This is a genomic window from Flavobacterium weaverense, assembly GCF_003688495.1.
Classification (GTDB): Bacteria; Bacteroidota; Bacteroidia; order Flavobacteriales; family Flavobacteriaceae; genus Flavobacterium; species Flavobacterium weaverense.
On the sequence record NZ_REFH01000007.1, the window covers coordinates 403,700 to 824,113 of the forward strand.

Here is a 420,414-nt window from a genome sequence, read left to right on the forward strand (position 1 = left end):
TCGCCTATGCTGTAATATCTTTTATCTTTTGAAAGTTCTATGTGCATGCTTAATACTTTATAAATTTAGATTTATTACAACAATAATATTCTAAAATTGTTAATCGAGCGACTGATTTTCCTGATTTGCTAAATGCGCAATGGCAACATATTCCACCGCCGATATATTTCCGTAATAAAAATTTAGTGGATTCACCACTTTTTGATCCTTATGAACTTCATAATGTAAATGAGGAGCTTCTGATCTTCCTGTGCTTCCCACATATCCTATTACGTCTCCACGACTCACTTTTTGACCGGCTTTAGCATTGTACTTACTTAAATGCGCATACAAAGTTTCGTAACCAAATCCATGCCGAATTACAATGTGATTTCCGTAACCTGAAGCAGAATTATCCGCTCTTGCAATTACTCCATCTCCTGTTGCATAGACTGGACTACCAGTCTTTGCTGTAAAATCCATGCCTTCATGCATTTTTTTTACTTTTGTAAAAGGATCTGTTCTATATCCAAAACCAGAAGCTAACTGTTTTAAATTTTCATTTCGTACCGGTTGAATGGCAGGAATGGCAGATAAAAAATCACTTTTTGCTGCCGCTAATTTCAAAATGTCATCAAGAGATTTTGATTGTATCACTAATTCTTTACTCAGCACATCGATTCGTTTTGTGGTGTTCATCACCAACTGCGAATTGTCATAGCCTTCTAGTTTTTTATATCTATTCAATCCAGGCAATCCCACTTTTCGTATCGAATCTGGAATCGCAGCTTTGTTGAAATAAGCGCGATATAAATTATTATCTCGTTCTTCAATCGCGTCGATAACGCCATTTGCCTGATCCATTTTTTTATTTAAAATAGCGTAATTCAATTTCAAATTTTCAATTTCTCTTGCTTGTAATCTATCTTTTGGCGTTTCAAAGTACGGTGTATTCAATAAAACGACAAAACTAAGTAACCCAAACAGCGCCGCAGCTAACAAAAACAGCATAATAACACCAAATTTTTTACTTTTTCGTGTTTTTATTTTTCGGTAGGCTAGATTTTCAGAATCGTAATAATATTTTACTTTCGACATATTTTAAAATACCCTATTTTTGCACACTGTAAAAAGGTTAGACGAACAAATTTAATAAATGTTTCATTCGAATATGCCTTTTTTCTAGAATAATAATATTAATGTGCCTTATCCAGCTATCCGTTGCAAGTTCTTGTATTGAAATCTTTTTTCTAATCAACTAGCAGCAGCTTCCTCCGGTCGCTCTGCTATCTCAAGAAAAATTAAATTTCAAAACTGCAAAGCTTTCCACTACTATCTGGGGCAAAACAAATTTGATAATTGAAGAACTTTTACATTTTCTAAATTATCATATTGACTAATTTTCTAATTAATAAACATGAAATCACAAGAAGTACGTAAACAATTTCTAGACTTTTTTGCATCAAAAGGACACTTAATTGTTGCGTCAGCACCTATAGTTCTTAAAGATGATCCAACGCTGATGTTCAACAATTCAGGAATGGCGCAATTTAAAGAATACTTCTTAGGTAACGCCACGCCAAAAAGTAATAGAATTGCCGATACACAAAAATGTCTTCGTGTTTCAGGAAAACATAATGATTTAGAGGATGTTGGTTTTGATACGTATCACCATACAATGTTTGAAATGCTAGGTAATTGGTCATTTGGTGATTATTTCAAAAAAGAGGCTATCACTTGGGCTTGGGAACTTTTAACGGAAGTTTATAAAATTCCAAAAGAAAATCTTTACGTTTCTGTTTTTGAAGGAAGTGCTGAGGAAAATGTTCCTTTTGATCAAGAAGCATGGGACATCTGGAAGGAATTAATTTCTGAAGACCGAATCATTCTTGGAAATAAAAAAGATAATTTCTGGGAAATGGGTGATCAAGGACCATGCGGACCATGTTCTGAGATTCACGTCGATTTACGTACGGCTGAAGAAAAAGCAGCAGTTTCAGGGAAAAGTTTAGTGAACAATGATCACCCACAAGTGGTTGAGATTTGGAACAATGTATTTATGGAATTCAACCGCAAGGCAGATGGTTCTTTAGAGAAACTACCAGCTAAACACGTTGACACTGGAATGGGATTTGAACGTTTATGCATGGCATTACAAGGCGTAACTTCTAATTATGATACAGATGTTTTTACACCGCTTATTGAAAAAGTAAGCCAAATTACCGGAGCAAAATATACTTCAAATGAAGTTGCAAACGTTTCAGAACCTCAAGATAAAACAAATATTGCTATTCGTGTAATTGTAGATCACGTTCGTGCAGTAGCATTTGCAATTGCTGACGGGCAATTACCATCTAATACTGGCGCTGGCTATGTAATACGTAGAATATTGCGTCGTGCAATTCGGTACGGCTTTACTTTCTTAGATATAAAAGAACCTTTTATCAATCAATTAGTTGCTGTTCTAGCGAACCAAATGGGAGAGTTTTTCCCAGAAATTAAACTACAAGAAACTTTTGTAACTAATGTAATTCGTGAAGAAGAAGCATCTTTCTTAAGAACATTAGATCAAGGATTACAGTTATTAGACAAAGTTATTGCCGATACTAAAGAAGCCCTTCCTTCGGAGGGGTTGGGGAGGATTTCAGGAGCTAAAGCATTTGAATTGTATGATACTTTTGGATTTCCAAAAGATTTGACAGCCTTGATTCTAAAAGAAAAAGGAATGTCTTTTAGTGATGCTGAGTTTGATAATTCTATGCAGGCTCAAAAAGCGCGTTCGCGTGCTGCCTCAGAGGTTTCTACTGAAGATTGGTCTGTTTTAATTCCTGGAAATGTAGAAACATTTGTTGGTTACGACCAAACAGAGAATGAGGTTAAAATCACTAGAATACGGAAAGTAGATAGTAAAAAAGATGGCGTTTTATACCAAATCGTACTAAACAATACTCCGTTTTATCCAGAAGGTGGAGGGCAAGTAGGAGATAAAGGAACATTAGTTTCAGCTAATGAATCTATTGAAATCATCGATACAAAAAAGGAAAACAACTTAATATTACATTTTACAAAACAACTTCCAGAGAATTTAGAAGCTAATTTCGTAGCAAAAGCGAATACAAATTTAAGAACCTTGACTTCAAGAAATCACTCGGCTACGCATTTGATGCATCAAGCTTTGAGAAGTATTTTAGGAACGCATGTTGAGCAAAAGGGTTCATTAGTAAATCCTAATTATTTACGTTTTGACTTTTCGCATTTTGCTAAAATGACGGAAACAGAATTAAAAGAGGTAGAAGATTTTGTAAATGCTAGAATCCAAGAGCAATTACCACTTATTGAAAGAAGAAATATTCCTTTTGCACAAGCAGTGGAGGAAGGTGCTATGGCTCTCTTTGGGGAGAAATATGGTGATCATGTTCGCGCAATTAAATTTGGTGAAAGCATGGAATTATGTGGAGGCATTCACGTTAAAAACACTGCTGAAATTTGGCACTTTAAAATTGTTTCTGAAGGAGCAGTTGCTGCTGGAATTCGTCGTATTGAAGCGATCACTAGCGATGCTGTAAAAGATTCCTATTCAGCACAAGAAAAAACTTTGAGCGAGGTCAAAATTGCTTTAAAGAATCCTCAAGATATCTTGAAGGCAGTTCATTCGATGCAAGAAGAAAACATTAAGCTATCTAAGCAAATTGAAGCCTTGATGAAAGATAAAGTCAAAGCGTTAAAAGAAACTTTGAAAAATGAAATTCAAGAAATTAATGGAGTTCAATTTCTAGCAAAGCAAGTAGAATTAAATCCAGAAGGTGCTAAAGATTTAGCTTATGAACTAGGCGCGTTGGGTACTAACTTGTTCCTTGTTTTGGCTACAGCCGATGAAGATAAACCGATGTTAACGTGTTATGTTTCTAAAGAATTAGTTGGAGATAAAAGTCTAAACGCAGGGCAAGTAGTTCGCGAATTAGGTAAATTTATTCAAGGTGGTGGCGGTGGACAACCTTTCTTTGCAACAGCAGGAGGGAAGAATGTTAGTGGGATTCCAGCAGCATTAGAAAAAGCAGTAGAATTTATTAAATAAACAATATGTAATTTTCAAATTGTAAACCTTTTAGATGCTATTTCTAAAGGGGTTTTTTGATTTTAGTAGGATTGTAGACTAATATTTTTTTGAATAGCTTTAAAATACTGCTTTATAAACAGTCGTTTAACCGAAATATGGGGAGTATAGCGATATATATTGCACTAATAATTTTAAATATTTAGTTTTGCACTCGCGTTGAGAAATAATGTAACAGTTATAGCGCATCTATTTATAATTTATGAAAAAAATAAAATCAATATATATAGTTTTATCAATCTGCATCTTTGCTTTTTATTCGTGCTCTACTGATGCGGATGACAATTTGCGATTATTAAAAAAGACGATTTCTACTTCTAAAAATGGTGAAGTTATTACAAAACAGTTTTCTTATAATGGTACTGAGATAGAAAGCACTGATGATAACGCTTCTCATGTTGATTTTACATATACCGATGGCTTAATTTCAAAAAAGGTAACTTTGAATAAAGTGACAAATGTTTCTGAAACTCTTGAATATACTTACGATGCGGGGAAATTAGTATCTGCTACATCTTTAAAAAAATATCTTATAAATTATACTCATAATGCTGACAGAACAGTTTCTTACGAGAAATTAACAGTTAGCTCAGATGATAAATTGGTAAAAGAATATCACGGAATTTTATATTTTCAAAATGAAAATTTAGTAAAAGATGAAAGAGTTTTAGACGATACTGCAGAGGGAACTGTTTCAAAGTATACTTTAGAATTTGAATTTGACTCTAAGAATAATCCGTTCTTCCAAATAAAAGGATTTAATAAATTGCTAGATAACAGTCAATTAATTTCAGAAAGTAATTGTTTAGTAATCACGGAAGCTTCAAGTTTAGCAAAGGGCGATAAGATTATATCTTCGGCTAAGTTTCATCAAAGCAACTTTATTTACGACTCCAGTAATTATCCAAAAGAACAAATTTCACAAACTTCTATTTTTAATACGTCGTTTGTCAAAATCGACTATTTCTATTAATTGATATTTTTAATAACATCACAATGCGACCCTTTCAATATGTAAATAGTGAAAGGGTTTTTTAATATGCTATTTTAAGATTGTATGAATATAAACTTTAAAGAGGTTTATTCCGGTAAAATTATTCAAATTTGTAGTAAAGAATAAAGCAATGGAATTTAGAACGCAAATATCTATTCAAAAGAGCAATCAACCAATAGACTATGACTCAAAAATTGTTTCAATAGGTTCCTGTTTCGCTGTGAATATGGCGGCGAAATTAAACTATTTTAAATTTCAAAATAGTTGTAATCCTTTCGGAATTCTATTTCATCCATTAGCGATTGAGAAGTTTATCGCTTTTGCGATTTCGGGAAAGATATTTTCTGAAATAGATATTTTTTTTCACAATGAACTTTGGCATTGTTTTGATGCGCATTCTGATCTAAGCCAGCCCAACAAACAAGAATTGTTACACTCTTTGAATACAATTTGCAAAGAAGTTAAAATGCAGTTAGAAGAAGCTTCCCATATTATTATCACATACGGTACGTCCTGGGTTTATAGCAATTTAGAAAGTAATACAGTAGTAGCAAATTGTCATAAAGTTCCGCAAAAACAGTTTGAGAAATTAATTTTATCAGCTGAAATTATTGAAAAATCTATCATTAATACGATTAGCTTGATTCAAAAAGTGAATCCAAAATGCAATCTTATTTTTACGGTGTCACCTGTGCGTCATATAAAAGACGGATTTATTGAAAATCAGTGGAGTAAATCAAATTTGTTTAGTGCAATTCACCAGGTTTTACACAACGAAAATTTTAATGAGAACAGTCGATATTTTCCTTCCTACGAAATCATGATGGATGAACTCCGCGATTATCGATTTTATGCGCAAGATATGCTGCATCCTAATGAGGTAGCGATTGATTATATTTGGTCACAGTTTAAAAAAAGTGCAATTTCAGAGACCATTTATGACACTATGGATGATGTAGAAAATATTCAGAAAGGCTTGTTACACAGATCTTTTAATCCAGACTCAGAAAGTCATTTGAAATTCTTAACTAAACTAAGAGAAAAAATCACTAAATTAGAGACACAATACTCATTCATGAAATTTTAATTATGTTAAAAAGAATACTGATACTAGTAGGAATAATTGCGGCGATATTTTTACTATTCAAATATTGCGACTTTAAAAAAGAGGATGATGCTACCACAATTGATAGTGCAGGATTAATACAACAACAGATTTTAAATGTAGGTAAGCTGATTGTTACTGAAGGGCATTTCTCTGAAGTGATTACGTATAAAAATCAGCAAAAGTATTTATTGAATATGCTTTCTTTTGAAAAGAAAGCTTTAGTTGTTGTCAATGCAGATGTCACTGTTGCTTACGACTTACGAAAAGTGAAATATGATATTGATGAACAGAACAAAATAATTACGATTGTTTTTATACCAAAAGAAGAGATAAAAATAAATCCTGATATTAAATTTTTTGATGTAGAGCAAAGCAAGTTAAATCCTTTTACGGGTGAAGATTACAATAAAATAAATAAATCAGTAAAAGCGAATTTAGCTAAAAAGATGGAAACTTCTACACTAAAAACTAACGCTGAGAATAGATTAATAAGTGAATTATCTAAACTACTTATTACAACGAGTCAGTTAGGTTGGACGCTGAAATATGATGGTAAAGTGATTGAGAATGAAAAGGAATTTGGAAAGCAATTAAAGCTGTAATCTATTAATTTTATTTAAATATTATTGAAGCGATTTACAGAACGTTTATTGAGCTACTGTAATTCAAAAATAAAAGTGTTTTATTTATTCTATAAAATAAAACCGCAGATTGAAGGATTGTTTAAAATCTGTGAATCTGCGGTTTGTTTTATTTAAGCTAATATTCTATAGATTAATGTGTAACAGCTTTAAAAATTAAATCCATCCCACCGTTGATTAAATGTGCTATTTCTGGTCTTCTTTGCATTAAGTTTTCTAGATAATTTACGACTTCTTCTAATAGTTGCGGTTCATTTCTATCATTTAATAATTCTGCAATTTCAACTGACAATAGCCAATCTTTAGGATGATTATCTTTTAATTTTTTGAAAACAGGAACTAATGAAGATGTCGTGTCTTTCGATTCACGAATCATTCTCACTGTTTGATATAAAACTTCTAAATCATCACGTTCTGCACTTTGTTGTGCCTTGATAGTTTTGCTTGAGGGAACGTGCGAAATCAAATCAAAACTATTTGCATCACCTGGGCCAGAAAAAGCCGAAATTACTTTTTTACCTACAGCCATATCATAAATTCCCCATTCTGGTTGAAATAAAATTGTTTCACCATGTGTAATGGTACAATTTTTAAAACTGATTAAAATAATTTCTCCATGTAGATTTCTAGAACCTGTGATGATCTCACCTTTAACCGTTATATCTCCGTCAAACTCTAAGGTTACAGTTTTGTTTTCTGTTATTGAGTAAGCGCTCAAATCTCTTGGACTCATATCTTCAATCGCAAGATTAATTCCTTTTAGCTTCCCTATAGGACTTCCAAAACCGTCTACATGTTTAATCGTTCCATGACCAACTAATTCTTTCTCTCTGTAAGACAAGGCTGTTTTGCCTGTGGTTTGAATGTAAACCGGCTTTCCCTGAGATTCGATAACATTGGTAAAAACTCCTGAGATTTGAATTCCGGTACTTAATTCAATTGTTCCTAAAGCACTTGACTGTATCAATTTATTGATTCCTGATAAACCTCCAGTGCGCAAAGCCATTTTATTAGCAAATTCCTCTAGAATTAAACTTAAAAAAGCAAAATCTGGGGTTACATATAGTTGAGGTTGCAATTGCGTAATGTCAAAACTCTGATTTGCTGCCGAGATATCGTATGGAATTTTCCTTACTTTTTCTGTCATGCAGTGTGCGCTTTCTCCAATAGAAGATAGTAAACCAGCTCCATAAATTTTTGGATTATCAACGGTACCAATTAAACCGTATTCAACAGTCCACCAATGCAAGTTTCTAATTTGTGCCATTTCAGACAACTCGCCCATATTATTTTGTAAATCTTCAACCGCTTTTTCAGCAGCGTCAATATCACTTTGAGACGTACCTTCAGCTTCTTTCAAAATAGAAAGCAAACGGATTGCTTCATACATTTCGTAATCCTTATGTGAAGAAATGGCTTTACATCCTATTTCGCCAAAACGACGCAAGTATTCTGCATATTCTGGATTAGCAATTATTGGCGCGTGACCTGCACCTTCATGAATAATATCTGGAGCAGGAGTGTATTCTATATGTTCGAGCTGACGAATATCTGATGCAATAACCAGTACGTTATATGCTTGAAATTCCATAAAAGCATTAGGCGGAATAAATCCATCGACAGCAACTGCAGCCCAACCTATTTCTGTAAGAATACGGTTCATTCCATACATACTAGGAATATTGTCGACTTCAATTCCTGTTTTCTTAAGGCCTTCGAGGTATGAATTGTGCGCTACTTTTGATAAATAATTCACATTTTTACGCATCACATATCTCCACACTGCTTGGTTTATTGGTGTGTAATCATTGTAATCTTGTGGCTTGATAAATTGCTGTAAATGCTTTGGCAATCGGTCTAATAATGGATTACTTTCTATAATTGAGTTCATATCGAAAACGTTGTAGTATTTAGCAAAAGTACAACTTTAAGGAGCTATTTCCAGCTATGCGCTACAAGATTTTACAAAAAAAGATATTTTTGTAAGCCCTAAAAAGAGCTTCCTAAGGTCGCTTTTTTACGTCAACAAAAAATTTCTTTTTTTGTAAAATGCTTTCCACTTCTATCTGGGCTAGGGAAATACTAAATTAGTTTATAGCAGATAAATTGATTTCTTTAACAATTTTACTAAGTCATTGCAGGGAACTACGCAATCACAATTAGTTGTATATTATTTTATTAATACTTTTCTCGATGGTAAATTTGTAGATAAATTTTTTAGAACGAAGTAAGATAAAGCCAGTTTAATGTGTTGGATAAAAACTACTCGATTACTTCAAATAGCAAAACTTGAGTTTTTTGCGTTGGTGAAAAATTGTTGTCCGAAATAAAAATCAAGGAGCGATTGCCATTTGCTAATTTTGGACCAAAAGTCAGACCTTCGATATTATCTGTAAATATTCCTAAATCATCCATAATTAGAATCAATTTTTTGGTTGCTAAATCAATTTTATCTTGCTGTAGAGATTCGTAATTCTGTACATTAGTAGCTTTGCTGAAATCAGATAAAAAAACTTTAATTGTACACGCCTGGGTTCCGGTCGAGTAGGAGCGCTCTAGAACAAATAACTGTTTGTTTTTATAATATTGAATAGCGGCTACGCCGTTTACTGCAAAAGATCCTTTAGGGTTAGGTTCGTGTGCAATAGGCTCTAGCTTATATCCGTATTGTGAAGTGTTTTTCTTTGTTTTTAAATCAAATTGATAAAAACGAATTAATCCACCTGCAGCTGTACTTGCTTGATTTCCATCTTCAAATAGTGGTTCCTCTAAACTAGTGTATATCGTTTTGTAATTTTTATCAAAAGTAATTCCTTCAAGAGTTCCGTTATTCCGAGGTCCTTTCTGTTCTTGCTTCATTTCTAAGTTAGACGGCAAATTAAACTGATCTATAAAATTTCCTTTTAAATCTATATTTGTAATAGACGGATTTTGCAATACAGTTTTCGCGCCATTAATTACTCTTGCGCCTTCACTACTCCAAACTAAAGATTTTGTTTTAGGATTATAACGGATATCTTCTGGATCTGCAGAAGTTTGAGGGTTAGTGATCCAACTCCCAAATATGTTTCCACTTTGATTTTTTAAAGTGTTAGCCTCTTGAAAAGTTATTGATTTTAATTGGTCGTCAGTAATATCAATCTTTGCGGTGTAAAATCTGGAAAGATTTTCCTGCGATCTTTCATCACAGATAATATAATAAATGTCTTGTTTTTTATCGTAATCAATACCAGAAAGTCCACCTATTTTGGTATTCTTAAATTCTTGATTATAAGGAATTTCTATCGCATTAATAAACTTTAATTGAGGTAAGAAATCTTTTTGTCCAACCTGCTGCATATTAGAACAAGAAACAAATAAAACAATTGAAAGAAGTCCAAGTATAAATTTATGCATGACACCTGCTTTTTAAATAATTAATCATTGATGTGGATTCTGTTTAGCCGCATTACGGAAATATTCAATTTTATAGTTGAACATTTCAGCCATGTTTTTTGCTCTAAATTTAGCTTCATCAGCTACTGGTCCTAAAAATAAGTTATCTGTAGTTTCTGTAAAAATTTCCATCCAACGTTCGAAATGTTCTTTCGCGACAGGTAATTGTTTGTGCGGTGGAAACGGGCTTCCAGAATAAGAATGTACCTCTAGCAATATTGTTTGCCAAAAATGATACATTTTCTCTAAATGTTCAGGCCAGCCATTACCTATTTTTTCATTAAAAATTGGTCCGATAAAGGTGTCTTTTTGAACCGTCGAATAAAAAGTATCAACAAGTAATTTTATGTCGTCAAGATTTGTGATATCTGTAAGTGTAGTCATAGTTGTTTGAAATAAACTGAGGCAAAGGTACTCGTTATATAAAGAAAGCGAAGTTCTTTCATCCAATTAATTGTGTGAACAAATCTTGTTTCTCATTGAGATATTTAAATTCAAATCCTTTATCATTCATTTTATTTTTGATAGCTACCAGATCATTTTTATTTTTTAATTCTAGACCGACAACAGCGGGACCAACTTCTCTGCTGTTCTTTTTCGTGAATTGGAAATAGGTGATATCATCATCTGGCCCCAATATGTCATTTACAAATTCCTTCAAAGATCCTGGACGTTGAGGAAATTGAATCATAAAATAATGCATTAGTTCTTCGTATAATAAAGATCGTTCTTTTATTTCGGCGGTGCGTTCAATGTCATTATTACTTCCACTAACGATACAAACAACATTTTTACCTTTTATCTCATCTTTATAAAAATCGAGCGCTGCAATTGTTAATGCTCCAGCAGGCTCAACAACCATGGCTTCTTCATTATACAAACGTAAAATCGTGGTGCACACTTTACCTTCCGGAACTAAGATAATAGCATCTAAATTTCTTTGACAAATTTCAAAAGTTAAATTGCCAACTTGTTTTACTGCAGCTCCATCTACAAACTTATCAATGCTTTCAAGTGGCGTGTTTTTACCTGTCGCGATAGCAGTTTGCATCGCGGGCGCTCCTTGTGGTTCAACGCCTATAATTTTTGTATTGGGACTTAATTCTTTAAACACTTCTGAAAGTCCTGCTGAAAGTCCGCCGCCGCCAATGGGTACAAATACATAGTCGATGTGCTCCTTACAGTTTTCTAAAATCTCTAATCCCACGGTTCCTTGTCCCGCAATTACCTTTAAATCGTCAAATGGATGAACAAAAATAATATTGCTTGCAGTAGCATCATCTGCTGCTTTTGCATAAGCATCATCAAAAGTGTCTCCGATTAAAACTATTTCTACAAACGACTTTCCAAATAATTGAACTTGTTTTACTTTTTGCTTTGGTGTTGTTTTTGGCATATAGATTTTGCCTTGTATCTGCAGTAGATTACATGAATAAGCAACACCTTGGGCATGATTTCCAGCGCTAGCACAAATAACACCTTGCGCTTTTTCTTGAGGAGTTAGAGTGCTCATTTTGTTATAAGCACCTCTTATTTTATAAGACCTTACAACTTGGAGATCTTCTCTTTTTAATAATATTGTAGCATCAAATTCTTCTGAAAGATTAAAATTCTTAGTTAAAGGTGTTGAAGTAACCACTCCTTCTAATTGTTTTTTTGCGAGCACTACTTGTTCGTACATTTTCATATTCTAATTTTTTAAGCATAAAAAAACCTCCCGAAGAAGGGAGGTTTTGATAAAATTATTTTTTTACTAATTTATATAACGCTCCTATATTATTGTCGAATAATAATAATAATGATAGCGAAAATAATAGTTAGTGGATTTCTCATCTTAGATGTTTCAACTACAAATGTATCGAAAAATTACATTAGAGAATAAAATTTCTTATTTTTTCATTTCAGAAGGTGGAAATTGCTCTAGAATTTTAGTTACAAATTCATTGATTACTTTCTCTTTTTCATTTCTATTATTAGTTAGATAACCAATTCCTTCACCTTGCCAAACTAATTCTTTTTTCTTAGCATCAATTAAATCAATATATAGGGTTCCTTCAGTTGATGAGCTTATAGTACTGCTTCTTCCACCCCATAAGTAGGGATTCCATCCGTATCCCCAACCATAACCAAATCCAGAACTATATTGATTAACATCAATTTTTTCACGTTCTTTAGTAAATACATTGATCAGTAAGTCTGGATTTTCACTTTTTGTCATTCCTTTTTTACTGAGCTCAGCATCAATTGCGTACAGAATTCTTTTTTTGTCCAATTCGGAAATTTCGATTTTATCAATTCCCTTTTTATGAAAAGCATAAGTTTTGTATTGATTAAAATCGACTTTATTATCATAATCTGAATATACTTTCACAGAACTGCACGATGCAAATGCTAAAAGTAGAAATACGGGTAGAAGTTTTATTGCTTTCATAATATATTTATTTGGTTACTAGTTATGTATTAAAGATATGTTTATAATTTTTAAGAATTAAACAAAGTATCGTCCACTATATTAGGGAGTGTAACTTTTAATAAAGGTTGCGTCTCCATCGCTCTTTTTATAGCAAAGATAGCTCCGTCATTTCGCGCCCAACTTCTTCTTGAAATACCATTATTTACATCCCAGAAAAGCATTGATGCTAAGCGCTTTGAAGCTTCTTTAGAGCCATCAAGAACCATACCAAATCCACCGTTAATTACCTCGCCCCATCCAACACCACCTCCATTGTGAATGGAAACCCAAGTTGCACCTCTAAAACTATCACCAATTACGTTTTGAATCGCCATGTCTGCAGTAAATCGGGAGCCATCATAAATATTTGAAGTTTCTCTATAAGGAGAATCAGTACCAGAAACATCATGATGATCTCTACCTAGAATAACTGTTTCAATCTCTCCATTGGCAATAGCCTGATTAAAAGCTTCAGCTATTTTTACACGACCTTCTGCGTCAGCGTAAAGAATTCGAGCTTGAGAGCCTACCACCAATTTATTTTCTTGTGCACCTTTTATCCAAGTGATATTATCTTGCATCTGCTGCTGAATTTGTATAGGAGCTGATTTTGCCATTTCTTCAAGAACTGTAAGTGCGATTGCATCTGTTTTTGCTAAATCTTCCGGTTTTCCTGAAGCACAAACCCATCGGAAAGGCCCAAAACCGTAATCAAAACACATTGGACCCATAATGTCCTGCACGTAACTTGGATATCTAAAATCAATACCGTTTTCTGCCATTATATCCGCGCCTGCACGCGAAGCTTCTAGTAAAAAAGCATTACCATAATCAAAAAAATAAGTTCCTTTAGCAGTATGTTTATTTATCGCTGTCGTATGGCGACGAAGAGTTTCTTGTACTTTCTCTTTAAATAATTCGGGATTATTTGCCATCATTTCATTGGCATCTTCGAAAGAAATACCAACAGGATAATATCCTCCGGCCCAAGGGTTATGAAGCGAAGTTTGGTCACTACCTAAATCAATATGAATTTTTTCGAAATCAAATTTCTCCCAAACATCTACTATGTTTCCTAAGTATGCGATAGAGACTGTTTCTTCATTGCCTTTTGCCAAAATAACTCTTTTTGCTAAGTCATCTATGTTCTCAATGACTTCGTTGATCCATCCTTGACTATGTCGAATATGTGTGATTTTTGCGTTTACTTCAGCACAAACAGTGATACAACCTGCAATATTTCCTGCTTTTGGTTGCGCACCGCTCATACCGCCTAATCCTGATGTAACAAATAATCCGCCTTTTGGACTGCGTTTTATTTTTCTAAAACCATTTAAAACGGTGATTGTGGTTCCATGTACGATTCCTTGAGGACCGATGTACATATAACTTCCTGCGGTCATTTGTCCGTACTGAGAAACCCCTAAAGCGTTCATTTTTTCCCAGTCGTCAGGTTTGGAATAATTTGGAATTACCATTCCGTTTGTTACGACCACTCTAGGAGCGTCCTTGTGTGAAGGAAATAAACCCATAGGGTGCCCAGAGTACATAGTTAATGTTTGCTCATCTGTCATTTCAGATAAGTACTGCATTGTTAATAGATATTGTGCCCAGTTCTGGAAAACTGCTCCATTACCGCCATATGTGATCAATTCATGTGGATGCTGCGCAACAGCATAATCCAAATTGTTTTGAATCATTAACATAATCGCTTTTGCTTGCTCTGATTTTCCAGGATACTCACTAATAGCTCTCGCTCGCATTTCGTAATCTGGACGAAAGCGGTACATGTAAATACGTCCATATTTATCAAGCTCTTCTGAAAACTCCTTTATTAATTCAGTATGGTGTTGCGATTCAAAATATCGTAATGCATTGCGAAGTGCTAATTTTTTCTCTTCTTGAGAAAGAATTTCTTTTCGTTTAGGTGCATGATTTATATCAATTTCGTACGGTTTTGGTGTTGGTAAGACCGAAGGAATTCCTTGTTGTATTTGCTCTTTAAAAGTCATTTTATGAATTGTATGTTATAAAATCGGGAACTAAAACTTTATAAATTTTGGTCATAAAGAAATATTGGATTTTATTATTTTTATTTGGTAATGGTTCCTGTTTTTTTATTAAATCCATACGGACAATGGCGGCATCCATTTTTACAGCAATAACCCCTTTTTAAGTGGTGTTTTTCTGTAAAACATTTATAACCTTCCGGAGTTAGATAAAAATCTTCTCCTTCGATTGCTTTATTTTCATTACTTTGTTTATTCATTTTTTATTTATACTTCAATGAATTAAATTGATGTGGAATAATAACTAAAAATCAAAATTTTTAAATTAGTTTATTCTAAAAATACAGTTCATATCCCTTACAAATCTATAAATTATAAAGCTAATGTTTCTTATTGTTGCTAAATATTTAATTCCCAAGGGATATAGTGGAATGACCGTTTTTCCGTTTGTCTTTTTAAAACATTCCGCTGATAAAGTAAATGTAGTTTTTGTGAATCATGAAAAAATACATTTGCGTCAGCAATTGGAACTATTAATTATTCCTTTCTTTATCTGGTATTTTTTAGAGTTTTTCTTTCGTTTGGCACAATATCGAAATGCAAATTTAGCTTATCGAAACATCAGTTTTGAACGAGAAGCATATGATAATGAGTCGAATTTAGTGTACCTGAAAGAGCGGTCTTTTCTTAGATTTTTAAATTACATAAGGCTTAAGACCTCATAAAAGATCCAAAATAAAAGTTTGTTCCGTTATTCTGAAAATCAAGTGTCTAAAATTTAGAGAAAAGTGGAAACGCAATTTATTAAGATTGCGCTTTTAGTTACTTTTAAATTTTACCTTTGTATAAATAATCATCATATTGAATCAAGAAATTACATTAGAATTACCAAATGCTATATCACTGCAGATAAAGAGAGAAGATTTGATTCATCCTTTTGTATCCGGTAATAAGTTTAGGAAATTGAAATATAATTTAGCTCAAGCTGGGAAAGAAAATCACGATACGTTACTTACTTTTGGAGGTGCTTTTTCAAATCATATTTCAGCCGCAGCTTACGCTGGTTATGAAAGTGGATTTAAAACCATTGGAATCATTCGCGGAGACGAACTTGCAGATAAAATTTCAGATAATCCTACATTAAATTTTGCACAAAGTTGTGGAATGCAGCTTGAATTTGTGAGTAGGGAAGAATATCGAACTAAAATAGAAGATCAATTTATAGAGCGTTTGAAATCTAAATTTGGTGATTTCTTTCTTATCCCTGAAGGAGGTACTAATGAATTAGCGATACGAGGCTGCGAGGAAATTCTAACTGAGGATGACGCTAAATTTGATTATATTTGTTGCGCAGTAGGCACAGGCGGAACTATTTCTGGAATTATTAATAGTGCTTTGCCTCATCAAAAGGTTTTGGGATTTCCCGCTTTAAAAGGAGATTTTTTAAAAGAGGAAATTCGTAATTTTGTAAAAAATAGTAATTGGCAGCTTATTACGGACTATCATTTCGGAGGTTACGGGAAGATAACTGAAGAGTTAGTTCAATTTATAAATAACTTTTACATACAAACTCAAGTTCCATTAGATCCTATTTATACTGCAAAGATGGTTTTTGGCGTTATGGATATGATAGAAAAAAATTATTTCCCGTCAGGTTCTAAGATTCTTTTAATTCACACGGGAGGAATTCAAGGAATTAAGGGAATGAATATGAAATTAATAAAGAAACAATTACCAATAATAGCTATAAATGTTTAAAAAAATCCTACTTGTTTTTACTGCTATAATCCTTGTAAGCTGTAATGCTTCAAAGCCTGTTATAGTAACTAGTAAAAGCGCACCCTTAAAGCCAAAGGCGGAAATTGTTCGAACGACTAAAAAACCCTACACTAAAAGCACAGTAACTCCGAAATCCAGTAATTCAAATCAAGCCAAAGCAGACGATAAAAGTAATGAGAGTGAAGTCATAGTTTCTACTTCGAGAACAAGAGTTACTAATGATGTTATCAAAGATTATATTTATCAGTTTAAGGATATTGCAATGGGAAATATGCGAACTTACGGTATTCCTGCAAGTATAATTTTAGCGCAAGGTATTTTAGAATCAGGTGCTGGAAGAGGAGATTTAGCAACTAGGTCAAACAACCACTTCGGAATAAAATGTCACGTTGGTTGGGCCGGAGAAAGTGTGAGACACGATGATGATTCAGCTCAAGAATGTTTTAGAAAATATGACAATCCATCCGAATCATTTAAAGATCACGCCTTGTTTTTGACTGGTAGAAGTAGATATTCAAAACTTTTTACGTTATCAAAAGGAGATTATAAAGCTTGGGCTAGAGGTCTTAGAGCCGCGGGATATGCAACAGATCCTAAGTATCCAGACAAATTAATATCATATATCGACCGTTATGGTTTAAGTGAATACGACAGCATGGTTCTCGATGTAAATTATGTTTCGAATGAAAGGCAGATTGTAGAAGAACTAACAATTACAACTAGAAATTCACGACCTAATAATTTGGGTTCTTATGTAGTTCAAAAAGGAGATACACTTTATTCAATTTCGAAAAAATTCGAATTAAAAGTAGAAGATCTAAAGAAAAAAAACAATCTATCTGACAATACGCTTTCTATTGGACAGCGATTAGTAGTAAATTAATTTTGAGTAACGAAAATTAACAATTTTAAAATGTTATATAAGAGAAGTAGTCAGCTTTTTGCTGAAGCAGAAAAAGTAATTCCTGGAGGTGTAAATTCTCCTGTGAGAGCGTTTAAAGCCGTAGGTGGTACCCCAATTTTTGTTAAAAGTGCCAAAGGCGCTTATTTGTATGATGAAGACGGAAACCGTTTAATAGATTATATCAATTCCTGGGGACCGATGATTTTAGGTCACGCTTATCAACCAGTTGTTGAGGCTGTAATTGAAAAAGCCAAATTGGGAACTTCGTTTGGAATGCCAACAGAGTTAGAAACTCAAATTGCAGCTTTAGCAGTTTCAATGGTTCCAAATATTGATAAAATAAGATTCGTAAATTCGGGTACAGAAGCTTGTATGAGTGCGGTTAGATTAGCGCGAGGATTTACAAAAAAAGATAAAATAATTAAATTTGCTGGATGCTATCATGGTCACTCTGATTCATTTTTAATTCAGGCCGGAAGTGGCGCCATAACTTTTGGTTCGCCAAATAGTCCTGGAGTTACTGCAGGAACTGCAAAAGACACTTTGCTTGCAAATTATAATGATTTAGAAAATGTATCTACGTTAATTGAGGCAAACAAAAACGAAATTGCTTGCATAATTGTGGAGCCAGTTGCTGGAAACATGGGATGTATTCCACCAAATATAGGTTTCTTAGAAGGTTTACGCCAAATGTGTACAGAGAACAATATACTTCTAATTTTTGATGAGGTAATGACTGGTTTTCGACTAGCTGCAGGCGGAGTTCAGGAACTAAGTAATGTAAACGCTGATATCGTTTGCTTTGGTAAAGTAATAGGTGGTGGTTTACCTGTAGGTGCTTTTGCTGCCCGTGCAGAAATTATGAATTATTTAGCACCACTTGGACCCGTTTATCAAGCTGGAACACTTTCAGGAAATCCGTTAGCGATGGCTGCTGGGCTTGCTATGTTAAAAGCTTTAGATTCGGATCGTGCTATTTTCAAAAGATTAGAAGAAAAAACCCAATACCTTCATGAAGGTATTGAAAAGGTGTTAAAAGAAAACAACATTATATTCACTATTAACAGAATTGGATCGATGATTTCGGTTCATTTTGATGCTGATCCCGTAGTTGATTTTAAATCGGCAGCAAAAGGTGATAACGAAATCTTTAAGAAATTCTTTCACGGAATGTTAAACGAAGGAATCTATATTGCTCCTTCTGCATATGAAACGTGGTTCATTACAGATGCACTATCATATGAAGATTTAGATTTTACGATACGAGCTGTTGAAAAAGTAGCCAAAACATTATAAGTTTTATAAAATGAAAAAAGCTTCGGAATTTTACTCCGAAGCTTTTTTTTAGTTTTTCATCTCGCCTTTCATTCTTTTTTGCATTCTTTCTTTCATTCGGCGTTCTGTTTTTTCTCTCTTTTTTTCTTGATTGGTTTTCCAAGCGTCAAACTGTTCCGGCGATAGAATTGCTTTCATTTTACCTTCCATAAGTAAGCGCTCTTCTTGCATTCTTTTTTTAGATTCGGCGCGCTTAATTTTCATTTCTTGTTTTGTAGCCTTTACATTGTTCATCATTTTTTTCCGCTTAGCATTTTGCTCCGTCAAGATTTCATTGACTTGCTGCTGCTGTTTTGTGCCTAAGCTTAATTCTGAAGTCATTTTTTCCAATTGTCGTTCTTGGCGTTGCTCTGGAGTAATTCGTTCCATTTTCGGCTTAGTTGATAATTCTTTTTTTTCTTGTGCGTAAGTTGTTATTCCAGCAACTAATAGTGCAGCGATAATTAATTTTTTCATTTCTATAGTTTAAGTGTTATTGCTATAAGACCCAGTTCTCTTTAAAAAGTTTAATCATTAACACAATAATAACAGCGAACTAATAAATAGATAGTTAAAGAGATTTACTATTCGAAATTCGAACTGAAGTATATTTTTCCTTGATTACTAACGAATAGTGCTAACTTTTTATTTTAACCATTGAATATCGTGCAATGATTCCGATTCCGGATAGCAGTATTAATGCTGCAATAAAAAGCAGTTCGTTTGTATGAGGAACGTAAGGGAATCCAAATGGGATTAATCCTTGAAGACCGAGAAATATCTCGTTTAAGAAGATGCCTATTATAAATACAATCAAACCTATTTTTATATTTCTACTAAAGGTTATGAAATGATTAGCAAAGATGTAAAATAACAAAAATAAAGAATTTACCGCTAATAAAATTAAGTGTAAATAAGCAATTACTATTGGTCTGTAAAAAAATGCTATTTGGCCTAAAGCCGGAATAGTAGAACTCAACTGAAGAATGAATTTTAAGCTTAAAGATACGCTTGCGATTACTAATACAGTTCGTAATAAAGGCGCATACTCATTTAAAATATTCATTTTTACTTTTATTAAAACAAATAGTAATTTGAACCAAGCATAAACTTGAATTAGTGCTGCTAGAACGGCAATTACATAAACCCATGTAGGTACTTCTAACCACAATAAAGATAAAAAATATGCTGGAATGCATGCCGCTGCAAATAGCTTGAATGATGATTGGTATAATGGATTATCTGATTTTTTAAGATTGAGGAATGAAAAAAGTAAACCTATACAAGCAAAGAAAAACCAACCGTTATATTGAAAATGGAGATAATAATATATCGATGATAATTTTAAATTCTCAACTGCAGTTTTGGTAGCCATCATATAAGCGAGATAAAATGTCCCTAATGATGAAATAACATTAAAAACTACCGCTGCTCTAAACCAGTTTACAGCTGCTAAATCGGAATTTATCTTCTTTAAATCTTTTAAATATAAGTATCCAAAAACATAAGAAACTAGTATTGAAGCCGTTGAAAAAAAGATAGAAATCATCGCATATCCTTGGATAATAAAGAAGAATAGCATTCCATAAGCACAAATCAAATTAGCGATAATAATTTTTAAATATTTATTCAATTGAAAATTTGGAAGTTTTTCTTGAAGGAAATAAATCATCAAAGTCATGATTGTGTGCGTGAGCCAACCAGAAAAAGCAAAATGAGAGTGAGAATGTATGAGATAAGATTGATCGAAAAAAGGAAAGTCAAAACCTATTTTATAACGCATTGTAACGCCAAGAATTGCAACAATAAAAAGATTTATTAATGAAAATTGGAGCCAAAATTTTAGATTTAATTTCATTGTAAGGAATTTTCAGCTATTATAAATTTAGATTTTACCATTCTAAATTGCAGGACTATTTTTTAAACAATTGCTATTGTTGAGATTATAAATTTACATTTTTAGATTTGAATATTAAAAACTAGCAAATCTAAAAAAGAGCTAAGGTATTTTAATAACGGACAAAAAGGTATGATATTTATCAGTTTTTTTTCTAATTTCTTTATCGAATTTTGTCGTTTATTTTAAAACAAATAGTAGATGACAACACTTAAACCACTGCATACCTTTCATATACCAGTGATGGGACTTGCCTATACAATTGACAGTCCGATACGAGTGGCAAAGTATGGTATATCATCTGTAATATCAATTATGGATGATGAGTTGATTGAAAAAATGAATGCTTTTTACAGCGAGAAATTTGATATTCCATATCAAGAGATTACGCAAAAAATCCATGATTATCGCGCAGAAAGAATTACTTCCTACTTAAATTTAGTAGATAAAATAGTAAAGGAAAAATTTGAAAGTTTTAAAATAGAACTTACTGAAAGTAAATTGGCAATGGAGCATTATATTGCTACTTTGTCTGATAGATCAGGTATAAAAACTGGTTTGCAAAATTTAATGGACGACGGTTTAGCTTTCAAAGAAACCGTTAAAAATTATTTAGATGAGCATCTATATGCTGGTGATATCGACGTGAATATTATGACTAAGCTCGATAAAGATAACTTTATTAAAGAAGAGCAATTACCTATTGAATTCAACGATGCGCACGCTGCGCTAAGAGGATTTGCTAATAGTACACTAGAATCTTCAGTGGTGCTATCTGCGGGTATGAATCCAAGGTTGTATAGCTATTTTGAAAACTTTAGTGCTTTTTTTCCTGATTTAAACAATCAACTAAAAAAGAGAATTACTCTTAAGGTAAGCGATTTCCGTTCGGCAATGATTCAAGGTAATTTTTTAGCTAAAAAAGGTCTTTGGGTTTCTGAGTATCGAATAGAATCAGGACTTAATTGTGGTGGGCATGCTTTTGCTACTGAAGGCTTTTTACTTGGACCTATTTTAGAAGAATTCAAACAGAAAAAAGAGCAATTGATCCAATCAGCTCATGAGCTAATGGTTAAGGCTTTAGGTCAAAAAGGTTTGCACGTTCCAGAACAGCCGTTAGATTTAAAAATCACAGTTCAGGGTGGAGTAGGAACTGCTGAAGAACATGAATTTTTACTAGAACAATACAAAGTTGATTCAGTAGGTTGGGGTTCTCCTTTTCTATTAGTACCGGAAGCGACTTCAGTTGATAATCACACGAGAGCGTTGTTGGCTGGAGCCAAAGAAGAAGATTTATATTTAAGTCACATTTCTCCCTTAGGAATTCCATTCAACACGTTACGTGGAACTACTAACGAAGTTTTAAAGCAAAAACGAATCAACGATAATAAAGCGGGTAGCTCTTGTCCAAAACGATTTTTGGCGCTAAGTAAAGAGTATGATTCGAAAGGAATTTGTACGTCTTCAAAAAAATATCAAGATTTGAAATTAGAGGAATTAGATCTCTTAAAAGATAATTTATCTCCAGAAATTTTTAAAAAAAAGAGAAGTAGTATTACTGAGAAAGCTTGTCTTTGTGTTGGTTTAGCTAACGCTTCCTATCTTGAGAATGATATTAAAATCAAAGGTCAAGCGCAAGGAGTTATTATTTGTCCTGGACCTAACATGGCTTACTTTGATCACGAAGTTTCTTTAGCTACAATGATGAAACATATTTATGGCAAAACTTCTATTTTGAGTGTTTTAGATCGTCCTAATCTTTTTGTAAAAGAATTAGAAATGTACCTTGACTATTTAAGGAACGAAATAGACTCTGTTTCTGACGAAATTACTGCGGGCCAAATAAAAAAGTGGAACGTATTTAAAAATAATTTAAGTATCGGAATTGGATATTACGAGGAATTGTTCTCTACTAATTCTTTTTTCGAAACAACTAAAAAGCAAATTTTAAACCAGTTTGATTTTTATAAATTAGAATTGAATAAAATTGAGATTCCACAATTAGTTTTGGCATGTTAATCATTAAATTAAATTTTTATTGTTGAATTTGTAGTAATAAAAAAGGAACTCGTATGAGTTCCTTTTTTATTTTAAGAATATTGTGATTATGATTTCAATCGGCATGATTTTACATCACCATCAACCACAACTTCAGTCATTCCAAGTCCTGATAAGTTTTTCATTGCTTTATCCCATTTTTTGCCGCTCAGTTCTGATTTGGTTTTTAGTGCTCCAAATTCCATGACGTTGCCGTTGGCATTCAAAATAGAAACAATTAATTTCTCGTCTTCTTCAAGTTGCACTTGTTTTTTTTCTGGTCTCATTTGTGGAAACAATAGTACCTCTTGAATTGAAGCATTATTGGTTAGATACATAATTAAACGGTCCATTCCTATTCCCATTCCTGATGTAGGAGGCATTCCGTATTCTAGAGCTCTCAAGAAGTCTTCGTCAATAATTCCAGTTGCTTCATCATCTCCTTTTTCAGCTAAACGCATTTGATCTTCAAAACGCGCTCTTTGATCAATTGGATCATTTAATTCAGAGTATGCATTAGCTACTTCTTTACCGCAAACCATCAATTCAAAACGCTCTGTCAATTCAGGATTATCACGGTGCTCTTTACACAATGGAGACATTTCCTTTGGATAATCAGTAATAAAAGTAGGTTGGATATAATTTCCTTCGCATTTGGCACCAAAAATCTCATCGATCAATTTTCCTTTACCCATTGTAGTATTCACGTCAATTCCCATTCCTTTTGCAGCATCAAAAAGTTCCGCTTCACTTTTTCCTGAAATATCAAAACCAGTAAAATGTTTGATAGAATCCGTCATTGTGACACGAGCGTACGGCGCCTTGAAATTAATTTGGTGTTCACCAAAAGTAACTTCGCTAGTTCCATTTACAGCTACAGCGCAATATTCCAGTAGCTCTTCAGCAAATTCCATCATCCAGTTGTAGTCCTTATAGGCTACATATATTTCCATTGCAGTAAATTCTGGGTTATGGGTTCTGTCCATTCCCTCGTTACGGAAATTTTTAGAAAACTCATAAACTCCTTCAAAACCACCTACGATTAGTCTCTTTAAATACAACTCATTTGCAATACGCATATACAACGGAATGTCAAGTGAATTGTGGTGTGTAGTAAACGGACGAGCCGCAGCACCACCAGGAATAGGTTGCAAAACGGGAGTTTCTACTTCTAGATAACCAGCGTCGTTAAAAAAAGTACGCATCGCATTAAACAATTTTGTACGCTTGATAAAAGTCGCTTTTACATGTTCGTTCACCGTCAAATCCACATAACGCATTCTATAACGCAATTCAGCATCATTAAAAGCATCATGCACTTTTCCATCTTCATCAACCTTTGGTAAAGGTAACGGACGTAATGTTTTACTCAAAAAAGTAAGTATATCGACACGAATACATTGAGCACCAACTTTAGTGGTAAACAATTCTCCTTCTATACCAATGAAATCACCTAAATCAGTTAGTTTTTTAAAAACCTGATTGTACATCGTTTTGTCCTCTTCAGGACATAAAACATCACGATTTACGTACAATTGTATACGTCCTTCGCTATCTTGCAGTTCAGCAAAACATGCTTTTCCTTGGTCACGTACACTCATCAAACGGCCAGCAACAATAACCTTCTTACCATCTTCAAACTTTTCCTTGATCTGTTTCGAAGTATGATTAACTGGAAAAAGATTGGCAGGATAAGGATTGATTCCTAAGTTGCGTAAAGATTGAAGTTTTTCTCTTCGGATAATTTCTTGTTCTGATAAGGCCATTTTGTGCTATTTTTTAAGAGCGCAAAGATACTGTATATGTAGCAAAGTAGCAAAGTGATGCTATTTTTTTGGAGCTATTTCTGCTCCCGATGCTTCGGGACGCTACAATCTTTTCATTCGCTCCCGCGAATAAAAAGGATTTCTCCCGAAGTATCGGGACAATCTGGGCTATAAATCCCACAAAAATAGGTATATTCGTTTTTTAATCATGATCTCAAAAAATAAATAATTGAAAACAAATTTTTTTATACTCTTATTAATTCTTTTGCTCACAGTAAGTTGCCAGGTAACGGAAACTCTGCACATCAATCCTGACGGTAGCGGAAAAATAGAAATGGTATCCCTTCGCGATGAGCAAAGTTATATGCAGTTAGTGGGAGATAATTATTCTACTGAGGAGAAATATGTTGATACCACTTATGCTTTCAAAGATTATATGAGTCAATATGTGGAGAATTTCGAAAAACTTCCGATAGCGGAAAAAGAAGTTTACAATAAATACAAGGATGTCAATGTTCACATTAAAAAAAGCCCTTTCGAAAAAGAATTTAAAACTACAATTTGGCAAAATTTCAAAAAAGTAGATGCTATCGCCGATCTACAAAAGACTGAGAACTACGCAGATAATTTAAAACATAATTATGCATTATCTGCCGAAGAGCATTATTATCTTATTCAGTACAAATTTGATGGAACTATTTTTAAACGAATAGTAACAATTACTGATCCCATAGAACTGAAGAAACAACAGGATCTTATTTCAGAAAGGAAAAGCCAACTCGCTAAATTTAATATCGTTCAGTCTTTTACTTTAGATTATCATTTTTCAAAGAAAATAAAATCAGTTTCTATTCCAAATGCGAAAATTAGCGAGGATAAAAAATCAGTAAAAATTGTTTTCAAACTAGCCGATGTTTTACAAGATCCAATAAATACAGCAGTAGAAGTAGTTTTAGAGTAGATGATGAGTAAATCCATGTCTAACTTTTTTCTAAACAAAAACAAATAATAGTGAAATTTAAGGAAGTAGCATTTGCGTTAATTTGGGAAATTTGTGTCTAACTTTTTTATAACAAAAACAAAAATTAGTGAAATTTAAAGAATCAATAATTAGTGCAAATTCGTGAAATTAGTGTCTAACTTTTTTAAGTAAATACAAAAATTAGTGAAATTTGAAGAAATTACTATTAGTGCAAATTCTTGCAAGTGGTGTCTAACTTCTTTTAAATAAAAACTTAGTGCCTTTGCGCCTTAGTGGCAAAACAAAATAATTAATTGTATTTTTGCACTTCACAAATAAATGAACAGAAAAATTAGTCTGTTTCGAGCAATGACCAATGAATAAAACTATCCAACTTCAAGATTTAGGTAACAAGGACTACAAAGAAACTTGGGAATATCAAGAAGAATTATTTAAAGGAATCGTTGATTTAAAAATTAGGAATAGGAGAGAGGAATTAGAGTTACCAACACCAAATTATTTTCTATTTGTTGAGCATCCGCACGTGTACACGCTGGGGAAAAGCGGTGATCTATCTAACTTATTACTATCTGAAAAGCAGCTCGAAGCTAAAGGAGCAACTTTTTACAAAATAAATCGTGGAGGTGATATTACCTATCACGGACCAGGACAAATCGTTGGTTATCCTATTCTTGACCTAGAAAATTTCTTCACTGACATTCATAAATATTTACGTTTTCTTGAGCAAGCTATTATCTTAACTTTGAAGGAATATGGTTTAGAATCAGGACGCAGCGAGGGAGAAACTGGCGTTTGGCTTGGTGTAGGAACACCATTTGCAAGAAAGATTTGTGCTATGGGAGTTCGCGCTTCTCGTTGGGTAACCATGCATGGCTTTGCTTTAAACGTAAATGCCGACTTAGGTTATTTTGACAATATTATCCCGTGTGGAATTAGAGGGAAGGCAGTTACTTCTCTGCAAGTAGAACTCGGCGTTGAAAAAGTTAATGAAGAGGAAGTGAAAGAAAAAATCCTAAAACATTTTAAGGATTTGTTTAACGCTAAATTTCAATTTTAACCGCAAAGTTCGCAAATAAATTTTCACATTTCTTTATTGGTTTGACCGTAGAATCAATAATTAAAATTCAAAATTAATATCTTTTTTTAGGTTTGTTCTCCCTTTCCTTCGGAGAGGGTCGGGGAGAGGATTAAATATCCAAACTCAACTGTTCCGGCAATAACCTAAAACTCATTCGATGGTATTTTGTCACTCCGTATTTCCGGATTGCTTCTCGATGTTCTTTTGTTGGATATCCCTTATTTTTTTTCCAATTGTACATTGGAAATTCTTCATGAATTTTATTCATGTAATCATCTCGATACGTTTTGGCTAAAACAGAAGCAGCTGCGATACTCATAAATTTAGAATCGCCTTTAACAATACTGGTACTTGGAATTGATTCAAGAATTTCAATTTCACCATGCGTAAATATTTTTCCGCTACTATTTAATATTCCTTTTTTTTTGATAAATGGGCTGTTTCCATCAACGATAATATATTCAGGACGAGGATCTAATTTTAAAACGCACTCTTGCATAGCTTTTATCGAAGCGTTTAAAATGTTAATCAAATCTATTTCTGAAGGTTGCAGATGAGTTATCGCAAACGTCGTCGCGGATAATTCAATTACAGGTCGTAAAATCTCTCTACTTTTCTCTGAAAGTTGCTTACTATCATTTAAAATTTGATTTTTAAAATCTGGCGGGAATATTACTGCCGCTGCTGTTACCGGCCCTGCAAGACAACCTCGACCGGCTTCATCAGTGCCCGCTTCTAAATGCGTTGTATGATAATAGAAACTCAACATCTGTGTTTTTTAGTACAAATTAAATGATTATGAGCACTTCTACGACGTTTTATTGCTGTAAAAATGCGATAAATAAAAATGTTGTAAATATTTAAGTTAATTATTGTTTAATTAACAATTTATTAAGATGTTTGCGCCATAACAAATTCAAAAAAAATAATATGAGATTAAAATTGAAATGGATGTTCACGCTATTGTTAGCGATGTCTATCCAGTTTTCTTTTGCACAAGAGAAAATGGTTTCAGGTGTTGTTTCAGATGAGACTGGACCAATTCCTGGTGTAAATGTAATTGTGAAGGGTACAAGCAACGGAATCCAAAGTGATTTTGACGGAAAATACTCTATTAAAGCAAAAACAGGAGATGTATTAATTTTCTCTTTTATAGGGATGAACAACTCTTCAGTAACAGTTGGTGCTTCTAATACATTAAATGTAAAAATGGCATCGTCATCACAGGCACTTGAGGAAGTAGTAGTGGTAGCTTATGGAAAGGTTAAAAAGTCTTCATATACTGGTTCTGTTTCTTCTGTGAAAGCTGAAGATCTTGAAAACAGACCGTTAACTAATGTTTTGGGTGGATTAGACGGTGCAACTTCTGGTATCCAGATTCAAAGTTCAGCGGGTCAACCAGGTTCAGCTCCTGCAATTAGAATTAGAGGATTTAGTTCTATAAATGGTTCTAACACTCCTCTTTATATTGTAGATGGTGTTCCTTACACAGGTAGTATCAGTACATTAAATAGTTCAGATGTTGAAAGTATGAACGTTTTAAAAGATGCAGCATCAACTTCATTGTATGGTTCAAAAGCTGCAAACGGTGTAATTATTATTACAACAAAAACAGGTAAGTCTGCAAAAAATAAATTTTCTTTAAATGTAAGTACAGGTTTATCTTCTAGATCTATACCAGAATACGATAGAGTAGATGCATATCAATATTACCCATTAGAATGGGAAGCTCTAAGAAACAGTAGACCTATGGGAACTCCTACTCAAATTACTGCTGCAAATACTTTTGCAAGTAATAACATTGCTGGTTTATTAGTTACAAACCCATTTAATGTTGCTAACAATCAAATCGTAGGTGTTGATGGTAACTTGAATCCAAATGCTTCATTATTATATGCGGATGATTTAGATTGGGAAAAGCAATTGACTAGAGCTGGTGTTAGAAGAAATATTGATTTCTCTTATCAAGGTAAAACAGAAACTTCTAATTATTTTGTTTCGATAAGTAATTTAAATGAGCAAGGTAGTATTTTGAAATCTGATTACGAAAGAACAACTGCACGTCTTAATATTAATTCGAAATTTAAAGAATGGTTTAGAACGGGATTGAATTTATCTGGAGCTCTTACAAATTCTAATCAAGCTGTTGATGGAGCTGATAATAGTTCTTCTTTCAACAATCCTTTTAGAACTATTCGTTATATGGGTCCAATATATCCTGTATTTGATCACAATGTTGATGGTAGTTACTTATTAGACGGAGCTGGTCAAAGAGTGTATTCAACACTAAGAGGTCCTCAAGCATCTAATGGACGTAACATTATTTACGAAACACTAAATGATAATAAGACTGACGAGTCTATTTCATTATCTGCTAGAACTTTTGCTGAATTCAAAATTTTAAAGGATATTACCTTTACTACAAACTATGCAATTGACAAAAGATCACTTAATTCATCAGATTATAAAAATATTCTTATTGGTGATGCCCAAGGTTTAGGTGGTGCTTCAAAGGATAATTTTGTTACAACTGGAGTAACTTTTAACCAATTGTTAGAGTATTCTAAAGCTATTAACTCACATAATTTTTCTGCTTTATTAGGTCATGAGAGTTTTGATTATGAAACTTCTATACTTACAGGTACTAAAAGAGGACAAGTTGTAAACGATAACACAGAATTAATTAACTTTGTTACAGTAACAAATTTAGAATCTTATACTAGAAATTATTCGACTGAGGCTTATTTCTCAAGACTTGGATACGATTATGACGGTAAATATATACTTTCAGCTTCTGTTCGTAGAGACGGTTCATCAAAATTTGCTAAAGACAATCGTTGGGGAAATTTCTGGTCTTTTGGTGCAGCTTGGAATGTTAGTAAAGAAAACTTTTTATCTGATAGTTCTTGGATCAACGAATTGAAACTTAGAGGTTCATTTGGTGAAGTAGGAAATGATTCACACATAAGCAACGCAGGTTTGAGCTTTTATGTAAATCAACCAACTTATGCTTTAGGATTTGATAATGATTCTGAAGGTGGAATACTTGCTAATGGTATTGGTGCTCCAAATTTACAATGGGAGAAGAATACTCAAGCAGATGTAGCTCTTGAGTTTTCAACTTTTAAAAATAGATTTAGTGGTACTATCGAATATTACAACCGTAAAACGGATGGTTTAATTTTTGATGTTCCTAATCCTTTATCACTTGGTTTAGATACAAGAGTTGAGAATATTGGTTCTATGTATAATAATGGAATTGAGGTTTCTTTGAATGCGATGTTTATCCAAACAAAAGATTTTTCTTGGAACTTTAATGTAAACGCATCGACACTTAAAAATAGAATTACTGAATTACCTCAGGAAGAAATTATCAATGGAACAAAGAAATTTAAAGTAGGAAGTTCTATTTATGACTATTGGTTAAGAGATTGGTACGGTGTAGATGCTACTGATGGATATGCTTTATATAAATCAGATCCTGCTAAAATTGTTGCTGGAGATGCAGAACAGCGTGTTGTTAACGGTGAGAATGTGACAACAAATCATACAAAAGCATTATATCACTATGCAGGATCTGCAATTCCTGATTTGTTTGGAAGTTTTTCAAATACATTTAAATACAAAGGGTTAGAATTGAGTCTTATGTTTACTTATCAATTAGGTGGAAAAACATATGATAGTAATTATGCTTCTTTAATGCATACTGGAAGTGAATATGGATCTGCTTTAAGTATTGACATTTTGAATAGATGGCAAAAAGCTGGAGACATAACAAATGTTCCTAGATTAGATGTAGGTAGAAATTCTCAATCATCAGCAGCATCTGACAGATGGTTAGTAGATTCTGATTATTTATCATTCAGACAAGCTAGTTTATCTTACAACATTCCTGCAGATTTAATATCTAAATTAGGTGTTGATAATGTTAAGTTCTTTGTAAGTGGCGAAAATTTAGCTCTTTTTGCAAAAAAACAAGGTATGGATCCAACTCAAAACTTTAACGGTACTACTCAGAACAGATTTTCTCCTTCAAGAATTGTTTCGTTAGGCCTAAACATAAACTTTTAATTATAACTATTATGAAAATTAATATTTCAAAATACGTAGTTGTAGGGTGCACGATGCTTTTATTAGCATCGTGTTCAAGTGACTTTCTTGAACAAACTCCTACTGAATTCATAAGTGAAAGCGCAGCTACGGCTGATACTAAAGCTTTGTACTTATCTTTAAATGGAATACATCGCTCGATGTACATAAGATACGAGGATCAAGGTCAAACGGGTGTAGGTGGTATCATGCAGCAAATGGATATTGCTGGAGAAGATTTAGTGTATACTGCTGCAAATGGATGGTATAGAAGTGTCTATGACTGGACTGCGGCTTCAAATGAAAATTCTGGAGAGGTAAGATTTCCTTACAGAACGTTTTACCAAATTATCAGAAATGCAAATGCAATAATAAATAACGCAGATGCTGCTAAAGGTCCTCAACAAGATAAGGATATTACAAAAGGACAGGCTCTTTTGTACAGAGCATTTAGTCATTTTCAATTAGTTCAGATTTATGCTAAAAGATATGTGAATGGAACAGTAAACGCTCAGGACGGTGTGCCGCTTGTTTTAACAACTCAAGACATAGTGGGAAGATCTTCAGTTGAAGATGTTTATAAGCAAATCAACGATGATCTTGACGTTGCTATTGGTTTGTTAAAAGGATATAAAAAACCTAATAACTCTCATTTAGATTCAGGAGTGGCTCATGGATTAAAAGCTCGTGTTAATTTAGTGCAGGGAAATTGGTTAGTAGCTGCTGATAATGCAAGTAAAGCTAGAGTAGGAAAAAATTTGATGACTACTACTGAATATACTAGCGGATTTAATAATTATGCTAATCAAGAATGGATGTGGGGAAGTCATATTGTAGAATTACAAACTGCTTACTTTGCAAACTTTGGTGGTTATATGTCTCGCAACTTTAGTTCGACTGTTATTAGGGCTTGTCCTAAAGCTATCAACAGTAAATTATATAATTTAATTCCTGTAACTGATGTTCGTGCTGCTATTTTTAGTAAAACTGGTCAGCATCCAAATATTGTTTTAGTATCTAATGCACAGAAATTTCCTTATACAAGCCAAAAGTTTTTGTCTGTAAGTACTGGTGATAGTCGTTGCGACGTTCCTTACATGCGTGCAGCTGAAATGTATTTAATAGAAGCTGAAGCTAAAGCTAGATTAGGAGCCGCTGATGCAGCTCAAGTTCTTTTTGATTTAGTTAAAAAAAGAGATCCGTTTTACGTTTTATCTACAAAAACTGGACAAGCTTTAGCAGATGAAGTTATGTTCCAAAGAAGAATCGAATTATGGGGTGAAGGATTTAGATTTATGGATTTAAAAAGAACAAATTCTGCATTAGATAGAAGTGGTGCAAACCATAACACTATTTACACTGGAAATGTAACAACAGTTCCAGCATCTGATAAAAGATGGCAGTGGCTGATTCCAAAAAGTGAAATCAATGCAAATCCATTAGTTAAACAAAACGATTTGTAGTACAATTAAATAAAACGTAGTTAAATCTAGTTTGATTACGTTCTACATTAATTGATTTCTATAGTAAAGGCATCCTGAAATAATCGGGATGCCTTTTTTATTTGTATTTATTTATGAGATTATTCAAATTCTTTTTTTAATCGATTTTTTTTAAAATTCATATTGATTTTATGTTTATCGCTGTTAATTATAGTAACGTTGAATGATAATTGAATCAAGAAGGTTTTATTTCTGCTAGTTTTTAGAAAGGCATGCAATTATTCAATTATTACAACTTATAAATATATTAAGTCATTAACTATATCAATTATAGCATGTTAATCAAAAATTTAAAGTAACTATTTACTAATTTTTTTGAAGCATTAATATTTTTATTTACTTCATCACCACTTAAACGATTTGGAATAATACGATTGTAATTGCAAATTATATATTCTAGAAAGTAACGTAATTTAAATTTCTAGGCTCATTAATTATATAATTTTAAAAAGGAATTTATAGAGTTAGATTAGTTGCAAATTAACTCCTGTTTATGCTTTTAAATGACCTTTACATATTTTTAAATGGTCTTAAATAAAAATTGTATAAATATTTAAGGTAAATATTGTTTAATTAACAATTTATTAAGATGTTTGCGCTATAACTAATTCAAACAAAATAATATGAGATTAAAATTCAAATGGATCTTCACGCTACTGTTAGCGCTGTCTATCCAGTTTTCTTTTGCACAAGAGAAAATCGTTTCAGGTGTTGTTTCAGATGAGACTGGACCTATTCCTGGCGTAAACGTAATTGTGAAGGGTACAAGCAACGGAATCCAAAGTGATTTTGACGGAAAATACTCTATTAAAGCAAAGGCGGGAGATGTTTTAGTTTTCTCTTTTATAGGGATGAACAATTCTTCTGTAACTGTTGGTGCTTCAAGCACTATGAATGTAAAAATGACATCTTCATCACAAGCACTTGAAGAAGTTGTAGTGGTAGGTTACGGAACTCAAAAAAAGAGAGAAGTTACAGGATCGATTTCGCAAATTAAAGGAGATGCAATTGCAAATCTTGCGACTTCAAGTTTTGAATCTCAATTAGCTGGTAGAGCTGCAGGTGTTCAAGTAACAACTAACTCAGGAGTTATAGGACAAGCGCCTAGAATTAGAATTAGAGGTGTTGGATCGATCACATCAGGTAGTTATCCATTAATCGTTGTAGATGGTGTTCCAATTTTCACAGGTGATGTGGGAGGATACGCTAGTACAAACTCTTTAGGAGATATTAACCCAGCAGATATCGAATCTACTGAAGTCCTAAAAGATGGTTCTGCAACTGCAATTTACGGTTCTAGAGCAGCAAATGGTGTAATTTTAATTACAACTAAAAAAGGTAAAGGTGGTAAATTCAGAGTGAACTATAATACGTACACTGGAATTGCTCAACCAATCGATTATTTAGATTTATTGAAAACTAATGATTTCATTACAATTCAAAATGAAAAAAGAACAAACAGAGGAGCTTCTATCTTAGCTGTAGGAAATAAGTTTGACACAAACTGGCAAAAAGCGGTTATGCGTCAAGCTGCTGTTCAAACAGATCATAACTTATCTCTTTCTGGTTCAACAGAAAAAACAAACTATTACTTTTCTACAGGATACAATACTCAAGATGGTATTGCAAAATCGAACAGTCAAACGCGTTACAACGTAAGAGCTAATGTAGATCAAAAAGTAAAAAGCTGGTTAAATGTTGGTGTTAACATGGCATTGTCTAGAAATGAAACTACAGGATTAAACAATAATGCTGGGGGTTTATCTGGACTTATTTTTAATGCAATGCGTCAATTGCCTAACACTCCTGTGTATGATTCTACTAATCCAACAGGATTTAACATCACTGGTTCAACAGTTGGACAAGGAGAGAATTTATCTGTAATTGCTAATAACTTACCAAACATTGTTTATGTATTGGAAAATAATATCTACAAATCTAAAGTTGATAGATCATTAGTAAGTTTATTTGCTGATTTCAAAATTTCTCCAAGTTTAAGTTTCAAAACTCAAGGAAGTGTTGATGCTATTGGTACAGAAGGTTTTCAGTATTTAAACCCTATTAACGGAGATGGTGCAAGTGTTGCTGGAGCGGTTAGAAATAACTTTACAAACTTCACACGTTGGAATACTCAAAATGTATTGTCTTACAATAAAACATTTGGAGAATCACACAACCTTAGTGCAGTAGCAATTTATGAAGTTCAAAAGCAAAAAGTTAATTCTTTCTTCGGAGGAGGTAACGGTTTGTCTGATACTTTTTTTAACAAAGGTCTAATTTCAGGTTCATATGCAACTCAACTTTCTGGTGGTAGTATTACTGAAAACGGAATTATGTCTTACGCAGGTAGATTAAACTACAACTTTGCAGGAAAATATTTCCTTCAAGGATCTATTCGTACAGATGGTCTTTCATCTTTACCATCAGCTAACAAATGGGGAACTTTCCCAGGAGCTTCTGTTGGTTGGACGGTAAGTAAAGAATCTTTCATGAGTTCTTTAGAAGACGTAGTATCTGATTTCAAATTAAGAGCTTCTTATGCTGAGGTTGGTAATACAAGTATTGGTAACTATCCTTATTTAGGATTGTATAATAATGCAAAATATGCTGAATATAACGGTATTGGTTACTCTCAAGCAGGAAATGATCAATTGAAATGGGAAACTTCTGTGAAGTATGACTATGGTGTTGATTTATCTTTATTTAGAAATCGTTTGAAATTGACTTATGATTACTTTATTAACAATCAAAACGGATTGATTTTACAAGTTCCTCAGCCGTTATCTCTTGGAATCCCAGAAAACTATATTTCTAAAAACGTAGGTTCTTTAAGAAACTCTGGTCATGAATTCTCTCTTGAGGCTTCAGCTTTCAAAAATGAAAATTTTGAGTGGACAGTAAGTGCAAACGTATCATTTGTTAAAAGTAAAGTGGAGAAATTGGTTAACGGACAAGATATTAACTTCGTTGATTCAGATACTTACAATACAGGTAACAACTTGTTAAGAGAAGGTGAATCTCCATATGTATTATATGGTTTCAACTACTATGGCGTGAACCCATCTAATGGTAATCCAGTTTTCTACAAAGGAGATGGAACATTAGTTCAAGGAGATATCAATTCTCAAGCATATAGAAAATTTGATCCAAGTAATCCAACTGATATTTCTGCAGCTTCTTCTTTAGGTGCAGCTGACAAATCAGTTTTAGGTAATATTTTGCCAACTTATTTCGGAGCATTCAATTCGAACATGGCTTACAAGAATTTTGATTTAGGTTTCATGTTCCGTTTTAGTGGAGGAAATAAAATCAATAACTTAACTAGACGTGAGCTATTGGCACAAGGATTTAATAACAATGGTACTGAAATATTAGGAAGATGGCAGAGTGTTGCAAATCCTGGTGATGGATGGACTCCAAGATTAAGAGATGATAGAGAAACTACTATCAACATTAACCAAGCTTCTAGCCGTTTTGTTGAAAAAGGTGATTATATCAAATTAGACAACGTGACTTTAGGTTACAACTTGCCAAAATCAGTTTTAGATAAAGTTGGTTTAGAAAAGTTCAGACTTTTTGTACAAGGACAAAACTTATTGATTATTACTGACTATAAAGGATTAGATCCTGAAATGGAAGTTTTAGGTAATGATTATAATGGAACTCCAAGATCTAGAATATTCAGTGTTGGTCTTAACTTAGGTTTCTAATTTTAAAGAATTAAAAAATGAAAAATATAAATAAATTTAAATCATTCTCGATTACTAAATTAGTAGTTCCGTTTGCAATGGTGTCACTTTTGTTTGCTTCTTGTAGCGAAGAAAGTATCATAGAATTAACCCCTTTTAACAGTGTGTCAGAAAATGTTGCGTTTCAAACTCCAGCGTTAATTGATTTATCTGTTACGGGAATGTATAACGCTGCTGAACTAGGAAACTATAATGGTGGTGGTTCAAGAGGTTATATCTTTGGATCAGCTTACATTCAGCAAGGTGATAACAGAGGTGAAGATGTAGTTAATTTAGCATCGTTTTACCAACTTACCTATACAGGAACATATGATGCTACTTCAGCAAATAATGTGTACTATTGGGCAGATGGTTACCGTTTGATTAACAGAACGAATATCGTTATTGATGGTGTAACTAAAGCTGCTGCTGCAGGAGTTATTTCTCAAGAATTAGCAAATGACTATATCGGTCAAGCTAAATTTTTTAGAGCGATTACTCATAATGAATTATTGATTCACTATGCAAGACCATTTCAAGATAACAATGGCGCAAACTTAGGGGTTCCTTACAGAGAAATTCCTTATTCTACTCCAGCAAATATTGAATTAGGTTTAGCTCAAGGTAGAAATACTGTAGCGGAGTGTTACACAAAAATCTTAAAAGATTTAGATGATGCAGAAGATTTGCTTTACTCTAAAACTAAAAGAGCAGGTGCTGCACAAATTGAAAGAATTACAAAAGAAGCTGCTATCGCATACAAAACTAGAATCTATTTACACATGCGTAAATGGGACAAAGTTATATCTGAAGGGGTTAAGTTGAATGGTAAATATAACATGACAGCTAATCCAGATACTCCTTTTGCTAGTAATAGTTCTAATACTGAATCGATCTTTTCAATTGCAAACGGAGCTACGAATAACCCGGGCGTAAATGGATCATTACCAAGTATGTATCACCCACCAATCCCAGCTGCGGCTAATGGACGTGGATTGATTGCTATTAGTCCAATTATCTGGAGAGATCCAAGTTGGTTAGCTGATGATAAAAGAAGAGTTGAAGGAACTATGGTTATCACAGGTAATGCTGGTTATTATCCAAATACAAAATTCACAAACAAATACAAAGACGCTGTGAATAAAACGGATTATGCTCCAATCATTAGATATGCTGAAGTTGCTTTAAATATGGCTGAAGCTTATGCTAGAAGTACAGATGTTACTAACGGTTTAAGTAAATTGAACGAAGTTAGAAACCGTTCACTAGCTAATCCTGGAACTCAGGCGTACACTTTAGCAAGTTTTGCTTCAAATGTAAATATGGTGAATGCTATATTAAAAGAGAGAAGAATTGAATTCATTTGTGAAGGACGTCGTTGGGCAGATATCACAAGATTACAAGGAGATCTTTTATTCCCAATTGCTGGTATTCCTGCAAAAGTTGCTAACGCTGGTTTCTCTACTGCAGCACCTGCTTTGGCAGCTTACGCTATAGGAACTCCTTACACTGGAGCTCTAGGTGTAAATGCATTTACATATGATAACTTCAAATTTATCTGGCCTTTACCACAATTAGAACTTGATGCTAACGCAACTTTAAGAGTTCAACAAAACCCTGGTTACTAGGTAAAATTAAATTTTCATTGCAAAGCAATGAAAACGTAATTTAATATTTATGAGCAGCTGTAAGAAATATTCTTGCGGCTGCTTTTTTTTATTCAAGAATCGATTAAAGAATTATAAAATTAGGTCTTACGGGTCGGCAAAAGTAAACTATTCTTATGGAGAAACGGTTGACGATAGTCTGACAAAATTGCAATATGACTTGTATTATATTAAGCACCGAAGTATTTACTTAGATTTAAATATTGCGTTTAAAACGATCACAACTGTGTTGTTTTATAGAGGTCAATAATCAATAGATGCTCTTTGCATATTTATTAAATTATAATCGGAATGCGTTTTTTATTCTGGATTGCTATTCTCACTAAAAGTATTCCGCTAGTAATCACCAATGGTAACACTATAATAAAATGTGCTTTTCCTATTAAGAAAAATATATAAACCAGAAGGCAGAAGATATTAAAACCTGCGAGCCTGTAGATTGCTTTTTTATTTTTTATCCAATAGAAATAAAGAAAAAGTAAAAGAGAAGGATTGAATAGTAAAATGTTGTAGTTATATCCTAATTCTAAATGATCTGAATAAAATCCAACGAAAGTAAAGAACAAACTAATAACGCCAATTATGCTTAGATAAAATAAGCTGATACTTTTCTTTCTCACAAAAATAAAAAACAGAAGGACAATACTATAAGTAGACGGATTATTCCACCAAGAGAATGCCTTAGTATTGCTGAATTCAAGTATCGTTTTATTTTGAGGAGCTAATGGTACGTTCTGAAAGGTGACCTTTTCTAAACTCTTTTGCAATTCAAACGGCAAGAAGATTTGTGTCCCCAACTGATCTACTTTCTTACCAAAAATTATGCTAGTTCCGAGTTTTTCGTAAAAATGTCCATCGAAATAGGGATAAAGAATCGTTCGATAAGTGATTTCAGTATTTTCTCTTTTTGTAATAGCACTAGTTTTTAATGTTTTGTTGATAATGTCAACCACCATCGATGTGCAATTTTTATCAATAAATTTATAGGTGTAGTAGCTTTCTCCTGATGATAGAGAAGTTTGCAAATTTTCAAAAAGTTGCTGCTTAAGTTCTAATGGAATATTAAGATCCTGCTCGTAAACAGATCTTTTCTCATATTGATATTGGTTGATAAAATCTCTATAGGAGTTTGTAACTGCAAAGTATTGTAAGTCACCTTTTATAAATTTCATTACGAAATTTGGTGTGTTGAAATCAAAAGCGCCATAATTGTAAACGACATCAATCCCATTTATGCTATCTTCAACTCGTAAGGCAGTATGTCCAAAAAGGGAGTAGGATTCGTTACCTAATCCGCATGTGATTACGCTAACATGAGAATCTTTTGAAAGTTCAATATTTTGCCCAAAACTTGAGCACGAAAATAGTATAAGCGCTATTAATGAAATGTTTTTTTTGAGTGAAGAAAAATTTCGAGACATATATTTATAAATAATCGCAAAGGGCTTAATTAATGAAAAAGAAATATTTGGGTTTTTAGAATCTGCAGTTCAAAATTATAATTGGCTATTTTTAATTTCGAAAAAGACCCAAATCAACTTTTATCGAAAAAATATTCGAATACAGTGCTGCACTTTGATTTCCTAAATCAGTCAATGCATAATCGATTTGTATGCCTTTGTATTTGAATCCCAAACCTATATTGGGTTGGAAACCTACTTTTTCAGTACTATCTAATTGTTGGATGTTTTGAAAATTTCCAACTCCAACACGAACAAAAACTAAGTCTGTATATCCAAATTCGAATCCTAAAGCTGGATCTATACTTACAAAGTCTGCTGCAATCAAATCATTTGTTTTTGAAAATCGCATATTCATATTGGCTGCAGCCAAAATACTATAATCATATCTAATTATGAATTTCTTAGCAATTCCTAATTGTGCTTTTGGTGCAGTAATCTCTGTGCTTTCTGGTAATTCTTGATTTTCTCCGGGAATAGCATATGCAATCTTTTGGTATTCTTTTTCGTTAATATTCCACACATTATAAGTGGTTGTTATATCTCGAAGCATCAATCCAAATTGCCAATCGTTCTTTTTAAATTGGATTCCAGCATCAAAACCAAAACCCCAAGAATTTGCGAATTTCCCAATGACTCTGCGAATTATTTTAGCGTTTACTCCATATTGAAAACCTGGCACAGGTAGCTTTCGAGCGTACGACAAGGTAAATCCATAATCAGCAGTTGAAAAAAGACTAATACGATTGTAATCAATATTACCCTGACTGTCTATCAGCTCTGTTGTGTTTAGAATATCATCAACACCAAAACGAATTAATGAAATGCCCCAAGCGCTGCGTTCGTCTATTGGGCTAGCGTACGCTAAATAATCATATTGTGCTATGTTAGCAAAATAACTTGCATGCATAAAAGAAGCCTGATGATCTTCTAAACGGATTAGCCCTGCAGGATTCCAGTAGCCTGCATTAACATCGTTAGATGAGGCTACTACTGCGTTTGACATACCTAGTGCTGCAGCATCAACTCCAATGTTCATAAACTCGTTTGAATATTTTCTAACTACTTGGCTGTAAGTAAGAAAACTTCCAAAAAAAGCAGCTATTAAAAAGTACTTCTGAAGTGACGTCATTTTATGTAAATGGATGTTCTATTTAATTTTATCAAAAATATAATATTTATTGAGCATATTTCGCCATTTCGCGAAATATTAGTTTTACAACACCACATTGTATGAAGGTTTATTTTGAATTTATAAATTAACCTCTATAATCGCTGCTTTTCACTACAAAGGAGATTTAATCTTATTATATTAATCGAAAATAATTTAGCTCTAATCTTTAAGTCAAAATGTATAGTACAAAACGTACTTCCCATTCAGTTATTATATTAAATTTGTCATCTTTGCTTTTCTATTTAAGAATTTCAAACACCAATTTGAAAACGTAAACAACAAACTATGAATATTAAAAAACATATCCCTAATCTAATTACTTTACTCAATCTTTTTTCGGGTTGTATTGCATTAGTATTTGCTTTTAATGCAAAATTTGAAATGGCATTTTATTTTGTCTGCCTAGGAATATTTTTAGACTTTTTTGATGGCTTTTTTGCGAGATTGTTTAAAGTTTCAAGTCCGTTAGGACTACAATTAGATTCCTTAGCTGATATGGTCACTAGTGGAGTTGTGCCTGGCTTAGTAATGTTTCAAATGATGGTCAGTAATTCATCAAGTTCAGTGGAGAGCTATTTACAATTTTTCCCCTATCTAGCTTTTATAATTACGCTGGGTTCTTGTTATCGCCTAGCAAATTTTAATGTTGACACGCGTCAAACAGATTCTTTTATTGGCTTGCCCACGCCAGCAAACGCGCTTTTTATTCTAAGTTTACCTCTTGTTTTACAAAATACAGATTCTTTATTTGTAATTGAATTATTGACTAATCAATGGTTTTTATTACTTATCACTTTTTTAAGCGCTTATATGCTTAACGCAGAAATCCCATTATTTTCATTAAAAATCAAGAAGTTTAGTTTTAAGGAAAATGCATTGCAAATCATATTTTTAGTTTTGTCTTTCCTGCTATTGATTTTCTTTCAGTATTTAGGAATTCCTCTATTGATTCTTTTATACGTTTTGCTTTCTGTAGTAAACAATAAAGTACTTCAAAAGTAAAAGTATAATGGCTAAAGGAGTTGTAAGAAAAAGAACTGCGGTAGTGCGCAAGCGCCAAAAAAAAGCAACATTTTTTTCAGGTAAATTTTTGCGTTACTCCATAATTACTTTTTTAATTCTCTTAATAACTGGTGTTGGTTTTCACTATCGCAACGGTTTAGCTTATTATCTTGGTTTTAAGTCAGATAAGGCTTTGAAAGCAAAAAGCGAAGCTAAAAGAATTTCTGATGTTCGTAACTATCAAGTTTTAGAGAAACATGAAGGAAAAAGCATAGGAATTGACGTATCAGAGTATCAAGGCGAAATAAGTTGGACATACGTGGATACAATAGAAAAAAAATATCCTATTGACTTTGTTTTTATTCGAGCTACAGTTGGAAAAGATCGCCACGATTATAAATTTGAAAAGAACTGGCTTGGCGCCAAAGCAAATAAAATGATTCGTGGAGCGTATCATTATTATCGTCCGAATGAAAATTCTCTCGAACAAGCAGAGCTATTTATTACGACTGTCGAACTTAGCAAAGGTGATCTACCGCCCGTTCTAGATATCGAACAATTGCCAAATAATCAATCAATTGCTAATCTCAAAATAGGATTGAAAAGATGGCTAAAAGTTGTTGAAGCGCATTACGGAGTAAAACCAATTATATACACAGGAGAACGCTTTTATAATGATTTTTTAAAAGATGAATTTAGTGACTATCTTTTTTGGATAGCAAACTATAATTTCTACCGTGAAGAAATAGTCTCTGATTGGCTTTTTTGGCAATTTACAGAGAAAGGTTCAATTCCAGGAATCAAAGGAAATGTTGATGTGAATATTTACAATGGTGATTTGCAGCAAATACAATTTATCACTGTAGAATAAAATTCTTTTTAATTATTTAATCCAACAAAGGTAAACGCTATTAATAAAATAATGAGCAATAAGCTTACTGAAAGCGGATTGGCAAAGTTTACTGTCCATCCCATCCAAGCTATCCTTTTCGGGGGAAGAATACGTTTATCTTCGACATTGTAGTAGAATATTCCCAAGAACCAATTATTAGGATCTTGATGCCACTGCCTTTTTGTTTCTTCTGAAGGTTCGTTTTCATTTTTCATTTTCCAAATTTATATGATTTTATTTAATTTTCGAAAAAACCGAAAAAACAGTAATATGGAATTCTTTATGAATTAAAACTCGAGTTTTTTCTTTCTCAATTCAAAATTCTGACCAAGATAAACACGGCGAACCATCTCATCCTCAACTAATTCTTCTGGGATTCCCGCTTTCAAAATTCCTCCTTCAAACATTAAGTAAGTTTTGTCAGTAATCGCTAATGTTTCTTGAACATTGTGATCTGTAATCAAAATTCCAATATTCTTATTTTTTAATTGAGCAACAATACGTTGAATATCTTCTACAGCTACTGGGTCAACACCAGCGAAAGGCTCATCAAGTAAAATAAATTTAGGATCCGTAGCAAGACAGCGTGCTATCTCAGTTCGACGACGTTCTCCCCCAGAAAGTAAATCGCCACGGTTGGTTCTAATGTGTTCTAAGCTAAACTCTGCAATTAGACTTTCCATCTTTGCTTCTTGTTCGGCTTTCGAAAGTTTTGTTAGTTGTAATACACTTAAAATGTTGTCCTCAATACTTAATTTCCTAAAAACAGAAGCTTCTTGAGCTAAATAACCTATTCCTTGTTGGGCTCTTTTATACATTGGATAATCTGTGATATCCAAATCATCTAAGAATATGTTACCAGAATTTGGTTTTACTAAACCAACAATCATATAAAAAGAAGTTGTTTTTCCAGCACCATTTGGACCTAAAAGTCCAACGATCTCTCCTTGATTCACTTCCACCGAAATGCCTTTTACAACACTGCGTCCTTTATAGGTCTTTACTAGATTTTCGGCTCTTAATTTCATGTTTTTAGGTTTAATCGTTCACTAAGTGTAAAGAAACGAATTTGGTTTCTTTACATTTAGTTTTTAACTTCAATTTTAGAATTATCTACTAGACTAATTCTCTATTTATTTTCTTCAAGAGCTTCCCAAAATTCATAAGCTCTTCGTAGATGAGGTACAACTATAGTTCCGCCCACAAGTGTAGCAATTCCCATAGCTTCCATCATTTCCTCTTTAGTAACTCCTTCTTTATGACTTGTTTCTAAGTGATACTTTACGCAATCATCGCAACGTAAAACTGCAGACGCAACTAATCCTAATAATTCTTTGGTCTTAACATCTAATGCACCAGCGGCATAAGCATTGGTATCCAAATTGAAAATTCGCTTTACAATTTTATTGTTGTCAGCTAATAATTTTTCGTTCATTCTTGAACGGTATTCATTGAATTCTTCTATAATATTATCCATTTACTTTCTTTTGATTTTTTACTACTAATTTTGAAATTAAGATGCTTGCTTCGTAAATGATAAGCATCGGTATTGTTACAATTACTTGACTCACAACATCTGGAGGAGTTACTATAGCAGCAACAACAAGTATAACGATTACTGCATATTTCCAATATTTTCTTAAAAATTCAGGAGTTACTAATCCTAATTTGGTCAAGAAATATATGATTATTGGTAACTCAAAAAACAATCCACAGGCAATAACACTAGTTTTTACCATACCAATATAGGAGTCAACGCTAAACTGATTTATTACCACATTACTAATAGTAAATGTAGCAAAAAAGTTAACGGACATAGGCACAATTAAGTAGTAACCAAATAACACTCCTATGAAGAATAATAAGGAAGACGAAAAAATAAAAATTTGTGCATGTTTTTTCTCTGTCGAATAAAGCGCTGGGCTAATAAATTTCCAAACTTCCCAAAGTATAAAAGGAAATCCCAGAATAAAACCAGTTGTTACACACGTCCAAATCAAAACATTGATCTGGCCTTCCATATTTGTATTCTGGATTATAAAAGGCATTTCGGTAACACAAATAATATCTGAAAAACCTAACTGATTTGACAAATCACAAAAAAAGCGATACGTTATGAAATTAGGATCTGTAGGACCAAATATGATTACATCAAAAATATAATCACTTATGAAAAATGCAACCGTAGCTAAAATTAATATTGCTATTGTGCTTCTAACGAGCAACCATCTTAATTCTTCAAGATGATCTAAGAACGACATTTCGTTCAAGTTTTTTTTTGCCATTATACGATTCCTTCTTTTAAAATGTCATGTAAATGCAGCACGCCTTTGTAATCGCCATTATCAACAACAACTAACTGAGTAATTGAGAAGTCTTCCATGATATTCAATGCTTCAACCACCATTGCCTCTGACGAAGTCATTTTTGGATTTTTTGTCATAATATCTTTTGCTGTCAAATCAGTGAACGTATCTGTGTCATTAAGCATTCTTCTGATATCACCGTCGGTAATAATTCCTATCACTTTATCATTTTCAACTACGGCTGTGACACCAAGTCGTTTTTCTGAAATTTCAAAAATTACCTGTTTGATAGATGCTTCTGGCGATACTATAGGTTTAAGACTATTTTCTAGCATGTCTTTTACTCTTAACAATAATCTTTTCCCTAATGCGCCACCGGGATGATAAACTGCAAAATCTTCTGGTTTAAAATCGCGCATTTCCATTAAGCACACAACCAAAGCATCACCCATAACTAATTGTGCTGTTGTGCTATTTGTAGGAGCTAGATTGTTGGGACACGATTCTGATTCCACAGTTGTATTTAGAACAATGTCAGATCCTTTAGCTAAAAACGAAGTCATGTTTCCCGTTATTGCAATCAAGCTGTTTCCAAATCTTTTCAGTAAAGGAACTAAAACTTTGATTTCAGGACTGTTTCCGCTTTTTGAAATGCAGATAATTACATCATCCGTTTGAATCATCCCTAAGTCGCCATGAATAGCTTCAGAGGCATGTAAAAAGAGTGATGGTGTTCCAGTCGAGTTGAATGATGCTACCATTTTTTGAGCAATTATGGCGCTTTTTCCTATTCCCGTAACTACTAGTCTTCCCTTTGAATTATAGATCTTTTGAACTGCTTCGGTAAAGTTTGCATCCAGGAAATCAGCGAGTTTAGCAATGGATTCACTTTCTGAAAGGATTGTTTTTTTGGCGCTTGCCAATATGTTTTCTTTAATAATCAAAACTGAATAATTAAAATTTGTATGTGTAAAAGAAATTTGTACCTTTAGGTGTCGCAAATTTATACAAAATACTACATAATCAAGAATGAATCCAAACGAAATTGACATACATAAAGAATTAAAGAAGTATTTTGGCTTCGGCCAATTCAAAGGATTACAGGAACAAGTCATAAAAAGCATCCTGAATCAACAAAATACATTTGTTATTATGCCTACAGGGGGAGGAAAGTCTCTTTGTTATCAATTACCCGCTTTGGTTCAAGAAGGAACTGCCATCGTAGTTTCTCCTTTAATTGCCTTGATGAAAAATCAAGTGGACGCAATTAGAAGCTTGTCTTCAGAAAATGGTATTGCGCACGTTTTAAACTCCTCACTTACTAAAACTGAAATCGCACAAGTCAAGAAAGACATTACTTCTGGATTGACAAAATTGCTTTATGTTGCGCCTGAGTCTTTGACAAAAGAGGAATATGTTAACTTTCTTAAAAATGTTACGATTTCTTTTGTGGCCATAGATGAAGCGCACTGTATTTCAGAATGGGGACATGACTTTAGACCAGAATATAGAAATCTAAAACATATTATAAAGCAGTTAGGAGATGTTCCTATCATTGGTTTAACCGCTACTGCTACACCAAAAGTTCAAGAAGATATCTTGAAAAATCTAGACATGACTGATGCTGCCACTTTCAAAGCATCGTTCAATAGACCTAATTTATATTACGAAGTACGTACAAAAACTAAAAATATTGAATCGGATATTATTCGATTTATAAAGCAGCACAAAGGCAAATCAGGGATTATTTATTGCTTGAGCCGTAAAAAAGTTGAGGCTATTGCTGAAGTTTTGCAAGTTAATGGAATAAGTGCTGTGCCGTATCATGCTGGACTAGATGCGAAAACACGGGCAAGGCATCAAGATATGTTCCTGATGGAAGATGTTGATGTAGTAGTTGCGACAATCGCTTTTGGAATGGGGATTGACAAACCAGATGTGCGATTTGTTATTCACCACGATATTCCTAAATCATTAGAAAGTTATTATCAAGAAACTGGACGTGCGGGAAGAGATGGTGGCGAAGGACATTGTTTAGCGTATTACTCGTACAAAGATGTTGAAAAGTTAGAAAAGTTCATGTCTGGCAAACCAGTAGCTGAACAAGAAATTGGTTTCGCTTTACTGCAAGAAGTCGTGGCTTACGCCGAAACTTCCATGTCTCGTAGAAAATTTTTACTCCATTATTTCGGAGAAGAATTTGATGATGTGACTGGTGAAGGCGCAGATATGGATGATAATATTCGAAATCCAAAAACAAAAATTGAAGCGAAGGATCAAGTGGTAAAATTGCTTGAAGTGGTTCGTGATACAAAGCATTTATACAAATCTAAAGAAGTTGTTTTTACACTAATAGGTCGCGTAAATGCTGTCATAAAAGCGCACAGAACGGATGTTCAGTCTTTTTTTGGATGCGGAATTAAATTCGATGAAAAATATTGGATGGCACTATTGCGACAAGTTTTAGTCGCTGGGTATTTATCTAAAGATATTGAAACGTACGGAATCGTAAAAATCACTGATAAAGGTCTCGATTTTATTAAAAATCCAAAATCTTTTATGATGTCAGAAGATCATGAGTATAATGAAACTGTTGATGAAGCGATTGTAACGGCTTCAAAATCAACAGCTGTTGCTGATGAGGTTTTGATGGGTATGTTGCGTGATTTACGTAAAAAAGTAGCAAAAAAAGTAGGAGTTCCTCCTTTTGTAGTTTTCCAAGATCCTTCATTGGAGGATATGGCCCTAAAATATCCAGTTTCTCAAGAAGAAATGATAAATATTCACGGTGTTGGGGAAGGTAAAGCAAAAAAATATGGTAAAGAATTCTTAGAGTTAATTAGTAGATACGTTGATGAAAATGATATCGAACGTCCAGAAGATTTAGTCGTGAAATCTACGGGAGTAAATTCAGTAAATAAACTATATATTATTCAAAATATAGATCGAAAATTACCACTTAATGATATTGCTTCGGCAAAAGGAATAAACATGGATGCTTTGATCAAAGAAATGGAGCAAATTGTTTATTCTGGGACAAAGCTAAATATTAAGTACTGGATTGATGATATGTTAGATGATGATCAGCAGGAAGAAATTCACGATTACTACATGGAATCAGAATCCGATAATATTGAATCAGCATTAAAGGAATTTGATGGTGATTACGACTTAGATGAATTGCGCTTAATGCGAATCAAGTTCATTAGTGAAGTAGCCAATTAAAAATAAATAAGTAACTAAAAATTCCAAATTTCAGCTAATCGTATAGTCGAAATTTGGAATTTTTATTTGGAATCTATCCTTCGTATACTTCTCCACGATGCGGTTTCAGAGCGTCGCGAACAGCAATCATGTTTTCATCTGTCACTACCATAAAAGCAATTGCTTGCATTTCACCTTGACTTTCAAAACCCGTAATGTTAATAGGTAATTTCTCTATTGCAATATATTCTTTTAGATGAATTTCGTGGTGCTCAGCCGTTTTACCAGATGCAGGACCGCGGAAATCCCATATTAATTTTATTTTTCTAGACATTTTTATTAGAGGTTAATCGATTCAATTTTTAGTTTTTAGAAGATGCAAAGTTACAAAGTCTAAATTGATTACTTACTAATATAAAGATTTGAAAATCGATTTTAGTTGGAATAAGAAGAAGTCAGTACAAAATGTTACTTTTGCACAAGGATTGTTTTATGTTTTTAAAAGAATTAACAATCTACAATTGAATAATTAAGCAAATGCCTCAAGAACTACTTTTACAAGTTACTCCCGAAATAGCCGCAAACGAATTGTTGCTAAAAGATTATTTAGCGAAACAAATGAAAGTTTCAGTTAATGAAATTCAGCATGTTTCGATATTGAAGCGCTCTATAGATGCGCGTCAAAAAACGGTCAGAATCAATTTAAAAGTTTTGATATTTCTAAAAGGTGAAAAATTTGAGCAAACTAAATTCCAACTTCCAGATTATAAAAATGTTTCTCATGCTCAAGAAGTAATAGTAGTAGGAGCTGGGCCAGCTGGTCTTTTTGCAGCATTGCAATTAGTAGAGTTAGGTTTGAAACCTATCGTTATTGAACGCGGAAAGGACGTTCGCGGTCGCCGTCGTGATTTAAAAGCAATTAATGTGGATCATATTGTTGATGAGGATTCTAATTATTGTTTTGGTGAAGGTGGAGCAGGAACATACTCTGACGGAAAATTATACACGCGATCGAAAAAAAGAGGTGATGTAACTCGAATTTTAGAACTTTTTGTAGCTTTCGGAGCCACTCCAGATATATTAGTGGATGCTCATCCGCATATTGGAACAAATAAATTACCTCAAATTATTCAAGACATTCGTGAAAAAATAATTGAATTTGGTGGACAAGTTTTATTCGAAACAAGGTTAACAGATATATTAATAAAAAATAACGAAGTACAAGGAATTGTAACTCAAAAAGGTGATACGATACTTGCTAATAAAATAATTCTCGCAACAGGTCATTCAGCGCGAGATATTTACGAAATGCTTGATCGAAAGAAAGTGTTTATTGAAGCCAAGCCCTTTGCTTTAGGAGTACGAGCCGAACATCCACAATCTTTAATTGATAGTATACAATACAGTTGCGACTATCGCGGTGAACATTTACCGCCAGCTCCATATTCTATTGTAAAACAAGTTAATGGACGCGGAATGTATTCTTTCTGTATGTGTCCAGGAGGCGTTATAGCGCCATGTGCGACTAGTCCTGGCGAAGTAGTGACAAATGGATGGTCACCCTCTAAAAGAGATCAAGCGACAGCTAATTCTGGAATTGTAATAGAATTAAAACTAGAAGATTTTAAACATTTTGCAAAATTTGGAGCCTTAGCAGGAATGGAATTTCAGAAAAGTATTGAGCAGAAAGCTTGGCATTTAGCTGGTGAAACTCAAAAAGTACCAGCTCAAAAAATGATAGACTTCACTCAAAATAGAGTTTCATCAGAAATTCCAAAAACTTCTTATGTTCCTGGAACTACTTCGGTGGAAATGGGACAAGTTTTCCCTGGTTTTCTGTCTCAAATATTAAGAGAAGGTTTTACCGAATTTGGAAAATCCATGCGTGGTTATTTAACCAATGAAGCAGTGATTCACGCACCAGAATCGAGAACATCATCTCCTGTTAGAATTCCTAGAGAAATACTAACTTATGAGCATCTACAAATAAAAGGACTTTATCCTTGTGGTGAAGGAGCGGGTTATGCCGGCGGAATAATTTCTGCAGCAATTGATGGTGAGAAATGTGCTATCATGATTGCTGAAGCCTTAAAGAACTAGATTTCTAAAATTAGACATTCTGCAATTTTCAAAATACGCTTTTAAACAAAAAACGCCTTGTTACTAAAAAGGCGTTTTTCATATCTTAATTATTTTTTGTTCTTCAATCGGTCTTTAAAAAGTTTTTCAAATTTTTCAATTTTAGGCTGAATAACTAACTTACAGTATTGCTGATTTTTATTATTGGCGTAATAGTTTTGTTGATAATCCTCAGCTTTATAAAATTGTTTTAAAGGTTCTAAAGTTGTTACAATTGCACTATTGTAAATTTTAGCTTTTTTCAACTCATTAATAATAGATTGAGCAGCTGCTTTTTGTGCCTCATTTTTATAAAAAATTGCCGAACGGTATTGAGTACCTACATCACCACCTTGACGATTTAATGTCGTAGGATCGTGAACTGTAAAAAACACATTGAATATTTCGTCGAGATTGGTAACATTTTTATCATAAGTAATTTTAACTACTTCAGCGTGACCTGTCGTCCCGGTGCTAACTTGTTCATAATTAGGATTAGCGATTTTACCACCTGCGTATCCAGAAACTACTGATTTTACTCCATCTAAATTTTCGTAAATTGCTTCAACGCACCAGTAGCAACCACCTGCTAAAGTAATAGATTCAATATTTGATTGCTTCGTTTTTTTTACTGCTTTATTGCTTTGTGCAAACGTACTTATTGTAGCAAGTAAGCAGACTAAAAGTATTTTTTTCATGATTATTTAGTATCAGGCACGAAATCAAGTGCGATTGAATTCATACAATATCTTTTTCCAGTTGGTTCTGGTCCATCGTCAAATAAATGGCCTAAATGTCCATCACATCTTCCGCATAAGGCTTCGATTCTCTCCATCCCTAACGACTTATCAGTTTTGTAAACGACACTAGTTTTACTGTCTTGTTCAAAGAAGCTTGGCCAGCCGCAAGTGCTAGAAAACTTTGCGCCAGAGCGAAATAATTTGTTTCCACATGCTGCACAGTAATAAGTTCCTTTGTCATCAGAGTCCCAGTATTTACCTGTAAAAGGTCTTTCTGTATCTGCTTCTCTTGTTACCGCATAAACATCTTCAGGTAATACTTTTTTCCACTCTGCGTCGCTAACCTTTAATTTGGTAGTATCAGTATTAGAGTAATAAGGATTTCCTGGTTTTTCAATTGTATTTTCCATTGTGATTTTGTTTTTAGGATTGTTTTGCTTCTTTGCCGTTTGGCCGCAAGCGGTGAACATAAATAAGGGTAGCAAAAATAAGATGCTTAAAAAATGTGTTGCTTTGTTCATGATTATATTTTTTTTAAAGCGTAAGCAATTTTATAAATAGCCTACTTCTGTTATGTTATTTTTGTTAAACCTTTCTTTTTTTCGTCAAAATTATTAATTGTTACACAAATGTAAGGGTTACAATTAATTTGCATCTGAATCGTCAATTATTTTAATAATGATTTATGCTAGGTTTAACTACTAACATTTACGAGAAATGACTAGTTATGGTTTCGTAAGTCTTATAGTTTTAAGTTGCTATGACGGCCTTGAAGTTTAATTATGGATTCAAAAAGTAAATTTCCAAAATTGAATTCACTTAATACAGATAGTGAGAGTCTTAGTTAACAGATGTATTTATAAACGGTAATAGTGTTATTTGCGACTTTTTATTTTATGCTTCATTTTAAGAAGTAGAGATAAATAATAGTCGACAATCTTATATTTTAAAGCTATTTTATCAATTAGAATTGCTCTTTTACGTCTTTAACTGAGTTAATAATCAAAAAAACATATCAAAATACATCAACAAACTGAAACAGAATGTTAAACGCTCTGACCATAGTTTTCTTTTTTGTATTTTTGACCTGAAAAACATTAATATGACAGAAGAAAACGTAATCTTAGTGAATGAGAAAGACGAGCAAATAGGATTAATGCCTAAGCTTGAGGCACATGAAAAAGCAGTTTTACATCGTGCCTTTTCTGTGTTTATATTAAATAGTAAAAACGAGATCATGTTGCAGCAACGTGCGCATCAAAAGTATCATTCCCCTTTATTGTGGACTAATACATGTTGCAGCCATCAGCGCGACGGAGAGACAAATATTCAGGCTGGAAGTCGCAGATTATATGAAGAAATGGGTTTTAAAGCAGATTTAAAAGAACTGTTTCATTTCATTTATAAAGCTCCTTTCGATAACGGTTTGACAGAGCACGAGCTAGATCACGTAATGATTGGGTACTACAATGACGAACCTGAGATTAATCCTGAGGAAGTTGAAAGTTGGAAATGGATGAAAATTGAAGATGTAAAAAAAGATATGGAAGTTCATCCTACTCTTTATACGGTTTGGTTCAAAATTATTTTTGACGAATTTTATCATTTTTTAGAAGAACATAAAAGTCCTTTATCAGCTGAGGGAGAGATTTAATTATATTAATTTATTCTATTTATGAAAGTTACTATTTCAAGAAAAGCGCATTTTAATGCAGCACATAGATTACATAGAAAAGACTGGACTTTTGAGCAGAACGATGCGATTTTTGGAAAATGTAATAACCCAAACTTCCATGGTCATAATTACGAATTAATTGTAAGTGTAACAGGACCAATTGATCCTGATACAGGATACGTTATGGATGTAAAGTTCTTAACTGATATCATTAAAGAAGATGTTGAAAATCAATTTGATCATAAAAATTTAAATTTAGATGTCCCAGAATTTAAAGATTTGAACCCAACTGCCGAAAATATTGTAGTTGTAATTTGGGATAAAATTAGAAAAAGAATCAAGCCAGAATTTGAATTAGAAGTTGTTCTTTATGAAACACCTCGAAATTTTGTAACCTATAAAGGAGAACAATGGAACTAAAAGTAGGCGATAAAATTCCAAATTTTACAGCAAAAGACGCAAACGGTGTTGAGTTTAAAAGTCAAAGTTTTGTAGGGCAAAAGCCTTTAGTTATTTATTTTTATCCAAAAGATAACACACCAGGATGTACTACACAAGCTTGCAGTTTTAGAGATCAATATGAAGATTTTAAAGATCTAGGTGCTGAAGTTATCGGCATTAGTAGTGACAGTGTTGCTTCACACGACAAGTTTAGCAGTCAATATAAATTACCCTTTATGCTTTTATCTGATTCTGATAAAAAAATCAGAAAGTTATTTGGAGTGCCTACAGGAATGTTCGGATTGCTTCCAGGTCGAGTTACTTATGTAATTGATAAAAATGGCGTAGTTCAAATGGTTTTTGACAGCATGTTAGCTGGAAAGCACATTCCAAAAGCGCTTGACGCTATTAAGAAATTAGTGAAGTAAATTAACATTGTTGCAGCTGCACTATTTTTTGAATATTTCGCTGCTTCAATTGTAATATTAGATTTCGGCAAAACGATTTATATTAAAAATTGTTTTTCGAAATCACATTAGAAATAAATTAAATGAAATTTTATCCTTTACAATTTACGCCTATCCTTAAAGGCAGAATCTGGGGTGGAAATAAACTAAATACGGTTTTAAACAAATCTATTACTGCTGATGCAAATGGCGAGAGCTGGGAACTATCGACTGTGAAAGGAGATGTTAGTATTGTTGCTAATGGTAAGTGGAAAGGGAAATCGTTAATGGATTTAATTAATGAGTATCCCACAGACATTCTAGGTACAGAAGTTTATCAGCGGTTTGGAAAAGAATTTCCATTGTTATTTAAATACTTGGACGCTAAGGAAGATTTATCAATTCAAGTTCATCCAAATGATTCTTTAGCTAAGGCACGTCACGGTTCTTTTGGGAAGACTGAAATGTGGTACATAATACAAGCGGATTTAAATTCCCATATAATAGCTGGTTTCAAAGAGCATTCAAATTCTGACTTATATTTAGAACACGTAAAAAACAATACCTTACTTTCGACTTTAAATGAAGTAGAAGTTAAATCAGGTGATGCTTTTTTTATTGAAAGTGGCACAGTTCATTCAATAGGAGCTGGACTAGTAGTCGCTGAAATCCAACAAACATCAGATGTTACCTATCGATTGTATGATTTTGATCGAATAGATAGCGCTGGAATAAAGAGAGAATTGCATGTTGATTTAGCGCTAGAAGCTATAAACTACAATAGTTTAGATACTAAAATAGAATACTCGAAAGAAACAAATTTTCCTAACGAGTTGGTTTCATGTCCGTATTTTACAACAAATTTTATTCCGCTAGATGGACAGGTTGCAATTGTTAAATCAAAGCAGTCATTTACAGTCTACATGTGTGTTGAAGGTTCGTTCGAATTAACTTATGATGACGTTAAAGTAGATTATAATAAAGGAGATACAGTTTTGATTCCAGCGAGTATGAATTCATTCAGTATCAATGGAAAAGCTTCAATTTTAGAAATTTACATTTCATAGTCAGTAATAGAAAGATTATGTGTACTTTTGCAGACGCAAATTAAAATTCAAATTTTAAAAAAATAAAAATGGCAAACGTTAAAAATTTAAAGAAAGACATCAACTACGTTTTAGGAGATATTATTGAAGCAGTTTACTTGTTCGAAATTTCTACTACAGGAAAACCAACAACAGAAACTAATGCTTTAATTGACGAAGCTATTGCAGCTTTTGATGTTTTAATCACTAAAGTGAACGCAAAAAAGGTAGAAGATAAAAAAGCACACTTCAAACAAATCAATGTTGAATTGGAACAAACTGCTAATCAATTGGTTGCTAAAATCAACGAATTGTAGTCAAAAAAAAAGCAAAAAAAGATTGAATTTGTTTTGGAAAATAGAAATTCAATCTTATATTTGCACCCGTAATGAGTCGCCAGCGTAGCTCAGTTGGCTAGAGCAGCTGATTTGTAATCAGCAGGTCGTGGGTTCGAGTCCCTCCGCCGGCTCTTAATAAAACCACTTAACTTTTGTTAAGTGGTTTTTTGTTTTGATCAAAACCGTGAATAATTATTTTTTTATATTTTAATTTTTTTAAGCTAAATTTGAATTTGAAATTTAAAAATATGGACGAGCAATTGATTATTGATAATGTCGAAATGAAACTTAGCGAATCATCAAAGAATTTTTTAAAAGAAACTGCAAAGTGGACTTACCTATTGTCAATTGTGGGATTTATAATAATTCTGTTGATTTTAGCATCTGGATTGTTTGCTTTTAAGGTGTCTTACACAATGATTCAAATGAACTCTGAAATGTACAAAGTGGGTGCTTCCTTTGGTCTCTTGATGGCTTTGTTAAAGATAGCGACATCAATACTTTATATTTATCCCGTATATTGTTTAAATAAATTCTCATCTCAAATTAAAGAGGCATTACTAGCTAATGATTCAGAAATACTAGCTACTGCTCTTGAATTTTTAAAATCTCATTATAAATACTTAGGTATTATGACAATAGCGATTACTATTTTTTACATCTTTCTATTTGTATTTAAATTCTTTTTATAATTCGTCTTGACAATTGTCTTACTGGTTCCGATATCCAAAAAAAAACCATCTTGTCGATTTCAAGATGGTTTTTTGCTTTGTAATTTTATAAAAAGATTTAAGTCGTTTTATTTCTGACTTTTTACTTTCGAAACATATTCTGTTAATTTCTTTCCATAAAGAGATTGCGCTACTTTTGGTGACATAGCTTTTTGAATTGTATCTAAATATTTTACATTAATATCGTAAATTTCAGATAATGCAATATAAGGGGCAACTTCATAATCTCTATTGTTCAAAGCAAAATTAGTAGCAAATAAATATTTCCTTTTAATGTTAGCATCTTGAAGCGCACTGATACTATCTGCTGCTTTTAGATTTTGTATTTTAATTGCTTTAAATCTTTGTTCTAACATGGTCAAATTTTTATCAGTGAATCCCATGTTGATTTTTTTGTACTCTTCAAAAATCTCGTTATTTTTTGATCCTGTAACTTTCGCATCAGCTAGGTAATGATCTAAAGTGGTTTCGATAGTGATGTTTCCAGGCTCTGCAAAGAAAGATATATTGTTGTCTAAAGAATTTGTAGTACCACGATCTAAAGATAAATAAAGCATCTCTGGTGACTTTAAATCTAGGTCACTCTTAAATGTTGAAGTTCCGTCCAAAGTAATTGAATCAAGAACTACTAAAGTAGTATCAACAATTCTTTGAATGTATAAAGTTCCTTTTTTTAATCCTTTAATATTTCCAGTAATATGTAAGTTGCCTGTGGTTTCGGTTTTGTTACAAGAAACTAGTAATGCTAATGTAACGAATGCAATAATTGATTTTTTCATGTTAAGTTAAAATTTATTTTTTGGTGCCACTGTAATTTTTTATTTTCTAAAATCGAAATTATAATTGATAAGTGATGACAGTTTTTAGCGTTCTTTGATTTGGGCGCAAAATAAAGAAAATTGTTTGAAAGATTCATTTAATGTGATCTATTTTGGTAAAAAAAAATCCCAATCTATTTCTAAATTGGGATTTCTTAATTATTTCAGTAATTTAAGCTTTAAGCCATGCTTCTTTAAGTATGTTTTTAGTCGCATCTGTTGAATGTAAACCTTCTTTTTCCTCATATGGTAGCTTTACTTTTCCTTTGACTGTTTGCTCTTTTCCGTTACGTTTTATTTTAACGGTAATAGCATCATTTTCTTTCCATGACTGGCTAGTCGTAATCATGTCGTATATGTTATCTACGGAATATGGTTTTCCATCAATAGCGACAATAATGTCGCCTCCTTGTAAATTTAAATTTTTATAGAAATCATTTAATTCCATGTTTGGAATTACAATAATCTCTTTCGTTTTCTGATCAACAGTAATATAGGGAACTTGTCCTTTTAAGAAAACATTTGTAGCAGCCTTAGTCATCGTTTTTGTGATTCCCACTTTTGCTAAATAAGTATCATAAGGAATTGGTGTTGGTTCTGCGACATACATTTCTAAAAATGTACCAACTTCAGGATAAGTCAAAGAAGTTATTTTTGCGAAAAGCTCATTATCATTAAATGGTTTAGAAGCTCCATATTCATTTGAAAGTTTTTGCATCAAATCTAAAATTCCTCTCTCGCCTTTACTGTTCTCTCTGATAATTACATCTAGACACATTCCAATCAATGCTCCTTTTTCATATACATTAAGATACTGCGCTTTGTAAGGCTCTTCTAAAACATTTGTGCTCATTTTAGTGAATGGCATCCTGTCATCCATCTTATTTGCAGCAGCAATTTTATCAGCTATTCTAGAAAGAAACTCATCTTCGTCAATTAAACCTTGATTGATCTGAAATAGATTAGCAAAATATTCAGTAACTCCTTCATACATCCATAAGTGCTCAGACATTTTTGGATTGTTATAATCAAAATCGTGAATTTCTTTGGAATGAATTGACAATGGAGTTACGATATGAAAAAACTCGTGAGAGACAACGTCTATCATTGATTTCACTAATTCTTCTTTTGGCATCATTTCTGGCAAGACTACAGTTGTCGCGGTAGGATGCTCTAGAGCTCCAAATCCCTTAGCATCAGTCTCAGACATAGTTGATAAGTATAACAATACACTATACTTTTTTGTAGCATTGATTTTACCTAAAAAGTTTTTCTGGGCAGTCATCATTGTTTTCATTTCTGGAGTGATGCTTTCTGCAGTTACTTTTCCAGTTGGAGAATACACTCCAATAAGAATTTCCATTCCATCAATAGTAAAAGTAGTGTAGTCTGGTTTAGCATACATGATAGGATTTTCTACTAATTCAGCATAACGAGCAGTTTTAAATAAATCATTTGTAGTGCTTTCATCATAATCTGTCATCGATGTAGCACCCCATAATGTTGCAGGATGTGAGATAGTAACGTTGTATGGAAGGTCTTTTTTGTCCTGAAAATATCCAACAAAACCATGCATGTTTAAAACGAAATTTTTATCAGCATCGATATTTGTTCCAGCAGGAGAGAAAATATCTGTATTACCAAAACCACCGCCTTTTTCAGTATCAAAAGTGTCGTTTACTAAATATGTTACCTTCGAAACAGATTTTGCGTTTTTTATAGACCACGTATTATCATCTGTTTTTCTCACTGCCAACATACTTCCTTTGCTATCAAAAGCTTTAAAGTCTTCGATATATTTTCCGTAATTATCGACAGAGTACGTTCCTGGAACAATTTTAGGAATGCTGTAGGTTACTTCGTCAACAGTAATTTTTGGAGACATTACAGTTACTAGAACTTTATCATCCTTAACTTCGTTTAAATTAATAGTGACTGCTACAGTTTCATTTTGCGATTTTGAACTCGTGTTTGCTGTTCCTGCAGTTTTACAGCTCCAAAATACCGAAGCAAATGCTAAAGCGAAAAATATTCTTTTCATCTGAGATTGTTTTATTTTAGAAATTAGTCTGTGAGAGATTGAAATTGTTACAACGTAATGTGATTTTTTATAAGGTTTTAAATTTAATTCAAGTTAAGCGAAAGCTTATAAATATCAGTTTCTAATGTTTCTGTATCCTTATCTTCACAAAGTAGGAATTCAATTTTTTCTTTAGACTTTGAATATAATGTCAAACCTTCAAACTTATGAATGTCACTAATTTTTTTTGTAAAATTAATTTTCATTGTTTTTGTATTGATACTACCTATTATACTGCCTAAAACTTCGCCATCTTCATAAGTTGACTTTGTGTCTTCAGCTGAGGCCAAAAAATAAATAGATTCATCTACTAAAATCGCATCTGTGAAACTGCTGCGTACTCCTTTAATTTTGGGTAGTTTGTAATCATTGGAAAGAATGGTGAACTGGTCGTTCAAGTTTTCACCTTCGATGGTAAAGATTACATTTTTATTTGAAATTCCATTTCCGCGATTGAATAAGTACCAACTCTTTCCATCATATATTGCACCTTCTAGATTAAAATCTTCAGGTTTTATTTTTCCAAAATTTTGCATTACTGCGTACAATCCAGTTAAGTCGTGTGTGGTAGTTATTTTCTTCTCTAATGAATTTAATTGAACCATATTATTTCTTTTATCTGTAGAACCAGATCCAAATATGTAAAGGTCTTCGCCAAAACTTGCAATAGCCTCAAAGTCCGGCTTATCTTTTTTCAGAATATTTTGAGAAGGATTTTCGATTAATGCGTGCCGATTTAACTCTCGAGAATCGATATGATATTCGTAAAGATAACCGCTATTATCTCCAATAATTAAAAGTATATTGTCTTTGTAAATAAGTCCTGAAGCAGATCCAATTCCTATAATTTGAAATAATAATTCAAGCTTAAATTTTTCCATTGTAAATATTTTGAAAATGAGATTTTATTTATTTCCCACGAATTTTGAGCAAATTTAATGTCTTGATGTGTCAGAACTAATATTAAGCTCCTCAAAATTTATTATATTTGAGTTTATAAAGATAAATTATTTCCTATGAAGTCGATAGATTCAGCTGATTTTAAAGTAGTAGACAAAATTAAATTGTCCAAGTTGCCAACTAATTTAGAGGTTGGCGCTAGCGATGAAAAAAAAGAAAATAAATTAGAGAAAATAAGTGCTAAGTTGAGCGAATTGCAGGACGTTATGTATGCGCACAATAAATATGGTGTGTTAATTTGTCTTCAAGGAATGGACACTTCTGGAAAAGATAGTTTAATACGTGAGGTATTTAAAGGATTTAATTCACGTGGAGTGGTGGTGAGTAGTTTCAAAACTCCTAATTCTGCAGAATTAGAGCACGATTATTTATGGCGCCATTATTTGGCTCTGCCTGAAAAGGGGAAATTTGCTATTTTTAATAGAACGCATTACGAAAATGTGTTGGTAACGCGCGTGCATCCTGAATATATATTAAATGAGAACTTACCGGGAATAGAAAATGTGGAAGATATCAGGCCGGAATTTTGGGGAAATAGAATGGAACAAATCAGGAATTTTGAGAAACACATTAGCCAAAATGGAATTATTGTTTTAAAATTCTACATGCATTTAAGTAAAGAGGAGCAAAGGCAACGTTTACTGAGAAGGTTAGAAGAGGGAAAACACAATTGGAAATTCTCTACTGGCGATTTAAAAGAAAGAGGCCACTGGGACGAATATATGGAGTATTACGAAGATGCGATTAATAGTACCTCTACAGAAGAAGCACCATGGTACGTAGTTCCAGCTGACGATAAGGAAATGGCTAGATATATTGTTGGTAAAATAATATGGGAAGAAATGCAAAAACATACCGATATAAAAGAACCTGAAATGGACGGCAAGGTTAAAGAAAACATCGAAATGTATAAAGACATATTAAAAAAAGAGTAAAAAAAAATGCACTGATTTTCAGTGCATTTTTTTTATATCTAAAATAAATTATAGTTTGAATCCGTAAGCGATACGCAAAGCAATTTGATTTGTATCGTATTCTGTATATGCTTCATAACGTAAACTAACGTCAATGTCTTTTCCTGCATATCCAACTCCTGGAGACCATAAGTAAGTATCTTGTTTGTAGCCATTAGTAATTGCAATACCACCACCAACTTCACCTAAAACGTAGAATTGATCTTCCCATACAAAAGCTTTAAAACCTACTTTTACAGGAATAAATCCTAAATCTTTTACATTATTACTAATGAAAAGGTTTGTAAAACCTGTAGTTAAAACTGCCGAATATCTTTTAGTTAAATCGTATTGAAGTCTTACATCAGCTCCTAAAGAATAATTGTAAAAATCCTCGTTAGTAGGAATGCCGCCATTGATACCAACACCTAAACGAAATCCTTGATCGTAATTTGTTGCTTTGTTTGTTTCTTGAGCTTGCGTTTGATTTGCAAAGAAGAATGCCATTGTAAATGCTAATGCGATTTTAATTTTTCCTGAAATTTTCATAATTGATTTTTAAAAGTTTTTCTGTTTTGATATTCTCAAAACGACGATGCAAATGTAAAATTCAAGATATAGATGTAGTTATAGAATTATAAAATTTTGTTTCAGAATTGCTTGTTTTTTGAAAGGAATTTTCAAAATTATTGTGTTATATATTCATTTGTATCAGTACAATTCAATGCTTCTCCTTACCTTTGTCGACTTTAAAAAAAATCACGTGAATTTATCCCAGTATACTAAAGAGTTCTCCTATAATTTACGATTAGCATATCCTATAATTTTAGGAATGCTAGGTCACACAATTGTTGGTATTGTAGACAATATAATGGTTGGAAAATTGGGTCCAACAGAATTAGCAGCTGTTTCTCTTGGAAATAGTTTTGTTTTCATAGCGATGTCGTTAGGTATAGGCTTTTCGACTGCTATTACTCCGCTTGCCGCTGAAGCTGATGGTAAGAATGATATCGACGAGGGAAGAAGTGTGTTTCATCATGGATTATTTTTGTGTTCTATTTTAGGAATAACTTTATTCTTGATAATTTTCTTTTTTAAGCCATTAATTGCTTTCATGGGACAACCAGATATTGTTGTTGAAATGGCTAAGCCTTATCTCGATATTGTTGCATTTTCACTAATTCCGTTAATTATATTTCAAGGATACAAGCAGTTTGCTGATGGAAAATCAGAAACTAAATATTCAATGTGGGCAACAATTATTGGTAATGTAGTCAACGTTATTATCAATTATTTTTTGATTTATGGGATTTGGTTTTTTCCAAAAATGGGTATAGTAGGAGCAGCTATCGGAACAATTTTATCACGCATCGTAATGTTGATTTTTATGCATTATGCTTTGGCTACCAAGCCAAAATTCTATCCCTACTTTGAGAATTTTAGTTTCAAAGAAATCAAAAAGAAAATGTTGAATAAAATAATTAATCTAGGCTTCCCTTCTTCAATGCAGATGTTTTTTGAAGTAGCTTTATTTACTGGAGCAATATGGCTATCTGGATTGTTAGGGACAACAAGTCAAGCGGCTAACCAAATTGCGTTAAGCTTAGCTTCTTTAACGTTTATGTTCGCGATGGGTTTGAGTGTTGCTGTAATGATTAGAGTAGGGAACCAGAAAGGCTTAATGGATTATGTTAAACTACAGTTAGTCGCACGTTCGATTTTTTTACTAGCAATATTATTAGAAGTTGTTTTCGCCATTATATTTATTGTTTTTCATAAATATTTACCGCAAATATTTGTAGATGTTAACGATGCGAAGCACATTATAGAAACAAAAGAAGTTATCTTTATTGCGTCCCAATTATTATTTGTTGCCGCATTTTTTCAAATATCAGATGGAATTCAAGTCGTAGTTTTAGGAGCATTAAGAGGTTTACAAGACGTAAAAATACCGATGTATATTACTTTTGTTGCGTATTGGGTAATTGGTTTTCCAATTTCAATATATTTAGGTTTATATACAGATTTAAAAGCAATAGGAATTTGGATCGGGCTTTCGGCAGGATTAACATCAGCCGCTATATTTTTGTATATTCGCTTTGCGAAATTGACAAAAAAATTAATTTTAGAAGGACAAAATAGTAGCATAAATAAATAATTAAAACATGGAATTACCAAAATTTTTATTGGGTGATAATACGGATTGCCCAGAAGACATTTTCATTATACATTTAGATTACCCTAGATTCATCATCAATTTAAAAGATGATGAAGTGGAGTTTATGGAAGAAGCAGAAGATCTTGATGAAGGCGAATTAAATGCCGAAATGGAAGGATTAATTGTAGAGGCTACTGCATTCTACGATCGTGAAATGGAGCGCTACGAAAAAGAATAAGCTTCTCTATCTTTTACATTTAAGTTACATGAATTAAAACCGATGTACTATAAAACACTCTCCCACAATAAAGCGCGAGACTGTTTATATGCAATCGGTTTTTTTGTAGATTTCAAACGCTAAATTCCTCTTCTCTTTTATCATTTTCTAAATAGCATTCAATGAAAAAGTTATTCTTTTTAAAACCTATTTTTAATTTTATAGCGATAGGTCTGCTTATTACAACAGCGAGTCGATTGTTTTTGTTTTTTTTATTTAAAGACCGAGTGACTGACACCGCCGATTATTGGTTCATCTTTCCCATAGGTTTGCGTATGGATTTGATACTTTTGTGCTACCTGTCTTTTCTTCCGGCTTTATTGCTCAGTTTTGTTCCAAATAATTATATCAAATACATTAATAAGTTTATTGCTTACTACAGCATCCTATTCTTATTCTTAATTTTATTTGTCGAATTAGCTACTCCTGATTTTGTTTCGCAATATGATACGCGTCCCAACAGAATTTTTTTAGATTATCTCATCTATCCTAAAGAAGTTATAGGAATGCTTCTTAAAAGTTATTTATCGTCAATTATTATTACTTTTTTAATTTTGGGTATTGCGCTTTACTTCGCGTTAAAAAAAGTGAAGAGTCTTTTCTATACTCAAGCGACTGATTATAAATTTAGATTGCTGATTTTTCCATTGCTCGTTTTTCTTTTATTTTTTGGAGCGCGTTCCAGTCTAACTTCAAAAAGACCAATAAATGCTAGTAATGCAGTTTTTTCTACAGACCAATTAACGAATTGCTTGGGATTAAATTCATTTTACACTGTCGCTTATGCGGCTTATTCGATAAAAAATGAAGGCAATACAAAAATGTATGGTAAAATGGATGAAGAAGAAGCAATCTCTCGCGTTAAGAAATATATGGATGTAACTGAATTTACTGATAATTCTATTCCTTTTCTGCACGTTCAAAAATCAGATGCAATATTAGAAAGACCTTATAATTTAGTTATTTTTTTACAAGAGAGTTTAGGTGCCGAGTATGTTGGTGTTTTGGGCGGAAAGCCATTAACTCCAGAGTTTGATAAACTTTCAAAAGAAGGATTGTTATTCACTAACTTGTATTGCACAGGAACGCGAAGTGTAAGAGGTATTGAAGCTGTGGTGACTGGTTTTCTTCCATCTCCATCAGAAAGTGTCGTTAAGTTGAGTAATTCACAACAAGGATTTTTTACGATAGCAGATGCGCTAAAAAGGAAAGGCTACGAAACTAGTTTTATTTATGGAGGAATGGCTAATTTTGATAACATGGCTTCCTTTTTTAATGGCAATGGTTTTGAAGACATTATTGATCAAGATGACTTTGATACTGATGGAAAGAAATATGCTTTTAAAGGAACTTGGGGTTATTCTGATGAAGATTTAGCCGTTAAAGCAAATGAATATTTCAAATCTAAAGGTACTAGACCTTTCTTCTCTTTAATGTTTTCTACCTCAAATCACGAGCCTTTTGAATATCCAGAAGGAAGAATAAAGGGTTATGATAAAAAAGCCGCAACAGTTAATAATTCTATGAAATATGCTGATTTTTCGATAGGGAAATTTATGGAAATGGCTAAAAAGGAATCTTACTATAAAAACACTGTTTTTATCATAATTGCTGATCATAATACGAGAACTTTTGGAAAAAATCTAGTCCCTATTAACAAATTCCATATTCCTGCTTTAATTATTGGACCTAATGTACCTGTAGGAAAAGTGCATAGTCAATTAGCGAGTCAAATTGATATTCCACCAACTTTACTAAGTTATCTTGGCGCCAAATTTGAAACTCCCATGGTGGGAAGAAATTTAAGCAAAATAAAGGCAATGACAAAAGGACGATCTATAATGCAGTTCAATGATATTAACGCCTTCAGAGTTGAAGATCAAGTAGTAATCATGCAACCTAATCTATATCCACTGCAATTTAAAATCGTTAATGATACTACTTTGATTTCAGTAAAATTAGATAGTGAATTGGCTAAAGATGCTTTGGCACATGTTGTAATTGCTGGAAATTTATACAAACAAGGTAAACACAAGCTTAGGGAAATTAAGAAATAATATTACTGACTATCTTCAGAATTGATCTTGCAGCTCTGATATACATTTAATAGTTTTTGAGCTGCTGCAAACGGTGATATTTCATCGCTTTGAACCGCTTTTTTTGTTGGTTCTAATAAATCCTGGATTTCGATTTGATTATAAAAATTTAATTTTAACTGTTCGTTTATAGTTTCAAACATCCAGTATTGATTTTGTTCTTTGCGCTTTTCAAAAAAGGAATTATTAGTTTTGGTTAAACCAAGAAAGCTTTCTATTGTTTCCCATACTAGAGGAATTCCTTCGTGAGTAATCGAACTACAGGTTGAAGTTTTTGGAATCCAGCCAGATTTTTTAGCTGGAAAAAGGTGTAAAGCTCGATTGAATTCCATTTTGGCAAAATGTGCCTTTCTTATATTATCGCCATCTGCTTTGTTGATAACAATAGCGTCAGCCATTTCCATAATACCGCGTTTTATACCTTGTAGTTCATCGCCAGCACCTGAAATTTTTAGCAATAAAAAGAAATCGACCATACTATGAACCGCAGTTTCGCTTTGTCCTACACCCACAGTTTCAATAATAATAGTGTCAAAGCCACAAGCTTCACATAAAGTAATCGTTTCGCGAGTTTTTCGTGCAACGCCACCTAAAGTTTCTCCAGAAGCGGACGGACGTATATATGCATTTTTATCTTTTACTAATTCTTCCATTCTAGTTTTGTCACCTAGAATACTTCCGTGGCTAATTGTGCTGCTTGGATCAACAGCTAACACAGCGACTTTTTTACCTAAACTTGTTAAAAATTTTCCAAACGCTTCTATAAAAGTACTTTTTCCAACTCCCGGAACGCCTGTAATTCCTATTCGGATGGATTTACTCGCATGTGGTAAACAAGCATTTATGACTTCGTTGGCTTTCGCCAAATGATTGTTATTAGTACTCTCTACTAAAGTGATCGCCCGACTTAATGCAGTTATATTTCCTGCTAAAATACCATCGACTAATTCTGATGCAGAAGGCTGCATTTTTCTAAACTTTTGAATGTTTACAATGGAAGTCGAGCTAGTGATTTCTGGGGGAGAAATCCCTGCTTTTTCGTTTAATGCGCTAGGATGAGTTTTTTTGTTTGACAAAGCTGAAGATTTGAAAAGTAAAAGTAGTGAAAACAAAAATAGTTTCAAAAGCATTTTAGTGCTGGTCTGTTATATTTGAACGTAATGTTTTTAAGATATTCACTTTTTATATGATGATAAATCAGGAATTTTATCCGTGAATTTTTAATAATATGATAATTAAGTATTCTAAAAATCACAATGTTGTATTTGTCACATTAAGATTAATTTCTTCATTTCAGTAAAAGATTTTAGTGGTATTTTTACATTCAATTATTTGCTATGTACAACTTCATAATCATCTTTGGTTTTTTATTCTTAGGCTTGATTCTTCAGCGTATAAATGGATTTCCAGTAAGGATTTATAAGCAAATAAATACGATTGTAATTTATATATGTCTACCTGCTCTTGCTTTATATTACATTCCAAAAATTGAATGGAGTAACAATCTTTTATTCCCCATCGGGGTAGCATGGATTACTTTTTCAGGATCTTACTTTTTATTTAATTATATCGGTAAAAAAAGAGCTTGGTCTAAAAAGTTGATAGGTTGTTTAATAATCACCGCTGGTTTAGGGAATACTTCATTTGTTGGATTTCCTATTATTGAAGCTTTGTATGGCGAGGAAGGAATGAAAACTGCTATTTTAGTTGATCAGCCTGGTTCTTTTGTTATTCTATCCACTTTTGCGATTCTTGTCGCAAGTATATACTCTACTGGAAAACCTGATGGACTTAAAATTGTTAAAAAAATTGCATTTTTCCCTCCCTTTTTAACCTTTCTGATCGCTTGCTTAATGAATTATTTAAATTTTGATTTTCATGATTACGTGCAAGCTTTGCTTCAAAAGGCAGGGACGATTATGACACCACTAGCGATGTTATCTGTGGGATTGCAGTTAAAGTTTGATCGAAGAAGCCAACATTGGAGATTTTTAGGAATGGGACTTTTATATAAATTAATCCTAACTCCTGCAGTGATATACTTACTGTATGTTGTAATTTTGCAGCAGCATTCAAAGATGATCGAAGTTGCAGTGATGGAATCAGCTATGGCGCCAATGATTACTGCCAGCATACTTGCCTCGTCAAATGGTTTAAAGCCCAGGTTGAGTAGTATGATGGTTGGTTTTGGAATACCTATTTCATTTATCACGTTAGTCTTTTGGTACTTCATACTGCAACTATAAATTCTTTTGGATCTCTATTTAATAATATAGTTTTTATCTTAAAAAATGAATTCATCTTCCGCTACCGCTTCCCAAAGTGAAGTTTTAAATAATGGTCAACAAACCGTTTACCCAATACTGTTTTCAATAGCATTTGCGCATTTAATAAACGATTTGTTACAAGCTGTTATCCCCGCTGCGTATCCAGTTTTAAAAGAAAATTATAATTTAACATTTACCCAGATTGGTTTGATTACACTAGCATACCAATTAGCAGGTTCGCTTTTACAGCCACTAGTTGGTCTTTACACTGATAAAAAGCCAAAACCCTATTCTCAAATTTTCGGAATGATTTTTACGTCCCTCGGAATAGTGTCATTATCGTATGCAGATAGTTTTTCAATGATTATTGTTTCGGTTATTTTAGTTGGTATCGGTTCTTCTATTTTTCATCCTGAAGCTTCCCGAATTTCTTTTTTAGCATCAGGTGGAAAGCGCGGTTTAGCACAATCTATTTTTCAACTTGGAGGTAACGCAGGAACTGCTTTAGGACCTTTACTAGTAGCATTAATTGTCGTTCCTAATGCGCAACATTATATCATTTGGTTTTTGATTGCTGCAGGAGTTGGGTTGATTGTGTTGAGTAGAATAGCTACTTGGTATCAAAATCATCTTAGTTTAAGAAGTGCAAAAAAAGCAGTGATCGATTTACCGAACATTTCGCAAAATAAGATTGTGATCTCAGTTGTGATTTTGATGGTTTTGATATTTTCAAAGTTTGTTTACATGGCGAGTATGTCTAGCTATTTCACTTTTTATTTGATGGAAAAGTTTAAACTATCAGTACAAGATTCTCAATTTTATTTAGTTTTGTTTTTAGCTTCTTGTGCCGTTGGAACATTAATTGGAGGACCGCTAGGTGATCGATTTGGTAGAAAATATGTTATTTGGTTTTCTGTTTTAGGCGCTGCTCCATTTACGTTGATGTTACCTTTTGTCGATTTGTTTTGGACTGGGGTTTTATCATTTGTAATCGGAACTGTTATTTCTTCGGCATTTCCTGCAATTTTAGTTTATGCTCAAGAATTACTACCTAAAAAACTTGGAATGGTTTCTGGTCTTTTCTACGGTTTTGCTTTTGGAATGGGAGGACTTGGTTCCGCATTACTTGGTAATCTCGCAGATCACACGAGTATAACGTATGTGTATTATCTCTGTGCTTATTTGCCATTAATAGGTATCATCGCTTTCTTTTTGCCAAATTTAAAGAAGAAATAAAAATCACTTAAATAGTAATTGAAGCTTCTTCTTTTTACTAAAATTTGTTACTGCTTTTTGAGTAATGAATGTTTTCTTAATTGCAGTTAAATGCCTAAAAGATGTATGATTATTGTCATTTATAACTCCTACTAAATAATTATTTATTCTTATTATTTATTTTCGAAAATAAAAATTAGCAGAATTTTAAGATTATTTTTCTTCTATATTAGTTAAAATTCAATAACTTAGAGTGTTATTAATTAGAAAATAAAATAATATGGCAACAGTACGATTAGGTGATATTGCTCCCGACTTCGAAGCAGAAACATCACAAGGAAAAATAAAATTTCACGAATGGATGGGCGACTCTTGGTGTGTCTTATTTTCGCATCCAGCAGATTTCACTCCCGTTTGTACCACAGAATTAGGAGCAGTGGCAAATTACTATCCTGAATTCCAAAAAAGAAATGTAAAAGTAATTGCTTTGAGCGTTGACGGCGTTGATTCTCATATGGAGTGGATTAAAGATATTAATGAAACACAACACACCACTGTTAACTTTCCTATAATAGCTGATGAAGATAAGCGTGTGGCTGAATTATATGATATGATGCATCCTAATGCAAGTGAAAGCTTTACCGTGCGTTCTGTATTTATTATTGGACCTGATAAAAAGGTAAAATTGACGTTGACTTATCCAGCATCCACGGGAAGGAATTTTGATGAAATATTGCGTGTTATTGATAGTTTACAATTAACAGCTAATTATAGTGTTGCGACACCAGCTAACTGGAAAGATGGTGAAAAAGTAGTGATTTCGCCATCGATTAAAGATGAAGATATCGCGGCAAAATTTCCAAAAGGATATGAGAAAATTAAACCATATTTAAGAATGACACCGCAACCTAATAAATAGGTAGCAGTAAATTACAATTTGTTAAGAAAGCAGCATAAATTCTATGCTGCTTTTTTATTTGTTAACAGCAAACCAAACACAATGATTGTCATGCTTATAATTTGGATAAGACCAATAGCTTGATCGAGAAAAAAATAAGCTATGATGCCACTAAATATTGGAATCAAATAATAAATTACAGCAGTTTTTGAAGTTCCAATTAAAGAAATAGCCTCGTTCCATAAATAAAAACAGACTAGAGACGCAAAAATCCCTACATAAGAAGTTATTAATATAGTTTTTGAGTCAAAAGTAACTTGGTTATAATTTACATGTTCAAAAATGTAAAATGGTAGGAGTAAAAACGTTCCGATAATAAAAACACTGAAGAGAAATACTTTAGAATCTAATGCTGCTGGTTTCTTTCGAACTAAGATAGTATAACAAGCAAAGAATAAACAAGCCAGAAGCATCAATAAATCTCCACTTGTAAAATTGATATTGATTAGTGCTTGTAAGGATCCTTTTGTGATAAGTATTAAAACACCCATTATTATAATTGCTATTCCTGCCATTTTTGTAGTCGAGACTTTTTCTTTAAAAACAATTCTCGAAATGGCGATAATAAATAAAGGAATTGAAATAGCCATCAGAGATAAGTTAATTGCACTCGTTGTCTGTCCCGCAAAGTAAATCAAAGTATTAAATATACTTATCCCGTAAATAGCAGTTATTATTAAATATCCAAAATGTCTTCTTACAATTGCAAAGTCGCTGATAGTATTTTTTAAAGCAAAAGGTGCAAACACGATGCACGCAATTGTCCATCGCCAAAAAGCTAATCCAATGGGCGGAATATGATCTTTAACGCCACTAGCGATTACCATATTTACGGACCAAAGAAGCGTAGCTATCAGCGCAAATAAAACACCTTTCGTCTGATTATTCATTAAATAAGATTCTTTATCTTGGCGTGTTGTAGTAGTAAAATTGTTTTTGCATCTTTAATTTCACCAGTCGAAATCATATTGTAAGCAACGTCGTATGACATTTCTAATACGTCAATATTTTCTTGTTCGCTTTCTAATCCACCACCTTCACTCACTTTCATACTTGCGTTATATTCACCCACAAATAAATGTAAAATTTCAGTTACAGCGCCAGGAGACATATAGGATTCCATTATTTTCTCTACTTTAGAAATGCGATAGCCAGTTTCTTCTTCAGTTTCGCGAATGATACATTCTTCAGGATTGTCTTTATCTAAAAGGCCTGCGCAAACTTCGATCATCATTCCTGATTCATTCCCATTTAGGTAAGAAGGTAATCTAAACTGTCGTGTTAATAAAACTGTTTTGGTATTACTGTTATACAACAAGATGGCGGCACCATCTCCACGATCATAAACTTCTCGTTTTTGAGTAATCCATGACTCATCTTTTTTTTGATAGTCAAAAGTTACTTTGTTTAGTACGTACCAATTGTCCGAAAGTAATTCCGTTTTCTGTATTTTTATAGAAGGATTTTTCATGAGTGTAATGTTGTGAAACTAAAAAAAAACGCTCTGAAATTTTCAGAGCGTTAGTAATATTATTTTAGAATTGTTTGCTTTCTATCTGGCCCTACAGATACAATCTTAATAGGAACTTCGACTTCTTTCTCTATAAATTCGATGTATTCTTTTAACTCTTGAGGTAATTCATCATAAGTAGTCATACCAGTTAAATCTTGTTTCCATCCTTTGAAGTCTTGGTAAACAGGAGTTACATTTTCTGGATCGATGTTATAAGGAAAATGAGAAATATTTTCTCCCTTATACGTATATTCAGTACAAACTTTCAATGTTTCAAATCCTGAAAGTACATCGCCTTTCATCATCATTAATTGCGTTACTCCATTTACTTGAATAGCGTATTTAAGCGCAACTAAGTCTAACCAACCACAACGTCTTTGTCTTCCAGTCACAGATCCAAATTCATTTCCTACGCGTGCCATCGTTGCACCATCTTCGTCGAAAAGTTCTGTTGGAAATGGTCCACTTCCTACACGAGTGATATACGCTTTAAAAATTCCGTAAACTTCCTTGATTTTGTTTGGAGCAATTCCTAAACCAGTACAAGCACCTGCTGCAGTAGTATTAGAAGAAGTAACAAATGGATAAGTTCCAAAATCAACATCTAATAATGAACCTTGAGCGCCTTCACATAATATAGATTTACCCGCTTTTTGAGCTTGGTGTAAATATTCTTCACTATCAATAAAATCTAATTTTTTTAGATCTTCGATAGCTTCAAAAAATTCTTTTTCTAATTCTGGTAAATTGTATTGAATATCGACATCATAAAACGCTATCATTGCTTCGTGCTTGTCAGCTAGAGCTCTGTAACGATCTGCAAAATCTTCTAATTCAATATCACCAACACGGATTCCGTTTCTACCTGTTTTGTCCATGTAAGTTGGTCCAATTCCTTTCAAAGTAGATCCAATTTTAGCTTTTCCTTTCGAAGCTTCAGATGCTGCGTCTAATAAACGGTGTGTAGGCAAAATTAAATGTGCTTTTCTAGAGATGATCAATTTAGATTGTAGATCCAAGTTGAACTTAGCTAAACCGTCAATTTCGCTTTTAAAAACTACAGGGTCAATTACAACACCATTACCAATAATGTTGATATTATTTCCGTGAAAAATTCCAGAAGGAATGGTTCTAAGCACGTGTTTTATTCCGTCAAATTCTAAAGTATGTCCTGCATTAGGTCCTCCTTGAAAACGAGCTATAATGTCGTATTTTGAAGTAAGAACATCAACAATTTTTCCTTTTCCTTCATCTCCCCATTGTAATCCTAGTAATAAATCTACGGTCATTCTGCGTGTTATTTGTAGTTAATTTTTATATTTCGGAACCGTCTAGTTCCACGTTCTTTTTTTGTTTTTTTACACCATAGAGATACAACGAATGATTTGTGATTTCGATATCAAAAATCTCTTCAATAGTTTTCTTTATTGTTTGGATTCGAGGATCACAAAATTCAATTACTTCTCCAGTGTCAGTCATAATAATATGATCGTGCTGTTTGTCAAAGTATGATTTTTCGTAATGCGCTTGATTTTGCCCAAATTGGTGTTTTCTTACTAAAGCGCAATCGAGTAGCAATTCGATTGTATTATAAAGCGTCGCTCTACTCACACGATAGTTTTTATTTTTCATTTTGATATAAAGGTTTTCTACATCAAAATGTTCTTCGCTATCGTAAATTTCCTGAAGGATAGCATAACGTTCAGGTGTCTTGCGATGTCCTTTATTTTCAAGATACATTGTAAAGACATTTTTTACAATTTCTTGGTTTTTCGAGTTATCTGTGGAAATGAGTGTCATATACTGGCAAAGATAATTTATTTAGTTAAAGAATAAAACTTCCCGTTTGATAAGTTTGAAGTTTGTCCTGTTTCCAGTCTAATATGTTTCATTTAGAAGATAAACTAAATTTTAAGTTTTATATTCTCTCGTAACTTTTTCTACACCATCGATTTTTTTGATATTACTTATCATCTTTTTCAAAATGGTGTTGTTTTGAACTACCACGGTAACTTGACCATGAAAAATACCTGCATCAGTGCTCAAAGCGATACTTTGAATATTTACATGCATATTATTCGAAATCACCTTCGTCAACTGGTTCGTCAGTCCTAGAACGTCCATTCCAGTAACATTAATTATTGCCTTAAATTCTTCTTGTGATGAGTCAATCCACTTTGCTGTCATGATTCGGTATGCGTAATTTGATTGCATTCCTATAGCATTAGGACAATCTTTTTTATGCACTTTTATTCCTTCGTTAATAGTAACAAAACCAAAAACGTCATCTCCAGGAATTGGATTGCAACAAGGTGATAATTTGTAATCTAATTTGTCTTGTTCTTTACCAAAAACAAGCATGTCATAATTACTACTTATAATTGGTTTTTGAATGTCTTCAATAGCTTGTGAGCTAGGAGAGCGCTTCATTTTATTTTTGAAAAAATTAATGAAGGTGTTACTTTTTTGTGCTGCGTAATCTTTTAATTGCTGGTTTTCGATTGCACCAACACCTACGCGATAAAACAAATCTAAACTGGTTTTTAACTTAAAAAAGTTCACTAGTTCATTTATAACCTGCTCGCTTAACGTTATTTTAAGGTGTTTTAACTTACGGGTTAGTAACTCTTTACCTTCTTCACCAATTTTTTTGGTGTTTTCGTTTAAAACATTTTTTATCTTGGTTTTTGCTCGCGAAGTAGTAACATAATCCAACCAGTTTATCGTTGGTTTTTGATGTTGCGAAGTAATAACTTCTATTTGGTCACCACTTTTTAATTCGAAATTTAAAGGAACTAATTTTCCATTTACTCGCGTTCCTCTTGTTCTAATACCTATTTCAGAGTGAATACTAAATGCAAAATCTAAAGATGTTGCACCTTTTGGCAATGATTTGATTTCTCCCTTTGGTGTAAATACAAAGATCTCTTTTGAATATAAATTCATTTTGAAATCTTCGACAAAATCTACAGCATTGGTTTCTGCATTTTCTAAGGCTTCTTTAAGTAAATTAAGCCAAACATCTAATCCGCTTTCTTCAGTAGCACCATTTTTATACTTGTAATGCGCTGCATATCCTTTCTCAGCAATTTCATCCATGCGTTCACTGCGCACTTGTACTTCAACCCAGCGCCCTTTTGGCCCCATAACGGTGATGTGCAAGGCCTCGTATCCAGTCGATTTTGGTGATGATATCCAGTCGCGTAAACGGCTTGGACTCGGACGATAATGATCCGTAACGATAGAATATATTTTCCACGCAATAAACTTCTCTTCGTGCGGATTTGATTTATAAACAATACGCAAAGCAAACTTATCATAGACTTCTTCAAAGCTTACGTTCTGTGCATTCATTTTTCGACGAATCGAATAAATCGATTTTGGACGACCTTTTATAATATATTCAACTCCTTCTTCGTCGAGAGATTTCTTAATTACATCAGAAATAGATTTTATATAATCATCCTGTTCTTCTTTGGTCTCTTTTAGTTTACTTACAATTTCATTGTAGATAGCAGGTTCAGTATATTTTAAACCTAAATCTTCTAGTTTAGATTTAATATTATATAATCCCAATCGATGTGCTAGGGGTGCGTAAATGTATAGTGTCTCTGATGCGATTTTGGTTTGTTTGTCCTCTCGCATGGAATCCATTGTTTGCATATTGTGCAAACGGTCAGCGAGCTTAATTAAAATAACACGGACGTCATCATTAAGAGTTAATATCATTTTACGGAAATTCTCCGCTTGCATTGATATATTTAAATCTTTTTGAACTAATGCTATTTTAGTAAGTCCCTCTACAATTTGAGCAAGTTTAGGATTAAACATTCGCTCGATATCTTCGACCGTAGTTGGCGTGTCTTCGACTACATCGTGTAATAATGCTGCAGCGATCGACGTTGCTCCAAGACCAATTTCTGACGCTACTATCTTTGCAACAGCAATTGGATGAAAAATATAAGCTTCACCTGATTTTCTACGCTGATCTTTATGTGCTTCGACTGCAACATCAAATGCCTTCCTGATCAGTTTTTTATCATCATCAGTTAGCGTTTGATAGCTTATGCGCAACAATTCTTTATATTCTTGAGCAATTGCTTTATTTTCTTTCTCTAGGTCAATTTCTATCATAATTGGTAGGATTCAATTCCTAAAAATAGAAATTTGTTAGGATATATACAAGGAAAAACAGTATTCTGTTTGTTATTAATCAAATTTAATTTATTGAAGATTATTATATTTTAGCGAAATCTAAATCTTGGAAATCATAGCTAAAATCAGTCAATTCTGATATAGGTTTCATCGTTAATCGAATTGCTTTTCCAGTTGCATCGCATTCAAAAAACAAGTGTGCATCAGCATGAAAATAAGCATTATTCCATTTTACCACATAATTATTTCCTTTGTAATAAAAAACCTCACCAGCAAGTTGAGGAGAACGTTTTGAAGCAAAATATAATTTTCCATTTTTCTCAGAAAGAACTACTTCTCCAAACCAATTGTCTTTGTATGAACCTAAAACAGTTTTAAAATCAACTTTAAAATTGTCTTTTTTATTTTTAGCAACGCTCGCCCATACTGCTTCTGTTTTTTTATCAGCTGATGCCTCATTTTCTTTTAAACTCTTGCTGTAATTAGCAACATAATCCTCTGCTTGTATTCCTAAATAACTATCTTTTATTGTATTTGTAATTGCTCTAAAAGCCGCTCCAGATTGCTGATTTGTTAAAACAATAATTCCTAGATTCATTTCAGGTAGTAAAGTAACTTGAGTAACAATCCCTTCTAAACCCCCAGTGTGAGTAACTTGTTTGTATCCTTTTACATCACTTAAAAACCATCCTAATCCGTAACCGCTAAAGTGAGTGTTGTACGGTGGTCTTGGATTTGCAGAAATAATAGTTTGCAATTGCCACATTTCATTATGCTCCTTTTTTGAAAATAATTGCTTTTTATCTACTGCGTATTGTCCATTATTCATTTGCATAATTGTCCATTTACTCAAATCATTTACACTAGAATAAATCCCTGCTGCTGCATCAAAAAGTTGATTTTGATAACGCTTAATGACTTTTAACTTTCCATCAATAGGAACGTGCGGAGCAATAATGTTTGTAGAATCTTTCAAACGTACATAAGAAGCCGCACTATTATTCATTTCTAGCGGTTTCATGATGCGCTGTTCTATAAAGTCGCACCAACTCATTCCACTTGCTTTGTGAATAACTTCTCCAGCAACAATATAAAGTAAATTGTCGTAATCATATTGTGTTCTAAAAGCTGATACCGGTTTTAAATACTGTAAATTCTCGATGATATCTTGTGCTTTAAAATCGCTTCCATCTGGCCATATCATTAAATCACCTGCTCCTAAACCTAATCCGCTGCGGTGTGTTAATAAATCTCTAATCGTAAATTCAGTTGTAACGTAATCATTATACATTTTGAAATTAGGAAGGTATTGAATCACTTTATCGTCCCATTTAACTTTTCCTTCATCTACAAGCATTGCGAGTGCAGCGCTAGTAAATGCTTTACTATTGGAAGCTATTCCAAAAAGTGTGTTTGCATCTACTTTTTCTTTAGTTAAAATTGATTTCACGCCGTATCCTTCGGCGTGAACTATTTTTCCATCTTTTACAATAGCAACCGCTATTCCAGGAACATTGAAAGTTTTTAGCGTTTTTTCTACTAGTTCATCGACTTGTTTCGAACTAATTTGTGCAAATAGATGTGCAGTCGAAACCATTAAAATTAAAAGCGTAATCGTTACCTTTTTCATGTTTCAATATTTTTTATTAATTCTTTAAAAGTCTAAAATCTAAAATCTAAAATCTAAAATCTGCAATCAAAAATCTAAAACCCTCTTTGTCTTTTTGCTTCGAAAATTAAAATTGCAGCCGCAACCGAAACATTCATTGAATCTATTTCGCCTTGCATTGGAATAATGATATTTTGAGTGGCTGCTTCACGCCATTCATTAGTCAATCCCGTAGCCTCAGTACCTACAACTAGAGCAGTAGGTGTCGTATAATCTTGCGTGTGATAGGATGTGGAATTTTGTAAAGTCGCGCAGTAGAAGTTGATCTTTTTTTCTTTTAAAAAAGTAATTATTTCAGTTGTTGTTCCTGTCGCAATTTGGTTTGTAAAAAGGCAACCCACGCTCGACCGAACAATATTAGGACTGTATAAATCACTTTTAGCATTAGCAACAATGACGGCGTCAAGATTAGCTGCATCTGCTGTCCTAAGTAAAGCACCAATATTTCCCGGCTTTTCTGGAGCTTCAGCAATTAGAATTAATGGATTATCCGATAAATTTAAATCAGACAATTGCATTGATTTTGTTTTGGCTACAGCCAAAATGCCTTCAGTCGTATCTCGATATGCTAATTTTTGATAAACTTCTTTATTAATTTCGACTAGCTCTGCATTATCTGAAAGCTGTCGTGCATCATTTTCCGAACAAATTTCTGGATAAAATAAAAGTGTTTCTATTTCGTAACCTCCTTTAATGGCGATTGCAATTTCACGTTTTCCCTCCATCAAAAAAGTACCCGATTGTTTTCTCGCCTTTGCTTTTTCCTGCAATTGCACTAAAGTTTTTATATGTGGATTTTGTATCGAAGTGATTTGTTTCAAGACTTTCAACTATTTAATTAGTAGCTACAAATATACATAGAGAATTCGCAGTTTTTTAAATCGCTTTCGAATATTTGCTACCTATTTCAATAAACCTTAATTAAGATGGTTTCAATCTGATTTGACAAGTATTTTCTTTATTTTTGTCGAATTCTTAAAATTAAAATCCCAAAATAAATGTTTCAACTATTAGATATCATTGGTACGATGGCTTTTGCAATGTCCGGTGCATTAACCGCAATGAATAAAAAGATGGATCCTTTTGGTGTTTTTATTATTGCGTTTGTAACTGCTGTAGGCGGAGGAACCTTGCGTGATATCATGATTGGAAGAACTCCTGTAGGCTGGATGCTGGACTTAAAGTACGTTTATGTAATCACTATTGGTTTTGCTTTAGCAATTATATTTAGGAAAAAATTTGATCGTCTTCGCACTTCATTATTTTTATTTGATACGATAGGATTGGGAGTATTTACATTAATTGGTCTCGAAAAAGGTATTAATATTGGACTTCATCCTATAATTTGCATTGCACTAGGTACAATGACAGCTTGTTTTGGTGGAGTTATAAGGGATATTCTATGTACAGAAATACCTGTTATCTTTAGAAACGAAATTTATGCTACCATTTGTATCTTAGGTGGGGCGGTTTTTTTTCTTCTTAAAAAATTCAATTTAGAAAGCGATGCTTTATATTTAATAACTTCATTAGTTATAATTTCTGTTCGTTTAATGGCTGTAAAATTTAAATGGTATTTGCCAACATTAGAAAATAAATAAAAAAATGCTTAATTTCCCAAAGTTTAAAATTAAAGCGTGAAAAATTATTTCGTCAAGCAATACAAGGAAGATGATTATTCAAATTGGAATTCCTTTATCGCTGAAGCCAAAAATGCTACATTTCTATTCCATCGAGATTTTATGGAATACCATAAAGATCGCTTTGAGGACTTCTCGTTATTGATTTATGACAACCGAAAACTTGTCGCAGTTTTGCCAGCAAATATAGTAGGAGAAGTTGTCCATTCTCATCAAGGCCTTACCTATGGTGGGTTAGTTTATAATGAAAGATTAAAATTAGCAACAATTCTACAAATTTTTAAATCGGTTTTAATTTATTTAAACGAAAATAAAATGGAACGACTAGCTTTAAAAATCATACCTAGTTTTTACAATAACTACTATTCCGAGGAAGTTGAGTATGCATTATTTTTAGTTAAAGCTAAGTTAATTAGAAGAGATACTTGTGCTGTAATTGAATTACAAAAAAAAATCTTATCAAACCATTGTGAACAAGCGAAGTAAACTAGAATCCTTGCCATTAAGAATTTTTTTATTGTATAGTTTCACAAGGTTTATAACTGCAGTTTTTGATTTTTCAATAAATACGATTGACTGTTCTTGGTTTTGATGAAAACACGGATTGTCAATTTGCGTAATGGAGACGTTATTCTTCTTTAATTTTTTTAAAAATACTAAATCTTCAAAACCATAAGAACGTATCGAAGAATCAAATGGATTATCTAAAAATAATTTTTTCTGTAATAAGAGATTCCAACTAAAAACGATATCATTTGGATTTTTAATACGATATTTTAAATCCTTTGATTCTCTTGCATGACCGTAAGTCCATCGCAGAAAACTATTGTCATCTGGCTTTCTATTATCATAAAGTACACCGCCAAAGACTGCTTGTGGAGTTTTTGTAATAATGTCAGTATATAAACTGATGTAATTTTTTTTACAAGGAAACGAATCAGCTTCTAAAATTAGTAGATATTCAAAATTGGAGTATTCGACTAACTTGTTAATTGTCGCGCCTCGACCAAGATTTATATTATTGATTAAAAAACGGCAGTTGTTTAATTCATTAATCTGCTGATTTTCAATAAAATTTATTTTTGAGCTATCATCTAAAACAATTATCTCAAATTCTACTCCGCATTCATTACATTGCCTGTGTAATTCCGTCACTAAATTGTAAACATTATAGTTATATGTAGGAATTAGAATCGACAGCATTATGCAGTCCTCTGCTGAATCACTTCAAATATTTTAGAATCTTCGCACTTTAATGTCTTGGATGGAAACTTCATTAACAAAGCATAATCATGCGTTGCCATTATAATAGTTTTTCCATTAGCATTGATTTTTTTTAAAACTTCTAGAACTTCTACACTCGTTTGTGGATCTAAATTTCCTGTAGGTTCATCAGCAAGAATTAATTCGGGATCATTCAATAGCGCTCTAGCGATTGCTACACGTTGTTGCTCACCACCTGATAATTGATGCGGCATTTTTTTACCAAAGTCTCTCATTCCAACTTTGTTCAAAACTTCGTCAATTTTTGTGTGCATTTCTAAAGTATCTGTCCAACCAGTTGCTTTAAGTACAAACAGCATATTATCATCAACAGTACGATCTGGCAATAATTTAAAATCCTGAAATACAATACCAATTTTTCTCCTTAGAAAAGGAATGTCGTTCTCCTTTAAACTAGCTAAGTCAAAGCCTACAATGCTTCCTTCTCCTTCTGTTAAAGGTAGATCTGCATATAACGTTTTCATTAAACTACTTTTTCCAGAACCTGTTTTACCAATGATGTAAAGGAATTCTCCGTGATTTACCTCCAAGTTTACTTCTGTTAATACAGATTTAGTTTCTTGATAAATAGTTACATTTTTTAAAGACAATACGGATTGCGACATAATTTGGTTTTGTTTAAGGGGTAAAAGTAATAAGATAACGGTTCTATTCAAAATAAATTCTATGCTATTCGAAAGAATTAGAAAAATAAAAAGTAATAATAGGTGGGCATGGTGTTTGATTCTAAGAACTATATATCATTATACTTATGAATCTAAATAGAATTACAAATTTTCATAATAAAAGTCAATTTTGATTCGTTATAGAGTACGGAATATAATATATTTGAATTATTAAAAAAACACACGACAATGCGTAAATTTTCCTGGGGATACTTCTTATCTTTTTTTCTTCTAACTGCTTTAGTTTCGGCACAAAAATCAACGATTTATACTAATGATTTAAAAGATTTCTACAGAGCAGTCTCGCTTTTTAAAGGGCAGCAATACGCATCGGCACAACTAATTTTTAATAAAATTAAAGAAAACGCTACCACTGAAGAGCTCAAATCTGATTGTGCGTATTATGCTGCAAATTGTGCCATAAGAACAAATCAAGCTAACGCGGATGAATTAATGGAAAAATTTGTTTCGGATTATCCAACTAGTGTAAAGCAAAATCAAGCCTATATCGAAGTAGCGCATTATCATTTTAATCAGGGGAACTACCCGCAAGCATTGCAATGGTTTGATAAAGTGGATGAAAGCAGTTTGAGTCGTGCTGATCAAGATCAATTTAACTTCCAAAAAGGATACAGCTTTTTTAATGCGCAAAAGAAAAAAGAAGCAACGACGTATTTCAACAGAGTTGTAAATTCAGCTGAATATGGATCACAAGCAAAATACTACTTAGGTTTCATGGCTTATGAAGGAGATGATTACAAGCAAGCTACAAAGTATTTTGATGAGGTTTCAGGTGAGGAAAAATATAAAGAGAAACTTTCGTATTATCAAGCTGACATGAATTTTAAGTTGGGTAATTTCCAAAAAGCAATTGATTTAGGCCAAAAAGCAATGGCAAAATCTAATGTCATGGAAAAGTCAGAACTGAGTAAGATAATTGGCGAAAGCTATTTCAATTTAAAAAAATACGATACAGCGATTCCATTCTTGGTGGCTTACAAAGGTAAAAAAGGAAGATGGAACAATACTGATTATTATCAATTGGGTTATGCTTACTATAAGCAAAAAGACTATGAAAACGCAATTTCTCAATTTAATAAAATAATTGGTGGTAAAGATTCTGTTGCGCAAAATGCATATTATCATTTAGGAGAAAGTTATTTGAATACAGATAAAAAGCAACAAGCTTTGAATGCTTTCAAAAATGCTTCTGAGATGGATTATGACTTAGCGATTCAAGAAGACGCAAGTTTAAACTATGCGAAATTAAGTTATGAATTAGGGAATTCTTACCAAAGCGTTCCTTCTATTTTACAGGGATTTTTAAATAAATATCCGAATAACGCAAGTCGTTCTGAAGTAGAAAAGTTAGTGATTGACTCTTATATTTCATCAAAAAATTACAAGGAAGCTTTAGTTTTATTGGAAAAAAACAAATCTCCTGAGAATAAGTTGGCCTATCAAAAAGTGTTATTTTATAGAGGATTAGAATTATACACAGATGGGAAATATGATGATGCCTTAAAAATGTTCACGAAAGCTACTACCGAACAAAAAGACGTAGTTTTTACAACCAGAGCAACGTTCTGGAAAGGAGAAGCAGAATATGTATTAGGTGATTTTAAGGAAGCGTTGTTGAGTTATAAGCAATTTACTGCTTCAAGTTCAGCTCCAAAAACACCAGAGTATAAAAATCATAACTACAATATTGCTTATTCTTATTTCAAATTAAAAGAGTACGATCAAGCGGGTAATTACTTTCAAAGTCAGATTGAAAAAGCAGCTTCTGATAAAGTTCGTTTAAATGATTCCTATTTACGATTAGCAGATTGTCGTTTTGTTACATCAAAATACAGTCAAGCGATTGATGCTTACAATAAAGTTATCGAGTCAAAAAGTGTTGACGCAGATTATGCTTATTTTCAAAAAGCAATTTCTTATGGATTTATGTCTAAAAACGATAAAAAGATAGATGAACTAAATTCTTTTATCCAGATGTATCCAAAATCAGAATATAGAGATGATGCGCTTTTTGAATTAGCAAATACCTACGTTGCTGATAACAAAAATGATTTAGCTATTAAAACGTATGAGCGTTTAAATGTTGAATATAAAAAGGGTTCATTTACTTCTCGCGCTACTTTGCGTCAAGGTTTAGTATATTATAACACTGATAAAACAGAGCAGGCTTTAGTTAAATTCAAGAAAGTGGCATCAGATTTCCCTAGAACTCCAGAAGCACTTGAAGCTGTAGCAACCGCAAGATTGATATATGTAGATGGCGGAAGAGTAGATGAATATGCAAGTTGGGTGCGCACTTTAGATTTTGTTGCTGTGACTGATGTCGAACTTGATAATGACACTTTTGAAGCGGCTGAAAAGCAATTTCAACAGAACAATTTAAAGCAAGCAATCTCTGGATTTAATAGTTACATCAACCAATTTCCTCGTGGTATTCATGCTTTAAAAGCAAATTATTATCTTGGTCAATCGTACTTTGCTGAAGGTTCTGAAAGCAAATCAATACCTAATTATGAATATGTGATTGCACAACCAAGTAGTGAATTCACAGAACAATCTTTATCACGATTAGCGCAGATATTTTTGAAGAATAAACAAACTGATAAAGCAATAACTGTTTTAGTTCGTTTAGAAAATGAAGCAGATGTCCCTCAGAATAAAACCTATGCGCAATCAAATTTGATGAAATCATACTACGACGTAAAAGATTATCAAAATGCAGTTGGTTACGCTGAAAAAGTTTTAACAAATGCAAAAGCGGATGACAAGGTTAAAAGTGATGCTCAAATTATAATAGCACGTGCTGCTCTTGAAAGTGGAGATGAAGCTAAAGCCAAAGTAGCTTATGCTAAAGTAATGGCAATTGCTAAAGGAGAATTAGCGGCTGAAGCTTTATTTTATGATGCATATTTTAAAAATAAAGAAGGCAATTTTGATGCGTCAAATACGGCAGTTCAAAAATTAGCTAAGAGCTATTCTAGTTATAAATATTTTGGAGCTAAAGGTTTAGTGGTAATGGCTAAAAATTATTATGGATTGAAAGATAGTTTTCAAGCTACTTACATTCTTGAAAATGTAATTAAAAACTTTACTGATTATCCAGAAGTCGTTTCAGAAGCTAAAACTGCATTAGAAAAAATAAAAATGGAAGAGTCAAAAACGAATTCATCGATAGGGAAATAATTCATTTGTAGCGATAGATTTTAAAAGAATAGTTCAATTTAATTTAGACGTAACTCTAGTCAAAATATTCCTAGAATGACAATACCTTTTTACATAGTTGATGTTTTTGCTGAAGAAAAATATAAGGGAAATCAATTAGCAGTTTTCCTCAATGCTGAGAATTTAAGCGATGCTCAAATGCTTGAAATTGCTCGAGAAACTAATTTTGCGGAGAGCACTTTTATTACGGCTATAGGAGCTCAAAGCGGAATTGTAACAATTAGGATTTTCACGCCACAGCATGAGATGCAATTTGCAGGTCATCCTATAATAGGGACTTCATGGTTGCTGATGAACAAAATATTAGATGATAGGCCGCAAGAAATCACTATTTTAGTTCCTGTTGGTGCTATTCCAGTGAGACAAGAAGATGATTTAGTGTGGTTACAGGCAGCGCAACCCAAATTTCTTGCCAGATATCCAGCAGCTGATTTTTTAAACTTTACTAATTTGAGTTTAGAGGATTTAGATACTGAATTTCCGATCCAAGAAGTTACAACGGGAAGTGCGTTTGTACTAGTTCCTGTTAAAAGTGTAAATGCTTTAAAAAATTTGGTGGTTAACCAAGATAAAATGGATCAATGGTTGCGTGAAAACTGTAATTCTGCGCATCGTGCATTTTACTTTTTTTGTTTAGAGGATGAAAATTGTACCAGCAGAATGCTGTGCATCGAGAATGGTAAACTTATAGAAGATCCAGCAACAGGAAGTGCTAGTTCTTGCTTACAGGCTTGTCTTTTGAAATATCACAAACCTGAAATTAAAATGATAAATTTTCAAGGAGATTTTATTAAAAGACCATCACAAATTCATTTTGAAGGCAGTCTAATTGATAATCATTATGATATTAAAATTGGTGGAAAGACAAAGTTCGTTGCAAGTGGACAATGGGAAGTTTAAACTAGAGTTCAAAAATACACTAAGAAATAAAATAAATAAAAGATGACATTTAAAGATTTGAATATTAAAATGGTACAAAGCAATACATCAAAATTCTCAAAGCCTTGTCTTTCAAGTAGCGTAGGAATCGGGATTTTATTTTTATTGATTTCGCAAGTTTCAATTGCGCAAAAGAAAGAGCAAATTGGAAATGAAACAGTAAATGTTATAAAACCTTATACACCAAAGATTTCGGATGCATCCAAAGTAAAAGAGGTCGCTGATTTAGATGATGAGGTTACTTCTAAAAAAGAGATTGTGAAATACACTATTTTCTCATTTCCAGTAGCATCGACATTTACACCTTCAAAAGGAAAAGCTGAAGGAGTTGAGAAAGAAAATCAAGCACAGTTATTTAAAAACTATGCAACTTTAGGAGTTGGTAATTACGGAACATTTATAGGTGAGCTTTTTGTTAATCACGATTTGAACGATACAGATTACGTTGGTGGAATGTTTCGCCATCATTCTTCACAAGGCGGAATAAAGGAAGTAATCTTAGACAATAAATTCTACGATACCTCTCTGAATTTAATGTACGGTTCAAATCAGAAAAATATATCTTGGAACGTAGATTTAGGGTTGCAAAATCAAATCTATAATTGGTACGGTTTACCTACTGATTTTGCAAGTACACTTTCTCCTCAAGATGGCGTAAGTTTAATTAAAGGTATTGACCCAAAACAGTCGTATAACACAATATCATTTGGTGGAAATGTCGCTTTTAGCGAAAGTATCGTAAATAAGATAAATTTAAAATTTAGTCATTTTACGGATATTTATAATTCTTCGGAAAATCGATTTTATATAAAACCAACTGTAGAATTTGACGTAATGGACAGTGCTGTAAAAACAGATTTACTTATTGACTATGTTGGTGGTACATTCGAAAAAAATTACTTAAATAACATGCAGCCTTTAAAATATGGTTTTACAAATTTTGGGGTTTCACCTAGTTTTGTGATGTTAAAAGATGATTGGACTTTAAACATTGGTGCATCAGTTATCTACAGTTTAGATAATGAAAACAATAATAACAAATTTTTTATCTATCCAAAATTTAATGCATCTTATAAGGTTGTTGGAGATTTAATGATTTTTTATGCTGGTGTAGAAGGAGATTTAAAACAGAATTCTTACCAAAATTTTGTTGATGACAATTCTTTTTTATCACCGTCTTTATTTATAACTCCTACAGATCAGCAGTATGATATATTTGCAGGATTGAAAGGGAAATTAAGTAGTAATTTGAGTTATAACATTAGAGGTTCTTATTTAAACGAAAGAAATAAAGCTTTGTTTAGAAGTAACGATTACAATGAGAGAAGTGGCAATGAAAACTATGAATACGGAAACTCTTTTCAAGTTGTTTATGATGATATGAGAACGCTTCGCTTTTATGGGGAACTAAAAGCTGATTTCTCAGATAATGTGACTTTTGGTATTGATGGGAGTTTTAGTAGTTTCAAAAATGATTTTCAAAGTGAAGCGTGGAACTTGCCAGCTATCAAAGTAAATACAAGTCTTGATTTTAATATTACAGAGAAGTGGTTTGCTGGTGCAAATTTATTTTATATAGGCGAAAGAAAAGATTATAAAACAAATACTGATTTAGTTTACGTTGTTGCTCCTAGTCAAAATCCTATCACATTAAAGTCTTACTTTGATATCAACGCAAATGTTGGTTACAATTACAGCGATAGATTGACTGCATTTGTTAGAGCTAACAATATTGCTAATAATGGATATCAAAAATGGTTGAACTATCCAGTACAAAGTTTCCAACTGCTTTTAGGTGCAAATTATAAATTTGATTTTTAGATATTAAACTAACTTTCAAACATAAAAAAAGCAGGCTACTTAAATAAGTAGCCTGCTTTTTTTATGATCAGAATAATTTTTTATTTAGTAAAAGGAACTGCGATTCTAACTTTATCCCATCCCATGTTAAGCACAACGCCGTTATCAGCTTTAGTGAAAACCATTGAGAGTGCATCTAGAGAAGTATCGCCTGTAGTTACAGGAACTGTTATTCTTGTAACATCATTTTTATCATTGTAAGTATATGCTCCCCAAACATTTCTATCTTTATTTATGATAATGGTCCATTCTTTTTCACCAGGAATTGTATATAAGGTGTAAACTCCCTTTTCAATCTTAGTTTTACCTAAGTAAGAATCAGTGAAAAAAGTTATTTCAGCTGCTTCATTAGCTCCAGTTCTCCATACTTTTCCATTTGGTGCAAGTTCGCTAATAGCACGTCCTTTTAATTGAGGTCTGCTATAGATAATTCGTGCTGTTTTATTAGAATCTTTATAATCATTAGGGTACCAAGCAGCATCCAATGGACTTTTATCTAAATCTGGGAATTTTTGTGCGTGTATATCATTAGATAATAGCATAACAAGTGCACAGATTCCTGTGGCTAGAAATGTAGATTTTCTCATAGTTTTTAGTAATAATTAAATGTTTAAAATTCAATTGTAATTCGTAAAGTTAGAAATTCCTTCCGAAGTTTCATAGTGATTGCAATATGGTTTAGGAATAAATCGCAGATTCCCATTTTAAATTTTAACTTTGGTCGTTCTTACAATTATAAAGATTCGCTTTTTCACTTATGTCAAACTGTATTTTTTACAATTGTCTAACATATATCAAAATCTATAAAAATGACTTTTAAGCAAAAAATATATACCTATTATCTTCAGTTGGTCCAAGATAAAATCGATGTTTTTAGAGATATGATTTCGGCTTTGACGGAAGATTCGAAGAACGATGCTAAAGGCTCTGCAGGTGATAAACACGAAACGGCTTTGTCAATGATGCACATTGAGCAAGAGAAACTCAATCGCAAACTAAGAGAAGTATTAGACCAAAAGATAATTTTGGATAAAATTGAGGCAACTGCAATTACAGAAACTATAATTTTAGGTAGTTTGATCAAGGCTAACGGCATATTTTTATATCTAAGTGTTGCATTACCAAAAGTCGCAATTGAAGGAATCAATGTCATTGCTCTTTCCCCTCAATCACCTTTAGGAAATAAATTAATGGGAATGAAAGTGGGTCACAGTTTCGAAATTAATACCACCAAATATATCATTGAAGAGGTTTATTGATAGAATACGTACTAAATCAGTTTTAGCATTACTCTTTCTTTTCTACTTTAAAGAGAAAAATTAATAAAACTGAAGTTCAACATATCATTTTAACTACTACTAAATCAAACAATTCTAACTACTAAATACAAACTACATGAAACAAATCTCTTTACTTCTTTCTTTTTTATTATTACTGTCTTGTAACCAAAGCAATAAGACTGCAGTGGATACAATTGTTACTGACGCAACGATTTATCAGGTTGATGATTCTTTTGGGACTGCTTCTGCGATGGCAATTAGCAATGGTAAAATTCTAGCCATTGGAACAAATGAAGAAATAACAAAAAAGTATGAATCAAAAAACACAATAGACGGTAAAGGAAAGTTTATTTATCCAGGTCTAATTGATGCCCATTGTCATTTTTACGGTTATGGCTTGAATTTGCAAGAAGTCGATCTGCGTGGAACTAATAGCATGAAAGAAGTAATTGAGCGTGTTAAAGCGTTTCAGATAGAAAAAAATCCTGAATTTATTGTTGGTAATGGTTGGGACCAAAATGATTGGGAGGTAAAAAAATATCCTACTAAAGAAGATTTAGATGCTGAATTTCCAAATATTCCTGTTGTTTTAAATCGAATAGATGGTCACGCAATGATTGTAAATAGCAAAGCTTTGTCGTTAGCAGGGATAACTAGCAAATCTGACGCTACAGGAGGTCAAATCGAATTAGCAAATGGGCAACCAACTGGAATTTTGATTGATAACCCAATGCGATTAATTAGTAAAATTATTCCAGCACCAAACCGTAAAACACAAATCGCTGCATTAGTTGATGCACAAAAAACGATGTTTGAATACGGATTAACAACAGTGAATGACGCTGGTTTATCGCCTGATGTAATTCAATTGATTGATAGTTTGCAAAAAGCGAAAATCTTAAGTATAAATGTTTACGCAATGATATCGGCGAGTCAGAAAAACGTGGATTTGTATTTAAAAAAGGGGATTTATAAAACTAATGCCTTAAATGTGCGTTCCTTCAAACTTTTTGGTGATGGAGCTTTAGGTTCTCGTGGAGCATGTATGCATGACGAGTATTCTGATATGGCAAAACAACATGGCGCTTTAAGATCTTCGCCACAAGAATTAAAGTCTATTGCAAAGCAAATTGCAGCTTCTAACTTTCAGCTCAATTCACACGCTATTGGTGATTCAGCTAATACCGTTTTACTGAAAATTTATAAAGAAGTTTTAACCGGTAAAAAAGATCGCAGGTGGAAAATCGAACATGCTCAAGTAATTAGAGAGCAGGATTTTGATTATTTTAAATTGGGTATCATTCCGTCGGTACAGCCTACTCACGCTACATCTGATATGTATTGGGCAGGAGAACGATTAGGGAAAGAGAGATTGAAAAATTCATATGCTTATAAAAAGCTACTTCAAAAAGCAGGAATGGTAGCTCTAGGAACTGATTTTCCTATTGAGGAAGTAAATCCTATGTTGACTTTTCATTCTGCTGTTGCGAGAAAAGACAGTAAAAATTTTCCAAAAGGCGGATTTCAAATGGAAAATGCGCTAAGCAGAGAAGAAACATTGAAAGGAATGACGATTTGGGCTGCCTATTCTAATTTTGAAGAAAAAGAAAAGGGAAGTTTAGAAGTTGGAAAATGGGCTGATTTCGTAATATTCGATCAGGATTTGATGAAAATAAAAGAAGAAGAAATTGTCAAAATGACTGCTGCTGCCACTTTTTTAAAAGGCGCTAAGGTGAAATGAGACGCAGTAAAAAAATAAGAGAATGTAATTTTTAAATATATTTTTTATCTTAAAATTTACATTTGGTTACTATAATGGCTATTTTGGTTTATATTTATAACCAAAATAGCCATTTGTGTTTTGTATTTATAACTACTAACGCATCTTTGCCTTGTCAATATAAAGAAAATATTTAAAATATATAGTTATGTGCGGAATAGTATGTGCCTTCGAATTAAAACAAAGTTCTGAAACTTTAAGACCACAAGTCTTGGAAATGTCTAAAATTATTCGTCATCGCGGTCCAGACTGGAGTGGAATTTTCAGTAACGAAAAAGCAATTTTATCTCACGAAAGATTAGCGATTGTGGATCCAGCTTCTGGAAAGCAGCCGTTATTAAGCGAAGACGGAAAGTTAGTTTTAGCAGCTAATGGCGAGATTTATAATCATAGAGAACTTCGTAAGCAATTTGAAGGGAGATACAACTTTCAAACAGAGAGTGACTGTGAAGTTATTTTAGCGCTTTATAAAGAAAAAGGTCCTCATTTCATTGATGAAATGAACGGAATTTTTGGATTTGCTATTTATGATGTTGATAAAGACGAGTATTTTGTAGCGCGAGATCATATGGGAATTATTCCATTATACATAGGTTGGGACCAACATGGAACTTTTTATGTAGCTTCAGAATTGAAAGCGCTAGAAGGCTACTGTACTAAAATAGAATTATTTCCTCCGGGGCATTATATGTCAAGTAAAGATGGAGAATTTGTGCAATGGTACAAGAGAGAATGGACAGATTACGATGCGGTGAAAGACAACGAAACTAACATTGCAGAAATTAAAGTAGCGCTGGAAGCTGCTGTTCATAGACAATTGATGAGTGATGTTCCTTATGGAGTTTTACTTTCAGGAGGTTTAGATTCATCAATTACTTCGGCTGTAGCCAAAAAATATGCTCAAAAACGTATTGAGTCAGGTGATGTAGCCGATGCTTGGTATCCACAATTACACTCTTTTTCAGTTGGACTAGATGGTTCTCCTGATTTAGCTGCAGCGCAAATCGTAGCTGATCATATTGGGACTATTCACCACGAAATTAAATTTACTATTCAAGAAGGTTTAGATGCCATTCGCGATGTGATTTACAACTTAGAAACCTATGATGTTACAACAGTTAGAGCATCAACACCTATGTGGTTAATGGCGCGAGTTATTAAGTCAATGGGTATTAAAATGGTGCTTTCAGGTGAAGGAGCAGATGAGTTGTTTGGAGGTTATCTTTATTTCCATAAAGCGCCAAATGCAAGAGAGTTTCATGAAGAAAATGTTAGAAAATTAGGAAAATTGCACATGTACGACTGCTTGCGAGCAAACAAAAGTTTAGCGGCGTGGGGAATTGAAGGTCGTGTTCCATTTTTAGATAAAGAATTTATGGATGTTGCGATGCGCATTAATCCTCAAGATAAAATGATCAACGCAGAGCATCCGATGGAAAAATGGGTGGTTCGTAAGGCTTTTGAAGATATGTTGCCGCCAAGTGTCGCTTGGAGACAAAAAGAGCAATTTAGCGATGGAGTAGGTTACAGCTGGATTGACACTTTAAAAGAAGTGGTCGCTAAAGAAGTTTCTGATGAGCAGTTAGCTAATGCGAAATATAAATTCCCATTGCAAACGCCAACATCTAAAGAAGAATATTATTACCGCTCTATTTTTACAGAACATTTTCCAAGTGATGCAGCTGCTCTGTGTGTTCCTCAAGAAGCTAGTGTTGCTTGTAGTACAAAAATCGCATTAGAATGGGATGAAGCATTCAAAAACATGAATGATCCTTCCGGTAGAGCTGTGGCTAGTGTTCACGATGATGCTTACGCAAAAGTTTAAAAAATTTTCAACAAATTATAAACGCCTCCATTATTCGTAGGCGTTTTTATATTTATATCTATTTCGAAATGACAAAGAAATTTTAAACTTAATTTAGGTGGTGTACTTTTTAGCCACCTTATAACTCACTACCAAATTATAAATGTATTAGTGAAAATTTAAATCTATAACTAAAACTAGATATTTAGTAACAATTTATAAGTAAATAATGATTTTGTATTTTGTTTTAAAAGTCAATCGCTCATATTTGTATTATGTAAATTACAGTAAGGATTTAAAAAAGAATATTTATGTGTGGAATATTAGCGATCATTGGAAAAGGGAAAGATGGAGAACTTGTTAGAGAGCTTTCAAAGAGAATGTCTCATCGTGGACCAGATGAAAGTGATATTCATGTTACAGAGAACGGACATATTTTAAGTCATGAAAGATTATCAATTATCGATTTACATTCTGGGAAGAAACCTATTCAAGGTTCTAAAACTGCATATATGGTTCACAACGGTGAGATTTATAATCATCAGGAATTAAGAGATGGTATTTTAAAAGAACACACATTTAGAACCAAGTCCGACTCTGAAGTTATTGTTCATTTATATGAGGAATTTGGTTACGATTTCTGCAATATGCTTGACGGAGATTGGGCTTTTGTTGTTGTAGATGGAAATGATTTTATTGCCGGTAGAGATCCAATGGGCGTAAAACCTTTATATTATGGATTAGATGAAAGAGGAAGAATTTACTTTTCTTCAGAAATGAAACCTATCGCAGATCAGTGCAAAACTTTTTCTACTTTTCCACCAGGACATTATTACACCCAAAAAACAGGTTTTGTCAAATACTACAAACCAGAATACGAAAATCACTTAAAAGCAGATCAGGAATTAGATTTGGATTTAATTAGAAAAACTTTAACTGAAGCCACTAGAAAACGATTAATGAGTGACGTGCCTATTGGAGTTTTACTTTCAGGAGGATTAGATTCGTCGTTGACCTCTGCAATTGCTTCTCGTTTATTGGCGGAAAGCGGTAAAAAATTACATTCATTTTCTATAGGATTAAATGCTGATGCGCCTGATGCTAAAGCAGCAAGGCAAGTAGCTGATTTTTTAGGTACAGAACATCATGAAATTTATTTTACTGTTGACCAAGGAATTACAATATTAGATAAATTAATTTGGCATCTCGAAACGTATGATGTAACATCGATTAGAGCAAGTACACCTATGTATTTTTTGTCAAAAGCAATAACGGATTTGGGAGTTAAAGTAGTTCTTTCAGGTGAGGGAGCTGACGAAATCTTTGGAGGTTACTTATATTTTAGAAATGCACCATCTGCCGAAGAATTCCAAAAAGAAACAATCGAGAGAGTACAAAAACTTTTTACCGCTGATTTACTTAGAGCTGACAAATCAACAATGGCTCACGGATTAGAAGCTAGAGTGCCATTTTTAGACAAAGAATTCTTAGATTTAGCAATTCGTATCAAAGCAGATGAAAAAATGCCTAAAACTTATGATGGGAAAGAAAAATATATATTGAGAAAAGCCTTTGACACTCCTAATGATCCTTATTTACCTGATGAGATTTTATGGAGACAAAAAGAACAATTTTCTGATGGAGTAGGGTACAGTTGGATCGATGAGTTAATCGAGTATTGCTCTTCGCAAGTTACTGATGAGCAGTTAGAAGGTGCCACCAAGGAATTTTTATATAACGCACCTACAACTAAAGAAGCCTACTTATATCGATCTATTTTTAATAAGCATTTCCCGCAAGTGAGCGCTGCTCAAACAGTGAGGAAATGGATTCCTAAATGGCAAGAAAATCAAGATCCAAGCGGAAGAGCAAATGCTGCACATGTAAAAGCAGATGCTGCAATTGCTAAAAAAGCAAATGCTGTATAAAGTACTATTTTGTTTAATCATTATTTTTTGAATAATACGATTTTTAAACAAAATCTCTAGTTAATATCTATTGCTCTATTCACCTGTGTAAGTTTTTGTAAAATCGATTTTATGCGACTAATTTTTGTAGACGAACTTTAATAAAAATTTTAGAATTATAATTAGTGTGAAACCATTGAATAATATGACTTTTTACTTTTAAAAAGTCGCGCTTGGAACCTAGGTATTTAGTAATGAAATTTGTTTTAGAACAGACAAATTCACTTTGTTTAGGAGATAAATGCAGTATAAATTGATCTCAGTATTACAAAAAAAAAGCTATTTTATTACGACCTCGGTTTATTTAATCCTCTATCATATAGCACGATAGTTCCAGCAACCGAAACATTTAAGCTTTTTTCTGATTTGAATTTTACTAAAAAATGGCATTTTTCAATTGCCTGTTTAGTAAGTCCGTTATCTTCAGCGCCTAATAAATAAACACATCTTCGTGGATGTTCGAAAGCTTCTAAGTCTTCTGCATTTTCATCCAATTCAACGCCAACTAATCGCGCGCCTTTTGGTAAATTTTTATAGAAATCTTCAAAATTTTCATAGTGGAAATACGGCATAGATTTTACAGCATTATGCGTATCACAAGCTTGTTTTGCGTATCGATTTCCGATTGTGAAAATATAACTAGCACCTAAGTTTTGCGCAGAGCGCCATAAAACGCCCAGATTTTCAGGTGTTTTACCATTTTGTATTCCGATACCGAAATATTCAGTCGTGAAGTTATCGTTCATACTACAAAAATACAAACAGTTATTTATAATAGCAAAATTTTAATTTTACTAAAAAGTTTAAATTATTAGCGTTTTTAATAGTTTGAAATGGGAAAATGTTAATAACTTAAAGGCTTTAAAAGGTAATTTAACGCTTATCTAATTTGCGTTTTTATATATTTGCGTGTTAGACAAAAATTACATTTTTTTAGAATAAAAATATGAGCGAAGAAATCAAGAAGGACAGTTATTCAGCAGATAGTATTCAAGCATTAGAGGGAATGGAGCACGTAAGAATGCGTCCTTCGATGTATATTGGAGATGTGGGTGTTCGAGGTCTGCATCATTTAGTTTATGAAGTAGTAGATAACTCTATCGATGAGGCAATGGGCGGCCATTGTGATACAATTATTGTAGATATAAATGAGGACGGATCAATTTCTGTGGAAGATAATGGACGTGGTATACCAGTTGGGATTCATAAAAAAGAAGGTGTTTCGGCACTGGAAGTTGTAATGACTAAAATTGGTGCTGGTGGAAAATTTGATAAAGACTCTTATAAAGTTTCTGGAGGACTTCACGGTGTTGGGGTTTCTGTAGTGAATGCTTTGTCAAAACATTTACGTGCAACTGTTTATAGTGCTGATGGTAATGTTTATGAGCAAGAATATGAAAAAGGAAAGGCGCTTTATCCAGTAAAACAAATTGGAGTAGCTGGTAAAAGAGGAACTGTAGTGACTTTTTATCCAGATCCAACAATTTTCACACAAACAGTTGAGTATTCTTATGATACTTTATCTGCTAGAATGCGTGAATTGTCTTATTTGAATAAAGGTATTACAATTACGTTTACAGATAGAAGAGAAAAAGATAAAGACGGAAATTTCGTTTCAGAGGTTTTTCATTCTGATGAAGGTCTGAAAGAATATATCAGATATTTAGATGGAAATCGTGAGCCTATTATTGCACACGTCATTTCGATGGATAATGATAAAGGTGAAATTCCAGTTGAGGTTGCCTTGATTTATAATACTAGTTATACCGAGAATATTTTCTCTTATGTGAATAATATTAACACGCATGAAGGAGGAACGCACTTGCAAGGTTTTAGAACTGGTCTTACGAGATCATTGAAGAAATATGCAGATGCATCTGGAATGTTGGACAAACTTAAATTTGATATTGCAGGTGACGATTTCCGTGAGGGATTAACTGCTATCATATCTGTAAAAGTTCAAGAACCACAATTTGAAGGACAGACCAAAACTAAACTTGGAAATAGAGAAGTAGTTTCTCCAGTTTCTCAAGCAGTTTCTGAAATGATTGAAAATTATTTGGAAGAAAATCCAAATGACGCTCGTATCATCGTTCAAAAAGTAATTCTTGCAGCACAAGCACGTCATGCAGCTAAGAAAGCTCGTGAAATGGTTCAGCGCAAAACCGTAATGGGTGGCGGTGGATTGCCTGGAAAACTTTCTGATTGTTCAGAACAAGATCCGGCGAAATGTGAAGTATATCTTGTCGAGGGAGATTCGGCAGGTGGAACAGCTAAGCAAGGTCGTGATCGTGCATTCCAAGCTATTTTACCATTACGTGGTAAGATTTTGAATGTTGAGAAAGCAATGCATCATAAAGTTTTTGAAAACGAAGAGATTAGAAATATATTTACTGCTTTGGGAGTTACTGTAGGTACTGAAGAGGATAGTAAAGCTTTGAATATTTCAAAATTACGTTACCATAAAGTAATTATTATGTGTGATGCCGATGTCGATGGAAGTCACATCTCTACTTTGATTTTGACATTCTTCTTTAGATTTATGAAAGAATTAATCGAACATGGTCACATTTATATTGCAGCACCACCATTGTACTTAGTTAAAAAAGGAAATAAAAAAGAATATGCTTGGAATGATGTTCAACGTGATCAAGCGAATGAAAGAATGGGTGGAAGCGCAGGAATTCAGCGTTACAAAGGTCTGGGAGAGATGAACGCAGAGCAATTGTGGGAAACTACTATGGATCCTAACTTTAGAACTTTACGCCAAGTAACTATTGACAGTTTAGCAGAAGCTGATAGAGTTTTCTCTATGTTGATGGGTGATGAGGTTCCACCAAGAAGAGAATTTATTGAGAAAAATGCAGTTTATGCAAAAATTGACGCATAAAAATTTATTAAAACGTTCGCCTTTTATTCGAAAAGCGAACGTTTTCATTTAATATTGACAAACAACCAAATAAACTATAAAAAATGAAAGTTACCATTATAGGAGCAGGAAATGTAGGAGCAACGTGTGCAGATGTAATTTCTTATAGAGGAATTGCTAGCGAAGTAGTATTATTAGATATCAAAGAAGGTTTTGCTGAAGGTAAAGCTTTAGATATTATGCAATGTGCTACTAATACAGGTTTTAATACAAAAGTGACTGGTGTTACTAATGATTATTCTAGAACAGCAGGAAGTGATGTAGTAGTTATTACATCAGGAATTCCTAGAAAGCCAGGAATGACACGTGAAGAACTAATAGGAATAAATGCAGGAATTGTAAAAACAGTAGCTGAAAATGTATTAAAGCATTCTCCGAATACTATTATTGTTGTAGTTTCTAATCCTATGGATACTATGACGTATTTAGCGTTAAAATCAACGGGATTGCCAAAGAATAAAATTATAGGAATGGGTGGAGCGTTAGATAGTTCTCGTTTTAGAACTTATTTGTCTTTAGCTTTAAACAAACCAGCTAACGATATTTCTGCTATGGTTATTGGTGGACACGGAGACACTACAATGATTCCTTTAACAAGATTAGCTTCTTACAATGGAATTCCAGTTTCTCAATTTCTATCTGAAGAGCAATTAAATAAAGTGGCTGCTGATACGATGGTTGGTGGTGCAACACTTACAGGTCTTTTAGGAACTTCAGCTTGGTATGCTCCAGGTGCTTCTGTTGCTTTCTTAGTAGATAGTATATTAAATGACCAAAAGAAAATGATTGCATGTTCTGTTTTTGTAGAAGGAGAATACGGTCAAAATGATATTTGTATTGGTGTTCCTTGTATCATTGGTAAAAATGGAGTTGAAGAAATTCTTTCTATTGAATTAAATGATGCTGAAAAAGCTTTATTTTCTAAAAGCGCGGATGCTGTTAGACAAATGAATGACGCTCTAAAATCGATTTTGGTATAAAAATTACATAAAAGAAATAGAAGACTGCAACTTTGCAGTCTTTTTTCTTGCGATTAATCGATAAATAAATTGGTTAATCTTAACCATAATTATATATTTGCTCGGTTTAAAAAAAATTAGGTTGCTCAATATGTTCTTTTTTCATCTTAAAAAAGTTCCTGAAGTGCTTCTGTATAGGGTTTAAAGCAAAAATAAATAAATAAAAAATAATTAATTTTTAGTAATAATGCAGAATAAAGGACTTATTAAATTTTTCGCAATTCTATTTGCATTGGTAAGTATTTACCAACTTTCTTTCACTTTTGTTGCAAGTAAAGTAAAAAACGATGCAAAAGCTTTTGCTAATGGGAATTCTGAGAAGGAAGTTAAATATTTAGACTCTATTGGTAAAGAGAAAGTATTTAATCTTGGTTTTACCAATTTCACTTTCAATGAAGTTAGTGATAAACAAATCAACAAAGGTCTTGACTTAGAGGGAGGAATAAATGTTATTCTTCAAATTTCGGTTAAAGATATCTTGAAAGGATTATCTAATAATTCTAAAAATCCAGTTTTCAATAAGTCTTTGGCTGATGCAACTGCGAATCAAAAAGGAAATCAAACCTATTTAGATGCATTTTATGACGCTTTTGATGCTAATTCAAATGGAACTGTAAAATTAGCTGCTCCAGACATTTTTGCAAACAGAAGCTTGCAAGGTGAAGGTGGAGTAGATTTCCAAATGACTGATGCACAAGTAAAAAAGGTTATTTCTAGAAAAGTTGATGAGTCTGTAGAGAGTGCATTTGGCGTATTAAGAAAACGTATCGATAAATTTGGTGTAACACAACCTAATATTCAAAAATTAGGAGAATCTGGAAGAATTCTTGTTGAACTTCCTGGTGCTAAAGATGTTGATAGAATTAAAAAATTATTACAAAGCACAGCTCAACTTGAGTTCTGGGAAACTTATAAAATTGAAGAAATTGGTAATTTTTTAATGGCTGCTAATGAGTCATTGAAAAAAACTGAGGTTAATATTGCTGAGGTAAAACCAGTTGTAAAAGATTCATTAAGCGCTTTGTTATCTGATGGTAAAGATTCTGCTGCGACTAAAAAAGGAAACAATCCTTTATTAGATAAAATCATGGCTCAAGGTGGTGGACCAGTTTTAGGTCTTTTCTCACCAAAGGATACTGCTGTTGTTAACGGTTATTTTAAGAGAGCAGATATTAGAATTTTACTTGCGGGAGATCAACGTTACGCAAAATTTGTTTGGGGAATTCCTTCAGCAATTAAAGATGCAAACGGAAAATCAGTAGATGCAGTTGAATTATATGCATTAAAAGGAAATAGAGACAACGTTCCTGCTATGAGCGGTGGAGTTGTTACTGATGCAAAAGATACTTTTGATCAATTAGGTAAGCCAGCTGTTTCTATGCAAATGGACGGTCAAGGTGCAAAATCTTGGGAAGAGTTAACAGGTAGAGCTTACACTCAAAAAAGTAATATTGCTATTGTACTAGATGATGTGGTTTATTCTGCACCAGGAGTTTCTAGCGGACCTATTTCAGGTGGAAGATCTGAAATTTCAGGAGCGTTTGATGTAACGCAAACTAAAGATTTAGCTAACGTTTTAAGAGCAGGTAAATTACCAGCTGCTGCTGACATTGTTCAGTCAGAAGTGGTAGGACCATCCCTAGGACAAGAGGCAATTGATAATGGTACTAGTTCAGCAGTTTGGGGATTAATTATTGTATCACTTTGGATGATGTTTTTCTATGGTAAAGCAGGATGGTATGCTAACGTTGCATTAGCAGTTAACTTACTTTTCTTATTTGGTATTCTTGCAAGTCTTGGTGCTGTATTAACTTTACCTGGTATTGCTGGTATCGTTCTTACAATGGGAACTGCAGTAGATGCGAATATTATTATCTACGAAAGAGCAAAAGAGGAGCTACGTGCTGGTAAGTCACTTGATGAAGCCGTTAAGACTTCTTATAGCTGGAGAGGAGCGATGTCATCTATTACTGATGCGAATGTGACACACATATTAACTGGAGCTGTATTATTTATATTTGGTTCAGGACCAATTAAAGGTTTTGCTACTACATTGTTAATTGGTATTATAACTTCATTGTTTACTTCTATTTTCATCGCTAGAATATTTATTGATTGGAATATTAGTAAAAAGAATGATTTAACTTTTGTTACTAAATACTCTAAAAACATATTTACAAACTTCCATTTTAATTTCTTAGGTATGAAGAAATGGACGTATTTAATCTCTACGATTATTGTAATTGTAAGTTTCACGTCATTAGCTGTAAATGGTTTGGATCAAGGTGTAGATTTTGTTGGAGGTAGAACATTCCAAGTACGTTTTGAAAAGCCAGTTTCAACTGAAACAGTAAAACAAGAGTTAGAAAAAGTTTTTGATGGTAGCGCCGAGGTAAAAGTATTTGGTAGCGACAATCAGTTAAAAATAACTACTAAGTATAAAGTTCAAGAGCCAGGAACTAAAGCTGATGAAGAAGTTAACAAGTTGTTGTTTGAGAATTTAAAACAACATTATTCTGCTGCGATGACTTACGATAAATTTGTTAACGCTTATGATGGTAAGAATTTAGGAGTTTTACAAGCTTCTAAAGTTGGACCAACTGTTGCAGAAGACATTAAAACAAATGCGTATTGGGCTGTTTTAGGTTCATTAGCATTAGTGTTCCTATACTTAATGATTAGTTATAGAAAATGGCAATATAGTTTAGGTGCGATTGCTGCAGTAGCGCATGACGTAATCTTTGTACTAGGTGTTTATTCATTATGTTATAAATTCATGCCTTTTGGAATGGAAATCGATCAGCATTTCATCGCTGCGATTCTAACCGTTATTGGATATTCAATGAATGATACTGTTATTGTATTTGATAGGGTTCGTGAATATTTAGCAGGTAAAACTAAAGGTACATTTGCTGACATCGTAAATCAATCTATTAACACAACAATGTCAAGAACTATAAATACTTCGTTAACAATGATTGTTGTATTGTTAATTATGTTTGTTTTTGGTGGAGAATCAATCAGAGGATTTATATTCGCTATGTTGATTGGTATTGTAGTAGGAACTTATTCTTCACTATTTATCGCAACACCAATCCTTGTAGATACAATCTCTAAAGAAGATAAAGATAAAGTTGAAGTTAATCACTTAGAAGCTTAATTAGCTTTAAAGTATATTTACAAAAAGAGATTCAGCGAAAGTTGAATCTCTTTTTTTTTGGCGTAAAATAATATTTGTAGGTAACAAATAAATTAGGCAAACAGTTTATACTTTAGTGAGGTAAGAATTAAACGCCTACTTAATTTATTTTAGTTAAGTTCTAAAGTTCTAAGTACGTGTAAGTATAAATCTAATTTTAAAGTATCTCAAAGATGAGATGGGTGGCTGACAATAGTCAAATAACAAGGTTAATAATGATAGCAGCTGCGATTAGAAAATTAAACACCTCAAAATATAATAATATTTCGATTAAAAGCAATTTTTGTGGAATCTGATTCGAGTCCATTAAAGATACCTCTATTTTACAATTAAATAAGTACTATCACATTGTCAAGCTGGAAGCGTCTCGACTAATGCGCTCTTAATAATTTATTTCAGACATCATTAGAATTTAAAACAGTTTCTTTTAATTAATCTATTTCAGAATTGAAATACTATTTCAACTTCAAGTTGCTCTCAATTTTATATTAAATTGCAATCATAAAAAAAGCGCTATCTAAGATAATTAGATAGCGCTTTCTTATTTTAATTTATTTTTTATTAATTTACATGTTCCTTTTGAGCTGTAAATATAAAATAAAGACCAATTATGATGAAAGGTATACTTAGCCACTGTCCAGTTGAAAACAGACCTAAGGCGCTTTCAAAACCACCTTGGCTTTCTTTAACTGATTCTACGATAAATCGAACTGTGAAAAGTAGAACTAGGAACATACCAAAAATGTAACCGGTGTATTTTCTTTTTTCTGTTTTCCAATACATGAAAAATAATACTGCAAATACAAAAATATAACAAAATGCTTCATATAATTGCGTGGGATGTTTTGCCGGCACTTGCGTTAATAATGCAGAGAATTTTGGGTCGTGAGCTATAGCTGCGTAAGCTGCTTGCGGATTTGGTATTCCAGTAGCATTTACAGCATCCATTGGACTGAAATGATCTCTTACAAATCGTATTCCAAAACTAGAAGTTGTTTCATGACCTATAATTTCAGAATTGAAAAAGTTTCCTAAACGTACAAAAATAGCGCCACTAGCAACTGGAATTACTACACGATCTAAAATCCACATTTGTGGTCTTTTTAAAACATTTTTGCTGTAAAAATACATCGCTATTATTATTGATATAGCAGCTCCATGACTCGCTAATCCAGTAAAACCTGTAAATTCCCATCCTTGTATAATATTAAATAAGGATTCATTTGGGTTTTCTCTAATAGGTAATAGAATTTCCGTCAAGTGATTGCTGTAATATTCCCAATCGTAGAAAAACACATGTCCTAAACGTGCACCAAGTAATGTCGCTAGAACAGTCCAAATGAATAAAGAATCCAGTTTTTCTATAGATTCGCCTTCTCTCTCGAAAATATTTTTCATTATGTACCAACCCAAGCCAAAGGCGATTACAAACATCAAGCTATAATACCGAATCATAAAAAAACCTAGATCTATTCCCTCTGATGGATTCCAAACGATGTTTAAAGCATGTGTCATTTATTGTTTTTTTTTAATCAGTTGTAAAAATATGTAATAAAAGGAAGGTTTCTACTAATAAAAGGTTAATGTTGGTGATTGCATTTCTCATTAGGAACCGGGTCATATCCACTGCCTCCCCAAGGATTACAACTCACAATCCTTTTTAGGCCTAAAAAGCCACCATAAAGTAATCCGTGTTTTTGCAATGCTTGTAGCATATAGGTAGAACAAGTCGGCTCAAATCTACAAGATGCAGGTGTAAAAGGAGAGATTGCAGTTTGGTAAAAACGCACTAATACCACAAAAGGAAATATGAGAATTTTTTTAATCATATTTAATCAGTTCTGATTTTTAAATAGATATACTAAACGCTAAAAGTAGTTCCTTCTTTTCCATCTTTCAACTGGATTCCTAAAGCAACTAATTGATCTCTAATTTGGTCAGATAAGGCAAAATTCTTATTATCTCTAGCTTGCTTTCTCATTTCGATCAACATATTAACTGTTCCTTCTAGTTTGTCGTTATTGCTGTCAGATACTTTCTCGTCTTCTAAACCTAAGACATCAAATACAAAAGCGTTCATAGCTTTTATAAAAGATTCTAAGTCAGCAGACGTCAAATTTTCTTTACCGTCATTTAGTAAATTGATGAATTTTACACCTTCAAATAATTGTGCTATCAATATAGGTGAATTGAAATCGTCATTCATTGCATCGTAACATGACTGTTTCCAAGCTGATATGTCAATAGTACTTTTTGAATTTGGGGTAATTTCTTTTGCTACACTCAGTGCTTCCATCAATCGTTTGTACCCTTTTTCTGCAGCAACAATTGCATCATCAGAAAAGTCAAGAATACTTCGGTAATGAGCTTGTAACATGAAAAATCGTGCTACAGAAGCTGAAAATGCCTTACTAAGAATTGTGTTTTCTCCCGTAAGTATTTCTCTTGGTAAAATATTATTACCTGTTGATTTGGCCATCTTTTTACCGTTCAACGTAAGCATGTTGGCATGAAGCCAGTAATTAACTGGAGTTTGACCAGTACAAGCTTCGTTTTGAGCAATTTCGCATTCATGATGCGGGAATTTTAAGTCCATTCCGCCTCCGTGAATGTCAAAGTGATTACCTAGATATTTTGTACTCATTGCAGTACATTCTAAATGCCATCCTGGAAAACCATCGCTCCAAGGTGAGGGCCAACGCATAATATGCTGTGGTTCTGCTTTTTTCCAAAGTGCAAAATCTTGTGGATTTCTTTTGTCAGTCTGACCATCAAGATCTCTAGTATTAGCTAACATATCCTCAATATTACGACCACTTAATCTGCCATAATGATTGGTTTTATTAAATTTCACTACATCAAAATAAACAGACCCATTTGCTTCGTAACCTATTCCATTATCAATTATAGTTTTGATAATTTCTATCTGCTCAATGATATGACCTGTAGCTGTCGGCTCAATGCTTGGTGGCAAAAAGTTGAATGCGTTTAGGATGTCGTGGAAATCTACCGTGTATCGCTGAACTACTTCCATAGGTTCCAGCTGTTCTAAACGAGCTTTTTTTGCAATTTTATCTTCACCTTCGTCTTCATCATCAACAATATGTCCAACATCAGTAATGTTTCTAACGTAACGAACTTTATAATCTAAATGTAAAAAATACCTAAAGATCACATCAAAAGACATGAAGGTACGTACGTTTCCTAAATGCACATTGCTATAGACTGTAGGTCCGCAAACATACATTCCAACATTTCCTTGATGGATTGGTTTAAATGTTTCTTTTTCTCCTGAAAGAGAATTGTATATTTTGAGTGTTTGCGTTTCGTATAAAGGCATTTAGTTTATTTTTTTTAGGAGCTAATTCCTGCTTTTCGCTTCAATCTTTCTATTTTTTCGTAAAACTAGAAAGGATTTCCACTGCAATCAGGGCTAGGATTTATTGCTGATAACTTAATTTAGACTTACTTCTATTTCCCCTTTAATTACCGCCGTAACGGGATTATAAGGATTTAGAACTTAGTTTCTAGTTTAATGTAATCTAAGAATTCTCTTCGAGTAACACTATCTTTAAATTTCCCACCAAACTCTGAAGTTACGGTACTACTTTCAATATCGCTGATTCCTCTTGAGTTTACACAAAGGTGTTTTGCATCAATTACACAAGCAACGTCTTCCGTTCCTAGTGCTAGTTGCAATTCTTGAACAATTTGCATAGTCAAACGCTCTTGTACTTGTGGCCTTTTAGCGTAATATTCAACAATTCGGTTCATTTTTGATAAACCAATAACTCTTCCGTTTGAAATATAAGCTACATGAGCTCTTCCTATTATTGGTAATAAATGGTGCTCACAAGTAGAATATACAATGATATTTTTCTCTACCAGCATTTCGCCATACTTATAGTTATTATCAAATGTTGAAGCTTTAGGTTTTTTTTCTGGATTAAGACCACCAAAGATTTCCTTCACAAACATTTTAGCAACACGATTAGGTGTTCCTTTTAAACTATCGTCTGTCAAGTCCATTCCTAATGTCAGTAAAATACTCTCAACATCTTTTTTTATTTTCTCAATTTTCTCATCATCAGAAATGGCAAAAGCATCATCTCTCACTGGGTTTTTTGCGGATAAACTAACGTGATTATCTCCTATTTCGTCTTGAAATTCTTCTTTATTTATCATTAAAAGGAACTATTATATTTTGTAATTTTATTTAAAGCGTAAAGGTAAATAATAATAATTAAAGAATTTCTATAGCGTGCACTATTTCAGTTCAAACTCGCACTTTTAAAAACGTTAAAGCTAGCATAATTAAAGGTTCGGTGCTAAATTGAGAGTAGTCGTACATTTATTAATACTACATTTTAAAAATACGATTGATTTTTCCTGATTGAAATGTATCTCGGACTGTAGACCAAAAAAAAATGCAGCAACTATAAAGTTGCCGCATTTTAAAAAAAAATATATTTCGTTTCCACGAGTACAGAAATCTATTATTATTATTATTATTATTATGCTTTAACCTGCATAGCGTTATAAACAGGAATTGCAGCTTTTAAAATTCTTACTGCGCTTATTAAATCTTCTTTCTTTAAAACATAAGCAATTCGAACCTGATTTAAACCCATTCCTGGAGTAGAGTAAAAGCCTGCCGCTGGAGCAACCATTACAGTTTCACCATTCAAATCGTAGCTTTCTAATAACCATTGAGCAAAAGCATCAGCATTGTCAATAGGCAATTGTGCGATACAGTAAAAAGCACCTTTCGGTTTGCTCACAATCACCCCATCTATTTTATTTAGCTCTTCAACTAATGTATCTCTGCGTTCTCTATATTCAGAAATTACTTCGTCAAAATAACTTTGCGGAGTATCTAATGCTGCTTCACTTGCAATCTGCTCTATTGTTGGCGGACTTAATCTAGCTTGTGCAAATTTCATTGCAGTGGTCATCAATTCCTTATTCTTAGAAACAATACAACCTATTCTAGCACCACACATACTGTATCTTTTAGAAACAGAGTCAATCATAATTGCATGCTCTTCAAGTCCAGGAACATTCATCACTGAATAATGGATATCTCCATCATAAGTGAACTCTCTATAAACCTCATCAGAGATTAAGAATAAATCGTGCTTTTTAACTAAAGCAGCTAACTGCATGATTTCCTCTTTCGAATATAAGTATCCTGTTGGATTTCCAGGATTACATATAAGAATAGCTTTTGTTTTCGCAGAAATTAGTTTTTCAAAATCAGCAATTGCTGGTAATGCAAATCCAGTATCGATAGTCGAAATAACTGGTATTACATTAACTCCTGATGCCGTTGAAAATCCATTGTAATTAGCATAAAAAGGTTCTGGAATAATAATTTCATCTCCTTGATCCATTGTACTTCCCATAGCAAACATCAAAGCTTCTGATCCACCAGTAGTAACAATAATGTCCTCAATGTTTACAGGAATTCCTTGATTTGTATAATAGGCAGCTAGTTTTTTTCTATAACTCTCGTTTCCTGCAGAGTGACTGTACTCAAGAATTGTTAAATCGATATTTTTAACAGCTTCCATCGCAACCTCAGGAGTTTTGATATCAGGTTGACCTATGTTCAAGTGATATACTTTATGTCCTTTTTTCTTAGCTATTTCCGAATACGGAACTAATTTACGTATCGGTGATTCAGGCATTAGTTTGCCCTTGTTTGATATTTTTGGCATAGTCTTAATATTATTGAATTGCAAATTTGCGATTTTTTTTCGGAATTTATTGCAAATAAAAAGTGTATAAATTGTTAAATCTGCATTATTCAATGGATTAATTCATTATTTTTATGTAAAAGAATGACGATGCTAAAAAGACTTTTTTTAATTACTATTTCGCTACTTTTTTTACCTGTGTTTTCGCAGCAAGGATTTCTATTTGAAGATGGAAATTCTAAAATTAAAATCCCTTTTAAATTAATTAATAACCTAGTATTTGTTCCCATCAAAGTAAATGGTATCGAACTAAATTTTTTATTAGATACTGGAGTTTCAGAGACTATTCTTTTCAGTCTAGAGGAAAAAAAAGAAATGCGTTTTTTAAATACTGAAAAGGTTTTGTTGAGAGGCCTGGGGAATCAAACGGCTGTTGAAGGGTTGAAATCTACAAATAATGTTTTAGAATTCAGCACTTTAAAAATGAGGCAGCATATGCTATACATTGTTTTAGATCCTGAATTTAATTTATCCTCTCAAATTGGGATTCCTGTAAACGGTATTATAGGATATCAGTTTTTTAAAAATAATTTGGTCGAAATTAATTATCGAAAGAAAGTAATTGTCGTCTATAAAGACAGCCCAAGAAATAAAAGTAGAATAGAAAAAAAGTTTAAAGTAATTCCTATCACGGTCGAAAAGTCTAAGCCCTATTTAAAAACTACTGTCACTTTAGAAAATGAAGAAATACCAGTTAAATTATTAATTGATATTGGAAATAGTGACGCTGTGTGGCTTTTTGAAGATCGCACAAAAAAAATAAACATTCCTTTTAAAAACTTTGATGATTTTTTAGGAAAAGGATTTAGTGGCGATATTGAAGGAAAACGCGGTAGAATACAAAAATTTAAAGTAGCAGATTTTGAATTTAGCAATTTAGTAGCCTCTTTCCCGGATTCCATTTCGATTCGGAATGTAAGTATGGTTCCCGGTAGAATGGGTTCAATTGGTGGCGAAATAATGAAGCGTTTTGATGTGGTTTTCGATTATCAAAACGAGCTACTATATCTCAAAAAAAATGGTAATTATGCTGCTGCTTTCAGTTACAACAACAGCGGTATCGAAATCCAACATAACGGATTACAATGGGTTCAAGAAACAGTACCTATGGAAACAGTTCCTTTAAGATCTAGAACCAGCGAAACCAACGTTTACAGCACGAAATCGGACTTTAAATATAAATTCAAATTAAAACCTATTTATGAAATCGCACATGTTCGTAAGAATTCTGCGGCGGCAAATATAGGATTGCAAAAAGGTGATATACTTTTAAAAGTAAACAGCAGCGCTACTTATAAATATTCTTTAGAAAATATTAATTCGATGTTCCGGTCTGAAGGTTTAAAATGGATTACACTAGAGGTAGAACGTGACAATCAAGTTCTTAAATTCAGATTTAAATTGGATGATATTTTATAAAAAAAAATGCTTCTGAAAAACTTTCAGAAGCATTTTGAATTTAAGAGTGAATAAGTTACTTAGTAATTACTTCTCCTTTTATTTTTAAAGCAACTCTTCCTTCATCGTAGTTCACTGCATTTGATTCTACAGTTATAGTTTTTCTGATTGGTCCAGGAGCCATATTGTATTTAACTGTAATCTTACCTGTTTTTCCTGGCATAATAGGTTCTGCAGGTTTTGTAGGCACTGTACATCCGCAAGTAGAAAGTACATTAGTGATAATCAATGGTGCATTACCAGTGTTTGTAAAAACGAAATCGCGCGTACCATTTTCTGTTTTGGTAACCTTTCCATAATCGATTGTGTTATCAGGTGCAGAGAATACAATCTTTGGTCCATTTTGTGCAAAACCAATGCTGCTTATCAGTGCAAATGCGAATAAAATTATCGTTTTTTTCATTTTTAGTTATTTAGAATCATTTAGTAAAAATAGTTTCTTTTAATTAATGCACAAATTTTTATTTATCTTTTTATAGTGTGCAGAATTATTTACTTTTGTTCACTATATCAATTACAAATATCAGACCAAAGTATAATTTTGGTTTTAACAGTTGCTTTATATGACTATTCCTGCACAATTTGACGCTAAAACTATAGAAAACAAATGGTATGACTACTGGATGAAAAATAATTATTTTCATTCTGAGCCAGATCATAGAACCCCATATACCATTGTAATTCCACCGCCTAACGTTACAGGCGTTTTGCACATGGGACACATGTTAAACAATACCATTCAAGATGTTTTAATTAGAAGAGCGCGTCTTAAAGGATTTAATGCTTGCTGGGTCCCCGGAACGGATCATGCTTCGATAGCGACAGAGGCTAAAGTGGTGGCAAAATTAAAAGCGGAGGGAATTAATAAAAATGACCTAACTCGTGAGGAATTTCTTGCTCACGCTTGGGAATGGACTGATAAATATGGAGGTGTAATTCTTGACCAACTTAAAAAACTGGGAGCTTCATGTGATTGGGAGAGAACCAAGTTCACCATGGATCCAGATATGTCGGCATCTGTAATAAAGTCTTTTGTTGATTTATATAACAAAGGTTTGATTTATAGAGGATACCGTATGGTAAACTGGGATCCTGAAGCTAAAACAACTTTGTCTGACGAAGAAGTAATTTATGAAGAACAGCAAGGAAAATTATATTTCCTAAAATATAAAATAGAAGGAACTCAAGACTTTCTTACTATTGCTACAACGCGTCCGGAAACTATTTTTGGAGATACTGCTATTTGTATAAATCCTAATGATGAGCGTTTTGCTCATTTGAAAGGGAAAAAAGCAATCGTTCCTATTTGCGGGAGAGTGATTCCTATTATAGAAGATGAATATGTAGATATCGAATTTGGAACAGGATGCTTAAAAGTTACTCCTGCTCACGATATGAATGATAAAGCTCTAGGTGAAAAGCATAATCTTGAAATTGTTGATATTTTCAATGAAGATGCTACTTTAAATAGTTTCGGTTTACATTATAAAGGGAAAGACCGTTTTGTAGTTCGTGAAGAAATTGCAAATGAACTAGAGAAAATTAGCGCTTTAACAAAAACGGAGATTCATTTGAATAAAGTTGGAACTTCAGAGAGAACAAAAGCAGTTATCGAACCTCGTTTGTCTGATCAATGGTTTTTGAAAATGGAGGATTTGGTGAAGCCAGCAATTCAATCTGTTTTAGTTGATGGTGATATTAAATTACACCCAGCACGTTTTAATAATACGTACGCACACTGGTTGAATAATATTCGCGATTGGAATATCTCTCGTCAATTGTGGTGGGGACAACAAATTCCTGCTTATTTCTACGGTGACGGAAAAGAAGATTTTGTAGTAGCTGAATCTATTGAAGAAGCTTTGGCTTTAGCCAAAGAAAAAACGTCTAACAACGAACTTCAAATTTCTGATCTTAGACAAGACGTAGATGCTTTAGACACTTGGTTTTCTTCTTGGCTATGGCCAATGTCTGTTTTTGGTGGAATTATGGATCCAGAAAGTGAGGATTTTAAATATTATTACCCAACAAATGACTTAGTGACTGGTCCAGATATTTTATTTTTCTGGGTAGCTAGAATGATCATTGCGGGTTATGAGTATACAGATAAAAAACCATTTACAAATGTATACTTGACTGGATTAGTTCGTGATAAACAAAGACGTAAAATGTCTAAATCATTAGGGAATTCACCAGATCCTTTGGATTTAATCGAGAAATTTGGTGCTGATGGTGTTCGTGTTGGGTTGCTTTTAAGCGCTTCGGCAGGAAACGATATTATGTTTGATGAGGAGTTATGCAATCAAGGAAAAGCATTTACAAACAAAATCTGGAATGCATTCAAATTGATTAAAGGTTGGGAAGTTTCAGATGCAATTCCGCAACCAGAATCTTCAAAAGTGGCAATAGAATGGTATGAAGCTAAACTGCAACAAACATTGCTAGAAATTGAAGATAATTTTGAGAAATACAGAATTTCTGATTCTCTAATGGCAATATACAAATTGGTTTGGGACGATTTCTGTTCTTGGTTTTTGGAAATGATTAAACCTGCATACCAACAGCCAATTGACAGCGTAACTTTTGCAAAAGCGATTGAAATGCTAGAAAACAACTTGAAATTATTGCATCCATTTATGCCTTTTTTGACAGAGGAAATTTGGCAAATTATTGCTGAAAGAACTACAGAAGAAGCATTAATTGTATCTACTTGGCCAGAAATAAAACCTTTCAATACAAAGCTAATCGCAGACTTTGATCACACAATAGAAGTGATTTCTGGAATTAGAACAATCCGCAAGGACAAAAATATTCCTTTTAAAGATGCAATCGAGCTTAAAGCAATTAACAACGATAAAGCCTCAACTTATTTTGATTCGGTTGTAGCCAAATTAGGCAACATTACTGCAATGGAATATGTTTCTGACAAAGTGGATGGCGCTTTATCTTTCCGTGTTAAATCTAATGAATATTTTATTCCTATAACTGGAAACATTGATGTTGAAGCTGAAATAGCTAAACTAAATGCGGAACTTGTTTACACGCAAGGTTTTCTAAAATCAGTTCAAAACAAACTTGCAAACGAGAAATTTGTGGCTGGAGCACCAGAGAAAGTTTTGGCAAACGAAAGACAAAAAGAGGCGGATTCATTAGCCAAAATTGCGACTATCGAACAAAGTTTAGCTGGATTAAAATAAGTTTACATCTAATACTATAATTGAAAAATCCCAATACTGATTAATTCAGAATTGGGATTTTTTATTTTAAGTAACAGTATTTGTTTTTGAATCCTTTACGCTAATAAAAATAAGAAGATAAGCGGGAAAATGATTCCTGCTAAAGCTAGTTTCCAACCGCGTTCTTTAAAACTAAATTTACCACCTTTCACCATTATAGTTCCAGTTAACGCTATTGCGATTAAACTCAAAGCAAAAATGTCAGAATAGTAGATCCAGAAATTAGAAGTGCTTTTGTGCAATTTCATCGTCTGGCTGATAATTGGTGTTTTTAAAAATGTTACTATTTCACCTTTTCCAGTTGCAATATCAATTTCAACATCATGCTTTTCATATGATATTTTCAAAGTACCTTTCTTAACATTGTGGCGGCGAAATTTATCATCGATACCAAGCTGTTTTCCTAAATCTTCAGCAAACTTTTCATTGATTTTATCCTCTTCGGGAAGTTGAATTGAAATCGACTTAGTTTCTGTAGTATATTTTTCAGGGTGCCAAGAGTCTCTGTGATTCATCATAAGTCCTGAAGCGGCGAATGAAATGATTAGTCCGATATAAAAATAACCTAAATCTCTATGTAAGTTACGGAAGGTTTTCTTTTTCATTACTTTTTTTAGTTTTTGCAAGTGCGAAAATAATAATTTCTAATATAAATAATAAAGACTTTTTTCTGAATTAATTTGTAGTTCAGAAAAAAGTCTTTTAGCAATGATAACAACTTAGAATTTGTACTTTAATGCTGTCATCACTTGGCGTGGAGCTATAGGATTCACACTATAGTTTTCATGCACTGTATAATTTAACTCATTTGCAACATTTGATAGTTTACATAATATTGAAAACTTACCCCACTCATATCCAGCAGATACATCAATAGTCGTGTAATCATTTAAAGGAATTTCTCTATCAAATATTCCGTTAGGTTCTGCAGCTCTATATTGATTGTTCCATCCACCTACGCGATTTCCGATATAGTTTGCAGAAGATCCAAATGATAATCCTTTTAACGCTCCAGAAGGTAAAGTGTAAAAGAAGCTTAAATTTGCAGTATTTGCAGGTGTTCTAGCTAAACGGTCACCAACTATAAAACTTCCTTCTAATCCAGATGTTTTAGTGTATTGCATGTCATTATAACTGTATCCAGCTAAAATACTTAACCCTTCAATAGGTCTCGCAGTAATATCTAGTTCCACACCTTTACTTTTTGTTGAACCGCTTAATACTTTAATACTAGAATCAGTATTGCTTGATCCGTCTGCTTTAAATTCTGCAGTTTGTGCTAAATTGCTATTTTCAATTTGGTAAAAAGTGATATTCGTACTCAATAATCCTCTCCAGAAATCTTTTTTAATTCCTAATTCATACTGATCAATCAATGATGGTTTGATCACTTTTAAATCTACCGTTGTTCCCGAATTTGGAGTGAACGAGTTCGAATAACTTGCAAATAAAGACATGTCTTTCGTTGGTTGGTAAACTAAACCTATTTTCGGTGTGAAAGCTTGATCAATTCGTTTAACATCCTCTTTAACAACTACTGGATTTTTAGTTAAATCACTTGTGTTTGCTTGTGATTCTTGCCATGACCATCTAATTCCTGCAAGTACTTTAAATTTATCAGTAAGAGAAATTAAATCTTGTGCATAGATACCAAAACGGTTCGTATCTGTTTTTACTATTTTAGTATTAGTTCCTTCAGGTATTGCTCCACCTTGATTAAAATTATCAAAATCAAAGATGTTTCCACTTCCATAAGTTTTTGGATCGAATGCAAAAGTGTATGCTTGTAAAAATGAATTTTCAAAGTCAACTCCAGTAAACAATTGGTGTTTCACATTTCCAGTTGAGAAGTTACCTTGAAGACTAACTTGTTCACCAATTACTTGTTCTAAATTTCTATTTTGACCTAATGGACGTTTCCAATCTCCGTTTGCTTCTGGTTGAATACGTTCTGTTCCTTTTGATGTTCTTTCATAATTTTGGAAAGAGCTATTAAAATTTAGCTTCCAGTTTTCATCGAATTCATGTTTTACTAATCCAGAAACGCTCGCTTGTCTGGTTTGACCGTTTGACCACTCCGCCCCTAAATAAGTGTTTCTAGGAATATCTGCAATTGTTTTTCCAATAATTCCTGTTCCAAAATCTGGTGTCCAGTTGTCGTGCAAATAATCTCCTTGTAAAACAATTTCTGTTTTTTCACTTGCTTTAAAAAGAACCGATGGATTAATATAGTAACGTTCTTTTTTTACTACATCTCTAAAACTCTCAGAGTTCTCATAAGAACCAGTAAATCGATACGCTATATTCTTATCTAAAGGACCGTAAATGTCGATAGAAGGTTTGTAAAACGCATTACTTCCTAATTGCATAGTTATCTCACCACCGCTTTTAAACGACGGTTTTTTAGTTACCATATTTAAGATTCCTCCTGGAGCAACGTTACCGAATAATAACGCAGCGCTTCCTTTTAATACCTCTACTCTTTCAAGAGAAGAAACTTCAGGCATAGATCCATTAGTGAAACGGAAACCGTTTTTAAACATATTGTTTGCTGACATATCGTAACCTCTAGACCAGAATGACTCTTGAGCACCACCACGAGCTGAACCTACGTAAACACCGTTTACGTTTTTGATAACATCACTCATTCTCACTGCTTGTTGCTGCTCGATAACATGATGTCCTATTATTTGAATACTTTGAGGAAGATCAATTGGTTTTATATTTAAACCAGATAGTACAGTTTCCTTTTTCTTGTTAGGACTCTGTTTGATCTTAATCACTAACTCTTTTAAAGTTGTAATATCTTCAACTAATTTAAATTGTACATAATTAGTTTGATTTGGTATTACTTTAATTTCTTTTGATTGTTTTTTCATACCGCTTCCTTCTAGAGTGATAGTATGATTTCCTGCTGGAAAGTTGTTAAAGAGGAACTCACCATTAACATCTGTTTCTGTAGTTTTAGCTACTTTTCCTAATTTGATTGCGATTCCCGGAAGAGGAAATCCATCTGCCGAAAGTATCTTACCTTCGATAATTCCGCTGTCTTGCGCTTGTATGTAAAATGTTGTAAATAATAAGATGAAAAGTGCTTTAATTCTATTGCTCATGATTCTTTATTTGGAATAATTAAAAATAACGATGCAAATATAAAACCTCATTTTGAATTCACAAAGCTTATTTAGATTAAATATCAATAATAATTTTAGATGTTTATTATATGCTTGAATATCAGTATTTTACTAAAAATATTTAACTTTTGTTCAAATATAATAGCTGCTATTAGTAGAAAATGTATTCAAACTGATATAACTAATAAGGTGTTTTTGTTATTCTAAAACTTACTTAAAGTCAGTTATTTAGCACTATTTTTTAGTATTTGATGAACAATTTCTTTTGTTGGTTTCTGATCTTTTAGTTTCGATCTAACTTCATCAAAAGTAACTTTAAAGTCGCAACCGAGCTTATATTGGTCGCAACCGTAAGCTATTTTTCCTTTTAAAATTGTTCCTTTTTGACATTTTGGACAAGCCAACGCATCAGAATTTATCTTGTTTTCAGTCACTGGTTTTAGATTTGCTGTTTTCTTAACTTCAAGGATAAGTTTGAAATCTTCTCCAAATCTAATAAGTCCTTCTTGTAAACCAGCATCAGTTTTAAAGTCTTTTAAATTAACTGTCGACCCTTTTTGAAGTAATCGCAAATACTGATTCTCTGATATTTTTTTATCTGCAAAAACATATGGAAGTAAGAATGTACAGCCTGCTTTATATTCGCTACAGCCATATGCTGATTTTCCTTTTATAAGAGAACCACTTTTACATTTTGGACAAGCTTCTGCCAAAATTCCAGCAGCTTTCTTTTTCTCTATTTTTACAACTTCTTTTGGAGCAGCTGCAGCGTGCGAAATATTAGCATGTCGCTTTTCACTGCGAACTTCATCTACTAAAACTTCGATCATTCGCTTCATATTATTAATAAACGATCCAGCAGTATAAGTTCCCTTTTCAATATCTTTTAATTGCTTTTCCCAAGAACCAGTCAGCTCCGCTGATTTTACTAAATCGTTCTGAATAGTATCGATTAGTTGGATTCCTGTTGGAGTAGGTAGCACTTGTTTTTTATTTCTAACGATATATTGCCTTCTAAAAAGAGTCTCAATAATATTAGCTCGTGTCGATGGTCGGCCAATACCGTTTTCTTTCATCAATTCTCGTAGATCTTCATCATCAACTTGCTTTCCCGCAGTTTCCATCGCACGTAATAAAGTAGCTTCTGTAAACTGATTGGGCGGTTTAGTTTCTTTTTCTAAAAATGAGGGTTGGTGCGGACCTTTCTCTCCTACAATGAAAGTTGGTAAAATATCAGCTTCTTTTTCTTTACTGTTGGGATCTTCAAAAACGATACGAAAACCTTTTTTCAAGATTTCTTTTCCAGTTGTTTTAAAAGAAACATCAGCTGCTTTTCCTATAACTGTCGTGTTAGCTACTAAACAGTCATCATAAAACACAGCTATAAAACGTTTTGTTATTATATCATAAACTTGCTGTTGGTTGTATTGCAACTTATTCTGAATTCCAGTGGGAATAATGGCGTGGTGATCCGTTACTTTTTTATCATTAAAAACCTTTGGTGATTTTTTAATCTTTTTTCCTAAAAGAGGTTGTGTCAACGCAGCGTAATTAGTCAAATTTTGTAAAATCCCAGGGACTTTCGGATAAATATCGCTTGGTAAGAAAGTAGTATCTACTCTAGGATACGTAACTACCTTTTGTTCATATAAGGTCTGAACGATTTTTAAAGTCTCATCAGCTGTAAAACCAAATTTTGTATTGCAATATACTTGAAGTCCTGTTAGATCAAATAATTTAGGAGCAAATTCATTACCATTCTTTTTTTCGACAGAGATTATCTCAAAATCACTTTCCTTTACTTTATTCGCTAGAAGTTCTCCATCTTCTTTTTTTAGAAAACGGCCTTCTTCATAACTGAATAGTACATCTCGATATAAGGTTTGTAATTCCCAGTAAGGTTGTGGTTTGAAGTTCTCAATTTCTTTAAAGCGGTCTACCACCATGGCTAATGTTGGCGTTTGAACTCGTCCTATAGACAGAACTTGTTTATATCCGCCATGTTTTACGGTGTATAAACGGGTAGCATTCATACCTAATAACCAGTCACCAATAGCTCTAGAGAATCCTGCGTAATATAAATTATCGTAATTAGCAGACGGTTTTAAGTTTTGAAAACCTTCTTTTATTGCTTCGGTGGTTAGAGATGAAATCCATAAACGCTGGACTTCGCCTTTATACTTTGCTTCGTTCATCACCCAGCGCTGTATTAATTCTCCTTCTTGTCCCGCATCCCCACAATTAATCACTAATGTGGCTTTATCAAATAAACTTTTAATGATTTTAAATTGCTTTTGAATCCCAGAATTCTCTACTACTTTAGTTTCAAATTTTTCAGGAAGCATGGGTAAATTATTCAAATCCCAACTTTTCCAATGTGGTTTGTAATCGTTGGGTTCTTTTAATGTGCATAAATGTCCAAAGGTGTACGTCACCGCATAACCATTACCTTCATAATAACCATCATGTTTGGTATTAGCTCCTAATACAGATGCAATTTCTCGTGCAACACTTGGTTTTTCGGCAATACAGACCTTCATTTTATGCTAATTATTTGAAGTCGCAAATTAGGAATTTAGAAATTGGTACCGAAGTGAAATCATCAGGAGTTATGAACGATGTCGTTTTTCAAAATTGTTAGGAGCAAAACTTCCAGATTTATCAAAGCGTTTTGTCCTGCTGTCCGCTGTATCTTTCCGCAATGCTACGAGGATGCCGCTTCCATCAGGGCTATTAATATCGCTTAGTTTTCATAAGAGCTGGTAATTTGAAGAACTAACTAACTTATTGTTATTTGGGACTTTTATTTGATCCTACTCATTATAAATTTCTCACTACTTGCTTTTCCCTGCTGAATTCCTGAAACTTCAGCAGCGATACTATCTTTAGAAATTTGAGTATAACTTATTTTTTTAGGATAATCGTTTTTTAAGTTTTCAAAAACTAATTTGCTCTCTGTTGATTCAAGTTGATTGAATGTAACGGGTTTGTCATCATTTTGTCCTTTTACTGCAGCTACATAAGTAAGCTGTTCACCGTTTTGTTGTAAAGTAATCGATTCATGATGCAGTGTATCTTTCATCTTGATAAAATAGGAAGTAGCTTGGTAGGTGCTATCATTTAGTTTGCTCCATTCTTCCGTAAGTTTGCCATCAACTGATTTATTTTCCCATTTGCCTAATAGCCAGTTTCCAACAATCATTTTGTCCTTTTCTATATTTTCAGACTCATTATTTTTACACGAACATAAAGCAAAAAATACTATTAAAATTGTGATTTTATTTTTCATAAAAGAGAAGTAAAGTTTTTGATATTGAACCCATGTAAAACTATGAAAAAGACAGTAAAAAGCCTATCTAAAAAACAGCGTATTAAAATTATATCTAATTCTTGAAAAGAAAGATAAATTCAGGTAACTCTAAAAAATAAAATTTTAAAAGATTATTATTATATTTGATTTAAACCAAATTTCACTTATTAATACCTTTTAAATTATGATTGTTGCATCACACATAAAAGGATGGAAGATTATTAATCAACGATCTCACGGATTGCTTGCTGCCATGTTAGCTTATGAATATGACATTGACGTTCCAACTGATATTCTCGTTCCAACGCTTATTGCAATTGCTGAACATGATGATGGAATTGCTGAGACGCAAGAAAATAAAAACTTGACGGAAGCTGGAGCACCAAGACATTTTTTAGTTAGTGATGAATCGAATAAAACAGATTTGAAACAACAATATAATGTGATGGAGAACGCGACGTCAAAATCACAATTGAATGCTTTTTTAACTTCGATGCATATTGATTTTATTTTTGGAGACAAAACTGATGGTGAGGATAAAAAATTAGATAAATATTTAAAGGAACAAGAAGTAAATCGGAAAAATATTCTAAAACACCTCAAAATTGATAAAAAATACGCGGAGCGATTGTATAGATTTGTTGAATGGTGCGATGCTTTTTCACTTCTTATTTGTATGGATAAAATACAGCCAGAAGGTAGAAAAATGGAAATTTCTCAAGGTCCAGATGGTAATATGAATCAAACTTTTTATAAAGATGAGAATGTTATTACAGTGGAACCTTGGGTATTTAAAAGAGATTCCTTCAAAGTTTTCTATGAGTATAAAATAATAGAACAATTACATTTTAAATCTGTCGAAGAATTCAATGAAGTTTGTAAAAACACAGCTGTTCAAAGACAAGAATTTAAATTTTCTAAGTAATTTTACGTTTTAAAATTAAAGAATGTATTATCATGTTTTAGAAGTAAATCGGTGACTACTTGCTCAAATTAGATTAAACATACTTTTACATGAGATTCTCTAAAACATTTCATTAACAAAAGTATTTGTGCCAATAACAATCCTTAAATACATTCTGTCCTTATAAATATTATAATGGCAGAATTGAGTAAAAAAACAAAACGCAATCATAAATTAGATTGCGTTTTTTAAATTAATGCTGTGCAGGAATGTAAATATCGAATCGGGCACCTTGATTGAGCACTCCTTCACCAGTAATTATTCCATTATGATTTTCAACAATTTTTCTCGCTATTGTAAGCCCAATTCCAGTTCCTGAGTAGTTTTTTCGATCGTTTAATCGTTGGAATATCTCAAAAATTTTGTCTTTGTATTCCGCCTCAAATCCAATACCGTTGTCTTTGATACTGATGTGATAGTAATCTGATTTTAATTTAAAATTTTTTGTACTGTTTTCATCGTACGCTACAAAGTTACTTTTGATTATTATGTGTGGCTTTTGACCAGGAATCGAAAATTTAAGTGAATTACTAATTAAGTTTTGTATTAATTGACGAAATTGAAATGGAATAATATTTATTTCACATAAGTCATCAAACTCGATCGTTGCATCTGTTTGAAGCAAGTCGTCCTTAAGCATTTCCATAGCTTCTTTAACCACTTGGTTTAAATCACTGTTTACAAATTTTCTTTGGGTAGTATTTGTTCGTGAATAAGCAAGCAAATCATTGATAAGAGTTTGCATATGTAATGCAGAGAGCTTTGTTCTCTCTACATAATATTTACCCATAGCTGATAAATTATCATACTCCTCAACAAATATCCTTCCGGAAAATGATTGGATTTTTCGCAGTGGTTCTTGTAAATCGTGACTAGAAATATAAGTAAATGATTCTATCTCTTTGTTAGCTATCAATAATTCGTTAGCACGTTTTTCTTTTTCTTTATTTTGAAACTCTAACTCTTCATTAGCAATAATTAGTTCATCCGCTCTTTTTTGCTTTTCTTCATTTTGATACGCTAATTCTTGATTGGCAATAACTAGTTCAGCCGCACGCTTTTCCTTTTCTTGATTTTGAAATTCAAGTTCAGTATTGGCGACAATTAATTCTTCAGCTCGTTTCTGCTTTTCTTGATTTTGGTATGCAAGTTCAAGATTTGCAATAATTAATTCGGCTGCACGCTTTTCTTTTTCTTCATTTTGAAACCCTAGTTCCGTGTTGGCTACAATTAATTCCTCTGCTCGTTTTTGCTTTTCTTGATTTTGGTAGGCTAGTTCTCGATTAGCAATAATTAATTCAGCGGCACGTTTTTCTTTTTCTTTATTTTGAAACTTAAGTTCGGTGTTGGCCACAATTAATTCTTCCGCTCTTTTTTGCTTTTCTTGATTTTGGTAGGCTAGTTCTTGATTAGCAACAATTAATTCAGCGGCACGATTTTCCTTTTCAATATTCTGAAACTTAAGTTCCGTGTTGGCTACAATTAGTTCTTCCGCTCGTTTTTGCTTTTCTTTATTTTGATACGCTAATTCTTGATTAGCAATAATTAATTCAGCGGCACGATCCCGCTTTTCTTTATTTTGAAACTCAAGTTGAGTGTTAGCTACAAGTAGCTCTTCCGCTAGATTTTGCTTTTCTTGATTCTGAAAAACTAATTCTTGATTAGCAATGACTAATTCGGCGGCGCGATTTTCTTTTTCTTTGTTTTGAAAAACAAGTTTAGCGTTAGCGATAACTAACTGCGCTTCGCGTGTTTTTGTCTCAATAATTTGTAAAGCTAAATTTTTATTAGCGATCAATAATTGAGCAGCAGAAGTATTTTCGTCTTCATTTATAGGAGTAATCACTGTAGGCATACAAACTATTTTTTTACTACTTTATCTTTTTAAAGCAGTCCAAAGGTACTATAAGAACGTTCTTATTTTTCAATTTTATTTTTCATTTAAAAATTAATTTTTAGAGAACTATTTATGAGTTATAGTTTGTGAGAATTAAGAAAGAATAGACCTTTGATTTTATCTCTCTTAAAAGGGATAGCATTCATTAGAAGATTCAAAAAAGTGACGTATAAAAAACAATCTAGAAATCTAGAAATAATTTTAACTAGCAGAAAATACTAGCCCTGATTGTAGCGATATCCTTTTATTTTAGTTAGTAGCGGCAGCATAAAACTAAAATAAAAGATACAAGCGGAAAGCAGGAAGTAGCTCCAAGAAATAGCATTATTTAAAAGGAGTAAAATTGAAAAGAGCAAGTATCGAACTATAAATAAAAATTTCGTAATTTTGCATTCCAATAAAAGAATAGAAAATGTTAGATAGACTTCAAATAGTAAAGCAACGTTTCGATGAGATTTCGGATTTAATCATTCAACCGGATGTAATCTCAGATCAGAAGCGTTATGTGCAATTGAATCAAGAATATAAAAGTTTAAAAGCTTTAGCAGAGAAACGCGATGAATACGTGGTTTTGATGGCTAATATCGATGAAGCTAATGAAATAATTGCTGATAATAGCGATGCAGATATGACCGAAATGGCCAAAATGCAGCTTGATGAGGCAAAAGAAAGATTGCCAGCACTTGAGGATGAAATCAAATTTATGTTGATTCCTAAAGATGCAGAAGATGCTAAAAATGTTATGGTTGAAATTCGTGCCGGAACGGGTGGGGATGAAGCGAGTATTTTTGCAGGTGATTTGTTTCGTATGTACACAAAATATTGCGAAAATAGAGGCTGGAGAACTTCTGTAGTTGATATGAATGAAGGAACTTCTGGCGGATTCAAAGAGGTTATTTTTGAAGTAAGCGGGGAAGATGTTTACGGAACATTAAAATTTGAAGCTGGTGTTCACCGCGTACAGCGTGTTCCACAAACGGAAACACAAGGTCGTGTACACACTTCTGCAGCGACAGTTATGGTACTTCCAGAAGCTGAAGAGTTTGATGTGCAAATTGATATGAATGATGTACGTGTTGATTTTTTCTGTTCGTCAGGACCAGGTGGACAATCAGTGAATACAACTAAATCGGCAGTTCGTTTGACACACATTCCTACAGGTTTAGTAGCGCAATGCCAAGATCAAAAATCACAACATAAAAATAAGGATAAGGCTTTTGGTGTTTTACGTTCTCGTTTATACGAACAAGAATTAGCTAAAAAGCAGGCTGAAGATGCTACTAAACGTACTTCACAAGTAAGTTCAGGTGACCGTTCTGCAAAAATTCGTACCTATAACTATTCACAAGGTCGTGTTACTGATCACCGAGTTGGGATGGATGTTTTTGATATGGATGGTGTAATGAATGGTAAAATTCAGAAACTAATTGATGAGTTACAATTAGTTAACAATATGGAGAAGTTAAAAGAAGCAAGCGAAGTATTCTAAATCAAATTAGAATCTTTTATAAATCAAAAGCCAGCGAAAATTTATTTTCCGCTGGCTTTTTTTTATAAACTAACCAATTCATTTATTGTAAAGAGAGATTTTTTTCCTGCTGTAATTTCTTTTCAAATACTATGTTTCTAAAATCTTCGTATTTTGCTGTAGCAGGATTAATCTTATCATCGAAACGTTTAACATTCTCCAATTTGTCAATTTCTATATTGAGTTCGTTTGACTTCTTCTCGAAACCTTTCGCGATGTGATTCCAATCAATAATGGCATTGCTAATCCCTTTCTTAGTAACCGAATCAATATATCTAACATAATTGTTTGTCACTATCTCTGCTTTTTTCTGCTGATCAGTTTTACAGGAAGTAAAAGTAACCAGAAGAACAAAAAGAGTTAATAATGTCGATAAATTTTTCATTGTGTTCTATTATATTTTAAAACCGTAAGCTAATCTAAGTGAAACTTGACCTAAACCTTCTTTAACAGCTCCGTTTCTAATGATAGCAAAATCATTAAAGTGTTCGTATCTTAAGCTAATGTCTACTTTACTAGTTGCGTACCCAATTCCAGGACTTAATAACAATGATGTTTTATCATATCCATTAGTTACAGCAAATGCAGCACCAACTTCTCCCATTAAATACAATTGATCTTTTAAAACGAAAGCTTTAAATCCAGCTTTAGCAGGAATGTATCCTAAGTCGTTATCTTTTCCTGGTGCAAACATATTTGAAAATCCAGTAGTAAAAGTTAAAGAGTATTTTTGAGACAAATCATATTGAACTCTTGCATCAGCGCCAAGGCTAAAATCATATTGATTATTAATAGGAACTCCACCATTGATTCCGAAACCTAATCTAAAACCTTGATCGTAATTTTTTGCTTCTTGTGCGCTTGCTGTTGCTAATCCTAGAACTAAAGCTAGTGTTGTAAGAACTGTTTTGATATTGAAAACGTTTTTCATAGTTTAAGTATTTTATTTAAGTTTTTGTTTGTGCAATCAAATACCATATTTGAGTTTGTATCATTGCGTTTTTAATTCTACAAAGTTGCAATTTGATTCAAGTTTTGCAGTTACATCCTTTTTGAAAATATTTATAGAATTTAATGGTTTGATTTTTTCTGTTTATTTCAGCGAAATAATGTCTTTGTTTGTAAAACTATTTATGTTCTATTTTTTAGTTTTTTGATATTAAGTACAAGTCGTTGATGTTCATATTATTAATCGCGTATCCTATTTTTGCGCGGAAGTATATTCATTGTAAAATCACTTATAGGAAATATCTATAACTTTTACTTACAGAATTCAACAGAATCTGCTTGAAATACGGTGAGGTAGTTCTACAAGTAAATTGGGATGTAAAAATTTTTAGAAAGAGAGGAGTAAATCTTTAATGTTGTTTTAGAATTTTTAAGTATAAGCACCACTAAAGAATCAATTGTTAGCTACAATTTCGACTTGGAGAAATATTAAGCCTGTTTTTGTTCTACTGGCAAGTATATAATAAAGGTAGATCCTTCGTGAAGTACTCCTTTTGCAAAGATGAAACCTTTATGATTTTCAACTATTTTCTTGCAAATAGCTAATCCTATTCCAGTTCCTTGGTATTCATTTTTATTGTGAAGTCTATTAAAGAGGACAAAAATATTTTTAGCGTATTCTTGGTCAAAACCTATTCCGTTGTCCTCCACCGTTATCTTGTGGTATTCATGATAAGTGTCAGGCAAGAATTCTTCTTCGTTAGCAACAATAATAGAGTAATTGATACTAATAGAAGGTGCCTCGTTTGCTTTACTATATTTAAGCGAATTGCCTATCAAATTGATAAATAGTTGTTGGATTTGGAATGGTATTATTGATAAAGAAGGTAAAACGCTGCTCGTTAACACAGCTTTTTTTTCTTCAATTGTTTGCGCTAATTCTTGTTTTGCATTATCCAGTAAGCAATTTAAGTTAGAGAGTTGAAATGTTTTTTCTGCTTTATTTGTTCTAGAGAACTGAAGCAAATCTTCGATGAGAACGCGCATTCTATTCGCTGATTTTTGAATACTAGCTATATACTGCTGTCCTGAAGTAGAAATATTATCGTGATCTTTACTTATTAACCTCGAAATAAACGTTTCAATTTTACGCAGCGGTTCTTGTAAATCGTGACTTGCGATGTAATTAAAGGCACTCAATTCCTTGTTATTACTTTCTAATTCTCTATTTCTTTCTTCAGTAGTTATCTTATCATCAATTTCTGAAGTGATGTCTCTAGTTGTACCTATGTATGTTTTATTTTGAGAAGCAAATGAAACCACTTGGCCCATATCTTTAAAATATCTCACTTCGCCATCTTTTCGAATTACACGGTACATAAATGGAACGCGAGAATCATTCATAACAGCATTATTGGCGCTTTCTTTTACGAATTCTAAATCGTCTGGATGAATGAACTTCAAAAAGCCTTCTTTACTGGCTTCAAATGATTGTGGTTCACAGCCAAGCAGACGGTATTCATTATCTGAAAAGGTGTAGGTATTTGTTTCAATATCTAATTTCCAACTACCAAAATTTCCAACAATTTCAGATAATTTATTGGCTTCAATTTCGACGGTGAGCGTATGAATAGTATTCTTTAATAGAATTAAATCTCTATTCATTTTGACAAAAGCAATGGTGATTAAAATTAAGGTTATAATCAACGTTAAATAGATAAGTAGCGGAGTATAATTCATAGTTGAATCATAATCCTTCTGTCTATTTTTTAAAAGTACCTTTTGTGTAATAATCATATCTTCTATTCTAAGGCGAATAGAATCCATTGATTTTTGCCCAGTGATTAAATTATATTCTAATTCATCTTCGCTATATTTCTCATGCTGTACGAGATAAAGATTTTTAGAGAGATAATTTAAACGTTTATTGATATGATATTGAAGAGTTTTAAGATTGTTTTGCTGTGTTCTACTATTTGAAGTTAGTTCTGAAATTCTTTGATGCGACTTTTTAATCAGTGATCCTGAATTTTGATATGGAATAAGAAATTTTTTATCCTTACTCAGTAGATAACCTCGTTGTCCAGTCTCAGCATCTTTTATACAAGACATCAAACGTTCTAATTCAATATTAACTTCATAACTATTACTAACATAAGCAGACGATTTTTTTAAAACCGTAATATGCTTGAAAGTAATCCCACCAATAAAAAATATGATTGCTACTGAAACAACAAATATTATCTTTAGAAACAGAGGTGATTTATGAAGTCCGATACGTTTCATCTTACATTCTCATTAGAAAATTGTCTTTATTTAAACCTGAAGTATGGTACTGCCAGTTCAAAGTCACTACTTCTGAAAGTATTTTTTTTAATTTTTCGAAATCATTCGGCTTTTTGATGTAGATATTAGCTCCATTAATGAATGTCTCTTCAATATGCTCTTCCGAGGATGAAGTTGAATAAATTGCAATTGCAATGTCACTAAATTTTTCGTTTTGCTTAATTTCAAGTAGACATTCTACACCATTTTTTTTAGGCATGTTTAAATCTAAAAACAATACGTTAGGCAAAATTGAATCTTCATTATTTAAATAATTCATCAATTCAACACCATCATTAAAAGTACTCACTTTCGTGTTTATTCTTAATTCATCAAACGCATCTGTAAAAAACAATCTGTCGTCCTCGTCATCGTCTGCAAGACAGATGTTTATAAAATCAGTATTCATGTTTGTAACGGTTTAGCTATTGTTTTTTATTTGATATTTCTCTTCTTTTAACTATGATTTTTTGAAAAGCAGATGGCGTCATTCCTGTCATATGCTTGAACTGCGTGCTTAAATGTGCCACACTCGAATAATTTAATTGAATGGAAATTTCGGTTAAATTAAGAGGTGTGTTTATCATCAATTGCTTAGCTAATTCTATCTTTTGTATTATAATAAAGTTTTCAATAGAAGTGTAAGTAACTTCTGAAAAAACGTTAGACAAGTAAGCGTAGCTAAGGTTTAATTTCTCAGCAATATACACTGAACTTTTTATGTTTAATGGAGTTTCACTATGCACCATTTCAACTATCGTATCCTTTATTTTTTGAACCAAAACACTTTTCTGACTCTCCACTATTTCGATACCGTATTCTCTAAAAACACTAGTGATTTCAGCTATTTTTGAAGAGGGAACTTTTTCTAAAAAATTGAATTCGCCAAAACCAATAAAATTGTATTTATATCCTAATTCAGATAGCTTTTCCTGAACAATTTTTTTTGTCAGTTGGGCATAATCAAATTTTAAATATACTTTCATAAAAAATTAATTAATGAGTAAAGATATAAAATTGTTGCACTTAATTGCCTATTTCGCATTAATGCACTAAAAAATTTTTGTAGGTTATTCGCGTAGTAAAAGTTCTATATAGGCTTTTTTACTACACTTTATTTTGATACGTTTTGATTTATAATCACTTACATTCTGCATTTCTGCTAATGTCCAACAATTTTTTAAAATGAACAAACGTTAAATTCAAAAAATTTTAACAGTACTTATACTTTTAATTTTTTTATTTTCTATAGAAAAAACTCACTATTTTATTACAATATTACTTCTGGATTAATTGCTTCTTAGAGTTTCAAATCGTACTTTTCACTCTAATACGAGAACTAATATTTGTAATCATTTTGAACTGATTGTATTATTATAATTTTTAATAAAAAACTAGCGTAAAGTCATTCTTAAACTGTATTTAAAAAGTAAAATTTTATTATTATATTTTATTTGATATGAGCAGTATGTTTGTAATTTTGCCAAACAACTATTCAAAAATGACAACACAGCAATTAATAGAACAAATTAAAATTAAAAAATCTTTTCTTACGGTAGGATTAGATGTCGATTTAAATAAAATTCCAACGCATTTACTAGAGTTAGAGGATCCGATATTTGAATTCAACAAAGCAATTATTGATGCAACTCACGATTTGTGCGTTTCTTATAAGCCTAATACTGCTTTTTATGAAGCGTATGGAATTAAGGGTTGGATTGCATTAGAAAAAACAATCAAGTATATAAACGCTACTTACCCAGATATTTTTACGATTGCCGATGCAAAGCGAGGAGACATAGGAAATACATCGACTATGTACGCTAAAGCTTTTTTTGAAGATATGAATTTTGACAGTGTCACTGTAGCTCCTTACATGGGTAAAGATTCGGTAGAGCCTTTTTTAGCTTTCGAAAATAAACATGCTATTATGCTCGCGCTGACTTCAAATGAAGGTGCTTTTGATTTTCAGACTTTAAATGTGAAAGGAAAGGAATTGTACAAGCAAGTGCTTGAGACTTCTAAAACTTGGAAGAATTCAGATAAACTGATGTATGTCGTAGGAGCAACTAAAGCAGAATACTTTACCGAAATTCGTAAAATTGTGCCAGATAGTTTCTTGCTAGTTCCAGGTGTTGGTGCACAAGGCGGAAGCCTTTCAGAAGTTTGTAAATATGGAATGAATAAAAATGTAGGTTTACTAATTAACTCTTCTCGTGGGATTATTTATGCTTCAAACAAAACTGATTTTACTCAAAAGGCCAGAGAAGAAGCTTTGAAGATACAGCAGGAAATGGAGCAAATATTATCTAAGTTTTAAATTTATCTATTCTAAATTCCGAGAATAATTAAAATTAGCGCTTTAATCACTTTATGATCACTAGACACTAATTTTGCGTATAAAAAACTGTAAAAATTGAAACAAAAAACACTTATTGATCAGTTGGGAATATCACATACTTTTGAGATAACGCCTTCAAGGATTATTTCTCTGGTTCCTTCACAAACAGAATTGTTGTATGAGTTAGGATTAGAAAGTAAACTAGTGGGGATTACTAAATTTTGTGTGCATCCATATCACTTAAAGTCAACTATAAAACCTGTAGGTGGAACTAAAAAAGTGCATTTTGAAAAAATCAGATTACTGAAGCCAGATATCATAATTTGTAACAAGGAGGAAAACACTAAAGAAATTGTAGAAGAACTTCGCAAAATTTGTACTGTTTGGGTTACAGATATAATTACAATTGAAGATAATTTTAGAATGATATCTGATTTTGGACAATTGTTTAATTGTAGAACAGAAGCCAAGAAATGGAATGATAAATTAGCTTTTGCCTTAGCTGATTTTAAAAATTTCATTAAAGATAAAACTGATGGAAATTCGTGGCAAAAAGTCGCTTATTTTATTTGGAAAGATCCCTATATGGTTGCTGGAGCCGACAATTTTATAAATGAATTATTGAAGTTAAATCATTTTGAAAATGTGTATCAAGATCAAGGTCGCTATCCAGAAGTTGATATTAAAACTATTTCTTTGATCGGAAATCCTGATTTAGTTTTTCTTTCCTCAGAACCGTACCCTTTTAAAGAAGAGCATGCTTTAGAAATTAAACAGTACACAACTCATGCAAAAACTTTTCTTGTTGATGGAGAAATGTTTTCTTGGTATGGAAGTCGGTTATTGAAAGCTTTTGAATATTTTAAAAAACTACATCAAGAATTATAACTCACATTTTTCAAGAACAAGTTCTTCTTCTGAGATGTCAATTTTTTCCAAATCAAAATTTATTTTAGAGAGTTGTTCGTATTCTCTTTTAAGCTTTTCTATTTCACTTTCTTCTTTCAATAATCCTTTCATGGTGTAATTTTTTGGCAAATTTACATTTTACAATTATAATACAAGCAAAATAATTTGTTAAGATTGGCATTTAAAATTAAAGTTCTATTTTTACAAAAAAAAGGCGTGATCAATTATACCATTTATGAAAATAAGAACAGCGAGCAATGGGTTACTTTTGTTCATGGTGCTGGTGGTAGCTCTTCTATTTGGTTTAAGCAGATTCGTGATTTTAAGAAACAGTACAACGTTCTTCTTTTAGATTTACGCGGTCACGGAGAGTCTAAAACAACTTTAAAAACGGCTTTCAAACAAAAATATACTTTTTCGGCTTTAGCCAATGATATTTTGGAAGTGTTGGACTTTCTTAAAATTAAAAAATCCCATTTTGTCGGTATCTCTCTAGGTACTATTCTAATTAGGCAACTTGCTGAGATTTATCCAGAAAGGGTTCAAAGTATGATATTAGGCGGTGCAATCTTAAAAATGAATTTCCGTTCGCAAGTTTTGATGCGTGTTGGAAATATTTTTAAATATGTTTTACCTTATTTATTATTGTATAAGCTTTTTGCTTTTGTGATTATGCCAAAGAAAAATCATAAACAATCAAGAATCCTTTTTATCAATGAAGCGAAAAAGCTATACCAAAAAGAATTTATTAAATGGTTTAAACTGACAGCTGAAATAAATCCAGTACTTAAGTGGTTTAGACAAGTAGAATTAAATATACCTACACTTTATGTAATGGGTGAGGAGGATTATATGTTTCTACCTTCTGTTAGAAAAGTAGTGGAAAGCCATTATAAATCATCTAAATTATTTGTGGTTGAGAATTCTGGCCACGTAGTAAATGTAGAGCAACCTATTGCTTTTAATAAAGCGGTTCTTTCCTTTATGAAAACAGCTAAATAAAAAATGCCTGCATTTTTAAAATGCAGGCAATTCTTTAACTAACCAAAACCAAAATAATAAATAACCAGTTTATTACTCTGCAAAGATCATACATAAACCAGCATTGTGTTGTTAAGGATATGTTATTACTTTGTTGTCTATACGTTAACTTTTTTGACAATAAAAAGTAATATCATTTTACTGATTTTTGCTTCTTTCGAAAAGAAAAATTACAGCCTCTTATCTTGCATTGCAAAAACCTTTTGTAATAATACTGAGGTTCTAGAACTTATGTTGGTTCGAATGTTTTTTTCCTCTACTGCTACCATTTTAAAAACACCATTCATTGCTTGATTTGTTACATAATCAGTCAAGTCAGGATTTACTTTGTTAACCAATGGAATGCTGTTATACTTAGTAATAATATTTGCCCAAACTTTATCAGCGCCTACTTTTGTAAATGAGTTTTTGATTACGGGATTAAATTTTCCATAAAGAGCAGTCGAAGTGCTATTTTGTAAATAATTAGTCGCTGAGTTTTGACTTCCCATCAAAATTGTTTTAGCATCCATAAAAGTCATATTACGAACTGCGTCGATAAATATCGGAGTTGCTTCTTTCACTGCATCTTCAGCAGCACGATTTAAAACTTTAAGTCCTTCATCAGCTAATGAGCTTAGTCCTAATTTTCTTAATCCAGCGTCAACTTTTCTAAGTTCTTCAGGCATTAAAATCTTTACTGCTTCGTTTCTATAAAACCCATCAGTAGCGGTAAGTTTTGTTACTTGCTTCGTAATTCCGTTGTTTAAGGCTTCTTTTAATCCTCCTGCAATATCAATTCCATTTACGCCTTGTGTTTGCGGGAATTGGTTCATTACTTGTTGCATTTCAGCGCAGCCCGAAAGAGAGACAGCCACCATTAAAATTAAAACTTTTTTCATTGTCTACTTATTTATTTTATTAATATTACCTCGTGGCGTTTGTAAAAATATTATTTATTCAAAAACAAAGCCATACTTTTTTTAAACACAAATTATCGATTGTTGTTTTAGTTTAGTAAATGACAATAGTGAAGCATATTTATGTAAATCTGTTTGAAGTCTGACTAAAGCTTTAGATAAAGACATATTAGTAGTAATTTAACTTTCCTTTTTATTAACAAGCGGCCGTAACTTCAGATAATCTTTAAAATAAAATTGTAAATTGCGGTCTTAAATTATCATATTCATAAAATGGAACAACAAAAACCATATATCCCCATCAATAAAGTAAGAATTGTAACCGCAGCCGCGCTTTTTGACGGCCATGATGCGGCGATTAATATCATGCGTAGAATTATTCAAACTACTGGTGTTGAGGTAATCCACTTAGGTCACGATCGAAGCGTTGAAGAGGTTGTAAATACTGCAATTCAGGAAGATGCTAATGCTATTGCAATAACTTCGTATCAAGGAGGTCACAACGAGTATTTTAAATATATGTATGATTTGCTTCAAGAAAAAGGAGCACCACAGATAAAAATATTTGGAGGAGGAGGAGGAGTTATTTTACCTTCTGAAATTGCTGATTTACAAGCATACGGAATCACACGTATCTATGCACCAGATGATGGGCGTGCGATGGGATTGCAAGGAATGATTAACGATTTAGTGCAACAGTCAGATTTTCCAACTGGTGATAAATTGACAAATGAGTTGGAGGAATTAGAATCGAAAAATCCAACAGCCATTGCAAGAATTATTTCTGCTGCAGAGAATTTTCCTGAAATAGCAAAACCTGCATTGGAAGCTATCCAAAAAATAAATGAGAATTGCAAAACTCCCGTTCTTGGAATTACAGGAACAGGTGGAGCAGGAAAATCTTCATTAGTTGATGAATTAGTACGTCGTTTTCTTATTGATTTTCCCGAAAAAACGATTGGTTTAATTTCAGTGGATCCTTCTAAACGTAAAACTGGTGGAGCATTATTAGGCGATAGAATTCGCATGAATGCTATTAATAATCCTAGAGTTTATATGCGTTCCTTAGCGACACGTCAATCAAATTTGGCTTTATCTAAATATGTAGCTGACGCAATTCAAGTAATCAAAGCGGCAAATTATGATATTATAATCCTTGAAACTTCTGGTATTGGTCAATCTGATACGGAAATTATGGATCACTCTGATGTTTCATTATATGTAATGACACCAGAATTTGGAGCTGCGACACAATTAGAAAAAATCGACATGCTTGATTTTGCTGATTTAGTAGCGTTGAATAAATTCGATAAAAGAGGTGCTTTAGATGCAATTCGGGATGTTAAAAAACAGTACCAACGTAATCATAATATGTGGGATGTTAATCCTGATGAAATGCCAGTTTTTGGTACAATAGCTTCACAGTTCAATGATCCAGGAATGAATACGCTGTACAAAGCGATTATGGATAAAGTCCATGAGAAAACAAATTCTGATTTGAAATCGACGTTCCAAATCACGCGTGAAATGAGTGAGAAAATATATGTTATTCCGCCACATAGGACGCGTTACTTATCTGAAATAGCTGAAAGCAATCGCAAATATGATGTGACAGCAGTTAATCAAGAACAAGTCGCTCAAAAATTATACGGTATATTCAAAACATTGGAAAGTGTTTCTGGAAAAGTTCCAACGATTAATAAAGTTGGAATTGATGATGATTCAGTGATGCCAACAGCAATCGAACTTGAAAAACAGGGAGCTACTGAAAACAAAATTTTCCTTAATCTTTTACTGAATCAATTCGAAAAAGTAAAAATGGATTTAGATCCGTACAACTGGGAAATTATATTGACTTGGAATGAAAAAGTAAATAAATATAAGAATCCAGTTTATACTTTTAAAGTTCGGGATCGTGAGATTAAAATGGCTACACATACGGAGTCACTTTCGCATTCTCAAATTCCGAAAATCGCTTTACCTAAATATCAAGCGTGGGGAGATATTCTACGATGGTGTCTGCAAGAAAATGTCCCTGGAGAATTTCCTTTTACTGCAGGATTATATCCTTTTAAAAGAGAAGGGGAAGATCCATCTAGAATGTTTGCAGGTGAAGGTGGACCGGAACGAACTAACAAGCGTTTTCATTATGTGAGTGCTGGTTTGCCAGCTAAAAGATTGTCAACTGCCTTTGATAGTGTGACTTTATATGGTAATGATCCACATGTACGTCCTGATATTTATGGGAAAATTGGAAACGCAGGAGTCTCTATATGTTGTTTAGATGATGCTAAAAAATTGTATTCTGGTTTTGATTTAGTTCATGCGATGACATCAGTAAGTATGACTATCAATGGTCCAGCTCCTATGTTATTAGGTTTTTTTATGAATGCAGCTATCGATCAGCAATGTGAGTACTATATCAAGGAGAATGCTTTAGAAAAAGAAGTTGAGCAAAAAATAAATAAAATTTATAAAGATAAGGGAGTAGCAAGACCACATTATCAAGGAGATTTGCCAGCTGGGAATAATGGTTTAGGTTTATTCCTTCTAGGCGTAACAGGAGATTTAGTTTTGCCTCTTGAAGTTTATAATGAGATCAAAGCAAGAACACTTTCTCAAGTTCGTGGAACGGTTCAAGCAGATATTCTAAAAGAAGATCAAGCGCAAAACACTTGTATTTTCTCAACAGAATTTGCGTTGCGATTGATGGGAGATGTTCAAGAGTATTTTATTACTAAAAATGTCAGAAACTTTTATTCAGTTTCTATTTCTGGTTACCACATTGCAGAAGCGGGAGCAAACCCGATTACACAATTAGCGTTTACACTTTCAAATGGATTCACATATGTTGAGTACTATTTGAGCAGAGGAATGAATATTAATGATTTTGGACCTAATTTATCATTCTTCTTTTCGAATGGAGTTGATCCAGAATATGCTGTTATTGGTCGTGTAGCGCGTAAAATTTGGGCGAAAGCCATGAAAATTAAATACGGAGCTAATGAAAGAGCACAAATGTTGAAATACCATATTCAAACATCAGGACGTTCTTTGCACGCACAAGAAATTGACTTTAATGATATTCGTACTACTTTGCAAGCATTGTATGCCATTTACGACAATTGTAATTCGTTACATACTAATGCTTATGATGAAGCAATTACGACGCCAACAGAAGAATCAGTTCGTCGTGCAATGGCGATTCAATTGATTATTAATAAAGAGTTAGGTTTAGCTAAAAACGAAAATCCAATTCAAGGTGCTTTTATCATCGAAGAATTGACAGATCTTGTAGAAGCTGCAGTTTTAGCTGAATTTGATAGAATTACAGAGCGTGGTGGAGTTCTTGGTGCGATGGAAACAATGTATCAACGTTCTAAGATTCAGGAAGAGTCGTTGTATTACGAAACTTTAAAGCATACAGGTGAGTTCCCAATTATTGGTGTAAATACTTTCTTGAGTTCTAAAGGTTCTCCAACGGTTATTCCTGCTGAGGTTATTCGTGCAACGGAAGAAGAAAAACAATATCAAATTACGATGTTGAATAATTTACATCAGTCGAATCAAGATAAAGTTAAACAGCAGCTGAACGATATACAGGAAGCGGCTATTAAAAATGAAAACTTATTTGACCATCTGATGGAAGCAACTAAAGTGTGTTCTTTAGGCCAAATTACAGCTGCTTTATTTGAAGTGGGCGGTCAGTATAGAAGAAATATGTAAGCATATAATCACTAATTTATAATGAATTAAGTTTTATCAAAAAATCCCGATCTACATCGGGATTTTATGGTTTTGAAATATTCTTGAAAGCTATAAATTCTCTAAAAATTTCAGTTGGACGTATCTATAATAGACCATTGTTGTTAAATAATTCTAAATTCTTGATGTTAGAAATAGCAACATATTAGTTTTTAATTATTTTTGCGCCATGAAAATTAATCCAAAAAACAGTCTAACTAGTATAATGCTCATAATGAGCATGCTATTGTTTTTTGATATTTGTTTTCAAGAAATCCCCACATCTTCTGTAATAGAATTATGCGTTGAGAACCATTCTAACGGCGATTATATTGACTCTGATTCGGAATTAAATGAAGAAGACCAATTAGTTTTTGCAAGTGAATTTTTCGCTCTACCTGAATCGATTACGCATCACAATTATTTTCATTCGACTACACGTCTGAAATTTCCTTTTTTTCCCGTTTGGCAACCGCCAAAACTTATTTAATAGTCACTGACTTTTCTTAATTGTTTTTGAATCTTATTCACTTACTCCTGCAATATTTTAATTTGTACTGGGGAGTACTGTGTTTGTTAACTCAATCACATTCTTATAACTTTTTTTCAAATTTTGAAGTAAAAGAAGAAAAATTAGTGAAAGCATGTTGAACTTCCATTCCATTAAAAGCGATTAAAAGTAGATATACTCTAGGAATAGTGAAAGCGTCATTGCTTGCTAATTAGCAATAATAATACACTTAAATTTAAATAAAATGAATTGGTTTCGAAAATTATATAATTGGGTTTTAAGTTGGGCAGAGACAAAGTATGGCATTACTGTTCTTTTCTTACTCGCATTTGCTGAATCAGTTTTTTTTCCCATTCCACCAGATGTTTTGTTGATTGCTTTAGCTTTAGGAGCATCTTCAAAAGCTTTTAAATATGCATTTACTTGTACATTAGGCTCTGTTCTGGGGGCTTTTCTCGGTTATGCAATTGGGAACTTAGCGTGGTTAACATCAGCTGGAGAATTTTCATCTTTTGCCAATTTCTTTTTTAACAACGTTCCAGGGTTTTCAATTGAGTTGTATGAAAACATCAAAATTCTATTTACAAATTGGGATTTTTGGGTAATATTCACAGCTGGTTTCACGCCAATACCTTATAAAGTATTTACTATAACTGCTGGCGCTTTCAATATCAATTTAGGGATGTTTGCACTTGCTTCAATTGTAAGTCGAGGAGCGCGATTTTTCCTAATAGCTTGGTTGATTTGGAAATTTGGACCAAGTATTAAAAGTTTTATAAATAAATATTTTAATCTTTTAGCCCTCAGCTTTACAATCTTTTTGATAGGAGGTTTTGTTTTAATAAAATACATAATTTAAAATATATATGGTAATAGATAGTTTTGTTTGGATTTGCTTTTTAGGTTTTGTCCTATTAATGTTGGCTTTAGATTTAGGTGTTTTTCATCGAAAATCTCACGAGGTTAAAATAAAAGAAGCACTTGTTTGGAGTGCAGTTTGGATTAGCCTTGCATTAATTTTCAACTACGGAATTTACGTTTTCTTAGGCAAACAGAAAGCAATAGAGTTTTTAACAGGTTACGTCATCGAAAAGTCCTTAAGTATAGATAATCTTTTTGTATTCATAATGCTCTTTACGTATTTTAAGGTAGAAGCTAAATACCAACATAAAGTTCTGTTTTGGGGAATATTAGGTGCGTTAGCAATGCGCGCAGTTTTCATTTTTGCGGGCGTAGCGTTGATAAGTAAGTTTCATTGGATTATTTATATTTTTGGAATCTTATTAGTTGTTACAGGAATCAAAATGCTCTTTCATAAAGATGAAGATATACAACCGGATAAAAATCCTTTAGTTAGACTCTTTAAGAAGTTTTATCCTGTGTCTAAAGAGTCTCATGGTAGTAAATTCTTTGTAAAGATCGATGGAAAGCGATTTGCTACACCTTTATTTGTTGTGCTTTTGATAGTTGAATTTACTGACTTGATTTTTGCTGTGGATTCCATACCGGCTATTCTCGCTATCACAGATGATACCTTTATAATTTTTACTTCAAATGTTTTTGCAATACTAGGTTTAAGAGCACTGTACTTTGCTTTAGCTGGAATTACAAAATATTTCCATTACTTAAAATATGGTTTATCAGCAATTCTAGTTTTTGTTGGAATAAAAATGACAATCGTCGACTTCTACAAAATTCCAATTTTGTATTCATTACTGGCGATAACAGGAATTTTACTAATTTCTGTTTTGCTTTCCATTGCTTTTCCAAAAAAAAATGATTTAATAAATAATTAAAAATAAATATTATGAATTGTCCCACATGTAAAATTGCCCTTGTTATGTCAGACAGACAAGGAATTGAAATCGATTATTGTCCAGAATGCAGAGGAATTTGGCTAGATAGAGGCGAACTTGACAAGATAATTGAACGATCGACTACAGAGTCAAAAACAATTGTTAGTCCGCCGAATCAATCCTACGGTAATAATTCTCAACAAGGTTATTATAAAGATCACAAGAAGAAACATTGGTTGAACGAATTGTTTGACTAACACTTAATTTAAAACCGCATTATATTTTATATGATGCGGTTTTTTTTTTTCGAAATTAAATATAGATTCTTGTAAATTTTCCTTTGGCTTAAAGCCAAAAACAACTAATAAAAATTACAAATTGTACTTGAAAAAATGAATTTTTAAAAGAAAATAAATAAATTTTTTAGTATCATTATTCTATTGTTTACTAGTAGTTTATAGTTTTATTTTGTTGATTATTTGATCATTCGTACTATTGCTTTAGTATACAATAGTAACTTTGGCACAATTAGTGGATATAGTTTTTTAGAAAAAATATAAAAACCACAAATTATGAAAAAAATTACCTTGTTGTTAGCTTTCATCGGGATGATGACACTACAAAGTTGTGAAGTAACAGAAGTTTATGATTCGCCAGTAAGTAATAATCCTAGAACAGAAGTGTTTGAAGTTACAGCGTCATTTAATTCTAATAATAATTATACTAAGTTGGTTGTATTTGATCCGCCAATTTACGCTAACGATTCTGTTTTAATGTATCATTTATATGAAGTTGTAAACGGGCAAGACGTTTGGAAATTAATGCCTCAGACATACTATTTTAATGATGGAGGAGCGCTTGATTACAATTATGACTTTACAAGATTCAATGCTAAAATATCTCTTTCAGCTAATTTTAATTTAAACACTTTAGCTTCTAGCTGGACTCAAAATCAAACTTTCAGATTAGTAATTATACCTGATGGATTTGCTAAAACAGTCAATAAAAATAATATTGATTCCGTTATGTCCGCTTTAAAAGTTAGCAAAAGCGAAGTTAAAAAGATAAGCTTGTAAGTTCTACTTTAACAAAAAAAGGGAAATCATTTGATTTCCCTTTTTTTGTTTACGATCATTTATAAATATTTAAAGTGCTTCTTTACTGCTTTTTCTCAGTGAGATTACAATTCCAAGAATAAGTGAAACTGCTATAAAAGCTAAAGAAACCCATTCTGGTAGTTTAATGAAATCGTGTAGTAGCATTTTGACTCCCACAAAGCTTAAAATAGCGATAAGACTGTATTCTAAATAACTAAATTTAGCAAGCATATTAGCGAGGAAAAAGTACATAGACCTCAATCCTAAGATTGCAAAAATATTCGAACTGAAAACAAGAAATGGATCATTTGTAATTGCAAGAATAGCTGGGACACTATCAATTGCAAAAACGACATCCATCACCTCAATAACTACAAGCGCTACAAATAATGGTGTTGCGGCGGTAATATGCCTTCTTTTTACAAAAAAATGTTCTTTGTCAATATGGTTTGATATTGGAACAATCTTTTTAAGCATTTTATAAACGAATGATTTTTTAGGTTCAAATTGGTCGTCGTCACCGCTAAATAACATTTTCATAGCTGTGTAGATTAGAAATGCTCCAAATATATAAGTCATCCAAGAGAATTTATTGATCAGCATAACGCCAAAAAATATCATAAGACCTCTAAATATTATCGCACCTAATATTCCCCAAAACAAAACACGATGCTGATATTTTTGCGGTATTTTAAAAGCAGCAAATATTATCGCAATGACAAAAATGTTATCAATACTTAGTGATAGTTCAATAAGATAACCTGTAATAAACTTTATCGCTGCAGTTGCAGGTTGTAATCCATCAGGATTTGCTATATAGTTCGTACTGTAAAGCCAGTAAATAACTCCAGAGAACATAAATGACAATGTTACCCATATAGCAGTCCACTTTCCTGCTTCTTTTGTACTAATGATATGTGGTGTTTTATTGAAAACACCTAAATCAAGTGCTAGAAATATTAAAACAGCGATTAAAAAAAGAATCCAGACAATCATAATTTAAAGTATTTAGGTAATTTTTTTTTTTTGTAAAGATACTTTTTGGTTTTATATGTTGGTTAGATATTTTACCTAAAAGCTATCGTTCACATAATTTTATCTCTTTTTAAGCTAATGCTTTATAAAATGATGCTTTTATCTATTACAGAAGCTATATTAATGCTAGATTTTTATTGGCATTATATAAAAATTTACTTCAAAACGTAAAAAAAATGGGGGTTGCTTGCTGTAAAAGTGACAAATAAATTATATTTGCATGAGATTAGTAGGGGTCTAACTAAATTAAATCAATTTTATGTCAACATTACGTTTCCAAGCTTTAAGAGAAGCTTCCACAAGAAAGCCAGTTATATTTGAAGAATCAGATAGAAAATCTAACTTATTTGGTGCAAATGTTTTTAATGATAAGTCAATGAAGCAGTATTTAACTTCAGATGCTTATAAAGGAGTTCAAGGAGCTGTTCAGCACGGAACTAAAATTGATAGAAAGTTAGCTGATTATATTGCATTAGGAATGAAAGAATGGGCACTTTCTAAAGGAGTAACGCATTATACACACTGGTTTCAACCACTTACTGGTATAACTGCAGAGAAGCATGATGCTTTCTTTGAAACATCTATGGATGGAAGCGACCCAGTTGAAAAATTAGGCGGAGCGCAGTTAGTTCAACAAGAACCAGATGCTTCTAGTTTTCCAAACGGAGGAATTAGAAATACATTTGAAGCAAGAGGATACACGGCTTGGGATCCAACATCTCCAGCGTTTATTTTTGGAACTACTTTATGTATCCCAACAGTTTTTATTTCGTACACAGGAGAAGCCTTAGATTTTAAAACACCACTTTTACGAGCGCTAACTGTTATCGACGAAGCGGCGACAGAAGTTTGTAAATATTTTGATAAAAATGTAAAAAAAGTAACTGTAACTTTAGGATGGGAGCAAGAATATTTCTTGATTGATAGTGCATTAGCAAATTCTCGTCCTGATCTTATGATGACTGGAAGAACATTGTTAGGACATACTTCTGCTAAAGGACAGCAATTAGACGATCATTATTTTGGTTCTATTCCTACTCGTGCTCTTGTGTATATGAGAGATTTGGAACAAGAATGTATGTTACTAGGTATTCCTGTAAAAACACGTCATAATGAAGTAGCGCCTAATCAATTTGAGTTAGCGCCAATTTTCGAAGAAATGAATCTTGCAGTAGATCATAACTGTTTATTAATGGATGTGATGCAAAAAGTAGCAGAGCGTCACCATTTTAAAGTTTTGTTTCATGAAAAACCCTTCAAAGGAGTTAACGGATCTGGGAAACACAATAACTGGTCTTTAGCTACAGATACTGGAATTAACTTGTTGAGTCCAAGTAAAACTCCAATGAGTAATTTACAGTTTTTGACATTTTTCATTAACACAATTAAAGCAGTGCATGATAATGAGTCATTATTGAGAGCAGCTATTGCTTCTGCAGGTAATGATCATAGATTGGGAGCTAATGAAGCACCTCCTGCAATTATCTCTGTATTTATTGGTGGCCAATTGATGAAGGTTTTAGATGAATTAGAAGGTGTAACTCCTGGTAAATTATCGCCAGAAGAAAAAACAGACTTAAAATTGAACGTAGTAGGGAAAATCCCAGACGTTCTTTTAGATAATACAGATAGAAATAGAACCTCTCCATTTGCATTTACAGGAAATAAATTTGAGTTTAGAGCGGTAGGTTCTACTGCTAACTGTTCTAATTCAATGACTACTTTGAATGCAATTGTTGCGAAACAATTAAGAGACTTTAAAGTAGAAGTTGATGCTTTGATTGAATCTAAGGACATGAAAAAAGATGATGCAATCTTTAATGTATTAAGAGAGTATATTAAAAAATCTAAAAAAATTCTTTTTGAAGGAGATGGATATAGCGAAGAGTGGGAAATAGAAGCAGGTAAAAGAGGTCTGAGTAATTTTAAAACAACTCCTGAGGCACTAAAAGCAAGAGTATCTAAACAATCTTTAGATTTATTTTCTGAATTGAATATCATGAACCATGTTGAGGTTGAAGCGAGATATGAAATTGAACTAGAAGAATACACTAAAAAGATTCAGATTGAAGGTAGAGTTTTAGGAGATATTTCTAAAAACCATGTTATACCTACAGCTATTAAGTATCAAAATACGTTAATCACGAATGTAAAAGGATTAAAAGATATTTTTGGAGCTGAATTTGAAACAATCGGGAAGGAGCAAATTGTTCTTATTAAGCAAATCTCTAAACATATTGAAGGAATTAATTCAAATGTGGTAGCGATGACTAATGAGAGAAAGAAAGCAAATACTTTAAACGATGCTCAAGAGATGGCAGAAGCATATTGTAATAATGTAAAACCTTATTTTGAAACTATTAGAAAACATTGTGATAAACTAGAATTATTGGTTGATAACGAAATATGGACTTTAACAAAGTATAGAGAATTACTATTTACAAAGTAATATTGTAAATAATTTATTATAAAAAAGAGGCTTTAGTGCCTCTTTTTTTATGTCCAAAGTCTAAATTTTAATTTAATGTTAAAATTCTTACATTAAAATTTTAACATTTGTGTACTTTGTCGACATAATTCTACATCTTGTCGAAAAGTTCTACAAAAGGCTGTAAAATAAACATTTATATTTTATCCGTTTTGAAATGTTTTCTATATTTGAAATAAGATAATCAAACAAGATCATTTTATTATAATAAAAGTCTTGTTATTATTTCTAAAGAAGTGACCTCCCCAGTACTTTTTTATAAAACCTACATAATAATTTGTATTAACAACCAATTAAATATATTTATTATGAAAAAAGTAATTTTAAGCATCTCCGCGATGCTATTTGTAGGAGCAGTATCATTTGCTCAAGGTAACATTTCAGCTGTTAATCAAGTTGGGAATTCAGATGTTTCAATTGTAAATCAACACGGTGGTCTTAACAAGTCTAATGTTGATCAATTAGGAAACAGCAATAAATCTCAAGTTTATCAAGGAATTAAACCTGCTTCATTTAATGCTTTGTCGAATTTAGCTGACGTTATGCAAAAAGGTAATAACAATGATGCTTTTATCTCTCAAAGTAATAAAGATAATGAAGCTTACCAAATCCAAACAGGTGACATGAATAAAGCGACTATTTGGCAGGATCAAATAGCAGGAGCTCCAAATGCAACTCAAGGTTCTGACTGGGCTAAACAAATTCAAACAGGTAAAAGCAACGTAGCTACTATTGACCAAGGAACAACTGGTAATGAAAAACCAGTATCTCCTTCTAAATTTAGTGCAGCGCAGTTAGCATTTGCAGCAGCAGTTGTAGTTCCTGTATCGCCACATTTCAATAATGATGCGATCCAAACACAAAATGGTGATAGCAATACTGCTTATGCAAGCCAAGGTGGTAAAGAAAATCATTCTTTTCAAACTCAAACTTCACCATCTGGAACTTTAGCAGCAGCTGGAAATGAGTCAAATCATTATCAATATGGTGATGGTAATACTGCAACGACTACTCAAAATGGTACTAAATTGTTAGATAATACGCTACAAATTGGTAATCTTAACAATGCAAGTGTTACTCAAAATGGAATGTCACATGAAAGTCTTGCATTCTCTAAAGGAAACAGCAACTCTATTACTGTAACTCAAAATAACGGAATGTAATTTCCTAGGAATACAGTTTTAAGATGAGATAGTCTTAATAAGACTATCTCATTTTTTTTTAATTCTAAAATATTATAAAATGAAAAATACCTATTTCTTAAGTAGTGCGATTTTTTTATTTTTCACGCAGCTTACTTTTTCTCAGCAATCAGAGGAAAATTTCGCATTTAAAAATTATAATTCTTCCATTTTTGAGCAGCAAGATTCTGCGCTTAATTTTTTAAACTCTTCTAGAAATAGTAACAACAATAAAGAATCTTTTATTAAAATTAAAAATTCGGGCGTTGCTATTCAACAAATTGGAAATTTTAATGTGACGTTATTAGAAATTAATTCAAAAAAAGCATCTATTTCCGTGAATCAAGAAGGGAATAACAACGAATATAATTTGGTTAAAGATGGACGCAGCATAATGGCTGAGATAAGCCAGAAAGGTAATAGGAATATAATTAATGACTATTCCTATAAAACAAATTATGAAACTAACACTTCTATGATTCAAAACGGTAACGATCAAAATATTAAAAGTATAGGAACTAATTCTATTTCAAAAGATATGAAAGTTATGCAAACTGGAACTGGAGCCTCTGTTATAATTTTAAATAAATTAAACTAAATATGAAAATGCTAAATAGATATTTCTCAATAGTACTATTATTAGCAACTACAATCATATTTGCCCAAAATAGTGTGCCTCAAGATGTAGTAAAAGCTAAAATTGAGGTAGAAAAGGTTGAAAATAATATTAAAATTACTGGTACAGCTGAAAATTTGACGAATAGTTTAAAAAGCGCGTCATACCAATTATCAGTCATAAAGAATAGTGTTGCAACAAATGCAAATAAATCTAATAATTCGCAGGAAGGACTATTTACATTACAACCATCTGAAAAAATAAAGTTATCTACAACTCAGGTAAACATTAATGATGATGACGAAGTAATTATTATGCTACTTTTTTTTAATGAAGAAAAACAAATTGTAAGCAAAGAGAGATTAGTTTTTAATGCCGAAAAAAAAAAGTAGAAGTAGTTCCTAGCTTACCAGATGAAGGTTTTAATATCAAAGGCATTGTTACTGATAACACTAAAACTAAGGTTGGGAAGGATTTTTATGATAAATATTTTTATAAATATAATGACATTAATATTAACGCAAATGATATCGTTACCATTGGAGAAGAATTTAGTTATGGACGAAACATAAAGCTTAGTATTGAAATAAATAATGAAGTTATTTATGAATTTATGGCACGACCAGATGATGAGTTTCTAGATGAAGTAGCGAGTGAAGCAGTTAAGTTCACTTATTTCTACTTCAAAGAAAAGGAAAAGCAAAGTAAATATTTCACACAATATTAAATTTATACTTCTATTATGAAATACATTTATTTTTTAATATTTATACTTTTTTGTTCAGTGTCAATGAAAGCGCAAGCTTTTGTTTATAAGCCTGTGAATCCTGCCTTTGGAGGCGATACTTTTAATTATCAGTGGTTAATGAGCAGTGCTGAAAATCAAAATAAATTTAAAGATAAGTTAATTGAAGCAGAGAAAAAAACGGACTTACAAAAATTTAAAGAAAGCTTAAATGCACAGTTACTAAGCCAAATATCAAGTTTGCTTTATAAACAACAATTTGGAACGGACGGCTTAGCAGAAGGATCTTACACTTTCGGAAGTTATTCGATCGATATCTTTCCAACTTCGGAAGGATTATCCTTAAATATCCTTGATACTAAAACTGGTGAGCAAACTCAAATAATAATTCCAAATAAATAATATGAAAATTAAAACCTACTTTTCTTTATTCATATTGATTTCTTTATCAGGTTGTGCGGGTTTTTACAATCAGCCCACCGGAATAGAAAAAGCAATAATAGGCGAGGGAACGCCTGCTACTTCTTTACTAAAAAATTTACCCACACCAAAAGAACAAGTTGTAGTAGGAGTGTACAAATTTAGAGATCAAACTGGACAATATAAGCCTCAAGAGAACGGAAGTAGTTTTAGTACTGCCGTTACACAAGGCGCAACTTCTATTTTAATTAAAGCTTTAGAAGATTCTAAGTGGTTTATCCCTATCGAAAGAGAGAACGTGGGCAACTTACTACAGGAAAGAAATTTAATTCGCTCGACTAGACAAGAATATATTAAAAGTACTAATCCAAATGACACTCAATTAACGCCGCTTCTTTACGCAGGAGTTCTTCTAGAAGGAGGAATTGTTTCATATGATTCAAATATAATAACTGGTGGTTTTGGCGCCCGATATTTTGGTGCAGGTGGGTCAGTAAAATATCGTCAAGATAGAGTAACAGTATATTTAAGAATGGTTTCTACCTCGAATGGGAAAATTCTAAAATCAGTTTATATTTCTAAAACTATTTTATCGCAAGCAGTAGACCAGAGTTTATTTCGCTACGTTAATTTTAAAAGACTTTTAGAAGTAGAAACAGGTTATACAACTAACGAACCTATTCATATGGCGGTTAGTGAAGCTATAGAAAAAGCAGTAGAGTCTATTGTTTTGGAAGGTATAAAAGATGGAATTCTAATAACAGACGATCCAAAAGAAAAAGTTGATGCTTTACTCGACAAATACAATAAGGAAAATGAAGTTGCAGATAACTCAAAAATGTATGGAAGAGTTTTGGAGTCAAGAAGAAATAAATTTGGAATTGAAATAGGTGCTGGCACCACATTAATGGATGGAGATTATTCAAATCCACTTGCAAGACCATTTGCGAGAGGCGCTTTAAAATATGCATTGTCGCAAAGCTTTAGTATTTCAGCATCAACAAATGTTTTAAAACTTGCGAATAAAAATAGTTTAGATGCTGGCTATGTAACTCTGGACTTGAATTTAGAGTGGCTTCTTTTACCTAAAGATAATCTTTCACCCTTTTTCTATGCAGGTGGAGGATATGGATTTAATAAAAATTTTGAAAACAATCACAGCAAAGTTCAATTTGGAGGTGGTTTAGAATACTTAATCGGTAGTAATGTAGGTTTAAAGTTATTTGGAGAATATAATATTAATTTCAGTGATAATATTGATTACATAGTGACGGGGAAAAGAGATGATTACTATTATAAATTTGGTTTAGGAATTACTTATTATTTAGGTAAAAAGAAAAATAAATAGTTGTTGTTGTAATTTTTATAAAAAAAGAGATCGATGAAATATATAAACTCAATCATTATTTTAGTTGCATTTTTAATTTTTTCTTCTTGTTCTGAAGAGAAGATTGATGGTACTAGTGAAGTATATGGAACAATAACTGGAAAAGTTGTTTCTGCAGATGCATTTGTACCTCTAGAAAACGTAAAAGTTTTTTCAAGTCCAACGTCGAGTACTGTTTTTACGGATGCTGAAGGAAAATTTACTATCAAAAATATTAAAATTGGAGAGTATTCTCTACAAACGCAAATGGATGGTTATCTTTCTAAATTTGAAGCAGTAACAGTTAATAAAAATTTAAATAGTGAAGTAGTATTTGAATTAACTAAGAACACAGGAGCAAACCAACCACCATCTGCACCACTAGCTATCGCGCCATTAGATAATGCATTGGGGGAAAATTTAAGTACAAAGCTAGAGTGGAATGCTACAGATTCCAACAATGACATTCTTACTTACGAAATCACTGTTAGAAATGATAAAAATACCACAATCGCAAAATTTTCAGACATTAAGGTAAAAGAATTAGTTCTGACAAATCTATTATACGGATCTAAATATTTCTGGCAAGTATCTGTTACAGATTCTAAAAGTAAACCTGTCTTGAGTCAAGTTTTTACATTTTCTACTCTCGCATTTCCAACAACACGTTTTCTCATAGTTAAAAAGATAAATTCTAACAATGTGATTTTTGCTGCAAGCCAAGATAAAACGAGCTATCAAATTACAAGTTTAGAAAATAATAGTTGGAGACCAAGAAAGAATAACCAGTCGGATAAGATTGCTTTTATTCAGTCTAACGGCGCTCAAAATCATATATTTATTATGAATTCTGATGGTTCGAATAAAACAAAGGTTACTAATTCAGTTCCCATTGCCGGTTTTAATCCAGACTACATCGGTTTCTCGTGGAATAGTTCAGGAAACAAAATCATTTATCCAAATTTTGATAAATTATACGAAATTGGTAGTGATGGAAGTGGTTTACGAAAAATATTTCAGACTCCAAACGGGAAATTTATATCGGAATGTGACTGGAGTAGTGATGGAACGAAAATAGCAATTAAAGTAAATGATAGTAATGGTTACAAGGCTGAAATTTATGTAATTAATTCATCCGGTGTTGTTATTTCGACTATTTTGCCTGAGCAAACTGGTGCTATTGGTGGGTTAAACTTATCGATAACAGGGAAAAAATTATTGTATACAAAAGATGTTGCTGAGTATGAAAGTTCAAATTATCGACAACTAGATACAAGAATTTTCGAATACAATTTTATTACAGCTGCGACTCTTCAAATTACAACAGAAAAAATAGGAGGTACTAATGACCTTGATGCGCGCTATTCTCCTAATGAAGCTGAGGTTATTTTTGTAAATACCTCAAATGATGGAGTTTCTGAAAAAAATATTTTAAAAATGGAATTGTATATATCTGGAAATGCTGCTCTAAAAAGAGAAGTTTTGTTTAGCGGTAATTTTATGCCTGACTGGGAATAATATATTAAAATGTTGTAATCGAAATACCCTTGCTATACAGTTCGGGTATTTTTTTTAGCTTTTATTTTTGCTTGAAATCAACGTAAAGTCTTCCTAAAAGACCATAGGCAAAACCCAAAAAAATAATTATCTTTGCCCAACAACTACATGCCTAAAATAAGGCTTTACAACTACAATACATGAGTTCAGATACTTCAAAAAGATATGCGCTTCGCGGTGTTTCAGCAGCGAAAGAAGATGTTCATAATGCTATAAAAAATATTGATAAAGGATTGTTTCCACAAGCGTTCTGTAAAATTGTGCCAGATTATTTAACTGGTGATGAAGATTATTGCTTAATAATGCATGCAGATGGTGCAGGAACAAAATCCTCCTTAGCATATATGTATTGGAGGGAAACAGGCGACATATCAGTTTGGAAAGGAATTGCTCAAGACGCATTAATTATGAATATTGATGATTTATTGTGTGTTGGTGCAACCGACAATATTTTACTTTCATCAACTATTGGTAGAAATAAAAATCTAATTCCTGGTGAAGTTCTTTCGGCTATTATTAATGGAACTGAAGAGCTAATTCAAGAGTTGGATACATTTGGAGTTACTATTCACTCTACTGGTGGAGAAACTGCAGATGTGGGCGATATTGTAAGAACAATTATTGTTGATTCCACAGTGACTGCTCGTATGAAACGTAGTAAAGTAATAGACAACGCTAATATTAAAGCTGGAGATGTAATTGTAGGATTGGCCTCTTTTGGTCAGGCTACATACGAAAAGAGTTATAATGGCGGAATGGGTAGTAACGGACTTACATCAGCGAGACATGATGTTTTTGAGAAGTATTTAGCAACTAAATATCCTGAAAGCTTTGATGCAGCGGTTCCAGAAGATTTAATTTATTCAGGCCAAGTAAAATTGACTGATAAAGTTGAAAATTCTCCAATCGACGCAGGACAACTTGTTCTTTCTCCAACAAGGACGTATGCTCCAATCATTAAGAAAATTTTAGATAAATATACATCTAGTGATATTCATGGAATGGTTCATTGCAGTGGTGGAGCGCAAACTAAAATTTTACATTTTGTAGAAAATTTACATATCATAAAAGATAATTTATTTCCAGTACCACCTTTATTTCAATTGATACAAGAGCAATCCAAAACGGATTGGAAAGAAATGTATCAGGTTTTTAATTGCGGACATAGAATGGAAATTTACGTTCCAGAAAATATAGCTGAGGATATTATTGCCATCTCTAAGTCATTTAATGTTGATGCGCAAATCGTTGGTAGAGTATTAGAATCAGAAAGTAAAAAATTAACGATTACCAGCGAATACGGAACTTTCGAATATTAATTAATTTATTGCTGATAGATAAATTTTAAATCTTTCTAATCACAATATTCAACTATTTTAAAATGTACGAATTACTTTTTTGGAATTACATTGACGAAGTTTATTTAAACCATCATGAAGTCTATGAGGCTATAAGTGAGGAGGAATTAGAAATTGATGGATTGGAACAACTTCCTGTTCAAGTCATTTTAAATAGAATAGCTTCTGTATTCTCAAAATGGGAAAAAGTAGATGATAGAAGTTGGAAAAACACTGATGGAGTTGGCGCTTTCCATATTCGGACTACGCCACAGAGCATAAAAATTGACTGCTATGGAACGGAAGGAAAGACTATGGATAGTCTTGTTAGTATAATGGAGGAATTTAAATGTCCGCTTTACGATCCTCAAGTGCCACAACGTTACGATGAAATGGCTGATTAACAATGCTCATAGTTAATTAAGTATTTCATTAAAAGCCTTTTATAAAAAAGAAATTCGTCTAAATACTAAAATAGCTACTATCGATATTTCGGTAGTAGCTATTTTAGTATAAACAAGATTATCATTTGTAATCTTAGATTTTTTATTTGATGTGCAAGTTTACTGAAATTCTATTAGTGTGTAAACATTACTTAAATAAAGGGAAAATTTGTGCCTTTCCATCTTATCGAAAAAAAAGCACAAACTAGATCTTCCAAAATGAATTTCTATTTCACCACTGATTCATTTAAAAGTATAGGTTTTCCAAATCCTATTTGTTCTAACTTCTTCAATTGTGTTTCGGCATCGCCAATTATTAAATAAATCATCTTCTCAGCATTTAAATACTTTTCTGAAAGTTTTTGAACGTCATTAATTTCAATGCTCTTTACAATATCTTCTTGTTGTTTAGCGTAATCGTTAGCATAATTATAATTGCTAATTTCATATAACATTCCAAGCTTAGCACCTAATGTTTCAAAGGCTCTTGCGTTACTTTTTATTAAATATCCTTTTGTTACTGCAAGATCATTTTCATTGTAGTTTTTACCGTAATTATTTACTATTTCCTTGATTAAACTAACTGCTTCAAAAGTTATGTTAGATCGTACTCCGCTACCAATTACAAATGGCCCTTTGTTAGTAGAACCTGAAAAAGAAGAATTAATTCCATAAGTATATCCTTTACCTTCACGCAGCTGCTGTGTTAATTGTGAGGCAAAACCACCACCACCTAAACGATAATTCATGATTTCTGCTTTGTAAAAGTCACTATCAGTAGCTGATAGAGCAGGATAGCCAATTCTTATAACTGACTGCTTGGCGCCAGGAACATCATAAAAGTATATTTTTGATTGTGTTATCGCATCTGGAACCGGTACTTGAGGAAGCATTACTTTTTTAGAATTCCAACTTTTATTTAAGCTAGCTAAAGATCGCTCAACTTCTTTTTGAGATACAGCACCTACAATTTGAAAAATTGAAACTGATGGAGAACTATTCAACGCGTAATAATTTTTTAGATCAGCTATAGATATATTTTCTAATGTATTTTCATCACCAATTCTATTTTGAGATAATATCGACTCTTTACCGTAAATAAGTTTTTTAAACTCATTTCTGGCAATACTATTAGGATCTGCTTTTTGCTGTTGAATTTGGCTTAAAGTACTTTGCTTAATTAAATTAAATTCGTTCAAATCCCATCGTGGTTGTAATACTATTTCCTCCACTAATGCTATTGTAGCGCTGTAGTTCTTTGCAAGTGAACTTCCAGCAATAAATATTCCTTCATCAGTCGCGTAAGCTCTAATTGTTGCGCCAAGACTTTCAATAGCGTTTTCAAGTTGCTCTGGTGTTTTATTTTTTGTTCCTTTTGTGAGTAGCTCTGCTAACATTGTTGAAACTCCTATTTTATCTTTCGTTTCTAAACGCATTCCGCCTTTTATTTGAAGTAAAAATTGCACTAGCGGAACCTCATGATTTTCAATTCCTATTGCTTTCAAACCAGAGGCTGAATTGTTTTTCCATACTGTTGGAAGTTTTACATCTGGGCTTTCGCCGTAAGCTGGTTCGATCGAGCGGTCAAATGTTGAAGGTGTTTTTTGATATGTTGCTGCAATACTTGCGTCAAAGTCATCTTCTTTACCCTCAACAATTTTTTCTTCAACTACAGTTGCTAATGTTGAACCTTTTAAAACTAAATCTGACTGACCTTTTGGAACGAAGCTTGTCGCAATAAAATGTTTTCCTTTAATATATTTCTCGTAAACTCGCATAACGTCCTTAGTAGTTACGGCAAGAATATTTTTTACATCTTGATCGATAAATCCTGGATCTCCCGCAAAAATTTCATATTGAGCTAATTGAAATCCCTTACCTAAAACACTTGACAAGTTGGTATAAAAGGCAGTTTCTTGGCCCGCTTTGATTCTACTTAAATCTTTTTCTGAAATTCCTTTTAGTTCGAAGTCTTTGAATGCTTGATCGATTCCACTCAGTACCTCATTTAAATTTACCTTTTCAAATGCTGTCACGCTCAACATATATTGTCCAGCGATTTCTGAATTATATTGGTAAAGATCTACTGCGTCAGTTATTTTTTTATCTTCAACTAAAGATTTGTAAAGCGGCGCCTTTTTACCTTTAGCTAAATAAGATGCTAGAACTTCCAATGCATAACTATCAGGATGGTATTCGTAAACAGAAGGCCAAGTCAATGTAAGTTGCGGTAAACGTGCAAAATTATCCTCGTAATAGAATTTCTTAGTTTCTTTTAAGGAAACAGCTTGTTTTTCCATTTTTGGAATTTCGCCACCTCTTTTTATTTCGCCAAAGTATTTTTCAACCCAAATTTTAGTTTGATTGACATCAAAATCACCAGCGATTGTCAATGTCACGTTGTTTGGAACATACCAGCGATTATAAAAACTTTTTACATCTTCTAGCGTTGCGTTTTGTAAATCTTCTAAAGATCCTATCACATCCCAGTTATATGGATGCGTTTGAGGATATAAATTTTTAGATATTACTGAAAAAGTATGCCCGTACGGCTTGTTGTCATAGCTCTGTCTTTTTTCATTTTTAACGACTTGTTTCTCTTTCGCTAAAACGGGTTCAGTAACTGTGTTAATGAAGTAGCCTAATTTGTCTGCCTCCGCCCATATCATTTTCTCTAGAGCATCTTTAGGAACTGTTTGGAAATAATTAGTCCTGTCTCTGCTTGTAGAACCATTTGCCCCTTCGCCACCAATACGAGCACTCATCTTATCTAATCCACCTTTACCTAAATTCTCTGATTCTAGAAATAGTAAATGTTCAAATAGATGTGCAAATCCCGTTCTTCCCACTTTTTCTCTTGCTGACCCTACGTGACTTGTTAAAGCTACTGCTACAACTGGATCTGATTTATCAACGTGCAAAATGACTTGCAAACCATTATTTAAAGTAAATTTTTCATATTCTACTTTAAATTCTTTTGATTTCTCGTTTTGAGAATAGAGAGCGAATGAAGCAAAAAACGATAGATAGAGGAGGAGTAATTGGTTAATTTTCATAGTGTTTGATTATGGTCAGTAATATTTTTTTGAAGCATCTAATGTATGAAAAAATAATAATTTTACAGTTGAGTACCTACAGAATTCTTAAATGTAATTAGCAAAATTCTTAGCAGTTTATCCAGTTGATAATTTTAAAAAAGAACAGGATTTTCGATAAGAGACAAATGTGTATTTAATATTATATTTGAATTAATTTTTTACATTAACAAAATAGAGATAATATGGATTTTGATTTTAGCCAAGATTTAATCCTTGAAGACGAAAAACTTTTACTTAGATCTTTAAAGATTTCAGATGTTGAAAATTTAATCGAGTTTTCTATCAACGAACCTGAAATTTGGGAATATTCTCCAATTGGTGCAGAGGGAAGGGAAAACTTAGAAAAATACATCCAAAATGCTTTGAAAGGAAGAGAAGATAAAATGCAATTTCCTTTTATTGTTTTCGATAAAGTGAAAGGAAAATATGCTGGTAGCACTCGTTTCTATGATATTAACATCCCTTTTAAAACGTTGCAGCTAGGATACACTTGGTACGGAAAAGAGTTTAGAGGTACGGGCATCAACAAACATTGCAAATTTTTGTTGTTGCAATATGCTTTTGAAAAAATGCAGATGGAGCGGGTTGAATTCCGTGCTGATAATGCCAACAAAAGGAGTATTGCTGCAATGATTAGTATAGGTTGTAAAGTTGAAGGTGTGCTAAGAAGTCACATGCCAACTGCAAAGAACGGAATAAGAAGAGATAGTATTATTCTAAGTATTTTAAAAGAAGAATGGTTTTTAGAAGTTAAAGAGAACCTTAGAAAAAAATTGCTTTTATAAAATTTCTCGTGAAATCGCGCAAGTAAGTGTTCCTTTTACTTCTAATCGATTCTTCGGTTGTCAATAAATTATTAAAGAAAAAATATAGCACACAATGCAAAAATCTTCCCGAACTTTGCATAAAATAAAAGAATATGAAAATAAATCCAAAGAACGGAATTGACAAGCTCATTTTCGGTATGAAAGAAAATGACGTTATTGCTATTTATGGCAAACCAGATAGAAATTATAAAGACGAAGATGATAATGTGATCTTTGCTTATAATAAATTGAAAGTTAGATTAACTTTCTATGTTGAGGAAGAATTCAAATTAGGTTATATTGTAGCCTCAAGGAAGGATTTAGAACTTTTTGGAAATAAAATTATTGATAGAAAAATCAGTGATGTCAAAAAAGATTTGACTGCTAAATCAATTACGAAGTTCACTCAAGAAGAATTTGACACTTTTGAAAATTACTTTAATGAAGAAAACTGGATCATTTTTCAAACGGAGTTCGACGAAGTTGTCAAATTTGAAATAGGAGCAATCATAAATCAAAAAGACGAATTCGACTGGAAGTTTCCTGCTAAGAAATAACAAGATTGCATAAAATAAAGAAACCCGATAGCTATCAAACTATCGGGTTTCTTCGTTAAATATTCTATTATTTATTATTTTGTAGCGGGTTGTTTTTCAAACATTTCTAGTTCGAATACTAAGTTTGTATTTGGTGGGATAACGTCTCCAGCTCCGCGTTCGCCATAAGCTAAACTAGACGGAAGAAATGCTACTACTTTATCTCCGTAAGACATAAGAGATAGTGCTTCTATAAATCCGGGAATCATTCCATCTTTTTTACCTGCTTCAAAAGGAAAAGCTTGGTATCCATTCTGCATCGCTCTGTTAGCGTCAAATTTTCCGTATTCTTTAGAGACAACTTCGTAACTACTGTCAAATAATGTTCCATCCTCAAAATATCCTGCATAGTGGAAGAAGAAAGTACTTTTATCAGCAGGCTTAGTATCAGTTCCTTTTTTAACTATCTTATAAATTAATCCTGAAGGAGTTGTAGTTGCGCTAGATTTAACTTCAGCTAAATACTTAACTTTTGCAACTGCAACGGGACCGTATTTTGCTAAATATTCTTTTTTAGCTTCTGCTTGTAAAGCAGCTTGTTTTGCTTTGCTTTCAGCAACTGCTAAATCTTGCTTCATTTGTTCTACTGATTTTGTACTAAAATAATCAGTAAATACTTTAGCGGCATCAAATTTTTGGGCTAAAACGCCTTTTTTAGAGATAATTACTTTTGTAATTACGTCGTCTTTAACAATTGTGTTTACAACATTCATCCCCTTAGTTACATGACCAAAAACAGTGTGTTTTCCGTCTAACCATGGTGTTGCTTTATGCGTTATAAAAAACTGACTTCCATTAGTAGTTGGTCCAGAATTAGCCATAGATAGAATCCCAGCACTACTATGTTTTAAATCTGTAAATTCATCTTTAAAAGAGTATCCAGGTCCCCCAGATCCATTTCCAGAAGGATCTCCTCCTTGAATCATAAAGTCATTTATTACACGGTGAAATTTTAAACCGTCGTAAAATGGTTTTCCTTTTAATTTTTCATCTTTAACAAATGTGTTGTTACCTTCTGCTAATGCTATAAAGTTAGCTACAGTAATTGGAGCTTTCTGATATTCTAATTGAATAGTAATGTCACCCTTATTTGTTGATATAGTTGCAAAAATTCCTTCAGTTACAACGGCAGTTCTAGCAATTGGCGCTACTGCTTTTTTTACAGTTGCTTTTACTGCAGTCGCAGGTTTTTTAGCAGTAACAGTTTTCTTGATCGTTTGCGAATGAACGCTTAACACTCCTAAAAACAATAAAAACAGAATTTTAAATTTCATTTTCTAATTTATTTAAGTTGTAACTTTTTAAATATTATTGTGGCATACTTTCTAACAATTCTATCTCGAAAATGATATTAGAATTAGGTGGAATAACTCCTCCAGCACCTGCAGCGCCATAACCTAATCGAGCTGGAATAAAAACTACTGCCTTATCACCAAAAGATAAATGCTCTAACCCCTCAATGAATCCAGGAATCATGCCATCTTTTTTACCAGCTTGAAAAGAAATAGGTTGGTAACCGTTTTGCATCGCTCTATTTTCGTCATATTTACCAAAAGTTTTTGAAACACTTTCAATACTTGCGTCAAATAACTCGCCATCTTCAAGGAAACCTGCGTAATGAATAAATACATTAGTTCCATTAGCTGGTTTTTTACCATCGCCTTTTTTTGTAATAATATATTGTAATCCGGTAGGAGTTCGTGTAGATTTAGATTTTAAGTCAGCGAAGTAAGCAATTTTTTCTTCTCTCACATTTTTATATTTTTCGTCATAAACCTTTTTATTTTCTGCGTCAATTGCAGCTTTTTTCTTTTGGTTCTCTGATTCTACTGAAAAATAGTCATTGAAGATTTTTACAGCATTAAATTTTTTAGCAGCTTCACCATTTCTAATGATTGTCACCTTTTTAATATAATCTTCTTGCTCAATTTTATTTACATTGTCCATTCCATTTTCGACAACATGCCCAAAAATAGTGTGCTTTCCTTGAAGCCATGGCGTTGGAACATGTGTGATGAAAAATTGACTACTATTAGTAGTTGGTCCATTATTGGCCATAGCCAAAACACCAGCGTTATCAAAATTTAAATCTGTGAACTCATCTTTAAACTTATATCCTGTGTCTCCTGATCCTGTGCCAAGCGGATCTCCTGTTTGTATCATGAAATCTTTTATAACTCTATGAAATTTTAAACCATCAAAAAACGGTCTATTTTTAAGATTATCATTTGTAATAAAGTCGTTTTTCCCTTCCGCTAAAGTGACATAGTTTGCTACTGTAATTGGCGCTTTTTCGAAATCTAATTTTACAATTATGTCTCCTTTATTCGTTTCAATTTTAGCATATAGACCATCAGGAAGATTGCTATTGTCTTCTTTACAAGAGTAAAGAGATGCTATTACAACTAGTAGAAGTAGGATCTTTTTTTTCATTTCTAAGTTTATTTTATTAATTTAAAGTGTCTTTGGGTTTTGTTAAAACTGGTTTTTCTTCCTGAACTGTTGCAGTAGCTGCTGGCGTTTTTACTTTTAAAGTATTTTCTTTTTTATACAGCACTTCCGATTTAAAATCGCGAAGTGTTACTGTGCAAATAATAGGTTGGTTCATACCAATTTTCTTTTGATCACCGCGATAACCATATCCCATATTAGAAGGGAAAATAAAATTGACTTTTTCGCCTTTTCGCATTAGTTTAATTCCGTCTCTCAATCCCATTATAATATTTTGCTTATCTACATAATATATTTGAGGTCTTAATTCCAGTTCAGAATAAATTATAGTTCCTTTCAAATCTTTAATTTCGTAATCAAAGAAAGCTACATCTCCTTTTTTTGGTGTCAAAGAGTCCAGTTTGTTTTGTATATCGTATGAATACCAATAGCCTTTTTTAGAAGCACTATATTTTACAGCAGGATTACTTTTTATCAGCGCTTGAATCTGAGTTTCTTCTGTAGCAACTAATTTTTTATTCTTAACAATTGACTTCTTCATAAAACTACCCGAAGCTTGCGAAATTGGTCTTCTCGCTTCTTGAGGTTGTTTACAGCTAGAAACTAGCACAAGCAAAAGAAATATTGATGTAAATAATTTTAAGTTTTTCATGTTTTTAGATGCTAATTTTCATAACTAAATCTTCAAATTTTTCAATAGTCTTTTCCATTGTAAGTTCTGATTTTCCGCCGGCAGCATTTTTATGTCCACCACCGTGAAAATGATCTCTAGCAAATTGATTTACATCAAAATCGCCTTGGGAACGGAAAGAAATTTTAATAATATTTTCTTCTTTATTTTCGATGAAAATAGCTGCAAAATGAATTCCTTTTATACTCAAGCCATAATTAACAACGCCCTCAGTATCTCCTTTTACATAATGAAAAGTGTTTAATTCCTCTTGCGTAAGAGTTGTATAAGAAGTTTTACGTTCTTCTATTACTTTCATGTTTTGCAATGCTCTTCCCAAAAGCTGTAAGCGATCATAGCCACTGTTGTCAAATAATAAACTGGGAATCTCCGTATTTTCAACTCCTAAATCAATTAGTTCAGCAACAATTCTATGTGTGTTTCCTGTTGTTTTAGGGAAACGGAAAGAACCAGAATCAGTTAATATTCCAGTGTAAATGCAAGTTCCTATTGTTTTATCAATTTGGTCTTTTTTTCCAAGAAAATTGATGAAGTTATATATCATTTCACAAGTGGATCCAAACGAAGTGTCAGAGTATGTAACTGCTGCATAATCATCTGGTTTTTGATGATGATCAATCATTACAAATGGAGCTTTAAGCTGTGATAAAACATGTTCCATTTCACCTGTGCGGTGTAAAGCATTAAAATCTAAAGTAAAAATAACTTCAGCATCTTGTAATATTTTAGTGCAATTTTCTTTGTCTTTTTCGAATATTTTGACGGTTTCAGAACCTGGCATCCAAGATAAAAAATCTGGAAATTCATTAGCTGAAACTACTATTGGAATGTGATTGTTCTTTAAAAGAAAGTGATATAACGCTAGAGTAGAGCCCATAGCATCTCCGTCAGGACCACGGTGTGGGATTATTGCAATCTTTTTTGTAGTTGATAATAACAACTGTATCGCTTGAATGTCTTGTATTTTCATAGGTTGCGAAAATACATTTTTTTACGCTAATCTTGAAATCATTAACATGATTTTTACCTATTATAAAAGGTCGGTTCCTTTTCTTTTAAATTTTTCATACAAATGGTATTTTGGACCCCTTACTATTTGTGTTTTGTAAATACCCATTGATCCAGATGCAAAATAAGCCACTGTACAAGCTATCGCAATGAAAACCCCACTTTCTATACCAAAAAGTTCCATTCCCATAACCGTGCAAGCGATGGGAGTGTGCGTTGCTCCAGAAAAAACAGCAACAAAACCTAAGCCGGCTAAAAACGCAATAGGTAATGGAACGATAAGCGATAGTGCACTTCCTAAAGTTGCCCCAACAAAAAACAACGGTGTTACCTCACCGCCTTTAAATCCTGCTCCTAAAGTAAACCCAGTGAATACTATTTTAAGTAAAAAATCATAAGGAGCGTTTGCCGTTGAAAAAGCGTCAACGATAATAGGAACACCTAGGCCTGTAAATTTTGTTGTTCCAATGTAATAAAAGGCAATAGCTAAAATAATTCCTCCCACGAAAGGTCTTAACGGAGGATAGGCAATTGTTTTTGAAAATAGTGTTCCCCACATATGTGTACTTCTTGAGAATAACATCGCTGCTAGACCAAATAATATACTAACGTTGATGATCCAAAACAATGTTGTTGTAGTAAATTCTGGAACAAAAGGAATACTGTAAGCAGTATGTTTCACTTGCCAAATCTCTACTGTGAAGTAAGCAATGTATGCAGTTAAAAGAGAAAGCGGAATGCTTTTGTAACTGATCTTACTAAAAATAACAAGCTCTAACGCGAATATTGCTCCAGCTAATGGCGTTCCAAAAATCGAAGCGAAACCGGCACTGATCCCTACAATTATAATTGTTTTTCTTTCTGAATCATCAAGTTTGAAAATTCTTGTAAATTGATCAGCGATAGCGCCTCCCATTTGCACAGCTGTTCCCTCTCGACCTGCAGAGCCTCCAAATAGATGCGTGAATAAAGTTCCAAACAGCACTAAAGGAGCCATTTTTAACGGAATTATTTTCTGTGGATTTTCGTATTCTTCTAATAATAAATTGTTTCCTTTTACCACTGATTTACCCCAGTAATGATAACTCAATCCTATTAATAAACCACCTATTGGCAGCAGCCAAATAATCCAATTATTATCTTCTCGATACTTAGTTGCCAACTCTAATGCTACTAAAAAAAATGCAGATGCTGATCCAGTAAAAATGCCTATCAAAGTACAAATGAGAATCCATTTTAGAACTAAAGCTGTTGTGTTTTTATTATTTTGTATTATCATTTATTGTTCGAAAGTGAATTTCAAGCAAAAGTATTAAAAATCGTTCTTAAACTATTATTTCTCAGTAATAATAGCCGTAAATTCTATTTCTACAAGATATTCAGGAGCGACAAGTTGGTTGATTCCGTAAAAACCTGTAGTTGGTTTTACATCCTTAAAATATTTTGCATGAGCAGTTGCTATATCTTCAAATAAGGAAACATCAGTTGTAAATATCCGAGTGCGAATGACATCTTTCATGCATGCGTCTAGTTCTTCTAGAACTTTTTCTACTCGTTCTAGTATGTTTAATGTTTGTGCATGCGCATCATTAGCTTTCACGATTGTTCCGTCGACTATTGCCACAGTTCCTGACACTTCAATACAATTTCCTATTCTTACAGCGCGACAATATCCCATTTTATCTTCCCATGGTGATCCTGTTAGTATATTTTTTCTGCTCATTTTATTTATCTTTTTAGTTAGATTTTCAAAATAATAGACCTTTTAATTTTTTCGGTATATTATTTGCAATTTAGAGTTTTATTGGAAATAAATAATTCTCATTAAACATATAAATCGGATTTCTACAAGATTTTTTAAGTTTCTTAAAATGTACAATTGAAATATTAATGCGTATTTGAAGTTATAAATGAAAGTTAAATTGCTAATTGATTTTATATTAATTGCAAATGGTTTTTTATTTTTAAAATTATTCTAAAACTGATACACTAATTAAAAAAGATATGAAAAGGATTTTATTCTTAATTTTTACGGTTACAATGAGTTTAAGTGGATATGCTCAAAGCGAATTTAATTCGAAATTTAAAGCAATTCCGCCTAAAAATAACGCGCCAAAGGTAAAAAAAGAAACGCTGCCAAAGGTTGATATACCTCCTATAAATACTCCCAACGTTTTTAAAAGTCCCGATCTATTTAGTCCGAAGCCTTCTCCTTTAGGTTCGATTGCTCCGGCAGATAATTTTTCAATGACACCTAAAAATGAATTTATTAATCCCGGTGATGTTTATAAGGATAAATGGAATAAGAAAGAAGATAATTCACAAGGAATTGTGTATCGAAAAAATCAAAATTTAGGTAATTTTGCTACTGGATCTACCACAGCCAAAGTAATGTATCGTGATGCTGCTTACGTTGATGGTGACCAAATTAGAGTATACTTAAACGATAAAGTTATTCAGCAACAAGTTAATTTAGACAGTGAATTCAAAGGTTTTGAAATTGTTTTGGAAAAAGGATTCAACAAAATTGATTTTGAAGCTTTAAATCAAGGAAGTTCTGGACCTAATACTGCTGAGTTTAAGGTTTATGATGATAAAGGAAGTTTAATATCAGCAAGTCAGTGGAATCTTGGCACTGGTTTTAAAGCTACAATCATTTTAGTAAAAGAATAAATTTCGTTTTATTTGAATAAAGAAAAACAGCCTTCTGAAATATTTCGGAAGGTTGTTTTTTTTAGTTTAAAGGATTAAGATTCTGCTGGTTTTTAGTCTAGTTTTTTAGAAAGGATCAGCGGTAACTCTAAATTTCATATCCGAAGTAACTACAATATCTTTAGTGACAGTTTCTTTAATGACTAATTTAGTTCGAATTTTATAACTCGGCGCTTTTATGTATTTATCTAATTTCTCTGATGTACAAGTTAGATTTATAGTGTTTGATGTCGAATTTACATCATCTAAATAGGCTAACTCAATTTCGTCATTTGAATCAGTGGAAATATATAAACGTACTGATTTTAAAAAACTGAAGTTTTTATTAGCAGGTTCAGTTATCGTTAATTTCAATTCTTTCAGCTTTACATCTTTGACTAAATTTGCTTTAGTATTGTTGTTTTCAAATTCAGAGCTGGAATTTGTTGTTACGTCAGGAGTGATTATTTCAGAAGCAAGGTTGAGCGGGAAACCGGTAGAAATTTTAAACGAAGTCTGATTGTTTATTGTAAAAGTTAGTAGGTCGTCAACTACATTACAAGAAATAAGTAGAACAGACAAAAATGTAATTAACGAGAAAGTTAGTTTCTTCATTTTAATTGGAGTGATTTTAGATTTATTTTGAGTATCAAAATGTATAATAAGATACGTATTAATAACTCCTTTAGTTTTAAAAAATTGTAGTAGTTGCTATTTAAATTGAAGAGAGAAAATAGAGAATAAAAATATTTTGAATATTTTCAAAATTCAATTTTACAATTCAAAATATTAAAAGTATTTTTGCGCATGCAACACAACGTACTTATTTTAGATTTCGGATCGCAATATACACAGCTTATTGCGCGTAGAGTTCGCGAATTAAATATATTCTGCGAAATTTTCCCATACAATAATTTCCCAACTGATTTATCTTCTTACAAAGCGGTAATTTTAGGAGGAAGTCCTTTTTCTGTTAGAGCAGAAGATGCGCCTCATCCTGATTTATCTCAAATAAGAGGAAAACTTCCTTTACTTGCCGTATGTTACGGAGCACAATACTTAGCTCACTTTAGTGGTGGTGAAGTTGCGGCTTCAAACACAAGAGAATATGGTAGAGCTAATTTGTCTTTTATTAAAGAGAATGAAGTTTTTTTCGAAGGTGTTTCAGAGAATAGCCAAGTATGGATGAGTCATAGTGACAGTGTCAAAGCATTGCCAACAAATGGAGTAAAATTAGCAAGCACGCATGATGTGGAATTTGCTGCTTACAAAATTGAAGGTGAGACAACGTATGCAATTCAATATCATCCTGAAGTTTTTCATTCGACAGATGGATCCAAAATGTTAGAAAACTTTCTAGTTAAAATAGCAGAAGTTCCTCAAAATTTCACACCAAAAGCTTTCGTTAGCGAAATGGTATCAGAATTAAAAGAGAAATTGCAAGATGATAAAGTAGTTTTAGGACTTTCAGGAGGAGTAGATTCTACTGTAGCGGCAGTTTTATTACATCAAGCTATTGGTAAAAACCTATATTGTATTTTTGTAAATAACGGTTTACTTCGTAAAAATGAATATCAAAGCGTTTTAGACCAGTACAAAGGAATGGGTTTAAACGTAAAAGGAGTAGATGCTGGTGATCGTTTCTTGTCTGAGTTGGCAGGAGTTAGTGATCCAGAGACAAAACGTAAAATTATAGGACGTGTTTTTATCGAAGTTTTTGACGATGAATCACACCTAATTGAAAATGTAAAATGGTTAGCACAAGGAACCATATATCCTGATGTAATAGAGTCGGTTTCTGTAAAAGGACCGTCGGCTACTATTAAATCACATCATAATGTGGGAGGCTTACCAGACTACATGAAATTGAAAATTGTTGAGCCTTTACGTATGCTTTTTAAAGATGAGGTGCGTAGAGTAGGAGCTTCATTAGGAATTGACCCAGAATTATTAGGAAGACATCCTTTTCCAGGTCCTGGATTATCAATTAGAATTTTAGGAGATATTACGCCAGAAAAAGTACAAATTTTGCAAGATGTAGATGCTGTATTTATTGATGGATTAAAATCTTGGGGATTGTATGATAAAGTGTGGCAAGCTGGAGCAATCCTTCTTCCTGTAAATAGTGTTGGAGTAATGGGTGACGAGCGTACTTATGAAAAAGTCGTAGCACTTCGCGCCGTAGAATCAACAGATGGTATGACGGCTGATTGGGTTCACTTACCTTATGATTTCTTAATGAAGATATCTAATGATATTATCAATAAAGTTAGAGGAGTTAATAGAGTAGTGTACGACATTAGTTCAAAACCGCCTGCAACAATTGAATGGGAATAATTTAAACTTCCATCTTCTTTTGAGCAGCATTAAAAATAACGTTCAGTATATAAACGGTATCAGATTTTTGGAATAAAATTTGATACCGTTGTTTTATTAAAGAGTTGAATAATTTATAAATAAACTAGGATGAAATATTTTTTTACGATTTGCATGACTGCTTTGTTTTTTACTTACAGTGCTTTTGCGCAAGTTAGAACCATTACACACAAAGTTGAAAAAGGAGAAACAATCATTCAGATTGCTCAAAAATATAATGTCACACCGTACGATATATATCAGTTAAATCCAGACGCGCAAACGGGTTTAAAACCAAAGAGTGTTTTGTTAATTCCTATAGTATCGATAAAACAAGCTTTAACGGTTCCAACTAAGGCAAATGGCGATGTGATAACGCATCAGGTTTTGCCAAAAGAGACTTTATACGGTATTCAAAAGAAATATGGTGTAACAGAAGAAGCATTGAAAAAAGTAAATCCATTTCTTGAAAAAGACGGCTTGCAAATAGGTCAGACACTGACTATCCCAACAAATAAAACCCAAAAGGTAGCTGCTGAATCAACAGAAAAAGCAGTTTATCACTATGTTCTTCCAAAAGAAACTAAATATTCTATTGCGAAACAATATGGAATATCATTGCAGGAATTAGAACGTAAAAATCCTGAAGTAGTTACTAGTTTGCCAGAAGGTTTTAAATTATTAATTAAGGGGAATGCTGTAAAAACGGACGTAATTCCAGTAAAAGCGGAAATTAAAAAAGAAATCATAACAGCTACTCCAGCTGTAAAAATAGCAGATGCAAAAAGTTACAAAGAATATACTGTTAAACCAAAAGAGACATTATACGGTTTGTCTAAAATGTTTATTATTACTCAAGAGGAATTATTAAAATTGAATCCCGCTTTGTCTGAAGGAGTTAGAGAAGGTATGGTTTTGAAAGTTCCTGGAACTTCTGCTGAGATTATAACTGCTCAAGAAACCAAAAAAGAATACACAGAGTTATCAAAGGTTAAAAGTAAGGAAAGAAAAAAATTAGTGCTACTCTTACCATTTAATATTGCTAAAATTGAAAGTGATTCAATTAATTCAACTTCAAAACGCTTAAAAAAGGATAAGTTTCTTAATATGACTTTAGATTTTTATGCAGGCGCTTTAATAGCAATCGACTCAGCAAAAACATTAGGTCTTAATATTGATATTTCAATATTTGACTCGCAAGAAACTAAAAATTCATCTGCAATTACTTCTCTTGTAAGTAATAATGATTTACAAAATACAAATGTAGTAATAGGTCCGTTCTATCAAAGTAATGTTGATAAAACCGCTGAGTTATTGCTTTCGAATGATGTAGCTGTAATATCTCCTTTGTCTAAAGATCAAGGCGTTTCCTTTGCAAATGTTTTTCAATCAGTTCCGTCGCCTGACGCGGTTAAAAATGCAATGTTTAAATTTATGCGTTCGAAAGGTGGAAATATGATTGCGGTCGTAGACAAAAAGAAAGGTTCGATAATAAAATATATTAAGGAAAATCAAAAGGATGTTCAGTTTTCTGTACTTAATGGTAACGGTGGAGTTTCAGGTGAAAATTTGAAAAGTTTATTTGTGAAAGATAAAATAAACTACGTAGTAATGGAAACAGCAAATACGGGAATGATTAAAGCGACAGTAGCAGCAATGTTAGGCTCAATCTCTACTTATAAAGTCCAATTAGTTATTTTAGAGCCTAATGAAACATTGGATACTGATGAGGTTAGTATTGCCAACTTAGCTAAGTTGAATTTGATGTATCCATCAGTAAATCGCGAAAATGAATCTCCTGAAGCTTTAATTTTCGAAAAAGAGTTCAAAAAGAAAAATAGAATTGATCCTACTGTTTTTGCAACAAGAGGTTTTGACCTTACTTTTGATACCATGATGCGTATGTCTCAAGGCGAGAAATACCAAGATACTGTTGAAAACTCAGCAACGGAACAAGTTGATAATAAATTTGAATTTTATAAACAAGAAAGTGGCGGATACGCAAATAAAGGAATCTATATTTTGTATTACGACACTGATTTAACTATTAAAGAAGCAAAATAATGACATCAAAAGTAACCTATTTAGGAGATTTAAGAACATCATCGATTCACATACAATCCGGAACCGAAATTCTTTCGGATGCACCAGTAGATAATAATGGAAAAGGAGAAGCGTTTTCTCCTACAGATACTGTTGCTAATGGTTTAGCGACTTGCATGATGACTATTATGGGAATCAAAGCTAGAGATTTAGGAATTGATTTAAAAGGCACTACTGCTGAAGTGGTAAAAGTTATGAATGCTGAGCCAAGACGAATTGGTACCATTGAAATAGTTTTTGAAATTCAAGGAACTAACGATCAAAAAAGTAAAACAATTCTTGAGAGAGCTGGAATGACTTGTCCCGTGTTTTTAAGTCTTCATCCAGATGTTGAAAAACGAATTACCTTTAACTGGAAATAATATTTAGCTATTAAAGAAAGAAGTAAGTGTAAAGTGAATCTTTATTCTTGCTTCTTTTTTCTTTTTATCAAATGGATCAAAACCAAAAACAACTCATTAAGCTCGCTCATACTAAAATGCCTTTCGGCAAATACGAGGGCTGGTTTCTTATCGATATCCCTGAATATTACATTGTGTGGTATTCCAATAAGGGATTTCCTAAAGGCGAGTTAGGAGAACAACTAAAGTTAATTTACGAATTGAAACTTAATGGCTTAGAGGAGTTAATTAGAAATATAAAAAAGAAGTATCCTAAGCTTAATTAAATATTTTATTAGCAAGGTGTTTAACTACGATATAACAAATAAAGCTGCTTTAAGTAGCTTTTTTTTTATGTTCTAAAGCGCAAACTTTTTAATAAAATTATCTGTTCATTTTCTCATTATCTAATTGGCTTTTTCTCTAATTTAATTCGTACTTTTGCCAAGTTTTTTACACAACTACAACACAAACAACAACAGAATGAATCAAACGAAATATATTTTTGTTACAGGCGGTGTGACTTCTTCCTTAGGGAAAGGAATCATTGCAGCATCTTTAGCAAAATTGTTACAAGCAAGAGGATACCGTACAACTATTCAAAAGTTTGACCCTTATATTAATGTAGATCCAGGAACATTAAATCCTTATGAACATGGGGAATGTTATGTTACTGATGATGGTGCTGAAACAGATTTAGATTTAGGACATTATGAGCGTTTTTTAAATGTTCCTACTTCTCAAGCGAATAATGTTACTACTGGTAGAATATATCTTTCGGTAATTGAAAAAGAAAGAAGAGGAGAATTTCTTGGAAAAACAGTACAAGTCGTACCTCATATTACCAATGAAATTAAGGATAGAATGCAGTTGCTTGGTAATTCAGGTGACTTTGATATTGTTATAACTGAAATTGGTGGAACGGTTGGAGATATTGAATCTTTGCCTTACATCGAGTCTGTTAGACAATTAGTTTGGGATTTAGGTGAGCATAATGCTATTGTAATTCATTTAACATTAGTTCCTTACTTAGCTGCTGCAGGTGAGTTAAAAACAAAACCGACGCAGCATTCTGTAAAAACGTTGATGGAAAGCGGAATTAAAGCTGATATCTTAGTTTGTAGAACCGAACATGAAATTTCAGAAGAGTTAAGAAACAAATTAGCTTTGTTTTGTAACGTAAAAAGAGAAGCAGTTATACAATCGATAGATGCTTCTACTATTTATGAAGTGCCAAATTTAATGTTGGAAGAAGGTCTTGATATCGTTGCGTTGAAGAAATTAGATTTGCCTAAAAAAGCAGCTCCAGATTTAAAAAATTGGAATATCTTTTTAAAGCGATTAAAAAATCCAAAACACACAGTAAATATTGGATTGATAGGTAAATATGTTGAAATGCAAGATTGCTACAAGTCTATCTTAGAAGCTTTCATTCATGCAGGTGCAGCTAACGAAACTAAAGTTAATGTGATTTCAATACATTCTGAGCATATTGACGCTAGTAATATCAGCGAAAAATTTGCTAATTTAGATGGAATACTTGTTGCTCCAGGTTTTGGTGAAAGAGGAATTGAAGGTAAGATAGACGCCGTTCGTTTTGCTCGTGAAAATAAAATTCCATTTTTCGGAATTTGTTTAGGTATGCAAATGGCCATTATTGAATATTCAAGAACTGTTTTAGGATTAGCCGATGCTAATTCAACTGAAATGAATGAACATACTTCTCATCCTGTTGTTAACTTGATGGAAGAGCAAAAGACAGTAACTGATAAAGGTGGAACAATGCGTCTTGGAGCTTGGAAATGTGACATTAAAGAGGATTCATTGGCTCATAAAATATACGGAAAAGATACTATTTCAGAGCGTCACCGTCACCGTTATGAATACAATAGTAATTATGTCGCGCAATTACAAAATGCTGGTTTAATTGCTTCGGGTGTAAATCCTGATACTGGATTGGTTGAGATTATAGAAATTGAAGATCATCCGTTTTTTATTGGTGTACAATACCATCCAGAATACAAAAGTACGGTAGCGAATCCGCATCCTATTTTTGTAAGTTTCGTGGCGGCAGCCGTTAAGGCAAAAAAGAAATAACTGTTAGCAATTTGTTTTCAGTAACCTTAAAATTTATAACTTTTTAAAGTAAGATGGAAGAAAAAAGATTTGATCGTAATTCGATTATTGGTTTTGTATTGATTTTTGTTATTTTGATCTTCATCATGTACCAAAATCAGCCAGACCCAAAAGTAGTTGCGGCTGATAAAGCAAAGAAGGAATTAGTGACTAAAGAAGCTAAAGCTAAAGAATTAGAAGCAAAAACAATTGCAACAGCAACTGTAGCTGTAGCAACTACTGGTGATTCAATACAATTAGCTCAATTGCAAAAGAACTTAGGTAACTTTGCGTATTCAGCGACACTTCCATCGGCTAAAGATGGTTTAACAGTTATAGAGAATGAAGTTGTTAAATTAACAATTTCAAATAAAGGAGGATTTATTGTTGAAGCTGTTTTGAAGAAATTCGAAAAATTCAAGAAAGGTTCGGGCGAATTAGTTGAATTGATCAAAAACAATAATGCTCATTTAAATGTACATTTACTTACAAGCGATAATCGTACTTTAAATTCTAAAGATTTATTCTTCGAACCTACTTTGCAGAAAGTTGGAGCAGATCAAGTACTTTCGATGAAATTGAAGGCGGGAGCTAACGAATTCTTGGAGTATAAATACATCTTGAAGCCTAACGAATATATGGTGGATTTTGATATTCGTTCTCAAGGATTAAATAAAGTTTTGAATACTTCAAAACCTTTAGATTTAGAATGGGATTTAAAAGCGTACAGAAATGAAAAAAGTATTGCTTATGAAAACCGCTATAATGAGATCTATTTTGAACATAAGGATGGAAAAATTGATTATGCTGGTTTAGGTCAATCAGAAGAAGAGAATTTAGAGAAACCAACTTTTATAGCTTTCAAACAGCATTTTTTCTCAAGTATACTTTTATCAAAAACACCATTAGAATCTGCTAAAGTAACATCAGTTAATTTAGTTCAAGATGATAAAATTGACACAATTTATACTAAACAATATAAAGCTAATATTCCACTTGCATTTACCAGCGGAGAATTAGACCATAAAATGAGTTGGTACTTTGGTCCAACAGATTATGCAACTTTAAAGCATTACGATAAGAATCTAGAAAAAATTATCTCGTTAGGTTGGGGAGTTTTTGGATGGATTAACAAGTTTATATTTATTCCTTTATTTGGATTTTTAAGTGATTATATTTCTTATGGGATAGCGATTATTGTTTTTACTATTCTTATAAAAATAGCAATGTCACCTATTACTTTTAAGTCTTTCTTATCGCAAGCTAAGATGAAAGTACTTCGTCCTGAGATTGCTGAATTGGGTGATAAATTTAAGAAAGATCCAATGAAGAAACAGCAGGAAACAATGAAGTTGTACAACAAAGCAGGTGTAAATCCAATGGCGGGTTGTATTCCAGCACTGATTCAGCTTCCTTTCATGTATGCGTCGTTCCAGTTTTTCCCTTCGGCATTTGAATTAAGACAAAAAAGTTTCCTTTGGGCAGATGATTTGTCTTCTTTTGATGAGGTTATAAAATTGCCTTTCCATATTCCAATGTACGGAAGCCATATTAGTTTGTTTCCAATATTAGCTGCGATAGCGATTTTCTTTTACATGAAAATGACTTCTGGAGATCAACAAATGGCTGCGCCACAACAAGAAGGAATGCCAGATATGGCTAAGATGATGAAAATCATGATTTATGTTTCCCCTTTAATGATGTTGATTTTCTTCAATAGTTACGGTGCTGGATTGAGTTTATATAACTTTATTTCAAATCTTATTACTATTGGAATAATGATTGTGATTAAAAGATACTTTATTGATAGCGATAAGATTCACAGTCAAATTCAAGAGAACAAATTGAAAGAGCCTAAAAAACAAGGTAAGTTCCAGAAAAAACTTCAAGAAGTGATGGAACAAGCTGAAGCTCAAAAAGCATTAGATAAAAAGAAGAAATAATCTTTCTTAAAATAAGTAAAAGGCAATTAAATAAATCTAGATTTATTTAATTGCCTTTTTTTTGTTTACGGTCTTGAATTATTAAATCACAAGGGACTGATAGGATTACAATAGAAGAGTGAGGACTTTAGTGTATTTTTAAGTTAAAAATAGTGAACGATAGTAATGTAGTAGATTTAATAACTTACAAATATTACTTTTTCAATGCTGATATAAACTCTTCGGTTGCTAATATCGTTAGTTCAATAGTAGATTTTTTATTTAATCTAAAACCATATTTTTTGATAAATAGTTGATGGGTGTGTTACTGTATATAAATTGTAGATAGATAGTAATACTTTAGATATAAAAAAAATGGACCTTAAACTTTATGTTTTAGGTCCATTTTTTTGTGTCTAACTTAATTTTATTTACAAAATTAAAATTCTTCAGTAAATTATAGCGCTGGTAATAATACTTTGTCGATAGCGTGGATTACTCCGTTTGCACATTGAACATCAGTTATGATAATGTTCGATATTCTGTTACTAGCGTCTTTAATCTTTGCACCACCTGTTAATTGGATAGTAAATTTTTGAGCTGGTGTAAGGATTGGAGTTACCATTTGTCCTTCTGTTAGTGTCGCTGCTAATACGTTAGCTGGGCTCACCACGTGGTATTGTAGTACTTTTGTTAAGTTAGCTGCAGAAACTCCAGCGGTTCCTCCTGGCGCTAATTCTGTGTTTAAAGCTGTGAAAGCTGTGTTAGTTGGAGCAAATACAGTGAACGGTCCTGTTCCAGAAAGTGTACCTACAAAGTCAGGTTGTCCTGCTCCTGTTAAAGCACCTACAAGTGAAGTAAAGTTTTTATTTGCTAATGCATGAGTAACTATCGTCGGAAGTCCGATTACTGCATCAACTACGTGAATCACTCCATTAGAAGCAATAACGTCAGCAGTAGTTACATTTGATACACCGTTTAATTTAACACCTGTTGTAATGTCAACATACATACTTAATGTATTAGAAGTTGAAGCACTTCCTTTTGCTAAAGTTTTGATATAACCAGTTTTTAAATCTCCTGATTTTGCTGTAGCTGATACAACGTGGTTTAATAATATTTGAGTCAACACATCTTTTGGTACATCATTAATGGTTGCATAAGGTGTTGTTTTTAAGAATGCTGTAAAAGCAGCATCTGTTGGTGCAAAAACTGTGAATGGACCTGAACCTTGAAGTGTTGCAGCTAACTCAGCACGAGTTAGTGCTTGTACTAAAATTTTTAAATTCGGATTTTTTACCGCTAAACCAGTGATGGTTTTGTCCACTGGCATAGGTGTGGGATCGTCACTGTTGTCGCAAGATACGAACGCTATAGCAAAAAGTGCTAATGCAATTACCTTTAATTTTGATAGTTTTTTCATGATGTTTGTTTTAATTGTTTAAGCAAATCTAATAAATAATTTTAATTATGTTTATCAAATTCTGAATAAGTTTAAACAAAATGAATATTTTATGAATTAATTTATTTTTGTTTAACATCTGAAAATAAGAGATTTGGCTTTTAAATTATTATATATATTGGTTCGTCTACATTATATAAGTTTACAATTTTAATATAAAGTTCAAACAAAACTTAAATTATATTTTTGATACAAAAATTTTAAATTACAAGGGTAAATTATTTATCGGTTTTGCTAAATGACATCCTTTGTATGAGTATGTAATAAAAAGAGATTAAATTTGTTTAAGTAATATGAATTTAAAATAGTCAAAATGAAAATAAATAAAAGATACTTTTTAATGGTAGCAATACTTTTATTTAGCTGTGGGCTTTTAGCGCAAGTGGAGGTAAATAAAGTTGATGATAAAGGAAAGAAGAATGGATTATGGAAAGGAACTTATGCTGATTCTAAACGTCTGCGTTATGAGGGAAATTTTGTTCATGGAAAGGAGAGTGGAGTTTTTAGTTTTTACGATGACACTAAAAAAGGATCATTAATTGCTACTAGGGAATTTAATCCTAAAGACAACTCAGCTTACACAATTTTCTTTGATCAAAAAAATAATAAAGTAAGCGAAGGTCTTGTCAGGAATAAATTATTTGAAGGAGAATGGAAATATTATCATTTAGCATCAAAAATATTAATGACAAATGAAAATTATATAAAGGGAAAGTTGGACGGCGTGAGAACTGTTTTCTACAGTAGCGGCAAAATTGCTAAGGAGGCAAACTATCAAAATAATTTAAAAAATGGTTTCTATAAAAAATATACTGAAAAAGGAACGCTATTAGAAGAGTCTAATTTTAAAAATGATGTATATAGTGGCTTGGCAATTTTTAGAGATGGGAGCGGTGAAATTGCATCTACGGGTAATTTTGTAAACGGGAAAAAGTCAGGAATCTGGCAATTTTTCGAAAAAGGAAAATTAGTAAAGGAAGTAAATATGTCTGTTTCTCAAAATGAAATTAAAACTAAAAACTAGATTTTTAAACTAATTTTTTTTTATTATCTATCATAGTACGAATTTAATTTATACAACTACTATCTATTTTTTAAAAAGTAAATCAAAAAAAAAGTGGTAAACAAAATTATTTGTTTACCGCTTTATCTGAATTAATACATTTTATTTTAAAGTAAAAATACGAGGGCTGAAAGAAACCATTATCCAAGCCCAATTATTTGTATCTGCTGGATTACTTACATTTTTAACTCGCTCTAAACTTGATGAGCCAAACATTTGTGAATAGCCTGCCATCGCAACAATATCTTTTCGAATAGTATAAGTTGCAGTTAGATCGATTTCTGTTCCTAAATAGGATTCCATTTTATTATTATTTACATCTAAAACAGTATTTGGTGCACTAAAAATATGTGGAATAAGTCCAAATTGCCACTTATTAGAAGTGTAGTTTAATTTCAAATAAGTATCATTTAATCCAACACTATTTTGATGATTTCCTACATAGAAATAATCCATAAATCCATTGAAAGCATGGTTAGTTCCGAAAATTGGACTAAATGATTTAATAGCAGTGCTACTATCATCTTGATCTTTTCCAGATAAGTATTCGTGACCTACTCCTATTTTGAATTGTTTCGAAACAGAATAACCGAAGAATGCACCGGCATAAAGCGCATTTACTTTTTTATCTGCAGTTTCTCCAGACTGACCGTATATTCCTAAATTTGAATCCCATTTATTTTCTTTGAAAGAAAGATATGTTCCAAAAGTTTGTTTGTAATCTATTTCTAAATCTCCAACTGTTTTTTCGAATTCGTATCCTGTATTCAGAAGCAGTAAACTAAGATTAATTTTACTGAATTGAGTATGGTACCATGCATATTGCATCGATTTGTAATTGGTAGTGTATGGAGTTTTTGGTGCTACTAAATTTTCTGCGTTAGAATTTAAAGCAAATCCTAAATCTAACTGGTGATTTTTAGGATGAAATGTTACTAATGCTGCGTCATGGCTTTGACCTTGCTGAGACCAACCAATTTCTCCAAATATCCGCTGGTTATCATATGCAATCACTTGTCTCCCAATACGAGTTGTCCATTCAGGACTTAGATCATATTGTGCCCAAGCTTCAAAAACTGAAATTCCGTTTTTATCTGTTGGCGATGTTGTTGCGACATCTCCCCATGTTCGTACATTCTGCAAAGTCAATTTTGTTTTTAACTTTTCTTGGTGGAAATTTAAATTCAAGCGAGAGCGTTGTGAAACAAACGATGTTGCATCATCGCCATTAGAAAGTAGGTTTTTGTAACCATTTCTATATTCAAAGCGCGGTCGTAATTGTAAATTAACATCTAATTCTTGAGCGTAACTAGCTGCGCTTATCATTACTAAAAGTGATAAACATATTTTGTTTGATAATTTCATTAGGATTTATTTTAGCTTTCCAGCTTCTTCAGTAATTTTACTTATCGTTTCGTCAGAGTTTAAGCCTAAGCCTTCTTGCTGATAAGCAAGTTCTCCTTCAGCATTAAAGACGCTAATAATATTAGAGTGAGAGAAATCTACTGGATCTATCTTTTTATAGTTTACTGCAAGAACAGCAGCAAATTCTCTAGTGTTTTCTTCGGTTGAACGTAAGAAAACCCATTGATCAGATTCCATTTTATTTTCGATTGCAAATGATTTTAATCTTTTAGGAGTATCAACCTCTGGGTCAATACTTACTAATACAAACTTCACATTATCTTTTATTTTTTTAGGGATGCGACTTTCAATATTTCTCATGTCTGCAACCAGTCTTGGACAAGCAGCTTTACAAGAAGTGTAGATCATTACCATCACTAGAACCTTGCCTTTCATATCTTTCATCTCAATATCTTTACCATCTTGTGTAGTCCACTTAGAAGGAAGATTATAAATTGATAGTTCAGAAATAGGCTTTTCTTCCTCTTTAGGGCTTTCAGCTTTTTTATTACACGACTGAAGCGATAGAAGTAGTGAAGTCACAACTAAAAAAATAATTGTATTAAATCTGAATATACTCTTTAAACTTTCTTTTTTTCGAAATAAAGAAGGAGTATTTGTAGTATTTAATTTCATTTTTTTGATTTTAAGTTTGTTTTACTAACCGTAATTTTATCTTTAGCACATCTAAAGCCGAGATTTTTTGTAGTATATCGAGCTTTTAAACTTCCTCTAAAAGCGTAGCGCATAAATGCGGCATAATTCATTAAATCAGTTGCATTTACAGAAGCACTTCCACAAAATAAATTCTTATCAGAATCTTTATCTTTTCTCGATTCTCCAGAAAGAAAGATACTGTTGAAATCAGAAGTCCATTCCCAAACTAATCCATGCATATCATAAACACCCCAATAATTTTTGAATGTTTCGCCTACAGGATTAGCATAGGTATTTGGTTTCTCATACCAAGACATAATATATTTGTTGAAACTTTCTTTTGTGCGTGCATCGATTCTTTTCTCATCAGCCATTGCTACATATTCCCATTCGTCCATAGTGGGTAATCTTCCTCCTTGACATTCGCAGTATTTTTTAGCAGCAAACCAGGATATGTTTGTTACTGGAGCATTACTTAAATTTCCTTTACCGTAATTAAAATCACTTTCCCAATGTGATAAGTAACTTTTATCAGCAAAAATTCCTTTCATTTTTGAACGGGTATTTTCAGGATATTTTTTTAAAAATGCTTGAAATTCAGCGTTTGTAACTGGATAAACATCGATGTAGAAAGATTTCACTTCTACTGGGGTTTTATTAGTGGCACCATAAAGGGGAACAAAAGTTCCCCTTTCTATAGTAACCATTTTAGCTCCTTGAGCCCATAGCGATGTTGCTATTAGTAATAGAAATAATGACAAAACTATTTTCCTTTTAAACATGGCTATTCTTTTTTATTGTGTTAATTATTTTCTTTGTGCTTTTGCCATTGCTGGAGTCACGACTGTTTTATTATTACCCCAACTTGCATAAACATAAGTCATAACGTCAGCTATTTGTTGGTCATTGAGTGCTTGAGCAGGCATGGCACTATTGTACTTTTTACCGTTTACCACTATTGGACCTGTAAGACCTTTAACAACACCTTTAATCGCTCTATTGACATCTTTGTTTAAGTAATCTGACTTCGCTAAAGGAGGAAATGCTCCAGGTATTCCTAATCCTGTGGCTTGATGACAAGCAACACAAACTTGATTATACACTTTTTTGCCTTTTTCTGCATTTTGACTAAACCCTTGGAAAGCGATAGCTAGCATGGCGATTGTAAAAATATACTTTTTCATAATTTAAATATTATTGTTGTTATATGCATTCTTTATTCGTGAATGTCTTTAGTTTTTGGAGCTGGTTTTGCTCTTAACTCTTTTACTTTGGCTGGAGTTACAACTGTTTTATTATTACCCCAACTATTATATACATAAGTTAAAACATCAGCTACTTGATCATCAGTAAGGTTTTGACTAGTCATTACATTATTGAATTTTTTACCATTTACACTAATTTCCCCACTCAATCCGTGTAATACGGCATTCACTGCTCGGTCTGGATTAGCATTTAAATAATCTGATTTTGCTAATGGAGGGAAAGCGTTTGGTATACCTTGTCCTTCTAATTGGTGACAAGCAGAACATGTTCTGTCGTATAATCCTTTACCAGAACTAATTTGTTCAGCAACTGTTTTTACTACAACAGCTTTTGCTGCACCATTTTCTTTTGGCATTGTTTGAATTGTTCCTCCTTCAGGTAAATAGATTCCTTCTTGGATTGTTCCAGAGTATACTTTCTTATTTTCATCTCCTTCAACTTTTAACATTCCTAAAGCTCCTTTGTTGAATGCTCTAAATATAGAGTGGTCAACTAAAATGAATGTACCAGGAACCTCAACTTTAAATTCTACAATTGCAGCACCACCAGCTGGTATTAAAGTTGTTTGAACATTTTTATTAATTAAATCACCACCTTCAACATGCACTCTGTCAAATATTTCTCCAATTGCGTGAAAAGATGAAACTAAGTTTGGTCCACCATTACCCATAAAAATACGTACTGTTTCTCCTTTTTTAGCAGTCAACGACTTGTCTCCCGTTAAAGCTCCTACTTTTCCATTAAATACAACATAGTCTGGTTGTTCTTTAATTGCTTTATTCATATCAAATGGTTGATTTCCTTGTTCGCCATAAGCTCCCTTAGTATAGAAATCTCCTTGCATGATGTAGTATTCTTTATCAACTGGAGGTAAACCTCCTTCTGGTTCAACTAATATCAAACCGTACATTCCGTTTGCAATGTGCATTCCCACAGGAGCTGTAGCACAGTGGTACACATATAAACCTGGGTTCAATGTTTTAAAACTAAAAACTTTCTCATGTCCTGGTGCAACAAGTGATGAAGTAGCTCCTCCACCTGGTCCTGTCACTGCATGTAAGTCAATATTGTGAGGCATTTTATTATCTGGATGATTTTTTAAGTGAAATTCCACTTCGTCACCAACACGTGTTCTAATAAAACTTCCAGGAACTGAACCACCAAATGTCCAATAGGTATATTTTACACCATCTACCATTTCGCCTTCTTGTTCTTTAATTTCCATATTAACCACAAGTCTCATCGCAGGACGATCACCAACTGGTTTTGGAACGAAAGGTGGCGCAGTAAGTTCTGCCGTTTTCTGATCTTCCACTTTAATGCTTTCATAATATTTCGCATCTTTATCTTCATTCTTTTTGCAAGAGAATAGTCCGATTGCGAGAAAAAGCATGATTGCAATTAGCTTACTTTTCTGGATTAAATTGAATTGCTTATTCATAATAATTAGGTTTGAGTTTATCTTAATTTATAGTGTAAAAGTAGGGGATAGTTCGGTCCTTTATTATGACATTTATCATGTTTTTAACTTTTTTTTAGGAATTGTTTATAAGTAAGAGAATGGGCGTAATAATTAGAAATAAAACAAAAATTACGCTCACTTTCCAGAACGCATTTGCCTTTTTTAATTCCATAAATTGGAAGGCTACTATAATAAATTTAAAAGCTGATGCTACTAATATCAGGTTAACAGCAACATTAGTAATACTTGTATAATTGGATAAAAACGCAGTGGTAACGGTTAATATAATTAATAATCCGTAATTTAATAAAAGTGTCTTTTTCATAACTAAAAGATTAAATAGAGAACAGGAAAGAGTAGAAGCCAAATTAAATCACACATGTGCCAGAACGCAGCACAGGCTTCGACATCTGCAACTTCGGTATCAGAGTTATTTTTCATCATTCCGTGGTTTGTCCAAACTAAAATTACTAATCCCATAACAACGTGGATTAAATGGAAGCCGGTCAATAGCCAATAAAACGCAAAAAAAGTATTGCTATCTATTGTGATTCCAGATTCAATTTTATGATAATATTCAATACTTTTTAATATTAAAAAAAGTACTCCTCCAAGCATTGTTAACTTAAAATATAGTGAGGACTTTTTTAAGTTTTTCTCTTTGAATTCGTGAACAGCATTAGCCATAAAAAAACCGCTTGTTAGCAGAAAAACTGTGTTAACAGCACCAAAAGTACTATTAAGTTGCAAGCGAGATTGATGAAACAGCGACGGTTCTTCACTACCGTAGATTGCAAATGCTATTAGAGCCATTCCAAAAGTTATGAGTTCAAGAAAGATAATAATCCACATTAATATGCCTCCGGGTGGAAAATATAAATTTTTATAATTGATCTTAACTGTGTTCATTTTATAATTGATTTTAGTGCTATTTAAAAACTAGATATTGGAATGATAAATTAACTCTAAAAGTATCTTTCTTTTAAATCTATTTTTGATGTTTTATTTTTTCATATAACTTAACCAGCGATTGCAATAATTCTACTGGAGTCGTTAAAATTTGATAATGATTTTGCCCGAACATTTGAGGTAAATAATATTTAGCTTGTGCTTCAATCGCTAAGGCATAGGAATTAATATTCCTTTTATTCAGTTCACGAAGTGCTTGTTTTACGTCATTTACTCCATATTCACCTTCATATTTATCATAGTCGTTTGGCTTTCCATCAGAGATCAGTATTACCCATTTATTTTTAGTATTTCTGGTGTCTAGTCGCGCACCCGCATGTCTTAAAGCAGCACCAATTCTGGTATAGCCACTAGGTTCAATCGCTCCAATCTTATGTTTTGCAGTATTCCAGTTTTCGTCAAAATCTTTAATTGTTAAATATGTAGAGAAATTTCGCGTTTTTGAATAAAAGCTGTCGATTGAAAAATCAATATTAAATTCATTTAAGATTTCACCAAAAAGAATTGAAACTTCTTTTTCCACATCAATTACTCGATTTCCTGCTGCGTAGCCATCACTAGAAAGACTTATGTCTAAAAGAATTAAAATGGATAAATCTTTATCTTTTTTTCTATTCGAAATATACACGTTTTCTGATGGATTGCGTTTAGAGTGTACATCGACATATAAATCAGTGATTGCATCAATATCAAATTCGTCACCTTGTAATTGTCGCTTTTGCTGCTGCATACGATTATTAACGTTCGTCAACATTTTTCGCAAGCCTAATAAAGTTGAAGCATTTTTTGCAATTGTTTTTTTGTAATAATCGCGATCTGTTTTTTGCTGTGACTTTGGATATACTTTACAGAAGTTTTCCTTGTAAATGCGTTTGCTAAAATCCCATTCGCTGTAGGTAAGATGAAAACCTTTAGAATCAATTTCTGCACTTTCAGAAATGGAAGTATTCTCTACGAAGTCTGATTGGTAAACAGAATGTGCCGTGTCATCAACTCGCACTGTATATTTCATGTTCAGTTCTTCTAACGCTTCTTGATGTTCTTCTAGTTCGTCTGATCCATCAAAGTCTCGCCAAGTTCCATTGAATTCTTCTGCGGTTTCAGCTTTTTCAAAATTGTGAAGTAATACATAATCTTCTTGTTGTTTTTTATCTAATTCAACTGTGATTACTTCCTCAACGGCATTTGAATTCAAAGTGGTTAACGGTTTGTGTTCGTTTGCTTTTTTAGTTAAATCAGAGAAGTTTTCTAAAACAGAATCTGATTTTACTTCTTTATCATTTTGCATCCATTTTCCATATATCCAGGAGTAATCAGCTGCTATTTTTTCAATTGCTTGTTGGAAATAATGGTGTTTTAATTGAGTGTGAAAATTTTTATCGATCGAAAATTCTTCAAATAAAACAGTCAAAACATCATTAGAAGTTTCAAATGCTTTTTGTTGGGATAGGAGTAAAGGTTGCTCTTTTTCTAAGTAATTCCAGTTTAAATTTAAACGCTGTTGAACGCTTAAATATAAAACTCGGAAGAGGTAAAATGTAAAGTTTTCCTCTTTAGTAGGCAAAGCACTGAAAGAAATTGGAAGGAAGAAATTATTATTTTTATAACCGCCTTCACGTTCAGCAGGGAAGATTTCAATTGGATTCCCTGTTAAAGCTCTAGCTAAAATAGTCAATCTAGGTTTGATGTTATCAAGAGTAACTGTTCTCGCAATAATTTCAGGACTGATTTTTCTGCTTTTCTTTAAGTGTTTAAAGAACTTTCCAACTATATATTCATCTATTTCGAATCCCATAATTTTAGTATTCAGTGTTCAGTGTTCAGTGTTCAGTGTTCAGTGTTCAGTAGTCAGTTTTCAGTATTCCGTATTTAGTGATCAGCTTTCAGTTTAAAATTCTATTTCACGGCGTTCAACTGAACACTACAAACTGTTAACTGAATACTATTTTTATATCATCAAATCACATAAGTCCTTTAATGCCTGTACGGTCTGTAAGTCATCTGATAGCGGTTCCACTATTGCAACGTGAACAGATAAACGCTTTGGAAGACCAGAGCAAATAATTTTAGCGGCGTCAATTAAAAGTCGTGTTGAGACAGTTTCTGTTAGACCTAACTCAGTTAAATTTCTAATTTTGTTACCAATCGCTACTAACTTTTTAGCAGTATCAAAATCTATTTGAGTTTCATTAACTAAAATTTCTATTTCTACTTTAGACTCAGGATATTCAAATGCTACAGCAATAAAGCGCTGGCGAGTAGAAGGTTTAAGTTCTTTAAAACCGCGCTGGTAACCTGGATTAAAAGAAGCGACTAACATGAAATCTTTATGCGCTTTTACGGTTTCACCTAATTTGTCTATAAATAATTCTCGTCTGTGATCTGTGAGAGAGTGAATCGCTACGATGACATCTGGACGTGCTTCTGCAACTTCATCAAGATAAATGATCGCTCCTTCTTTCACGGCATTAGTTAATGGACCATCAAGCCAAACAGTTTCTGCACCTTTAATAATAAAACGACCTATTAAATCAGTAGAAGAAGTCTCTTCGTGACAGCTAATGGTTATAATTTTCTTATTTAATTGATGCGCCATGTATTCCACAAAGCGTGATTTTCCTGTTCCAGTAGGGCCTTTTAATAAAAAAGGAATTTTGTTTTGGTAAGCATGATTAAAGACCTCTATTTCTTTACCAACAGGATGATAGTACGGTGTGTTTTCTAACATTTTATTTTACTTTTAAAAATAAACCAGAATGCGGTAACAGTTGTTTTTTCGGAAATGCAAATCTTAAAAACGGTCGTTATAGCATTCTGGAAATATTATTTTAAACTTTCAGTTCAAAGAGTCTCTTTTGAAATTTCTATTTATTAGCAGCTAATCGTTACTGTCATTTTCAGCGAGCAAAGCTTCATCTGTAGGAAGTCCGTATTTGACAAAATCATAAATAAATAATCCTATTCCAATAGTGAACATTGTGGCGCAAATAAGAAGAACAACAAAGTGAATACTGATTTCATTTTGAACATCCATAAAATCCATTTTCATTTTGCGCTCCATGTAAACTTGTGCCACACCAGCAACACCAAATGCAACAGTCATTCCCAGAATTCCGATATTGGACAACCAGAAAGCTGCCATTCCCTGTGAACTTTCATAACGTTTACGTCCAGTTAAATTAGGCAACGCATAGCTAATAATTGCTAACACAATCATTGCATAAGCACCCCAAAAAGCGTAATGTGCATGCATAGCTGTCACCAATGTTCCGTGAGTATACAAGTTTGTTTGTGGTAAAGTATGAGCAAAACCTAATAAACCAGCACCTACAAAAGATACGATAGCTGAACCTATTGTCCAGAATAAAGCAATTTTATTAGGATGACTTTTTTCTCCCTTTCTATACATGTTCACGGCAAATAATGCCATGGCTAAGAAAGCTAAAGGTTCTAATGCTGAGAAAATTCCACCTACAACTAACCATATTTTATTCACTCCAATGTAGTAGTAGTGGTGACCAGTTCCTAGAACTCCAGAAAGAAAAGTAAGTCCAACAATTACGTACAACCATTTTTCAATCACTTCTCGATCAACTCCTGTCAATTTTATAAGTAAGAACGAAAGGATACCTCCCATAATTAATTCCCAAACACCTTCAACCCACAAGTGAACTACCCACCAGCGAAAGAATGAATCCATTACTTGGCTATCAAACCAAATCATTCCAGGAATATACAGCAGTGCTGCAAATAAAAGACCCATAGTAAGTATCAGTGCAGTCGTTGTTTGGCGTTTTCCTTTAAATAAAGTTCCTAATATTATTCCTAGGAAAAGCAACACATTAATAACTACTAAATAATCTAATTCTCTAGGGATTTCAAGGAATTTTCTTCCTTCCCAGTGATTAAAGTGAAAGCCAACGATTGCTACAACTCCTACAACAGCTAAAGATATTAGCTGCACATAAGCCCATTTTACACTTATTAATTCGCGTTGCGCTTCTTCAGGAATGATATAATAGGCGGCTCCCATGAATCCAGTTAATAGCCAAACAACAAGTAAATTAGTATGTACAGCTCTTGCCGTATTAAAGGGGATAATTTCGTGTAAGCCTTGCAATCCAATGCGGTCAAAGCCCATAATAAAGCCATAAATAATTTGTAGCGAGAACAAAAGCATGCACAAGGCAAAGAACCAATAGGCTACTTTTTGTGATTTAAATTTCATATTTATATATTTTAGATTATTCTTCGTCTTTCGCTAATGGCGATACTATTCTATCAAAACCATTTAAGTCAATTTTGCCAATCCATTCGAAGTAAGCGACCATTGCATTGGCGTCAGCTTCGCTCATTTTGTATGCAACCATTTTTCTGCCTTTAGGATTCCATGGAACTGGTGACATTAGAACTGCTTTGACGTAACCTTCACCGCGACGTTCTAATACCTTTGTAAGTTCAGGTGCATAATAGCCTCCTTCACCCATAATGCTGTGGCAACCCATACAATTGTTTTGTTCCCAAATTTCTTTTCCTCTCACTACTTCTTTTGTAATCTTACCATAGTTGGTTTGATCGTTTCGGGGCATGAACGAATAAATAGTCAATCCTATAAAGATTAAAAAGGTGACTAGTGTTCCTCCCAAAAAAAATGCTCTTGCTTGTGATTTTGAAAGCATAATTATCAGTTTTTGTTAGTTAATAATTTTTTTTACTATAAAGGACAATTTTATCTTTTATGTAGTTACTGCAAATTACCAGCATAAATTATTTTAAAAACATGATATAAATCATTTTTTTTATATTTTTTAAATAAAATATTAATTTACAAAATAGTAAAAAATTTGGATTGTAATTAGCTGTAAATCATATTTCTATAAATTAATAATAATTCAATTTTTATTAAGGATAAATTTGTCCTTTATTCAAAATAGTATTAAATTTGTAAAAACATTTCAACATAAAAATAATAATTATGGAAACTTTAGAAAAAATAACAATCGGAGAATATGTAGCAAAAGATTTTAGAACAGCAGCAGTTTTTTCGAAATACGGAATTGATTTTTGTTGTAAAGGAAACAGAAGTATTGAAGAGGCCTGTGACAAAAAGAATATTAATACTAATGTATTACATGATGAGATAGAAGCTGTTTTAAACTCTAAAGATGATAGCGGAATTGATTTCAAATCATGGCCATTAGATTTATTAGCAGATTATATAGAGAAAACACATCACCGTTATGTGGAAGACAAAACACAAATTTTACTTCCATTTTTAGACAAGTTGTGCAAAGTACATGGAGCAAGCCATCCTGAATTGTTTGAAATTAATGAGCTTTTTAAAGGATGTTCTGGCGAATTAGCGCAACACATGAAAAAAGAAGAATTAATGTTGTTTCCATTTATTAAGAAACTAGCGAAGGCAAGTCTTGCAGATGAAATTATTCCCGCACCTCATTTTGGCACTGTAAAAAATCCTATAGCAATGATGATGGCTGAACATGAAGCAGAGGGAGATCGTTTTGTGAAAATTGCTGAACTAACTAATAATTATACTCCGCCAGCAGATGGTTGTAGTACTTATAAAGTGACATTTGCAATGTTATCCGACTTTGAGCAGGATTTGCACAAACATATTCACTTAGAAAATAATATTTTGTTCCCTTCCGCTGCACTTTTAGAGCAAAAATTTGCTTCGAAAGAGTAAATACTAATTTCAGAAGATAAACATGCAAAGGTAAAATCTTCTTAGTAGGTCTATTGCACATAGAAACATAGTTGCATCATTATAATAGGCATCTTTGGAAATTATTTCTCAGCTAGATTTGAGTTTTCTAATAGAAATAAAAAAAGCCTCTTATTTATTTTGATAGCATTATGATTCTATGTGTTTTTTTATTTGCGACTAGAACATTTTCTCAGTTTGTGCTTCAGTAAATTATAATACTAAATTTTTACATTTTTAAATCATTCCCTGCACTACAATTTCTTAATCGAATCTTGTTCTTTTAAAAATTGAATATGCAAAATTGCTTTATAAAAAAGGTAGAACATGAAATCTTTGCTTTGCAATCATACTTTTAATTGAGATTTTTAGATACGATCAAGAATAATTTCTTCTGTTTTATTATAAGGAATTATGCTATTTGAGTTGGAAATTAGAAAATGTAAATCTTTCGATCACAAATATTAAACTACACTTTCAAATTAAATAAGATGAAAATGTCTTTTTGAAAGCGTACCTTTGAAAATGTAATACTTTTTATGTGAACCATCTTTATATTGATAATTTTCTCCCCAAAACTAAAAAAGATCCAAACAAGTAAATTAAAATGGTTTTTCACATGCGATCAGTTGACATTAATAACTTTTAAAGTTAATAATTGTTTTTTTATTCGTTAGGGGCGATTTAAATTTTTAGAATATGATTTCAAATAGACCTTTAAAAAGAGCTATAGAATTGCAACCATTAAGTCATGATCATCATCACGGTTTGCAATTATGTTGGAAGATTAGAACAGGTTTCTCAAGAAAAATTGAATTAGAACGCATAAAAAAATATGCTGATTGGTTTTTCGTAACACACTTAGAGCCTCATTTTGAATTAGAAGAGAACTACATTTTTACTGTTTTAGACTCATCAAATGAACTCATTAAACAAGCTTTGACAGATCACCGAAGATTAAAAAGATTGTTTACTCAAACTTCTGACTTAGAGAAAGCATTAGGGCGTATTGAGGAAGAATTAGAAAAGCATATTAGATTTGAAGAGCGCGTTTTGTTTCCTGAAATTCAAAGCGAAGCTACCGAACTGCAATTGTCAAAGATTAGTGAGATTCATACGCACGAAGTTTTTGTAGAAAACGTAGAAGATGTTTTCTGGAGTTAATAAAGACTTTTAATGCCGTTTTTTTAATTAGAGACAAGAATTATAACCATTTCACTTTACTTCATATACAAATTCGATTATGTTTTCTAAAACTTGTGAATACGGCATTAGAGCTACTATTTTTATCGCATCTCAATCGTGCCAAAACAATCGTGTGGGACTTAAAGATATTGCAAAAAAGATAGACTCTCCAGAAGCTTTTACAGCAAAAATTTTGCAGATATTATCAAAAAGTTCAATTGTTAGTTCTGTAAAAGGAGTAGGAGGTGGCTTCGAAATTTCGAAAATAGCAATGAGTCAAATAACCCTTGCGCAAATTGTGACAGCGTTAGATGGCGACCGTGTTTTTACAGGCTGCGGTCTTGGATTAAATCAATGTTCAGAGGATCATCCATGTCCAGTGCACGATAAGTTTAAAGAGATTAGAAATGAACTAGCCTTTATGTTAGAGAATACAAATCTTGAAGAATTGGCGCTTGGAATTAAATCTGGAGATACTTTTTTAAGATATTAGAACAACTTCTTTTATCGATATATAGCGCTAATTTTTATTTTAGCACAAGTGGTATCTTATGTATTATTAAGTAACTACTTCTGAAAAATAGTTTAATTAACAACAAAAAGAATTGCACATAGCTCCATTACTATTTTATTGAGATATGTGCAATTTTTGTTACTGACAGCACTAACAACTAATACGCAAAAGTTACATTCAAAAAGAAGTTCCTTCCTTTTCTTGGAATATTATTCCAATCAGAAAAAGTTGAATAATACGTATCTAAAACATTTTCTATTCCAGCTCTCACATTTAATTTACTTTCATTAATTGCAAACAAATAGCTGGATGTAAGATTGAGTATGGCATAATCTGGCGTTCTATCCTCCCCGTAAAAGGGACTATATTGAGTTTGTGTTGCATTTCCTTGAATCATAATTTCTGCTGAGAAACGATCTTTTTTATAATTCAAAGCAGTTGAATAGCGCAGCGGACTAATAAAAGGTAAATTTTGATTTTCAAGATCTTTCCCATAATTATAAACTAATTGTCCTTTAGCTTTAAAATGGGAATCAAATTGATATTCTAAATTTAAATCTGTATTGAAAATAGTAGCGTAATCTAACGCTGTGTAAACTTTAATTCCGCTTGCGCCAATAGTCATCGGTAAGACAGTTGCATCCGGCTTTCCAACAATATAATTAGAAATATGAAAATAAGAAGAGGTTAATTTGGCAGAGAACGATTTGTTCTTATAACCTAGATAGGCGTTCCCTTCAACAGAATTTTCATTTTTCAATCCTGGATTTCCTATGTAATCATATCGATCAAAACTATTGAATAAGTAGAAACCATATCCTTCTGAAACTGAAGGAGCTCTTTCGCCGTAAGCTATACCTAATCCGTATTCGAATCCATTTTGATAATGTAAATAGTTAGCAGAAATACTTTTTAAAATTCGGCTTTTACTTTTACTCATGTTTGGGTAAAAAATTTGTAAACTTTCTAAACCCAATTGATCTGCAACTTCATTGAAATGATTTCCTAAACTTACAGAAAATTTTAAACTAGATGCGGCATTCAAAGCGATATTATCTTCGAGAAAGAGACTTCCGTAAAAAGTTCGAACATCCGGCCAAGTATACATAAACATCAAATTTTCATTTGGATCGCTTGGATACATTGTCATTTCTGCTATTGATCTGTTGTAAAAAGAGTTCAAATCAACATTAAAATGATGGTTTTCAATAACTCCTTTTATTTTCGAATAGAATCCGTAAGTATCACTCCAACCTGGCATATCCATGTGAATAGGTACTGCTGGACGTTTAGTGTCGTCCATTTTATGCGTAATGGTATTGTAATAAATTTTAGTTTCCCAATTGGTCAGTGCGAGATCTGAAGTGAGCTTTTTTGATTTTGGAACGTACTCAAATTTCAATGAAGTGATTAAAGCTTCTGCGAGAGAAACATCCATCGGTAAAGCTGGATAACCTACAGCGGTAGCTTTGTCATATATTATAGAGCCTTCTACTAACTTATTTTTATCAATTAGAACACCAGAAGTTGCAGATATGTTAAATTTTCGAAACTGTGAAAACAATACTTTTTGACTATTTCCACCGCTGTAATTATCAGCGTCTCGATACATAAAGTCTGTGTCGATGTAAAAGGAATCGCTAACATAATTAACGGCTGTTCCAAAAATCTTCTGATTACTATTGGTTTCAAATCCTGTATTTACAGAAGTTTTCCAACCTAAATCATTAAAGCTGCTTCGGTTTCTTTTTAAATCTATTGCTCCGCCGATTGTTGCTCCATGGCAAGCGCCTTGCTGCCCTGACTTTATGGAAGCTTCAGATAAATTAGAAACTTCGATGTATGATGAAATGGGATCCATTTTATCAGTACAAGCTCCAAAAATTCGCATTCCATCAATGGTAATTAGCGTTCTTTCGGTAGCCATACTATTTAAAACTGGTTCCCAAGCGTAACCACCTCTTTTAATCATTTCTATCTTACCAGATTGCTGCAAATATTCGTCAATACTTGCTAAAGGTTTTACTTGCTTCTGACTTATTTCTGATTTTTTACCAATAACTATAACTTCGTTTAAATTATTTGGCGCAATAGTGTCTTTAGTTTGCTCTTGTCCATAAATTGAAGCTATGGCAAGACAAAACAATGCCCAGGAAAATATTATCTTTTTCATAATGAAGCGTAATATAAAGGCCAAAATGTATGATGTTTTGGCCTTTTTGATTTGAGAAAATTGTTCTACCACCATCACAATTGTAATGTTATGGCAGTAGAATATATTTAAATAATGCTATTTAAAAGTTTAAAATATATGTAAATAGAATAGCAGATTTAGAATTCAATTTCGAAGTAGATAGTACTTGACGGAACAGCGTCAGTGATTGATTCCCCTTTTAAAACTTCATTTTTGTCATTCAGAAGTTGGAGGTTAATTTTCCAATAGCCAGTCATTGTCAATGACAGTTTTCCATGATAAAGTTTATCGATACTTGACTGAATTAAGTCAACATTGTTTGGAGAACCGTGATTTCCCATACTTGGCATTCTTGGATCGATTTTAACTTTGAAGCCATCAACCACTGGGAATTGCATCATGGATGACATTTTATAAACGCCAACAGTCATTTCATTTGTAGCAACTTTTGGGTTTGAAGGATCAATAAGTGCTAGCAGATACTTTGTGCCATCTGTGCCTATAAAAGTTGTTACTCTTTGTTTCGTTGAAGCAGGCACAGCAATCTGAGCGCTAACACTTTCAGCGACACCATTAATGCTGTAATTTACAGTCAAAAACCAATGTTCCATCGTGTTTTCTGCCATTTGAAATACAATATAGCCGTTGTATAAAGTTTGTTTTCCTGAAGTTTTTTTAATTTCAGAATAAGGACAAGCATGCGTCATTGTAGACATTTTCATTATTGGCGCCCAATTTACGGTAGCATTTGTTTCGTATTCTTTAGTTGCCTTGTTTTTAATCCGCAATGAAATTGCATTGTAGCCTTGTTGTAAAGTTCCTGAAGCCGAATAAAGCTCAATGGTATGAGTATCGTTTGTTAATTCTTGAATTTTTGTAAGTCCGTCTAATTCGCTGATTACTATTGGTTCACTATTATCAGTTGAACATGAAACAAAAGTGAATGCAATAAGTAACACAGTCACTATATTTTTTAATTGAAATTTCATTTTATTTTTATTTAGGTGTATGGGAAATGCGTTTGTAAAGAATTAATCTTTCAAACAATTGTAACCACATGCAGTTTCTATTTTTGGAAAAAAATAGAATAAGGCAAGTACTTTAATTAAAATTTTATGAAATAATGGCGGGCGGTCGAAATAAGAATCCACTCAGCCTATAAGAATAAAGGTTGGAATAGAAACTATTTGCTTTTTCAGTTTTATGAAAATAAAGAGGTAATATAGTTTGTGAAGTTAATTCTTCAAAAAATACAAATACAATCTCTTGAGAACTTAACTTTTTATTAGTAGAAATTGGACCGTCGCTTTCGGCACTCTTTGCGGCTTGTTTCATTAAATGACATTGACCATTACATTCTAATTTTGGTTTATCTTTATTAATACAGAGCACTTTTGAAATATAATCATACCTTACTAAATACTCTATAATGGGAAACATCGGTTTCAGAAGTATTAGTAGCGCTAGTATGAGGAAAACTTTTTTCACGAGACAAATATACTGTGACATTGGAGTAAATAAGTATGACTTTTATCATATTTGTTCATAATTTTCTTTTGAAGAAACACTTTTAAAAACATTATTTAATATTCATTTTATTAAATAAAATAGAGCTGCGATAATAAATTTCTATTATGAATTATAAGTGATTGAAACGAAGAACAAAAAGAGTATTCTGCTTTAAAACTGCTTCTTTTTCTATTTTAAATATTTGTAACTTTGTAATCTTAATAAATTATAATTTTTTGAAGATGAAGCGTGTTGTTGTAGGACTTTCAGGAGGAGTAGATTCAAGTGTTGCTGCTTATTTATTGCAGAAACAAGGGTATGAAGTTATTGGACTTTTTATGAAGAATTGGCATGACGATTCTGTTACAATATCAAATGAATGTCCGTGGTTAGAAGATAGTAATGATGCGTTGTTAGTAGCAGAAAAATTAGGTATTCCTTTTCAAACTGTCGATTTAAGTGAGCAGTACAAAGAGAAAATAGTGGACTACATGTTCAATGAATATGAGAAAGGAAGAACCCCTAATCCAGATGTTCTTTGTAATCGCGAGATAAAATTTGATGTATTTATGAAAATCGCTTTGAGTTTAGGAGCTGATTACGTGGCAACTGGACACTACTGCAGAAAGACTGAAATCGAAGTAAATGGTGAATTGATTTATCAGCTAAAAGCTGGTGCTGATGGCAACAAAGATCAGTCCTATTTCCTATGTCAATTGTCGCAAGAACAGTTAGCAAAGTCGCTTTTTCCTATTGGAGAATTGACAAAACCTGAAGTGCGAGAAATCGCGGCTGAAATGGATTTGATTACTGCTGAAAAGAAAGATTCGCAAGGTTTATGTTTTATTGGTAAGGTGCGTTTACCAGAATTTTTACAACAAAAATTACAACCTAAAGAAGGCGTTATTATCCAAATTGATAAAAACGATTCCATATACGATTTTGAAAAGAAGGATGACTTAAGTTTAGAAGAAGAGTTAAAATTAGCTTCTAAAAAACTTCCTTACACTCCGCAAATGGGTAAAGTAGTGGGAAAACATCAAGGTGCACATTATTTCACTATTGGTCAGCGTAAAGGTTTAAACGTAGGAGGCACAACAGATCCTTTGTTTATAATTGCAACCAATGTAGAAACCAATACAATTTATACTGGATTGACAAGTTCTCACCCTGGATTATTCAGAAAAGCGTTGCGCATCGAAAAAGATGAGGTTCACTGGATTCGCAAGGATTTGGCTTTAGCCAATGGTGAGAGTAAAGAGTTTATGGTTCGAATAAGATACAGACAGCCGTTGCAAAAAGCTACTTTATATCAGTTTGAAAAAGAAATGTACATCGCATTTGATGAACCACAATCAGCGATAACTGAAGGACAATTTGCAGCTTGGTATTCAGATGATGAATTAGTTGGTTCTGGAGTGATTTCGTAAATTTAAAATTTTAAGAAGTTGAAAATTATTAGCGTCAATACAAAGATTTAATAATGCAGTAGCAGCGAAAAGTAGAATTTATGAGAAAATTTTATCTGTTTATTTTTTTTATTTGTAGTACATATTCTTTTGCGCAACAAGATGCTTGGCTGTATTTTAATGATAAGCCTAGTTCTCAACTTTATTTAGATTCTCCGCTACAAATGCTTTCGCAAAGAGCATTAGATAGAAGAACGAATCAAAGTATTGCGCTAGACAATAAGGATATTCCGGTTGAAACTTCATACGTTAACCAAATTAAAGCTACATCTGGAGTTTCTGTTTTGGCGACATCTAAGTGGCTAAATGCAATTCATGTTCGAGGGTCACAAAATGCAATCAATAATTTATCGATGCTACCATTTGTCAATAAAATTGATTTTGCTGATCGAACTTTAAATCAAGCAGGAAAAATTGCAAAAGCAGCGAAGGTAAAACAAGAAAATAAGACCAAAAAGACTAAAATCAATTATGCTTATGGCTCTTCGTCAAACCAAATTGTAATGTTAAATGGTCAAGCTCTACATCAAGCAAATCATACCGGAGATGGTAAAATAATTGCGATTATGGATGCGGGATATCCTGGAGTAAATACTGCACCACCTTTCGCTAAACTGAGAGATAATAATAAAATTTTAGGAGGCTATAATTTTGTAGCTAGAAATTCTGATATTTATTCTGGAAATTCACATGGAACTTCTGTATTATCTACTATGGGCGGTTATAAAGAAAATTCATTAATTGGAACAGCTCCAGATGCTTCCTATTATTTATTTATCACTGAAGATAATAATGCTGAAAATCCTGTAGAAGAATCGTTGTGGGTTGAAGCGGCCGAAAAAGCAGATAGTTTAGGTGTCGATATTATCAATACCTCACTTGGTTATTTTGATTTTGATAATAAAGCATACGACCATACCTATGCAGATATGAATGGGAATACGACATTTATGAGTCGTGGAGCTGAGATTGCTTTTAGTAGAGGAATGATAGTTGTATCATCTGCGGGTAATTCTGGCGGCACTTCTAATCCATATATTAATGCACCAGCTGACGCAGTTTCTGTAATTTCTGTTGGCGCTGTGAATGCTTCTAAAAGTAGAGTTTCGTTTAGTTCAATAGGGCCTTCTTCTGATAGCAGAATAAAACCAGATGTAATGGCTCAGGGTAAAAGTGCTGTTATTTCAGATGCGAATGGAAATATAGTTACGGCAGATGGAACTTCTTTTTCTGGTCCGATAATGGCTGGAATGGTAGCGTGCTTATGGCAAGCGTTCCCTCAAAAAACGAATCAGGAGATTAGAAATTTAGTACTCCAGTCTTCAGATAATTTTTTGACACCTAACAATACTTATGGATACGGAATTCCTGATTTCGGGCTCGCTCTTGGAAATCAATTGTATGCAGAATCTTTTTCGAAAGATGATTTTATAATATATCCCAATCCTACTTCTGACATTATTATGGTTTCTTTACCTTCAAAGTTTGAATACGGTACACTGTCAATTTATTCGCTTATTGGACAGAAAATTTTAGAACAAAAAGTAACTCCAGCATCAACCTCGATTTCGATAAAAGCATTAGAAAAAGGAATGTATCTTTATAAAATGGAGTCGAAGTCATTTGCGAAATCAGGAAAAATAGTAAAAGAATAGTAGCATTTTTAGATAATGAATAAAATCACCGAACTTTTTAAAATTCAATACCCAATTATTCAAGGAGGAATGATTTGGAACAGCGGATATAAATTAGCAAGTGCAGTAAGTAATGCTGGCGGTCTTGGTTTAATTGGCGCTGGTTCCATGTATCCAGAAGTTTTAAGAGAACACATTCAAAAATGTAAAAAAGCAACTTCAAAACCTTTTGGTGTAAACGTTCCAATGTTGTACCCCAATATTGAAGAAATAATGAAAATTATAGTAGAGGAAGGTGTTAAGATTGTATTTACCTCTGCGGGTAATCCTAAAAAATGGACTTCCTTTTTAAAAGAAAATGGAATCACTGTTGTACACGTTGTTAGTAGTTCAATATTTGCCTTAAAAGCACAAGATGCGGGTGTAGACGCGATTGTGGCCGAAGGATTTGAAGCCGGCGGACACAATGGAAGAGAGGAAACCACTACATTAACGCTAATTCCTATGGTGAAAGAAAAGATCAGCATTCCGTTGATTGCTGCAGGCGGAATTGCTACAGGACGAGGAATGCTAGCAGTTATGACTCTTGGTGCTGATGGAGTGCAAGTAGGTAGTAGATTTGCTGCATCACTAGAATCATCTTCACATGCTAATTTTAAAGAGACGATTTTAAATGTTAATGAAGGAGGAACGCAATTAACATTAAAAGAATTAGCACCGGTTCGTCTGATTAAAAATAAATTCTACCACGATGTGCAAAGTTTATATGAAACATGTCCAACAAAGGAGGAATTGATAACATTACTTGGACGTGCACGAGCAAAACGAGGAATGTTTGAAGGTGATTTAATTGAAGGTGAATTAGAAATAGGCCAAATAGCTGGTCTCATCAAGGATATAAAACCTGCTGCTCAAATCATTGAAGAGATGATTTTAGATTTTGAAGAAGCAAGAATTGAAGTGAGTAATTTTCAATTTTAAAATATGAAAACAGCAAAAATATTTATTGTACTTTTTTTTGTGGTCTTTGGGATTCAACAGTCCTATGCGCAAACCTATAAGTTTAAGACCACTGGATTTAGCGTTGTGGAGAAAAACGAAAAAGGAAAGTGGGGAAAATGGTCTGAGCTAAATCCTGTGAGTATTTTAGTGACTTTAGATACTAAGAAAAGTAGAATTGTGGTTTATTCGCAGATCATACAGCTGTTTGAAATTGTAGAATATATTCCAATTGAAGAAAATAACACAGATTTAGTCTACTCGTTTACTACTAAAGACAATGAAGGTGTTGATTGCACCGTATCTATTATCACCAGAAAAAAACAAGGAAATAGGAAACAATTATACATCAATTACGGAAATCGAATTATAATGTATAATATTTTTAAAATGTAAATAAGAAGTTGGCTAACAGCGTGCTATTTTTAAATTTAAAACTGCTCAATGTCTTTAATAAAAGAGTCATATTCTAAATAAAACATTTCAATAGCATTCATCTTTTCGTTGTAAAATTCGAAAATCTCGTCCCAATATTTTCTGTTGCTAACTCCTACACCAAGTTTTTCAACCCAAATCCTACTTATATTTTTTCCGCTCTCAAGCGTGTATTGTTTTTCAAAAACTAAGTCCTTAATGAATTCTTCTTCAAGAATATTTTTTAGAGCTTCCAGTTTTTCAAAATAAGCAATTCTTTTTTCATCATTTCTATGCTCAATATCAATTAAAACTTGCGCTTTTTTATTGTCAACATAAAACTTAAAAGAGAAATCTTTAATTTTTGTGTCATACAATACCCATTTACGCGGATATTTTTGCGCAAATTCAACCCAGAATTCACGTTTTAATCTTTGAGTTTCTTCTTTACTGTACATTATAGATGAATTTTTGCTTTAGAAAATTGGTGTAATTATATTTTCTAACTACATTTAGTTTTAAATTTCAATTTGCAAAAATAGACTTTGATTATGGATTTTCAAGAATTTTTACAGTTTGTTCCAAAATTAATTGATGTGCCATTACCTGCTTTTAACGCACATGTAAAAATGGGACCATTAGAACGGTTACAGCATTTTGAAAATATTGATCACAGCGATAAGAATCCAAAAATGGCGGGTGTCATGATGCTTTGTTACCCTAAAAATAATGAAGCGTATTTAGTGCTTATTGTTCGGAATTCATATAAGGGAATCCACTCAGCGCAAATTGCATTTCCAGGCGGAAAGTATGAACAAGAAGATGAAGATTTCTGTTTTACAGCTCTTAGAGAAACACACGAGGAAATTGGTGTAGCTCCTGATAAAATCGAAATTATTATGCCATTTACTAAGCTATATATTACTCCTAGCAATTTTATGGTTCACCCTTTTTTTGGGATAAGTAGAGAAGAATTGTCTTTTATACCTGATCCTAGTGAAGTCTCTGATATCATCGAATTGCCGCTATCGGTATTACTAAATGATGAAACAATTATAAGTACGGATGTTAAGACTTCTTATCTAGGAAACATTAGTATTAATGCTTTCGAAATTGATAAAAAAATCATTTGGGGTGCGACAGCAATGATGCTTAGCGAATTGAAAGATGTTATAAATGAAGTTTTAAATCCTTCCCATCGAATTTAAATTAGTTTAAAAACTATCAAATTGTTCCACTATTATTTTCGTATTATTGTAAATTGAATATTTTAAAATAAATAAATTTATGCGATTGTTTAAGCGAAATCCTTTTGGGCATATACTATTTATAAAGAAGTGGTTAATTAGAATCTTTGGAGGTATTACGCATAAAAGATATAGAGGCTTTAATCAATTACAAATCGAGGGTTCAGAAATTATTAGAGATTTACCTGATACTAATGTGCTTTTTATATCTAATCATCAAACCTATTTTGCTGATGTAGTAGCAATGTTTCATGTATTTAACGCCAGTCTTAGCGGACGAACAGATAATATAAAGAATGTTGGTTATCTATGGCAACCTAAAATGAATATATATTATGTAGCTGCCAAAGAAACGATGCAAGCAGGATTGCTTACTAGAATTATGGCATACGCAGGAGCGATTTCTGTGGAACGCACCTGGAGAGCAAAAGGAGTAGATGTTCAAGAAAAAAAAGAAATCAATCCTGATGATACTGAAAATATTAAAATTGCATTAAATGATGGTTGGGTAATTACTTTTCCACAAGGAACTACAAAGTCTTTTAAACCAGTTCGTAAAGGAACGGCTCATATCATAAAACAGCATCGCCCTATTGTTGTGCCCATTGTAATTGACGGTTTCCGTCGTTCATTTGATAAAAAAGGTCTACGTATGAAAAAGAAAGGGATCCTTCAATCCTTTATAATTAAAGAACCTTTAGATATTGAATACGATAACGATACTATTGATCAAATTGTTGAAAAAGTTGAATACGCAATTGAACAACATTCTTCATTTTTAAAGGTTATACCAGCTGAAATTATCAAAGAGCAGGAAGAATTGAACAAGACTCGACAATGGGAATATTAATGTAGTTGGAGTGCTAAATTTTTTTTTACTGATTTAAAACTTTCGTGCTTTATAAATTATTCTTCAATCAATGCAATTATCTGTCATTATTCTTAATTACAACGTGCGCTATTTTCTCGAGCTTTGCGTATTAAGTGTGCAAAATGCGCTTTCAGAAATTGATGGCGAAATCATAGTTGTTGATAATAATTCAGAGGATGATAGTTGCGAAATGATTAGAACTCGTTTTCCAAACGTAACTCTAATTTCAAATGATGAAAATCTAGGTTTTCCAAAAGGCAATAACATCGGAGTAAGTCATGCTAAAGGCGAATATATTTGTATTCTTAATCCGGACACTGTAGTTGCTGAAGATACGTTTACCAAGATTTTAGCTTTTGCACGCTCGCTTAATTCCTTGCAATCAAAAAAAACAATTGGAATTATAGGCTGTAAGCTAATTGATGGCGCAGGAAAATTTTTGCCTGAAAGTAAACGAGGTATTCCCACACCTTGGGTTGCCTTTACAAAAATTATGGGTTTATATAAGTTAATTCCAAAATCATCACTATTTGGTAAGTATTACGCTTTACATTTAGGTGAAAACGAAACTGGAGAAGTAGATATTTTAGTCGGTGCATTTATGCTAATGAAAAGAGATTTGTATCTGGAAGTTGGAGGCTTTGATGAAAATTGCTTTATGTATTCTGACGATATAGATTTGTCGTATGTTGTTTCTAAGACAGGAAAGTCAAATTATTATTTTCACGAAACAACAGTTATACATTACAAGGGTGAAAGCACTATTAAAGATGAGACGTATATGAAGCGTTTCCGGGAAGCAATGAATTTTTTTTATAAAAAGCATTTTGGTTCTAAAGGTTTTACTTCATTGTTTTTTTCTGCCTTTATGAAAATTGGAATATTACTTTTTTCGTTTTTTAAAATGGTTAGAAGACAAAATAGTTTTGTTACTGAACCCTCATCATATCTGCTTTACTCATCTTCAGAAAAATGGATTGATAAGCTGAGGTCAATTTTGCAAAAAAAAGTATCTTTTTATAATTTAAAAACTGAAAAAGCGGTAATTTCGTCTGCAGGTAAAAGCACAAATAATGTTGAAATTATATTTGATAATGAATTTATACCTTTTAAAGATTGTATTCATTTTCTCGAATCTGCAAGAAATAAAGGCTATACGTTTAAAATTCTACCAAAAAACGCTAATTTCTTAATAGGAAGTAACAATAGTAACGGAAGAGGCGAGATTATTAAAATAGTGTAAAAAAATGCATTTAATGTAATTTATAATTGAAATATTCAGTAATTTCGCAAATTGAAAATCAAAATCACCTTTTAGGTTAATAATATGGCAAGATTTGAATTGAAACTTCCTAAAATGGGAGAAAGTGTCGCAGAAGCAACTATTACAAACTGGTTGAAGCAAGTGGGAGACAAAATTGAAGCGGATGAAGCAGTACTTGAAATTGCAACTGATAAAGTTGACAGTGAAGTGCCAAGTGAAGTTTCAGGAACTTTAGTAGAGCAATTATTCGGTAAGGATGATTTAGTTCAAGTTGGTCAGACAATTGCAATAATTGAGACTGAAGGCGGAGACCTTGTTTCAATTGTAAAAGAAGAAGTAGCACCTGCAGCTATTGCCGAAGTTGAAAAAACGGTGGAAGTTGCTAAAGAGAGCGTTGCTGCTCCTGTTGACTTTTCTGAGTCTGAGAAATTCCTATCGCCATTAGTGAAAAATATTGCTAAGGAAGAAGGAGTTTCTGTTTCAGAATTATCTGCGATTTCAGGTACTGGAAAAGAAGGAAGAGTTACTAAAAATGATATTTTAGAATACGTAAAAAATAGAACAAGTCAACCAGTAGTTGCAGCTCCGATTGCAGCAGTTCAAAAACCGGTTGCAGTTTCAGTTGCTCAAAAAGCAGCTCCAGTTTCAGTAAGCGGTGGTGATGAGATTATTGAAATGGACAGAATGCGCAAGTTAATTGCGGGTTACATGGTTGCTTCAGTGCAAACATCGGCGCACGTTCAATCGTTTATCGAAGTGGATGTGACGAATATTGTAAAATGGAGAGAAAAAAATAAAAATGCTTTCGAAAAGAGAGAAGGGGAGAAATTGACTTACACGCCAATTTTCATGGAAGCAGTTGCTAAAGCGCTGAAAGATTTCCCTGGAATGAATATTTCTGTGGATGGTGATTTTATCATTAAAAAGAAAAACATTAATCTAGGAATGGCAGCATCGTTACCAAACGGTAATTTGATTGTTCCTGTGATTAAGAATGCAGATCAATTGAATTTAGTTGGGATGGCAAAAGCGGTAAACGACTTAGGAGGTCGCGCCAAAGCAGGAAAACTAAAACCAGACGATACGCAAGGTGGAACGTATACAGTAACTAATGTTGGTACTTTTGGAAGTGTTTTTGGAACGCCAATCTTAAATCAGCCACAAGTGGGGATTTTAGCACTTGGAGCAATCCGTAAAATGCCAGCGGTAATAGAAACTCCTGAAGGAGATTTTATTGGAATCCGTCAAAAAATGTTCTTATCTCACAGTTACGACCATAGAGTTGTAGATGGTGCATTAGGAGGAAGTTTTGTTAAGAGAGTAGCTGAATATCTTGAAGCATTTGATGTGAATAGAGATTTGTAAAAATAAATTTAATTGCAATTTAAACCCGACTCACTTTTAGAATGAGTCGGGTTTTTATTTTTCTACAAACTTTCAAACTTAAAAGGTTAAACTTTTAATGAAATTAAACCCAAATTTCTATATTTGTAATTATACAAAAATTAAAAATGGAACTTAAACTGAGTAAACCAATTTGCTTTTTTGATCTTGAAACGACCGGAATTGACATTGGGAAAGATAGAATTGTAGAAATATCAATATTTAAAGTTTTTCCAAACGGAAATAAAGAAAGTAAGACGTGGTTAGTGAATCCTACGATTCCAATTCCTGCGCAGACAACAGCTGTTCACGGTATCACTGATGAAAAAGTAGCAAATGAACCTACTTTTAACGAATTAGCCGCCCAAGTGCATAATATGATTAAAGACAGTGATTTAGCTGGTTTTAATTCGGATCGATTTGATATTCCTTTGTTAGCAGAAGAATTATTGCGCGCTGGAGTTGATTTTGATATGAAAGGAAAAGTTTCAGTGGATGTTCAAACTGTTTTTCATAAAATGGAAGAGCGCACGTTGAGTGCTGCGCTTAAATTTTACTGTGGGAAATCACTTGAAAATGCGCATTCTGCAGAAGCCGATACAATGGCGACTTATGAAATTTTAAAAGCACAACTTGATCGTTATCCAGAATTAGAAAATGATATGAAATCATTGTCTGAATTTACCACTAGAAAGAAAATTGCTGATTTTGCAGGAATGATAGCTTTTGATAAAGACAACGAGGAAATTTTTACTTTTGGAAAACACAAAGGCGTAAAAGTAGACAAGATATTGGAAACGGAACCAGGCTATTTTAGCTGGATTCAAAATGCTGATTTTCCATTGTACACAAAAAAAGTTTTAACGGCGATCAAGCTTAGAAAACTAAACACTAAATAAAAACTGCGGAATATCTTAATATAAAAACAGGATGAAAATAATCTGTATTGGTAGAAATTACACAAACCATATTGAAGAATTAAAGAACGAAAGGCCTACGGAACCAGTTGTTTTTATGAAGCCAGATTCGGCTATTTTATTAAAGCAACATCCTTTTGTAATTCCAGAATTTTCGGAGGATGTGCATCACGAAATCGAAATTATCGTAAAGATTAGTAAGGTTGGTAAGTACATAGAGCCAAAATTCGCTCACAAATATTATGATGAAATTAGCGTAGGAATCGATTTTACAGCACGTGATTTACAAGATAAATTAAAAGCAAAAGGATTGCCTTGGGAAAAAGCTAAAGCATTTGATGGCTCTGCAGTTATAGGCGAGTTTTTACCTAAAAGTCAGTTTAGTTCGTTAGAAAATATTACTTTTGAGTTAAAGAAAAATAATGAAACCGCTCAAATGGGTGATTCAAGTTTAATGTTATGGAAAATTGACGAACTGATATCATACGTCTCTCAATTTTTTACATTAAAAATTGGTGACGTGATTTTTACAGGAACTCCAGAAGGAGTTGCGTCAGTAAAATCAGAGGATGTTTTAGAAGGATTTTTAGAAGGACAACAACTATTTAGAATACAAGTGAAATAATGGCTATAAATTATAACTTATCAAAAGTGTACGCACTTTCGGACAATGATCCAGAATTTGTAAATGAAATTCTAACTTTGTTTGTAACAGAAGTTCCAGAAGATTTATTACAAATCAAAGAAGGAATAAAAAAGAAAGATCACAAACACGCCTATGCGTATGCACACAAGATAAAACCAACGCTTGATTTGATGGGTTTAAACGTCGCATTTGAAGAAATTCTACAAATCGAAGCTTGGACTAAGTCAGAAGGAAAAAAGAAGGATATCAAAGAAACTTTTAAAAGTGTTAAAACACAAGTAAAAGAAGCCATCAAAGAAATTAAAAAAGATTTCGATTTATAGGGATTGGGCGTGACCATTTTTTAACTCTCGAGCGATCGAGACATTGCAATCGGTCGTTCTATTCATTGCAATCCACACCCAAAAGCTTGGGGTTTTCTCCCGAAGTTTCGGGATCATCGCTCACGCAAAAAGAGAAATGTGCTATGAAGTGCATTTCTCTTTTTGATTAAATTAGTTTCGAAAAAAAACTAAGAATTAAAAAAAATGAAAGCAACTATAGTTACCATTGGAGACGAAATTTTAATAGGCCAAATTGTTGATACCAATTCTGGTTTTATAGCAAAGTCGCTGGATAAAATAGGCGTTGAAATAAATGAAATGATATCTATTAGCGATGACAAAAACCATATTTTAGATACTTTTGCAAGGCTTCAAAATGAAGTTGATTTAGTTATTATTACAGGTGGTTTAGGGCCAACAAAAGATGATGTAACTAAAAAAACATTTTGTGATTACTTCGAAGATGAACTAATCGTAAATCAGAAAGTATTAGTACACGTCACTGAAATAATTGAAGGATTTTACAAGCGTAAAATCACTCAAATGAACAAAGATCAGGCGCTCGTTCCATCAAAATGTACAGTACTTCACAATAAAGTGGGAACTGCGCCAGGAATGTGGATGAAAAAAGAAAACACAGTATTTATTTCGCTTCCCGGTGTGCCTTTCGAAATGAAATATTTGGTTGAAAATGAAATTGTTCCAAAGGTAGTTCAGGAGTATAAAAGACCGTACATTATTCATAGAACAATTTTAACATATGGTCAAGGAGAAAGCATGGTTGCTGAGCGAATCGAGGATTGGGAAAACAATCTCCCAGATTATATAAAGTTAGCATATCTACCTGCTTTAGGGCGAGTTCGTTTGCGTCTATCAGCGCGCGGAACAGATAAAGAGCTGCTTGATGCGACTCTTGAAGAAAAAATTAAATCGCTTGACGCTATTATTCATGATATCATCGTTGGATTTGATGAGGATGATACGATTGAAGTAGTTGTTGGTAAAATTTTAGCAAAGCAAAATAAATCCTTAGCAACTGCAGAAAGTTGTACAGGAGGAAAAATAGCGGAGGTTTTAACGGCTGTTTCAGGATCTTCTCGATATTTTAAAGGTGGAGTAGTTTCGTACGCGACAGAGGCTAAAATTAATGTTTTAGGTATTTCTAAAGATTTAATTGACGAATTTTCTGTGGTAAGTAGTGAAGTTGTTTCTGCAATGGCTTTGAGTATTAAGAAGATGATGAATAGCGATTATGCGATTGCGACAACTGGAAATGCAGGACCGTTAAAAGGCGATTCTGATGCAGAACTTGGGACAGTTTTCATCGCACTGGCGACGCCAACGGATATTATTGTCGAAGAATTTAATTTTGGCCAACCACGTGAAAAAGTGATAGATAGGGCTGTAATCAAAAGTTTAGAGCTGTTGAAAAAAGAAATTTTAAAAAATGTGCAATAATATTGTTGGTTAATAGGTTTATTTTTCTTTTCTTTGCACCCTGATTTTGAATAACGATAAAAGATAAGTATAATGTCAAGAGTTTGTGACCTTACAGGTAAAAGAGCTATGGTGGGAAATAATGTTTCTCACGCAATGAACAAAACTAAAAGAAAGTTTTCTGTAAACTTACTTAAAAAACGTTTTTATCTTCCAGAAGAAGATAGATGGATTACTCTTAGAGTAGCAGCATCTACGATAAAAACAATTAATAAAAATGGAATTTCTGCAGTTTTGAAAAAAGCGCAGTCAGAAGGATTTATTAAATAATCACTTCCACAGAAAAAAAAGAGCAAGATGGCAAAGAAAGGTAATAGAATCCAGGTAATTTTAGAATGTACTGAGCACAAGACTTCGGGTGTTGCAGGTACTTCAAGATACATCACTACTAAGAACAAAAAAAACACACCAGATAGATTGGAGATTAAGAAATTTAATCCAGTATTGAAGCGTGTAACAGTTCACAAAGAAATTAAATAATAATTAGAAATTTGAACGAAGTCTAAAAGTGGTAGCATTTTTAGAGTTTATAAAAATTTTAAATACACATTTGAATCATGGCAAAGAAAACCGTAGCATCGTTACAAACAGCTTCAAAGAGATTATCAAAAGCCATTAAAATGGTGAAATCTCCTAAAACAGGTGCATATACATTCGTAGAATCTATTATGTCTCCAGAATCAGTTGATGAATTCTTGAAAAAGAAATAATATTCAATTAGCACTATATAGAAAAGCTACTTTCATTCGGAAGTAGCTTTTTTATTTTCTATATTTACACTTAGAAAACGTATTTATTCTTTGGAATCAAATACTTAATACTATTTACACAATGAGTTTTTTTAAAAGAATATTTTCTTCAGAAAAAAAGGAGCAGAGCTTTACCGATGAAGCGAAGCAAACTTTAGACAAAGGTTTAGAAAAATCTAAAACAACTTTCTTTTCAAAGTTGTCAAAGGCTATTGCTGGTAAATCTAAAGTTGATGATGATGTTTTAGATAATCTAGAGGAAATCCTTGTCGCTTCGGATGTGGGTGTAAATACAACCTTAAAAATTATTACTCGAATTGAAAGTCGGGTAGCTGAAGATAAATATTTAGGGATAGATGAACTTAATCAAATCCTTAGAGAAGAAATAGCGAGCTTATTATCTGAAACAAACTCTGGTGAAGCAACTGAATTTTTAATTCCTACACAAACTAAACCTTACGTTTTAATGGTTGTGGGTGTAAATGGAGTTGGTAAAACTACTACAATAGGAAAATTAGCTTATCAATTTAAAAAATCAGGTTATAATGTAGTTCTCGGCGCAGCAGATACTTTTAGAGCAGCAGCTATTGATCAATTGCAGATCTGGGCGGATAGAGTAGGAGTTCCAATAGTAAGACAGAATATGGGAAGTGACCCAGCTTCTGTGGCTTTTGATACGTTGCAATCTGCCGTAGCTCAAGATGCTGATATTGTTATAATTGATACTGCAGGACGTTTACATAACAAAGTTAATTTAATGAATGAATTAACGAAGGTAAAGCGTGTAATGCAAAAAGTAGTTGGTGATGCACCTCACGATGTATTATTAGTTTTAGATGGCTCAACGGGCCAAAACGCATTCGAACAAGCGAAACAATTTACAGCAGCTACTGAAGTGACTTGTTTGGCAGTTACAAAATTGGATGGAACTGCAAAAGGTGGTGTCGTTATCGGTATCTCTGATCAATTTCAAATCCCAGTAAGGTACATAGGTGTAGGTGAGGGGATTGAAGACTTGCAGGTTTTTAATAAGTATGAGTTTGTAGATTCATTCTTTAAATAGGTTTATTTATGAATTTTGATTCTTTTAAAAATATACCCACGATGTACCTTTATTTTGGGAGTGTAATTTGTTTTGTGTTAGCAAGTTCAAATAAGGATACGAATGTTAATCTGTATTATTTATTGATGGTTATTGGAGTATTACTTTTTGTTTTTGGTTTATTTAAAAGATCTCGGAAACAATAATAAGTATAAATATATAAAGAAAGAAAAACACATTTGAACAAATTTCAAATGTGTTTTTTTGTTTACAGTTATTAAGTTTAACTTTGTCGTTAGTGTGAGAATATAACTTTACTTTCTTGCCATCAGACTTTCTCTTATTTGAATCTTAATCCCATGTAGTAATGAAAGAGTATACAATTTAAGACAAATAATTAGAATTTTAAAAACAGAACTTACTATTAAAAAACATTAATTTTATGAAAAAGACATTTGCAATTTTATTTATTTCGGTGTTATTTATTTGCTGTAAGCAAAAGATAAACCCTACCGATATCGCTAAAATAAATGGTTATTGGGAAATTGAAAAAGTTACATTTGATAAAGGAGACGATAAAGATTATAAGATCAATGAAAGTTATGATTTCTTTGAAATTAAGGATAATAAAGGGATTCGTAAAAAAGTGATGCCTCAATTAGACGGTACTTTTTTAGTAAATGATACTTTTGAAAATGTTGTAGTACGTTTTGCTGATGATAAAGTTTTTTTAGATTATCAAACGGATTACGCAAAATGGACTGAGGAAGTAATTACTTTATCTGCAGAGGAATTAGTGTTGGTAAATAAAGAAAAAACAGAATATCATTATAAAAAAGCAACTTCAATAAATTTACTAGGGGATGGCAAAACGACTAAATAATCAAAGTACGATAGGAGATGTTTTAAAACAAATTATCCAAGTGAATAAGTTGCAGCCAGGAATGGATCAAATTGATGTTAAAGATGCTTGGAGAAATTTAATGGGTAACGGAGTTAATAGTTATACTAATAATGTTGTTTTAAAAGGAAGCACTTTGTATGTGGAATTAACTTCGTCAGTTTTAAGAGAGGAACTGAGTCATGGAAAATCTAAGATTGTAGCCATGATAAATGAGGAGTTAAGAAGAGATGTTGTGAAAGATGTAGTGTTGAGATAGAGATTTTTGATTTTAGAACGCAGATTTTTGATTTCAGATTTTGGTAGATATAAAAAATTCCCGTTTCTTTTGGAAACGGGAATTTTTTATATAATGATTTTCAAATCTCAATTCAAAAATTGTTAATCAACAATCTAAAATTTAGAATTGCTCTCTTCCAGCAAAATGGAATGCACCTTCAATAGCTGCATTTTCATCGCTATCAGAACCGTGAACTGCATTTTCTCCAATAGAAGTTGCATAAGCTTTACGGATAGTTCCTTCAGCAGCATCAGCAGGGTTTGTAGCACCAATCAAAGTTCTAAAGTCTTCAACTGCGTTATCTTTTTCTAAAATAGCAGCAACGATTGGTCCTCTTGACATAAATTCAACTAACTCTCCGTAGAAAGGTCTTGCAGCGTGAACTTCGTAAAAAGCTTGTGCATCAGCAATAGTTAATTGAGTTAATTTCAAAGAAACGATTTTGAAACCTGCATTAGTAATCATTGCAAGTATGTTTCCGATGTGTCCGTTTGCAACAGCATCAGGCTTAATCATTGTAAAAGTTCTATTAGTAGCCATTTTAATTTTGTTTTTTATATTTTGTGCAAAAGTAAACTTTTTTGTTTAATATTTTACAAGTTTTTATTGAAGTGAATCAATTATATTTAAAATGTAATTACTTCAAATTGATTTTCTAACGGTTTCAATTGTTTGATAATCATTGGAATTAAACTTTCTCCATTTTCTAAATAGAATTCGGAAAAATTTGCTTGACGTTCTTGTAAGCTTTGATTAGGAAATAGATCATTCTGCAAATTGGTTATTCTATCTAAAATATCGCTAAGTTTTTTCTTCTGGGCTCGTAGTAAACGCTTTTCTAGATTCTCTAATCCTTTAATCTGTTTTGCTTCCTGAGCTTTAACAGCGCCCATGAATGACTCGTCAGTTTTAGTAGCTACTGTATATAGATCTTTAAATTGATCTTTCAATTGGATTTTTAAATTGTCTAAATCGATCGAAAACTCAGTGAGTTGTTTTGTTTTTTTATTAATTAAATCCCCTTGTTTAGAAAATAAGTCATGCCAAGACAATTCAAGTTTATCTGCCTTTCTAACTTGCTTCTCTGTTGCAAGTAGTACAGAGTTTCTAACTAATAGCATTGGGAAAGTTACTTTAGCTGCATCGAAAAATGATTTTAATTCCAGCCAATAAGCAATTTCCCCACCTCCACCAATGTAACATAAATTAGGTAAAAGTACTTCTTGATAAAGTGGTCTCATGATAACATTTGGACTAAATTTTTCAGGATGGCTATCTAATAATTCTAAAATTTCATTTTCTGTAAATTCATTTTTAGTATTATTTATTTTATATTTTCCCTCTTCAAATAGAATACGTTCACGCATTTTATCTTCGATAAAAAACAAGTTGATTTCTCTTGGATTAACCTGAACAAAATATTCTTTTAGCTTTTCAGCGGTTTCCAATACTAATTTATGGGAAGATTGTTTTAGTAGTTCGTGCTTTGCATACGGAATAAAAGATCGTTTTAAATCAGCATTATCGGCATCGATAATTACTAGGCCATAGCTTCCAAATAATGAATTGGCTAAATGTCTAGTTGCGTCTGCTAAATTATTATGATTTAAATATGCATCTTTAAACATTTTTTTGATTTCTTGTGCATTTGTACTAGAACCTAATTCTAGTTGGTACACCTCAAAAAATTCATCAAGTCCTGCAGTTGATAAGCGGCCAACGGGTCCAGTACTTTCTTTATTCCATCTAAATTTTTTTCCTTTGAAGTTAAAGTAATTAATTTCTTCAAAATCGTGATCTTCAGTTGCCATCCAATAAATAGGCACGAACTTGTTAGAAGGATATTTTGATTTTAACTGATTTATTAAATTTATCGTCGAAATAATCTTGTATAAAAAATAGAGTGGACCACTAAATAAATTTAGTTGATGTCCTGTCGTAACAGTATAAGTATTTTTACTCCTTAAGTTTTCAATATTTTGTTTTGTTAACGCTGATAGTTCAATCTTTTTATATTGCTCTTCTAATACTGATACTAATGTTTTACGAGAATCGTTATTAAAGTTATCCTGCTTTTCAAGTATTTGCGCTTCGAAGTTTTCCAGGGTTGGAAATCGATTATATAAGGTGTGTAAATTATTTTTTTGATCTAAGTAATCATTCATCAAGGAAGAGAAATATCCTGAATTTTGATAGGTGATACAGTCCGTTGGCATAGTAAATATTATTTGATGCTAAAATAACAAATCTTAAGTTATTATTTTTAGTTTAAGAAACCTTTGTGAAATGTGTAATTCGTTTATTAGCTATAAACTTAGCGCTGATTTATAGTTTTTCCCTTGTAGAAATTTAAGCTTGTTCTTTTAGATTAGTAATTATTAAACATAAAAAAGGTTGCCTTTTAACGGGCAACCTTCTCCAACTAAGTAAAACAAATTTAATAGTTATAGTGCGTAAGTAGTCATTCTGAAATTACTTGATGCACTTGTGAATGTGTAGATTGTATTACTATATCTAATTGTGAATTTCTCTTTCTTTAGATAAAGTCCTGCAGGATCTAGGATTTGCTTGTCAATATCGGCAAGGAATGCTGGCGGTGTTGCCATGGACCATCCATCATCTGTTAATTTGATTGTTTTATTAACTGGATCTTCTTTAGCAATTAAATAGTGATTGATCGCTCCTTTTCCTCCAGTAAATGAATACTGAATGAAAGTACCATTAACAGGATCATTGAAAATTAATGAAATCCTATTAAAGTCTTGAGTTGGTAAAAGTGTTGCTTTTGCAGCAGCTACTAAATTATTAAAAAGTAGCGAGTTAGTTTGTGCTCCTTTTAGATCTCCATTAATATAAGCATAAGTTAATCTTGGACCATTCACTACACCTTTAAAATCATCAGTAAGAACTAGAGGCTTAGTTGAATATTTTATCGATGCAGATACTCCTGCAGTTCCTGTTGCATTAAAGTTACCTGTTGCTGCGTCATAAGTAAATGCAGAAAGTGATTGGCTTCCCACTTTTACAGCAGGGCTTACAATAATACCAGTAGGAGTATAAGCAATACCAATATTGTTTGTTACACTTGAACCAGTTTCTATTGAGTTTGATGTTGCAAAACGTGATGCGCTAGTAAAATTAAAGTCAAACTGACTAACTTTAGTTCCATCATTTATCTCTAAAAGTCTAAATAAAGGACGAGTTGTCGCTCCCGCAACATTAGGAACCATTAATCTACTTTGAGCTAAATCTGTCCAATCTGTAGCTTTTGCTTTTACAAAACGAACTTCTTGAAAGCTACGGCTAGTTCTAAAAATGATTTCGCCATTTTCTTGTCCGTAGTAAAGAAATTGGAAATCACCTAAATATCCTTTACCTCGTAAAGAAGCAATCGGAAAGCTATTAGAGTCTGATAGTAAATGGATTCTATTTTTTGTTGTAAACACTAAACTTACAGTACTTCCTAAAATAATATCATATTCACTTGATTGAATAGAAGTATCGTTGTTAAAATCAGAAGCCATATCAACTTTCCCATCTTTAAATTTAAAAAGATGCGTGAATCCTCCAAGTTGTGTGTTGTCAGTAAAATAAACTGCTTTCCAACCTAATTCTGACGACATTAATAAGTCGTTCAATTCTTTCTCCTTAGCGTTTAATCGCTCAGTAGGAGTGCCACTAAATGGCGAATCTATAGCTTCTTTGTTATCACAAGAAACCAATTGGATCGCTAAAAGTGCGACCAAAAGATAATTAATAATTTGTTTTATTTTCATGTGTTTTTAATTTATGTTATGATAAATGAGATTTTTTTAAGGAGCTTTAAAAACAAAGCTCCTGTTGGAAACTATTAATTGTTAATAACATCATTAGTATTATTTTCAGCTGCATCTCTTAGTTTGTATAAGTCGATGTTAAAAGCATCCTTGTAATATTTAACTACAATTGCCTCCTTACTTTTTATACTTGCAAGTGCAACTGGACTTACAACTGTTCCTAATATAGAAGCATATTCTGCTTTAGAGTTCACAAGTATAGTTGCTGCCGTTTCTGCAAAATCTTCATTAATGTTAGATTTAGCGTAAGCCGTTAAAAAACCTTCTTCAAGCGCAACGGCATCTGTTGTGTTATACCATGCAGATGAGTAACCCGTTGGAGTAATTGTAGCCATTGATTTTTCGTCAAACGGTTTTGTTTGATTTAAAATGTGGATGTACTCGTGCTGAATAGTCCTCAAAAAACGCTTAATATTAGAACGATTTCTTTTATCTACATTGTCAGTTTCAAAGAAAGTTATTCTTTTTCCACCTTCAGCTAAACCCAATGTGATCGTTCCTGTTGTGTTTAGATTTACACCTCCTACCAGTACAAATTCTCTAGGAGCTATGTTCTTTACAAAATTTGGTCCAGCAACGTCAGCGTAACTTTTTAACCAAATCTTCTGTACAATTTCTAAAACTGGTTGTACTTTAGATTGTATCGGTGGATACAAAAATCTATTGTTATCTACCGCATTTGGATTCCATTTATACTGTACATTTATATTGTACGGAAGTAAATAATTTGTATCTATCCAATTGTCTAATTCTGTTTTAGGTTTAACAGTTAAATCTAATTGACTTTCTTTTAATGGCTCGTCTCCTGTGCAAGAACCTAAAAGTACTACTGCTGATAGCAGTGCTAATTTTTTGTATTTATTTAATATTTTCATATTTATATTTTATTAACGTGGATTTTTTTCAACTCCTGTATTAGTTACATATAAAGGTATTTGGATTGCTCTACGCAAATCATCCTTCACTAATACATTATTTGGTTTGTTATAAATCTTGTGAGTAACTTTTAAATTAAAACGTTTGATATCAAACCATCTAAGTCCTTCATGTATAAACTCAATTCTTCTTAATTCCGCAACCGCTTTAATGTACGATGCTTGAACTGGTGTTAAGCTGTAGAATGGAGTAAACTCATCTGCAACAACAGGATATTTAGCAACTACTCTTGCTTCTGTAACCTTGTCTGCTGTTGGAGAAAAACCTGTAGTACGCGTAGATAGGAAATATTCCATTTCAGCATTAGCAGTGCTTAACTCATTTTTCATAATATGAGCTTCGATTTTGTTTAAAAACAGTTCCTCATTACTAAGTAAAACGTTTGTTACATAAGGAAGACCAATACCTGCATTCGCATTAGTATATTTAAAATATTCAACAAATTTTGGTAAAAATATTGTTATTGATCCATTACTAGAAAAACTAGAATACAACCAAGCTTTGTTAAATAAATTAGTCGCTGTTCCAAATACTGTGTTTCTTTCTGCACCTGTTAATCCAAAACGATTACTTCTAATTGTTCTGTTGTATAATGAAGAAGTTGAAACTACTAATAAATTTGAGTTTTCAGAAGCTTGAGAATAAATATTAAAACGTGTTGTTGTATCAAGTAAGTTATAACCAATAATGCTTCTTAGTTTACCGTCAGGTTGGCTGCTTAAGTTATCAGAATTCGCTAAAACCTTATCCCAATCTCCTTTAACAAGATAGAAACGGCTTGCAAATGCTTTAGCAGCTGCTTTGTTAAAGTGAAACTTTGGTTGGTCGTAATCATCACCTACAAACTGTAATCCAAGCTCGATATCTTTTTCAAGATTATCAAAAACTTCTTCAACAGTATTACGCGTATATTTTTTTAATAATACAGTTTCAGGCTGTAATATATAAGGAATTCCCAAATCTGTTTTTGCAGTTGCAGGGTTGTACCTTTGAGAAAAGATGCTTACAAGCATAAAGTGTGAGTATGCTCTAGCCATTAAAGCTTCACCTCTTTGTGCGTTTAAGTTTGCTGGATTACCTAATTTATCAATAGCCTCAATCGCTTGATTAGCGTGCGCAATTGCACTATAGCAAGCGTCCCAGTAAAATGATGGTGTGTCTCTTTGTACATCATCAAGCTCTTCCCAGTTATAATTTTGGCTATTTTTTATAGTAGTACCAGTTAAGTTCTCACTATCAAAAGCATTGTCTGACATAGTTTCAGCAAAATCCATGTAGCTAGCCTGAGGATATGCATTTACTAATATTTCAGATATCTTTTGTGGAGTATCAAGTTGGGTTCTATTATCAGGTACTTCAGATAGGAAGTCATCACAACTAGTGGTGATCCCTATAAGAACAAGTAACGATAGGGTTAATCTTAATTTTTTCATATTTTTTTTAATTAAAATGATACGTTTAATGAAAATGTGTATTGACTAGTTATTGGTTGTGATACTCCACCTGTTCTGTAAAATTCTGGATCTTGACCATTCAATTTTTTATCAGAATAAATCAATAGAGGATTTGCAGAAGATGCTTTCATTGACATCGTTGTAAGACTTAATCTTTTCTTTAAATCTTTTGGAAATTCGTAGCTTAATGATACATTTTTCAATCTTACAAATGCTCCGTCAGCAACTCTTTCATCAGAGTAGTTGTATGCATTGTAAGCTCTTGTCAAATCTTTACCTTGAGCTGCGTAATTTGCAATTAATCTTTGATCAGCAATTACTGGAATGTTTGTAACCAACTCGTCACCTGCATTTACCCATCTGTTTGTAAACTCTTTAGTGAATACTGTTAAGTCATCATAAGAATCAGAATAGATAGGGTTCAAACGAACTTTATTTCCACCTGCAGCTACAATAAATACGTTTAATGACCAGTTGTCATAAGTAAATGTATTAGACAAACCTGCTGATTTATTAGGCTCGATAGATCCTTCGTATTTCAAGTATTTAGTGATGTTTTCAATGTCTTGGAAGTTAGCTCCAGCCACATTATCTGCTTGTCCATCTGCTTGAATAAAAGTTGGTAAACCTTGTGTGTTCAAACCTGTAAATTGGTAAGAATATAAAGCATTTCTAGGATGTCCTACAGTATTTCCTCCAGTACCATCAATCAATCCTAAAACTCTTGGATTATTTTGAAGCTTAGTAATCTTTTGGTCGTAAACTGAGAAGTTGAAACTAGTAGACCATTTCAATCTAGTATCATTAAGGTTTCTTGTGTTTATAGAAAACTCAATACCTTTAGTCTCCATATCCGCATTATTTCCTTGCTTTAATTTCTGTCCACCAATTCCAGAAGTAGTTACAAAATCAACTAAATCAAAAGCTTTACGGCTATAAACGTCTGTTGTAAATTGTAATCTGTTGTTGAATAAACCTAAATCTAAACCAATGTTTGTTTCAAATTGTTTTTCCCAAGTTAAATCTCCATTTTGAAGCTCATCTATGTTTAGACCAGTTTCTCTATCACCTAGGTTAAGACGATCTGTGATGAAACTTTTGTAAATTGCTAATGAGTTTGTAGCTGGTCCAGCTGTTGCCGTAAGACCATAAGAACCTCTTAAAGCTAAAGTATTAACTGTTTTAGCATCTTTCATAAAATCTTCTTCCATGATATTCCATTTTCCACTAAAAGTGTAAGTAGGCAACCATCTTGAAGAGTTACTGTTTCCTTGTCTATTAGATCCATCATAACGTCCAGTAACTGATCCAGTATAACGACGATCGTAAGTGTAACCTACTTTACCAAAGAAACCAACTGTTCTTTCTCTTTCTTCATTGAAAGCATAGTAAGATTCTCCACCATTGATTAATTTCTCTAAAATTCTAGGATCTGTAAAGGCTGTTAAACCTCTGTCATATTGCAATCCATAAGCCGTAAAGTTAGAACTGCTTCTATCAACAGAACGTAATTCTTGACCAAATAAAGCTTCTAATTCATGAACTTCATTAAATACATTTCTGTAATTAAAACTGTTTCTGATATTGTAAGAAGTTAAGTCATTTGTAAATGATCTTAATATTCCACCATTTGGCAATACAGAAACCTTAGGCGCAGTTAAATTATTAGGATCTTGGTATAAAAATATATTTTGATCTCTTACAATTGTAGTCTCTTGAGCATTGTATGCACCTACAATGTTTGAATTTTCAAGAATATTGTGCTCTCTTGTAGTATTTGCGTAACGCGCATTAGCAGTGAAGTTGTAAGTTAACTTTGGATTAATTTTGTAAGCTAAATCCGCTTGAAAACGAATATCCTTTACTTTAATTTCCATGTAGTTGTTTTTCAATTCTTGTACAATGTTTAATGGAGCCCAGTTATTTCTGTAGTACTCAAAATCTCCATTGTCATCATATGCACGCAATGTTCTATTTGTATTTAAGACATAGTTGAATGGATTGATGTCAAAATCTCTTGTAGTACTTCCACTTACACCATCTCTTAGACTGTCATAACTTCCTGGAGCTGACTGGTCTCTTACAGATGCTTGTGTAGATAATGTTAAACTTAATTTATCATTAACGAAAAAAGTATTTTTAAGGTTTGTTGTTAATTGGTTCACACCATCAGCAACAGTCCATCCTGGATCGGTATAGTATCCAAGTGAAGCAAAAAACGCATTGTTTTTTCCACCACCAGAAAAACTTAACGAGTGATTTTGAGTTATAGAAGGTCTAAATAGAACTTTGAACCAATCAGTGTTTGCTAACTCATATTTTCTCAAAAATGTATTTCTACTTGGCTCGTCATTTTTTACACCGTAAGTTCCGCTTGTTTCATCGTATTTGTTGATAGCGTTAGCTAAGATATTGAAAACTCCACCGTAACGTCCTTGTGAAGTTGATGGTAAATCTAGAAAACCTTTAGATTCCATTTCTTTCAATATACTCATCGTCTCTTGAGAATTCAAGATGTCATACTGATTGTAACTAGGTACAGTTCTAGCGGTTTGGTCTAATGAATAACTAACAGTTAAAGGAGATTCTCTTCTACCTTGTTTTGTAGTTACAACTACAACACCATTTAAAGATCTTGATCCGTAAATAGAAGTTGCAGATGCATCTTTAAGTACTTCAATACTTAAGATATCACTTGCGTTTAAACCGGCAACAGAAGAACTTAATAAAGTCTCTGAGTTTCCAGAAGCTAAATCAGCAAAAGAAAGATTAACAATATCTTCTTGAACGATTCCGTCAATTACCCATAATGGTTTTGTATCTCCAAAGATAGAAGAAGATCCACGAACAGTAATTTTTGGAGCAGTACCAAAAGTTCCCGTAACGTTTTGAACGGTAACACCCGCTGCTTTTCCTTCAATCATTCTACTAATATCAACAACACCTTCAACAAAAAGTTCTTTTCCAGAAATTTTACTAATCGCTCCTGTAAAAGTTCTCTTAGATGTTTTTTCGTATCCTGTTGTAATAACTACTTCCTTTAAGCTTTGTTCTTTATCAATTAAAACAATAGTCATAGCCGTTGTTTTGATTGATACTTCTTGAGATTCCATTCCAATGTACGAAACAACGATCCTCGTACTATTTTCTGGCATGTCAATTGAAAAGTTTCCATCAGCGTCAGTTATTACGCTTTTATTTGTTCCTTTTGCTAAGATAGTCGCTCCTGGAAGTGGCATACCTGACTCATCAATTACTCTACCTCTAACAATAGGAGCAACAGTTAATTTTTCAATTAAAGTCGGAATAGCTTCAAAACCTTTCAATTCAGAAGTTTGCGCTGTATTATTTTGTAATATAATTTGGTTGCTTAATTCGCTGTACCCAATGTTTAACGGTTTTAAAATTTCGCTAAGAACAGTAGATAAAGATTCACTTGTAGCATTTATTGTCACCCTTTCATTAAGTTGACTAATTCTTGAATTGTATGAGAATTTTACATTGGCTGTTTTTTCAAGTTTTGACAAGGCATTCTCTAAAGTCATGTTAGCAATGCTAACCGTAACTTTAGTGTCTAGTTTTCTCTGTCCATTCACACTGTTTGCCATCGTGATGGTGGAAAACACAAATGCAAGAACAAATTGAATTAATGTTATTTTCATGATTCGATAGAGTAATCGTTGTTTGACAACAGTTTTTTTCATAATTTTGGTTTGTTTTATTAGTACTATTTAACGGGTATTTTGAACATGCAAATTGACCTTTACAGAGGAAAATTTGATTCTTTTTAGGCGTCGGGAATGTTACAGCATTTTCGACGCTTTTTGTATTTATTTCACATAGGCTTTTAGGTTAGTCGCATCCTTCAGATGTTATAATTATTTGGTTTCCATTCATTTCATAAGTCGTGTTGTTTCCAAGACTTTTACAGATGATTTTTAATTTCTCTGGCAAAGGTTGGTCATTTAAAGAAGTTGTTAAATAGCAGTTCTTTAATTTGTCTTTGGGGAAATCAATCTCTACTAGATAAGCATTTTCGATTAGTTCTAATATTTTAGAAACTGGCGTATCCGCAAAACTGAAATTTATGTCCTCAATATTATTTTTAGTTTTTGACAATGTATTATCTGCAGCTGCGTCACTAATTTTATTAAACGTTAAATCTTTACGTGTAAATCGAACTGCTTGATTTGGCAGTAACACATATTCTTTTGTATTAGAATCTTCCACAGACTCGTTTGATTTTATATTAACCTGGCCCGTATGAACAAGAACTTCAATATTCGGTTGGTTTTCGTAAGCTCTTATTCTAAAACTTGTGCCCACTACTTTTGTTACGATTTCATTAGCGTAAACATAAAAAGGCTTTTTACGGTTTTTACTAATTTCAAAAAATCCTTCACCACTTAAATAGACCTTACGTTCATTTCCTAAAAATGCTTTAGGATAGCTTAATTTACTATCTGGGAGAAGCAATACTGAACTACCATCTGACAATGTTATAATTTGTGGCTTGTTCGAATTATTGGTTTGCTCCACTAGTCCTTCTTCATTTTCTTGAATTAACTCATGGTAAACAAGTGTGCTGTCATTCGAAAATAGGGAAGTATTAAAGTAACTAAAAATTAATGCTCCAAATAAGACTGCTGCGGCAGCGCTTGTAATCCAATTGTATTGCCAGATTTTTTGTTTCTGTTTTCTAAATAGAGGTCTTGCTCGTTCTGCTTCATTTATTTTATCCCATGTTTTGTCTAAGGCGCTTTCAATCGATTTTTCGTCCAAAATCGGCCTTTCCACTTTCATCGCTAAAATCCAAAGTCTAGCTTCTTCGACTAACTTAGCACGTTTTGGATCTTCTAAAGTCCATTCTTCCCACTGCTGCTGATCAACTTGGTATTTCGCCCAAAGTCGGAATGACTCATCGGACAAAAAGTCTTCTATTTCAGTAAAATCGTTACGCTTATGCATCAATACAGTATGGATTAAAAAGACAGAGAGGACAGTTTTACAATTATATACTCACCTAATTATGAATATTTTTATAATAAGTGAAAAAATACTATAGTATGGATGTAAATAGTGACAATAATAGCACAATTATACCTTTCCATTCTTTTCTTAAATTTAAAATTGCACGATAAAGTAGGTTATTTGCAGATTGATAATTGACTTCAAGCGTTTCTGCAATTTCCTCCACTGCTAAACCTTCATGATATCTAAGATATAGTGCTTCCTTTTGTCTTGCTGGTAAATCATTTAAAAGTTTATTCAAATTAGAAACTGCAAAAGAGGTAGTTTCATCTGCAATAAGCTGATGTTCTATTGAGAAATCAAATAAAAATTCAATAGCATCTACAGTTGTACTTTTACGAAAAATTCGATCACGTTCTTGATGTCGCGCAATTCTCTTTCTAACACTTGCTAATAAGTATGCTTTCACAATGACATTATTATTCAATGTTTCTCTATAAATCCAAATATCTGTGAAAACATCTTGAACACAATCCTGTACTTTAGCTGTAAAAGGAGAAAATGAATTTCCATACTGAACTAAATCAGAATAGTATTTTTCGAAAAGTTGCGAAAATGCTTTCTCATCACCCAATTTTAGATTACTCCAAAGGGCTAAGTCATTATTATGAGTGCTTTTTTTAATTTTAATTTTCAAAATAGGGTATGGATGGTGGTATTATTAAATTCGTGTTAATTTTTTGTAATTTTACGGTTAAAAAATTGAATAACAAAAAATAAATCAAAAAATATAGTGAATACTAAGCCTAATGGTGGTAATCTGTATTAATTATTAATTAATCCTATTTAAATTTTGTGTTCTTACAGGCCTTACAAGTTTTTTGTAGAGATCATTAACATGTAATGCAACTATAATTGATTTTATAAAAAATCTCTTTTTTAATCTAACTTAGATTACAAAGCGATATTTTTAAAGAGTTAAAAATTCATTTTCTATTCTAAAAATATTCATCGATTATTTATTTCCGAAAAAGTATTTTTTATTAGTTTCATCATTTTTCAAAAGACTATCCCATTCATCGTTTTATTTTTTTTTCAAAATAAGTCGTAATATATTTATTACTAAAGAATTGTAGCATACTATCTAGTTTCCTTGCACTTATGAAAAAAAATACAAATCGAAAAAAAAATTAACTTAATGTATGTTGAAGCACTGCTGCAATTCTTTGATTATTTTAAATAATTATTGCTAATTAAATTTCTACAATGTAAAGAAGACAATTTTAAAGATTTCTAAAAGATCTTTTGATTGAAACTGTATAAATAACCCTTATTTTTGCACAAAACAATCGGACTTTTGAAAACCAAACTTTTAATTATTACGCCACCTTTTACACAGTTGAATACTCCGTATCCTGCTACTGCTTACATAAAAGGTTTTTTAAATACTATAAATGTAGATTCAGTACAAGCGGATTTTGGTATTGAAGTAATTTTAAAATTGTTTTCAAAACAAGGATTGCGTGATTTATTTTCGAATGCTAAAATGGACAGTGATGTGTCTGATAATTCACAAAGGATTTTTGCATTACAATCAGAATACATTAAAACGATCGATGCTGTCATCGCATTTTTACAAGGAAAAAATCCAACATTAGCATTGCAAATTTGTCAGGATGATTTCCTGCCGGAAGCATCAAGATTTGCACAGTTAGAAGAATTAGATTGGGCTTTTGGTACTATGGGAACTCAAGATAAAGCAAAACACTTAGCGACTTTATTCTTAGAAGATATCTCAGATTTTATAGTTGAATGTATTGATGAAAATTTTGGTTTTAGTCGTTATGCGGAGCGTTTGGGTCGAAGCGCTAATTCTTTTGATGAATTATATAAAACCTTACAGCAAGAAACAACATATATAGATGCTATTCTAATTTCGATTTTGAAAGAAAGAATAGAAAGCGTACAACCAACATTGTTTTTAATATCTGTTCCATTTCCTGGTAATCTATACGCTGCATTTCGATCAGCACAATGGATTAAGCAAAATCATCCTCATATTAAAATTTCTATGGGCGGTGGATTTCCCAATACGGAATTGCGTTCATTAGCTGATGCTCGTGTTTTTGAGTTTTTTGACTTTATAACTTTGGATGATGGCGAAGTTCCAATTGAAGAATTGATTACAGCATTAACTACCGAAGGACTAGAAAAAAAATATAAGCGCACTTTTCTCCTCGAAGGTGGAAAGGTAGTTTACAAAAATAATTCTACGAGGCAAGATTATAAGCAATCACAAGTAGGAACTCCAGATTATTCTGATTTACTTTTAGATAAATATATTTCTGTCATTGAAATTGTCAATCCGATGCATAGAATGTGGAGCGATGGACGGTGGAATAAATTGACCATGGCTCACGGCTGTTACTGGGGAAAATGCACGTTTTGCGATATTTCTTTGGATTACATAAAAATTTACGAGCCCGTCGCCGCTAATTTATTGTGCGATCGAATGGAAGAATTGATGGAGAAAACTGGGCAAAATGGTTTTCACTATGTCGATGAAGCTGCACCACCTGCACTAATGCGAGCATTAGCACTCGAAATCCTAAAAAGAAATTTAGCCGTGACTTGGTGGACTAATATTCGTTTTGAGAAAAGTTTTAGTAAAGATTTATGTTTGCTGCTAAAAGCATCAGGTTGTATTGCTGTTTCTGGCGGTCTCGAAGTAGCTTCAGATCGATTACTAAAACTCATTGATAAAGGAGTAACGGTAGAGCAAGTTGCAAAAGTTACTAGAAATTTTACTGAAGCAGGAGTAATGGTTCACGCCTATTTAATGTATGGCTATCCTACGCAAACCATCCAAGAATCAGTTGATAGTTTAGAAATGGTTAGGCAATTGTTTGAAGTTGGTGTTTTACAATCTGGTTTTTGGCATCAATTTGCTATGACAGCGCATAGTCCTGTTGGAATGTATCCCGAGAAATTTGGTGTAAAAAAAGAAACAGAAGCAATCGGAACATTTGCTAATAATGACATTAATTATGTCGATTCTACAGGAATTGATCATGAGAAATTTAGTTTTGGACTGAAAAAATCTTTATTTAATTTCATGCACGGCATTTGTTTTGACTATGAACTGCAAGATTGGTTTGATTTTAAAATTCCGAAAACAAGAATTCCTCACGATTTTATTTTCGACGCTTTGCAAGAAGAAAATGATTTTAATATAAAATCTAGTGCAAAAATAGTTTGGTTGGGCGGAAATCCGTCAACAGCTTTTTTTACAAAAACAAAAAAAGGAAGTTCATGGGAAATGGCAACGTTAACTTTGCATGATAAAAAAGAAAGTTTTAGTATCCATACTAATAAAGCGGAAGGAGAATGGCTAATCGAAATTCTGAAAAAACTAGCGGTGTCTAACGCAAAAACGTATACATTTCAGGAAGTTAAAGCTGATTTTGAAAGTGTTTTAGAGGATTTTGAATTATTCTGGTATTCTAAACCAATAAAGACTTTAAGAGACTATGGTTTATTAGTTTTATAACTTTTTTACATAAAACTATACCATTTTAGCATAAAACTAGTTATTTAAAATTACGAAAACGATTTCTTTCCTTATTTTTACGGCCAATAAAAAATGTACTTATGAGTATTGGTTATAAAGTAAATGTCAATGACGCTTTTCATTTTGATATTGAAAAGGAAAGTGTTTCACTATTAGATTCGGTTTCTGTGGAAGATAATAAATTTCACGTACTGCATGAAAATATACCCTACAAAGCAGAAATTCTATCTGCTGATTTCAATCAAAAAAAATATACTGTCAAAGTAAATAACAATACTTATACAGTAGCGATCTCAAATCCATTAGATCTTTTAATTAAGGAAATGGGATTTGAAGTAGGTCTTACAAAACAAGTAAATTTCATAAAAGCTCCTATGCCAGGACTAATTTTAGAAATTAGTGTAATTGTTGGTCAAGAGGTAAAACAAAATGATAATCTAATTATTCTTGGAGCTATGAAAATGGAAAACAGTTTTCTTTCTCCTCGCGATGGAATTATTAAATCAATTTCAGTAAAAATTGGAGATGCAGTTGACAAAGGACAGCTTTTGATTGAATTTGAGTAGAATGTTGCGACGAAGGCGCAAAGACACTAAGGTTTTTGTAAAGCATCTATGCTTTACATCTTTTCGCCAAACGGTTACAAAATAAATAAAAAATGACTTAGTGAATTGGTGCCTTTGCGGCAAAAAAATAAAAATTTAAAAATAATGAAAAAAATATTAATTGCAAATCGAGGAGAAATTGCCATTAGAGTGATGAAAACTGCTCAAAAAATGGGTATTAAAACTGTTGCAGTTTACTCCACAGTGGATAGAAATGCACCTCACGTAAAGTTTGCTGATGAAGCAGTTTGTATTGGAGAAGCGCCTTCAAGCGAATCCTATTTGCTAGGAAGTAAAATTATAGAAGTTGCAAAAAGTTTAGGAGTAGATGCTATTCACCCTGGTTATGGCTTCTTGAGTGAAAATGCTGATTTTGCTGAAGAATGTGAAAAAAACAACATCATATTCATTGGTCCAAAATCTAAAGCTATCCGAGTTATGGGAAGCAAATTAGCGGCTAAAGATGCCGTAAAAGAATATAACATTCCTATGGTTCCAGGTGTTGATGAAGCAATTACTGATATAGAAAAAGCGAAACTGGCAGCAAAAGCAATTGGTTTTCCTATTTTGATTAAAGCTTCTGCAGGTGGTGGTGGAAAAGGAATGCGAGTAGTAGAATCTGAAAGTGATTTTGAATCTCAGATGAATAGAGCAATAAGTGAAGCCATCGCAGCTTTTGGGGATGGTTCTGTTTTTATCGAAAAGTATGTTGCGTCACCAAGGCATATCGAGATCCAAGTGATGGCTGATAGTCATGGAACTATTCTATATTTATTTGAAAGAGAGTGTAGTATTCAGCGTCGTCACCAAAAAGTGATTGAAGAAGCACCCTCTTCAGTTTTAACTGCAGAACTAAGAAAAAAGATGGGAGAAGCAGCGGTTTTAGTTGCTAAAGCGTGTGATTATCTTGGCGCTGGAACTGTCGAATTTTTATTAGATGAAAGTAATAATTTCTATTTCCTCGAAATGAATACTCGTTTGCAAGTTGAACATCCGGTAACGGAATGGATTACTGGAACAGACTTAGTGGAACTCCAAATAAGAGTTGCCAGAGGAGAAGCTTTAGCATTCAAACAAGAAGATTTGAAAATTAAGGGACATGCTGTTGAATTGCGTGTATATGCTGAGGATCCTATGAATGACTTTCTACCAAGCGTAGGTCATTTAGAGGTGTATCAATTACCTTTTGGTGAAAACATTCGTGTAGATAATGGTTTTGAACAAGGAATGGACATCCCTATTTATTATGATCCGATGTTAGCAAAGCTAATTACTTACGGTGAAACGCGTGAAGAGGCGATTCAATTGATGATCAAAGCAATTTCTGATTATCATGTAGAAGGCGTGCAGACAACTTTACCTTTTGGCAAATTTGTTTTTGAACATGAGGCATTCCGTTCTGGTAATTTTGATACGCACTTTGTTAAAAAATATTACAACGCAGATGTATTAAAAACACAAATGAATAAAGAGGCCGAAATAGCAGCTTTGATAGCGATGAAACATTATTTTGAAGATCAAAAAATAGTGCGTTTACCAAACTAAAAATAATAAATTTATTTTTAGATTTTCTAAAACTTGAAGTGATTTATCAATAATTCTTAGACTTTTAAGTAACTAAATGGTGGCTTAATTGTTAATAAAAATACAGCATGGAAGATAAAATAAGCATACTTAATAATAAAATTGCTGAAGCCCATTTAGGTGGTGGTAAGAAACGTATTGAAAAACAACATTCCAATAAAAAATTAACCGCAAGAGAGCGCGTTGAGTATATAATGGATGAAGGTTCATTTGAAGAAATTGGACTTTTAGTTACACATCGTACTTCCGATTTTGGTATGGAAAAGGAGCTTTATTATGGCGACGGTGTTATTACGGGATATGGAACTATTAATGGACGATTAGTTTACATTTTTGCACAAGATTTTACTGTTTTTGGAGGTTCTTTATCTGAGACGCACGCAGAAAAAATTTGTAAAGTAATGGACATGGCAGTCAAAATGGGAGCACCTATGATAGGACTGAATGATTCTGGTGGAGCACGTATACAAGAAGGCGTTCGATCTTTAGGTGGATATGCTGATATTTTCTTTAGAAATGTGCAAGCATCAGGGGTAATTCCACAAATTTCGGCTATTATGGGACCATGTGCTGGTGGAGCGGTTTATTCGCCGGCAATGACCGACTTTACAATGATGGTAGAAGGTACGAGTTATATGTTTGTGACTGGACCAAATGTAGTAAAAACAGTAACTAACGAAACAGTAACTTCAGAAGAATTAGGTGGAGCAAGCGCGCATTCAACTAAGTCGGGAGTGGCACATTATACTTCAACAAACGATGTAGAATGCTTAGAAGATTTAAAGAGATTATTAAGCTATTTGCCGCAAAGTAATAAAGAAGTTCCGGCTAATATTCCTTATGAGTTAAAGAATGAAGTTAGGGAAGAATTACTAAATATAATACCTGATAATCCAAATAAACCGTATGATATGCATGCTATTATTAGTGGTATTATAGACGAAGATAGTTTTTTCGAAATTCATAAAAATTATGCTGATAATATTTTAGTTGGTTTTGCAAGACTGGGAGGAAGAAGCATTGGTATTATCGCAAATCAACCTATGGTTTTAGCAGGTTGCTTAGATGTGAATAGTTCGAAAAAAGCAGCTCGATTTACTCGCTTTTGCGACGCATTCAATATTCCGTTATTAGTTTTAGTTGATGTACCAGGATTTTTACCGGGGACAGATCAAGAATGGAATGGAATCATTGTCCATGGAGCAAAATTATTATATGCATTAAGTGAAGCAACTGTTCCAAGAGTTACAGTAATTACTCGTAAAGCATATGGTGGAGCTTATGACGTGATGAATTCGAAACATATTGGTGCTGATATGAACTTTGCGTGGCCTACTGCTGAAATTGCAGTAATGGGTGCTAAGGGCGCTTCTGAAATTATTTTTAAAAAGGAAATAAATGAAGCGTCAGATCAAGAAGCTAAATTATTAGAAAAAGAGGCTGAGTATGCTAACTTATTTGCAAATCCATACACAGCTGCTCAGCGCGGTTTTGTGGATGAGGTTATCTTACCGCAAGATACTCGAACAAAACTTCTAAAAGCTTTTAGTATGCTTGAAAATAAAGTGAGCGTTACTCCAAATCGCAAACATGGAAATATTCCATTATAAGGAGTATATATTATAAAGTATCAAAACCAGCTTATAGGGCTGGTTTTTTTTATGTTTTTAATTAATAAATTTAAAATAAAGTAAAAAATAAAATTGTTGTCTTAACTTTGGAATATCAACAACTGAGTTTTAAAAATAAATACAATGAAATACAATAGATGTGGGAAAAGCGGCTTATTATTACCGCAAATTTCTTTAGGATTATGGCATAATTTCGGGTCGGTTGATAATTTTGAAAATGGAGAAAGTATCGTCAAAGCTGCCTTTGATAAAGGGATTACTCACTTTGATTTAGCTAACAATTATGGTCCCATTCCTGGTTCAGCAGAGACTAACTTTGGAAAAATTTTAAAAAATAATTTTCAGGGAAATTTAAGAGATCAAATTGTTATTTCTACAAAAGCCGGTTACACCATGTGGGACGGTCCTTACGGTGACTGGGGATCGCGAAAATATTTATTGTCTAGTTTAGACCAAAGTTTAAAGCGAATGAATGTAGATTATGTTGATATATTTTATTCTCATCGTTTTGATCCTGAAACACCTTTGGAAGAGACAATGATGGCTTTAGATTATGCAGTGCGAAGTGGGAAAGCTTTATATGCTGGAATTTCTAATTATGATCCAAAGCAAACAGCTGAAGCAACCGCAATTCTAAAAAGACTAGGAACACCATGTTTAATTCATCAGGTCAAATACTCAATGTTTGTTAGAGAACCTGAAAATGGATTGCTTGATGTTCTTGAAGAAAAAGGAGTAGGATGCATTGCTTTTTCACCTTTAGCGCAAGGACTGTTAACCGATAAATATCTTAAGGGAGTGCCTGAAAATTCACGAGCTTCGAATCCTAATGGTCATTTAAAATTAGAGGAAGTTTCAGAGGGAAAAATTGAAAAAATTAGATCGTTAAATGAGATAGCAAAGAATCGAAATCAGTCATTAGCACAAATGTCGTTAGCGTGGTTGCTAAAAGATAGTCGAATTTCGTCAGTGTTGATTGGTGCAAGTTCAGTCGAGCAACTAAAAAACAATATTGATAGTACAAAAACATTGCAATTTTCGCAAGAGGAATTGCTGTCTATTGAAAGTGTTTTAAAATAAAATATGTTTGAATTCGATGATTTCTCCCTAATTCCATTACTGTACAATTGATACTTTTCTTCATAAAACTCGAATATTCATTTTTTTTATATTTTTAGATAATTAATTCAGTAAAGAATGTAAGGCATTGATTTTCAAATGATTTGAAATATTTATTTTATTTATGTAAAAAATATCCTAACTTGCGGCAGAAAAAAGCACGAGATATTTTATAAATTCCCGTACGACGTTTCTTATTTGGCTTAAGCCTGCCCGTCACTATGAATAGATTTTTTAATTTGAACACTTACTTTAAATTGTTGTTGTTGATTATTTCAGCAATGGTATTTTTTATAGTGCTTTATATCTCATTGTATCTTTATGGAGTGCGAGGCGAAGAGGATTTTTATAAAACTACTGTTAGTCGCTACGACATCGAAGTAAAATCTCTATTTAAACTAAATTCTAGAACGCTTGCTGCTACAATTATAGATGTCACTTTTTGGGATGACTTGGTAGAATTTACGAAGACAGAAGATATAAAATGGTATAATAAATATATTTCAAACGAATTTGAATCTTATGATGCTGACTTTGTAGGCGTTTATAATTTAGAAGGTAAGCAAATAAGTAAAACAATTTCTTCTAAAATAAGCGGTGCGGATTTTATTCCAAAGTCATTGCTGGCGGCACTTTATAAAAGTAAATTAAAGACATTTTACGTAAAAATTCCAGAGGGTGTTGTTGAAGTTTACGGCGCAACTATTCACCCATCAAACGATTCTAAGAAAAACAAAACTTTACCTTCAGGTTATTTTTTTATAGCTAGACTTTTAGATCAATCTTTCTTTGAGGGTTTAGGTACTATTAGTAGTTCATACGTTAATTTAGCACCCGCTAATTATAAGATTAAAGCTCAAGATGACATTATCACTGTTGGACTAGAATTAAAAGATTGGAACGAAAAAGTTGTCAATAAATTAATTTTTAAAAGACCTTTCAATTTAAATTACAGCAAAACTAAGGAAGTACTTTTTGTAGTTGTGCTGGCCTCAATAGTTTGCATCTTAATATTTATTTATTATACCAAGAAGTGGGTTTACAATCCAATAGAACAAATTAGAAAAATTTTAGAAATAGGTGATACCAACTCAATAAATGAATTAAAGAAATTTAAAGGTGAGTTTGTTACGATTAGCGATTTATTTGAAGAAAATAGAAATCAAAGAATACAATTAGAAATTGCGAAATTAAAGGCGGAAGAAAGCGATAATTTGAAGTCTTCTTTTTTGGCTAATTTGTCTCATGAGATTAGAACTCCTATGAATGCTATTATTGGCTACAGTGACTTATTAAGTGATAATGGTTTAGATGATAAAGAAAAACGTAAGTATTTAAAAATCATTAAAAGTAGTGGTACTAATTTAGTAGCAATTATTGAGGATCTTATTGAAATGTCTAAAATTGACGCAAGACAAATAGCTCCTAATTATAAATCTTTGGATTTAGATAAATGTATAAATGATTTGTACAATTCCATAAAGATTACCATTCCTAAAGAAAAAAACATTGAGTTTTATATTGTAGATAATTTAGAACATTTACATACTAATATTTTAAGTGATGAAATTAAACTGAAGCAAATTATTGTGAACTTGGTTACCAATGCTTTAAAATTTACAGATGAGGGCTTTGTCTCTTTTGGTTATACCATTTACGAAGAAAAAGGAATAATTGAATTTACCGTTGAGGATTCTGGCAAGGGAATAGATGATAATCATCTTAAGGTAATATTTGAACGTTTTAGAAGGCTAGAAGACAATACAAGTAAAGAGACAAACGGGTTAGGACTTGGTTTGTGTATTACAAAAGCTTACGTTGAAATGCTAGGAGGTGAAATATTTGTGAAATCTAAAATAGGATTTGGTTCTTCTTTTACATTTACTTTACCGCTTAAATTAGATGCAGCTATCAAAGAGAGTAAAGAAAATAAGCTTGTCAAAATCACAAGAAATGTTAACGGAAAGACCATTTTAATTGCAGAGGATAACACTATTAATTTCTTGCTCCTGAAAAAAATAGTAGAATCAAAAGGTCACTTTGTAATACGAGCTATAAATGGTCAAGAAGCAATCGCTTTGTGTGTCGAGAATCTCGATATTGATCTGGTATTTATGGATATAAAAATGCCTATTCTTAACGGCTTTCAATCCTTTGAACAAATAAAAGCTTTAAAACCTAATCTTCCAGTCATTGCTCAAACGGCTTGCTCTTCATTTGAAGATAAAGATAAAATAATTCAATGTGGTTTTTCAGATTATATCACCAAACCATTTGATAAGCAAAAGGTCTATGAAGTACTTGATATTGCTTTTAATACTGAAAGTATTGATATACTTTAATTTCTTCAGTAAGATTTCCTTCGATTGTTGATATATTTTTGACTTCTCTATTAATTTATTTGTCCAATAATTTTTTGATAGCTAAAGTTTTTATAATTGTTTTCTATTTCTATCATGAGTAAGTTAACTTTATGTTTAGAAAATCCAGCTTTGGATTTCATGAATAATTATCACGAATTTTAAACTTATCGCAAATGACATTAAAATCTATAAATCCATATTCGCAAGAACTTATTGCGGAGTATCAAGTTTTGACAAATACAGAACTAAATAAAAAGTTAGAAGTATCAGAAACTGCTTTTAAAAATTGGAGAAAAACTTCATTTCAACAAAGAGGTGAAAAAATGCAAAAGTTAGCTTCTATTTTAAGAGATAAAAAAGAGCAATTAGGACTACTCATTACAAATGAAATGGGTAAAATTTTATCTGAAAGTATTGCAGAAGTAGAAAAATCAGCATCTAACTGTGATTATTACGCAGAGCATGCTGAGCAGATGTTAAAAGATCAGTACTATGACACTCCGTTTAAAAGTATGTCTGTCTATGATCCCATGGGAGCAGTTTTTGCTGTGATGCCATGGAATTATCCGTTTTGGCAAGTTCTTCGGTATGCTGCGCCAGCTATTATGGCAGGAAATGTTACGCTTTTAAAACATGCATCAAATGTAACTGGTTGTGCTAAAGCTATTGAAAGTGCTTTTTTAGAAGCCGGTTTTCCGGAAGGAGTTTTTCAACAGTTAAGTGTAGAAGTTTCACAAGTTGAAAGCATTATTGAATCTAATATTGTAAGTGGTATTACGCTAACAGGAAGTGAAGGAGCAGGTTCATCGGTAGCGGCTTTAGCTGGGAAGCATATTAAAAAGACAGTTATGGAATTGGGTGGTTCAGATGCATTTATCGTGCTAAATGACGCTAATATTGAGAAGGCAGCTGAAGTTGCTGCGCATTCGAGAATGTTAAATGCGGGTCAAGCTTGCATTTGTGCGAAAAGATTTATTGTTACTGAAAAAATAGCTGAAGAATTTGTTTCGCACTTTTCAAAGAATATACAAGCTATAAAACAAGGGAATCCAATTCATAACGGAATCCAAATGGGACCGTTAGCAAGACTGGATCTTGTAGATACATTATCGGAGCAATTAGATAAAACATTGAAGCAAGGAGCAAAATTGATATTAGGCGGTGAACACGAAGGTTGTAATTTTCAGCCAACGTTGATTGATTTTGTAAGTGTTGATTCAGTTGCTTTTCAAGAGGAGACTTTTGGTCCGCTTGCAACAGTTATTAGAGCGAAAGATGAAAATGATGCAATAGCGATAGCAAACAATCATCGATATGGATTAGCATCCGCCCTTTGGACTGAAGATCGTGAAAAGGCGTACCATTTAGCTCGAAGAATAGAAGCGGGGAACGTTTTTGTAAACTCTCTTGTGCGATCTGATTCTAGAGTTCCTTTCGGAGGAGTTAAAAAATCAGGGTATGGTAGAGAATTAGGTGATGTGGGTATAAAGGAGTTTATGAATATGAAATCACTAGTTATAGAGTAGCATATTTAAAGAATAAAATCCAAGCATAAATAAAAAACGAGAATAGAAATTGTTGATACAATTCTATTCTCGTTTTTTTTATTGATAAGTATCTTTTACTGTTTTTTATAAATATTGTAAATGGTGTTTACAGTATTTTCATCTAGTAATGCGCTAAGATCAGTTTGTATAAAATGCAGTTTAAAAGCTGTAACAGCTGCTGATAAATTCTTTGTGTTGTAGCCAATAATGCGAAGACCTTGCTCTACATTAAAGTCTGCGGGTGCGGTCTCTAATACTTCATCGGGCCAAATTCCAAAACCTTTTTCTGCTAAAGTTTTCCAAGGAAATAGTACGCTTGGGTCTACTTTTCTTCTAGGAGCGATATCTGAATGTCCAATGATATTTTGGGCAGGTATATTGTAATCTTTTTTAAGCTTTGTTAGAAGGGCTAATAAGCTATTAATTTGTGATTCGGAGAATGGTTCTGATCCATTATTATCTAGTTCAATACCTATAGATGCAGAATTAATGTCTGTGTTTTTCCCCCAAGATCCATTTCCAGCATGCCATGATCTTAAATAATCATTTAACATCTGCACGACACGTCCGTCGTCACCTATAACGTAGTGTGCGCTTACTTGTGTGCGGGCAAGAGTAAAGGTTTTTATAGTTTGCTGTATCGAATCTTGTGCAGTATGATGAATAATAATGAAATTTGGCTTACGTAAATTAAAATTCACTGTACCAATCCATTCCGTATTTACACCGTTTTTTAATAATGTAAGACCCATTGTTGAGATGGAATCTTTTATATTAAGTAAATTCTCAGTATAAGATGGTGTTACCGTGACCTTGTAAGTATTAATTACTGGTAATGTAACCGTCTCTTTACTAGATATTGTTTCTTTTAATTCTTGAAGTTTTTGATCATATACTTTTTCCGTTTTTTTGTAAGGATTAGTAGCACAAGAAGTAACTAAGATTACAAAGAATAGATAGTAAAAAAATTTGCTCATGGTTTTTATTTTGTAATGTATGATAATCAATTATTCAGACTTTTTCTTCTTTTTAGACTTTTTCGGATTTTTTGCAGCATCATTTAGCGCAATGTATTTCGCTTTCTGATCCGCATTTAGTAATTCCATTATTTTTCTATCGGTAACTTCAGTCAGCACTTTAATGTTCTCCATTTTTGCTTCCTGACTCACTTCTGCCTTTATCAGCATTCCTTGCGTTCTAATGTTTTCATTCAATATATTAGAAATTGCAATTATTTGCAGCTCGTCAAGATTGAGCTCTGGTTGAATGCGTTCCATTATCTTTGCAACTGTTACTTCGACAGGAATTTCCTTTGGCTTTTGCTGTGACATTGACTGATCCATACCGCTATTCACGCGGCGGTTACTGCCATAATTACCTCCGTAACCATTATTATAGCCATTATTTCCATATTGAGCGGAAACTATGTTTGAAAAAAACAGTACAAATAGAAAAATTAGCGTTGATTGAATTACTTTCATAATTATAGTTTTTAAGTCAAATAGTTTAGATTTAAACTGGCTCGCCATACAAATCAAATTCAGTTGCTTCGATAATTTTTATCATTATAAACTCACCTGTTTTTACATAATGTTTTGTAGCATCGATTAGTACTTCGTTATCCACATCTGGGCTATCAAATTCTGTACGACCTACAAAGTGGCCACCTTCTTTTCTATCAATAATACATTTGAAAGTTTGACCAATTTTTTCTTGGTTCAAATCCCATGAAATTTGAGATTGCAATTCCATAATTTCGTTAGCACGTTCTTGCTTAACTTCATCTGGAACATCATCTTCAAGTAAGTATGCATGAGTGTTTTCTTCATGTGAATAAGCGAAACAGCCCATTCTATCAAATTTCATCTCTTGAACAAATTCTTTTAAAGTATTAAAATCTTCTTGAGTTTCTCCAGGATACCCAACAATTAAAGTCGTACGTATCGCCATTCCAGGAACTGCTGCACGAAATTCTTTTAATAATTTAGTGGTTTTATCTTGTGTAGTTCCACGACGCATTGATTTCAAAATTGAATCTGAAATATGCTGCAATGGAATATCTAAATAGTTACAAATTTTTGGTTCGCGTTTCATAATTTCTAGCACATCCATTGGGAATCCAGTAGGGAAGGCATAGTGTAAACGAATCCATTCAATTCCTTCTACTTTTACTAATTCTTCTAGTAAATCAGCTAAGGCTCTTTTTTTGTAAATATCTAAACCATAATATGTTAAATCTTGAGCAATAAGAATTAGCTCTTTAACTCCATTCTTTGCTAATCCTTCTGATTCTTTTACTAATTTTTCAATCGTTTGGGAAACATTTTTTCCACGCATTAAAGGGATTGCACAAAAACTACATGGTCTGTCGCAACCTTCAGAAATTTTTAAATAGGCATAATTTTTAGGAGTAGTTGTTAATCGCTCGCCTAATAATTCGTGTTTATAATCAGCTCCTAACGCTTTTAAAAGTGCAGGTAATTCTGTGGTTCCAAAAAATTGATCAACATTAGGAATTTCTTTTTCTAAATCTGGTCTGTATCTTTCAGATAAACATCCAGTAACAAATACTTTGTCTACTAATCCTCTTTCTTTTTTATCAGCATATTCAAGAATCATATTTACAGATTCTGCTTTAGCATTATCGATAAAACCGCATGTATTAATAACTATAATATTTCCTTCCTCTGCTTCAGGAGCTTCGTGTGCTACGTCTTTTCCGCTTGCACGAAGTTGACCCATAAGCACTTCACTATCATATACATTCTTTGAGCACCCAAGAGTGATCACATTTATTTTATTCTTTTTTAAAGACTTCGTTCTCATATCATTAGAATCCCGATAATTTGGGAATTTTGCAAAATTACAATTTTTTATCGAAACACTACTTGTTTCAATTTCTTTTCAATTTTTTGTTGGTACATTAATCCAATTGGCGTTTAATGATTCGTGCTAGTTTTAACTACAAGTAGCTGTTACATTGGCATAAAAAAATCCGTTTCATGAACAAGAAACGGATTTATAATATATTGTAAACTTATTTTATAATTCGAATAAAAGAGACAATGATACATTATTGTTAATTGCATCAATTTTTGCTCCATCAGTAAATCCTTGTCCAAAGAAACCTTGCTCAGAATTTCTTTTTCCGTAAGAATAAGCTAAGTCAACTTTGGTTCCGCCAAAGCTATATCCTAAACCTGCAGAATAACCAGTTAAATCTCCAACTGTAACACCATTTTTATATGGACTTTGCTCGTAGCGATATCCACCTCTTAGACTCAAAGCGTTAATTCTATATTCTGCACCAATTCTTAATTCACCAGAATTATCTAATAACGAATTAATGTCACTATTTAAACCTTCAAATCCAGATTTTAACTTGATGTTGCTGTAATCTTTCATTGCATAATCCACGCTTATTAGCGCTGATTTACCAAAAACGTATGCAAAACTACCAGTAATTTTACTTGGAGTTTGTAATTTATACGTTTCGTAAACATTTACAACTCTAGGATCAACCGTATCAGTTATATCAGCTAATGATGTAGCACTACTTACAACAATAAGCTTTTGAGATAATTCATCGTTTAAGTTGTACCAAGTTGAAGATTCATAAGCCAGTCCAACGCGCACTTGCTCTGTAACCTTTGCAATAGCTCCCGCCTGAAAAGAGAAACCAGTTCCATAAGTATTTAAAGTATTATCAAATTGTATTTGAGAAACAGTGTAATTATTTGTTAATGGTGCATTGTTGTCTTCATAAAACCTAGAATTTTTTTGCAAATCAGTAAAATGTGAGTTTAAATTTAATCCAAGAAATAGCTTGTCTTTATAAGAAGTAGCAGCATTAAAAGATAGTTTTCCATTATATCCAGTGCTTACCACTGAATTTTCCTGATAATAATTTCCATTATTAGGTACTAATGAGGAATACGTACTGTTTGGATTGTTAACGTCATTTGCATCGATTATAAAACCTTGATCGTAGAAACCTATCATTGCTTGTTGCGCTGCAAAACCGTAAGGTAAATTATTTCCCAAAAATGAGTATAAATCTGAGATTGATTCTCCAGCTTTTCTATTTACAAATTCTTGAGGTACAGGAGCTCCATTATTTCCTGTATTGGCATAACTCAAAAAGTATTTATCAATAGAATTAGTTGGATTTGTTCCAGCTGAAAATATTTTATTGTCAAAATTATTTACATTATCATAGTTTATTCCTAATGCAATTTTTGTCCAATTACTATCTGGTTTGTTGTTAAAAACGAAAACAGTTCCAGCTTGATTTAAATCGAAAGAACTATTTTTATCTGAAGTTGCACTTCCAAAATAGTTGGAGTTGTTTTTAATATTGGAGTTGCTTAAAGTAAGTCCAAGTTGATTATTGACAAAAATTGCTGAACCTGCTGGATTAACATTTAGTGACGATAAGTCACCTCCAAGTGCTCCAAAGGCACCACCCATCGCTCTAAACCTTGCAGTACCATTTAAATTATCTTGAGAATAAAGTAACGCATCTGAAAGTTCTTGCGACTGCGCCATTGTTGCGGTCAATCCTAATGCTAATAAAAATATATATTTTTTCATGAATTTTAAAATTATGATTTACTACTTTTTATATAATATGAATTCTTTTCTATCCTCTTCCACCTCGACTACCTGATGATCTTCCACTACTGCTTGAACTCGGAGTATAAGATCTTGATTCTGAATTCGACGATCTGCTTTCGCTTCTAGTTGATTCTGAATTGTTGTTTGAACTTGGGGTGTATGATCTTGATTCTGAATTCGACGATCTACTTTCGCCTCTGGTTGATCCTGAATTATTATTTGAACTTGGGATGTACGATCTTGATTCTGAATTCGTTGATCTACTTTCACTTCTATTTGATCCTGAATTATTATTTGAACTAGGAGTGTATGACCTAGAATTTTCATTACTTCTAGTAGAATTTTCAAATCTCTCTGTACGACCGTTATTTAAGCTTCCTCTTCTACCGCTGTTTTGACTATTAATAGGTTCTCTTGAAAATGTGGGACTAGTTCTATTTGTTGCATCAGAAGAATTTCTCCTTACATCATTGTTTTGACGATTGCTAGAATTCACTGCTCTTCTGCTAATTGTACTACCTTCAGTCCTTGCTGAACTTCCAGAATTTCTATTGCCATTTATTTCGTTACTATAATTTGAACCTCTTTTTCCACTATTATATGAACGAGTTCTATTATCGTAATAAGTAGAATATCCTCTGTTACCATACCAGCTATTACCATAATAACCATTTCCATAATAACCATTTCCGTAGTAGCCATTGCTATACCAGTTATTCCATCCAAAGCCTACATTTAAGCCCCAGCCGTATCCACCATTCCATCCGTAGTTATTGCCGTACCAATTGTTACCATACCAATTATTGCCGTACCAATTATTGCCATACCAACTGTTTCCGTAATAGTTGTTTGCATACCAATTGTTCATAGCCCAACCGTTATCGTAATAATTTATACTTACACTTTGCGGATTACTTCCCCAACCAGGATAATTGTTGTAGTTACTATCTTGTGATTCATTATCAAGATTATAGCTGCTGTAGTCGTCAATATTAGTAAAGACTTCATTTGATTGACTTTCTTTTTGCAAAGAATTGAAGTAATCTTTATATTGATTTCGATCATATCTGTCGTTTTGCGATGCTCTTTCAACAGTTCTTGGAGATGTATTACCATAAATTCCGTCAGAATCATAGTAAGAACTATTTTGGTAGGAGCCACATGATGTCATTAATATACTCAAAAAACCAACAATGTAGTATATTGATGTATTTTTCTTAGAAAGAGTATTAGTTTTCATATCTATGGGGTTTTTTATTGTTGGACATTACAAAAATAGTTAGTTTTGCTGAACTATTTACGTAAAATTATTAATGCAAAATTTATGCCAAACTATTCAGTATGAGTAAGAACTTAACTACGCGATCAGAAGATTATTCAAAATGGTATAACGAATTGGTTGTCAAGGCTGATTTAGCCGAAAATTCAGGTGTTAGAGGGTGTATGGTTATCAAACCGTATGGCTATGCAATATGGGAAAAGATGCAAGCTGAATTAGATCGAATGTTTAAAGAAACTGGGCATCAAAATGCTTATTTTCCGTTATTCGTACCAAAAAGCATGTTTGAAGCAGAGGAAAAAAATGCAGAAGGCTTTGCAAAAGAATGTGCCATTGTTACTCATTATAGACTTAAAAATGATCCAGACAAACCTGGAAAGTTAATGGTCGACCCAAATGCAAAATTAGAGGAGGAGTTGATTGTTCGTCCTACTAGTGAAGCAATTATTTGGTCTACATATAAAGGATGGGTTCAATCGTATAGAGATTTACCATTATTAATTAATCAATGGGCGAATGTAGTTCGTTGGGAAATGAGAACTAGGTTGTTTTTAAGAACGGCAGAGTTTTTATGGCAAGAAGGACACACCGCACATGCTACTAAAGCAGAGGCTGTAGAGGAATCAGAAAAGATGATGAATGTTTACGCTGATTTTGCTCAAAACTTCATGGCAATACCTGTAGTGAAAGGAATTAAAACAGAGACAGAACGTTTTGCTGGAGCAGAGGAGACGTATTGCATCGAAGCATTGATGCAAGATGGAAAAGCATTGCAGGCTGGTACTTCTCACTTTTTAGGTCAAAACTTTGCAAAAGCTTTTGATGTGAAATTTGCCAATGCAGAAGGTAAGCAAGAATACGTTTGGGGTACTTCTTGGGGAGTATCAACGCGCTTAATGGGTGCATTAGTAATGACGCATTCTGACGATCAAGGATTAGTTTTACCTCCTAATTTAGCGCCTATTCAAGTTGTTATAGTTCCTATATACAAGAATGATGAGCAATTAGATGCTATTAGAGCGGAAGTAAATGCATTAACGGTAGCGTTACGAAAATTAAATATTTCTGTAAAATTCGACGATAGAACTACTCAGAAACCCGGATTTAAATTTGCAGAGTGGGAGCTTAAAGGTGTTCCTGTTAGAATTGCTGTTGGCCCAAAAGATTTAGAAAATGGTACATTTGAAGTAGCGAGAAGAGATACTTTGAGTAAAGAAGTCGTTTCTAAAGAGGGAATAGAAATTTATATTAATGATTTGTTGACCAAAATTCAAGAGGATTTATTTAACAAAGCATTAGATTATAAAAATAGCCATATAACTGAAGTGAATAATTTTGAAGAGTTTAAAGAAGTTTTAGACACTAAAGGAGGTTTTATATCAGCACATTGGGATGGAACTGCAGCTACCGAAGAAAAGATCAAAGACTTGACAAAAGCAACCATAAGATGTATTCCATTGGACAGGGTTTTAGAGTCGGGAAGCTGTGTCTTTACTGGGGAAACCTCAGTAGGGAGAGTGCTCTTTGCGAAGGCATATTAAAAAATTATGTTTTTTTTCGCGTAAGCTATTGTACGTTTCAAAAATAGTTGTATTTTTGCATCCGCATTAGAGAAGCAGGGCCCGTTCGTCTATCGGTTAGGACGCATGGTTTTCATCCATGTAAGAGCGGTTCGATTCCGCTACGGGCTACTATTTTTATTGCAGATTGAAGTTCTCCTGAACTTAGAGGGAAAAAGGGCCCGTTCGTCTATCGGTTAGGACGCATGGTTTTCATCCATGTAAGAGCGGTTCGATTCCGCTACGGGCTACAAAATTCAATTTTAGATTGAGAAAACTTAGGGGATAATGGTCCGTTCGTCTAGGGGTTAGGACGCCAAGATTTCGTCTTGGTAACAGGGGTTCGATTCCCTTACGGACTACAAAAAATTAGTAAAAGAAAAAAAAGCAATATAATGGCAAATCATAAATCAGCTCTAAAGAGAATAAGAACTAGCGAAAAGAAGAGAGTATTAAACAGATACCAACACAAAACTACTCGTAATGCGATCAAAGCATTAAGAATAGCTACTGATAAAACAGATGCTACATCTAAATTATCTAATGTGATCTCTATGATTGATAAATTAGCTAAAAAGAATATTATCCATGATAACAAAGCTTCTAATTTAAAATCTAAATTAACGAAACTTGTTTCTAAATTGTAAATCTTACAGTTTATTTGATACAAAAAAAGCTCTCATTATTTGAGAGCTTTTTTTGTATGTAACCTTTTTTTTATTCTAATTTTTCTTTTAAGTAGAGTAACATTGACTGGCTTATAGGTTTTGATAAAAAATCAAAAACCATTGGATATTGTTTAGATTTCTCTAAGTCCTCTGGGTCAATAGTCGAAGATAGAATCACCACCTTGATGCTATTAAATTCTGAGAATTTTTCATCAATAAAATAATCGAGGAACTCCCAGCCTCCCATTACCGGCATGTTCAGGTCTAAGAAGATTAGTTGTGGTAATACTGTTGCAGAATCCTGATTGCTTATTTGTTTAAGATTATTAAAGTAGTTTATTGCTTCTTCTCCGTTTTGAAGTGTTATTATCTCCTTAGAAAATAAAGCTCTACTAATTACTTTTTTACATAGCATTAGTGTTATTGGATCGTCATCAATGCATAAGATCTGATCTAGCATTATTCTTTGTTTTTAAATGTTAATGTAAATGTAGTTCCCTTGTTGACTTCGCTCTCGATATCAATTGTTCCTCCCATAGTCTCTATTTGTGATTTAACTAAGTATAAACCAAGTCCTTTACTGTCAGGATAATTATGAAATCGTTGGTAAAGTCCGAATACTTTGTCTCTATTTCGTGCCAAATCAATTCCTATTCCATTGTCTTTAAAACTCAGAATAACAGTATTGTCGATTTCTTTTGACGAAATAGTTATTTTTAGTTTCCTGTTTTCAGATTTGTACTTCAATGAATTCGCCATAAGATTCATTAAAATACTTTCAATATAAGCCTTGTTAGTTTTTATGGTAGAGATTTTCTCAAAGTCAAATTTTATTATTGGTTTATGTAATTCGATTTGAGAGTTAAGTTGGCTGAATACATTTTCAAAAATCTCTTTTAAAGAAATCTCTTCTTTTTGTATCGATGAACTATCCTTAATAATAATTACTTTAACAAGATCATTAATAGTATCATTTAATACGTGTGTTGATTTGTTAAAACCTTGAAGTATTTCGTTCAGCTCTTCATTTTCAACGGGTATATCTTCAATTAAGTTGAGCAGGCCAATTAAATTAGATAGAGGAGCGCGTAAGTTGTGCGATGTGATATATGAAAATTGTTTAAGATCTTTATTGTTTTGCGTCAACTCTCTAATAAGCTGCTCTTTTTCTTTTTCAAGCTTTTTCTCTTCAGATATATCTCTTTGTATTGATATCCAATGTGAAATTTCATTTTCAGTGTTGTATATTGGAATCATTGAAAAGCGAACCCAGTACTCTTCTTTGTTCTTCTTATAACTGATGATTTCAATGATGCATTCTTTTTTATTTTTTAACGCAGCGATTGCTTTGTTATACTCTGCTTCGTCTGTGTTTACACCTTTGAAAATATCAGGGGTTTTTCCAAGTATTTCACTATTCGCATAACCAGACATAGCAGAGAAAGCTGGATTAGCATAAATAATTTTTGGAATACCAAAATCTGATGAATCTGGTTCAGTTATAATGATGGAGTCTTTCGATTGCGTAATTACTGTCTCTAGTAGTTTAAGTCTTTGCTCTTCTTCTTTTTGTTTTGTGATATCTTGTATGGCACCAATCATTCTAATTGCTTTGCCATTATCATCTTTTAATAAAAAACCTCTATCAAGAACATACTTGTATGTATTATCCGCACATCTAAAACGATATTGATCCTGCCAATTCTTTGTTTGCTGCTCAATGAAAGAATATAGTTTTACTGACATTTTTATACTATCCTCAGGATGAATTTTATCAAACCACCAATCTGAGTTGTTTTCTACTTGTTCTTCTGTATAACCAAAAACATTTTCAATTCCTTTATTCCAAGAAAGCGTATTTTCTTGCATTTTCCAATCCCAAATAGTGTCGCTAGTTGCCTTAGCTACAATATCATATTTTTCATTTGACTCTTTTATTTCGTCATTTGTATCTTTAAGTTTTTTAAAGATTTTAGTATTTCTTTGATCGTTTTTGGAGAGAATTAACTTGAAAATTATACCAGTAAATACTACAAAAATTATATCTTTTAAAATTACGTAAATTCTAGTACCATCATTAGAGATAAATTGTTGGAGAATTTTATGACTAACAATGACTAAAAACATTGCAATAAGAATGTAGACGGTGATTACTTGATTGGCTTTGCTTTTCATTACTCAAATGTAAATAATTATAGTCGAATTACTAAACATCAATACTAACTTATTTCAAAGATTTTTTTCGCAGCCGTTTTTAACCGTAATGGCTTAAGTGTATGCAAACTATTATCGAAATGTTATTTATTTAAAAAAAAATTGTACATTTGCGCCCATTAAAAAACACAGATGGAATCTATAAGAAATATTGCAATTATTGCCCACGTCGATCACGGTAAAACTACAGTGGTTGATAAAATTATGTATCACTGTCAATTATTTCGTGACAACGAAAATTCAGGTGATTTAATCCTTGATAACAACGACTTAGAGCGTGAAAGAGGTATTACCATTACTTCAAAAAACGTTTCTGTTCAGTACAAAGGGACAAAAATTAATATTATTGACACTCCTGGTCACGCCGATTTCGGTGGAGAGGTAGAGCGTGTTTTAAACATGGCTGATGGAGTTTGTCTACTTGTAGATGCTTTTGAAGGACCAATGCCACAAACGCGTTTTGTATTGCAAAAAGCGTTAGATTTAGGTCTAAAACCTTGCGTGGTTATTAATAAAGTTGATAAAGAAAACTGTACTCCTGAAGAAGTTCATGAAAAAGTTTTTGATTTAATGTTTGAATTAGGTGCTACTGAAGAGCAGTTGGATTTCCCTACTGTTTACGGTTCAGCTAAAAATAACTGGATGTCTGATGACTGGAAAGTTCAAACAGATAATATAGAGCCTTTATTAGATATGGTTCTTGCTAACGTACCTGCTCCTAAAGTTTCAGAAGGAACTCCTCAGATGTTGATTACATCTTTAGATTTTTCTGCTTTTACAGGTCGTATCGCTATTGGTCGTCTTGAAAGAGGTGTTCTTAAAGAAGGTATGCCAATTTCTCTTGTAAAAAGAGATGGTTCTATAATGAAATCTAGAATCAAAGAACTTCATACATTTGAAGGTCTTGGTCGTAAAAAAGTTCAAGAAGTTGTTGCAGGTGATATCTGTGCTATCATTGGAGTTGAAGGTTTTGAGATTGGTGATACTATCGCTGATTTTGAAAATCCAGAAGCTTTAAAAACGATTGATATTGATGAGCCTACAATGAGCATGTTGTTTACAATTAACGATTCTCCTTTCTTTGGGAAAGAGGGTAAATTTGTAACTTCTCGTCATATTAGAGATCGTTTGACTAAAGAATTAGAGAAAAACTTAGCAATGAAATTAGGTGAAACTGATTCAGCTGATAAGTTTATGGTTTTTGGTCGTGGTGTATTACACTTATCTGTTCTTATCGAAACAATGAGAAGAGAAGGATACGAATTACAAATTGGTCAACCACAAGTTATTATCAAAGAAATTGATGGTAAGAAATGTGAGCCAATTGAGGAACTAACAATCGATTTACCAGATAATCTTTCAGGTAGAGCGGTAGAGTTTGTTACTATGCGTAAAGGTGAAATGTTAAGCATGGAAACTAAAGGTGACCGTATGGTTGTGAAATTCAATATTCCATCACGTGGAATTATTGGATTGCGTAATCAATTGCTTACTGCTACTGCAGGTGAGGCTATTATGGCGCACCGTTTTATTGGATATGAGCCTTATAAAGGAGAAATTTCTGGACGTAACAAAGGTTCATTAATCTCTATGGAAAAAGGAAAAGCAATTCCTTACTCTATCGATAAATTACAAGATCGTGGTAAGTTTTTTGTTGAACCAAATGCTGAAATTTACGAAGGTCAGGTTATTGGAGAAAACTCACGTAGCGATGATATGTGTGTAAACGTAACTAAAGAGAAAAAACAGTCTAACGTACGTTCTTCTGGAAATGATGAAAAAGCGAGAATTATTCCTCCGATCATTTTCTCTCTAGAGGAAGCATTAGAATACATTCAAAAAGATGAGTATGTTGAGGTAACTCCAAAATCTATTCGTTTGAGAAAAATTTATTTGACTGAAACTGATAGAAAAAGATTTAAAAACTAAGAGTTTTAAATTTCAATATTTAAAATCCCAAATTCCTTCCGAAGTCTCGGAACTGGAATTTGGGATTTTTGTTTTTAGGCGATTTCCATAAGAATGATAAGTTAGTAATCTATTTTCGATTGCGTGAAGGATAGGAGTTGGCTACCGAAGTAGCACGCATAGCCTGACAGCATAAAAAAAAGTGCCACCTCACAATTATAATGAGTTGGCACTTTTAGTTTATGGTGGCACGCCCAAATAATTCATATTATCTTTTTAAACTGAAATGTCCTTTAGCTTGGCGTCCATCTTCAAGTTTTATAGTGTACCAATAATCATCTGAAGGTAGCGGAACACCGTTGAAAGTACCATCCCATCCTTGGGTTAAAGGGTTTAATTGTTTTAGTAGTTTACCGTATCTATCGAAGATATAAATAGTAGAATTTGGATTGAAACTGGCATTTATTCCTTGAACCTTCCAATAATCATTATAAGTGTCATTGTTAGGAGTAAAAAATTTAGGAACGCCAATTACTGAAATCGTTTTGCTCACTGTTCCGCAACCATTGATGTCATTTACATATACATCATGAATTCCGGAAGGCACATTGTTAAATACGTTAGAGGTCTGGTAGGGTCCTGAAGGATCATCGAGACTGTATTCATATAGGCCTTGTCCTGATACATTTACAGTTACTGAGTTTATATCGGTAAAATCGACAATATCAATTGTTGTAATAGTAGCTATGTCTGATGCAGTGACTTTTAAATTCCTAGTACTGCTACAACCTAAAAGTGTGCTTACTTCGACAGTATAATCTCCTTCGGAATTCACAATAAGTGTAGGAGTTGTGTCGGGTAAAACCACTCCATCTTTTGACCAAATATAATTGTAATCAGTAGCAGGGGAACCGTCTTGGATTCCTGCGGTAAGTGTGACGAAAAAAGTGGGAAGATTAGAGCAAACTAGCTCATTTTCGTTACCATCTGAATTTAGATTTATGCGCGGTAAAGGATTTACAAAAAAAGGTAAAATTACTGAAGAGTTGCAACTCGGGTTAATAGGATTTACTACAATTGCTGTAACATTTTGTGATCCCGTTACAAACGGGTTCGGCAACGGACTTGGCAATGCAACGCCATTTTCATCAAAATAATTAACGATCATAGCAGTTTGGCTTCCTAAAATTGTATTTTGAAAGGTGCTGGTATCAAAGCTATATTTTCCATCTTGTAATAGAGGATCCGCTTCGTCGTCGCAGGTGGTCGTTAGGTTCGTTGCTATGGGAAAAGCTTGGGGTAAATCATCAACTGTGAATACTATAGTAGTTTCATCGTAACATTGTAATGCTGTTGTATTAGTTACAACTGCTTTTATGATTTGTGATGTTGTTGAAAAAGTGCTTGGAAACGGACTTGCGATCAATACTCCATTTGAATCCTTTAATGGATTATTTGAACTATCAAAATATTTTACAGTTACAGGGAAAGATTGATTGGTTCCCAATAAAGTAGTCTCTAATGTAGATGTATCGAAAACATAAATGCCATCTTGATTATCATCGCATTGTCGTGGAATTGAAACCGGATTTGCAATTGGTAATTTTTCTACAGTCAAAGTGATATAAGGACCAAGGCCAAAACATGCATTATCGATATCACTATCCACACGAACCCAAATTTGCTGCGAATTTGGATAGCCGATGTTTCTATAATTATAAATGTTAGTTGGATCATTTGGATCAGATGGAAAGGTCTGGTTTAGAGGATTTATTTCAGATAGTGCATCGCTCTCATTTCTGTAATAAGATATGGAATAAGGAATTGTTCCAGTTAAAAAAGTTGTCCTAATATCGTTTGTAACCGAATGAAAATCAAAAACTGAACTTCCGTCATAATCTGAATTAGTTGCAGCTGTTAAATCATCACAAATAGAAAAAGATCTATTAAAAGTGGAAGGTATTGTTGTCGTAGAAATTTTTAATTCTATATTTCCAATAGTAGCGCAGCCATTATTATTTTCTACTCGTACATAAATGGTTTGGTTAAACGGAGTAGTGTTTGTAAAAGCTGTAGGATTTGTAATTTTAGAAGGTCCAGCACCATTAATAGCATCACTATTATTTTCAAAATAAGTAAAAGTAAATGTAGGATCTGCCGAAATAAAATTATTTTTTTGGGTAAGATTAAAGGTTGTTTGTCCATCTATATCGTCATCACATTGCTTTAATACAATTGGTGAATTTATAATTGGCAGTGGATAAACTGTTAGCGTGGTTTCATTCGAAATCAAACCACAACCATTTCCGATTCTATTGGGTTGAACACGATACTTGTAACCGTTCACACTGTTTTTTACACCTGTGATTGCTAGCATATTTGTTGTTGCCCCTGAATAGGTAAGATCATTTGAAATGTTGTTCCAATTGACTCCGTCAATTGAAAGTTGCCATTGATAGCTATCTGCATTATCGGTAATAGTGATTGTAGTATTTTGTAAGTGGCACGTTGGTGTTGCTTGTGGTTGAACAGAAATTCCAATTGGTGCTGCTAATAGATAATTTGGATTGGGGATTGTATACCCTAGAGCGCTCGTAACTTTGCCATTTACGTCTACGGTTATTGGACTGCTTCCTAATAATCCATTATTGTTTGGATTTAAAAATCCAGCTTCAATAACGTCCAAACACAAATCTGCATCGCTATCTAAGTCACGATAATTGCCGATTCCGTCTCCATCTAAGTCGCTTGCAGTTTCAACTGAGTCTAAAATTCCATCATTATCACTATCTAAATCTAAGTAATCAGGGATGCCATCTCCATCAGTATCAAGTGGTGTAAATCCAGGTTCGAATGCATTATCCAATCCGTTTTTATTAGTGTCAGAATTTGAAATAGGTACTGAATTGTTACCCTGAGCTTCGATAGTGTCTCGAATACCATCATTATCACTATCTGTGTCTAAATCGTCTGTGATGCCGTCGCCATCAGAATCTTTAGGAACGCAGGTTGTTAGCATTCTTAGCGTAGATTTACTGCTATTTAGTTCGTCTAAATTTTTATTGGTAATAGTGATTTCATTTAAAAGGTTACCTAATATTTTAAACGAACCAGTTCCTGGATTTAAAGGAATTGTGCTTTTTAATCGAAAACGTATATCGTAGGAAGAAAACTGGGTTATTCCACTTTCAAAAATACCATCATAGTTTGTATCGATTAATAATTGATCATCCGGATTTAATATGGTCAACGTTTTGGTAACTGGACAAGTAATATGGTATTCCGTATTTGTGGTTAGAAGACTTAATGATGAATTATTCGTATATTCAATAGCAACAGATAGAGGCTTTGTAAAGTTTACTTTATAAGACGTTGAGTTATTCTTTATAGCCGCTGTTTCAGTTGTGAAATTTCCATCATTGTAACCAGTTACTGGAGTAGGCGGAGCTGCTCCAATTCCAGCTGTATTTACATTTCCTGAAAAAGAATTCAAATATGTTCCGACTGTAATTGTTCCATTTATATGATTTGTTAAATCAATACTTGAGTTAGCAAAGGATTCAGTACAATTGGAAATTCCATCATTGTCATGATCTACATCTACGTTGTTATTTACATCATCATCATCATCATCTGCAGCACAAAGACTTACAGGTATACGATCTGAAACTTTTGGACCATTAGTACACAAAGAATTCGTTGCTGAAACATAATAATATCCAGGTATCGATGTGCTGAATGTAGCAGAAGTTCCTACTAAAACCCCTGCCTCATTAAACCATTCGAACGTGTCATAGCCACTATTAACACTAGTTTTTAAAGTAACGGGTACGCCGTTTTTAATACAGTTAGAAATAGTCGATGTAGGATTGTAGTACGAGATATCTGGCTCTAAAGTAAAACCAGAATAATAACCACCGAATGTTGCGTTTCCACTTGAAGCAAAGTAGGAGAGATATAGTTCACTGGTTGATTCTGCTGAAACATTTCCACGTAAGCCACTACCTATTAATGTATAGGTTACATAATTAGTATTTCCGATAATAGGTAGAGGCCCATTTACAATTATTGTAGCAGAAGATAAACTAGCAATTGTCTGATAATCAATTCCATTAATATTAAAATTCAGATTTGAACCCGTTTTGGTAACTAAATTTACTCTTGTATCAGTAGTGAAGTTTAAACCTCCAATTTCCTCAATCTCTGGTATATGTTTTATAGTGCGAGGTGTTTGACAGCTTAAAGGTGGTACAAAATACATTTCCTGGTTCGGTTCTCCACTACCACCGCCAATAGATTGGAAGGCGAATATTTTCTTATCACTTCTTACGTAAAGATTGTTGTTTAAGCTATAGGAATAGCCTGATATTTGTATAGACTCTCCAGCCAGTAGTTTAAAATCTTCCGTGCCTGTATTTCCATTTAAAAAAATTTTTGTTTCATTACCTGGAACACCTTCATGCGCTACTAATAATATTGTTTCTAGATTTGTAGCTCCATTTCCTTTTATAAAAATATAATCTAATCCAAGCATGTTTTCTACTGGGACTATTTGATCAAAACCTAAATCCATTCCGCTACCAGTGCCATTTGTTCCTCCAAATGATCCGCAATTTACAGCGATTGGTTCACTTGCTTCTATAAGACCTCCTATTAAACCATCTCTATTTGCTGCTGTATTACAAATTACTGCTATAACAAAGCTCTCGCCTCTTTGTAGAGTAATAAAAGGCGGGGTATTACCGAAAGTAGCGCCATTAATTAATGTTACTCCAGGTTTTATGTCGCTGAAATCAATTCTAGTATTGTTTTTGGTAGCTAAAATAGATGCAAAAGTTAAGTAGTTCAAGCTACCAGTACTAGTACCTTTATTTGTAAAAGCACCGATTCTAAATTTTTTTCCTAAACCTGCTAAACCTTTGGAAATTAAACCACTTGCCTGATTGCTATTTGGAGTTGAAGTAACAGCTGAGCTACTAATACCTGCAGTTAATCGTATGGCAGCAAAAACTGGTTCAGCTGCTTCTATAATTATACCTTTGCTATTTAAAACGGTGTGAATTTGGTCTCGATTCAATAAAATTTGAGTGAAATTTCCACTTGACAGATCCAAAGGATTTGGAAAATCTAAACGATACGGCTCGTTCAATTTTACAGTACCATTAATTATCCTAGACGTACCTAATCCAAGTAACTCAATAGTGAAATTAACGTAACTTGTACTTGGTGTAGAGATATATAAATATTGATTATTTGGATAGACACTCGATTGGGTTACAGTAGACCCAGTTGTATACGCTGCAGTTGCTAATGGCGGTATATAGTGGGTTTTACTTAACTGAGCAAAGGAATTCATAGATAAAAAAACGAGTAAAAGAAGTAAAGTTTTTTTCATTTGCTAAAAATATGAAAATTAATTCTATCTTTTTAACAAAAAATGTCCTTTTATTGTTTTAGAATCTGTGAATTTTATGTGAAACCAATAATCATCTGCGGGTAGCGGTTTATTATTGAAATTTCCATTCCATCCATTACTTAACGTATTAAGCTCATAAAGTAATTTGCATAACGATCAAATATACTCACTACTGCTTTAGGAAATAAATCAAGATTTTTTATTTTCCATACATCGTTTATTCCATCTGCGTTAGGAGTAAAATAGCGCGTATAGTCAAGTACATTTATTATTGCAGAGGATAAAATGCAGTTTGTTTTGTCCCTCACAAAAACAGTGTAAGTACCTGCTGTAATATTCTTGAATATAGCGTTCGATTGAAAAATAATTCCATCAAGTGAATACTCAAATGGACCAGAACCATTGGTATCTATTTCCACAGAATTATTGCTTCCAGCGAAATTATTTATTTCAATATTTTTTACTATATCTGGATTGGCGTTGCTGTATTGTACAATATTTAATTCAATTTGGATATATACCGTAACAATCATTGCCATTTTCTACTCTCGCATAAATGATCTCATTTGGATTGCTAGTGTAAGAATTTACTAATTTTAATTGCTTAGTCGCAGCGTCTGATGATGATGAGTAGTAACCTTCCACTAAATAATTAATACCAACTGCTACTTGAATTAGTGGGTCTATTTCATTTTTCAAATCAAACAAACGAATTCCATCTTGCATCCCATCATTATCACAGAAACTTAGAGTTTGCAAAGCGTTTAATGTGCTTAAAACTTTTAGCTCTACTTCAATAAAGTTGAGGCATTCACCAGTACTATTAGCAACCTTCGCGTAAACTGTTTTGGGTGTAGAAGAATAATTGGAAGGATTGGTAATTTCGGTTTCTGCTAAATCTGAAAAAAATTTTACTACGTCAGTGGATTTTAAATTTAAGCTAGATTTGATAGTAGTCAAGTCAAAAATACCGCTGCCAAATTCATCTCCACATTGAGTAATAGCTTTTGTTATTTTTGATTTATAATTTACGGTTACTTTTCCTTTGGCTATACAGTTAGGTGCTAAAGTTACTTCAACAGAGTAAATTCCTGCTGTGGTGACTTTCAATGTGGATTTGTCTTCACCACTTAATGGTGTGGTATTGCCATCTTTGAACCATTCATAGCTATAATTGCTATCTGTAAGGCCAGAATCAAGAACGGTATTCTCATTAAAACATATTGTTTGATCAATTCCCAAGTTTATTTTTGGCGCAAAACTTCCCGCTTCAAGAAAAACTGCTGAGTCAAATTCTTCATTGCGATAATCAGCTATTACTAATTTTATATGATAAGTTACTCCAGCTGTTACATTAGTTTGGGCATTTAAAACCTTTGTCTGTCCGTAATAATTTATAGGACTGGAACTAGTATTATATCCTCCAAAATAATTTTCATTGCTAGGAGCACATCCGCTTTTTGAAGCACCGCTAATAATATCATTAAAAGGAGGAACAAATGGATGTACATTTTTTGAAGAGACTGAAACTGAAGAATTAGGCAGCACTGCAATATTTATGTAGGGTCCTGTGCTGGTTTTTTCTTTAATTAAAAAAGCAAAACCATCAGTGAACTCGCAAGGGAAATAGTCTCTATATTCATTATATGCAAATAAATAGTTAAAACTGATAAAATTTGTTTTTGGAATAAAATCAAATTCTAAAACTGTAGCATTTTTAGTTAATTCGGGTGCTATAATTCCTAAGGCAACTTGTAAATTAGTGTCTCCTAACCAACGAGAATCACCAGGCAATGCTTTATTCACAGCTAATGGACCGTTCTCAGAATTTTTAGCGCTCCAAGTACTTAAAATAATGCCTTCGTTAAAAGGGAAACTGCCACCTTGCTTGCTGAAATAGCCATAACTATTTTTTCCAGCAGTATAGGAATCTCCAATTACAGTTGCGTTTGAAATAGCAAAACAGCTACTTCTTACTAAGACATCTTCTATTAATTGCTGTGCAGTTTGATTATCATCAATGAGAATAGATTGAGCTGAACTAAAACTTGGAATCAAGTGTAGAGAAGCAAAAAGCAATATTTGTAATAGAAATTTCATATTCCCGCAAATATACTATAAATCTCTTTTTTTCAATAATCTGTAGGATAGGTAAACAAATATGACAGTCCAGCATACAACGATGAGTAAAGATTTAAACTCTACATCATAGTTTTTGATATTATCTAAACCAATTTGGGTACCCAGATTTTTAACAACTGACAATCGGGTAAAGGGTTCTACTATTAAATTAGACATAGATTCTAATGGAAAAAATTGCATGATTGAAGTTGCGCTTTTTGAATCTGGGAAGATTTTAAAACTTAAAATTCCTTTTACAATACCTTCAATAATATTCCAAACTAATAAAAACCCCAAAGCAAACGCTGATCGCTTCACTAATATTCCTAAAAATAAACAGAATGAAAAGAAACCTACTAATTTTACAAAATAAGCTAGCAGATATTTTAAATCAGAGAAAACGATGCTCACTTCAGTGTAGGACGAGAAGCTATATCCTAGAATAAGCGACATTACAAAAATAAAAATAGTTGAAAATGAAGCGAATAAAACGACGGTTAGAAATTTAGATTCAATAAATTCCCTTTTACTCATACCATCGATTAAATTCTGTTTAAGAGTTCCGTAACTGTATTCATTTGCCATCATAGAAACAATTACAATGGCTAAGAACAATTTTAATATGGATGCGATATAGGTATTAAAATGCCAAATAAATGGAAAGTTAAAAATCCCCATTTCAGCTAAATGGAACTTAAATATTCCTAAGTCAAATTTGATAGATGCGATTAAAGCTATGAAAGTTAAAAGAATAAAATAAGTTAGAGTCAAAACCCGACTAGCTTTATTTTTCCATATTTTTTGAAGTTCTATTGCGAGAAGTCTTTTCATGAAATAAGTATTTGAACTTGATTTTGGATAAGTGTTAGATTAAACTTTGATTTAATCTAATTAGTTTTTTTCTGTTAGTTCTAGAAATTGTTCTTCAAGACTGTTTTTGCGCTTAATCAAGTGGTTTAACACTATGTTTTTTTCAAATAGAAATCTATTAAGTTCTTTTGCTTCTAAATTTTCTTTTAAATAAACTAAAACCTTTCCTTGGTCTATGGCAACATTCTTTACCGCAGGATGAACTGATAAAACAGACATTAGAGTATCATTGTCATCCGCTTGTAATTCAAAAAAGACATCATTAGCTGACATTCCATCTACTAAACCAGTATACAGAATTACACCTTTTCTTAAAACTAGAACATGAGTGCAAACTTTTTCCACTTCGTCTAAGAGGTGAGAGGCAAGAAGAATTGTTGTTCCTTTTGAAGCAATTTGTTTTATAATATCTCTTATTTGGTGAATTCCTTGAGGATCTAGTCCATTTGTAGGTTCATCAAGAATTAGAATTTCTGGATCATTTAGTAGTGCTGAGGCAATTGCTAATCGCTGCTTCATTCCTAATGAAAAAGTACTGAATTTACTATATTGTCTTTCGACCAAACCTACTAATTCAAGTTTTTCGGTAACTTTAGAATAATTAATTCCTTTTATTTTACAAACCAATTCGAGATTCTCTTTGGCAGTCATGTAAGGATAGAAATTAGGTCTCTCTATTATTGCACCTACTTTCTTTAAAGCTTCGTGCGTCTCCATCGTGCCATCAAACCAACTGTACTCGCCAGAAGTCTTATTAACTACGTTTAAGGCAATACCTAAAGTGGTAGATTTTCCGCTACCATTTGGACCTAATATCCCGTAGACATTGCCTTTTTGAATTTCGAAAGAAACGTTTTTTAAAGCTTGGAGAGCGCCATAACGTTTATTGAGATTTTTAACAGAAAGTATTGTTTGCAAAATTGTAGCTTTTTAGTTTTTTATAAGACGAATAAAATATTAAAATGTTACTGCTCATTTCTATTTAGTTTTTTTAAAAGGTAAAAGACATTGCTGTTAGCTTTGCAGCAGTTATAGGTTTCATAATATAATCCTTTAAAAACTCATGCTTTTTTGCCATTTCAATGTCTGCTGGGTCAATTGATGAAGACACGATATAAATCGAAATATCTTTTACGATATCTAATTTTACATATTCTTCTAGAAACTGCCAGCCATCAATTATCGGCATATTCAAATCGAGTAATATTCCATCGGGCAATTCATCGCTATTCTCACTATTTTGCTTTAGTTCATTTAAAGCATCTTGTGCGTTATAAAAAGAATGGATTTCGTCGCAAAATTTATTTTTATGAATTAACATACTAATCAATTTTACCGTCAACTTATCATCATCAATTATGTAGATTCTTCTATTTTTCATTTATATATAATTTGAAGGTTGAACCAACGTCTACTTTACTTTCGACCTCAATTTTACCTTTCATTCCCTCAATTTGATTTTTTGTTATGAATAAGCCAATTCCGCGCGCATCACTGTTTCCATGAAATGTTTTGTACATTCCAAATATTTTATGACCATTTTTTTCCAAATCTATTCCCAGACCATTATCTTTAAAATTGACGATGGTGTGCTCACCATTGGACTCACAATTAATTTCTAAAGTATTTGGTCTTTTTGGAGACTTGTATCGTATTGCATTTGTAAATAGATTTACTAATATACTCTCTAGGTAAGAGGGAACTACAAATAGCGTCAAATCTTCTGGGATAGTATCTGAAACTGTAACTTTATTTTCGCTAATAACGAGTGCTAATGACTCTTTTACTTTTCTAATTTCATCTTTTAAGTTAACTTTTGTCTTATTTAAATTTGTACTTTTTTGAATAGTAACAATTTCGTTGAGATAATCTATAGTGTCAGAGAGTTTTTCTGTCGCTTCTTTGAAGAGTGGGAGATAGGATAATTTCTCTTCTTTGGTGTCAGCATCTTCTATTACTTCAAGCACCATAGCAAGATTGCTAGTATGTGAGCGAATATTGTGCGAAATGATATGAGCAAAATTAAATAGCTTTTTATTTTGATCAGTAGTCACAGTAAGCAAATTGTTAAGTTCGATTTCTTTGCTGTGGCGAATTGTAACGTCTCTACCAATGCCTATGTAATAGATCAGGTCATTTTGCTGATTAAAAACTGGTGTTATATTTAAATCGTACCAATATTTTTGCTTGTTCTTTTTATAATTTAATATTGTGACTTTTACAATTTGCCTGTTACGAATGGCTTCACGCATTAAATTTGTAGTTTCAACGTCAGTTTCTGGACCTTTAGATAGAAAGCCAGGTGTATGACCAACGATTTCTTCGAGAGTAAAACCAGTTAACTCTAAATAAGCATTATTTGCCCAAACTGTCTTTCCTTTTGGATCTGCTATAGTTATGGTATCATTCGTTTCCGAAACTGCCAAGGAAAGCATATTCATGTACGTTGCTGCAGTTTTTCGACTTGATATATCTCTGATAAAAAACACTAAATAATTCTTATCACGCACTTTAAACTTTTTTCCAGAGGCGACTTCAACAGTTATGCTTTTTAAGGACTTAGTGTTTAAAATTGCTTCATTTATAATGTGATTATCATGTAAAATATGATCTTGAAGGAAAATGAAAGAATCTTTTTTATTTTCTGAAATAAGCAAATGAGAAAAGGGTGAACCTACTAATTCTAACTCATTAAATTCTGTCAGTTCTGCCGCTCGGGGATTATATTGTGTAATTAAGCCGTCTGAAGTATCAACAATAAAAATGGCGTCATTAGCATTCGAAAAAAGAGAAGAAAATTTTTCAACATTCAGTTCTAATTCGTTAATTAGATTCTGTTTTTTTGTAATATCTCTAAATGTGCCAACTAATCTTCGAGGTTTGCCTTTCTTAAAAATGACTTGGCAAATGCACTCGACATGTCGCTCATTGTTCTTAGCAGTGTTCACTTGGAATCTACCATGAAATGGAATTCCTTCCTCGACCGCTTGATTTAAAAGCGATACAAAACGATCTCTATTTTTACCTTTTTGATAAAAGTCAATAGCGGAACCTTTTAATGGGATAAAATCATCATCAACTTCAAGAATGCTTCTTGTAACTGAATCCCAAAATGCAGTTTCTTTTTTAAGATTGAGATCCCATATACCAATTTTTGCTGACTGTGCGGCATTGAGATACCGATTAAGCTTTTTTGGCATATTTGTAAGTTTAATATTAAATTATTGGTCCTTGTTTTCAAATATATAGATTAAAAGCCAATTTTCTCTGCCAAATAGCAAAAACACTTTTTAATTCAACCCGTGTTTTGAAAATTCATCTCAAGTTTTCAAATCTGTGTTTTGATTATCGCAACTTTTATTTATTTAAGTAGTAGAATCGAGCATCATAAAATCAATACTTTCTAAATAATAGGTAGGAATTAGAAAATCCAGAGCTGGATCTCTTTTCGAAAAAAAAGTAGATCGATACTAAAACTTTTATTAAAGAAAATCAATGAAGGTAGAACTGATTTTTTATTATAGAAATAAGTGCTATTAATCGTTCTAAAATACAATAATCGTACTTCAGATTAAAATAAATCTTCGTTCTACAAGTCCTCAATTAATTTACAGAGAGAATCTAATTTTAAAGAAGTGATGGGTTTTTCAATATAATTTTTAACGACAGTATATTCCTTAGCTTTTTCAATATCAGCTGGATCGATTGATGAGGTCATAATAAAAACAGAGATCTTCTTTTTTAAGGATAAGTGGATAAACTCATCGAGAAATTGCCACCCATCCATTATTGGCATGTTTATGTCTAATAATATTGCGTCAGGTAACAGACCTTCGTTATTTGAATTCTGTTTAAGAAGTTCTAATGCATTTTCAGCATTGTAAAAGGATTTAATTTCCTCACAAAATTTATTTTTCGAAATAAGAATGGTCATCAATTTGACAGTTAATTTGTCGTCGTCAATAATGTACGTTAATTTATTTTTCATTTAAATAAATTTTAAAATTTGATCCTTCGTCTACCGTGCTTTCCACTTCAATTTTGCCGTTCATAGCTTCTAGCTGGTTTTTAGTTATGAATAATCCAATTCCTTTAGCATCCTCATTACCGTGAAATGTCTTGTACATTCCAAAAAGTTTATGACCATTTTTCTTTAAGTCTAATCCTAAACCGTTATCTCTAAAATTGATCACTGTGTAGTCATCAATTATTTCGTATCCTATTTCGAGAGTTGCATCTCGTTCTGATGATTTATATTTAATTGCGTTTGTAAATAAGTTAAGTAAAATACTATCAATGTAAGCGGGTATAGCTGACACAATGAGTCGGTCAGGAATTGTATCAGTAATAGTAATTTGACTTTCTTTAATAACTAAACTTAACGATTTTTTAGTCTTTTCTATTTCCTTCTTTAAACAAATCTCTTTTTTCTCTATACTTGTTTTCTGTTGGATTGTTATAATTTCATTTAAATATTCAATTGTTTCAGAAAGTTTTTCTGTACCCTCTTTAAATAAATCGAAGTAGGATATTTTTTCATTAATATCATCTGTACTTTCAATAACATCAACTACCATTGATAGATTACTGGTATGGGATCTAATGTTATGGGAAACAATATGTGTAAAATTATATAACTTATTGTTTTGATTACTAGTTACCTCCAGAAGTTCTTTTAATTCCAATTCTCTTTCAATTCTAGACGTTACATTTCGACCAATACAAATGAAATTTATAAAATTATTATTATTATCAAGTGCTGTTGTGATATTCAATTCAAACCAATACTTTTCTCCATTCTTACTGTAATTAAGAATTGTGATTTTGATGCTCTCTTTGTTTTTAATCGCTTTACGTAGGAGGGAAGTTGCATTTCTATCTGTTTCTGGACCATTAGAAATATAGTCTATTTTACTGCCTAATATTTCATTCATATTTCGACCCGTAAGATCAAGATATGCTTTGTTAGCCCAAATCGCAGCACCATTTTCATCAGCTATTACAATTGTATCTGTCGTTTCTGAGGCAGCGAGTGATAATAAGTTTAATTTATTTTCAGAATTTTTTCGTTCGCTAATGTCTCTTATAAAGCACACGAGGTACGTTACATTATCAACTTGGAATTTCTTTCCCGAGGCAATTTCTACAGGAATAGATTCACCTTTTTTTGTTTGAATATAGGTTTCATCAACAGTGTATTCATTTCTATACAAATTATACTTTAAAAAAAATCTAACCTCTTTTCTATATTTTTCTGGAAAAAGCTGTGAATTATGCAAACCCGTTAATTCGGAAATATCGTAACCCGTAAGAGCAGCTGATCTAGGATTGCAGTCTGTTATAATTCCGTTAGAAGTATCGATAATGAAGATAGCATCGTTAGCGCTAGAAAATATAGATGAGAATTTCTGAACATTCAATTCTAATTCGTTAATTAGATTTTGCTCGGTCGTAATATCTTGGAATGTTCCTAGTAAATTAGTAGGTACACCTTCGCTATTTTTCTCAACTAAGCAAATACATTCAATAAATTTTATATTGTTTTTTGCAGTTGTGATTTGGAATTTTTCGTCAAATGAAATTCCTTCAGTTATGGCACCACAAACCATACTTTTAATGCGATCTCTGCTTTCTCCTTCTGTATAAAAATTTAGCGCATTACCATACACTGGTTCAAATTCCTCACCGACTTCAAGAATGCATTTAGTAACGCTATCCCAAAAGACATGATTCGTTTCCAGATTAATTTTCCAAATGCCAATCTTTGCAGATTGAGCAGCCTTGAAATACAGTTCAAGTTTGTCTGTCATTTTTAGGTTTTAAGTATTTTAGGTAAATATGGGTCTCCAAATATAAAATATATATCTATTCATCAATTTCTTTTTATGATAAACTTTCTGTCAAATTAAAAACTGGCTTAAAATAATTAGTTAAATAACTACTAATCAATGTTTTAATAAATTTTATATTTTAAAAAAGTCATTAATTTTTTAAGAAATAATTTGCTTATCTACTGAAAATTAGGTTTTTACTTGAAATATTTAGCTGTTTTATTGTAGCTGTTTATCTCATGGACTTTATAATTCGAATAAATAATATAAATTTTAAGGTAATAAACTATATTTAAGATAGTTAAGCTTATTTCGACAACGAAAATTCTATGATTTAGAGATAGAAAAATCAATTATAAAAACTTGTTTTAGTTTAGCTTCTTTCTTTTAATTCATATTTTTAAATCACTTCGTTTCCTTCGTTTAGGTTTAAATACTTTTCATTTTAATTTATCGTAATTTTGCTTTAAACCTATTTTAGTATGAGTGAGCCAATAATGCTTTTTAAAAAGCCGTCCTATCCTATAAACGATTCCCTTCTAAAGTATTTAGAGCGTTTTGATAGGATTTCAAAAGTTTCTATTTTTTATGACGATTTACTGCGTTTTTCAGGTTCTATAACTGTTTATGATAAACATGATCAGGATACATTATGGATTAGAGTGTATTACAATGAATTTGAAAGACAAGAAATTGATTTAAATTTAAAAAAAATCTATTCGCTTTTACATTCTGATGGTAATCTCGGGATTCTTAAATTCTTGAATGTCGATTGTATTGATTATTGCACATTTGGAAACTCTAAACCTTTTAGAATAAAAGTTAGAAATATATTAAATGATAATTACACTCACTTTTACATTAAGAAAGCTGATGCGTCGCGCGTTTATGGTTTAGAGTTGGAACATATTCTTTCACCGGATAAGATTAACTTTTTAGTGTACGGAGACACGCTAGTGGAAGAGCACATTATGGGGATTGCAGGAGATGTTTTTATAAAAACGTTACTTACTGAATGTACTGAAACCGAAAAAGCACAAATTGCAAAAGAATTTGTAAAGTTCAATGAACGTTGTATGATTCGATTATTAGGTGATATGCGCGCTTACAATTATGTCGTTATTCCTATTCATGATTTTGACCAAGTAGTCTATAGAATTCGGGCAATAGATTTTGACCAACAATGTTATGAAGGTAATTTTAAAGTCTATCGTCCTCAATTTTTTAAGGAGAATTATCCAATGGTTAAATTGGTAAAAGACAAATTGCAAAATAGTTCGATCGAACAATACAAAGATGAAGAGCGATCTGTTTTAGCTAAACGAATTCTTTCTGCAGAGAATCGCATTAAAATGTTATTAAAGATCATGGGACAAGATAATATTGCACCAGATTCCCATTTAGAGCAATTACAAATGGAACTCTATAATTATACCAATGATTTGAATTTTAAGAAAGCAAAATCAATGGGTAATATAATGATTGCAGCATTTGAGTTCATCATTAGAAATTACAAGAACATAAATCTGTTTAAAAACAAGGTGCAGTAATTGTAATTCATTTTGTGAAATTTTAAAAAATTATATTTCTGCTTTCCAGTCAGCATAGCAGATGAAAAATTAAGTTCCTAAATATGAAAAAAACATTTCTATTCTTGTCCGTTATCGTTTTATTGGGTTGCCAACAAGGATTTAATTCTCTAAATACAATCTTTTCGTTACCTAAAAAATTAAAAGAAGTCTCGGGATTAACATATGATAGCAATAGCAAATTATTGTGGGCATTGGAAGATCACGGTAATGCTAATGCAATTTATGGAATAAATTTAAAGGGGAAAATTGAAAAAACAATTACAATAGAAAACACTGAAAATTTGGATTGGGAGGATATTACTCGAGACAATCAAGATAATCTTTACATAGGTGACTTTGGTAACAATGAGAATAGAAGAAAAGATCTTGCCATTTATAAAATTGACAAAAAGGATTTGCAATCTGAAAGAGTAAAACCTTCCTATAAAATTTCTTTTGCATATCCAGAGCAAAAAGATTTCCCACCTAAAAAATCAGAGCTATTTTATGATGTTGAAGGTTTTTTTGAATTTAAAAGCAACTTTTATCTTTTTACAAAAAATAGAAGTAAAGGATTTGATGGGACTTCATTTCTTTATAAAATTCCAAACAAAGCAGGATTTCACAAAGCTGTTTTAATGGGTAAGTTTAAGACTTGCAACAAGTATAATAGCTGTGCTATTACTAGTGCCGCAATAAGTCCAGACAAAAAAACAGTAGTTGTTTTAACGCATGATAAAATAATAATGTTCGAAAATTTTAAAAGTGATAGTTTTTTAAATGGTAAAAGAACAACAATAGAATTAAATCATTTTTCTCAAAAAGAAGCCGTTACTTTCAGAGATAATAACACCCTATTTATCGCGGATGAAAGAACTAAAAATGTAGGCGGGAATGTCTATGAAGTTAATCTCACTTCATTAAAAACCAAATCCTAAACCAACTGCTATCCTAGCTTCTTCATCGCCAATACTTTTAAAATAAGTGAGACGTGCTGTTAAAGTATTGAGACCATTTAGCCATAATCCTCCACCATAGGATTTGTGCCATTTTTCTGAAGTTTCGCCGTCTTTCCAAACTCTTCCGTAGTCAAATCCGCCTAAAATTCCAAAAGACATGGGAACAAGATTTCTTTTGATTTTACCTAAATCCCAACGAACGTCAGTACTTTGATAAAAAGATTTATTTCCTAAAAAACGTTCATTTCTAAAACCTCTTAAATCATAATCACCGCCTAAATTTGCTCCCTGATAAAATTCGTAATTATTATTTAAAATTGTTTTAGCTTTGAAAATCGTGGCGAAAACTACTTTTCCATTTGCGTCAATTTTATGATTGAAATTTAGTTTACTTTCAAGCATTGGAAAATTTCTTTTACCATCTGATAAGTTTGTTTTCCAACCAGCTGTCATCGAAAATCCCATTCCCATTGATGGAAAAGCTGGAAAATCATAATTTTCAAAACTGTACTTCACATTCGCACCAGCAAACTGTTGACTGTCGAATACTGCTGGATTTAAGTTTGTCGCAGAAGTAACGAACCTATTGCTTGTTTGCTCAACAGTGATTCTTTCAAAGCTAGTTTGGAACCGAATCGTACTTCCATGTTTCCCTACTTTTTTTATTGACGGAAACGCTTTGATCATTTTCATTCGAACGCGATTGTAATCTTTACCAATATTTTCATCATCATTAATAGTTTCATTTCCATCTCCAAAATAATTGATTGTGAAATTTGGACTTGTATATTGACTTTCAAAATCTAAATCCCATTCTGCAAATAATTTTGGAAACGAGGCATTGTATCCGAGTTCAAATCCAGAAGTGGCAAAGTAGTAATTCGTTTTTAAGCTGTGTTTTTGGGTGTAAGGATTTTGATTGAAATCATTCACTTTGTAACCAGTGATCAGGCCTAGCTTTACTCCATCATCAGGATTATATCCAATATTAGGCAGTACTGAAAAGAAATTATATTTTGGCTTTTTGTAATCGTATAAGCTAACTTCATAATCATCTGACAATAAAGTTTTAGCTTTGGAATCTATATCGAAAGTATTTTCTTTTGTTTTAAAATCTTGAATTTTTATATTTTTTCCGTTTTTAACTGTGTAAGAATCATTATTTTGACCACCTATTAAACGAATTTTTATTCCAGAGTTTTTCATTCCCGTTACTTCAAAAATGTCATCGTCATCTAATCCATAAATCCATATTTTTTTTGTTTTTTCAGTAGTAAAAGTTCTAGTGTATTGTAATTCCTCTTTATCCTTTTTAACGCGATAAACTTGGATTTCTAGATTGTTTTTATCTGTATTATGGATTACAAACTTGTCTTTTTTATCAGTTCCCACAATCAAAACAGTATGCTGCAATACTCCATAATATTTTGAAGCAGCACTTTGTAGGTCTTTTTTACGCAGTTTTAATTTTCTTTTAATGTCTTCAATTGTTCTGTCTTGAACTTCCTTTGGTAAATTATCAAATGCTGCATCGATAGCTGCATCATATAAGTTATCTTCTATATATTTCGCCTGCGTGATCCACTCGTCTTCATTATTGATTTTCAAAACAGCAAGGTCTAAAGGATAGGGCTCGCGATTCATAATCTTTACATTTTTTATTTTATCTCTAAAAGATTGCATGTGACGCAGCGGAACACTTTTCATTAAAAGGGAAAGTAATGTACCATCATATTTTGTAAAAGCTTGATCGCGATCGCGAGGAATTGGCTTGTAGACAATTTTTTCACCTACTTTATATTCGCCCCAGCGCCATTGATCATCGTGTCTATCCCAATCGCCTATTAAAATATCAAATAATCGTGCTCGAATATATTCACTTTCATCTACTGAATACTTTTCATCTTTCAAAAGATTTTTTAATACATCCTCTGTACTTATAATTGCTGAAGGTGTTCCAAAACTTTTCACCGCTATTTGGCTTGTAGTTGGTCTTTCTTCAACCATATATAGTTCGTTTCCAAAATCTGCATTAAAAGAGCCTAAGGCATGATGTTTTGGAATGTAATATAATTTAGGATTCGTGTGAGATACTCCAATTTTTTCTGCTAGATTTCCAACAGCAAATGGAGTATAGGGATGAGCTGTTGTGTAAAAATCAGCTAATAAACTTTCAGCGTATGTGCCATTAAACTCATCTTGTATAAATTGGTTCTTGAATGCTACCGATTGAAGGAAGCGTCCCGTACTTTTCTTGAGTGCACGCATTACGTACTCTTTTTTATTTTTATCAATCAGTTGCAGTGAATTAGATTGATGTCCGCCACCAGAACGTTTTGGTTGCAAACCACCCAAATGCGTATCAATTGTGGCTGTTTGTGCTTCTATTGGTAGATTGTAATATTTGCGGTAATGCTTTCCAAAAAGGAATTTGTAGAATTTAGATTTCTTAGTTTGTTTATCACTGTAAATACTTGTAGTGGTCGTTTTTGGAAATGATTTTGGAAAGTTTGCTATTTCAAAATTATTTTTTGGTTCTAACACATTGTGTTGAAAAAGTAATTTTTCAATTCCGTCTTCCTGTCCATAAAAAGATACTTGCGCTGTTCCATTTTCGTAAAAATCTAAAGATGCGTAACCATTTTTACCATAAGAGAAATCATTAGGAAACATCGCTTTTGCAGCTTCAAATTTTGAACCCGCTCCGCTGATTATTTGTTTTATACCATCATTTTCTATGTATTGTAGATTATGATCATGACCAGAAACTATAATTACATTATCATTACTTTGTAATAACGTTTTTACTCTTTGCGTAAATTTAGTGTAGTACTTATTTTGAATGTCTTGCGGACTTATGCCTGAAGTTGCGCGAAGAAAATTAATTGCAGACCCTAAAACAGGTAGCAGAATTTTTTGCTCTAAGGGAAATAGTTGCTTTTTCAGTGAGAATTGTCCACCATGAGTTCCGTTGCTCATTAATGGATGATGCACCGCTAGTAGAACTGTTTTGTCTTTATTTTTTACCAGTAAATCTTCTAATTCGTCGAAAAAATCTTCGCGAGTTTTAATTGTACAGTCGTCATTAATAGCGGGAAATTTGTCCCAATCTTCTAAATACCATTGGCTGTCAATTGTAATTAAGAGTAAATTTTTGTTTATTTCTAGATCTTCAATTCCACAACTTTTTCTAGGAAGAAATGATTTTTTATTGTTGAGGTATTCAGTCACTACTTTAGCCTGACGTTCCAATCCTTCGATGCCACTATACCAATCGTGATTTCCAGGGATAAATATAGTTTGTCCTTTAAAATCATTTGATAATTTTAGTTGCGCATTTAATTTACTTTCTGCAATTTTTTGCTTTACTAAATCTTTGTTATTGGGCAAACCTTTAGGATAAATATTATCTCCAAGAAACAATAGAGTAGAGTTTTTATCTGCTTTTTTTAAGCGATTTTCTAACTCACCAAGATTTTTTTGTGTTGTAGCTTCTTCTAAATTTCCAGCATCACCAACTAGAAAAAAAGTGTGCGTAATTTTTGAAGTTTCAGCAGTTTGCTCTTTGATAGGATTTTGAATATTTTTCCCATATTGTGCATGATGTGTTGCACAGGATTGTAAAATAAATGTTCCAATAAGTATTATAAAAATCTTTTTATTAAAAGTAATAAAAGAGTTATCCGAAATTAATTTCATAATTTAGTACTATAAAAATTAGTCCATGAACCTAATAGAAGAGGCCAAAGCATTCATTGAAAAATTATTCAAAGATAAACTTTCTACTTTATATACCTATCATAATTTAAAGCACACCACTGATGTAGTTGCTGCTGTAGATGAGATTATGACGGTTGAAGATTTGAATATTGTTGACAAAAAGATTCTACTTCTTGCAGCTTGGTTCCACGATGTTGGTTATGTTAATGGATGCCATCAACATGAAGAATCTAGTATTGCAATGATGACTGATTTTTTAATCAATAAAGGTCAAGATTCTCAAACTATTGAAAGCGTTGCTACTTTAATTCGCTCGACCACACTAGGATATATTCCACAAACACTCCTAGAAAAAATAATAAACGATGCTGATTCACATCATATTTCCAGCACTCAATACCACGTGACGAGTAATGCTTTGAGGATGGAACTTCAAAACACGAGTCAAAAAACTTTTTCCGACTTAGAGTGGAATAATGAAAACATAAATTTCCTAGTTAATAGGCATCAATATTATACTAAGTATGCATTAGAAAACTGGCAAACCTTAAAAGAAAAAACGATACAAATTCTACAAGAAAATAAAGTTAAAATGGAATTAAGTAACACAAAAGAAGTAAAGAAAAAGTCTAAGGAAGATAAACCAGATCGTGCCGTTGACACCTTATTCCGAATTACATTAAACAATCACACGACTTTAAGTGGTATTGCTGATAGTAAAGCTAATATTTTACTTTCCGTAAATGCCATTATAATTTCAATCGCACTTTCTACACTAATTCCAAAATTAGACAGTCCCAGCAATGCACATTTAATGATTCCAACCTTTATAATGTTGTTATCTAGCGTTATTACAATTATATTTGCAATACTTTCTACGAGACCAAAAGTTACTAAAGGCGTTTTTACGAGACAAGATATTGAAAATAAAAAAGTGAATTTATTATTCTTTGGTAATTTTTATAAAATGCCGCTTGATGAATACCAATGGGCAATGAACGAAATGATGAAAGACAAAGATTATCTCTATAATTCAATGATTAAAGATTTATACTTTTTAGGATTAGTTCTCGAAAGAAAATATCGTCTTCTTAGAATTACCTATAATTTCTTTATGTTCGGAATTATAATATCTGTTATTTCCTTTGTGATTGCTTTCCGAATGGTTTGAGTTTAATGCAATTCGTTCAGCAGATCTTCGTAACTGTATTTTTTTATATTCTGATCGAAATTGTTATTCTGAACTTTTACACGGATTGCTTTTAGACCAGATACGCCTTGCAATTCTTCGACTTCAAACTCCTCGATGACTGGTTCTACTATGTTCTTGAACTGTAAAAATTTGATGTAGTTGAGATATTCAATTCGCTCGCTATTGTGAGAATATACGATTGTAATTTTTTCTTCCTCAGTGATTCGTTCCATAGTTCCTTTTATATTTGCTTTATCAATGCGTTTTTTAACAACTTCGTATCGTGCATTATAAGTTCCATCTACGTCAAAACGTTTTTCATCCATTCTAAATCGTATGGAAATAGGAGAGCTAAAAACTAAAATTAGAGAAGTTACATCAAGCTCATACGGTAAACTGCTTTTTAATTGGTGATGTTCCATTTCCATTTCACAAAGAGTTTGTAGTTGCCAAAGCCTTAAATTATGGAGATACATAATATCAAAAGCTTTCATTGGAGCAATAGATGAACCTATGTATAGATTGTGTTCTATGCCATCAGTCTTGAATCTTTCATAATAGTGAGGGAAAATGTTTTGTGCTTCTGTTTGTTTTTCATCAAGAACTCCCGCGAGTTTTTTATTAATAATTGAAAGTGCGTTATCAAATTGTTTTCTTGCATGATAATACAATCCTGACTTTTCATCGAGACTATCAAAGTAACTTTTCTCAGCCGCACCATTTTCAGCGTTTTTAAGAACAGGATGAATTTCATTTTGGATGTACAGCTGAATCTGTTGTTCCGTATCTGCTTTTAGAGGCAAATTCAATTGATCTAAGAGCGATTTTAATTCGAATTTACGTTGCTCTAATAATAAAATATTAGTATCTGACCCGTGATTTTCGAATATTTCAATCACTGTGCTTAATTGCTTTTTTAAATCCTCTTTTACGGTTTTGTTTCGGTGTTCTGATGACCCTTTGATATCAATTTGGCCATATAAAGGAAACACTTCTTTGAATACAATTTCTTTGAAAATGTAATCTTTATTTTGACGTTTTGTTTCGAAATATTGTAAAGCTTCTTGTCTAAATTTCCAATATACGCTAGGATGAATAGCCGTATATTCTCTTTGAATTATAGCTTCAATTTGGTTTTGCTTGTCTAAATTGTGACGTTCTGTAGTGTCAATTAAATAAGGTATAATCAGGTCTAGTTTTCTTGCATTAAGACTGCTGAGTTCTCTTTTATTTGGTGAAACTAATTCAATAATACCTAGAATAACGTCATTTTTCACAATGGGACAAAAAATACAACTTTGAATATTTTGTTTTAATAAATGTTGTCCTAATTTTTCATTACCGGGAACTAATGCAAAATTTTCAACGTTTGCAATCGATAAAGGCTTTTTGTCTTTTAATAATTTTTCGAAAGAACAGCCAAAAAACTCATTATTACAGTTTATTTCTCCCTCAGCTGACAATATAAAGCTGCCACTGCTTTCATCGTTATTGTAAGTAGTCTTTACAAACTTATCTTGTTCTTCATCGTAAATAATCATCCCAACTTTTAGATTTGGATTTTTAAATATGGAACGAAAAATAGATTCAAAATTATCTTGAAGCGTTATTAGTTCTATTTCCGGTTTTAATAGATTACTTTTTAGATTTGAAATCGCACTTTCAGTAGTGGCATCAAATAATATAGCAATTCCGAAACCTTTTAGTGTCCAACTATTCACTGGAAATTTCTCTTTCCACAAAGCGATATCATCACAATTATCCATCAACAAGTCAATGTCGTCTTGGGAAATAGGATTTACGTTATCAGTAGGTTGAATTTCTAAAAAATCAGCATTATATAAAATCCTATATTGATTCATGACTCCGTTTTCACTTGGAATATCATAAAATAAAGGATTGTTGTAATCAATATTTTGTCCGTAGAATTGATTTAAAATTAACGTACAGCTCATAATGTAAAACTGATGTTCGTCTAGATTTCTTATAGACATGTCAAAAGCGATACCAGCTTGTTGTACAATTTTTTTAAAACGTTCTGTGTAATTAAAAGTGAAATTTTGAAAAGGAATAGTAACTGCTTTAATCTCGTTGTTAGTTAAAGCGGTTGGAAATAGATCGGCCAGTAAGTTTTTTATTAAAATTTCATTATCGTAAATTAAATTTAAATCTTCAATGCCTGTTCTAAATTCAGGAAATGGTTCAATCTCTTTTAGTAAAGCTTTTGCATAATTAGCCCGATAATCCACATCAGAAATAGAGATTTCTTCAAGCGCTTCAATAAGCTTGTGAAAAGAGATCATTGTTTTGAAAGGACTTTCGGTAAAGAATTGATGTGTCATTTTCTATTTTTAGAAAGGTAAATTTACAAATAATAATAGTTTTATTGCGCTTTCTATTCAACTGTTCTATCATTCGAAATTTTACGTTTTGATCCTTTAAACAAAAAAATCCCCAAGCAATTAGTTGCTTGAGGATTCATGTTTTTTTAATATCGACTATTTACACAAAGTTACCATTAGGACTTTTCTTCTTTGTTAAAATATACAAGGTAGTAATACATTTGTTTTTCTTCGTCCCATCCTTTTTCAACGTACTTCTCTGCACTTTCAGGATTAATGAAATCCATTTTAATTTGGATATGAGTATCTAGATTAATTACGTTTTTAATCGATTTACGTGCGTCAGAAACTGCTGCATTCGCAATAGGAAAAGAAGTTACATCTTCAATACTATACTTTTCGCCTTTGTCTATTTTATAATTTTTAAACTCTGGAATTAAGTCCGGATTGTCTAAAACTTCATTTAGAAACTCTGTCTCTTCAAACTCATTATTTTTGGCGAAATAATTAACAGAGCGATTCATAAACATTACTTCTTCTTTCTTGTCTTCAGCGGGGAAAACAACATCTTTAGCAAAGTTTTGACAGAATTTTAAATATTTCTTAGTGATGAAATTTTCATCTTCAAATGCATCCACAGAAAGGAAATGCTCTAACCAATATCTGGCATCATAACGATTGCTGTCTACCGTCAAAATTTTATATCCTTCTTCTTTTTTATAGTTAAAGATCAAGCAACCTTTGTCAAGTTTGTTCAAACTCACACCTTGTTGTAAAATCATTTCTAGGTGAGATGCTTTTTCTTCAAACTGTAAAAAATCAGCTTGAATTTCACTTTTGAAAATCCCTATCGCATCAACAACGTTGTTGTCGATACTCAAGTTTGTCAAATAGGTAACATATACTTCACCATTTTTAATGTGAGGATGATTGGATTGCTCAAATAAATGATTTGTTATTTTTTTTGATACTTCATGAATAGTCGCAGGATTGTCAAAAACTTCAGTAGCAAACTTGAACATATCATTGTAATCCAAATCAATTTCGTGAGCAAACTGAAAATAGTTTTCCTCTTTTTCTCTAAATGGTTTAAAGAAAAATTCTTTCATTAAAGGTACAATTTCATCATTCAAGCTAAATGGCTGTTCTGATAAAAAAATAGCTTCATTTCTACTTTTATTACCAACTCTATGAATTGATAAATTTTCGATATGTGTATTATATAGGTTGATCATCTTATTAAAGTTTGAGAGGTAGGTTTTGAAATTACTTTTATTTACACAAATGAATAAAAGTTTTCATTAAAGGTGTTTTGTGCAAACAAAAAAGCTTTTCGTTATTATAGCAATATTTATTTATAGTTCGCTTAGCTCCCTTTCCTTTGGAGAGGGTCGGGGAGAGGAATTAATTCCAGTTCTCCTCAAAACCGAAGTCTTCAAAACTATCATCTCCTTCAAACATGTCTAGATCATCTTCATCTAAGCCATCTTCGTATTCGTCATTGTAATCATCGGCATTATCAGACTCAAAATTTTTCTCCATTGCTTCATCAGGAATTTCTCCATGAGAAAAAATCGTTTCTGGATACGCATTACCTGTAACAGGCTCTTCAATAGCCGCTAATTCAACAAGGAATGTCCACATATTAATGAAATCGTAGACATAGATAATCTTTGTGTTTTGTTTGTCTAAAATATCAGATAAAGCGTAATCACTCATTATTTTTTGCTCGCCAGGAACATCTCCAGTATCAAAAAGCGAAATTTCATCTTCCTGATTCCAAGTCTCGTCGCAAGTGTAGAAAGAAGCAACATCCATCCCGTCAAAACCGAAAGAATTGAAAATTGCGTTGTGTAAATCCTCTAATGTATCTTCCTCATGTATAGCAATATCTCTAAAAACATCATCTTCTGCGTCTAGTATCACTCTAAATTTGTAAACCATAATCTTTCCTGTTATTTTGAAAGGTCAAAGGTAAAATTTAATTTTAGATTTAGTCTTGAAGTTTTGTTACAGATTTGCGATTTGTTGATAAGATTTTTGCGTATGAATATGAAATTAGAAGCTTAAATAGGAATGTTTTTCAGACTCAATGAGTTAGTGTGAATTCTATTTTCATCCTTTTTTCTATTAACAAAATTTATTTATTCTGCTCTCCGATTTCTAAAGGCTCTAGAAATTCTCTTTCTGAATTTGTGGTATTTTTTATGGTTGGGATAAAGTCTATTGTGCGCCATATTATTCGTGATTAACGCTACTGCAAGTAGAATAAGTGATCCGCTTAGTACAGGGGAAAGAACGTATAAATAACCTAACTCTTTAACTTTTTCGGAACCAGCAATTGCAATCAAAGCAGTCGCGCCACCTGGTGGATGAAGTGTTTTTGTTATTTGCATCAATACAATCGAGGAAGCGACCGCAAGAGGAGCAGTTAACCATAAGATATCGGGCAAGAATTTATAAACAGTCACTCCAATAATGGCAGAAATCACATGACCGCCAATAAGATTTCTTGGCTGAGCCAAAGGACTTTGAATAACTCCATAAACTAAAACACTAGACGCACCAAAAGAACCTATTAAATAAACCATATCCGACTTTGGGAGCACTTGTGATTGTAAATAAGCTATAATCCCGATACCAACAAATCCACCAATAAAAGCCCATAAATGTTCTTTGAAATCGACAAGTGTTTCTTTATAAAGAATGTATTTTGTTTTGCGGTAATTCCTCTTGATTTTATGGATTGATGACATAAGTAGTTATTTTGCTAGGCTAGGAGAATAAGTGTATACAGTAAATGGATATAATAATTTTGCCGTATATTTTGAAATTAAGCAAACTACTAAAATGGGTAGAAATAGGGTATAATCATTGGTTAAACCGCAAACTAAAAAAATGGCTGTAAAAGGCGCGTGAATACTTGCACTTAAAACGGCAGCCATACCAATGATCATAAAGTTTAGCGGAATGACATTAGCGTTTAAATATTTATTTAAAAGTAAAGCAAGCAATATACCTAAGAAAGCACCAACAAATAAGCTGGGCGCAAAAACACCTCCGTCACCTCCTGCAGCTAGCGAAGCAGAAGTAGCAATAGGTTTTAATAGTGTTATTCCAAAAAATGTTAACGCTAATGATAAAGTTAAGACAGTATCATTTGAGTCAAGTAAAACAGTTTTAATCGCATGATATCCCTCTCCATATAATTGAGGGAATAAAAAAAAGGAAACACTTAAAATTGCTGAGCCTAATATGATTTTGTAATAAGGCTCGCTTATTTTGGAGAATCTTGATTTAAAAAACAAAACACATCGCGTTAAATAAACAGAGTATATTGCAGCTAAAACTCCTAATAGAATAAAATAGGGAGCTGCTTTTAAATGCCAAGTTGTGATATTAACCGTAAACAATGGTTCTTCATGTAATAAATAACTAAGTGCGGAGGCGATTGATACTGCAATGACAGTAGTGAGAATAAATGCTCGCGTTAATTTTTTAGAAATTACTTCCAATGAAAAGAGAATTCCTGCAATAGGACTACTAAATAGAACGGTAATCCCTGCAGCTATTCCGGCACATATTAGTTCTGTTTTGTATTGTCTAAACATATTGTGCTTTCGCTGCGCAACTGCTCCTATAGTTGCTGTCGCTACAACGGTAGAAACTTCAATTCCAGTAGATCCACCAGAAACAACTGTTAATAGACCGTTTATAAAATGAGAAGGAATCTTATAACTTGGTAGGTTTTTAGTTTTTGAATTTACGCTCTCAAATATTTCTTTAATCCCTTTATTTTCTTTCTTTTTGAATAAATATTGTCGTAGAAAAAAGATAATAGAGAAACCAAAAATAGGGAAAATTATAAAAAACAAGGAGTTAGTAGATGCTCGATGAAAGAATATAGCTTCGTAGTATTCAGTCGCATTTTTTAAAACTATCCCTAAAAATGCAGAGAGAAATCCAATCAAAACGGAAACTATTACTAATTTTTTAAACTTAATGAATTGGTAATTTTTTTTAATTTCGGCATTTGTATTCATTGGATCGAAGTGCTAAACTTTGGTTGTCCTAAAACAAGAAAATATATTGTTAATAAAAATAATTCTACATCACAAAGTTAAAAAAACAAAAGCACAAATGAATCCAATTAATGTGCATGTTACACTATTTTGTGATTACCGTATTTTTTTAGCTAAGAAAAAAACAATTATTTATTATTTTTTTATAAAAACAAGATTAATTAATAAATTTTCTCAAAAAAAAGCCTAATTGATTGATTAGGCTTCAGTTTCTATTTTTTTTGTTCAGAGCATAACCCTACAATTTCATGAAAAGTATTATGTAAATCAGTGATGGACTTCACAACATCGGCGTCAGATCCATTAGATTTGATGATTTTATTTAGCGCTTTACTCTTCATTTGTAAATGTTCTGCAGAGACAAGTATAGCATCAGTTTTAAATTCTACTGGAACTTCTGATTTTAATAATTGAGCTGCTTTATTCATCATTTCTTCCGAACGTGCTTTTATTGGAGCCAAATCTCCTTCTTCAGCTGGATGAAAAGTCTCAGACATTATCTCGTGAAATTCTTTAATCGCTGGCCATTTGTCAAAAGTAGATTGTGCCGAAACAGTATTAGCAACAAATACAAGTAAAAACGCCAACAGTAATTTTAAATGTTTCATAGTTTTATAATTTAGTGATTAATATAGGACTGAAATAAACATAGTTTTTATTTTTCTAGATTTAACTTTCTAATAACTTTTGCAGGATTTCCTACTGCTAAGGAATTGTCTGGAATGTCTTTTGTAACCACAGATCCAGCTCCAATAACACAACCATTTCCTATTGTGACACCTGGACAAATCACTGAATTTCCACCTATCCAACAATCGTCACCAATAATAATAGGTAAAGCATTTTCTAATGTCTTGCGCAATTCAGCATCAAGAGGATGCGTTGCAGTATACAATTGCACTCCGGGAGCAAAAAATACATTGGAACCTATTGTCACTTTCGTGCAATCTAAAACAACGCAATTGACATTGAAGTAAACGTTTTCTCCGCAAATAATATTGTATCCATAATCACAAAAAAATGGAGGTTCGATATAAAGATTAGCGCCAGCATTCGGGATTAACTCCTTAATGATTTCTCTCGCTTTTTTAGTAATTCTATACTCAGTTACATTTAATCGATGCAGTAAGTTTTTAGATTTTCTGCGGTCTTTGACTAGTACAGGATCACCTGCTAAGTAATATTCTCCAGCGATCATTTTCTCTTTTTCAGTAGTCATAGTAATAATTTTGATTGTTGTAAATGTAAAAGAAAATGAATCGTATTACAACTCATCCTCGTTTATTGACACTTCAGTTAATAAGTTTTTCGCAGCAGTCATTCCTTAAATATATTTGCTTCATCAAAAACCAAGTATTATGAAAATCATTTTTATCTTAAGTATCTTTCTAATAACGACAAGCTTATTCTCTCAGACTAATATTTCTGGAAAAGTTATTGATGAGAAAGGAAAAGCTGTTTCTGGTGTTAATGTTTTTATTGAAGGAACTTACGATGGTAGTTCGAGCGCTGAGGATGGTTCTTTTAGTTTTGAAACTAGTACAACTGGAAACCAAATTTTAGTGGCTAGTTTTCTTGTTTTCGAAACATTAAAAACTAAGATTGATGTTTCCAATTTTCAAAATATAATTTTAAAACTGAAAGACAACGTTAACGCATTGGATGCAGTGGTAATTACAGCTGGAACTTTTGAATCCGGTGGGAAAGCAAAAGTCTCCGTTTTAAAACCTTTAGATATCGTCACTACTGCTGGTTCTGCGGGAAATATTATTGCAGCTCTGCAAACTTTACCTGGAACACAAAACGTAGGTGAGGACGGTAGATTATTTGTGCGTGGTGGAGAAGCTAACGAAACTCAAACATTTGTAGATGGCATTCGCGTATCACAACCGTATGGCGCTTCAGCTCAAAACGTACCTACTAGAGGTCGGTTTTCGCCTTTTTTATTCGACGGAATCTCATTTTCTACCGGTGGCTACTCTGCAGAATATGGTGAAGCTTTGTCCAGTGTTTTATTACTGAATACTAAAAACGAGGTTGATTTTAATAAAACCGAAATTTCCGTGATGACTGTGGGTTTAGGTTTAGGAAATACACAAAAATGGGACAAAAGTTCGTTGAGTGTAAATGGTTCTTACATTAATTTAGCGCCTTATCAATATATAGTGAAACAAAATGTGGACTGGAATAGCCCTTTTCAATCTTTATCTGGCGAGACTGTTTACCGTTATAACTTTACCAACGGAATTTTAAAAGTGTATGCCGCATTTGATTCTTCAAAGTTTGATATCAATCAAGAAAATATAAATTCACCAAACAAAATAAGAGTAAATTTAAATAATAATAACTTCTATTTTAATACTTCTTACAAAGGAGTTTTTGGTAAAAACTGGCAATTAGTTTCAGGGATTAGTTATGGAAACAGCCAAAACAAAATTAAAGTTGACCTAGATGATATCGCTAATGCGGAAAATGCAGCACATTTCAAATTTAAAGTAAGAAAAAATCTGTCAAATAGAATTAAAATGTCTTTTGGAGCTGACTATTTCATTACCAAATTTGGTGAAGACATCAGCTCAAATTCTGGAACTTTAAACTCGATTGGATACAATTCGAATATCGCAGCTGTATTCGCAGAATCAGATATTTTCTTTTCTAAAAAGCTAGCTGCTAAAGTAGGAGTGCGATTTTTACATAATGACTTGTTAGAAGAATCTGCATTTTCTCCCCGAATTTCATTAGCGTATAAAGTGGCAAAAAACAGTCAAGTATCACTAGCGTACGGTGATTTTAGTCAAACTCCAAATTCTGATTATATCAAATATTCTAAATTTTACGAATTTGAAAGTGAGAAAGCATCGCATTATATTTTAAATTATCAGTTCAGCAAGAATGGAAAAACCTTAATTGCTGAAGCGTATTATAAAGCGTACAACAATTTAGTAAAATACAATACTCCAAGTATTCAGTATAATTCTGATTTCAATAATGATGGATTTGGCTTTGCCAAAGGCTTAGATATATTTTGGAGAGACAGCGAATCAATTAAAAATTTAGAGTATTGGATTTCCTATTCTTACATTGACTCGGAAAGAAATTATAAAAATTTCCCAACGCAAGCAACGCCAAATTTTATCGCAAATCACAGTTTGTCTTTGGTTACAAAATACTGGATTGGAAGTTGGAAATCACAAATCGGATTTACTAATTCCTTTAGCACTGCAAGACCCTACAATAATCCTAACGAATTAGAATTTATGAATGGGAAAACTAAAGCGTATAATAACTTGAGCTTTAACTGGGCGTACTTACTATCACAACAAAAGATTTTGTATTTCTCTGTTTCCAATGTCTTGGGCACTCAGAATGTTTATGGTTACGATTATGCAAAAAATCCCAATTCAAATGGTGTTTATAATCGGTCAGCGGTAACTCCGGCAGCAGATCGCTTCTTCTTCGTAGGCTTCTTTTGGACATTAAGTGCAAATAAAAAAGATAATCAATTGAAGAATCTTTAATTTGTAATTTTAAAGATTCTATTCTGTTAAGGAGTCAATTAGAATTAAATCGCCATCGAGATCCTGCCGAAATCCTTTATCTCTTTCAGTTGAAAAGAGAATATTCATGCGCTACTTCATTTATTAATTTACAATTATACAATTCATCCTCAAAATTCTACAGTTCAGTAAGTAAAAGTTTTAGAAGAGTTGATTCCGCAATACTTTTGAAATAGAAATAAAGAAAACAACAATAAAAAATAATCCTTTAACAACTAGAAATCATGACTAAAATTATTACTACCATCGCATTTTTTGTTTGCAGCTTATTATCGGCTCAAAGCCAATTTGAACAAGGTATGGGAAAAGCATTCCAGCTTTGGGGACAAGGTAAAAACAGTGAAGCATCTGATATGTTTGAAAGAATTTCGGCTGCAGAAAAAACAAGTTGGTTACCTAATTACTATGTAGCATTGATAAATACAACAGCAGCTTTCCAAACCAAAGATAAAGAGCAAATTAATTTATTATTGGCAAAAGCACAAAAAGCGCTAGATTTTGAAATGGTGAAAAACCCCAACAATGCTGAATTACTAGTAGTGCAAGCAATGATTCATACAGCATGGATTGCTTTTGATCCAATGACAAATGGACAAAAATTATCTGGAAAAGTAATGGAATTGTATGCTAAAGCTCAAGCAATTGCTCCAGAGAACCCTAGAGTTATTTTCGAAAAAGCGGAATTTGAAATTGGTGCTGCTAAATTTTGGGGAACAGATACAAAACCAATGTGCGCACAAATTGAAAAAGCTATTGGACTTTTTGCTACTTTTAAACCTGAAACAGCTTTTTCTCCAACATGGGGATTAGATAGAGCGACAGTCGCTGCAGCGAATTGCAAATAACAGAACAGATAATGGAAAATCAAAAAATCAAGATATTTACAGATTTTAGCAAAGGGTCGAAAGTTTGTTTAAAGATCAGCTTAATTTTTACTTTAGTATTTTCAATAGTTCAAATGAATTTTGAATTGGAAAATGTACTTAGAACGTTCTTGATAAGTTCGCTATATTCTTTTGGAATTGGTTTTGGTAATGGAATGATTAATGTATTTCTAGATCGAAAGTGGGACTGGCTAGAGCAAACTAATCTTCGAGTATATTTTGGGATAATTACAACTATAGTGTATACAGTTCCTGTTGTTTTGTTAATTGACTATATCACTTTTGTTATTTTCCAAAATTTAGAAACTGATCAGTTTTTCAGCGAAAGAATGATTTTTGTGCACCTATTTTATATTGTTTTATCACTAGGTGTTTCTGTTTTTATACATGCCAGAAGTTTTATGGTTAACTGGAAACACGCATCGAAAAGAGAGGTCATTGAGCATAAAATTATAGCTGGAACTGCTTCGGCCAAGTTTGAAAGTTTGAAAAACCAAATTGATCCTCATTTTCTTTTTAATAGTCTTAATGTTTTAAGTTCATTGATTGAAGAAAATCCAGAAAACGCCCAGCGATTTACAACATCATTATCTAAAGTTTATCGCTACGTTTTAGAACAAAAAGATAAAGAATTAGTAAGCGTTGCTGAAGAATTGGCTTTCGCCAAAACCTATATGAACTTATTAAAAATGCGCTTTGAAAATAGTCTTTTTTATGAATTGCCAGCAACACCTATAAATCCCGATGCTAAAGTGGTACCACTTTCATTACAGCTTTTATTAGAAAACACGGTAAAGCATAATGTAGTTAGCGAGCAACGACCGCTACATATCAGAATATTTATTGAAGATGGCTACTTAGTTGTAGAAAATGATTATCAAAAAAAGGAAGTTTTGAAAGAGCGCCAAGGTGTTGGACTTGAGAATATTATTAATCGTTATGCGATTATCACGAATAGAAATGTTCGTATTGAACAGAATGAAAAGATTTTTGCCGTAAAAATACCGGTTTTAACTAAACAAATTACAGTTATGGAAACAAGAACTAAACACAATGAAGACAACTCCTACTACCACGCTAAAAAACACGTAGAGGAAATAAAAGGATTTTATGGAAACTTAATATCCTACTGCTGCGTTATCCCATTCCTAATCTACATCAATTTAACTTATTCGCCACATTTTCATTGGTTTTGGTTTTCTGCTGCTGGATGGGGTTTTGGAGTGATAATGCACGCTTTAAAAATTTTTGGATATGGGACTCATTGGGAAGAGCGAAAGATTAGAGATATTATGCAAAAGCAAAATAGCAATGAGTCTTTTAAATAAATTTGAGTCAAAATTCATAAAAAGTCAACTAAAGTAATGTTTCATGTACGAGTTGAAAGTTATTATTTTAATGCATTATGTTGACAAGCATTGGATAGAAAAAAAGAATAGCACAAGAAAAATAGTAGTAGATACTAAAATATAAAATATAGTAGAGATGAAAAGATTAGACGATAGAATGTACAATAGTGATCAATTTGATAGAAATAATCCTGATCCACAATACGAGATTGCATATAAAAGAGTAAAAAAAATTAAAGGATTTTACACGCATGTAATGGTTTACATTTTAGTGAATGCTTTTCTAATCATATTAAGCACAAGTGGGCAGTCTTTTCAAAATGGTGATTTTTTGAATTGGGAAACATATTCTACGGCATTCTTTTGGGGAATTGGACTTTTAGCACACGGATTATCGGTTTTTGGAAGAAGTCTGTTTTTTGACCAAGATTGGGAACAGAAAAAAATTAAAGAATTTATGGAGAAAGAAAAGAGTACGAAATGGGAATAATGTGTATCCAATTTTTAAATTAATTTTGATTTTAATTAAGAGATATTTTTTATAATGACAACAATCATAATCGAAGACGAAAAGCCAGCTGCAAGATTACTACAAAGAAAACTGCAAAAACTCGCTATAGAAGTAGGAGTGATGCTTCATTCCGTAGAAGAGGCTATTGAGTGGTTTTCAAATAATGAACATCCAGATTTAATTTTTTTAGACATTCAACTATCGGACGGATTATCATTTGAAATTTTTGAACATTTTGCGTCGCTTCATGAAACTATAAACAGTGCTGTGATTTTCACCACGGCTTACGATGAATATGCTTTGAGAGCATTTAAATTGAATAGCGTTGATTATCTTTTAAAACCTATTGACGAAGACGATTTGGAAATTGCAGTTTCTAAATTTAAATCGAGACTACCCAAACAAGAATTGGTACAATTTGATTTTGAACAAATAAAAAAAATGCTGTCGAACCCATTTGAGAAAACATTTAAAAAACGTTTTACAGTTAAAATAGGCCAACTGTTAAAAGTGGTTTTAATTGAAGAAATTGAATGCTTTTATAGTGAAAATAAAGGAACGTATATTCACACTTTTGACAATAGGGATTACCTAGTGGATTGCACACTGGAGATTTTAGAGCAAGAGTTGGACGAGTCAAACTTCTTTAGAGTTAGTAGGAAATTTATAATTTCACTCAAAGCAATTAAGGAAATAGTTGTGCACAGCAACTCTCGATTAAAGATTATTTTGCCAACTTATAAAGAAGATGAGGTAATAGTAAGTAGGGAAAAAGTATCTGATTTTAAAGCTTGGATTGGTTAATTTATAACCATAAAAAAACTGCTTCAAAAACTTTGAAAAATTACTCACTTAAGAATATTTTTTCAGCAGTCTTTGAAGCAGTTTGTATTTGTAATAGAAGTTTAAAATTAATCAAATAATGATTTAATTTCTTTTTCTGTCTTACCTAATTTTTGCTGTAATTTCCCCCACATTTCATCTTCTTTACCTTCTTCGTAAAGCAAATCATCGTCAGTTAAGTCAGCGTATTTTTGTTTTAATTTTCCTTTAAACTCATTCCAGTTTCCTTCAATCTCTTTTGAATTTGGCATAATTTCTATGTTTTAAATTACTAATTGTTGTTTTACAAATTTCAGGAATTACTACACATATTCTATTATAGAATTAAAATTTACTTTTATATAATTTTTGGTTTTTGTAAAAAGCAGACTATTAATTAGTTAAATAATCGAATTAAATAAAAGAGTTCAATTATATGGTAATAAGCAAAGTAAGTATTTAATATAGATTCTATCTATTGCCGTTTTAGACCTTAAAAGTGGTTTTTCTAATAGCAATTAGTACAAAAATCAGTACGCTGTAGACTATGAAAAAAGGAACAATGAATTCTATTAAACCTAGTTGTAACATTATTGCTATTATCAATAATTGAAAACCTAATCCATAAAGACTCACCAAAGTCATAAACCAGTTAGGGAATGTTTTTACCTTGTAAGCGTCGCTGTCTAAAGTATGAATTATTTTATCAAAAGCTCCATAAACAATTGTATAAATTAAGAACAAAATATCAACTGATTTTTGATTTTCCCCAGGTAAAGCGCGAGGTGATTTATATTCAAAAATTTTACTTGTTGTATCGCCACCCACAGATTTATTTCTTAAAATAACGTAGTAATAATTGTATAAAGTTCCCTGCAATTGAATGCAAATAAATGCTAGAATAGTAAGCCAAATACTTGCGTTTGAAACATAGCAAATAGTTATTAAAAACATGAAATTTAAAATGATGTCAAATACGCTATCGAGATAGCGACCAGTGTAAGACGGCGTGTTTTTTAATCGCGCTAATTCACCATCTGCAGCATCAATAATTGATTTCAATATTATGAAAAAGCCAGCTAATAAATACTGATTTTGCAAAATAAAGTAAATTGCAATTAAGCCACAAATACCAAAAACTAGCGTAACATGAATAGCAGTGAAGCGCGTATTTTTAAGTTGGTTAGCGATGAAATTTCCAATAGGCCTTCCGTAATCTGATAAATCTAAAAATTTATCTTGAGGAGCTAGTTTAGACATTTAAGTTTGTAAGCAAAGAAATGTGACAATATAGTCTTGTTGTATTTTTGGTTTTGTATTATTTTACAACATGTAAAAGTAGTTTATTTATTGAACTACTGTTATTTCTATTTAGATAATCGATGTAAAGTGAAAGTCATTGCTGTCAATAAAAAGAATGCCATTACCTGATGCACTAATCCTAGCCATAAAGGAACTCCATATAATAAAGTGAAAACTCCTAATGCGAATTGTAAAAATACAAAAATAACTAAAGTGTTAATACCACGTTTTTGAACTGCTGAAAGTATGTATTTCTTACTTCTGAAAAATAATGCTACAATTAATGCTACTACAAAATAAGCCATCGTTCTATGTACAAATTGAACGCCACTTTTACCTTCTACTAGATTTAGAAACAACGTTTTTTGTTCGATGAACACACTGTCATGAATAAATTGTCCGTCACTCATTAATGGCCAGTGATTATGAATTAAACCAGCATTTAAACCAGCAACAAAACCTCCGTATATAATTTGCAAAATTAGCAGTACTAATGAAACTCTTGCTAAATTTCGTAACGGAACTATAACTGCATTTTTATTAGGATAGATCAAGTCTAAAGCTACCCAAAGTGTATAGGCAAAAGTGATAAACGCAAAAGTTAGGTGTAAGGCTAATCTAAAATGACTTACGTCTGGATCCTCAATTAATCCGCTTTTTACCATGAACCAACCAAGGAATCCTTGAAAAGCTCCCATAAAAAGTAACACTACACATTTCTTGATTGTAGCAGTTGAAAGTTGTTTTTTAAATAAAAAGTAAAGAAATGGAATTATAAAAACCATACCTATTATTCTTCCTATAAAACGGTGAAACCATTCCCAAAAATAGATAAACTTATAATCGCTAAGTGTAAAATCGTTATGGATATTGATTTTTTGATATTCTGGGAATTTCTTGTATTCTTCGAAAGTCTGTAGCCATTTTGCTTCCGTAAGTGGTGGAAAAGTGTCGGTTACTAAATGCCAATCGGTCATTGATAAACCTGAATTGGTTAGCCTAGTAATTCCTCCTACTACAACCATAATAAACAATAACAAACAACCTGATAACAACCAGATGATCACGAAATTATTCTCTTTTTTCATTACTCAAATTAATTTATGCAAAGATATTTGAAATACAATTATTTCTCAATTCAACAAGCGTTAATCTTTAGCCCAATTTTTGCAGCTCTTTTCAGCATAAACTGATATGCAGCTTGATATTCATTTGGTATTTCACCTTCTAATATAGCTTCTTTAATCGCTTCCTTCAACATTCCAATTTCTTTTGAAGGTTTCAAATTAAAGAGCTGCATAATTTCCTCACCAGAAATAGGCGGTTGAAAATTGCGAACTTGGTCACGCTCTTCTACTTCCACAATTTTCTTTCGAACAATTTCAAAATTATTATGGTATTTCTTGAACTTGCTTGGATTTTTAGTCGTGATATCAGCTTCGCATAAGATCATTAAATTCTCCACATCTTCACCCGCATCAAATACTAAACGGCGCACTGCTGAGTCTGTTACGGTGTCTTGTGATAAAACGATTGGTCTAGAACTCATCATAACCATTTTTTGCACAAATTTCATTTTGTGATTTAATGGCATATGGAGTCGTTCAAATATTTTCTTAGCCATTTTTCCACCTAGAAATTCGTGACCATGAAATGTCCAACCTTGTTTTTTATTAAAACGTTTGGTGGGAGCTTTTCCAATATCGTGAAGTAATGCTGACCAGCGCAGCCACACATCATCAGTATTTGGACAAATGTTATCGACGACCTCTAAGGTGTGGTAGAAATTATTTTTGTGTGTGTGGCCTTCTATTTCCTCTACTTGATTTAAAGCAGTAAGTTCAGGTAAAATAATATCTAGTAGTCCCGTTTTGAATAATAACAAAAATCCAATTGATGGCTTATCCGTCGAAAGGATTTTATTCAATTCTTCAACAATACGTTCTCCCGATATAATCTTAATTCGCTCTGCGTTTTTTGCAATAGATTTTAAAGAGTTTTCTTCAATTTCGAAACCCAATTGATTAGCAAAACGGATACCTCGCAACATTCGAAGCGGATCATCAGAGAAAGTGATGTCAGGATCTAATGGTGTTTTTATTATTTTATTTTCTAAATCAGCTAAACCATTGAAAGGATCGGAAAGATCGCCAAAATTTTCAGCGTTTAAAGATAATGCCAAAGCGTTAATGGTGAAATCTCTTCTGTTTTGGTCGTCTTCAAGGGTTCCATTTTCAACTACTGGATTTCTGCTTTCAAAATGATAGGACTCTTTTCGGGCGCCAACAAATTCGATCTCTGTATCTTCAAATCGCAACATTGCTGTGCCATAGGTTTTGAAAACTTGCACTTTAGGTTTTTTTGGAAGCAATTCAGATACTTTTAAAGCTAGTTCGATTCCGCTACCTACGGCAACAACATCGATATCCTTTTTAAAGTCTCTTTTCAAAATCAAATCCCGCACAAAACCTCCAATAACATAACTATCAATGTTAAGTTCTTGGGAAGCTTGAGAGATAACTTTGAATATTTTACTGTGTAAAGCTTGTTTGTAGTTCATGTTGTTTTTTACCACGAATTCACGAATTAATTTTTTGAATCTATAATGCGTTTACATTCTAAAGATCTTAGATTGAAATTACCGAGTATAGCCAATTTGTTTTTAGATACTTTTAAATAGTTTAAACATTGGTTTTAATGACTTTTGTTGAAACAATCGACAGTTATATCTTAAAAAATTTTGTGAATTTGTGAATACTATTTTTATTTTCTAATAATCTTCACTTGATTATCTAAAGAAAGTTTAATGATTGTCGAAGGTTTCCCAGCAATTTTATCACGATGCAAATTTACAACATAGTCCACGCCTTTTATAATCTCGGCACTAATTTCTTTGAAACTTTTTGGTGTTGGTTGTCCCGAAATATTTGCAGAAGTAGATACTAGTGGCTTCTTCATTTTTTCCAATAGTTTAAAACAAAATTGTTCTTTTACTATTCGAATTCCTAATGTTTGATCAGAAGCAATCAAATTTGCAGCTACATTTTTTGGTTTATCAAGAACTAAAGTGGTTGGATACTCCGATAATTCAAGTATTTGCCATGCAACTTCAGGAATATCTGCAAATACATTGTGCATCATTCGATCACCATTCATAAGAACGATCATACTTTGTTCTTCGGCTCTTTTCTTCAATTTATAAATTTTTGCCACAGCCTCTGGATTTGTAGCATCGCAACCAATACCCCAAACAGTGTCAGTAGGATATAATATAATCCCACCTTCTTTTATGATGTCGTAGGCATTTTGTATTTCTTCATTTATATTCATATCATCAAAATAGATTTAATGCAAAAATACTATTCTAGTTGGTATATGAGTTAAATTTAATTCTGAATAAAAGCATTTTTACTAAATATAAAGTTATTTTTGCTTTTACAGGCTGATTTAGGTAAGCAATTTACATTACACCTTATTAAATTTTAATTTTTTTCACATGTTTGCAACGACATTTAAGTATCTATACATAAGATTTTGTTTTTATTACAGTAAATTTCTTAGTATTGATTATCAGATTTTAACTTTAGAGCAATCAAAAAAAATCCCAATAATTATAATTAGCTTTAATCAGCTGGAATACTTAAAAAAATTAGTCAATTTTTTAAGCTTGAAGGGATTTACAAATATTATTATTATAGATAATAATTCAAATTATGAGCCTTTGCTATCTTATTTTTCTTCAATTGAAGGAAAGATAAGCATTCACAGATTACATAAAAATTACGGACATTTAGTTTTCTGGAAAAGAATGGATTTATTCGTTAAATATGCTGCAGGATATTACGTTATAACAGATTCAGATGTAGTGCCTCTATCTATTACGCCTCATGATTTTTTAATTAAATTTCAGGGCCTTCTTTTAAAATATCCAAAAAAAATGAAAGTTGGCTTTGGCCTAAAAATTGATGACATACCTAGTTCTAATCCGTTAAAACAAAAAGTGATAAATTGGGAATCAAAGTTTTGGGAAAAAAGAATTACGGACGAAGCTTTTGATGCGGATATAGATACAACTTTTGCATTATACAAACCATTTTATCATAGAAAAAACAAGAAATTTAAAACTGCTCTAAGAACTTGTGCGCCATATTTAGCTCAGCATGGTGGATGGTATTTTGATATTGAAAATCTTACCGAAGAGCAGAAATTTTATTTTAAAACTGCCAACGATTCAAGTTCATGGAAAGTTAATGAAAAAGGCGAACTTTTAAATAAAGACTATGACGGTAAATATTAATCATTTTCCCTCAAATAAATAAAATATATAAAAATTGAAGACTTCAGTAAAAATTATAATTCCTGTTTATAAGACGTTTTTTGGTGAGTTAGAAGAAAAGTCCTTGGTACAGTGCTTAAAAGTTCTGAAAGATTATCAAGTAGTTCTTGTGCAACCTGAAGGATTAGATACGAGCTATATTACACAAAAATATCGAACGATAGAAGTCGAAAGTTTCTCTGTAAACTATTTTAAGAATCTAGATGGTTATAATAAATTATTATTATCTGCTGAGTTTTACCATCGCTTTATAACTTCTAAATTTATTTTAGTACATCAGTTAGATGCTTTCGTTTTTAAAGATGAGTTAAAGGAATGGTGTGAAAAAGGATATGATTACATTGGTGCGCCATGGATTGCTACTAAGGAAAATTTTGTAATAATTCAGATTAATAAGTTTTTGAAAATTTTCAAGTCAAATAAAACAAATAGACGGCATGTTATTTTTTACAAAGTAGGAAATGGAGGATTTTCATTAAGAAAGACAGCTTCACATTTAAAAATCATTAAAGAAAACGAAGATCTAATAACTACTCTAATTAACAATAAAGAGAAAGAACTTTGTGCTATCGAAGATGTTTTTTGGTCTTTAAAAGCGCCTGAAATTGATCCAAACTTTAAAATTCCTGAATATAAAGAAGCGCTAGGATTTGCTATGGATCGAAAACCAAAATTAGCATTAGAACTTAATAGCAATCAGCTTCCTTTTGGATGTCATGCTATCAATAAGCCTAAAGTGATTGATTTTTGGAAACCTATTTTAGATAAATACTAAGTACTGAATTGTAAAGAAAGAAATATGACGATAAAACTTATGTTTTCTAACAGAGTTGAAAATTCGAGAGAGATACTCAGATTTATAAAAGAGTTCAACTCCTCTGAAGAAATTATTTTTGGGAATGGAGACCGAAATGTAATAAAGCTATTTAAATTAGAAAGTGAGACCATTAATATAAAGTCTTTCAAAAAACCGAATTTAATTAATAAAGTTGCCTACAAATATTTTAGAAAATCAAAAGCAAAGCGCTCATTTGAATATGCTTCTATATTGTTACAAAAAGGAATTGGAACACCACAACCAATGGCGTATTACGAGAATTTTGATACAGTTGGTTTACTTGAAAGCTACTATGTGTCTGAACATCTAAGTTGTGATTTAACTTATAGAGAATTAGTAGAAACGGATTATCCTGATGCAGAAAATATTTTAAGACAATTTACTCGTTTTTCTTATGATTTACATCAAAATGGAATTGAGTTTATGGATCATTCGCCAGGAAATACCTTAATTAAAAATGATGATGACGGCAAATATTCCTTTTATTTAGTTGACCTAAATAGAATGAAGTTTCATGAATCAATGTCTTTTGAAATGCGCATGAATAATCTAAGACGTCTTACGCCTAGCAAGGATATGATTATCATTATGAGTAATGAATATGCAAAAGTATCTGGAGAATCGGAAAAATCTGTTTTTGAAACACTTTGGAGAATGACAAGCGATTTTCAAGAAAAGTTTTCGAGAAAAAAAAGATTTAAAAAACAATTCCAGTTTTGGAAAAAATGATTTTAATATAAAACTATTTTTTCGTTATAGATTATTTTACTCACTTAATTAACGTTTTTATAAAAAAATTGGAATTTTACTTTAGTGTCAAAAAAAAGTACATAAATTATTATTTAATACTCAATTCGTGATTAGGGTAAAAGATGCTGCTGTAAAAAAGGAATCATTTTTTTTATCACAAACTCAGGTTTCAAATTCTCATATAAAGAAATAGCATTCTCTTTTAATTCTTTTTCTGTTTTGTCAGAAAAAAATTCTGGCAAAACATCTTTAAGATGAATTGAAGTATGATGAATACCGTCTTCAAAAGTTGCCCAAATTTTCTTTTCGATCCAGGGAGAAAAAATAATAAAGGAAGGTTTTCCTAACGCTTTGGCTAGATTTATTGCACCACCGTCGTTTCCTACAATAACATCACATTTACTCATTATAGCTATATATTGTCTTAAGTCAGCTCCTAAAAGATTGAAATAAATGTTTTTTTGAGTTTTTGTAGTGCAGTAATTATATATAATTCTGGCTTCCTCAATTTGGCTAGGAAAATAATTAAATACAATATTTATCTGGAACGAGTCACTTACAGAATCTAAAATAGCAGCCATATACTGCGGCGGATAAGTCTTAAGTTTTTCGCTCCCTAGCAAACTCACCATTATGGTTTTTCGAGATTCATCTATTTTATGTTGCTCAAAAAGAGCAGTAGCGAATTTTATTTCCTCCTGATCAAGAAATACTTTTGGAAAAGGATCAATAGATATAGTTAAATTCAATGGAGAAAGTAATGATAATCTCCGTTCAATGGCTAAGCCAAAATTTGATGATGGATTTTTTGCCAGCGGTATGTTGTAATCGTATAAAAATGTCCTTCCCGTTTTTTTATAAGATATTTTTTGTTTAGCACCAGACAGCAATGTAATAATCCAGCTTTGTAATTTTGAATAAGCATCAATAACAAGGTCATATTTGTTTTTTCGGATTTGAAATGCAAATTTGGTCAATTCAAAAAAACTTTTTTGCATTTTTTTATCGAAAATAATAAGGTTGCTAATGTTGGAATTTCCTTTTAAAACTGAAACGGTATTGTCATTTACTAAATAATCAATCTGAGCATTAGGATAGGCTTTTCGTAAATTATTACAGATAATGCTACTTACTAAAACGTCGCCAATCATTTTGTGTTGAATTACTAATATTCTCACCATTAGTTTATTTTTTTAATGTAAGCTCATTTTTGATTAAACGTTCGTTAAAACTCTGAACATACGCTTTGATAAATCGTTCCATCTCCGTTTCTTTTGCTAGATTAGTTTTTAATACATTATTTTTTTAATAATTCGTCATTTTTGAGATTGTAAAGTCTCAATGATTTTTTTCCGTCAAAAGCCAAGTAGAAATCTTTTGAGATATAGTGGTAGATATTGTCCAAATAATAAACCACTAAGTTTTAACGATTGAAGTTTGCTACAACTTGTTTCAGTAACCATTTTTAAATTAGGAATTGCTTTCCAAAAAAGGAAGGCCAAAACAATTGCTAATAAAGGTAAATACCAGAATTCAACTAAAAATGAAAAGAGTAATCCACCAATCTCATTTTCCATTCCAGTTTCTGTAATCATTCCAAATGTACTGCGTCTTCCTGTAAATTTATAATATTCGAAATCAACAAAATTGGTTAATATGAAAATTAAGTTTACAGTAAAAAAGGCGTTTTTTAATCCCTTTTGATAATTAAGTCTGTATTTAAAATTCCCAGGTAACAGGTGCAATACGGCGAAGATCAGATTGATGTAAGCAATTGCAGATAAGTCAAAATGAATGCCGCCTAAAAATCCTTTAAAAGAGATACTTTCAAAAGCATTGCGATTAAAGAAGTAAAATAAAAATCTACAAATTTCATAAACAAATAGTACTACTAAAAAACGTTTGACAAAAAGTTTTACAGTTTGAAGATAATTTTGCATTGGTAAATTTGTAGATTTTTATTAGAAAGTTTTAGACTGCTACGTCATATTCTCTCAACGCGTTATTTAAAGACGTTTTTAAATCAGTTGAAGCTTTACGTGTTCCTATAATTAGTGCGCAAGGAACTTGAAATTCTCCAGCAGCAAACTTTTTAGTGTAACTTCCAGGAATTACCACTGAACGTGCAGGAACAAAACCTTTCATTTCAACTGGAGTATCACCAGTTACATCTATAATTTTTGTCGAAGCTGTTAAGCAAACGTTTGCACCAAGAACTGCTTCTTTTCCTACGTGAACACCTTCAACGACAATACAACGAGAACCTATAAAGGCGCCATCTTCTATGATTACAGGAGCAGCTTGTAGAGGTTCAAGAACACCACCAATACCTACACCGCCACTTAAATGTACATTTTTACCTATTTGAGCACAGCTTCCAACTGTTACCCAAGTGTCTACCATTGTTCCTTCATCAACATAAGCACCTATGTTTACATAACTTGGCATTAATATAACGCCACTTGAAATGTATGCTCCGTAACGCGCTACTGCATTAGGTACAACACGAATTCCTTTTTCAGCAAAACCTCTTTTTAAAAGCATTTTGTCGTGATATTCGAAAATTCCTGCCTCCCAAGTTTCCATTTTTTGAATAGGGAAGTACATTACTACTGCTTTTTTTAGCCATTCGTTTACTTGCCAACCTTCAGCTAACGGTTCAGCTACTCGTAATTTGCCAGTGTCTAATAATTCAATAACTTCTCTAATGGCATCAGTAGTTGCCGTTTCTTGTAACAAGGCGCGGTTTTCCCAAGCTTGTTCTATAATAATTTGTAATGGATTCATCTTAAATTTATTTTTGCCAAATATAGGATTTTTAGCCAAAAGCAAAAAGTCAATTTGCTTTGAAAATGTTATATATTTGTCTTTTAAATAACATTGTTTATTACTGTTACTCTAACCTTAACTGAAGTTGTAAAACTGAAGTATACGATACAATTTAGTTTTATAAAATAAAAGATTCCATATAAAAATGCCAAGAATTCTCTCCATAGATTACGGACAAAAACGTACTGGAATTGCAGTTACTGATGAGATGCAGATTATTGCTTCGGGATTGACTACAATTCCAAGTGCTACAGCAATAGCTTTTTTAAAAGATTATTTTTCAAAAGAAAAAGTGGAGGCAGTTCTTATTGGTGAACCAAAGCAAATGAATGGACAACCATCAGAAAGTGCTTCAATGATAAAAGGCTTTGTAACGCATTTTACGAATCACTTTCCAGAGATGAAAGTAATTAGAGTTGATGAACGATTTACTTCAAAAATGGCTTTTCAATCTATGATTGATAGCGGAATGAAAAAGAAGCAAAGACAAAATAAAGCATTGATTGACGAGATTTCAGCAACTATAATGTTACAAGATTATCTGAAGCAAAAAAGATTTTAAAATCTACTATTCTAAATTTTTAAGGCTTCAAATTATCGCTTCGATTCTTACTTTTTAACATTATATTGTTACATTTTTTTTAGTATTTTCAAGTATCTTTGCGTTTTAAATTTTTGTTATGTCAGATACAACAATACGTACAAATAGTGATGTAGTTCTTATAGGCGCTGGGATCATGAGTGCTACTTTAGGTTTAATCCTCAAAGAATTACAGCCAGATATTAAAATAGAAATCTACGAAAGACTAGATATTGCAGCAGCAGAAAGTTCTGATGCTTGGAATAATGCAGGAACAGGTCACTCTGCTTTTTGCGAACTCAACTACACACCTGAAAGTGAAGACAAAACTGTAAGTGCTAAAAAAGCGATTTCCATAGCGGAGTCTTTTGAAGTTTCGCGACAATTCTGGTCTTATCTTGTTCAAGAAAATAAAGTTTCTTCTCCCGAAAACTTCATAAAAAGCATTCCTCATATGAGTTTTGTTTGGGGCGAAAAAAACGTAGAATATCTTAAAAAAAGATATGATGCTCTTACGGCAAATCCTCTTTTTAAAGACATGCTTTTTAGTACTAATTTTGCAAAATTGCAAGAATGGATGCCTCTTGTTATGGAAGGCAGAAATGACAATGAGAAAGTAGCCGCAACATCAATGGCTTTGGGAACAGATGTGAATTTTGGCGAACTAACAAGAAATATATTCAATCATCTTACAACATTAGATGGTGTAACGATCCATTTTCACCACGAAGTTAAAAAGTTGAAACAGCGTGACGATAAAGTATGGAGAATCAAAGTTACTGATTTGGCTACTGGTCAAAAAAGAAAAGCATACACAAAATTTGTTTTTATTGGCGCTGGAGGAGGATCTTTACCTTTACTTGAGAAAGCTGATGTCCCAGAAGGTAAAGGATACGGAGGTTTTCCAGTAAGCGGGCAGTGGTTAAAATGTATAAATCCTGAGGTAATTGCTAAACACCAAGCGAAAGTATATGGAAAAGCTAGTGTAGGTGCGCCGCCAATGTCAGTTCCGCATATTGATTCCCGAATGATAAATGGAGAGCGAGCATTGCTTTTTGGACCATTTGCTGGTTTCTCTACTCGTTTTTTAAAAAATGGTTCTTATTCTGATTTGCCATTATCTATAAAAACCGATAATATTATTCCAATGATTGCTGCAGGAATAAAAAACATTCCACTCACACGCTATTTGATTGAGCAAGTACGTCAATCACCTAAAGATAGAATTAATGCCTTGAAAGAATATGTCCCAACTGCAAAATCTAAAGATTGGGTTTTAGAAAGAGCGGGCCAACGTGTACAAGTTATTAAGAAAGATGAAAAAGAAGGTGGAATATTAGAATTTGGTACTGAAGTGATTACGACGCATGACGGTTCGTTATCAGTGCTTCTTGGAGCTTCACCAGGTGCTTCCACTGCAGTTTCTATTATGGTTGATTTAGTTAGTAGATGTTTTGCCGATCAGTTCAATTCGCCAGAATGGCAACAAAAACTAAAGCATATGATTCCTTCTTTTGGACAAAAATTAAATGACAATCCTGAATTATTATTGGAAGTTAGAAAAGCAACTGCTACTGTTTTAAAACTGAAAAATTAAACAATATTATAAATTTTTAAGTGGTGCTAAATTTAGAGTTGATCTAATTTTAGCACTTTTTTTTATCTAGATACTTTTTATAATTTTAGTAGTTTTAGTAATGTTTTCAGATAAGTTTATTAACCAAATAAGCTGCTCTATTACTAATTGTGCTTCCTGCATTTTTAATTGAAATGCCTCTTCGTCAGCGGGAAATCCTTTTTTTAACTCTTTTTCTTGAATCTTTTTTAAGGAAGTAAAATGCATTGCTAATTCTTCTTTTGGTGTGTTTTCTTCAAAACAACAATCATTTCCTTTTAGCAGGACAACTGAATTTTCTAAGTTTTTAACTACTGTATCAACAACCACATTAAAAGCTTCTGAAGCAGTGGTCGTGGCATTAGATTGCGTATAAGTTCCTAGTGATGCTAAGGAGGAAAGTAAAGAGTGATTAAGCACAGCAAGTTGATAAACTTGGGGTAACTGCTTTTGTTTCGATTTTGGTTCTTGTGACATTCGCTGGTAGGAGGACATTAGATTTCCAACTTCTATGAATGCATTTTTTCGGGCTAAGCGATAAGATATTGGCACGATACCTTTTTTGTTATAAAATGCCGCTATTTCCTTTAAGTAATTTTGGTTGGCTCGAATGGATTTTTCTAAATGATTAGGAACATTCAAGAATTCCCATGACGGCCATAAAAAGTGATTCGCTAGGAAAGCCAAGATAGCACCAACAACTGTGTCTAAAATTCGATACTGAACTAAGTCACTAATGTTTGGAGTTAAGATTCCATATATAAAAACGACATACATCGTTACAAAAGTTGCACTGACCTTGTAGTTAATTTGCGTAAATGTAAAACCCAGTAGAATACAGAGAATCGAGAAAATACTAATTGTAATATTGTCTTTAATAAAATATAGGATTCCAAATGCTATTAGTCCACCCAACACGGTACCAATGATTCTTTGAAATGAACGTTCTTTAGTCAAACCGTACGTAGGACGTAAAATCACGATTACCGTAAGCAGAATCCAATATACATTCTGGAATGGAAAGGAAATACCAATGAGAAAACCAATTATTAATGTAATCGTCAATCGTAAGGAATGTCGGAAAATATTTGATGAAAAACTCAAATTCTGAGTTAATGTACTTAAAGGATAATATTGTGGTGTAAGGAACTTTTCTAAATCTTTTCCTATTCCTTTGAAATCCTCTGAGTTTGCTGGAAGCGTAAATGCTTTTTCTATGATTTTTATTTTCTCTACTTGCTTTTCAGCATAGTTAAGCATTGTAGTTAACATAAATACACCTTCTGAGGCTGCGATTTTACCTAAATCAGTCTCATAATTATCTATTGTAGATTGTAGGGCATTCAAGTCTCTTAATAGATTATGTTTAGATACATAATTATTTCTTTTCTTGACACTTTTTGAAATTTTCTTGAGACTAGCAGCAAGATGATACGCTAAGCTTTGATAGGTGAATAAAACTTTTGGATGATTATCAAATTTACTATTCAGTTTGTCGTGGTCAAAAGCGGTAGATAAGGCAAGCTCTAAAATTTCAACTAACGAAATAAAGACCAAAAGCATTTTACGATTTTGATTTGAAGAAGCAGTATTATTCGAACCATTAATAAGAACCTCCCTAATATTTTGATGTATTGAGTTCAGCTCAACTTGGAGATGAAGTTGCTTTTCTATAATTACTTTTTTATCACTATCTAAGGTCCATAAATCACCGCGCAGTTTCAAGTATTTAGCAGTTAATTTTATGCATTCTGCAATTTGCAGCTCGACATAACGGTTCGGTCTGATATAATAAAATAATAGTGAGACAGTAAGATAAAACAAACCACCGGCCAGAATTAGGCCCGCGTGCTCTAAAATAGCCCAACCCGTATTCAAGCTGGAGAATGACAATGAAACCGTTACTAATCCTGAAAAGGAAATCATAGTACCGCGATGCCCGTAAACAGATATCATTGATAGCAGAAAAATAAGCAAAATTAAAAATGGATAAAAAACCCATGAATAAGGATGAATCAAATTCACAACGAGATTAATTCCTGCAACTAAAAATGCCGTTACAAGAATTCCGTTTATTTTGTGTTTTAAACTACTTGGAATATCACTTGGATACGTAAAAAAAGCGCCAAGAGCCATAGTAAATCCCATGGCAAAATGTCCTAAAAAAGAAAATACTACAACCGGAATAACAGCTGCTATGGTCACTTTCATAGCATTCGTAAAATAAGTGCTGTCTATAAATTTTCTAATTTTATTAATCATAAGGTAGTATTGCAGCAAAGGTAAGATTTGTAGGTATTATTCAAAGTATAAATGGCCAACTTTTGGTTAATATTGTTAATATTCAGTAATAATTAATAGATGATTATCCATTGTCTATTTTTTTACTATTTTTGCGAACTGAAATAAAAAGAATGCAATTCTAATTATAGACGATAATAATTAATATAACTCGCATGATTTTACCAATTATAGGATACGGTGATCCGATTTTAAGAAAAACTGGAGAGATTCTTACGCCAGAATATCCAAATTTGAAAGAAACGATTACTAATATGTACGACACAATGTACAACGCTTGTGGCGTTGGACTAGCTGCACCTCAAATAGGAATGGCACTTCGTTTATTTGTTATCGATACCACTCCATTTAGTGATGATGAAGATTTAGACGATGCTTCGCAAAAGCAATTAGAAGGATTTAAAAAGACTTTTATTAATGCAAAAATGATTAAAGAAGAAGGTGTTGAGTGGAGTTTCAATGAAGGTTGTCTTAGTATCCCTGATGTTAGGGAAGATGTTTATAGAAATCCTACTATCACTATCGAATATTGCGAAGAGGATTTTGTTATGAAAACGGAAGTTTTTGATGGTTTGATCGCTAGAGTTATTCAGCATGAATACGATCATATTGAAGGAATTTTGTTTACTGATAAAATTTCCACATTAAAGAAAAGATTAATACAAAAGAAATTAAAAAATATATTAGAAGGTAAAACGTTTCAAGATTACCGAATGAAATTTTTTGGTAAAAAGGGAAGGTAAGATAAGTTTACGTTTCAGTTGGTATGGTTCTTGGTCTTTAACGAAAAAATAATAAGTCAAATTCTTAATAATAATTACAAAAAACATGAATTTAGAAAAAATATTAGCGATTTCTGGGAAACCAGGTTTATATGTATTACAAGTACAAACTCGCACAGGATTTGTTGCAGAATCATTAGTTGATGGAAAGAAAATCACCGTTAACTTAAAAAGTAATGTGAGCTTATTATCTGAGATTTCTATTTACACGTATGAAGGTGAAAAACCACTGTCTGAAATCATGCAAAAAATTGCTGATAAAGAGAATAAGCAACCTGCAATTTCTCACAAAGAGGATAACGCAACATTAACGTCTTATTTTAAAGAGATTTTACCGGATTATGATGAGGAAAGAGTCTATCCTTCTGATATTAAAAAAGTTTTAAACTGGTACAATATGCTTCAAGCAAAAGGTCTTGTGGTAGATACAGTTCCAGCTGTTGCAGTTGAGGAAGAAGCAGCGGTCGTTGCAGATGCGGCTCCAGCTAAAAAAGAAAAAGTAGAGAAAGAATAATTTTACTTTTAAATACAATTTAATCCTGTTCAGCTATTTTTTCTGAACAGGATTTTTTTATTTTTACTAAAAAATAGAATCCTAATGAATTCAAGACAAAACCAGTTACAAGCTTTCGGAAGATTATTAGATATAATGGATGATTTGCGCGAAAAATGCCCTTGGGATATGAAGCAAACCATGCAAAGCTTACGTCATTTAACTATTGAGGAAACCTATGAATTAGGTGATGCTATTCTAGATAATGATATGTCTGAGATCAAGAAAGAATTAGGTGATGTTTTATTGCACATTGTTTTTTATTCGAAAATTGGAAGTGAAACTAATGATTTTGATATCGCTGATGTCTGTAATGAATTATGTGAAAAGCTAATACATCGTCATCCGCATATCTACAGTGATGTTGTTGTAAAAGATGAAGAAGAAGTAAAGCAAAACTGGGAAAAACTCAAACTAAAAGAAGGCAAAAAATCTGTTTTAGAAGGAGTGCCAAAAAGTTTGCCTGCATTAGTAAAAGCGAGCCGAATTCAAGATAAAGTAAAAGGTGTGGGATTTGATTGGGAGGAATCGCATCAAGTGTGGGATAAAGTGCAAGAAGAATTAGCCGAATTACAAGTTGAGGTCGAAGCTGGTGATCAAGATAAAATTGAAGACGAATTTGGGGATGTTTTATTTTCGATGATAAATTACGCTAGATTTCTAAAAGTAAATCCAGAAGATGCATTAGAACGTACCAATAAAAAATTCATAAAGCGTTTTCAGTATTTAGAAAGTAAAGCTGGAGAGCTAGGAAAACCACTGATGGATATGACCTTAGCTGAAATGGATGTTTTTTGGGAAGAAGCGAAGCGGCTTCCTAAAAAATAGGATTTGAAAATCTTTGATTTTCAAATATTTCAATTTTGGGAAGAAGCGAAGCGGCTTCCTAAAAAATAGGATTTGAAAATCTTTGATTTTCAAATATTCCAATTTTGGGAAGAAGCGAAAAAGCTATAAGTGTTCAGTTCTTAGTGATCACTGAAAGGTGTTCACAAGATAATATTCAATAACAAGTATTCAGTTCTATATTAATAGATTGTAGAATAGTAAATTAACCAATGGCAGAAAACAAAACCGAGTTAAAGCGTTCTTTAGGATTAATAGATGCGACGAGTTTAGTCGCAGGTTCTATGATAGGTTCAGGGATCTTCATTGTTACTTCTGCCATGGCGAGAGATATTGGCTCTGCAGCTTGGCTCTTGGTAATATGGATTGTGACAGGATTAATAACTGTTGCAGCTGCATTAAGTTATGGAGAATTAGCTGGAATGATGCCTAATGCTGGTGGGCAATTTGTATATATTCAAAGAGCATACGGACGATTAATTTCGTTTCTATATGGCTGGACTGTTTTTACAGTGATTCAAACGGGAGTTATTGCAGCCATTGCAGTAACATTTGCTAATTATGCTGCAATATTTTTTCCAGTTTTAGATATAACGATTTTTACTGTTGGTGCAACGTTTGTTTTTTCGTACCAAAAAGTTTTAGCAATTTTTAGTATTGTTTTGTTGACATTTATTAATACCAAAGGGATTCAAAGCGGTAAAACCGTTCAATTGATTCTCACTTCAGCAAAATTAATTGCACTTTTTGCATTAATTGTTCTAGGATTGTATGTGGGCTTGCAAACAAATATCCTGTCAGATAATTTTACAAATATGTGGGAGGCTAGTAAAACAGTTGCTAATCCTGATGGAACTATTACAGTTACTAAACTTGCTGGAATGGCACTTTTGGGAGCTGCAGGAGCAACCATTATCAATTCCCTTTTCTCCAGTGATGCATGGAATAATGTTACATTTATTGCTGGCGAAATTAAAGAGCCGAAAAAGAATATTCCGCGAAGTTTATTTTTGGGAACGTTGATTGTAACTGTCATCTACGTATTGGCAAATCTAGCGTATTTAGCTTTATTGCCGCTGCATGGAACTCCTGGAGTTACTGATGTAGCTAATAACGGAATCATGTTTGCGAGCAACGATAGAGTAGGTGCTGCAGCTGCAAGTATGATTATGGGAAATATGAGCGTTTTTGTAATGGCAGCATTAATTATGGTATCCACTTTTGGATGTAATAGCGGCTTAATTCTCTCTGGTGGAAGATTGTTTTTTGCAATGGCTAAAGATGGATTGTTTTTTAAACAAGCAACTGAACTTAATAAAAACCAAGTTCCTGCAAAGGCTTTATGGGTTCAATGTATTTGGGCTTGTGTATTATGTGTTTCTGGCAAATTTGGAGATTTACTTACGTATGCGACTTTTGCATCGCTACTGTTTTATATATTAACAATCATGGGTGTTTTTATCCTTCGAAAAAAAGAACCAGATGCTGATCGACCTTACAAAGCGTTTGGTTATCCACTTGTTCCTGCCATCTACATTGTAATTACAACAGGTATCTGTTTAACTTTATTAATCTATGATACTTTCAATACGGGTTTAGGACTTTGTATTGTCGCTTTAGGAGTTCCAGTTTATTATTTGGTAATGAATAAAAAAGCCTAAATTAAACTGTTCGGCTAATTTTTTTCAGCTTACTAATATCTTTAAGGACTATTTTTTTACCTGATAATTCAATCAATTCTAATTTCTTGAAATCTGAAAGTAAACGAATACAGCTTTCAGTAGCTGTTCCTATCATGCTTGCTAATTCATCACGAGAAAGCTGAACTTTCAATGAATTATCTTCGTTTTTGCCAAAAGTATCGTGCAGATAAAGAAGTACTTCTGCTAATCTTTCTTTTACAGTTTTCTGAGCTAAATTAACCATATGGTCATCGGCATCTCTTAAATCACCGCATATCGATTTCATAACATTCATAGAGAACTGATTGTTTTTATCGAAAAATCCCATTACTTCTGTCTTTGGAATAAAACAAACTTGCATGTCTTCTAAGGCAACTGCACTTAGGTTCACAGGCTCTTCACTAATCATTGAGCGTTGTCCTAATAGTTCGCCTTTTGTAACTAATTTGACAATGTGATCTTTACCATTTGCGCTGAGTTTTGTTAACTTGCAAATACCATCTTTTATGCAGTAAATTCCATTTACATTTTCTCCTTCTTCAAATATAACTTCCCCTTTTTTAATAATGTGAGAGGTTTTACAATCAGAAATTTTTAAAAGCTCGTCTTTTGTAAGTGCTTTTAGTGAGCTAAATTCTCTGACGATACATTGTTCACATTTACTCATAATAGAAGATGGGTTTTTAACTTGACAAATTTAGACATTTATATGACAAATATCATTTTTTTAAGTGAATCAATTTAGCAACCTTTGCCCTAGGTAAAATGAGCAATGTTATGGACACACAAAACTGTTTCCATTGTGGTTTAGATATTATAAAAGAGGACGAAATTATTTTTGATGCTAAAAGTTTCTGTTGTAACGGTTGTAAAACGGTTTATGAAATTTTTAGTCTGAATGATATGTCTTGCTATTATGATTTCGAAAAATCACCTGGAGCAACTCCGCAGGATATTAAAGGTAAATATGATTTTTTAGATAATGAAAGCATTGTATCCAAACTTTTGGAATTCGAAGAGAATTCAACCGCTATTATTTCACTTAACATTCCACACATACACTGTAGCTCGTGTATTTGGATTTTGGAAAATCTACAGCGTCTTCAAAAAGGAATAAGTACTTCCCAAGTTAATTTTCCTGAAAAGAAGGTGCGAATTACCTATAATCCTGAAATCGTAACCATCAAGAGCATTGTTTACTTACTCAGTTCGATAGGCTATGAGCCATATATTAGTTTAGAAAACTATGAAACTGGAGATAATAAAGTGGATCGCACGCTAACTTATAAATTAGGCGTTGCTTTTTTCTGCTTTGGGAATGTGATGTTGTTATCCTTTCCTGAATATTTTGAAGTAAAAGAGTATTGGCTAGATCAATATCGCGGTTTCTTTAGATGGTTAATTTTTGCTTTGGCAATGCCAAGTTTCTTTTACTCGGCTAGTGGATACTACGTTTCTGCATACAAAAGCATTAAAACTAAAATGCTAAATATTGATATTCCTATTGCTTTGGGAATTATGGTGATGTTTGTTAGAAGTGCATTTGATATCATAATGGATTACGGTTCAGGCTTTTTTGATAGTTTGACAGGATTGATTTTCTTTATGCTTTTAGGTAAAATGTTCCAAATCAAAACTTATAGTTTCTTAAGTTTTGAAAGAGATTTTAAATCCTATTTCCCAATTGCAATTACTAAAATTAAAGCAGACTCCTCAGAGGAAAGTGTGCCAATTTATGAGGTCGAAAAAGGAGATCGTTTGCTGATAAGGAACCAGGAATTGATTCCTGTGGATGGAATCTTAATCTCAGAACAAGCTGAAATTGACTATAGTTTTGTTACAGGTGAAGCCGTTGCAATTGCAAAGAAATCAGGAGATAAAGTCTTTGCAGGCGGAAAGCAAATAGGGAAAGTTATCGAAATGGAAGTTTTACATTCGGTTTCTCAAAGTTATTTAACGCAGTTGTGGAGTAATGATGTTTTCCAAAAAAATGTCGAGCAGAAACACAAAACCATTACAGATAGCATTTCTCGCTATTTCACACCAATACTATTACTTATTGCTTTTTCATCTTTTGGTTACTGGATTTTTATAGATGCTAATATCGCTTTTAATGTTTTTACAGCTGTTTTAATTGTCGCTTGTCCGTGCGCTCTAGCATTAACAGCTCCTTTTACTTTTGGGAATGTATTGCGAATTATGGGTAAGCAGAAATTTTATCTGAAGAACGCATTAGTGATCGAGCAATTGGCAAAAGTTGATACCATTGTTTTCGACAAAACAGGAACAATTACGACGAATAAAAAATCAAATATCTCTTATGAAGGCGATGAATTATCAGATGAAAATTTATTGTTGATAAAAAATGTCCTTCGCGCTTCTAATCATCCATTGAGTCGGATGTTATATGATTATTTGCCTTTACCAATTTTAGAAAATAAATCTACTTCAAATGCTAAAAAAATGAAAGTTGATTATTTCGAAGAGATCGTTGGAAAAGGTATTAAGTCGCAAATTTTTGGTTACCATATTTTAATTGGTTCTGCGGCTTTTGTGGAGAAAATAGAAAATTCTAATCTTCAGCAAACGTCAGTTCACATAAAAATTGATGAGGTATATTATGGAAAATTTATTTTTAACAATCAGTACAGAGATGGTTTAGAGGAGTTATTTAATGTTTTAAGTAAGCAGTATAAAATCAAAGTTTTATCTGGAGATAATGAAGGTGAGCGATCGGTGCTAGAGGAATTGCTGCCTAAAGGAACTGAGCTGGTTTTTAATCAAAAACCAGAACAAAAATTAGAGTTTATTAAAAACTTGCAAGATAGTGGTAGTAACGTTATGATGGTGGGTGATGGTTTGAACGATGCTGGTGCTTTGGCACAAAGTAACGTAGGGATTTCAATTTCAGAAAATGTAAATGTGTTCTCTCCCGCTTGCGATGCTATTTTAGATGCTACTGAATTTAAGAAATTAAATTATTTTCTCAACTTTTCTAAGAATTCTATTACTACAATTAAAATGAGTTTTGCACTGTCTTTATTATATAATGTAGTAGGTCTTTCATTTGCAGTGACTGGTAATTTACTGCCACTAGTTGCTGCTATTATAATGCCGCTGAGCACTATAACAATTGTTAGCTTTGTGACAGTGATGAGTAGCTACTACTCTAAGAAGAAATAAATTTGAAATTAAAATAATTGTGTATCTTCACATTTATTTAACGTTTGTCAATGTGTATGACAATTGTCATGTTTTGCGTAAAATAATCACAGTAATTTTGTTCACATAAACTTAGGTATGAGTGTCATTTATTTATTAATAACCATCAGTATAATCATTGCGATTGGCTTTTTTATTGCCTTTATAACAGCAGTAAAAACAGGACAATACGATGATGATTACACGCCGTCTGTCAGAATGCTTTTTGATGATGAGTTGATGAAATCTCCAAAAAAAGTAACACAATTAGAAGAAATTGAAGAAAAGGAGCAGGATAAATAGTCCTGTTCTATTGACTTCAAACATTAAAATTAAAATAAAAAACAAATTTAATTATGGAAATGCAGCAGTTTTATTATGACAACAAAATTGTAAAGAAATTCATTTTCGCTACTATCGCTTTCGGTGTAGTAGGGATGATAGTTGGGCTCACATTGGCCTTTATGTTTCTTTTCCCAAACATGACCGATGGAATATCGTGGTTAAGCTACGGTAGGTTGAGACCTTTACATACAAACGCTGTTATTTTTGCTTTTGTAGGAAATGCTTTTTTTGCTGGAATGTATTATTCCATGCAGCGATTGCTTAAAGCGAGAATGTTTAGTGATTTATTAAGTAACATTCACTTCTGGGGTTGGCAGCTAATTATTGTTGGAGCCGCTATAACACTGCCTTTAGGTTATAGTTCTTCAAAAGAATATGCTGAGCTGGAGTGGCCTATTGATATTGCAATTACCATTATTTGGGTTGTAATGGGAATCAATATGATTGGGACTATGATAAAACGTAGAGAGCGCCACTTATATGTTGCGATCTGGTTTTACTTAGCAACTTTCGTTACTGTTGCGGTATTGCATATTTTCAACAATTTAGAGATTCCGGTATCTGCTTGGAAAAGTTATTCTGTTTATGCAGGAGTTCAAGATGCATTAGTTCAATGGTGGTATGGTCATAACGCAGTTGCATTTTTCCTAACGACTCCTTTCTTAGGTTTGATGTATTACTTTGTACCTAAAGCTGCTAATCGTCCGGTTTACTCATATAGACTATCTATTGTTCACTTCTGGTCTTTAATTTTTATTTATATCTGGGCTGGACCGCACCACTTGTTATATTCGGCATTACCTAACTGGGCGCAAAACTTAGGTGTTGCATTCTCAATTATGTTGCTTGCTCCATCTTGGGGAGGTATGATTAATGGATTGTTAACATTAAGAGGTGTTTGGGATAAAGTACGTGTTGATCCTGTTTTAAAATTCTTCGTTGTAGCAATTACTGGTTATGGTATGGCTACTTTTGAAGGTCCAATGTTGTCTCTTAAAAATGTAAATGCTATCGCGCACTACACGGACTGGATTATTGCACACGTTCACGTAGGTGCATTAGCATGGAATGGTTTCTTAGCATTCGGTATGATTTATTGGTTGGTTCCTAGAATGTCTAAAACTACTTTGTACTCTTTAAAGTTAGCTAACTTCCACTTTTGGATTGGTACTTTAGGTATTATATTATATACAATTCCAATGTATGTTGCTGGTTTCTTGCAAGCATCTATGTGGAAACAATTTAATCCAGACGGAACTTTAACGTATGGTAACTTCCTTGAAACGGTAACTCAAATCATGCCAATGTATTGGATGAGAGCTATTGGTGGATGTCTTTATTTAACTGGAATGCTTGTTTTAGTGTATAACATCATTCAAACACTAAGAGCAGGATCTGTAATTGAAGATGAATTAGCTGAAGCTCCAGCATTAGTAAGAATTAGCTCTGGAAGAGTTAAAGGAGAAAAATTCCACCCTTGGTTAGAAAGAAAACCAATTCAGTTAACAATTTTAGCAACTATTGCTATTTTAATTGGAGGTGTGATTCAAATTGTTCCAACTATAATGGTTAAATCTAATATCCCAACAATTACAAGTGTTAAACCATATTCTCCGCTAGAATTAGAAGGACGTGATTTATATATTCGTGAAGGTTGTGTGGGATGTCACTCTCAGTCTGTTCGTCCTTTCCGTAGTGAAGTAGAACGTTATGGACCACAATCTAAAGCAGGTGAGTTTGTTTATGACCATCCATTCTTATGGGGATCAAAACGTACAGGACCAGATTTATTAAGAGTAGGTGGTAAATACAATGACAACTGGCACTTTAACCATTTCTGGAGCCCACAAAGTATTTCAGCCGGTTCTATTATGCCTGGATATAAATGGTTGTTTGATAATAAAGCAATGGACATTTCTCATACTCAAAAGAAAATGGAAGTGATGGTAACATTAGGTGTTCCGTACACAGAAGCTGAAGTAGCTGGTGGATTAGATAACCTAAGAAAACAAGCAATTTCGATTGAAGAAAGTTTGAAAAACGATCCAGATTTTGTGAAAAGTTACGAGGAAAGCAAGCAAAAAGCAGCAGCTAGAGGTGAGGAATTTGTTCCAATGAACGAAAGAGAAATTGTAGCAATGATTGCTTACATGCAAAGACTTGGAACTGATATAAAAGTAAAGAAATAGTACTAAAATTATAGAGTCATGTTCGAACAAGTAAAACATAATTTAGAGACCATTGATGGTGTGGAAACATTTCCAATCATATCGTTATTAATATTTTTTTCCTTTTTTGTAGGATTAGGAATTTGGGTTTTTTCCTATAAAAAAGAGAGAATAGACGAGTTGAGCCAAATGCCATTAGAAGACAATAAAATAGTATAATTTTTTAATAATATATAGAATGAAAAAATTAATTCCAGCATACGTTAGCGTAATTGTCATTTTCTTTGCTGCATTTGGGGCGATGGAATATTTCATAGACTCGGGCAATCAACCAGCTTTCATTAGGTATCCTATGGTTTCTGTCTTCTTACTAGTATTTCTTTTCGTATTAATAGCGATATCAATTACAATGAGAGCGGTAGATAATATTACGTATCATTTAATGACCGAACAAGAAAAAGCCGAATTACAAGAGAAATGTGATGAGAGTTTTACGGATAGCGAATGGTATAAAAAATTAGTATCAACATTTGTAAGACCAGAATCTACAATAGTAAGTGAAGATCAATTACTGTTAGAGCACGATTACGATGGTATTAAAGAATTAGATAACAATCTTCCGCCATGGTGGGTATATTTATTCTATGCTTCTATTTTTTTTGGAATTGTTTATATGGTTAGATTCGAAGTTTTAGGTGCTGATGACCAAGAAATGGAGTTGGCTAAAGAGATCGCTCAAGCTAAAATTGAAGTAGCAGAATATATGAAAACTGCTCCTGATATGATGGACGAAGAAACAGTAACAGTATTAACTGATGCTGCAGATTTATCTGTAGGTAAGGAAATATATATTACAAATTGTGCAGCATGTCATAGAGCAGATGCAGGTGGACAAATTGGTCCAAACCTAACAGATGATTACTGGATTTTAGGTGGCGGGATAAAAAATATATTCCACACATTAGTAAATGGTGGTCGTGATGGTAAAGGTATGATTGCATGGAAAGGAACTTTAAAACCTAAAGAAATGCAAAAGGTAGCGAGTTACATTATCTCATTAAGAGGAAGTGATCCAGCTGATGCAAAAGAAGCAGAAGGTGAAGTTTGGGTAGACAAAGATGCAGCTAAATCTACTACAATTCCGGTACCAAATGCTATTGACTCTACACAAGTAAAGTAATATCATAATAAAAGAGCTTTATAAAAATCATATTTTTTTAGAGCTCTTCATTAATTTTTTTTAAAATTAAAAAAATGTCAAAATTACCAGACGAAGCTTTTAGAGATACTATTGGAACGATAGATGTAGATGGTAGTAGAAAATTTATTTTTCCAAAAAAACCTTCAGGTAGGTTTTATGATTACAGGAAGTGGGTTAGTTATATTTTACTAATTATTCTTGTCGCTAATCCTTTTATAAAGATTAATGGCAATCAGTTCATGATGTTTAATATTCTTGAACGTCGATTTAATATTTTCGGATTTCCATTTTGGCCACAGGATTTCTACATTTTTGTTCTTTTTTTACTGGTAGGTGTCGTATTCGTAATTCTGTTTACTGTTATTTTTGGACGGATATTTTGTGGATGGATTTGTCCGCAAACTATATTTTTAGAGATGGTTTTTCGTCGAATTGAATATTTGATTGAAGGAGATAGAGGAGCTCAAATTCGTTTAGAGAAACAAGAGTGGAACGCGGAGAAAATCAGAAAAAAAGCACTTAAATGGACTGTGTTTCTTATTATTTCGTTTTTCATTGCTAATGTATTTCTTGCCTATTTAATTAGTAGTGATAAACTATTTTTAATGATTGAAGAAGGACCTGTAAATCACGTGAGTACTTTAATTTCTTTACTGATATTCACAGGTATATTTTACTTTGTTTTCGCATGGTTTAGAGAGCAAGTATGTATTATTGCTTGTCCGTATGGAAGGTTACAAGGAGTTTTACTAGATGATAAATCTATAAATGTAGCTTATGACTTTGTACGAGGTGAAAAGGAATTAGGAAGAGCTAAATACAATAAGCAAGAAGATCGCGCTGCAAGTGGAAAAGGAGATTGTATTGATTGTAAACAATGTGTGCATGTTTGTCCTACCGGAATTGATATTCGTAACGGTACTCAAATGGAATGCGTAAATTGTACGGCTTGTATTGATGAATGTGATGTTATTATGGATAACATCGGTTTGCCTAGAGGTTTAATCCGTTATGCATCAGAAGAGGAAATTGAGAAGAAAAATAAGTTTAAGATAACGCCAAGAATTAAGGGATATTCAGCTGTATTATTTATTCTTACAGGAATTTTAATTGGTCTTTTATTCTTACGTACTGATGTCGAAGCGACGATTTTACGTTTACCAGGGCAGCTATTCCAACATAAAGGAGATAATATAAGTAATATTTACACTTTCAAAATTATTAATAAAACTAACAATGATTTTAATGATGTTCATTTTAAATTAGTTGGTATAAATGGTACTTTGAATGTGGTAGGTAAACAAGAATTAAAAGTGCCAAAACAAGGAATGAGTGGTGGTACATTATTTGTCGAAATCAATAAAAATTTATTGGATAGCGATAAAACAAAATTGAAGATAGAAGTTTACGATGGTGATAAGAAAATTGAAACGAGTACGACCAACTTTTTAAGTCCACGAAGTTTCGATTAACACTTTAGCAATACTTCAAATTATTAAATAAAATATCATGAAAATTAATTGGGGAACAGCAATTGTCATTGCTTTCAGTTTGTTTATTTCGTTCATATTGTATTTTGTTATAAAAGTTCAATCAGATTCTAAATACGATAATGATTTGGTCGTAGAAGAATATTACAAGCACGATGCTAAATTTGGTGATGAGATGGAGCGCATTCAAAACGCTCAAGATTTAAAGTCAAAACCTATAATTACTATAGTGGAAGAAGGAGTTACTATTGTTTTTCCAACAACTTTAGTTCCAAAAAATATCAAAGGAAAAGTGTCCCTTTATAGACCGTCTAACAAAAAATTAGATTTCGAAATTCCTATTTCATTATCTGATGCTACTACTTTGCTCATACCTAAAAAAAGTTTGGCAGGCGGTCGATGGGACATTAACATGGAATGGAAATATGATGGAAAATTATATTTGACTAAAGAAACAATTTACATTAATTAGATAAAAGCCATAAAGTCAAATATTGACATTATGGCTTTTAATCTTTATAATATCCTATATAGTAAAATGCTATACTCAGCGTTTATATTCGGTTTAATAAGTAGTTTTCATTGCATAGGTATGTGCGGACCTATTGCGATGATGTTGCCTATTGATAGAACGAATCAAGCTAAAAAGGTAACACAAATAATTACATATCATATTGGACGACTAACTGCTTACGGAACTATCGGATTTGTTTTCGGACTTCTAGGTAAAGGTTTCTTCTTAGCAGGAATTCAGCAAAATTTATCGATATTCATAGGTGCCGCAATGATTATTGTAGTGTTGATACCAGAGAAGATTTTCGCAAAATATAATTTTTCTAAACCAGCGTATAGATTAATCTCTAAAATTAAGACATCTTTAGGAAGTCAATTTAGAAATAAAAGCTATAAGTCATTATTTACTATTGGTTTATTAAATGGATTTTTACCGTGTGGAATGGTTTATGTCGCTCTCTTTGGTGCAATTGCGATGCAAAGTGAAAGTCTTGGAGTTTTGTATATGATATTATTTGGTCTTGGTACAGTTCCTATGATGAGTAGTATTGTGTACATTAATTCGTACTTGACAATGCCTGTTAGAAATAAAATCCAAAAATTAATTCCATACGTTGCTGTTTTAATCGGATGCTTGTTTATTTTGAGAGGTTTAGGATTAGGAATTCCTTATATCTCGCCATCCAATATGAGCTTGTTCGTTCAAGAAGATCCAAATTGTCACTAATATATTAGTAAGCATATTTCAATAAAAAAACACGCTAACAGCGTGTTTTTTTATTTAACTAATAATTTATATTGTCATCGAAAACAATTCGGTTTCCGGAGCTTTTCGTTTTAATCGAAGATCAAAAGCCATGCAGATATTTCGAACATAAGGTTTTCCAGCATCTGCCACTTCGATACTGTTTTCTTTAATAATAAGTAAGCCATCGTTTTCCATTTCTTTCAATTGAATTAGAACATCTGGAATTTCTTCAAAGTAAACATCTTTATTTTCCCATGAAGTTTCAAATTGGCACATTAAATTCAAGATATGTTTTCTGATTATTAAATCTTCATTTGTCAGTGAATGTCCACGATAAACAGGTATTTTATCCCATTCTAATATTTGGTAATAATCTTCTAAGTTTTTTACATTTTGGGCAAAGCTATACCAACTATCACTAATAGATGAAACGCCCAAGCCTACCATTAGTTGCGTTTTTGAAGAGCTATAACCCATAAAGTTACGATGTAATTTTCCTTTTTCAAAGGCATCATGAAGACTATCCGTTTCTAGGGCAAAATGATCCATTCCTATTTCGTGATAACCATTTTCGAAAAGTAGTTTTTTACCTGTTTCATATAACAATCTTTTCTTGTCATCTTTTGGTATATCTTCATCTTTAAAACCACGCTGACCGTTTCCTTTAATCCACGGAACGTGAGCATAACTGTAAAATGCCAATCGATCAGGTTGTAATGATTTTGTTTTTTCTATCGTATCGATAATATCATCAAGTTCTTGAAATGGTAAACCAAAGATGATATCGTGGCCTATCGAAGTATAACCTATTTCTCTAGCCCAGAAAGTAACCTTTGCAACGTTGTGAAAGGGTTGTTCTCTGTGAATTGCTTTCTGCACTTTTGCAGAATAATCTTGTACTCCGTAGCTTACTCTTCTAAAACCTAAATCGTATAGCTTTTGCAAATGCTCGTAAGAGGTATTGTTGGGATGTCCTTCAAAACTAAATTCATAATTTTCGGCTTTAGTTGCGCTTGTGAAAATACCGTTAATTAAATCCTCTAAATTTTTTGGGGAGAAAAAAGTAGGCGTTCCGCCTCCTAAATGGATTTCTTTTACAGTTGGCTTTTCTCCTAATATTTTACAGTAGATTGACCATTCTTTTAAGACAGCTTCTATATAAGGATTTTCTACACTGTGGTTTTTTGTGATACGCTTATTACATCCACAAAAAGTGCATAGACTTTCACAAAAAGGAAGATGTATATAAAGACTTATTCCTTCTGGACCGTTACTTTGTATAAATGATTTTTTTAAGGTGTCAGTCCATGCTTCATATGAAAAATCAGCTTCATCCCAATAGGGAACCGTAGGATAACTAGTGTATCTGGGACCTGGAACGTTGTATTTTTGAATTAAGGAGTTTTTCATAATAAAAGCTTTTAGTAATATCCAAAAGTACTCCTAACACTAAATATTTAAAATGATATTTATCATGTTAGAAAAAGACAAAAAAAAAGAGACCTTTTTAAAGTCTCTTTTAAATTATTTAGTAATACAGTTATCAATTAGTGATTTCCATTTTTTTGCAAGCTGATGATCTTCGTATAAGCAAAGTTGCCCCATTTGGTCATTGACTATTTTGTAAAATGGAATAGATTCTGATTTTTTACTATTCATATATTGGAACTCTAAATCTACTTGATTTGTATCACCATTAGCACTGTCCTTAGTAACGTTCACTTTACAAGATTGTACATCATTTAAATTGATAAATGAATTAGACTCTGTCTTCGGGTTAAAATCCATTAAAATAAATCCTTTATTGTGTTCGTCGAAAGCCAAAACTTTTTTATTTAATGTGTCTATCACCTCAAATTTAAAATTTCCTGGCTGAGTGTATTGATTTATAATCGAATTAATTTTTGATTTATTAAGTGAATTTGATCGTATTGAGTAGAATATTGGAATAGCGATTAAGAAAGATAATGCAAGTCCGATAATTGTAATTGAAGTGTCCATTTTTTTTAATTTTAGGTGTTTATATAACAAGATGACTTGAACCAATTGATTTGTTCAAATAGTTTGAGTAAATAATATTAATTTGTGTTAATTGCGAGAATTAAAAAAGTCTCTTAATAATAGAAGTAAGAATATATTTTACCAAAAAGAGTGATACGGAAATAAGAGTAGCGAAACCATCTCGCATCGATTGATGTCTTGATTCGCATAACGGATGAAAAGAGTCTTAATTTTAAACTCTGGAAGTAAAGCTAAATAGCTTTCTAAATATTTTACTACAGTGTAGCTTTGTGTTTTATACTGTAATATAAAAGCAGCTGTAGTTTGAGGCTGAATAAAAACAGAACTATGTATACTGTCTGGTGAATAAGAAGGTGCTGTTTTTTCTATTTCGATGGAGTCACCCAATGATTTGCTAGCAGTAAAAGCAGCGAAAATAACTAATGAAAGTCCAATAATAAGTATTGTTCTCCTTAACCAATCCATAATGTAAATATAGCCATTGGATTTGATTATGAGTCATTCTTTCCTGTAAATGAAGGTTATTCTGCGAATTAATACAGATAAAAAAAAACCTCGAACAGTATTTGTTCGAGGTTACTACTTTATAAGCTTATTTGTAGTTTATTCTACGTTAAGATTTCGCAACTGTTTAAGTTTTTCTTTCCAAACAGTAAGCGTTTCTTTATGAATTGCTATGTTTTTTCTAACTTCTAGAACTATAGAGTTTTCTTTTTTAGCGTTACGCGTATTGGTGAAAAACTGAATGTTATTTTCTAATTGGAAAATTTCATTTTGAACTTCTTCAATTTTGCGCATGATAAAAATTTTCTCATTATCAAGCTTGCGTGTATCATTACTTTCAGATAAATGATCCATTCTATTTGAAAAACGCATCATCTCAGTATCTTTTTTACTTAGATTTAATTTTTCAAAAAGAGCATCTAGTATTTTATTGAACTTACCTTCGATATGTCTTCTTGGAAAAGGAACTTTACCAAAGTTTTTCCAAGTTTCGATGTGCAATTTTATAGCGTCTAAATCCGCTTTATGTTCACCTATCAGTTGAAACTCTCTTAGTGTTTCTAAATAGGTTTTCTTGTTATCGAATGCTTCTACTTCTTCACTATTTTCTTCGTTTTTTTGCTCTTTTAACTTCTCAAAATAATGATTACAAGCATCTTTAAATTCTTTCCAGATTTTATCTGAATATTTTCTCGGCACATGACCTATTTGCTTCCATTCTTCTTGAATTTGCTTCATGATAGGAGTAGTAGTAGCAAAATCTGTACTTTCTTGTAACTCTTTAGCTTTGGCTACAAGTGCCGTTTTTTTACTTAAATTATCGTTTTGATCCTTCTTAATATCTTTGTAAAAAGAGTTTTTGAAAGAATTAAAATTTCTAACAGCAGTTTTAAATGCAGACCACGTTTCTTCATTTACATCTGAAGGAACTTTGCCAGCTGAGAAAAAAGCAGTACGTAAAGCTTCTACTTTTTCAATCTGTGCAAGCCATTGCGAATGAGCATTAACTTTCTCAGTTGCTAAAACTTCAATTTGAGCGATTATTTCTTTTTTCTTTTCTAGATTTTCTTGCTCTGTACCTCTTTGGTTTTCAAACAAAACTTCTCTTTTATCGTGCATTTGTTTAGTTAATTCACTAAACTTATTCCAGATATCATCACGGTGTTCTCTAGAAACTGGACCGATATCTTCTTTCCAAATTCGATGTAAATCCTGTAATTCTCTAAAAGCTTTATTGATGTCCGCTTCGTTTACTAGTTCTTCAACACGAGCAACGATTTTTTGTTTTTGCTCAAGATTGTGCTTAAAGTCTAAATCTCTTGCTTCTCTATCTAAGTGTAAATAATCGTAAAAATTCTCTACATGGAAATGAAAATTATTCCATACATGATTGTACTTATCTTTAGGAATTGGTCCTGCATTTTTCCAACGGTCTCTTAAATCATTAAAATGTTTTAAGGTATCTTTAATGTTTGCTTGAGGATCTATAAGTTCTTTAAGTTCCTCAACGATTGCTAATCTATTTTCTAAATTAGATTTTAGATTAGTTTGCAAACTTTTGAAATGCGTATTTTTAGCATCTCTAAAAATGGAATAATATTTATCGAAATTTGTTTTTAGAGGAGAATGATATTGGAAATCTTCATTTGGATCTTGATTTTCAGCAAGGAATTCTTCTTTTTTCTCTTCTAAAAGATGATTGTATTTTGCTAAGAATGATTTTTTAATTTCTTCAATATGATCTTTAGCAGATAATACTTTTTCGTTCGAAACTAAATTAGATAACTCGTCTACTAATTCCTCTAATGATAAAGTATCATAATCTTGCATAGGAATAGCATGACGTTCTTTCAGTGTTTCATCTTCACTTTCTTCAGCATTTGAATCTGCGATAGCGTCAACGGCATTCTGATTTTTCGTTTCAACGGCATCAGTGGAATTACTTTCTTCTGGATTTACAACATTGTCTTCAGCAGGTTCTTCAGTTATTTCCGTAGATGCGGATTGCTCTAAATTATCCGTTGGAGATTGGTTTGTATCAACCGCATTGTTTTCCACGTTTCCATCTGTTTCGTTTTCATTACGAGACAGGTTATCATTCTTTTCTTCTAACATTTGTTCAATGTGTAAGGTTTGTAATTGTATCTATTGCGAAAGGTACTAAAGCCCTATGAAAGTACAAAATTAATATGCTAATTATGGGCACTTTTGATGGAAAACAATCGATTTAAAGTGATTATAAATTATGAAGCTGAGCATTCTTGCCTAAGTATTAATTATTTTTAGGTATTTGAAAACCTTGTAAATAAAAAAAAAGCTATAACTTTTAAGGGTTGTAGCTTGAAATATTGGTAGATGTCTTTGTGTTTTAGTTTTATTTATTCCAAATTTTCCATGCTTTCTCGGCCTGAAAAATGAGCATATCTAAACCATTTTTTGTTTTAGCGCCTCGTTCTTTTGCTTTTTTTAAAAATTGTGTTTCTTCTGGATTGTAAATTAAATCATAAGCAATATGCTTTTCTGTAAAATACTCGTAAGGAATTAGTGGAAAAGCATCAATATTAGGACTTGTTCCTACTGGAGTAGAATTAATTATGATTTGGTAATTTTCAAATGTTGAAGCATTAATAGCTTCATAACTAATTGCATTTTCTTTCGCTTCTCTGGAAACAAATGTATAGGAAATCTTTAACTCGTCCAAAGCGAAAGCTACACCTTTTGAAGCGCCACCTGTTCCTAAGATTAATGCTCGCTGATGACTTTTATTTAATAGAGGTTTTAACGATTTTTTAAAGCCAAAATAGTCTGTATTGTATCCTTTAAGCTTGCCTTTTTTGGAAACTTTAATCGTATTAACAGCACCAATTTTCTTTGCTTTTTTTGATAATTTATCCAAGAAAGGAATTACAGTTTCTTTGTAAGGAATTGTAACGCTCAAACCTTTTAATTCTAAATTGTCTCTAATAATCTCAGGTAAAGTTGTGATTTCTTGAATATCAAAATTCTCATAAGTACAACCTTCAAAGTTTTCATTACTAAATTTCTCAGTAAAATATCCTTTAGAAAAGGAGTAGCTTATATTTCTACCCAACAAACCAAAACGCTTTTTTACTATTTCAATCATTATGGTTTTATGTATTTTAAGATATGATTCTGAACTATTTTTCTTGCCCAAACTACCGGATATAATTCCTCGAGAACAACTTTGTTATCAAAGTTTAGTCGTAAAGCATTACTCAAATGAAATTTTGCTTTAGTATTGTCAGCTTGCATATAATACAATCCAGCTAATCGATATTCAACTTCGTTTTCTTCCGGAAAATATTCAGACGCCTGCAGCAATGTTTTTATTGCGCTATCAAATTCTCCTAAAAATTGAAGAATATCAACCCAAAACAACCATGTCTCTAAAGAGTGGTCTCCAAATTCGACTGCTTTTCTATATCCAAACTCTGCTTCCTCAAAAAAGTTCATTTGTTTATTTATAGAGGCATATCGCTTCCAGTACAATTGATTTTGATTATCAATTGCTAATGCTTTGTTGACAAAGAAAAGTGCTTTTTGAAAGTTTTTTTGGCGAACATAAAAGTCAGTAATTGCAATCCATCCTTTATCAAGAAGCGGATCTTCATGCACTGTTTGATTAAAATATTTTAGAGCAAGTGCTTTATTTCCTAATTTCTCGTGACATTTTCCTATTCTTAGTAATGCATATGAAGTTGCATCATCTAGCTCTATAGTTCTTTCGTAACTTTCAATAGCTTCCTTATATTTTTTAAGTCTTTCAAAAGCTTTCGCTTTTTCCATAAACGCTCCTAAGAATTCATCGTCTATTAAAGTCGCGTAATCGAAAGCGCGAATTGCATTTTCATATTCTTTTACACCGTAATGCAATCGACCTACTTGGTGCCAAGCAATCTCACTGTATGGATTTTTTTCAATATATTCATTTAAGAAAGTAATCGCTTCTTGATTTTGATCTAAAAATTCAAAGCAATAAACAACATTATATAATGCAGATTGATCTTCTAAGTCTTCCTCTAAGCATTTGATGAAACTTTCTTTCGCTAATTCGAAATTATCCATGAATAAGTATTCCATGCCTATTAAATTATAGACATCTGCATAATCATCAGTATATTTTAAAGCAATTTTTAATAACTCAACTGCTTTTTCGTGTTGGTCTCTTTTAGAGTATATATTTGCTTTTTGAATGTATATTTCTTCGTTCGTAGGTTCGATTGCATATAATTCATTTAGCAATTTTTCGGCTAATTCTAGTTTGTCATCATAGACTAACATCTCCACTTGGACTAGTTTTAGTCCTGTTGATTTGGGGTGTTGATCAAGTGCTAACTTTAATGCTTTTTTAGCTAAAGCGGCCTTACCCATATCGAGATAATGAAGAATGATTTCTTCAAATTCCTCAGAGTCAAAAAAGAGCACTTTGTTGGTTTTCAACATAGACTCAAATTTAGACAAGGATAAGTTATAGTCTTCTTCTTCGTTGCTTAATTGCATACTGTGTTTTTTTAATTTGGCCTAAATAAAGTTAGGCATCATTAATGTTAAAGCGCTGAGGAGTAGGAATTGTTTTGAACAATTTAATTAACAAAAAACAAATTTCAATTAATAAATATTTTTGTTCATAACCTGCTATTCTAGTCCTGATGAAAGAGTGTAGCGTCCCGAAGTTTAGGGAGCAAGAATACCTTCGTACTATAATTATTCTTTATTGAAAATCTCGTCCATTACATCTAGCATTATTTTGCAACCTTCTTTAATTTCTTCATTTGAAATGGTAAGCGGTGGCGTTATGCGGATTGCTGTTCCTTCAAAAAGTAACCAAAATAAAATAAGTCCTTTGTCTTGACATTTAAGAATCACTTCATTAGTAATATCAGCGCTTTTTGTCATTGCGGCCAGCATTAATCCTCGTCCTCGTACATCCTCTATCAAAGGATGTACCAAAAGCGATCTAAATAAGTTTTCTTTCTCAATGGCTTCATCCATCAAATTCGTCTCGGTAATTTCCTTCAAAGTCGCTAAACAGGCTGACGCTATGACAGGGTGACCACCAAATGTGGTGATGTGACCTAATTTAGGATTATCGCTTAATAAATCCATCCTTGAAGCCTCGGCAGTGAAGGCACCTACTGGCATTCCGCCACCCATTCCTTTGCCCATTACCAAAATATCTGGAACTACATCGTAATGTTGAAATCCGAATAATTTTCCTGTTCTTCCAAAACCAGGCTGAATTTCATCTAATATCATCATGGCACCTACTTCATCACAACGTTGACGTACTTTCTTGAGGAAATCATTATGCGGCTGAATAAATCCAGCACCTCCTTGAATGGTTTCTAAGATTATTCCAGCAGTTTTAGTTGTTATTTTTTCTAAGTCTGCTTCATTATTAAAAGTTATAAAGTCAACATCTGGTATAAGAGGACGAAAAACTTGTTTGCGCTCTTCAAATCCCATCACGCTCATAGAACCCATTGTATTTCCATGATACGCATTATGACAAGAAATTAATTGACTTCTACCAGTTGTTCTTCGCGCTAATTTTAAAGCGCCTTCAATAGCTTCTGTACCTGAATTTACTAAATAAGTTTTGTTCAATGTTGGTGGTAGGAGTGAAACTAATAATTTGCAATATTCAACTGCTGGACTTTGCGAGTATTCGCCATAAACCATTACGTGAGAATATTTATCAAGTTGATTTTTTATAGCTTGATTTACTTTTGGATGCTGATGCCCCAGCGCGCAAGCAGAAACTCCAGCAACAAAATCTAAATATTTTTTATTATTTGTGTCGTAAATGTATGAACCTACCGCATGTGAAACTTCCATGCCTAAAGGATAAGGTGAAGTTTGTGCTTGATATTTTGTAAAATCAGTATTCACTTTTTTTATATTTAATGTTTTAAACTAATAACCGCTTAGAAAACTGTTATCATTTTATTTTTTTAGGCTTTGGTTTAGATTTTTTATCGTAATTCAAAGTTTCTTCTCTAATTTTCATTGGAGCATTGTCTTTTGCCGCAGTAGATTTTGACGCTTTAGCGGACTTATAAATGTCTTCACTTTCCTCAGGAGGAAAAATATCATCTTTTGTCTTTATTCTCTCGTCGCCACGCCACAATAATCCTCTAAGCTTACGGGCATTTTCTGGCAAATCTTTTTCAGGAAAAATATCACCATCAACTTGATTAAAAAATGTAATTGTTTCTATCTCATTTTTATTTAATAAAAGATTGATTTTGCTACTAACATTTTTATTAATGCCAATTAATTCTTGATCATCATTTCGCATATAATAAATCACTTCTGCATTCTTAACAATATCAACGTCCCGTAATTTTCCTTCCTCAAATTTTCCGTAGAGATTTTGGCCTTTTACTTGGTTGTAGCCAGTGCCCAAAGTATCTTTTGACACTATAAAAGTATTGTTGAGTACTTTAAGCGAATCTAACTTTTTAGAGTTGTTATTTCCTATAAGGTGCATAATGTCACCTGTGATTTGGCTTTCGCCATTCCATAATATAGGATTTCCTATCATTTTTGTCAAGGCAGTTTTAGAACTTGAATGTATCGAATCACATTTGCCGCTCATATCTGTTTTGTAAAAGCGTACATTATTAAAAGCTCTGATAATTCGATTTTCTTCCTTGCCAGTAACCATTAATTTTTTTCCATGAATATAGACGGAGTCATTTTCGACAAAATTTATAGCGACTGCTCTCTTAGTAACAAATACCGAATCTTGCTTTTTATACATTTCAGCATAATGGCCTTTGATAATTCCCCGATTAATAGAATCTGTAATTTTCACATTTCGCGTTGCCGAAGCAAATTCTCTATTTCGATCGTAATACAAACTATCTCCTTTAATCACGCGATCATCGTACTTGATGTACGATTTGTTGAGGAAGTGAGCTAGATTTTTTTTAGTATCATAAAAACCTTTTTCAGTGTAAATGAAATTTGCTTTACTAGTAATTGTCGACGGTCCTAAAAGATAGGAATGTCCGGAGTTGCTAAAATAATCGAGATGATTTGACTTAATGACGTAAGTTGGATTTGTAATCGTAACTGCTGTCAGGAACTGAAACTTCTTCTGAGTGACGTAATACCGGCCTGAATTACTTTGTAATATATTTTCTTTGTTGGTAATTGTTCCGGGAGTTTCGTAGAATGCTTCTTGTGTATTTCTATCAAAGTTAATTATTTCAGTTACAAGAGTTGCGTCTGGCGAACTCATAACAGCATCACCGGAAGCATATGCTTTTTTTAGATTACCATTATATTCAGCATATTTACTATTTAAAAACAAAGTGTCACCTTGTACCATTTGCACATTACCAAAAGCTTTTATGTAATTCTCTTTCTGGAAATAATAAGCTTTATTGCACGTCATTACAATTCCGTCATGATTTACACGAACGTTCCCAATAAGCAATAAAGCATCAGGAGTTTCTGTTTGATTTACATCTGCAAAATCAGAATTTTCAATAATAATTTTTTTCGGTGCTTGTGCCAAAATTAAATTGCTAGCAATCAACAAGAAACAATAACAAAGGGAAAAAAGTGATTTATTCAATGGATTTAATTTTTGTCAAATTTATGAAAAAGGATACAATCCTAATCCATATTAAGGTTTATTTATAATTGATCAAAAGCAATTACAATCATTTATAATTTATCGTCTTTACTGGTTTTTTCGAAAGAGGAAAAGAATTGACAATTTCAAACTAAATTCTAAATAATTGAAGATTAGATTTGAGTTACTTTCGATACTTTTAAATAGAAAATTTTGAAAAAGTCTCTAGTACGAAAGAAGTCTAATTGCGATTTTAAATAATTTAAGTAATAGAGTAAGAATGCTGTAAAGTAATGACTCTTATTTAAATTACAATCGGATTCTCGTAGAGCGGTAACACATCAAGTTTTAAAAAATACAAGTTTTATGATTGCTTATTATACTGCTAAAATCGATAGTAGAATTTTTGAATAGTACTAAAATAAAGGTCTTCTTACTTTTCTTTAGAGCTAAAATAGAGCGGAGTAATTAAATGGTAGCAATAATTGAAAAATTATTTTTTCACAGCACTCTCGTAATTCTCTTGTACTTTTTTCCAATTAATTAAAGTAAAAAAAGCATCGATATAATTTGCTCTTCTGTACTGGTAATCTAAGTAATACGAATGTTCCCAAATATCTAATGCTAAAATTGGAGTACCTGGCATAGTAGCGTTTCGCATTAATGGATTATCTTGATTGTCAGTGCTGCTTACTTGCAACTTGCCTGAACGATCAATAATTAACCATACCCAACCAGAACCAAAATGCTTTGTAGCTTCATTTTTGAACATAGTCGTAAAGCGACCAAAAGATCCAAAGTCTCTGATAATAGCCTCTGCTAATGAACCACTTGCTTCACGTGCCGAATCTGGTCTCATGCATTTCCAGTACATAGAATGATTGTAAAATCCTCCTGCATTATTGCGAATCGCTTGGTCGTTAGGATCTAATTTAGCCAAAACCTCTTCAATTGTTAGGTTTTCTAGCGGAGTTCCTAAAACGGCTTTGTTTAAATTATTAGTATAAGTTAGATAATGTTTAGAGTAATGCATTTCTAATGTAGTAGCAGATATGCTCGGAGCTAGTGCGTCATAAGTGTAAGGTAATTTCTCCATTTGAAAAGAGCCTTCAATTGCTCTAACATCATCAGGAGATCCCATCACAGGTTTTTCCTCCACGGTTGTAGGTAATGGCACTTCAACGACTTCTATTAATTTCTTGTCATTACAAGCTTGTAAAAGTATAATCAGCAAAAGTATTGGAATTAGTAAATAGGTCTTTTTCATCATTAGATTATTTTTTATATAGCGAAAGTATCATTTCGATATATTGCTGCTTGGCTTCGTTTGAAGTGAGATGGCTAATTTGCATCCAAGCGTTTGTTTTAAAAGCATCTCTCAAATGGAATGAAGGATTTTGTTTTAGATCTACGGTACCTTTAGTCGAATGTTTGTATAAAGCGTATAGTCGCAATTGTACATCCTGTGGTAAAGAAGCTTGCGTCATATTCGACGCTATTTCTACAGCTTCTAGAAATTGAGTATCTAAATCTTTTTCGGTCATTATTTTTTTGTTGCTATAACTGTTTTTCCTCCTACTGCTGTTTCATTTAAGGTAACATTGATAGGAGTTCCTAATGGTAAAAAAATATCAACTCTTGAACCAAATTTGATAAAACCAGCATCAGTACCTTGAACAACTTGCATACCCACTTCAGCGTAGTTAACTATTCGGCGTGCTAATGCTCCAGCGATCTGGCGGTATAGAACTTCACCAAAACTGTTATTCTCAACAACAATGGTAGTTCTTTCGTTTTCTTCACTTGCTTTTGGATGCCAAGCCACTAAAAATTTACCAGGATGGTATTTACTAAATTTCACTAAACCACTCAAGCCGTAACGCGTAACGTGTACATTTATAGGTGACATGAAAATTGATATTTGTAAACGCTTGTCTTTAAAATATTCTCCCTCGTATACTTCTTCAATCACAACAACTTTACCGTCAACTGGTGCAAGAATTTGATTCTCGTTGATGATGACAGTTCTTTTTGGGTTTCTAAAAAATTGTAAAATAATAACCAAAAGCAATAATGCTACAATTTGAACGGCCATTTTTAGCCAGTTCGTGTCAATAAAATAATCAGACAATAAAAGTACAATAGCAGTAAAAATCGTTCCTAATAAAATCGATTGGGTTCCTTCTTTATGAAACATAGTTTAAAATTTGATAAAACAAAAAAATTATTGGTGCTACAAATATAACACTATCTAAACGATCTAGTATGCCTCCGTGGCCAGGCATTATACTTCCGCTATCTTTTACACCAGCTATTCGCTTGAATTTAGATTCAATTAAGTCTCCAATTGTACCTACAATTCCAACGATAACTGCAATTGATGTCCATATTAATATAGAACGATCGCTGTGTTCTGGGCTCGCCTTTATGTAATACCTAGATATCATGTAACCAGCTAAAACCGCAAAAACAATTCCGCCTAAGAAGCCTTCAACAGTTTTCTTAGGTGATATTCTTTCGAATAATTTAGTTCTACCTATTGACTTACCTACGATGTACGCAAATGTATCGTTTGTCCAAACCAATATAAAAAGTCCTATAATAATCTTTGGATTGTAGTCTTGTACTCCAAAAGAAATTTTGGTAATAAAGATAAAGGGTAATATTATGTAACCTATTAAATATAGGTATTTTGAAGAATTGCTTATTTTCTGAATACTATCGTAAAACAAGAACAATATTGCTTTGAGAGAAACAACTAATGCTATCACTAACAGTATTATATCTAATTGATGAATGTTAAAGGAAATATCAATATCAGTATTGAAAATTTCATCAATCCATTGTTTAGTTAACTTATTGTAATGGCTCAATAGAGTGATAGCGGTATATAACGTAATTCCTAAAATTATAGGAAACACTTTTCCAATTTGAACAAGGTTACAAAACTCGTAAATTGCTATTGCCATAAATATACCGAAAAGAATAAAAAAAGTTTCTGTCGAATATAAAATGGATGCCAGTAACAATAAGATATATACAGCTCCTGATATACCTCGTTTTAGGGTTTCATTCATCTTAAAGATCTTCTAAGAGCAATAAATATAGGTTTTTAGCAGTGCTTCCGTATTGTGTGAAATCTTCTTCTTTAGCTTTTTCGAAATATTTTATCGTAGTGATATTAGTAGGGTAGTCTGTTTCATACTTCTTTTTAATAACACTCAACAAATCACTTTTAGCGCCAATAATTTGACTAGTCGTAGCTAATATAATAATGTTTGCGGGAAGTTCGTGCGGTTTATTTTGCTTGATTTGCTTAGATGAAAACAGTATAGAACCTTCATCAGCTATTAAGTTTTCACAGGTAGCATATAGGAATTTTGGATCTGCACTTTTACTGTAATCCAATTTATTGTCGTCAAGGATCGAAAACAAATCAGGATTGTAGCATAGAACTTTACTCTCAAACCAGTCGTTTTCCTCTAGTATATTTTCAAACTGCTCTTTTACTTCTTCAAGATTTTCACAGTATAAAAACTTACCTCCATTTTTTTTAAAATTGAAAATAAATATCTCGTCAATTGATTTGTTGCTTTCAGTAAATGACTCGTTAGATTCATTTGCTTTATCTTCATCAGAAGCAGGATTGATTGAACCAAAAAATTTTCTAAAAAGACTCATACACTTTTAAACTACTTGATTTATTATTTGAAAACGTCCAAAGATAAAAAAATCTTAATTCAAAAGTTGTTTTTGAATTAAGATTTTCTAAATAATTAAATATTGGTATTTTATTTATGAAACTACTTCTTCGAGATTTTTATCCCATGTTCTTTTACCGAAAATAGCTTCTAAGTCATCTTTAAAAATAACTTCTTTTTCGATTAAGATATCAGCAAGTTGGTTCAACTTATCTTTATTTTCTTCTAAGATTGCAATCGCTCTTGTGTACTGACCTTCAATCAAATCAGAAATTTCAGCATCAATTACTTTAGCAGTTTCATCAGAATAAGGTTTAGAGAAATTGTACTCACTTTGTCCAGTTGAATCATAATAAGTAACGTTTCCTATTTTTTCGTTCAATCCGTAAATGGTTACCATTGCACGAGCTTGACGCGTTACTTTTTCTAAATCGCTTAATGCTCCTGTAGAAATTCTATCAAAAGTTACTTTTTCTGCAGCTCTTCCACCCATTGTTGCACACATTTCGTCTAACATTTGATCTGTTCTTACGATTTGTCTTTCTTCAGGAAGATACCAAGCCGCTCCTAAACTTTGTCCACGAGGAACAATAGTTACTTTGATAAGAGGCGCAGCATGCTCTAGCATCCAGCTTACAGTTGCATGACCCGCTTCGTGGATTGCAATTGCTCTTTTCTCGTCAGGTGTAATAATTTTATTTTTCTTTTCGAGACCACCAATAATTCTATCTACTGCATCCAAGAAATCTTGTCTGTCAACAGCAGTTTTATTATGTCTTGCCGCTATTAAAGCAGCTTCGTTACAAACATTAGCTATATCAGCACCAGAGAAACCTGGGGTTTGTTTTGCTAAGAAATCAAGATCTAAACCTTCTACTTTTTTAATAGGAGCTAAGTGTACTTGGAAAATTTCAGCTCTTTCTCTGATATCTGGCAAGTCAACAAATATTTGTCTATCAAAACGTCCCGCACGCATTAAAGCTTTGTCAAGAACATCAGCTCTGTTAGTAGCAGCTAATACTATTACGTTAGAATTTGTACCAAAACCATCCATTTCTGTTAGTAATTGGTTTAATGTATTCTCACGCTCGTCATTTCCACCTGACATGTTGCTTTTTCCTCTCGCTCTACCTACTGCATCAATTTCATCAATAAAGATAATAGCTGGAGATTTTTCTTTAGCTTGTTTGAACAAATCACGTACACGTGATGCTCCTACACCCACAAACATTTCAACAAAATCAGAACCTGATAAAGAGAAGAATGGTACTTGTGCTTCACCAGCAACGGCTTTAGCTAATAATGTTTTACCAGTTCCTGGAGGTCCTACAAGTAGAGCACCTTTTGGTATTTTACCTCCTAGATTAGTATATTTTTCGGGGTTTTTTAAGAACTCTACAATCTCTTGTATTTCTTCTTTTGCACCTTCTAAACCAGCAACATCTTTAAATGTAGTTTTGATATCTGTTTTTTCATCAAATAGTTTTGCTTTGGATTTTCCAATGTTGAAAATCTGTCCGCCACCACCTGCGCCACCACCAGACATTTTTCTCATAATAAAGATCCAAACAGCGATGATAATTATAATAGGTAAAAGACTAATTAAAATATCAGACCAATTGTTTTTAGGTAAGAAATTAAAATCTTTTAATTTTTTCTCTTCAACTGCTTTTTCCAATTTATTTTGGAAAATTTGATCGTTACCAATATCAAATTTGTAGTGCGGTCCTTTGTTAGCTCTATCAAAAACATCTTTAGAAACTTTCTTGTGTGCAGCATCTTTCAGTGCAGCAGCTGTCAAAAAGACTTCAGCTTCTGTTTTGTTATAAACAATAACCTTTTCGATTTGACCTTTTTCTAAATAGTCGTTAAATTTTGATGAAGTCAACTGTCCTGGTTCATCTATACTAGAACCTCCAGTTATAAAACTTATAAATAAGAAAATAAGTAAGATTGCAGCATAAATTAACCACGGACTTACTTTAAATTTATTTGGAGTTGGATTATTTTCTTTAGCCATTACTACGGATTATGTGTCTTTAGTATTTGTTTTCTATGGTTGTTATTTTAGCATCGCCCCATAAACTTTCGATGTTGTAATATTCTCTAATGTGCTTTTGGAAAACATGTACTACAATATTTACGTAATCTATCAGTACCCATTCTGCATTATCCGTTCCTTCAACATGCCATGGCTTGTCTTTCAATTCTTTTGAAACTATTTTTTGGATGGAGTTTACGATGGCGTTAACTTGTGTGTTGGAATTACCGTTGCAAATAACGAAATAGTCGCATACTGCTGTATCTATTTCTCTTAAATCTAGGATAGTAATGTCATTTCCTTTTACTTCTTCGATTCCGTTAATGATATTCGCTAATAGGATGTCATTGTTTATAGTCTTTTTGGCCATGAATTATTTTTATATAAGTTTGTAAAGTTACCATTTTTTGTCATTATTTTTGAACCTTAACATAATATTAAATTCTGTTTACAAAAAACGTATCATGAAACTAATCAAACTCGATGCCATAGATTCGACAAACGAGTTCTTAAAAGGCTTGTCAAGTAAGCAAAATATTGAAAATTTTACTGTTGTAAGTGCTGAGAATCAATTCAAAGGCAAAGGCCAAATGGGTGCCGTATGGTCGTCTGAGGCAAGTAAAAACTTAGTAATGAGTATTTTGATTAAGGATTTCCTATCTGATATAACTCAAATTTTCAATCTAAATATAGCAGTTTCTCTCGCTGTAATGGAGGCTTTAGAATCACTAAATATTCCGAATCTTTCTATAAAATGGCCTAACGACATAATGTCATATAATAAAAAGATAGGTGGCATTTTGATCGAAAACGTTATAAAAAGTGACGGCACAATTAATTCAGTAGTTGGTTTAGGATTAAATGTAAATCAAATTAATTTTGAAAACTTACCTAAAGCGTCTTCGATGGCAGTTATAGCAGCAAAACAATTTAACAAAGAAGAAGTTCTTTTAAAAGTGGCTGAAAATATTGAGAAAAATGCTGCAACTGGGATAAAAGATGCAGCGATTTTATGGGAGAAATATGTTTTTAATTTATATAAAAGAGGAATTCCTATGGCGTTTTCGAATGCGAAGAATATAAAATTTATGGGTATTATTCATGGGGTATCTGCTATTGGGAAATTGCAAGTTTTACTCGAAGATGATTTTATTTGCGAATATGATATCAAAGAAATTCAAATGCTATATTAAAAACTTGAGCTTAAATACAATATTCAGGATTCAAGATTATAAAGTATTGACATTATTAAATAAAAAAAAACAGAGAAAAGAATTACACTTGTATGTAAATCTTTTCTCTGTTTTTTTTAATACTATTTTGTAAACTACAGCTTGTGCATGTTGCTTGCTAAAGTTTCAATAAACTTTCCAATAGGTCCTTTGATCATCATTGCCATCATTGGGTTGAAATCACCTTCAAAATCTAATTTAACATCGCTTGAGCTATCTGAAATGCTATCAATATTAGCAATCAAAGTAAAAGGTAATTTATCGCTCGCAGCTCCCAGAACTACTTTACTTGGCGCTACTTTTTCCTTCATTTTTAATTTGATTTCTGGCATGCCTTTTAACCCAAAGATGAAAGCATCGTCACCAATAACTTCAAATTTTGCTATATTTTCCGGCATCAATTTTCCGAAATTTTTGACGTCAGTCAACAAATCAAATAATTCTTGCGCTGATTTTTGAACGGTAACTTTTGGACTTTCTAAGTTCATTATTTTATGTTTTTGTATTTAAACTTCAATGGTCCAAGTGGACGGACTCACATTCCATTCTCTTAATGTTTGTTCTTCTTCTTCAGTAATATATCTTTTGGCTACAGCCAAATTCAATAAGTTTGAGTAATTACTTAAGGTATATAAATCAACATTTGCCGCTTTAAAATTTTCCTCCGAAACACCAAATCCATAAGTGAATATTGCTGCCATTCCTTTTACATTCGCACCTGCTTCACGTAAAGCTGCAACAGCCATTAAACTGCTGTTTCCAGTACTGATTAGATCCTCTACAACAACAACGTTTTGTCCTTTTTGTAAAAATCCCTCAACTTGATTTTGTCTTCCATGCTTTTTAGCTTCTGGACGAACATACACGAAAGGCAATCCCAAGCTTTCCGCTACAAGAATACCAATTCCTATCGCTCCTGTGGCAACACCGGCAATAACATCTGGTTTTCCAAATTGTTTCTCAATATTTTTCGAAAATTCATCTCTGACATAATTTCTTACTGCTGGAAATGAGAGAATTAATCGGTTATCACAATAAATTGGCGATTTCCATCCCGAAGCCCATGTAAAAGGATTTCTTGGATTCAATTTAATTGCATTTATTTGCAAAAGGAATTCGGCTGTTTTTTCGGCTGTATCTTTATTAAAAATCATAGTACAAATGTATAAAGTTTTTGTTAACGACAAGCCACTTTTTTTGACAAATCACATCTCTAAGGAGACAGATTTTCAATTATTTCTGTTAGAGAGTATTGATATAGAACAACTTATAGTTAAAATATTTCAAAATAAAATTAATAAAGCTTATTTGTATCATCCTGATGAGAGCTTGATTATGAAGACTTTAAAAGCTAAAATCCCTGTCTGTAAAGCCGGCGGAGGTTTAGTTTACAATAAAAAAAGGGAAGTATTATTTATCTTTAGAAATGGGAAATGGGACTTACCTAAAGGTGGTATCGAGAAAGGTGAGGAAATTGAAGATACTGCTAAGCGTGAAGTAGAGGAGGAGACTGGTGTAAATGGTCTTTCTATTTCTCACAAATTACAAAAGACCTATCACGTTTTTAGAAGAAACGGAAAATATAAATTAAAGATTACGCACTGGTTCGAAATGCAATCTGATTTTGAAGGAACACCTCAAGGGCAACTAGAAGAAGGAATCGAAAAAGTGGCTTGGTTAAATCCAGAGCAAATTAAAGAAGCATTAAAAAATTCTTATGAAAATATAAAATTGCTTTTTGAGGAAGAAACTATTGTAAAATAATCTGTTTTACCATTTAAATAACAGATTCAATTGTAATCGAAAACACCACTAACTATAACTTTTTGAAAGTTAAAAATTAGTGGTGTTTGCGTTTTTTAAGAAATATCTTTTAAATTATGTCTTTCGATTATTTTAAAATTCTAAAGACAGGATATTGTAAATGAGCGGATTCATAATACACTGAATGTTTGTAAACCCAGTTTAATTGTGCCGCAGGGCTCTTTAAAAAGTCGCTGTCACTCTGTTTTTTTTGCTCGAATTCTAATTTTAATTTCGGATTCTTTTTTAATAATTGAGCAGCAGTATCTTCAAAAACATAATCTGAATAGCCTTCCTTTTGCTGTAAAATTGTATCGAAAAAGTTCCAGTTAAAGAACGAATCAATGGCCTCTGGTTCGAGACTTTCCAGCAAGTATTTAATACCTTTTTGAGTTGTTTTTATAATATAATCACCTTTGGCGAAAGCCACTTTCTTAATTTGCGATGTTGTAGTGGTATTACTATGTAAATAATGTCCTTCATAAGCTGAATTTGAAGTGTTAAAGTCGGCAATTTTATAGCTTTCAACTTCAATTATAGTATCCTGCTGTAGTTTTTCCATTATGATTCCATTGCTTTTTAGTAAGTCGATAACGGGCCAAAATCCTCTTGGAATAACGTAGGCTGCTGGTATCGTAATTTCTTTGGTGGACTTATATTCTTTGCTGAAAGGGACGTCTTTTTTGTAAGGTTTAGTTCGGTCATAAAAGAGTCTTTTTCCGGAAGTTACCTCACTTTTTTTGTAAGTACCTTCAAAACCAAGAAAAGAAAACGGAACTACTTTGGTAGTATCAATTTCCCACTTAATAGTATATGATTTTTGTGGTTTATATTGTTCCTCGTTATTTAAACGTAATTGTTTAATTTCCTTAAAATTAATGTCAGTAAAATTAATAGTAGATCTCATATACTCGTAAGTAACTTTGACGCGCTCTGCATATTTTTTCAGCATATGGGTCTCCACCACAAAACCTATGGTATTGAATAAAGAAGTATATCCTGTTGCATATCTAGGACTTTCAAAAAACTGAGCAAAACCTTTATCAGGTGTATCTGAAAATGCGTTTACATAAGGAGTCGTTTCAATCCCTTTTTTTTGTAAATCTGTGACTAAAGCAGGCATCATTTTAGTATCTAAAAAATTACCTAAAACAGTTCCTAATTTGTTATGTTGCGTCATTATGTAAGTCAATTTATACTGGTAATCAGCACCATTACTAACATGATTGTCAATAAAAACATCAGGATTTATTTTGTGGAATATCTCGACAAAACTTTTTGTATTTCTAGTATCTGATTTGATAAAATCGCGATTCAAGTCGTAATTTCTTGCATTTCCTCTAAAACCATAAATTTCTGGACCGTCTTGATTCGCTCTAGAATTTGAATTTCTATTTAAAGCGCCTCCTATATTGTAGACTGGAATACATACAATTACAGTGTTTTTTGGAGCTTTTATTTTTCCTAAAACTAAATCCCTAAATAATTGCATACTGGCATCAATTCCATCAGGTTCACCTGCATGAATTCCGTTATTCAATAAGATTACTGCTTTATTTTTTTGAATTTCTCCAAAGTTGAATTGCTTTTCAGGATTAAAGATCACAATGTGCAATGGCTCGCCGCTATCCGTTAATCCCATTTCTTGCATTTCGATTGTTGGGAAATCTTTTGCTAGAAGTTTGTAATATGCTATTGTTTCCTGATAGCTTCCCGACTGATTTCCATTTCCTTTTTCGAAAAAAGTATCGTATTTATTTGTTTTTTGCGCCAACAGACTTATGGAAAATAGTAAAAAAAAGAAAGTGCAAAATCTCACAATTTAGTTTTTATATTGAGTATCAAATGTAGCTATTTTTAGATAATATTTTAACGGTTTGTTAGTGTTCAAAGTAGGCTATTTAAAACAAATGAAAATTTAAAAATTTAAAATTACCTTTGCACAAATAAAAAAAATGAATAAGAAACACCATTCCAACAATATACTTTTGAATTTAGGCATTGAAAGTCTGAACGAAATGCAAGAAGTTGCTCAAGACGCAATACTAAATGATAATAATGTTCTTTTACTTTCGCCAACAGGTTCTGGTAAGACTTTAGCTTTTTTATTGCCAGTTTTAGAAATGTTGCAACCGGAAATACAGTCCGTGCAATGTTTAATTTTAGTTCCATCACGCGAATTAGGATTACAGATTGAGCAAGTTTGGAAAAAAATGGGTACTGATTACAAAGTAAATGTGTGCTACGGCGGACACTCTATTGAAACAGAAATTAAAAATTTAAGCAATCCACCAGCAGTTCTATTGGGAACTCCAGGAAGAATTGCTGATCATATTGACAGAGGAACTTTTCGTCTGGATAAAATCCAAACTTTAATTCTGGATGAGTTTGATAAATCATTACAATTAGGTTTCCATGAGCAAATGTCATTTATCATAGGTAAATTAACAAAACTGAACAAACGTGTTTTGGTTTCTGCGACTTCAGACATTGAGATTCCAAGATATACACGAGTTGTTAACCCAACGATTCTTGATTTTATTCCAGAAAACGAACAGGAATCAAACCTTTCCACAAAAATGGTCGTTTCTAAAGAAAAGGATAAAATAGGCAGTTTGTTCAACTTAATTTGTTCTTTAAAATCAGAATCGGCTATTGTATTTTGTAACCATCGTGATGCTGCAGAACGCATAAGCGATACTTTAAACGAAAAAGGAATTTATGCTACGTGCTACCATGGTGGCATGGATCAGGATGAAAGAGAACGTGCTTTAATTCAATTTCGCAACGGAAGTGTAAGTTATTTAATCACAACTGATTTAGCAGCTCGTGGACTTGACATTCCTGAAATGAATCATGTTATCCATTATCATTTACCGGCCAAGGAAGATGAGTTTACTCATAGAAATGGTAGAACAGCTCGTATGTTATCCTCAGGGACAGCGTATATAGTGGCGCATGAAAGTGAGAAAAAAGCAGATTATTTAGATTATGGAATGCCCGTTTTCAATGTAGAAAACAATGTTTCTTTACCAAAACCGCCTCAATTTCATACGATTTATATCAGCGGTGGAAAGAAAAACAAATTAAATAAAATTGACATCGTAGGTTTCTTTTCTCAAAAAGGTAATCTTGAAAAAGGTGATTTAGGTTTAATCGAAGTAAAAGATTTCATTTCTTTTGCAGCAGTAAAATTCAATAAAGTAAAAGACTTATTGCACGCAATTAAAGATGAAAAAATGAAAGGCAAGAAATTTAAGATTGAAGTAGCGAGAAAAGTTATTAAAAAGGAAGAGGAGTAGAAAAGTGTTCAGTGTTCAGTGTTCAGGAGGGGAATTTGAAAAGTCATAAGTGCTCAGTATTCACTTTCTATGATTATTTGTTTCATTTGTCATAATTGAAGCACCCTTGTGAAGTTGCTCAGTATTTTTGATAAGGGCTCCACGGTTACAATTGGAGTAGAATTTATTGTTAAAAAGGGAATGATAATCTTCATTTTAATTTGTCATGCTGGAAGCATCCCTACAAAGTTGCTCAATAGTGTTGAGACGCTTCCAGCGTGACAATTGGAGTTGTATATATTTATAAGTAAAAGAACGCAGAAGTTTTAGAGATTAAAATTTATACTTACATATTTTCACACTAAAAAGCCGTTAGCAAGAGATAATTATTTTGCTAGCGGTTTTTTTTAACTTTAATTTTGTCATGCTGGAAGCATCTCGGTAAAGTTGCTCAATTGTTTTAGGACTCTTTTAACGTGACAATTGGATTTGCATTTATTTTTAGAATTAAATGATAATTTTCGTTTTTACTTTGTCATGCGGTAAGCATCCCGAAAAAGTTGCTCAATAGTGTTGAGGCGCTTCCAGCGTGACAACTGCAGTTGGATTTATTGTTAAAAAGTGAATGTTAAGTTTTATTTTTATTTTGTCGTGCTGGAAGCATCTTTACAAAGTTGTTCAATAGTGTTGAGGCGCTTCCAGCATGACAATTGGAGTTTATTTATTGATAAATAAAAGAACGCAGAAGTTTTAGAGATTAAAATCTCTACTTATATATCTTCACATTAAAATGCCGTTAGCAAGAGATAATTCTTTTGCTAGCGGTTTTTTTAACTTCAATTTTGTCATGCTAGAAGCATCCCGACAAAGTTGCTCAATAGTGTTCAAACACTTCCACCGCAACAATTAAAGTCGCATTTATTGTTAAAAATAGAATGATAATTTTATTTTTAATTTGTCATGCTGGAAGCATCCCGATAAAGTTGCTCAATTGTGTTGAGACGCTTCCAGCGTGACAACTGGAGTTGTATGTATTGTTAAAAAGAGAATGATAATTTTTGTTTTACTTTGTCATGCTGGAAGCATCCCGACGAAGTTGCTCAATAGTGTTGAGAAGCTTACAGCTTCACAATTGGGTTTACTATTTTTGTTGGAAATGAAAAATAAAAAAAGCGTTAGCAGCCTAAATTTAGACTGCTAACGCTTTTTTTAATATTTACTCAGAACTGAATACTTAAAAATGATCACTCAAAAACTTATCACTGAAGACTAAATTTTAAGTTTTCTTCACGTATTGCGTAATAATCACAATCGTTTGTCCATCAACTTTTCCTTCAATATATTCTGCATTTTCATGATCTAAACGGATATTGCGAACTGCAGTTCCTTGCTTAGCAACCATACTTGATCCTTTTACTTTTAAGTCTTTGACCAAAACCACTGAGTCTCCAGTTTCTAGGATAACTCCGTTGCTATCGCGATGTATTATTTTATTTTCGTCGTCTTCTCCTTCTCCTGTTGCTTGTGCCCAAGCCAAGTTATCTTCATCTAAATACATCTGATCTAGCAATTCTTGAGGCCATCCTGCAGCACGTAAACGACTTAACATTCTCCAAGCTACAACTTGCACTGGAACTTGTTCGCTCCACATGCTGTCATTTAAACATCTCCAATGGTTTAAATCTACATTGTCAGGGTTTTCAATTTGATCAACACAAGTACTGCAAGCCAAAATGCTTTCGTCTAGTCCACCTTTTTTTGTTGGAAGTACTTCGTAAACTTTTAAGTTTTCGTTTGCGCCACAAAGTTCACATTTCGATCCACTACGTTTGCTTAATTCTCTTTCTATGCTCATTATATGTTGTATTTATTTTAAGCGAAATTACTCTTTAAAGATAGTCTTCGCAAATTATTGTAGTTTTGATTGTTTATCTGTGCGAGTCTCTGAATATTGATCGTGCAATGATTAATTAAGTTGTGTTTTAAAAAAATAATGAGACGCGTCCAGCGTGACAAATAAATTAACTTAAGATTTTTTCTACGACTTTAAAACTATTTTACTCTAACGGCATCAGGAACTAGTAATTCATATTGTCCGCCGTTACGAAGAACATCTCTCACAATACTTGAGCTAATGTAGGATGTTTTTGCAGCTGTTAATAAAAAAACTGTTTCTATTTTAGCCAAGCGTCTATTAGTGTGTGCAATTGCTTTCTCAAATTCAAAGTCGGCGGGATTGCGTAAACCGCGAAGAATAAAGTTAGCTTTTATTTTATGGCATAAATCTATTGTCAATCCTTCGTAAGTAATAACAGAAACTTTTGGTTCGTCTTTAAAAGTTTCCTCAATGAATCGCTTTCTTTCTTCAAGTGAAAACATGTATTTCTTTTCGGCATTGACACCAATAGCAATTACGATTTCATCAAAAAGCGAAATCGCTCTTTTGATAATGTCTTCATGACCTAAAGTAATTGGGTCAAAAGATCCGGGGAATATTGCTTTTCTCATCTTTTATGATACTCTTATTGTGAACAAATTTGATGTTCAATTATGTTTTTCGAATCGTCTTTATCGCTTTAACCCATTCTGTTTTACTGCAAACTTTACAAGTTGCAATTCCTGTGTTTTGAGGTTCTGTATTGCCACAGAACGTACAGGAGAATATGCCATCTTCGGGGATAATAGTACTTTTTTTATTAAACAAGAATGGTAGAATGGGTAATCCTGGTTTAACGTTTTCGTCCTCGTAATAAAAAACGCTTATATCACCGCTAGTTTCCAGAAATGCGTTTCTTACTTGTCCTAAATGCTCTATAGATTTCAAACGCAGTTCAGAAAAAAATTCATCTTGCGCCAAACTTTCTTTTTTAAAAGTAGTGATTGAAAATTCTCCTTCACTTATTAAACATTCCGTTTTTCCTTCTACGAATTCTTCAAACTTTTTGCTTTTTCCTGTAAGCCAAGTAACCAATCGATATAAAACAATAATCACAGTAAATACAGTAATTGCTGGAACTATACCTACATCTTCGTAAAACATGGGATCTCCTGCTGCTGATCCTAAAGCAATAATAATTACGGTTTCAAAAACCGACAATTGTTTCACGCCGCGTTTTCCTGCAATTTTTAACGTCACCAATAAAACGATAAACATTATTGTCGAACGAAAAATAACTTCTAAAAGAAATGATTCGGGTAAACCGTTAAACAACAATCTGTTCCATTCAAAAATTTCTTTCATAACAGCAAATTAATTGTTTAAAGCTAGTTCGATAGCATTAGTAAACAAATCTTCTAGCGAAATTCCAGCTGCTTGTGCTTGTTGTGGAATCAAACTTTCAGTTGTTAATCCCGGAATAGTATTCATTTCTAGCATAAAAGGCTCGCCATTTACTATAATAAATTCACTTCTAGAGAAGCCTTTCATTTTTAAAACTTCATAAGCTCGTTTTGCTATTTCGCCTACTTTTTCAGTCATTTCATCTGAGATTCTGGCTGGTGTAATTTCTTGAGATTTACCAAGATATTTCGCTTCATAATCGAAAAAATCATTTTCAGAAACAATTTCAGTGATTGGTAAAACAGTTACTTTTCCTTTGTAATTGATGACTCCAACAGAAACTTCTGTGCCGTCAAGGAAACTTTCTATAATGATTTCGTTGTCCTCTTTATAAGCGATTTCGATAGCAATAGGTAATTCAGCAGCGGTTTTTACTTTAGAAATTCCGAAACTCGATCCTGCTTTATTAGGTTTAACAAAACAAGGCAAACCCACTTTAGCTACAATTTCGTCTGTATTGATTTTGTCACCTTTGTTTAAGTAGTACGAAGTCGCCGTTTTGATTCCGTAGGGTTTTAAAACGGACAATAAATCGCGTTTGTTGAAGGTTAATGCCGCCTGATAATAATCACATGATGTTTGAGGGATATTTAAAAGTTCGAAGTACGCTTGCATTAATCCGTCCTCTCCTGGTGTACCATGAATAGCATTAAAAACGCAGTCAAAACTTATTTTATTTCCTTGAACAGTTGTTGAAAAATCATTTTTGTCAATAGGAAATTCTGCGTCATTAGCATCTACGTATACCCATTTCTCTTTAAAAATATGGATACGAAATGGATTGTATTTTGTTTTATCCATAAATTCGTAAACTACGTTTCCGCTGATTAGTGAGATTTTATATTCGCTGGAATATCCGCCCATGATGATGGCAATGTTCTTCATTTTTGAAATATATAAGTTATGAAAACGATTCGTTTTTTAGCCCCGATAGAAGTGAAAATCCCACGCTTTTGGGCGTGGATTGTAACGAATAGCGGGAAATAGCTCCTAAAATCCATTAGGATTAATCTTAAAAAGCATTAAACAAAATTATCATTTTTTTTGAAACGAAATAGCTTTATCTTTGCGACATATAAAAATAAATTTATGAGTTTACGTAAGTATCTTACTAGCCGTGTTTTTTTAGTGCAAGTATTAATTGCTTTTGCCATTTTAGCCACATTGATTTACCTGTTTATGCACTGGTTGACTTTTACAACAGATCATGGTCACGAAATTGCAGTACCTGATTTGCGCAAACTTACCGAGGAGCAAGTGCAAAGCAAATTAGATGATTTGGATTTAGATTATGTGCTACTAGATAGCGTAGATTATAGAAGTGAATTTCCTCAATTTAGTGTGGTGGAGCAAGATCCAACGCCTGGAACGATGGTTAAAGTGGGTCGAAAAATATATATCAAAATCAATACTTCTGGTTTTTCATCTGTTAGAATTCCTGATTTGATTGAAAAAACGTATCGTGAAGCAGTGCCAACACTAAAAGCACTGGGGCTTGATGAAGGAACTGTTACTTATGTTCCTAATTTAGGTAAGGATATGGTACTAGAAATGCGTTTTAAAGGACGAAACCTGAAAGTAGGCGATCGAGTTCTTAAATCATCTAAAATTGACTTGGTTTTAGGCGACGGAAAAATGAGTTACCAGGAAGAAGAAAATGCTGCGGATACGATAACTGCTCCAATAGAATAAACACCATTTAATGAACAATACTGTAGATACAATAGATTTAGAAGACGAGTTATATGAACATTTTAGATTTGAAGTTCCTAAGGGCCAAACGGCTTTGCGAATTGATAAATACTTGATGGGATTAATCCAAAATGCGACTCGCAATAAAATACAAACTGCCGCAACTGAAGGAAATATCTTTGTAAATGATGCGACAGTAAAATCAAATTACAAGGTGAAAGCCAATGATATAGTTCGTGTGATGCTTACTCATCCTCCTTATGAAAATCATATTATTCCAGAGAATATTCCGCTGGATATTGTTTATGAGGACGATACTTTACTGCTGATAAACAAATTACCTGGAATGGTAGTGCATCCTGGTCACGGGAATTACACAGGTACTTTGGTTCATGCGCTTGCATATCATTTTGATAACTTGCCAATGAATAGCAGTGAGCGTCCAGGATTAGTGCATAGAATTGATAAAGACACATCAGGTTTATTGGTTATTGCTAAAACAGAAGCTGCGATGACACATCTTGCTAAACAGTTTGAGGCTAAAACTTCTGAAAGGGAATATGTGGCTTTAGTTTGGGGAAATGTAGTGGAAGATCAAGGAACGATTGAAGGGAACTTAGCGCGTCACTTGAAAGATCGCATGCAAATGGCTGTTTTTGCTGATCCAGAAATAGGAAAGCCTGCTATTACTCATTATAAAGTTTTGGAACGTTTTGGTTATGTTACTTTGATTTCGTGCCAACTAGAAACGGGTAGAACACATCAGATTCGCGCGCATTTAAAGCACATAGGACATCCTCTTTTTAATGACGAGCGTTATGGTGGTCATTTAATTTTGAAAGGAACTACGTTTACTAAATACAAGCAATTTATAGACAACTGTTTCAAAGCGTTACCAAGGCAAGCCTTGCATGCTAAAACTCTTGGATTTGTACATCCTACAACGGGAGAATTAATGCGTTTTGATACAAAACTTCCAAAAGATTTAGAAGACTGCATTGAAAAATGGAGAAATTATTCGAAATCCCACGGGACTGATCAAGTAGAAGAATAAGATTTGAAAAGCTCCTTAAAGGGGCTTTTTTTATGGCTTTTTTAACGGATTTCTCTTTATCCAAATTTAGCTTTCTAGCATCTTTTAAATTTAATTACGCAATTTAAATAGATTAGAAACGTTAAAATATATAATTTTCACATCTCATTTAATTGTAGAGAGTAATATCTCTTTTGATTTTAGGTAAATAATATTCATTTAGGTTTTTTATATGACACATAAAAATTTTGCTTTTTTAAAATTGAAAACAGTTTTAACTTTCGTAGTAATACTGTTTTGTACTCAAGCTTATTCCTCTTCTATAATAGGAGTGTGTGCTAAGTCGCAATATACTACGAATGGTAAAGACACTTTAATTAATACATTTAAAAAAGATGTTCCTCTAAGAGATAAAATTATCAATTTTGGAAGAGGATTGTTAGGAACGCCTTATGTAACAGCGGGAAGCAGTACTAAAGGTTTTGATTGTTCTGGATTTGTCTATTTTATCTTTAATCAATTTAATATCAAAGTTCCACGTAGCTCTTCGCTGTTTAAAAATTTTGGGAAAGAAATTGCTATTGACGAAGTTCAAAAAGGAGATATATTACTGTTTTTAAGTCCAACAAGAAATGTTATCGGTCATGTAGGTGTTGTCACAAATCCAAAAGGCTTGGATAGTGATTTTATACACTCCTCTTCAGGTCGGGAGATGAAAGTTATTATCACTAGCTTAAAAAAACCTGGTTATGCAAAAAGATTTGTAAAAGAAGTGCGGGTTTTGTAATTTGGAGAGAATTGTATTGTTTAGTCATTCCTAGACTTATCGACTTTAATAGATAGAATTAAATTTTTTAGCAGTTAACATTAAAATGAAAAGCGAAATTATTTTAAATTTAGAACAAATAGAAGATGCTTAATTTTAATTAAACCCAACTTCAAAAACTATTTCCACTTGTACTACTTAAACCAATAAGCATTCTCTGTTTTTATTTTTTAAGTTATTTTTCTTTTAGAAGTTTGTAAAAAGTATAAACCTCCGCAAATGCCGTTCTTAAAACGAATATTTATGAAGGTTATTTTATATTAGCAAGTCTAAAATTTTGTTGATATTCTTTCAAAATAATTAGAAGTGCTTTACTAATTTCTATATAAATTAATTACACAAACAATCCTTCCACACTTAAATAATGTTCTCCAGTGTCATAACAAAACGTCAGTATTTTTGAGTTTTCAGGAATTTCAGTTAGTTTTTTGGCAACTGCAGCTAAAGATGCTCCGGAAGAAATACCTATAAACATTCCTTCTTCTTTTGCAGCTCTTTGTGCGTAAGTGAAAGCTTCATCTTTGCTCACTTGAATGCTTCCATCTAATAAATCAGTATGTAAATTTGCAGGAATAAATCCAGCGCCAATTCCTTGAATAGGATGCGGACCAGGTTTTCCACCGTTGATAACAGGAGAATCTTCTGGTTCTACCGCGAAAACTTTAAAATTTGGAAAATGTTGTTTTAATATTTCAGCACAACCAGTAATGTGACCACCAGTTCCTACGCCTGTTATTAAATAATCCAATCCATCAGGAAACGCCTTGATAATTTCTTGAGCAGTAGTCTTTTTGTGGATATCGATGTTTACTTGATTTTCAAATTGCAGTGGCGACCAAGCATTTTTTAATTCGCTTACTAATTCATTAGCTTTTGCGATTGCACCGTTCATTCCTTTTTCGCGAGGCGTTAAAACAAATTCTGCGCCATACAAACTCATTAGTCGGCGTCTTTCAATTGACATTGATTCAGGCATAACTAGAATCAGTTTATAACCTTTTACAGCAGCTACCATAGCGAGTCCTATTCCTGTATTGCCAGATGTAGCTTCAATAATAGTTCCGCCTTCTTTTAGTAATCCTTTTTCCTCGGCATCTTCGATCATTGCTAGAGCAATTCTATCTTTAATGCTGGCTCCTGGATTTGCTCGTTCTAGTTTGATCCAGACGTTTTGATTATCTCCAAATAATCTATTTATTTTTACATGTGGCGTGTTGCCTATCGTTTCGAGAATATTATTGTATTTCATAATTATTATATTGAGAAAAAATTTATTTCTTTTATTTCTTTTTGGTTCAAAATCGTGTTTTTGTTAGACTGCATCACAAATGAGTAAGGATTCAGACTTTTGGTCACAAAAGTATTTCCGCCTATGATACTGTGATTTCCTATTATTGTGCTTCCGCCAAGTATTGTTGCATTAGCATAAATAATTACATGATCTTCTACCGTAGGATGTCGCTTTTTTTCTTGCATGCTTTTTTCAACTTGCAAAGCTCCTAGAGTTACACCTTGATAAATACTAACATGTTTTCCTATTGTTGTAGTTTCACCAATCACAATACCAGTTCCATGATCGATAATGAATGGCACGCCTATAGTTGCTTTTGGGTGAATGTCGATTCCTGTTTTACTATGTGCATATTCTGTTAGTATGCGAGGCAGAAGGCAATTAGTTAAAGTAGAAATAGCGTTGGCGATGCGATAGACTTCTATGGCAAAAAAACCAGGGTACGAGTTGATAATTTCCTGAATACAATCTGCGGCAGGATCAGTATCCAATATAGCTTGCGCATCTTGTTGCATCGATGAATACAAAGTAGGAAGCTGGACGTAAAAAGAGTCTGCTACTGCGCGACTCTTAGAAGTTGTTTCGTCTTTGTTGATTTCAGTCAGAATAGCGATGAAACGTGTTTTATTTTGTTCTAGTAACAATTCAATTTGTACACTATCTAAAGCTTTCTCCGGAAATATTATTCTAAATAAATCGTCAAGCCAACTTATAATTTTCGAAGAGTCGATAGCTCTAATCCACTTTTCTTGTTGGTTTTGATGAAGTATATTTGCGAAATCAGTAATACTAGTATTCATTTATTTTCAAATTTAGAGAGTAAGATAACTCAGAATACAAAGATAGTTTACAATAGGAATCTTTTTTGGCACGATTTGTAAAATATTGTTAAGATTTTAGATGTTTTGAAAACCCAGGATTATGTTATAATCCGTTTAAGAAATAGAAGAACATCTAAGTTTGATGTTCAATTAGGAACAAAAAAAATCCGTTTAGAATTTCTAAACGGATTTTAATATATGGAATGAGGTTTCTTCGTTCCTCGCAATGATAATTATAGGTGAATTACTTCATCATAAGCAGCAGCAACCGCTTCCATTACCGCTTCACTCATAGTTGGGTGAGGGTGGATTGATTTTAGGATTTCGTGTCCTGTAGTTTCAAGTTTACGAGCTACAACTGCCTCAGCAATCATATCAGTAACTCCCGCACCTATCATGTGACAACCTAACCACTCGCCATATTTTGCATCAAAAATTACTTTAACAAAACCATCAGGAGTTCCTGCTGCTTTTGCTTTTCCTGAAGCAGAAAACGGGAATTTACCAATTTTTAATTCGTATCCTTTCTCTCTCGCTTGTTTCTCAGTTAATCCTACAGAAGCAATTTCAGGAGTAGCATACGTACAACCTGGAACATTTCCGTAATCTATAGGTTCTACGTGTAATCCTGCAATTTTCTCAACACAGTTGATTCCTTCTGCAGATGCAACGTGTGCTAATGCTTGTCCTGGTGTAATATCTCCAATAGCGTAATATCCAGGGATATTAGTTTGATTGTATGCGTTTACCAAGATTTTGTCTCTATCTGTAGCGATTCCTACTTCTTCTAAACCGATGTTTTCAATGTTGGTTTTAATTCCAACAGCCGAAAGTAAAATTTCAGCTTCAATAACTTCTTCTCCTTTTGCAGTTTTTACAAATGCTTTCACACCTGCTCCAGTAGTATCGATTCTCTCTACAGATGAGTTTGTCATGATTTTGATGCCTGCTTTTTTCAAAGAGCGCTCCATTTGTTTCGAAATATCCTCGTCTTCAACAGGAACTACGTTTGGCATAAATTCTACAATAGTAACATCTGTTCCCATTGAGTTGTAGAAGTGTGCAAACTCAACTCCAATAGCTCCAGAACCAACGATAATCATTGATTTAGGTTGTGTTGCTAGTGTCATTGCTTGTCTGTATCCAATTACTTTTATACCATCTTGCGGTAAACTTGGTAACTCACGTGAACGTGCTCCAGTTGCAATTATGATATGATCAGCGCTGTACTCTGTAACTTTATTATCTTTATCAGTAACATCGATTTTTTTACCTGGCTTTAATTTTCCAAAACCATCAATTACGTCAATTTTATTTTTTTTCATTAAGAATTGAACACCTTTGCTCATTCCATCTGCGACGCTACGGCTTCGTTGAACAACAGCAGGAAAGTCTTTGTCAAATGATGAAACAGTCAATCCGTAATCAGAAGCATGCTTTAAATAATCAAAAACTTGAGCTGATTTCAGCAAAGCTTTTGTTGGTATACATCCCCAGTTCAAACAAACTCCACCTAAGTTTTCTTTTTCAATTACGGCTACTTTAAACCCTAATTGTGATGCTCTAATGGCTGTAACGTATCCGCCTGGGCCACTTCCTAAAACTATAATATCGTATTTCATTTTTTAAAGTGTTTATTATTTTATACTACCGTCATTCATAATTGAATACAAAGACAAGTCGTTTATCTTAGTTTTTTTTAATTTTTAACGTTGCGAATTTAAGGAATTATTCTGTTGTGAGAAAGTTTCAAACTGATAAAGTGTTAAACAAATCCTCGTGTTTTATTTATTGTTTTTGAAGACGATAAATAATAAATTTAAAATCAGTAAAAAGAGGTATAAAATGATATTTAGTATTTCTTACAATGTCTGTTATGCTACTATTAAATTAATGTTTTTAACAAATTAATTCGCAACCGAAAATTGAGAGTCATATAAGTTTTTATAATATCCATTTTCGCGGTGAATTAGTTCTTGATGCGTTCCTTCCTCTACAATCAGACCTTTATCCATTACCACGATTTTATCAGCATTAACAATTGTTGCTAATCTATGCGCAATAACTATTGATGTTCTCCCTTTAGTAATAGTTTCAGTCGCGCGCTGAATTAATTCTTCAGAATAGGTATCGATAGATGAGGTAGCTTCATCTAAAATCAAAATGCTAGGATTACTCACATAAGCTCGTAGGAAAGCAATCAGTTGGCGCTGTCCCGAAGAAAGCATTACACCACGTTCCTTAACATCAAAATCGTAATTGTCAGGAAGACTCATAATGAAATCGTGAACTCCAATTTTTTTGGCTGCTGCCAAAACTTGATCACGACTAATTTCTGGGTTATTAAGAGTAATATTATTAAAAATTGTATCTGCAAATAAGAAAATATCTTGTAAAACCACTGCAATTTGTAATCGTAACGATCCTAGCGTGTAATTCTCAATATTATTATTATCGATGTAAATCGAACCGCTATTAATTTCATAAAAACGATTCAGTAAATTTATTATTGTTGATTTCCCAGCTCCTGTAGATCCTACAATTGCAACAGTTTGTCCTGCACTCACTTTTAAATCAATTCCTTTTATTACCTCTTCACCTGGGATGTATCCAAAATGTACTTTCTTGAATTCGATGTCTCCATTGAAATCCGGAGCTTCAATCATTCCCGTATCTTGAATTTGATCTTCAGTGTCCAAAATATCAAAAACACGATTTGCTGCAATCATTCCTAATTGCATTTCGTTGAATTTATCAGCAATTTGGCGCAAAGGATTAAACAACATTGCAATAAACATAGTATACGAAAATAAATCTCCAAAAGTGGTGAATGTGTCTCCATTTAAAATTTTAAATCCGCCGTAAAGTACTATGAAACCTAATGTTAACGAAGAAATTATATCAGCGATAGGGAAGAAGATGGAGTTATACAAAATCGTTTTTATCCATGCTTTTTTATGCTTATCATTAATTTCTTTGAAGTTCTCCGACTCAATTTTCTCGCGGTTGAATAATTGGACAATTTTCATTCCAGTTACGCGCTCTTGGACAAATGAGTTCATATTTGCGATTTGGTTACGCACTTCTTCAAACGCAACTTGCATTTTACGTTGAAATATTCTCGTAAAGAAAACTAGAATAGGCATTGCAACAATAACAATCCACGTTAGCTTCCAGTTCATATAGAACATGAAAAGTAAAACCACTACCATTTTCATTAAATCACTTATAATCATGAATAAACCTTGACTGAAAATACGAGCAATAGATTCAATATCAGAAACGGAACGGGTTACAAGTTGACCAACAGGAACTAGGTCAAAATACTTCATTCGGAAACTTAAAATATGTTGGAAAAGTTTTATTCTAATATCTTTTACAATATCTTGACCTAACCAGTTGGCCCAGAACACAAAGAAGAATTGAGAAAACACTTCTAGTAAAAGAACGATTCCCATCAAAACAACGTAATGCAATAAACCTTGTTGATCTTGATTAGAAATATAACCATCAACTGTTTGCTTTAATAAATAGGGACGCAATGCCGCAAAAACGGATAGTGAAATTGCAAATATAATTACGCCATTAAACCGAAATTGATATGGTTTGGTATATTTTAATATTCTTTTAAATAATCTAGTATCGAATGCTTTTGCTTTCATGTTTTTTATTTGCGAGCTACTAAGCAGTCTTAAATTGCTGCAGCACTTATTTTATTAATTATTTTACAAATAATCGTATTCTATTTTGGTCAAGTATAAACCATGTGCCGGCACTGAAAAACCAGCTTTATCTCTGTTTTTACTTTTTATGATATTTTCAAAATCAGTTAAAGCAATTTTGTGTAAACCAATATTTACTAAAGTTCCAACAATTGCACGAACCATATTTCGCAAAAACCGATTTGCCGAAATAGTAAATATTAATTTATCATTTTCTTGTTTCCAAAATGCTTCAAAAATTGTACAATCAAAGGTGTTGACATCTGTATTGACTTTAGAAAAACACTGAAAATCAGTATGATTAAATAATAATTGCGCTGCTTCATTCATAAGATTTACATCAAGTGATTGATGAAAATACCAACTTTGTTCTTGTAAAAACGGATCTTTGAATGTGTTAATGTGATATTCGTATGTTCTTTTAAGTGCGTCAAAACGGGTGTGCGCCTCATTCAAAACAGGAATAATATCATAAACCGTAATATCTTTGGGTAAAAAGGAATTAAGCTTATGGACAAGGTTTGCAACTTCAAATACCTTATCAAAATCAAAATGAGCGTACATTTCCTTAGCGTGAACTCCAGTATCTGTGCGTCCTGCACCCATTAAATTAATCTCAGTATTTAATAAAGTAGAAACAGCTTTATTCATCGTTTCTTGCACTGACGAAGCGTTTGGTTGGTATTGCCAACCATGATATTGCGTTCCGTTGTATGCTAGTTTTATAAAATATCTCAAGTCACTTTTTTTGAAGCTACAAAGATACTTATTAATTTTTTGGCTATGAAATGGCTAATAGCCAAAGTTTGTTAAGTTTTTAAAGGATTTTTTATTTGGAATCGGAATGTTTAATTTTACCGAAAATGCTAGGTCAGATTGTTCCGATGCTTCGGGAGCAGAAATAGCTCCTGATTGCTTCGTTTCTAAAAATGAAATTATTACTATGAAAAAAATTCTTCTCTTATCTGATACGCACAGTCATATTGATGACACGATTTTAAAATATGTAAATCAGGCTGATGAAGTTTGGCATGCTGGCGATATCGGCGATTTAGTGGTGACGGATACCATTAAAAAACTGAAACCATTGCGCTGTGTTTTTGGAAATATTGATGACGCTCAAGCACGACTTGAATTTCCGCTACACAATCGGTTTCTGTGTGAAGGGGTTGATGTTTGGATTACGCATATTGGGGGTTATCCAGGAAAATACAATTTAAATATAAAAGAAGAAATAAGCGCAAATCCTCCAAATTTATTTATTTGTGGACATTCACATATTCTGAAAGTAATTTTCGATAAAAAAAATAATTTTTTACACATGAATCCAGGCGCTGCAGGAAAAAGTGGTTTTCACCAAGTGAGAACGATGCTTCGTTTTGTAATTGATGGCGATAAAATCAAAGATTTGGAAATAATTGAATTCGAAAAAAAGGCGTAATTCATTATACGCGGTGGACGATAGGAACAATAATTTTGATTGAGGTTCCCACTTCTAAAGTTGAATTAATATCAATATTGCCCTGCAAATTGTTTAGCCTAGCGGTAATTTGACTCAGTCCAAAACCTTCAACAATTTGGAATTTATTAGCGTCAAAACCTTTGCCATTATCAATGATGTCAATTTGGAGAGAATCATTATTTTCTTTTAAACGTAGTTGAGCTTCTATAGCGTCACTGTGTTTGATAATATTATTTAAAAGCTCCATGACGATAAAATAGATTTTCATTTCAAAGTCTTCATCATAGCGGGTAGTTCTCTCAACGGCACTTATATACTTAAAATTCAAAATTGAGTTTGAATTTTTATCGCACAGATCTTCTAACGCATCAAATAAGCCAAAACGCGCTAAGAGCGAAGGCATTAATTCGTGTGATAAGTTTCGAACTTGATCATGTGCTTCTTCAAGAATTGCTTTTGTCTTTATAATTTCTTGTGAAGTTGTTGGGTTTTGAGATATGTGTGCAAAAAGGTGCATTCCTGCTGAAGAAAGTAAAGCGCTAATGTTATCATGTAGAAAAGATGCAATCTTTTTGCGCTCTAATTCTTGACCATTGATAGTGGCGTTAATAGTGTTTTCCTGCACTTTACTACGTAAATCTTTTAGCCTATTTTTATGTTTTAGTTTGACGTTTTGCGCGTAAAAATAGAACAGAAAAAATAACATTATTAAAACGGCTACTAAAACAATAACAATTTTTTTATTTCGAGACTGTTCGTGCAGAAATTTATGCTCTTTAGTTTTTAGTTCACTTTCTATTTTATCTATTTCTCGCTTAAATTCATCTATTTCAAGATTGATACCGGCAATATTTGACTTGTTGTGTTTAGCTTCATTGTTTAATTGGTCTGTAATGGCATTATAGATAGTTAAATTTTTATAGGCGTTTTCGTAGTCGCCATTTTTATTTAAAAATTCAGCATACTCATGATATGAATAAGATAGATCTGATTTTTCGTCTCCTTCGATACCTAACTTTATTGCGTTCTCAAAATAGAAAATTGCTTTATCACAATCATTTTTGTGACTGTAATACATTCCATTAAGCATGTTTAGCGCTACAACAGTAGTAGAGTCTCCATGTTTTTCGTGAAATTTATTAATGTAGTTTAAGTAGGGAAGGCCTTGATCGAATTGTTCAATGTCAAAATGGGCCCATGTTAGATTTAGCTTTGTGAAAACTATCTGTGATGAATCACGACTTTTAGTGCTAAATTCCAATGATTTTTTATAGTAGTAAATTCCTTTTTCATATTGTTTCTTATCAAAGCAATAGATATTACCTAAATTATTATTTAACCAGTTTTTGAGTAGATCATTATTTGTTTTATTAGCGTAGACTAATCCTTTGTGATAATATAAGTACGCTTTATCAAATTCAGATAATTGATCAAAATTTGCGGCAATTGTATTGTATGCACTAGCTATTAAATTATTATCTTTTGAAGAAAGCGCGAGACTTAAAGCAAGTCTTGACTTGACTAATGATTTCTCATAATTTCCATTTTTCATCAAATCAACTGCTTCTTTGATCAGTGCAGCTGCTTTTTTTTGTTCTTCTTTTTCTACGTGCGCAAAGGCTGTATTAGAAGAAAAAGTCAAAAGTAAAATCAATGCAAAAAGAACTTTTTTAAGAAGCATAATAAGTTTGCTAAGTAGTTAAAATTGAATTTTGATCAATTGTTTTAATGGAAATTTTTAATTTATGGTATTCGAATCTTTTTAATGTACTATTCTAATATGCTTGTAAACTAAATGCAAAATTATAAATAATACAGTGCTTATGGTTTTACCAGTTTGTGTTTTATTGCATATTTTACAAGACTAATCGAATTTTTAGCGCCAAGCTTTTTCATTATATTTTTACGATGCGTTTCGACTGTGTTTGCACTAATAAATAATTGATCACTAATTTCCTTACCGCTGAATTCAAGCGAAATTAAGATTATAATTTCAAGCTCTCTTTCTGTTAAAATTTCGTTTCCGTGTAATTGAGATTTATTTAATTTAGGGTTACCTTTAGTTACTTTCGTGAAAATTTTCTCCCTAACATCTTTACAGAAATATTCTTCGCCATTATTAACCGCTAGTATGGCGTTAATAATGTTCTCGCCTGCACATTTTTTAGTCAAATAACCACTACTACCTAACTTCATCACTTCTCGCACTATTCTTAAATCGTCGTGGCTTGATAAAACTATGATTTTGCAGGGAAAACCTTTGGCGGCAAATTCTTTTATAACCTCAATTCCGTCCTTGCCAGGCATGTTGATGTCAAGTACAAGAATATCTGAGTTGTTACTTTGCACCTCTTCAAATAAATTATCACCTGTAATGGAGTGGCCAACTACTTTAAATGCAGCGTTAGTATGCAAGATTGTTTTGATACCATCAATTAGTATTTGATGATCATCAGCTAGGTGAATTCGTATTTTGTCTAACATAGTGTGTTTGTTATTGCCAAATTTAGATAAAATAAATAGCTGTGCGCAAATTTTCTCAAATTATTGCTGACTTTGAGTTTTGAACACAAAAAAACCCGAACTGTTACATTCGGGTTTCCTTCGCACTAATAAACTAAAGTTTATAGGTTTACCTCAATCTGTCCACAGATTTTACGAGATCTTCATCCTTTTTGATGGCCTTATTAGCTAAAACTAATAACACGATAGCAACTACAGGTAGAAACATCCCAATACCTTTCTCAGAAACAGCGGGTGTTTCTCCAGATACATTTAGTGAACGATATACAAACAATCCTAATAAAATCAAATTTAATATGATATTCAATCTGCCAATAACAAATTGATTTTGTCTTTTTTTATAGGAAACGATACTCAAAACAGTTAGCGTAGTACTAAGTCCTAGCAATACCGTGTAGATTTGACTTTGCATGAAATAATAAGAGCTATTATCGCTCATAGTCCATAAAGGAATAAAAAACAATAATATACCTGTAACTACAAAAGCAAGAAATAAATAAATGGTCTGAATTCTCTGTATCATGTGTTAAATATGTTTGACAAAAATATATCTTCTTTTTTACAAATACTATTGTCTGATAAAAATTTATTCGTATTATTGCATCATAATTCCGTAAGCACTTCATACTGCGGTTGATTCAATTTAAAGTTACTACCTATCTTTTACGTTATTCCAAAAAAACTAATTAAACTCATAGAACATTCATGTTTGATATTTCTGCATTAAAAGAAATGAAGCTTTCTGAGCTTCAAGAAATAGCTAAAACGGCTAAAAACATAAAATTTAACGGTGTTAAAAAAGAGACATTGATTGGTCATATTTTAGATCATCAAGCTGCTACAGTTGAATCGAAAGTAACTACAACAGCAGAAACTGTTCTTGAAGATGATAAACCTAAAAGAGCCCGAATTGTTCCTGTTAAAAAAGTAGCTATTCAAAAAACGAAAGTTAATCCTGTTATTGAGAATCAGGAAATTGCAGTCGCTGAAATAGAAACAGAAGAAAATAACGTTTCAGAAAAAGCGGAAATTGCTATTAATGAAACAGATTCTTCAGATCAAGAGCAAAAAAACGAGGAAAAAGTAGAAGGTAAAAAACCTGGTACAGCGATAAAATTTAATAAATCAGCTTACGAGAAAAAAATAGCCTTAAAAAAGGACAAAGAAGAAGTTAAAGAAACTTCAAAAGAGCAAGAGCCTACAGTTGACTCTACATCAGAAGTAACTGCTGAAGAAAAAGCTGAAGTTGTTGCTCCTGCAAAAAAAATAAATCCGAACCAGTTGCATAAACAAAATGCAAATCAAAATGGAAACGGAAATCAAAATACAAATCAAAACCCCAATTTTAAAAACAAGAAAAGCAATTTTGCTGCATCTGACTTTGAATTTGACGGTATTATAGAAAGTGAAGGAGTTTTAGAAATGATGCCTGATGGATATGGTTTCTTAAGATCTTCTGATTATAACTATTTGGCTTCGCCAGATGATATTTATTTATCTACTTCTCAAATACGATTATTTGGTTTAAAAACTGGAGACACTGTAAAAGGTGTGGTTCGTCCACCAAAAGAAGGAGAGAAATTTTTCCCTTTAGTTCGCGTATTAAAAATAAACGGGCACGATCCTCAAGTTGTTCGCGATCGAGTTTCATTCGAGCATTTAACTCCTGTTTTTCCGTCAGAGAAATTTAAATTAGCTGAAAAGCAAAGCACAATTTCAACTCGAATTATTGATTTGTTTTCACCAATAGGTAAAGGACAACGTGGAATGATCGTGGCACAGCCTAAAACAGGTAAAACGATGTTGCTTAAGGACATTGCTAATGCAATTGCAGCTAATCATCCTGAAGTATATTTAATTGTTTTGTTAATCGATGAAAGACCAGAAGAGGTTACAGATATGCAACGTTCAGTAAGAGGAGAAGTAATTGCTTCTACTTTTGATAGAGAACCACAAGAGCACGTAAAAATTGCTAATATCGTTCTTGAAAAAGCAAAACGTTTAGTAGAATGTGGTCACGATGTAGTGATTCTACTAGATTCAATCACACGTTTAGCAAGAGCATATAATACGGTTCAACCAGCATCAGGAAAAGTTTTAAGTGGTGGTGTTGATGCTAACGCATTACAAAAACCAAAACGATTCTTTGGAGCAGCTCGTAATGTTGAAAATGGAGGTTCTTTAAGTATTATAGCAACTGCATTGACAGAAACTGGTTCTAAAATGGATGAAGTGATCTTCGAGGAATTTAAAGGAACTGGTAATATGGAATTACAATTAGATAGAAAGATCGCAAACAAACGTATCTTCCCAGCTATCGATTTAACTTCGTCAAGTACAAGACGTGATGATATGTTGTTAGATCCAAAAACATTACAGCGCATGTGGATTATGAGAAAGTATCTTTCTGATATGAATCCTGTGGAAGCAATGGATTTCATAAACGATAGATTCAAGAAAACTAAAAATAATGAAGAGTTCTTGATTTCAATGAACGACTAACAAAATAATTTAAAATAGTTATTTCCAAATTCTAATTTGGTTTATCTCTAAAAAAAAACTCCAATTTTCAAATTTGAAAATTGGAGTTTTTTTTATTTATATTTCTAGGAATTTCTATATCGAAATTTAAAAATTTATTCTTTACGTTCTAACAAAGCCATGTAAAAACCATCAAAACCAGACTCTGAGGCAAGGATTTTTTGATCTTTTATAAAGTTGAATTGTTTTCCAATGTCTGTTGTCAAGAAACGAGCAACTTGATCTTGATTTTCAGAAGGTAAAACGGAACAAGTAGCATAAACTAATTTCCCACCTGGTTTTACAATTTTAGAATAGCTTTCTAAAACTTCTGATTGTACTTTACGAATATTGTCAATAAACTCTGGTTGTAATTTCCACTTAGCATCAGGATTTCTTTTTAGAACTCCTAAACCGCTACATGGAGCATCAATTAGTACACGATCTGCTCTTTCATGTAATTTTTTGATAACTTTTGTAGAATCTATAATTTTATATTCGATGTTGAAAGCTCCATCTCTCTTAGCACGGATCTTTAATTGTTTTAATTTGCTTTCATACAAATCCATTGCAATTAATTGACCCTTATTTTCCATTAGAGCAGCAAGGTGTAGTGTTTTTCCACCAGCACCAGCACACGTATCAACAACTCTCATTCCAGGCTTAACATCAAGGAAAGCAGCTACTAATTGTGAGTTTGCATCTTGAACTTCAAAGAAACCTTGTTTAAATGCATCCGTCAAGAAAACATTAGCTCTTTCTTTAAGAACTAAAGCGTCTGGTTGATTTTTTAAAGTTTCTGTATCAATATTTAAGTCCATCAAAATAGCACGAAGTGCTTCTCTTGTCGTCTTTAATGTATTTACTCTAAGTATAACTTTGGCTGGTTGATTTTGAGCTGTTATTTCAGTTGCCCAAACTTTTTCACCTAATTCTTTAACTCCTAATTCGTCCATCCAGTCTGGGATAGATTCTTTTAATGCTCTTACTCTTGAAAGTTCATCAAAACGACCTTTTATTTTTCTTTCTGGAGTTCCTTCTAATTGACGCCAATCAGGAATAGGATATCCTCTTAATACAGCCCATACTGAAAACATTCTCCAAAGATTATCTCTGTCAAATGGTTCTTTAACTTCTGCAATTTCTGCGTATAATCTTTTCCAACGTACTATTTCGTAGATAGTTTCAGCGACAAATTTTCTATCTGAACTTCCCCAACGTTTGTCTTTTTTTAAAGATCTTGCTACCACTTTATCAGCATATTCACCTTCATTGAAAATGGCATTTAATGCATCTATTGTTGTGTAAACTAAATTTCTATGTAATCTCATTTTTAATAATTGAGGTGCAAAGGTACTATTTATTGATTGAATGTGATATTTTAAATAATGAATGTTATTTATAAATTTCTTTCCAAAAAAAAAACACTGTGTTTGTTACAGTGTTTTTTTGAATTATCAATTAATGAATGCGTTTTAAATCTACTTTTTCAGGAGCATGAAGCACCATCGGGAATTTTTCAATTTTTACAGAACTACTGTCTAATCCAAAAGCTCTCTCCTCAGATAAACTTAATTTTTTAAGAAGGAAGTACGAGTTCATTATTAGTTTTTCATGCCATCTTAAACGACTATCATTGGATAGGAATTTTTCAGATAAAACAAATTTGAAATCACCAATAATGTTATTTTTATTTAATGATTCATATCGACTTGTAATATCAACTTCACCATTTTTAACCATGTCTTTAATCACTTCTCTAAACATCAAGTTTATTTTAGTTGGCTCCCTAAATCCTAGATTAAAATCAACACGGTATAAATCGTCTTTTAAAATTTGAGTAACCTTGTACTCCGCCTTATATGGTTCAGATAATATATTGACGTGTACAAACCAATAAATATCAGCTCTTTTTGGTCTTTTTTGTAAAATTGAATACATTACTTTTTCTTCTATTTCGTCAGTTCTTCCAGCGTTAGTCATATAAACCAAGTGCGTTGCGTATTTTGGAATAGTTAAATCAGCGCTTAGTTCAATCAAAACTTTTTTGTAATCTTCAACTTTTACAAGTTTAGTGTAACTTTTATTTATTTGCTTAGCTAAATACCAAATTGTCATTATACTAATTAATATTGCTGCAATGATAAGTGTTACGTAACCTCCATCAGCAAATTTAGTGATGTTTGCTGCTAGAAAACTAAATTCAATAAGTAAGTAAATAGTTATTAGTGGAATTATAAAGTATAACTTAACCCTTTTCATTATTAGATAAAAGTTAAGTAAAATGGTCGTCATAATCATGCATAATATGATTGCTAAACCATAAGCATGTTCCATATTGTTAGATTCCTCAAAGTGCAATACAATTCCAACACAACCAATAAAGAGCAGCCAGTTTATTGAGGGTATGTATAACTGTCCTTTTAATTCAGTAGGATATTTAATTTTAACTTTTGGCCAAAAATTTAGTCTCATCGCTTCATTAATTAATGTAAATGAACCACTAATCAAAGCTTGTGACGCAATTACTGCAGCTAATGTTGCTACAACAATACCTATTGGTTGGAACCAGTCAGGCATAATAAGGTAGAAAGGATTTCCATTTTTACCGCCTAAATTTTGCAACGTTCTTCCCTCATGATGGATCAAATAAGCGGCTTGCCCAAAATAGTTCAGTACTAAAGCGGTTTTTACAAAAATCCAGCTAATTCTAATATTTTTACGACCACAATGTCCCATGTCTGAATACAAAGCTTCTGCACCAGTAGTACATAAAAACACGAATCCAAGAACAAAAAATCCGTCGGGATGAGCTGATAGTAGATTGTAAGCATAGTAAGGATTAATTGCTTTAAAGACTTCAGGATGTTGTGTGATTTGGATCACTCCTAAGACAGCTAGCATTGCAAACCAAACCAGCATCATAGGCGCGAAGAATTTACCAACCAATTTTGACCCAAATTGCTGAATTGCAAACAGCACAAACAATATTCCTATTACAATGGGAATAGTATTGATCTCTGGATAAAAAGTTCGTATACCTTCAATTGCAGAAGATACAGAAATGGGGGGAGTTATAATTCCATCGGCCAATAGTGCGCTTCCACCAACAATTGCGGGGACAATCAGCCATTTTATTTTGGTTTTTTTTACTAACGCATATAAAGCAAAAATACCTCCTTCACCATGATTATCGGCGCTCAAGGTAATGAGTACGTATTTGATTGTAGTTTGTAAAGTCAGCGTCCAAAAAACTGCTGAAACTCCACCTAATACAACATCGGCATTTATTATGTGGGTGCCTAAGATGGCTTTCATTACATACAATGGTGAGGTTCCAATATCACCGTAAATTATTCCTAAAGAAATTAATAAACCACCTAAAGTCAATTTACTATGCAGGTCTTTGTGCGATGCGCTCATTTAATGATTTTAATAACAGGTCAAAAGTACACTTTTAAAATAAAATGTAGCTTTTTATAGAATAAAAAAAACACGGCTTTAAGGGCCGTGTTTTAATGTAATAACTAAGTCTTTTTTAGATTCTTCTACTATCATTTCTAGAGGAAGAAATTGTTCTTTGACTTTCGTTTCTTTGAGGAGCTGATTGTCTAGAAGAATTGCCTCTACTTTGTGGTTCTGCTCTTTGGGGTGCAGCTTCTCTCGACGGGCTTGTTCTACTTTGTGAATTTTCTCTTTGTGGAGCTGTTTCGCGAGAAGGTGCTGATCTGTTTTGTGAATACTCTCTAGGAGAACTTCCTCTTTGTTGCGTTGCATCTGGAGATGGATTTGTTCTGTTTTGAGAATAATCTCTCGTAGTACTTCCTCTTTGTTGAGTTGCATCCGGCGATGGATTTGTTCTGTTTTGAGAATAATCTCTCGTAGTACTTCCTCTTTGTTGAGTTGCATCCGGCGATGGATTTGTTCTATTTTGCGCATAATTTCTAGAAGAACTTCCTCTTTGCTGAGTTGCATCTGGTGATGGATTTGTTCTATTTTGAGAATAATCTCTTGAAGAACTTCCTCTCTGAATTGTAGCATCCGGAGATGGATTTTTTCTATTTTGTGAATAATCTCTCGTAGTACTTCCTCTTTGTTGAGTTGCATCCGGCGATGGATTTGTTCTGTTTTGAGAATAGTCTCTTGAAGAACTGCCTCTCTGAGTTGTTGCATCTGCAGAACGATTTGTTCTATTTTGAGAATAATCTCTCGAAGAACTTCCTCTTTGTGCATTTATTTCACCTGACGTATTTCCTCTTCTTGAAGCTAAATCTCGTGATGAACTTCCTCTTCTATTTGAGTTTCCAATTTCATTACTTGATCCTCTTCTTTGATCCAATTCGTAACGATTTACAACGTTCACGTTTCTTCTTGAAAAAGAATAGTTCGGATTTTGGCGCTCATATCCATTCGAACGTCTAGAATTATAATATACTACAGTACGTTCATTTCTTCTATGATTTACGTAATTGTAATTGTTATTAATATTTATGTTGATATTGATGTTGTTTCTATATCGAAAGATTGGGAACGGATTCCATGCATAATAATAGGAAGGATAATAGTTCCAATTCCATGATGAATAATAAGGTCTGTAATTATTTGACCAAAAAGACGCGTAAATTACTGGTGTAGTGTAGTAAACCGGTTCGTAAATGTAATTCTCTCCGTACATAAATACATCACCTACAACTTGAACGTGAATTTTATTGTTCCGATCTTTTTCTACATCGATCGTCGCAACATCTTGGTAAACATCACGATCTATAACAGATTGTATAATAATTAAATGCGTTCTGTTTTCGACAGTCTCGATCACTCGCAAATAATCAACTTCATCATCATTATTTAAATCCAAATTAGATATTTGACGCTCTGGATCATTAAGACGCTTTTCAAAATCCTGAATGTTTCTAGAATCACCAAAAATGGATGCAACTGCTCTTAAGTCAAGGTTATCACTTATCTCAGAGTTCATCGCATTTACAGATGTTCTTTTTTGTGCTTGCAATTGTGTTGCGAAAACAGTAGTCAAAAGACTTAATAGTAGAAGTTTCGTTTTCATAGTAAATTGGATTAAATTTTCTCTTTTTTGGAATATCCAATTACTGTGCCAATAAATTTTAGAGACTAATCGTATTTCTATTAATAATTGTAAATTAGCATTAAAATAATTTTGTATGAGAAAAATAATATTGATTTTAGCAGTGTTTTCAACTCTTTTGTCTTGTAAAACAGCAGTTTATAATTCTGATGATTTAAACAGCTCTAATTTTAAAAACGTGCTTATAGACACTTTATTCCAAGATAAAATAAGCATTCGAGCAATTCAAATTGATAAAAATAGAGTTTGGTATGCAGCAGATAACGGAAGATATGGTTTTTATAATTTAGTGGATAATAAAAAAACTGAAAATACAATTGAGAAAAATGCACTGAAATTAGAGTTTAGAAGTATTGCTCAAACAAGCGACAATGTTTTCATTTTAAATGTTTCTAATCCGGCTTTGCTGTACCAAATTTCTAAAGCTGATTTGAGTTCCACTTTAGTGTATCAAGAAAATCACGAGAAAGTTTTTTACGATAGTATGCAGTTCTGGGATAATAATGAAGGTATTGCGATGGGTGATCCCATCACTAATTGTTTAAATCTAATTAAAACTCGTGATGGGGGTAAAACATGGAACAAAATCTCTTGTGATAAGTTACCAGTAGTCATTGATGGTGAAGCCGCTTTTGCTGCAAGTAACACGAACATCATTATTAAAGAAAATAACACTTGGATTGTATCAGGTGGAAAAAAGTCTAGAGTTTTTTATTCTGCTGATCGAGGAAATAGTTGGACTGTTTATGAAACGCAAATTATACAAGGCAAAGCAATGACAGGAATTTTCACAGCTGATTTTTACGATTCAAATAATGGATTTATTGCTGGGGGAGATTACGAAATTAAAGCTCAAAATTTCTCTAATAAAGCAAGTACTAGTAATGGCGGTAAAACATGGAAATTGGTAGCAGAAAACCAAGCTTTTGGTTATGCTTCTTGTGTTCAATATGTTCCTAATAGCAAAGGTAGATCATTAGTTACAGTTGGTTTTACTGGAATTTACTATTCTAATAACAGTGGCAATTCGTGGGTAAAATTGTCGGACGACAGCAGTCTTAATACAATCCGATTTATAGATGAAAACACAGCAATAGCTGCTGGACAAAGCAAAATGATTCGCCTCCGATTTAAATAATAAAAAAACCCTAAACTACAGATTACGACTGCGGTTTAGGGCTTTTTACAGAATTAATAAATAAAATTTTTATTTTTTTGATCCTTTATTTCGATATTGCTGCAAAAGTTTTCGATTGAAATCTTCTTCCGCTTTTCTTAGCTTCAAAACTTTTGAAGCTGGTATTATTGCTCTAACATTCTGAGTAAATTTCTTTCTAAGTAAAAACAGTTCCTCTTCAGTATCCTGTATTTGAGCTAGAAATGATGATGCTTCTTTTTCTGTCATTTTATCTAACGAGCCATCGCTCATTCTACGCATAAAAGCTCTCATCTTTTGATGTCTTAATTCAAACTGATTATCATCAAAAGTGTTGTAAAGAGGCCAAAACTTCTCTGCTTCACTATTTGTTAAGTCTAATTCGGTAGTGAAGAAGGCTACTTTAAGTACTTTTATCTGCTCTTTTTTTTCTTTCATACTTTCGCCCTGAGCATAAAAGCTGACTGAAACTAGCAATAGTAATAGTGGAAATAATTTTCTTATGGTCATTTTTATTTTTCTAATTAAATATTAAGAAATAGTTTTAAATTTATTCTAAAAGAAGATTTTCTAAATTTGAGTTCATTGCTAGAACATCTTCTATAGCTTTATCCTCAATAGCTACATTTATTTTTATCTTACTGATATCTTCAGTTTCTAACTCGTTAATCAAGTCGTATTGATTGACATTTGATTGGTACGTAATATAATTCTCTAAAGCTACTGAATCTAATTCTTGTTTGTTTTGAGACCAGTTAGCAATTATGGGAATCATTAGCGCAAGAACTAAAATCGCGGCTATCATCATAAACAACGTTTTTCTCTTTTGAAATATCGAAATTACTTTTGGTTCACTCGCAGGTAATCGCTCCATCATTTTGACAGAGAAATTTTCAAAATAGTCATTTGGAGTTCTAAATCCCGATTCAATTTTAGGCTCGTTTTCTAATTTAAATGTTTTCATATACTACTAAGACACTTTTACTTTAAAAAGGTTTAATTGGTTGTTACAAAAGCTTCTATTTTTTTTACTGCTATGTGATAAGATGCTTTTAGACCTCCTACAGAAGTCCCTAAAATTTCAGAAATTTGCTCGTACTTAAGCTCTTCAAAATATTTCATCTTGAAAACGAGTTGTTGCTTTTCAGGTAATAGCGCAATAGCTTTTTGTAATTTTAATTGGATTTCATCTCCATCAAAAAAAATATCTGCTTCAAGATTATCAAGTACTTTGTTTTGAATAATTTCTGATGTAACGCCACTCATTTTTGATTTTTGTTTCAAAAAATTTAAAGCTTCATTTGTGGCTATGCGGTACATCCAAGAAAAAAGTTTACTTTCTCCTTTGAAATTTTTTAAATTTTGAAATATTTTAATAAATGTGTTTTGCAGTATATCATCAGTGTCATCATGGTTTAAAACGATATTCCGAATGTGATTATAAAGCGGTCTTTGATACTCCAATATTAAACTCTGAAACGCTTCATTCTGCGTCCGAGGATCTAATAATTGCTGTATAAATTCCTTTTCTTCGTGCAAAATTGTTTTTTATAAGTTAGAACAAAATTTATGTAAAAGGTTTAATAGGTTTAGAGAAATTTAAAATTCAGATTGCTCTTCCTCCTTATTCGTTGGTACTACTGGTACTTTTACAGGTTCAACTTTTTTAATTTGTGCGGGTACGTAATTAGGAACTACTGCTGCTACTTTCGGCTGTATTGGATAATACATTTCAGTTACCCATTTTGAAGGACTTTTAATATCAGCCTTAGTAACTTTATACACTTGCAGGAATGTAAATGATTGATCTACAAGTATACGGTTTGCATTAATGTAATTTGTCGCTTTGTCAAGTGTTTTTTTACTGTGCGAATAGTCGCCGGTTAAAGTAGTTTTTACTGCTTCAAACTCTTCTATTTTCCCACTCAATATGTCACTTCCTGAACTTGTCAGTATTTGGCTTTTTATTGGTACACAGAAAGATAAACGAGTCAGACCATTTGCTAAATCGTAATTATGATAAATCAAAAACGGTTTTCCATTCAATTCAATATTGTTTGTATTGCAAAAGTGGGTTATTTTCTTAAAAACGATTCTTGAATTTTTATTCACATTTGAGATTTTACTGGTGAACGTTTGCTCTAAGTAAAACGTAGCAGGAAATTTAACTATCCCATCTACTTTTACGTTATAAGTATTAATTTCGTAATCAAGTGTCTTGTCAAGATTAGCTAAACTCTTCTCATACATTTTTCCAAAAATCCTATAGATTCCACCATTAAAAGCAGTGTAAACTTTCATAGAAAAATCCATCTTTCCAGTAGTTTTCCAAGTAACTTTTGTTCCACCTATGGTATCTTTAAAACTCCAAAAAACAGAAGATGAAGTGCCATCGCAATTCATTTTTTGTGAAATACTATCGTTTTCTTTTACAAAAATTGTTTTCACATCACCTGCTCCGTCTTTTCCTTTCCAAGAAAAAGAAGCGCCCGCGCCAATCGTCTTAGCTGGATAATTAATTTTTATTTCAGGATCTTCAGTCATCCAGGAACTAAAATCTTCCCAGTTTCGAAAATCATTTACAAAACTATATACGTTTGATTTGGGGGAATTTATAATTTGACTTCTTTCTACAGTGAAATCTCCTTTTTGGGTGGCTACAAAAATGGACAAAGCAACTACAGTAAGTAGTAGCAAAAGAAACAAATATTTTAAAATCCTCATAGTACGCAGGTTTATTAATTTCGGTAAAGTTAAAGATTTAAATTAGAAGTCATATAAACTGTTAATTTTTTATGCTTGTATTTTTCTGACTAAAAAAGATAAATTGAGCAGGGAAGTGATAAAGAGAAATAGCATCTTATTTAACTAAAGTAAATTGGAATTTAATTAAAATAAATTATTCTCTTTTCTCAAAATTTTCAAACTATTATTTTTGTTATGAAATACTTTCCAGACTTACAGCTCTTAAAATTCACAATAAAAAAGTCCGCTACGCAGCAGACTTTCTGTTTATTAAACTCTAATTTATCTTTTAAAGAAGATTTTTATCAAGAACAATATTCCAATAAAAGCAATAAAACCAAGCAGTATTTTATAACTCCCTTTGTAAAAAATCTTGTGCAAACCTGTATCTTTTCGATAAGCAAATGCTATTCCGATAACAAATACAATAAAAAATAGAACAGCAAATATTAATTGATCCTTACTAAACATAATTAAAATATTTTTAGCAAATTTAGGTATTACTTTAATAATAGTTTACTAATTTGTGTTTTCATTTTATAAATATAAACAGATGCAAAAACAGATTGAGGCAGTCAAAGAATTTCATACTACTTTCAAAATTGACTTTCATGAAAAACCAACCGCAGATTTAGGTGCGAGTAAGCATGAACTTCGCTATAATTTAATGAAAGAAGAAAATGAAGAATACTTAGAAGCAGTTCAAAACAATGACTTGACTGAAATTGCTGATGCATTAGGGGATATGATGTATATACTTTGCGGAACAATTCTAGAGCATGGATTACAAGATAAAATTGAGGCAGTTTTTGATGAAATCCAGCGAAGTAATATGAGTAAACTAGATGAAAATGGAAATCCTATTTATCGTGAAGATGGTAAAGTAATGAAAGGACCGAACTACTTCAAGCCCGACTTTACAAAAATTTTAAAATAAAAAGACTTTTTGTTTCCGTGACTACAAAACAAAAAGGTGTGCAAAATAAAACGCCAATTTTCTTATCGAAAATTGGCGTTTATAACTTCTAATATCTTTATGGATTATACTTTAACAGTCCATCCAAAAGTATCTTCTTCTAACTTGTTTTGAATATTTGTCAGTTTATCTTTTAATTGAATTGCAACCGGTTTTTCAATCTTTGGTAAATCGTAGTACACATCTTGATAGGAGAAACCAGATATTGAACTTACAACTGCAGCAGTTCCAGCACCAAAGATTTCTTTTAAACTTCCGTTTTTAGCAGCTTCTACAAGTTCAGATACTAAAACTGGTCTTACATCTACAACGATATTTTCGCTCTTAGCTAATTCGATAAGTGTTTTTCTAGTCACACCATCTAAAATACGTTCACTTACTGGAGCAGTTAGTAAAGTATCATTTATTCTAAAGAAAACATTCATTGTACCTGCTTCTTCTAATTTTGTATGTGTTGCATCATCAGTCCAAATAACTTGTTGGAAACCTGCTTCATTAGCTAATGTAGTAGGGTAGAACTGAGCAGCATAATTCCCAGCTGCTTTAGCTGCACCGATTCCTCCATTTGCAGCTCTACTGTAATGTTCAGCAATAAGTACTTTTACTTCACCAGAGTAATAAGAAGTTACTGGAGAAAGTATAATCATGAATTTATAATCATCAGATGGATTAGCAATTACGCCATGCCCTGTAGCAATCATAAAAGGTCTAATGTACATTGCATTTCCATTCCCTTTTTTAATCCATGATTCGTCCAGTTGTAACAATTGGTTCAATCCATTCATAAATACATCCTCGGGAACTTCTGGCATTGCCATTCTAACCGCTGATTTGTTAAAACGCTTATAATTTTCATCAGGTCTAAAAAGCCAAACAGCATCATTAGTATCTTTATAAGCTTTCATTCCTTCGAATATTGCCTGACCATAATGAAAAACCCTACTTGATGGGTCTAACAAAAAAGGAGCATAGGGCTTGATGACTGGTTTTTGCCATTCTCCATTTTTAAAATCACATTCAAACATGTGATCTGTAAAAACTGCACCAAAGCTTAAGTGTTCAAAATCTACCTCATTAATTTTTGAAGTAGCAGATTTTAAAATTTCAATTTTGTTAGTTTGAGTTGTACTCATAATAATGTATTGGTTTTTATTTTTATATGTAATCTGGCGATACTTAAAAGAATTTTTTTTTATTAAGTATCCGTTAATTTGTGCAAAATTAGTTAAAATTCAGTAAAGTCCTTGCGAAATTGATATTATTTCTGAGAGATAACTCGCAATTACTTATGCTTTAAAAAATGTGGTAAAATGCCGAGGAATTCTAGTAAATTTGTAATAATTAGTCTGTTTTTAAAAAGGAAACGCTTTTCTTTTTATTAAATTTGACACGATGTTGCTTGACTAAACATCTTAACTTTAGAATATAATTTTGAAAAGAGAAATAATCCAAACGCTTGATGGCTCAACAACCATCCAACTAACAGAATGGGACGAATGCTATCACTCTAAACACGGTGCAATTCAAGAAGCGCAGCATGTCTTTATCAAAAACGGTCTGTCTTTATTTCCAAATAAAGAAATAGCCTTAATGGAAATTGGTTTCGGTACTGGTTTGAATGCTTTTATCACATTTTTAGAATCAAAAAAAAATAATCAAACTGTTGATTACGTAGGAATAGAAGCGTATCCTATATCTGCAAATGAAGTCCTAAACATGAATTATGTAGCTGAACTGGAAGCAGTTGATCAAAGTACCATTTTTGATAAGATGCATGAAAGCAATTGGGAAGAAAAAATAATTTTAGATAATAAATTTTCGCTTACAAAAAGAAAAATGTTTTTTGAAGCAATCGAAGATGAAAATAAATATGACCTGATTTATTTTGACGCTTTTGGATATCGAGTGCAACCTGAGTTATGGAGCACTGAAATATTTAGAAAAATGTATAAGGCGCTCAAGGAAAATGGTGTGCTAGTTACATATGCTGCTAGAGGTGTAGTAAAGAGAAGTATGATTGAGGTAGGTTTTACAGTTGAAAAGCTTGCGGGGCCTCCAGGAAAAAGAGAAATGTTTCGCGCTAGAAAGCTTTAAAATTTTATTATTTTTATTTTGTAAACTCTTTATTTACAATGTTTTATAGTTAGTAAAATAAAAAACCAAAAAGTTCGTTAAATGTTTATACACTATCTTAAAAAGAATGTATTTTTACAACGATTTAGAATTTGAATATAACCAAAATCTGCCTTGAATTATGTCAAAAATAATGTATGATTATACGAAATCAGTTTTAGAAAGAGTAAGTTTTGATGCTAATCTTTTTTGCAAAGAATTAGAAAAAGCAGTTAAAATGTTATTGCCCTACGAAATGGAACAGTTGCGTGAATGGTTAATTAGCTTTACGATGGAAAAACCAGAACTGAAACAATGTTTACTTATTGTAAATTCATAAAAAAAAGGAACCTTTTAAGGTTCCTTTTTTTATTTCTTATGTTTTGAACTTATAATTTGTACGTTTTGGAAAACTATCGCTCCTTTTACAACTCCGGCGATTGTAGTTCGCAATGCTTCAATTATTTGAATTTTTAATTCATTTTTAGGGAAAATCAAACTTACTTCTCTAGCAGGCTTTGGCTCTTTAAAATGACGAAGTTTTAGTTTGTCATTTTCCTTTAAATCTAAAGTATGTAAGTAAGGCAACAGTGTTGTTCCTAAACCTTCATCGGCAAGTTTAATTAAAGTTTCAAAACTACCACTTTCTAACTGGAAGTGTCCTTTATCGCTTCGGGGATTATTTTTACATAAGTTTAAAATTCCGTCACGGAAACAATGTCCATCTTGTAATAACAATATTTCGTCTAAATTCAAATCAGAAATTTCTATCTCTTCTTTCTGGAAATTATGGTGACTTTCTGGAATATAAGCTACAAAAGGCTCATAATACAATACGATCTCCTTTATCTTTTCTTCTAACAATGGCGTTGCAGCAATTGCAGCATCAAGATGACCATTATTAAGTTTTGTAATTATTTCATCCGTATTCAGCTCTTCGATAATAAGCTTCACTTTTGGATATTTTTTAATAAAATTATTCAGAAACATTGGTAATAGAGTAGGCATAATTGTTGGAATAATTCCTAATCTAAATTCTCCACCTATAAAACCTTTCTGCTGCTCTACTATATCTTGGATGCGATCCGCTTCGATAACAATATTTTTGGCTTGATTGACAATTTTCTGTCCAATGTCAGTTAATTGAATTGGTTTCTTAGTTCTATCAAATATCTGAATACTTAATTCTTCTTCAATTTTCTGAATTTGCATACTCAAGGTTGGTTGAGTTACGAAACACTTTTCAGCAGCTAATGTAAAATTTTTATGTTCAGCAACTGCAAGAACATATTTCAATTGAGTAATTGTCATGGTATAGTAATTTCTAATACAAATTTAGTAAAACTATAACTTTATATTATAGTATTTTCGCTAAATTTATGGTAAATTTACTAAAGAATTTAATTACAAAAAAACTTAAAAAATGAAAACTAATATTTTAGGATTACCAATTAAAGAATCAGAATTAATAGTTGCTGAATTAAATGTTTTATTATCAAACTTTCAGGTGTATTATCAGAATTTGAGAGGAATTCATTGGAACATTCGAGGAAAAAGATTTTTTGATTTACATGTTAAATTTGAAGAATTATATACTGATTCGCAAATAAAAATCGATTTAATCGCAGAGCGCGTGTTAACAGTAGGCGGAACTCCACTGCATACTTTTGAGGATTACATTAAAAACAACCAATTAGTTGTAGGTAAAAATATATCTAATGATGAAAAAGCAGTTCATTTGATTGTAACTTCATTGTCTCATTTATTGAAAATTGAGAGAGAGATACTTAATAAATCTGCAGAAATAAATGATGAGGGAACAAATGCTATGATGAGTGATTTTATTTCTGAGCAAGAAAAAACTATTTGGATGATGCAAGCTTGGTTAGAAGAGAGCTTATAGGTTATAGATTATCTTAATGAAGAAAAGCAAAATAGAGTCTTACGATTTTATTTTGCTTTTTTTTGTGCTTTTTTTGAACTGAGTAACAATACAATTGTTCAATAATTTTTACTCGAACATTATACATAGCTGTCTTAAGTCAGCACAATTTATTTTTTTGCATTCGATTAATTTGCAATTTAGATTGTATAAATTCATTTTACGACCAAAAAATATATTTACTTTAGCAAAATAACGCAGCCGTCCTTTTTTTTGAAACTAATTATTAAGGAGTTTGTAAATAAAACTAAATAGTCATGAAAGAATTTTACAAACAAATTTTAGACAATAATAAAAAATGGGTCGAAAGCTCACTAAAAAGTGATCCTAATTATTTTGAAGACCTTGCACAAGGACAAACACCACCATTACTGTGGATAGGCTGTTCAGATAGTAGAGTTCCTGCCAATGAGATTATTGGCGCTAAGCCAGGAGAGGTTTTTGTTCATAGAAATATTGCAAATATGGTAGTTCATACTGATATGAATATGTTGAGCGTTCTTGATTATGCCGTTAACGTTTTAAAAGTAAAACACGTTTTAGTTTGCGGTCATTACGGTTGCGGAGGAATTAAAGCGGCGATGGGAAATGATTCTATTGGTATTATTGATAACTGGATTCGACACATTAAAAATGTATATCGCTTGCATAGCAAATATTTAGATTCGATCGAAGATAAAACAATACGTTTCAATAAGTTTGTTGAAATCAATGTACAAGAGCAAGTCATTGACCTAGCAAAAACATCTATTGTTCAAAATGCTTGGCGAAATGGACAAGGACTTACTTTGCACGGTTGGGTTTATGGTTTGAATTCTGGTTATGTTACTGATCTTGATGTAAACATGAGTAACAATGAAGATCTTGATGATGTATATCAATTAAAATTTTCGGTTTAATATGCCATTATAATTGAGAGATAAATTGGCATTCCTAACGTTATGTTGAAGGGGAATGTTACAGCAAGTGCCATTGGTAGGAATAGTCCAGGATTTGCTTTCGGGACTGCAATTTTCATTGCGGCAGGAACTGCGATATATGATGCGCTTGCGGCGAGAATTGCTAATATAAATCGGTTTCCAATATCGGCAGTAACCCATTGACTTATTAGTGCGACTATTATTCCGTTCACTACTGGTATTGCAATAGCAAACATAACAGCAAACCATCCGCTTTTAATGAAAGCACTTAGTTTTTTTCCACTTGTGATTCCCATGTCTAGAAGAAAAATCGCTAAAAAACCTTTAAATAAATCGGTTGTAAAAGGTTTTATTCCGAGGGCTTGCTCATCACTCGCCACTAATCCTATCACTAAACTTCCTAATATTAAAAGAACACTTCCATTAGTAAAGGAATGTTTAATAATGGATGGTAGTGATGCATTGTTTTCATTATTCTTATCAAAAATTCTAATTAAAATAACACCAACTATAATTGCTGGTGCTTCCATCAAAGCCATTACAGCGACCATATGCCCGCTGAAAGTCATGTTTTGTAATTCTAAAAAACTTGCCGCTGTTACAAATGTTACTGCGCTAACGGAACCGTAAGCAGCTGCTATAGCTCCCGAATCGTAGATATTGAATTTTTTTCGTAGAATGAAGAAAGCGTACATCGGAATTACCAAGGCTATAAAGACACCGAACAATACCGACCAAATAATTTCCATATTGAAATCGCTGTGCGCCAATTCTTGTCCTCCTTTAAAACCGATAGAAAACAGCAGATAAAGCGAAATGAATTTGGATGAGTTTTCTGGGATTTCTAAATCGCTTTTTAATTTTACAGCGAGCACTCCTAATATGAAGAATAGCAAAGCGGGATTAGTAAGATTTTCAAATAGTAAGTCTAGATTCATATTAAATTAGTTTTTAGTGGCACGTTGTAAACGGTCGTTAATTGAATTTCCTAAATTATTTTCAGGGAATTTTTCAGCAATAATTAGGTCTAAATTTTGCTTATCTAATCGATGCATAGCCGCATATAAATTTGACATGGCTACTTTTAGATCACCTTTTTCAGAAAGGATTTCAGTAGAAGAAATTAATGGGTTTAGTACTTGATTATTAAAGAGTAGCAAACCAATTTTCTTGTTTTTGTGATTTTTTAATTCTTTTTCAACTTCCTCGACTAAAATTATTTTGGTTTTAGGCGCGTAGTGTTTTGACAGCATTCCTGGAGCGTCGGGTTTTATTCCATTGTGATTTTGAATCTTAATTTTTCCAACTACCATTTCTATTTCTTCGATGGAGATTGAGCCCAGTCTATATAGGATGGGTTCCTCGTTTTTAAACCCAATAATTGTAGATTCAATTCCGTTTTGACAATTTCCACCATCTAAAACCATGGCTAGAGTTGTAGGAAAATAATCTCCCACATGTTGAGCAGTCGTTGGACTTATCCTTCCAAAAGGGTTTGCACTTGGCGCTGCTAAAGGAAACGGCAGTAATTTTAATAAATCTAAAGTCATTTTGTGATTTGGAACTCGGAATGCTGCGGTATCTTTTCCCGCAGTAACACTATCAGGTATTTCTTTATTCTTTTTTAAAACTAAAGTCAAAGAACCAGGCCAGAAAGCTTCAGCTAATTTTAATGCTTTTTCGGGAATCTCAATCGCAACTTCACTTAATATTTTCTTGTCGTGAATATGAATAATCAAAGGATTATAAAGCGGTCTTTTCTTGGTTTCGAAAATTTTACTTATCGCAACTTCGCTGTAAATATTACCAGCTAAACCATAGACTGTCTCAGTTGGAATTGCAACGAGTTCGTCAGTCTCAAGTAAATATTTGGCTTTGAATAAATCTGTAGAAATTTCTATCATTTGTTTATGGATTACAAAAATCGCAATAGGTAGGATCTTCAAATTGAATGCCTCTAGGAAACATTTTTTCACATTTAAATTCACATTTTTTGCACTGGTATAAATGGCTTAATGTGGAGCGCGTTGGAAAAGAACAATTTTCACACTTTAAACCAGGTTTTACAGCAACAATATCAAATCCAGGAGTTTCACAATTTGGACAACAATTTTTTATTTTAATCAACAGGTTTTCAGCTGCTTTCTGTATAAATTTCATCCTTGTAGGATTAAAAACAGCGCGCATGTCTGTTTCAGCGAATACGGTTTTAAACGCTTTACTTAGTTCTTCGAAATTCTGTATAAGTTCATCGACGGACCTATTGTTTTTAATAATTTGAATCGGATTGTCCTCTGTAGATTTTAAAATAATTCCGTGTGTTGGGAATTGAACTTTTTCAGCAAATGCTTTTAGTTCTAATTCTGAACTGATTAATTTTCCATCAAAATTGGTGTCCATACTGATTTCTCTCGCAATAATTTCGATATCATTTTGGAAATCTTTAAGCATAATTAATTCATCATTCGCTGCTGCGAAAAAAAGACTAGGGTGTGGACCAAAAGATCCTTCTGTTGCTATTATCAAATCACATCCAGTAACTTTATTTGCAAGAATACATTTATTTCTTAAAGTGGTTAGAGCACTGTCTAATCGCGCAATTTCTCCTGAAAAAGTTCCTAAAATATCAGTATCAAATGCATCTGAAGTGAAACAGTGCACTCCTAATTCCGTATTGAAAATAGGAGCGATAACTGATTCTTTATGATGTTTTGTAGCGATTAAAAGTTTTCTTCCTTTAAACATGCGGTTTTTCAAAACTAATTGTGATGGTACTTTTAATAACTAAATTTGATCCTGCTGAGCTAGTATCTTCAATAATTTTTTTAATAGCTTCTTTTGCTTCAAATAGTTCTTGTATTCTTATTTTAGAGTGAGAAAGATCTTTATTAAAGCGAATGTGGTTACTAAAATCCTCTCGGTTGTGGTAATCGATTTTGTAATTGAATAAAGCTGTCATTACGTTTGCTGCTTCTTCATGAGAAAACACACCATCAATTAATTTAAATTCATTTTCGTTTCCCATACTTTTTATTATAAAAATCTATTAAAATATTCTTTTTATTCGATGTGAATCGAAGCTCGCATTCGCACTCCATCTGTTTTAGAATTCAAAAAAGAGCGAATGCTATCTAATGATTTTTGGAGCTTTTTAATTTTATTTTCGCGACTTTTAATATCTTCTTCCTGATCAGATTTACAAATTTTGCTTTCATGAAATTTTATTTTGACTTCAATCATTTTTAAAATTAATGCTACTGCTTCGTTGCTGCTGAATTCGCCTTCAATAAGTTGTATGTCCATCTTAATTAGTTTTAAATTATTGTCCTTGACCTAAAGAATACCCTGATTTCCCATCAAATTCATAGAGATTTTCTGTTTTTATAACATCTACATTCGCTTTTGCAGCATTAAATAGTAAAGCGATTATGTCGCCTTTATCCATTTTACTTTCGCTGTTTGGTTTAAATCTGCAACGCCAGTGATCCGTGCAAAAAGTTTCTTCAAAACCTTCTGGCCATACTTTGATACCGCGATTGGTAATCATTGTAAGATTTGTATTTTCTAAAGTGACGTTTTCAAGCTGCTTAGCAATTTCGTTTGGATTCGTTCCATTCCAGTGCATAAATAAATCTACTCCTACTAGTTGCTTGTTTGCTGCTGGCTTTTTTACATATTTAGGTAGAGTAAGTGCAACGTCTTTCGCAAAAGATACTTGTTTTAGAATTGAAGGATTGCTACCTAAATTTGCAATTACTGCTTGAGCGAATTCTTTAGTTCCCACTTTTTGCTTGCTTACACCTTCTTTGAAAATGTCATAAGTGTGAATTCCATCTTCAATTGTTTTCAACCATGCATTTTGAACTTTTTCAGCTACTTCAGTTTGTCCGATATGATTTAGCATCATTACTGCGCCTTCAAGTAATCCTGATGGATTAGCTAAGTTTTGTCCTGCACGTCTTGGCGCTGAGCCATGAATTGCTTCAAACATCGCGCATTCTTCTCCTATGTTTGCTGATCCAGCTAATCCTACTGATCCAGCAATTTGCGCCGCTATATCTGATAGAACATCTCCGTAAAGGTTTAGAGTTACGATGACATCAAAGATTTCTGGAGTATCCGCCATTTTTGCTGCACCGATATCAATTATCCAGTGTTCATTTTCAATTTCTGGATATTCTAATGCTATCTCGTCAAAAACTTGGTGAAACAATCCGTCTGTTTGTTTCATGATGTTGTCTTTTGTAAAACAAGTCACTTTTTTCCTTCCGTATACTTTAGCGTATTCAAATGCATATCTAACAATTTTTTCACATCCTGGGCGACTTATTAGTTTTAAACATTGAACTACTTCGTCTGTTTGTTGATGCTCAATACCTGCATATAAATCCTCCTCATTTTCGCGGATAATTACAATATCCATTTTAGGATGCTTTGTTTCTACAAAAGGATGTAAACTCATACAAGGTCTTACGTTTGAGTAAAGTCCGAGGAATTTTCTCGTTGTAACATTTAAACTTTTATAGCCGCCTCCTTGTGGCGTAGTAATAGGTGCTTTTAGAAAAATTTTGTTTCTTCGAATGATATCCCAAGATTCAGCTGCAATTCCTGAGCTATTTCCTGATAGATAAACTTTCTCACCAACTTCAATTTCGTCAATCTCAATTTGCGCTCCCGCTGCTTTGATAATTTCTAAAGTTGCATCCATAATCTCTGGACCTATTCCGTCTCCTTTTGCTACTGTAATTCGTGTCATGTTGTTTTTGTTTTACAATTTGATGGGACAAAATTCGAATTATTTATTCATATATTTTTATTTATATTTGTAATGAAATACATAAAATATTTTTATGAACTATACTTTACACCAACTACAAGTTTTTTTAAAAGTCACTAAAACCTTGAGTATTACAAGAGCAGCTGAAGAGCTTTTTTTAACGCAGCCAGCAGTTTCGATCCAACTGAAAAATTTTCAAGATCAGTTTGAGATTCCCTTGACGGAAGTGATTAAGAAAAAGGTTTACATAACTGATTTTGGAAAAGAAATAGCAGTTGCCGCTGAAAACATATTGAATGAAGTCCATGCTATTAACTATAAAACGATAGCTTTTAAAGGGAAACTTTCTGGTAGACTTAAGCTTTCTGTAGTTTCTACTGGAAAATATGTGATTCCTTATTATTTGAGTACTTTTCTAAAAACGCACAATGAAATTGAGTTAGAGATGGATGTTACCAATAAAAGTAAAGTTATTAAAGCGCTAAAAAATAATGAGGTTGATTTTGCACTAGTATCTGTATTACCAAAAGATCTCGATATAGAATCAGAAGTATTAATTGAGAATAAACTGCATTTAGTTGGCAACTCAGTACATCAAAATGTGACAAAGAAAAATTTGCATTTATTATTTTCCTCTTCGCCATTAATCTCTAGAGAACTTGGATCAGCAACTAGAATTGCTATGGAAGATTATATTTCGAAACAAAAAATTCAACCAAAGATGAAAATAACGCTGACTTCTAACGAAGCGGTAAAACAAGCTGTGATTGCAGGAATTGGTGTTTCAGTAATGCCAATAATCGGACTGAAAAATGAACTTGATAACGGAAGTTTAGTGCTATTGAATGCTTACGGTTTACCTATGATTAGTTCGTGGCGTATCATTTGGTTAAAAGGTAAAAAAATGAGTCCCGTTGCAAAATCTTTCATGGAATATATTAAAGACAATAAAGAAGAGATAAAAGAAAACCATTTTTCGTGGATTAATAATTATTGATCCTCTAAGTTTTCATTGAATGCTGATGGCAATAGTTGCGGTATAAACTTTATCAATATAGGTAATAGCAAGCTTCCTCCAGGTAATAAAAAAATAGCCAATGAAGGAACAGTTTTGCAAATTTCCAACAACTGTTTTTTTACTTTTTTCTTTTCTTTTTCATCCAAATCTCTAATAGTGGAATAGGTGAGGAGTACCATTAGTTCCTTACTTTGAATGATTTCTTTAATCAGTCTATTTTTATTTCTGCTGATTATTGTAACAACAGTTTGCGTTGTCTGGTCGTAAAAATGTTTTACAGGATTTGAATAGTTGAAGTAAGGAATTTCTTTTTTATGTTCAGTAATAAAATCGTGAGTGCATTTGATACTTTCGTCTACAAAAGCATCTGGAAGTGATAGAATTTGTGATAATGAATGTAAAAAATAGATTTCCTCATTTTCTATTTTTTCATCATTCCACAAAGCCATTCCAGCCATATCTAAAAGATAATACTTCTCTAAATCCGTAGTAAAATAATCCAGTTGTAGTGTTTCTAAACTTTGGACAGTAATTTTGGAAAATTTACTATATCGGATTGAAGCTTCAAAAAGTTTAATCAATAAATCGTCATACTGAGATTTCTTTGACTTTACTTTTAATGCGATGGTGACAATATTGACTATCGTCTCTTCAATTTTTTTAAGATATTTTTCAGGAATTGAACCGTGCGTTAAATATTGGCGAAAAGCGAGAACATCAATGAACAATAATGCATTGGTAACTAAGTGAGAAAAATTCTTACTGATAATACTATCATTAGTTTGAACTCTTTCATCAATAATTTTTTCTAAACTTAGAGCATCTGAGTTTTTAGGCAATATCTTTTTAAAAAGATTAAACCCTTGCGGATTCATCTCATTGTAAAAACTAACTGCTTGTTTAATAAAATTTGCGGAACTAATTTCATTGTTTTCTAGACAATAAACTCCGTATAAGGTGTTTAGCAGAGCAACTTTTGAAATTTCTTCTTTAAACCAGCCTTTAGTTGGGATAGCATTTACAGTATCAAAGGAGATAATATGACCGTATATAAAACCAGTATTTCTTACTTTTTGATAAAATGTATCCATGTTTGAATACGTCGTTTTATTGGAGAACTTTTGTTCAACAAAAAATTTATCTATCCAACCTGATGCTGAAGGGTTAATCATTATTTTTATTTGGTGCTGCAAAGCTATACTTTTTTATCTTAGCTACTACTTGAGATATTTAGTTTAACACATAAATTACTTAAATTTAATATTGATAAAACTTGTATAAATTGATGCGGTAACTACTGAGATTTATAGCGTCAAAAAATAATGCAAATATGCTTTTAAATTTAAAAAGCTCCGAATTGCATTTGCGATTCGGAGCTTTTTGAATACTTATATTTTACGAGTTAAATAAACTCTCTGCTTTATCCCAATCCACTACATTCCAAAATGAAGAAACATAATCAGCTCTTCGATTTTGGTTTTTCAAATAGTAAGCGTGTTCCCAAACGTCTAAGGCTAAAACTGGTTTTCCTCTTAACCCTTTTCCTCTCAACCTCATAAGCGGATTGTCTTGATTTGCTGTGGATCCAATTACTAATTTACCATCTTGAACCACTAACCAAGCCCATCCAGATCCAAAACGTTTCATAGAAGCATCGCTGAATTGCTTTTTAAATTCGTCAAAAGAACCAAAAGTACTCATTATAGCTGCAGCTAAGTTTCCTTTTGGATTACCGCCACCTTTAGGCTTCATCAATGTCCAAAATAAACTGTGATTATAATGTCCGCCGCTATTATTACGAACTGCCTCAGGGAATTTAGACATCTTTTCAAATATATGTTCTAATGTATCAGTATGTTCCATTAACTTTTTGTCTAATGTTTCAATGGCCTTATTCAAATTTGTAACGTAGCCTTGATGGTGTTTCTTATGATGAATTTCCATTGTGGCTTTATCAATGTGTGGTTCTAATCCGTCATAGGCATATGCTAAGTTAGGAAGTGTGTATCCATCAACAGCGCTTACTTTTTCTTCCTCTACATTTAAACCATCTGCTATCGAATTTGTTTCGGCTGCAAATGCAGAATTAAATAAGCTAGAACCAATAATTGTTCCCGTAGAAAGAATTGCTGTTTGTTTTAAAAAATTTCTTCGTGTATTATTATTTTCCATAAGTGTTGACTTTATTCTAAAATATGTGTTTAGTAATTACGATAAATTTAAACATAAATTTTTTTAGCAGGGTTAAAAAACACTTAAAAAAATATCTTTTTTTATATGATCTTGGACTATGAGCGATAGTTTAGTGTAGAATTATGTAAATTTCATTTGAAAGTAGTGGTAAGTATTTTTGTATTTTTGATCTTATTAAATGGAAGGAAATAGATATGAAAAGAAAAAAAATACTTAGCACAAGTTGGAGCTTATTAAAGCAGACTTATCAAGAATTTGACGCCGACAATGGTATCAAGTTGAGTGCGTCGTTGTCTTATTATACGATATTTTCATTGCCACCATTATTGATTATTATTTTATCTATTTTCAGTTTTTTCTTTGGTAGAGACGCTGTTACTGGAAGGTTTTTCAGTCAGATAAATGGTATGGTAGGTAATAAAGCCGCAATACAAATTCAAGAGACTATTAAAAATATAGAGTTGTCTGATAGCAATACATTTGCGGCCATATTTGGTGGGATTATGTTGCTTATAGGTGCTTCTGGAGTTTTTGCAGAAATTCAAAGTTCTATTAATTTTATATGGGGTTTAAAAGCTAAACCTAATAAAGGAATTATGAAATTTGTAAAAAATAGATTGATGTCATTTTCAATGATTGCTTCTGTTGGTTTTTTATTGATGGTGAGTTTGATGGTAAATACTGTAATGGATGTGATAAACGCGAGATTGCTTATTTATTTCCCAAACACCGCAGTTTATATTTTTTACATCGTTAATATTTTAATCTTATTTGTAACGACTACTATGTTGTTCGCTATTATTTTTAAGACGCTTCCTGACGGAGAAATCGCTTGGAAAGATGCACTAATAGGTTCAAGTTTTACATCTTTCTTTTTTATGTTTGGTAAATTTGCCATCGGATTCTATTTGGGAAGTTCTACCGTTGCTACTGTTTATGGTGCGGCTGGTTCTGTAATCATTATATTAATCTGGGTGTACTATTCAGCTATTATATTATATTTTGGAGCTGAATTTACGAAGGTTTATTCCAACGAAAAAGGAAAAAAAATAATACCAAACTCCTATGCTGTGGGAATTAAGACGGAAGTTTTAGAAATTAAACCCAAAGTGACGTGCGATTAATTTTTTAAAAATTCAAATCTCTTTTTCATTTTACAATCTTTTGCTAATAGTTTATGTATTCATCATTATTGGCAGCGTTATTGCTTAGTATCTATTTCAAATAATTATAACAATTAAAACAAACAAACTCATGAAAAAATTAATTTTATTGCTTGCAATTTCTTGTCTAGCATTCGTTTCTTGTAACTCTTTAAAAACTACTAATGATATGTCGGCACTGCAAGGTGATTGGGAACTTAATTATATCACAGGTCCTCGAATTGCTTTCCAAGGTTTATATCCAGATGAAAAACCTTCCGTAAATTTCGATTTGAAAACGGACTTAGTTTCAGGAGGAACAGGATGTAATCGTTTTTCTGGAAAGTTAAAAGTTGATGGAAATAAAATTGATTTTAAAAACGATATGGCATTAACTAAAAGATATTGTCCAGGAGAAGGTGAAAGCGTTTATCTAGCAACACTTCAAAAAATTGAATCTTACGCCATTTCGAAAGATGGTAAAACTTTAAGTTTTATGATGGGAGATGTCGAAATGATGCGATTCGCTAAAAAATAATTTAATTTATGATGCCCTTTTTAGGGTATCATTTTTTTTATATAACATACTAAAGTAAACTATATTTTAAAGATGATGTGATGAAATCTAAAAGAGTATTAACAGTATTATTCATGGTATTCTCAATTGCTTTTAGCTTTAGCCAAGAAAGAACAAAGAAAGAACTGAGAACAGATCGGAAGTTAGAAACAGCAAATCTAATTCAAGTTTTAATAGATTCTAAAGAGTTTACTTTTATTGGGCGAAAAGCGATACCTCAAGGGTATTCGGCAGTGGATTTGACGACAAATGATAACTTTTTAGAATTCACACCTACTTTAATAAAAAGCGAAATGCCTTTTTTTGGGCGAGGTTATAGTGGTATTGGTTACGGCGGAGATAAAGGACTCAAATTTGAAGGGAATCCAACTGAATTTTTTGTAATGAAGGGAAAGCGTTCATTCGAAATAAAAGCGGTAGTTAGAGGAGAGAATGACGTTTTTAAAATTATCTTATCTGTTTTCTTTGAAGGTAGTGCAACACTAACGATAAACTCCAATGATAGGAGTTCAATATCTTATTATGGAGAAATTACTACAATTGAAAATTTGAAGTGATCTATAAATTAATATAATGCAGCGCAAAAAATTAGTGGTGTTAAGTTAAAAATAATGAATCATTAGTGGTTTCCATTAAAGTGACTTAATAAAAAAAATGGACCGCGACAATTTTCTCAAACGAATCTCTTATTGTAATCAATCACTCTTGCATTAAATATTTAATTTTTATGAATTAAAATTAGATTTCATGTAAATAGAAAAAACCGTCTTGTTATTTAAAACTTGACGGTTTTTCAATTATTTCAAACTAGTAATTTTTTTTACTACTAGAAGCAATATTCATTTTCAGCAACTACTTTTTCAGTTATGGTCTCTCTTAAAGCAACTATGTTAGGCATATTTGCATATTTTGTAAAACGACGTAAACCCATTAGCATCATACGTTGCTCATCTCCTTCAGCAAAAGAAATTACACTTTCCTTACCTTTTTGAGTTACAATATCTACCGCTTTGTACAAGTAAAGTTTTGCCATTGCAATTTGTTCTTGCACTTTGGCTTCACCTTCTTTTTTAGCTAATTTTTCTGTTCGTAGTATTGTGCTTTCCGCCATATAAATTTCAATTAATATGTCAGATGCAGCCATTAATAATTGTTGGTGTGAATCTAAGTCTGGACCGTATTTTTGTACGGCTCCACCAGCAACCATTAAGAAAGCTTGTTTTAATTTTCCTACCATTTCTTTCTCTTCAGCAAACAATTCAGAATAGTCAGGAGTTTCAAATGATGGAATTCCCATCAATTCTTCTTGAACTTTAGAAGCTGGTCCTAATAAGTCAATATGACCTTTCATCGCCTTTTTGATTAACATACCTACAGAAAGCATTCTGTTAATCTCATTTGTACCTTCGTAAATTCTTGCAATACGAGCATCTCTCCAAGCACTCTCCATTGGTGTATCTTCTGAGAATCCCATTCCACCAAAGATTTGGATTCCTTCATCAGCACAATTTTGAACATCTTCAGAAACAGCTACTTTCAAGATTGAACATTCTATTGCAAATTCTTCAACACCTTTTAATTCTGCTTCTTGATGTGTTGAACCTTCCTGCTCACGAATTGCTATACGATCTTCGATATCTTTTGCTGCACGATATGTAGCACTTTCGCCTGCATAACAGTTGGTTGCCATTTCTGCAATTTTTGCACGAATAGCACCAAATTGAGCAATAGGAGTCTTAAATTGAATTCTCTCGTTAGCATATTTTACTGAACTTGTAATTACTCTTCTTTGTGCATCTAAACAAGCTGCTGCTAATTTAATACGACCCACATTCAGAGCATTCATTGCAATTTTAAAACCATTTCCTCTTTCAGAAAGCATGTTTTCAACAGGAACTTTAGTTTCATTAAAGAAAACCTGACGAGTAGAAGATGCGCGAATACCTAATTTGTGCTCTTCTTCACCCATTGAAATTCCGTTACCTTCTGTATTTTCTAGTATAAAACCAGTAATATTTTTATCATCACCAATACGTGCAAAAACGATGAATACCGAACAAAATCCTGCATTCGAAATCCACATTTTTTGTCCTGTAATCGAGTAGTACGTTCCGTCATCAGATAAAACAGCTTTTGTTTTTCCTGAATTAGCATCAGATCCTGCTCCAGGTTCAGTCAAACAATAAGCACCAAACCACTCACCTGAAGCTAACTTAGGTACGTATTTTTGTTTTTGCTCTTCTGTTCCGTACAAAGTAATTGGCATTGTTCCAATTCCCGTATGTGCTCCAAAAGCAGTCGAGAATGAACCCGTTGCTCCAGAAATATAATCACACACTAAAACCGTATTTACAAATCCCATTCCCATTCCGCCATAAGCTTCAGGAACAGCAACGCTTAAGAAACCTAAATCTCCTGCTTTTCTCATACTGTCTTCAGTAAAAGCGTAATCCTTTTTCTCAAAACGGTCTTTGTTAGGCCATAATTCTTTATCAACAAACTCTTTTACAGAGTCGCGCATCATTATTTGCTCTTCATTGAAATCTTCTGGAGTGAAGATGTCTTCGCATTTTGTTTCTTTTACTAGGAATTGACCTCCTCTTGTTTTGTCGCTCATGACTTTATTTTTTTAAATTTTAAATTTTGAATTTTAAATTATTTTGACTCTTGTGATGTTTTAATTATTTTAGTAATGATGTTGATGATGTGTTCAACTTCAATTAGATAATTATTCACTTCAATTGATGTTAGATCGGATTTATCCAATAATCTTAACCAGTATTTTGTTTCTCTAGCTTCTTTTGAAGCGATAGACATTTTATGAATAAAATCTTTCCTTGATTGAGCAGCAATTGCTTCTTCAACATTTGCTCCGATGCTTGTGGCAGACCTTAAAATTTGCTTAGAAATTATGAATTCATTTTCTTTTTTAAGTTGAACATAAAGATTTACTATTGACAGAGCAAAATCAAAAGTTTTGGTAGCAATAATATTTTCTTTCATGTTCATTTAAAATTTATAATTCAAAATTTAAAATTAATTAAAGGAGTTCATAAATCCCCGCACTACCTTGTCCTGTTCCTACGCACATAGATACTATTCCGTATTTATTTCCACGACGTTTCATCTCATCAAATAATTGAACAGATAATTTTGCTCCAGTACATCCTAATGGGTGACCTAAAGCGATTGCACCACCATTGACGTTAACGATATCAGGATTTAACCCTAACTCACGTGTAACGGCTATAGCTTGAGACGCAAAAGCTTCGTTCAATTCAATTAAGTCAATATCTTTTAAATCCATTCCAGCTTGCTTTAGAACCTTTGGAATTGCTTTTACTGGTCCCATTCCCATTATTCTTGGTTCAACTCCAGCTGAAGCAAAGTTTACTAAACGAGCAATAGGTTGTAAGTTTAGCTCTTTCACCATTTCTTCACTCATCACTAAAACGAAAGCAGCTCCATCACTCATTTGTGAAGAGTTACCTGCTGTTACGCTTCCACCGTCTGCAAAAACAGGTCTTAAACCCGCTAAAGCTTCTTTAGAAGTTCCAGCTCTAGGACCTTCATCTTTGTTTACTACATAAGACTTAGTTTCCTTCTTTCCGTTTTCATTTATAAACGTTTGCTCAATAGTGATAGGTACAATTTGTTTATCAAATTTTCCATCTGCTTGCGCTTTCAAGGCTTTCATATGTGAGTGGTACGCAAACTCATCTTGATCTTCCCTAGACACTTTAAACTGATCAGCCACGGCTTCTGCTGTAAGTCCCATTCCCCAGTAATAATCTTCGTTTCCTGCTTTTGCAACAGCATAATCCGGAGTAGGTTTATAACCACCCATCGGAATAAAACTCATGCTTTCAGCGCCACCAGCAATAATGCAATGTGCCATTCCTGATTGGATTTTGGCTGTAGCCATACCAATAGTTTCTAATCCAGAAGCACAATATCTATTTACAGTTACACCAGGAACATCTTCCACTTTCAAACCCATTAAAGAGATTAATCGCGCAACATTAAGTCCTTGTTCTGCCTCTGGCATGGCGTTTCCAACCATCACATCATCGATGCGAGTTTTGTCGAAATCAGGTAGCTCATTCATCATATATTGAATGGTTTCTGAAGCTAATTCATCAGGTCTTTTAAATCTAAAAACTCCTTTTGGTGCTTTACCAACGGCAGTTCTGTATGCTTTTACTATATAGGCTGTTTTCATAATGCTGTTTTGAATTCTGAATTTTAAATTTTGAATTATCTCAAACCACATTTAAAATTCATAATTTATAATTTAAAATTAATTTCTCAACGGTTTCCCTTTAGTCAACATAAATTGTATTCTCTCTAACGTTTTTCTTTCTGTACAAAGTGATAAGAAAGCTTCGCGTTCTAGATCTAATAAATATTGCTCCGTTACTAATGTTGGTTCAGATAAATCTCCACCAGCCATAACGTATGCTAATTTGTTGGCTATTTTTTTGTCGTGTTCAGAGATGTATTTTCCAGCTTCCATTTGGTCTGTTCCCACTAAGAACATTCCTAATGCTTGCTTTCCTAAAACTTTTACATCACTTCTTCGTATTGGTTGTGTATAACCAGCTTCAGCCATAATTAAAGCATGCTTTTTAGCCTCTGCAATTTGGCGATCCTTATTCACAACAATAATGTCTTTTCCATGTTGTAAAAGTCCAGTATCAAAAGCCTCGTAACCAGAAGTCGACACTTTTGCCATAGCAATTGTCAAGAAATATTCTTGCAATACATTAAGCTCAACATCATTTTTATGGAATAAATCAGAAGCTCTTAAAGCTAATTCTTTAGATCCACCACCGCCAGGAATTACTCCAACACCAAACTCTACTAATCCCATGTATGTTTCTGCTGCCGCAACTACTTTGTCAGCGTGTAAACTCATTTCGCATCCACCTCCAAAAGTCATTCCGTGTGGCGCAACTACAACTGGGATTCCAGAATAACGAACGCGCATCATCGTGTCTTGAAACATTTTGATGGCCATGTTTAATTCGTCATATTCTTGTTCCACCGCCATCATAAATATCATTCCGATATTAGCACCTACAGAGAAATTTGCTGCTTGATTACCAATAACTAATCCTTGATATTCTTTCTCAGATAAATCAATCGCTTTATTGATAGCTGTTAAAACATCGCCACCAATAGTATTCATTTTAGATTGGAATTCTAAGTTCAAAATTCCATCTCCTAAATCTTGTATAATTGCACCGCTATTGCTCCAAACCTTTTTGCTTTCGCGAATATTGTTCAGTATAATAAATGAATCTTGTCCAGGAACTTTAGTCTGTGCTTTAGTCGGAATATTGTAGAAATAAGTAGCTCCTTCTTTAATAGTATAAAAACTTTTACTTCCAGACGCTAACATTTCTGTTACCCAAGCAGCAGGCTCTAGACCTTCCGCTTTCATAATTTCAATTCCTTTTTCAACACCAATAGCATCCCAAATTTCGAATGGACCATTTTCCCATCCAAAACCAGCTTTCATGGCATCATCAATCTTGTATAATTCATCTGAAATTTCAGGAATTCTGTTTGAAACATAAGCAAACATTCCAGAAAAACTTTTTCTATAAAATTCTCCCGCTTTATCTTTTCCCTTTACTAAAACTTTAAAACGATCGATAGGCTTATCAATTGTTTTTGTAAGTTCTAAAGTTCCAAATGAAGCTTTCTTAGCTGAACGATATTCTAAAGTATCTAAATCTAAAGTCAGAATCTCTTTTCCTTCTTTTTTGTAAAAACCTTGACCTGTTTTACTTCCTAACCATTTATTTTCCATCATTTTATTGACAAATTCCGGAAGTTTGAACAATTCATGTTGCTCATCGTTTGGACAGTTTTCATAAATACCATTAGCAACATGCACTAAGGTATCTAAACCAACAACATCAACGGTACGGAAAGTAGCTGATTTTGGACGACCAATAACTGGACCGGTCAACTTATCAACTTCTTCAATCGTTAATCCCATTTCTTTTACCAAATGAAATAAACTCTGAATTCCATAAATACCAATTCTGTTTCCTATAAAAGCAGGAGTATCCTTAGCAACAACAGAAGTTTTTCCTAAGAATTTCTCGCCATATATAGTAAGGAAGTCCAACACTTCAGTTGAAGTTTGTGGACCAGGAATGATTTCGAATAATTTTAGATAACGAGCAGGGTTAAAAAAGTGTGTTCCGCAGAAGTGTTTTTGGAAATCTTCGCTTCGACCTTCACTCATAAAATGAATTGGAATCCCCGAAGTATTTGAAGTTACTAAAGTACCTGGTTTTCTAAATTTTTCAATTTGCTCAAATACCATTTTCTTGATGTCTAAACGCTCTACGACAACTTCGATAATCCAATCTACGTTAGCGATTTTTGACATATCATCCGTGGTATTTCCAGTAGTAATTCTAGAAGCAAACTTCTGACTGTAAATAGGAGAGGGCTTTGACTTTAATGAAGTTGCTAAATGCTCGTTCACTAAACGGTTTCTTACAATTTTACTTTCTAAAGTTAGTCCTTTTTTAGCTTCTGCCTCAGTTAGTTCTCTAGGGATAATATCTAGAAGTAAGACTTCGACCCCAATGTTTGCAAAATGACAAGCAATTCCTGAACCCATTATTCCGGATCCTATTACTGCGACTTTTTTAATTGTGCGTTTCATATATAATTACTATTTATTTTATTAGAGTATAATATTTTCAGCGTCTTTCTTACTGAATTATTCTTTTTCAGTATGCTCTGAAAGCTCTGTCATATCAATGACGTTCGCGTGATTAAATATGTTTTTATCTTGAATTAATTCGTTGATTGTTTCTGCAACCTCAATAAAATGCTGCAATTTCTCTTCAGAAATAGTTTGCTTAACACTTTCATTAAATTTCAAAACGGTATTTTTTGATAATTCTCTTTTTTCTTTACCAAATTCAGTAAGGTAAATAAGCACGCCTCGGCCATCTTCTGGATTTTTCTTTCGGATAATTAATCCTTTCTCTTCCATTGATTTCAAGGTTCTGGTTAGGCTAGTCGCTTCCATTCCCATTTTTGGACCTAAAGAAGTAGAAGGAGTTCCTTTATCTTTATCAATGCTCAATAAAGCAAATCCTGTTGACATAGTAGCACCATATTTAGAGGCTTCCTCGTTATACATTCGGGAAACGGCCTGCCAAGTGGCACGTAAGATATAATCTATCGTTTTGTCTTTCATATTTTTGCTATAGCGATTTCAAATATAATAAAAAATACTATGCATGCATAATATATTCAACTATTTTTTTGTTAAAAAGTAATAAATATAAAAAAACTCCTCTGATTTAGAGGAGTTTTGGAGTGAAAAAGTATTCTATAGTTTTTCAACTAATAAGTAATTATACATAAAAAAATTGCAGCTAGCTTCTAGCTATAGATTTTATCAAATAATACTTTGTATTTTTCCATAATTGGTTTTCTTCTTAATTTTAACGTTGGAGTCATTTCTCCACCTTCAATTGACCAAACTTCAGCTGTGAGTTCAAAACGTTTGATTTGTTCCCAATGACCAAATTTTTCGTTGTATAAGTTTATTTCTTCTTGAATACGGTCAATCACTTTCACGTTTGAAATAATATCCTCGTTAGAAGTGCCAATATTTACTTTATGAATTTTTGCCCATTCTTTAATGAAATCAAAACTTGGTTGGATAAAGGCAGCAGGCATTTTTTGTCCGTCACCTATTACCATGATTTGATCAATAAAACGAGATTGTTTCATTGTATTTTCAATAATCTGGGGCGCAATATATTTACCACCAGACGTTTTAAACATTTCCTTTTTACGATCTGTTATTTTTAAGAATCCATCACTATCGATTTCTCCAATGTCGCCTGTATGGAAGTATCCATCAGTTACTGCTTCACTAGTTAGCTTTTCGTCTTTGTAGTAACCCAGCATAACATTAGGTCCTTTACAAAGAATTTCCCCATCCTCAGCAATCTTCACTGAGACGTTATCAATAACTTTACCCACAGTTCCGACTCTGAATCCTTTATTTCTCATGTCGTTGACAGAGATTACAGGAGAAGTCTCCGTTAAACCATAACCTTCCATTACAGGAATTTCGGCTGCTGCAAAAATTCTAGCTAAACGAGGTTGTAATGCGGCGCTACCGGAAACCATTAAATCTAGGTTTCCACCCAAACCTTCTTTCCATTTACTGAAAATTAATTTTCTCGCAATGTTTAATTGGAATTCATACCATGATCCATTCGCTCCATAAGGTTCGTATTTCAATCCTAGATCGATAGCCCAAAAGAAAAGACTTTTTTTAATTCCTGTCAGCTCTGTTCCTTTAGCATATATTTTATCGTATACTTTTTCCAGAAGTCTTGGAACCGCCGTCATAACGGTTGGCTTAACCTCTTTTAAGTTATCACTGATTTTATCGATTGCTTCTCCAAAATAAACTGATACACCATAATACTGGTACAAGTATAAGATCATTCTTTCGAAAATATGGCAAATGGGAAGAAAACTCAACGCACGACTTGCTCCAGCTTCAAATGGAATTCTAGGAGCACTATTAATAACATCAGATACAATATTGTCATGCGACAACATCACACCTTTTGGTCGTCCAGTAGTTCCTGAAGTGTATATAATTGTTGCCAAATCATGTGGATCAACACTATCTTTTATTGTTTCTACCTCTTGCTGGTTTGCTTGGTCTTCGCCACTAATTAGTAATTCATTCCAGTTTTTGCAACCTTCAATCGTGTTGAATGAGTACACTTCTTTTAGATGAGGTACTTTATCTTTAATTAGGTTTACTTTTCTGAGCACCTCTTCATCAGAAACGAAACAATATTTTGCTTCAGAATGATTTAGGATATATTCATAATCATCTTCTGAAATGGTAGGATAAATTGGTACTGTTTGAGCAGCAATTTGTAAAACACCAATATCCATAATGTGCCATTCCGTTCGATTATTAGTAGAAATAATAGCGACTTTATCATTTTTTTGAACTCCCATACGCAATAATGCACGAGAAATCTTATTTGCTTTCGCTATATATTCTTGGGTAGAAGTTTTCTCCCAAACACCGTTAATTTTAGTCACCAATGCATCAGAAATATTATTATATTTCTCTTGTTGATAGTACGGAAAATCGAAAAGTCTAGTTACTGAAATCATTATAAAAAGATTGAATTTTTATGCAAATTAATTAAAATTTAATAATAACGATTACTTTTTTAGAATTAAATAGTAAATTTTAAAAGTTCTACAATTTGATTGCGAAATCGTTTTCTTTTATTGCATTTTAAGAATTTGATTTTAAAACAATTACTATTATTAGTTCAGAGACATTTTGGAAAGAAGTTTAACTGCAAGTATTTAAAATGAAATAAGATTACTATTTTGCTGTTGCATTAGTTGGTGAAATATTAGAAAAATAATATTTAATAATTATTAAAAGTTTGTCATTTCTTATCAGCTAAATTATGAAAATCACTGATTATTCTCATTTTTTTTAAATTAGTAGGCACGCATAGTATATTTCGTTATATTTGTTTTTACTAAATATCTCACTGATGATTAAGCCCACTTTAACTTCTCTTTTAAAAATCAATAAACCTTTAATAATAGCTCCAATGTTTTTAGTTTCAAATACTAAAATGGTGATTGAGGGAATGAAAGCGGGTGTTGCTGGTTGTATTCCAGCTTTAAACTACAGGACATTAGACGAGCTTCGCGCTTCTATAATTGAGCTTCGATCTGCTAAAGTTCCGGGGGGAAGTTTTGGTTATAACTTAATTGTCAATAAATCTAATATAAAGTACAAAGATCAATTAGCTGTTTTATGTGAGGAAAAAGTAGATTTTATTATTACATCTTTAGGTTCGCCGGAAGAGACAATTAGAATGGCACATAAAGTTGGAATTAAAGTTTTTTGTGATGTTACTGATTTGGCTTTCGCCAAAAAAGTAGAGACTTTAGGAGCCGATGCTCTTATTGCGGTCAATAACTTGGCAGGTGGGCATAGAGGAAATCATACGCCTGAAGATTTAATTAGAGAGTTGGATTCAAAAACAACATTACCTGTAATTTCTGCAGGTGGAGTAAGTAAGAAAGTGGATTTAGATACAATGATGGCTTACGGCGCAGTGGGTGTTTCTGTGGGAAGTCCGTTTATTGCATCCTTGGAATCTGGAGTTTCTGAAGAATATAAGCAAGCCTGCGTAGACTATGGAGCGAAGGATATAGTTCTTACAGAGAAAATATCGGGAACACCTTGTACCGTAATTAATACTCCGTATGTTCAAAAAGTAGGTACGAAACAATCATGGATTGAAAGCACCTTAAGTAAAAATAAAACCTTAAAAAAATGGGTTAAGATGATCCGTTATTTACTGGGTTCAAATGCTGTTACTAAAGCCGCAACTGAAGTAACTTACAAAACAGTGTGGGTTGCAGGACCAACGATTGAAAACACTACTGCAATTCGCCCTGTTGCTGATATTGTAGATACTATTACAAAATAATTGATTAGTTCTTGTCATAGAACTAGTTTTTACAACTATAGTTTCTTTATTTAACTTTGTAATTATAATCTTCTTTTGTTGGATTGATTAGGAATACTTGTAATCCTGTAGCATCCTCTAATTTATTAATCAATTTTTCTCTTTCGTTTTTATTTTCAGGAAAAGGTTTGATTGTAATGAATGCAGCAGTTCCTTGAATCAAAATATTTTTTATTTCGGGAGCATTTTTAGACTGATTTAAGACGCTTGCTGACTTTTCAAAAATAGAACTTTGAAATTGAGCACCTGAAGTGAATTTGTCATAATTCAGCGCTAAAGGAAGAATTGTGGCTGAGCCCAAAAATATTATAAAAATGGAACCGGTATAAAACCATCTTCGATTTCTTTTAGTTTTCAGACCTAAAAGGAAAAATACTAAAATTGAAGAAAAAGCGATTCCCATTAAGTTGGTGAAAAACAATAATATACTTCCGCTTGCTAGTATATAATTGCCTTGTTCAAGCATTAGACCACAAGCACAAATAGGTGGAACTAGAGCTACAGCAATCGCAACACCTGCTAAAACAGTTGAATATTCACTACGATAATATCCATAAGATCCGCCGGCTCCAGCTAATAACGCGATTCCGAGATCTCGTAAATCAGGAGCAGTTCTAATCAATAGTTGTTCGTTAGGAGACAAGTCAGGTAGCGTAAGCCCTATCAAGTAAGAGACAATTAGCGAACCTACTATTCCTAGAAAAATTATGAGAACCATGCGAAACGATTGCTTTTTCCAACCCAAAGCAATAGCACCTCCTAAGGCGACGATTGGCTGACCAAGCGGAGCTATAATCATCGCACCAATAATGGTTGCTGAAGAGTTTTCTGAAAGTCCGAGGCAAGCTATTCCAACACTTAAAAAGAGCATCAAAGCAAACGAGCTTTGCCAGTCCTTTTTGTAGTGAAAAAAAAGTTTGTTGAAAACATATTTTCTTTCGTTAACAGCTATTTCTTGTGAGAAGAAATTTTCTTCAACGTATTTGTCACTTTCATTCGGATCAATCTTCATTTTTCGTCTTTGTTTTATAAACCTGTAATGGCATTGGAATATTGAATTGATTTTATTTTAGCAATTGCTCCTGATGGAGTAGTAATAATTATTACTTGTGTTTTTTACGAAAATATAGTAGAGAAAATAATATCTATGGTAAGAACTGAAATTTTCTATTTCTAGAAATAACAACAAATAATTTTCTAAGATCGAGAGGGAAATTAAATTATAGTCGCTCAACTACACTTAATTACTTTTACCCTTCTCTAAAAATCTTCCATATTTTATATCGGTTCCATAATTTTCGACATAATTTTCATTTTTAAAAATCACTTTTCCTCCAACTATTACTGCGGTTACAACTCCTTCGTTTCTATTTACTAACCTTTCGTAGTTATCAAATTCCGTAATGGTATCAATTTCAACGTTTTCACTAATCGTATTAAAATGAGCTGGATTCAAAATTACTAAATCAGCAGTTTTTCCCTTTTCTAAGTTACCACAATCTAAATCAAACCAATCGCCTTGTTCTTTTGTTAACCTCCAAATGCATTTTTCCATTGTCATTATTGGAGTTCCTTTATCGATTGACTCTTGAACGATTTTAATCATTTTTAAAGGAAAATTGTAAAACGCCATATTGTTGAGGTGGGCACCTGCATCAGAAAAACTAATTAGGTTGTACTTAAAATTGTAAAGATCTTTGTATTTTTCTTTTCTATCATTTGCAATTGTTGTCGTCCATCTTATTTTTTTGTCATACAATATTATCGTGTCCAAGAATGCGTCAACAGGATGAATGTTTTTTTCTTCGGCTATTTGGTAAAAGTTTTTACCTATTAAGCTTTGCTCTGGACAATCTAATATAACAGCTTTGCTTAAATCTTTATGCCAAACCTTTGGAGCAAACTTTTTCTTAATTTCTTTTTTAAAATTGTCTCTAAATTCCACATTAGTTATTAATTCATTTCTTTGGTCTAACTCTTTTGCGAGATTTCTAAGCGCTTCACCACTAGGAAATTCCTCAAACATCACTGAGTCGACGCCATCGTAATAAACCGTAAACGGACAAGGTGGTGACTGCATTCTGAAATCTGCATTTGCTAATATGTTTATCGATCTCGAAGCTAAAGCAATTAAAGGATAAATGTAACGATCGCCTATCAAGTCCATCATGGCAATCATTGTTGTCTTTAGGGGTTTTCTAAAAATACCTGCACTCGCAAGCATGTAATTTAGAGCATTGACTCTCGTAACTAGATTGGGTGCGCCTTGAAGAATAGCATCTTTTTTTCGTAGTAATTCAATTAAACTTTTTCTTTCTTTCCAAGAGGAATAGAAAGAGGGTGTTTTGTGCGACCAGTAACGATCGCCGTCCATTTTATCCCACGGATTGTCCATTGTTGACAAACCTATGAAACCTGCATCTAATGCTTCATTCAACATGTTCAGCATTGTTTGCTTTTCCTCCTCGCTAGCAGAAATTTCGTCTGATAAAGAGCGCTTAATCCCCATTGCTTTCATTCGAATATCAGAATGCCCAATAAAAGAGGCTACGTTAATTCCTAATGGCAAATTGTTTATATATGATTTCCACTCTTTTGGGTTATTCCAAGTTTTTTCTTTTTGTAATAATGGAAGCATCATTTCTCTGGGAATTGCTTCAACCCTGGTAAAGGAATCTGCTGTGTCTTCAGGACTATTAAAAACAGCAGAAACAGAACAGCTTCCTAGAATTATTGTTGTTACTCCGTGTCGCGCTGATTCTTTTATTCCTGGTGATGCTAATAGCTCAGCATCATAATGTGTATGTGAATCTACAAAACCTGGTACAATCCATTTTCCCTCGGCATTAATTATTTCCGCACCAAAACATTCAATCGAATTTGGTTCAGCTATTTCTTGAATCCGACCTAAATTATCAATTAATACATCTTTTTTTGACGCATTCTCATCTTTGTCTCCAGAGAAAAAGAGTCCGTTTTTGATTAGTATGCTCATGATTTTTTATTTTGATTAGAAATATTGAAGTCAATTAAATTTAAAGGAAATAATATCCTCATCAATAACAAATATAAATGAAAATCAGAAATTTCTATCACAAAAAATCGGAATATTAAGACAAGATTTTTTAATTTATTTAAATTTCTTTCTTAAGTTATTGTCCCAAATTGTATGTAAAATCGAATTTTAAAGTAAATTACTTTTTAGTTTTCTTGCAAAAAAAAAGAGGATAACTAGCTGCAGTTATCCTCTTTTCCTCTTTATTTTCTCTTTTATTATAGTGCTAAGACGCCAGCCTCTGCAACGGTGTGATCATTTTCAACCGAACTTCCGCTAACTCCAATTGCACCGATAATTTCACCAGCCGCATTTTTAATTGGAATACCTCCTGGGAAAGTAATTAATCCACTATTTGAATGTTCGATATTATAGAGCGAACCTCCTGGCTGTGAAAGTTCTCCTATAACTCCCGTGTTCATATCAAAAAAACGAGCTGTTTTTGCTTTTTTAATTGATATGTCAAGTGATCCTAGCCATGCGCCATCCATACGTGCAAAAGCAACTAAATTTGCGCCTGCATCAACTACAGCGATGTTCATTTTTGTACCTATTGCTGCTGATTTTTGTTGTGCCGCTGCAATTATTTTTTCTGCTTGTGCTAATGATATATTCATGATTATTAGTTTTTTAAGTTATGATTACAATACAAATTTAAATTAATATTTACTTTTTAACTTATTATAAAAGTTCATTCTGTTATGAATAAAGTTCAAAACAATTAATTTTCAAGTTTTACTATTTATATTCCTTGGGCTGTAGCCAAACTTATTTTTAAATGCTAAACTAAAGTTGGATAAATTATTATAACCAAAATCTAGATAAATGTCAGATGATTTTAATTTTCCTTTTTCGAGAATTTCTTTAGCTGCTTCAAGTTTCTTTTCTTGAAGCCATTTTCCGGGTGTGATTTTATATTCTTTAACGAAATGGCGTTTAAAAGTAGATAAACTCATGTTGCATAAAAAAGCAATTTCTCCTAGCTTTAAGTTTGCATGCATTTTGCTTTCAACGATTTTCTTAAAAGTAGAGCTTTCATCTGCAATCAATGATTTCAAATACTGCTCAAATTGAGATCCATATTTTTGAAGAAGGTAAAGCATTAATTCGTCAAATTTTAAGGCTAATAAATTTTCGAAAAAGATAGCTGGAGCTTTACTAATTGTCGTTAATGAATTTAAATAAGTAGTTATATATACGTCATTACTAATTATAAAATAGGGAATTTCATTACTTAGCACAATAGGATTTTGCGCATGCTTTTCTAAAAAATCTTTCAGTTTTTTATCAGAGAAAAAGAATAGTTTACAGTAATATGTTGGCTCGTTTTCTAACAACTCTGTCCATAGCCAATTGCCTTTTTTTAGCAATAGCGATTGGTCCTTATTGACAGCGACAGAATTTCCTGCAAAGTGGACTTGTTTTTTACCAACTTGTAAAAAGCTAAACATATTCATGCTCAGGTGGACTTTACTTTTCACCAAATCAGTATTCATCTTGAAGTCGTAAAGAAGCAAATCGGGGATTGCTTTATCGTTTTGCAGATACGTTTCAGGTATGTTAGCTATTGGCATCCTTATTTTTTTTAGCAGTGCTGCTTATTTGAACTAAAAAATTTTCTATTTCAAATATAATAAAAGGATTTAATAATTTCTCACACTGATTTATTTAGAAGGACTTCTAATTGACAATATTTAGAATCTGTGCCAATTCTTCGTAACTGTAAAAGACAGTAGCTCCTTCATTAATTAAATCTTGTGCATTGTTTTCATTCGCTAAACCATATACTTTAAATCCTCCTTTTGCAGCTGCAATAACTCCTGCCACACTATCTTCGATTACTATACATTCCTCTATTTCAAATCCCATTTGCTTACAAGCATGTAAGAAGATTTCAGGTTCTGGTTTCCAACTATTAATTTGATAGGAGCTAAAGATTTTGTTTTCAAATTTTTCTATCAATCCAGTTGTCGTTAAATTCAAAGTAATTTTTTCGACAGGGCCGCTCGAAGCTACACAGAAACTTATATTTAAGGAATTGATAAATTCTGTAACACCCTTTATAGGTTTCAAATCTGTTTTAAAGGCTTCAAAAGTTCGTTTTCTGAATTCAGTTTCAAAACTTTCCGGTAGTTTTTTATTTATTAGTATTTCTATTTGTTCGAAAATGCTATTTAAACGTCTTCCATTAAATTTTTTAACAGCTTCTTCCATTGATATTTTTAGTCCAAAAGGCTCGGCCATTGAAAGTAATACTTGATTTGCAATACTTTCACTATCTACAAGTATTCCGTCACAATCAAAAATTATACATTTAAGGTTGTTAATTTTTGTTGTTTTATTTTCAAAAATCTTCGTTGAAGACAGTTCGTTTTTATTTGCTACGCTCATTCTATAGTATATTCTTTATAAACATTTTTAAATAAAGTCTTAAGGTAAAACTATTACTTTAAACACAAATATAGATGAAATAAAAGATGCTTTACTTTACAATTATTGTCCACGCTGTTCCGTCAGGAATAAAAATTAGATTTCGATACTATTACTTATTTAAAATATAAAACCATTTCTATAACCTTCAATACATTTAGAATTATGAAATAAAAAAGAGGGTAATTAATTAAAATTATCCTCTTTTTATGCAATTATTTACTTAATCTTCTAATTGAAAATTAGTAGCGTATTGTATTTATGAATCTTCCTTACTGAACTTAAAACTTTTCAGTGAAAAACACTTCATTAAAAATAATTGAATATTATTTGAAAGTCCAACGAACTAATCCTGCATCTCCTACCTGTAAATCGATAACTAATTTTGTAAGACTGTTTTCAATTACTTTGTAAGCGGTAGCATCATTTAGTGTTAATGTTTTTCCATCTTCAGCTACTTTCCAAGTTCCTGTTTTTGTATCTCCACAGCTATCTTTTATAACGTAAGAACCATCAGATTTAAAGTTCCACGTTGAACCTTTTTCACAATCTGTTATTACACTACCGCCTAATACTGTTTTAGTTTCAAGACTCCAGTTTCTGATAATCATATTAACTTCAGTTTCCTCTTTGTCGCAAGAAACGAATAGAAATCCAGATAATACACAAATTGCTAAAATCAGTGCGCCAAAACTCTTTTTTAAATTTTTCATTTTTTTGTTGTTTAAGTTGTTGTTTATACTGGGGCAAAGTAAAGGACAAATAGATCGTTAATTATTATAGAATTAAATATTAGACTTATGTCTTTCTCACATTTTTTAAATTATTCAAAACAATTTGATTGACTTATTAGTATATAATAATTTGTCAGTTATAATAATTTCAAAAGAGCTTTGAAACATGGGAATTATGTAATTTTCTTGCCAATTAAAAGAGGAGCATTTTGCAATTTTTTTATAAATTTGAAAAATTTGTAACTTTATTACAAACGAATGTTTTACAGTATAATAACAATTTTCGAACGAATTTTAATTCCAAATTATTCAATTCAGTCGATTTACCTCCTAATTAAATGATATTAATCGTAGATGATATTCGTGCGAATATAATTGCCTTAAAAAAAACACTGGAACTTCATAGTATAGAAGTAGATACTGCTGAGTCTGGAGAGGAAGCGCTTAAGAAAATTTTGAAAACTGATTATAGCTTAATTATAATGGATGTTCAAATGCCTGGACTCGATGGTTTTGAGGTGGTTAAAATTCTTTCTGGTAATAAAAAGACAAAAGATATTCCAGTTATTTTTTTATCAGCTATAAATATTGAAAAGAAATATATTTTTAAAGGTTATGAAACTGGAGCGGTAGATTATATTACTAAACCTGTAGATTCTGACTTGTTGATATTAAAAGTTAAATCATTCATTAAGATATACGAGCAGCAAAATGAGCTGAAAGTAATGAAAGATTTGCTGTCCAAAGAAATAGCGTTTCGAAAGGAAGCTCAAGATAATTTAGAAATAAAAATTGTCGAGCGAACTAAGGAATTGGTTTTAAAAAATGAAGAGTTAGAATTTAAAAACCATGAATTGCAGCAATTTTCATGGGTTGTTTCTCATGATTTAAATGAACCGATACGCAAAATCCAAATATTTATTGGAATCATAAAAGACTTGTATTTAAAGGATAATCCAAAAGCGCTTGACTACGTAAATCGAACGATGAAATCTGCGGAGCGAATGCAAACACTAATTAGTGATTTATTAGCCTATTCGCGATTGTCATCCAAAGTCTTATTCGAAAAAACCGATTTAAATGTAGTTTTACAAGAAGTACTTTCTGATTTTGATTACCAAATTGAAAATAAAAGTGCAGTTATCAAAGTGACCGATCTGCCAGCAATTCATAGTATTCCAAGTCAACTCCGACAAGTTTTTCAGAATTTAATAGGGAATGCACTTAAGTTTTCAGGAAATGTAGCTGTGCCTACAATCGAAATTACTTCTGAATTAATAAAAAATAGAGAATTTGATAGTGAAACTGATCCCGAAGGTGAATTCTGCAGAATCATAATATCAGATAACGGTATTGGTTTTGACGAAGTATACTTGGATCGAATTTTCGTTATTTTCCAGAGTTTGAATGATCGCTCTATTTATGAAGGAACGGGAATAGGATTAGCCATTTCGAAAAAAATTATGGAAAAACACAACGGATTAATTACTGCAAAAAGTGAGTTGGGTAAAGGAGCTAGTTTCATTCTAGTTTTACCTTTACAGCAAGAGATTCAAACTAATTAGACACAATTTATGAAAAGTAATTTTAAAAGAAATTTATTAATAAGTTGTACCATTTCATTAGTGGTATTAGTGATTAGTTCGACTGCTTCATACATCAGTATAAAAAATTTATTAGAAAGTGTAACTTCAGTTAATGAAACTCAGGATGTCATTTACAATGTTAATGAAGGAGAAGCTATTCTTACAGATGCACAAACCAGTATGCGCGGTTTTCTGATTACAGGAAATGAGCAATTTGTTGATATGTATAAAAAGGCTGAGATAGAATCAAGTACCTTTTTCAATAAACTCGACGAACTTACTCTTGACAATCCTAAACAAAATAAAGCGGTTCAAGATTTAAAAATTTTAAGAAATAATTATTTCGATTATTTAAAAGGTCAAATTGCTAAAAAACGCCTTGGAAAACAAACCATATCATTTGACCTTAATGCTGGAAAAATGATGATGGACGAGTTGAGAGATTCTTTCCGTAACATTGAGAAAAACGAACAATTACAATTAAAAAATCGAAATCAAAATGCTGAAAGCTATGGTAGTTACAGCCTGATTTTGATTGTTGTCGCCTTTGTAATTGCATTTATAATTTCACTGGTTTTCTTAGTTAGAATTCTAAAAGATTTTACAGAACGCGCTAGATTGCAAGAGGAATTGCAGAAAAAAGATAAAGAAACAGCTAATAGAATTGAAGCCATTAGTACTATTGCAGTCAATATTGCACAAGGAAATTATGATATTCGCGTAAGTGACAGTAAAGCTGATGCATTAGGATCGGTCGGAGAATCATTAAATAATATGAGTTCATCCCTACAAAATTCTTTTACCTTATTATCTGATAAAGAATGGCTGCAATCAGGTATCGCGCGTCTCAATAATATTATGTTAGGTGATAAATCAATGTTGGATTTAGCCAGAGACATAACAGAATTTTTATGTGTTACCACTAACAGTAGTGCAGGAGCTTTTTATGTATTGTATGGTGACGTTCTTTTGTCTAAAGCTGGATACAGTTATATTCCTAATAAAAGTCGAGAACGAATTCAAAGTGGTGATGGATTATTAGGGCAAGCAGTTGTCTCTGGAAAACTGTTAGAGCTGAAAGCAGTTCCTTCTGAATATATTCAAGTCAATTATGCGCTTGGAGAAATAAAACCGACACATATTGTCGCACTTCCTTTAATGGATAATACGGTTGAGGGTGCAGTAGAACTTGTTAGTATAAACGGTTTTTCTGATCTTCATTTAGAGTTCCTAAATATTGTGAGTAAGAATATTGGAATCGCTATTAAATCTACTAAAAATAGAAAGCGTGTACTGGAATTACTAGAAGAGACGGAGGCGCAATCAGAGGAATTACGAATTCAACACAGCGAATTAGAATCAATGAATGCTGAGTTGGAGACGCAAACGGAAAAACTACAAGCATCTGAGGAAGAGTTACGAGTGCAACAAGAAGAGTTAGAACAAACCAATGAAGAACTTTCTGAACGCAGTATTTTATTAGAAGAAAAAAATACGGAGATTCTTAAAAAATCAGAGGCTTTAGAATTATCAACTCGTTACAAATCAGAATTTTTAGCGAATATGTCTCATGAATTGAGAACGCCGCTAAACTCGATTTTACTACTAAGCCGATTATTGTCTGAAAATAACAATAAGAGCATGAACGATGAGGAAATTGAGTTTGCTCAAGTGATTCAAAGTTCTGGAAATAGCTTACTGGGCTTAATCGATGAGATTTTGGATTTATCCAAAATTGAAGCAGGTAAAATGGAACTTGAATATATCGATGTGACTACTAAAGAAATTACGGATGGTTTATCTAGTTTATTTACTCAAGTAGCAAAAGCTAAAAATATAGGTTTTGAAATTATTGCCCATGAAGCGCCTGTAATTCTCAAAACAGATAAGATGCGATTAGAGCAAATTCTAAAAAATCTTATTTCAAATGCTATTAAATTCACCAACAGAGGATCAGTAAGTGTCGAGATAAAAATAAATACAGATGACGAAAACATAATTTGTTTTATCGTAAAAGATACAGGAATTGGAATCGCATTAGATAAACAACCACTCGTTTTTGAGGCATTTCAGCAAGCAGATGGTTCTACTAAAAGAAAATATGGAGGAACAGGTTTAGGTCTATCTATTAGTAGAGAATTGGCTAAATTGTTGGACGGTGAAATACTTTTAAATAGTGTAGAAGGGGAGGGAAGCTCGTTCACTCTTTGCTTACCGAGATTTGTCAATAAAAATAAAAAAGTTGTTGTTACAGTTAGACCTGACGTTGAAGTTTTAGATACTATAGTAAACACTGAAAAGGAAACAAAGAAAAAATACATTTCAACTGTAATTCCTGACGAAATTGAGGATGACAGAAATAATATTTTACCCGGTGAAAAAGTAATTTTGATTGTCGAAGATGATATGAATTTTGCCAAATCTTTGCTATCATTTAGTAGGCAGAATGGTTACAAAACTATTGTTGCTGTGCGAGGCGATTACGCTTTAAAATTTGCAATTTTATACAGACCGGTCGGAATATTATTAGACATTGAGTTACCAATTAAAAGTGGTTGGGAGGTATTAGAAGAAATTAAAAACCATCCACAGACTAAACATATTCCGGTTCATATTATGTCATCACATAAATTGAAACAAGAAAGTTTATTGCAAGGAGCAGTTGATTTTCTTCATAAACCAGTTGCTTTTGAACGAATCCCAGAAGTTTTTACACGAATAGAGCACATCATTAGTAAGGAATCGCAAAAGGTTTTAATTATTGAAGATAATCCTAAACATGCTAAAGCGTTAGCCTTCTTTTTAGAAAATCATAATATTAATTCGGAGATTAAAAGTGAAGTTTCAGATGGTTTAGAAGCGCTGAATAAAAAGGATATTGACTGTGTAATTCTAGATATGGGAATTCCTGACAAGCAAGCGTATGAAATTTTAGAAGGTGTAAAGAAAAGTCCAGGCCTAGAGAATCTTCCTGTAATTGTATTTACAGGAAAAAGTTTATCGTTAAAGGAAGAAGTAAAAATTAAAAAATATGCCGACTCAATTATTGTTAAAACAGCTCATTCGTACCAAAGAATGTTAGATGAGGTTTCACTTTTTCTACATTTAATGGAAGAGAATAAAGGAGTGGATGATAAAAAAGAGAACTATAAAAAACTCAATCAGCTGAATAATATTTTGCTTAACAAAAAGGTTTTAATTGTAGATGACGATGTTAGAAATATTTATTCTTTAACCAAGGCTTTAGAAGCTTTTAAAATGAATGTAATAACTGCATTTGATGGAAATGAAGCTATTAAAATGCTTGCTGAACATGCTGATACAGATATTGTTTTGCTAGATATGATGATGCCAAATATGGATGGGTACGAAACGGCTGAAAAAATCAGGGACAATCCTAAATTAAAAGCGCTACCATTAATTGCAGTTACAGCTAAAGCAATGACTGGCGATCGAGAAAAATGCATAAAAGCAGGAGCTTCTGATTATATTACGAAGCCTGTAGATATTGATCAATTGCTTTCGCTATTGCGAGTGTGGTTGTATGATAAAGTTTAATATAAATTGATTTCAATATATGAATAAGAAAAGACTCTTAATTATTGATGACGATCCTAGAAATATTTTTGCATTAGTCAACACGTTGCGTGCAAGATCTTATGATTGTCTCTCTTGTTTGAGTGCTGAAGAAGCTATAGTGCTACTGCAGACTGATGAAGTTATCGATGCTGTTTTAATTGATATGATGATGCCGGATATGGATGGCTACGATGCTATTCCAATTATTAAAAAAATACCTTCACGGGAGACCACGGCCATTATTGCAGTGACCGCTCAAGCAATGACCGGCGATAAGGAAAAATGTTTTCAGGCTGGTGCCGATGATTATATCTCTAAACCAGTCGACGTAGATAAATTGCTAGTAGCATTATCTAAAATTTAAAGTTATTATGATAGAAGACATAGAGTTAGAAACGTTTATTAACGATGTTTATGAATATTACGGATTTGATTTAGGAGGGTATTCTAGAGCCTCCTTAAAACGTCGCGTCAATAGGATAATGAACTTAGACGGTTTCCCTAGTTTTTATGATTTTTTATCGAAAGTAAAATACGATTCTGATTATTACAAAAGAGCGATTGACGAAATTACGGTTAATGTAACAGAGATGTTTCGTGATCCTTCTTTTTATAAAGTTTTACGAAATGAAATTTTACCGTTGTTGGCCACCAAACCTTTTATCCGAATTTGGCATGCAGGATGTTCTAGCGGTGAAGAAGTATATTCGATGGCTATTTTATTGCAAGAAGCAGGATTACTACACAAATCTATACTCTATGCAACGGATATTAATTCGAAAGTTTTAGAGACTGCTAAAAAAGGAATTTTTCCACTGCGAATGATGAAAGAATATTCAGAGAATTACCGAGATTCTGGCGGACAAGAAGATTTTTCCAGTTATTATATTGCAAATTATGGAAATGCTAAATTCAGTGAAGACCTAATCAAAAAGATGGTCTTTTCTCAACATAATCTGGTTTCAGATACTTCTTTTAACGAGTTTGATATGATTTTTTGTCGAAATGTGTTAATTTATTTCGATAATGATTTGCAGTCTAGAGCTATAAAATTATTTGACGAAAGTCTTTCCATACTTGGTTTTTTAGCTCTTGGAACTAAAGAAACCATAAAATACTCCATTGCTCAAGACAAATACAAACAAGTGCAGAAAGAAAAATTATGGAGAAAAATAAAGTAACTGCAAACTGTAAAGTGCTAATTGTTGGAGGTTCCGCGGGGAGCTTGCATGCGCTTATGGATATATTACCCAATTTACCAGCAGTGAATTCCTTTGCATTCGTTATTGTACTCCACAGAAAACATTCTGACGATAGTAATTTAGAAGAACTACTCAAGATAAAGTCAAATACCCCTTTAAAGTTAATAGAAGACAAAATGGACTTTGAATCAGGGTATATGTATGTTGCACCTTCTAATTACCACTTGTTATTCGAGAAAAATGGTACACTAGCTTTAGACAGCTCGGAGAAAGTAAATTATAGCAGACCTAGTATTGATGTTTCTTTTGAAGCTGCTGCAGAGATTTTTGGTAGCAATGTTATAGGTATTTTACTTTCCGGTTCTAATGCCGATGGAACTGCAGGCTTACAAGCCATCCAAGAAGCAGGAGGAACTGTTGTGGTACAAAATCCAACATCTGCTGATATGCCTTTTATGCCAAACAATGCAATAAAAAATTTGATTCCCGATTATATTTTAACCACCGAAGAAATATTGAAGTTTATTCTTTTAATAAATGGATGATTCCTTCTTGAATAAGATGAAGTAATAACTATTTTAGTAAGCGGTATTGGTGATACTTTAATCTACAAAAGTTTCTTTTAGGACCTCTTTTAGATGTTTTAATTTGTCTTATTAAGTTTTCCTAACAACTTTGTAATTCTCTTTTTATCAATAATTATAATTTGGTCAATTGCTATCATTCCTTTTTTGTCATTATGATTTACAGGAATTCTAGTAGGATATTCTTTTAAGCTAGAAGTCATAGGTGCAATAACATTAGTGCCCAAGTATTTTTTCATTTCGTTTGGTGAAACAATTACACAGGTTCTTTTTTTTTGAATTTCACTACCTAATGCAGTATCAAGATTTACTACAACTATTGCATATTGAATTGATTTCCTTCCTCAAAATTTCCTTCTTCAAAATTTTCATTCCGTAACATTTTATCGTCACCTTCTTTGCTCATTTTTTCAAAAGTAGTTTCCCAGTTTTGTCTTGGTGTTTTGATGGGTTTAATAATAATTTGTCCTTCCTCAAGGATGATTTCCACTTTGTCTTTAATGTTATATTTATCTAAAATCGTTTTGCTCAAACGCAGACCTTTTGAATTCCCTATTTTGATGATTTCAGTTTCCATATCTTTTTACTTAAATGTTATTGTAAATTAACTACTTAAAATAAAAATAATAAAGTTTAATTGATGAAATTTAAATGTGTACACTATTGAAAATAAGATTATTCTGCTGCAAAAAAAAAAGGCTTTTTAGCCTCTTGTAATTCTAATAATTATTTTACTAACTCCAAAGTTTTAACTGCATGTAATTGATTCCAGCCTACAACGCTTTTGCGGTAGTTCAACCAATTTATTGTTCGTCTTTCATTCGCAACGAAAAATTTAGCAACTACCACATACTTTTTACTACATCGTAAATAGAGTAAGTAATCAATGAAAATAACGAAAGTAAATAAAAACAAATACATATAAAGAGAGAAATTCTAAAAAAAAATGATTCTTTCACTATTTCAAAATCTAAATTGTTAAATTTTCCGTCCAATTCGTTTACCGTTAATTTCACTCGACTGCTTTTTATACGATCTAAAATATGAACTTCAGAAAAGAGAACTATCAAGCCAAAAAGAATTCCGAATCCGAGTGATGAGATAGCTATTGCGTATAATACCGACTTAACTAAAGACATAGGGAATGTTGACTTAAATGATATTAAAATACCAAAAAGGGCAACTGATAAAGTGATAATGGTTTTTATCCATGAATAAAATTTATCTTGTCTTTTGTCTTGGATTTCTTTGAGTTCGTTTAATCTTATAGCTACTTGTTCTTCTGTCATTTTTTTTTAATATGTGCTAAAGTTTACTTATATGTGCTGTGGCGTGCATTTGCAGCAATCTCTCCAAATATAAACTAACTTTGGGAAACCCATTAACTTTACAAATAATAACAGAATAATTGATTGCTTATATACTGTGTTAAGAGATCATTTTTTTTTAGATCTTTTTTAATATAAATTTCAAATGCCAAATTAACCTTTCATACGAACCTAAATCTAATGCTCTTTGACCAGTTAACATACTTGTAAAAAAAATTGGTGTATTTTCTAAAGCGCTATTGTTAATTATTTTATTAGTTCCAAGTTTTTCATCGAATTCAATTTGAAAATCTAAACATATAAGTTTTCTTGCAAAAGAATTTGAAACCACAATTATTTTTGGCTTTGTTTTTTCTATTATTTTTTTCGAGAGTTCTAATTGTTTTTTAAAGAATTTTTTTCCATTTTGATCCTGATTTATTCTCTCAATATTTTTCTGATTTGTTTCTCTTAAACACAACAAATCTAAATGCGACCAAGGAATTTCCGTTTTCTTGGAAATATCTTGAAATTTTTTAAAATATGAATAAATATTACCTTCTTGGTTATTATTATAAAAATGACTTTCATTTTTTAAGTGTTTCCCAGAAAATGATGGATTTATGCCGATAAAAAGAATAGAATTTTTTATTATCTCATCTTGCATTGCATAACCACGATTTATAAATTCAATATTTTGAAATTCCCTATCGTTCCATATTTTTTCTAACTCAACTTCATAATGCTCTTTAATACTAAATTTTTCCATTTTTAGATTATTGATATAAATCCGTACAATTGGTCTCTTGTCAAAGAACCATCAATGTAATATTTTAAACTTCCATGTTTACTTTTTTCTTTTATTTCACTACCATCAACGTAAAATCTTGTACTTCCATGCTTGCTTTTATCTCGCACTTCTTTTCCGTCAAAATAATATCGAACATTACCATATTTACTTTTTTCTTTAATTTCATCACTCTCGATATAAAATTTCACACTTCCATGTCTACTTTTCTCCCTAACTTCTGAATTATGTATGTAAAACAATGTACTTCCGTGTTTTCTATCTTTAATTTCATTCCCATCGATGTAAAATAAAACTGTTCCGTATCTTCTGTCTTTGATTTCTGCCATTTTTTATTTTTTAATGATTTATATTTATGTTTTTTCTGCCATTTTGAGTTAAAGAATAGCAAGACTAATATAAACTTGTGATTATGTGAGAATTATTAATGCATGTTTAATATGATAAGTCTGATGAAAATCGGCTTTAATTGTTTGGCTAATATATAATTAATTATTTAAAAATCTTACAAAATATAAACGATCAGATGTAATACTTTCCTCTCGCTAAGCATAGACACCCGTGAAGGTAACAGCGACAATCCCAAGTTTTTGGGCGTGGATTGTAGCGAATAGCCTGTTATGCCGCGGCTAACACGCACAATATAACTTTAAGAACAAACGCCATAAAAAAAACGCTCTCTTTCGAGAACGCTTTCCATAAATAAAAAACTAAATATTAATTGTTTTCAATCCATTTTCTGGCATTGATAAATGCTTCATGCCAAGGAGAAACTTCGTCGTTTCTATCTTTTGGGTAATGAGCCCAGTTCCATTGATAAGTAGAACGTTCGATATGCGGCATAGTAACTAAATGGCGTCCTGTAAGATCGCAAAGCATGGCCACATCATAATGCGAACCGTTTGGATTAGCAGGATAGCCTTCGTAAGCATATTTTCCAACGATGTTGTAACGCTCTTCGCCTAATGGCAATTCAAATTTTCCTTCACCATGTGAAACCCAAACTCCTAATGTCGATCCAGCTAAGCTCGATAGCATCACAGATTTGTTTTCTTGTACAGTAACTGATGTAAAAATACTTTCGTGTTTGTTACTGTCATTATATAACATTTTTGGCATTTGTTCGTGCTCTGAATGGATTAATTCCAATTCGACGAATAATTGACAACCGTTGCAAATTCCAACAGATAAAGTGTCTTCTCGTTTGAAAAAGTTATTTAATGCTGTATTTGCTTTTTCATTGTATTTAAATGCTCCCGCCCAACCTTTAGCAGAACCTAAAACATCAGAGTTAGAGAAACCTCCAACCGCTCCGATGAACTGAATGTCCTCTAGATTTTCACGTCCCGAAATTAAATCAGTCATGTGAATGTCTTTTACATCAAAACCAGCCAAATACATTGCATTTGCCATTTCACGCTCAGAATTACTTCCTTTTTCACGAATAATAGCTGCTTTTGGACGTGATTTCGAATTATCGATTACTGGACTTTTTCCTGTAAAATGAGTTGGGAAAGTATATTGTAATGGTTGGTTTTTGTAATTATCAAAACGCTGTTGAGCCGTTCCGTTTTTGGATTGTTTTTGATCTAATAAGAACGAAGTTTTAAACCAAATGTCTCTGTATTTTGCGATGTCTAGTTTGCAATGCCCAAAGTCTAAGCTTGGTTCATTAGTTGCATTTCCTAATTTGTAAAAAGCAACTCCATTAGCATTTAGTTTAGCTTCAATCGTTGCATTATCTTTAGCTTGGAAAACAATTCCGATATTCTCAGCAAATAAATACTTGATGATGTCTTTTTCTTCAAAAACAGAGAAATCAATTTTAGCACCTAAATTCACATCAGCAAAACACATTTCTAATAAAGTAGTAATCAAACCACCACTTCCAATGTCGTGTCCTGCCAGAATTTGGTTGTCTAAAATTAATTCTTGAATGGTATTAAATGCTTTTTTGAAGAAGACAGCACTTTTAATCGTTGGTGCTTCGTTTCCAATTGCATTTAAAGTTTGTGCGAATGACGAACCTCCTAATTTAAAATCATCTTGCGACAAATTGATATAATAAATAGAACCACCGTCTTTTTGTAAAACAGGTTCTACTACTTTTTTAATATCAGTACAATTACCACCTGCCGAAATAATAACCGTTCCTGGTGCGATTACTTCGTCATTTGGATATTTTTGTTTCATCGAAAGCGAATCTTTTCCTGTTGGAATATTGATTCCCAGTTCAATTGCAAATTCTGAACAAGCCTCTACCGCTGCGTATAAACGAGCGTCTTCGCCTTCGTTTTTACAAGCCCACATCCAGTTAGCAGATAGTGAAATTCCTTTCATTCCATCCTTTATAGGAGCCCAAACAATGTTTGATAATGATTCTGCAATAGCAGTTCGTGTACCTGCAATAGGATCGATCAAAGAGGCAATAGGAGAGTGCCCAATTGATGTGGCAACACCTTCAATTCCTTGATAATCTAATGCCATTACACCAACATTATTTAATGGCAATTGCAATGGTCCAGCCGTTTGCTGTTTGGCTACTTTTCCACCTACACAACGGTCTACTTTATTAGTCAACCAGTCTTTACAAGCCACTGCTTCTAATTGCAATACTTGTTGTAAGTAAGTCGAAATATTTTTAACTGAATACTCTAAAGGCGCATAGTTGTAAGAAATCGTTTTATCATTCATCACCGTTTTTGGAGAACTACCAAAGAAATCTTCTAAAGCATAATCCATTGGTTTAGCGCCAGTAGATTTTGACTGAAAAGTAAAGCGGTGATCGTTAGTAACATCGCCTACTTGGTACATTGGAGAACGCTCTCTATCGGCAACTCTTTGTAATAAATCAATATCTTTGTGACCAATAACTAATCCCATTCTTTCTTGAGATTCGTTACCGATTATCTCCTTTGCCGAAAGGGTAGGATCACCCACAGGTAATTTATCTAAATCTATCAATCCTCCTGTTTCTTCCACGAGCTCAGAAAGACAGTTTAAGTGTCCTCCAGCACCGTGATCGTGAATGGAAACAATTGGATTATTGTCGCTTTCTACAAAGGCACGAATGGCGTTAGCAGCACGTTTTTGCATTTCTGGATTTGAACGCTGTATCGCATTCAACTCGATTCCTGAACCAAAAGCTCCGGTATCTGCAGAGGAAACTGCAGCACCACCCATTCCGATTCTATAATTTTCTCCACCTAGAATAACGATTTTGTCGCCTTCTTGTGGTTTTTTCTTAATGGCTTGATCTAATTTTCCGTAACCAATTCCACCTGCTTGCATGATTACTTTATCGTAACCAATTTTGCGATTGTTTTCTTGGTGTTCGAAAGTTAAAACAGATCCAGTAATTAGCGGTTGTCCGAATTTGTTTCCAAAATCTGAAGCTCCGTTAGAGGCTTTAATCAAAATATCCATTGGAGTTTGGTACAACCAAGGTCTTGCTGGAACCGCATCTTCCCAAGGACGATTTTCCTCTAGTCGAGAATAAGAAGTCATATAAACTGCTGTTCCTGCTAACGGCAACGAACCTTGTCCACCAGCTAAACGATCCCGAATTTCTCCACCAGAACCTGTTGCAGCTCCGTTGAAAGGCTCTACGGTTGTTGGGAAATTGTGTGTTTCTGCTTTTAAGGAGATAACCGAATCAAATTCTTTGATTTCATAGAAATCAGCTTTATCACCGGTTTTGGGAGAAAATTGTTGAACTCTTGGCCCTTTTACAAAAGCCACATTATCTTTATACGCTGAAACGATATCGTTCGGGTTTTCTTGAGATGTTTTTTTGATTAATTTGAAAAGAGAGGTTTCTTTTTCTACGCCATCAATTACAAATGTTCCATTGAAAATTTTGTGACGACAGTGCTCTGAATTTGCTTGGGAGAAAGCAAAAATCTCAGAATCAGTTAATTTTCTAACTAATTTGGTTGCTAAATTATCCAAATATTCTACTTCTTCAAGGCTCAAGGCCAAACCTTCTTTCTTGTTGTAAGCATCAATATCTTCGATGTCTAAAATAGGTTCTGGTTGTACATTGATATTAAAAATATCTTGATGTAACTCTGCATATTTTTGCGAAAGCATAGGATCGAAATCAGTGAAATCTTCCGTTGCTTTGTAAAATTCCTCAATTCGAATAATCCCCGAAATCCCCATATTTTGAGTGATTTCAACAGCATTTGTACTCCACGGAGTTACCATAGTGGCACGTGGTCCAACAAAAAAATCCGTGAGTACGGATTTTTCTATTTTATTTGAGTCGGCAAAAAGCCAATTTAATTTTGAAATGTCTTGAGCCGAAATTTCGTTTTGCGTTTGCACTGCAAAAACAGTTTTGCTTTGGTTTTCAAAGAAATGGATCATTGTTGTGTAGTTAGTTGTATTTACGGTGCAAATTTAGTTTAAAAAAGTAGTAAGCGCAAGGATTAAAAATTCAATTTTTGATGTGCCAAATTTCTATATTGCATGTTACAAATGCAAATTATTCGAAGTTTAGAATTCTACAATCGACGTTGCTAATACTATATAATTTACAATCTGAAACATTGTGATAGAGATGCTTCCTTCGTCAGTATGACAAAGACATTGCAATAATTAATATAAGCAATGCTTGAAATGATTGCTACTTCGGAAATTTCATATTCTGATATGCTCCTAAATCAGGAGGTAAAGTTCTCATTTTGCCTAAAACATCTGTTGGAATTAAATAGGCCGAATTTCCTTTCGCGAAAGCAGCAGAAGCAGCATCTATATTTAATTTGTTTTGTGCTGTTTTGAAGAATTTTGGATCTTTATTTAAAATAATAGCGTTGTAATGTACGGCATCAGTTGTGAACTGATAATCTGGATTAGTTGCGAACTGACTAGATGTATTATCAAATTTTATCAAGCAGTTGTTAAATTGGTATTTAAAAGCAGCTCCCGTTTTCTTATTCAGCGTCAGTTCATTCGAATACGATCCATAAATAATACAGTTATTAAAAGTAGCTTCCGCTAAATCTTTAGCTTCTGGAATAGCACCGGTTAAATAGTTACTTAAGGATAGAGCTACTTGTTGCGAACTGTTCCAGTTATTATTAAAAGTGGAATGCGTGAATTTATAACTACCTCCATAATTACAAGCTAAACTAGCTAGTCCTGCATTATTAGTAACTATATTTTCTCCATTAATTTTTCCGGTCTGCGCCAAAATTCCGTAGTTAGTCGAGTTGTAAATTTGGGTATTTTTGATAGAAACTGTTGTTCCATCATTATTTTGAATTAACAATCCAATGGTTGCATTTTTAATAGTTAAGTGATTAAAGGAGTTGTTAGTACTGCCGTCAGCAAGCCAAATAGTTCCCCATTGTCCTGGTACGTTTTCAAAATTAGGTTCTAAACGATCGCCTTCAAAAACAACTTCATTTTCCAATTTATCAGTTGTAGAAACCAAGCCATTTACTTTTATGGATGCTTTATTGGAAACAATAAGACCTGAATTAGAATGAAAATAAACTTTGGTTCCGGCTTCAAAAGTCGCAGTTTTATTGCTAGGGACAGCTGCGTAACCATAAATGACGTAGGGTTTATTTTTTGTGAATTGTAACTCGTTTCCATTAACGGGATCATTTTCGTCCAAATAAAACCCTTCAATTTTTTGATCGCCAATAGGAAGTTTTTCGATTGTGCCATCAACAAAACGTTTTGGATATAGAAAAACTGCATCTTGAATAAGAGTAACTAATTCGATACTCTGAAGATTTTGACCTCCGTCGAACTGAATTTGGTCAGTGTATAAAAAATCGGTAGGATTCGCGTCGGCGATATTTGCTGTAGTTTCGATAAAAATATACAAACTATCTTTAGCCAATAAATCTACATTATTAAAATTTTTTCCGTTTGTCCCTAGCATTCCATCAACGGTCATTCGATATTTAGAATTAAGTCCTTTAGCTAGTTTTATAGTAGGAATGGTAATGTCGCTCTTACTTCTATTGTAAACTTTCAGTCTGTACGTACTAGAACCAATATTACTAAACACAGTATCTAGATAAATAGTGTCTCTAGAAAACTCTAATTTACCTGAGCTAGCAATGGTTTCAAAATCAGAGCGACAGGAGCAAATAGATATTATAATTGCAATAAAAGTCAATACTATTTGTGGACGCATTTTATGTTTTTTTTGTAAAAATAGGCAAAATCTATAATGAAATTAGAATTACAAATGTAATTCCTATCTTCTCCCGTATCTTTTATTTAATTTTACAGATTAAAAGCCACTAACATGTCATTTGATAAAGAAAAAATACTGAATTACTGTAATAAAATTTCTGAAAACACATTAATGCGAACCTTGAATATCACGTATACAGATGCAGGTGAGAATTTTTTGGTTGCAACAATGCCCGTTAATTCTTCAGTTCATCAGCCTGTGGGGATATTACATGGTGGTGCAACGGTAGCATTAGCTGAAAGTGTAGGAAGTGCGGCATCAATGTTATTTGTAAATCCAGAAGTGAGCGATGTGAGAGGTATAGAAATATCTGCTAATCACTTAAAATCAAAACGTAATGGAATTGTGACCGCTACAGCAAAAATTGTTCATAAAGGACGTAGTATTCACTTATGGGAAATTAGAATTGTCGACGAGAACAACAATTTAATTTCGCTGTGTAAGTTGACCAATATGATTTTGCCAAAGAGAAAAAGCGAGGATAAATAATGGCAGAAATCGAAAGTAAAATTCAAAATCATTTAATAAATCAATTACCATTTGTGTTGTATTCAAAACCAAATGTTGAGGGTGTTATTGCTATGTTTCAAAAAGATGATAGTTTATTTTCAGTAAATGATTTTAGCGAAAAAGGTTTTGTTTTTGCAAGTTTTGATGGAACTAAAACTTATTTAATCCCAGAAAAGGAGTCAGAAATAATGCATTTCTCTTTGAATAGTAAAGAATCACTACCTTCTAAAACACAATTTAGAGCAGGCGATGATGTTGCTAAAAGGGAATTTGAATCTTTAGTTTCGAAAGGGATTCTAGCTATATCAAATAACCAATTCAAAAAGGTCGTCTTATCACGAAAAGAGCATGTTAATATTGAAGATTTTAATATGTTTGAAACATTTGAAAAGTTGGTTCAACTTTACCCTTCAGCCTTTGTATACTGTTTTTATCATCCAGAAATCGGTAATTGGATTGGAGCAACTCCAGAACAATTATTAAAAGTTAACGGAGGCAAATTTGAAACCATTTCACTCGCAGGAACGCAAAAAGATACTGGTTCGTCGGATATATTGTGGGGCGAAAAGGAAAAAGAAGAGCAGCAATTTGTTACTGATTATTTAGTTTCAAGACTTGAAAGCGTAGCTTCAGATGTAAAGTTCACAGAACCGTATAGTATTAAAGCAGGAAGTATTTGGCATATAAAAACTGATGTTTCAGGAGATTTAAATTTTGATTCTAGTTTGAAAGAAGTAGTTCAATTACTTCATCCAACGCCAGCAGTTTGCGGTTTGCCTAAAGAAATAGCAAAGGAATTCATTATCGAAAACGAGCCATACGACCGAGGTTTTTACACAGGTTTTCTTGGTGAACTAAATTGTAACTTTACAAATAAGAAAGCAAGCTCAGATTTGTTTGTGAATTTAAGATGTATGGAAGTTAAAAACTCTCAAGCTCATTTGTATATGGGTTGCGGAATTACAAAAGATAGTATTCCTGACAAAGAGTGGGAGGAAAGTGTGAATAAATCAATGACAATGAAAAAGGTATTGTAATTTAGACTTTTCGAAAATTATTGTGATTATCAACTAAAACAATTAAACCGCGTAGCGGAAAATAAAAATATATAAATATGAAATTAGATATACTAGCTTTTGGAGCACATCCTGACGACGTAGAATTAGGTTGTGCCGGAACTATTTTAAAAGAAATCTCATTAGGAAAAAAGGTCGGAATTGTTGATTTGACTCGTGGTGAATTAGGAACACGTGGTTCTGCTGAAATTAGAGATCAGGAAGCGAATGCTGCTGCAAAAATTTTAGGTGTTGTGGCACGTGAAAATTTAGAAATGCGTGATGGGTTTTTTGTTAATGACGAAAAGCACCAATTAGAAATCATAAAAATGATTCGTAAGTACCAACCTGAGATTGTTTTGTGCAATGCAATAGACGATCGTCATATTGATCATGGAAAGGGAAGTAAATTAGTTTCTGACGCGTGCTTTCTATCTGGTTTAATGAAAATTGAAACTGAATTAGATGGAGAACAACAAAAAGCTTGGAGACCAAAACTTGTTTATCATTATATTCAATGGAAAAATATCGAACCTGATTTTGTGGTCGACATAACTGGATTTACAGATAAAAAAATAGAATCGATTTTAGCTTATGGTTCTCAGTTTTATGATCCAAATTCTAAAGAACCAGAATCACCAATTAGCAGTAAAAACTTCCTAGAAAGCTTAAATTATCGCTCTAGAGATTTAGGTAGACTTTCTGGAGTAGAACACGCGGAAGGTTTTACAGTTGAAAGATATTTGGCAGTCAATAGCTTAGCAGATTTGAAGTAAAATAGATGTAATTTTTTGAAAAAATTATTTGCAAAAGTAAACTTATATTGTATCTTTGCCACCGCTAAGCATTATGGTGGTTGTAGCTCAGTTGGTTAGAGCATCGGTTTGTGGTACCGAGGGTCGCGGGTTCGAGCCCCGTCTCCCACCCAAAAGGCAAAAGCCTCTCAGAAATGAGAGGCTTTTTTTGTGCAATAAAGTTTTGTGTAAAAAAAATCAGTCTTGAATTTCGTCAAGACTGATTATATATTTCTTTTTTGCACAAGGGATAGTAGTGAAAATCCTTTTTATGCGGAGGTACGCAGCATAAAAAGATTGAAACGAATAGCCCGACCACGTTGTAACGCTAGTGGAAACGTGGATGTGCCCAAATACTATTTTTTATCTACAACTGGTCTGTTTTCTCTATTTGCAAGTTCCCAAGCGGTCACAAAAGCAAATTGAGTCCTTTTAGCCAAAGCATCGTATTCAATTTTCTCTGCAGTGTCAGTGTGCTTGTGATAATCCGCGTGGACTCCGTTGAAGAAGAATACAGATGGAATTCCATTTTTTGCAAAGTTATAATGATCAGAACGCTCATAAAAATGGTTTGGATCTTTGGGGTCATTGAATTTATAATCTAAATTCATTTTAGTGTATTTTTCGTTGGCTTCTGTACAAATTGTATCCAAATCAGATGATAGACGATCTGCTCCAATAACATATACATAATTATTACTGTCAGCGTGAGCGTCATCGCGGCGGACAATCATATCAATATTGATATTTGCGATTGTATTGACTAACGGAAATAAAGGATTTTCAGAATAGTATCTCGAGCCGTGTAAGCCATGTTCTTCGCCAGTTACGTGAAGAAACAAAATAGAACGCTTCGGTCCGTGTCCTGCTTTTTTAGCCATTTGGAAAGCTTGTGCGATTTCTAATAATGCAACTGTTCCTGAACCGTCATCATCTGCACCGTTATAAATTTTTCCTTTTTTAGTTCCTACGTGATCATAGTGAGCTGAGATTACAAGAACTTCATTTGGTTTTTCTAAACCTTCAATATACGCCCAGATATTCTCTGAATCTGGCAAATTCTCATTGCGTTTTGCATTAAGGAATGCAGCAGGAATATGTTGGTAAAAATTAGTAGCTGCAGCAGGGAAGGAAATACCATCTTTCTTGTATTGATCGATAAGATATACACCAGCTTTTTTCTGGCCTTCAGAACCTGTTTCGCGACCTTCCATTTCGTCTGACGCAACGATATACAAATGTGTTTTAAGCTCGTCAGCTGTAATCGAATTCATGTATTTGGTCGGTTCTACTTGAGTAACACTGCTTTTTTGAGAGGTGCAGCTAAATGTTATAATAGCGAACAGACTTAATAAAGGGATTTTTTTCATTTTTTGGATATAAATAATAAATTGATAAATGGCAAAGGGTAAAAATAGGAATAAATATAATTAAAACGCTTTACTGCTATTTAAATTTTGTTATTCGTAACACATTATGAGATTGATTTATTTTTCATTTTACTTTTTAAACCTTTCTGATAATTTTATTTTTAATTTTTAGCACAAAAAAGAAGGCAGCATAAATTGTACTATTTTATTAATTAAGATCATTTAATTAATAAAAACAACAAATTTATACTGCCTTAAAAAAAAGGGTATTTACAATCTTATTTCAAAACATCTTTTAAGAAAGTTTTCATGCGCTCCCAAGATCTTTTGTCTGCTTTTTCATTGTAAGCCGCTCCAGAAGATTTATCGTTTCCAACTTCTACTTCTGTAAAAGCGTGAACCGCGTCAGCGTAGTAAATCATTTCCCAGTCTGCTTTTGTATCTCTCATTTCTTGTTGGAAAGCAGAAATTTCAGCTGCAGGAACGTAAGGATCATCTGCACCATGTAACACTAAAACTCTAGTTTTTATCGGCGTGGTCGTTCTTGCTGAATCGCGTCCTAAACCTCCGTGAAATGAAACAACTCCTTGCGCCTTCATTCCTGTTCTAGCAACTTCAAGTACTCCTGTACCACCAAAACAATATCCAATTACGACAATATTATCAGCATTTGCACCAGCTTTTACTAACTGATTTAAAGCTAGCTGAATTCTTCTTTGATAATCCGCGATATTATTTTTGTAAAAACCAGACATTTTCCCCGCTTCTTGTGTATTAGTGGGATAATTACCTTCTCCGTAAATATCAGCAACAAATGCGTAGTAACCCAATTTTGAAAGTTTTTCAGCAGATCTTTTTGAATGAGCGTCAATTCCTTTCCAAGCAGGTAAGATCAATATTCCAGGCTTCGTCATACTACCTTTTATAGGAGCAATAGATAAACCGTTTAGTTTTTGGTCTCCATCAGTGTATTTTACTGTTTTCAGCTGTGCGAATGACGATGCAGAAAACAACAATAAACCTAATAATGTAAATAAGGTGTTTTTCATATTTTGTGTTTTTTTTATTTTTTACTAAATTCTGAATTTATGTTATCTAGGCAAGCAGACTTTTATTTTTTTATTTTATGACTGTATTTTTAAATCTTATAGTTGAAGCTTTTATTCGCCTGGATGATACGTTCGTTCTGCTTTTTTTTGTACATCTTCTTTGTAAAATAAGACATCTTTAAATTTTCCTTCGCGATACATCTCCGCTTGATCATAAAAATGTTTTGATTTTGGATCGCCGCTATTTCCTCCGGCTAACAGTGATTTAGCTTTTATTTTGGCACCAAATTCGACCGCGCACACAAAACTATTTCCGTTAAATCCGTATCGTTTTTTGGTTTCTTTTTGATAACTGCTTTTGTAAGCTGGCAAGCTTCCCCATAACGCTGGGCCATATCCAATGGGTAAACTTTCTTTAGCATCGTCATAAACTAAATCAATAGCTCCTGAAGTTCTTTGGAATCGATTGATATCGCCCCAAGGAATTTGCCACTTTCCGAATTTCACTTTCAATTCATTTAGAACTAATTGTAACTGCGGTATCATTTGCTCTGGTTTTACATTTTTTGCAAATGCACGAGTATTTTCTACTTGATCTAATTCTCCTTCATCAGTATAGACTTTTTGGATTATTGGATCTAATTTATAAGCCCATTCTACAGCTATCGTTGTAGCAACAGAATTTTTATTAGCATAATAATCCCACTTTCTTAATATATCGATTGCTTCAGCTGTTTCAGAGTATGCTTTATCATTCTTATTTACGTTCTTTTCGAAAGAAGAAAGAAGAGCAGGAATTAGAAATTCGAAAGCAGTCAACTTAGTGTCGTAACCATCAGCAATTACTTTGTCCAAAGTGTAGTCTGTTCCTTTACTTAAAAGTCTAACAGCATTCAAACCTCTAAAACTTTCGCCATCAGGCGCCATGTAAGGTAAATAATTTTCTTTTTTCGGACTATTTTCTCCTGCAACGGAATAAGGTGTAGAATTACAATTTTGTAACCAGCCATTAGTAGGATTGTAAGAATGAACTGTTTCTGAAACCTCATGTAAACCTTTCCACTGTGTTGCCGAAGTACTTCCATCCATTACTTTTGACCAGTTAAACTTTTTATCTCTGATAGGAACAAAATTTCCATGCCAATATGCAATATTACCTTCTTTGTCTGCGTAAACAGTATTATTAGAAGTGTTAGCTTTTAGATCCATCGCTTTTTTGTAATCCTCAAATCCTTTAGATTTTGTTCGAATCCAACTTTGCTCTAAACTTTTCATTGAGCGATTATTAGATTTTAAACTAATCCACTTACCATCTCTTTTAGCCATTATCGGACCGTGGTTTGTGTAATAGGTTTTAAAAGTTTTAGGAATCAGTTTTCCGTTTTTAAGATATTTGATGGTGATCATTTTTTCAATTACAGGCACTAATTTACCATCGTACTCGTAAAACAATTTTTTGTTTTTGGTTACAATTTTCTCTGCGTACACATCTGCTACATCAACATTTGATGAGGTATGCATCCAACCGCAACTTTCATTAAAGCCTTGATAGATAAAAAACTGCCCCCAAGTTACCGCTCCGTATGCATTCAATCCTTCTTCACTGCTCATTTGTATCTCTGGGCGGAAATAAAAAGTAGTGTGTGGATTGATATATAATATAGCATTTCCAGAAGCTGTTTTTGAAGGTGCTATTGCAAATCCATTAGAGCCCGTTTGCACATCTTTTTCTCTTTCTATGTATGCTACTTTATCATTGTTTCCAGAGTAGAATGCTTTTAATTCACCAGTTGAAAGATTAGCGGTGCTTATTGCACCTATACTTCCATCAGTCCATAATAATGGAAACCATGGCTCAAAATGAGTGAGTAATGCAGGTTTTACTTCAGGATGCTTGTGCAAGTAAAAGTTTATTCCATCTGCATAACTTTTTAATAATTTTTTCAACCAAGGTGCTGCTTTTTTGTAGTCCGTTTTTGCTTCTTCAGTGTCAATTAGAAGTTTTATTTCTAAGTCGTTATACAACACGGCTTGTCCTTTTATTTCTGCAAGACGACCTAGCTTCTCAATATAATTCATTTCAACGCGCTTGAAATCATCTTCGCACTGTGCGTAAAGCATGCCAAAGACGGCATCGGCATCTGTTTTTCCATATACGTGTGCGATTCCCCAATTATCTCGAATGATAGTTACACTCTTCGCAAGATTTTCTAATCTTTTGATTTCAGCGTTATTTGCTTTTTGCGAAAAGGCAGAAAAACTAATGCTGATAATTAAAAGTAGTACGGTAAAATGGTTCTTGAGATACTTCATATTATTTGATTTTAAATTTTTGACCTTCAAAATAGATTGCCATTTCTAGGTTTTTTATGCTAACTAAATTGTTTTTTCGAGATTTTATAATTCCTTTTGGTTTTTTAACCACAATTACTTCACTTTCACCAGCAATTTCGATTTCTTTATTTCGAACAATCAAGGCAGTACTTTCATCAATACCAATTCCTATATGATCTGGAAACTCAACTAGTGCAGAAATTAATCGATTGTACCTACTTCTTTTCATAAAATGTTGATCGATAATTACATTTTTTATTAATCCTAAACCAACAGTAGTTTCAAGATTGTCGTATCTTATATTGTCGAAAGTTTCGGAGTACTTAGTCTGTAATTTTTGATTTCCCGTAATCATGTGTTGGCACATTACTGCAGCGCCCGCACTTGTACCTGCAATTGTACTTCCATTTTCGTATGCTTTGTGAATCGCAGTGTAAACGGAAGTGTTTTTTACTACATCCATAAAGCGAGTTTGATCGCCTCCACTAATAAATATAAGTTTTGCATTTTGCAAAGAATCATTTAGAACCTTATTATTTACCATCGTTTTATCATAATTCATCATGATAATTGGATTTGGAGTCAGCTTTTTAAACTGAGATTTAAAATAGTTGAAAGATTCAATAGGTTCTCCGCTTGACATAGGTAAAACGACAATGTAATCCTTTGTTGTTAGCTCAGCTACGCTAATTAACTGTGTCATCAGCGCATCAGATCGATCTCCGCCACCAATTATAAATAGCTTTCCTTTTGGATTTTGCGCTTGTGAGCTTGCGCAAAAAAACAAAATGAAAATTGTAATAATTCTTTTATAGTCGAGAATGGAACATGATGATTTTTTCATTACTTGGTTTTTGGCTTGGTTAATAGAATTATAATACTTTTTTAAAGTGACACATTTCGCTTAAATGCACAACCTAATTCCATAATTGAATCTGTTTTTGCAATTCCAGGAATGTTATCAATCTTTTCATAGAGAATTTTACGCATGTGCTCATGGTTCTTCGCTATTATTTTTATGTACAAAGTGAAGGAACCTGTTATAAAATAACATTCTGTGATTTCTGGAATCTTTTTTAATTCTTCGATTATTCGCCCAGAGTCTTGATCTTTATTTAAAGTTAAACCTGTAAATGAACCCCAATCGTAACCTACTTTTTTTTCATCGATAACAGGCTTGATTCCTTTTAAAATTCCTTGTTCTGTCAATTTATTTATACGCTGATGAACCATCGTGTTTGATATTTTCAAATTGGTTGCAATCGCGGAATAAGCCATTCTTCCGTCTTTTTCTAATTCTTTGATTATATTGATATCGAATTCGTCTAATTGATCCATATTTTTTTGAATATTTTAAGCTTTAGCGTAGCTATAAATGTACATATAATATTTATTTTTGAGCACATCTTTAATTGAAATTAAATAATTTGAAATGACTTATTTAAAGCCTAATTAAAATAAATCCTTTTAAAATATTTCTATTTTAAAGTCAAAAAGTATAATTTAATTGGCTTTTTAAAAAATAGTAGTAGTTTTGCATCTTATTACTTTAAATCACAAACAACATGACACACACAGACCAAAAACTTTCTTCAAAATCTGAAGCGTTGATAGCAAAAGAGAACCAACATGGTGCTCACAATTACCATCCTTTACCTGTAGTTTTAGAAAGAGGTGAAGGTGTATTTGTGTGGGATGTAGATGGTAAAAAATACTATGATTTTTTATCAGCCTACTCTGCGGTTAATCAAGGACACTGTCATCCAAAAATTGTAGGTGCGATGGTAAAACAAGCGCAGACTTTGACATTGACTTCTCGTGCTTTTCATAACGATCAATTAGGACCGTATGAAGAATATGTGACTGACTACTTTAACTTTGATAAAGTTTTACCAATGAATACTGGTGCTGAAGCAGTGGAAACAGCATTAAAGATTTGTAGAAAATGGGCTTACGAAGTAAAAGGAATTTCTGAAAATCAGGCGCAAATTATTGTTTGTGAAAATAATTTCCATGGTAGAACAACGACTATTATTTCATTTTCGAATGACGAAAGTGCTCGTAAAAACTTTGGACCATTTACGGCTGGTTTTATCAAAATTCCTTATGATGATGTAGATGCATTAGCAGAAGTATTGAAAAATTCAAAAAATATAGCAGGCTTTTTAGTAGAGCCTATTCAAGGTGAAGCGGGCGTTTACGTTCCTGCTGAAGGATATTTAGCTAGAGCCAAAGCATTATGTGAAGAGCATAACGTTTTATTTATTGCTGACGAAGTACAAACAGGAATCGCTCGTACAGGAAGATTATTGGCAACTTGTGGCAATTGTGACTGTAATAACGGTTGCGAAAATAAACCAGAAGTAAAACCAGATATCCTAATTTTAGGAAAAGCAATTTCTGGCGGTGTTTATCCAGTTTCTGCAGTTTTAGCAAATAATGCTATTATGAATGTAATAAAACCAGGTCAACACGGATCTACTTTTGGAGGAAACCCAGTTGCTGCAGCGGTTGCAATTGCTGCCCTTGAGGTAGTAAAAGAAGAAAATTTAGCTAAAAATGCGCAGCATTTAGGAGAAGTTTTGAGAAAAGGATTAAATGAAATCGCTTCTAGAAATTCTCTAATTACACTTGTAAGAGGGAAAGGGCTTTTAAACGCAATTGTTGTAAACTGCGATGAGGAATCTGATTTAGCTTGGAATATTTGCATGAAATTTAGTGAATACGGATTATTGGCTAAGCCAACGCATGGTAATAAAATTAGATTTGCGCCACCATTAGTAATTACTGAGGAGCAAATTCACGAATGTTTAGCTATTATCGAAAGAGCGCTTAACGATTTTAAATAATTTAAAAGCGAGGAATGAATAAAGTTATAAAATTAATTAAAAACCGGTCAGATATTGGTGCCGGAACGCGAGGTTCTGATTTGGGAATTGATGCGATCGAAGTTGCAGCAATAAATCAGAATAGTAATTATTTTAACAGTTTTGAATTTGAAGATGTAAAAACACATAACGAATCCATTTATAATAGGAATAAAAGTTCTTTTGCTAAAAGGATTGAGCATGTTTTAGAACAATGTACGAGAGTTAGTTCATCGGTGAAAGAAAATCTAGAATCCAATTATTTTCCTATTGTTTTATCTGGGGATCACTCTTCTGCTTTAGGAACCATAAGCGGAATTAAAGCTGCTTATCCTGATAAAAACATAGGTGTTTTTTGGATTGATGCCCACGCAGATTTACATTCGCCATATACATCGCCATCTGGAAATATTCATGGTATGCCAATTGCAGCAGCGCTGGCAGAGGATAATTTAAGCTCTAGAAATACCAATGACGTAACTTCGGAAACGAAGCAACATTGGGACAATATGAAAAATATTGGTCTTAAAGGCCCAAAAATTAAACCAGAAAATTTAATCTATTTTGGTGTTCGAGATACTGAAGAAGAGGAGGATAGGCAAATTGAAAAACTCCAAATTAAAAATTATAGAGTTGAGGAAGTACGTTATAGAGGATTGGAAAAATGTGTTGATGAAGCATTAGCTCAACTTTCACATTGTGAAATTATTTATATCTCTTTTGATGTTGACTCGATGGACTGCGACACGATTTCTTATGGAACAGGTACGCCGGTTCCAAAAGGGTTTGATCAACACGAGATTATAGCTATTATCAACCAAATTATTGAAAATAAGAAAGTTGTCTGTATAGAATTTGTAGAAGTTAATCCGCTTTTAGACACAAAAGGAAATAAAATGGCTGAAACTGCTTTTGAAGTATTGGAAGCAATTACCGTTACATTACAGTCAATAGAGAACTAATTATCTCTTTTTAAAAAGTTAGCTTTTCTACATAAATAACCCCTTAAATCCACTATAAAATCAAAATTTGATTAGTGTTTTTAAGGGGTATTTTATTTAATTAGCTACTATTTTAAATAATCTTTTTGCTAAAAAAAATACTATCTAATAACCTGGATTTTGAACTAATTTTTTGTTTACATCCATTTCTCTTAATGGAATAGGTAGCACTAGATTATTTGCGTCATAAGCCAACGATCCTATATTTTGCTTTAATCTTTTAGCATCAAACAAAGCAAAACCTTCAAATGATAATTCTCTTTTTCTTTCCATTAGAATTGTTGCTAAAGTAACACTACCAAATGATGAGGCGCCTGATCTTGCACGCAATATATTAACATCATCTACTGGTGAAATACCAACTTGAGTCGCTCCTCTAAAATTAGATTCTGCGCGAATTAAATACATTTCGGCTAAGCGTAAAAATGGAATGTTTCCATACTGATTCTTCCACTTGGTCGTACATATATTATCTGCTTCGTAAAAGAAATTATTTCTTTGGTCATCAGCATCGTCATAAATGTCGAAATGTTGATCTTCAATGCTAATATCAGGATTTCCAGAACGTCCTCCAAAATCAGCACCGGCCCAAAACACATTGAAGTCATTAGCACTTGCATCTTGGCTGCTAACTTGCCAAGCTAACAAATCTTCGGTTGAATTTTCTGAATTATTGAAAGTCTTTGCGTAAGTACTTGCTAACGATGCACCGCTATTATTAATGGCAATATTAGCCATTGCTAGTGCATTAACATAATCACCTTTTTGCAAATAAACTCTAGCAAGTAAAGCTGCTGCACTATATTTTGTTGCATAAACACCATTTGAAGCTGGTAACAGCGTGTAAGCATCTTTCAGGTCAATTATTACTTGCTTGTAAACTTCTTCTACGGTATTTCGCGCTGGAAAAGTGATTTTTGTAGGGTCTAAATTTGGCTCTAAAATGATAGGAACGCCAAGCTGATTATTTACTGCTCCAGCTACGAAAGGCTTAGCAAATAAACGAGCTAAATCAAAATAAACTAATCCTCTAAGAAACTGCGCTTCTCCTTTAGCTTGATTTTTATCGTTTGCATCTGTAAAAACAGCTAGATTGTCTAACACAATATTAGTTTGATTACTAATTTTATAAGCTCTCAACCATAAGCTTTCGACAAAACTATTGTCTGTTAGTATCTCTTTCTCATCGTATTGGTTAGGTTGAACGTATGTCCCATCCCAATAAAGATCTCCGTCGTTTGCAATTAATTCAGATACTAGAGCAATTCCGCCACCGTATAATGCACTTGATCGCGCATCGCCATAAGCATTGTTTAATATTTTCTGAAGGTTTGACGGTGTACTAATTGCGATCTCCGTTGGGATTGATTGTTCCGGTTTAATTGTTAAGTTGTCGTCACACGCAGTAAAAGACAACATTACAACTATTGCTATGATTATTCTATAGTTATATATTTTCATATCTGATTTTATTAAAGGTCAATGTTTAATCCAATAATTATCGTTTTTGCAGGAGGTGCTGAATAAAATGCGATTCCTTTTTGAATATTTGAATCTCCATTATTGTCGTATGATGATTCTGGATCGTATCCTTGATAATTTGTAAAGGTTAATAAATTCAATCCCGTCATATAAATGCGAAGTCTATCTACAGATATTTTTTGAGTAACTGTTTTAGGCAATGTATATCCAAATGATAGATTTCTCAAACGAACAAAATCAGTTTTTTCTAAATAACGAGTAGAAGCTTGCTCACCATTACTGCGACCCCATCTTGCCTGCGGAACGCTTGTGATATCTCCTGGTTTTTGCCATCTGTTCATTTGATCTGACGTTTGGTTGTCTTTATATCTAGCATTACTAGATTGAAATTTTCCAGCTTCATTGTATATAGACGCTCCCCATTCTCCTTGGAAGGTAAAGGAAAAATCAAAATTATTAAATGCTACAGTATTGGTCATTCCAGCCATTAATGTTGGATAAGGATTTCCGGCAATAATTCTTTGTGCATCACTATACGTTTTTGTGGTTGCTTTGTCTAAAGTTCCGTCGGCAAGTAAAGTGTTTTTGTAAAATAACGCATTCCCATTTGCTGGATCAACTCCTGCATATTCTACTACGTAAAAGGAAGAAATAGTTTCACCAACTCTTACTATATTTTGTCCTGCAACAATATCGCCACCGGGCAATTCTGTTACTTTATTATCTAATGTAGCTAGATTTAATGAGGTTTTCCAAGTCAATTTATCATTTTTGAAATTTGTAGTATTTAGTACAAATTCAAAACCTTTGTTAGTCAATGAGCCTACATTGCGAGTTAAAGAGCTCCATCCTGATGTACCAGGTAATGGTTCGTTTAATAAAAGATCATTTGTTTTTTTTACATAGTAATCAATTTCGCCGCTTACCCTATTATTTAAAAAACCAAAATCAATTCCTACGTCAACTTGGTTTGTTTTTTCCCATTTTAAATCTTGGTTAACTAATTGAGAAGGATTTATCGCTGATTGCTTATTATAAGAGGATCCACTAAATAATCCTAAACTAGCAAAATTTCCAATTCCAGCATTTCCTGTTACTCCATAACTAGCTCTTAATTTTAATAAATTAATAGCACTACTTTCTTTTAAAAAATCTTCTTGTGATATTATCCAACCTACAGAAGCTGCGGGAAATATACCGTAACGATTTGAAGCCCCAAATCGAGAAGAACCATCATAACGTAAGCTTCCTTTTAAAAGATATTTATCCATAATAGAAACTGTTGCTCTTCCAAAATAAGAAAGGAAATTGTACTTGGTTCTACTAGAAGTTCCAGCTGTTATTTCAGATGCACTTTCCACCGTTTGTAAGTCGTCTGATGGAAAACCTGTACCAGCAACATATTGTCTTTTTCTTGCACTTTCTTCAAAACTCATTCCGCCTACTACTTCTAAATTGTAGTTCTCATTGAATTTTGTAGAATACGTCAAATAATTATTTATACTGTATTTGTCAGATTGAATAGCATTTGCATCAGCATAACCATTAGTTGAAGCAGATTCCGTTAAACTACCAGCAAAATATTCCTCCGTTTGATTATTATTATCGTAACCTAATTCTGTTCTAAAACTTAGTTCCGGTATAATTTTAAATTCTGCATAAGAATTCATCAATGTTCTAAAAATATTGGCATCCCAATTTCCATTAAATTGCTGCATTAGGAAATTGTAGTACAATGTAGTATCGTTATTTGGAGTTACACCATCGTTAAGATAGGCTGGCGCCAAGGGAGTCTGAGCAACCGCCTGTAGCGGTGTTGCAAAAGAATTATCAGATCCTATTCTTGTAATATTTGTTTTGCTCAAACTAGTATTTAAACCAACTCTGAATTTATCAGAAATTTTATGGTCTAAATTTCCTCTGTAAGAATACCGATCTAAATTGTTTCCTCTTACAATTCCTTCAGTATTATTGTAACCACCAGAAAGAAAGAATAAAGTTTTACTGTCTCCACCAGAAATTGAAAACGTATGGTCTTGAACAGCTCCTTTAACTAATGCTAAATCTTGCCAGTCAGTATCAACTTCGCCCGTTCTCCAATCTTTTCCATTAGCATAACCATCAAAAACTCCGCCTGGCTCTGTCAACCACAAATCGGCAGCACCATATCGGTATGCAGATGCTTCGGTAAATAATTCAGCATATTGTGCAGCGTTTAACCAACTCACCTTGTGCGTTGCTTCGCTCCATCCTGCAGAAGTATTTAATGAAATTTTTGTCTTACCTGATTTTCCTTGTTTTGTAGTGATAAGTACAACCCCGTTAGTTCCTCTAGCACCATATATAGCAGCAGATGAAGCATCCTTAAGAATTTCAACAGATTCAATGTCATTAGGATTTAAGGAAATTAATGGATTAATAGGTGCCGATGAACCACTTTCATTATCATTTATTAATGGCATACCGTCTAGAACGTATAAAGGCTCTTGAGAAGAGGAGATGCTAGAAACACCGCGGACTCTCAATTTTACACCACCTTCTACTTTTCCATTGATTTGTGTGATTTGGACACCAGCTAATTTACCTACCATGGCATTTTGAAAATTGGAAACGGGTACGTTTTCCATGTCCTTAGCCGTTACACGAGCAATGTTATCCGTTAATTTTTTCTTGCTTTGTGTACCAAAACCTACGACAAAAACGGTCTCAAGTTCGTTCGATGAATCACCCAGCTTTATTAGCATGGAAGGTGCAGCAGAAATTTCCACAGTTTTCATACCCACAAAACTTACAATAAGAATTTGGCCCTTTTTTGCTGTTATTACAAAATTGCCATCAAAGTCAGCTTGGGCGCTCACTTTCGACTCCTTCACAACAATATTTGCACCTGGAATAGGAAGTCCACTCATATCAGTGACTTTACCTGAAAATCTACTTTCTTGGGCAAAAGTTAGTTGCACCAAAAGCACAGCTAAAATGCTCAAAAAATATTTAAATTTAATTCTCATTTTTGGTATATTTAAGATTAGTTCCCTCAAATATCCAAATAAATTGTTAAATAAAAATAGTTTTACGTTAAAATTGTTAAATAAATATGTTTTACCTTAAATTTTTATTTAATAGTCAAAATTAGTTAAGAAAACTGACATTCATCATTATGTTTTCTCTATTAGAACATTTAGTTCTCAAGACATTAAGCAATTAATAATAGTCAATAATGAAAATTTAAATGGGGACAATCAATATTGTAATGAATTTTAAATTGGTTTGGCGTGAGTGTTGCAGAAAAACAAAAATAGTAGTGGAATTGGACTTTAGAAAATTGAGTGCAGACTGAAATTATGGATTAACATTTTTATGATTGTGCTAACTTTGAATTCTGCTAAAATATATGGAAATGAATCGTTTAAATAATGGTTTGAACAACTGCTAATTAACTTCTAATTTGTAAAGCTTTTTCTTTAACCAAAAAGCAACTTTTACTAATAGTATTAATGCAGGAACTTCAACTAGCGGACCAATCACTCCCGCAAACGCTTGACCACTATTGATTCCGAAAACTCCAATAGAAACAGCAATAGCGAGTTCAAAATTATTTCCTGAGGCAGTAAATGAAAGTGCGACTGCGTCTCTATAATTCGCGCCTATTTTTTTCGAAATAAAGAACATCACGAAAAACATTATCGTAAAAAATAAAAGTAAAGGTAGAGCAACTCGTATAACGTCAAATGGTAATTCGACAATCATTTCTCCTTTTAAACTGAACATTAGTATGATTGTAAATAGCAACGCGATGAGTGTAATAGGGGACACGAATGGAATAAATTTTTGAGCAAACCATTTTTCACCCATGTACTTTTTTATAGTGAATCGACTGACCACAGCCAATAGAAATGGAATTCCTAGATAAATCGCAACTGTTGTTGCGATCTGTGTCACAGTTATATTCAAGGCAAGACCTTTAATTCCAAAAAGCGGTAACATTATTTCAAGATAAAAGTAGGCGTAGAGCCCAAAAAAGAATACTTGGAGCAAACTGTTGATGCCAATTAGTCCAGCTGCCAATTCTCTGTTTCCTTCTGCTAATTCATTCCACACGATAACCATTGCAATACAGGGCGCTATTCCTATTATAATTAATCCTGTTAAATATTCTGGATAATCTTTTAAAAAGACTGTGGCTAACGAAAACATCAGAAAAGGACCAAATATCCAAGTTACCAAAAAAGATGCGGTGAGTAATTTTGGCTTTTCAAAAATTAGAGAGATTTTAGAAAAATCAATTTTAGTCAAAGGCGGATACATCATTAGTATTAAGCCAATTGCTAATGGTATATTAGTTGTTCCATTTGAGAATGAACTTATAAATGTACTACTTGATGGAATAAAATATCCTATTGAAACTCCTAAAGACATTGCTAGAAAAATCCATAGTGCTAAATGTCTGTCTAAAAACTTTAATCTTTTATTACTTGATGCCATTCTTTAATTTTTGTGCTTGAAAGTGCCTATCATTTTTTAATTTCTTAGTTCATAGTAGCGGATAATAGAAGCGATTGAATCATGACAAATAGCTTTTCACGATATGCTGATAGTGGGAAGTAAAAAGGAATTAACATGTACTGAGTCAATTAAACTTATTATGATTAATTATAATTTAAAACTAGCAACAACCTCCGCCTGGCGTGCAACTATTAGCTTCCTTTGAAATTTCAGAAAATTGGATTTTATTTTTAGTTTTCGGTATACCACATTGATCTTCGGCTAGACAAGCGGTTTTTTTATTAATTAGTGTAAAATCTTTACCATTAAAATCCAAGTCGTATTTTCCAATAGTTTCTGTTTGATATTCGACTTCAATTTCGTAATCTTCAATTCCTAGTGTTTTTTCTGAAAGAGTAATAATAGATAAAAGTTTATTAGGTTTTAAGCGATGCTCATAATCATTAGCATCCCACAATTGAAAGTTAACAACCTTTTCCTTCCTAACTTTTCCCCCACAGTCAATAAAATTTTTAGTAACTAGTCCTACTTCAGTGACGTGAAAGTGTTCGGGGACATAAGTTCCATTTGGTAATATAAATGCAACGTTATCTAATGTGCTCAACGTTTTCTTGATTTCTGATAGTTTCATTTTTTGATAATTTAAATTAACAACATTGCTTTTTTTGACTTTCTAGATGCGAACTCACTATTTCTAAAAATCCTTTTATTTTATTAAAACCCTGCTCATTCAAGCAGTAACAAATTGAATTACCTTCAATAGTGCCTTTAATGAGACCCGCATTTTTTAATTCTTTTAAATGCTGAGAAATTGTAGGTTGTGCTAATGGTATTTCATCGACGATAGCGCTACAAATGCAGCTTTCTACTTTTAATAAATGTTGAATAATTGCTATCCGAGCTGGGTGAGCGATAGCCTTCAATAATGAAGCTAATTCATTTTGTAGTTCTGTAAAATGATAAGATTTAGTAACTCCCAATTTTTTTTAATTTTATATTGCAATATTACGATATAGTTTTAAAAAAATAAGTCCCTTTAAATAATTATTTAAAGGGACTTATTTTTAAACGTCTAGCTCTTGTTTCGGTATTGCATGAAATCCTGCTTGTTTAACTTTTTTCTGAATTTCCGAAATAGCGATAACATTAATAGTGAACACTGTAAATTCTCTTGGAAAAATCACATGGTCCACTGTAATGTCTTTGATGCCATTAATTTCTTGAATTGCAGCTTTTATTGCTAGTAAATCTTTATCTTCAACTGCATTAGTTCCAAAAGTTCTACCTTCAACTCCTGGAATTACATTGTCTTCTATAATGTTCATTTTATTTTTTTTTAAGGTTATGAATTTGTTTTAATACTTGAATAACGAATTTTCAATAGTTTAAAGTTACTTATTTAATTGCTAAAAATAGAATCGTTATTATTATTTTAACTCAATTTAGAGTAACTTAGTATGATACAAATCACTTAAAGTACTTAGATATGGAAGAGAATAAGAAAAATAGAGACGCAAATAAAGAGAAGCAAAATGACGGCGATGATGCATTAGATCCTATTATGTATCCGTCAAGTGAAGATATATACAATCAATTTAAAAAAGAATCAGATATAAACCCTGAAGATATTACAAAAAATAAAGTTCCAGTTGAAATTAATAGTGCTGGAGAATTTAATGAGAAAGATTTTGATTCCGATATGTCAGGATCTGACCTTGATGTTCCCGGTTCCGAACTAGATGATGCACAAGAAAAAATCGGAAGTGAGGACGAGGAGAATAATTATTACAGTATTGGTGGCGACAATCATAATGATTTAGAAGAAAACACTTCAGAGGACGATCTCAATTAATTTTTTATAGTGTAGTTTATTACTTTAGCCTTTAAATCATACTACTATTTAATTTTTTGCTTTGGGCGTTACCCTTTATAAAATAAGAGCCTGTTACCCTTTTTGGTAACAGGCTCTTTTTTATAAAGGGTCGGGCTATTCGCTTCAAGTCCTCGCAAAGTTTCGTTTCGCTTCACTTTGCTGTGGGCTATCCCCTGCTATCCCTAACGCGGACTAGAATTATAATGACGACCTTTAAACTCTCCTATATATAAAGGGTATTTAATTTATAATTATGGTTTGTGTATAATGAACTTCATTTTTGAACCTTTACATTAGTTTCGTCAAATTATTACTGAAACTCTTCCTTATATAATAGAAGGAACGCGGTTTTTAAAATTCACAGTGTAGTATAGAAAGGTTTTTTTATGCTTGACTGTAGTAGTAGACACTATTTAGGAACTGAAAATTTATTCAGCATATAAAGTAATATAGCGAAAACCGTAAATTTCTCGTAGATTTTGCAATACTATTACAGTTGCAGTAAAATATTTCACCATTCAAGTTTCACGTTTTAAGCTATTTAAATAGAACGGTACTAAATTGTTAAATAAAAGTTCGCAAAAAAGCTTGTATAACGATATAAACGTTGTAGTTTTGCACCCGCAACAGCGCAGACGTTCTTACTTAAATAATGGAAATCGAATCAAAATTAAGGCGAAAGTTTTAGAAAAAAGATTTGGCAGAAATAAAAGAAGTAATTACATTTGCCGTCCCTAACGGGTAGCAAGTTCTTAGACAGATTGAGCAGGTGGGTAAGTTGAGAGATCGAATTATCACTTGAAAAGCAGAGAAAATTTATTTTCTAAAAAACTTTTCAAAAAGCCTTGTGAGATTTAAAAAGAGGTTGTACTTTTGCACCCGCCTTGAGAGACACATTGTCTGTGTTAATTGAGACGATAAAAACAAGAAGAACACGTTCCTAGACATATTGAATTGACAGCCGTTCTAACAGCGATGTTAGAACAAAAGAATAAGAGTAATAGAATCGAGAGATTTGAAAAAACCGATAGAATTGGAGTCGCATAATAACTAGTTTAGATTTTATTTA

The 420,414-nt window shown here is 32.7% G+C and carries 362 protein-coding genes, 5 tRNA genes and 3 pseudogenes (1 of these 370 running past the window's edge); 169 read left to right on the forward strand and 201 right to left on the reverse strand.

Annotation, left to right across the window (positions count from 1 at the left end; all coding sequences use genetic code 11):
• Both BC961_RS01825 and BC961_RS01830 read right to left on the reverse strand, forming a co-directional pair.
• A protein-coding gene (locus tag BC961_RS01825; protein ID WP_121924141.1) for a MerR family transcriptional regulator crosses the window boundary here: on the reverse strand, positions 1-47 show its start. The gene continues 286 nt to the left of window position 1, outside the view; 47 of the gene's 333 nt are visible here — the first part of the coding sequence; it begins with the start codon at positions 45-47; its stop codon lies off the left edge, out of view.
• Between the two features lie 52 nt (positions 48-99).
• On the reverse strand, positions 100-1,077 hold the full coding sequence (locus BC961_RS01830; RefSeq protein ID WP_121924142.1) for a M23 family metallopeptidase: 978 nt from the start codon (positions 1,075-1,077) through the stop codon (positions 100-102).
• 319 nt (positions 1,078-1,396) lie between these two features.
• Here BC961_RS01830 and alaS point away from each other — a divergent pair, with 319 nt between their 5' ends.
• The 4 genes from alaS (at position 1,397) to BC961_RS01850 (ending at position 6,797) form a co-directional block, all read left to right on the forward strand.
• Positions 1,397-4,054: an alanine--tRNA ligase gene (gene alaS / locus BC961_RS01835; RefSeq protein WP_121924143.1), complete on the forward strand. Its 2,658-nt coding sequence runs from the start codon at positions 1,397-1,399 to the stop codon at positions 4,052-4,054.
• A gap of 241 nt (positions 4,055-4,295) precedes the next feature.
• Positions 4,296-5,066 carry a hypothetical protein gene (locus BC961_RS01840; RefSeq protein WP_121924144.1) on the forward strand — a complete coding sequence of 257 codons (771 nt, stop codon included), beginning with the start codon at positions 4,296-4,298 and terminating at the stop codon, positions 5,064-5,066.
• A gap of 151 nt (positions 5,067-5,217) precedes the next feature.
• The gene (locus tag BC961_RS01845) at positions 5,218-6,174 is read left to right on the forward strand and encodes a GSCFA domain-containing protein (protein WP_121924145.1); all 957 of its coding nucleotides are present in this window, start codon (positions 5,218-5,220) and stop codon (positions 6,172-6,174) included.
• Between the two features lie 2 nt (positions 6,175-6,176).
• Complete coding sequence (locus BC961_RS01850) at positions 6,177-6,797, forward strand: DUF4230 domain-containing protein (RefSeq protein ID WP_121924146.1); 621 nt, start codon at positions 6,177-6,179, stop codon at positions 6,795-6,797.
• Between the two features lie 172 nt (positions 6,798-6,969).
• Here the strand turns inward: BC961_RS01850 and BC961_RS01855 are convergent, their stop codons facing one another.
• From BC961_RS01855 to BC961_RS14675, 7 genes are all read right to left on the reverse strand, one after another.
• Complete coding sequence (locus BC961_RS01855) at positions 6,970-8,727, reverse strand: aromatic amino acid hydroxylase (RefSeq protein ID WP_121924147.1); 1,758 nt, start codon at positions 8,725-8,727, stop codon at positions 6,970-6,972.
• 371 nt (positions 8,728-9,098) lie between these two features.
• Positions 9,099-10,232, reverse strand: coding sequence for an esterase-like activity of phytase family protein (locus tag BC961_RS01860; RefSeq protein WP_121924148.1), 1,134 nt, complete (start codon positions 10,230-10,232; stop codon positions 9,099-9,101).
• Between the two features lie 24 nt (positions 10,233-10,256).
• Positions 10,257-10,655, reverse strand: coding sequence for a group III truncated hemoglobin (locus BC961_RS01865; protein ID WP_121924149.1), 399 nt, complete (start codon positions 10,653-10,655; stop codon positions 10,257-10,259).
• Between the two features lie 58 nt (positions 10,656-10,713).
• The gene (gene ilvA / locus BC961_RS01870) at positions 10,714-11,958 is read right to left on the reverse strand and encodes a threonine ammonia-lyase IlvA (RefSeq protein ID WP_121924150.1); all 1,245 of its coding nucleotides are present in this window, start codon (positions 11,956-11,958) and stop codon (positions 10,714-10,716) included.
• A gap of 201 nt (positions 11,959-12,159) precedes the next feature.
• Positions 12,160-12,702, reverse strand: coding sequence for a DUF4136 domain-containing protein (locus BC961_RS01875; RefSeq protein ID WP_121924151.1), 543 nt, complete (start codon positions 12,700-12,702; stop codon positions 12,160-12,162).
• 50 nt (positions 12,703-12,752) lie between these two features.
• Positions 12,753-14,735 carry a urocanate hydratase gene (locus tag BC961_RS01880; protein ID WP_121924152.1) on the reverse strand — a complete coding sequence of 661 codons (1,983 nt, stop codon included), beginning with the start codon at positions 14,733-14,735 and terminating at the stop codon, positions 12,753-12,755.
• A gap of 80 nt (positions 14,736-14,815) precedes the next feature.
• Positions 14,816-14,992 carry a DUF5522 domain-containing protein gene (locus tag BC961_RS14675; RefSeq protein ID WP_170151277.1) on the reverse strand — a complete coding sequence of 59 codons (177 nt, stop codon included), beginning with the start codon at positions 14,990-14,992 and terminating at the stop codon, positions 14,816-14,818.
• A 123-nt stretch (positions 14,993-15,115) separates the two neighbouring features.
• Here BC961_RS14675 and BC961_RS01885 point away from each other — a divergent pair, with 123 nt between their 5' ends.
• From BC961_RS01885 to hemL, 4 genes are all read left to right on the forward strand, one after another.
• On the forward strand, positions 15,116-15,457 hold the full coding sequence (locus tag BC961_RS01885) for a hypothetical protein (protein WP_121924153.1): 342 nt from the start codon (positions 15,116-15,118) through the stop codon (positions 15,455-15,457).
• Positions 15,458-15,593: 136 nt separating this feature from the next.
• Positions 15,594-16,490: a 1-aminocyclopropane-1-carboxylate deaminase/D-cysteine desulfhydrase gene (locus BC961_RS01890; protein ID WP_121924154.1), complete on the forward strand. Its 897-nt coding sequence runs from the start codon at positions 15,594-15,596 to the stop codon at positions 16,488-16,490.
• Positions 16,483-17,394, forward strand: coding sequence for a glucosaminidase domain-containing protein (locus tag BC961_RS01895; protein WP_121924155.1), 912 nt, complete (start codon positions 16,483-16,485; stop codon positions 17,392-17,394). The genes BC961_RS01890 and BC961_RS01895 overlap by 8 nt, the downstream gene beginning before the upstream one ends.
• Before the next feature lie 30 nt (positions 17,395-17,424).
• A complete protein-coding gene (gene hemL, locus BC961_RS01900; RefSeq protein WP_121924156.1) occupies positions 17,425-18,711 on the forward strand; it encodes a glutamate-1-semialdehyde 2,1-aminomutase in 1,287 nt (428 codons plus the stop codon).
• Between the two features lie 48 nt (positions 18,712-18,759).
• Here the strand turns inward: hemL and BC961_RS01905 are convergent, their stop codons facing one another.
• The gene (locus BC961_RS01905) at positions 18,760-19,206 is read right to left on the reverse strand and encodes a hypothetical protein (RefSeq protein WP_121924157.1); all 447 of its coding nucleotides are present in this window, start codon (positions 19,204-19,206) and stop codon (positions 18,760-18,762) included.
• A gap of 160 nt (positions 19,207-19,366) precedes the next feature.
• Complete coding sequence (locus BC961_RS01910; RefSeq protein WP_121924158.1) at positions 19,367-20,587, reverse strand: hypothetical protein; 1,221 nt, start codon at positions 20,585-20,587, stop codon at positions 19,367-19,369.
• A gap of 240 nt (positions 20,588-20,827) precedes the next feature.
• On the opposite strand from BC961_RS01910, the gene BC961_RS01915 reads away from it, so the two are divergent.
• Positions 20,828-22,645 carry a hypothetical protein gene (locus BC961_RS01915; protein WP_121924159.1) on the forward strand — a complete coding sequence of 606 codons (1,818 nt, stop codon included), beginning with the start codon at positions 20,828-20,830 and terminating at the stop codon, positions 22,643-22,645.
• An 86-nt stretch (positions 22,646-22,731) separates the two neighbouring features.
• On the opposite strand, the gene lysS is transcribed toward BC961_RS01915, so the two are convergent.
• On the reverse strand, positions 22,732-24,429 hold the full coding sequence (gene lysS / locus BC961_RS01920) for a lysine--tRNA ligase (RefSeq protein WP_121924160.1): 1,698 nt from the start codon (positions 24,427-24,429) through the stop codon (positions 22,732-22,734).
• 229 nt (positions 24,430-24,658) lie between these two features.
• On the opposite strand from lysS, the gene BC961_RS01925 reads away from it, so the two are divergent.
• A complete protein-coding gene (locus tag BC961_RS01925; protein ID WP_121924161.1) occupies positions 24,659-25,390 on the forward strand; it encodes a hypothetical protein in 732 nt (243 codons plus the stop codon).
• Positions 25,391-25,766: 376 nt separating this feature from the next.
• Positions 25,767-26,468, forward strand: a complete 702-nt coding sequence (lipB, locus tag BC961_RS01930) for a lipoyl(octanoyl) transferase LipB (protein WP_121924162.1) — start codon at positions 25,767-25,769, stop codon at positions 26,466-26,468.
• Between the two features lie 130 nt (positions 26,469-26,598).
• On the opposite strand, the gene BC961_RS01935 is transcribed toward lipB, so the two are convergent.
• Positions 26,599-27,258 (reverse strand): ribonuclease HII, encoded by a 660-nt coding sequence (locus BC961_RS01935; protein WP_121924163.1) that lies wholly within the window; start codon positions 27,256-27,258, stop codon positions 26,599-26,601.
• Positions 27,259-27,419: 161 nt separating this feature from the next.
• Here BC961_RS01935 and BC961_RS01940 point away from each other — a divergent pair, with 161 nt between their 5' ends.
• From BC961_RS01940 to BC961_RS01960, 5 genes and pseudogenes are all read left to right on the forward strand, one after another.
• Positions 27,420-30,560 (forward strand): SusC/RagA family TonB-linked outer membrane protein, encoded by a 3,141-nt coding sequence (locus tag BC961_RS01940; protein ID WP_121924164.1) that lies wholly within the window; start codon positions 27,420-27,422, stop codon positions 30,558-30,560.
• A gap of 11 nt (positions 30,561-30,571) precedes the next feature.
• On the forward strand, positions 30,572-32,041 hold the full coding sequence (locus tag BC961_RS01945) for a RagB/SusD family nutrient uptake outer membrane protein (protein WP_121924165.1): 1,470 nt from the start codon (positions 30,572-30,574) through the stop codon (positions 32,039-32,041).
• A 662-nt stretch (positions 32,042-32,703) separates the two neighbouring features.
• Positions 32,704-35,790: a SusC/RagA family TonB-linked outer membrane protein gene (locus BC961_RS01950; RefSeq protein WP_121924166.1), complete on the forward strand. Its 3,087-nt coding sequence runs from the start codon at positions 32,704-32,706 to the stop codon at positions 35,788-35,790.
• 17 nt (positions 35,791-35,807) lie between these two features.
• Positions 35,808-37,436, forward strand: coding sequence for a RagB/SusD family nutrient uptake outer membrane protein (locus BC961_RS01955; protein WP_121924167.1), 1,629 nt, complete (start codon positions 35,808-35,810; stop codon positions 37,434-37,436).
• A gap of 110 nt (positions 37,437-37,546) precedes the next feature.
• Positions 37,547-37,725 (forward strand): annotated as a pseudogene (locus tag BC961_RS01960) (sugar transferase); the annotation flags it as partial.
• Positions 37,726-37,750: 25 nt separating this feature from the next.
• Here BC961_RS01960 and BC961_RS01965 read toward each other — a convergent pair.
• Both BC961_RS01965 and BC961_RS01970 read right to left on the reverse strand, forming a co-directional pair.
• A complete protein-coding gene (locus tag BC961_RS01965; protein ID WP_121924168.1) occupies positions 37,751-38,896 on the reverse strand; it encodes a lipoprotein N-acyltransferase Lnb domain-containing protein in 1,146 nt (381 codons plus the stop codon).
• Positions 38,897-38,987: 91 nt separating this feature from the next.
• The gene (locus BC961_RS01970) at positions 38,988-40,067 is read right to left on the reverse strand and encodes a putative type IX sorting system protein PorV2 (RefSeq protein ID WP_245980785.1); all 1,080 of its coding nucleotides are present in this window, start codon (positions 40,065-40,067) and stop codon (positions 38,988-38,990) included.
• A 327-nt stretch (positions 40,068-40,394) separates the two neighbouring features.
• Here BC961_RS01970 and BC961_RS01975 point away from each other — a divergent pair, with 327 nt between their 5' ends.
• Both BC961_RS01975 and BC961_RS01980 read left to right on the forward strand, forming a co-directional pair.
• Positions 40,395-41,111, forward strand: coding sequence for a CDP-alcohol phosphatidyltransferase family protein (locus tag BC961_RS01975; protein WP_121924169.1), 717 nt, complete (start codon positions 40,395-40,397; stop codon positions 41,109-41,111).
• Positions 41,112-41,118: 7 nt separating this feature from the next.
• The gene (locus tag BC961_RS01980) at positions 41,119-41,982 is read left to right on the forward strand and encodes a glycoside hydrolase family 25 protein (RefSeq protein WP_121924170.1); all 864 of its coding nucleotides are present in this window, start codon (positions 41,119-41,121) and stop codon (positions 41,980-41,982) included.
• An 8-nt stretch (positions 41,983-41,990) separates the two neighbouring features.
• On the opposite strand, the gene BC961_RS01985 is transcribed toward BC961_RS01980, so the two are convergent.
• The 5 genes from BC961_RS01985 to BC961_RS02005 all read right to left on the reverse strand — a co-directional run bounded on the left by BC961_RS01985 (position 41,991) and on the right by BC961_RS02005 (position 45,253).
• A complete protein-coding gene (locus BC961_RS01985) occupies positions 41,991-42,218 on the reverse strand; it encodes a DUF5808 domain-containing protein (RefSeq protein ID WP_121924171.1) in 228 nt (75 codons plus the stop codon).
• Between the two features lie 72 nt (positions 42,219-42,290).
• Positions 42,291-43,031, reverse strand: a complete 741-nt coding sequence (gene lptB, locus BC961_RS01990; RefSeq protein WP_121924172.1) for an LPS export ABC transporter ATP-binding protein — start codon at positions 43,029-43,031, stop codon at positions 42,291-42,293.
• A gap of 101 nt (positions 43,032-43,132) precedes the next feature.
• A complete protein-coding gene (locus tag BC961_RS01995) occupies positions 43,133-43,480 on the reverse strand; it encodes a carboxymuconolactone decarboxylase family protein (protein ID WP_121924173.1) in 348 nt (115 codons plus the stop codon).
• Positions 43,473-44,288: a twin-arginine translocase subunit TatC gene (gene tatC, locus BC961_RS02000; RefSeq protein WP_121924174.1), complete on the reverse strand. Its 816-nt coding sequence runs from the start codon at positions 44,286-44,288 to the stop codon at positions 43,473-43,475. The genes BC961_RS01995 and tatC overlap by 8 nt, the downstream gene beginning before the upstream one ends.
• Positions 44,288-45,253 (reverse strand): KpsF/GutQ family sugar-phosphate isomerase, encoded by a 966-nt coding sequence (locus BC961_RS02005; protein WP_170151278.1) that lies wholly within the window; start codon positions 45,251-45,253, stop codon positions 44,288-44,290. The genes tatC and BC961_RS02005 overlap by 1 nt, the downstream gene beginning before the upstream one ends.
• Before the next feature lie 85 nt (positions 45,254-45,338).
• On the opposite strand from BC961_RS02005, the gene recQ reads away from it, so the two are divergent.
• The gene (gene recQ, locus BC961_RS02010) at positions 45,339-47,534 is read left to right on the forward strand and encodes a DNA helicase RecQ (RefSeq protein WP_121924175.1); all 2,196 of its coding nucleotides are present in this window, start codon (positions 45,339-45,341) and stop codon (positions 47,532-47,534) included.
• 73 nt (positions 47,535-47,607) lie between these two features.
• Here recQ and BC961_RS02015 read toward each other — a convergent pair whose 3' ends face one another.
• The gene (locus tag BC961_RS02015; RefSeq protein ID WP_121924176.1) at positions 47,608-47,847 is read right to left on the reverse strand and encodes a hypothetical protein; all 240 of its coding nucleotides are present in this window, start codon (positions 47,845-47,847) and stop codon (positions 47,608-47,610) included.
• A gap of 203 nt (positions 47,848-48,050) precedes the next feature.
• Here BC961_RS02015 and BC961_RS02020 point away from each other — a divergent pair, with 203 nt between their 5' ends.
• On the forward strand, positions 48,051-49,613 hold the full coding sequence (locus tag BC961_RS02020; RefSeq protein WP_121924177.1) for an NAD(P)/FAD-dependent oxidoreductase: 1,563 nt from the start codon (positions 48,051-48,053) through the stop codon (positions 49,611-49,613).
• An 89-nt stretch (positions 49,614-49,702) separates the two neighbouring features.
• Here BC961_RS02020 and msrA read toward each other — a convergent pair whose 3' ends face one another.
• Together msrA and msrB are read right to left on the reverse strand one after the other, a co-directional pair.
• A complete protein-coding gene (gene msrA, locus BC961_RS02025) occupies positions 49,703-50,329 on the reverse strand; it encodes a peptide-methionine (S)-S-oxide reductase MsrA (protein WP_121924178.1) in 627 nt (208 codons plus the stop codon).
• Between the two features lie 2 nt (positions 50,330-50,331).
• Positions 50,332-50,892 (reverse strand): peptide-methionine (R)-S-oxide reductase MsrB, encoded by a 561-nt coding sequence (msrB, locus tag BC961_RS02030; protein ID WP_121924179.1) that lies wholly within the window; start codon positions 50,890-50,892, stop codon positions 50,332-50,334.
• Between the two features lie 581 nt (positions 50,893-51,473).
• On the opposite strand from msrB, the gene idi reads away from it, so the two are divergent.
• From idi to BC961_RS02065, 7 genes are all read left to right on the forward strand, one after another.
• Positions 51,474-52,025, forward strand: a complete 552-nt coding sequence (gene idi / locus BC961_RS02035) for an isopentenyl-diphosphate Delta-isomerase (protein ID WP_121924180.1) — start codon at positions 51,474-51,476, stop codon at positions 52,023-52,025.
• Between the two features lie 21 nt (positions 52,026-52,046).
• On the forward strand, positions 52,047-52,466 hold the full coding sequence (locus BC961_RS02040) for a 6-pyruvoyl trahydropterin synthase family protein (protein ID WP_121924181.1): 420 nt from the start codon (positions 52,047-52,049) through the stop codon (positions 52,464-52,466).
• Positions 52,457-52,915 carry a peroxiredoxin gene (locus tag BC961_RS02045; RefSeq protein ID WP_121924182.1) on the forward strand — a complete coding sequence of 153 codons (459 nt, stop codon included), beginning with the start codon at positions 52,457-52,459 and terminating at the stop codon, positions 52,913-52,915. The genes BC961_RS02040 and BC961_RS02045 overlap by 10 nt, the downstream gene beginning before the upstream one ends.
• 122 nt (positions 52,916-53,037) lie before the next feature.
• Positions 53,038-54,000 (forward strand): type I phosphomannose isomerase catalytic subunit, encoded by a 963-nt coding sequence (locus tag BC961_RS02050; RefSeq protein ID WP_121924183.1) that lies wholly within the window; start codon positions 53,038-53,040, stop codon positions 53,998-54,000.
• Between the two features lie 68 nt (positions 54,001-54,068).
• Positions 54,069-54,335, forward strand: a complete 267-nt coding sequence (locus BC961_RS02055; protein WP_121924184.1) for a hypothetical protein — start codon at positions 54,069-54,071, stop codon at positions 54,333-54,335.
• 78 nt (positions 54,336-54,413) lie between these two features.
• Positions 54,414-54,487, forward strand: a tRNA-Thr gene (locus BC961_RS02060).
• Positions 54,488-54,604: 117 nt separating this feature from the next.
• A complete protein-coding gene (locus BC961_RS02065) occupies positions 54,605-55,048 on the forward strand; it encodes a DUF5362 family protein (protein ID WP_121924185.1) in 444 nt (147 codons plus the stop codon).
• Between the two features lie 107 nt (positions 55,049-55,155).
• On the opposite strand, the gene BC961_RS02070 is transcribed toward BC961_RS02065, so the two are convergent.
• The 3 genes from BC961_RS02070 to BC961_RS02080 all read right to left on the reverse strand — a co-directional run bounded on the left by BC961_RS02070 (position 55,156) and on the right by BC961_RS02080 (position 58,866).
• Positions 55,156-55,866 carry a DUF4369 domain-containing protein gene (locus BC961_RS02070; protein WP_121924186.1) on the reverse strand — a complete coding sequence of 237 codons (711 nt, stop codon included), beginning with the start codon at positions 55,864-55,866 and terminating at the stop codon, positions 55,156-55,158.
• Positions 55,867-56,077: 211 nt separating this feature from the next.
• The gene (locus tag BC961_RS02075) at positions 56,078-57,946 is read right to left on the reverse strand and encodes a M61 family metallopeptidase (protein ID WP_121924187.1); all 1,869 of its coding nucleotides are present in this window, start codon (positions 57,944-57,946) and stop codon (positions 56,078-56,080) included.
• Between the two features lie 83 nt (positions 57,947-58,029).
• Entirely contained in the window at positions 58,030-58,866 is an 837-nt protein-coding gene (locus BC961_RS02080) for a DUF6929 family protein (protein ID WP_121924188.1), read from the reverse strand.
• A gap of 135 nt (positions 58,867-59,001) precedes the next feature.
• On the opposite strand from BC961_RS02080, the gene BC961_RS02085 reads away from it, so the two are divergent.
• Positions 59,002-59,880 carry a PPK2 family polyphosphate kinase gene (locus tag BC961_RS02085; RefSeq protein ID WP_121924189.1) on the forward strand — a complete coding sequence of 293 codons (879 nt, stop codon included), beginning with the start codon at positions 59,002-59,004 and terminating at the stop codon, positions 59,878-59,880.
• A gap of 48 nt (positions 59,881-59,928) precedes the next feature.
• Here BC961_RS02085 and BC961_RS02090 read toward each other — a convergent pair whose 3' ends face one another.
• Positions 59,929-60,447 carry a hypothetical protein gene (locus BC961_RS02090; protein WP_121924190.1) on the reverse strand — a complete coding sequence of 173 codons (519 nt, stop codon included), beginning with the start codon at positions 60,445-60,447 and terminating at the stop codon, positions 59,929-59,931.
• A gap of 214 nt (positions 60,448-60,661) precedes the next feature.
• Between BC961_RS02090 and BC961_RS02095 the strand changes: the two genes are divergently transcribed.
• From BC961_RS02095 to BC961_RS02105, 3 genes are all read left to right on the forward strand, one after another.
• Positions 60,662-62,056, forward strand: a complete 1,395-nt coding sequence (locus BC961_RS02095; protein WP_121924509.1) for an MATE family efflux transporter — start codon at positions 60,662-60,664, stop codon at positions 62,054-62,056.
• 7 nt (positions 62,057-62,063) lie between these two features.
• Positions 62,064-62,294 carry a hypothetical protein gene (locus BC961_RS02100; RefSeq protein ID WP_121924191.1) on the forward strand — a complete coding sequence of 77 codons (231 nt, stop codon included), beginning with the start codon at positions 62,064-62,066 and terminating at the stop codon, positions 62,292-62,294.
• A 161-nt stretch (positions 62,295-62,455) separates the two neighbouring features.
• Positions 62,456-64,390 carry an LTA synthase family protein gene (locus BC961_RS02105; protein ID WP_121924192.1) on the forward strand — a complete coding sequence of 645 codons (1,935 nt, stop codon included), beginning with the start codon at positions 62,456-62,458 and terminating at the stop codon, positions 64,388-64,390.
• Between the two features lie 2 nt (positions 64,391-64,392).
• On the opposite strand, the gene meaB is transcribed toward BC961_RS02105, so the two are convergent.
• Positions 64,393-65,505, reverse strand: coding sequence for a methylmalonyl Co-A mutase-associated GTPase MeaB (gene meaB / locus BC961_RS02110; RefSeq protein ID WP_245980786.1), 1,113 nt, complete (start codon positions 65,503-65,505; stop codon positions 64,393-64,395).
• Positions 65,506-65,766: 261 nt separating this feature from the next.
• Between meaB and BC961_RS02115 the strand changes: the two genes are divergently transcribed.
• From BC961_RS02115 to BC961_RS02125, 3 genes are all read left to right on the forward strand, one after another.
• The gene (locus BC961_RS02115) at positions 65,767-66,675 is read left to right on the forward strand and encodes an AEC family transporter (RefSeq protein WP_121924194.1); all 909 of its coding nucleotides are present in this window, start codon (positions 65,767-65,769) and stop codon (positions 66,673-66,675) included.
• A gap of 45 nt (positions 66,676-66,720) precedes the next feature.
• Positions 66,721-67,932: an MFS transporter gene (locus tag BC961_RS02120; RefSeq protein ID WP_121924195.1), complete on the forward strand. Its 1,212-nt coding sequence runs from the start codon at positions 66,721-66,723 to the stop codon at positions 67,930-67,932.
• A gap of 259 nt (positions 67,933-68,191) precedes the next feature.
• Positions 68,192-68,830: a peroxiredoxin gene (locus BC961_RS02125; RefSeq protein ID WP_121924196.1), complete on the forward strand. Its 639-nt coding sequence runs from the start codon at positions 68,192-68,194 to the stop codon at positions 68,828-68,830.
• A 41-nt stretch (positions 68,831-68,871) separates the two neighbouring features.
• On the opposite strand, the gene BC961_RS02130 is transcribed toward BC961_RS02125, so the two are convergent.
• The 7 genes from BC961_RS02130 to BC961_RS02160 all read right to left on the reverse strand — a co-directional run bounded on the left by BC961_RS02130 (position 68,872) and on the right by BC961_RS02160 (position 77,027).
• Positions 68,872-69,759 carry a DMT family transporter gene (locus tag BC961_RS02130; RefSeq protein WP_121924197.1) on the reverse strand — a complete coding sequence of 296 codons (888 nt, stop codon included), beginning with the start codon at positions 69,757-69,759 and terminating at the stop codon, positions 68,872-68,874.
• Positions 69,759-70,340, reverse strand: a complete 582-nt coding sequence (gene nudK / locus BC961_RS02135; RefSeq protein ID WP_121924198.1) for a GDP-mannose pyrophosphatase NudK — start codon at positions 70,338-70,340, stop codon at positions 69,759-69,761. Before nudK ends, BC961_RS02130 begins: the two co-directional genes overlap by 1 nt.
• A gap of 59 nt (positions 70,341-70,399) precedes the next feature.
• Positions 70,400-71,671, reverse strand: a complete 1,272-nt coding sequence (locus BC961_RS02140; protein ID WP_121924199.1) for an adenylosuccinate synthase — start codon at positions 71,669-71,671, stop codon at positions 70,400-70,402.
• 25 nt (positions 71,672-71,696) lie between these two features.
• Positions 71,697-72,182 (reverse strand): Fur family transcriptional regulator, encoded by a 486-nt coding sequence (locus tag BC961_RS02145; protein WP_121924200.1) that lies wholly within the window; start codon positions 72,180-72,182, stop codon positions 71,697-71,699.
• Between the two features lie 111 nt (positions 72,183-72,293).
• Positions 72,294-74,516 carry a RelA/SpoT family protein gene (locus tag BC961_RS02150; RefSeq protein ID WP_121924201.1) on the reverse strand — a complete coding sequence of 741 codons (2,223 nt, stop codon included), beginning with the start codon at positions 74,514-74,516 and terminating at the stop codon, positions 72,294-72,296.
• A gap of 103 nt (positions 74,517-74,619) precedes the next feature.
• On the reverse strand, positions 74,620-76,167 hold the full coding sequence (locus tag BC961_RS02155; protein WP_121924202.1) for a serine hydrolase: 1,548 nt from the start codon (positions 76,165-76,167) through the stop codon (positions 74,620-74,622).
• A 74-nt stretch (positions 76,168-76,241) separates the two neighbouring features.
• A complete protein-coding gene (locus BC961_RS02160; RefSeq protein WP_121924203.1) occupies positions 76,242-77,027 on the reverse strand; it encodes a TrmH family RNA methyltransferase in 786 nt (261 codons plus the stop codon).
• A gap of 177 nt (positions 77,028-77,204) precedes the next feature.
• Between BC961_RS02160 and BC961_RS02165 the strand changes: the two genes are divergently transcribed.
• Together BC961_RS02165 and BC961_RS02170 are read left to right on the forward strand one after the other, a co-directional pair.
• A complete protein-coding gene (locus BC961_RS02165) occupies positions 77,205-77,807 on the forward strand; it encodes a trimeric intracellular cation channel family protein (RefSeq protein ID WP_121924204.1) in 603 nt (200 codons plus the stop codon).
• A 36-nt stretch (positions 77,808-77,843) separates the two neighbouring features.
• Positions 77,844-78,332 (forward strand): hypothetical protein, encoded by a 489-nt coding sequence (locus BC961_RS02170; protein ID WP_121924205.1) that lies wholly within the window; start codon positions 77,844-77,846, stop codon positions 78,330-78,332.
• On the opposite strand, the gene BC961_RS02175 is transcribed toward BC961_RS02170, so the two are convergent.
• Positions 78,306-79,049 (reverse strand): glycosyltransferase family 2 protein, encoded by a 744-nt coding sequence (locus BC961_RS02175; RefSeq protein ID WP_121924206.1) that lies wholly within the window; start codon positions 79,047-79,049, stop codon positions 78,306-78,308. The two genes, BC961_RS02170 and BC961_RS02175, sit on opposite strands and share 27 nt — an antisense overlap.
• Positions 79,049-79,735 carry a cell division ATP-binding protein FtsE gene (locus BC961_RS02180; protein WP_121924207.1) on the reverse strand — a complete coding sequence of 229 codons (687 nt, stop codon included), beginning with the start codon at positions 79,733-79,735 and terminating at the stop codon, positions 79,049-79,051. The genes BC961_RS02175 and BC961_RS02180 overlap by 1 nt, the downstream gene beginning before the upstream one ends.
• A gap of 249 nt (positions 79,736-79,984) precedes the next feature.
• Between BC961_RS02180 and BC961_RS02185 the strand changes: the two genes are divergently transcribed.
• The 3 genes from BC961_RS02185 (at position 79,985) to BC961_RS02195 (ending at position 85,798) form a co-directional block, all read left to right on the forward strand.
• The gene (locus tag BC961_RS02185; RefSeq protein ID WP_121924208.1) at positions 79,985-82,999 is read left to right on the forward strand and encodes a tetratricopeptide repeat protein; all 3,015 of its coding nucleotides are present in this window, start codon (positions 79,985-79,987) and stop codon (positions 82,997-82,999) included.
• Positions 83,000-83,074: 75 nt separating this feature from the next.
• Positions 83,075-83,938 (forward strand): PhzF family phenazine biosynthesis protein, encoded by an 864-nt coding sequence (locus BC961_RS02190; RefSeq protein WP_121924209.1) that lies wholly within the window; start codon positions 83,075-83,077, stop codon positions 83,936-83,938.
• Positions 83,939-83,980: 42 nt separating this feature from the next.
• Positions 83,981-85,798, forward strand: coding sequence for a TonB-dependent receptor (locus BC961_RS02195; protein WP_245980787.1), 1,818 nt, complete (start codon positions 83,981-83,983; stop codon positions 85,796-85,798).
• Between the two features lie 80 nt (positions 85,799-85,878).
• Here BC961_RS02195 and BC961_RS02200 read toward each other — a convergent pair whose 3' ends face one another.
• Entirely contained in the window at positions 85,879-86,424 is a 546-nt protein-coding gene (locus BC961_RS02200; protein WP_121924211.1) for a DUF2911 domain-containing protein, read from the reverse strand.
• Positions 86,425-86,646: 222 nt separating this feature from the next.
• Between BC961_RS02200 and BC961_RS02205 the strand changes: the two genes are divergently transcribed.
• The 4 genes from BC961_RS02205 to asnB (BC961_RS02220) all read left to right on the forward strand — a co-directional run bounded on the left by BC961_RS02205 (position 86,647) and on the right by asnB (BC961_RS02220) (position 92,629).
• Positions 86,647-87,096: a hypothetical protein gene (locus BC961_RS02205; protein ID WP_121924212.1), complete on the forward strand. Its 450-nt coding sequence runs from the start codon at positions 86,647-86,649 to the stop codon at positions 87,094-87,096.
• A 136-nt stretch (positions 87,097-87,232) separates the two neighbouring features.
• The gene (locus tag BC961_RS02210; RefSeq protein WP_121924213.1) at positions 87,233-88,858 is read left to right on the forward strand and encodes an amidohydrolase; all 1,626 of its coding nucleotides are present in this window, start codon (positions 87,233-87,235) and stop codon (positions 88,856-88,858) included.
• A 187-nt stretch (positions 88,859-89,045) separates the two neighbouring features.
• Positions 89,046-90,722, forward strand: a complete 1,677-nt coding sequence (gene asnB / locus BC961_RS02215; RefSeq protein ID WP_121924214.1) for an asparagine synthase B — start codon at positions 89,046-89,048, stop codon at positions 90,720-90,722.
• A 290-nt stretch (positions 90,723-91,012) separates the two neighbouring features.
• Positions 91,013-92,629 (forward strand): asparagine synthase B, encoded by a 1,617-nt coding sequence (asnB, locus tag BC961_RS02220; protein ID WP_121924215.1) that lies wholly within the window; start codon positions 91,013-91,015, stop codon positions 92,627-92,629.
• A gap of 326 nt (positions 92,630-92,955) precedes the next feature.
• Here the strand turns inward: asnB (BC961_RS02220) and BC961_RS02225 are convergent, their stop codons facing one another.
• Positions 92,956-93,414, reverse strand: coding sequence for an RNA methyltransferase (locus BC961_RS02225; RefSeq protein WP_121924216.1), 459 nt, complete (start codon positions 93,412-93,414; stop codon positions 92,956-92,958).
• A gap of 200 nt (positions 93,415-93,614) precedes the next feature.
• Between BC961_RS02225 and gyrB the strand changes: the two genes are divergently transcribed.
• The 3 genes from gyrB (at position 93,615) to secDF (ending at position 99,776) form a co-directional block, all read left to right on the forward strand.
• Positions 93,615-95,558 carry a DNA topoisomerase (ATP-hydrolyzing) subunit B gene (gene gyrB / locus BC961_RS02230; protein WP_121924217.1) on the forward strand — a complete coding sequence of 648 codons (1,944 nt, stop codon included), beginning with the start codon at positions 93,615-93,617 and terminating at the stop codon, positions 95,556-95,558.
• An 83-nt stretch (positions 95,559-95,641) separates the two neighbouring features.
• Positions 95,642-96,577, forward strand: a complete 936-nt coding sequence (gene mdh / locus BC961_RS02235) for a malate dehydrogenase (protein WP_121924218.1) — start codon at positions 95,642-95,644, stop codon at positions 96,575-96,577.
• Between the two features lie 226 nt (positions 96,578-96,803).
• On the forward strand, positions 96,804-99,776 hold the full coding sequence (gene secDF, locus BC961_RS02240) for a protein translocase subunit SecDF (RefSeq protein WP_121924219.1): 2,973 nt from the start codon (positions 96,804-96,806) through the stop codon (positions 99,774-99,776).
• Between the two features lie 600 nt (positions 99,777-100,376).
• Here the strand turns inward: secDF and lgt are convergent.
• The 5 genes from lgt to BC961_RS02265 all read right to left on the reverse strand — a co-directional run bounded on the left by lgt (position 100,377) and on the right by BC961_RS02265 (position 105,535).
• Positions 100,377-101,330, reverse strand: a complete 954-nt coding sequence (lgt, locus tag BC961_RS02245) for a prolipoprotein diacylglyceryl transferase (protein WP_121924220.1) — start codon at positions 101,328-101,330, stop codon at positions 100,377-100,379.
• Between the two features lie 65 nt (positions 101,331-101,395).
• A complete protein-coding gene (gene yidD / locus BC961_RS02250) occupies positions 101,396-101,644 on the reverse strand; it encodes a membrane protein insertion efficiency factor YidD (RefSeq protein ID WP_121924221.1) in 249 nt (82 codons plus the stop codon).
• 32 nt (positions 101,645-101,676) lie between these two features.
• Entirely contained in the window at positions 101,677-103,155 is a 1,479-nt protein-coding gene (gene cysS, locus BC961_RS02255; protein WP_121924222.1) for a cysteine--tRNA ligase, read from the reverse strand.
• 173 nt (positions 103,156-103,328) lie between these two features.
• A complete protein-coding gene (folE, locus tag BC961_RS02260; protein ID WP_121924223.1) occupies positions 103,329-104,000 on the reverse strand; it encodes a GTP cyclohydrolase I FolE in 672 nt (223 codons plus the stop codon).
• A gap of 329 nt (positions 104,001-104,329) precedes the next feature.
• Complete coding sequence (locus BC961_RS02265; RefSeq protein WP_121924510.1) at positions 104,330-105,535, reverse strand: pyridoxal phosphate-dependent aminotransferase; 1,206 nt, start codon at positions 105,533-105,535, stop codon at positions 104,330-104,332.
• Positions 105,536-105,664: 129 nt separating this feature from the next.
• Here BC961_RS02265 and BC961_RS02270 point away from each other — a divergent pair, with 129 nt between their 5' ends.
• Positions 105,665-106,993 (forward strand): aspartyl protease family protein, encoded by a 1,329-nt coding sequence (locus tag BC961_RS02270; protein ID WP_121924224.1) that lies wholly within the window; start codon positions 105,665-105,667, stop codon positions 106,991-106,993.
• 55 nt (positions 106,994-107,048) lie between these two features.
• Here the strand turns inward: BC961_RS02270 and BC961_RS02275 are convergent, their stop codons facing one another.
• On the reverse strand, positions 107,049-107,435 hold the full coding sequence (locus BC961_RS02275; RefSeq protein ID WP_121924225.1) for a DUF1573 domain-containing protein: 387 nt from the start codon (positions 107,433-107,435) through the stop codon (positions 107,049-107,051).
• 160 nt (positions 107,436-107,595) lie between these two features.
• On the opposite strand from BC961_RS02275, the gene BC961_RS02280 reads away from it, so the two are divergent.
• Positions 107,596-110,229 carry a valine--tRNA ligase gene (locus tag BC961_RS02280; RefSeq protein ID WP_121924226.1) on the forward strand — a complete coding sequence of 878 codons (2,634 nt, stop codon included), beginning with the start codon at positions 107,596-107,598 and terminating at the stop codon, positions 110,227-110,229.
• Between the two features lie 95 nt (positions 110,230-110,324).
• Here BC961_RS02280 and BC961_RS02285 read toward each other — a convergent pair whose 3' ends face one another.
• The 4 genes from BC961_RS02285 to BC961_RS02300 all read right to left on the reverse strand — a co-directional run bounded on the left by BC961_RS02285 (position 110,325) and on the right by BC961_RS02300 (position 116,691).
• Positions 110,325-110,873, reverse strand: coding sequence for a PepSY-associated TM helix domain-containing protein (locus BC961_RS02285; RefSeq protein ID WP_121924227.1), 549 nt, complete (start codon positions 110,871-110,873; stop codon positions 110,325-110,327).
• Positions 110,874-110,987: 114 nt separating this feature from the next.
• Positions 110,988-113,381, reverse strand: a complete 2,394-nt coding sequence (locus BC961_RS02290) for a TonB-dependent siderophore receptor (protein WP_121924228.1) — start codon at positions 113,379-113,381, stop codon at positions 110,988-110,990.
• Positions 113,382-113,626: 245 nt separating this feature from the next.
• Positions 113,627-115,942 (reverse strand): DNA topoisomerase 3, encoded by a 2,316-nt coding sequence (locus BC961_RS02295; protein WP_121924229.1) that lies wholly within the window; start codon positions 115,940-115,942, stop codon positions 113,627-113,629.
• 263 nt (positions 115,943-116,205) lie between these two features.
• Complete coding sequence (locus BC961_RS02300; RefSeq protein WP_121924230.1) at positions 116,206-116,691, reverse strand: DUF6265 family protein; 486 nt, start codon at positions 116,689-116,691, stop codon at positions 116,206-116,208.
• Positions 116,692-116,896: 205 nt separating this feature from the next.
• Here BC961_RS02300 and BC961_RS02305 point away from each other — a divergent pair, with 205 nt between their 5' ends.
• Positions 116,897-117,637 carry a DUF3891 family protein gene (locus tag BC961_RS02305; RefSeq protein WP_121924231.1) on the forward strand — a complete coding sequence of 247 codons (741 nt, stop codon included), beginning with the start codon at positions 116,897-116,899 and terminating at the stop codon, positions 117,635-117,637.
• A 232-nt stretch (positions 117,638-117,869) separates the two neighbouring features.
• Here the strand turns inward: BC961_RS02305 and BC961_RS02310 are convergent, their stop codons facing one another.
• Complete coding sequence (locus BC961_RS02310; RefSeq protein WP_121924232.1) at positions 117,870-119,531, reverse strand: sensor histidine kinase; 1,662 nt, start codon at positions 119,529-119,531, stop codon at positions 117,870-117,872.
• 454 nt (positions 119,532-119,985) lie between these two features.
• Between BC961_RS02310 and prfA the strand changes: the two genes are divergently transcribed.
• A complete protein-coding gene (prfA, locus tag BC961_RS02315; RefSeq protein ID WP_121924233.1) occupies positions 119,986-121,062 on the forward strand; it encodes a peptide chain release factor 1 in 1,077 nt (358 codons plus the stop codon).
• Between the two features lie 82 nt (positions 121,063-121,144).
• On the opposite strand, the gene BC961_RS02320 is transcribed toward prfA, so the two are convergent.
• The 5 genes from BC961_RS02320 to BC961_RS02340 form a co-directional block, all read right to left on the reverse strand.
• Entirely contained in the window at positions 121,145-121,486 is a 342-nt protein-coding gene (locus BC961_RS02320) for a hypothetical protein (protein WP_121924234.1), read from the reverse strand.
• Between the two features lie 9 nt (positions 121,487-121,495).
• Entirely contained in the window at positions 121,496-122,032 is a 537-nt protein-coding gene (locus BC961_RS02325; RefSeq protein ID WP_211331301.1) for a hypothetical protein, read from the reverse strand.
• A gap of 506 nt (positions 122,033-122,538) precedes the next feature.
• Positions 122,539-124,335 carry a CHASE3 domain-containing protein gene (locus BC961_RS02330; protein ID WP_121924235.1) on the reverse strand — a complete coding sequence of 599 codons (1,797 nt, stop codon included), beginning with the start codon at positions 124,333-124,335 and terminating at the stop codon, positions 122,539-122,541.
• 1 nt (position 124,336) lies between these two features.
• Positions 124,337-124,783, reverse strand: a complete 447-nt coding sequence (locus BC961_RS02335; protein ID WP_121924236.1) for a response regulator — start codon at positions 124,781-124,783, stop codon at positions 124,337-124,339.
• 16 nt (positions 124,784-124,799) lie between these two features.
• Positions 124,800-125,360 (reverse strand): helix-turn-helix domain-containing protein, encoded by a 561-nt coding sequence (locus BC961_RS02340; RefSeq protein WP_121924237.1) that lies wholly within the window; start codon positions 125,358-125,360, stop codon positions 124,800-124,802.
• Positions 125,361-125,875: 515 nt separating this feature from the next.
• Between BC961_RS02340 and pyrF the strand changes: the two genes are divergently transcribed.
• Both pyrF and BC961_RS02350 read left to right on the forward strand, forming a co-directional pair.
• Positions 125,876-126,694: an orotidine-5'-phosphate decarboxylase gene (gene pyrF / locus BC961_RS02345; RefSeq protein WP_121924238.1), complete on the forward strand. Its 819-nt coding sequence runs from the start codon at positions 125,876-125,878 to the stop codon at positions 126,692-126,694.
• A gap of 96 nt (positions 126,695-126,790) precedes the next feature.
• Positions 126,791-127,603, forward strand: coding sequence for an ABC transporter substrate-binding protein (locus tag BC961_RS02350; protein ID WP_121924239.1), 813 nt, complete (start codon positions 126,791-126,793; stop codon positions 127,601-127,603).
• On the opposite strand, the gene BC961_RS14680 is transcribed toward BC961_RS02350, so the two are convergent.
• The gene (locus BC961_RS14680; protein ID WP_170151279.1) at positions 127,598-127,735 is read right to left on the reverse strand and encodes a hypothetical protein; all 138 of its coding nucleotides are present in this window, start codon (positions 127,733-127,735) and stop codon (positions 127,598-127,600) included. The two genes, BC961_RS02350 and BC961_RS14680, sit on opposite strands and share 6 nt — an antisense overlap.
• A 105-nt stretch (positions 127,736-127,840) precedes the next feature.
• Between BC961_RS14680 and BC961_RS02355 the strand changes: the two genes are divergently transcribed.
• Complete coding sequence (locus BC961_RS02355) at positions 127,841-128,626, forward strand: alpha/beta fold hydrolase (protein WP_121924511.1); 786 nt, start codon at positions 127,841-127,843, stop codon at positions 128,624-128,626.
• 209 nt (positions 128,627-128,835) lie between these two features.
• On the opposite strand, the gene BC961_RS02360 is transcribed toward BC961_RS02355, so the two are convergent.
• A complete protein-coding gene (locus BC961_RS02360) occupies positions 128,836-129,546 on the reverse strand; it encodes a DUF4197 domain-containing protein (protein ID WP_121924240.1) in 711 nt (236 codons plus the stop codon).
• A 291-nt stretch (positions 129,547-129,837) separates the two neighbouring features.
• On the opposite strand from BC961_RS02360, the gene BC961_RS02365 reads away from it, so the two are divergent.
• The 6 genes from BC961_RS02365 (at position 129,838) to BC961_RS02390 (ending at position 136,691) form a co-directional block, all read left to right on the forward strand.
• Positions 129,838-133,290: a methylmalonyl-CoA mutase family protein gene (locus BC961_RS02365; RefSeq protein WP_121924241.1), complete on the forward strand. Its 3,453-nt coding sequence runs from the start codon at positions 129,838-129,840 to the stop codon at positions 133,288-133,290.
• Between the two features lie 208 nt (positions 133,291-133,498).
• A complete protein-coding gene (locus tag BC961_RS02370; protein WP_121924242.1) occupies positions 133,499-133,798 on the forward strand; it encodes a hypothetical protein in 300 nt (99 codons plus the stop codon).
• 265 nt (positions 133,799-134,063) lie between these two features.
• Positions 134,064-134,678, forward strand: a complete 615-nt coding sequence (locus BC961_RS02375) for a YqaA family protein (protein WP_121924243.1) — start codon at positions 134,064-134,066, stop codon at positions 134,676-134,678.
• A gap of 7 nt (positions 134,679-134,685) precedes the next feature.
• A complete protein-coding gene (locus BC961_RS02380; RefSeq protein WP_121924244.1) occupies positions 134,686-135,615 on the forward strand; it encodes a TerC family protein in 930 nt (309 codons plus the stop codon).
• An 11-nt stretch (positions 135,616-135,626) separates the two neighbouring features.
• On the forward strand, positions 135,627-135,872 hold the full coding sequence (locus BC961_RS02385) for a TFIIB-type zinc ribbon-containing protein (RefSeq protein ID WP_121924245.1): 246 nt from the start codon (positions 135,627-135,629) through the stop codon (positions 135,870-135,872).
• 315 nt (positions 135,873-136,187) lie between these two features.
• On the forward strand, positions 136,188-136,691 hold the full coding sequence (locus tag BC961_RS02390; protein ID WP_121924246.1) for a hypothetical protein: 504 nt from the start codon (positions 136,188-136,190) through the stop codon (positions 136,689-136,691).
• A 69-nt stretch (positions 136,692-136,760) separates the two neighbouring features.
• On the opposite strand, the gene BC961_RS02395 is transcribed toward BC961_RS02390, so the two are convergent.
• Positions 136,761-137,708 carry a TerC family protein gene (locus BC961_RS02395; RefSeq protein WP_121924247.1) on the reverse strand — a complete coding sequence of 316 codons (948 nt, stop codon included), beginning with the start codon at positions 137,706-137,708 and terminating at the stop codon, positions 136,761-136,763.
• A 298-nt stretch (positions 137,709-138,006) separates the two neighbouring features.
• Here BC961_RS02395 and BC961_RS02400 point away from each other — a divergent pair, with 298 nt between their 5' ends.
• The 10 genes from BC961_RS02400 to BC961_RS02445 all read left to right on the forward strand — a co-directional run bounded on the left by BC961_RS02400 (position 138,007) and on the right by BC961_RS02445 (position 147,861).
• A complete protein-coding gene (locus tag BC961_RS02400; protein ID WP_121924248.1) occupies positions 138,007-140,196 on the forward strand; it encodes a glutamine synthetase III family protein in 2,190 nt (729 codons plus the stop codon).
• 347 nt (positions 140,197-140,543) lie between these two features.
• A complete protein-coding gene (locus tag BC961_RS02405) occupies positions 140,544-141,398 on the forward strand; it encodes a hypothetical protein (protein WP_121924249.1) in 855 nt (284 codons plus the stop codon).
• Positions 141,399-141,477: 79 nt separating this feature from the next.
• Positions 141,478-142,014: a hypothetical protein gene (locus BC961_RS02410; protein WP_121924250.1), complete on the forward strand. Its 537-nt coding sequence runs from the start codon at positions 141,478-141,480 to the stop codon at positions 142,012-142,014.
• 2 nt (positions 142,015-142,016) lie between these two features.
• Complete coding sequence (locus tag BC961_RS02415; protein WP_121924251.1) at positions 142,017-142,424, forward strand: hypothetical protein; 408 nt, start codon at positions 142,017-142,019, stop codon at positions 142,422-142,424.
• A 44-nt stretch (positions 142,425-142,468) separates the two neighbouring features.
• Positions 142,469-142,759 carry a curli production assembly/transport protein CsgE gene (locus tag BC961_RS02420; protein ID WP_245980795.1) on the forward strand — a complete coding sequence of 97 codons (291 nt, stop codon included), beginning with the start codon at positions 142,469-142,471 and terminating at the stop codon, positions 142,757-142,759.
• 15 nt (positions 142,760-142,774) lie between these two features.
• On the forward strand, positions 142,775-143,179 hold the full coding sequence (locus BC961_RS02425; RefSeq protein WP_121924253.1) for a curli production assembly/transport component CsgF: 405 nt from the start codon (positions 142,775-142,777) through the stop codon (positions 143,177-143,179).
• Between the two features lies 1 nt (position 143,180).
• Positions 143,181-144,545: a CsgG/HfaB family protein gene (locus BC961_RS02430; RefSeq protein WP_121924254.1), complete on the forward strand. Its 1,365-nt coding sequence runs from the start codon at positions 143,181-143,183 to the stop codon at positions 144,543-144,545.
• 33 nt (positions 144,546-144,578) lie between these two features.
• Positions 144,579-146,081 carry a carboxypeptidase-like regulatory domain-containing protein gene (locus tag BC961_RS02435; RefSeq protein ID WP_121924255.1) on the forward strand — a complete coding sequence of 501 codons (1,503 nt, stop codon included), beginning with the start codon at positions 144,579-144,581 and terminating at the stop codon, positions 146,079-146,081.
• A 179-nt stretch (positions 146,082-146,260) separates the two neighbouring features.
• A complete protein-coding gene (locus BC961_RS02440) occupies positions 146,261-147,439 on the forward strand; it encodes an AIR synthase related protein (protein ID WP_121924256.1) in 1,179 nt (392 codons plus the stop codon).
• Positions 147,440-147,501: 62 nt separating this feature from the next.
• Positions 147,502-147,861: a hypothetical protein gene (locus BC961_RS02445; protein WP_121924257.1), complete on the forward strand. Its 360-nt coding sequence runs from the start codon at positions 147,502-147,504 to the stop codon at positions 147,859-147,861.
• A gap of 266 nt (positions 147,862-148,127) precedes the next feature.
• Here the strand turns inward: BC961_RS02445 and BC961_RS02450 are convergent, their stop codons facing one another.
• Positions 148,128-150,956 (reverse strand): M16 family metallopeptidase, encoded by a 2,829-nt coding sequence (locus tag BC961_RS02450; RefSeq protein ID WP_121924258.1) that lies wholly within the window; start codon positions 150,954-150,956, stop codon positions 148,128-148,130.
• Between the two features lie 224 nt (positions 150,957-151,180).
• On the opposite strand from BC961_RS02450, the gene BC961_RS02455 reads away from it, so the two are divergent.
• Both BC961_RS02455 and BC961_RS02460 read left to right on the forward strand, forming a co-directional pair.
• Entirely contained in the window at positions 151,181-151,783 is a 603-nt protein-coding gene (locus BC961_RS02455) for a GNAT family N-acetyltransferase (protein WP_121924259.1), read from the forward strand.
• A 134-nt stretch (positions 151,784-151,917) separates the two neighbouring features.
• Positions 151,918-152,361 (forward strand): hypothetical protein, encoded by a 444-nt coding sequence (locus BC961_RS02460; protein WP_121924260.1) that lies wholly within the window; start codon positions 151,918-151,920, stop codon positions 152,359-152,361.
• A 74-nt stretch (positions 152,362-152,435) separates the two neighbouring features.
• Here the strand turns inward: BC961_RS02460 and BC961_RS02465 are convergent, their stop codons facing one another.
• From BC961_RS02465 to BC961_RS02490, 6 genes are read right to left on the reverse strand one after another with little or no spacing between them, the layout of a single operon-like run.
• Positions 152,436-153,674 carry a peptidylprolyl isomerase gene (locus BC961_RS02465; RefSeq protein WP_121924261.1) on the reverse strand — a complete coding sequence of 413 codons (1,239 nt, stop codon included), beginning with the start codon at positions 153,672-153,674 and terminating at the stop codon, positions 152,436-152,438.
• Positions 153,675-153,708: 34 nt separating this feature from the next.
• Entirely contained in the window at positions 153,709-154,833 is a 1,125-nt protein-coding gene (locus BC961_RS02470) for a peptidylprolyl isomerase (RefSeq protein WP_121924262.1), read from the reverse strand.
• Between the two features lie 16 nt (positions 154,834-154,849).
• Positions 154,850-155,503: a gliding motility-associated peptidyl-prolyl isomerase GldI gene (gldI, locus tag BC961_RS02475; protein ID WP_121924263.1), complete on the reverse strand. Its 654-nt coding sequence runs from the start codon at positions 155,501-155,503 to the stop codon at positions 154,850-154,852.
• Between the two features lie 4 nt (positions 155,504-155,507).
• On the reverse strand, positions 155,508-156,512 hold the full coding sequence (locus BC961_RS02480; RefSeq protein WP_121924264.1) for a DHH family phosphoesterase: 1,005 nt from the start codon (positions 156,510-156,512) through the stop codon (positions 155,508-155,510).
• Between the two features lie 60 nt (positions 156,513-156,572).
• Positions 156,573-157,829, reverse strand: coding sequence for a voltage-gated chloride channel family protein (locus tag BC961_RS02485; RefSeq protein WP_121924265.1), 1,257 nt, complete (start codon positions 157,827-157,829; stop codon positions 156,573-156,575).
• 54 nt (positions 157,830-157,883) lie between these two features.
• Positions 157,884-158,273 carry a RidA family protein gene (locus BC961_RS02490; RefSeq protein ID WP_121924266.1) on the reverse strand — a complete coding sequence of 130 codons (390 nt, stop codon included), beginning with the start codon at positions 158,271-158,273 and terminating at the stop codon, positions 157,884-157,886.
• Between the two features lie 281 nt (positions 158,274-158,554).
• Here BC961_RS02490 and BC961_RS02495 point away from each other — a divergent pair, with 281 nt between their 5' ends.
• Complete coding sequence (locus BC961_RS02495) at positions 158,555-159,223, forward strand: hypothetical protein (protein ID WP_121924267.1); 669 nt, start codon at positions 158,555-158,557, stop codon at positions 159,221-159,223.
• Positions 159,224-159,328: 105 nt separating this feature from the next.
• On the opposite strand, the gene BC961_RS02500 is transcribed toward BC961_RS02495, so the two are convergent.
• A complete protein-coding gene (locus BC961_RS02500) occupies positions 159,329-159,856 on the reverse strand; it encodes a hypothetical protein (RefSeq protein WP_121924268.1) in 528 nt (175 codons plus the stop codon).
• Between the two features lie 192 nt (positions 159,857-160,048).
• Between BC961_RS02500 and guaA the strand changes: the two genes are divergently transcribed.
• From guaA to yidC, 6 genes are all read left to right on the forward strand, one after another.
• A complete protein-coding gene (gene guaA, locus BC961_RS02505; RefSeq protein WP_121924269.1) occupies positions 160,049-161,578 on the forward strand; it encodes a glutamine-hydrolyzing GMP synthase in 1,530 nt (509 codons plus the stop codon).
• 129 nt (positions 161,579-161,707) lie between these two features.
• On the forward strand, positions 161,708-163,660 hold the full coding sequence (locus tag BC961_RS02510) for a PBP1 and LysM peptidoglycan-binding domain-containing protein (protein ID WP_121924270.1): 1,953 nt from the start codon (positions 161,708-161,710) through the stop codon (positions 163,658-163,660).
• On the forward strand, positions 163,660-164,061 hold the full coding sequence (locus BC961_RS02515) for an OsmC family protein (RefSeq protein ID WP_121924271.1): 402 nt from the start codon (positions 163,660-163,662) through the stop codon (positions 164,059-164,061). The genes BC961_RS02510 and BC961_RS02515 overlap by 1 nt, the downstream gene beginning before the upstream one ends.
• A gap of 71 nt (positions 164,062-164,132) precedes the next feature.
• On the forward strand, positions 164,133-164,366 hold the full coding sequence (locus tag BC961_RS02520) for a DUF3820 family protein (RefSeq protein ID WP_121924272.1): 234 nt from the start codon (positions 164,133-164,135) through the stop codon (positions 164,364-164,366).
• A 196-nt stretch (positions 164,367-164,562) separates the two neighbouring features.
• Positions 164,563-166,176 (forward strand): CTP synthase, encoded by a 1,614-nt coding sequence (locus BC961_RS02525; protein ID WP_121924273.1) that lies wholly within the window; start codon positions 164,563-164,565, stop codon positions 166,174-166,176.
• A gap of 53 nt (positions 166,177-166,229) precedes the next feature.
• On the forward strand, positions 166,230-168,137 hold the full coding sequence (yidC, locus tag BC961_RS02530) for a membrane protein insertase YidC (protein ID WP_121924274.1): 1,908 nt from the start codon (positions 166,230-166,232) through the stop codon (positions 168,135-168,137).
• 436 nt (positions 168,138-168,573) lie between these two features.
• Here yidC and BC961_RS02535 read toward each other — a convergent pair whose 3' ends face one another.
• Positions 168,574-169,539 (reverse strand): fasciclin domain-containing protein, encoded by a 966-nt coding sequence (locus BC961_RS02535; protein ID WP_121924275.1) that lies wholly within the window; start codon positions 169,537-169,539, stop codon positions 168,574-168,576.
• A gap of 352 nt (positions 169,540-169,891) precedes the next feature.
• Between BC961_RS02535 and BC961_RS02540 the strand changes: the two genes are divergently transcribed.
• Positions 169,892-170,602, forward strand: coding sequence for a toxin-antitoxin system YwqK family antitoxin (locus tag BC961_RS02540; protein ID WP_121924276.1), 711 nt, complete (start codon positions 169,892-169,894; stop codon positions 170,600-170,602).
• 141 nt (positions 170,603-170,743) lie between these two features.
• Here BC961_RS02540 and BC961_RS02545 read toward each other — a convergent pair whose 3' ends face one another.
• From BC961_RS02545 to BC961_RS02595, 11 genes and pseudogenes are all read right to left on the reverse strand, one after another.
• Entirely contained in the window at positions 170,744-172,006 is a 1,263-nt protein-coding gene (locus BC961_RS02545) for an alginate export family protein (RefSeq protein ID WP_121924277.1), read from the reverse strand.
• Positions 172,007-172,012: 6 nt separating this feature from the next.
• Positions 172,013-172,681, reverse strand: a complete 669-nt coding sequence (locus tag BC961_RS02550) for an SCO family protein (protein ID WP_121924278.1) — start codon at positions 172,679-172,681, stop codon at positions 172,013-172,015.
• Positions 172,678-173,484, reverse strand: coding sequence for a formylglycine-generating enzyme family protein (locus BC961_RS02555; protein ID WP_121924279.1), 807 nt, complete (start codon positions 173,482-173,484; stop codon positions 172,678-172,680). The genes BC961_RS02550 and BC961_RS02555 overlap by 4 nt, the downstream gene beginning before the upstream one ends.
• Positions 173,485-173,508: 24 nt before the next feature.
• Positions 173,509-173,832: pseudogene (locus tag BC961_RS02560) on the reverse strand (c-type cytochrome); the annotation flags it as partial.
• 86 nt (positions 173,833-173,918) lie between these two features.
• A complete protein-coding gene (nirK, locus tag BC961_RS02565) occupies positions 173,919-175,361 on the reverse strand; it encodes a copper-containing nitrite reductase (RefSeq protein ID WP_394345433.1) in 1,443 nt (480 codons plus the stop codon).
• A 142-nt stretch (positions 175,362-175,503) separates the two neighbouring features.
• Entirely contained in the window at positions 175,504-175,755 is a 252-nt protein-coding gene (locus BC961_RS02570) for a cytochrome C oxidase subunit IV family protein (RefSeq protein WP_121924282.1), read from the reverse strand.
• A gap of 2 nt (positions 175,756-175,757) precedes the next feature.
• Positions 175,758-176,339, reverse strand: coding sequence for a cytochrome c oxidase subunit 3 (locus tag BC961_RS02575; RefSeq protein ID WP_121924283.1), 582 nt, complete (start codon positions 176,337-176,339; stop codon positions 175,758-175,760).
• Positions 176,340-176,418: 79 nt separating this feature from the next.
• Positions 176,419-178,194, reverse strand: coding sequence for a nitric oxide reductase activation protein NorD (locus BC961_RS02580; protein WP_121924284.1), 1,776 nt, complete (start codon positions 178,192-178,194; stop codon positions 176,419-176,421).
• 153 nt (positions 178,195-178,347) lie between these two features.
• Positions 178,348-179,127, reverse strand: a complete 780-nt coding sequence (locus BC961_RS02585) for a CbbQ/NirQ/NorQ/GpvN family protein (protein ID WP_121924285.1) — start codon at positions 179,125-179,127, stop codon at positions 178,348-178,350.
• 150 nt (positions 179,128-179,277) lie between these two features.
• Positions 179,278-180,627, reverse strand: a complete 1,350-nt coding sequence (locus BC961_RS02590) for a cbb3-type cytochrome c oxidase subunit I (RefSeq protein ID WP_121924286.1) — start codon at positions 180,625-180,627, stop codon at positions 179,278-179,280.
• Positions 180,628-180,643: 16 nt separating this feature from the next.
• Entirely contained in the window at positions 180,644-181,078 is a 435-nt protein-coding gene (locus BC961_RS02595) for a c-type cytochrome (RefSeq protein WP_121924287.1), read from the reverse strand.
• 296 nt (positions 181,079-181,374) lie between these two features.
• Between BC961_RS02595 and ric the strand changes: the two genes are divergently transcribed.
• The 3 genes from ric to BC961_RS02610 all read left to right on the forward strand — a co-directional run bounded on the left by ric (position 181,375) and on the right by BC961_RS02610 (position 183,802).
• On the forward strand, positions 181,375-182,106 hold the full coding sequence (gene ric, locus BC961_RS02600) for an iron-sulfur cluster repair di-iron protein (RefSeq protein WP_121924288.1): 732 nt from the start codon (positions 181,375-181,377) through the stop codon (positions 182,104-182,106).
• Positions 182,107-182,823: 717 nt separating this feature from the next.
• Positions 182,824-183,288, forward strand: a complete 465-nt coding sequence (locus BC961_RS02605) for a hemerythrin domain-containing protein (protein WP_121924289.1) — start codon at positions 182,824-182,826, stop codon at positions 183,286-183,288.
• A 79-nt stretch (positions 183,289-183,367) separates the two neighbouring features.
• Positions 183,368-183,802, forward strand: a complete 435-nt coding sequence (locus BC961_RS02610; RefSeq protein WP_121924290.1) for an RrF2 family transcriptional regulator — start codon at positions 183,368-183,370, stop codon at positions 183,800-183,802.
• A gap of 178 nt (positions 183,803-183,980) precedes the next feature.
• Here BC961_RS02610 and BC961_RS02615 read toward each other — a convergent pair whose 3' ends face one another.
• The 3 genes from BC961_RS02615 to BC961_RS02625 all read right to left on the reverse strand — a co-directional run bounded on the left by BC961_RS02615 (position 183,981) and on the right by BC961_RS02625 (position 187,457).
• Positions 183,981-185,996: a TonB-copper family protein gene (locus tag BC961_RS02615; protein ID WP_121924512.1), complete on the reverse strand. Its 2,016-nt coding sequence runs from the start codon at positions 185,994-185,996 to the stop codon at positions 183,981-183,983.
• A 158-nt stretch (positions 185,997-186,154) separates the two neighbouring features.
• Positions 186,155-187,006: a hypothetical protein gene (locus BC961_RS02620; protein ID WP_121924291.1), complete on the reverse strand. Its 852-nt coding sequence runs from the start codon at positions 187,004-187,006 to the stop codon at positions 186,155-186,157.
• A 124-nt stretch (positions 187,007-187,130) separates the two neighbouring features.
• Complete coding sequence (locus tag BC961_RS02625) at positions 187,131-187,457, reverse strand: hypothetical protein (RefSeq protein WP_147440526.1); 327 nt, start codon at positions 187,455-187,457, stop codon at positions 187,131-187,133.
• A 311-nt stretch (positions 187,458-187,768) separates the two neighbouring features.
• Here BC961_RS02625 and mnmA point away from each other — a divergent pair, with 311 nt between their 5' ends.
• The 4 genes from mnmA to BC961_RS02645 all read left to right on the forward strand — a co-directional run bounded on the left by mnmA (position 187,769) and on the right by BC961_RS02645 (position 192,024).
• The gene (gene mnmA, locus BC961_RS02630; protein ID WP_121924293.1) at positions 187,769-188,956 is read left to right on the forward strand and encodes a tRNA 2-thiouridine(34) synthase MnmA; all 1,188 of its coding nucleotides are present in this window, start codon (positions 187,769-187,771) and stop codon (positions 188,954-188,956) included.
• Between the two features lie 80 nt (positions 188,957-189,036).
• Entirely contained in the window at positions 189,037-190,650 is a 1,614-nt protein-coding gene (locus BC961_RS02635; RefSeq protein WP_121924294.1) for a S8 family peptidase, read from the forward strand.
• A gap of 15 nt (positions 190,651-190,665) precedes the next feature.
• Entirely contained in the window at positions 190,666-191,610 is a 945-nt protein-coding gene (locus tag BC961_RS02640) for an NAD(P)H-dependent flavin oxidoreductase (protein ID WP_121924295.1), read from the forward strand.
• A 3-nt stretch (positions 191,611-191,613) separates the two neighbouring features.
• Positions 191,614-192,024: a hypothetical protein gene (locus BC961_RS02645; protein ID WP_121924296.1), complete on the forward strand. Its 411-nt coding sequence runs from the start codon at positions 191,614-191,616 to the stop codon at positions 192,022-192,024.
• A 35-nt stretch (positions 192,025-192,059) separates the two neighbouring features.
• Here BC961_RS02645 and BC961_RS02650 read toward each other — a convergent pair whose 3' ends face one another.
• A complete protein-coding gene (locus BC961_RS02650) occupies positions 192,060-192,500 on the reverse strand; it encodes a DUF4268 domain-containing protein (protein ID WP_121924297.1) in 441 nt (146 codons plus the stop codon).
• A 93-nt stretch (positions 192,501-192,593) separates the two neighbouring features.
• Between BC961_RS02650 and BC961_RS02655 the strand changes: the two genes are divergently transcribed.
• From BC961_RS02655 to BC961_RS02720, 14 genes are all read left to right on the forward strand, one after another.
• On the forward strand, positions 192,594-193,250 hold the full coding sequence (locus tag BC961_RS02655; RefSeq protein ID WP_121924298.1) for an NUDIX hydrolase: 657 nt from the start codon (positions 192,594-192,596) through the stop codon (positions 193,248-193,250).
• Between the two features lie 79 nt (positions 193,251-193,329).
• Positions 193,330-194,139, forward strand: a complete 810-nt coding sequence (locus BC961_RS02660; RefSeq protein ID WP_121924299.1) for a lysophospholipid acyltransferase family protein — start codon at positions 193,330-193,332, stop codon at positions 194,137-194,139.
• Positions 194,140-194,209: 70 nt separating this feature from the next.
• Complete coding sequence (locus BC961_RS02665) at positions 194,210-195,403, forward strand: glycosyltransferase family 2 protein (protein ID WP_121924300.1); 1,194 nt, start codon at positions 194,210-194,212, stop codon at positions 195,401-195,403.
• A gap of 84 nt (positions 195,404-195,487) precedes the next feature.
• Positions 195,488-196,789 carry a dihydrolipoamide acetyltransferase family protein gene (locus BC961_RS02670; RefSeq protein WP_121924301.1) on the forward strand — a complete coding sequence of 434 codons (1,302 nt, stop codon included), beginning with the start codon at positions 195,488-195,490 and terminating at the stop codon, positions 196,787-196,789.
• Between the two features lie 146 nt (positions 196,790-196,935).
• Positions 196,936-197,706, forward strand: a complete 771-nt coding sequence (locus BC961_RS02675) for a 3'-5' exonuclease (protein ID WP_121924302.1) — start codon at positions 196,936-196,938, stop codon at positions 197,704-197,706.
• A 31-nt stretch (positions 197,707-197,737) separates the two neighbouring features.
• On the forward strand, positions 197,738-198,349 hold the full coding sequence (locus tag BC961_RS02680; protein ID WP_121924303.1) for a fumarylacetoacetate hydrolase family protein: 612 nt from the start codon (positions 197,738-197,740) through the stop codon (positions 198,347-198,349).
• Complete coding sequence (locus BC961_RS02685) at positions 198,349-198,693, forward strand: Hpt domain-containing protein (protein WP_121924304.1); 345 nt, start codon at positions 198,349-198,351, stop codon at positions 198,691-198,693. Before BC961_RS02680 ends, BC961_RS02685 begins: the two co-directional genes overlap by 1 nt.
• Before the next feature lie 204 nt (positions 198,694-198,897).
• On the forward strand, positions 198,898-200,151 hold the full coding sequence (locus BC961_RS02690; protein ID WP_121924305.1) for a CinA family nicotinamide mononucleotide deamidase-related protein: 1,254 nt from the start codon (positions 198,898-198,900) through the stop codon (positions 200,149-200,151).
• A gap of 72 nt (positions 200,152-200,223) precedes the next feature.
• Positions 200,224-200,460: a 50S ribosomal protein L28 gene (rpmB, locus tag BC961_RS02695; protein ID WP_121924306.1), complete on the forward strand. Its 237-nt coding sequence runs from the start codon at positions 200,224-200,226 to the stop codon at positions 200,458-200,460.
• A 27-nt stretch (positions 200,461-200,487) separates the two neighbouring features.
• On the forward strand, positions 200,488-200,670 hold the full coding sequence (gene rpmG, locus BC961_RS02700; RefSeq protein ID WP_016988713.1) for a 50S ribosomal protein L33: 183 nt from the start codon (positions 200,488-200,490) through the stop codon (positions 200,668-200,670).
• 77 nt (positions 200,671-200,747) lie between these two features.
• On the forward strand, positions 200,748-200,900 hold the full coding sequence (locus BC961_RS02705) for a DUF4295 domain-containing protein (RefSeq protein WP_121924307.1): 153 nt from the start codon (positions 200,748-200,750) through the stop codon (positions 200,898-200,900).
• A 121-nt stretch (positions 200,901-201,021) separates the two neighbouring features.
• Positions 201,022-202,002 (forward strand): signal recognition particle-docking protein FtsY, encoded by a 981-nt coding sequence (gene ftsY / locus BC961_RS02710; protein WP_121924308.1) that lies wholly within the window; start codon positions 201,022-201,024, stop codon positions 202,000-202,002.
• Between the two features lie 421 nt (positions 202,003-202,423).
• A complete protein-coding gene (locus tag BC961_RS02715) occupies positions 202,424-202,864 on the forward strand; it encodes a lipocalin family protein (RefSeq protein ID WP_121924309.1) in 441 nt (146 codons plus the stop codon).
• Positions 202,845-203,141, forward strand: a complete 297-nt coding sequence (locus tag BC961_RS02720; RefSeq protein WP_072987101.1) for a DUF721 domain-containing protein — start codon at positions 202,845-202,847, stop codon at positions 203,139-203,141. Before BC961_RS02715 ends, BC961_RS02720 begins: the two co-directional genes overlap by 20 nt.
• A gap of 141 nt (positions 203,142-203,282) precedes the next feature.
• On the opposite strand, the gene BC961_RS02725 is transcribed toward BC961_RS02720, so the two are convergent.
• The 8 genes from BC961_RS02725 to BC961_RS02760 all read right to left on the reverse strand — a co-directional run bounded on the left by BC961_RS02725 (position 203,283) and on the right by BC961_RS02760 (position 215,056).
• A complete protein-coding gene (locus BC961_RS02725) occupies positions 203,283-203,702 on the reverse strand; it encodes a nucleoside-diphosphate kinase (RefSeq protein WP_121924310.1) in 420 nt (139 codons plus the stop codon).
• An 86-nt stretch (positions 203,703-203,788) separates the two neighbouring features.
• Positions 203,789-205,378 (reverse strand): bacillithiol biosynthesis cysteine-adding enzyme BshC, encoded by a 1,590-nt coding sequence (gene bshC / locus BC961_RS02730; protein WP_121924311.1) that lies wholly within the window; start codon positions 205,376-205,378, stop codon positions 203,789-203,791.
• A gap of 228 nt (positions 205,379-205,606) precedes the next feature.
• Entirely contained in the window at positions 205,607-206,938 is a 1,332-nt protein-coding gene (locus BC961_RS02735; protein ID WP_121924312.1) for a DUF4302 domain-containing protein, read from the reverse strand.
• A gap of 74 nt (positions 206,939-207,012) precedes the next feature.
• Complete coding sequence (locus tag BC961_RS02740) at positions 207,013-207,873, reverse strand: substrate import-associated zinc metallohydrolase lipoprotein (RefSeq protein ID WP_121924313.1); 861 nt, start codon at positions 207,871-207,873, stop codon at positions 207,013-207,015.
• 12 nt (positions 207,874-207,885) lie between these two features.
• Positions 207,886-209,367, reverse strand: a complete 1,482-nt coding sequence (locus BC961_RS02745; protein WP_121924314.1) for a RagB/SusD family nutrient uptake outer membrane protein — start codon at positions 209,365-209,367, stop codon at positions 207,886-207,888.
• Positions 209,368-209,378: 11 nt separating this feature from the next.
• A complete protein-coding gene (locus BC961_RS02750; RefSeq protein ID WP_121924315.1) occupies positions 209,379-213,092 on the reverse strand; it encodes a SusC/RagA family TonB-linked outer membrane protein in 3,714 nt (1,237 codons plus the stop codon).
• A gap of 148 nt (positions 213,093-213,240) precedes the next feature.
• A complete protein-coding gene (locus BC961_RS02755; protein ID WP_121924316.1) occupies positions 213,241-214,356 on the reverse strand; it encodes a FecR family protein in 1,116 nt (371 codons plus the stop codon).
• A gap of 91 nt (positions 214,357-214,447) precedes the next feature.
• The gene (locus tag BC961_RS02760; RefSeq protein ID WP_121924317.1) at positions 214,448-215,056 is read right to left on the reverse strand and encodes an RNA polymerase sigma factor; all 609 of its coding nucleotides are present in this window, start codon (positions 215,054-215,056) and stop codon (positions 214,448-214,450) included.
• Positions 215,057-215,716: 660 nt separating this feature from the next.
• On the opposite strand from BC961_RS02760, the gene BC961_RS02765 reads away from it, so the two are divergent.
• The 7 genes from BC961_RS02765 to BC961_RS02795 all read left to right on the forward strand — a co-directional run bounded on the left by BC961_RS02765 (position 215,717) and on the right by BC961_RS02795 (position 226,758).
• Positions 215,717-217,909 (forward strand): B12-binding domain-containing radical SAM protein, encoded by a 2,193-nt coding sequence (locus tag BC961_RS02765; protein ID WP_121924318.1) that lies wholly within the window; start codon positions 215,717-215,719, stop codon positions 217,907-217,909.
• A gap of 101 nt (positions 217,910-218,010) precedes the next feature.
• Positions 218,011-218,496 (forward strand): biotin/lipoyl-containing protein, encoded by a 486-nt coding sequence (locus tag BC961_RS02770; RefSeq protein WP_121924319.1) that lies wholly within the window; start codon positions 218,011-218,013, stop codon positions 218,494-218,496.
• 144 nt (positions 218,497-218,640) lie between these two features.
• On the forward strand, positions 218,641-220,080 hold the full coding sequence (gene accC, locus BC961_RS02775; RefSeq protein WP_121924320.1) for an acetyl-CoA carboxylase biotin carboxylase subunit: 1,440 nt from the start codon (positions 218,641-218,643) through the stop codon (positions 220,078-220,080).
• Between the two features lie 107 nt (positions 220,081-220,187).
• Positions 220,188-221,729 carry an acyl-CoA carboxylase subunit beta gene (locus BC961_RS02780; protein ID WP_121924321.1) on the forward strand — a complete coding sequence of 514 codons (1,542 nt, stop codon included), beginning with the start codon at positions 220,188-220,190 and terminating at the stop codon, positions 221,727-221,729.
• Positions 221,730-221,873: 144 nt separating this feature from the next.
• Complete coding sequence (locus BC961_RS02785) at positions 221,874-222,830, forward strand: aldo/keto reductase (RefSeq protein WP_121924322.1); 957 nt, start codon at positions 221,874-221,876, stop codon at positions 222,828-222,830.
• A 320-nt stretch (positions 222,831-223,150) separates the two neighbouring features.
• Complete coding sequence (locus tag BC961_RS02790) at positions 223,151-225,211, forward strand: ATP-binding protein (protein WP_170151280.1); 2,061 nt, start codon at positions 223,151-223,153, stop codon at positions 225,209-225,211.
• 194 nt (positions 225,212-225,405) lie between these two features.
• Positions 225,406-226,758 (forward strand): NAD-dependent succinate-semialdehyde dehydrogenase, encoded by a 1,353-nt coding sequence (locus BC961_RS02795; RefSeq protein WP_121924324.1) that lies wholly within the window; start codon positions 225,406-225,408, stop codon positions 226,756-226,758.
• A gap of 95 nt (positions 226,759-226,853) precedes the next feature.
• Here the strand turns inward: BC961_RS02795 and BC961_RS02800 are convergent, their stop codons facing one another.
• The 5 genes from BC961_RS02800 to BC961_RS02820 all read right to left on the reverse strand — a co-directional run bounded on the left by BC961_RS02800 (position 226,854) and on the right by BC961_RS02820 (position 232,636).
• Positions 226,854-227,756: an N-acetylmuramoyl-L-alanine amidase gene (locus tag BC961_RS02800; RefSeq protein ID WP_121924325.1), complete on the reverse strand. Its 903-nt coding sequence runs from the start codon at positions 227,754-227,756 to the stop codon at positions 226,854-226,856.
• 30 nt (positions 227,757-227,786) lie between these two features.
• On the reverse strand, positions 227,787-228,260 hold the full coding sequence (locus BC961_RS02805) for a hypothetical protein (protein WP_121924513.1): 474 nt from the start codon (positions 228,258-228,260) through the stop codon (positions 227,787-227,789).
• Positions 228,261-228,291: 31 nt separating this feature from the next.
• Positions 228,292-229,605 carry a 30S ribosomal protein S12 methylthiotransferase RimO gene (rimO, locus tag BC961_RS02810; protein WP_121924326.1) on the reverse strand — a complete coding sequence of 438 codons (1,314 nt, stop codon included), beginning with the start codon at positions 229,603-229,605 and terminating at the stop codon, positions 228,292-228,294.
• A 216-nt stretch (positions 229,606-229,821) separates the two neighbouring features.
• Complete coding sequence (locus BC961_RS02815; protein WP_121924327.1) at positions 229,822-231,372, reverse strand: OmpP1/FadL family transporter; 1,551 nt, start codon at positions 231,370-231,372, stop codon at positions 229,822-229,824.
• Between the two features lie 49 nt (positions 231,373-231,421).
• Positions 231,422-232,636, reverse strand: coding sequence for a hypothetical protein (locus BC961_RS02820; protein ID WP_121924328.1), 1,215 nt, complete (start codon positions 232,634-232,636; stop codon positions 231,422-231,424).
• Positions 232,637-232,737: 101 nt separating this feature from the next.
• On the opposite strand from BC961_RS02820, the gene proS reads away from it, so the two are divergent.
• From proS to rpsT, 5 genes are all read left to right on the forward strand, one after another.
• Entirely contained in the window at positions 232,738-234,216 is a 1,479-nt protein-coding gene (gene proS, locus BC961_RS02825; protein ID WP_121924329.1) for a proline--tRNA ligase, read from the forward strand.
• A 78-nt stretch (positions 234,217-234,294) separates the two neighbouring features.
• Positions 234,295-234,366, forward strand: a tRNA-Glu gene (locus BC961_RS02830).
• A 47-nt stretch (positions 234,367-234,413) separates the two neighbouring features.
• Positions 234,414-234,485: transfer RNA gene (locus BC961_RS02835), tRNA-Glu, on the forward strand.
• 39 nt (positions 234,486-234,524) lie between these two features.
• A tRNA-Glu gene (locus BC961_RS02840) sits at positions 234,525-234,596 on the forward strand.
• Positions 234,597-234,629: 33 nt separating this feature from the next.
• On the forward strand, positions 234,630-234,881 hold the full coding sequence (gene rpsT / locus BC961_RS02845; protein ID WP_121924514.1) for a 30S ribosomal protein S20: 252 nt from the start codon (positions 234,630-234,632) through the stop codon (positions 234,879-234,881).
• 70 nt (positions 234,882-234,951) lie between these two features.
• On the opposite strand, the gene BC961_RS02850 is transcribed toward rpsT, so the two are convergent.
• Together BC961_RS02850 and BC961_RS02855 are read right to left on the reverse strand one after the other, a co-directional pair.
• A complete protein-coding gene (locus BC961_RS02850; RefSeq protein WP_121924330.1) occupies positions 234,952-235,362 on the reverse strand; it encodes a response regulator in 411 nt (136 codons plus the stop codon).
• Positions 235,362-237,077, reverse strand: coding sequence for a PAS domain-containing sensor histidine kinase (locus tag BC961_RS02855; RefSeq protein ID WP_121924331.1), 1,716 nt, complete (start codon positions 237,075-237,077; stop codon positions 235,362-235,364). The genes BC961_RS02850 and BC961_RS02855 overlap by 1 nt, the downstream gene beginning before the upstream one ends.
• Before the next feature lie 171 nt (positions 237,078-237,248).
• Here BC961_RS02855 and typA point away from each other — a divergent pair, with 171 nt between their 5' ends.
• Positions 237,249-239,045, forward strand: a complete 1,797-nt coding sequence (typA, locus tag BC961_RS02860; RefSeq protein ID WP_121924332.1) for a translational GTPase TypA — start codon at positions 237,249-237,251, stop codon at positions 239,043-239,045.
• A gap of 247 nt (positions 239,046-239,292) precedes the next feature.
• On the opposite strand, the gene BC961_RS02865 is transcribed toward typA, so the two are convergent.
• From BC961_RS02865 to BC961_RS02910, 9 genes and pseudogenes are all read right to left on the reverse strand, one after another.
• Positions 239,293-244,419 carry a T9SS type B sorting domain-containing protein gene (locus BC961_RS02865; protein WP_121924333.1) on the reverse strand — a complete coding sequence of 1,709 codons (5,127 nt, stop codon included), beginning with the start codon at positions 244,417-244,419 and terminating at the stop codon, positions 239,293-239,295.
• Between the two features lie 24 nt (positions 244,420-244,443).
• Positions 244,444-244,979 (reverse strand): annotated as a pseudogene (locus tag BC961_RS02875) (T9SS type B sorting domain-containing protein).
• Positions 244,945-246,540, reverse strand: coding sequence for a choice-of-anchor L domain-containing protein (locus tag BC961_RS02880; protein WP_121924335.1), 1,596 nt, complete (start codon positions 246,538-246,540; stop codon positions 244,945-244,947). The pseudogene BC961_RS02875 and the gene BC961_RS02880 overlap by 35 nt, the downstream one beginning before the upstream one ends.
• Positions 246,541-246,555: 15 nt before the next feature.
• Positions 246,556-247,392, reverse strand: a complete 837-nt coding sequence (locus BC961_RS02885; protein WP_121924336.1) for an ABC transporter permease — start codon at positions 247,390-247,392, stop codon at positions 246,556-246,558.
• Positions 247,393-247,452: 60 nt separating this feature from the next.
• A complete protein-coding gene (locus BC961_RS02890) occupies positions 247,453-248,349 on the reverse strand; it encodes an ABC transporter ATP-binding protein (RefSeq protein WP_121924337.1) in 897 nt (298 codons plus the stop codon).
• Positions 248,350-248,422: 73 nt separating this feature from the next.
• A complete protein-coding gene (locus tag BC961_RS02895) occupies positions 248,423-248,812 on the reverse strand; it encodes a response regulator (RefSeq protein ID WP_121924338.1) in 390 nt (129 codons plus the stop codon).
• Positions 248,802-250,631 (reverse strand): PAS domain-containing sensor histidine kinase, encoded by a 1,830-nt coding sequence (locus BC961_RS02900; RefSeq protein WP_121924339.1) that lies wholly within the window; start codon positions 250,629-250,631, stop codon positions 248,802-248,804. The genes BC961_RS02895 and BC961_RS02900 overlap by 11 nt, the downstream gene beginning before the upstream one ends.
• A 389-nt stretch (positions 250,632-251,020) precedes the next feature.
• Complete coding sequence (locus BC961_RS02905) at positions 251,021-251,419, reverse strand: response regulator (protein WP_121924340.1); 399 nt, start codon at positions 251,417-251,419, stop codon at positions 251,021-251,023.
• Positions 251,409-253,241 carry a sensor histidine kinase gene (locus BC961_RS02910; protein ID WP_121924341.1) on the reverse strand — a complete coding sequence of 611 codons (1,833 nt, stop codon included), beginning with the start codon at positions 253,239-253,241 and terminating at the stop codon, positions 251,409-251,411. Before BC961_RS02910 ends, BC961_RS02905 begins: the two co-directional genes overlap by 11 nt.
• A 503-nt stretch (positions 253,242-253,744) precedes the next feature.
• On the opposite strand from BC961_RS02910, the gene BC961_RS02915 reads away from it, so the two are divergent.
• Complete coding sequence (locus BC961_RS02915; protein WP_121924342.1) at positions 253,745-254,812, forward strand: hypothetical protein; 1,068 nt, start codon at positions 253,745-253,747, stop codon at positions 254,810-254,812.
• 83 nt (positions 254,813-254,895) lie between these two features.
• Complete coding sequence (locus BC961_RS02920; RefSeq protein WP_121924343.1) at positions 254,896-255,771, forward strand: SdiA-regulated domain-containing protein; 876 nt, start codon at positions 254,896-254,898, stop codon at positions 255,769-255,771.
• Here the strand turns inward: BC961_RS02920 and BC961_RS02925 are convergent.
• On the reverse strand, positions 255,754-259,491 hold the full coding sequence (locus BC961_RS02925; RefSeq protein ID WP_121924344.1) for a metallophosphoesterase: 3,738 nt from the start codon (positions 259,489-259,491) through the stop codon (positions 255,754-255,756). The two genes, BC961_RS02920 and BC961_RS02925, sit on opposite strands and share 18 nt — an antisense overlap.
• 25 nt (positions 259,492-259,516) lie before the next feature.
• On the opposite strand from BC961_RS02925, the gene BC961_RS02930 reads away from it, so the two are divergent.
• Entirely contained in the window at positions 259,517-260,683 is a 1,167-nt protein-coding gene (locus BC961_RS02930) for a Pycsar system effector family protein (RefSeq protein WP_121924345.1), read from the forward strand.
• A gap of 2 nt (positions 260,684-260,685) precedes the next feature.
• On the opposite strand, the gene BC961_RS02935 is transcribed toward BC961_RS02930, so the two are convergent.
• The 7 genes from BC961_RS02935 to BC961_RS02970 form a co-directional block, all read right to left on the reverse strand.
• On the reverse strand, positions 260,686-263,046 hold the full coding sequence (locus BC961_RS02935) for a GAF domain-containing protein (protein WP_121924346.1): 2,361 nt from the start codon (positions 263,044-263,046) through the stop codon (positions 260,686-260,688).
• 176 nt (positions 263,047-263,222) lie between these two features.
• Positions 263,223-264,281, reverse strand: coding sequence for a nucleoid-associated protein (locus BC961_RS02940; protein ID WP_121924347.1), 1,059 nt, complete (start codon positions 264,279-264,281; stop codon positions 263,223-263,225).
• Between the two features lie 169 nt (positions 264,282-264,450).
• Positions 264,451-264,990 (reverse strand): IS1096 element passenger TnpR family protein, encoded by a 540-nt coding sequence (locus BC961_RS02945; protein ID WP_121924348.1) that lies wholly within the window; start codon positions 264,988-264,990, stop codon positions 264,451-264,453.
• A 200-nt stretch (positions 264,991-265,190) separates the two neighbouring features.
• Positions 265,191-265,802: an HPP family protein gene (locus tag BC961_RS02950; RefSeq protein WP_121924349.1), complete on the reverse strand. Its 612-nt coding sequence runs from the start codon at positions 265,800-265,802 to the stop codon at positions 265,191-265,193.
• 6 nt (positions 265,803-265,808) lie between these two features.
• Positions 265,809-267,089, reverse strand: a complete 1,281-nt coding sequence (locus BC961_RS02955; protein ID WP_121924350.1) for a chloride channel protein — start codon at positions 267,087-267,089, stop codon at positions 265,809-265,811.
• Between the two features lie 251 nt (positions 267,090-267,340).
• A complete protein-coding gene (locus tag BC961_RS02965) occupies positions 267,341-267,736 on the reverse strand; it encodes a hypothetical protein (RefSeq protein ID WP_121924352.1) in 396 nt (131 codons plus the stop codon).
• Between the two features lie 47 nt (positions 267,737-267,783).
• A complete protein-coding gene (locus BC961_RS02970; protein WP_121924353.1) occupies positions 267,784-268,347 on the reverse strand; it encodes a sugar O-acetyltransferase in 564 nt (187 codons plus the stop codon).
• Between the two features lie 139 nt (positions 268,348-268,486).
• On the opposite strand from BC961_RS02970, the gene BC961_RS02975 reads away from it, so the two are divergent.
• From BC961_RS02975 to BC961_RS02995, 5 genes are all read left to right on the forward strand, one after another.
• Entirely contained in the window at positions 268,487-270,646 is a 2,160-nt protein-coding gene (locus BC961_RS02975) for a TonB-dependent receptor (RefSeq protein ID WP_121924354.1), read from the forward strand.
• Between the two features lie 263 nt (positions 270,647-270,909).
• Positions 270,910-271,530: a hypothetical protein gene (locus tag BC961_RS02980; RefSeq protein WP_121924355.1), complete on the forward strand. Its 621-nt coding sequence runs from the start codon at positions 270,910-270,912 to the stop codon at positions 271,528-271,530.
• A gap of 11 nt (positions 271,531-271,541) precedes the next feature.
• Positions 271,542-272,897, forward strand: coding sequence for a histidine kinase (locus tag BC961_RS02985; RefSeq protein ID WP_121924356.1), 1,356 nt, complete (start codon positions 271,542-271,544; stop codon positions 272,895-272,897).
• Positions 272,898-273,054: 157 nt separating this feature from the next.
• Complete coding sequence (locus BC961_RS02990; RefSeq protein ID WP_121924357.1) at positions 273,055-273,408, forward strand: 2TM domain-containing protein; 354 nt, start codon at positions 273,055-273,057, stop codon at positions 273,406-273,408.
• A 54-nt stretch (positions 273,409-273,462) separates the two neighbouring features.
• Entirely contained in the window at positions 273,463-274,233 is a 771-nt protein-coding gene (locus BC961_RS02995) for a LytR/AlgR family response regulator transcription factor (protein WP_121924358.1), read from the forward strand.
• A 107-nt stretch (positions 274,234-274,340) separates the two neighbouring features.
• On the opposite strand, the gene BC961_RS03000 is transcribed toward BC961_RS02995, so the two are convergent.
• The 5 genes from BC961_RS03000 to BC961_RS03025 form a co-directional block, all read right to left on the reverse strand.
• Entirely contained in the window at positions 274,341-274,523 is a 183-nt protein-coding gene (locus BC961_RS03000) for a CsbD family protein (RefSeq protein ID WP_121924359.1), read from the reverse strand.
• A 214-nt stretch (positions 274,524-274,737) separates the two neighbouring features.
• Complete coding sequence (locus BC961_RS03005) at positions 274,738-275,511, reverse strand: CDP-alcohol phosphatidyltransferase family protein (protein ID WP_121924360.1); 774 nt, start codon at positions 275,509-275,511, stop codon at positions 274,738-274,740.
• A gap of 107 nt (positions 275,512-275,618) precedes the next feature.
• Positions 275,619-276,641 carry a COX15/CtaA family protein gene (locus BC961_RS03010; RefSeq protein WP_121924361.1) on the reverse strand — a complete coding sequence of 341 codons (1,023 nt, stop codon included), beginning with the start codon at positions 276,639-276,641 and terminating at the stop codon, positions 275,619-275,621.
• A gap of 50 nt (positions 276,642-276,691) precedes the next feature.
• Positions 276,692-278,113, reverse strand: a complete 1,422-nt coding sequence (locus BC961_RS03015; RefSeq protein ID WP_121924362.1) for a CCA tRNA nucleotidyltransferase — start codon at positions 278,111-278,113, stop codon at positions 276,692-276,694.
• A 203-nt stretch (positions 278,114-278,316) separates the two neighbouring features.
• On the reverse strand, positions 278,317-278,883 hold the full coding sequence (locus BC961_RS03025) for an L-threonylcarbamoyladenylate synthase (RefSeq protein ID WP_121924363.1): 567 nt from the start codon (positions 278,881-278,883) through the stop codon (positions 278,317-278,319).
• A 166-nt stretch (positions 278,884-279,049) separates the two neighbouring features.
• On the opposite strand from BC961_RS03025, the gene BC961_RS03030 reads away from it, so the two are divergent.
• The 3 genes from BC961_RS03030 to BC961_RS03040 are packed head-to-tail and all read left to right on the forward strand — an operon-like array spanning position 279,050 to position 281,456.
• Positions 279,050-279,850: a glycosyltransferase gene (locus tag BC961_RS03030; protein ID WP_121924364.1), complete on the forward strand. Its 801-nt coding sequence runs from the start codon at positions 279,050-279,052 to the stop codon at positions 279,848-279,850.
• 34 nt (positions 279,851-279,884) lie between these two features.
• Complete coding sequence (locus BC961_RS03035; RefSeq protein ID WP_121924365.1) at positions 279,885-280,664, forward strand: DUF5672 family protein; 780 nt, start codon at positions 279,885-279,887, stop codon at positions 280,662-280,664.
• A 24-nt stretch (positions 280,665-280,688) separates the two neighbouring features.
• On the forward strand, positions 280,689-281,456 hold the full coding sequence (locus BC961_RS03040; protein WP_245980789.1) for a lipopolysaccharide kinase InaA family protein: 768 nt from the start codon (positions 280,689-280,691) through the stop codon (positions 281,454-281,456).
• A gap of 131 nt (positions 281,457-281,587) precedes the next feature.
• On the opposite strand, the gene BC961_RS03045 is transcribed toward BC961_RS03040, so the two are convergent.
• The 3 genes from BC961_RS03045 to BC961_RS03055 form a co-directional block, all read right to left on the reverse strand.
• The gene (locus BC961_RS03045; protein ID WP_245980791.1) at positions 281,588-282,658 is read right to left on the reverse strand and encodes a glycosyltransferase family 9 protein; all 1,071 of its coding nucleotides are present in this window, start codon (positions 282,656-282,658) and stop codon (positions 281,588-281,590) included.
• A gap of 174 nt (positions 282,659-282,832) precedes the next feature.
• Positions 282,833-283,417, reverse strand: a complete 585-nt coding sequence (locus tag BC961_RS03050; protein WP_211331302.1) for a hypothetical protein — start codon at positions 283,415-283,417, stop codon at positions 282,833-282,835.
• Between the two features lie 31 nt (positions 283,418-283,448).
• A complete protein-coding gene (locus tag BC961_RS03055; protein WP_121924516.1) occupies positions 283,449-284,264 on the reverse strand; it encodes a 2,3,4,5-tetrahydropyridine-2,6-dicarboxylate N-succinyltransferase in 816 nt (271 codons plus the stop codon).
• Positions 284,265-284,451: 187 nt separating this feature from the next.
• Between BC961_RS03055 and ruvX the strand changes: the two genes are divergently transcribed.
• Both ruvX and BC961_RS03065 read left to right on the forward strand, forming a co-directional pair.
• Positions 284,452-284,868 carry a Holliday junction resolvase RuvX gene (ruvX, locus tag BC961_RS03060; RefSeq protein ID WP_121924367.1) on the forward strand — a complete coding sequence of 139 codons (417 nt, stop codon included), beginning with the start codon at positions 284,452-284,454 and terminating at the stop codon, positions 284,866-284,868.
• Between the two features lie 118 nt (positions 284,869-284,986).
• On the forward strand, positions 284,987-286,483 hold the full coding sequence (locus BC961_RS03065) for a malate:quinone oxidoreductase (protein ID WP_121924368.1): 1,497 nt from the start codon (positions 284,987-284,989) through the stop codon (positions 286,481-286,483).
• Between the two features lie 66 nt (positions 286,484-286,549).
• On the opposite strand, the gene BC961_RS03070 is transcribed toward BC961_RS03065, so the two are convergent.
• Entirely contained in the window at positions 286,550-288,763 is a 2,214-nt protein-coding gene (locus BC961_RS03070) for an FUSC family protein (protein WP_121924369.1), read from the reverse strand.
• A 194-nt stretch (positions 288,764-288,957) separates the two neighbouring features.
• Here BC961_RS03070 and def point away from each other — a divergent pair, with 194 nt between their 5' ends.
• The 4 genes from def to BC961_RS03090 all read left to right on the forward strand — a co-directional run bounded on the left by def (position 288,958) and on the right by BC961_RS03090 (position 292,644).
• Complete coding sequence (def, locus tag BC961_RS03075) at positions 288,958-289,545, forward strand: peptide deformylase (protein ID WP_121924370.1); 588 nt, start codon at positions 288,958-288,960, stop codon at positions 289,543-289,545.
• Between the two features lie 85 nt (positions 289,546-289,630).
• Positions 289,631-290,098 (forward strand): DUF5606 family protein, encoded by a 468-nt coding sequence (locus BC961_RS03080; RefSeq protein WP_121924371.1) that lies wholly within the window; start codon positions 289,631-289,633, stop codon positions 290,096-290,098.
• Between the two features lie 84 nt (positions 290,099-290,182).
• The gene (gene mazG / locus BC961_RS03085; protein WP_121924372.1) at positions 290,183-290,965 is read left to right on the forward strand and encodes a nucleoside triphosphate pyrophosphohydrolase; all 783 of its coding nucleotides are present in this window, start codon (positions 290,183-290,185) and stop codon (positions 290,963-290,965) included.
• 230 nt (positions 290,966-291,195) lie between these two features.
• On the forward strand, positions 291,196-292,644 hold the full coding sequence (locus tag BC961_RS03090; protein ID WP_121924373.1) for an APC family permease: 1,449 nt from the start codon (positions 291,196-291,198) through the stop codon (positions 292,642-292,644).
• A gap of 1 nt (position 292,645) precedes the next feature.
• Here BC961_RS03090 and BC961_RS03095 read toward each other — a convergent pair whose 3' ends face one another.
• On the reverse strand, positions 292,646-293,332 hold the full coding sequence (locus BC961_RS03095) for a Crp/Fnr family transcriptional regulator (protein ID WP_121924374.1): 687 nt from the start codon (positions 293,330-293,332) through the stop codon (positions 292,646-292,648).
• 110 nt (positions 293,333-293,442) lie between these two features.
• On the opposite strand from BC961_RS03095, the gene BC961_RS03100 reads away from it, so the two are divergent.
• The 8 genes from BC961_RS03100 to BC961_RS03135 all read left to right on the forward strand — a co-directional run bounded on the left by BC961_RS03100 (position 293,443) and on the right by BC961_RS03135 (position 302,310).
• Positions 293,443-295,848: a heavy metal translocating P-type ATPase gene (locus BC961_RS03100; RefSeq protein WP_121924375.1), complete on the forward strand. Its 2,406-nt coding sequence runs from the start codon at positions 293,443-293,445 to the stop codon at positions 295,846-295,848.
• A 117-nt stretch (positions 295,849-295,965) separates the two neighbouring features.
• Entirely contained in the window at positions 295,966-296,169 is a 204-nt protein-coding gene (gene ccoS, locus BC961_RS03105; protein WP_121924376.1) for a cbb3-type cytochrome oxidase assembly protein CcoS, read from the forward strand.
• Between the two features lie 53 nt (positions 296,170-296,222).
• Entirely contained in the window at positions 296,223-298,400 is a 2,178-nt protein-coding gene (gene ccoN, locus BC961_RS03110; protein WP_121924377.1) for a cytochrome-c oxidase, cbb3-type subunit I, read from the forward strand.
• 18 nt (positions 298,401-298,418) lie between these two features.
• A complete protein-coding gene (locus BC961_RS03115) occupies positions 298,419-298,598 on the forward strand; it encodes a cbb3-type cytochrome c oxidase subunit 3 (protein WP_121924378.1) in 180 nt (59 codons plus the stop codon).
• A 19-nt stretch (positions 298,599-298,617) separates the two neighbouring features.
• Positions 298,618-299,559: a cbb3-type cytochrome c oxidase N-terminal domain-containing protein gene (locus BC961_RS03120; RefSeq protein ID WP_121924379.1), complete on the forward strand. Its 942-nt coding sequence runs from the start codon at positions 298,618-298,620 to the stop codon at positions 299,557-299,559.
• Positions 299,560-299,633: 74 nt separating this feature from the next.
• Positions 299,634-301,052, forward strand: coding sequence for a cytochrome c oxidase accessory protein CcoG (gene ccoG, locus BC961_RS03125; RefSeq protein WP_121924380.1), 1,419 nt, complete (start codon positions 299,634-299,636; stop codon positions 301,050-301,052).
• A gap of 37 nt (positions 301,053-301,089) precedes the next feature.
• Positions 301,090-301,542 carry a FixH family protein gene (locus tag BC961_RS03130; protein WP_121924381.1) on the forward strand — a complete coding sequence of 151 codons (453 nt, stop codon included), beginning with the start codon at positions 301,090-301,092 and terminating at the stop codon, positions 301,540-301,542.
• Positions 301,543-301,608: 66 nt separating this feature from the next.
• Positions 301,609-302,310, forward strand: coding sequence for a sulfite exporter TauE/SafE family protein (locus tag BC961_RS03135; RefSeq protein ID WP_121924382.1), 702 nt, complete (start codon positions 301,609-301,611; stop codon positions 302,308-302,310).
• A gap of 66 nt (positions 302,311-302,376) precedes the next feature.
• On the opposite strand, the gene hemN is transcribed toward BC961_RS03135, so the two are convergent.
• The 15 genes from hemN to rsfS form a co-directional block, all read right to left on the reverse strand.
• On the reverse strand, positions 302,377-303,741 hold the full coding sequence (gene hemN / locus BC961_RS03140; RefSeq protein WP_121924383.1) for an oxygen-independent coproporphyrinogen III oxidase: 1,365 nt from the start codon (positions 303,739-303,741) through the stop codon (positions 302,377-302,379).
• 114 nt (positions 303,742-303,855) lie between these two features.
• On the reverse strand, positions 303,856-304,332 hold the full coding sequence (locus tag BC961_RS03145; protein WP_147440527.1) for a hypothetical protein: 477 nt from the start codon (positions 304,330-304,332) through the stop codon (positions 303,856-303,858).
• Positions 304,333-304,470: 138 nt separating this feature from the next.
• On the reverse strand, positions 304,471-304,818 hold the full coding sequence (locus BC961_RS03150; RefSeq protein WP_121924385.1) for a hypothetical protein: 348 nt from the start codon (positions 304,816-304,818) through the stop codon (positions 304,471-304,473).
• Positions 304,819-304,956: 138 nt separating this feature from the next.
• On the reverse strand, positions 304,957-306,972 hold the full coding sequence (locus BC961_RS03155) for a DUF349 domain-containing protein (RefSeq protein WP_211331303.1): 2,016 nt from the start codon (positions 306,970-306,972) through the stop codon (positions 304,957-304,959).
• Positions 306,973-307,231: 259 nt separating this feature from the next.
• Positions 307,232-307,981, reverse strand: a complete 750-nt coding sequence (locus BC961_RS03160) for a shikimate dehydrogenase family protein (RefSeq protein ID WP_121924386.1) — start codon at positions 307,979-307,981, stop codon at positions 307,232-307,234.
• Positions 307,981-309,378: a tetratricopeptide repeat protein gene (locus tag BC961_RS03165; protein ID WP_121924387.1), complete on the reverse strand. Its 1,398-nt coding sequence runs from the start codon at positions 309,376-309,378 to the stop codon at positions 307,981-307,983. Before BC961_RS03165 ends, BC961_RS03160 begins: the two co-directional genes overlap by 1 nt.
• Before the next feature lie 204 nt (positions 309,379-309,582).
• On the reverse strand, positions 309,583-310,770 hold the full coding sequence (locus tag BC961_RS03170; protein WP_121924388.1) for an aspartate aminotransferase family protein: 1,188 nt from the start codon (positions 310,768-310,770) through the stop codon (positions 309,583-309,585).
• A gap of 49 nt (positions 310,771-310,819) precedes the next feature.
• Positions 310,820-312,406, reverse strand: coding sequence for an OstA-like protein (locus BC961_RS03175; protein WP_245980794.1), 1,587 nt, complete (start codon positions 312,404-312,406; stop codon positions 310,820-310,822).
• Positions 312,407-312,959: 553 nt separating this feature from the next.
• The gene (locus tag BC961_RS03180) at positions 312,960-313,736 is read right to left on the reverse strand and encodes a superoxide dismutase (protein WP_317126951.1); all 777 of its coding nucleotides are present in this window, start codon (positions 313,734-313,736) and stop codon (positions 312,960-312,962) included.
• Between the two features lie 4 nt (positions 313,737-313,740).
• Complete coding sequence (locus tag BC961_RS03185) at positions 313,741-314,010, reverse strand: acyl-CoA-binding protein (protein ID WP_121924390.1); 270 nt, start codon at positions 314,008-314,010, stop codon at positions 313,741-313,743.
• Positions 314,010-314,663, reverse strand: a complete 654-nt coding sequence (locus BC961_RS03190) for a phosphatidylserine decarboxylase family protein (protein ID WP_121924391.1) — start codon at positions 314,661-314,663, stop codon at positions 314,010-314,012. Before BC961_RS03190 ends, BC961_RS03185 begins: the two co-directional genes overlap by 1 nt.
• A complete protein-coding gene (locus BC961_RS03195; RefSeq protein WP_121924392.1) occupies positions 314,653-315,543 on the reverse strand; it encodes a phosphatidate cytidylyltransferase in 891 nt (296 codons plus the stop codon). The genes BC961_RS03190 and BC961_RS03195 overlap by 11 nt, the downstream gene beginning before the upstream one ends.
• A 1-nt stretch (position 315,544) precedes the next feature.
• Positions 315,545-316,147: a lactate utilization protein B/C gene (locus BC961_RS03200; RefSeq protein WP_121924393.1), complete on the reverse strand. Its 603-nt coding sequence runs from the start codon at positions 316,145-316,147 to the stop codon at positions 315,545-315,547.
• Positions 316,148-316,261: 114 nt separating this feature from the next.
• Positions 316,262-318,187, reverse strand: a complete 1,926-nt coding sequence (ftsH, locus tag BC961_RS03205) for an ATP-dependent zinc metalloprotease FtsH (protein WP_121924394.1) — start codon at positions 318,185-318,187, stop codon at positions 316,262-316,264.
• Positions 318,188-318,206: 19 nt separating this feature from the next.
• On the reverse strand, positions 318,207-318,578 hold the full coding sequence (gene rsfS, locus BC961_RS03210) for a ribosome silencing factor (RefSeq protein WP_121924395.1): 372 nt from the start codon (positions 318,576-318,578) through the stop codon (positions 318,207-318,209).
• Between the two features lie 94 nt (positions 318,579-318,672).
• On the opposite strand from rsfS, the gene BC961_RS03215 reads away from it, so the two are divergent.
• On the forward strand, positions 318,673-319,401 hold the full coding sequence (locus BC961_RS03215) for a biotin--[acetyl-CoA-carboxylase] ligase (protein ID WP_121924396.1): 729 nt from the start codon (positions 318,673-318,675) through the stop codon (positions 319,399-319,401).
• 134 nt (positions 319,402-319,535) lie between these two features.
• Here BC961_RS03215 and BC961_RS03220 read toward each other — a convergent pair whose 3' ends face one another.
• Entirely contained in the window at positions 319,536-319,928 is a 393-nt protein-coding gene (locus tag BC961_RS03220) for an SRPBCC family protein (RefSeq protein WP_121924397.1), read from the reverse strand.
• Positions 319,929-319,946: 18 nt separating this feature from the next.
• Positions 319,947-320,594: an orotate phosphoribosyltransferase gene (pyrE, locus tag BC961_RS03225; protein WP_121924398.1), complete on the reverse strand. Its 648-nt coding sequence runs from the start codon at positions 320,592-320,594 to the stop codon at positions 319,947-319,949.
• A gap of 7 nt (positions 320,595-320,601) precedes the next feature.
• Here pyrE and BC961_RS03230 point away from each other — a divergent pair, with 7 nt between their 5' ends.
• Positions 320,602-321,204: an NUDIX hydrolase gene (locus BC961_RS03230; protein WP_121924399.1), complete on the forward strand. Its 603-nt coding sequence runs from the start codon at positions 320,602-320,604 to the stop codon at positions 321,202-321,204.
• Between the two features lie 127 nt (positions 321,205-321,331).
• On the opposite strand, the gene BC961_RS03235 is transcribed toward BC961_RS03230, so the two are convergent.
• Positions 321,332-323,017, reverse strand: coding sequence for a M14 family metallopeptidase (locus BC961_RS03235; protein WP_394345432.1), 1,686 nt, complete (start codon positions 323,015-323,017; stop codon positions 321,332-321,334).
• 181 nt (positions 323,018-323,198) lie between these two features.
• On the opposite strand from BC961_RS03235, the gene BC961_RS03240 reads away from it, so the two are divergent.
• Positions 323,199-324,545, forward strand: a complete 1,347-nt coding sequence (locus tag BC961_RS03240) for a DEAD/DEAH box helicase (protein WP_121924401.1) — start codon at positions 323,199-323,201, stop codon at positions 324,543-324,545.
• Between the two features lie 1,255 nt (positions 324,546-325,800).
• Here the strand turns inward: BC961_RS03240 and BC961_RS03245 are convergent.
• The 4 genes from BC961_RS03245 to BC961_RS03260 all read right to left on the reverse strand — a co-directional run bounded on the left by BC961_RS03245 (position 325,801) and on the right by BC961_RS03260 (position 328,749).
• Positions 325,801-326,379 (reverse strand): PhnA domain-containing protein, encoded by a 579-nt coding sequence (locus BC961_RS03245; protein WP_121924402.1) that lies wholly within the window; start codon positions 326,377-326,379, stop codon positions 325,801-325,803.
• Between the two features lie 197 nt (positions 326,380-326,576).
• The gene (coaD, locus tag BC961_RS03250) at positions 326,577-327,032 is read right to left on the reverse strand and encodes a pantetheine-phosphate adenylyltransferase (protein WP_121924403.1); all 456 of its coding nucleotides are present in this window, start codon (positions 327,030-327,032) and stop codon (positions 326,577-326,579) included.
• Between the two features lie 40 nt (positions 327,033-327,072).
• A complete protein-coding gene (locus tag BC961_RS03255) occupies positions 327,073-327,765 on the reverse strand; it encodes a DUF421 domain-containing protein (protein ID WP_121924404.1) in 693 nt (230 codons plus the stop codon).
• A gap of 9 nt (positions 327,766-327,774) precedes the next feature.
• A complete protein-coding gene (locus tag BC961_RS03260) occupies positions 327,775-328,749 on the reverse strand; it encodes a D-alanine--D-alanine ligase (protein ID WP_121924405.1) in 975 nt (324 codons plus the stop codon).
• 204 nt (positions 328,750-328,953) lie between these two features.
• Here BC961_RS03260 and BC961_RS03265 point away from each other — a divergent pair, with 204 nt between their 5' ends.
• The 3 genes from BC961_RS03265 (at position 328,954) to BC961_RS03275 (ending at position 331,376) form a co-directional block, all read left to right on the forward strand.
• Positions 328,954-329,556: a PASTA domain-containing protein gene (locus BC961_RS03265; protein WP_121924406.1), complete on the forward strand. Its 603-nt coding sequence runs from the start codon at positions 328,954-328,956 to the stop codon at positions 329,554-329,556.
• A gap of 10 nt (positions 329,557-329,566) precedes the next feature.
• A complete protein-coding gene (locus tag BC961_RS03270) occupies positions 329,567-330,610 on the forward strand; it encodes an RluA family pseudouridine synthase (RefSeq protein WP_121924407.1) in 1,044 nt (347 codons plus the stop codon).
• Between the two features lie 241 nt (positions 330,611-330,851).
• Entirely contained in the window at positions 330,852-331,376 is a 525-nt protein-coding gene (locus BC961_RS03275) for a C40 family peptidase (protein WP_170151281.1), read from the forward strand.
• A 373-nt stretch (positions 331,377-331,749) separates the two neighbouring features.
• Here BC961_RS03275 and cysK read toward each other — a convergent pair whose 3' ends face one another.
• From cysK to truA, 5 genes are all read right to left on the reverse strand, one after another.
• On the reverse strand, positions 331,750-332,664 hold the full coding sequence (cysK, locus tag BC961_RS03280) for a cysteine synthase A (protein ID WP_121924409.1): 915 nt from the start codon (positions 332,662-332,664) through the stop codon (positions 331,750-331,752).
• Positions 332,665-332,669: 5 nt separating this feature from the next.
• On the reverse strand, positions 332,670-333,506 hold the full coding sequence (locus BC961_RS03285; RefSeq protein ID WP_121924410.1) for a serine O-acetyltransferase: 837 nt from the start codon (positions 333,504-333,506) through the stop codon (positions 332,670-332,672).
• Positions 333,507-333,760: 254 nt separating this feature from the next.
• Entirely contained in the window at positions 333,761-335,149 is a 1,389-nt protein-coding gene (gene lpdA / locus BC961_RS03290) for a dihydrolipoyl dehydrogenase (RefSeq protein ID WP_121924411.1), read from the reverse strand.
• 285 nt (positions 335,150-335,434) lie between these two features.
• Positions 335,435-337,189 carry an ABC transporter ATP-binding protein gene (locus BC961_RS03295; protein WP_121924412.1) on the reverse strand — a complete coding sequence of 585 codons (1,755 nt, stop codon included), beginning with the start codon at positions 337,187-337,189 and terminating at the stop codon, positions 335,435-335,437.
• Positions 337,190-337,252: 63 nt separating this feature from the next.
• Complete coding sequence (gene truA / locus BC961_RS03300; RefSeq protein WP_121924413.1) at positions 337,253-337,987, reverse strand: tRNA pseudouridine(38-40) synthase TruA; 735 nt, start codon at positions 337,985-337,987, stop codon at positions 337,253-337,255.
• A gap of 205 nt (positions 337,988-338,192) precedes the next feature.
• On the opposite strand from truA, the gene BC961_RS03305 reads away from it, so the two are divergent.
• On the forward strand, positions 338,193-338,690 hold the full coding sequence (locus tag BC961_RS03305) for a metallophosphoesterase family protein (RefSeq protein WP_121924519.1): 498 nt from the start codon (positions 338,193-338,195) through the stop codon (positions 338,688-338,690).
• A gap of 4 nt (positions 338,691-338,694) precedes the next feature.
• Here the strand turns inward: BC961_RS03305 and BC961_RS03310 are convergent, their stop codons facing one another.
• From BC961_RS03310 to BC961_RS03320, 3 genes are all read right to left on the reverse strand, one after another.
• Positions 338,695-340,392, reverse strand: a complete 1,698-nt coding sequence (locus BC961_RS03310; protein WP_121924414.1) for a tetratricopeptide repeat-containing sensor histidine kinase — start codon at positions 340,390-340,392, stop codon at positions 338,695-338,697.
• 140 nt (positions 340,393-340,532) lie between these two features.
• Positions 340,533-341,195, reverse strand: coding sequence for a response regulator (locus BC961_RS03315; protein ID WP_121924415.1), 663 nt, complete (start codon positions 341,193-341,195; stop codon positions 340,533-340,535).
• A 148-nt stretch (positions 341,196-341,343) separates the two neighbouring features.
• Positions 341,344-341,757: a DUF4293 domain-containing protein gene (locus BC961_RS03320; protein ID WP_121924416.1), complete on the reverse strand. Its 414-nt coding sequence runs from the start codon at positions 341,755-341,757 to the stop codon at positions 341,344-341,346.
• Between the two features lie 182 nt (positions 341,758-341,939).
• Here BC961_RS03320 and rho point away from each other — a divergent pair, with 182 nt between their 5' ends.
• Positions 341,940-343,736 (forward strand): transcription termination factor Rho, encoded by a 1,797-nt coding sequence (gene rho, locus BC961_RS03325; RefSeq protein ID WP_121924417.1) that lies wholly within the window; start codon positions 341,940-341,942, stop codon positions 343,734-343,736.
• Between the two features lie 134 nt (positions 343,737-343,870).
• Here rho and BC961_RS03330 read toward each other — a convergent pair whose 3' ends face one another.
• The 3 genes from BC961_RS03330 to BC961_RS03340 form a co-directional block, all read right to left on the reverse strand.
• Complete coding sequence (locus BC961_RS03330; protein ID WP_121924418.1) at positions 343,871-345,085, reverse strand: RsmB/NOP family class I SAM-dependent RNA methyltransferase; 1,215 nt, start codon at positions 345,083-345,085, stop codon at positions 343,871-343,873.
• A gap of 130 nt (positions 345,086-345,215) precedes the next feature.
• Positions 345,216-347,177 (reverse strand): KUP/HAK/KT family potassium transporter, encoded by a 1,962-nt coding sequence (locus tag BC961_RS03335; RefSeq protein ID WP_121924419.1) that lies wholly within the window; start codon positions 347,175-347,177, stop codon positions 345,216-345,218.
• A 115-nt stretch (positions 347,178-347,292) separates the two neighbouring features.
• Complete coding sequence (locus BC961_RS03340) at positions 347,293-348,819, reverse strand: hypothetical protein (protein WP_121924420.1); 1,527 nt, start codon at positions 348,817-348,819, stop codon at positions 347,293-347,295.
• A gap of 115 nt (positions 348,820-348,934) precedes the next feature.
• Between BC961_RS03340 and BC961_RS03345 the strand changes: the two genes are divergently transcribed.
• A complete protein-coding gene (locus BC961_RS03345; protein WP_121924421.1) occupies positions 348,935-349,996 on the forward strand; it encodes a WD40/YVTN/BNR-like repeat-containing protein in 1,062 nt (353 codons plus the stop codon).
• A gap of 69 nt (positions 349,997-350,065) precedes the next feature.
• Here the strand turns inward: BC961_RS03345 and BC961_RS03350 are convergent, their stop codons facing one another.
• Genes BC961_RS03350 through BC961_RS03365 form a run of 4 tightly spaced genes read right to left on the reverse strand, consistent with a single transcriptional unit; the run spans position 350,066 to position 352,738 of the window.
• Complete coding sequence (locus BC961_RS03350) at positions 350,066-350,524, reverse strand: sensor of ECF-type sigma factor (RefSeq protein ID WP_121924422.1); 459 nt, start codon at positions 350,522-350,524, stop codon at positions 350,066-350,068.
• 40 nt (positions 350,525-350,564) lie between these two features.
• Complete coding sequence (locus BC961_RS03355; RefSeq protein WP_121924423.1) at positions 350,565-350,978, reverse strand: hypothetical protein; 414 nt, start codon at positions 350,976-350,978, stop codon at positions 350,565-350,567.
• Between the two features lie 32 nt (positions 350,979-351,010).
• Positions 351,011-351,553: an RNA polymerase sigma factor gene (locus tag BC961_RS03360; protein WP_121924424.1), complete on the reverse strand. Its 543-nt coding sequence runs from the start codon at positions 351,551-351,553 to the stop codon at positions 351,011-351,013.
• A 60-nt stretch (positions 351,554-351,613) separates the two neighbouring features.
• Complete coding sequence (locus tag BC961_RS03365; RefSeq protein WP_121924425.1) at positions 351,614-352,738, reverse strand: SRPBCC family protein; 1,125 nt, start codon at positions 352,736-352,738, stop codon at positions 351,614-351,616.
• Between the two features lie 574 nt (positions 352,739-353,312).
• On the opposite strand from BC961_RS03365, the gene BC961_RS03375 reads away from it, so the two are divergent.
• On the forward strand, positions 353,313-353,696 hold the full coding sequence (locus BC961_RS03375; RefSeq protein ID WP_121924427.1) for a pyrophosphohydrolase domain-containing protein: 384 nt from the start codon (positions 353,313-353,315) through the stop codon (positions 353,694-353,696).
• 104 nt (positions 353,697-353,800) lie between these two features.
• Here BC961_RS03375 and BC961_RS03380 read toward each other — a convergent pair whose 3' ends face one another.
• Positions 353,801-354,868, reverse strand: a complete 1,068-nt coding sequence (locus BC961_RS03380; RefSeq protein ID WP_121924428.1) for a branched-chain amino acid aminotransferase — start codon at positions 354,866-354,868, stop codon at positions 353,801-353,803.
• Positions 354,869-355,166: 298 nt separating this feature from the next.
• Between BC961_RS03380 and mnmD the strand changes: the two genes are divergently transcribed.
• Positions 355,167-355,829 (forward strand): tRNA (5-methylaminomethyl-2-thiouridine)(34)-methyltransferase MnmD, encoded by a 663-nt coding sequence (gene mnmD / locus BC961_RS03385; RefSeq protein WP_121924429.1) that lies wholly within the window; start codon positions 355,167-355,169, stop codon positions 355,827-355,829.
• Between the two features lie 160 nt (positions 355,830-355,989).
• Positions 355,990-356,187 carry a hypothetical protein gene (locus tag BC961_RS03390; RefSeq protein WP_121924430.1) on the forward strand — a complete coding sequence of 66 codons (198 nt, stop codon included), beginning with the start codon at positions 355,990-355,992 and terminating at the stop codon, positions 356,185-356,187.
• A 29-nt stretch (positions 356,188-356,216) separates the two neighbouring features.
• Here the strand turns inward: BC961_RS03390 and BC961_RS03395 are convergent, their stop codons facing one another.
• Positions 356,217-357,158: a LysR substrate-binding domain-containing protein gene (locus BC961_RS03395; protein ID WP_121924431.1), complete on the reverse strand. Its 942-nt coding sequence runs from the start codon at positions 357,156-357,158 to the stop codon at positions 356,217-356,219.
• Positions 357,159-357,270: 112 nt separating this feature from the next.
• On the opposite strand from BC961_RS03395, the gene BC961_RS03400 reads away from it, so the two are divergent.
• The gene (locus BC961_RS03400) at positions 357,271-357,750 is read left to right on the forward strand and encodes a Dps family protein (RefSeq protein ID WP_121924432.1); all 480 of its coding nucleotides are present in this window, start codon (positions 357,271-357,273) and stop codon (positions 357,748-357,750) included.
• Positions 357,751-358,046: 296 nt separating this feature from the next.
• Positions 358,047-358,688 carry a carbonate dehydratase gene (gene can, locus BC961_RS03405; protein ID WP_121924433.1) on the forward strand — a complete coding sequence of 214 codons (642 nt, stop codon included), beginning with the start codon at positions 358,047-358,049 and terminating at the stop codon, positions 358,686-358,688.
• Here can and BC961_RS03410 read toward each other — a convergent pair.
• From BC961_RS03410 to BC961_RS03435, 6 genes are read right to left on the reverse strand one after another with little or no spacing between them, the layout of a single operon-like run.
• Positions 358,685-359,647, reverse strand: a complete 963-nt coding sequence (locus BC961_RS03410; RefSeq protein ID WP_121924434.1) for a sodium-dependent bicarbonate transport family permease — start codon at positions 359,645-359,647, stop codon at positions 358,685-358,687. The genes can and BC961_RS03410 overlap by 4 nt on opposite strands.
• Positions 359,648-359,653: 6 nt before the next feature.
• The gene (locus BC961_RS03415) at positions 359,654-360,613 is read right to left on the reverse strand and encodes an L-threonylcarbamoyladenylate synthase (RefSeq protein ID WP_121924435.1); all 960 of its coding nucleotides are present in this window, start codon (positions 360,611-360,613) and stop codon (positions 359,654-359,656) included.
• A 4-nt stretch (positions 360,614-360,617) separates the two neighbouring features.
• A complete protein-coding gene (locus BC961_RS03420) occupies positions 360,618-361,454 on the reverse strand; it encodes a DUF6671 family protein (RefSeq protein WP_121924436.1) in 837 nt (278 codons plus the stop codon).
• Positions 361,447-361,734 carry a hypothetical protein gene (locus tag BC961_RS03425; RefSeq protein WP_121924437.1) on the reverse strand — a complete coding sequence of 96 codons (288 nt, stop codon included), beginning with the start codon at positions 361,732-361,734 and terminating at the stop codon, positions 361,447-361,449. The genes BC961_RS03420 and BC961_RS03425 overlap by 8 nt, the downstream gene beginning before the upstream one ends.
• Before the next feature lie 35 nt (positions 361,735-361,769).
• On the reverse strand, positions 361,770-362,012 hold the full coding sequence (locus tag BC961_RS03430; RefSeq protein WP_121924438.1) for a hypothetical protein: 243 nt from the start codon (positions 362,010-362,012) through the stop codon (positions 361,770-361,772).
• A 16-nt stretch (positions 362,013-362,028) separates the two neighbouring features.
• The gene (locus BC961_RS03435) at positions 362,029-363,465 is read right to left on the reverse strand and encodes an NADP-dependent isocitrate dehydrogenase (protein WP_121924439.1); all 1,437 of its coding nucleotides are present in this window, start codon (positions 363,463-363,465) and stop codon (positions 362,029-362,031) included.
• Positions 363,466-363,559: 94 nt separating this feature from the next.
• Between BC961_RS03435 and BC961_RS03440 the strand changes: the two genes are divergently transcribed.
• Positions 363,560-364,483 carry a LysR family transcriptional regulator gene (locus BC961_RS03440; protein WP_121924440.1) on the forward strand — a complete coding sequence of 308 codons (924 nt, stop codon included), beginning with the start codon at positions 363,560-363,562 and terminating at the stop codon, positions 364,481-364,483.
• On the opposite strand, the gene BC961_RS03445 is transcribed toward BC961_RS03440, so the two are convergent.
• A complete protein-coding gene (locus BC961_RS03445) occupies positions 364,477-365,676 on the reverse strand; it encodes an LETM1-related biofilm-associated protein (protein WP_121924441.1) in 1,200 nt (399 codons plus the stop codon). The genes BC961_RS03440 and BC961_RS03445 overlap by 7 nt on opposite strands.
• A gap of 223 nt (positions 365,677-365,899) precedes the next feature.
• Positions 365,900-366,562, reverse strand: coding sequence for a superoxide dismutase (locus BC961_RS03450; RefSeq protein ID WP_245980796.1), 663 nt, complete (start codon positions 366,560-366,562; stop codon positions 365,900-365,902).
• A 329-nt stretch (positions 366,563-366,891) separates the two neighbouring features.
• Between BC961_RS03450 and BC961_RS03455 the strand changes: the two genes are divergently transcribed.
• The 3 genes from BC961_RS03455 (at position 366,892) to BC961_RS03465 (ending at position 368,973) form a co-directional block, all read left to right on the forward strand.
• Positions 366,892-367,821, forward strand: a complete 930-nt coding sequence (locus BC961_RS03455; RefSeq protein WP_121924443.1) for a YihY/virulence factor BrkB family protein — start codon at positions 366,892-366,894, stop codon at positions 367,819-367,821.
• 130 nt (positions 367,822-367,951) lie between these two features.
• Entirely contained in the window at positions 367,952-368,377 is a 426-nt protein-coding gene (locus BC961_RS03460; protein ID WP_121924444.1) for an META domain-containing protein, read from the forward strand.
• Positions 368,378-368,457: 80 nt separating this feature from the next.
• The gene (locus BC961_RS03465; RefSeq protein WP_121924445.1) at positions 368,458-368,973 is read left to right on the forward strand and encodes a DUF4251 domain-containing protein; all 516 of its coding nucleotides are present in this window, start codon (positions 368,458-368,460) and stop codon (positions 368,971-368,973) included.
• A 269-nt stretch (positions 368,974-369,242) separates the two neighbouring features.
• Here BC961_RS03465 and BC961_RS03470 read toward each other — a convergent pair whose 3' ends face one another.
• The 6 genes from BC961_RS03470 to BC961_RS03495 form a co-directional block, all read right to left on the reverse strand.
• Complete coding sequence (locus tag BC961_RS03470; protein ID WP_121924446.1) at positions 369,243-371,033, reverse strand: acyl-CoA dehydrogenase family protein; 1,791 nt, start codon at positions 371,031-371,033, stop codon at positions 369,243-369,245.
• Between the two features lie 38 nt (positions 371,034-371,071).
• On the reverse strand, positions 371,072-371,419 hold the full coding sequence (locus BC961_RS03475) for a four helix bundle protein (protein ID WP_121924447.1): 348 nt from the start codon (positions 371,417-371,419) through the stop codon (positions 371,072-371,074).
• A 37-nt stretch (positions 371,420-371,456) separates the two neighbouring features.
• Positions 371,457-372,638 carry an acetyl-CoA C-acyltransferase gene (locus BC961_RS03480; RefSeq protein WP_121924520.1) on the reverse strand — a complete coding sequence of 394 codons (1,182 nt, stop codon included), beginning with the start codon at positions 372,636-372,638 and terminating at the stop codon, positions 371,457-371,459.
• Positions 372,639-372,716: 78 nt separating this feature from the next.
• Positions 372,717-375,107, reverse strand: a complete 2,391-nt coding sequence (locus BC961_RS03485; protein WP_121924448.1) for a 3-hydroxyacyl-CoA dehydrogenase/enoyl-CoA hydratase family protein — start codon at positions 375,105-375,107, stop codon at positions 372,717-372,719.
• A gap of 57 nt (positions 375,108-375,164) precedes the next feature.
• Entirely contained in the window at positions 375,165-375,650 is a 486-nt protein-coding gene (locus BC961_RS03490) for a MarR family winged helix-turn-helix transcriptional regulator (protein WP_121924449.1), read from the reverse strand.
• 188 nt (positions 375,651-375,838) lie between these two features.
• Positions 375,839-377,614: an AMP-dependent synthetase/ligase gene (locus BC961_RS03495; RefSeq protein WP_121924450.1), complete on the reverse strand. Its 1,776-nt coding sequence runs from the start codon at positions 377,612-377,614 to the stop codon at positions 375,839-375,841.
• Between the two features lie 398 nt (positions 377,615-378,012).
• On the opposite strand from BC961_RS03495, the gene BC961_RS03500 reads away from it, so the two are divergent.
• Positions 378,013-378,963 (forward strand): NAD(P)H-dependent flavin oxidoreductase, encoded by a 951-nt coding sequence (locus tag BC961_RS03500; protein ID WP_121924451.1) that lies wholly within the window; start codon positions 378,013-378,015, stop codon positions 378,961-378,963.
• A 46-nt stretch (positions 378,964-379,009) separates the two neighbouring features.
• Here the strand turns inward: BC961_RS03500 and BC961_RS03505 are convergent, their stop codons facing one another.
• The 6 genes from BC961_RS03505 to BC961_RS03530 all read right to left on the reverse strand — a co-directional run bounded on the left by BC961_RS03505 (position 379,010) and on the right by BC961_RS03530 (position 385,200).
• Entirely contained in the window at positions 379,010-380,014 is a 1,005-nt protein-coding gene (locus tag BC961_RS03505) for a DUF389 domain-containing protein (RefSeq protein ID WP_121924452.1), read from the reverse strand.
• A gap of 228 nt (positions 380,015-380,242) precedes the next feature.
• A complete protein-coding gene (locus tag BC961_RS03510; RefSeq protein ID WP_121924453.1) occupies positions 380,243-381,997 on the reverse strand; it encodes an N-acyl-D-amino-acid deacylase family protein in 1,755 nt (584 codons plus the stop codon).
• A 278-nt stretch (positions 381,998-382,275) separates the two neighbouring features.
• Positions 382,276-382,674 (reverse strand): GlcG/HbpS family heme-binding protein, encoded by a 399-nt coding sequence (locus BC961_RS03515; RefSeq protein ID WP_121924454.1) that lies wholly within the window; start codon positions 382,672-382,674, stop codon positions 382,276-382,278.
• Between the two features lie 111 nt (positions 382,675-382,785).
• A complete protein-coding gene (locus BC961_RS03520) occupies positions 382,786-383,631 on the reverse strand; it encodes a helix-turn-helix domain-containing protein (RefSeq protein WP_121924455.1) in 846 nt (281 codons plus the stop codon).
• 106 nt (positions 383,632-383,737) lie between these two features.
• Positions 383,738-384,448: an HAD family hydrolase gene (locus BC961_RS03525; protein ID WP_121924456.1), complete on the reverse strand. Its 711-nt coding sequence runs from the start codon at positions 384,446-384,448 to the stop codon at positions 383,738-383,740.
• 365 nt (positions 384,449-384,813) lie between these two features.
• A complete protein-coding gene (locus tag BC961_RS03530; RefSeq protein ID WP_121924457.1) occupies positions 384,814-385,200 on the reverse strand; it encodes a lipocalin family protein in 387 nt (128 codons plus the stop codon).
• A 359-nt stretch (positions 385,201-385,559) separates the two neighbouring features.
• Here BC961_RS03530 and BC961_RS03535 point away from each other — a divergent pair, with 359 nt between their 5' ends.
• Genes BC961_RS03535 through BC961_RS03555 form a run of 5 tightly spaced genes read left to right on the forward strand, consistent with a single transcriptional unit; the run spans position 385,560 to position 392,133 of the window.
• Positions 385,560-386,786: a hybrid sensor histidine kinase/response regulator gene (locus BC961_RS03535; RefSeq protein ID WP_121924458.1), complete on the forward strand. Its 1,227-nt coding sequence runs from the start codon at positions 385,560-385,562 to the stop codon at positions 386,784-386,786.
• Between the two features lie 9 nt (positions 386,787-386,795).
• On the forward strand, positions 386,796-390,365 hold the full coding sequence (locus BC961_RS03540; RefSeq protein ID WP_121924459.1) for a response regulator: 3,570 nt from the start codon (positions 386,796-386,798) through the stop codon (positions 390,363-390,365).
• A gap of 19 nt (positions 390,366-390,384) precedes the next feature.
• The gene (locus BC961_RS03545) at positions 390,385-390,750 is read left to right on the forward strand and encodes a response regulator (RefSeq protein WP_121924460.1); all 366 of its coding nucleotides are present in this window, start codon (positions 390,385-390,387) and stop codon (positions 390,748-390,750) included.
• A gap of 7 nt (positions 390,751-390,757) precedes the next feature.
• Positions 390,758-391,567: a CheR family methyltransferase gene (locus BC961_RS03550; protein WP_121924461.1), complete on the forward strand. Its 810-nt coding sequence runs from the start codon at positions 390,758-390,760 to the stop codon at positions 391,565-391,567.
• On the forward strand, positions 391,549-392,133 hold the full coding sequence (locus tag BC961_RS03555) for a chemotaxis protein CheB (protein WP_121924462.1): 585 nt from the start codon (positions 391,549-391,551) through the stop codon (positions 392,131-392,133). The genes BC961_RS03550 and BC961_RS03555 overlap by 19 nt, the downstream gene beginning before the upstream one ends.
• A 98-nt stretch (positions 392,134-392,231) precedes the next feature.
• On the opposite strand, the gene BC961_RS03560 is transcribed toward BC961_RS03555, so the two are convergent.
• From BC961_RS03560 to BC961_RS03590, 7 genes are all read right to left on the reverse strand, one after another.
• The gene (locus BC961_RS03560) at positions 392,232-392,504 is read right to left on the reverse strand and encodes a type II toxin-antitoxin system PemK/MazF family toxin (protein WP_317126953.1); all 273 of its coding nucleotides are present in this window, start codon (positions 392,502-392,504) and stop codon (positions 392,232-392,234) included.
• Positions 392,489-392,749: an AbrB/MazE/SpoVT family DNA-binding domain-containing protein gene (locus BC961_RS03565; protein WP_121924463.1), complete on the reverse strand. Its 261-nt coding sequence runs from the start codon at positions 392,747-392,749 to the stop codon at positions 392,489-392,491. The genes BC961_RS03560 and BC961_RS03565 overlap by 16 nt, the downstream gene beginning before the upstream one ends.
• 265 nt (positions 392,750-393,014) lie before the next feature.
• On the reverse strand, positions 393,015-393,461 hold the full coding sequence (locus tag BC961_RS03570; protein WP_121924464.1) for a hypothetical protein: 447 nt from the start codon (positions 393,459-393,461) through the stop codon (positions 393,015-393,017).
• Positions 393,462-393,618: 157 nt separating this feature from the next.
• A complete protein-coding gene (locus tag BC961_RS03575) occupies positions 393,619-394,248 on the reverse strand; it encodes a hypothetical protein (RefSeq protein WP_121924465.1) in 630 nt (209 codons plus the stop codon).
• A gap of 2 nt (positions 394,249-394,250) precedes the next feature.
• The gene (locus tag BC961_RS03580; RefSeq protein WP_121924466.1) at positions 394,251-394,616 is read right to left on the reverse strand and encodes a hypothetical protein; all 366 of its coding nucleotides are present in this window, start codon (positions 394,614-394,616) and stop codon (positions 394,251-394,253) included.
• Between the two features lie 388 nt (positions 394,617-395,004).
• Positions 395,005-398,658: a phosphoribosylformylglycinamidine synthase gene (gene purL / locus BC961_RS03585; protein ID WP_121924467.1), complete on the reverse strand. Its 3,654-nt coding sequence runs from the start codon at positions 398,656-398,658 to the stop codon at positions 395,005-395,007.
• A 259-nt stretch (positions 398,659-398,917) separates the two neighbouring features.
• Positions 398,918-400,444, reverse strand: coding sequence for a hypothetical protein (locus BC961_RS03590; protein ID WP_121924468.1), 1,527 nt, complete (start codon positions 400,442-400,444; stop codon positions 398,918-398,920).
• A gap of 114 nt (positions 400,445-400,558) precedes the next feature.
• On the opposite strand from BC961_RS03590, the gene BC961_RS03595 reads away from it, so the two are divergent.
• The 4 genes from BC961_RS03595 (at position 400,559) to BC961_RS03610 (ending at position 402,999) form a co-directional block, all read left to right on the forward strand.
• A complete protein-coding gene (locus tag BC961_RS03595) occupies positions 400,559-400,996 on the forward strand; it encodes a PaaI family thioesterase (protein ID WP_121924469.1) in 438 nt (145 codons plus the stop codon).
• Entirely contained in the window at positions 400,996-402,054 is a 1,059-nt protein-coding gene (locus BC961_RS03600) for a chorismate-binding protein (RefSeq protein ID WP_121924470.1), read from the forward strand. The genes BC961_RS03595 and BC961_RS03600 overlap by 1 nt, the downstream gene beginning before the upstream one ends.
• Before the next feature lie 77 nt (positions 402,055-402,131).
• Positions 402,132-402,848: a bacillithiol biosynthesis deacetylase BshB1 gene (gene bshB1 / locus BC961_RS03605; RefSeq protein ID WP_121924471.1), complete on the forward strand. Its 717-nt coding sequence runs from the start codon at positions 402,132-402,134 to the stop codon at positions 402,846-402,848.
• A 75-nt stretch (positions 402,849-402,923) separates the two neighbouring features.
• Positions 402,924-402,999 (forward strand) — tRNA-His (locus tag BC961_RS03610).
• 223 nt (positions 403,000-403,222) lie between these two features.
• Here the strand turns inward: BC961_RS03610 and BC961_RS03615 are convergent.
• From BC961_RS03615 to BC961_RS03635, 5 genes are all read right to left on the reverse strand, one after another.
• Positions 403,223-404,236, reverse strand: a complete 1,014-nt coding sequence (locus tag BC961_RS03615) for a M28 family metallopeptidase (protein ID WP_121924472.1) — start codon at positions 404,234-404,236, stop codon at positions 403,223-403,225.
• 278 nt (positions 404,237-404,514) lie between these two features.
• Positions 404,515-405,285: a dienelactone hydrolase family protein gene (locus tag BC961_RS03620; RefSeq protein WP_121924473.1), complete on the reverse strand. Its 771-nt coding sequence runs from the start codon at positions 405,283-405,285 to the stop codon at positions 404,515-404,517.
• 111 nt (positions 405,286-405,396) lie between these two features.
• Positions 405,397-407,598 (reverse strand): penicillin acylase family protein, encoded by a 2,202-nt coding sequence (locus tag BC961_RS03625; protein WP_121924521.1) that lies wholly within the window; start codon positions 407,596-407,598, stop codon positions 405,397-405,399.
• Between the two features lies 1 nt (position 407,599).
• Positions 407,600-408,463, reverse strand: a complete 864-nt coding sequence (locus BC961_RS03630) for a cyanophycinase (RefSeq protein ID WP_121924474.1) — start codon at positions 408,461-408,463, stop codon at positions 407,600-407,602.
• A gap of 41 nt (positions 408,464-408,504) precedes the next feature.
• Complete coding sequence (locus tag BC961_RS03635) at positions 408,505-408,957, reverse strand: Lrp/AsnC family transcriptional regulator (RefSeq protein WP_121924475.1); 453 nt, start codon at positions 408,955-408,957, stop codon at positions 408,505-408,507.
• A gap of 227 nt (positions 408,958-409,184) precedes the next feature.
• On the opposite strand from BC961_RS03635, the gene rocD reads away from it, so the two are divergent.
• Both rocD and rocF read left to right on the forward strand, forming a co-directional pair.
• The gene (rocD, locus tag BC961_RS03640; RefSeq protein ID WP_121924476.1) at positions 409,185-410,468 is read left to right on the forward strand and encodes an ornithine--oxo-acid transaminase; all 1,284 of its coding nucleotides are present in this window, start codon (positions 409,185-409,187) and stop codon (positions 410,466-410,468) included.
• Between the two features lie 14 nt (positions 410,469-410,482).
• A complete protein-coding gene (rocF, locus tag BC961_RS03645) occupies positions 410,483-411,448 on the forward strand; it encodes an arginase (protein WP_121924477.1) in 966 nt (321 codons plus the stop codon).
• A gap of 144 nt (positions 411,449-411,592) precedes the next feature.
• Here rocF and BC961_RS03650 read toward each other — a convergent pair whose 3' ends face one another.
• The 6 genes from BC961_RS03650 to BC961_RS03675 form a co-directional block, all read right to left on the reverse strand.
• Complete coding sequence (locus tag BC961_RS03650) at positions 411,593-412,948, reverse strand: RagB/SusD family nutrient uptake outer membrane protein (RefSeq protein WP_121924478.1); 1,356 nt, start codon at positions 412,946-412,948, stop codon at positions 411,593-411,595.
• Positions 412,949-412,959: 11 nt separating this feature from the next.
• Positions 412,960-415,977 carry a SusC/RagA family TonB-linked outer membrane protein gene (locus tag BC961_RS03655; protein ID WP_121924479.1) on the reverse strand — a complete coding sequence of 1,006 codons (3,018 nt, stop codon included), beginning with the start codon at positions 415,975-415,977 and terminating at the stop codon, positions 412,960-412,962.
• A gap of 421 nt (positions 415,978-416,398) precedes the next feature.
• The gene (arsB, locus tag BC961_RS03660; protein ID WP_121924480.1) at positions 416,399-417,451 is read right to left on the reverse strand and encodes an ACR3 family arsenite efflux transporter; all 1,053 of its coding nucleotides are present in this window, start codon (positions 417,449-417,451) and stop codon (positions 416,399-416,401) included.
• Between the two features lie 181 nt (positions 417,452-417,632).
• Entirely contained in the window at positions 417,633-418,103 is a 471-nt protein-coding gene (locus BC961_RS03665) for a DUF6428 family protein (protein ID WP_121924481.1), read from the reverse strand.
• A 16-nt stretch (positions 418,104-418,119) separates the two neighbouring features.
• Entirely contained in the window at positions 418,120-418,452 is a 333-nt protein-coding gene (locus BC961_RS03670; protein ID WP_121924482.1) for an ArsR/SmtB family transcription factor, read from the reverse strand.
• Between the two features lie 84 nt (positions 418,453-418,536).
• Positions 418,537-418,797 (reverse strand): heavy-metal-associated domain-containing protein, encoded by a 261-nt coding sequence (locus BC961_RS03675; RefSeq protein ID WP_121924483.1) that lies wholly within the window; start codon positions 418,795-418,797, stop codon positions 418,537-418,539.
• A gap of 161 nt (positions 418,798-418,958) precedes the next feature.
• On the opposite strand from BC961_RS03675, the gene BC961_RS03680 reads away from it, so the two are divergent.
• Positions 418,959-419,324 (forward strand): hypothetical protein, encoded by a 366-nt coding sequence (locus tag BC961_RS03680; RefSeq protein WP_121924484.1) that lies wholly within the window; start codon positions 418,959-418,961, stop codon positions 419,322-419,324.
• Positions 419,325-420,414: the final 1,090 nt, after the last annotated feature.

Coding starts and splice junctions, on each gene's coding strand:
- BC961_RS02080 (WP_121924188.1), bottom strand. CDS start 58,866: ATGGAAAAATTTAAGCTTGAATTATTATTTCAAATTATAGGAATTGGA.
- BC961_RS02445 (WP_121924257.1), top strand. CDS start 147,502: ATGTACGAATTACTTTTTTGGAATTACATTGACGAAGTTTATTTAAAC.
- lgt (WP_121924220.1), bottom strand. CDS start 101,330: ATGACACATGCTTTAAACATCGTTTGGAATCCATCAGAGGGAATAGAT.
- idi (WP_121924180.1), top strand. CDS start 51,474: ATGACAGAAGAAAACGTAATCTTAGTGAATGAGAAAGACGAGCAAATA.
- BC961_RS02360 (WP_121924240.1), bottom strand. CDS start 129,546: ATGAAAAAAGTTTTAATTTTAATGGTGGCTGTCTCTCTTTCGGGCTGC.
- BC961_RS02920 (WP_121924343.1), top strand. CDS start 254,896: ATGAAAAAAACATTTCTATTCTTGTCCGTTATCGTTTTATTGGGTTGC.
- BC961_RS02615 (WP_121924512.1), bottom strand. CDS start 185,996: ATGAAAAAGATAATATTTTCCTGGGCATTGTTTTGTCTTGCCATAGCT.
- BC961_RS02555 (WP_121924279.1), bottom strand. CDS start 173,484: ATGTTTAAAAGGAAAATAGTTTTGTCATTATTTCTATTACTAATAGCA.
- BC961_RS03665 (WP_121924481.1), bottom strand. CDS start 418,103: ATGAAACTATCAGAAATCAAGAAAACGTTGAGCACATTAGATAACGTT.
- BC961_RS03465 (WP_121924445.1), top strand. CDS start 368,458: ATGAAATCTAAAAGAGTATTAACAGTATTATTCATGGTATTCTCAATT.
- BC961_RS02450 (WP_121924258.1), bottom strand. CDS start 150,956: ATGAAAATTAACCAATTACTCCTCCTCTATCTATCGTTTTTTGCTTCA.
- BC961_RS03470 (WP_121924446.1), bottom strand. CDS start 371,033: ATGAGCGACAAAACAAGAGGAGGTCAATTCCTAGTAAAAGAAACAAAA.
- guaA (WP_121924269.1), top strand. CDS start 160,049: ATGCAACACAACGTACTTATTTTAGATTTCGGATCGCAATATACACAG.
- BC961_RS03565 (WP_121924463.1), bottom strand. CDS start 392,749: ATGGAAACTGAAATCATCAAAATAGGGAATTCAAAAGGTCTGCGTTTG.
- BC961_RS02585 (WP_121924285.1), bottom strand. CDS start 179,127: ATGTTAGAAAACACACCGTACTATCATCCTGTTGGTAAAGAAATAGAG.
- BC961_RS02300 (WP_121924230.1), bottom strand. CDS start 116,691: ATGAAAAATAAAATCACAATTTTAATAGTATTTTTTGCTTTATGTTCG.
- BC961_RS02040 (WP_121924181.1), top strand. CDS start 52,047: ATGAAAGTTACTATTTCAAGAAAAGCGCATTTTAATGCAGCACATAGA.
- BC961_RS01940 (WP_121924164.1), top strand. CDS start 27,420: ATGAGATTAAAATTGAAATGGATGTTCACGCTATTGTTAGCGATGTCT.
- BC961_RS01995 (WP_121924173.1), bottom strand. CDS start 43,480: ATGGATAATATTATAGAAGAATTCAATGAATACCGTTCAAGAATGAAC.
- BC961_RS02370 (WP_121924242.1), top strand. CDS start 133,499: ATGAAAATTAATCCAAAAAACAGTCTAACTAGTATAATGCTCATAATG.
- hemN (WP_121924383.1), bottom strand. CDS start 303,741: ATGAAAAACTCCTTAATTCAAAAATACAACGTTCCAGGTCCCAGATAC.
- BC961_RS01935 (WP_121924163.1), bottom strand. CDS start 27,258: ATGTTGAGTTTCTATTATCATACAACGCATTTAGAAGCGGGCACTGAT.
- BC961_RS03195 (WP_121924392.1), bottom strand. CDS start 315,543: ATGAATGAAACCCTAAAACGAGGTATATCAGGAGCTGTATATATCTTA.
- BC961_RS02020 (WP_121924177.1), top strand. CDS start 48,051: ATGCCTCAAGAACTACTTTTACAAGTTACTCCCGAAATAGCCGCAAAC.
- BC961_RS02405 (WP_121924249.1), top strand. CDS start 140,544: ATGAAAAAAGTAATTTTAAGCATCTCCGCGATGCTATTTGTAGGAGCA.
- gldI (WP_121924263.1), bottom strand. CDS start 155,503: ATGAAAAACTTAAAATTATTTACATCAATATTTCTTTTGCTTGTGCTA.
- BC961_RS01910 (WP_121924158.1), bottom strand. CDS start 20,587: ATGAAATTAAATCTAAAATTTTGGCTCCAATTTTCATTAATAAATCTT.
- BC961_RS02400 (WP_121924248.1), top strand. CDS start 138,007: ATGTCAACATTACGTTTCCAAGCTTTAAGAGAAGCTTCCACAAGAAAG.
- BC961_RS03045 (WP_245980791.1), bottom strand. CDS start 282,658: ATGGTGAGAATATTAGTAATTCAACACAAAATGATTGGCGACGTTTTA.
- BC961_RS02335 (WP_121924236.1), bottom strand. CDS start 124,783: ATGAATACTGATTTTATAAACATCTGTCTTGCAGACGATGACGAGGAC.
- BC961_RS03350 (WP_121924422.1), bottom strand. CDS start 350,524: ATGACCATAAGAAAATTATTTCCACTATTACTATTGCTAGTTTCAGTC.
- BC961_RS02460 (WP_121924260.1), top strand. CDS start 151,918: ATGAAAATAAATCCAAAGAACGGAATTGACAAGCTCATTTTCGGTATG.
- BC961_RS01845 (WP_121924145.1), top strand. CDS start 5,218: ATGGAATTTAGAACGCAAATATCTATTCAAAAGAGCAATCAACCAATA.
- BC961_RS02280 (WP_121924226.1), top strand. CDS start 107,596: ATGACTATTCCTGCACAATTTGACGCTAAAACTATAGAAAACAAATGG.
- BC961_RS02535 (WP_121924275.1), bottom strand. CDS start 169,539: ATGAAAAAACTATCAAAATTAAAGGTAATTGCATTAGCACTTTTTGCT.
- cysK (WP_121924409.1), bottom strand. CDS start 332,664: ATGAAATACAATAATATTCTCGAAACGATAGGCAACACGCCACATGTA.
- BC961_RS03345 (WP_121924421.1), top strand. CDS start 348,935: ATGAGAAAAATAATATTGATTTTAGCAGTGTTTTCAACTCTTTTGTCT.
- BC961_RS02855 (WP_121924331.1), bottom strand. CDS start 237,077: ATGAAAAGCAAAGCCAATCAAGTAATCACCGTCTACATTCTTATTGCA.
- BC961_RS02905 (WP_121924340.1), bottom strand. CDS start 251,419: ATGAAAAATAAATTAACGTACATTATTGACGACGACAAATTAACTGTC.
- BC961_RS02290 (WP_121924228.1), bottom strand. CDS start 113,381: ATGAGCAATAGAATTAAAGCACTTTTCATCTTATTATTTACAACATTT.
- BC961_RS02550 (WP_121924278.1), bottom strand. CDS start 172,681: ATGAAATTAAATACTACAAATACTCCTTCTTTATTTCGAAAAAAAGAA.
- BC961_RS02930 (WP_121924345.1), top strand. CDS start 259,517: ATGAACCTAATAGAAGAGGCCAAAGCATTCATTGAAAAATTATTCAAA.
- mdh (WP_121924218.1), top strand. CDS start 95,642: ATGAAAGTTACCATTATAGGAGCAGGAAATGTAGGAGCAACGTGTGCA.
- typA (WP_121924332.1), top strand. CDS start 237,249: ATGGAATCTATAAGAAATATTGCAATTATTGCCCACGTCGATCACGGT.
- BC961_RS02525 (WP_121924273.1), top strand. CDS start 164,563: ATGAATCAAACGAAATATATTTTTGTTACAGGCGGTGTGACTTCTTCC.
- BC961_RS02075 (WP_121924187.1), bottom strand. CDS start 57,946: ATGAAAAGAATATTTTTCGCTTTAGCATTTGCTTCGGTATTTTGGAGC.
- BC961_RS02540 (WP_121924276.1), top strand. CDS start 169,892: ATGAAAATAAATAAAAGATACTTTTTAATGGTAGCAATACTTTTATTT.
- BC961_RS02735 (WP_121924312.1), bottom strand. CDS start 206,938: ATGAAAATAAAACAAATTATTAATTATCTTTTGGTCGCACTTTTAGCG.
- BC961_RS03095 (WP_121924374.1), bottom strand. CDS start 293,332: ATGAGTAAATGTGAACAATGTATCGTCAGAGAATTTAGCTCACTAAAA.
- BC961_RS02975 (WP_121924354.1), top strand. CDS start 268,487: ATGAAAATCATTTTTATCTTAAGTATCTTTCTAATAACGACAAGCTTA.
- BC961_RS03190 (WP_121924391.1), bottom strand. CDS start 314,663: ATGTTTCATAAAGAAGGAACCCAATCGATTTTATTAGGAACGATTTTT.
- BC961_RS02910 (WP_121924341.1), bottom strand. CDS start 253,241: ATGACAGACAAACTTGAACTGTATTTCAAGGCTGCTCAATCTGCAAAG.
- BC961_RS01865 (WP_121924149.1), bottom strand. CDS start 10,655: ATGACTACACTTACAGATATCACAAATCTTGACGACATAAAATTACTT.
- BC961_RS02640 (WP_121924295.1), top strand. CDS start 190,666: ATGAATAAAATCACCGAACTTTTTAAAATTCAATACCCAATTATTCAA.
- BC961_RS02265 (WP_121924510.1), bottom strand. CDS start 105,535: ATGCCAAAAATATCAAACAAGGGCAAACTAATGCCTGAATCACCGATA.
- BC961_RS03445 (WP_121924441.1), bottom strand. CDS start 365,676: ATGATTAACCCTTCAGCATCAGGTTGGATAGATAAATTTTTTGTTGAA.
- BC961_RS03340 (WP_121924420.1), bottom strand. CDS start 348,819: ATGAAAACGAAACTTCTACTATTAAGTCTTTTGACTACTGTTTTCGCA.
- BC961_RS01915 (WP_121924159.1), top strand. CDS start 20,828: ATGACAACACTTAAACCACTGCATACCTTTCATATACCAGTGATGGGA.
- BC961_RS02140 (WP_121924199.1), bottom strand. CDS start 71,671: ATGACCGTAGATTTATTACTAGGATTACAATGGGGAGATGAAGGAAAA.
- BC961_RS03130 (WP_121924381.1), top strand. CDS start 301,090: ATGAAAATTAATTGGGGAACAGCAATTGTCATTGCTTTCAGTTTGTTT.
- BC961_RS03230 (WP_121924399.1), top strand. CDS start 320,602: ATGTATAAAGTTTTTGTTAACGACAAGCCACTTTTTTTGACAAATCAC.
- BC961_RS03165 (WP_121924387.1), bottom strand. CDS start 309,378: ATGCAATTAAGCAACGAAGAAGAAGACTATAACTTATCCTTGTCTAAA.
- BC961_RS02270 (WP_121924224.1), top strand. CDS start 105,665: ATGCTAAAAAGACTTTTTTTAATTACTATTTCGCTACTTTTTTTACCT.
- ccoG (WP_121924380.1), top strand. CDS start 299,634: ATGTCAAAATTACCAGACGAAGCTTTTAGAGATACTATTGGAACGATA.
- BC961_RS02670 (WP_121924301.1), top strand. CDS start 195,488: ATGGCAAGATTTGAATTGAAACTTCCTAAAATGGGAGAAAGTGTCGCA.
- mnmA (WP_121924293.1), top strand. CDS start 187,769: ATGAAGCGTGTTGTTGTAGGACTTTCAGGAGGAGTAGATTCAAGTGTT.
- BC961_RS02145 (WP_121924200.1), bottom strand. CDS start 72,182: ATGACACTCATTTCCACAGATAACTCGAAAAACCAAGAAATTGTAAAA.
- BC961_RS03000 (WP_121924359.1), bottom strand. CDS start 274,523: ATGCCAAATTCAAAAGAGATTGAAGGAAACTGGAATGAGTTTAAAGGA.
- BC961_RS02055 (WP_121924184.1), top strand. CDS start 54,069: ATGGCAAACGTTAAAAATTTAAAGAAAGACATCAACTACGTTTTAGGA.
- BC961_RS03380 (WP_121924428.1), bottom strand. CDS start 354,868: ATGAGTACAACTCAAACTAACAAAATTGAAATTTTAAAATCTGCTACT.
- BC961_RS03265 (WP_121924406.1), top strand. CDS start 328,954: ATGAGTTTACGTAAGTATCTTACTAGCCGTGTTTTTTTAGTGCAAGTA.
- BC961_RS02225 (WP_121924216.1), bottom strand. CDS start 93,414: ATGAACGATAACTTCACGACTGAATATTTCGGTATCGGAATACAAAAT.
- ilvA (WP_121924150.1), bottom strand. CDS start 11,958: ATGAAAATGTACGAACAAGTAGTGCTCGCAAAAAAACAATTAGAAGGA.
- BC961_RS03630 (WP_121924474.1), bottom strand. CDS start 408,463: ATGAAAAAATCATCATGTTCCATTCTCGACTATAAAAGAATTATTACA.
- BC961_RS02785 (WP_121924322.1), top strand. CDS start 221,874: ATGAAATACAATAGATGTGGGAAAAGCGGCTTATTATTACCGCAAATT.
- BC961_RS03270 (WP_121924407.1), top strand. CDS start 329,567: ATGAACAATACTGTAGATACAATAGATTTAGAAGACGAGTTATATGAA.
- BC961_RS03510 (WP_121924453.1), bottom strand. CDS start 381,997: ATGAGCATACTAATCAAAAACGGACTCTTTTTCTCTGGAGACAAAGAT.
- BC961_RS03120 (WP_121924379.1), top strand. CDS start 298,618: ATGAAAAAATTAATTCCAGCATACGTTAGCGTAATTGTCATTTTCTTT.
- BC961_RS01945 (WP_121924165.1), top strand. CDS start 30,572: ATGAAAATTAATATTTCAAAATACGTAGTTGTAGGGTGCACGATGCTT.
- BC961_RS01850 (WP_121924146.1), top strand. CDS start 6,177: ATGTTAAAAAGAATACTGATACTAGTAGGAATAATTGCGGCGATATTT.
- BC961_RS03185 (WP_121924390.1), bottom strand. CDS start 314,010: ATGACCGAAAAAGATTTAGATACTCAATTTCTAGAAGCTGTAGAAATA.
- BC961_RS01905 (WP_121924157.1), bottom strand. CDS start 19,206: ATGAAAAAATTAATTATCGCTGCACTATTAGTTGCTGGAATAACAACT.
- BC961_RS02175 (WP_121924206.1), bottom strand. CDS start 79,049: ATGCTGTCGATTCTAATTCCTACATATAACTATAATGTTTACAATTTA.
- BC961_RS03365 (WP_121924425.1), bottom strand. CDS start 352,738: ATGAGGATTTTAAAATATTTGTTTCTTTTGCTACTACTTACTGTAGTT.
- pyrE (WP_121924398.1), bottom strand. CDS start 320,594: ATGATTTTTAATAAAGATACAGCCGAAAAAACAGCCGAATTCCTTTTG.
- BC961_RS02575 (WP_121924283.1), bottom strand. CDS start 176,339: ATGAACACAGTTAAGATCAATTATAAAAATTTATATTTTCCACCCGGA.
- bshB1 (WP_121924471.1), top strand. CDS start 402,132: ATGAAATTAGATATACTAGCTTTTGGAGCACATCCTGACGACGTAGAA.
- arsB (WP_121924480.1), bottom strand. CDS start 417,451: ATGGCATCAAGTAATAAAAGATTAAAGTTTTTAGACAGACATTTAGCA.
- BC961_RS03155 (WP_211331303.1), bottom strand. CDS start 306,972: ATGTTAGAAGAAAAGAATGATAACCTGTCTCGTAATGAAAACGAAACA.
- BC961_RS02955 (WP_121924350.1), bottom strand. CDS start 267,089: ATGAATACAAATGCCGAAATTAAAAAAAATTACCAATTCATTAAGTTT.
- rocD (WP_121924476.1), top strand. CDS start 409,185: ATGACACACACAGACCAAAAACTTTCTTCAAAATCTGAAGCGTTGATA.
- BC961_RS03485 (WP_121924448.1), bottom strand. CDS start 375,107: ATGAAACGCACAATTAAAAAAGTCGCAGTAATAGGATCCGGAATAATG.
- mazG (WP_121924372.1), top strand. CDS start 290,183: ATGAATTCAAGACAAAACCAGTTACAAGCTTTCGGAAGATTATTAGAT.
- BC961_RS02980 (WP_121924355.1), top strand. CDS start 270,910: ATGACTAAAATTATTACTACCATCGCATTTTTTGTTTGCAGCTTATTA.
- BC961_RS02805 (WP_121924513.1), bottom strand. CDS start 228,260: ATGAAAGTAATTCAATCAACGCTAATTTTTCTATTTGTACTGTTTTTT.
- BC961_RS02305 (WP_121924231.1), top strand. CDS start 116,897: ATGATTGTTGCATCACACATAAAAGGATGGAAGATTATTAATCAACGA.
- BC961_RS02935 (WP_121924346.1), bottom strand. CDS start 263,046: ATGACACATCAATTCTTTACCGAAAGTCCTTTCAAAACAATGATCTCT.
- BC961_RS02115 (WP_121924194.1), top strand. CDS start 65,767: ATGTACAACTTCATAATCATCTTTGGTTTTTTATTCTTAGGCTTGATT.
- BC961_RS02130 (WP_121924197.1), bottom strand. CDS start 69,759: ATGAATAATCAGACGAAAGGTGTTTTATTTGCGCTGATAGCTACGCTT.
- BC961_RS03355 (WP_121924423.1), bottom strand. CDS start 350,978: ATGAAAACATTTAAATTAGAAAACGAGCCTAAAATTGAATCGGGATTT.
- BC961_RS02165 (WP_121924204.1), top strand. CDS start 77,205: ATGTTTCAACTATTAGATATCATTGGTACGATGGCTTTTGCAATGTCC.
- accC (WP_121924320.1), top strand. CDS start 218,641: ATGAAAAAAATATTAATTGCAAATCGAGGAGAAATTGCCATTAGAGTG.
- BC961_RS02995 (WP_121924358.1), top strand. CDS start 273,463: ATGACAACAATCATAATCGAAGACGAAAAGCCAGCTGCAAGATTACTA.
- BC961_RS02425 (WP_121924253.1), top strand. CDS start 142,775: ATGAAATACATTTATTTTTTAATATTTATACTTTTTTGTTCAGTGTCA.
- BC961_RS02705 (WP_121924307.1), top strand. CDS start 200,748: ATGGCAAAGAAAACCGTAGCATCGTTACAAACAGCTTCAAAGAGATTA.
- lptB (WP_121924172.1), bottom strand. CDS start 43,031: ATGAAATTAAGAGCCGAAAATCTAGTAAAGACCTATAAAGGACGCAGT.
- BC961_RS01840 (WP_121924144.1), top strand. CDS start 4,296: ATGAAAAAAATAAAATCAATATATATAGTTTTATCAATCTGCATCTTT.
- BC961_RS03480 (WP_121924520.1), bottom strand. CDS start 372,638: ATGAAAACAGCCTATATAGTAAAAGCATACAGAACTGCCGTTGGTAAA.
- msrB (WP_121924179.1), bottom strand. CDS start 50,892: ATGAACAAAGCAACACATTTTTTAAGCATCTTATTTTTGCTACCCTTA.
- BC961_RS03320 (WP_121924416.1), bottom strand. CDS start 341,757: ATGATACAGAGAATTCAGACCATTTATTTATTTCTTGCTTTTGTAGTT.
- BC961_RS02660 (WP_121924299.1), top strand. CDS start 193,330: ATGCGATTGTTTAAGCGAAATCCTTTTGGGCATATACTATTTATAAAG.
- BC961_RS03025 (WP_121924363.1), bottom strand. CDS start 278,883: ATGAATATAAATGAAGAAATACAAAATGCCTACGACATCATAAAAGAA.
- rocF (WP_121924477.1), top strand. CDS start 410,483: ATGAATAAAGTTATAAAATTAATTAAAAACCGGTCAGATATTGGTGCC.
- BC961_RS02685 (WP_121924304.1), top strand. CDS start 198,349: ATGGCTATAAATTATAACTTATCAAAAGTGTACGCACTTTCGGACAAT.
- BC961_RS03135 (WP_121924382.1), top strand. CDS start 301,609: ATGCTATACTCAGCGTTTATATTCGGTTTAATAAGTAGTTTTCATTGC.
- BC961_RS03330 (WP_121924418.1), bottom strand. CDS start 345,085: ATGAGATTACATAGAAATTTAGTTTACACAACAATAGATGCATTAAAT.
- BC961_RS02440 (WP_121924256.1), top strand. CDS start 146,261: ATGAGTTCAGATACTTCAAAAAGATATGCGCTTCGCGGTGTTTCAGCA.
- BC961_RS03220 (WP_121924397.1), bottom strand. CDS start 319,928: ATGAACTTAGAAAGTCCAAAAGTTACCGTTCAAAAATCAGCGCAAGAA.
- coaD (WP_121924403.1), bottom strand. CDS start 327,032: ATGAGAAAAGCAATATTCCCCGGATCTTTTGACCCAATTACTTTAGGT.
- BC961_RS03390 (WP_121924430.1), top strand. CDS start 355,990: ATGTCAAAAATAATGTATGATTATACGAAATCAGTTTTAGAAAGAGTA.
- BC961_RS02205 (WP_121924212.1), top strand. CDS start 86,647: ATGACTTTTAAGCAAAAAATATATACCTATTATCTTCAGTTGGTCCAA.
- BC961_RS03515 (WP_121924454.1), bottom strand. CDS start 382,674: ATGAATATATCATTAGCACAAGCAGAAAAAATAATTGCAGCGGCACAA.
- recQ (WP_121924175.1), top strand. CDS start 45,339: ATGAATCCAAACGAAATTGACATACATAAAGAATTAAAGAAGTATTTT.
- pyrF (WP_121924238.1), top strand. CDS start 125,876: ATGACAACACAGCAATTAATAGAACAAATTAAAATTAAAAAATCTTTT.
- BC961_RS01985 (WP_121924171.1), bottom strand. CDS start 42,218: ATGAAAAATGAAAACGAACCTTCAGAAGAAACAAAAAGGCAGTGGCAT.
- BC961_RS02625 (WP_147440526.1), bottom strand. CDS start 187,457: ATGTTTCCCATTATAGAGTATTTAGTAAGGTATGATTATATTTCAAAA.
- BC961_RS03215 (WP_121924396.1), top strand. CDS start 318,673: ATGAAACTAATCAAACTCGATGCCATAGATTCGACAAACGAGTTCTTA.
- rsfS (WP_121924395.1), bottom strand. CDS start 318,578: ATGGCCAAAAAGACTATAAACAATGACATCCTATTAGCGAATATCATT.
- BC961_RS03505 (WP_121924452.1), bottom strand. CDS start 380,014: ATGAAGATTGATCCGAATGAAAGTGACAAATACGTTGAAGAAAATTTC.
- BC961_RS03570 (WP_121924464.1), bottom strand. CDS start 393,461: ATGACAGAAGAACAAGTAGCTATAAGATTAAACGAACTCAAAGAAATC.
- BC961_RS02675 (WP_121924302.1), top strand. CDS start 196,936: ATGGAACTTAAACTGAGTAAACCAATTTGCTTTTTTGATCTTGAAACG.
- BC961_RS03305 (WP_121924519.1), top strand. CDS start 338,193: ATGAAAAAAATTCTTCTCTTATCTGATACGCACAGTCATATTGATGAC.
- BC961_RS03590 (WP_121924468.1), bottom strand. CDS start 400,444: ATGCGTCCACAAATAGTATTGACTTTTATTGCAATTATAATATCTATT.
- BC961_RS02120 (WP_121924195.1), top strand. CDS start 66,721: ATGAATTCATCTTCCGCTACCGCTTCCCAAAGTGAAGTTTTAAATAAT.
- BC961_RS03675 (WP_121924483.1), bottom strand. CDS start 418,797: ATGAACATTATAGAAGACAATGTAATTCCAGGAGTTGAAGGTAGAACT.
- BC961_RS02455 (WP_121924259.1), top strand. CDS start 151,181: ATGGATTTTGATTTTAGCCAAGATTTAATCCTTGAAGACGAAAAACTT.
- BC961_RS02940 (WP_121924347.1), bottom strand. CDS start 264,281: ATGATCAACCTATATAATACACATATCGAAAATTTATCAATTCATAGA.
- BC961_RS03540 (WP_121924459.1), top strand. CDS start 386,796: ATGAAAAGTAATTTTAAAAGAAATTTATTAATAAGTTGTACCATTTCA.
- msrA (WP_121924178.1), bottom strand. CDS start 50,329: ATGAAAAAAATACTTTTAGTCTGCTTACTTGCTACAATAAGTACGTTT.
- ruvX (WP_121924367.1), top strand. CDS start 284,452: ATGCCAAGAATTCTCTCCATAGATTACGGACAAAAACGTACTGGAATT.
- BC961_RS01950 (WP_121924166.1), top strand. CDS start 32,704: ATGAGATTAAAATTCAAATGGATCTTCACGCTACTGTTAGCGCTGTCT.
- BC961_RS01855 (WP_121924147.1), bottom strand. CDS start 8,727: ATGAACTCAATTATAGAAAGTAATCCATTATTAGACCGATTGCCAAAG.
- BC961_RS02790 (WP_170151280.1), top strand. CDS start 223,151: ATGGTATTTTTTATAGTGCTTTATATCTCATTGTATCTTTATGGAGTG.
- BC961_RS02390 (WP_121924246.1), top strand. CDS start 136,188: ATGAAAAAAATTACCTTGTTGTTAGCTTTCATCGGGATGATGACACTA.
- BC961_RS02545 (WP_121924277.1), bottom strand. CDS start 172,006: ATGAAATTATCAAACAAAATATGTTTATCACTTTTAGTAATGATAAGC.
- lpdA (WP_121924411.1), bottom strand. CDS start 335,149: ATGAAATACGATATTATAGTTTTAGGAAGTGGCCCAGGCGGATACGTT.
- BC961_RS02865 (WP_121924333.1), bottom strand. CDS start 244,419: ATGAAAAAAACTTTACTTCTTTTACTCGTTTTTTTATCTATGAATTCC.
- BC961_RS02180 (WP_121924207.1), bottom strand. CDS start 79,735: ATGTCGCAATCCGTATTGTCTTTAAAAAATGTAACTATTTATCAAGAA.
- cysS (WP_121924222.1), bottom strand. CDS start 103,155: ATGCCTTTATACGAAACGCAAACACTCAAAATATACAATTCTCTTTCA.
- BC961_RS02385 (WP_121924245.1), top strand. CDS start 135,627: ATGAATTGTCCCACATGTAAAATTGCCCTTGTTATGTCAGACAGACAA.
- ccoN (WP_121924377.1), top strand. CDS start 296,223: ATGGAAATGCAGCAGTTTTATTATGACAACAAAATTGTAAAGAAATTC.
- BC961_RS01980 (WP_121924170.1), top strand. CDS start 41,119: ATGGCTAAAGGAGTTGTAAGAAAAAGAACTGCGGTAGTGCGCAAGCGC.
- BC961_RS01955 (WP_121924167.1), top strand. CDS start 35,808: ATGAAAAATATAAATAAATTTAAATCATTCTCGATTACTAAATTAGTA.
- BC961_RS02725 (WP_121924310.1), bottom strand. CDS start 203,702: ATGGCTACTAATAGAACTTTTACAATGATTAAGCCTGATGCTGTTGCA.
- BC961_RS02745 (WP_121924314.1), bottom strand. CDS start 209,367: ATGAAAAAATTAAGATTAACCCTATCGTTACTTGTTCTTATAGGGATC.
- BC961_RS02275 (WP_121924225.1), bottom strand. CDS start 107,435: ATGAAAAAAACGATAATTTTATTCGCATTTGCACTGATAAGCAGCATT.
- BC961_RS02950 (WP_121924349.1), bottom strand. CDS start 265,802: ATGTCATCAATCCATAAAATCAAGAGGAATTACCGCAAAACAAAATAC.
- BC961_RS02210 (WP_121924213.1), top strand. CDS start 87,233: ATGAAACAAATCTCTTTACTTCTTTCTTTTTTATTATTACTGTCTTGT.
- BC961_RS01875 (WP_121924151.1), bottom strand. CDS start 12,702: ATGAAAGCAATAAAACTTCTACCCGTATTTCTACTTTTAGCATTTGCA.
- BC961_RS02965 (WP_121924352.1), bottom strand. CDS start 267,736: ATGAAACATTTAAAATTACTGTTGGCGTTTTTACTTGTATTTGTTGCT.
- BC961_RS02820 (WP_121924328.1), bottom strand. CDS start 232,636: ATGAAAACTAATACTCTTTCTAAGAAAAATACATCAATATACTACATT.
- ftsH (WP_121924394.1), bottom strand. CDS start 318,187: ATGGCTAAAGAAAATAATCCAACTCCAAATAAATTTAAAGTAAGTCCG.
- folE (WP_121924223.1), bottom strand. CDS start 104,000: ATGATAAATAAAGAAGAATTTCAAGACGAAATAGGAGATAATCACGTT.
- BC961_RS02885 (WP_121924336.1), bottom strand. CDS start 247,392: ATGAAAAGACTTCTCGCAATAGAACTTCAAAAAATATGGAAAAATAAA.
- BC961_RS03150 (WP_121924385.1), bottom strand. CDS start 304,818: ATGGATTGGTTAAGGAGAACAATACTTATTATTGGACTTTCATTAGTT.
- BC961_RS03395 (WP_121924431.1), bottom strand. CDS start 357,158: ATGACAATTACTCAATTGAAATATGTTCTTGCAGTTGCTGAACATAAA.
- BC961_RS03310 (WP_121924414.1), bottom strand. CDS start 340,392: ATGCTTCTTAAAAAAGTTCTTTTTGCATTGATTTTACTTTTGACTTTT.
- BC961_RS02720 (WP_072987101.1), top strand. CDS start 202,845: ATGGCAAAACGACTAAATAATCAAAGTACGATAGGAGATGTTTTAAAA.
- BC961_RS02895 (WP_121924338.1), bottom strand. CDS start 248,812: ATGAAAAATAGAAGAATCTACATAATTGATGATGATAAGTTGACGGTA.
- BC961_RS02620 (WP_121924291.1), bottom strand. CDS start 187,006: ATGAAATTTCAATTAAAAAATATAGTGACTGTGTTACTTATTGCATTC.
- BC961_RS02435 (WP_121924255.1), top strand. CDS start 144,579: ATGAAATATATAAACTCAATCATTATTTTAGTTGCATTTTTAATTTTT.
- BC961_RS03245 (WP_121924402.1), bottom strand. CDS start 326,379: ATGAGCATAGAAAGAGAATTAAGCAAACGTAGTGGATCGAAATGTGAA.
- BC961_RS02520 (WP_121924272.1), top strand. CDS start 164,133: ATGGATCAAAACCAAAAACAACTCATTAAGCTCGCTCATACTAAAATG.
- BC961_RS02150 (WP_121924201.1), bottom strand. CDS start 74,516: ATGATAGAAATTGACCTAGAGAAAGAAAATAAAGCAATTGCTCAAGAA.
- BC961_RS03680 (WP_121924484.1), top strand. CDS start 418,959: ATGGAAGAGAATAAGAAAAATAGAGACGCAAATAAAGAGAAGCAAAAT.
- BC961_RS03240 (WP_121924401.1), top strand. CDS start 323,199: ATGAATAAGAAACACCATTCCAACAATATACTTTTGAATTTAGGCATT.
- tatC (WP_121924174.1), bottom strand. CDS start 44,288: ATGGCAAAAAAAAACTTGAACGAAATGTCGTTCTTAGATCATCTTGAA.
- BC961_RS03460 (WP_121924444.1), top strand. CDS start 367,952: ATGAAAAAATTAATTTTATTGCTTGCAATTTCTTGTCTAGCATTCGTT.
- BC961_RS02015 (WP_121924176.1), bottom strand. CDS start 47,847: ATGTCTAGAAAAATAAAATTAATATGGGATTTCCGCGGTCCTGCATCT.
- BC961_RS03070 (WP_121924369.1), bottom strand. CDS start 288,763: ATGATTAATAAAATTAGAAAATTTATAGACAGCACTTATTTTACGAAT.
- BC961_RS03400 (WP_121924432.1), top strand. CDS start 357,271: ATGAAAACTAATATTTTAGGATTACCAATTAAAGAATCAGAATTAATA.
- BC961_RS02605 (WP_121924289.1), top strand. CDS start 182,824: ATGATTTCAAATAGACCTTTAAAAAGAGCTATAGAATTGCAACCATTA.
- yidC (WP_121924274.1), top strand. CDS start 166,230: ATGGAAGAAAAAAGATTTGATCGTAATTCGATTATTGGTTTTGTATTG.
- BC961_RS03050 (WP_211331302.1), bottom strand. CDS start 283,417: ATGCAAAATTATCTTCAAACTGTAAAACTTTTTGTCAAACGTTTTTTA.
- BC961_RS02195 (WP_245980787.1), top strand. CDS start 83,981: ATGACATTTAAAGATTTGAATATTAAAATGGTACAAAGCAATACATCA.
- BC961_RS03420 (WP_121924436.1), bottom strand. CDS start 361,454: ATGTTTAAAGGAAGAAAACTTTTAATCGCTACAAAACATCATAAAGAA.
- BC961_RS02325 (WP_211331301.1), bottom strand. CDS start 122,032: ATGAAAAACGTTTTCAATATCAAAACAGTTCTTACAACACTAGCTTTA.
- BC961_RS03005 (WP_121924360.1), bottom strand. CDS start 275,511: ATGTCTAAACTAGCTCCTCAAGATAAATTTTTAGATTTATCAGATTAC.
- BC961_RS14680 (WP_170151279.1), bottom strand. CDS start 127,735: ATGAAAGGATTATTGAAAGAAGAAAGTGAAATAGAAAAGCTTAAAAGA.
- BC961_RS03655 (WP_121924479.1), bottom strand. CDS start 415,977: ATGAGAATTAAATTTAAATATTTTTTGAGCATTTTAGCTGTGCTTTTG.
- BC961_RS02050 (WP_121924183.1), top strand. CDS start 53,038: ATGAAATTTTATCCTTTACAATTTACGCCTATCCTTAAAGGCAGAATC.
- BC961_RS02680 (WP_121924303.1), top strand. CDS start 197,738: ATGAAAATAATCTGTATTGGTAGAAATTACACAAACCATATTGAAGAA.
- BC961_RS02090 (WP_121924190.1), bottom strand. CDS start 60,447: ATGAAAATTTCAGGAAAAATTAAAATCGCATTAGCATTTACAATGGCA.
- BC961_RS02780 (WP_121924321.1), top strand. CDS start 220,188: ATGGAAGATAAAATAAGCATACTTAATAATAAAATTGCTGAAGCCCAT.
- BC961_RS02590 (WP_121924286.1), bottom strand. CDS start 180,627: ATGAAATTTAAATCACAAAAAGTAGCCTATTGGTTCTTTGCCTTGTGC.
- BC961_RS02750 (WP_121924315.1), bottom strand. CDS start 213,092: ATGAAAAAAACTGTTGTCAAACAACGATTACTCTATCGAATCATGAAA.
- ccoS (WP_121924376.1), top strand. CDS start 295,966: ATGAGTGTCATTTATTTATTAATAACCATCAGTATAATCATTGCGATT.
- BC961_RS02375 (WP_121924243.1), top strand. CDS start 134,064: ATGAATTGGTTTCGAAAATTATATAATTGGGTTTTAAGTTGGGCAGAG.
- BC961_RS02570 (WP_121924282.1), bottom strand. CDS start 175,755: ATGAAAAAGACACTTTTATTAAATTACGGATTATTAATTATATTAACC.
- BC961_RS03625 (WP_121924521.1), bottom strand. CDS start 407,598: ATGAAGTATCTCAAGAACCATTTTACCGTACTACTTTTAATTATCAGC.
- BC961_RS01975 (WP_121924169.1), top strand. CDS start 40,395: ATGAATATTAAAAAACATATCCCTAATCTAATTACTTTACTCAATCTT.
- BC961_RS02580 (WP_121924284.1), bottom strand. CDS start 178,194: ATGGGATTCGAAATAGATGAATATATAGTTGGAAAGTTCTTTAAACAC.
- BC961_RS03090 (WP_121924373.1), top strand. CDS start 291,196: ATGGCAGAAAACAAAACCGAGTTAAAGCGTTCTTTAGGATTAATAGAT.
- BC961_RS02200 (WP_121924211.1), bottom strand. CDS start 86,424: ATGAGAAAATCTACATTTCTAGCCACAGGAATCTGTGCACTTGTTATG.
- alaS (WP_121924143.1), top strand. CDS start 1,397: ATGAAATCACAAGAAGTACGTAAACAATTTCTAGACTTTTTTGCATCA.
- ftsY (WP_121924308.1), top strand. CDS start 201,022: ATGAGTTTTTTTAAAAGAATATTTTCTTCAGAAAAAAAGGAGCAGAGC.
- BC961_RS03550 (WP_121924461.1), top strand. CDS start 390,758: ATGATAGAAGACATAGAGTTAGAAACGTTTATTAACGATGTTTATGAA.
- BC961_RS02395 (WP_121924247.1), bottom strand. CDS start 137,708: ATGATTGTCTGGATTCTTTTTTTAATCGCTGTTTTAATATTTCTAGCA.
- BC961_RS03200 (WP_121924393.1), bottom strand. CDS start 316,147: ATGAGTCTTTTTAGAAAATTTTTTGGTTCAATCAATCCTGCTTCTGAT.
- BC961_RS03180 (WP_317126951.1), bottom strand. CDS start 313,736: ATGATGAAAAAGACCTATTTACTAATTCCAATACTTTTGCTGATTATA.
- rpmB (WP_121924306.1), top strand. CDS start 200,224: ATGTCAAGAGTTTGTGACCTTACAGGTAAAAGAGCTATGGTGGGAAAT.
- BC961_RS02985 (WP_121924356.1), top strand. CDS start 271,542: ATGGAAAATCAAAAAATCAAGATATTTACAGATTTTAGCAAAGGGTCG.
- BC961_RS03615 (WP_121924472.1), bottom strand. CDS start 404,236: ATGAAAAAAATCCCTTTATTAAGTCTGTTCGCTATTATAACATTTAGC.
- BC961_RS02500 (WP_121924268.1), bottom strand. CDS start 159,856: ATGAAGAAACTAACTTTCTCGTTAATTACATTTTTGTCTGTTCTACTT.
- BC961_RS02490 (WP_121924266.1), bottom strand. CDS start 158,273: ATGAGCAGAAAAAATATACTAACAGGATCACCATGGGAAGATAAAATG.
- BC961_RS02410 (WP_121924250.1), top strand. CDS start 141,478: ATGAAAAATACCTATTTCTTAAGTAGTGCGATTTTTTTATTTTTCACG.
- BC961_RS02655 (WP_121924298.1), top strand. CDS start 192,594: ATGGATTTTCAAGAATTTTTACAGTTTGTTCCAAAATTAATTGATGTG.
- BC961_RS03635 (WP_121924475.1), bottom strand. CDS start 408,957: ATGGATCAATTAGACGAATTCGATATCAATATAATCAAAGAATTAGAA.
- BC961_RS02415 (WP_121924251.1), top strand. CDS start 142,017: ATGAAAATGCTAAATAGATATTTCTCAATAGTACTATTATTAGCAACT.
- BC961_RS03555 (WP_121924462.1), top strand. CDS start 391,549: ATGGAGAAAAATAAAGTAACTGCAAACTGTAAAGTGCTAATTGTTGGA.
- BC961_RS03410 (WP_121924434.1), bottom strand. CDS start 359,647: ATGAATCTAGACTTACTATTTGAAAATCTTACTAATCCCGCTTTGCTA.
- BC961_RS03435 (WP_121924439.1), bottom strand. CDS start 363,465: ATGACACGAATTACAGTAGCAAAAGGAGACGGAATAGGTCCAGAGATT.
- BC961_RS02185 (WP_121924208.1), top strand. CDS start 79,985: ATGCGTAAATTTTCCTGGGGATACTTCTTATCTTTTTTTCTTCTAACT.
- BC961_RS02340 (WP_121924237.1), bottom strand. CDS start 125,360: ATGAAAGTATATTTAAAATTTGATTATGCCCAACTGACAAAAAAAATT.
- BC961_RS02800 (WP_121924325.1), bottom strand. CDS start 227,756: ATGAGCAAATTTTTTTACTATCTATTCTTTGTAATCTTAGTTACTTCT.
- BC961_RS02105 (WP_121924192.1), top strand. CDS start 62,456: ATGAAAAAGTTATTCTTTTTAAAACCTATTTTTAATTTTATAGCGATA.
- BC961_RS02320 (WP_121924234.1), bottom strand. CDS start 121,486: ATGAAAAATTTATCGACATTATTAACTCTTTTTGTTCTTCTGGTTACT.
- BC961_RS02285 (WP_121924227.1), bottom strand. CDS start 110,873: ATGAAAAAGAAAACCTTCCGTAACTTACATAGAGATTTAGGTTATTTT.
- BC961_RS01965 (WP_121924168.1), bottom strand. CDS start 38,896: ATGTCTCGAAATTTTTCTTCACTCAAAAAAAACATTTCATTAATAGCG.
- BC961_RS03040 (WP_245980789.1), top strand. CDS start 280,689: ATGACGATAAAACTTATGTTTTCTAACAGAGTTGAAAATTCGAGAGAG.
- BC961_RS14675 (WP_170151277.1), bottom strand. CDS start 14,992: ATGAATAAACAAAGTAATGAAAATAAAGCAATCGAAGGAGAAGATTTT.
- ric (WP_121924288.1), top strand. CDS start 181,375: ATGGAAACTTTAGAAAAAATAACAATCGGAGAATATGTAGCAAAAGAT.
- BC961_RS03490 (WP_121924449.1), bottom strand. CDS start 375,650: ATGAAAGACAAAACGATAGATTATATCTTACGTGCCACTTGGCAGGCC.
- asnB (WP_121924214.1), top strand. CDS start 89,046: ATGTGCGGAATAGTATGTGCCTTCGAATTAAAACAAAGTTCTGAAACT.
- BC961_RS03455 (WP_121924443.1), top strand. CDS start 366,892: ATGAAAAGAAAAAAAATACTTAGCACAAGTTGGAGCTTATTAAAGCAG.
- BC961_RS03145 (WP_147440527.1), bottom strand. CDS start 304,332: ATGGACACTTCAATTACAATTATCGGACTTGCATTATCTTTCTTAATC.
- rpmG (WP_016988713.1), top strand. CDS start 200,488: ATGGCAAAGAAAGGTAATAGAATCCAGGTAATTTTAGAATGTACTGAG.
- BC961_RS03600 (WP_121924470.1), top strand. CDS start 400,996: ATGGCAGAAATCGAAAGTAAAATTCAAAATCATTTAATAAATCAATTA.
- BC961_RS02070 (WP_121924186.1), bottom strand. CDS start 55,866: ATGAAAAAATCAATTATTGCATTCGTTACATTAGCATTACTAGTTTCT.
- BC961_RS03100 (WP_121924375.1), top strand. CDS start 293,443: ATGGACACACAAAACTGTTTCCATTGTGGTTTAGATATTATAAAAGAG.
- BC961_RS03065 (WP_121924368.1), top strand. CDS start 284,987: ATGTCAGATACAACAATACGTACAAATAGTGATGTAGTTCTTATAGGC.
- BC961_RS02430 (WP_121924254.1), top strand. CDS start 143,181: ATGAAAATTAAAACCTACTTTTCTTTATTCATATTGATTTCTTTATCA.
- BC961_RS03255 (WP_121924404.1), bottom strand. CDS start 327,765: ATGAAAGAAATTTTTGAATGGAACAGATTGTTGTTTAACGGTTTACCC.
- BC961_RS02470 (WP_121924262.1), bottom strand. CDS start 154,833: ATGAAAAAAAAGATCCTACTTCTACTAGTTGTAATAGCATCTCTTTAC.
- BC961_RS01885 (WP_121924153.1), top strand. CDS start 15,116: ATGTTTCTTATTGTTGCTAAATATTTAATTCCCAAGGGATATAGTGGA.
- BC961_RS01880 (WP_121924152.1), bottom strand. CDS start 14,735: ATGACTTTTAAAGAGCAAATACAACAAGGAATTCCTTCGGTCTTACCA.
- BC961_RS03430 (WP_121924438.1), bottom strand. CDS start 362,012: ATGGACATACAACTTATTGAAGGCGAATTCAGCAGCAACGAAGCAGTA.
- rho (WP_121924417.1), top strand. CDS start 341,940: ATGTTTGATATTTCTGCATTAAAAGAAATGAAGCTTTCTGAGCTTCAA.
- BC961_RS02945 (WP_121924348.1), bottom strand. CDS start 264,990: ATGGTTTACAAATTTAGAGTGATACTAGACGCAGAAGATGATGTTTTT.
- bshC (WP_121924311.1), bottom strand. CDS start 205,378: ATGCCAACGGACTGTATCACCTATCAAAATTCAGGATATTTCTCTTCC.
- BC961_RS02155 (WP_121924202.1), bottom strand. CDS start 76,167: ATGAAAAAGGTAACGATTACGCTTTTAATTTTAATGGTTTCGACTGCA.
- BC961_RS03315 (WP_121924415.1), bottom strand. CDS start 341,195: ATGTTAGACAAAATACGAATTCACCTAGCTGATGATCATCAAATACTA.
- BC961_RS01860 (WP_121924148.1), bottom strand. CDS start 10,232: ATGCATAAATTTATACTTGGACTTCTTTCAATTGTTTTATTTGTTTCT.
- BC961_RS02880 (WP_121924335.1), bottom strand. CDS start 246,540: ATGAAATTTCTATTACAAATATTGCTTTTTGCTTCTCTACACTTGATT.
- BC961_RS03650 (WP_121924478.1), bottom strand. CDS start 412,948: ATGAAAATATATAACTATAGAATAATCATAGCAATAGTTGTAATGTTG.
- BC961_RS03495 (WP_121924450.1), bottom strand. CDS start 377,614: ATGATTTCAGTAACTAGACTTTTCGATTTTCCGTACTATCAACAAGAG.
- BC961_RS02635 (WP_121924294.1), top strand. CDS start 189,037: ATGAGAAAATTTTATCTGTTTATTTTTTTTATTTGTAGTACATATTCT.
- asnB (WP_121924215.1), top strand. CDS start 91,013: ATGTGTGGAATATTAGCGATCATTGGAAAAGGGAAAGATGGAGAACTT.
- BC961_RS03575 (WP_121924465.1), bottom strand. CDS start 394,248: ATGGAAAAATTTAGTATTAAAGAGCATTATGAAGTTGAGTTAGAAAAA.
- BC961_RS03080 (WP_121924371.1), top strand. CDS start 289,631: ATGAATTTAGAAAAAATATTAGCGATTTCTGGGAAACCAGGTTTATAT.
- BC961_RS02795 (WP_121924324.1), top strand. CDS start 225,406: ATGACATTAAAATCTATAAATCCATATTCGCAAGAACTTATTGCGGAG.
- BC961_RS03580 (WP_121924466.1), bottom strand. CDS start 394,616: ATGGCAGAAATCAAAGACAGAAGATACGGAACAGTTTTATTTTACATC.
- BC961_RS02045 (WP_121924182.1), top strand. CDS start 52,457: ATGGAACTAAAAGTAGGCGATAAAATTCCAAATTTTACAGCAAAAGAC.
- BC961_RS03595 (WP_121924469.1), top strand. CDS start 400,559: ATGTCATTTGATAAAGAAAAAATACTGAATTACTGTAATAAAATTTCT.
- nirK (WP_394345433.1), bottom strand. CDS start 175,361: ATGCTTTTTCTCGCAATCGGACTATTCTCTTGCAAAAAGAATGAAGAT.
- BC961_RS02925 (WP_121924344.1), bottom strand. CDS start 259,491: ATGAAATTAATTTCGGATAACTCTTTTATTACTTTTAATAAAAAGATT.
- BC961_RS03335 (WP_121924419.1), bottom strand. CDS start 347,177: ATGAGCGCATCGCACAAAGACCTGCATAGTAAATTGACTTTAGGTGGT.
- BC961_RS02645 (WP_121924296.1), top strand. CDS start 191,614: ATGAAAACAGCAAAAATATTTATTGTACTTTTTTTTGTGGTCTTTGGG.
- BC961_RS02100 (WP_121924191.1), top strand. CDS start 62,064: ATGGAATTACCAAAATTTTTATTGGGTGATAATACGGATTGCCCAGAA.
- BC961_RS02310 (WP_121924232.1), bottom strand. CDS start 119,531: ATGCCTACAGTGATTACTCCTATAAATGAAGACGAAAATACTTCTGCT.
- yidD (WP_121924221.1), bottom strand. CDS start 101,644: ATGATTAAAAAAATTCTCATATTTCCTTTTGTGGTATTAGTGCGTTTT.
- BC961_RS02665 (WP_121924300.1), top strand. CDS start 194,210: ATGCAATTATCTGTCATTATTCTTAATTACAACGTGCGCTATTTTCTC.
- BC961_RS02900 (WP_121924339.1), bottom strand. CDS start 250,631: ATGCCAAAAAAGCTTAATCGGTATCTCAATGCCGCACAGTCAGCAAAA.
- BC961_RS02125 (WP_121924196.1), top strand. CDS start 68,192: ATGGCAACAGTACGATTAGGTGATATTGCTCCCGACTTCGAAGCAGAA.
- rpsT (WP_121924514.1), top strand. CDS start 234,630: ATGGCAAATCATAAATCAGCTCTAAAGAGAATAAGAACTAGCGAAAAG.
- BC961_RS03525 (WP_121924456.1), bottom strand. CDS start 384,448: ATGAGCGTAGCAAATAAAAACGAACTGTCTTCAACGAAGATTTTTGAA.
- hemL (WP_121924156.1), top strand. CDS start 17,425: ATGTTATATAAGAGAAGTAGTCAGCTTTTTGCTGAAGCAGAAAAAGTA.
- BC961_RS02815 (WP_121924327.1), bottom strand. CDS start 231,372: ATGAAAAAATATATATTTTTATTAGCATTAGGATTGACCGCAACAATG.
- BC961_RS03530 (WP_121924457.1), bottom strand. CDS start 385,200: ATGAAAAATTTAAAAAAGAGTTTTGGCGCACTGATTTTAGCAATTTGT.
- BC961_RS01895 (WP_121924155.1), top strand. CDS start 16,483: ATGTTTAAAAAAATCCTACTTGTTTTTACTGCTATAATCCTTGTAAGC.
- BC961_RS02740 (WP_121924313.1), bottom strand. CDS start 207,873: ATGAAAATATTAAATAAATACAAAAAATTAGCACTGCTATCAGCAGTA.
- BC961_RS02465 (WP_121924261.1), bottom strand. CDS start 153,674: ATGAAATTTAAAATTCTGTTTTTATTGTTTTTAGGAGTGTTAAGCGTT.
- nudK (WP_121924198.1), bottom strand. CDS start 70,340: ATGAAAAATCCTTCTATAAAAATACAGAAAACGGAATTACTTTCGGAC.
- BC961_RS03055 (WP_121924516.1), bottom strand. CDS start 284,264: ATGAATCCATTACAAATTATTATAGAACAAGCTTGGGAAAACCGCGCC.
- BC961_RS02770 (WP_121924319.1), top strand. CDS start 218,011: ATGAGTATTGGTTATAAAGTAAATGTCAATGACGCTTTTCATTTTGAT.
- BC961_RS03010 (WP_121924361.1), bottom strand. CDS start 276,641: ATGAAAAAAGAGAATAATTTCGTGATCATCTGGTTGTTATCAGGTTGT.
- prfA (WP_121924233.1), top strand. CDS start 119,986: ATGTTAGATAGACTTCAAATAGTAAAGCAACGTTTCGATGAGATTTCG.
- can (WP_121924433.1), top strand. CDS start 358,047: ATGAAAGAATTTTACAAACAAATTTTAGACAATAATAAAAAATGGGTC.
- lipB (WP_121924162.1), top strand. CDS start 25,767: ATGAATAAAACTATCCAACTTCAAGATTTAGGTAACAAGGACTACAAA.
- BC961_RS02085 (WP_121924189.1), top strand. CDS start 59,002: ATGAAGTCGATAGATTCAGCTGATTTTAAAGTAGTAGACAAAATTAAA.
- BC961_RS01970 (WP_245980785.1), bottom strand. CDS start 40,067: ATGACGTCACTTCAGAAGTACTTTTTAATAGCTGCTTTTTTTGGAAGT.
- BC961_RS02510 (WP_121924270.1), top strand. CDS start 161,708: ATGAAATATTTTTTTACGATTTGCATGACTGCTTTGTTTTTTACTTAC.
- BC961_RS02295 (WP_121924229.1), bottom strand. CDS start 115,942: ATGAAGGTCTGTATTGCCGAAAAACCAAGTGTTGCACGAGAAATTGCA.
- BC961_RS03475 (WP_121924447.1), bottom strand. CDS start 371,419: ATGAAAGAAAATATTATTGCTACCAAAACTTTTGATTTTGCTCTGTCA.
- BC961_RS03545 (WP_121924460.1), top strand. CDS start 390,385: ATGAATAAGAAAAGACTCTTAATTATTGATGACGATCCTAGAAATATT.
- BC961_RS02330 (WP_121924235.1), bottom strand. CDS start 124,335: ATGAAACGTATCGGACTTCATAAATCACCTCTGTTTCTAAAGATAATA.
- BC961_RS02065 (WP_121924185.1), top strand. CDS start 54,605: ATGGACGAGCAATTGATTATTGATAATGTCGAAATGAAACTTAGCGAA.
- BC961_RS02610 (WP_121924290.1), top strand. CDS start 183,368: ATGTTTTCTAAAACTTGTGAATACGGCATTAGAGCTACTATTTTTATC.
- BC961_RS03520 (WP_121924455.1), bottom strand. CDS start 383,631: ATGCCAATAGCTAACATACCTGAAACGTATCTGCAAAACGATAAAGCA.
- BC961_RS02970 (WP_121924353.1), bottom strand. CDS start 268,347: ATGACTACTGAAAAAGAGAAAATGATCGCTGGAGAATATTACTTAGCA.
- BC961_RS03295 (WP_121924412.1), bottom strand. CDS start 337,189: ATGAAAGCAAAAGCATTCGATACTAGATTATTTAAAAGAATATTAAAA.
- BC961_RS02990 (WP_121924357.1), top strand. CDS start 273,055: ATGAAAAGATTAGACGATAGAATGTACAATAGTGATCAATTTGATAGA.
- BC961_RS02595 (WP_121924287.1), bottom strand. CDS start 181,078: ATGCTTTCAAAATCACAAGCAAGAGCATTTTTTTTGGGAGGAACACTA.
- BC961_RS03285 (WP_121924410.1), bottom strand. CDS start 333,506: ATGAATACTAGTATTACTGATTTCGCAAATATACTTCATCAAAACCAA.
- proS (WP_121924329.1), top strand. CDS start 232,738: ATGAGTAAGAACTTAACTACGCGATCAGAAGATTATTCAAAATGGTAT.
- BC961_RS02380 (WP_121924244.1), top strand. CDS start 134,686: ATGGTAATAGATAGTTTTGTTTGGATTTGCTTTTTAGGTTTTGTCCTA.
- BC961_RS03425 (WP_121924437.1), bottom strand. CDS start 361,734: ATGGGAAACGAAAATGAATTTAAATTAATTGATGGTGTGTTTTCTCAT.
- BC961_RS02515 (WP_121924271.1), top strand. CDS start 163,660: ATGACATCAAAAGTAACCTATTTAGGAGATTTAAGAACATCATCGATT.
- BC961_RS03375 (WP_121924427.1), top strand. CDS start 353,313: ATGCAAAAACAGATTGAGGCAGTCAAAGAATTTCATACTACTTTCAAA.
- gyrB (WP_121924217.1), top strand. CDS start 93,615: ATGAGCGAAGAAATCAAGAAGGACAGTTATTCAGCAGATAGTATTCAA.
- BC961_RS03260 (WP_121924405.1), bottom strand. CDS start 328,749: ATGAAGAACATTGCCATCATCATGGGCGGATATTCCAGCGAATATAAA.
- lysS (WP_121924160.1), bottom strand. CDS start 24,429: ATGGCCTTATCAGAACAAGAAATTATCCGAAGAGAAAAACTTCAATCT.
- rimO (WP_121924326.1), bottom strand. CDS start 229,605: ATGAGAACGAAGTCTTTAAAAAAGAATAAAATAAATGTGATCACTCTT.
- def (WP_121924370.1), top strand. CDS start 288,958: ATGATTTTACCAATTATAGGATACGGTGATCCGATTTTAAGAAAAACT.
- BC961_RS02365 (WP_121924241.1), top strand. CDS start 129,838: ATGGAACAACAAAAACCATATATCCCCATCAATAAAGTAAGAATTGTA.
- BC961_RS02190 (WP_121924209.1), top strand. CDS start 83,075: ATGACAATACCTTTTTACATAGTTGATGTTTTTGCTGAAGAAAAATAT.
- purL (WP_121924467.1), bottom strand. CDS start 398,658: ATGATCCATTTCTTTGAAAACCAAAGCAAAACTGTTTTTGCAGTGCAA.
- BC961_RS03415 (WP_121924435.1), bottom strand. CDS start 360,613: ATGATAGAAATTTCTACAGATTTATTCAAAGCCAAATATTTACTTGAG.
- BC961_RS03160 (WP_121924386.1), bottom strand. CDS start 307,981: ATGATTGAAATAGTAAAAAAGCGTTTTGGTTTGTTGGGTAGAAATATA.
- BC961_RS03030 (WP_121924364.1), top strand. CDS start 279,050: ATGTTTGCAACGACATTTAAGTATCTATACATAAGATTTTGTTTTTAT.
- BC961_RS02480 (WP_121924264.1), bottom strand. CDS start 156,512: ATGAAAATACAAGACATTCAAGCGATACAGTTGTTATTATCAACTACA.
- BC961_RS02690 (WP_121924305.1), top strand. CDS start 198,898: ATGAAAGCAACTATAGTTACCATTGGAGACGAAATTTTAATAGGCCAA.
- BC961_RS02485 (WP_121924265.1), bottom strand. CDS start 157,829: ATGATAATACAAAATAATAAAAACACAACAGCTTTAGTTCTAAAATGG.
- BC961_RS03535 (WP_121924458.1), top strand. CDS start 385,560: ATGATATTAATCGTAGATGATATTCGTGCGAATATAATTGCCTTAAAA.
- BC961_RS03620 (WP_121924473.1), bottom strand. CDS start 405,285: ATGAAAAACACCTTATTTACATTATTAGGTTTATTGTTGTTTTCTGCA.
- BC961_RS03500 (WP_121924451.1), top strand. CDS start 378,013: ATGATTAAGCCCACTTTAACTTCTCTTTTAAAAATCAATAAACCTTTA.
- BC961_RS02755 (WP_121924316.1), bottom strand. CDS start 214,356: ATGCATAAGCGTAACGATTTTACTGAAATAGAAGACTTTTTGTCCGAT.
- BC961_RS01830 (WP_121924142.1), bottom strand. CDS start 1,077: ATGTCGAAAGTAAAATATTATTACGATTCTGAAAATCTAGCCTACCGA.
- BC961_RS02850 (WP_121924330.1), bottom strand. CDS start 235,362: ATGCTAGATCAGATCTTATGCATTGATGACGATCCAATAACACTAATG.
- BC961_RS02915 (WP_121924342.1), top strand. CDS start 253,745: ATGAGTGAGCCAATAATGCTTTTTAAAAAGCCGTCCTATCCTATAAAC.
- BC961_RS03115 (WP_121924378.1), top strand. CDS start 298,419: ATGTTCGAACAAGTAAAACATAATTTAGAGACCATTGATGGTGTGGAA.
- BC961_RS02715 (WP_121924309.1), top strand. CDS start 202,424: ATGAAAAAGACATTTGCAATTTTATTTATTTCGGTGTTATTTATTTGC.
- BC961_RS02495 (WP_121924267.1), top strand. CDS start 158,555: ATGAAAAGGATTTTATTCTTAATTTTTACGGTTACAATGAGTTTAAGT.
- secDF (WP_121924219.1), top strand. CDS start 96,804: ATGCAGAATAAAGGACTTATTAAATTTTTCGCAATTCTATTTGCATTG.
- BC961_RS03015 (WP_121924362.1), bottom strand. CDS start 278,113: ATGAACTACAAACAAGCTTTACACAGTAAAATATTCAAAGTTATCTCT.
- BC961_RS02650 (WP_121924297.1), bottom strand. CDS start 192,500: ATGTACAGTAAAGAAGAAACTCAAAGATTAAAACGTGAATTCTGGGTT.
- BC961_RS03440 (WP_121924440.1), top strand. CDS start 363,560: ATGAACTATACTTTACACCAACTACAAGTTTTTTTAAAAGTCACTAAA.